The following is a 452703-nucleotide window of genomic DNA, read 5'->3' as shown; positions in this document are numbered from 1 at the left end:
CCTTGCCGGAGTCGGCCTTGGGCACCAGGTCATCCAGCGTCTTCTCCGACAGCACCGAACACGGCTCCGGGAGCTTCCCGTACGCCGCGGCCCGGACCGTCGGGGAGGGCTTCGCGGACTTGGACGCGGCCGTCTTGTCCGCGGCCTTGTCCTTGCCGTCGCCGGAGCCGGAGTCCGAGGAGCAGCCGGCTGCCACCAGCATCACGGGGACGGCGGCCGCGCAGACAAGGACGCGGGTCAGTCGCTTCGCCTTCCCGCTGGACGGCGTGGGGGCTGTCCCCACGTTTCGCTGGTCACGCTGGGCTCGTCGCTGCATGGTTCCTTCACTCATGGCACTCGTGGTTCCTGCGGTCGGAACGGGTCCGAGGGGCCACGGTACGCGGTGGGAAAACCGCGCGGCCCCGCTTCGGATGCCTCGCGCGCGGACGCGAGGAGGCCCGGGCCGGCTCAGTCGCTCAGTGAATCCGCGAGCTGGGAAGCCAGTTTCCGCGCCATGTCCTGCATCTCCTCGCTGTCGGGCACGACACCGAGCGTCGCCGACTGCTCCGCGTACTCGATGGTCACCATGACGTTCGACGTGCGGAACGCCACAGTCACCGTGCGCCGCTTCGCCGTCGAACCGGAGCTGCTCAGCGCGTCGTCGACGAACGCCTCGTCGCCCAGGTCGTCCAGGAGCCGGGGCTGGAGTTCGGCGGACGTGGCACCGGCGGACGCGCTCGACGAGGGGGCGGTGGACGACGCGGATCCGGAGGGCGTGGCGGCGGGCGTGCCGGAGGACGCGGTGGCCGACGGCGACCCGGACTCCGGCGTGGCACCGGACGCGGACTCGGACCCCGACCCGGACTCGACCGGTGCGGGCAGGTCGGCCGCCTCCACCTGCTCGGCGAAGAGCTGCTCGGCCTCGCTGTCGTCGCTCACGGTGGTGTCGTACGACACCACCCGCTCGAAGTCGACGAAGAGGTGGTTGGTGGCGTCCGCCGACTCGACCTTCCAGCGGCAGCCGACCTTGCGGTCGGTGTCGTACGCGAGTGTCGGCTCGCCCGCGTACGCCCGCTCACGCTGCTTCTCGTCCGCGATCTCCTCGATTCCGGGCAGGAGCGAGCCGAGCGCCTTGTCGCCGACCGCGCCGCACGGCTCCGGGAGGGTGCGGTACTTGCCGGGCTCGGCGGCCTCGGTCGCGACGCCGGGCCTGCCCGGGTTGGAGTCGTCCGCCGTGGCGCCGTCGCCCGAGCCGCCGGTGCAGCCGGCCAGCAGCGCCGCCAGGACGGCTGCGACGCCGGGTACGTAGGCCTTCCGCTGCACGGTGCGGCTCCTCTCGCCGGTGTGGCTGTGGTCGGTACTCCAGTGTCCCCGCTGGTTATTCGCTTGCCGCACGGGGGCGTCCCCAGCAGACAATGTGTATCGCACGCGCTGCCGTGAACGCCGGTCGGTTGTCCCTTTGACTGCCCTTGGCGCCGGTTTTGCGCTTTGAGGCTTCTGTTTGTTTCCCGGGGGAATGAGGACGATATGTCGTACGTGGAGCTGCCGGGCGCGAAGGTGCCGATCCGGATGTGGGCCGACCCGGCGACGGTCGAGGAGGGCGCGCTCCAGCAACTGCGCAACGTGGCGACCCTGCCGTGGATCAAGGGCCTGGCGGTCATGCCGGACGTGCACTACGGCAAGGGCGCGACGGTCGGGTCGGTCATCGCGATGCGGGGTGCCGTGTGCCCGGCGGCGGTGGGCGTGGACATCGGCTGCGGGATGTCGGCGGTGCGGACGTCCCTCACGGCGAACGACCTCCCGGGTGACCTCTCGCGGCTGCGCTCGAAGATCGAGCAGGCGATTCCGGTGGGGCGCGGGATGCATGACGGCCCCGTGGACCCGGGTCGGTTCCATGGGCTGGCGACGGCGGGGTGGGACGACTTCTGGAGGCGGTTCGACGGGGTTGCGGAGGCGGTGAAGTTCCGGCGGGAGCGGGCCGGAAAGCAGATGGGTACGCTCGGATCGGGCAATCATTTTGTCGAGATTTGCACGGATGTGACCGGTTCTGTGTGGCTCATGCTCCACTCCGGCTCCCGCAACATCGGCAAGGAACTTGCCGAGCATCACATCGGCATCGCCCGGAAACTCCCGCACAACCAAGGTCTGATCGACCGCGACCTCGCGGTGTTCGTCGCGGACACCCCGCAGATGGCGGCGTACCGCAACGACCTGTTCTGGGCGCAGGAGTACGCCAAGTACAACCGCACCCTCATGATGGCGCTCCTGAAGGACGTGGTCCGCAAGGAGTTCAAGAAGGCGAAGCCGGCCTTCGAGCCGGAGATCAGCGCGCACCACAACTACGTGGCCGAGGAGCGGTACGACGGCATTGACCTGCTGGTGACCCGCAAGGGCGCGATCCGCGCGGGTTCCGGGGACTACGGGATCATCCCGGGTTCCATGGGCACGGGTTCGTACATCGTCAAGGGCCTCGGAAACGCCAAGTCCTTCAACTCCGCCTCCCACGGCGCCGGTAGGCGCATGAGCCGGAACGCGGCCAAGCGGCGCTTCTCGACCAAGGACCTGGAGGAGCAGACACGGGGCGTCGAGTGTCGCAAGGACTCGGGCGTCGTGGACGAGATTCCGGGCGCTTACAAGCCGATCGAGCAGGTCATCGACCAGCAGCGCGACCTGGTCGAGGTCGTGGCGAAGTTGAAGCAGGTCGTCTGCGTGAAGGGCTGAGCACGTCAGTGCCCCGTGACCCGGGTGAGCGGTCACGGGGCACGGCTCTTCGGCCTACGCGGTATGCCGGGCGGCGAATCCGACGAACTCCGCCCACGCCGTCGGCGTCAGGCCGAGCATCGGACCTGCCTTGTCCTTCGAGTCGCGGACGTGCGTCACGCCCAGCCAGGAGGCGACCTCGACGCACTCGCCGCCGTCCCCGGCGCTGTGACTGCTCTTGTACCAGGCCAGGTCGTCGATGTCCCACCCGGAGGCTTCCCCGCTCATCTCTCTCCCAAAAGCTTCTCGATCAACGCGCGTGATTCTTCCGGAGTGAACGACTGGGCACGAAGTGTCCCGTACGCAGACTCAAGTTCCCGGACCTTTTCGCGCTCTGTGTGGACGTGGCTGGCACGCTGGACTTCCGTGTAGGCGATCCTCCGCTCATCCTTGGTCTCCATCAAGGTGAACGGGCCGGCCAGTCCAGCATGTTCCACGCGTGAGAACGGCATCACCTGGATTGTGACGTTCCGCTTCTCGCCGGCCAGCAGGAACTGTTCCAACTGACCACGCCAGACGCGCTCCCCGCCCAGCAGTCGGTGCAGCACGGCCTCATCGACGACGAAACTCAGGTCCGGAGCCGGACGCCGGGCGAAGATGTCCTGCCGTGCCATTCGCGCGGCCACACGCTGCTCGATGACCTCCTCGTCCAGCAGCGGACGCCACATCGCACACACGGCGCGGGCGTACTCCTCCGTCTGCAACAGCCCAGGGGCAGCCTGGGTCGCGTACACGTGGAGTTCGACCGCCTGTGTCTCCAACCGCGCCGCGTCCCGGAAGAACGCCGGATACCGCGCCCGAGCCACCTCCTCCTTGCCCGCCTTCAGCAGCCCGCCCGCGTCGAGCAGTTCGTCCGCCTGGTCGATGAACCTCGGGGGTGGAATCCGTCGCCCCTGCTCGAACGAGGCGATCGTCGAGGCCGAGTACCCCGCCCTGCCCCCCAGCTCCGCGCGGTCCAGCCCCGCCCGCTCCCGGCACAGCTTGAGCTGCCGCCCGAAGACGTGCAGGATGCCCGCACCGGCCTCCTGCTCGACGCCGTCCACCTGCGCTCGTTCCTCCACGCCCGGCACCTCCCGTACGTACCCGACCACCGAACACCCCGCACCGTCATCGTGCTCGCGCCGTCACGGCGCACCCCGTGTACAGGCCCGCTCCGGCGGCGTACAGCCCATGCCGGTCAGCGCGTCACACCTGGTGAACGCTACGCACAGTTCGCAACGGTTGCCCTGTGAAGTCAGCAACTCCGCCGCAAAGGCGGACGCCCCCTCAACCGCCCCGGCCCACCCGGACCTTCGCGATGCGGTTCACGTCGACCCCGCGCGGCGCCCGCCTCGCCCGTCGGCTGGTCTCGCACCGCCTGGACGTCTGGGGCCACCCGTACGCCTCACACGTGAACGAGACGGTCACGCTGATCGCCGCGGAGCTCACCGCCAACGCCGTCCGCCACGGCCACGTACCGGGCCGGGACTTTCACCTCCGCCTCGCAGCGGCCGAGGACACTCTCCGGATCGAGGTCACGGACACCCGGACCGAGAGGCGGCCCGTCCCCGGAGCGCCGGACCCGGACGGGGAGTCGGGACGGGGGCTGCTCCTGGTCGACGTCCTCGCGGACGACTGGGGCGTCACCGCACGGCCCACCGGTCCCGGCAAGACCGTGTGGGCCGAGTGCGCCGTAGCGGACCGGTCGCCGTGCGTCAGCCCTCCCGGTGAACCTTCGTGTTGGACGCCTGGGCCCGGGGGCGGACGACCAGGAGGTCGATGTTGACGTGGGCGGGGCGGGTGACCGCCCAGGTGATGGTGTCGGCGACGTCGTCGGCGGACAGGGGATCGGCCACGCCCTGGTAGACCTTGGCCGCCTTGTCCCGGTCGCCGCCGAAGCGGGTCAGGGCGAACTCGTCGGTCTTCACCATGCCGGGCGCGATCTCGACGACGCGGACCGGGCGGCCGACGATCTCCAGGCGGAGGGTCTCGGCGAGGACGTGTTCGGCGTGCTTGGCGGCGACGTAGCCCCCGCCGCCCTCGTAGGTGGCGAAGCCGGCGGTCGAGGAGACGACGACGATCGTGCCGTCGCCGCTCGCCTCCAGCCTGGGGAGCAGGGCCTGGGTGAGGTTGAGGGTGCCGAGGACGTTCGTCTCGTACATGCGGCGCCAGTCGTCCGGGTCGCCGGTGGCCACCGGGTCGGCGCCGAGCGCGCCGCCCGCGTTGTTGACCAGGACGCCGACCGTCTTGAACGCGGTCGCGAACTCGTCGACGGCCGCGCGGTCGGTGACGTCCAGGGGGTACGCCGTCGCCTTGTGGCCGGCCGCCTGGATCTCCTCCGCCAGCGCCTCGACGCGGTCCTTGCGGCGGGCGGTGAGGACGACGCGGTAGCCGGCCGCGGCGAGCTGCCGGGCCGTGGCGGCGCCGATGCCGCTGCTCGCACCGGTGACGACGGCGATGCGGGAGGCGGCGGACGGGGCGGCTGCGGTGGCCATGGGCTGCTCCTGGTTCGTCAGGTACGACACGGACGGTCGCCGCCCAGGGTAGTCAGCCGCCGTTGCGCGGCGCCCACATGATCACGGCCATCCCGGCCAGGCAGATCAGCGCACCCGTCACGTCCCAGCGGTCGGGGCGGTAGCCGTCGGCGACCATGCCCCACAGGATCGAGCCGGCCACGAAGATCCCGCCGTACGCGGCGAGGATGCGGCCGAAGTGGGCGTCGGGCTGGAAGGTGGCGACGAAGCCGTACGCGCCGAGGGCGAGGACGCCGCCGGTGGCCCACAGCCAGCCGCGCTGTTCGCGCACGCCCTGCCAGACCAGCCAGGCGCCGCCGATCTCGAACAGGGCGGCGACGACGAAGAGGGCGGCGGAGCGGAGCACGAGCATGCGGGCAGCTTCGCACGGCGGGGCGGGGCCTTCGCGTCCAGGTCGGCCGGGCCGATGTGTCACCTGCCGGTGACCGGAATAACGTCCGGGGGCCGGCCGTTGCCGGGTATAGTTGAACCATCAACAACTCGGAGGTTGAGCGATCATGCAGTTCGGCATCTTCACCGTCGGCGACGTCACGCCGGACCCGACCACGGGGCGTACGCCGACCGAGCGTGAGCGCATCAAGGCCATGGTCGCCATCGCGCTGAAGGCCGAGGAGGTCGGGCTCGACGTCTTCGCGACCGGCGAGCACCACAACCCGCCGTTCGTGCCGTCGTCGCCGACCACGATGCTCGGCTACGTCGCCGCGCGCACCGAGCGGCTGATCCTGTCCACCTCCACCACCCTCATCACCACCAACGACCCGGTGAAGATCGCCGAGGACTTCGCGATGCTCCAGCACCTGGCCGACGGCCGGGTGGACCTGATGATGGGGCGCGGCAACACCGGCCCGGTCTACCCGTGGTTCGGCAAGGACATCCGCGAGGGCATCAACCTCGCCGTCGAGAACTACGCCCTGCTGCACCGCCTGTGGCGCGAGGACGTCGTGAACTGGGAGGGGAAGTTCCGTACGCCCCTGCAAGGGTTCACGTCCACGCCCCGGCCGCTGGACGGCGTCGCGCCGTTCGTCTGGCACGGCTCGATCCGCTCCCCGGAGATCGCCGAGCAGGCGGCTTACTACGGCGACGGCTTCTTCCACAACAACATCTTCTGGCCCGCCGACCACACCAAGCGGATGGTCGAGCTCTACCGGGCCCGCTACGCCCACTACGGGCACGGCACCCCCGAGCAGGCGATCGTCGGCCTGGGCGGCCAGGTGTTCATGCGGAAGAACTCGCAGGACGCGGTGCGCGAGTTCCGGCCGTACTTCGACGTCGCGCCCGTGTACGGGCACGGTCCGTCCCTGGAGGACTTCACCGAGCAGACGCCGCTCACGGTCGGCTCGCCGCAGCAGGTGATCGAGAAGACGCTCGCCTTCCGCGAGTACGCCGGTGACTACCAGCGCCAGCTCTTCCTGATGGACCACGCCGGGCTGCCCCTGAAGACCGTGCTGGAGCAGCTCGACCTGCTCGGCGAGGAGGTCGTGCCGGTGCTGCGCAAGGAGTTCGCCAAGGACCGCCCGGCGCACGTGCCGGACGCGCCGACCCACGCGTCCCTGCTGGCCGGCGCCCGCAAGGAAGGAGCACGGGCATGAGGCTCGTCGTCGTCTCCGCGGGACTGGGCGTCCCGTCGTCCACCCGGCTGCTCGCCGACCGGCTGGCCACCGCCACGGCCGGCCGGTCCGGCGCCGGCGTCCGCGTGGTCGAGGTGGTCGAGGTGCGCGAGCTCGCCGTGGAGATCGCGCACACCTTCACCAACGGGTTCCCGGGGCGGAACCTGTCCGCCGCCTTCGACGCGGTGGCCGGGGCCGACGGCCTGATCGTCGTCACACCGGTGTTCTCGGCGTCGTACAGCGGGCTGTTCAAGTCGTTCTTCGACGCGCTGAGCGTGACCGACGCGGACGCCCTCGCCGGGAAGCCGGTGCTGATCGGCGCGACCGGCGGTACGGCCCGGCACTCGCTGGTGCTGGAGCACGCGCTGCGTCCGCTCTTCGCCTACCTCAAGGCCGTCGTCGTCCCGACCGGCGTGTACGCCGCCTCGGAGGACTGGGGCGCCGAGGGCCTGGACGGGCGGATCGAGCGGGCGGCGGGGGAGCTGGCGGCGCTGATGGGCGGGCTGTCGGCGGTTCCGGCGCAGACCGCGGGGCAGGCCGCCGAGCAGACCGCGGGGCAGGCAGCCGAGCGGGCAGCGGCACCGGCCGCGTCCGCCGACGGGGTCGTGCCCTTCGAGGAGCGGCTCGCCGCGCTGCGGCCCGCGGGGTGAGATCTCGCTGAGGAGCCCGGCCGTCCGGTCGCGGGGCTTTCGGCCTTGGCAGCCGGGCGCCGCGCGCCGAGGGCGACCCCACGCCGATCCCGGTGCCGACGGCGAGGGGGTGCGGGACGGCGCGGGGCACGTGACGACGCCGGCGCACGGGACGGCCCGGCGCAGGTGCGGCGCCGGGTGCACGTACGGCGACGGGTGTACCTGCGTACCGGGTGACGCTCTCTCCTGACGGCCCCCCGGCATCCAGGCGCCGGTGAACGTTGCCGGAAACCGGCAATGCGCGCGGGCGGGACGGTCGTACATCATGGGCGTACGGGGAGCACTGCGGGGGGTTTCCGGCATCGGAGCCCGTCCGGCACGAGTGCGCCGGTCGGATCAGCCGGAGTAGGGAGGGGGAGCGGACGATGCCGATGGCCTTCCGGCTCGTCCGGCCGCTGCACCGGCTCCTCCCGGACGAACCCGGCCGAGCGGGCCGCGCCGCGTCACACGACCGCCGCGCCGTCTGACCCCTCGCAGCCTCGCCTCACCTCACCTCCCCTCACTTGCTCACGTCACTCCGGCCGGGGCCCCGGCGTGGCCGTCTCCTGCCCCAAGCCAGCCGTCTCCTGTCCCTAAGGACGTATGCCATGGAAGTCATCGGTGTGCTCGCCCTGGTCTGTCTGCTCGTCGTCGCCCTCCTGCTGTTCGGCGTCTCGCGGCTCTTCCGCAAGGTGGAGCAGGGCAAGGCGCTGATCGTCTCGAAGATGCGCAAGGTGGACGTGACCTTCACCGGCCAGGTGGTGCTGCCGGTGCTGCACAAGGCCGAGGTCATGGACATCTCGGTGAAGACGATCGAGATCACGCGGGCCGGCAAGGAGGGGCTGATCTGCCGGGACAACATCCGCGCGGACATCCGCATCTCGTTCTTCGTCAAGGTCAGCAAGACCGTCGACGACGTCGTCAAGGTCGCCCAGGCGGTCGGCACGGCCCGCGCCAGTGACCGCGACACCCTCCAGGAACTGTTCCACGCGAAGTTCTCCGAGGCGTTGAAGACCGTCGGCAAGCAGATGGACTTCACCGACCTCTACACCAAGCGCGAGGAACTGCGGTACCGGATCATCGAGGTCATCGGCGTCGACCTCAGCGGGTACCACCTGGAGGACGCGGCGATCGACTACCTGGAGCAGACGCCGCTGACCCAGCTCGACCCGGCGAACGTCCTCGACGCCCAGGGCATCCGGAAGATCACCGAGCTGACGGCCGTGGAGCACGTGCGCACCAACGAGGCCCGGCGCACGGAGGAGAAGGAGATCACCCGGCAGAACGTCGACGCGCGCGAGGCCGTACTGGAGCTGGAGCGCCGCCAGGCGGACGCCGAGATCAAGCAGAAGCGCGAGATCGACACCACCCGGGCCCGCGAGGAGGCCGAGACGGCACGGGTGATGGAGGAGGAGCGGCTGCGGGCGCAGACGGCCTTCCTGCGCACGGAGGAGCAGCTCGGCGTGCAGCGCGAGAACCAGGCCCGCGAGGTCGCGGTCGCCGCGAAGAACCGCGAGCGGGTCATCGCCGTCGAGAACGAGCGCATCGAGAAGGACCGCATGCTGGAGGCCATCGGCCGCGAGCGGGAGACCGAGCTGACGCGGATCGCCGCCGAGAAGGAGGTCGAGGCGGAGAAGCGGGACATCGCCGAGGTCATCCGCGAGCGCGTCGCCGTGGACCGTACGGTCGCCGAGCAGGAGGAGTCCATCAAGAAGCTGCGTGCCGTCGAGGAGGCCGAGCGGCAGCGGCAGGCCGTGATCATCGCCGCCGAGGCGGAGGCCCAGGAGCGGCTCGTCAAGGACATCAAGGCCGCCGAGGCCGCCGAGCAGGCCGCCACCCACCGCGCCGCCGAGGAGCTCACCCTGGCCGAGGCCCGGCTGAAGAGCGCCGACCTCGACGCGCGGGCCAAGCTGCGGACGGCCGAGGGGCTCCAGGCCGAGGCCGCCGCGGAAGGACTGGCGGCGGTCCAGGTCCGCGACAAGGAGGCCGAGGTCATCGAGAAGGCCGGCCGCGCCGAGGCCGAGGCGACCGAGGCCCGGATGCGTGCAGAGGCGGCGGGCGCGCGGGCCAAGGCCCTGGCCGAGGCGGAGGCCATCGGCGGGAAGCTGAAGGCGGAGGCGGCCGGACTGACCGAGAAGGCCGCGGCGATGGCCGCCCTGGACGACGCCTCGCGCGGCCACGAGGAGTACCGGCTGCGCCTGGAGGCCGAGAAGGACATCCGGCTCGCCGGACTGGACGTGCAGCGGCAGGTCGCCGAGGCGCAGGCCACGGTGCTCGCCACCGGGCTGGAGAACGCCGACATCGACATCGTGGGCGGCGACTCGGTCTTCTTCGACCGGCTGATGTCCTCGATCGCGCTGGGCAAGGGCGTCGACGGGTTCGTGAAGAACTCCGAGACGGCGCAGGCCCTCGCCGGTCCCTGGCTGGACGGCTCGCAGAGCTTTCCCGACGACCTGACCCGCGTCCTCGGCTCGGTCTCCACGGCCGACGTGCAGAACCTGACGGTCTCCGCGCTGCTGATGAAGCTGATGAAGTCGGGCGGCACCGACGCCGGTCAGGTGCAGCGGCTCCTGGACCGGGCGGGCGAACTGGGTCTCGCCGACACCCCGCTCACCGCCCTGAACGGCGCGGCCCGGGTCTGAACCGCCGGGTGCCGGAGCCGCCGCACGGGGGTCGGCGGTTCCGGTGCCCCGCCTCCTGGAAGGGACGAACATCATGGCCACCGCCTCAGAGCCGGCCCCGCACGCCGCCGCCCCTCCGGGGCCGGTTCCGCACGACGCCGCCGGCGTCCCGGGGCCGGTTCCGCACGACGCCGCCGGCGTCCCGGGGCCGGTTCCGCACGACGCCGCCGGCGTCCCGGGGCCGGTTCCGCACGACGCCGCCGGCGTCCCGGGGCCGGTCCCGCACGACGCTGCCGACGCCGGCGCGTACGAGGTGCTGCGCGACCGCCTCGCCGCGCAGGCCGCCGAACTCACCCGCCGGACCGAACTCCTCAACACCCGCCGGGTGGACGAGTTCGGCTCGGCCCGGCTCGAACTGGCCGGCACCGAGCGGCTGCGCACGGAGCACCCGGGCGTGCCGTGCGACATCGTCGCCGTGGGGGACACCCTGCTCCTCGGCTCCACCGGCCGGCCGGGCCCCCGCACGCAGACCGCGGTGGCCGACGTCTTCACGCTGTACGACCGCGACCTGAACCGGCTGCCCGAGCCGGCCGTACCGGGACTGCTCGACGACCCGTCCTTCGTACGGGAGTTCGCGGACCTGCACCGCTACTACCGGCAGGCCCGCCTGCTGCGGCTGCGCCCCGTGGACGGCAGGCTGCTGGCCGTCTTCCGCACCGGCGAGAAGGCGGACGACATCCGCGTACTGCGCTGGACGCTGTCCGAGGACGGGCGGACGGCGGCCTTCCTGGACGCGCGGGGCGAACGCGACGACGTCTTCCCCCCGCCCCACGACTTCGAGTGGACCGCGGCGACCCGCGAGGACCACGTGCTGGGCCGCCACCCGCACGTGGCCGTCCAGGGCGAGGTCTACGTCTCCGCCGTCGGCGGCGCCCTCACCGTCAAGCTGGACAACGACACCGAGACGGGCGAGGGCGTCCACAGCGAGCCCGTCGACGAGCCCCTGCAGGCGCTGGCCGACGCCGACGTCGCGCACGCCCGGGTCGGCGCCCTGATCCTGCTGCGGGTCCGGCCCTACAAGGAGGACACCGACCGCTACCTGGTGGTCAACACCCTCACCAGGTCGGTGGTCCGCCTGGACGGTATCGGGCTGGCCTGCCGCCGGCTGCCCGACGGGCAGGGCATCGTCTTCCCCGGCGGCTACTGCCTGGCCACGGGCGCCCACAAGACGTACGAACTCGACACGACCGGGCTGGAGTTCGAGCGGGAGACGCGCTCGCCGAACGGCGAGGACGTGCTGTTCTCCTTCCGCGCGCGCGGTGAGAGCCGGGGCCTGCTGCTGTCGTACAACACGATCCGCAAGGAGGTCGCGAACCCGCTGCCCTGCCGGGGCTGGGCCCTGGCGGACGACGGCACCTTCACGGTGCTGCGGGCGGACGGCGACGAACCGGCCCAGGTGCACCCGGTGCAGTTGTGGCACTCGCCCTACGTCTCCGACACCCACGCCGCCGCCGCGCCCGCCGGGAGCGGCCCGCTGGCCCGTGTGGGCAACGCCGACCTCGTACGCGGCATCGCCGCCTGCCTGTCCGTCGCCGGCGCCGTCGGCGAGGGGATCAGCACGGCCGAAGGGTACCGGGCGCTGGCCGCCGCCTGCGTGCGCGCGGCCGACGGCCACCACTGGCTGGGCGAGGAGGACCTGGGCGACCTGGCCGCCGTCCTGGCGGCGGTACGGGAGACCGCCGAGCAGGTACTGGCCGAGTTCGAGACCGTGCGGTCGCTGACCCGGCAGGCGGCCGAGGCCCGCGACGAGGCCGCCGAGCGGATCGCGGCGGTGGTCCGCAGACTGCGCGGCGAGGCACCCCGCCAGGCCGCGGCCTGGGTACGCGGCCTGACCGAACTGCGGCGCGCCCACGGGCACCTGCTGAACGTCAAGGAGATGCGGTACGCCGACGGCCCCGGCATCGACGCCCTCGCCGAGGAGGCCGGGACCGCCCTCGCCGACCTCGGCCGGCGGGCCGTGACCTTCCTCGCCCGCGAGGACGCCTTCGACACCCAGCGCGAGGACGTCGAACGGCTCGTCGCCGACGCGCAGGCCGTCACCACCGTCGCCGAGGCCGGCCCCGTCGCCGCCCGGATCGACGAACTCGCCGACGGGCTGCGCACGGTCACCGGCGTCGTGGCCGAACTCGACCTCGGCGACGCCACGGTCCGCACCGCCCTCCTGGAGCGCGTGTCCGCCGTCCTGGGCGGCGTCAACCGCGCCCGCGCCACCCTCGACGCCCGCCGCCGCGCCCTCCTCGACCACGAGGGCCGCGCCGAGTTCGCCGCCGAGACGACGCTGCTCGGCCAGGCGGTCACCGCCGCGCTCGCCGCCGCGGACACCCCCGAACGGTGCGACGACCAACTGGCCCGGCTGCTGGCCCAACTGGAGGACCTGGAGTCCCGCTTCGCGGAGTTCGACGCCTTCCTCGGCGAACTCACGGACCGGCGCACCGAGGTCTACGAGGCCTTCGCCGCCCGCAAGCAGGCCCTCGCCGACACCCGCGCCCGCCGCGCCGGACAACTCGCGGCCTCCGCCGCCCGGATCCTCGAGACGATCGGCAGACGGTGCGCCACGCTCACCGACACCGACGCGGTCAGCACCTACTTCGCCTCCGACCCCATGGTGGCCAAGGTCCGCCGCACCGCCGACGAACTGCGCGCCCTGGGGGACACCGTCCGGGCGGAGGAGCTGGACGGCCGCCTCAAGTCGGCCCGCCAGGAGGCCTCCCGCGCCCTGCGCGACCGCACCGACCTGTACGCCGACGACGGCCGCACCCTGCGCCTGGGCACCCACCGCTTCGCCGTCAACACCCAGCCCCTCGACCTCACCCTCGTCCCGGACGAGGACGGCATCGCCTTCGCCCTCACCGGCACCGACTACCGCGCGCCGGTCACCGACCCCGCGTTCGCCGCCACCCGCCCCTACTGGGACCGCTCGCTGCCGTCGGAGTCGCCCGACGTCTACCGCGCCGAACACCTCGCCGCCCGCCTGCTGCGCGAACACGGCCCCGGCGCCCTCGCCTCGGCCGACGACCTGCCCGCTCTCGTCCGCGAGGCGGCGCGGGAGGCGTACGACGAGGGCTACGAGCGAGGCGTGCACGACCACGACGCGACGGTCGTCCTCACCACGCTGCTGCCCCTGTACGAGAGGGCCGGGACCCTGCGCCACGAGCCGGCCGCCCGCGCCGCCGCCCAGCTCTTCTGGTCCCACGGCGCCACGCAGGAGGCACGCCAGACGTGGACCCGGCGCGCGGTGTCCCTGGCCCGGGCCCGGGACACCTTCGGCCTGTCCTCCGCGATCGCGGACCTGGAGGCCGAGCTGGCACAGGCCATCGGCGCGTGGACCCCGCAGGCCGAGGAGGCGGCCGGGGCCGCCGCCTCCTACCTCTTCCACGAACTGACCGGCACCCCCGACGGCTTCGTCCTCGGCGCGGGCACGCGCACGCTCCTGGAGAAGTTCCGCCGCACGGTGGGCGATCCCGCCTACGACGAGGACCTCGCCGCGCTCGACGACCTCGCCGCCCGCCGGCAGCTCGTCGAGGCCTGGCTGTCGTCGTACGCGGCCGCCACCGGCACCGACCTCACCCCCGGCGACCTGGCCGAGGCGGTGGCCGCCGAGCTCTGCCCCGACCTGCCCCGCTACGACGGCGAAGCCCCGCCGGCAGGCACGGCCGAGGGCCTGCTGGGCACGCACCCGCGCGTCCACGGAGGCCGACTGCCCCTGCGGCTGGACGAGTTCCTCGCCCGTACCGCGCGCTTCGCGGCGCTGGACGTGCCCGCGTTCCGCGCCTACCAGCGGCGCCGGACGGCCCTGGTGGCGGCGGAACGCACCCGCCTGCGCCTGGACGACCACCGCCCGCGCGTCATGTCCGCCTTCGTCCGCAACCGCCTCGTCGACGAGGTCTACCTCCCGCTCATCGGCGACAGCCTCGCCAAACAGCTCGGTGCCACCGGCGACACGAAGCGCACCGACACCGGCGGCCTCCTGCTGCTCCTGTCCCCGCCCGGCTACGGCAAGACGACCCTGGTCGAGTACGTCGCCGACCGCCTCGGCCTGATGCTGGTGAAGGTCAGCGGCCCCGCGCTCGGCCACGCCGTGACCTCACTCGATCCGGCCGACGCCCCGAACGCCACCGCACGCCAGGAGATCGAGAAGATCAACTTCGCGCTGGCCGCCGCGAACAACACCCTGCTCTACCTCGACGACATCCAGCACACCTCCCCCGAACTCCTCCAGAAGTTCATCCCGCTGTGCGACGCCACCCGCCGCGTCGACGGCGTGTGGGACGGCCGGCCCCGCACCTACGACCTGCGCGGCAAGCGCTTCGCCGTCTGCATGGCCGGCAACCCCTACACCGAGTCCGGCGTCCGCTTCCGGGTCCCCGACATGCTCGCCAACCGGGCCGACGTCTGGAACCTGGGCGACGTCCTGACCGGGAAGGAGGACGCCTTCGCGCTCAGCTTCCTGGAGAACGCCCTCACCGCGAACCCGGTCCTGGCGCCGCTCGCCGGCCGCGACCGGGCCGACCTGGAGCTGCTGGTGCGCCTCGCCTCCGCCGACCCCACCGCCCGCGCCGACCGGCTCACCCACGCCTGCCCACCGGCCGAGTTGGAGCGCGTCCTGTCCGTCCTGCGCCACCTCCTCGCGGTCCGCGAGACGGTTCTGGCCGTCAACGCCGCCTACATCGCCTCCGCGGCCCAGGCGGACGGCACCCGTACGGAGCCGGCCTTCCGGCTCCAGGGCTCGTACCGCAACATGAACAAGATCGCCCAGCGCGTCCGCCCCGTCATGAACGACGCCGAACGCGCCGCGGTCCTCGACGACCACTACACGGCGGAGGCCCAGGCCCTGGCGCAGGGAGCCGAGGCCAACCTCCTCAAGCTCGCCGAACTGCGCGGCACACTCACCTCGGAACAGGCCGCCCGCTGGGCCGAGCTGCGCGCCGCCCACGTCCGTGCCGCCACCCTGGGCGGCCCCGAGCACGACCCCCTCACCCGCGCGGTCGCCGCCCTGGGCCTCCTGGCGGACCGCGTGGCCGCCGTCGAGTCGGCCATCACCCGCGCCGCCGACCCCCGGCATCTCCTCGCCAACCCGCAGGCACCCGGTGCGGGGGCAGCGCGCGACCGGGGCCGGTGAGTGCGGACGCCCCCGGGGGCCGTGCTCCCCGGCCCGGGGGAGCGCGGCCCCCGGGGGCGTGGCGCGGTTGCTGCGCGGGGTCGAGGACGTGCTCCCCGGCCCCTGCCGGTCCGGGGCGTGCGTCCGTGGCACGCCCCGGGGCCGGTGAGGCGGTCAGACGATGGTCTTCGCCGTCTCCTGGTCCTCGTCGTCGTCTCCGGTGATCTCACCGGCGTTCCGGGCGCGGACGTACTCCAGGAACGTGTTGAGTTCGCGCTTGACGACCGGGGCGAGGAGGTAGAGGCCGATGATGTTGATGACGGCGAGGGAGAAGAGGACCGCGTCGGCCAGGTCGATCAGGGTCTGCAGCGTCAGCAGCGAACCCGCGATGGCGAAGACGGTGTAGACGACCTTGTACGTCACCTCGCTGGCCCGGCTGCGGCCGAAGAGGTACGTCCACGCCTTGAGGCCGTAGTAGCCCCAGGTCAGCACCGTGGAGATGGCGAACAGCAGCACCGCGACGGTGAGGACGTACGGGAACCAGGGCAGGACCGTCTCGAAGGCGTCGGAGGTGATCGTGACGCCGCCGATGTCCTCGCCCAGGCTGTCCGGGTTGGCGATGACGATGGTCAGCGCGGTCATCGTGCAGATGACGACGGTGTCGATGAACGGCTCCAGCAGCGCGACCAGGCCCTCGCTGGCAGGGTGCTTGGTCTTGACCGCGGAGTGGGCGATCGGGGCGGAGCCGAGACCGGCCTCGTTGGAGAAGGCGGCCCGCTTGAAGCCGATGATCAGTGCGCCGAGCACACCGCCGGCGACCCCTTGGGGGTTGAACGCGCGCTCGACGATGGAGGTGACGGCGTCCGGGACGGCGGTGATGTTGACCAGGATCACGACGAGGCACGCGATGATGTAGATGCCGGCCATGGCCGGTACGAGCCTGCTGGTGACGTTGGCGATGGACCGGATGCCGCCGAGGAGCACGATGCCGACGATCGCGGCGATCAGGATGCCGAAGAACAGGGCGCCGGCGGAGGAGCCGAGCGCGCCGTCCTCGCCGCCGGCGACCGAGACCAACTGCGCGTAGGACTGGTTGACCTGGAAGAGGTTGCCGCCGAAGAGGCCGAAGAACAGGATCATGAAGGAGGCGAGGACCGCGAGGACCTTGCCGAGGGTCTTGCCGTTCTTGCCGAAACGCTCGGCGAGGCCCTTGGGCAGGTAGTGCATCGGACCACCGGAGACGGTGCCGTCCGCGTGCACCTCGCGGTACTTCACGCCGAGGGTGACCTCGACGAACTTGGTGGCCATGCCGAGCAGGCCGCACAGGATCATCCAGAACGTGGCGCCGGGGCCGCCGATGGAGACGGCGACGGCCACACCCGCGATGTTGCCGAGGCCGACCGTGCCGGAGACGGCGGCGGTCAGCGCCTGGAAGTGGTTGACCTCACCGGCCGACCCCTTCTCGTCGTACTTCCCTCGCACGACGTCGGTGGCGAGCTTGAACTTGCGGACCTGGATGAGTCCGAACCAGCCGGTGAAGACCAGACCGGCGATGACGAGCCAGGCGACGATGAGGGGGAGGTCGGTACCGCCTACGGGGACGGCGTAGAAGACCACCTCCCCCAGCCACTCGGCTATGGGCTCGAAGAATCCGCTGACTGCTTCGTCTACGGACTGGGTGACGGAGTCGAGTGACACTGGCTACCTCGATGACGCGGGCTGGCGGGCTGGGGAGTCTCGCCGGGTGAGCGGTCTTTGAGCGAACGTCGTTGTCCGGTGGGCGAACCCGTACGCACGGTCCCACTTCGGACCGTGATCGTCCCGGGCCTTGGTGCGTATGCGGGCCGTCTCTCCGCAATGCGGCAGTCGACCGATCCACCTGCGGAGTTGCGCCGTTCTACCACGTCTTTGCCGCAGCTTTAGTGATGTATCTCACGTCACGATTCGTGACCAGCGAAAGTCCCAGCAGGTGAGACCGGACCGTTATCCGGAGCGCCGGATACGTGCCTAGGGCATGTATCCGGCGCCGGGTCCGGGAGGGCTCCGCGGGGGCCACGGGGGGCGGGGGTTGAGGGGAGTGCGGGGGTTGGAGGGAGTGGAGGGAGTGGAGGGGTCGGAGGGGTTGGAGGGGGTGGCGGGGGTGGCGGGGAGGGCGGAAGGGTCGCGCCGCAGCGCGTCGACGCGGCCCGACGACGCGCTGCTGGCGAGGGTCGTCGACGACACCGGTTACGAACTCACCGGCCGCGCGGCCTGAACTTGCTCGCGAGCCTGGGCTGACTCCGGCCGCACGACGCCGGGCGGCCCCCGGGTCTTCCGGGGGGCGCCCGGCGTCGTGGTGCTGGTGCGGGTCAGTGGTAGGCGTGGACGACGGCGTGGCCCTTGCCGCGGCCGATCATCCACTTGTTGACCGGTGTGGTGATCACGAACGCGACGGCGAATCCGCCGAGCAGCGCGTACCAGAACAGTCCGTCCGACAGATGCGCGTCCATCGCTCCCGGCGTCAGCGCGATGATGCCGTTGTCGACCAGCTCCATCACCGCGATGGAGACGGTGTCGGCGGCCAGCGCCACCTTGACCGCCGCCTTCAGGGACACCCCGGCGCGCACCACCGCGAAGAGGGTGAAGGAGTAGCCGAAGAGGAACGCCAGGGTGATGGCCAGGGCCATCGTCTGCACGTTGCCCCACATCAGGGCGGTGCCGATGACCATGCCGAGGATCTCGCCGATGGCACACCCGGTGAGGCAGTGCAGCGTCGCCTTCATCGCCGTCGCCCAGGTCGTGCCGTGCGCGTGGCCGCCGTGCTGCCCGCCGTGCCCGCCGTGGTCATGGCCGCCGTGGTCATGGCCGCCGTCAGTGGGGGCGGTGTGGTCGTGTGCGGTACCGGAGTGGTGCGTGCCGTGGTCCATGACCTTCATCCCCATTCGACGTCCCGCAAGGCCCCTGGCGGCCCCACACGTCGGAACCATATACCCCCGGGGGGTATAGTGCCAGTGTGAACCGAACCTGTTGCGGGGCGGTGGGGGCCGGGGGCGGCAAGGAGGGTGCGGGACGGGCGCTGGTGGCGCCCGCCCCGTGAGGACGTGACGGGGTCAGTCCTTGCCGAGCAGCTTGTGCATCTGCTCGATCTCCGCGCTCTGCGAGGTGATGATCTCTCCGGCCATCTTGGCGGCCGGTCCGTGGGCGCCGTCGGCCTGTTCGGTCTGCGCCATCTCGACCGCACCCTCGTGGTGCTTGATCATCATTTCCATGAAGGCGGTGTCGAACGCCTTGCCCGAGGCGTTCTCGAGCTCGGTCATCTCCTCGGCCGTCATCATCCCGTCCATGCCGTGCATGGAGTGGTCCATGGCGCCCTCGGCGGGCACCTCCTCGCCCCAGGAGGTCAGCCAGCCGGAGAGCGTCCTGATCTCCGGGCCCTGGGCCTTCTTGATGTCTGCGGCGAGTTCCTTCACCTCGGCCGACCGCGCACGGCCGGGCGCGAGGTCGGCCATCTCGACGGCCTGGCGGTGGTGGGGGATCATCCCCTTGGCGAAGGCCACGTCGGCCGCGTTGTGCTGCCCCTGCGGAGCCGAAGCCGATGCCGACGAGGAGGCGGAAGCGGTGGCGTCGCTGTGGCCGCCGTGTCCGGCCGAGCCGTCGCCGTCGCCGTCCCCGCCACAGGCGGCCAGGACGAGCGCTGCCGCACCCGAGGCGACGACGGCGGCACTACGGCGGACCAGTGGACGGCGGACGAGTGAACGCTTGCGGATCATGGTGGTGCAACTCCTTGACGCGCCGTTCGCGGCGCGTGGTGAGAACGGATGTCAGGGCGTGCGAAAGCACGGCACCCCCACCGGAAGACACCGGGCACAGGGGCGCCGAGCGGGCCGCTCTATATCCGCAGGAGCTGTAGCTCGGAAAGGTCGGGCGGAGCCCGGCCGTCGTGCGGCGATCCCGCGAGTGCCGCGGTGGGCGCGGTGGCCGGGGGTGCGCCCAGCAGGGCACCGGTCAGCGCGGGTGGCGTGTAGGCCGACCCGATTCCGGCCGCCGCGCACGTCCCGTCGGCGTGGTCGAGATGACTCGATCCGCCGTCCGTGTGGTGGCATCCCCCATCCGCGTGCGGAACACCGTCGGGCGCGGCCGTCACCATCGCGTGGCCCGCAGCCGGCTGCGGGGCCGGAGTCGCCCCGCCGGGGGCGAGGCCGTGCATGCCCAGTACGCCGGTCAGCACCGTCATCACCAGCAGCACGAACAGCCGCCCGGCCGGGCGGCTGCTTGATCGGGTGCTCCTGGTCACGCGCCCATCGTACGGACTCCTCGCGGGAGCGGCGGGCTGGTGGGTGCGACGGGGTGACGGCCGTTCCGGGTCGGTTCTCGGCCGGCGAGGGCTCCGTCGGCGGAGCACGCCGGTGGCACGGGCGAAGGAGGCGCGCAGACCAAGGCCGTAGGTAGAAGGAACGGTGTCAGATGATGGGGCGCGCCCTCGGTGGGAACCCGGACTCTGCGGACCGGCCGCACTTCCGCACCTCCGCTTCCGCACCCCCGCACGGAGGACGGCACCGGTCCAACACCCAGGGCGGCATCGCGAGGCAGGAGCGACCGTGACCATCTCGATCACCCGCCGGGCTCCGGCGGCGCTGGGAGGCAGCGGCAGCATCCTGATGCGCCAGCGCAGGGACCACGCTCGGCTCGACACGATGATGAACCGCTGGCTGGCCGGCGGTGCGGACGAAGAGCTCGACGTCCTGTGGCAGGACATCGTCCGGATGGTGTTCAGCCACGCCTTCGCCGAGGAGACCGTCCTGTGGCCCGTCCTGCGTCGTGTGGCCCCCCACGGTGAGGAGCTCACCGGTCGCGTGGAGGAGGAGCACCAGGCGATCAGCGATCTGGTGGCACGGGTCGAGAAGTCGCCCGACGACCCACGGCGCGCCGAGTGGATCCAGCAGGCGTTCACCCTCATCCGCCAGGACATTCGAGATGAGGAGGATGAGCTGCTGCCCCATCTTCGGGACGCGTTCAGCGATCGCCGGTTGCGGCGAATCGGCGCCGCGTGGGAAACGGTGCGGGCGACCGCGCCGACTCGCCCCCACCCCGGCGTCCCGCGGCGCCCGCCGGGCAACGCTGTGCGAGGTGTCCCCCTCAGCGTTCTCGACCGGTTGCGTGACCTCGCGCCGGTCAGCGGCCCCGTCGCCCGCCGCGCTTCCTTGGTGGCCTTCATCGCCGCAGGAGGCGCGGGCGTCATCTTCCGCGTGGTCCGTGCCACCCGTCGTCACGGGCGCGACTGACATCCGAGGGAGTTCCGCCGTCCCTGCCGCCGCGTTCGGTAGCCGGGTCTGTCTTCATCCGCCGGTAGTCCGGCGCCCACCGCCGGAGGCTCGATCGTCACTCGTCACTCGTCACTCGTCGTGATCGTCGCCGGTTCGTCCGTGGCGGGAACCGGCGTACGCGCCGTCCCGGAGCCGACGCAGCCGCTCGGTGGGGTGCAGGCTGGGCAGGCTGTGCGCGTAGGGATCGAAGGACACTGTGCTGCTCGGCGGAGCGGGGTGTACTGCCTCCAGGGACAGTGAGGCGAAGGTGCGCCAGGGCTCGTTGGTGGCCGCCGCACGCAGGTCGAAGCGAACGGGCCGGCGGGCGACCTCCTGCCACAGCGTCGGCCGCGCGTCGCCCCGCCGTGCACCGGGGGCGAGGACCGGGAAGGCCGCCAGCACGCGCTCGCGATCGCCCACCCGGTAGGACAGCAGGGAGGAGTACGGTCCGGCCAGGGCGTCGGGCCGCAGCAGGGGCAGGTGGCGGCCGAAGCGGCCGGAGCCACTGGACGTGAACAGCAGGTCGAGCGCGTTGCCGTGGCCGTCGGCGTCCTCGACCCGGACGGCCAGGCCCAAGCCGTCCGGCAGCCGTCGGGGCAGACCGAGCGCGCGTGACCAGCGCGCCGTGACGCGGTAGGAGCCGGGCCGGTCCAGCCACGGCACATCCCACCCCGCGTCCGTGCGGTCGGCGACGGTGAGCGTGCCCGAGCACAGCACCCCGTGCGGATGCAGGGCCGGTGCCGAGCGCCACCGGGCCAGACGCTCGGCGCCCCGGTGAGCGGCCCGCCACACGATCATGCGGAGCCTTGGTGGTCGGGGCGGATGACGGCGCGGACGCAGCCGTCGGTCCTGTGCTTCATCGAACGCCCTCCGCTGTGGTGTTCCCGCGTCCACCGTCGGGCGTCGGGTTTCCGTGACGATCCGCATGAAACGGCGACGGGCGGGACAAGCCGGGGCCGCCAGTACGCGGAGCCCTCCCGCATGTCACCCGCCTGACTGGAACATGCGGCCGTTCGGCCGGAGATCGGCCGTGTGCGGGCGCCCTCGCGTACCGGACGGCACTACGTTTCGCGAGGGCTGGACACGTGCTGCCCGACACAGGGCCGGGGCGGCGGACCGTCGCCGCCCACGGCCGATCAGGTGCTCCGCCGAGTGAGGAACAGAACATAATGGCGACCCATACCGAGCCGGTGGCTCCCGTCCCCGTGGCCGAGCGCCGTGGCCGGGGACACGTGGTGGTCACCTGGCTGACCACGACCGACCACAAGAAGATCGGGCATCTCTACCTGATCACGTCGTTCGCGTTCTTCCTCATCGGCGGAGCGCTGGCCATGGTGGTGCGGGCGGAGCTGGCGCGGCCCGGCCTCCAGATCGTGTCGGCGGAGCAGTACAACCAGTCCTTCACGATGCACGGCACGATCATGCTGCTGCTGTTCGCCACTCCGACGTTCGCCGGGTTCGCCAACGCCATCATGCCGCTGCAGATCGGCTCCCCGGACGTCGCGTTCCCGAGGCTGAACATGCTGTCGTACTGGCTGTTCGCCTTCGGCGGCCTCATCGTGCTCAGCAGCTTCCTCACCACGCAGGGCGCCGCCGACTTCGGCTGGACCGCCTACCCACCGCTCAGCGGCGGTGAGCGCACCCCGTACACCGGCGGCGACCTGTGGGTCATGGGACTGGCGCTCTCCGGCTTCGGGACCATCCTCGGGGCGGTCAACTTCATCACCACCATCATCTGCATGCGGGCTCCCGGCGTGACCATGTTCCGGATGCCGATCTTCACGTGGAACGTACTGCTGACCTCGGTCCTCGTCCTGCTGGCCTTCCCCGTGCTGGCGGCCGCCCTGCTGGCACTGGAGGCGGACCGCCAGTTCGGTGCCCACGTCTTCGACCCGGAGAACGGCGGGGCGATCCTGTGGCAGCACCTCTTCTGGTTCTTCGGCCACCCCGAGGTCTACATCCTCGCCCTGCCCTTCTTCGGGGTGATCACAGAGATCATCCCGGTCTTCGCACGAAAGCCGATCTTCGGCTACATGGGGCTGGTCGGTGCCACCATCGCCATCACCGGCCTCTCGGTCACGGTGTGGGCGCACCACATGTTCGCCACCGGCGCGGTGCTGCTGCCGTTCTTCTCGTTCATGAGCTTCCTCATCGCCGTCCCCACCGGCGTGAAGTTCTTCAACTGGATCGGCACGATGTGGCGGGGATCGCTGTCGTTCGAGCCGCCCATGCTGTGGGCGGCCGGCTTCCTGGTCACGTTCCTCTTCGGCGGCCTGACCGGCGTCCTCCTGGCCTCACCGCCGTTGGACTTCCATGTGACCGACACCTATTTCGTGGTCGCGCACTTCCACTACGTGCTCTTCGGCACGATCGTCTTCGCGATGTTCGGCGGGTTCAGCTTCTGGTGGCCGAAGATGACGGGCACCATGCTCGACCACCGCCTGGAGAAGGTGCACTTCTGGACGTTGTTCGTGGGCTTCCACACGACGTTCCTGGTCCAGCACTGGCTCGGCACCGAGGGCATGCCCCGCCGCTACGCCGACTACCTCGCCGCCGACGGCTTCACCGCGCTGAACACCGTCTCCTCCATCGGCGCCTTCCTCCTGGGACTGTCCACGCTGCCCTTCCTCTACAACGTCTGGTGGACCGCCAAGCACGGCAAGCGGATCGAGGTCGACGACCCCTGGGGCTACGGTCGTTCGCTGGAGTGGGCGACCTCCTGCCCGCCGCCCCGCCACAACTTCGTCACCCTGCCCAGGGTCCGCTCCGAGTCCCCCGCGTTCGACCTGCACTACCCCGCGATCGCCAGCTTCGACCAGGCGGAGAACACCGGGCAACGCGACGCGCTGGACCCGAGCGGTCACAAGGGCGACCGGAGATGACGGACAGGGACGCCCGTCGCCCGTCCCCCGATGCCTCGGTCATCGCTGCGGAGGCGGAGGGTTACCTGCTGGCACGGGAGCACCAACAGGACGCACTCCGGGAGGCGCAGGCTCTCTGCAGCGCCCTCCCCTGGCTGACCACCGCGCAGGCGGAGGACCTCACGCGGCACTACGTCGCCCACCGCCTCCACCTCTCCCGCCAGATGCTCCGGGCGACCCTGCGCCGGGCCGATGAGCTGAGCCGGGAGTACGAGGCCCGGTACCTCCAGCTTCGACGCGACCTGCTCAGACGCCACGGCGCCTGGGCGTCGGGCCTGCTGGTCTGCGTGGCGGGCGTCAGCGGAGCGCTGTGTTCGTTCGGCCGGTGAGCGGACACGGACGGCCCGCCCCCGCCCCCGCCCGCGGATGCCCTCCACATCGGTGCCCGGCGGCCACTGCCCCAGCTCCCAGGCCGTTCGGTGATGATGCGGCAGGCGTCCGTGATCCCTGGTCGGCGATCCATGTCCTCGGCAGGTCGCTCGCCGGCCCGCGGGACCAGCGCACGTAGCGGCCGCGGCGGCGGGTGATGAGCCGGTCAGCTCGTCGAGGCTGCTGAACGTCGGCAGGTCAGCGGTCTTGGGCATGATGCTCGTGGACCGGTGCCGGTGCCGGTGCCGGGGCAGTCAGGTGGTCAGGAGGGAGTCGTCTTCGGTACGGGCCCCGGGCAGCCGGTGGCGGGCGGCGACGAGGGCGGCGTCGATGTCGCGGGTGCCGGTCGACACGCACAGCGTGTAAGCGACGTCTTCCATACGCCGGCGCGCTTCCTGGGTGCCGTTCTCGGCGTGCAGGGCGTGCAGCGTCTCGTACTGCTCGATGAGGTTCTTCAGCACGACGGGGTGTGCCAAGAGCATTCGGGAGCCTTCCTCGTCACCAACGCTCACATGGGTCATACACCGACCCGTGTGCCCCGGACCCCGGCCGCCAATACTGTCCATTGCGGCCGGGGCACGGGCCCCGGTCCCGGTCACGGCTGCTTGGGACCTACTTGCCCATGGCTTTGCGCACCGTGTCCTTGGTGCGGTCCATGAGGGCCGCGACGGGGCCCAGGGCCATGTTCTTCGCCCCGGACTCGACGCCCGGGTGGGGCCGGGTGGGCGCCATCGCCTCGGCGGCCTTGACGGCCTTGGCCATCGCCGCGAGGTTGGTGACGTCGGTGCTGCGGCGGATGTGGGTGAACTCGTAGCGTTCCTCCGCCCGCGCGTGCTCCTGGACGTCCCTGCGCAGTTTCAGCAGTCGGGGCATGAACTTCGGGTCGTCGGTGTCCAGCTCGTCGAGGGCGGCCAGTGTCTCCTTGGCCGCCTTCTCCTCGGCGAGACGGTCCTTCACGACCTGTTCGCCGCCGGGGAAACCCTTCCGGGCGAAGGGGTGGACCACCTCCTCCTCGGCGGTCTCGTGCACGGCCAGCAACCGCACCAGACGGCGGAAGGCGTCCCGGCGTTCCTCACCCGTGGTCGCCTCGACCTCGTCGAACAGATTGCGGATGTCACCGTGCTGGCGCATCAGCAGCGCCACCACGTCGTCGTCCCTCGACCGGTCGTCCCCGGCGTGCGGGGTGTGCAACTCGGACATCTCGGCCCTTCCCTACTTCTCGCGCTGCGCGGGGTCGGGGTGCTCACCCTCGGTCTGGACGCGGTACTCGCGGCCGAACATCTCGTCGTGCTGGGTCATCACCCGGTCGCTCGGGGGCGCCTCGCCGCCGTGGATCTGCTCCTGCATCCTCTCGAACCGCTCGTGCGCCTCCCGCACGTACCCGGCGCCCAGCGTGGTCAGGTCCATCTGCGTGTCGAGCAGTTCGCGCAGGTAGCCCTTGTTCGGCTCGAAGGTGAGCACGTTGGGCAGCTCGGGAGCCAGGACCGAGGCGGGGTCGCGGCCGTCGTGACGGCGCATCAGGTCGCAGGCGGCGTGCAGGTGCTCCAGCTCCATGTTCAGGTGCAGCTCCCAGATCGCCTTGACCTTGGGGTCGCTCTCCTGCTCCATGAAGGAGTGGTACAGGTAGCACTCGTTGTACTCGTGGTTGACGAGCTGCTCCCACCACGTCTCACCCGGGTCCACGAGGGACTCGTAATGGGTGACGTGCTCCTCCTCGATCAGCCCGATCTCCTGGTAGAGCTGGCGGGCGATCGGCTCCATGTAGGTGGGGCCGGTGTTCATGTAGAAGTTCATGGTCTGCTGCTCCGCCGACATGATCGTCAGCGCGTGCAGCTTCGACAGCGGGTTCGTCTCGTCCTTGACGTAGGGGTCGCGGACGTTGTCGACCGGGTCGCGGTGGTGCAGCCTGGTCGGCCGGCCGGGCATGACCTCGGTCAGGCCGTCGACGATCGACTCCGCCTTGCGGTGCTCGATCATCTCGTACAGGTTCGCGTACCGGTACAGATGGTCGAAGTCCTCCAGGACACCGAACTGGTACGCCTGCTTCAGGTACGGATCCGGCTCCATCCGCGCCACCCACGCCGTCAGGTCGACCGCGACCTGCTCGTAGGCGATGGTCGTCTCCAGCACCGAGGAGACACCCGGGAGCAGCCAGTTCACGACCTTCTGCTGCTGCGCCTCGATGTAGCGCACCCGCGCCAGTTGCCGCTTGACCTCGGGATCGACCGTGTTGCGGGCGAGCTGGTGGCTGAACAGGATCGCCTCCACCTCGATCCCGTTCATCGTGATGATCCGGCACCGGGTGTAGGGGTCGCAGTGGTCCGGGTCGATCGGATCCACGTTCAGCTCGCGCCAGCTCCGTAGCTGGCGGTCCAGCGGGATACCCCGCTGCTCCAGCGGATTGAACGTCATGGGGAGTGCCTCCTGAGGACGAGGGGGATCCGCGCGCCGCCGGGGTACCCCCGTTTCAGGCGACGAGCACAGACGTGGTCCTCAGTCTGTTCACGATGGGCGCCTTCCAGCCACCGCTCGCACCCGCGGGCCGCGTCGTTCCCCCTGGTGGGTCAACCGAGCGGGCGGACGCCGTGCTCATCGGCGAGCGTGTCCGCGCCGCACCGGACCGGGCGGCACGACGGCCAGTGGCAGGCGACGGCGAGCGCCCGCCACTCAGGGCACATCAGCACCCGCTGGCGAAACCGATACGTCCTCAATGCGCCCTGGCCGCTCGACGGCCCCTCTCCGGCAGGAAAAAGGGCGAGGCCCGAAGACCTCGCCCGACCTCCCCGAAGCCCCAGCTCAGGGCCACACCAGGCAGTACGGCTGATGCCCCGCCTCATGCAACCGATGGCTGAAGTCCTGCCACTCGTGCAGCAACTGGTAGACGTTGAACGCGTCCCGCGGTCCGCCACGGTCCGGGACCGTCGACCAGATGAAGGCAGCCGCGCCGACCGCCTCCTCGCCGATGCCGCGCAGGGGGTCGACGACGGTCATCGGGAGCTTGACGACCGCGTAGTCGGGGTGCAGGACGACCAGTTCCAGGGGCGGGACCTTGTGCAGGGGTACGCCCTCGATGCCGGTGAGCACCATGGCGGCCATGGTCTCGGGCTTGATCTTGGTGAACATGCCGTTCATCCCGAGCTCGTCGCCGCCGAGCTCCTCGGGGCGCATCGAGATCGGGACGCGGGCCGCGGTCGCGCCGTCGGGCGCGCCGAAGTACTTGTAGGTCACCCCCACCCGACCACCATTCCCGCTCCCCGCCCCCAGCCGGTCGGCCCGCCTCTCGAACCGGTCGGGCTCGCTCGGTGCGCCGTGTGCCTGACGTGCTTCGGTCGCTTCCTCCGCGTCGCGTCGGTGCCTTCCCCGCCGGGCACGTCGAGGACCCAGGTCGTCGGTCCCCTCGCCCAGTCCGCCACCGCGATGCATATCTCCACCCGACTGCTTTTCTAGGACGCGTGGCCCCCGCCGCGCAACCCGATCATCGTGTCAGTGACCTCCCCCACGCCCGCTCGCCGAAACGTGCGGTGAAACATATGTCCGTCATATGTCCGTCGGGCGGCCGGCAGCCCCTCTCCGCGCCGCCCGCGTGAGCTGCGTGGACGGACTCCAGTCTGGCAGACGGCGCGGCGATCGGGGCGGTTGTCTACCCTGATGAGGTCACCCTGGGCAACCAGAGGTCGGGCGTGGCCCGTGAAGGGGACGAGCAGAGTCCGATACGTCGGAGAAGGTCGAGAAGGTCGGAGAAGTCGCAGGTCATGAGCGAACTGGCATATCCATACGAAGCACCGGCCTCGCAGGCTCTGTTCGACCGCGCGGCGGCCGTCACGCCGGGCGGCGTGAACTCCCCGGTGCGGGCCTTCCGCGCCGTGGGCGGCACGCCCCGGTTCATGGTGTCCGGCACCGGGCCGTACCTGACCGACGCCGACGGCCGGGAGTACGTCGACCTCGTCTGCTCCTGGGGTCCGATGATCCTCGGGCACGCCCACCCCGAGGTGATCGCCGCCGTGCAGGACGCGGTCGCGCGCGGGACGTCGTTCGGGACGCCCGCCGAGGCTGAGGTCGCCCTCGCGGAGGCGATGGTCGAGCGGGTCGCCCCGCTGGAGCAGGTGCGGCTGGTGTCCAGCGGGACCGAGGCCACCATGTCGGCCATCCGGCTCGCCCGCGGCTTCACGAGGCGCACCAAGGTGATCAAGTTCGCCGGGTGTTACCACGGCCACGTCGACTCGCTCCTGGCCGCCGCGGGCTCCGGCCTCGCCACCTTCGCGCTGCCCGACACCCCCGGCGTCACCGGTGCCCAGGCGAGCGACACGATCGTGCTGCCGTACAACGACATCGACGCCGTGCACGCCGCCTTCGCCGCGCACCCCGGCGAGATCGCCTGCGTCATCACCGAGGCGTCGCCCGGCAACATGGGTGTCGTGCCGCCGCTGCCCGGGTTCAACCAGGGGCTGAAGGACGCGTGCGCGGCGGGCGGCGCGCTGTTCGTCTCCGACGAGGTCATGACCGGGTTCAGGACCAGCCGGGCCGGGTGGTACGGCGTGGAAGGGGTCGTTCCCGACCTCATGACCTTCGGCAAGGTCATGGGCGGCGGGTTCCCCGCGGCCGCGTTCGGCGGGCGGGCCGACGTCATGGCGCACCTCGCCCCGGCCGGCCCCGTCTACCAGGCCGGCACCCTCTCCGGGAACCCGGTCGCCACCGCCGCCGGCCTCGCCCAGCTCCGGCTCCTCGACGACGCCGCGTACGCCGAGGTCAACGCCGTCTCGGAGCAGATCCAGGGTCTCGTCACCGAGGCGCTGGGCAAGGAGGGCGTCGCGCACACGCTGCAGACCGCCTCCAACATGTTCTCCGTGTTCTTCACCGACGGACCGGTGCGGAACTACGAGGACGCCAAGGCGCAGGAGTCCTTCCGGTTCACCGCCTTCTTCCACTCGCTGCTGGAGAACGGCGTCTACCTGCCGCCGTCCTCCTTCGAGTCCTGGTTCGTGTCCACCGCCCACGACGAGCGGGCCGTCCAGCGCATCGCCGACGCCCTCCCGGCGGCGGCCCGCGCGGCTGCGGAGGCGACGGCGTGAGCCACGACACCGACCAGGAGCTGACCGTCGTCCACGTGGTGCGGCACGGCGAGGTGGAGAACCCCACCGGCGTCCTCTACGGCAGGCTGCCCGGCTACCACCTCTCGGAGCTCGGCCGGCGCATGGCCGACCGGGTCGCCGAGCACCTCGCCCCCCGCGACGTGGCGTACGTCGTGGCCTCCCCGCTGGAGCGGGCGCAGGAGACGGCGACGCCGATCGCCAAGGCGCACGGACTCGACCTCGCCACCGACGCACGGCTCATCGAGGCCGGCAACGTCTTCCAGGGCAAGACCTTCGGCATCGGCGACGGCGCGCTGCGCAGGCCCGCCAACTGGCGGCACGTGGTCAACCCGTTCAAGCCGTCCTGGGGTGAGCCGTACGTCGACCAGGTCGTGCGCATGATGGGCGCGCTGGACACGGCCCGGGACCGGGCCCGGGGTCACGAGGCCGTCGTCGTCAGCCACCAGCTACCGATCTGGACCCTGCGGTCGTACGTCGAGCGGCGGCGGCTGTGGCACGACCCGCGCAAGCGGCAGTGCACGCTGGCGTCCCTGACGACGTTCACGTACCGGGGCGACCGGATCGTGTCCGTCGGTTACACCGAGCCCGCCCGGGACCTGGTCCCGCCCCACCTCCTCGCGGGTGCCAAGCCGGTCAAGGGGCAGGGCAAGGCGTACGGGGCCTGAGGGCGCCCTCTCCGGTCGCGGCGGCTCCCGCGCGGGGTCGGGGCCGCCTCTCCCCGCAGCCCTCCCGGCCCGGCGGCCACGTACCGGCACCGCGCCGCGTCCGCGCGTCCGCCCGTCCGCGCAACGGCCGGCGGCCCGGCGTCCGTGGGCCGGCCCGGCATGTGACGCCCGTTACCGAATCCGCACAGATATCCGGAACCCGCACGTTCGTCGCGTCCTCTGACTGGGTGACCACCCAAGGACGCGACGAACGAGGTTGCGATGCGCACTTCCACCCGCACTCTCACCCGCAGGGGGATGCTCGGACTCGGCGCGGGAGCCGCGGCCGCGGTCGGGCTCGCGGGCTGCGGTTCCGGCTCTCACGCATCGGCGGACGGCTCCCACGAGGCCGGCGGTTCCCCGAGGCCCTCGCCTTCGGGCAGCGGCAAGGCTCCCGCGCGGCCCATCGGCGACGGCTCCACGTCGTACACCGGCAAGCAGCCGCACCAGCCGGACGCGCCCGTGCCGCTGGAGCCAGGCGAGACGCCGCCGCAGTTCGTCGTCTTCTCCTGGGACGGGGCGGGGGAGGTCGGCAACGGGCTCTTCCCGCGCTTCCTCGACCTGGCCCGGGAGCACGGCGCGCACATGACCTTCTTCCTCTCGGGCCTGTACCTGCTGCCCGAGTCGAAGCAGCGCCTCTACGACCCGCCGAACAACCGGCGCGGTGCCTCGGACATCGGCTACCTCACCGACGCCCACATCAAGGACACCCTCGAGAACGTCCGCCGGGCCTGGCTGGACGGGCACGAGATCGGCACCCACTTCAACGGGCACTTCTGCGCCGGCAGCGGCTCGGTCGGGAACTGGACGCCGGCGCAGTGGCGCAGCGAGATCGACCAGGCGAAGTCCTTCGTGAAGGAGTGGCGGACCAACACCGGCTGTACCGACCTGCCGTCCCTGCCCTTCGACTACGACAAGGAACTCGTCGGCGGCCGCACGCCCTGCCTGCTCGGTCAGGACAACCTGCTGCCCACCGCCCGCGAGCTGGGCTGGCGCTACGACGCCTCCTCGCCCGGCGGCCGTCAGGTGTGGCCGGCGAAGAAGGACGGGATCTGGGACCTGCCGTTGCAGCAGATACCTTTCCCCGGACACTCCTTCGAGGTGCTGTCCATGGACTACAACATCCTCGCCAACCAGTCGGTCAACTCGACCAAGGCGCCCGCCCACAACTACCCCGGCTGGCGTAAGCAGGCCACCGAGGCGTACATATCGGGCTTCAAGCGGGCATACGAGTCGAACCGGGCACCGTTCTTCGTCGGCAACCACTTCGAGGAGTGGAACGGCGGCATCTACATGGACGCCGTCGAGGACGCGCTCGAGCACATCGCGCGGGAGAGGGAGAAGGGCGAGGACATCCGGCTCGTCTCCTTCCGCCAGTTCACCGACTGGCTGGACGTGCAGAAGCCGGAGGTGCTCGCCAGGCTCCGCACCGTCGAGGTGGGGCGGCGGCCGGCCGGTGGCTGGCGGGCCCTCCTCGAGGAGGCCGGGAAGCCCGGCGGCGAGGCGTCCGCCAACGCCGCCTGAAATGCGGGTTTCCGCCCGTGAGGGGGGTGCGCAAGATCCCCGGAACGGACATGCGAAACTTTTCACATGAGTGCCGCCAGCCGCGCCCCCCTGCGCTCGAACCGCTCGAACCGCTCGAACCGCCTGCCGAACCGCTCGCTGCGCGGCGGCGGTACCGTCCGCGCCCGTCGCCGTGTCGCCCTGACCACCGGCGCCGTCGCGGTCGCGCTGCTCGCCACCGCCTGCGGCTCCGGCGGCACCTCGGGCGGCGGTGGGAACACCGGCTTCGTCACCGGCGCGGACGGCATCTCGACCGTCGCCAAGGGTGAGCGGGCCGACGCCCCCGACCTGTCCGGCGAGACGGTCGACGGGGGACGGCTCGACGTCGACGACTACAAGGGCAAGGTCGTCGTACTCAACGTGTGGGGCTCCTGGTGCCCGCCGTGCCGCGCCGAGGCCAAGAACTTCGAGAAGGTCTACCAGGACGTCAAGGACCAGGGCGTCCAGTTCGTCGGCATCAACACCCGCGACGGCTCCACCGGACCGGCCCGCGCCTTCGAGGAGGAGTTCGGGGTCAGCTACCCGAGCCTGTACGACCCGACCGGCAAGCTGATGCTCCGCTTCGAGAAGGGCACCCTCAACCCGCAGGCCATCCCCTCGACGCTGATCATCGACCGGGAGGGCAAGGTCGCGGCCCGCACCCTTCAGGCGCTCAGCGAGGAGAAGCTCCGCAAGATGCTCGCCCCGTACCTCAAGGACGAGTCGGGCGCGGCGGGCGAGCCGGCCAAGTCGGAGCAGTGACGTGAGCGCACTGTCCACGCTCGCCGCGGAGGGCCCCAACGGCACCGTGCTCAACGGCGCCCTGCTGGTGGCCCTGCCCATCGCGTTGCTCGGCGGCCTCGTCTCCTTCTTCTCGCCCTGCGTCCTGCCGCTCGTCCCCGGCTACCTGTCGTACGTGACCGGGGTCACCGGCACCGACCTCGCCGAGGCCCGGCGCGGTCGGATGGTCGCGGGCGCCTCGCTCTTCGTCCTCGGCTTCACCGCCGTGTTCGTCTCCAGCGGCGCGCTGTTCGGCTACTTCGGCCAGACGCTCCAGGAGAACCAGAGCGTCCTGACCAAGGTGCTGGGCGCGTTCATGATCCTCATGGGCGTCTTCTTCATGGGGCTGATGCCCTGGCTCACCCAGCGCGAGTTCCGCTTCCACAAGAAGCCCGTGAACGGCCTGATCGGCGCCCCCGTGCTGGGCGCGCTGTTCGGCATCGGCTGGACGCCCTGCATCGGCCCGACCCTCTCCTCCGTGCTGATCCTCTCCTCCGAGCAGGGCACGGCCGGTCGCGGCGCGATACTGACCGTCGCCTACTGTGTCGGCCTCGGCGTGCCCTTCGTGCTCGCCGCGGTCGCCTTCCGCAAGGCGCTCGGCGCCTTCGGCTGGATCAAACGCCACTATGTCTGGGTGATGCGGGTCGGCGGCGTCATGATGATCGCGACCGGGCTGCTGCTGCTGACGGGCGTGTGGGACAGCATCGTGCAGGACATGCAGACCTGGTCCAACGGCTTCACTGTAGGGATCTGACCGATGAGCAAGACCACCACGGGCAAGACCCCGAAGGGCACCCCGACGGGCACCCCGACGGCCGGCGAGGACCAGGACCTCGGCGCCGCCGGCTCCCAGCTCACCACCGCCCCCAGGGAGGAGGCACCGGGCCTCCCCTCCCTGGGCGTCGTCGGCTGGGTCCGCTGGTTCTGGCGGCAGCTCACCTCGATGCGGGTGGCGCTGCTGCTGCTCCTGCTGCTCTCGCTGGGCGCGATCCCCGGCTCGCTGATCCCGCAGGAGGGCGTCGACGCCCTGAAGGTCGAGGACTTCCGCGAGAACCACGACATCCTCGGGCCCCTCTACGACAAGCTCGGCCTCTTCCACGTCTACAGCTCGGTGTGGTTCTCCGCGATCTACATCCTGCTGTTCGTCTCCCTCATCGGCTGCATCGTCCCGCGCACCTGGCAGTTCGTCGGCCAGCTCCGCGGCCGCCCGCCCGGTGCCCCCCGGCGCCTGAACCGGCTGCCCGCCTACACCACCTGGCGCACCGGGGCCGAGCCCGAGCAGGTCCGCGAGGCCGCGCTCACGCTGCTGAAGAAGCGCCGCTTCCGCGCCCACACCGTCGGTGACGCCGTCGCCGCCGAGAAGGGCTACGCGCGCGAGGCCGGCAACCTGGTCTTCCACATCGCGCTGATCGTGATGCTGATCGCCTTCGCCTGGGGCCAGCTCTTCAAGTACGAGGGCAACAAGCTGATCCTGGAGGGCGACGGTTTCTCCAACACCCTCACCCAGTACGACGACTTCAAGTCCGGCAACCTCTTCGACCCGGACCAGCTCGACCCGTTCAGCTTCTCCCTCAAGGACTTCCACGGCACCTACGAGCCGACCGGGCCCAACCGCGGCACCCCGCGCGTCTACGAGGCCACGGTCGACTACAGCGAGGGCGCCTTCGGCGAGGAGAAGTCGACCACCATCAAGGTCAACGAGCCGCTGGAGATCGACGGCTCGAAGGTCTACCTCGTCAGCCACGGCTACGCGCCCATCCTCACCGTCAAGGACGCCAAGGGCAACGTCGTGATGGACCACGAGGCGACCGCCCTGCTGCCGCTGGACTCCAACGTCACCTCCTCCGGCGCCGTCATGGTCCGGGACGGCTACCGCAACGCCGAGGGCGCCAAGGAGCAGCTCGGCTTCAACGCCTTCTTCCTGCCGACCTACGGCGGCGAGGGCAGCACGATGCTCTCGACCTTCCCGGCGCTGACCAACCCCATGCTGGCGCTCTCCGCCTACCACGGCGACCTCGGTGTCGACGCGGGCTTCGCGAAGAGCATCTACCAGCTCGACAAGACCAACCTGAAGGAGTTCAAGGACTCCGACGGCGAGCTGTTCAAGAAGCAGCTCAAGGTCGGCGAGACCATGACGCTCCCGAACGGCGCCGGCACCGTCACCTTCGACGGCGTCCAGGAGTGGGCCGGCTTCCAGATCACCCAGCAGCCCGCCAGCGGCTGGGCGCTCGCCGGCGCCGTCGCCGCCATCCTCGGTCTCGCCGGCTCCCTGTTCATCCAGCGCCGCCGCGTCTGGGTGCGGGCCGTCCGGGGCGCCGACGGGGTCACGGTCGTCGAGATGGCCGGTCTCGGACGCAGCGAGTCCGCCAAGGTCCCCGAAGAGCTCGGCGATCTCGCCGGGATCCTGTACGGGCAGGCGCCCGACGCGCCGAAGAACGACGACGACACCCCCGATTCCCCCGACACCCACGTCGTATCTGCCGAAGGGGCTGAGCAGTGACTCTCGCCGCCGCAACCGATCTGGCCGCCGCGACCAACGAAAACCTCGCGAACGTCAGCAACACGCTGATCTACTCCGCGATGGCGGTCTACACGCTGGCCTTCCTCGCCTACATCGCCGAGTGGACCTTCGGCAGCCGCAGCAAGGTCGGCCGCACGGCCGCCGCGCTCACCGCGACCGGCGAGGCGAAGGCCGCCCCGGCCGTCACCGTGAACAAGGCCGGTGGCACCGCCGTACTGGAGCGGCCGAAGGTCGTCGTCCGGGCGGCGACCGGCTCCCGCGACGTGCCCGACGGGCCCGGCGCGCACGGCGGCACCGTGCAGGGCGACCTGTACGGGCGGATCGCCATCTCGCTCACCGTGCTCGCCTTCGCCATCGAGGCCGGCGGCGTGCTCACCCGCGCCCTGTCGGTGCAGCGGGCGCCGTGGGGCAACATGTACGAGTTCAACATCACGTTCACGACGGTCGCCGTCGGCGTGTACCTCGTGCTGCTCGCCCTGCGGAAGAACATCCGCTGGCTGGGCCTCCCGCTGATCACCACGGTCCTCCTGGACCTCGGTATCGCCGTCAAGGTCCTGTACACCGCCAGCGACCAGCTCGTCCCGGCCCTGCACTCGTACTGGCTGTACATCCACGTCTCCACGGCGATCCTGTGCGGCGCGGTCTTCTACGTCGGCGCGGTCGCCACGATCATGTACCTGTTCAAGGACAGCTTCGAGAACAAGCTCGCCTCCGGCGGCGAGCCCGGCCGCTTCGCCAACTCCGTCCTGGACCGGCTGCCCGCCGCCGCCTCCCTCGACAAGTTCGCCTACCGCGTCAACGCCGCCGTCTTCCCGCTGTGGACGTTCACGATCATCGCGGGCGCGATCTGGGCGGGCGACGCCTGGGGCCGCTACTGGGGCTGGGACCCCAAGGAGACCTGGTCCTTCATCACCTGGGTCGCCTACGCCGGCTACCTGCACGCCCGCGCCACCGCTGGCTGGAAGGGCCGCAAGGCCGCCTACCTGGCCCTGGTCGCCTTCGGCTGCTGGCTGTTCAACTACTACGGCGTCAACATCTTCGTCTCCGGCAAGCACTCCTACGCGGACGTGGGCCTGGGCGCCCTCCAGTCCGTCGGTTTCTGAACCCGGCGCCTCGCCCGGCCGGTTCCGGGTGACCCGGCGTCACGGGAGCCGGCCTTCGACGTGCGTACGGGTGGCAGGGACAGGAGACAGGCACGGAACGGGAACGGACTCGGACTCGGACTCGGACTAGAACTCGGACCGGGACCGGGACCGGGGACGGGCGACGCTCGTGACGACGCCCCGCAGCCGTTCGACGTACAGCCGCAGGTTCTTGTGCGCGACGTCGGTGTCCGGGTAGCGGCTCGCGAACCACAGGCCCTCCCGGAGCCGCGTCACCCACGCGCACACCTGGTCGCCGTACGACACCCTGAGCAGCGCGTACGCCGACAGGTCCGGCCAGTGGTCGGAGCCCGGGACATCGCGGGCGTCGACGTAGGACACGATCGAGTACAGGTCCGGTGACGTGGGCCGGAAGTCCGTGCCCAGCAGGCGCAGCACCCGGTCGATCGGCAGCCGGGCCAGCCGCCGGTTGGCCTGGAGCTCGGCGCGGACGGCCCGCAGGGCGCTCGGGAAGTCGGGGGCCCGCGCCACGGGGATCTCGATCGGCGCGCCGCCCACGTACCAGCCCACGGACTCCGACCACCGCGACCGCGACCTGGTGTGGAACGGCACGACCGTGCGGTAGACGGGTTCCCCGCCGATCTCGTGGACGACGAGCGCGGTGGCGGCCAGGACACCGACCAGGCTGCCGCCGTAGGGACGGCAGTACGCCTCGAAGGCGGCGGCGTCGGCCGCGTCCACCAGCGGCTCGCGCAGCAGCCGCTGCTCGGGCAGCGGGCCGCCGGGGGCCACGCCCAGGTCGACGGGGAAGGAGGGCAGCCGCCCGTCGCACCGCCGGATGAACTCCCGCCAGCGGGAGACGACGTCGTGGCCGCCGTCGACCCGGTCCGCGTCCGCCCGTTCGGCCTCGCAGAAGTCGACGTAGCTGCCGACCCGGGGGCGCGGCACGGTCCGGCCCTCGACGCCGGCCGCGTACAACTCGTGGATGTCGGCGGGGATGCGGTAGATGGAGTAGGCGTCGACGTTGCTGTGGTCGAAGGCCATGTAGACACTGACGCCGTCGGCGCGGACGACCGCCGTGTAGATGAGGTTGGGCCAGCGCAGCGCGTCCGCGACGCTGTCGAAGCGGTCCTGGAGGTGGCGGGTCAGCTCCGTCGCGTCCGGGAAGTCGCCGACGTCCTCACGGTGGAGGGACACCGCGTCCGCGTCCAGGGTGAACCGGCGCATCGCGTCCCCGGCGTCACCACTCCAGCGGAAGCCGCTGCGCAGCGTCTCGTGCCGCAGGGTCCAGACGCGCAGCGCCTCCTGGAGCACGTCGAGGTCGACCGGGCCCGGGATGTCGAAGGCCGCGCCGAGCCAGGTCGGCACGAACAGGCCGTCCTCGCGGACCGACCGGGCCGTCCTGATGTGCGACTCCTGGATGTACGCCGGCGGGCGTGAGTCCTCGGGCAGTGCTGCCGCGATGTCGAGGGTGCGTGGACTGAGCGTCCACTCGACGAGGCGCCCGGGCCGGATCCCGCAGCGCTGGATGTCGGTCATTCGCACGAGGGGTTTCTCCGTTCGCAGATGTAACAGACCCGACCAAGGGAATGCCGTGCTCGCGACCGCGCACCTGGTGTGTCGGCACTGTTCAACGGAACGGATGGCTCCTCGAACGCCGATGCGGGGCCCGTCCGGGAGGCCGTTCACTCGGGGCGGGCGTGCTCCAGATACGCGTGCAGGGCGCCCGAGCCCGCCAGCATCGCCCGCGTCCGCGCGGTGAGGGCCCGCCCGCGTGCCTCGACCGCGGCGCGCAGCGCCTCGCTGCCGCCCTCCCGCCGCAGGCCGTCCAGAACCGGACGGATCTGGTCGAACGGGTAGTGGCTGCTGCGCAGCGTGCGCACGAGCCGCGCGTCGCGGACGTCGGCGGGTGCGTACACGCGGTACTCCGTGCCCCGCTCCCGCCCGGGCGCGAGCAGCCCCGCCGCCTCCCACACCCGCAGCGCGGACGTCCGTACGCCGATCAGCGCGGCCACCTCGCCGATGCGCAGGCCGCCGGACGGGCGGGCCGACGGCTCGGGCTCCTCCCGCGCCAGCGCCTCCAGCGCCTCACTCGCGGCCCGCAGCGAGAGGCGCTCCTCGTGCAGTGCGGCGTGCGCCGCGTCGACGAGGGCGAGCGCGCCGGACACGTCCCCGTCGTGCACGGTCCGCATGATCCGCGCCGCCGGCACCGGCTCGTACCCCTGCCGCAGCGTCCGGTACGTCGTCAGCGCCCGCCGGTGCGCCTGACCGAAGACGCGGTACCCGGACTCCGTCCGCCCGGCCGGGGGAAGGATCCCGGCGTCCTCGTAGTTGCGGATCTGCTGGGTCGAGAGCCCGGCCAGGCGGGCCAGGTCGACGGTGCGCAGACGGCGCTCGTCGGTCATCACCGGCCCGCAGCCTGTGCGCCGGGCCACGGACGCCCGCCGGCACGCGGGCGGGGTGGGCGGGAGAGCGGCCGGCCCGTCATCGTGTCCGCTACCGCGCGCCCAGGAGCTGGAGGATGCCGTTCACCGCTTCCACGATCGGCACGCCCAGCGCCCCGGCGGTCGCGGCGACGCCGGCGACGGCCATCAGGGCGCTGGTGCGGGCCTGCGGCTGAACCACGGCGTCGGGGGCCAGGACCGGCAGGGACTCGTCGATGGTCTGCGCCGACAGGGGCGGCACCTGGGCCCGCAGGTCCCGTAGCTGGGCCGTCAAGGCCTCGATGGCGGAGCGCAGTTCGGGGTCCATGGCGGTCGGCGCCGTGTTCTTCACCATGCCGGTGTTGTGCGTGCCGCCGTACATGTTGACGCTGTCGCCGAAGTGGTAGTTGTCGCCGCTCATGCCTTCCCCATCCCCACGTTGCCCGATCCGCCGTACATGTTGACGTTGTCGCCGAAGTAGTAGTTGCTGGGATTGACCAGGAGTTGCTCCACTCTTACGTGGAACTCCGCCTCGGGGTTCTCGATGGCCTGCACGATGGGCGCGACGAGCTGGTCGAGGTGGCGCGGGTCGGCACTGGTCACCATGGCGATGGACGGCCCGGACGTCTCCACCGCCAGGACGTAGTGGGCCGGCGCCGTCAGTACGGAGAACAGCTCCACGACGCAGAAGACCAGTGCCGCGATGGCCCCCAGCCAGACGATGGTGAGAATGCCGCCGGCCGTCGAGCTGTCCGCGAGCGCCGTCAGTCCGGCGACGATCGTCAGTCCGAAGGCCACCGACAGGATCAGTGCCGTGCGCCTGAGGAACAGCAGCGTGGCTTCCTTGCGCCGGGGCGTCAGGGTGAAGGTGTACACCCGCGTGATGTTCTGCAGGGGGTAGGCCGCCGCGCCGACCCACAGCAGGCGCTTGCTGACCCGCAGGTCGATGCCCCGCACGGCCTGCGGTGGCACGGCGGGCGGCGGCGGGATGTCGTACTGACCCGGTGGCTGGCTTCTCTGGCCGGGTGGCTGGAATTCCTGATGCGGCGTGCTCTCCATCGTCTTCCCGACCCTCCGCTGGCTGATGAGCCGTCAGTGAGTGATCCATTAACCACGCAGGGTGGCCCCGGCGCAAGTCGCCGAGGTGCACGTGCGGCCGGCCGGCCGACGCCCTCGAGCACGGCTCGCCCGCGGGCCGTGAGCGGGACTGGTGATTCACGCGATGCGGGGGCGCGCGGGGGCGCCGACACTTCGGTGACCGCGCCACCACCCGACCCGTACCCGGAGGTACCGGTGACCACTTCGCTCACGAGACGCAGGACGAGGACGACGCAAGGCTCGTCACCGTCGTGGACGCGCCGCTTACGGGGAGCGCTGGCCGGCGCTCTCCTGCTTTCGGCGGCCGGTCTGGGTGCCGCGCCCGCCGCGGCGGCGGACGACACGGCCGTCACCACCCGGTACGGACAAGTGCGGGGCGAGGCGGGGGAGTCCGCCCACGCCTACCTCGGCATCCCCTACGCCGCACCGCCGGTGGGGGACATGCGGTGGAAGCCGCCGTCCCCGCCCGCGCGCTGGACGGGCGTCCGGGACGCCACGACCCCCGGGGACCCCTGTATGCAGGCCGACTCGTCCACCCCCTGGGGTGATCTGGCCGGACCCGGCACCCCCGACGAGGACTGCCTCTACCTCAACGTCCACACGCCCGCCGAGCGCTCCCCGCGCGACCGGCCCGTGATGGTGTGGATGCACGGCGGCGGCTTCACGATCGGTTCCGGTGCCTTCTACGACGGCGGCGAACTGGCCGCCCGGGGCGACGTGGTCGTCGTCACCCTCAACTACCGTCTCGGTGCCTTCGGTTACCTCGCCCATCCGGGCCTGGCCGGTGAGTCGCCGCAGGGCGTCTCCGGCAACTACGGGCTGCTCGACCAGCAGGCTGCCCTGCGCTGGGTACGGCAGAACATCGCCGCGTTCGGCGGCGATCCGGGCAACGTGACGGTCTTCGGCGAGTCGGCCGGCGGCGGCAGCGTCTGCCAGCACCTGGTGTCACCCCGCGCGCTCGGCCTGTTCGACCGTGCCATCGCCCAGTCGGGCTGCGGCTTCCCCTTGCCCACCCAGGAGTCGCAGCAGCGCACCGGCGCCGCCTGGGCCGACTCCCTGGGCTGCGCCGACGCGGCCTGTCTGCGGTCCAAGCCGGCCGGCGAGCTGCTCACCGCCTCGCTGAACCCCACCGCCCGCTGGGTCCCCAACGTCGACGGCCGGGTCCTCCCGCTCCAGATCACGGACGCGCTGGAAAGCGGCCGGTTCCACCGCGTCCCCGTCCTCCAGGGCACCACCGCCGACGAGGGCCGGCTCACCGTGGCGACCACCTACGACCTGGCCGGCCGCCAACTCACCGCCGCCGGGTACCCGGTCGCCGTCCGCGCCCTCTACGGCGACCGCTCCGAGGCGATCCTCGCCCGCTACCCGTTGTCGGAGTACGGCACCCCCGCCGAGGCCCTCGGCGCGATCCTCACCGACTCCCAGTTCGCCTGCCTCCAGTCCCGCACGGCTGAGCTGATGGCCGACCACACCCGCTCCTACCAGTACGAGTTCGCCGACCGCCACGCCATGGACTACCTCGACCTGCCGATCGGCTTCCCCCTCGGCGCCCCGCACGGCTCCGAGATCCGGTACGTCTTCGGCGGTGTCTTGGGCACCCCCGCCCAGAACGCCCTGGCGGCGAAGATGCTGGGCTACTGGACCAACTTCGCGCACACCGGCGTCCCGTACGCGGCGGACGCGCCGCGCTGGCACCGGTATCCGATGGTGCAGAACCTCGCTCCCGAGGCGATCACGGCGTCGACGGCCTTCCCGCAGGACCACAAGTGCGACCTGTGGCTCCAGACGGGCCAGGCCCGCTCCTGACCGGAATCCAGCACCGCGTGCTGCGCGAGACGGCGCCGGTGGCGCGGGCGCCGGGTCTCCCGGCAGTCCCCGCGCCGCCACCGCGCCACCTCCTCCGGGCCCCCGCACGGCCCGGAGGAGGCACCGCAGCCCCCGATGGCGGCCGAGCGCTGTCCTATATCCGCCCTAGCGTGCGGTCACGACAGCCCCGGACGACCAGGAGTGATCCCATGAACCTCGCCTCGATCCGCATCATCACGGGCGACATCGCCCGCCTCGTCGAGTTCTACGAGCGCGCCACCGGAGTGCGGGCGGACTGGTCCACCGAGGACTTCGCCGAACTGCGCACCGCGTCGGGCACCCTCGCGATCGGCAGTACCCGGACGGTGCCGCTCTTCGCCCCCGGCTCCGCCCGCCCGGCCGACAACCGCAGCGTCATCATCGAGTTCCTCGTGGACGACGTGGACGGCGTGCACCGGAACCTGACCGGCTTCGTGGACGACATCGTCAGGGAACCCACGACGATGCCCTGGGGCAACCGTGCGCTCCTCTTCCGCGACCCCGACGGCAACCTGGTCAACTTCTTCACCCCGGTCACCCCGGCCGCCGTCGGGAAGCACGCCGCACCCACCCGCTGAAGCCCGAGCAGCGGCCGAACGGCCGTACGGCGTACGGGATCCCGGCGGGCCGGCAGGGGCGGGCCGCGAGAAGCCGCACCTATGCTGGGTCTGCCCGTACGGAGAGACATACGGGGAGGGACCGCACGCCGGGAGGCATCTGTGTCAGCGCTGGAGCCGGACGACCCGCGCTCCGTCGGGGAGTACCGGTTGCTGAGCCGGCTGGGCGCGGGCGGTATGGGCCGCGTCTTCCTGGGCCGGTCACCGGGCGGGCGGCTCGTCGCGGTCAAGGTGGTGCACGGCGAACTGCTGCGCCGGCCGGAGTTCCGCGACCGCTTCCGCCGCGAGGTCGAGGCGGCCGGGCGGGTCAGCGGGGCCTTCACCGCACCGGTCGTCGACGCCGACCCGGACGCGCCCCTGCCGTGGCTGGTCACCAGCTACATCGCCGGGCCCTCGCTGGACCAGGCGGTCGCCGAGCGGGGGCCCTTCGACCCGCGGGCCGTGCTCGCGCTGGCGGCCGGGCTGGCCGAGGCCCTGGTGTCCATCCACGCCGCGCACCTCGTGCACCGCGACCTCAAGCCCTCCAACGTGCTGCTCGCCGAGGACGGTCCGCGCGTCATCGACTTCGGGATCGTCCGCAGCGTCGACGCCGAGTCGATCACCGGGACCGGGTACACGGCGGGGTCCCCGGGGTTCATGTCGCCCGAGCAGGTCAACGGCGACGAGGTCACCTGGGCCAGCGACGTCTTCTGCCTGGGCGCGGTGATGGCCTTCGCGGCGACCGGCACCAACCCGTTCGGCGGCGGACCGACCCCCGCCCTCCTCTACCGCGTCGTGCACGACGCCCCCGACCTGGACGCCGTGACCGACACGGCCCTGCGCTCCCTGATCGGCGACTGCCTTCGCAAGGACCCGGCCGGCCGTCCGACCCCCCGAGACATCCTCGCCCGCGTCGGCCCGCTGGGCGGCGAGAGCGCGACGGCCCTGCCGTACGCCGGTCAGTGGACGCCGTCCGTCCGGCCGACCGGTCCGGAGGCGGCGCCCACCCTGGTCACCCCGCCCGCCGCGGCGCACCCGGCCACCCGGGTGGACGCCGTGCGGCCGCCGGCGCCCGGCCCGCCGGACGTACGGCCGCCGGCGCCCGGCCCGCCGGACGTACGGCCCACCGCGCCGGGGGAGCCCGGGCGTCGTAGCCGGCGGGCCTTCCTGCTCTCCGGTGCGGGCGCGGTCGCCGCGCTCGGCGTCGGGACGGGGTTCTGGCTCAACCGGCCGACCACCCCGGACGGACCGGGCACCGCGCCCGCGCCGTCGTCCTCGCCCGCCACCGCCACCCCCCGCCCTCCGGTGGCGGTGGGGCGCTGGCCCCTGGACGAGACCTCGGGACCGATCGCGCGGGACACCGCGGGCGGGCACGACGGCACCGCGACCGGTGTCGCGTGGCAGTCCGGCGGGCAAGGGGCCGGGTTCGACGGGACCGGCAGCCAGATCGTGACCGACGGGCCGGTGCTGAAGACGGGAGCGGGCCGGAGTTTCACGGTCACGGCCTGGGTCCGGCTCAGCGCCGTACCGGACGTCTTCGCCACCGCCGTCAGCCAGGACAGCGCCACCGCCAGCGGCTTCTACCTCCAGTACTCCAGCGGGGACGACAACTGGGCCTTCTCCCGCCCCGGCCGGCGCGCCGTCGGCCGCACCGCCCCCGCCGCGAACGTCTGGACCCACCTGGCCGGCGTCTGCGACGGCCCGGCCCGCAAGCTGCGGCTGTACGTCAACGGCGTCCAGGAGGCGGTCGTCGAGGACACCGACCCCGTCCCCGCCACCGGCGCCTTCGTGATCGGCCGGGCGTCCTTCAACGGGGAGCCCCGCGACTTCTTCCCCGGCGCCATCCGGGACGTACGGGCCTTCGACCAAGCCCTCGCCGCCGCCCGGATCAGGACGCTGGCCTGACCATCTGATGCCCCCTCACCAAGCGTTCCCAGGACCGTACTTGGGGCGGGCATGCTAAAGATGTAGCTTTCGAACTGCGGCCGCGACCGCCCACGCTGGAGCCCGCGGCAGCCGGTGAACGGGGAGAGAGTCGAACGGGGAAGCCGGATTCGGCCTCACGGGCAGTGGCGCCGAGCCGCTGGAGCACGACGATCCACGCCGGATCGGACCGATCCCGCTGCTGGGACGGCTCGGGGCCGGCGGAATGGGCCGCGTCTACCTCGGCGTCCACGAGGGCCGGTACGCGACGGGCGGCTGCCCCGACCTCCACCGTCGGGCGTCCATGATCGGCCTGACGACCACGACATGCACCGGCTCCGCCTCCCAGCGCTGGACCAGGATCTGACGTCCGGACCGGGATCGGCGGAGAGGAGGGTCAGGCCTCGTCCCGCTTGCCGTCCTTGCCGTCCTTGCGGTCGTCGTCGTCCTCGGGGCCGCTCCGGCCGGTGTCCTGCGGGCCGTCCTCACCCCGGTCCCGGTCCGCGCCACCGGGCTGGTCGCCCAGCGACTTCAGGAAGTCGGGATTGTCGTCCGGCGCGACCCACTGCCGCCGCCCGCCGCCGCCCTGTCGGGTCGACGAGCCGGCCGGCTGCCGCTTCTTGCCGGCGATGATCCAGGAGATCGACCCGACCAGCGGGAAGAGCAGCACGAGGATCGCCCACAGCGGCTTGGGGATGTGCCGGATGTCCTCGTCCTTCGTGCTGATGCAGTCGATGAACGCGTAGACGCTCAACGCCAGTGGCACGAGGAACATCAGCACCCGGAGCATGGGGCCTCTCTCCAGCGGAAGCGGTGGGCGGGGACGCTCACGGCCCCCGGTTACAGGGCCAGAGTAGCCGCTCGGGGATACTGGACGGCATGGCTTACGACGATCTTCGCTCGCTGCTCAGGGCACTGGAGCGCGAGGGCGACCTCAAGCGCATCAAGGCCGAGGTGGACCCGTACCTGGAGGTCGGGGAGATCGTCGACCGGGTGAACAAGACCGGGGGCCCCGCCCTGCTCTTCGAGAACGTGAAGGGCTCCGACATGCCCCTCGCGATGAACGTCTTCGGCACCGACCGGCGCCTGCTCAAGGCCCTCGGCCTGAAGTCGTACTCCGACATCTCCGACAAGATCGGCGGGCTGCTCCGCCCCGAGCTGCCCCAGGGCTTCGTCGGCATGCGCGAGGCCTTCGGCAAGCTCGGCGCGATGACGCACGTGCCGCCGAAGAAGGTGAAGGGCGACAGCGCCCCCGTCCAGGAGGTCGTCCTGCACGGGGACGACGTGGACCTCGACCGGCTCCCCGCGCTTTTCACCTGGCCGGACGACGGCGGCTCCTTCTTCAACCTGGGCCTCACCCACACCAAGGACCCGGAGACGGGCATCCGGAACCTCGGGCTGTACCGGCTCCAGCGCCACGACAAGCGCACCATCGGCATGCACTGGCAGATCCACAAGGACAGCCGCAACCACTACCAGGTCGCCGCCCGGCGCGGCGAGCGACTGCCCGTCGCGATCGCCTTCGGCTGCCCGCCCGCCGTGACCTACGCCTCCACCGCCCCCCTCCCCGGCGACATCGACGAGTACCTCTTCGCCGGGTTCCTCCAGGGCAAGCGGGTCGAGATGGTCGACTGCAAGACGGTCCCGCTCCAGGTCCCGGCGCACGCCGAGGTCGTCATCGAGGGCTGGCTGGAGCCCGGCGAGATGCTCCCCGAGGGCCCTTTCGGCGACCACACCGGCTTCTACACGCCGCAGGAGCCGTTCCCCGCCCTGAAGATCGACTGCGTGACGATGCGCAAGCGCCCGCTCCTCCAGTCGATCGTCGTGGGCCGCCCGCCGACCGAGGACGGCCCGCTGGGCCGGGCCACGGAGCGCTTCTTCCTCCCGCTCCTCAAGATCATCGTCCCGGACATCGTGGACTACCACCTCCCCGAGGCCGGCGGCTTCCACAACTGCGCGATCGTCTCGATCGACAAGAAGTACCCCAAGCACGCCCAGAAGGTGATGCACGCCATCTGGGGCGCCCACATGATGTCCCTGACCAAGCTGATCGTGGTCGTCGACTCCGACTGCGACGTCCACGACCTGCACGAGGTCGCCTGGCGGGCCCTCGGCAACACCGACTACGCCCGCGACCTCACCGTCGTCGAAGGCCCGGTCGACCATCTCGACCACGCGTCCTACCAGCAGTTCTGGGGCGGCAAGGCGGGCATCGACGCCACGAGGAAGCTGCCCGAGGAGGGGTACACGCGGGACGGGGGCTGGCCGGACATGGTGCTGTCCGACCCCGAGACGGCGGCGAAGGTCGACCGCCGCTGGAAGGAGTACGGACTGTGACGTCTGCTTCCGCCGCGCTGCCGCAGCAGCCGGGGCGCACCAAGGCGTTCCTGCGCCTGGTGATGATCGAGCACTCGGTCTTCGCGCTGCCCTTCGCCTACATCGCCGCCCTCACCGCGATGTACGAGTGGGACGCGAACATCCACTGGGGCCGGCTGCTCCTGGTCACCGTCGCCATGGTCGGCCTGCGCACCTTCGCCATGGCGGTCAACCGGATCATCGACCGCGAGATCGACGCCCGCAACCCGCGCACCGCCCACCGCGAACTGGTCACCGGCGCCATGTCGGTCAAGCACGCCTGGACCGGCGCGCTGGTCGCCCTCGTCGTCTTCCTGGGCGCGGCGGCCCTGCTCAACCCGCTCTGCCTCGCCCTCGCCCCCGTCGCGGTGATCCCGATGGTGGTCTACCCGTACGGCAAGCGGTTCACGAACTTCCCGCAGGCCATCCTCGGCCTCGCCCAGGCGATGGGCCCGATCGGCGGCTGGCTGGCGATCAGCGGCGAGTGGTCCTGGGATGCCGTGATCCTCGGCCTCGCGGTCGGCGTCTGGATCGGCGGCTTCGACCTGATCTACGCCTGCCAGGACGTCGAGACCGACCGCGAGGTGGGCGTCAAGTCGGTCCCGGCCCGCTTCGGCGTCCCGGCGGCCATCTGGGGCGCCCGCGCCTGCCACACGGTCACCACGGCGCTGTTCGCCTGGTACGCCGTCGCCACCGGCGCGGGAGCCTTCTTCTGGCTCGGCCTGCTGATCGTCGCGGCCGCGTTCGGCTACGAGCACACCATCGTGCGCCCGCACGACCTGTCCCGCCTGAACAGGGCGTTCTTCTCGGTCAACGGCTTCATCGGTATCTGCCTCTTCGTTTGCGCGCTGATCGATCTGCTGGTGCGTGGGCTCACGGTGTAGCTCCTTCAGGTGACGTCGGCGGAACCGCCGTGTCCGCCCGCCCGGGGATTCGTACGTTGATCGGACCTTGATCGGTTCTCCTCCCCGCACCAGCGGGGACGGCCCGAGGGCCATGCCCATGAATCCGTTGACGGTCGAGGTGCTCCCCGCGCCTGCGGGGATTGCAGTCGGCCGCCCGACACACACGGAGGGCGGCCGGATAGGCTCAAGATGTGAACCCAGGAGAATCGCAGCGCGCGCCTTGGATCGTGGGGGTGTCGGGGGCATCCGGTACGCCGTACGCGGCGGCGGTGCTGCGGGCGCTGCTCGCCGCGGGCGAGAGCGTCGACCTGGTGGTCAGCCGGGCCTCGCGGCTCACCCTGCTCGACGAGACCGGCATCTCCTTCCGGGACGCCCACTGGCGGACCGACCTGCACGCATGGCTGTCCCGGGGCGCCGACGGCAAACCCGGCACCTTCGACGTGGACCTGGCCGGCGACCGGGTACGGCACTGGAGCGCGGGCGACCTTGCGGCCGGGCCGTCCTCGGGGTCGTATCCGGCCAAGGGCATGCTGATCGTGCCCGCGTCGACGGCCTCCGTCGCGGGCGTCGCGCTCGGGCTCTCGAAGGACCTGCTGCAGCGGTCGGCGAGTGTGACCCTGAAGGAGGGGCGCCGGCTGGTCGTGGCCGTCCGGGAGACCCCGCTGGACGGCCGGACGCTGCGGCACCTGGTGACACTGGACGACGCGGGCGCGACGGTCGTGCCCGCCTCGCCCGCCTTCTACGCGGGGGCGACGCACATCCAGGACCTGGTGGACTTCGTCGCCGGGCGCGTCCTCGACGCGGCGGGTGTCGAGCACGACCTCTACCGCCGCTGGCGCGGCGACCTCGGCGGGGCCCGCCCCACCACCTGAGCACCACATCCCCCCACACGTTTGTTACCCACATCTTCAGAACTCTTCAGTGGAAGGCTTCGATCGCATGGACGCGGTGGACAGGCAGCTCATCCAGGCCCTGAGGGAGAACGGCCGGGCCTCCTACGCGGAGCTGGGGCGCCTCGTCGGACTCTCGGGACCCAGCGTCACCGACCGCATCAACCGGCTGGAGGCGGCCGGCGTCATCACCGGTTACCGGGCCACCGTGGACGCCGCCTCGCTCGGCCTCGGCGTCACCGCCCTGATCGGCGTCTCGCTCTCCGACGCCGCCGACCACGAGGACGTGGCGCAGCGCCTGCGGGACCTGCGGGAGATCGAGGACTGCTGGTTCATCGCCGGCGACGACTCCTACATGCTCAAGGTGCGCGCCACCGACGTGGACGGCCTGGAGAGCATCATCCGCCGGCTGTCGGGCACGAAGGGCGTGTCCAGGACCCGGACCACCATCGTGCTCTCCACCAAGTGGGAGAACCGGGTGGGCGAGCTGCCCGAAGAGGTCCAGTAGCCGGGGCGTACGGTTTACGGAGTCTGTCTCAGAAAGAGGTATCGCATGGACGCCGGGCTCAAGCGGGAGCTGGAGCAGAAGGTCCGCTCCGGGGAGCGGCTGACCCGCGAGGACGGCATCGCGCTGTACGAGTCGGACGACCTGGCCTGGCTCGGCGGCCTCGCGCACGAGGTGCGGACGCGCAAGAACGGCGACGTCGTCCACTTCAACGTCAACCGCCACCTCAACATGACCAACGTGTGCACCGCCTCCTGCGCGTACTGCTCCTTCCAGCGCAAGCCGGGGGAGAAGGACGCGTACACGATGCGCATCGAGGAGGCGGTGAAGCTCGCCAAGGCGATGGAGGGCGAGAACCTCACCGAGCTGCACATCGTCAACGGCCTGCACCCGAACCTGCCGTGGCGCTACTACCCGCGCTCGCTCAGGGAGTTGAAGGCCGCGCTGCCGGACGTCTCGCTGAAGGCGTTCACGGCCACCGAGATCCACCACTTCGAGACCATCTCCGGGATGTCCGCCTCCGAGATCCTCGACGAGCTGATCGACGCGGGTCTGGAGTCACTGACCGGCGGTGGCGCGGAGATCTTCGACTGGGAGGTGCGGCAGCACATCGTCGACCACCGCACCCACTGGGAGGACTGGTCGCGCATCCACCGCCTGGCGCACGAGAAGGGGCTCAAGACGCCGTGCACCATGCTGTACGGCCACATCGAGGAGCCCCGCCACCGCGTGGACCACGTACTGCGCCTGCGTGAGCTCCAGGACGAGACGAACGGCTTCCAGGTCTTCATCCCGCTGCGCTACCAGCACGACTTCGTGGACATGAAGGACGGCAAGGTACGCAACCGCCTCCAGGCCCGGACGCAGATGGCGACCGGCGCGGAGGCCCTGAAGACCTTCGCGGTGTCCCGGCTGCTCTTCGACAACGTCCCCCACGTGAAGGTCTTCTGGGTCATGCACGGCGTGCAGACCGCCCAGCTCGCCCTCCAGCACGGCGCCGACGACATGGACGGCTCGGTCGTCGAGTACAAGATCACGCACGACGCGGACGATTTCGGTACGCCGAACAAGCTCACCCGCGAGGACCTGCTGGACCTCATCCGCGACGCCGGGTTCCGGCCGGTCGAGCGCAACACGCGGTACGAAGTCCTCCGGGAGTACGAGGGGCCCGACCCCGCGCGTCGGGAGTCGCCGCAGCCGATGCGGGTCTGAATCCGCGCGGTCGTATTCCGGCCGCGGGCCGGTGGGGCCGCACGCGCAGTTCCCCGCGCCTCTTTCTGGGGCGTCCACTGGACGCCCCCGAAAGAGGCGCGGGGCTGTGTCGATGTGCGGCTCCGCCCCGTGGGCACGCACCAGCGACCCCCGCGCGGGTCGCGGCCGGCACGGGTCCCAAATGCCGCGGCGGGTACCCGCATCGCATGGCCGACACGTCAGCCCCTGAGGACGCCTACACCGCACAGCCCTTCGTCCCCGCCCGCGGCGGTCTCACCGCCCTGCGCCGCGCGGCGGCCGGCTGCCACGGCTGTCCCCTGCACAGGGACGCCACCCGGACGGTGTTCGGCGCCGGCAAGGCGCACGCCCGCGTCATGCTCGTCGGCGAGCAGCCCGGCGACCAGGAGGACCGGCAGGGCAAGCCCTTCGTCGGCCCCGCCGGGGGCCTGCTCGACCGGGCGCTGGCGGACGCCGGCCTCGACCCGGCTGACGCCTACGTGACGAACGCCGTCAAGCACTTCAAGTTCACCCGGTCCGAGCCCCGCAAACGCCGTATCCACAAGGCGCCCACCCTGCGCGAGACGACCGCCTGCGGCCCCTGGCTCGCCGCCGAGCTGGACCGCGTGGAGCCCGAACTGATCGTGGTGCTGGGGGCCACGGTCGGCAAGGCGCTGCTCGGCTCGTCGTTCCGGGTCACGCGGGTGCGCGGCACGGTGCTGGAGGAGGAGGTCCACGGGCGCCCTCAGCGGCTGGTGCCGACGGTGCACCCGTCGGCGGTGCTGCGGGCCGACGACCGGGAGGGGGCGTACCGGGGGCTGGTCGCGGATCTGAAGGTGGCCGCACAGGCGCTCGGGTAATGGTTACCATGGCTGTGTGTCCCTTACTTTCACCTTCGATCCGGCCGTCACCCCCGACCTCCGCGACGGCGTGCTCGACCTGTGGACCGACGTCTCCAACGCCGGCGGCTCCGTGGGCTTCGTGCCGCCGGTGACGCGGGAGGACATCCGCCCCGAACTGGTCAAGCACATGGTGGGCATGGCCGAGGGCCGCACCCGCCTGCTCGTCGGCCGCGACGAGACGGGCCGGGTGGCCGCCACCGCGTTCCTCGCCCTCAACTCGCACCGCCTGATGACCCACTGGCTGTGGCTCTACACGGTGATGGTCCACCCGCGCCACCAGGGCCGGGGCTACGGCCGGGACCTGATGGCCGCCGCCGCGGACGCGGCCCGCACCGTCGACGGCATCGAGGCGATCCGGCTCACCTGCCGCGGCGGCCTGGGTCTGGAGCGGTTCTACGCGTCCTGCGGCTACAAGGAGGTCGGCCGGGTGCCCGGCGCGATCCGCGTGGCGCCGGGCGACGACCGGGACGACGTCTTCATGCTGCTGTCGCTGACCTGAGCGCGCCGTCGGCCCGAGCGCGCCGTCGGCCCGAGCGCGCCGTCGGCCCGAGCGCGACCACCGCCGGATCCGACCCCGCTGCGAGATCGACGATCCGGCATGTTTCACTGGACAGTGCCTCTTTGTGCCAGAAACGGAAGAGTGGATTGAGATGCTCCGCTACACGCTGATGCGCCTCGGGATCTTCGTGGGCTGCCTCGTGGCAGTCTGGGGGCTCGTCTACGTCGGCGTGTTCCCGCGCGGCCTCGGCGACTCCAACGGCATGTGGATCCTCCTGCTCTCCCTGCTGATCTCGGCCCCCATCAGCTACGTCGCGCTGCGCAAGCAGCGGGACCAGGCCTCGGCCCAGGTCGTGACCCGCGTGGACCGCATGAAGGCCAACCTCGAGGCCAACCGCGGCCAGGAGGACTCCGCCGACGACACGGCACGCGCGCAGGGGCAGACCTCGTAACGTCCGTCACGCACGTGCACGCCCCGGTTTCTGAATTCACAGGAAACCGGGGCCATCTGCGTTTTACGGGCATGAGGCCTCTCCTGCCTCTCAAAGTGAGGCTTTGGGCGTCTCAAAGCACAGGTGTTAAAGTCGTGTGCATGAAGCACGCAGCCGCGCCCCACACACCGCCGAGCCTCGCGCTCGTGGCGCGCCTGCACGTGGACCTCTGTCGGTGCGCGTCCGCGAACTGTCGCCCCTGACGTTCCCTCCTCATCCGTCGTTCTCCACGTCAGCCCAGCGCGTCCGTCCCCCGCGTCCCGTCCCCCTACGGAGCTTGTCCGTGTCTTCCGTAACGAAGTACTTCAAGGTGCCCTTCTGGGCCCAGATACTCACCGGCCTCGTCCTCGGCGTTCTGCTGGGCTGGCTGGCCCGCAGCCAGGACATATCCTGGCTGGTCACCACCCTCGAGAAGGTCGGTGACACCTTCATCGGCCTGCTGAAGCTGGCCGTCGCACCGCTCGTCTTCTTCGCGATCCTGGTGTCGATCACCAACCTGCGGAAGGTCAACAACGCGGCCCGCCTGGCGTCCCGCACCCTCCTCTGGTTCATGATCACGTCGCTGATCGCGGTGGCCATCGGCCTGACCATCGGCCTGCTCACCAACCCCGGCGCCGGCACCGGCCTCACGCCGGCCGACGGCGCGAAGCCCGAGCACACCGGCTCCTGGATCGACTTCCTGACCGGCATCGTGCCGACCGACGTCATCACGCCGTTCACCGAGCTGAACGTCCTCCAGATCGTCTTCATGGCCGCCGTCGCCGGTATCGCCGCCCTCCAGCTCGGCGAGAAGGCCCAGCCGATCCTGAACCTGAGCGAGTCCGTCCTCGCACTCCTCCAGAAGGCCCTGTGGTGGGTCATCCGCCTCGCCCCGCTCGGCACCGTCGGCCTCATCGGCAAGGCCATCGCCACCTACGGCTGGGACCTCATCGGCAAGTACGCCACCTTCACCGCCGACATCTACGTCGGCTGCGCGATCGTGATGTTCGTGGTCTACCCGGTGCTGCTCGCCACCGTCGCCAAGGCCAGCCCGCTGCAGTTCTTCAAGGGCGCCTGGCCCGCGATCCAGCTCGCCTTCGTCTCCCGCTCCTCCGTCGGCACCATGCCGCTGACCCAGAAGGTCACCGAGCGCCTCGGCGTGCCCAAGGAGTACGCGTCCTTCGCCGTGCCGTTCGGCGCGACGACCAAGATGGACGGCTGCGCCGCGATCTACCCGGCGATCGCCGCGATCTTCGTCGCGCAGATCTTCGACATCCAGCTCGGCATCGGCGACTACCTGCTGATCGCCTTCGTCTCGGTGGTCGGCTCCGCCGCCACGGCCGGCCTCACCGGCGCCACGGTCATGCTGACCCTGACCCTGTCCACCCTGGGCCTGCCCATGGAGGGCGTCGGCCTGCTCCTCGCGATCGACCCGATCCTGGACATGATGCGCACGGCGACGAACGTTGCCGGGCAAGCGCTGATCCCGGTGATCGTCTCGGCCCGCGAGGGACTGCTCGACCGCAAGGCATACGGCGAGGCGCACAGCTCGCCGATCGACGAGCCGGAGCAGGAGAAGCAGGCGTCGGAGCCGGTCCCGGTCGCCGCCTGACCGTCGCCTTCGACGTGCTGACGTCCTGATCACCGCCGCACGGACCGTACGCTGATTCGCATGGGTGCTGGAAAGACCAAGCGGATGCCGCGTGCGGTCCGTGAGCAGCAGATGCTGGACGCCGCCGTGAGCGTCTTCGGCCGACGCGGATACATGGCGGCGTCGATGGACGAGATCGCCGAGCTGGCGGGCGTCTCCAAGCCGCTGGTGTATCTGTACCTGAACTCGAAGGACGACCTCTTCACCGCCTGCATCCGCCGCGAGGCCCGCGCCCTCACCGAGGCGGTGCGGGCCGGTGTGCGTCCGGGACTGTCCGCCGACGGGCAACTCTGGTCGGGGCTGCGGGCGTTCTTCACGCACACCGCGCGGAACCCGGACGCCTGGCGGGTGCTGCACCTCCACGCCCGTACCCATGGTGAGCGGTTCGCGGCCGAGGTGGCGGCGATGCGCGAGGAGATCGTCGCGTTCGTGACGGAGCTGATCGCCGCGGCGGCACGGGACGCGCACCGGGACCCGCATCTGCCCGAGGGGGAGGTCGCCGGGCTGGCCGAGGCGCTGGTCGGCGCCGCAGAGTCGCTCGCCGACTGGGCGGGCGCCACCGAGGGCGTCACCGCGAAGCAGGCGGCGGCGACCCTGATGAACTTCGCCTGGGCGGGCCTGGGCGACCTGATGAGGGGCCGGCCATGGTCCCCGCCGGAGGGGCCCGAGCCGGAGCCGCGGGCACCGGCGAGTCCGGCACGGGCGGCCCCGGCGCCGGCGAGTCCGGCACGGGCGGCCCCGGTACCCCCGGCACAGGTACCCCCGGCACCGGCGGCCCCGGTTCAGGCCGGGTAGGGCCCGACCTCGCCGGAGACGTGCAGCCGCCGACCCTCACCGTCGCGCAGTTCGAATCGCCCGTCCCCGGCCCCGTACGTCACCGTCCCCGGCAGCAGCACCGGCGCCCGGAACCGGGCCCGCGCCACGGCCGCGTCCGGCGTCCCGTGCTCGGCGAGGCACCGGGCCACGGTCCACATGCCGTGCGCGATGGCGCGCGGGAAGCCGAACAGGCGGGCGGTGAGCGGGTGCAGGTGGATCGGGTTGCGGTCACCGGACGCGGCGGCGTAGCGCCGTCCGACGTCGTGGGCGAGGCGCCATCGGGCGCGCTCGGGCAGGGGCCGGGCGGCCGGGTCGGCGGGTTCGCGCCCCTCCGCGGCCGGGCCCCCGGCCGTCCGGTGCCGGGCCAGGTACGTGCTGCGTGACTCCCACACGAGGTCCGCGCCGGCCCGTACCTCCGTCACGACCGTGGCCTCCGTGCCGCGCCGGTGCGGCGCCAGGCCCCCGACGTACGTGGTGAGTTCGTACTCGGCGGTCGCGGGCATGACGGCCCGCCGGGTGAGGTCGATCGACGTGTGGACGAGCCCGAGCAGCGGCAGTGGGAAGTCCCGGCCGCTCATCAGCCGCATGGTCGCCGGGAAGCCCAGGACGTGCGGGTACGTCAGCGGGAGGGCGTCCGCCCCGGTCGGCATACCGCACACCCTCTCGTACGCGGCCAGCCGCGCGAGGTCCACCCGCAGGCCGGGCAGTACCAGCCGGGTACGGGGGAACCCGGCGTCCGGGCGGGGGCGCTTGAGGGGCGACAGCAGGGCGCCGCGCAGGAGCAGCGGCGGGAGGGCGGGGACGCCGGTCAGCGTGGTGGTCGTGGGGGCCGTGGTGGTCATCACGCCCCCAGCAGGCTCTGGCCGCAGACCCGTACGACCTGGCCGTTGACCGCGCCCGAGGCCGGGTGCGCGAGCCAGGCGGTGGTCTCGGCGACGTCGACCGGCAGGCCGCCCTGGGCGAGGGAGTTCATGCGGCGGCCGGCCTCGCGGATGAACAGGGGGACCGCCGCGGTCATCCTCGTCTCGATGAACCCCGGCGCGACCGCGTTCACCGTCACCCCGTGCCCGGCGAGCGCGCGCGGCGCGAGGGAGCGGACCAGACCGACGATCCCCGCCTTGCCGGCACCGTAGTTGGTCTGGCCCGCGTTGCCCGCGAGGCCCGCGATCGAGGCGGTCGCCACGATCCGGCCGCCCCGGTTCACCGCCCCCGCCGCGAGCAGCGCGTCCGTGGTGCGCAGCACGCTCGCGAGGTTGACGTCGAGGACGGAACTCCAGCGTTCGGCGGGCATGTTGACCAGGCGCCGGTCACGTGTGATGCCCGCGTTGTGGATCAGGACGTCGAGTCCGCCGGGCAGGGCGGCGGCGATGCGGTCGCCCGCGTCGGCGGCGGTGACGTCGAGGGCGAGGGCGGAGCCGCCGAGGCGCTCGGCGACCTTCCGTGCCTCCTCCTCGGCCGGTGGCACGTCGAGGACGACGACGTGGGCGCCCTGTCCGGCCAGCGTTCCGGCGACCGCCGCGCCGATGCCGCGCGCGGCGCCGGTCACCAGCGCGGTGCGCCCGGCGAGGGGGAGGTCCCAGTCGTCGGGGGCGGTGACCGGGGTCTCGGCGGGACCGACCCCGATGACCTGGCCGCTGACGTAGGCGGAGGCGGGGGAGAGGAGGAAGCGCAGAGTGGACTCGGCGGCTTCGGCGTCGGTGAGCCGGACGAGGTTGACCGTCCTGCCCCGCCCGATCTCCTTGCCGAGCGAGCGCGTGAAACCCTCCAGCGCCTGCTGGGCGGCGGCCTGGTGGTGGTCGGCCGGGTCGAGCGGGGCACCGAGCACCACCACCCGGCCGCTCGCGGCCACGGACCCCACGACGGGGTGCAGCGCGGCGTGCACCCCGGCGAGCGAGCCGACGTCCCGGACGCCGGTCGCGTCGAGGACGACGGCGGCGGGGCGGCCGGTGTCGTCCGGGCCGAGTCCCGTGCGGGCCAGTACGGGGGCGAGGCCGAGGTCCGTCCGGCCGGCCGTGAGGTGCAGCAGGCCGCCGTCGAGCGAGCGGCGTTCGAGGGGGGCGGGTTGCGGCAGCCCCAGCCGGCGGGTGAGGAAACGGCCGGGCGCGGTGCCGGTGAAGCTCAGATAGCGGTCGGCCATTGTCCTGTCTCCCCAACGACTCTGTCGTGTCCACAGTGCTTACTCTGGAGTAAGGTTACCGGAGGTAAGCCTATGTCACGGGTGAGGAGCAGGTCGAGATGAGCCCTCTGGCACCGCAGCCGACGCGTCGCGTGGCCGTCATCGGCGGCGCACGCCTCCCCTTCGCCCGCTCCGACGGGCCGTACGCCACCGCCTCCAACCAGGAGATGCTCACCGCCGCCCTCGACGGCCTGGTCGAGCGCTACGGCCTGAAGGGGCCGGGCGCCGTGGGCGAGTTCGTCGCGGGCGCGGTCCTCAAGCACAGCCGCGACTTCAACCTCGCCCGCGAGACCGTCCTCGGCTCGGCCCTGGACCCGCGCACTCCCGCGTACGACGTCCAGCAGGCCTGCGGCACCGGCCTCCAGGCGGTGATCGCCGCCGCCAACAAGATCGCCCTCGGGCAGACCGAGTCGGCCGTCGCGGGCGGCGCGGACACGGCGAGCGACGCGCCCCTCGGCGTCAACGACACCCTGCGCCGCGTGCTGCTGGAGGCCCGTCGGGCGAAGTCCCCCGGCGCCCGGCTGAAGGCGCTGGCCAAGGTCCGCCCGGGCCACCTGGTCCCCGACATCCCGCGCAACGCCGAACCGCGCACCGGCCTGTCGATGGGCGAGCACGCCGCGGTCACCGCCCGGGCCTGGGGCGTCACCCGCGAGGCCCAGGACGAACTGGCCGCCACGAGCCACCGGCGGCTGGCGGCCGCGTACGAACGCGGCCTCTTCCAGGACCTGGTGATCCCCTTTCGGGGCCTGGCCCGCGACCAGAACCTCCGCCCCGGCTCGACGGTGGAGGAACTCGCCGCGCTGCGACCGGTTTTCGGCCTCCAGGGACCCGGCCCCACGATGACGGCGGGCAACTCCACACCCCTGACGGACGGCGCGGCGACGGTGCTGCTGGCCGGCGAGGAGTGGGCCGAGGCGCGCGGGCTGGAGCCCCTCGCTTACCTGACGGCGTACGAGACGGCGGCCGTGGACTTCGCCGGCGGTGATGTGGCGGGCGGCGAGGACGGGTTGCTGATGGCGCCGGCGTACGCGGTGCCGCGCATGCTGGAGCGTGCCGGGCTCGGGATCGAGGACTTCGACCTGGTCGAGATCCACGAGGCGTTCGCCTCCCAGGTGCTGGCCACGCTGGCGGCCTGGGAGAAGCGGGGCCTGGCCCCGGTGGACCGGGCCCGCCTGAACGTGGCCGGGTCCTCCCTCGCCACCGGCCACCCTTTCGCCGCGACCGGCGCCCGCATCGTGGCGACGCTGGCCACACTGCTCGCCGAGCGCGAGGGCCCGGGACGCGGACTGATCTCGGTCTGCGCGGCGGGCGGCCAGGGCGTCACGGCCATACTGGAACGAACGTGACCTACTGGCAGGTAACCCCCGAGACTGCACACCTCCGGCGCGGGACCATCCCGGAACCCGCACCAACTCCCCACCAGGGCCCCGTACGATCCCGGGACCGACCGCCGGTACCCCATGTCCGCGGACCCCGGCGATGAACGCCTCGGCGCCCGAGGCACGTACGTCATGCAGCCACGTCACGCAGCAAGCAGTGACAGCGAAGCAGTGACAGCAGAGCAGTCTCGCCGCTGCACGTCCCAGGAGCCGCCCGTGTCCACCCCGCTTCCCTCCTTCGCCGCGTCCGCCGCCTACGCCGACTCGCCCGGTCCCACCCTGGTGGCGCCCGAGACGCGGCGGCTGGACGGGGCCGTGCGGGAGGCGTACGTACCGCCGCTCGCCCCGCCGGTACGGCGCGGCTCGCTCGCCGACCTGCCCTTCGACAACGCGGCCGCGGTGCCGGGCCGGGTGGTCCTCAGCCGCAGGTCGCCGGACGGCGACTGGTCCGACGTGACGGCGGCCGGGTTCGCCGAGCAGGTGCTGGCCGTGGCCAAGGGCATGATCGCCGAGGGCCTGACGCCGGGCGACCGCATCGCGATCATGGCCCGGACGACGTACGAGTGGACACTGCTGGACTTCGCCGCGTGGGCGGCCGGGCTGGTCACCGTCCCCGTCTACCCGACCTCGTCCCTCTTCCAGACCCGCTGGATCCTTCAGAACTCCGGCGCGGTCACCCTGGTGACCGAGACCTCCGCGCAGGCCGCGGCCCTCGGTCCCGAGCTGGACCGCATCCCCGACCTCAAGCACCTGTGGGTCATGGAGAAGGGGCACGTCGAGCGGCTCGCGGAGCTGGGCGCGCGGGTGCCGGACGCGGAGGTCGAAGTACGCCGGGGCATGCTGAGCCCGAGCACGCTCGCCACCCTCGTCTACACCTCGGGCACCACCGGCCGCCCGAAGGGCTGCGCGCTGACCCACGGCAACTTCTTCGCCGAGGTCGACAACGCGATCGAGCTGCTCTACCCGGTCTTCAAGGCGAAGACGGGCGAGGAGCCCTCGATCCTGCTCTTCCTCCCGATGTCCCACGTCTTCGGCCGCATGGTCGCCGTGGCCTGCGTCCGCGCCCGGGTCCGCCTCGGCCACGCGCCGAGCCTGAAACCCAAGGACCTGCTCCCGGACCTGGCGGCCTTCCGCCCGACCTGCCTCCTCACCATCCCGTACATGCTGGAGAAGGTCTTCAACAGCGCCCGCGCCAAGGCCGAGTCGGGCGGCCGGGCCTCCGCCTTCGACCGCGCCGTCTCGGTGGCCGTGCGCTACGGCGAGGCCATGGAGGCCCGCCAGACGGGCGCGGGCGGCGGCCCGGGCCGCGCCCTGAGGACCGCCCGCTCCTTCTACGACCCCCTCGTCTACCGCAAGATCAGGTCCGCCATGGGCGGCCGGGTCCGGTACGTCATCTGCGGCGGCTCACCGCTCGGCCGCCGCCTGGCCGCCTTCTACGCCGGGGCCGGCATCGAGATCTTCGAGGGCTACGGCCTCACCGAGACCACGGCCGCCGCGACGGTGACGCCCCCGCTGAAGCCGCGCCTGGGCACGGTCGGCTGGCCGCTGCCCGGCACCCGCGTGCGGATCGCCGCCGACGGCGAGATCCTGGTCGCCGGCGACCAGGTCCTGCACGGCTACTGGGACCCGCAGGCGGGCGGTGTCGTCCAGGCCGCGCCCGACGGCTGGTTCGCCACCGGCGACATCGGCCGCCTGGACGACGAGGGGTACCTGACGATCACCGGCCGCAAGAAGGAGCTGCTGATCACCGCGGGCGGCAAGAGCGTGGCCCCGGCCCCGCTGGAGGACTGGCTGCGCTCCCACCCCCTGATCTCCCAGTGCATCGTGCTGGGCGACCGCCGCCCCTACGTCTCCGCCCTGTTCACCCTCGACCCCGACGGCGTCAGCCACTGGCGCCGCATGAACGGCAAGCACCCGGTGCCGCCGGAGCTGCTGACCGACGACGAGGAGGTCCTGGCGGTGCTCCAGCGCGCGGTGGACGAGGCCAACAAGCTCGTCTCCCGCCCGGAGTCCATCCGCCGCTTCGCCGTCCTGCCGAGGGACTTCACGGAGTGGGAGGGACACCTGACCCCGTCGATGAAGCTCCGGCGCGAGGTGATCATGCGGGACTTCGCGGACTCCGTGGAGGCGCTGTACGGGGGGTAGGAGCGCCGGCCGGTCTCAGCGGCGGGCGATCAGGCACGCCTGCGGCACCTTCGTGGAGGTGTCCTCCTCCTGCACCCGCACCGTCCGCGACAGCACCGTGAAGCCGGCCTGCTCCAGCAGCTCCGCCATCGGCCCGGGCCGCCGCCGCTGGAAGTCCAGGGCGACCGGGTGGCCGAACGGGCGGTCGGGGCGGTGGGGCTCGTCGCCGACCTGGAAGGCGAGGAGCAGATGCCCGCTCGGGGCCAGCACGCGCCGCACCTCCTCGAAGAGGTCCGGCAGCCGCTCCCACGGCGTGTGGATGGACGAGTACCAGGAGACGCCCCCGCCAGGGCGCCGTCGGGCAGGTCCAGCTCCAGCATGGAGCCCTGCTCGAACCGCAGGTCCGGGTTCTCGCGGCGGGCGACCGCGAGCATCGAGGCGGAGAGGTCGAGGCCGAAGACCCGCAGGCCGAGCGAGGCGAGGTGGGCGGTGACCCGTCCGGGCCCGCAGCCGAGGTCGGCCACCTGCCCCCGCGGCCCCACCAGCTCGGCGAAGGCGCCCATCAGCGCCCGGTCCAGCGGGGTGCCGGCGCCCGTGGAGCGGAAGTGGTCCGCGTAGTCCTCGGCGATGGTGTCGTAGAAGGTCCGGGTGGTGTCCAGGAAGCCGGTGTCGTCGGTCATGGCGGGACCCTAGTGGCAGGCACTGACAGCCCTGGTGGCAGGCACTGCCAGCGGGATTCACCGGGCACGCGGAAAGGGCAGGAGCCCCGTCGCCGAAAACGGCGCGGGGCTCCTTGGGTACTGCTGTCAATCAGACAGGAGTGACATTCTCCGCCTGCGGGCCCTTCGGACCCTGCGTGACGTCGAAGGACACCTGCTGGTTCTCCTCGAGGGAACGGAATCCCTGAGCGTTGATCGCGGAGTAGTGGACGAAGACGTCCGGGCCGCCGCCTTCCTGGGCGATGAAACCAAAGCCCTTTTCGGCGTTGAACCACTTCACGGTTCCGGTAGCCATAAGCCCTCCTTGGGCCCAAAGGGTTGCCCTGCTCCAGAACCAGCAAGTGTGAAGACTGGAATGCTGCACAACTGCATACGTCTGAGAACGACGAGAGCCCGCGGTCACATGCTCCGCAGGCTCTGTACTGCAAGGGAAACCAAACTGCAACTTGCTGTGAGCCTAGCACGCAGGCCCCCGAGCGCAACAGAGGTCAAGATCACTTCACCCGTATGTTTGAACGCCTCGGCCGTTCGGCTCACGCCGGGGGTCGGCGATGGGCGGATACCGGGGGAGGGCTAGCCTCGCGATGTGGACAATTCTCGCACCCGGCCGCGCGTCGGCCACATCCAGTTCCTGAACTGCCTGCCCCTGTACTGGGGGCTCGCGAGAACAGGCACGCTCCTCGACTTCGAGCTGACGAAGGACACCCCGGAGAAGCTCAGCGAGCGGCTGGTGCGGGGCGACCTCGACATCGGTCCCGTCACCCTGGTCGAATTCCTCAAGAACGCCGACGACCTGGTCGCCTTCCCCGACATCGCCGTCGGCTGCGACGGCCCGGTGATGTCGTGCGTGATCGTCTCGCAGGTCCCGCTGGAGAAGCTGGACGGCGCCCGCGTCGCCCTCGGCTCCACCTCGCGCACCTCCGTCCGCCTCGCCCAGCTCCTGCTGGCCGAGCGCTACGGCGTCACGCCCGACTACTACACCTGCCCGCCCGACCTGAGCCTGATGATGCAGGAGGCCGACGCGGCCGTCCTCATCGGCGACGCGGCCCTGCGCGCGAACATGATCGACGGCCCGCGCTACGGCCTCGAGGTGCACGACCTGGGCGCGCTGTGGAAGGAGTGGACGGGCCTGCCGTTCGTCTTCGCGGTCTGGGCGGCCCGGCGCGACTACGCGGAGCGCGAGCCGGTCATCACCCGCAAGGTGCACGAGGCCTTCCTCGCCTCCCGCAACCTCTCCCTGGAGGAGGTCGGCAAGGTCGCCGAGCAGGCGGCGCGCTGGGAGGCCTTCGACGAGGAGACCCTCGCGAAGTACTTCACCACCCTCGACTTCCGCTTCGGCACCCCGCAGTTGGAGGCGGTCACCGAGTTCGCCCGCCGCGTGGGCCCGACCACCGGGTTCCCGGCGGACGTGAAGGTGGAGCTGCTCCAGCCCTGAATCACCGGGGCCCTGGTGGGGGCGGCCCACTACCCTGCTTCCAGGTACCGGCGTACGGGGGAGGGGTGGGCGCCATGCGGCCGCTCGATGTCGACGAACCCGCCGTCGTGGGGCCCTACCGGCTGCTCGGCCGGCTGGGCTCCGGCGGCATGGGCCGGGTCTACCTCGGCCGCAGCGCGGGCGGCCGCACGGTCGCCGTGAAGATCGTGCACCCGCACTTCGCACTCGACGAGGAGTTCCGGGCCCGGTTCCGGCGCGAGGTGGACGCCGCCCGGCGGGTGGGCGGCTCCTGGACCGCGCCCGTACTGGACGCGGACCCCGAGGCGCGCGTGCCGTGGGTCGCCACCGGGTACGTGGCCGGCCCCTCCCTGACGGCGGCGGTCGCGGACGGCGGCCCGCTGCCGGCCCACTCGGTACGGGCACTCGGCGCGGGTCTCGGCGAGGCGCTGGCGGCGGTGCACGAGCTGGGCCTCGTCCACCGGGACGTGAAGCCGTCCAACGTCCTGCTCACCCTCGACGGACCGCTCCTGATCGACTTCGGCATCGCCCGCGCCGTCGGGGGCACCTCCCGGACCGGGTCCGGGTCCGGGCAAGGCACCGCCTCACTGACCTCGACGGGCGTCTCGATCGGCTCGCCCGGCTACATGTCCCCCGAGCAGATCCTCGGCAAGGGCGTCACGGGCGCGGCCGACGTGTTCTCGCTGGGCGCCGTCCTCGCCTTCGCGGCGATGGGCGCGCCGCCCTTCCCGGGGGACTCCTCGGCGGCCCTCCTCTACAACGTCGTCCACGAGGAGCCGCGGCTCGGCGCCCTGGACGGCGCGACGGACGGGGCGACCGACGGAGGGCTGCGGGACCTGGTGGCGGCGTGCCTGGCGAAGGACCCGGCGGCCCGCCCGACCCCCGGCGAGGTGGCCCGGCGCCTGGCACCCGAGGGCGCGGCACGCCTGGTGGCCGGCGGCTGGCTGCCGGGGGCGCTGGTGGAACGGGTCAGCCGCAGCGCCGTGGAGCTGCTGAACCTGGAGGCGGCCGGGGCGGTGCCGGAGGTGGCGGAGTCGGGGCCGCTGGGGTTCAGCAGGCCGTCGGTCACGTCGGAGGTGGCGGGACCGGAGGTGGCGGCGGGCTTGGAGGTGGCGGCGTCGGGGGTGGCGGGCCCGGGGGTGGCGGGACCGGAGGGAGCGGCGGGCTTGGAGGGCGTGGCGGGCCCGGGGGCGGCGGGCCCGGTGGTGGCGGCGTCGGGTGCGGCGGGGTCGGAAGTACCGGCGTCGGGTGCGGCGGTCGTCCCCACCGCCGGTGCCTTCGGACCGCCCCCGGTGATGCCCCCGTCGCCGGCCCCGCCGGTCCCCGGGCCGAGGGACGGCGACCCCTCGCCGCCGGGCAAGGTCGCCCTGTCCGTCGCGGCGTCCTCCACCCGGGGCGCCGGCGGGCGCGGCCGGCGGCTGAGCTGCACCGTGGCACTCGCGGTGGCCGGGGCGATGGCGGCGGTGACGGTCGGCTCGGTCCTCGTGTTCGACCTGCTGCCGGGCGGCGGGAGCAGCAACAACGCCGACGACGGCGGCCACACCCCGTCGGCGACCGCGCCGTCCGACCCCGGAGCGGGCGGGGAGGCCGAACCCCGCCCCCTCCCCGAGCGCTACGCCGGCACCTGGGAGGGCCAGGCGATCGCCGTCGAGGGCAACCTGCCCCTCGGCACCTTCCGCCTGACCGTCCGCGAGGCCGCGGTCGGCGAGCAACTGGGCACCCTGCGCCACACCGACCTCTTCGGCGGCACCTGCGACGACGTACTGACCCTGAAGAAGGTGACGGAGAAACAGATCGTCGCGAGCGCCGTGGGAGCCGAGGACAACCGCGGCGTCTGCAACCAGGCCCTCCACACCGTCCGCCTCACGCCCGTCGGCGACGACCTCCGGTACGAGTCCGACAGCGAGGACTCGGGGCGGCCCAGGGCGCGGTTGTCGAAGGTCGAGTAGGCACCGCCACTCACCCCGGCACCACGACCGTACGCAGCTCCCCGTCCCCGAGGTGCAGCATGCCCTTGCCCGGGGCGATCTGGCCGCCGACCATGCCGCGGGATACGCGCAGGCCGATGAGGTCGCCGCTGGAGGACTCCTGCGGGCAGAGCAGGATGCCGCGGCGGGCCTTCTTGGCGTCGACCTGCCAGCCGGAGAAACCGCTGCACACGTCCTCCTCGTCACCGGCGATGACGAGGGCGAGGCCGCGTTCGGCACCCCGGGACACGATCTTCTTCATCTGGCTCTCGGCGTCGCAGTCCTCCAGGATCTCGCCGTCGTCGACCAGGACGGCGATCGGCTCCTCCAGGCTCGCCTGGTCGATGAGCTCCTCGAACTCGTCCTCGTCGATGTCGTCCCCGGTGAAGACCTTCAGCACGCCCTCCGCACCGTCCAGTTGACGCAACGGCGACTGACGGGGCGCGGCGACGACGAGGCGGGCGCCCTGCGCGAGGAAGGAGTTCGCGACGTTCATCAGCACCGTGGAACGGCCCGACTTGGCCGGACCCGCGATGACGAACGCCGGTACGCCGTCCGCGAGGTCGGGGCCGAAGCCGACGATCTCGTCGCCGCCGATGCCGACCAGCGCCCACAGCTTGGAACGGGACGCCTCCGGGTCGCGCAGCTCCCACGCCTCGGTGAAGGAGATACGGCTGGGCAGGCTGTCGACGCGGAACGGACGCCGGGCGCGCGGCACATCCGCGTCCCGGGCCGCTGCCGCCTCGCCGATCGCGGTGATCGCCGCCGCCTGCCCCTGACCGGTGGTGTCCTCGGCGAGCAGCGCGAACTGCGTCTCCGTACCGGCCTCGTTGCGGAAGGCGCGGCCCGGCGGGATCTCCTCGGGGACCTTGCGGGTCGGGATGCCGAGCGACGAGAAGTCGCTGCGGTCGGCGAGCCGCAGGCCGTACTTGTCCTCGGTGAGGGTCGCGATCCGGCCGACCAGCAGCGTGCGGTCACCGGTCAGGACCAGGTGGATGCCGATGCTCGCGCCCTCGCGCATCATCGTCTGCAACGCGTCGGTCAGCGAGCCGTGGTCCACCTCGCCAAGGGTGGGTACCCAGCCCTCCCAGCGGTCCAGCAGGACGACGATGTGCGGCAGCCGCTCGTCCTCCTCGACCGCGGCCCGCTGCTCGCCGATGTCGGCGAAGCCCTTGTCGGCCAGGAGGTTCTGGCGGCGGTCCATCTCCCCCTTGAGCCGGTTGACGAGCCGCACCACCCGCTCGGTCTGGTTGCGGCTGACGACCGCGCCGCAGTGCGGCAGCCGGGTCAGCGCGTTGAGGGCGCCGTTGCCGCAGTCGATGCCGTACAGGTGCACGTCGGCGGTGGAGTGGGTGCGGGCCAGCGAGCCCGCGATGGTGCGCAGCACCTGGGACCGGCCGCTGCGCGGGGCGCCGCCGATCATCAGGTGGCCGAAGCTCGCGAAGTCGACCACGACCGGGCGGCGGGCCTGGTCGGAGGGCAGGTCCTCGATGCCGTACGGGGCGGGCGGCAGCTTGCCCGGGGCGGCGTCGGCGAGGGCCGGCATCTCGATCTCGTCCAGCAGCAGAGTCTCGTCCAGCGCCGGCAGCCAGGGGCTGTGCTGGGCGGGGATGCCGAGTGAACGGTTGGCGTCGCGCACCGCGTCGACGAGCACCTTGAGGTCGGTGATCTCGTCGTCCTCGCGGGACTCGGTCTTCGGCTTGGCGAGCGCCGCCCGGCCCAGGTCCTCCCAGCCCAGCGGCCCGACCCAGGGCGCGAGCGCGGCCGGGTCGGCGGCACCGGGCCGACGGCCCCCGACCCGCCCGGACTGGAAGGGAACGAGGGAGGCGTGACCCAGCCGCACGTAGGCGCGGCCCGGGGTGCTCTTGGAAATGTGCCCGGCCTCCGGCGAGTCGATGACGTCGCTCGACTCGCCGCCGTCGGTCACACGCAGCGCGATACGAAGGTTGGTGTTGGCGCGGATCTCGGGCGAGACGACGCCGCTCGGCCGCTGCGTGGCGAGCAGCAGGTGAATGCCGAGGGAGCGCCCTCGCTGGGCGATGTTCACGAGCCCGGTCACGAAGTCGGGCAGGTCCCGCACCATGGACGCGAACTCGTCGATGACGATGAGCAGTCGGGGCACGGGAGCGTGCGAGGGGTCCCGTTTGACGAGGTCCTGATAGTCCTCGATGTCCTTGGCGTCGGCGGCGGCGAGGATGTGCTCGCGCCGCTTCAGCTCGGCGCCCAGCGACTCCAGGGCGCGCTCGACGAGGTGGGCGTCGAGGTCGGTGACCATGCCGACGGTGTGCGGCAGTTTCACGCAGTCCTTGAACGCGGACCCGCCCTTGTAGTCGACGAGGACGAACGTCATGTTCTCCGGCGTGTTCGCGACGGCCAGCGCGGCGACGATCGTCTGGAGAAGCTCGGACTTACCCGAACCGGTCGTACCCGCGATGAGCCCGTGCGGCCCGTCCTTGCGCATGTCGATGCCGAAGGGACCGTCGTACGACTCACCGATGACGGCCATCGTCGACTGCCCGCCCATCCGCCACCGCGCGCTGATCGCGTCGGCCGTCGGCGGCTCCAGTTGCAGCACGTCGAGGAGCCGGCTGGAACCGGGCAGCGCGGAGTCCTCGGTCTCGCCGCTGATGTCCCGCAGCGCGGACAGCGACCGTGTGAGCCGCAGACACCAGGCAGGGGTCACGAAGTCGGGCCGCACGTCCGCGATGCGCTCGGCACCCGCCTCCTCGACCCGCAGCCGCAACTTCTCGGCCCGCGTCCGCTGCTCGGGCTGGGCGGCGGTACCGGTGTGCCAGGCCTGGAAGGACGGAAATCCACCCGCGACCTGCTGAGCCTGCTGCTGCTCGCCCTGCTGCTGCCCCGCCTCCTCGACCTTGGGCTCCGCGACGACGAACGCCTGGCACTCCCCGGGCAGGAACCGCTCCTCGGCGTCGAGGCAGAGCGCGTACATGGACACGGCCGGCCCCTCGCGCAGCAGCCGTACGACCCCCGGCAGGGACCGCAACCGCCGCGACCCGTCCCACACGACGACGATGTCCGGGTCGCTGAAGGTCGCCCCCGGGCCACCCTTCTGCTGGGCGGCCTTCTTGCGCGCGTCGAGGATCTGCGTCAGCTCGCCGATGCGGGCACCGACGGTCTCGGCGTCGGTGCCGATGAGAATGTTGACGTCCTGGCCTCCGGAGGGCCGGGAGTGCGGCAGCCAGCGGACCCAGTCCCACTCGGTCCGGGCGGAGTTCTCGCTGAGCACGTAGAACTGCACGTCCATGGGGCTGTGCAGTGCGGCGGTCTGCGCAACGGCCCATCGCCCGAGGGAACGTGCCGAGTCCCCGGGCCCCGCGATGCCGATGACCCCGAGGCCGCGCAGCGACAGTGCGACGGGAGCGTCCTCGATCTTCCAGGTGACCTGCCGGCGGTGGTCGTCCTGCTCGGGGTCGTCGAGCACGACCTCGGAGGGCAACTGCCCCGTGCCGACCCTCAGCAGCAGATGATCCCGGTCCGTCCGCCGCCGCTCCCACAACCGCGTCCGAGGCCCCGTCCCCACCGACAGCACGACCGCCGGATCGGGGATCGCGTGCCGCCGGTCGTTCCGCTCGGTGACGAGCGCGTCCTGCGCGTCCTTCTCGATCCGCGCCTTCTGCTCCTCGTACTCCTTGACCTGCTTGGCATGGGACTTGCGCCCGTGCTTCTTGTCGTTGAAGTAGTTGGCGAACAGCAAGACGGGACTGAGCGCCGCCATGATCAGGTAGTACCAGCGCCCGAAGACCGCCACGGCGACGACGGCGCCGACGATCGGCGTGAACGCCATCAGCCAGGGCAGCGGCCGGGGTTCGTACTCGCGGGGCGGCGACGGCAGCCGGAAGTTGGTCTGCCGCTCGGGCGGGCGCAGCCGCGGCGGCCGGTTGTAGTCGAGCCCGATGCCGTCCTCGGACCACTTCAGCGCCGCGTTGGGAGGCGAGTACCGGGCGAGTTCGACGAGGGAGTTCCCGACCGCGATCTGCGCGCCGAGCGGCCAGTCGCCCTTGTCCTCCTCGACGGTGGCACCATCGAGGGTGACGCCCTCCTTGTCGGCGTGCACGGCGAACTTGCAAGTGCCGTCGGTGGCCACGGAGAGGGTGAGGGCACGCGCGTCGACCTCGGGATCGTCGATACGGACATACGCGGCGGCCCCGCTGCCGATGTCGTACTTCCCCACCCCCAGCCGGTGCACGAACCCGGCGCCCGGCCCGCCGACGACACGCAACTCCACCAGCCCGCTGGGCTCTCCGGGCAAACACCCCGACGGATCCTGGAGCGAGACGACCGCCCCTTCGCGAAGCGGCGAGCCGATGACGGTGGCCGACGGATCGACGGCGTACCCGTCGACGTAGACGAGGGGCGCGTTGCCCGCGGCCCCCTGCCGCTGCTGCCCGATGGGAATGACCTGCGCGCCGACGACCCCGACCTGCTTGGCCAGCTCCTCGGCGATGTCCCCCACGGTGGACTCAGGATCGGCATCGAGCACGACGTCGGCGGTGCCCCCGCCGAACGGGTCGACGACGGTCAGAGTCAGTCGCACGCTTGTCCTCCCCAAACGGCCCCTGCGGCCGCTTCCGCAACACGGCTCACAGTGCAAGCGACGATATCCGCTGCGTGTCGCGGTGCGGCAACAGGGAGGTGACCGAACGTTCCCGAAGGCAATGCAGGGATGTGACACCACAAGTCACCCCCGTAAGCTGCTGCCTCAAGAGCGGAAGATCACACCGGTCGTTTCATGCGACACCTGCGACCGGTTTGACCGGTGCGCCGGTTCGATCCGCAAACAAGGAGCCACGGGGGTTGGCCCTGCGGCGTTGTGAGAGGAAGCGGCTTCATGGCCAAAGACCTTGACATCACATACCAGGACATGCGGGATGCGGCCAAGCATGTCGTGAAGGAGAAGGAAAAGCTCCAGGAGAAGCTCGACGGCCTCCGCAAGTACATCGCCAACCTGGTCGAGTCGGGCTACGTCACGAAGTCCTCCTCGAAGGCTTTCGACGAGAACTTCGACGAGTTCACCAAGGGCGCCAAGACCACCCTCGACGGCCTCGACGGCATGGGCGACTACCTGACCATGGCCGCCGACAAGTTCGAGCAGATCGACGAGGAACTGGCGAAGCAGGCGCGGGGCTAGTAGGGCCGGCGCGAACTGGGCAAGTGGTGGTGCGGCGGGGTGCGTACCCCGCCGCACCATGCCCAGTGCGGGGACGGGAAAGATCGACCTGGCGATGAACGATGAGGAAGGGGGCTGGCTCACGGCCTGGGCCGCCGACACCGTAGCCTCTCAGCCCTTGGTCGTCAGCGCCTTCCCGAAACGGCCCGTTGTGTCTACGACGGACGGGTAGTGGGCACCGAATGCGACACCGGCGGCCTGCCAGGCAGTGCCCGCTGCCGCCCTCAGGGAACGAACACGGCCAACGAACGGGCCAACTCTTCTACATCCTCGGCAGCAGTGAGGACGCGAGCGACATCCTCCGTCGCCGTCCAGATCACCACGTCCGCTCCGTGCTGCTCCACCTGCCACGCATAGCGCACACAGGCGGCCAGGTGTGGCGAGTTCTCCTGGGTGACGTACCGGAACGTGCTCATGCCCTCCCCGAGATGAGGGGAGTCAAAGGCTCTCACGACGGGCGGCTCTACGGCCGTGGTGTCGTTCGCCTCGGTGAGTGCGCGCAGGGTCGCCTCGCGTGGCTTTCGGGCCGGACCGATTGCCGCGCACACGGGCAATGGGATATCCGTCGGGTGGTCGAGGTGCAGGAACAGCCAGTGATCCGAGCCAGGAGGGCAGAATGCCTCGGCGCAGCGCGCCAGCGTCTCTCCAACGAAGGCTGATCCGTTAGGCCCGGGGGCCAGTTCACGGTCCGCCCACAGATCCTCGGCCCGTTCCAGACACCATGCATGGATGTCGTCCCACTCCTCGAAAGGGGCAGATGTTCCCGCTCGCGGTGGGATGATCACCCAGGGATATGCGTCGACGTACTCGATGTCGATAACCGGCCAGAACGCTTCGCTCATCCATGCCTCCAGCGAAACGTGGCCATGACCGCATCGAACCATTCGACGAGGGCTTCCGCCAGTTCGTCTCTCGGGTCTCCTCCTCCGACTGTCGAGAACGCGGCCACGAACCATCGGTCGGGATCACCGGGGACGGAGACGATGTACTCGACGCGGCGAGAGGCTGCCACTGCCCCCCCGGTCCGGAGCCGCCGCAGCGACGTGTTCCCGCCGTACGGCGAGTGCGCCGTCCACCTCGCCGGAACTGAGGTCGGCGTTCTCGGCTCCGTCCCTGGTCAACAGCTGAACGGCTATCTCGCTGGGAGGCGTCCGAGACCCGTGTGGGCCGCGTGTCGGCACCACGGTCTCGGTCACGAGGATCGAGGCCCCGAGGTTGAACTCCTCATCACTCACCGGTTTGACCGGTAGGTACAGGTCGAGGCCATCGTGTTCCTGAGCCCCGGCCACGGCCTTGCGGAACCGCCGGGCGAGCTCCTGCTTGTACGGGCCGATCTTGTCTGAAGGGGCGTCTGCGGGTATGCGTGAGTACGCGTCCTGCAAGATCCGCTCAACTGCTTCCTGCGTGCCACTGCGCAGAGGGATCTGTGCCCACTGGGAGGGGATGAGGAGGCGGTATCCCGTGGCCCTTGGGCCTTCCTGGCCCACAGCCGCCCTCTGCTCAGCTGCCATGGAGGGGCTCCTTGCGGTTGAGAAGGTACATCGTCACCAGGCCGCCGATACCAGCGACCACGGATAGCCACAGAATGACCTTGTCCTGCACGGCCGCGAACGCCAGGCCGTAGACGAGGTAGAAGGTGAGTGCGATGCGTAGGATGGTCTGCTCGCCGGAGAGCGCGGCCCGGTCGGCCGGTCGACGTGCCAGCACGATGAGCAAGACAGGAGTCACGGAAGCCAGGGCCCATTCCCATGTGGGCATCGGCAGCCACTGCTCTCCGAACATCTCCTCGGAGAAGGGTGTGGCCAGGAGACGGAAGACGCTTAGCAAGAAGACGATCTTCACGCCTGCGACGCCGTACTGCAGCCAGGCAACCGTGCGGCTGGTCCCCCCTGAGTCGCGGGTTTCGGTCATCGGAGAGTCTCCCTCACCATTGCGAGCCGACGGGCGCGGTCATCCGGTCCTTCATCCTGCTGTATCCGTCGTTCGTGAGGGAATCCGCGCTCTTGTCCGCAGCGTCGAGCCCTGTGGAAGCAGCCCAGGAACCCTGAATCGCGTCCTTGTGGCGCTGGGCCTGGCTGGCGTTGGACGCCAGTGTGGGGTTGTCGGGATAGGCGTCGCGCCACTTCGGTACCGGTCTTCCGCCAAGTCGAGTTTGCGTCCCAGTCCGCGAGCGTCCTCAGCCAACTTCTCGGCGTATTTGCCCTTAAGATTGTCGGCGTCCGCCATCGCGGTGAGTGACTTCGCCTGAGTCCGCAAGTATTCGGCAATCTTCTTCATATGCGTGACTTGGTCTCGGACACCGCTCGGATCACCGGGCACCGGATCGCTCTCGCGCAGCGGGTGCCAGTCTTTGGGCCTCGCCATCAATTCCCCTGAGTCAGCAGTACGGTACGTCAATCGGCATGGCTACTTGTTCTTTTTGCCGGTCTTGGCCAACTCGTCGTCAAGGCTCTTGAACGCATCGCGCGTCCCTTCGACCATCTTTCCGACTTCCTCCAACGACTCGACCAAGCGCTTGCGGTTGTCGTCCCAGTTGTCGATAAAGTCCGTCATGGCGCTCCGGAGCTCGGAAGCGCCCACAACCGAGGTGATGTCGTCTTTCCACTCACCGAGATCCTTGAACTCGGTGCGAATCGCGTTGAGCTGCTTCGCGGAGGTTTTCAGGAGGTCGAAGTCGACAGTCAAGTCCGACATGCGGATCAGTCCAGTCTGTGATGGCCGGAATCGAAATTCCGTTCGTCAAGAGCGTGCCCTATGGTCAAGGATTCTCCGCAATCTAGCGGCACCGAGAGCGGTGATGTGGCTCGAGGGGCGGAGAAAGACTGTTACCTATTTACCGCCTGGATCTCCTGCACTGTCACCGCCTGATCGTTGCCGAAGGTGCCGTCGGGGAGCGTTCCGGTCTCGCCGGTGGAGCTCTCCCACGCGATTTCCCAAGTGACGGTTGCCTTGAGGTCGTAGGTGCCTTCACCGGAGGACCGGAGGTATGTGACACCGCAGGGCGGGGTCTCGTCGGACTTGCCCTTGGCGTAGGGCTCACCGACTGTTCCCTCGGCGCTGATGGTGCACTCGCCGGAGGCGGGGAACATGGTGGCGTCCGCGGTTCCCGGTTCCAGTTTCAGCGAGACGGGCTTGGCCGTCGTGGTGGCAGAGAGGTTCCAACCGCCCACGTTGAGAGACGCGGTGACGGATACCTCGTGGAAGTCGGCCTTGTCCAGCCAGGCCCAGGTGGGAAGGTTGACCTTTGTGGCCTCTGCGGGTGCGAGAGTGACCTCGGTGTCGGGGACCTGGAGCCGGTTGTACGCGAGCATCGCCAGAGTCTCGCTGTCGAGGGCACCCTCAACAGGCGGATCGTCGCCGTTGTCGACCCAGAAGTCGGCTTGGCTGCACGCCAGGTAGTCATCCCCCTCAAGACGCTCCCAGTCGTAGACCGTCCCCCAGAACATGCCTTCGCCGGACTTTTCCTTGTTGAAGTCCTTGTAGGGCTTGCCTTCGATGTAGCGGGACTTCTCGGCGGCGTAGCCCTGCGCCGCACCGCTGAAGTGTCCGACGTTCCAGCGCTGCTCGAAGTCCTTCTCGTACTCCTCGGGCGTCCACTTCGGCTCGTACCAACAGGCAGGCGGGTCGTAGTCGCCGACAGCGGTCAGAGCACCGGTCGACTCGCCGGTCCCGTTCCTGGAGGTGTTGAAGGTGACCTGCGAAGTGATGTCCCGCCCGCTTGAACCGCTGCTGGTGTCGGCCTCCCCCCGAGATCCGCCGAAGCCGGTCTCCGCGTGCGCCGGCCCCATGGGGAGCAAGGCGGCGCTGGCGAACAGCACGGCTCCGGGCAGCGCCAGCCTTCTGGGCGACTTTACGGAATACATTTCTCGTTCCCCCGCTTGGAAATGACCTTACTTGTGACCCAGATCCCCTTGGAGTTCTGCTCAAGACGGCTGACGTAGTACACGTAGGAGTTGTCGGAGGGGGCGCTGCGGTCGACCTTGTTCGTCTTCCGGAACTTGTTGAATGCCTTGCTCTCGTCCGCGCAGAGTGTGACCGCTGCCGTGGCTTTGCCGGACAGGTCCACGGTTGGCGCGTAGTAGCGCGTGGTGCCGGTGATCGTCGCATCGTGGTCCACGAAGGTCTGTACCCACTTCGCAGCTCCCGCCAGTGCCTCGCCCTTGTAGTAGAAGCTGAGAGCAGGTGACTCGGTCTCTCCGTCCGTGATGGCCCGGGTAACCGCGGTCATCGAGTGTCCCGCGTCGGCGAGCACGGCGTCCTTGGTGGCGTCGCCGGTCTCCCAGTCCTCGAAGACTTCCTTCACGTCATCAGGCAAGGAGAGATCAGGGCGGCTGACGTCGGCCGATGCGCTCGGTGAGGCAGGCGCCGATGCCGACGATTCGCCTGTGTCTGCTCCGGCGATCTTGTCTGTGTCGCTGGACTCTCCCTCCCCGCTGCCGCAGGCCGTCAAGAGCAGTGCTGCCGTCGCGACAACGGGCAAAGAGCGGCGCTTCACAGTGGACTCCCCGTGGGACAAAGGTTCAGTCAAGAGCACAGACGCTAGCGGTGGGGTTGCTGATTTCGCCAGAGCGAACTGTCCGAGCAGCTTGGACATGTCGGGCGTACGTTCTCATTTCTGCGCTGTGCTGTGTCCTGATCGTGTTCCAGCGGGTGACGGGCCGACAGCGGCCCCGGGCGCGTTGGGGAGTGCTGCGTCCGGGGCCGTCGTGGGAGGAGGGTTGTCCTTCTCCATCGCCGTGCTGTGCACCTCGGGCACGTGCAGGGCGGGTTCGTCGGCGGGCAGGGAATCGGTTCGGTGGGTGGCCCGTCGGTCCGGATGCGACGGCGGGCGGCGGATTCCAGTAGTTCCAGCACGTCGGTCATGGGCGGGTAGTGCTCGGCGCACTCAGGGCACGCATAGACGTTGGAGCCGGGGCCCGTGGCGGCGTGTACCTCGTGGACCAGGATCGGTTCGTCGGTGGTGTGCCGGCAGCGGGCGCACATCCGCAGGGGAGGCCGTCGGGTGAGCCTTCCCTCGTAGTGTGGGGTCCGTGACTGCTCGGGAAGTTGAGAGTCATGGCGGAGAAGCGTCGGGTGTTCACGACTGAGTTTCGCGAGGGGCTGTACGGATCGTGGCGGAGACCGGGAAGCCGCTCCCCGAGGTCGCGCGAGACTTGGAGATCAACGAGACGACGCTGGCGAGCTGGGTGTCGCGTGCCAAGCGGGCTGGCAACGGCTGGGGTGAGAGCGAGGCCGAGGAGCTCGCCCGGCTGCGGCGGAAGGTCGCGCAGATCGACGAGGAATTGGCGAAGCAGCCGCGGGGCTCGTAGCGCCGGCGCGAGTTGGGCGAGTGACGGTGCGGCGGGGCGAGCGGCGAGCGCGCGTCCTGCCGCACCGGTGGCTGGCAGGATGAGGTGGGTTGATGCAATCCGCGGCGCAGCCGGTTGTCAGTACGTCACTCACTCCGGGTTGGGATTGAGCCAGATACTGCGGGCGAAGTCATCGAAGATGTCCATGTTGAGACCCAGCCAGCCGAGTTCATCCGTCACTGTGCGCACGGATGCGTAGATCTGAAGCTCCTCCGACCACCAACCGTAGTTCAGCGAGACACCAAGGCCGGCGTCATCGCTGAAGTAGCGTAGACAGCGCAGGCCTTCACCGATCCGGTCCGAGTCGAATGCGGTGACATCCGGGGGGCGAACCGACCCCTCTTCGGTCGCCTGGACGAGTGTCCTGAGGTCGGACTCTCGGCCCGCACCCTCTCCCTGCATCAGGAGAGCATAGAAAGGTTGCGGGACTCTACGAGGATCACCTCCATACAGGAACACTTGGTGTGCCGGGATCCGGGGGTGCGGGTGAGCTTCGATCAACTGCCGGAAGCGATCAGTCAGTACAGCGCGGTTGGGGTTGCGCCACCATTTCCGGTGGCGTTGATAAACGATGTCCGCACACCTGGCGGCCCACTCGTCGATTTCCGTCCGCTGCTGCTCCGTCCAGTGGAGCGGCATCAGGAACCACTCGGTGGGGTCTGCCTCAGTCTCGAAGAAAATCACTCGTAGCTCCAGCGGAATGTCATCATCACGGCATCGAAAAGTTCAACCAGGGCTGACGAGTAATCGCTGTCGGGCTTTCCGTCGCCAACTGTACTGAAGGTGATCGCCAGCCATCGAGGAAGCGGCCTTCCGGGGACAGACAACACATACTCAACTCGTCGGGACGAGAAGGGAATCTCCGAACCTTCCTGAGGATGAACGACCCTTTCCATTCGTATGCCTGACGAGCCGTCGACTTCGACTGCCTCGCTAGTGCTGTTATCTGCCGCCAGAGCTGCGAAGATGTGGTCTGTTTGAATTCCACTCCCGACGTCACCTGTCACAGGAGTCGGTTCAGTGACGACGAAAGATGCTGGAATGACAGTATCGTGAACGCGTTCCGTGGGCAGGTAGAGTATCAAACCATTTGCGCGCGCAGCCTTTCTGGCAGCCTTCCTGAGCTGTTTGAAGAGCTCCATTCGAACCTTGCTTATGTCATCTTTCGCTAGGTCGTCGGGGAGTTGCCTGATGGAGCGGTCTACCACAGCCAGGATCGAGTCGTCCAAGAACTCTTCCTGCAGCCTGATTTTGTCCCAACCAGGTGGTAGGACGAGATTGAACCCAACGGGCATTTGCGGCACTGTTCGACTCTGTTCAGTCACGCCTGAGCCTCTCTGTGAGCCATGCACCGAAAGTAAGTAGCGGAATCAGCGGTGCAATGAAGACTCCGGGCCATATGCCCGTTACCCAAGCGGCCAGAAAAAGCGCCGGTGAGTAAATGAAGACTTCTGTGAGGCCAGATGGACGCCGGGTGGGGCGAGGATGCCTGTAGAAGATGCAGAGCAATGTGAGAATTGCTGCGGCCACGATCGACCGTTGAATCAAATAGACGGTGTCTCTGGCGGAATCGGGCATGACCGAGGCTGCCATGACTAGAAAGATTGAGCTCGTACCCGTGATAAGACACAACCTGGCCAGAGCAGTAGGCCCCTCGCCGAGACGTCCGACCTCTCGACTTTGCTGGGTAAAATTCATGGCGTCTCTTCTCTGATTGAGCACTACATCACCAGTGAGTGTCCTCTGGCAACTTACCGGTTTCTCCCTTGAAGTCCTCGTACGACTGGTTATAAGGCTTGGTTGGAAAAACAGGACTCTCGCCGAGGGTCTTGTCTGTCACATCTGCGGTGGCACCGACCACCGCACTCCCCACGGCGACCCTGTAGTACGTGTCGGACTTCCCGGCGGCTGCGGCTGCGTCGGAGAACGTCGAGGTGTTCTGACGGATGTTCGTGACGATTGCGCGGGCGTCAGGACTCCCGAACCCTAGATTTTCGAGTGCGGTGGGGCGGACTGGCGCTTCGTCGGCTACGCGGCCGGCGTGCCGCGACATGTCTTTACGAAGTCGATTAAGGTGCCCCCGCGCGGCTTCTCTCGCGTTGTCGTCTGCAGCCGTCGCTATACGACGTGTGAGCTCGTCGCGTGTGGCTCGGTTCGTTCTCAATAGTCCCTTGAGTCGATCCTTCCGCTGCACCTTCGACGCAGACTTGACTGCTTGGTTGGCCGTCTTCAGTTTGGTCAACATTTTTGCTCCGGCGGCGAAGGCTACCAAGCCGACGCAATCCATCAGCACCTCTGTCATGCTGGCTTCGCCCGCGAAGAACAGAATCAGTCGGGATGCTGCGATAAAGATGGACAGCCCAAGGGCAATAGCTCCGAGAGCAGGACCAATGATTGGGATCCATACGAGGAAGGGTGCCAACGTGCCCAATGCGGAAGCTACCCACCCAAGGGCATCGAGTACCCATTTTATTTTGTCGATGTTGTCATGAATCAAGCCTTTGAAGTCATCCCAAAAGCTGTCCTCGATGATATCGGAAATCTCGTCGCGGATCTGTTTTGCATAGTGTCCCGCTCGGCTGTCCCGGTCACCTGTGATTCCGTTGAGCTGATTGCGGTATTTCTGCAGTGGATCCTCTGGATCGCTATCCGCGCGCTTGGAAGAGTCGTCACCGCGAGCATCCTTCTTGCTCTTCTCGGCTTCTACTTCTTCCTGTTCCTTCTTCGCATTGGTCAAGACCTTGTCGGCCGTACCCTGGAATTCTTCCAGTTCGTTGGCCCAATTGGTCAGGTGGACGTGGACGCGCTCGTAGCGACTGGCGACTTCCCTGAGGTGCTTCTCCAGCACCTCGGACTCGTCGCGCAACTTTCCCGCATACTTTCCTTTGAGCTCGTCGTCATCCTTAATGTCACGAAGTCGGCCTGCCTGGTCCCTTAGTGAGGATGCCACATTCTTCATGTGTGTTACTTCGTCGCGGATTTCTGCTGGATCCCCTGGCACCGGATCAGTTTCCGCGAGCGGGTGCCAGTCCCGAGGGCGAGGCTTTGAGGAGGCGCTCACTTGCCCTTCCTCGCCTTCTTCAGTTCCTTCGCGAGCGCGGCGTCGGCGCCGGTGAACCCGTCGATGGTATTGGTAACGAGCTTCCCGACGCTTTCGAGGCTCTCGATCATCCGCGTGCGGTAGTCATCCCAGTTGTCGACGAAGTCACCCATGGCGTCGCTGATCTCGCCGCTGCCCCAGTGGGGGCGCATGTCGTCTTTCCTGTCGTTGATGTCCTGAAGTACCTTCTTGATCTTGCGCAGGTTGGTGTCCGATTCAACGAGGATATCGACATTGACAATGAGATCTGAGTCGCCTGCCATGATCGCTTACTGGTCTCCTGTGGACGTAACGAGGGTGGTAGTGCTGGGGTGGTGTGCGATGTCAGCGTTTGACAGCCTGAATCTTCTGGACGTCACAAGGATGGTGGTCTACTGTTTAGCGGTTGACGGACTGGATCTCCTGGACGATGACCGCCTGGTCGTTGCCGAAGGTGCCGTCGGGTAGGTCGCCTCCCGCGCCGCCCGTGCCGGTCCAGGCGATTTCCCAAGTGACTGTCGCCTGGAGTTCGAAGGAGCCGTCTCCAGAGGAACGGAGGTACTTGATGCCGCAGGGTGGGGTCTGGTCGGCCTTGCCCTGGGAGTAAGGCTCGCCGATCGAGCCGCCATCGTTGATCGCGCATTCGCCGGAAGCCGGGTAGGTTTCCGCGTCTTCGGTGCCCGGCTCCAACTTCAGGGACACCGGCGTCGCGGTGGTGGTGGCCTGGATGTTCACAGCGCCCGCGTCAAGTGACGCTGTGACCGACACCTTGTCGAACTTTGCCTTGTCGAGCCAGGCCCAGGTGGGGAGGTTGACCTTGGTGGCCTCGGCAGGGGCGAGGTCGACTTCGGTGGTCGGCAGTTGAATGCGGTTGTAGGCCAATTCGGCGAGTACCTCCGGAGTGACCGCGTTTTCAACCGGCGGAGCGGCGCCGTTCTCCGCCCAGAAGGGGTCCTCGTCGCAAACTTGAGCCTCCGGTTCCATCCAACGGTCCTCGTCTCGGACGGCAACCCACCAGTTGCCCTCGTCCTTCTGGTCAAGGTTGTAGTTCTTGTACTTACCGTCTTTGTATTTTTCCCGAGTCTTGCCCGCACTTGTCTTGGCGTAGCTGTGCTGACCAGGGGTATTGACGGTAGTTTTGTACATGTTTTCTATGTACTCAGCGAACTCCTGGGCGGACCGTGGTTCATACCAGCAGGCAGGTGGTGTCCAGTTTCCGACGGGAGCCAGGCTTCCCGAGTCGGAGCTGCTACCACCGTTGGTGGAACCGCGGAACGTGATCCGCGACTCCAACGTCTTACCGCTGTTTGAGCCTTCCTGTTCTACCTGGGCGCCTTCATTGCCATCGCCAAGACTCACGTCGGCATACACGGGCGGGACGATGAGGGTGGTGCATGCGATGGCGAGGCCAGCGGCAGGGAGCCAGCGGCGGGCAGGAGTTACGGTGCGCATGTGTCGTTACCCCTCTCGGAGTTCAGCACGGCGGTCTGCCACACGCCCTTCTCGTTCTTCTCCATGCGGGTGGAGTAGAGGAGGTAAGAGTCATCGGTGACCGGGGTCTTCTCCGCCTCACCGGTCTTCCGGTCCTTGACGAACGCCTTGCCTTCGAAGGAGCAGTACGTCAGCGTCGCCTTGCCGTCGGCGTACACGTCGACGGTCGGCTTGAAGTAGCGGGTCTCGCCCGTCATCGACTTCTTGGCTTTTACGAACTCCTGGACCCAGTCAGCAGCGCCCAGCAGGGCGTCCCCCTTGTAGTAGAAGCCGAGCGCGGGCTCGTCCGGCTCCGCCTGGGTGATGGCGTAGGTCAGCGCATCGACGCGGCGCGATGTGTCGGCCAGGACCGCGTCCTTCGTGGCGTCTCCGGTCTTCCAGCCCTCGAAGACGTTCGCGACGTCCTTCGGCAATGTCACCTTCGGATGCTGAGCCGTGTCGCTGGGGCGCGTGGCCGGCGTAGCCGACTCTTGTTCGCTTCCAGCGTCGGCCCCGGCGATCTCGTCGTTGGCCTTCGAGGCGTCATCCGAACTGCCACAGGCCGTCAGCAGTAGTACCGCTGCCGCGGCGAGCGCGGCGGCAACGGGCAAAGAGCGGCGCTTCACAGTGGACTCCCCGTGGGACAAAGGTGCAGTCAAGAGCACAGACGCTAGCGGTGGGGTTGCTGGTTTCGCCAGAGCGAACTGTCCCAACAGCTTGGGCATTTCGGGCGTTCGCTGGCATTCCCGCAATGTGCTGTGTCCTGATCGTGTCCCAGCGGGCGACGGGCTGGAAGCGGCCCCGGGCACGCTGGGGAGTGTTGCGTCCGGAGCCGCTGGGGGGCCTTCTCTATAGCCGTGCTGTGCACCTCGGGCACGCGCACGGCGGGTTCGTCGACGAGCAGGGGATCGGTTCGGTGAGCGGCCCGCCGGTGTGGGCGCGACGGCGGGCGGCGGAGTCCAGTAGTTCCAGCACGTCGGTCATGGGCGGGTAGTGCTCCGCGCACTCAGGGCACGCGTAGACGTTGAAGCCGGGGCCCGTGGCGGCGTGGACCTCGTGGACCAGGACCGGTTCGTCGGTGGTGCGCCGGCAGCGGGCGCACATCCGCAGGGGAGGCCGCCCGGTCATCGGGTTGCCGCCGGGACCCGTACGCCGTGGATGTGCCTCGGGCCGACGTCGACGCCGAGGGTGGCCGGGTGTGCGGCGCGGCGGCGTTCGCGTTGGTGGCGGCGTTCGGCGGGGTCCAGGACGTAGGGGCGTACGAGGCGGGACGCGTTGCCGTCGAGGATCTCGGTGAAGCGGGGCGGGGGTGCCGGGATGAAACGCAGGGGCGGCGCGGTGCCGAGGCGGTGACGGCCCCGGGGGTTGGGTGTGCAGATGCTCAGCATCCAGGCGAGGAGGCGGGCGGTAAGGTCCAGCATGTTGGCGCTCCTTTGCAGCGTCGGCCATGCCCCGGGACGGCTTGCCTCCGTCGCCGGGGTCTTCTGCGATCAGCGTACATTGCTGCGCATGTCAGTGCATAGCAGTACGCAGCAATGCGCCTATTGCTGCAGCTCAGAGCTGTTTTACGGTGACTGGTATGGCAGCAGACACGGGCGACTCGCCGATCGACCCCAACAAGATCGCGTACGTCTATATGCAGGTGGCCGACCACATCGCTGCCCGTATCGCGTCGGGTGAGCTGAGGCCCGGAGCGCGGTTGCCGGGCGAACGAGACCTCGGCCAGGAGTATGAGGTCGCCTACCTCACCGCTCGTCGCGCTGTCCGCGAACTCCGCGAACGCGGCCTCGTCGTCACCCTCCCCGCCAAGGGCACCTTCGTCGCGTACCCGCCGGAAGCCGGCCAGGTGGCGGACGACGACGCCGAGGCGTAGGTCCGGCGGGCGCGTAGCTCACGGGCGTTCGCGGCCGCGCCGTGCTCGTTAGGGTGGGCGCGTGGCAGACGACATATCCGGGGTGGGGGCCGCTGTTCGGCCGGAGCGGGGTGGCGGTACGGGCGTGTGGTGGCGGGCCGACTGGGTTCGGTGGCTGCTGTTCAGTCTGGTGTGTGCCGGCGGTTCGCTGGGGCTCTCCTGGCTGGGGCCCGTGGTGCCGCTTCCGTCTGTGCTGCGGGGCGCAGGGCTCCTGCTCGCCGTCCTGGTGCTTCCGCTGGCCTCGCTGCTGGTCCCGGTGCTCGTGTTGCGGCGGGTGCCGCGCAAGAAGAGGAAGCTCGCATGGCAGCTCACCGTGCCCCTGATGGCGGGGATGGCCATGGGATTTTTCGGCACCGACGCCGGTGATCAGGTCGCGCTGGCGAACCGGGGTGAGTGGACCGACGCAGTGGTCGTACGCATGGATGACAGCGGTACCAACCACTGCGACCTGCGCTCGGTCGACGGGTGGGCGATATCCCCCTCGCTCTCGGAGGGCGACGGCTGCGAGGACTGGGTGTCGAAGGGCGACAAGCTGCGCGTGCGCTACGACCCGGAAGGTCTCGCCAGTCCGACCGAGGACCGGGACAGCGACTCGAACGGAGTGTTCCTCGCGACGCTCTTCGGGGCGGCCGTCGTGATGGGCACGTGGGGTGGCGTTCGGCAGAGCAGGTGGGACCGGGAGTATGACGGAAGGTGAGCGGGGGCCGACGGGGGTGAAGGCGCGTGGTGATGGGCTCCGGGTGAGGGACGGGGTCGGGCTTCTGTCGATCGTCGTGTTGGTCGGGGCCGTGCTCGTCTTCACCATCGGGGGCACGAGGTGGTTCGCGCGCGCGAGTGCTCCGGTCTTCTACGACCTGCCCGGAGGGTCCTGGGCAGCCGGGGGCGCTCTCGGACTGGTCAGCGTCCTCGGGTGGGCCGGGGCGGTGTCGGACTGGCTCCACCGTCCTTCCGCGGTACGCACGGGCAGGCTGCCGCGGGTGGCTCGTACGATCGCCCGTGGTGTCTGCTGGGTGGCTGCGATCGGGCCGGTCCCGTTCCTCTTCAGCGGCCTGCAGGGCAAGAACTGCCACTCGTACGAATCGGGTTGTGCCTACATCCCGGGGGCCGGACCCGCGCTCCTCTCGTACGTCGGCTGTGTGGCTCTCCTGGGATGGCTCTGTTACCGGTGGCGCGGTGCCGTCGCGGAGGAGCACCGGGCCCGGGAGCGGGAGCGGCTGCGGAAGCTCCGAGAGAAGGGCAAGGGGAAGAGCCGCGCCGCCCGGCAGCGGTAGGCGGGCCCGCCGGCCTCAGGCCAACGCACCCTTCGGCGACTCCACCGTCTGGAACCGCACCCACCGCCCCAGCCGTTCACTCCGTCCCGCCACCACGAACACCGCGAACGGCGCCGGAATCCCCAACACCGCGACCTCTCCGCCTCGGGCTGGGGGCGCGCACGGCTTCGCTACGGTGATACCACCCGCTTGCTCACCCCAACTTCCCGTTCTGCGCCTTCACCACCGCCGCCGGCAGCTTCGCGTCGCTCGGCCTGGCGTTGGCGATGGCGCTGCCGTCGACCGAGAAGTACACGGCGAGGACGTCACCGCTGCGTACGGCCTGGGTGTGCACGGTGTGCGTGGCGCCCCGGAAGGTCAGCGTGGAGCGGAACGCGAGGGACTCGTCGCCGGCCGCCGCCACGGGCTTCTCGGCGGTCACCGAGTCGTAGGCGCTCGTGTTCTCGTCCGACTCGGCCGTGAAGCCGCCACCGCAGGCGTCCACCGCCTTCGACAGACCGGACGTCGCGGACTCGGCGCCGCCGGACTCGTACGCCGTGAGCGTCACGTACGTGAACGCGCCGATGTTCGCCCCGCCGCTGTCGATGACGCGCGTGAGGTCGGCCCGCGGTTCGCCGAGGGGGAGTTGGTTCATGGCCAGGGCCAGCGGGGTGCAGACGGGCTTGTCCACCGTGACCTCCTTAGCCGACTTGGCGAAGACGAACTCGTCGCCGGGCTCCGTGACCTTCCTGTCGCCGGGGACGTCCGACTCCGTGATGGCGATCCGCTTCAGCCGTTCCTCCGGCGTCGTCTGCTTCTCCTGCCGTTCCCGCGACGCGGTCGCCGTCGGCTCGTCCGCGGCCGAGTCCGAACCGGCGTCCCCGCCGCAGGCGGTGAGCGCGGCCAGGGAGAGCAGGGAGAGGGCGCAGAGGGCTGCCGTGGTGGGCCGGTTCATGGGGCTCCTCGTGGTGTGGGGGAGGGAGTGGGGGTGGGCGGCTGGTGGGTGGGGGCTTGCGGTGCGCGGCTAGGCTTCGTCCACCAGTTTTCGCAGTTCCGGGGAGAGCTCCGGCACCTGGGCCCCGGCCGCCTGTGCCGCCGCGACGGCCCTGACGTAGGCCAGCGCCTCCTGTCGCAACCGCTCCTTCTCGCCGCCCTGGCGGCTGCCCACCAGCCAGACGTACAGGGCCAGGGGCACGAGGACGAGAGCGCCGTAGCCGACCGGTTCGTCCGAGGTGGCGGCCCACATCGTGCCGGCCGCGCCCAGCAGGACCAGCAGGCAGCCCGCCTCGTCGTGCCATCCGCCCTCGTCGGCCATCGTCTCGTACGACCTGACGGCCTCGGGTTTCGGCGGTGCGGCGACGGCGGGGACGGCGGGGACGGCGGCGCCCACCTCCACCGCCGGCTCCCCCGGGAGCGCGTCCCCCGACGGTGCCCCGCCCGACGGTGCCCCGCCCGACGGTGCCCCGCCCGACGGTGGCTCGGCCGGCGGTGCCCCGGCCGGCGGTGCCCCGGGCGGCGACGGTTCGGCCGGCGACGGACCGTCCGGGAGCGGTTGGGCCGGCGGGTACGACGGAATCGGCGCCGCGCCCTTCCCGCCGCCGGTCGACGAACGGCCCTCCAGCCACGCCGGTACGTGCGTCAGCGCGATGCCGTGCGCGCGGGCCACGCCCAGGATCTCGCGGTAGCCGGCCAGGGCGTCGTGCGTCAGCGCCCGCTTCCAACGGGTGCGCGTGTGCACGGCGAGCGCCGTACCGACGACGACGAGACAGCCCGCGGCGCCGAGCGCGGCGAAGAGGCGGTCGGTCAGCGCCGGGACCATCGGGACGACGCACGGCAGGAGCAGACCCGCCGTCAGCGCCAGCACCCCCAGCCACGCCGCGGGCCGGCGCTGCTCCGCCTCCATGGCCCGGCGCCGCTCCGCGAGCAGCGCGGTCACCGCGGCGTCGTCGGTGTAGTCGACGCCGTGCCGTGCGCCCACGGCACGGACCGCCTCCAGGGCTCTGGGGTCGGAGGCCAGCGCCGCCCCGTTCACCGGAAGAAGGTCCATCAGGGTCCCCCGTGTCGTCCTCGTGTCGTCCTCGTGCCGCCCCCGGTCACTGATCCGAGCGAAGATCATGGCACGGCCGGCCCGCTCCCTCGTGAGTGAATCGTGCAGGCATCATGGCCGCACCGTGACGAACGGCACGCGGGCGGTGTCCGGTGGCGCCGACGGTGGATTCGCACGCGCACAGTTGGTGCGGCGTGACCTGAAGCGCTCGCCAAAAGGGTTGTGCGGACGTGAAGTTGCAGATGAGTAATCGTGTGCGGGTGGGGTTCAAGGGGGCGGGCACGCCTTGAGGGGCTTATGTGCGGCTGATACGGTGCGATGGCTTGACACTCGCCTCACTGCTGGTTATTCGCCCAGGTCGGGCGGGTGCGTCAGGGGTTGTCCCGAGACGCCACGGGTCGGGTGGGCACGCGTGAAGTGTCCGAATGTGCCAATGACTTCGACCGCTTGAGCGGTAAGTGCTCAAGCGGTCCATGACAGACGATTTCTTGGGTGTACGGGGAGCGGTTGCGTGAAGATCCAGGAGCGTACGGGGGCGGGCGCGGGACGTTCCGCGGCTCCGGCTCAGCCGTCGGTCGGTGACCGGCTTCCCAGCCCTCCTCGCGAGCGCAAACCGGCGCTGGCCGCGCTGGCGGTGCTGCTGATCCTGCTGGGCGCGCTGGGCGCCACGACGCTGGTGCTGCGGGTCGGGGACCGGGTGGAGGTCATTCAACTGACCGGTCAGGTTCCGGCCGGCTCGTCGATCACCGACGACAAGATCAAGCCGGTGATGGTGAGTGACGACTCCGGAGCCAAGTTCGTGCCGTGGTCGCAGCGGGAGTCCCTGAAGAAGCTCCAGGCCAAGTCCACCCTGTACTCCGGCACGGTGGTCGTGGGCCAGATGTTCGGCGGCAAGGCCGGCATGGAGCAGGGCAAGGCGTACGTAGGTCTGGCGCTCAAGGAAGGCCAGTACTACGAGGACATCAAGAACGGTGACGCCGTAGCGGCCTACCGGGTCGGTTCCGACGTCTCCAGCGGCTCGTCCGACGAGGACTCCTCGTCGTCCTCCTCCGGTAACGCGCTCATCGCGAACGCCCGGGTGGCGAGCGTCAAGGAGAACGGTGGCGACGCCACCGTCAGTACCGGCAACAAGTCCGTCACCCTCCTCGCCGACGAGGCCGACGCCGCCGCCCTCGCCTCGGCGGCCGCGGCCGGCGAGCTCGCCGTCGTGCGCGTTCCCGGCAAGTAGAAGGCGACCGAAGCAGCCATGGCCCTCATCGCCCTCGCCGCCGACAAGGGTTCCCCCGGCGTCACCACCGCGGCCGTCGCCCTCGCGGCGGTCTGGCCGCGCCGCGTCCTGCTCGCCGAGACCGATCCGGCGGGCGGCGACCTGGTGTACCGGTCCGCCGCAGCGCACGGCGGCCCGCTCAACCCCAACACCGGCATGCTGTCGATCGCCGCCACCGCGCGGCGCGGCCTCGTGCCCGACCAGCTCTGGGACCACGTGCAGCCGCTCAGCGGCGGCCTCGAAGTCCTCGTGGGACTCGGCAGCTCCGAGCAGGCCGCCGGCCTCACGGGCCTGTGGCCCACCCTGGGCCGGGCCTTCGCCTCGCTCGCCGAGTCCCCGAACGCGCCCGCCGACGTCATCGCCGACTGCGGCCGCGTCAGCGGGGACACCCCGGCCGCGGAGCTCTTCCCGCACGCCGCCCTGGTGCTGCTGGTCTCCCGCACCGAGCCGGAGGCCATCGCCCGCGTGCGCGACCGTGCCGCCGCTCTGTCCGCCAAGCTGCACGGCGGCCCGCGCGGCGCCGCGAGCCTCGGCATGCCGATGATCGGCGTCGTCCTGGTCGCCGACACGAACAACGCCGCGAAGCTCTCCGGGCAGGTCAACGACATGCTCGTGCACGCCCAGACCGGCGCCCGCGTGGTCGGCACGATCGCCGACGACCCGGCCGGCGCCGACCAGTTGGCCGGACGCAAGCGCGGGCGGCTGGACAAGTCGCTGCTCATCCGCTCCGCCCGCAAGGTCACCTCGGACCTGTACCAGCAGTTCGGCGCCGCCTGGTCCATGCCCACCGGACCCGCCGGCGCCGACCTGACCGGCCACGCGGGGGCCGGCCGATGACCGCTGTCGACCACTCGTTGGTCAAGCGGTTCCGGCAGGACGCCGGCGACCGCATCTCCGAGCAGCGCCGCCAGGACCAGGTCAGCGGCGTCACGCCGATGTCCAACGAGGACGAGCGGCAGTACGCGCGCGCCGTCATCGCGCAGATCCTGGAGGAGTACGCCCGCGCCGAGATCAACGCCGGGCGTACGCCGCTGGACGCGGAGACGGAGGAGCAGTACGCCGCCGCGGTGCACGCCGCGCTGTTCGGCGTCGGGCGGCTCCAGCCGCTCCTCGACGACCCCGAGGTCGAGAACATCGACATCAACGGCTGCGACCACGTCTTCGTCGGCTACTCCGACGGGCGCGAGGAGCGCGGCGAACCGGTCGCCGAGACCGACGAGGAGCTCATCGAGCTGATCCAGATCCTCGGCGCCTACTCGGGTCTGTCCTCCCGCCCCTTCGACTCCGCCAACCCGCAGCTCGACCTCAGGCTGCCGGACGGTTCGCGTCTGTCGGCGGTCATGGACGTCGCCCGGCGCCCGGCGCTGTCCATCCGCCGAGCGCGCATGGGCAAGGTCTTCATCTCCGACCTGGTCGGCAACGGCACCCTCGCCCCCGAGCTCGGCCACTTCCTGGCCTGCGCGGTGCGCGCCCGCAAGAACATCATGATCGCCGGCGCGACGAACGCCGGCAAGACGACGCTGCTGCGCGCGCTCGCCAACGAGATCCCCCCGCACGAGCGGCTGATCACGGTGGAGCGGGCCCTGGAGCTCGGCCTCGACACCTTCCCCGACCTCCACCCCAACGTGGTGGCGTTCGAGGAGCGGCTGCCCAACTCCGAGGGCCAGGGCACGATCAGCATGGCGGAACTCGTCCGCCGTTCCCTCCGTATGAACCCCTCCCGCGTCATCGTCGGTGAGGTGCTCGGCGACGAGATCGTGACCATGCTGAACGCGATGTCGCAGGGCAACGACGGCTCGCTGTCCACGATCCACGCCAACAGCTCGCACGAGGTCTTCAACCGCATCTCGACGTACGCCCTCCAGGCCACGGAACGGCTGCCGATCGAGGCCAGCCAGATGCTGGTCGCCGGCGCCGTCAACTTCGTCGTCTTCATCCAGCGGCGCAACAACTTCCAGAGCGGCGGTCGCCTCCAGCGCGTGGTCACCTCGGTCCGTGAGGTCAACGGCGTCGACGGACGCGTGCTGTCCAGCGAGGTCTTCGCCGAAGCGCCCGACGGCCGGGTCGTACCGCACGCCCCCATAGCCTGCCTGGAGGAACTCATCGCCTACGGCTACCGGCCCAACGGAACGTGGGGGTGATGGACATGACGAACATGTCGGACACCACCACGCACGCCGCCGCCGTGCCCCTCGCGGCGCTGGACTCCCTCGGCTCCATGGGCGGCCTCTTCTCCACCACGGTCCTGTACGCGCTCGGCTGCGGCGTCGCCGTCGGCGGCGGACTCGCCCTCTTCCTGGTCGCCGTACGCGGACTGCCCGCCAAGCCCGAGCACGAGAAGCGCCAGGCCAGCGAGCGGGCAAGCGAACTGATCCGCTGGGCGGGCCGGCGCGGCTCCCTCGCGGCCATCGTCGGCCTCGTCGTCCTGCTCCTCACCCGCTGGGCGGTGCTGGGCATCGCGGCCGGCATCCTCGTCTTCTTCTGGGACCGCCTCTTCGGCGGCGCCGCCGAGGAGCGCGCCGCCATGAAGCGGGTGGAGGCCCTCGCCTCCTGGACGGAGTCGCTGCGCGACACCATCGCGGGCGCGGTCGGCCTGGAGCAGGCCATCCCGGCCTCGGCCCGCGCCGCCGCCCCGGTCCTGCGCCCGCACCTGGACGCCCTGGTCGACCGGCTGCGCTCCCGCACGCCGCTGCCCGACGCGCTCCAGCACCTCGCCGACGAGATCGACGACGCGTCCGCCGACATCATCGTCGCGGCGCTCATCCTCAACGCGCGACTGCGCGGCCCGGGTCTGCGCCAGGTCCTCGGCGCGCTCGCCAAGTCGGCGCGCGAGGAGGTCGACATGCGCCAGCGCGTCATGGCGCAGCGCGCCTCGACCCGCCGCTCGGTCCAGATCGTCGTGGCGGTCTCGGTCCTCTTCGTCCTCGGCCTGTCCATCTTCAACCGGGACTTCGTCGAACCGTACGGCTCGCCCGTCGGCCAGCTCGTCCTGGCCTGCGTGTGCGGCCTGTTCGCGCTGGGCTTCTGGTGGATGCGCAAGCTGTCGACCATCGAGACGCCCGACCGCTTCCTGGTCCGGGACGGCTCCGACATCCAGTTCGTGCGCCCCCGCACACCGGGTCAGCAGGGCCAGCCGGGTCAGGCGGGTCAGGCGGGTCAGCCCGTGCAGCGGCTGCCGCAACCGTCACAGCCGTCGCCGGCGTCTGGTGACGAGGGGGTACGACGATGAACCTGACAATGCCGGTACTGGTCGGCGCCGTCATCGGCCTGGGCGTCTACGCCCTGGTCCGCGCCCTGATGCCGAGCAGGCAGAGCCCGGTCCAGCAGGTCGCGCGGATCGACGCGATGCGGGCACGCGGGGCCGCGTACGAGTCGGCCCGCGTGGCGAAGGACACCGGCCGCATCGGCTCGCTGCGCGCCCAGGTCGGCGCACGTGTCGCCGAGCTGTACATGCAGCAGGGCTGGGAGCTGCGCTCGCTGCGCGCGGATCTGGCGGTGCTGGACCGCAGTTGGGAGAAGTTCCTGGCGACGAAGGCGCTGCTGGGCGTGGGCGGCCTGTTCTTCGGTCCGTTCCTGTTCGCCATCGTCTGGACGCTGGGCTTCGGCGACAGCCCGATCATCCCGGTCTGGCTGGCCCTGCTCTGCGCGGCGCTCTTCTTCTTCCTCCCCGACCTGGAGGTACGCCGGGACGCGGCCGAAAAGCGCCGTGACCTGCGACGCGTGATCGGCGCGTACCTGGACCTGGTGTCCATGAGCCTGGCCGGCGGTCGCGGGCTGCCCGAGGCCCTGATGGCGGCGGCGGAGGTGTCGGACGGCTGGGCGACCCACCGCATCCGCAACGCCCTGTCCGACGCGCGCATCACGGGCATCAGCCAGTGGCAGGCGCTGGGGCAGCTCGGTGAGGACCTCGGCGTCGAAGAACTCAAGGACCTCTCCGCCTCGCTCGCCCTGGTCGCGGACGACGGCGCCAAGGTCCGCGAGTCCCTTTCCTCCCGCGCCGAGACCATGCGGCACCGCGAACTCGCCGAGATCGAGGGCAGCGCGGGTGAGAAGTCCCAGTCGATGCTCGTGGCCCAGCTCCTGCTGTGCGCCGGGTTCCTGGTGTTCCTGATCTATCCGGCGGCGATGCGGGTGTTTCAGGTGTGACGCAGCTTTCTCAGCTTCGCTTCAGCAGCTCCGAGCCGCTTCGCTCCCAGAACTGATACGAGAGGACAACTCACCATGAACGGACGGAACTTCCGCACCGGCATCCCGGCCGTGGACTTCCTGGTCACCTTCCTGCAGGGCCGCGTGGAGCGGGCCCGCTCCGGCGAGCTGGACCGCGGCGCGTCCGCGGTGGAGTGGGTCATCATCTCGGCGGTCGTCGTCGCGATCGTCGGCGTGGTGGCCGCCATCATCAGCCAGGCGCTGGACAAGGGCGCCACCAAGGTCGGCGAGTGCATCGAGGGCGCCGACGCGAGCGGCACCTGCTGACCGGACTCGGACGTACGGGGTACACGAGGATGCCGGCAAGCGTGCTCAGACGGGTGCGCCGCAGGGTGGAGGCCGCACGCGCGGCGGCGGCCACCCGCGGCGATGCGGGCATGACCGCGATCGAGTTCGTGTTTCTCACGCCGATCCTGTTCTTCATGATCTTCGCGACGGTGCAGTTCGGGCTGTACTTCTTCGCGGACCACGTCGCCCAGGCCGCCGCCCAGGCGGGCGCGAGAAAGGCCCGTGCCACGGCGCACGACCAGCCCGGCGCGTGGCGGGGCGAGGCGCGGGACGTGGTCGACAGCTACATCCGCCAACTCGGTCCGCAGCTCGTGGTGTCGCCGGACGTGACCATGCTCCAGCCGGAGCAGGACACGGTCGGCGTGGAGATCACGGCCCGCATCCCGACGGTGTTCCCGGGGCTCGACCTGACGGTGCACGCGCAGTCGGTGGGGCCGGTGGAGCGGTTCGTCCAGGAGGGGGAGAACTAGGTGGGCATCTCCCGCACGGCAACCGCCCGGCTGCGGCACGCCGACGACAGGGACCGGGGCCTGTCCACCATCGAGGTGGTGATCCTGGCACCGGTGATGATCCTCTTCATCCTGGTCCTGGTGGGCTTCGGCCAGTTGGTCGACGGCCGCGGCGCCCTCGACGGGGCGGCCCGGGACGCGGCCCGCGCGGGCTCGATCCAGAAGGACCACGGCACGGCCATGGCCGAGGCGAGGAAGGCGGCGCGGGCCAACCTGGAGGGCGTCTGCTCCGGCCCGGTCACCGTCGTCCAGAAGAGCGCGGGCTTCGAACCCGACACGCTCTTCACGGTGGAGGTGAGCTGCGAGGTGCGGGGCCTGGCGATGATCGGCCTGGACCTCCCCGCGACACTGTCGGCGAGCTTCAGCTCCCCGCTGGACCCGTACCGGAGGACGGCGTGAGATCTCCCGCCCGGGTGTGGCTCGCGGACCGGCGGGCGCGGATGGACGACCGCGGTTCGGGTGCCGGCGCGGTCATCATCTTCGCCCTGGTCTTCCTCGCCCTCTCCGCCTTCGTCATCGACGGCGGCATGTCCATCTCCAAGCGCGAACGCGCCGCCGACATCGCCGAACAGGCCGCCCGCTACGCCGCCCAGGACATCGACCGCGAGGCCCTCTACGACGACGTGGGCGGCCCGGCCCCCATCAACCACGAGAACTGCGACGCGCGGGTCAAGGCCTTCGCCGCGGAGATGGACATGACCGGCCCGGACATCGCCGCGACGCACTGCGTGGCGGCCGACGCCGAGCAGGTGCAGGTCGAGGTCCGGCTCACCTACTCCCCCGTCTTCACGGGGATGTTCTACGGCGGCGACGTGGTCGTCCACGGTCAGGCGGTGGCGGAGAACGAGGTGGGCTGACCCGACGCCACCCGGCCTCTCGGGCACACCAAGGGCCCTGCCGCGCTCCGGGTGCGGTGGGCCGCCGGCGTGCTGCGGATCGGGGCGTGGGACGCCGACCCGGAACCGCCCGAGCCGCCGGGGAGGGCGGAGGCGCTCGTCGATGCGGAGGAGGGGCGGGGGCTCGCGCTCGTGCGGGCGTGCGCGGACGTGTGGGGGTGGCAACCGCTGGCCAGGGGCGGGAACCGGGGCAAGTACGTGTGGTGTGACCTTGTCGCGGCGTAGCGCGTTGACCGCGTCGTACAGGAGGGAGAACTGATGGTCGGCTCGTCGCAGGAGGTGCTGCATGCGGTCGCGTATCAGGACGTGCTGCGTGGTCCATTCCCGGAGCCGCGTTTCTACTCGTTCGCGGAGGGTGGGGGTGGGGTTTGTGCCTAGAAAGATTCGCTACTTCTTCGACAACCCGGTGGCTGAGCAGGTGCGCGAGGAGGGCCGGGTGGAGGGGCGGATCGAGGCACGTGCCGCGATGGCGCTCCGCATCCTGGAGTGGCGGGACATTCCCGTGTGCTTCGCTCTGCGTGAGCGCGTGCTCGACTGCTACGACCTCGACCAGCTCGAAGTCCTGGCCCGGCGCGCGATGACGGTGGAGCGGGCCGAGGATCTGTTCAGCGGTTGATGGACTGGATCTCCTGGACTTCCATGTCCTGCGTCGTCTCGAAGGTGCCGTCCGGCAGGTCGCCCGCGGCTCCGCCGTTGCCCTCCCAGGAGATCTCCCAGGTGACCGACGCCTTCAGATGGTACGGCTCGCCGTTCGACGCGCGGAGGTAGCGGATGCCGCAGGGCGGGGTCTCGTCGGCCTTGCCCTTCGTGTACGGCGTGCCGATGGAGCCGTCGGCGTTGATCTCGCAGTCGCCGGAGGCGGGGAAGGTCTCCGCGTCGTCCGTGCCGGGTTCCAGGTGGAGGGCGACGGGCTTCGCGGTCGTCTCGGCCCACAGGCCCGTATTGGGCAGTTCGGCGCGGACCTTGACCTCCTTGAAGGTGCCCTTGTCCAGCCAGACCCAGGTGGGGAGGTTGACGGTGGACTTGGTTGCCGGTTTGGCCTCGATCTCGGTCGCGGGGACCTCGACCTTGTCGTAGGCGTACTCGGCGAGGATCTCCGGGGTCGGAGCGTTCGGCACATCGGGGATCTCGCCGGCGTCCTGCCAGAACATGAGCCTGTTGCAGAGGGACGTGTCGTCGAGAGCGGAGAGGCTCGGGGCGACTCCGCGCCAGAAGAATCCCTTCTCCCCAAGGTTGTAGTCCTTGTAGCCCTGTACGGACGCTGGGGTGCCGAAGTAGTTGGGCGCGTCCTTGCCGTCCTTGAAGTGGTCGGTCCACAGCTTGGATCCGTACCACCCCTGGCGGAGGCTGACGTCACCGCCACCGTCGTTCTCCGTGAAGTCCTTCAGCTGTTCGGGCGTGAACACGGGCTCGTACCAGCAGGGCGGCGGCTCCCAGTCGACATCGGTCGACGCCAGGTTGCCCCGCTGGCCGCCGGTAGGGCCGCCCACTTGAGTGATCTTGATGCTCGTGTGCTGGGCCGAGGCGGTCAGTTCGCTGCCCTCGGCTTCGCCTCTCGTGCCGGAGCCGCCGAAGGCGTGTGCGGGAGCGGAACAGCAGAGTGCCGTGACCAGCGACGCTGTGATCACGGACAGCCCCTTGTGGCGAGCCCTCACTTCGCGCACTCGCCCCTCTCCGAGCGGACGGAAGCGTTCTGCCACACGCCTTGGCTGCTTTTCCTGAGCGTGACCAGGTAATACACCTCGGGATCCATGTCCGCGGGATTCCCTTCGACCTTGCCGGTCTTCCGGTGCTTGGTGTAGGCCTCACTCTCGTCCGTGCAGTAACCGAGAGACGCCGTCGTGCCGCCGTCGAGCACGGTGACCCTGGGGTCGAAGACCGGGAGCTTGCCGATCACCGTCACGTTCTTGTCCGTGTACGACTTGATCCACTTCTTGCTCTGGGAGCGGCCGGAATCGGTGTCGTAGAAGGCAACGGCTGCGCTGTCGGGGTCGTTGGCGATGATCGCGGCGTACCCTGCCCGGAGTTCTTCCTTGGCGTCGTTGAGCACGGCCTGTTGTTGAGCATCGCTGCTCGTCCAGTCTTCGAAGGTCAGTTGGAAGCTACCGGGAAGCTTGATCACCGGCCGCTCGACGCCGGGCGGCGTCGATGAGGACGCCGAAGCCGACGGAGCGGAACTGCTCGCCCCCGCCCCCGCCCCCTCGATGTCGTCCGGCGCCGAGTCGTCGCCGCCTCCGCCGCAGGCGGTCAGCAGCAGGGCCGCTGTCGCGGTGAAGGTGGCGGCGGTGATCGTGAGGGCGCTGCGGGCCACGGTTGGTTCCCCCCGGGGTACGGCGTGTGCGACAGGGAACGAACTATCAGGGCGAGGTGCAGGGGCCCTGGGCGGTTTCTGAGGATTGTGTGGGGGGTGTGAATGGGGGCCGGCGTGTGGTCGACGTCATGGGGCAAAGGCCGTAAAGGGGGCCGGGGTTGCGATCGGGTCTCGTGGTGGGCCTTCGACGGTGTCGGTGTGAGTCCATAAGATCTCTGTAGGCTCAGCACACCCCTCATACCGGACGCTCCAGCCGCCCTCCACATACGTCCGCATACGCCCACACACGACACACGACCCGGGAAACCCGCCATGCCTCGACGCCGCACCACCAGCTCGTCAAGCTCGACGGGAAGTTCGCCGGCTCCGAGGAACCGGACGCCCCAACCGGTGCGGGTGCGGCGGCGGTCGTTCGGGGACTTCGTCAAGGCGTTCCTCGCCTTCGTGGTGCTGCTCGTGCTCGTCGTCGGGGTGCCCCTGGCGCTGGCCACGCAGATCGGCTGGCCCCTGCCGGACGGCGTGCCCGGCCTCGACTGGCTGCAGCGCGAGATCACCGTCCACACCTTCCTGAGCATCCTGACCGTCGTCGTCTGGTTCGCGTGGGCGCAGTTCACCGCCTGCGTGCTGGTCGAGGTCAAGGCCGCGCTGTCCGGTGTCGGGGTGCCGGGGCGGGTGCCGGGGTCCGGGCCCAGTCAGTTGCTCGCCCGGCAGCTCGTCGCCGCGCTGCTGCTCGTCGGCGCCACCGCGGCCAGCCTTACCCCGGGGCTGTCGCAGCTCGGGCAGAGCATCGAGGGCAACCAGAAGCCGTCCGTCGCCGCCGCCCAGCAGACGCCGGGGCTCTTCGCCCAGCAGCAGGAGCAGGCCGCCGGCACCGCGAACGCCCTCGCCGAGCAGGCCGGACAGGCCGCGGCCCGCGCCGACGGCGCCGCCGCCGCGCACGGCGACACGAAGTACTACCGGATCCAGCCGCCCGAGGGACGCCACCACGACTCCCTCTGGGAGATCGCCGACCGGCACCTCGGTGACGGACGCCGGTACAAGGAGATCTTCGAGCTCAACAAGGACCGTGTGCAGCCGGACGGGTCCAAGCTGTCCGAGGCCAGCCTCATCCGGCCCGGGTGGATCATGGAGATGCCCGGCGACGCCCGCGGCGGCGAGCTCGTCGAGATGCCCGACGCGGCACCGAACGTCTCCGAGCAGGTGCAGCAGCAGATCAGCGACTACGCGCAGACCGGTGACCACGCGCAGGGGAGCGGCGGAGCCCAGGGCGGCGGCGCGGGCGCCGGTGACGCCCGGGTCTCCCTCCCCGAGCAGCGGCCCGCGCCCACCCCGGCGACGCCCGCCACCCCGGCCCCGGCCCCCAGCACCGGCCAGGAACACGCCGCCCCCACCGCGGCGGTCGGACACTCCTTCGGGCTCCCCGAGGCACTCCTCGCCGCGCCCCTCCTCGCCGCCGGTCTCCTCGGCGCCCTCGGCCGCAGGCGCCGGCAGGCCTTGTGGCAGTCGGCGCTCGGCAACGTCGGCGGACGGCGCGGCATGGAGCCGCCCACGCCGACCGGCGACGCCCAGGACGCGCAGGACGCGTTGCTCGTCGGCGCCGACCCCGAGGGCGTACGCCTGCTGGACCGGTCGCTGCGCGGGCTGGCCGCAGCCCTCGCCGCCGAGTCGCGGCCGCTGCCCGTCGTGTACGCGGCCTGGATGAGCAGCAACGGCGACCTGCACCTGCAGCTCGCCCAGCCGGCCGGGAAGCCGCCCACGCCCTGGCAGCACGGGCAGGACCAGACCTTCTGGATGCTGGCCCGCGCCGACGCCGAGGGGTACGAGGACGCCGACACGGCCGCGCCGTACCCGGGGCTGGTCAGCCTCGGAACCATGGACGACTCCCGGCTGCTGCTCAACCTGGAGGCGGTGCCCGGCATCGTCTCGCTCAGCGGCACGGAGGCCGACCGGGCCGCCGTGTTCGCGTCGGTCGCCGCCGAACTGGCCACCAACGGCTGGTCGGACCGTATGACCATCACGCTCGTCGGGTTCGGGGACGACCTCACGCCCCTCGCGCCCAACCGGATCCGCCACCTCGACGGGTTCGAGGACCTCTTCGAGACCATGTCCGCCGAGACCCGGCAGCGGCGCGGCGCGCTCGGCGCGGCCGGGCACGACTCCGTGCTCACCGGCCGCACCGGGCCCGCCCAGCACACGCGTTGGGCGCCGCACCTCGTGCTGCTCGCCGCCCAGCCGTCCGACGAGGACGCCCTCAGGCTCGCCGAACTCGCCGCCGACGCCGCCCGCCTCGGCATCGGCTACCTCGTCGGCACCGAGGGCGCCGACCTGCCGGGCGCCGCCTGGGAGATGGAGATCACCGGCGAGGGGAAGCTGCTCGCCCCGCTCCTCGGGCTGGAGCTGGAGGCCCAGTTGCTGCCGGTCGCCCAGCAGCGGGCCGTCGTCGAGCTGTTCACCGACGCCGACCCCGAGCGCGGGCCCGGCGGACCGGCCAACACCCCGCCGTTCCTCGTCGACGTCAGCGAGCAGGGGCGGCCCGCGGTGTACGCCCGTCTCGTCGGGTCGTACGAGATCATCGGCCTGGACGCGCCCGACGGCGAGCGCAGCGCCCAGCTCCACGAGGCCCTCGCGCTGCTCCTGCTGCACCGCGAGGGCGTCCACCCGCGTGTGCTGGCCTCCGCGCTGTGGCCGCGCGGCGTGACGGCGGACGTGCGTGACGCGCTCCTCGAGCGGCTGCGGGCCTGGCTGGGCACCGACCCCGACGGCAGCGCACGACTGCGTACGGACGCGGGCGGACGGCTCACCCTCGCCAAGTCCGTCGTCTCCGACCTGGACGTGCTGCGCTCCCTCTACTACGAGGCCACGCAGGGCCGGGGCGTCGGCAGCCGCCAGGTGCGCGGGCGGCTGCTCACCGACGCGCTGGTGCTGGTGCGCGGGCCGCTGCTCGCCGACCGGCCCGAGGGCCGCTACCGCTGGCTCACCCACGAGATCATCGACGCCCAGCTCCCACTGCTCGTGGCGGACACCGGCCTCGCGCTCTGCGAGTTCCACCTGGAGAAGAACCGGGCGGAGAAGGCCATCGAGGCACTGAACGCGGCGCTGCGCACCGCACCCGCCGACGAGCGCCTGTGGCACGAGCTGCTGCGCGCCACGCACGCCACCGACGACGCCGGCCGGCTCCACGCGCTCGCCGCCGACCTCATCGGCCGCAGCGGGGCGCGCGGTCTGCCGCCGCGCACCGAGGCACTGCTCGACGAACTGCTGCCGACCTGGCGCGACGGCGTCGCCGCCGCGGGATGAACATCGAGCTTCTGATCGTCCTGGTCGCCGCGGTCTGGGGCGCGGCGGCCGGCGTGCTGCTGCCCCGCGCGGCCTACCGCTTCTCCGCCCCCTCGGGGGAGCCGTGGCGCGAGCGGTGCCCGGGCGGCGCGCATCCCGTCCGGGGCTGGCTCGGGCGGGCCCGGTGCGGGCGGTGCGAGGCCGGGGCGTCCTCCTACGGCCCCCGCACCGCCGTACTCGCCACCGTCACCGCCTTCGTCTGCGCCGCGCTCGCCGCGGCCACCGGGACCCGCCCCGAGGTGGCGGTCTGGCTGCTGCTCGCCCCGGCCGGCGTGCTCCTCGCCGTCGTCGACCTCCGGGTGCGGCGGCTGCCCGACCCCCTCACCCTGCCCCTCGCGGGCGCCGCCCTCGGCCTCCTCGGCCTCACCGCCCTCGTGCCCGAGCACGCCGGGGAGTGGACCACCGCCCTGCTGGGCGCCCTCGCCCTCGGCGCCGGCTACCTCGTGCTGTTCCTCATCAACCCGGCCGGCATGGGCTTCGGTGACGTGAAGCTCGCGCTGGGCGCCGGTGCGGTCCTCGGCTGGTACGGGTGGCCGACGGTGATGCTCGGCACCTTCGCCGGGTTCCTGCTCGGCGCGCTCTACGGCGGTGCCCTCGTCGTCGCCCGGCGGGCGGGGCGCAAGACGGCCATCCCGTTCGGGCCGTTCCTGATCGCGGGCGCCTTCCTCGGTGTGCTCGCGGGGGCCTACGCGGCCTGAGGATCACCGGCCCGAAGGGCTGGCGTAGGCTGGGCGGGTCCGTCCACAACCCTTACGAACTCTGCGAAAGGGACGCCGGTGACCGAGAAGGCCGACCTTCAGCCCATCCTCGACCGCGCCGCCGCCGGTGGGCGGATCACCCCCGAAGAGGCGCTCGGCCTCTACCGCGACGCCCCGCTGCACGCGCTGGGCGCCGCCGCCGACGCCGTACGCAGGCGCAGGTACGCCGGTACCGAGCACATCGCCACGTACATCATCGAGCGCAACATCAACTACACGAACGTGTGCGTCACGGCGTGCAGGTTCTGCGCCTTCTACGCCGCGCCCAAGGACACCGCCAAGGGCTGGACCCGCGACCTCGACGACATCCTGCGCCGCTGCGCGGAGACCGTCGAGCTGGGCGGCACGCAGATCATGTTCCAGGGCGGCCACCACCCGGACTACGGCGTCGAGTACTACGAGAAGCACTTCGCCGCCATCAAGAAGGAGTTCCCCGAGCTCGTCATCCACAGCCTGGGGGCGAGCGAGGTCGAGCACATGGCCCGGATCTCGAAGGTGTCGGTCGAGGAGGCCATCACCCGGATCCACCGGGCCGGGCTCGACTCCTTCGCCGGCGCCGGTGCCGAATTGCTGCCCGAGCGCCCGCGCAAGGCCATCGCGCCGCTGAAGGAGTCCGGCGAGCGCTGGCTGGAGATCATGGAGATCGCGCACCGGCTGGGTGTCGAGTCGACCTCCACCATGCTCATGGGCACCGGCGAGACCAACGCCGAGCGCATCGAGCACCTGCGGATGATCCGGGACGTGCAGGACCGCACCGGCGGCTTCCGCGCCTTCATCCCGTACACCTACCAGCCCGAGAACAACCACCTGAAGGGCCGCACGCAGGCCACGCTCTTCGAGTACCTGCGGATGATCGCCATCGCCCGGCTGTTCATGGACAACGTCGCCCACATCCAGGGCTCCTGGCTGACGACCGGCAAGGAGGTCGGCCAGCTCTCCCTGCACTACGGCGCCGACGACCTCGGCTCGATCATGCTGGAGGAGAACGTGGTGTCGTCGGCCGGCGCCAAGCACCGGTCCAACCGGCTGGAGATCATCGACCTGATCCGCAAGGCGGGACGCGTACCGGCGCAGCGCGCCACGACGTACGAGCACCTCGTCGTGCACGACGACCCGGCGAACGACCCCGTCGACGAGCGCGTCGTGTCCCACATCTCGTCCACGGCCATCGAGGGCGGCACGGCCCATCCGGAACTGAAGCTGCTCGCTTCCAACTGACGCCGCCGTGCTGACGATTCACGCCGCGGCGGAGGTCCGGTACGTCTGGGACGATCCGGAACCGGTCAAGGACGGTGCCGTCGCCGTCGAGGGCGTCCGGATCGCCGCCGTGGGGCCGCTCGCCGAGCTGGCGGAGCGGTTCCCGGCGGCGCGGGTGCGGCGCTGGCCCGGTGTGCTCGGGCCCGCGCGGGTCCACGAGGGCCCGTTGCCCCACGCCCCCACGCCGCGCGAGCGGATCCACGCCGTGCTGAAACTGGGCGCGGTGGCCGTCCTCGAGGAGCACGCCGGCTCACCCGCACTGCGGGCGGCGGCCGAGCGCAACGACGTCGTGGTGCTCGCCCGCACCCGCCCCACCGCCCTCGTCGAGCTCGGCCGGGCCGACCTCGCCGTCCTCGACGACGACGGCGTGTGCGTCGCCACCGTGTGCGCGGGACGCCTGGTGCACCGTCGCCGCTGAACGCGGTCACCCGTCAGCCCCCGAACGCCGCCCCGAACGCCCCCGCCTCCTGCGTCACACCGCTGCAGTCGGTCGCCGCGTCGTCCGTGTCCGCGTCGAGGTGCTCGACGGTGGGCCGATCCTCACCTTCCGCGGCGGCCAGGCCACCACCGTGTCCGGGACGGAGATGGTGGCGGCCAGGCCACCGTCTCCGTCCCGGACAAGACGATCGCCCTGACCTTCGACGACGGCCCGAACCCCACCTGGACGCCGCAGGTGCCTGATCGCGGCGTTCGTGCCGCTGTTCGGGTGGTGGAGGACGTCGCCGCGCGGAGGAGGCCGCGCCCGCTGCCGTGAGCCCGTCCGCGCCGGGAGGAGGGCGGGCTGCAACAATGGGCCCGTGACCCGCGCTTCCCTGAACAAGCAGCCGCACGAAGTCGCCTCCATGTTCGACCACGTCGCGGAACGGTACGACCTGACGAACGCCGTGCTGTCGCTCGGCCAGGACCGGGCGTGGCGCAAGGAGGTCGCCAGAGCCGTCGACGCCCGCCCCGCGCAGAAGGTCCTGGACCTGGCGGCCGGCACCGCGACCTCCTCCCTGCCCTTCGCCCGCACCGGGGCCTACGTCGTCCCCTGCGACTTCTCCCTCGGCATGCTCCGGGTGGGCAAGGAGCGGCACCCGTGGCTGCCGTTCACCGCGGGCGACGGGATGCGGCTGCCGTTCAAGGACGACGTCTTCGACGCGGTCACCATCTCCTTCGGGCTGCGCAACGTGCAGGACACCGACGCCGCGCTGCGCGAGATGTACCGGGTGACGCGGCCCGGCGGCCGGGTCGTCATCTGCGAGTTCTCGCACCCGACGTGGACGCCCTTCCGGACCGTCTACACCGAGTACCTGATGCGCGCCCTGCCGCCGGTGGCCCGCGCGGTGTCGTCCAACCCCGACGCGTACGTCTACCTCGCCGAGTCCATCCGCGCCTGGCCCGACCAGCCGGCGCTCGCGGAGCGGCTGGGCAAGGCGGGCTGGTCCAGGGTGGCGTACCGGAACCTGACGGGCGGCGTGGTGGCGCTGCACCGGGGGTTCAAGCAGGGCTGAGGCGGTTCAGGGAGAACTGAGGACCGCACAGCGGGGCGGCCCGCCCTCGCTCGGCTCACCAGGTTCACCACATCCACCCCAGGTCCACCAGGCTCCCCCGGCTCGGCCGGCTCCCGCCGGAGTCCGCCGCGGGGCGGGTCCGGCACGCGTGGCTCTCGGATGCCCCGCCGCCCTCGCCCTCCCCGAAGCCGAACCACACGTACACCGTCGACGTCGGGGGCACGTGCGCGCCGGGCCGCGGATACCGGCGTACGACGTGGTCGACGACGGCGAGGCGGAGGTCCGGCCGGTCCGGTCCGGCGCGTGCAGGGACAGGCCCTGCGCCCGAGCGGCCTCCCGCGCGGCCACGGCCATCGGGCCGGCCGGGCGCGGTACGCGTGCGTCGGACTTCCCGGGCACCAGGCGCACGGACGTCACCCCCCGGCGGCACCCGGCAGCGTAGCTCCGCGGGGCACCGCCGAGAAGCGGCAAGTGACTTACTGTGACAGTCGGTTACTTTCCGTCATGTCTGCTGTAGTGGAAGCCGGTAGCAGTGCCCCCGCTGCCGCGAGACCGGGGTCGTGAAGACCTCGTCGAGCCGCATGCCCAGCCGCTCCGTGACCGCGATGGACCGGGCGTTGCGCGCGTTGACCATCGCCACCACCTCCGCCACACCCGCCGCCCGCACCCGCTCCAGGGTCTGCCGGGCCGCCGCCGTCACGTACCCCTTGCCCCAGTGCGCCCGCCCGAGGCGCCAGCCGATCTCGATGTCGCCCTTGGGGCCCCAGTCCTGCGGCCACGGCTGGGCGCCGGTGAAGCCGATGACCCGGTCGTCCTCGTCCACCATGGTCCACAGGCAGAAGCCGTGCTCGGCGTCGTGGCGGCGCTGGCGGGCGGTGAGTTCCTCGTAGACGGACAGCTCCGCGGACCTCCCACCGTGGAACTCCATGACGTCCGGGTCGTCGAAGACGCGGTGCCAGGCGACGGCGTCCTCGTCGGTGGGGACGCGCAACCGTACAACGGGGAGAGCTCGGTTCACTGGGCAGCCCTTCAGCCGGGTGATCGGTGACGCTGAATAGACTGCCCATGTCCAGTGCCCGTCGGCACGCAGATTTTCGAACTCTGGGGAGATCCCGCCGTGACCGAGCCCCTCTCCGACAACACCGCCGATGTGATCGTCGTGGGCGCGGGGCCAGCCGGCTCCACGACCGCGTACCACCTGGCCAAGGCCGGGCTCGACGTCCTCCTGCTGGAGAAGACCGCCTTTCCCCGGGAGAAGGTCTGCGGTGACGGCCTGACCCCGCGCGCGGTCAAGCAGCTCGTCGCCATGGGCATCGACATCTCCGAAGAGGCCGGCTGGCTGCGCAACAAGGGCCTGCGCATCATCGGCGGCGGCTCCCGCCTCCAGTTGGACTGGCCGGATCTGGCCTCCTTCCCGGACTACGGACTCGTCCGCAAGCGCGACGACTTCGACGACCAGCTCGCCCGGCAGGCCCAGAAGGCCGGCGCGCGCCTGTACGAGCGCTGCAACGTCGGCGCCCCCGTCGTGGACGACCGCACCGGCCGCATCACCGGCGTGCACGCCAAACTGGGGGAGGACAAGCGCGAGGTCACCTTCCACGCGCCGCTGGTCGTGGCCGCCGACGGCAACTCCACGCGACTGTCCCTGGCGATGGGCCTGCACCGCCGCGAGGACCGTCCGATGGGCGTCGCCGTCCGCACGTACTTCACCTCGCCCCGCCACGACGACGACTACCTGGAGTCCTGGCTGGAACTCTGGGACCGCCGTGGGCCCCAGGACCGCCTCCTGCCGGGCTACGGCTGGATCTTCGGCATGGGTGACGGCACCTCGAACGTCGGCCTGGGCGTGCTGAACACTTCCAACTCCTTCAAGGAGATCGACTGGCGCGAGATCCTCAAGGCCTGGTGCGCCTCCATGCCCCAGGACTGGGGCTACACCCCGGACAACATGACCGGCCCGATCCGCGGTGCCGCCCTGCCCATGGCCTTCAACCGCCAGCCCCACTACACCAAGGGCCTGCTGCTCGTCGGCGACGCCGGCGGCCTGGTGAACCCCTTCAACGGCGAGGGCATCGCCTACGCCATGGAGTCCGGCCAGATCGCCGCCGACGTCATCGTCCAGGCCCACGCGCGGGCCACGCCGGCTCAGCGCGAGATCGCCCTGCAGCGCTACCCGCGCGTCCTGAAGGACACCTACGGCGGCTACTACACGCTGGGCCGCGCCTTCGTGAAGCTCATCGGCAATCCGAAGGTCATGCAGATCGCGACCCAGCGCGGCCTCACCCACCCCGTCCTGATGAAGTTCACCCTCAAGATGCTCGCCAACCTGACGGACCCGACGGGCGGCGACGCGATGGACCGCATCATCAACGGACTGAGCAAGGTCGCGCCTAAGGCGTGACGGCCGGCGGCTCCGGTCAGGCCCGGGACCCCGTGAGGCCGCCCGAGTCCTCCTCGAGGGCCCGGGCGTTGGCGGACCGGCGCGCGAAGACCTCCGCGCGCCGGTCCGCCGACTGCCGCAGCGCCGCCTTGCGGTCGCGCGCGGAGAGCCGGTCCAGGTAGACGTACCCGTTCACATGGTCGGTCTCGTGGGCGAGGCAGCGCGCGAAATAGCCGTTGCCCTCGACGACGAGCGGCTCGCCGTCCTTGTCCAGGCCCCGCACGACGGCCCGGTCGGGGCGCGGTACGGCCATGGTGGCTCCCGGTACGGACAGACACCCCTCGCCCTCGTCGAGCAGCCGCCGCGCGGCCGGCTCGAGGTGTTCCAGCACCGGGTTGACGATGTGTCCGACATGTCGGACACCGTCATCGTCCGGGCAGTCGTACACGAACAGGCGCAGGCCGACGCCCACCTGATTCGCCGCCAGCCCGGCTCCCTCGGCGACGTACATCGTGCGGAACATGTCGTCGATCAGCGCGGCGAGGTCGGGCCCGAACTCGGTGACGTCCCGGCACGGCTTGTGCAGCACCTCTTCACCGACCTCGGTGACCCGCCGCACCGACCCGCGCCGGGCCTCGGGCGCGAGCGGGGGGTAGACGGCGGTGGGCCGCCCCTGTACGAACACACTGGGCATGACGTTCTCTCCTTCGGCTCGGCGCGGGCCGGCGGGGACCGGCCCGCGCCGAGCATGCCAGGAGGCGCGGGGACCCGCGAGAGCCCGGCACGCGAGGCCCGGAGCGCCGCGGGGGCGGGAGTGGGGCGGGGCCGCGGGCGCCACGGGGGGCCGGTGGGGCCGACTGAGGGAGTCGCGAGGCGGCATCAGCGTGGTGGGAGCCCCAGGCGCCGGAGCGCGGGCAGGAGTCCGGAAAACGTCAGGAGACCGGGGCGCGGCAGAAGTCCGGAAACGTCAGGAGACCGGAGCGCGGCAGAAGTCCGGAAACGTCAGGAGACCGGGGCGGCAGAAGTCCGCAGCACGCAAGAGCCGGAAGGGGCGCGACCGCCGAGCGGCCGCGCCCCTTCGGGCGGATGTATCTGCTTTGTGCGTGGTGTCCGCGTGCCTGGACTAGAGCACGCGCACCGCGCCGCTCGGCGGGTCGTACGACAGCGACGCCTTGACGACGCCGGTGGAGGAGTTCTGCGCGCCGACGAACATGCCGTCGCCGACGTACACACCCACGTGGTACGCGCTGCCCGCGCCACCCCAGTACAGGATGTCGCCCGGCTGGAGGTTGCTCAGCCCCACCTGGGTGCCGGCGGTCGACTGGGCCTGGGAGACGCGCGGCAGGTCGACGCCGACCGACTTGAAGGCGGCCTGCACCAGGCCGGAGCAGTCCCAGGAGTTGGGGCCGGTGCCGCCGGAGACGTAGGCGTCGCCGACCTGGGACTGAACGAAGGCGACGACCGCGGCGGCCGAGCCGGTGGCCGTGGACGTGTTGCTGGTGACGCTGCTGTCCGAGCCGGTGGAGCTGTCGGAGGACCCGGTGTCCGCCGAAGCGCTCAGAGTGGCGCGCTCGGCGCTGCGCGAGGCACGTTCGGCGGCCGCCTTGCGCGCGGCCTCCTCGGCCTTCTTCTTCTCCTCCGCGGCCTTCTTCTTGGCCTCGGCGAGGTCCGCCTTGGCCTCCTTGGCGGCCTTCGCGGCGGCCGCGTCACGCTCGGCCTGCAGCTCGTAGCTCGCGGCCGCCTGCTGCGTGACGTCCGCGGACTGGGCGACCTGAGCGGCCAGGTCGGCCGTCAGGGTGGGCAGTTCAAGGGTCTGCGTCACCGGTTCGGCCGCGTTGGCCGAACCCGACGCCCCGGCCACTGCCAGGGTGCTGAGGACGCCACCGGCAACTCCGGCCCGCATCGCGATGGTCGACGCGCTGCGGCGGGGCTTCCGGTGGCTGCGTATGTGAGCGGTGTGGGACATAGGGACAACCGGTATCAGGAGCTCCTCCATACCTTCAAGAAACGTGTGCTGCGCCACAGTTGTTCAATCGGGTCCCGAATCCCGGGCGTGTCGCTCCTTATTGACGCCCTAACGGACATTGCGGGCGGCCCGTAACCGGCCTGTGATCACGGACTTTGATCGTTACGCCCGAATTGCCCCGTGCTTACCACTTGTTGGGACAGTTGGCCAAGCCCGGTTCTCAGACGTCTCTCATGAATGTGGCGCAGGTCACGGAACGGTTACCCGTCCGGTCGCGTCCGTGGCGCGCGACGGGTCCTGAGTGCTCGTGAACGCGTGCACGTGTCCACATCGCACCCCGACGCTCCCTCTCATGTGTGAACGCGCCCTCTATCAAGGGTTCGCGTCCGACACCAATTTGCATGCAAGGGAACCATCTTGATATTGAGACGCCGCCTCCCACATCCTCTGGCCAGCGGCGACGAACGAAAATGTCACCTCTGGTGATCACCTGAACGCTTCTTGTGTGAAGATCACTGCTCATCCGACTTCATGATCGTTCGTCAGGTGGTAGAGATCACAAAGCTTGTGCAATACCCCGTGTCGCAGATCACAGAGCGGCGGGCATAGGATGCGAGGCAGTTGGGCTTGTGACCTGCTTCACATGTTCGCGATCTTCGCCGGGACGAGCGGGGCTCGTGGGGCTGTCGGGGCGGTGGTGAGTCCGATGCAACCGCCAGCAGTCAGTGCCGACTGAGAGGAGCGAGGAGCGGTGAACGCGTATGCGCCCATCCTCGTACTGGGAGCCCTCGGGGCAGGCTTTGCGATCTTCTCCGTGGTCATGGCCACGCTGATCGGTCCGAAGCGGTACAACCGGGCGAAGCTCGAGGCCTACGAGTGCGGCATCGAGCCGACCCCCACGCCGGCCGGCGGCGGGCGCTTCCCCATCAAGTACTACCTGACGGCGATGCTCTTCATCATCTTCGATATCGAGATCGTCTTCCTCTACCCCTGGGCCGTCACCTTCGACGCCCTGGGGATTTTCGGGCTCGTGGAGATGCTGCTCTTCGTGCTCACCGTCTTCGTCGCGTACGCGTACGTATGGCGGCGCGGCGGCCTGGAATGGGACTGAGGGGCCTTTGACATGGGACTCGAAGAAAAACTGCCGAGCGGCTTCCTGCTGACCACCGTCGAGCAGGCCGCGGGCTGGGTGCGCAAGTCGTCCGTCTTCCCCGCCACGTTCGGCCTCGCCTGCTGTGCCATCGAGATGATGACCACCGGCGCCGGCCGCTACGACCTGGCGCGCTTCGGTATGGAGGTCTTCCGCGGCTCACCGCGGCAGGCGGACCTGATGATCGTCGCGGGCCGGGTCAGCCAGAAGATGGCGCCGGTGCTGCGGCAGGTCTACGACCAGATGCCGAACCCGAAGTGGGTGATCTCCATGGGGGTCTGCGCCTCCTCGGGCGGCATGTTCAACAACTACGCGATCGTCCAGGGCGTCGACCACATCGTCCCGGTCGACATCTATCTCCCCGGCTGCCCGCCGCGGCCCGAGATGCTGATGGACGCCATCCTCAAGCTTCACCAGAAGATCCAGGGCTCCAAGCTCGGGGTGAACGCCGAGGAGGCGGCCCGCGAGGCGGAGGAAGCGGCGCTCAAGGCCCTGCCCACCATCGAGATGAAGGGGCTGCTGCGGTGAGCGACGCGAACAACACGGCAGGTGACGGGAACGGGGTGAACCCCGAGAAGGACCTGTCCGCCGAGAACCTCCCCGGCCAGCGCGGTCAGGGCGGCGAGGAGATCCGCGTCCAGCGCGGAATGTTCGGCGCCAACAACGGCGGCGACACCTCCGGCTACGGCGGCCTGGTCCGCTCCGTCCGGCTGCCCGGGCCGGCGAGCAGGCCCTACGGCGGATGGTTCGACGAGGTCGCCGACGAACTCGAGGGCGCGCTGGAGGAGCAGGGACTCCTGCCCGACAACGCCATCGAGAAGACGGTCGTCGACCGCGACGAGCTGACCTTCCACATCGAGCGCGAGCACTTGGTCCGAGTCGCCCGCACCATGCGCGACGACCCCGCCCTGCGCTTCGAGCTCTGCACCGGCGTCAGCGGCGTCCACTACCCGCACGACAAGGGCCGCGAGCTGCACGCCGTCTACCACCTGCGCTCGATCACCCACAACCGGCTGGTCCGCCTCGAAGTCAGCGCGCCCGACAGCGACCCGCACATCCCGTCACTGGTCTCCGTCTATCCGACGAACGACTGGCACGAGCGCGAGACCTACGACTTCTTCGGCATCGTCTTCGACGGTCACCCGGCCCTGACCCGGATCATGATGCCGGACGACTGGCAGGGCTTCCCGCAGCGCAAGGACTACCCCCTCGGCGGCATCCCCGTCGAGTACAAGGGCGCCCAGATCCCGGCTCCGGACCAGCGGAGGTCGTACTCGTGAGCACACAGTCAGCGTCCGCGGCCTCGGCGCGCGAGACCACCGAAGGCACCGTCTACACGGTCACCGGCGGCGACTGGGACGAGGTCGTCCAGTCCGCCGCCCGCACCGACGACGAGCGCATCATCGTCAACATGGGCCCGCAGCACCCGTCCACGCACGGTGTGCTCCGCCTCATCCTGGAGATCGACGGCGAGACCGTCACCGAGGCCCGCTGCGGCATCGGCTACCTGCACACCGGCATCGAGAAGAACCTCGAGTACCGGACCTGGACGCAGGGCACCACCTTCGTGACGCGCATGGACTACCTGACGTCGTTCTTCAACGAGACGGCGTACTGCCTGGGCGTCGAGAAGCTCCTCGGTATCGAGGACGACATCCCCGACCGGGCCACGATCATCCGGGTCCTGCTGATGGAGCTGAACCGGCTCTCCTCCCACCTGGTGTGCATCGCCACCGGCGGCATGGAACTCGGCGCCACCACGATCATGATCTACGGCTTCCGTGATCGTGAACTGATTCTCGACATCTACGAACTGATCACCGGCCTGCGGATGAACCACGCGTTCATCCGCCCGGGCGGACTCGCCCAGGACCTGCCGCCCGGCGCGGTGGACCACATCCGCGAGTTCGTGAAGAAGATGAAGAAGAACCTCCCGGAGTACGACAAGCTCGCCACCGGGAACCCCATCTTCAAGGGCCGCATGCAGGACGTCGGCTACCTCGACCTGGCCGGCTGCATGGCGCTCGGCGCCACCGGCCCGGTCCTCAGGTCCACCGGCCTGCCGCACGACCTGCGCAAGACCCAGCCCTACTGCGGCTACGAGACCTACGACTTCGACATCCCGACCGCCGACACCTGCGACGCCTACGGCCGCTTCCTGATCCGGCTGGAGGAGATGCGCCAGTCGCTGAGGATCGTCGAGCAGTGCCTGGACCGGCTCCAGCCCGGCCCGGTCATGGTCGCCGACAAGAAGATCGCCTGGCCCGCCCAGCTCGCCCTGGGACCGGACGGACTGGGCAACTCCCTCGACCACATCAAGAAGATCATGGGCACCTCCATGGAGGCCCTGATCCACCACTTCAAGCTGGTCACCGAGGGCTTCCGGGTGCCGCCGGGCCAGACCTACGCGGCGGTGGAGTCGCCCAAGGGCGAGCTCGGGGTGCACGTCGTCTCCGACGGCGGCACCCGCCCCTTCCGGGTTCACTTCCGCGACCCGTCCTTCACCAACCTGCAGGCCATGGCGGCGATGTGCGAGGGCGGCCAGGTCGCCGACGTCATCGTCGCCGTGGCATCCCTCGACCCCGTGATGGGAGGCGTCGACCGGTGACCACCTCTTCTTCGGAGCGGGGCGTCAGCCTGGGCATGCCGGAACTGCCCGCGCCCGCCTACCCGGACGACGTCCGGGCCCGACTGGAGACCGACGCGCGCGAGATCATCGCCCGCTACCCGGACTCCCGGTCCGCCCTCCTGCCGTTGCTGCACCTCGTGCAGGCGCAGGAGGGGCACGTCACGCGCACCGGGATGCAGTTCTGCGCCGACGTACTGGGCCTGACCACGGCCGAGGTCACCGCGGTCGCCACCTTCTACACCATGTACCGGCGCGGGCCGAGCGGCGACTACCAGGTCGGCGTCTGCACCAACACGCTGTGTGCGGTCATGGGCGGCGACGCGATCTTCGAGTCCCTCCAGGAGCACCTGGGCGTCGGCAACGGCGAGACCACCGAGGACGGCAAGGTCACCCTGGAGCACATCGAGTGCAACGCGGCCTGCGACTTCGCACCGGTCGTGATGGTCAACTGGGAGTTCTTCGACAACCAGACCCCGGCGAGCGTCAGGCGCCTCGTCGACGATCTGCGCGCGGGACGCCCGGTGAGCCCCACGCGCGGTGCGCCGCTGTGCACCTTCAAGGAGACCGCCCGGATCCTGGCGGGCTTCCCCGACGAGCGGGACGGCGCCGTCGCGGCCGGCGGCAGCGCGGGTCCCGCCTCCCTGGCCGGCCTGAAGCTGGCCAAGGGCGAGGCGTCCGCAGCGCGCGTGGTGCACCCGCGGGACGGCGGGCCGCACGACGCCACGCAGGGCCGGGCCGTGCACGACCCGTCCCCGACGGAACACCTCAGCTCGCACGATGCGCCGCAGGACACATCGGCATCCGACCCTTCCCACCCGGCAGGGCCTACCGCCGAGGAGGGGGAGTGATGACCGTGGCAGCCGAGATCAAGGGCACCAGTCCGGAGAAGCTGCTCGCACCCGTGCTGTCGGCCTTCTGGGACGAGGAGGAGTCCTGGACTCTGGACGTCTACCGGAGGCACGAGGGGTACGAGGGGCTCCGCAAGGCGCTGGCGATGTCGCCGGACGACCTGATCGCGTACGTCAAGGACTCGGGTCTGCGCGGACGCGGCGGCGCGGGGTTCCCGACGGGGATGAAGTGGCAGTTCATTCCCCAGGGGGATGGCAAGCCTCACTATCTAGTTGTCAACGCCGACGAGTCGGAGCCGGGGACCTGCAAGGACATCCCGCTCCTCTTCGCGAACCCGCACAGCCTCATCGAGGGCATCGTCATCGCGTGTTACGCCATCAGGTCTTCGCATGCCTTCATCTATCTGCGTGGTGAAGTCGTCCCAGTGCTGCGGCGGTTGCACGAGGCCGTGCGCGAGGCCTACGCGGCCGGCTTCCTCGGCGAGAACATCCTGGGCAGCGGACTCGACCTGGAACTCACCGTGCACGCGGGCGCGGGCGCGTACATCTGCGGTGAGGAGACCGCGCTGCTCGACTCGCTCGAAGGCCGCCGGGGTCAACCGCGGCTCCGTCCCCCCTTTCCTGCTGTGGCCGGCCTCTATGCCTGCCCGACTGTGGTGAATAACGTCGAATCGATCGCATCGGTTCCCGCGATCCTGAACAAGGGCAAGGACTGGTTCAGGTCGATGGGCAGCGAGAAGTCCCCGGGCTTCACGCTCTACTCGCTCAGCGGCCACGTCGCGGGCCCCGGCCAGTACGAGGCCCCGCTCGGCATCACGCTGCGCCAGCTCCTCGACATGAGCGGCGGCATGCGCTCCGGTCACCGGCTGAAGTTCTGGACACCGGGCGGCTCCTCGACGCCGATGTTCACCGACGAGCACCTCGACGTCCCCCTCGACTACGAAGGAGTGGGCGCCGCGGGTTCCATGCTCGGCACCAAGGCACTGCAGTGCTTCGACGAGACGACCTGCGTCGTGCGCGCCGTCACCCGCTGGACCGAGTTCTACGCCCACGAGTCCTGCGGTAAGTGCACGCCCTGCCGCGAGGGCACGTACTGGCTCGTCCAGTTGCTGCGCGACATCGAAGCCGGCAAGGGGTCGATGAGCGACCTCGACAAGCTGAACGACATCGCCGACAACATCAACGGCAAGTCCTTCTGTGCCCTCGGCGACGGTGCCGCCTCGCCGATCTTCTCCTCGCTCAAGTACTTCCGCGAGGAGTACGAGCAGCACATCACGGGCCGCGGCTGCCCCTTCGACCCGGCCAAGTCGACGGCCTGGGCCGACCGCACGGAGGTGAACGCATGACCGTGACCACCAATGCTCCCTCGGGAGGGGGAGAGGCGGCGGTCCCGCCGGAGGACCTCGTCTCGCTGACGATCGACGGCGCCGAGATCAGCGTGCCCAAGGGCACCCTGGTCATCCGGGCCGCCGAACAGCTCGGCATCGAGATCCCCCGGTTCTGCGACCACCCCCTCCTCGACCCGGCCGGCGCCTGCCGCCAGTGCATCGTCGAGGTCGAGGGCCAGCGCAAGCCCATGGCCTCCTGCACCATCACCTGCACCGACGGGATGGTGGTGAAGACCCACCTGACCTCGCCCGTCGCCGAGAAGGCCCAGCACGGTGTGATGGAGCTGCTGCTCATCAACCACCCGCTGGACTGCCCGGTCTGCGACAAGGGCGGCGAGTGCCCGCTGCAGAACCAGGCCATGTCGCACGGCCAGGCCGACTCCCGCTTCGAGGGCAGGAAGCGGACCTACGAGAAGCCCGTGCCGATCTCCACGCAGGTGCTGCTCGACCGCGAGCGGTGCGTGCTGTGCGCCCGCTGCACCCGCTTCTCCAACCAGGTCGCGGGCGACCCGATGATCGAGCTGATCGAGCGGGGCGCGCTCCAGCAGGTCGGCACCGGTGAGGGTGACCCCTTCGAGTCGTACTTCTCCGGCAACACCATCCAGATCTGCCCGGTCGGCGCGCTCACCTCGGCGGCGTACCGCTTCCGCTCCCGCCCCTTCGACCTGATCTCCTCGCCGTCCGTGTGCGAGCACTGCTCCGGCGGCTGCGCGACCCGCACCGACCACCGGCGCGGCAAGGTCATGCGGCGCCTGGCGGCCGACGACCCCGAGGTCAACGAGGAGTGGATCTGCGACAAGGGCCGCTTCGCCTTCCGGTACGCCCAGCAGCGGGACCGGCTGGCGACGCCCCTGGTGCGCAACGCCGAGGGCGAGCTGGAGCCCGCCTCCTGGCCGGAGGCCCTGCAGATCGCCGCGCAGGGGCTGCTTGCCTCCAAGGGGCGCACCGGCGTCCTGACCGGCGGCCGGCTCACCGTCGAGGACGCCTACGCGTACAGCAAGTTCGCGCGCGTGGCGCTCGACACCAACGACATCGACTTCCGCGCGCGCGTGCACAGCCCCGAGGAGGCCGACTTCCTGGCCTCCCGGGTCGCCGGACGCGGCCGTGATCTCGACGGCACGGGAGTCACGTACACCACGCTGGAGAAGGCGCCCGCCGTCCTGCTGGTCGGGTTCGAGGCCGAGGAGGAGGCGCCCGGCGTCTTCCTGCGGCTGCGCAAGGCCTGGCGCAAGCACGGGCAGGAGGTCTTCTCGCTGGCCACGCACGCCACGCGAGGCCTGCAGAAGGCCGGCGGCACGCTGCTGTCCGCCGCCCCCGGTACCGAGACCGAGTGGCTGGACGCGCTCGCGAGCGGTGTCGGACTGGAGGACGGCGGCGCCCGGGCCGCCGAGGCACTGCGCGCCGAGGGCGCCGTGATCGTCGTCGGCGAGCGACTGGCGTCCGTGGCCGGCGGCCTCACCTCCGCCGTACGGACCGCCGCCGCGACCGGCGCCCGCCTGGTGTGGATCCCGCGCCGGGCCGGGGAGCGCGGCGCGATCGAGGCGGGTGCGCTGCCGTCACTGCTGCCGGGTGGCCGCCCCGCGACCGACCCGCGCGCGCGTGAGGAGGTGGCCGCGGTCTGGGGCCTGGCCGACCTGCCCCACCGCTACGGCCGTGACACCGGCGAGATCGTCGAGGCCGCGGTCCGGGGTGAGCTGCAGGCGCTGCTGGTGGCGGGCGTGGAGGTCGCCGACCTGCCCGATCCGGCACGCGCGCGTGCGGCACTCGCCGAGGCCGGCTTCGTGGTGTCGCTGGAACTGCGGCCCAGCGAGGTCACCGAACTCGCCGACGTCGTCCTGCCCGTCGCCGCGGTCGCCGAGAAGGCCGGGACCTTCCTGAACTGGGAGGGCCGGGTGCGCTTCTTCGAGGCCGCCCTCAAGCCGGACCAGATGACCCGCCGTATGGCGCCCGCCGACGCCCGCGTGCTCCAGATGCTGGCCGACGCCATGGACGTACACCTGGGCCTGCCCGATCTGCGCACCACGCGCGCGGAGATCGACCGGCTCGGCGCCTGGGACGGGCCGCGGGCCACCGAACCGCTGGGGACCGCGGGCGCGCTGCCGCGGCCGGCCGCCGGTGAGGCCGTACTGGCCGGGCACCGGCTGCTGCTCGACCGGGGCGTCCTCCAGCAGGGCGACGAGGCGCTCGCCGGTACCCGGCACGCCGCCCGCGCGCGCGTTTCGGCCGCCACGGCCGCCGAGGCCGGCGTCAAGGACGGCGATCTCCTGGCCGTGACCGGCCCCGCGGGGACCGTCGAACTCCTGCTGCAGATCACCGAGATGCCCGACCGGGTGGTCTGGCTCCCGCTGAACTCGGCCGGCACCGGCGTCGCCTCCGACGCCGGGGTGCTGCCCGGAACCCTCGTCCGCATCGGGCCGGCGACGCCGGCAGGCGTAGCCCCCAAGGAGGTGGAGGCATGAGCCCGTACCTCGCCGCTGAAGACCTCTCGATGTTCGGAACCGACCCGTGGTGGCTGGTCGTCGTCAAGGCGGTCTTCTGCTTCGCCTTCCTGATGGTGACCGTGCTGTTCTCCATCGTGTGGGAGCGCAAGGTCGTCGCCTGGATGCAGTTGCGCGTCGGCCCGAACCGGCACGGCCCCTGGGGCATGCTCCAGTCGCTCGCCGACGGCATCAAACTGATGCTCAAGGAAGACGTCATCGTCAAGCGCGCCGACAAGGTGGTGTACGTCCTCGCGCCGATCGTCGCGGCCATCCCGGCCTTCATGGCGATCGCGGTGATCCCCTTCGGACCGGCCGGCAACGAGATCTCGATCTTCGGCCAGCGCACCGCCATGCAGCTCACCGACCTGCCGATCGCCCTGCTGTACATCCTCGCGGTCGCCTCGATCGGCATCTACGGCATGGTGCTGGCGGGCTGGAGCTCCGGTTCGACCTATCCGCTGCTCGGCGGGCTGCGGTCCTGCGCGCAGATGATCTCCTACGAGATCGCGATGGGCGCCGCGTTCGCCTCGGTGTTCCTCTACTCGGGGTCGATGTCGACGTCGGAGATCGTCGCTCAGCAGGGCGACCGCTGGTACATCGTGCTGCTGCCGGTCTCCTTCATCCTCTACATCGTCACCATGGTCGGCGAGACCAACCGAGCCCCCTTCGACATGCCGGAGTCCGAGGGCGACCTGGTGGGCGGCTTCAACACCGAGTACTCGTCGATCAAGTTCGCGATGTTCATGCTCGCCGAGTACGTGAACATGGTGACGGTCTCGGCGGTCGCCATCACCCTCTTCCTCGGCGGCTGGCGCGCCCCGTGGCCGGTCAGCACCTTCTGGGAGGGCGCCAACCACGGCTGGTGGCCGCTGCTCTGGTTCGTGCTCAAGGTCCAGTTGCTGCTGTTCTTCTTCATCTGGCTGCGCGGCACGCTTCCCCGGGTCCGCTACGACCAGTTGATGAAGCTCGGCTGGAAGGTCCTCATCCCGGTCTCCCTGGTCTGGCTGATGCTGGTCGCGACCGTGCGGGCCCTCAGGAACGAGAACTACGGCTTCGCCGACATCGCGCTCTACATCGGCGGCGGTGTCCTGGTCCTGCTGCTGCTGTCCTTCGTCGTGGACATGTACCGCGAGAAGGGCAAACAGGCGGCGGCCCCGGCCGAGGAGCCGGCCGCTTTCGACCCGATGGCCGGCGGTTTCCCGGTACCGCCGATGCCCGGACAGGAGCTGCCACCGGTGCCGCGGCGCCGTCCGCGCCGGGAGCGGGAGCTGATTGTCAGTGGTGGGCCCGATACTCAGAGTGACGAATCTCTGGGCGGATCTACGGATGGAAAGGAGGCGTCCGATGACTGAGGAACCCAAGGAGACCGACCCCGGTTTCCTGAACCCCGTGGCCGGCTTCGGCGTGACCTTCAAGGCCATGTTCAAGAAGCGGCTGACCGAGCAGTACCCGGAGCAGCAGAAGACCACCGCTCCGCGCTTCCACGGACGGCACCAGCTCAACCGCCATCCGGACGGCCTGGAGAAGTGCGTCGGCTGCGAGCTGTGCGCCTGGGCGTGTCCCGCCGACGCCATCTACGTGGAGGGCGCGGACAACACGGACGAGGAGCGCTACTCACCGGGGGAGCGGTACGGCCGCGTCTACCAGATCAACTACGCCCGCTGCATCCTGTGCGGCCTGTGCATCGAGGCGTGCCCCACACGCGCGCTGACGATGACCAACGAGTTCGAGCTCGCCGACTCCAGTCGCGCCAACCTCATCTTCACCAAGGAGCAACTGCTCGCCGGTCTCGAGGACGGCATGGTCGACTCGCCCCACGCCATCTACCCGGGCACGGACGAGCAGGACTACTACCGGGGCCTGGTCACCGAGGCCGCGCCCGGGACGGTCCAGCAGGTCGCCCACTCCAAGGGGGAGGTCGTCCAGGAGGCCGACTCGACCTTCGGCGGGACCGAACCGGCGTCGGAGGAGGTGATCCGCCGATGACCGAGCAGCTCGCCGCCTACTCCACATCCACCGGAGAGGCCGTCCAGTTCTGGATCCTCGGCACCGTCGCGGTGGTCGGCGCCCTGTGCACCGTCTTCATGAAGAAGGCCGTGCACAGTGCACTCTGCCTCGCCGGGACCATGATCATCCTGGCGGTGTTCTACCTCGCCAACGGTGCCTACTTCCTCGGCGTCGTGCAGATCGTCGTCTACACCGGCGCGATCATGATGTTGTTCCTGTTCGTGGTCATGCTCGTCGGCGTCACCGCGGCGGACTCCCTGAAGGAGACCATCAAGGGGCAGCGCTGGCTGGCCCTGCTCTCCGGGCTCGGCTTCGGCATCCTGCTGATCGCCGGCATCGGCAACGCGTCCGTCACGGAGTTCAGCGGTCTGGCCCAGGCCAACGCGAACGGCAACGTGGAGGGCATCGCGTCCCTCATCTTCACCAAGTACGTCTTCGCCTTCGAGATCACCGGCGCCCTGCTCATCACGGCCGCCGTCGGCGCCATGGTGCTCACCCACCGCGAGCGCACCGAACGGGCGGCGACCCAGCGCGAACTGGCCGAGCGGCGCGTCCGCGAGGGCAAGCAGTTGCCGCCGCTGCCGGCGCCCGGCGTGTACGCCCGGCACAACGCGGTCGACATCGCGGGCCTGCTGCCCGACGGCACCCCGTCCGAGCTCACCGTCAGCAGGACGCTGCGTGAGCGGGGCCAGATCCGCGACGTGTCGATGGAGGCGCTGGGCGATCTGAAGGCGCTGGAGCAGCGGGCCGAGGAGCGCCTCGAGCGCAAGGCCGTCGAGCCGGGCAACTCCGACCGGTCCGAGGAGGCGTCGAAGTGAGCCCCGTCAACTACCTGTACCTCGCGGCCCTGTTGTTCACGATCGGCGCCACCGGCGTGCTGATCAGGCGCAACGCGATCGTGGTCTTCATGTGCGTCGAGCTGATGCTCAACGCCTGCAACCTCGCGTTCGTCGCCTTCTCCCGCATGCACGGCAACCTCGACGGCCAGATCATCGCCTTCTTCACGATGGTCGTCGCCGCCGCGGAGGTCGTGGTCGGGCTTGCGATCATCGTGTCCCTGTTCCGTTCCCGCCACTCGGCCTCGGTCGACGACGCCAGCCTGATGAAGCTGTGAGGGGTCGCTAGAACCGTGACTAACGCAGAGAACTTTATTGCGCTGCTGGTGGCGGCGCCCTTGCTCGGAGCGGCGGTCCTCCTGTGCGGCGGACGCCGGCTGGACGCCGTCGGTCACTGGATCGGTACGCTGCTGGCCGCCGCGTCCTTCGTGATCGGTGTCGTCCTCTTCACCGACATGCTCGGCAGCGGCGCCGAGGACCGCACCCTGACGCAGCACCTGTTCAGTTGGATCCCGGTGGAGGGATTCCAGGCCGACGTCGCCTTCCGGCTCGACCAGTTGTCGATGACGTTCGTCCTGCTGATCACCGGCGTCGGCTCGCTCATCCATCTGTACTCGGTCGCGTACATGGAGCACGACGAGCGCCGCCGCCGCTTCTTCGGCTACCTGAACCTGTTCCTCGCGGCGATGCTGCTGCTCGTCCTCGCCGACAACTACCTGCTGCTGTACGTCGGCTGGGAGGGGGTCGGCCTCGCCTCCTACCTGCTGATCGGCTTCTGGCAGCACAAGCCCAGCGCCGCCACCGCCGCGAAGAAGGCATTCCTGGTCAACCGCGTCGGCGACATGGGCCTGTCCATCGCGATCATGTTGATGTTCCTGTGGTTCGGCACCTTCGCCTTCGGGCCGGTACTCGGCGGCCACGGGGAGGCCGGACTCGCGGGCTCGGCCGACGAGGGCAAGCTCACCGCGATCGCCCTGATGCTGCTGCTCGCCGCCTGCGGCAAGTCCGCCCAGGTACCACTGCAGTCCTGGCTCGGGGACGCGATGGAGGGCCCGACCCCGGTCTCGGCCCTCATCCACGCCGCGACCATGGTGACGGCGGGCGTGTACCTGATCGTCCGCTCCGGCGCCATCTTCAACGGCGCGCCCGACGCGCAGTTGGTCGTCACCATCGTCGGTGCGGTCACGCTGCTGTTCGGTGCGATCGTCGGTTGCGCCAAGGACGACATCAAGAAGGCACTGGCCGGTTCGACCATGTCGCAGATCGGCTACATGGTGCTGGCGGCCGGTCTCGGTCCCATCGGCTACGTCTTCGCGATCATGCACCTGGTGACGCACGGCTTCTTCAAGGCCGGTCTCTTCCTCGGCGCCGGTTCGGTCATGCACGGCATGAACGACGAGGTCGACATGCGCCGCTACGGCGGACTGCGCAAGTACATGCCGGTCACCTTCGTCACCTTCGGCCTCGGCTACCTCGCCATCATCGGCTTCCCGGGTCTGTCCGGCTTCTTTTCCAAGGACAAGATCATCGAGTCGGCGTTCGCCAAGGGCGGCACCGAGGGCTGGATTCTCGGCGCCTGCGCCCTGCTGGGCGCGGCCATCACGGCGTACTACATGACGCGCGTGATGCTGATGACGTTCTTCGGCGAGGAGCGCTGGCGCAACGCCCCGACGCCGTCGCCCGCGAAGCCCGACGTGGAGCCCGCCGCCGAGACGCGAGGCGAGTACACGCCACCGCACCCGCACGAGTCGCCGAAGATCATGACGATCCCGATGATCGCGCTGGCCGTCGGTTCGGTGTTCGGCGGCGCGTTCTTCAGCATCGGCGACCGCTTCGTGCACTGGCTGGAGCCCATCACCGGCCACGACCACGGCCACGCGCCGATCAGCGCCCTGACGGTCACGGTCTCCACCGTCGCCGTGATGGTGATCGGCGTGGCGGTCGCCTGGGCGCAGTACGGCCGCCGGCCGGTCCCGTCCGTCGCCCCGCGCGGGTCGCTGCTCACCCGGGCCGCCCGGCGCGACCTGCTCCAGGACGACCTCAACCACGTCGTCCTGGTCCGCGGCGGCGAGCACCTCACGCGCTCCCTGGTCTACGTCGACCACACCCTGGTCGACGGGGTCGTCAACGGCACGGCGGCCTCGGTCGGCGGCCTGTCCGGGCGGATGCGCAAGCTGCAGAACGGCTTCGCGCGCTCGTACGCGGTCTCGATGTTCGGCGGTGCGGCGGTCCTCGTCGCCGCGACCCTGCTGATGAGGGCGGTCTGATACCGATGTCCTTTCCCCTGCTGACAGTCACGGCGGCGCTCCCGGCCGTCGGGGCGATCGCCACGGCGGCCGTGCCGGCCGCGAAACGCACCGCGGCCAAGTGGCTGGCGCTGCTGGTCTCGCTGGCCACGCTCGCGCTGGCGATCACGATCCTGATCCGATTCGATCCCGGCGGCGACCGCTACCAGCTCACCGAGTCCCACTCCTGGATCGCGGAGTTCGGCGTCCGGTACGAACTGGGCGTGGACGGCATCGCGGTGGCGCTGATCGCGCTGACCGCCCTCCTGATCCCGTTCATCATCCTCGCGGGCTGGCACGACGCCGACCCGCTGGAGACCGGCAGCAGCCGGTGGCGGCCGACGCAGGGCTTCTTCGCCCTGATCCTGGCCGTCGAGGCGATGGTGATCATCTCTTTCGAGGCCACCGACGTCTTCCTCTTCTACATCTTCTTCGAAGCCATGCTGATCCCGATGTACTTCCTCATCGGCGGCTTCGGGGACCGGGCCCACGAGCACGGCGAGAAGACGGCCGCCACCCAGCGGTCGTACGCGGCGGTGAAGTTCCTCCTCTACAACCTGGCCGGCGGGCTGATCATACTGGCCGCGGTGATCGGGCTCTACGTGGTCGCGGGGAACTTCTCGCTCACCGAGATCGCGGAGGCCCGGGCGAGCGGCGAGCTGAACATGGCGACCAGCACCGAGCGCTGGCTGTTCCTCGGCTTCTTCTTCGCCTTCGCGGTGAAGGCACCGCTGTGGCCGCTGCACACCTGGCTGCCCAACGCCATGCAGGAGTCCACCGCCCCGGTGGCCGTGCTCATCACGGCGGTCGTCGACAAGGTCGGCACCTTCGCGATGCTCCGCTTCTGCCTCCAGCTCTTCCCGGAGGCGAGCAAGTGGGCGACGCCGGTCGTCCTCGTCCTGGCGGTCATCAGCATCATCTACGGGGCGCTGCTCGCGGTCGGCCAGCGGGACATCAAGCGGCTGATCGCGTACGCGTCGATCTCGCACTTCGGCTTCATCATCATGGGCATCTTCGCGATGACCAGCCAGGGCCAGTCCGGCGCGACGCTCTACATGGTCAACCACGGCATCTCGACCGCCGTGCTGATGCTGATCGCCGGCTTCCTGATCTCGCGGCGCGGCTCGCGGCTCATCGCCGACTACGGGGGAGTGCAGAAGGTCGCCCCGGTCCTCGCCGGCACCTTCCTGATCGGCGGCCTGGCGACCCTGTCCCTGCCGGGCCTCGCGCCCTTCGTCAGTGAGTTCCTGGTCCTGGTCGGCACGTTCACGCGCTATCCGGTGATCGGCATCATCGCCACCTTCGGCATCGTGCTCGCCGCGCTCTACACCCTCGTCCTCTACCAGCGGACGATGACGGGGCCGGTGAAGCCGGAGGTGTCCGCGATGCCCGACCTACGGGTGCGTGAGCTGGTGGTCGTGGCGCCGCTGGTGGCGCTGCTGATCTTCCTGGGCGTCTTCCCGAAGCCCGTCACGGACATCGTCAACCCCGCGGTGGAGCAGACCATGTCCGACGTACACAAGAAGGACCCCCAGCCTGAGGTGGAGGCGGCCAAGTGAGCGCAACAGCCGTCCACAGCCTGTGGACAACGGCGGCGACGGCGGCCGATCCGATCTCGAAGATCGACGCGCCGAAGATCGAATACGGGCAACTGTCGCCCACCCTCATCGTCATCGGCGCGGCGGTCATCGGAATCCTGATCGAGGCCCTCGTGCCGCGCAGGTCCCGCTACTACGCGCAGATGTTCGTGTCCGCCGTCGCGCTCGTCGCCGCCTTCGCCGCGGTCGTCGCGCTCGCGGTGGGCGGATACGGCACGACCAAGGCGGGCATCGCGGCGATGGGCGCCATCGCCGTCGACGGGCCGGCCCTGTTCCTGCAGGGCACGATCCTGCTGACGAGTCTGGTCGCCCTCTTCACCTTCGCCGAGCGGCGCCTCGACCCGCAGGCGCACGGCAACCGTGTCGACTCCTTCGCCGCGCAGGCCGCGTCCGTACCGGGCAGCGAGAGCGAGCAGAAGGCGGTGAAGGCCGGGTTCACCACCACCGAGGTGTTCCCGCTGCTGCTCTTCGCCGTCGCGGGCATGCTGGTCTTCCCCGCGGCCAACGACCTGCTGACGCTCTTCGTGGCGCTGGAGGTCTTCTCCCTCCCGCTGTACCTGCTGTGCGCACTGGCCCGCCGCAAGCGGCTGATGTCGCAGGAGTCGGCGGTCAAGTACTTCCTGCTCGGCGCGTTCGCCTCCGCGTTCACGCTGTTCGGCATCGCCCTGCTCTACGGCTACGCGGGCTCGATGTCGTACGGCACGATCGCGCAGGTCGTCGACGGCACCGTCCAGAACGTCACCCCGGCACTCGCCGACACCATGGGCAACGACGCGCTGCTGCTCGTCGGCTCCGCGCTGATCGTGATGGGCCTGCTGTTCAAGGTGGGCGCCGTGCCGTTCCACATGTGGACGCCGGACGTGTACCAGGGCGCGCCGACACCGGTGACCGGCTTCATGGCGGCGGCGACCAAGGTGGCCGCCTTCGGCGCCCTGCTCCGCATCCTCTACGTCGTCCTGCCCGGCCTGCGCTGGGACTGGCGGCCGGTGATGTGGGCCGTGGCGATCGTCACCATGCTGGCCGGCGCGATCGTCGCGATCACCCAGACCGACATCAAGCGGCTGCTGGCGTACTCGTCGATCGCGCACGCGGGCTTCATCCTCGCCGGTGTCATCGCCACCACGCCCGACGGCATCTCCTCCGTCCTCTTCTACCTGGCCGCGTACTCCTTCGTCACGATCGGTGCCTTCGCGGTCGTGACACTGGTGCGCGACGCGGGCGGTGAGGCGACCCACCTGTCGAAGTGGGCCGGCCTCGGACGCAGGTCGCCGTTGGTGGCGGCGGTGTTCGCGGTGTTCCTGCTGGCCTTCGCGGGCATCCCGCTGACCTCCGGGTTCTCCGGCAAGTTCGCCGTGTTCAAGGCGGCGGCGGAGGGCGGCGCGGTCCCGTTGGTCGTCGTCGGAGTGATCTCGTCGGCCATCGCGGCGTTCTTCTACATCCGCGTCATCGTGCTGATGTTCTTCAGTGAGCCGCGGCCGGAGGGCCCGACCGTCGCGGTGCCGTCACCGCTGACGATGACGGCGATCGGCGTCGGCGTGGCGGTCACGGTGGTGCTCGGTGTGGCGCCGCAGTACTTCCTGGACCTCGCGGGACAAGCGGGGGTGTTCGTGCGCTGACGCGGCGCCCGCCGGTACGGAGGCGGCGGCCCGGCACCCTTCAGGGGTGCCGGGCCGCCGTCGTGCGCGGGCCCTACTCGCCGCCGCGGCGCGGCTTGATGCCGGTCAGGTCCAGGTCCATCGGGAAGGGGGCGCTCAGCTTCATGCGCTCACGGAAGATGCCCACGCTGGCGTAGGCGCGCGTGGTGGGCTCCAGCTCGAAGGCGTGGACGACGGCGAGCCCCTTCTCGTTCTCTACCCGCCAGTAGTGGGCGATGCCCGCCCGGGCGTACGTCAAGGGCTTGGTCTCGCGGTCGCGGGAGACGGACTCGGCCGAGACGACCTCGATGGCCAGGGTGACGGCCTCGGCGGGGTAGCGGGTCTGCTCCGGGTCGTCGACCACGTCACCCCGCACGACGATCACGTCCGGCTCCGGCCGGTTCTGCCGGTCGATGTCGATGGTGAACTCGCGGATGACCTCGAACTCCGCCGGGGCGAGGGACTGGAGCTGCCATTCGAAGAAGCTCACCGCGCGTGAGTGGAAAAGGGTCTGCGGACTCACGAAGACGAGGCTTCCGTCGATCAGTTCCGTGTGCGGAGGCAGATTCGGGAGCCGGTCCAGGTCGTCCGCGGTCCAGCCGCCCTCGGGCGGGGTCGGCCAGTCGGGTGTGGACGCCTTCGGCGCGACGCTCATCAGTGCTCCCATGGGACGGAGTCTCGCGGGTGCAATCAGACTATCCGCCGGAAACGGACGGGTCTCCCGCGAACGTGTGACCGACTTCCGTGTCCTTGACGCGGGCCGCGGCGGGCGACCTGTGGATAACTCCGGAGCTGTCGGCGCGGACCCCTATCGTTGAGGCAGTGGTCGGGACAGGGCGGACCAGACAGACCAGACGGACGAGGCAGGACGTACGGGGGACGGGACGATGGGCGGGACAGGCGTGATCGGCGAGATGGCAGAGACGGCACAGGCGAGGGACATGGACAGCGAGGCGCTGGCCACGCTGCACCGGGTCTTCGGGTACGAGGCTTTCCGCGGCGAGCAGGAAGCGGTCGTCGATCACGTGGTGGCGGGCGGCGATGCCGTCGTGCTCATGCCGACCGGCGGCGGCAAGTCGCTGTGCTACCAGATTCCGTCCCTGGTCCGGCCCGGCACCGGCATCGTGGTCTCGCCCCTCATCGCGCTGATGCAGGACCAGGTGGACGCGCTGCGGGCGCTCGGTGTGCGAGCCGGGTTCATGAACTCCACGCAGGACTTCGACGAGCGGCGCGTGGTGGAGGCGGAGTTCCTCGCCGGCGAGCTGGACCTGCTGTACCTGGCACCCGAGCGGCTGCGCCTGGAGGGCACCCTCGATCTGCTCTCCCGCGGGAAGATCTCCCTCTTCGCGATCGACGAGGCGCACTGCGTCTCCCAGTGGGGCCACGACTTCCGGCCCGACTACCTGGCCCTGTCCCTGCTCGGCGAGCGCTGGCCGGACGTACCTCGGCTCGCACTCACGGCGACGGCCACACACGCGACGCACCGCGAGATCACCGAGCGGCTGAACATGCCGGCGGCGCGGCACTTCGTCGCGAGTTTCGACCGGCCCAACATCCAGTACCGGATCGTGCCGAAGTCCGACCCGAAGAAGCAGCTACTGGGCTTCCTGCGCGAGGAGCACCCCGGCGACGCGGGCATCGTGTACTGCCTCTCACGCAACTCCGTCGAGAAGACCGCCGAGTTCCTGTCCCGCAACGGGGTCGAGGCGGTGCCGTACCACGCGGGACTGGACGCGGGCACCCGCGCGGCCCACCAGTCGAGGTTCCTGCGGGAGGAGGGCCTGGTCGTGGTGGCGACCATCGCCTTCGGCATGGGCATCGACAAGCCGGACGTGCGGTTCGTCGCCCACCTGGACCTGCCCAAGTCGGTCGAGGGCTACTACCAGGAGACCGGCCGCGCCGGGCGGGACGGCCTGCCGTCGACCGCCTGGATGGCGTACGGACTCAACGACGTCATACAGCAGCGCAAGCTGATCCAGTCCGGCGAGGGCGACGAGGCGTTCCGCCGCCGGGCCCAGTCCCACCTGGACGCGATGCTCGCGCTGTGCGAGACCGCCGAGTGCCGCCGCGGCCAGCTCCTCGCCTACTTCGGCCAGGAACCCGGCCCGGCCGGCTGCGGCAACTGCGACACCTGTCTCACCCCGCCGGAGACCTGGGACGGCACGGTGGCGGCACAGAAGGTGTTGTCGACGGTGGTGCGGCTGAAGCGGGAGCGCGGGCAGAAGTTCGGCGCGGGGCAGATCATCGACATCCTGCTGGGCAAGCGCACCGCCAAGGTGATCCAGTTCGACCACGACCAGCTCTCCGTGTTCGGTATCGGAGAGGAGCTGACCGAGGGCGAGTGGCGGGGCGTCGCCCGGCAGTTGCTGGCCCAGGGACTGCTCGCGGTCGAGGGCGAGTACGGCACGCTGGTGCTGACCGAGACCAGTGGGGAGGTGCTGCGGTGGGAGCGGGAGGTGCCGCTGCGCAAGGAGCCCGGGAAGCCGGCCACGGCACGGTCGGCGGGCGGCGGACGAGGGGACCGCAAGCCCAAGGCCGCCGCGGCCGAACTGCCGGACGAACTGCTCCCCGCCTTCGAGGCGCTGCGTGCCTGGCGCGCGGAGCAGGCGCGTGAGCAGGGTGTCCCGGCCTACGTCATCTTCCACGACGCCACGCTCCGGGAGATCGCCACCGCCTGGCCCACCTCGATCGGGCAGCTCGGAGGCATCAGCGGGGTCGGCGAGAAGAAGCTGGTGACTTACGGAGAGGGCGTGCTCGCGGTGCTGGCGGGGCTGGCCGGACCGGTCGCCGCCGCCGAGCCGGAGCCGGGCGGCCCCTCGGTCGCCTCCCTTCCCGGCTCGGACGATGAGGACGGCTGGCCCGGGCAGGAGCCCGAGCCGGACGACTGGATGTAGAGGGCCCGCCGGAGGCGGTGGTGCGCCGCGTCGGCCGGACGTCGTCCTCGCGCGGCGCGCGGCTGCCTACGCCAGCGCCGTCAGACCCGGCGCGAAGGTGATCAGCAGGGGGATGAGGGGGACCAGGGCGGCCGTCGCCGTGGTCAGGGCCCTGTGACGGGGCAGCAGGCGGGGCGGGGGCTCGAGGAGGCGGTCGACTCGTTCGCCGAGGAGGCGGTGACTGGAGGAGCAGGACAGGACGCCGCGGTGCTGGTTCAGCTCGATCAGGGCCAGGGCCGTGGTCAGGTGGCCGCAGCGGCGGGAGGCGGTGTCGTCGGCGGCGAGTTCCACCAGGCGGTGGGTCTGGTCGCAGAAATGGGCGAAGAGCGGGACCCGCGGGAATCCGGTGGCCAGGGCGGTGGACAGGTGCAGCAGCCAGTCGTGGCGGGCCCGCGCGTGGCCGCGTTCGTGAGTGAGTACGGCGTCGAGCTGGTGGTCGGTGAGGCGCCGCAGGGCGCCGGTGGTGACGATGAGCTGGGGCGGGCTGCCGGGCATCCACCAGGCGTCCGGGTACTCGTCCTCCAGCACCAGGAGGGGACCGCGGGCGGCGGGGAGCCCGGCGGGCAGGTCGGGGGCGCGTTCGCGCAGGTGGGCGCGTGACTGGGCGCGGCGGCGGCGGGCCTCGACCAGTTCGCGGGCCAGCATGGCGGTCGTCCAGGCGGCGCCGCCGGCCAGCAGCAGGGTGAGGGCGGCCGCCCAGGGCGGGCCGGCGGAGAGGTTGTAGGCCGCGGTCACCGCGGGTGGTGCCGGCGCGAAGAGCTGGGCGCGGGCGGTGCCGAAGACGGCGGCGACGCCGAGGACGAGGGCCGTCAGACAGCACAGCAGGACGGTGGCGACCAGGCACTGCCACACCCACAGCGCGACCACGGGATCCCGTTCGGGCCAGGCGGACCGGGTCAGCGCGCGCGGGACCGGTACCGCGGCGGTCACGGCGACGACGAACAGCAGGAGCAGGCAGAGGGTCATGCCACGGGCTCCGGATCCTGGTCGGAAGGGCGGCTCTGGCTGTGGTGCGGTTGTGGTGGGCGGTGCCGGGCCGCGGCGGGCCCGGTGTGCGAGGGTGCCGCGCGCGTGCGGACCTGCCGCGCACACCGCCCGACGCCAGTATGACGGTGCCGGGCGGTGCGAGTCAGGACCCGGAGGGCAGCGGATCCGGGCGCTGGGCAGTGGCGGGGGTCACCGTCCGGCCGGTGCCCCGACGACCCGCCCGGTCACCTCGCCCAGTCCCACCCGGGTACCGCCCGGTCCCGGTGCCCAGGCCGACAGGGTCACCACGTCCCCGTCCTCCAGGAACGTCCGCTTGCCGTCGGGGAGTTCGAGGGGATCGCGTCCGTTCCACGTCAGCTCCAGCAGGGACCCGCGCTCCCGCTCGGTCGGCCCGCTGACCGTGCCGGAGCCGTAGAGGTCGCCGGTGCGCAGGGAGGCGCCGTTGACGGTCATGTGGGCCAGTTGCTGGGCGGCCGTCCAGTACATGGTGGCGAACGGCGGCTCGGAGACGACGTGACCGTTGACGGCGACGGAGATCCGCAGGTCGTAGCCGCCGGGTTCGTCGCGTTCCCCGGCCGTGTCGTCGAGGTAGGGCAGCAGTTCGTGGGTGCGCTCCGGCGGGGCCACCCGTGCCTCCTCCAGGGCGTCCAGCGGTGTGATCCAGGCCGACACCGAGGTGGTGAAGGACTTGCCGAGAAACGGGCCGAGGGGGACGTACTCCCAGGCCTGGACGTCCCGCGCGGACCAGTCGTTGAGCAGGCAGAGCCCGAAGACGTGCTCGCGGAAGTCGCCGAGCGCCACGGGGCTGCCCAGTTCGGACGGCACACCCACCACGAAGCCGACCTCGGCCTCGATGTCGAGGCGGACGGACGGGCCGAAGACGGGAGCGGCGTCGGTGGGGGCCTTGCGCTGCCCCGACGGCCGTACGACGTCCGTGCCGGACACGACGACCGTGCCGGAGCGGCCGTGGTAACCGATGGGGAGGTGCTTCCAGTTCGGGGTGAGGGAGTCGGCGGCGTCGGGGCGGAAGATCTGGCCGACGTTCCGGGCGTGGTTCTCGGAGGCGTAGAAGTCGACGTAGTCCGCGACCTCGAAGGGCAGGTGCAGCGTCACCGAGGAGAGGGGATGGAAGAGGGGTCCCAGGGTTTCGCGGTGGGAGGGCACCGTCACCCAGGCCGTGAGCGCGCGCCGTACGTCGGACCAGGCGGTGCGGCCGGCCGCCAGCAACGGGTTCAGGGTGGGCCGCGCGAGCAGGGAGGCGTACGGCGATCCGAGCGCGTGGGCCGCCGCGCCGGCGTCGAGGACGCGGTCGCCGAGCCGGACGCCCACCGTCCGCTCCTTCCTGCCGGGGACCGAGAACACGCCGTACGGAAGGTTGTGCGGGCCGAAGGGGTCGCCCTCGGGGACATCGAAGGGGGGCATCGGGTGCTGCCTCGCTTTCGTGCTCGCCATGTGCGCCGTGCGCGCCGTGTGCGCCACGTGGTTCGTGGCCGGGCCACACGTTACGGGTGACATGCCGGTCTTGGGCAGTGCGTCGGGAGGTGGCGGTGCGTGGCGGGGGAGGGCGCGCTCGAGCGGGCTGACGTGCGGGGAGTGGTCCGCGCGCCGGTGCGTGAGGCGGGGAGAGTGACCTGTGGGGCGGTTCCCTCGCCGCCCGCGTACGCCCGCGTGAACGTGCGGGGATGTGGCGCTCCGCGTCCGATCGTGTGCGGGAAGTTGTCCACAGGCCGGTACGCAATCTTGACGGAGCGGTGCGAACGGGGCGACTCTGGGCGGGTGCCGGAAGGCCTCGGGGAGGGGGCTTTCGATGGCACATCAGGGGGACGGATGGCCATTGGGGAGGCCGGTCCGGGTTCGGTGCGGGATGGTTCGCAGCCGAGGAAGCGGCTGGAAGAGACCATGCGCGGCCGACTCGGCCGGGAATGCGTGTACGTACCGTCGTGCCGTTTCGGGCTGTACGCGGCGCTGCGTCACTGGTGCCCGCCGGGCGGCCGGGTGCTGATGTCGCCGGTCAACGACGACGTCATCTTCTTCGTCGTGCTCGCGGCCGGACTGCGGCCGGTGCAGGCGCCGCTGAACCCGTCGGACGCGTCCATCGACATCGATGCCGTGCCCGAGGAGACGTGGAGCTCGCTGTCCGCCGTACTGACGACGAACCTGTACGGAAACCCGGACCCGGCGCCCGGGTTGCGGGCCCGCTGCGACGCGTTGGGCATCCCGCTGTTCGAGGACGCGGCGCACGCCATCGGCAGCGAGGTGGGCGGGCGTCCGGTCGGCGCCTGGGGCGACGCCTCCGTATTCAGCCTGTCCAAGCACGTCGGTGCCAAGGCCGGCGGGATCCTCGCGGTCGCCGACCCCGGGCTGCGGGAGGCGCTGGAGAAGGCCTGCGACGACCTGCTGCTGCCGCGTAGCGGGAGGGCCGAACTCGCCTACGCGGTACGGCCGTACGCGGAGGCCGCCGTGCGCGGACTGCGGTTGCGGCGGGCCGCCTGGGCCACGATGCGCCTGCTGGGGCTGATGGAGCGGGAGGAGATCCGGATGCCGCTGCGTCCGGAGGAGCTGTCCCGCGCGCTCGCCTCGGCCCCCGGTCTCGACGCCCACGACCCGTGGGTCCGCGTCGACATGCACGACTACCGGCTGGCGGCCGGCCGGTTCCGGCTCGGGCGCATCGGGCGGCGGCTCGACCGGCTGGACGACGTACTCGCCGGCTGCCGTGCGGGTACGGAGCTGCTGCTCTCGACGCGCTGGGCGAAGCCGGCCGCGTGGGAGGGTGCCAGGAGCCGGTCGCCGGGCGCGGCGCAGCCGTTGTTCCGGGTGCCGCTGCTCGTGGCGGACCGGGACGCGGCGGTGCGGGCGCTGGCCCGGCGCGGCATCGTCGTCGGATACCTCTACGACCCGCCGCTGGACGACTACGCGGGTACCGCCTTCACCGACCCGTCGCCCTCACCCGAGGGAGCGCGCTGGTTCGCGCGGCACGCGCTGCCCGTGGACCCGCTGCGGGCCCGGGCGGCCGTAGCGGCGCTGGAGGAGTCCGCGGTACGACCGGCCGGGGCGCCGGAAGGGACGGTTCCGTCCGGTGGCTGAGACGCGGGTCCAGGAGACCGCCGCGGCAGCCGCGGGCGGCGGCCCGACGCTGCCCGAAAGCGGGCACGGTGGCGACTCGCTCTTCAAGAACGCCTACTTCCTGATGCTCAGCACCGGTGTCTCCGCGGTGCTCGGCCTGGGCTTCTGGCTCGTGGCCGCCCGCTACTACTCGGAGGAGGCCGTCGGACAGGGCTCCGCCGCCATCGCCGCCATGCGGCTGCTCGCCAGCATCACGGCGACCACGATGATCGGCGCCGTGGTCCGTTTCGTGCCGCGCGCCGGCCGTACCACCGGGCCGCTGGTGTGGCGGGCGTACGCGGCCAGTTCGGTGGTCGTCGCCGTGGCCGCCGTCGTCTTCCTGCTCACGCTCGACCTGTGGGGAGCGTCGTACGCCCCGCTGGGCACCGCCGAGGCGGGGGCTTTGTTCGTCGCCGCGTGCGTGGCCTGGGCACTGCTCACGCTGCAGGACGGTGTGCTGACCGGACTGCGCAAGGCGGAGTGGGTGCCCGCCGGGAACGCGGTGTTCTCGGTCGGGAAGCTGATCCTGCTGGCCCTGTTCGCCACCACGCTGCCGGTGCTCGGCATCTTCGTGTCCTGGGCCGTGGCCATCGCCTTCTCCACACTGCCGCTCGGCTGGCTGATCTTCCGCAGGCTCATCCCGCGCCAGGCCGCCGCGGACCGGGACGTGGAGCCGCCCAAGGTCCGGGAGATGGGGCGGTTCCTGGCCGGTGACTCGCTGGGCGCGCTGTTCAGCCTGGCGATGATCAACCTGCTGCCGGTCATGGTCGCGGTCAACTTCAGTGCCGCGGAGAACGGCTACTTCTACGTGGCGTACACCGTCGGCGGCACGATGGAGTTCATGGCCATCAACATGGCCTCCTCCCTCACCGCGCACGCGTCGCACGACCCGCGCCGCCTCGCCGACGGCGTCCGCGGAGCACTGCGCCGCATGACACTGCTGCTGGTGCCGGTCGTCCTCTTCCTGGTCGTCTTCGCCCCGCAGATCCTCGCGCCCTTCGACGAGGACTACGCCGAGCACGGCTCCACGGTGCTGCGGCTGCTGGCCATCGGGGCGCTGCCGAGAATCGTGGTCGAGCTGTACATCGGCGTGCTGCGCGTCCAGGGGCGCACCGGCATGCTCGCCGCCGTGCAGGGCAGCATGTGCGTCCTCGTGCTGGGCAGCGCGGCGATGCTGTTCACCCCGGCCGGGATCGCGGGTGCCGGCTGGGCGGTACTGGGCGGCATGACGGTGGTCGCGGTCGGCTGCGCGCCCGGCCTGCGCGCCGCTCTGCGCGGTGTCGACGGAGCCGGTCCTTCCGGCGGGCGCGGGGGCGCGGGCGTCTCCGGCGGCATCGGACCGCGGGGTGACCGGAAACCGGGCTCCGGCACCTCCTACGGCACTCACTGGGCCCGGCTGAACGCCACCGCCGGGTACGGCACGAGCTGGGCACGGCGGGCGGCGTACGAGGACGGGCGGACCGGCGAGGCGTCACGGGACGACACCGTCGCCCTGTTCATAGGGCGCCCGGGGTACGAGCGGGAAGCCCTGGAGGCGGACACCCTCGCGGTGATCGTCCGGCGCTCCCGGCACCCGGACGCCGAGCCCGGATCCGCCGGTCCGGAGGCGACGTCGGACGCCACATCGGATCTGCCCGACGCGCCGGGCGCGACCGATACGACCGACGCGCCCGAACCGGCCGGCGTGCCGGGCGCACCCGACGCGCGCGAATCGGCCGACGCGTCCGCCGAGACCGAGGCGACCGGGGTGGACTCGGGCCTCGGCTCCGGCTCCCGTCCCGTAGCCGTCGGAGACCACGGCTACGCCCATGGGGGCGGGGGCGGTGTCGGTGAGTTCGCCGAGAACGGGGACGACGGGTTCGACGGCAGGATCGGGACGGTCCCCGAACGGCGTCTGAGGCCTGCACTCTGGCTGCTGCTCGGCGTCGCCACCGTCGTCTTCCTGGTGGCGTTGCGCGACTTGCCGTGGCTGGGCGGCGTCTCCGGGACCGGGGCCGAACTCACCGGGCAGGAGCTTCTGCGGGAACTGCCCCTGCCGACGCTGGTCGCGGGGGCCCTGGTGCTCGTGGTGTTCGTGGCGGCCGTGACCCTCTGCGCCGCGCAAGACCCGTGGCTGCCCGGTGGCGCGCTGGGCGCCGCCGTCCTCGCCCTGCACGCGGCACCCGTTGCGCTGGGCCGGGAACCGGAGGCGGTCGGGGGCACGTTATACACCGAGACGGCCGGATTCATCGCGGAAGCGGCGGGGCTCGACGGGCCCGGCACATTGCTGCGCTGGGCTCCGCTCGTCCTGCATCTGCTGTGTCTCGTACCGCTGTGGCTGCTGCTCGCGAAGGCGGGCGACCGGCTGCGGTGGCAGGGACGCTGGGGGGTTCTGTATCTCGCCGCGGTGGCGGGATGGGTCTGGCGTCAGGAGCTCGCCCCCTTCGCGCCGCCCCTCCTTCTGCTGCTCGTCCTCGTCGTCCTGCTCCTGTCACTACGCAGCCCGATTTCGACGACGGACACGACGAGTGCCTTGAGCACGACGAGTGCGACGAGCGCGTGTAGTGCGTCGAGCACGACGAGAACGACGAGCGCCACGAGAACGACGAGCGCCACAAGAACGACGAGTGGGCCCGGCGCGACGAGTGCGTCCCCTGCGACGAGCGCGACGAGCGAGACGAGCGAGACGAGTGCGACGAGTGCGACGAGTGCGTCCAGGGCGACGGACATGACGGACACGACGGAGCCCCAGCACCGCACCAGACCGAACGGCATGTCCAGGGACTGATCCAGCGCAGAGCCGAATCGCCAGGGGGGAACCGTCGTGCGTCCGCCAGCAACTCCACGGGAGAGATCCGCACCAGAGCCCGTGCCCGGGCAGGGAACCCCGGACACGTCGAACCGGGCCGAACCGACGGCTTCGGACGCTCCGGAAGCCGGGGAAACCCGCACCCTGCCGGAACCGGCCCCCCGCACCTCGCAGGAGTCGGCCACCACGGCCTCGGACGAGGCGTCCGCCCGGCCCGGCCGGGAGAACACCGCACGCGCCCACCGCCCCCCTACCCAGGAGCCCTCGGGTTCCGCCGTCGAGCCGCCCGTGACGGATCTGTCCGATCTCACCCCAGCCGCCTGGCCGACCCGTGCGGCCGCCGCCTGGCCGGCCGTGCCGCTGCTCGTCGCACTCGCCCTGTGGGGCTACGCGATACGGCGCACCGACATCTCCGCGTTGGACGACTTCGGTCTGGTCAGCGCCCTGCACCCCACCTTCTGGGCCGGCCTCGCGGTGCTCACCGCCGGCTTCTGGTTCACGGTCCGCGACCCGCGCCGCCCGGGCGGCTGGTCGCTCGCGTACGTTCTGGCGCTGCTGGTGATGGAGCGGGCCACCCAGGCCCTTCTCTACCCGACCCCGCTCTACGCGTGGGCGTGGAAGCACGACGCGGTCATCGACCATCTGCTGACGTCCGGCGGACTCCAGAACGCGGACCAGCTCGGCGACATGGCCGTCTACGACCAGTGGCCCGGCTTCTTCGCCGCCCAGGCGGCGCTGGTGCGGCTGCTCGGCGTGGACAACGCCGCGATGTACATGGCCTGGTGGCCGCTGGTCTCCAGCGCGCTGCTGCTGCTTCCGCTGCTGCTGATCTACCGGACCTTCACCGAGGACCGGCGGCTGATCTGGACCTCCGTGTGGCTGTTCTGCGTCGCCAACTGGGTGGGCCAGGACTACTTCTCGCCGCAGTCCGTCGCGTTCGCCCTGCACCTGGGCGTCATCGCGGTCGTACTGCGCCGCTACGGCCGTTCCGGCGGGCGGCGCGGCCGGCCGGGCCAGGTGGTGTGGACCGTACTGCTCAGCGCCCTGGTCACCGCCATCGTCGTCTCGCACCAACTGACACCGGGCATGCTCGTCGTCACGCTCCTCGCCCTGGCCTTCACGCGCCGCTACCGCCACTGGGTCCCGGTGGTCACCACGGTCGTGATCTTCCTGGCCTGGTGTCTGACGGCCGCGCTGCCCTTCCTCTCCGCCGCCATGCCGGACATGATCCGCTCCATAGGCGATGTCGGCGCCAACGTCGAGACCGGGTACGGGGCCACTCCCACCGGCACCGGAGCGGTGGTAACCTCCTGGGCTGCGCGGCTGCTGTCGGGTTCCGTGCTGTTGCTCGCGCTGGTGGGCGTACTGCGCCAGCGGGTGCTGCGGCACCGGGCGTGGCCACTGGTGCTGGTCGCGGCGGCGCCGCTGCCGATGTTCGTGGCGAGCAGCTACGGCAGCGAGATGATCTTCCGGGTGCTGATGTTCATGCTGCCCGGCGCGGCCTTCTTCGCCGCCGCCGCGCTGCTGCCCAGGGTCCGCACGCTGGCCGCCGACGCCGCCGACGCCGCCGACGCCGCCGCGCGGGAGCCGGGTGTACGGGGCGGACGGGGTGGACGCTCGCCGGCCGCCGCCGCCCGGCGCCGTCGTTTCCCCCTGGCCTCGCTGAACCCGCTGCCCTCACCGCCCTCGTTGCGCTACGGCGCGTGGGTGCCGCCGCTCGTGCTGCTCGCAGGGACTCTCGCGTTCGTGCCGAGCTACTCGGGCAAGGACCGCGTCAACTACTTCCCGCCCCGGGAAGTCGCCCTCGTCCAGCAGCTCTTCGACCAGGCGCCCGACGACTCCCTGGTCGTCGCCGCCAACCGGAACTACCCGCTCGCCTACGAGCAGTACTGGAGAGTCGACCACTACTGGTTCCTCGACGACGAACGGCGCCACGTCGACGAGATCGTGCGCGACCCGGCCGCCGTCCTCGCCCGCGACATGGCCGCGGTCGAGGCACCGGCCCGCGCCTACTTCCTGCTCACCCAGGGACAGACGGCCAACTCGGAGATGAACGGCCAGTTGGACAAGGCGCAGTTGGAGCGCGTACGGGAGTCCGTGGCGGCCTCACCCAGGTTCGAGCTCATCGCCGAGAACAGTGCCGGCGTGCTCTATGTCCTGAAGCCGGCGAGCTGACAAGGGGAGCGAGTCAGACCATGACACCGCAGGACGCCAGGGCACCGCAGGACGCCATGACACCGCAGGACGCCAGGGCACCGCAGGACGCCTCGACACGGCAGGAAGCCATGACACCGCAGGACCTCGTGATCCGTATGCTGCCCCCGTTCGCAGGCTGGCTGGCACTCGCCGCGCTCGCCCTGCCCGGCGGCTCACCTCTGCGCGGCGCGGCGGTCGCCGCGTTCCTGGCCGTCGGACCGGGCGCCGCCCTGGTGGGACTCTGCGGCCCCGCGCTACGGGCCCGCCGTGCCGAAGGCCCCGTCGAGCGCCGGCACGCGGACTTCGAACGCCACTCCGATCTGCTGGAACGGCTGATGCTGGCCGTCCTGCTGAGCGTGGGCGCCGCGATGCTCGTCGCCACCGTACTGATAGCCGCGCACGCCTTCAGCGGGGACCGCGTCCTGCTGACGCTCACCCTGCTGACCACGCTCGCCGGGTTCTGCCCGCGCCTGCGTGCCTCTCCGCCGACGCCCGGTGCGGCGCCGGGGACGGCGCCGAGGACACGGAAGGGTTCCACTCTGTGAGGTTCACCCGTCCCGCTCGCCGCACGACCGGGGACTCGACGACGACCGGACAGCACCGCAGGCCGAAGGCTCCCGGGGACCCGGGCCGGCGCCGGCTGCTGATCACGTCCGTCACGGCCACCTGCGCGGTCCTGGTCGCGGTGCTCGCCCTGCGTGACGCCTCCGGCCCCGCCGACCCGGCCGACGACGCGAAGTGCCGCCCGACCGAGCTCCTCGTACCGCCCTGCGGCGCCTGGTTCGGCGCCTTCGTGCCGCACGACAAGTCCGACCTGGCCGAGAAGGTGCACGCCTACGAGAAGAACGTCGGCCGCAGGCTCGACATCGTGTACACATACCACGACATGTCGGCGGTCACGGACACCCGCCGGGAGGGACAGCTCCTCACCGAGCAGGAACAGCGCGTCGGCGAGGACCGCATGCTGCTGCTCTCCTGGGAGAGCAAGTGGTGGGGCGGTACGGACCGGCAGCAGCCCACCTGGAAAGAGATAGCCGCCGGCGGCCTGGACGACTCCGTGATCGACGTCCAGGCCCAGCGCGTCAAGGAGTACGGGCAGCGCACGGGGAAGAAGGTGTTCCTCTCCTTCGACCTGGAGATGGACACCCGTACCCCGGACAACGGCTCCCCGGCCGACTACGTACGGGCATACCGGCACATCCACGACCGGTTTCGCGAGCTTGGCGTCGACAACGTCGTGTGGACCTGGATCATCACCGGCTACCTGAACCACGCCGACCTGTTCGAGAAGATGTACCCGGGGGACGAGTACGTCGACTGGATCGGCTACAACCAGTACAACTACTACCTCTGCCACAAGGCGGACTGGCTCAGCTTCGCCGAGACGCAGCACGCCACCCACGACTGGATCCGCGCCAACCTCTCCGACGACAAGCCCCTGATGCTCTCGGAGTTCGGCAGCGCCGCCGATCCGAAGCGGCCGGGCCGGCAGGCGGACTGGTACGCGCGGGTGCCCCGGGTCCTGAAGGACCTGGAGGGCGTCAAGGCCGCGCTCCAGTGGAACTACCGAGACCCGGGACCGCACTGCAACCTGGCCGTGGCCAACGACCGGGCGTGGGACAGCCTGCGCGAGGCGGCCGCCGACCCCCACCTCAACCAGCCGCTCGACTGACCGGAGCCACCGTCACGGACACCCGGCGAACTCGCGATCGCGGGACGGTGCGCACTGATCACCCGGCGAACTCGCGACCGCGGGACGGTGCGCGCTGATCACCCGGCGAACTCGCGACCGCGGGACGGTGCGCGCTGATCACCCGGCGAACGCCCGACCGCGGGCCGGTGCCCGCCGGCCGCCCGGCGGACTTCGGTCCCAGGGGCCGGTGCCCGTGCCACCCGGCGTGCCCAGGCCCCGCGCCGGTGCCCGCCGGCCCCCCGTGAACTCGGGCCCCAGGCCGGTGCCCGATGGCCGCCCGGCGTGCCCAGGCCCCGCGCCGGCGCCCACTGGCTACCCCGCGAACTCGGGCCCCCGCACCATGGCGCGCCCCCGCCGGTACCACCGCCACGCGACCGTCTTCGGACCGTCGCGGTAGGGGGCGATCCGGGCGCCCGCTCCCGCCAGCCACGCCTCGACGTCGGCGACCGTGTGGCTCCGCCGCACGATGAGCCGGGCGATGCGGTACCGCTCGTCGCGGTCCGAGCTGAGCGCGTGCCGCACGGCGGTCGCCGTCTCGTACCCGGCGCGGGCCGACAGCGACCGCACCTTCGCGCTGTTGTAGCCGTGCGGGTAGGCGAGGTGGCGGACCGGGTGCCCCAGGGCGTCCTCCAGTACGGCCTTGGACGTGCGCAGTTCGTACGCCAGCCCCTTGGCCGGCAGCGTGTCGAGCTGGGCGTGGGTGACGGTGTGGCTGCCGATCTCCATGCCGGAACGTTCCAGCTCCGCCGCCTTGTCCAGGGTCATCATCGGGGCCGGGGGCAGCAGACTGCGACCGCCCGGGGCGATGGCCCCGGTGGTGAGATAGGCGGTGGCGGGCAGCGCGCGCCCGGCCAGCGCCTCGGCCGTGGGACCGGGCAGGTCGGCGAAGCCGTCGTCGAAGGTGAGCAGCACCGGCCGGGGCGGCAGGGGCGCCCGCCCGGCGAGGTGGTCGGCGAGCACGCTGATCGTGACCGGCGTCATACCGCTGTCCACGATCGCGTCCAGATGGGCGGCGAACGCCTTCGGGGTGACGGTGAACTCGGCGATCCAGGAGGGCGGATCGTCCATCACCGCGTGGTAGAGGAAGACGGGTATGTGCCCGCCCGGCCCGCCTGCCGCGGGGACGCCGTCCCGCCCCCGGGCCGCTCCCGGAGCACCGGCCGCCCCGCTCATCGCGCCTCCAGCCCGACCGTACGCAGGGCGCGGCGGGCCCGCAGGTAGCCGACGGGGCCGTACAGCATGCCCCGGCGCTGCAACCGGGACAGACGCCGCGGCCACGGATGGGTGCGGGAGTCGTGCCCGCCCGGCACCTCCGCCGCCGCGTCCGCACCGCCGCCGGTGGCGCGTACGGCGGTCAGCCCCCGCGCGTGTGCCAGCCCGCCCGGCACCCGGGCGAGGAAGGCCGGCAGCAGCGCGGGCCGGTTCACCAGGATCGCCGTGAGGTAGGCGGTGAGGCCCGCGCCGTAGCCGTACGCCTGGGTCTCCAGGTCCCGCCAGGTCTCCCGGTGGTGGTGCCAGACCAGCGCGCGCGGGGTGTAGCGCAGCCGCTGCCCCTGGGCGAGGACGCGGACGAAGCCGTACAGGTCGTCGCCGCCCCGGGCGCGCGTGCCCGCGCCGGTCGCCGGGTCGAAGCCGCCGACCGCCCGCAGCACCGCCGTACGGAAGGCCATGTTGGCGCCGGAGCCGAAGCGGCCGGCGGTGAACGGGAACAGCGGCTCGTCGGCGGGCGGACGCGCCGGGTCGTACGTCCGCGGGGTGAACCCCTTCGCGAAGCCGCCGTGGCTCTCCAGGAGCACCTGGGCGGGCGTGCGCAGCCGCGCGGGCAGGATCAGCCCCGTGGCGCAGCCCAGGCGCGGGTCGGCGGCGAAGGGCGCGGTCAGCTCGGCGAGCCAGCGCCGGTCGGCGACCACGTCGTCGTCGGTGAAGGCGACCACCTCGCCCCGTACGGCCGCGAGGCCCCGGTTGTGGGCGATGGCGAGTCCGGGCACCGGTTCGCACAAGTACCGCACCCGCTCGCCGTACTTGCGCTCGACCAGTTCGCGGGTGTCCTCGGTCGCGGGCGCGTTGTCGACGACGACGATCTCGAAGTCCGGGTGGTCCTGCGCGAGCAGCGAGTCCAGCGCGCGGGCTAGCTGGTCCGCGCGTTCCCGGGTGGCGACCACGACGCTGGCGGAGGGCGGCGCGGGCAACGGCTCGGGCGGCTCCCCGCGCGGCAGCTCCCGGGCGAGCCCGGCCAGCACCTCGGTGGGATCCGCGCCCTCGGGCACCTGGCCGAGTACGGTGCCGACGGGTACCCCCGCCCGCCTGACCAGCAGGAAGACCGCACCGGACGTCACCGGAGCACTACCCGGCCCGGGTCTCAGCGCCGCCCCCTCCCTACCCTCGGCCACCGCCGTATCCTCGGCCCTCTCCGCAGCCTGGGCACCCTCCGTGATCTCGGTACCCTCCGTATCCTCGGCCCCGAGATCCAGCTCGGCGACCTGCACCGGCCCGATGCTCAGGAACCCCTCTATCTCCCGCTCCGTCTCCCGCCGTGTCTGCTGCCGCGCACGCCGCACACCGGCCATGCGCCCACCCCCTCGTGGTTGCCCTCCGTCATGACCGGCGCAGCCGGGCCGCGCCCCTCAACGTCCTTACCGCCAGCGACGCCAACCGGGGCCGGTCGCGTACGAAGCCGTGCGCGCGGCGGGCCGGCTCGCGACCGAGCCAGTGCAGCGCGGCACCCGCCCCCGCCCGCGTCGCCGCCCCCTCGTACACGGACAGGCCGCCGGTCTTCAGCGAGTCCTTGTACTCCGCCGCACCGCGCCCCATGTCGAGCATGCCGATGCCCTCGGCGGCGGCGGCCTGGGCCATCCGCAGATGCAGCACCAGCCCCGGTGAGTACTTGGCGAACTCGGGGTCGTACGCCGGGAACCAGCAGGCCATGACCGTCGCCGAGCGCAGTCCGAAGTGGGCGGCGACCGGCCGGCCGCCGGCGTAGAGCACGGACAGCGTGCCGGTGCACTCCGGCGCCCGGGTCCTGGCGAGCCGTCCGACGAGCCGGGTGATCCACTCCTGCGCGAACCGGTCCCGGCGTCCCGTCCTGCGGTACTGCGCCGACTTCCACTCCATGAGCGTGCGCAGCGCGGCCGGATCATGCTCGTCGAACACGAAGCGCACCTCCCCGGCCTGACGGCCGAGCCTGCGCTCCTTGGCGAGGGTGGTCTTCAGGAACTTCGGCGACCGGTCGCGCAGGGCGCTCTCGTACGCCTCGTATCCCTGCTCCACGTCGATGACGTAGGCGGTGTGCTCCTCGGCGGCGTGCGGCACGAACAGCCCCTGCTCCGCCTCGAGGTTGTCGAAGGCGAAGCTCGACAGGGAGCAGGCCCGCAGCAGTTCGCGGGTGTCCGGGGCGAGGCCCGGGCGCAGCACCGCGCCCTGGCAGTCCGAGACGCCGAGCCCGATCGCCCGGCCCTGGCCCAGAGGCCCGCGCTCGTGCGGCAGGAAACCGGCCGCCTCACCACCGTCGTACACCACCGCGACCCGCGCCCGCGGCCTTACCCGGCCCACGACGCCGGTGAACTCCGGTTCCATGAACGGATTGCGTGGTGCCGCCGACTTGGCGCGCAGCTCGCGCCAGCGCTCCCGTTCCCCCTCGCCCAGTTCCTCCGGCCTGAGCACGCGCACACGTCCGCTGTTCAACCCGACCCCCCGATCAAGTCCCCCTGGACAGAAGGAAGGTACCCCCGGGGACGGCCCGGCCGGTAGGTAGCGGACCATGTTGTTGCCAACCGGTGCACAGGCCCTTAACCGGCCTTAGCCGATGAAGCCGATGATGTGCCAGGTTTCGGACACGAACGTGCGTCCTCGTGCGCACTTGTGCCGTACTCGTGCGGACTCGTGCCTACCTCGCGCGTCCTCGTTCGGAAGCGATCGTGGGTGAGTCGGACAGGTGCGGTGTCCGTATTCTCTGATCATGGACCGCACCGCTTATTCACTCGTCGCCACCGACCTCGACGGCACGCTGCTCCGCGGCGACGACACCGTGTCCGACCGGTCGCTGGCCGCACTGGCGCGGGTGGCCGGAGCCGGTGCGCGGCACCTGGTGGTGACCGGGCGGCCGGCACCCCGGGTGCGGTCCCTGCTCGACCGCCTCGGCTGCACCGGGCTCGCGGTGTGCGGCCAGGGCGCGCAGGTGTACGACGCCGGAGAGCACCGGATGCTGTGGTCGGTCACCTTGGACCGGGAGCTGGCCGAGACCGCGCTCGGCAAGATCGAGGCCGAGGTGGGGCAGGTGCACGCCGCGGTCGACCAGGACGGCGTCGACGGCCTGACGCTCATCGAGCCGGGGTACCTGATGCCCCATCCGACGCTGCCCGCGGTGCGGGTCGAGCGGCGCGACGCGTTGTGGAGCGCGCCGATCAGCAAGGTGCTCCTTCGCCACCCCGACCTGACCGACGACGAGTTGGCGGCGACGGCGCGCGCGGTGGTGGGCTCGCTCGCCACGGTCACGATGTCGGGGCCGGGAACGGTGGAGCTCCAGCCGTGCGGCATCACCAAGGCGACCGGCCTGGCGATGGCCGCCGAGCGCCTGGGGCTGGGCCGGCGGCGGACGATCGCCTTCGGCGACATGCCCAACGACATCCCCATGTTCGACTGGGCGGCCCACGGCGTCGCCATGGCCGGCGCCCACCCCGAACTCAAGGCGGTGGCCGACGAGATCACCACGACGAACGAGGACGACGGCGTGGCCGTCGTCCTCGAGCGGGTCTTCGGTACCTCTTAGTACGCGCCGAAGACGTTGTCGATCGAGCCGTACCGGTCGGCCGCGTAGTTGCAGGCGGCGGTGATGTTGGCGACCGGGTCGTACGGGTCCCAGGAGGTGCCCTCGACGTGGTACGCCTGGAAGGTCGGGTCGATCACCTGGAGCAGGCCCTTGGACGGGGTGCCGTTGATGGCGTTGATGTCCCAGTTGTTGATGGCGAGCGGGTTGCCCGACGACTCCCGCATGATGTTGCGGTGGATGCTGTCGTACGACCCGGGGATGCCGTGCTGCGCCATGATGTCGAGCGACTCACGGATCCAGCCGTCGAGGTTGTCCGGGTACGTCGTCGCCGCCGTGGTGGCGGTCGTGGCGGCCGTGGTGGCGGCCGGAGTGGCCGCGGAGGCGCTGGTGGCGCCGATGAGCGGCAGGGCGAGCACGGCGGCGCCGGTGCCGGCCACGGCGAGCTTCCGGGCGAGGCGGGCGGTGCGGGCGTGACGGTTCTGACCGTTGGCAGACATGCTTGAGTCCCTCTCCTTACGCCTGCGAGGTGAGCTGTCGGGTTCGGGCGGGGAGGTGCCCGGCCGGGCCCTGACGGGCACGGCTTCACCCCGAGCCGCTCCGGTGGTGACCGGTGCGGCGACTTACCTGGGTCCCCCGCTCCTGCCTGCGAGTTTGTTGGCGGATGACTGTGTGACCGGGCGGTGGCAGGATTCGGCGTCCGCCCGACAGGCCGGGAACGTATGCGAGAGCACATGTCCGAAACAAGTGCAGGAATCACCCAACGCGCCTGTTGACCTTGGTCTGGGGTGTTTGGTGCGCTTGATCCTTTGCGGCCGCCAAGGCTCAACTGGCTTGCGGCGCAAAGGGAGGGCACGGTCGGCGGCGGGGTTGCCTACAGGTGTGGAGGAGTGAGTCAACTCACTGACTCAACAAGAATGGCAAATCGGGCATTAGGGCCAATCGCGAGTCAATCGGCCGCAGAGTGGGAGGGCTTCGGGTGGCGACCGCCGGCCGGGCGGGTCCGCCGTCGCGCGCGCCCCCCTCTCCGGCCCCGCTCCGTCCGGTGTTTCCGTGTGCTGTGCGGGCATCCGTTCGGGGCGGGCGCGGAGCGAGCCGGGTGGGTGACGTATTCGGAGTGCGGGCCGTTGGGAGGAGTGATGTGATCTTCGTGGCGGATTCCGGCCCTGGTGATGTCGATCAATATGTGCTCATATCACCTGATCAAAAACATACTGTGCATGATCTGATACCGACCGGCCTGTAACGGTGGGCGCTAGCGGTGATCGAAAGGTGACCGGATACGCTGACTTGAGTGGTGGCAGCGACCTATCGACAAACCAGGTAATCGCCAGTAGACACCAGCAGACAGGAGACCCCTCGTGACCGTCGTCGGGCCGTTCGGGCTGAGCGTGCGGGACCAGGCTCTGGAAGCCGATGTCCAGGCCGGATTGGTTGCGGTCGAGGAAGGGTTGCTTGAGGCAACCAAAAGTGAGGTTCCGTTCATCACGGAGGCCGCCCAGCACCTGGTGCGGGCCGGCGGTAAACGATTTCGGCCACTGCTGGTGATGCTCTCCGCCCAGTTCGGCGACCCCTACGCCCCCGGCATCGTGCCCTCGGCCGTCGTCGTGGAGCTGACCCACCTCGCCACCCTCTACCACGACGACGTGATGGACGAGGCCGCCGTGCGGCGCGGCGTGGCCAGTGCCAACACCCGCTGGGGCAACTCGGTAGCGGTCCTCACCGGCGACTTCCTGTTCGCCCGCGCCTCGCAGATCCTCGCCGACCTCGGGCCCGAGGCGGTCCGCGTGCAGGCCCTGGCGTTCGAGCGGCTGGTCACCGGCCAGATCCTGGAGACGGCGGGGCCGCAGGACGGCCGGGACCCGGTCGACCACTACCTGGACGTGCTGGGCGGCAAGACGGGCTCGCTGGTGGCGGTCTCCTGCCGGTTCGGCGCGATGATGTCCGGCGCCGACGAGACGGTCGTGGACGTGCTGACCCAGTACGGCGAGCGGCTCGGCGTCGCCTTCCAGCTCGCGGACGACGTCCTGGACATCGCCTCCGACTCGCGCGAGTCGGGGAAGACGCCCGGGACCGACCTGCGCGAGGGCATCCCGACCCTCCCGGTGCTGCGGCTGCGCGAGCGGGCGGCCCGGCTGGGGCTCGCCGAGGACATCGCGCTGTGCGAGCTGCTGGACTCCGACCTGAGCGACGACGCGCGGCACGCGGAGGCGCTGCGCCTGCTGCGCGCCCACCCCGCGCTGGAGCAGGCGCGGCGGGACACGGTCCGGTACGCCAAGGACGCCCGGGCGGCGCTGGCCCCGCTCAGGGAGTGCGAGGCGAAGTCCGCGCTGGTGGAGCTGTGCGACGCCGTGGTGCACCGGGCCGGCTGAGCACCCGGCAGCGCGTCCCGCCCGCCCCCTTCAGGCCGGGAGCGTCCGACCGTGCACCTCGCCTCCTGTGGGCGGAGAGTGTCCGGCGTGCGCACCCCGTCTCCTGTGGGCCGGGGAGTGTCCGGTGTGCGCACCCCGTCTCCTGTGGGCCGGAGAGTGTCCGGCGTGCGCACCCCGTCTCCTGTGGGCCGGGGAGTGTCCGGCCGCGTACCTCGACTCCCGCGGGCCGGGAGTGTCCGGCGGCGTATCCGCCCCCTACGGGCAGGGGGAGCCGCAGCCCCTCCGTGTCATCCCGCAGGAGTATGCGGAGTTGAGCCCGCGGTCTGACGACTCCGGTTGGCCGATTTGGTCAGATGGACACCACGGAAGACACCAATCCTCACCGATTCGGGTGAGAATGGCGGCTCACGGGTGAACGAGTGCGAGGCCGTGGGAAAGCCGCCGCCGACGACGGAGGTAGGGCACACAATGGCACCGATCGATTCCGACGACAGCACGACCGCCGGGGCGGGCGAGGGCCTGCGGTCCGGACGGCGCAGGGCCGCGCGGTACGTCGTCCCGGTCGCGGTGATGGGAGTGGCGGCCGCGACGATCGGGCTCGTCCCCGCGCTCGCCGACTCCGGGGACCCCGACCTGCCGGAGATCACGGCGCAGCAGCTCATCGAGAAGATCGCCAAGTCGGACGTCGAGCAGTTGTCCGGCACGGTCAAGATCAGCACGGACCTGGGCCTGCCGGACCTCGGCGGCCTGGAGAGCGGCCTGATGTCCGGAATGTCTGGTGGTCCGGGGTCGGGCGGGGACGAGGACGGCTCCGCCGCCGACCCGTCGGCCAAGCTCACCGAGCTGGTCTCCGGCACCCACACGCTCCGGGTCGCCGCCGACGGCCCCGACCGGCAGAAGCTGTCCCTGCTGGAGAACGCCGCCGAGTACAGCCTGATCCACAACGGCAAGGACGTCTGGGGCTACGACAGCGAGTCCAACGAGGTGTACCACTCGACCGCGTCCGGCAGCGCCGAGCAGCCCCACAAGGAGGCGCCGGTCACCCCGAAGGACTTCGCCGACCAGGCCCTCAAGGCGGTCGACGACACCACGTCCGTGACCGTCGACGGCACCGCGCAGGTGGCCGGCCGGGACGCGTACCGACTGGTGATCAAGCCCAAGCAGGACGGTTCCACGGTCGGCGCCGTCAGCGTCGCGGTGGACGCGAAGACCGGCATGCCGCTGAAGTTCACGCTGACCCCGTCGAGCGGCGGCGCGGCCGTCGTGGACGCGGGCTTCACCAAGGTCAGCTTCGCGCAGCCGGACGCGTCGACGTTCGACTTCACGCCGCCCAAGGGTGCGAAGGTCACAGAGGCCGACGAGGCGGCCGAGGCGGCGGAGCACGGCCGGGAGGCGGGGGGCGGCCTCGCCGAGGAGATGGACGGTCTGAAGGGGACGGACGGCCTGAAGGTCATCGGCGAAGGCTGGAACTCGATCGCCACCTTCGACACCGGTGGCCAGGGTCTGCCCACGGCCTCCGCGGGCGGCGACCTCGGTGGCTTCCTCGGCTCCTTCGGCGACCAGGTCAAGGGTGACTTCGGATCCGGCACGGTCTTCAAGACCCGTCTGGTCAACGCCCTGATCACGGACGACGGCAAGGTCTACGCCGGCGCGGTCACCAAGGACGCGCTGGTGAAGGCGGCCGACGCGGCCCAGTAGGCGTCGGACGGGAGCCGTGTCCGTACGGGGCGGTGTCCTTACGAGGCAGTGTTCGTACGGGGCGGTGTCCGTACGGGGCGGTGTCCGTACGGAGCGGTGGTCAGCATGGAGCGGTGACGACGAAGTGAGGGAGCCGGTGGCCGAAGCGTCCGCCACGGAAGCGGGGAGCCCGGGCCAGGCGAGCGGCGCGGACGACGCCGTCATCTCGACCCGGGCGCTCACCAAGCGCTACCGCGGCGGACAGCTCGCCGTCGACGGTCTGGACCTGACCGTTCCGGCGGGCAGCGTCTTCGGCTTCCTCGGTCCCAACGGTTCCGGCAAGACCACCACCATCCGCATGCTGATGGGCCTGATCGAGCCGACCTCGGGCACCGCCCGCGTACTGGGCCGGCCCATGCCGCGCGCCGCCCGCACCGTGCTGCCCCAGGTCGGCGCCCTCATCGAGGGGCCCGCCCTGTACGGCTTCCTCTCCGGGCGCGACAACCTGCTGCGCTACGACGCCGCCGACCCGGCCGCAGACCCGCGCACCCGGCGCGAGCGCGTCGCGGTGGCGCTGGACCGGGTGGGCCTCGCGGCCGCCGCCGGCAAGAAGGCGAAGGCGTACTCGCTCGGCATGAAGCAGCGGCTCGGACTCGCGGCTGCGCTGCTCCAGCCGCGCCGCCTGCTCGTCCTGGACGAGCCGACCAACGGGCTCGACCCTCAGGGCATGCGCGAGATCCGCGCGCTCGTGCGCGAACTGGCCTCCGACGGCACCACCGTCTTCCTCTCCTCCCACCTGCTGGACGAGATCGAGCAGGTCTGCACGCACGCCGCCGTGATGGCGCAGGGGCGGCTGATCACCCAGGGTCCGGTCGCCGACCTGGCGGCCGGGGCGCGCGGGCGGCTGGTGGTGACCACGCCGGACACGGGGGAGGCCGCCCGGGTGCTGAAGGAGCACGGAGCCGGGGACGTCGCGGTCGCCGAGGACCGGGTGACGGCGGAACCACCGGACCGCGACCTCGCCGACCTGAACGCCGCCCTGGTCGCGGCCGGCGTCCGGGTCCGCGGCTTCGGAGTGGAACGCGCCTCACTGGAGGACGCGTTCGTGGCGCTGACCGGGGAGGGCTTCGATGTCGCGGGCTGAGGGGCCGGGGACTGAGGTGCCGGGGACTGAGGCGCCGCGGGCCGGGGCGCCGTGGGCGGCGGAGCGGGCGCCGCGGGCCGGGGTGCCGAGCGCGGTGCGCGCCCCGAGCCCGCTGTGGTCCTTCGGGCTGCTCCGCAGCGAACTGCTGATCACCTTCCGGCGCTGGCGCACCCTCGCCCTCCTGGGCGTGCTGGCCGCCGTGCCGGTCCTGGTGGGGATCGCCGTGAAGATCGAGACGAGCGACGGGGCGTCGTTCGGTGGCGGTGGCGGTGGCGGAGGTGGCGGCGGCGCGGGCCCGGCGTTCATCTCGCAGATCAGCAACAACGGCCTGTTCCTGGTCTTCACCGCGCTCGCCGCGACCCTCCCGTTCTTCCTGCCGATGGCCGTCGGTGTCGTCGCGGGCGACGCGATCGCGGGCGAGGCGAGCGCGGGCACCCTGCGCTACCTCCTGGTCGCCCCGGCCGGCCGCACCCGCCTGCTGCTCACCAAGTACGCCACGGTGATCGCGTTCTGCCTCGCCGCCACGCTGGTGGTCGCGGTCTCGGCGCTCGCTGTCGGAGCGCTGTTGTTCCCGGTCGGCGAACTGACCACCATCTCCGGCACCCGGATCACCTACGCCGAGGGCCTGGGCCGCGCCCTGCTGATCGCCCTGGTCGTGGCCGCCTCTCTCGTCGGCGTCGCGGCCCTCGGCCTGTTCGTCTCGACCCTGACCGGCAGCGGCATCGCGGCGATGGCGACCACGGTCGGGCTGCTGATCACCGTCCAGATCCTCGACCAGATCCCGCAGCTCGACGCGCTCCGGCCGTACTTCTTCTCGCACTACTGGCTGTCCTTCGCCGACCTGATGCGCGAACCGGTCTACTGGGACGACCTGGTGAAGAACCTGGGCCTCCAGGCCCTCTACGCGGCGGTGTTCGGCTCGGCGGCCTGGGCGCGGTTCACGACGAAGGACATCACGTCGTAGGACATCACGTCGTAGGACATCACGTCGTAGGACGGACCTCCGTGCGGTCGTACGGGAAACGGGCGAGCGGTGCATCCTGCGCGAAGAAGGTCTTGGCGCGGGTCAGGGCCTCGGTGTCGTTCAGGACGTCGCCGGGCTTGCTGCCGTTGCCGAGCAGCACCCCGCCGAAACGCATGCCCATGTAGGCCGCCGAGTTGCTCAGGCTGCCGATCAGCGGGTCGGCGACCTCCCGCTCCTGGTGCGCGAGGGCGGTGACGCCCCACAGGGTGCGGCCGGCCAGGGTCGCCTTGAAGTCGAGGCCGGGGGTGCGCAGCCAGCCGGACCAGTAGTCGAGGTAGCGCTTGACGGGGGCGGACAGCGAGTACCAGTACAGCGGCGAGGCGATCACGAGGTCCGTGGCGGCGACGGTGGCGTCGAGCAGCAGGCCCGCGCTGCCCTCCGTGGGGCGGACGTGGTCGCTGTCGTGCCGCAGGTCCTCGAACTCGGGCAGCGGGTGTTCGGTCAGGTCGATCCACCGCTGCTCGGTGTCCGCGGGCAGTTGCTCGGCGGCACGGCGGGCGAGCAGTTCGGTGTTGCCGCCGGGGCGGCTGCTGCCGAGCAGGAAGAGGAAGCGGCGGTTCATGGGGTCTCCCCGATTGGTTGGGGTGCGCGAATACCAGCACCTGCATTATATGCACACGCAAGCAATGTGTGCGCAAGGAATAGTCCATCGGACGTCGGAAGGCTCAGCGCACCCGTCCGGTGCGGCCGGCCAGGGTGTCCGTGCCTCGTGGAGGGCGTCCGTCCACCTCACCGAGGCGCCAGGCGGGAACCCATGGAACGCGGTGGACGTCCACCACCGCTTCGAGCAGCCTCACGCGCTGGGCGAGCGGCCGGGGCAGCCGCCCGGGCGCGTCCGCGACGAGGACGCCGGAGTCGAGACCGAGCCCCGCCGGAACCCGCCCGCGCCGGAAGGCCGCCACGGCACGGTCGACCGCCGCCAGCCCGGCCGCGTGCGTACGGGCGACGAGGAGCACCGACGGCGGGTCGCCGGGGCCGGGCCAGTCGCGCCCGCAGTCCTGCCCGCCGTACACCGCGGCGAGCGTCGAGACACCGGCGCCGCCGTGCCCGGTCCCCTCCCGCCTCACGCCCCCCGCGTGCCCGCCCCCTCTGGACTCGCGGACACCGACGTGACCTCCTGGAACGAGCCTGTGACACCCCGGTGACGCGAGAATCGCGAGCGAGCGGAGAGACTCGACAGCAGGTGTACGACAGGCATGACAGGCTCTGGACGGCAGGGAAGCGAAACCGCCGACGGAAGCCGCCGATGAGTGGGGGAACGATGTCTCGACTCGGCCGCGAGAAACAGCGGGACCAAGAGGGCGCCGAGCGCTCGCCCGCTCCTGCGGCGACGCCGATCGACGTTCGCGTGCCGGTGGCCGATTCCGGCCCCCGCAGCGCTTCGGTCGACGGCTCACCGGTCGTCGCGGCCCCCGGCGAGGAGATCCAGAACGCCGTCCTGAACCGCCTCCACCGCCTCGCCCTCGCCGCCGGCCGCCCCGTTCTCGCCACGGTCCACGACGAGCGCATCGGCTACTCCGTCCCGCTCCGCGTCGACCCGGACGGCTCCAGTCACCTCGCCGCGGAACCGGTGCCGACCGTTCCCGGGGGGCCCGCCGTACAGCGTGACCGGCACACTCACGTCCTGCGGCCGGTGGAGCCGGTGCGGGACGGCGACCCGACGGATAGCCTCCCGACGACGCCCGGGCCGCAGGGGGCGCCGGCCGGCGAGTCCGCCCCGACGTTCACGCTGCGCGCCCTGCCGGAACCGGCCGCGGGCCCGGCGCCCGGTACGGTGGCGCCGCCGACGGGGGAGTTCGGACCGCCGCCCCGGATGGACGGTGTTTCGGCGACCGGCGCCTCCGACAGTTCGACGCCGCCGCCCACGCGTGGGCCGGTTGTCGACGTCGTCCCCGACCCCGACCCGGATCCCGACCCCAAGCCCACCCCCGCACGCGGCTTCGACGCCGTGGCCGAGGCCGTGCTCGGTGACGAACCGCTCACCGCACCCGGCGACGCCACCGCCCCCGCGCTCCTCGCCGAGCCGACGGCCCGTATCAACGAGGCCGTCAAGGAGGGACGTACGGAGTCGGCCGCGCGACTGGCGGAGCAGACCGTGGCCGAAGCCTCGGCAACGCTGGGGCCGGAGCACCCGGAGGTACTCCGGCTCCGCGAACTCACCGCCTACATCGCCTACTTGTCGGGCGACCCGGACCACGCCCTCCGCGTCTCCCTGGACCTGGTCCGGATTCACCGCCGCGCGGGCGACCCGGAGGCGGCGTACGGCAACGTGCAGAGCGCGGCCACCGCCTGGCGCGCCGTGCGCGACCCGGCACGGGGCCTGGAGCTGGGGCACGAGCTGGTCGGCCTGTGGAGCGAACTCGCCGCCGAGGAGGGCCCGGCCGCCGCGGACTCCGAGCAACTGGAGTCCGCCCGCAACCGCATGGGCCGCCTCGCCGAACGCGCCCGCGCCCGGACCGGCTGACCGGGCGGGCCTCGGGGAGGCGGGGTGCCGGCCCTACCGCGACAGTTCCCACATCGCGTACGCGACGGCGTCGCTGTTGCGGTTCAGGGCCGTGTCGTTGATGTTGGCGGTCGTGTCGCAGGACGAGTGGTAGCAGCGGTCGAACGGCTGGCCCGCTGTGCCGCCCCACTTGGCCGCCTGCGCGGACGTCTTCCGGTAGTCGGCGCCGCTGAAGAGGCCGCCGACGGGGACGCCCGCGTTCTTGAAGGGTGCGTGGTCGGAGCGGCCGTCGCCCTCGGTCTCGATCTCCGTGGAGATGCCGAGGCCCGCGAAGTACTCCTGGAAGGTCTGCTCGATCGTGGGATCGTCGTCGTAGACGAAGTAACCGGGGTTGGGCGAACCGATCATGTCGAAGTTCAGGTAGCCGTTGATCTTCGCGCGGCCGGCGGAACCGAGGCTGTTGACGTAGTAGCGGGAGCCGACCAGTCCGAGTTCCTCCGCGCCCCACCAGGCGAAACGCAGGTGCTTGGTGGGCTGGTGGCCGGAGCGGGCGACGGCGAGCGCGGTCTCCAGGACGGCTGCGGAGCCGGAGGCGTTGTCGTTGATGCCGGGGCCGGAGGAGACGCTGTCCAGGTGTGACCCGGCCATGACAACCTGATTCGCGTCGCCGCCGGGCCAGTCGGCTATCAGGTTGTAGCCGGTGCGGCCGGACGCGGTGAAGCGCTGGACGGTGGTGGTGAACCCGGCCGCGTCCAGCTTGGCCTTCACGTAGTTGAGCGAGGCCTGGTAGCCGGGGCGGCCGTGGGCGCGGTTGCCGCCGTTCGCCGTGGCGATCGACTGCAGTTGCGTCAGGTGGGCCTTGACGTTGGCTATCGGTATGTCGGGCGCGGCGAGTGCCGCGGGTGCGGTGTCGGCCGCGGGTGCGGCGCCGGCCATCGATCCGCCGCTGATGAGAGTGGCGACCGCGACGGCACCGGCCGCCAGCGCACGCCCGGAACGGGGGAGCTTCATGTGGGGGGCTCCGGATTCCTAGGGAGGCCCTGGGGAGGGGACTCCGCAGTGAATGGGGTGCCTGGATGGTGTGGCCGGTGCTGACCGACCGTCAAGACCGCTATTCGGCCACGGTGTCGCGTATATCGGAAGCCCCTGGTGACGCCCGGCCGGGCGGTGGAAGCCGTGTGCTGCCGGCGGTGGAAGCCACGTACTGCCGACGGTGCAAGCCGCATACTGCCGGGCGCGGAGGACGCATACTGCCGGGCGCGGAGGACGCATCCTGGTGGGCGCGGAGAGAGCGTCCTAGTGGACGCAGAACTCGTTCCCCTCGGGGTCCGCCATCAGCATCCACTCCCCGCCCGGTTCCTTCACGTGCCGCAGGACGCTCGCTCCCAGCGCCTCCAGCCGGGTGACCTCCTCCTCGCGCCGCCCCTCGCCCGGGTGCAGGTCGAGGTGGAGCCGGTTCTTGCCGGTCTTGGCCTCCGGCACCCGCTGGAACAGCAGCCGTCGTCCCAGCCCGGTGCCGCTCTCCTCCTGGTAGGGGTCGTCGGGGTGCCGTACGGCGGCCAGGTCCCGCCAGGCGCGGCGGCCGTGGGACTCGACGGTCAACTCGGCCGGTACGGCCCCGAAACCCAGCAGCTTCTCGATGAGCGCGCTGTTGTCCTCCACCTCGTAATGGAGGGCGGCGGCCCAGAAGTCCGCCTGCGCGTGCGGGGCGGTGGCGTCGATGACGATCTTGAAGTGCAGGGGGGCCGGTCCAGAGGTCGATGTCATGTAACCAGTTATAGTGGTTACATGAGTGAGCGGGCAATGGAATCGCCGAAACCGTCCGCGGGTCCGCCCGGTTCCCCCGGGCTGACGCTGCTGTCGCACGAGGGCAAGCCGTACCGCTTCGACCCTGGTGCGCTCTGTCTCGAACTGCTGACGACGGGCGGGCCGGGCGCCTACGCGCGCTGGGAGGTGCTGCACGAGCCCGCCGACCTGGCCGCGTGGGCCGGCCGGAGCAGACTGCCGGAGGGGCTGGATCCGGCCGTCGAACAGACCGATGTGGAGCGGGCCCGGGCCCTGCGCGACGCCCTCTTCCTGCTCACCGCGGACCGTGCGCACGGACGCCCGCTCCGGGCCGAGCACCTGGGCGCCGTCAACGCGGCGGCGGCCGGGCCCCCGCTCGTCGCCCGCATCGAGGCGGACGGCACCCGCGGGTGGGCCCCGGGCGCCACGGGCGCCCGTCTGCTGTCGACGGTCGCGCGCGACGCGGTCGAGCTGTTCACCGGTCCGTACGCCGACCGCATCCGGGAGTGCGGTGCCCACGACTGCCGGCTGCTCTTCGTCGACACCTCGCGCCCGGGCCGCCGCCGCTGGTGCGCGATGGAGCACTGCGGCAACCGGGAGAAGGCGCGGGCCCACCGCGCGCGCCGGGCGCCCGGGACGGGGTGACGACGGACAGCGGCGGGGCGACCGGGCCGCTACGGCTTCCTTGCCGCCGTGTCGAGCTGCTCCGACCCGACGGAACCGGGGGCCGGCGCTCCGGAGGCCACGATTCCCGACTCCCGCGGGGCGCCCCCCTTGACCGGTGTCACGCCCGCGCCCGCTTGGTCCAGGTGCGCCCTGAGCGTCCGGGCGGTTCGGTGGGCGGTGCGCAGGGCGTCCCAGGTGAGCAGGGTGAGCGCCAGCCACACCAGCCCGAAGCCGGCCCAGCGCTCGGGCGGCATGGCCTCGCCGAAGTAGAGGACGCCGAGCAGGAACTGGAAGACCGGGGCCAGGTACTGCAGCAGCCCCAGCGTGGACAGCGGTACGCGGATCGCCGCCGCGCCGAAGCAGACCATGGGGATCGCGGTGACCACGCCGGTCGCGGCGAGCAGGGCCGCGTGTCCCGCGCCCTCGGTGGTGAAGGTGGAGTCGCCCTGTGCGCCCAGCCACAGCAGATAGCCGAGCGCGGGCAGGAACTGGATCGCCGTCTCCGCGGCCAGCGACTCGACGCCGCCCAGATTGACCTTCTTCTTCACCAGTCCGTACGTGGCGAAGGAGAGGGCGAGGCAGAGGGAGATCCACGGCGGCTGGCCGTAGCCGACGGTGAGGACGAGCACGGCCGCGAAGCCGGTCCCGACCGCCGCCCACTGGGCGGGCCGCAGCCGTTCCTTCAGCAGCAGTACGCCCATCGCGATGGTGACCAGCGGGTTGATGAAGTACCCGAGCGAGGCCTCGACGACATGGCCGCTGTTCACGGCCCAGATGTAGACGCCCCAGTTGACGGTGATGACCGCGGCGGCCACGGTGACCAGGGCGAGCCTGCGCGGCTGCCGCAGCAGCTCGCCGGCCCAGGCCCAGCGCCGTACGACGAGCAGGGCGACGCCGACGAAGGCGAGCGACCACACCATCCGGTGGGCGAGGATCTCCCCGGCCCCGGCGGGCTTGAGCAGCGGCCAGAACAGTGGGACCAGCCCCCACATCCCGTACGCCGCGAAGCCGTTCAGCAGGCCTATTCGCTGCTCACTCCTCGACGACCCGGCCACGGGCACCTCCTTCTCGCGTTCGGCATGCCGCAACGGATGCATGCCAGGACGAAGGTAACGCCGCACCCGGCCGCCTGTCATGCCCGTATCGGCATACGGTCATGACAGACGGGGGTGAGTGTTGCGGAGGTCCGGCCCGCCGTCGAAGCCCGCCATCGAAGCCCGCGACCGAGGGGCCGTGGCCGAGGTCCGCGTTCGAGGCGTGTGGTCGAGCCCGCGTTCGAGGCGTGTGGTCGGGCCCGCGGCCGAGGCGTGTGGTCGAGGTCAGCTCTTGAGCGCTGCGGCGACGGCCTCGGCGAGCGGCGTGGTCGGCCGGCCGGCCAGCCGGGACAGGTCACCGGTGGAGACGACCAGCTCGCCCTTCTCGATGGCGGCGTCCACGCCGGCGAAGACGTCCGCCAGCGGCCCGGGCACCCCGGCGCCGGTGAGGATTCCGGTGTAGGCCTCGATGGAGACGGGGTTGTAGACGATTTCCTCGCCCGTCTGCCGGCTCAGCTCGGCGGCGTACTCGGCGAAGCTCCAGGCCTCGTCACCGCCCAGCTCGTACGCCGTGTTCTCGTGGCCCTCGCCGGTCAGTACGGTGACGGCCGCGGCCGCGTAGTCGGCGCGGGAGGCGGAGGAGACCCGGCCCTCGCCGGCCGCCTGCACGACGGCGCCGTGCTCCAGGACCGGGGCGAGCTGCTCGGTGTAGTTCTCGTGGTACCAGCCGTTGCGCAGCAGCACGTACGGCACGCCCGAGCCGACCAGCACCTCCTCGGTGGCGCGGTGGTCGTCGGCGAGCGCGGCCGTGAGGCTGCTGGGGGCGCTGGTGTAGGCGAGCAGGGCGACGCCGGCCTTCCTGGCCGCGTCGATGACGACCGTGTGCTGCTGGACGCGGCCCTGGTCGAACTCGTTGCCGGAGATCAGCAGTACCCGGTCGCCGGCCGCGAACAGGGCGTCGAAGGTCTCGGGGGAGTTGTAGTCGGCGATGGCGAGCCGTACGCCGCGGGCGGCGAGGTCGGCGGCCCTGTCGCGGTCGCGGACGACCGCGGTGACCTGGTCCGCCGGCACCTTCTCCAGTAGCTGCCGTACGACGTGGCGGCCGAGGTGTCCGGTTGCTCCGGTGACGACGATGCTCATGGCTTCTGTACTCCTTGTGGGGGTGCGATGCCACCAACCCTAAAGGCAGCGCTAACTACAGGATAGTGCCCACTTTAAAGTTAGGTACTTACCGGTAGGTAAGTATGTGGGCGCGTGGCAGTCAGCCCGAGGAGTCGGGGCCCGGGCGGCATGGCAAGGGGAGAGGCCCGGACGGAAGCGTCCGGGCCTCTCCCCTCGCCATGCACCGTCGCCGGCGCTAGCCGACCACGGTCCAGGTGTCGCCGCCGGCGAGCAGCGCCGCCAGGTCGCCCTTGCCGTTCTGTTCGATGGCGGTGTCGAGCTGGTCGGACATGAGGGTGTCGTACACGGGCCGGTCGACGGAGCGCAGGACGCCGATCGGGGTGTGGTGCAGGGTGTCCGGGTCGGCGAGCCGGGACAAGGCGAAGGCGGTGGTCGGGGACGCGGCGTGGGCGTCGTGGACCAGGACGTCCGCCTCGTTGTCCGCGGTGACGGTGACGACCTTCAGGTCACCGGTCTGCGGGTCCCGCACGACGCCCTTCGTCCCGTCGGTGCCGAAGCGGATCGGCTGCCCGTGTTCGAGGCGGATCACCGCCTCCTCGGCCTGCTGTCTGTCCTTGAGGGCTTCGAAGGCGCCGTCGTTGAAGATGTTGCAGTTCTGGTAGATCTCGACCAGGGCCGTGCCCGGGTGGTCGGCGGCCTGTCGCAGGACCTCGGTGAGGTGCTTGCGGTCCGAGTCGACGGTCCGGGCGACGAAGGAGGCCTCCGCGCCGATGGCCAGGGAGACCGGGTTGAAGGGCGCGTCCAGGGACCCCATCGGGGTGGACTTGGTGATCTTCCCGACCTCGGAGGTGGGGGAGTACTGGCCCTTGGTCAGGCCGTAGATCCGGTTGTTGAACAACAGGATCTTGAGATTGACGTTGCGGCGCAGGGCGTGGATCAGGTGGTTGCCGCCGATGGAGAGCGCGTCACCGTCTCCGGTGACGACCCAGACGGACAGGTCGCGGCGGGAGGCGGCGAGGCCGGTGGCGATGGCGGGGGCGCGGCCGTGGATGGAGTGCATCCCGTACGTGTTCATGTAGTACGGGAAGCGGGAGGAACAGCCGATGCCGGAGACGAAGACGATGTTCTCCTTCGCCAGGCCGAGCTGGGGCATGAAGCCCTGCACGGCGGCGAGGATGGCGTAGTCACCGCAGCCGGGGCACCAGCGCACTTCCTGATCCGACTTGAAGTCCTTCATGGACTGCTTGCCCTCGGCCCGGGGGACCAGCTTCAGTGCCTCAGCCATCGATGGCCTCCTTCAGGACCGTGGCGAGCTGTTCCGCCTTGAACGGCATGCCGTTGACCTGGTTGTACGACTGCGCGTCGACCAGGTATTTCGCCCGGATGAGGGTGGCGAGCTGGCCGAGGTTCATCTCGGGGATCACCACCTTGTCGTACCGCTTGAGAACCGCGCCGAGGTTGTGCGGGAACGGGTTGAGGTGGCGCAGGTGCGCCTGCGCGACGGCCTCCCCGGCGCCCCGCAGCCGGCGCACGGCGGCGGTGATGGGGCCGTACGTCGAGCCCCAGCCCAGCACCAGGGTCCCGGCGCCGTCCGGGTCGTCGACCTCCAGGTCGGGGACGTCGATGCCGTCGATCTTGGCCTGGCGGGTGCGGACCATGAGGTCGTGGTTGGCCGGGTCGTAGGAGATGTTCCCCGTGCCGTCCTGCTTCTCGATGCCGCCGATCCGGTGCTCCAGCCCCGGGGTGCCCGGCACCGCCCAGGGGCGGGCGAGGGTGTGCGGGTCGCGCTTGTAGGGCCAGAAGACCTCGGTGCCGTCGTCCAGGGTGTGGTTCGGGCCCTGCGCGAACCGCACCGCGAGATCCGGCAGCTCGTCCGGCTCCGGGATCCGCCACGGCTCACTGCCGTTGGCCAGGTAGCCGTCCGAGAGGAGGAAGACCGGAGTGCGGTAGGTCAGTGCGATCCGCGCCGCCTCCAGCGCCGCGTCGAAGCAGTCCGCCGGGGTGCGGGGGGCGACGACCGGGACCGGCGCCTCGCCGTTGCGCCCGTACATCGCCTGGAGCAGGTCCGCCTGCTCCGTCTTGGTCGGCAGACCGGTCGACGGCCCGCCGCGCTGGATGTCCACCACCAGCAACGGCAGTTCCAGGGAGACCGCGAGCCCGATGGTCTCGCTCTTGAGCGCCACCCCCGGACCGCTCGTCGTCGTCACGGCCAGCGAGCCGCCGAAGGCGGCCCCCAACGCCGCGCCGATGCCGGCGATCTCGTCCTCGGCCTGGAAGCTCCGCACGCCGAAGTTCTTGTGCTTGCTGAGCTCGTGCAGGATGTCCGAGGCCGGGGTGATCGGGTACGAGCCGAGGAAGAGCGGCAGATCGGCCTGGCGTGAGGCGGCGATCAGGCCGTAGGCCAGGGCCAGGTTCCCGGAGATGTTGCGGTACACGCCGGGCGGGAACGCCTTCGCCGCCGGGGCGACCTCGTAGGAGACCGCGAAGTCCTCCGTCGTCTCCCCGAAGTTCCAGCCCGCCCGGTAGGCCGCGATGTTGGCCGCGGCGATGTCGGGCTTCTTGGCGAACTTCGACTTCAGGAACTTCTCGGTGCCCTCGGTGGGCCGGTGGTACATCCAGCTCAGCAGCCCGAGCGCGAACATGTTCTTGCTGCGCTCGGCCTCCTTGCGGGTGAGGTCGAACTCCTTGAGGGCCTCGACGGTCAGAGTGGTCAGCGGCACCGGATGCAGGTGGTAGCCGTCGAGCGAACCGTCCTCCAGCGGCGACGCGTCGTAGCCGACCTTCTGTATCGCCCGCTTGGTGAACTCGTCCGTGTTGACGATGATCTCCGCGCCGCGCGGCATGTCGTCGATGTTCGCCTTCAGCGCGGCCGGGTTCATCGCGACCAGCACGTTGGGGGCGTCGCCCGGGGTGAGGATGTCGTGGTCGGCGAAGTGCAACTGGAAGGACGAGACGCCCGGCAGCGTGCCGGCGGGCGCCCGGATCTCGGCCGGGAAGTTCGGCAGCGTCGAAAGGTCGTTGCCGAACGACGCGGTCTCCGAGGTGAAACGGTCGCCGGTGAGCTGCATCCCGTCGCCCGAGTCCCCCGCGAACCTGATGATCACCCGGTCCAGCCGGCGGACGTCCTTCGCCCCGACCGGTTTGCGCTGCTCTCCTACGACGGTTCCGTCGGCCTGCTCCGCTGGGCTGCTGACCTGGCTGGTCACTGAACTGGACCTCCCTCGAGGCGGCTGTCCGGGGACCGGTCTCCCACCGACCGTCCCGGGATCAACCCTACGTCCGCAGGTGTTGGCTTCCGGTGGACATTCGCATGATGGACACGACCTTGAGACGGCCCGCCGCTTCGGGATCTCACGTTCCCCCACCCCCTGGTACGCGTGACACTCGTGAAGACGCACCCCGCTCGTGCGCCGGTTCTCATTCGTTCGGATGAGCACCCGGGCCGGACCCGGGCCACCGGGCCCGTCGGCCGTTTCCGACGGGTGGGCCGCTGATGTCAGGAATTGAGATACGTCAGCACGGCGAGCACCCGCCGGTGATCACCCACGCTCGGGGACAGGCCCAGCTTCATGAAGATGTTGCTGACGTGCTTCTCGACGGCCCCGTCGCTCACCACGAGCTGCCGGGCGATCGCCGAGTTCGTCCGGCCCTCGGCCATGAGCCCCAGCACCTCCCGCTCCCGCGGGGTGAGTCCCGCCAGCACGTCCTGCTTGCGGCTGCGCCCGAGCAACTGCGCGACCACCTCCGGGTCCAGCGCCGTGCCGCCCTCCGCCACGCGCACGACCGCGTCCACGAACTCACGTACCTCGGCCACCCGGTCCTTCAGCAGGTAACCGACACCGCGGCTGGAACCGGCCAGCAGCTCCGTGGCGTACCGCTCCTCCACGTACTGGGACAGCACCAGTACGCCGAGACCGGGGTGCGCCTTGCGCAACTGCACCGAAGCACGCACCCCCTCGTCGGTGTGCGTCGGCGGCATCCGCACGTCCGCCACGACGACGTCCGGCAGCGCACCCTGCCCGTCCAGCTCGGTGATGGTCTTGATCAGTGCCTCACCGTCGCCGACACCGGCCACGACGTCGTGCCCGCGGTCGGTCAGCAACCGGGTCAGCCCCTCTCGGAGCAGCACTGAATCCTCGGCGATGACCACCCGCACCCTGTCCTCCACGATCCTCGGCCCCCCACAGCCCGTTCACCCCACGGCCCGCGCGGCCCGTGCCGCGTCCACGAACCGTCCGTGCGACGGGTCCAGCATCCCAGCATCGGAGGCCTGATGCGTTCGGACAACGGGAAAGAGAGCGGGAAGAGCGGGGCGTCAGTCCGGGGCCGGCTGCTCGGTGGCCGGTTTCCGATCACGCTGGCCGCCCTTTGAGGGCCGTGGCCGGGGCCGGGGCCCGGGGACCGGGGCGAGGGGGCGGGCGGGCCAGAGGGCTCTGCGGGGGTCTTCGGGCCGTCGCGGGGCTCTGAGGCGTCCCCGCGCGGGGCTCTGCGACGGTCTCCGCGATGGCCTGGCGACGGTCTCCGCGACGGCCATCGCGTCAGCCTTCGCGGCGGCTCACCCGGCCACCGGCTCGCTCCGCCACGGCAGCTCTGCCGTCACCCGCGTCGGTCCGCCGGCCGGCGAGTCCACCACGAGGATCCCGTCCACCGCGTCGAGCCGCTCCGCCAGTCCGGCCAGCCCCGACCCGGCCGACGCGTCCGCTCCGCCCACACCGTTGTCCACGACCTGGAGCATCAGCCGGTTCTCCACCCGCCAGACCTCCACGGCGGCCGACGTGGCCCGTGCGTGCTTGCTGATGTTCTGCAGCAGCTCCGACACCGTGAAGTACGCGATCCCCTCGATCGCCGACGCCGGCCGCTCCACCAGGTCGACCTCCACCCGCACCGGCACGGTGCAGCGCGAGGCGACCGCCGACAGTGCCGCGTCCAGGCCGCGGTCGGTCAGGACGGCGGGATGGATGCCCCTGGCCAGGTCCCGCAGCTCCTGGAGTGCCGTCTTCACCTCTCCGTGCGCCTCGTCCACCATGACCGCCGCCGCCCGCGGGTCCTCCCGCAGTTTCTCCTTGGCCAGACCCAGGTCCATGGCCAGGTTGACCAGGCGGGCCTGTGCGCCGTCGTGCAGGTCGCGCTCGATGCGCCGCAGGTCGGCCGCCGCCGTGTCGACCACGACCCCCCGGTCCGACTCCAGCTCCACCACCCGCGTCGCCAGCCGCGACGGTCCCAGCAGCCCGTGCACCATGAGCCGGTCCACCGTGGTCAACGCCCGGACGATCCACGGCGTCGCCAGCGTGAACAGCAGCCCGACCAGAGCGGTCACGGTGACCTCGAAGGGGTTGTCCAGGTAGACCTGGTGTGTCTCGTCGCCGTAGAGCTGGAGCCCGTCCTGGCCGGCGTACATCGGGAACACCCAGAACCACAGCGGGTACGTCAGCATCGCCCAGCCGAACGCCCAGACGTTCACGGCCACGACGAACGAGAACACCGACCACGGGAACTGCAGCACCGCGTACAGCAGACTCCGCCAGGAGGCGCCGCTCTTGAGCACGGCGCCCATCCAGCCCATCGCGCCCCGCTTCTTCAGCCGCAGCGGCTCCGGGTCGGGCACCCGCAGTCCCAGCAGGCCGCGCGCCCGCGCCCGTTCCATCGCGCCGAAACCCCGGCACCCGGCGAGTGCCGCCGCCAGCACCGGGACGCCCAGGAACGTCACCAGCAGTCCCGCTCCCAGCGACACCATCGTGACGGCGTACGTGAAGAGCAGGACGCCGATCGGCAGGCTCAGCAGCACATAGCCGAACTCGCGCCAGCTTCGTGCCTCGAACGGTGCCCGCAGCCCCGCCGGCAGCCGGTGACGTCGCGCACCGGTGTCCCCGGGGAAGCCGGGCCCGTTCCCGAACCCGTAACCCTGTCCGTAATCCGTGGCCATCGGTGCCGTCCCTCTCCTCGTCCTACGGCTGTGCCGTCGTAACTCCACCCTCCTCGGCCGCACACCCACGGGCCATGGAGCTCGTCGGCGTCTCAGGAGGGGGGTTTTCCCCACCCCCCGGGCCGAGACAGGTGGCGCCGCTCCGGTGCCTCGTGGTGGGTCACCTAGGGGCGCCGCTCCAGCGCCTCGCGGTGGGTCACCTCGGGCCGGAGGAGGCGGGGGAGGGGGCGTGGGCGCGGGCGTTGGCGGTGCTGTCGGCGTCCTCGCGGTCGCGCCAGGGCAGCTCGGCCGTCACCGTCGTCGGGCCGCCCTCCGGCGAGTCGACGACGAAGAGACCGTCGACGGAGGTCAGCCGGTCGGCGAGGCCCTTCATCCCCGTACCGCCGTCGAGGCGTGCGCCTCCGCGGCCGTCGTCCTCCACCTGTATGAGCAGTCGGTCGGACGACCGCCACACCTCCACCGAGGCGGACTTCGCCCCGCTGTGCTTGCTGACGTTCTGGAGCAGCTCCGAGACGGTGAAATAGGCGATTCCCTCGATGGCCGCCGCGGGGCGTTCCGTCAGGTCGACGGTCACCTTGACCGGCACGGTGCAGCGGGAGGCGACCGAGGACAGCGCCGCGTCCAGGCCGCGGTCGGTCAGGACGGCGGGATGGATGCCCCTGGCCAGGTCCCGCAGCTCCTGCAGGGCCAGCTTCACCTCTCCGTGCGCCTCGTCGACCATGGCCGCCGCCGCGTCGGGGTCCTCCAGGAGCTTCTCCTTGGCCAGACCCAGCCCCATGGCCAGGTTGACCAGGCGGGCCTGTGCGCCGTCGTGCAGGTCGCGCTCGATGCGCCGCAGGTCGGCCGCCGCCGTGTCCACCACGACCCCCCGGTCCGACTCCAGCTCGGCGATCCGCCGCTCCAGCTCGTCGGAAGGGGACAGGAACCCGCGCACCATCGCCCGGTCGGCGTTGGCCAGGCCCCGCGCGATGAACGGCAGCACCGGCCACAGCACGAACAACGACGTCAACGTGATGACGAAGGTGAGGATGCCCCAGGGGAGCCGTATGAAGTCGTACAGGACGGTGCGCCAGCCCACCGGGTCCTTCAGGGCCATCCACAACTGTGCGAAGAACCCCTCCCCGCGCCGCCACGGCAGCCGGCTCGGCTCGTCCACCCGCACCCCGAGCAGTGCCCGGGCCCGGGCCCGCTCCAGCCTGCCCAACTGCCGCGCGCCCAGCAGTCCGGCCGCCAGCAGCGGGAATCCGATCACCGTGACCGTCAACCCGGCACCGACGGCCAGCATCGTCACGACGTAGGTGAATCCGAGCAGCGACGCCGGGAGATTCGCCAGCAGGTGGGCGATCTCCTTCCAGGTGTGCCAGTCGTAGGCGAAACGGGCCGACGGCAGGCGGTCGCCGGTCGCTGCGCCGGTGGTCCCGGCGGGATTCGATGTCGAGAGACGTTCGGTCATACGAGTCAGCGTGCCGTGCGGCGCGGCGCCGCGCCATGAGGTGGACCGCCGGGATCCACTGAGGAAAACCCCACCCCCCGCGTCCCAAGGTGTGACGGGCTGCTTACCGTCTCTTTATCAGGCCCTAGACTCCCGTACGCACAGATCGTCGAACAGCAGCGTTCAGACAGGGAGCGAGGGACGCACGTGCCGGAACCGACCGTCGCGCTCGCCGCGGACTATTTCCAGTCCTACTCGGTCGTCGGGCTGCTCGCCGTCGTGGGCGTGCTCTTCGTCGCCGTCGCGTTCGGGGCCGGGCGCCTGCTGCGGCCCGTGGTCCCGACTCCGGAGAAACTGCTGACGTACGAGTGCGGTGTCGATCCCGTCGGCGAGGGCTGGGCCCACACCCAGGTCCGCTACTACGTCTACGCGTTCCTCTACGTCATCTTCGCGGTCGACTCGATCTTCCTCTTCCCCTGGGCGACGGTCTTCGCCGATCCTGGATACGGAGCGACGACCCTCGTGGAGATGTTCATCTTCCTCGGCTTCCTCGCCGTGGGCCTGCTCTACGCATACAAGAAGGGCGTCCTGTCGTGGACGTGAACCCCGCCGAACCCGTGCCGCTCCCCGAGCCCAAGCGGCTTGGCACCCTCGCACGCCTCGCCCCGGAGCCGATGAAGGTCGTCCTGAACTGGGGCCGCCGGTACTCCCTCTGGGTCTTCAACTTCGGCCTCGCCTGCTGCGCCATCGAGTTCATCGCCGCGTCGATGGCCCGCCACGACTTCATCCGGCTCGGGGTCATCCCCTTCGCGCCGGGTCCCCGCCAGGCCGACCTGATGGTGGTGTCCGGCACGGTGACCGACAAGATGGCGCCGGCCGTCAAGCGCCTGTACGAGCAGATGCCCGAGCCGAAATACGTCATCTCCTTCGGCGCCTGCTCCAACTGCGGCGGCCCCTACTGGGACTCCTACTCCGTGACGAAGGGCGTCGACCAGATCATCCCGGTCGACGTCTACGTCCCCGGTTGCCCGCCGCGCCCCGAGGCGCTGCTCCAGGGAATCCTGAAGCTTCAGGAGAAGATCGCGCGGGAGTCGCTGGGCGAGCGGTACGGCACGACGCCCCGGCCGTCGGCGGCCACGCTGCGGAGCGGCCTGGTGCGGCCGCCCGCCCCGGGCACGGCCCCGGGCACGGCCCCGGGCTCCGCCGCGGACCGGGCCTCGGGCTCTTGGGAGGCCCGATGACCGCGGTCGGCTGGCTGCCCGACGATGCCGAGGAGCTCTTCGGTACGCAGGCCACGGCCGAGGAGTCGTACGACGTCCTCACCGTGGACGTGCCGCCGGCGTCCTGGATCTCCGCCCTGGAGACCGCGCGTGACCGGCTGGGCTGCACGTACTTCGACTGGCTGAGCGCCGTCGACGAACCGGGCACGGGTTTCCGCGTCGCGGCGCACGTCGTGGCCCTCGGGCCCGTGCGCCGACTGCTCCTGCGTACGACGGTCCCGCACGAGGCCCCGGCCCTGCCCACCGCCGTCGCGGTGTACGCCGGCGCGGCCTGGCACGAGCGCGAGACCCACGAGATGTTCGGCATCGCCTTCGAGGACCACCCCGCGCTGGACCACCTGCTCCTGCCGGAGGGCTTCGAGGGCCACCCCCTGCGCAAGGACTTCGTACTCGCCGCCCGCGTGGCCAAGGCCTGGCCCGGGGCCAAGGAGCCGGGCGAGTCCGATCACGGTGGCCCCCGGCGCCGCCAGATGCTGCCGCCCGGCGTGCCCGACCCCAACGAGTGGGGCCCGCTGAAGGGCCAGTTGCCTCCCGCTCCGGCCCGCCCCGCCCGTGGAGCGGGACGGGCGGCGGGGGAGCGTCCGGCCCGCGCGGCAGGTGACCGCCCGGCCCGTCGGACCCGTACGGCCGGCGAGGGCTCCGTCAGTCAGACGGCGCCCGGCACCCCCGCCGCCCCCCGCCGCTCCCGCACGGCGGCGCAGGGCTCCGTCGGCCAGACACCCCCGGCAGCCGAACCCTCGGCTGCCCCGCCGGCCCGGCGTGCGCGGAGCGCGAGCGAGGGCTCGGCGTCCCAGCGGACGGACGCTCCGACGGACCAGCCCACCGCGGATACGCCGGCCGGCCAGGGACCGGCTGAGCAGGCAACGGCCGGGCGGACATCGGCTGAGCACGGACCGGGTGCGCACGGTACGGCCGAGCAGGGAACGGCCGAGCAGGGAACGGCCGAACACGGGCCGGGTGCGCACGGGCCGGGTGCGCACGGTACGACCGGGCGGGAATCGGCTGAGCCGGCCTCGGCAGGACAGGGAGCGGCTGAGCAGGCGTCGGCAGGACAGGGAACGGCCGGACCGGACGTCGGAGGGGCGACCGCGCCGCCGACTCGGACTCGACGCGCGCGCAGCGCCGGTGAGGGCTCGGCGTCGCAGCGGGCCGGATCGGGCGGCACCGCGGGGTCCCGCCGTGTCGGAAGCGCGTCCGAGGGCTCGGCGAGGCAGCGTTCCACCTCCGACGCCGGGACGCCCGACCAGACGGCTACCGGTCCCGCCACCCCGGTCGGCGACGAGTCCGCCACATCGCCGCGCACCGGGGAACCGGCCCCGAAGGCCGCCCCCTCCACACCGCGCAGCCCGGACGCCCCGTGGCACCACGCCCGTCCCGCCTTCGACGAGTCCGAGCCGGAGTCGCTTCACGGGCTTCACGGGCTTCACGGGACGGAAGCTTCGAACGGCCCCGGCACCTCGAACCAGCCCAGCACCTCCGACCGGCCCGGCACCTCCGACCGGCCCGGCACCTCCGACCGGCCCGGCACGACCAACGCGCCACGGGCCGCTGGTCAGCCGCAGCCCTCGGAAGAGCTGGTGGCCCCCAGCGAGCCGCAGCCCTCGGAAGAGCCGGAGGCCCTCAGCGAGCCGCAGGCCGCCGGAGAGCCGCAGCCCTCAGGTGAGCAGCCGCAGACCCCGGACGAGGCCGGCGCCCCCACCGAGGCCGGCGCCTCCAACCAAGCCGCCACCCCCGACGACCCCGACGACCCCGACGGCCCCGACGCCCCCGACAACCCCCAGAATCAGAACCGCCCGAACCCCCCAGGAGGCCAGCAGTGAACGACGCGCTCGACGTCACCCTGCGCCTCCTCGTCGTCTTCGTCGTCTTCCTCACCTTCCCCCTGCTCGTCGGCCAGACCGAGCACAAGGTGATGGCCCACATGCAGGGCCGCCTCGGCCCGATGTACGCGGGTGGCTTCCACGGTTGGGCCCAGCTCGTCGCGGACGGCGTGAAGTTCGCGCAGAAGGAGGACGTGGTCCCCGCCGCCGCGGACCGCCGTATCTTCCAGCTCGCCCCCGCAGTCGCCCTCCTGCCGTACCTCCTGGTTCTCCTGGCCATCCCCATCGGCCCAGGAGAGGGCGCGGTCGGCCAGGTCGTCGACGCGGGCATCTTCTTCGTCCTCGCCGTCATGGGCGTGGGCGTCCTCGGCTCGCTCATGGCCGGCTGGGCCTCCGCCAACAAGTACTCCCTCCTCGGCGGCCTGCGCACCGCAGCCCAGCTCCTCGCGTACGAACTGCCGATGCTGCTGACCGCGGCCTCGGTGGCCATGGCGGCCGGCACCGTCTCACTCGTCGGCATCCTCGATGCCTTCGAGTGGTGGTGGCTGCCCTGGCAGATCGTCGGCGGGATCGTCTTCTTCGTCGCCGGGCTGGCCGAACTGCAGCGGCCCCCCTTCGACATGCCGGTCGCCGACTCGGAGATCATCTTCGGCGCCTACACCGAGTACACCGGTCTGCGCTTCGCCCTGTTCCTCCTCGCCGAGTACGCCGGGATCGTCGTCCTGTGCGGGCTCACCACCGTCCTCTTCCTGGGCGGCTGGCACGGTCCCTGGGGCGCCGACGGGCTCGGCTGGGTGTGGACCCTGCTGAAGACGGCCGTTCTCGCCTTCGTCGTGATCTGGCTGCGTGTGACCTATCCGCGCCTGCGCGAGGACCAGCTCCAGAGGCTCTCCTGGACTCTCCTCGTCCCCCTCTCTCTCGCCCAGATCGCCGTCACCGGCGTCGTCAAGGTGGTGATTCAGTAACCATGTCCCGCCCCTCGCCCGAACACCGCCCGTCAACGACGTCCTCCGGGCGGCCCCGCCGTCCGCTCCCCGGCTCGGGCCTGGCCAAGGGCCTGGCCGTCACGCTCCGCACGATGACGAGGAAGACCGTCACCGAGCAGTACCCGGACGCCCAGCCCGAGCTTCCGCCCCGCACCCGGGGTGTGATCGGTCTGTTCGAGGAGAACTGCACGGTCTGCATGCTGTGCGCCCGCGAGTGCCCGGACTGGTGCATCTACATCGACTCCCACAAGGAGACGGTCCCGGCGGCGGCCCCCGGTGGGCGCGACCGCAGCCGCAACGTCCTCGACCGCTTCGCCATCGACTTCTCCCTGTGCATGTACTGCGGTATCTGCATCGAGGTCTGTCCCTTCGACGCGTTGTTCTGGTCCCCGGAGTTCGAGTACTCCGAGACCGACATCCGTGACCTCACCCACGAACGCGACAAGCTCCGCGAGTGGATGTGGACGGTCCCGGCCCCGCCCGCCCTCGATCCCGGCGCGGAGGAACCGAAGGAACTCGTCGCCGCCGGCAAGACGGCCGACAAGCTGGCCGCCCAGCAGCAGACGGCCCGACAAGAGGCGGCGCAGCAGGACGCGCCCCGGGCAACCGAACCGCACGCCGACGCACAGGCCTCCGCCGCCGACGCACAGGCCTCCGCCGCCGACCAGCAGGCGCGCGCCGCCGACGAACAGGCCCGCGCCGCCGAGCGGCCCACCCGCCCGATGGGTGACTCCAAGCAGCAGACGGACCAGCCGAGGACGACGTCGGATCAGGCACAGCCCACGTCGGACCAGCCGGAGCAGGAGGGCAGGAGTTGACCCCCGCCACGACCGTCGGGCACCTCGTCGCGGACTCCACGACCAGGGCCGCCGCCTCCCACGGCTTCCTCTCCCCGACAGGGGTAGAGATCGCCTTCCTCCTCGTCGGCCTCGTCACCCTCGGCGCCGCCGTCGTCACCGTCACCACGCGGCAGCTCGTCCATGCCGCCCTGTGGCTGGTCGCGGCCCTCGGCGGGCTCGCCGTCGAGTACCTCCTGCTCACCGCGGAGTTCATCGCGTGGGTGCAGGTCCTCATCTACGTCGGTGCCGTCGTCGTCCTCATCCTGTTCGGCCTGATGCTCACCAGGGCACCCATCGGCCGGTCCGCGGACGCCGACTCCGGCAACCGCTGGGCGGCCCTCACCGTGGCCGTGGCCGCCGCCGCGACCCTGGTGTGGGTCGTCGTCGACGCCTTCCGCACCACCTGGATCGACCTGGACGGACCGGCCGCCGGTTCCGCAGCCGTGACCGGGGCGAGCCTCTTCCAGAACTGGGTCCTCCCCTTCGAGGCCCTCTCCGTCCTCCTCCTCGCCGCCCTGGTCGGCGCCATCGTCCTCTCCCGCAAGGCCAAGGGGGACCGCGCACCCGGCTCCGACCGCGCACCTGGCCCCGGCTCCGGCCGCGCACCCGGCTCCGACCGCGCACCTGGCCCCGGCTCCGGCCGCGCACCCGGCTCCGACCGCGCACCTGGCCCCGGCTCCGGCCGCGCACCCGGCGCCGATCGTGCACCCGCCCCCCGCCGAGTAGCTGACACCAGCCGTACGACCGAAGCCGACCGGCCGACCGGCCCGGACGGTGGCGACCAGGGTGGTGTCCGCTGATGCACCTCGCCTATCCCGCCGTTCTGTCCGTCCTCCTGTTCTGCACGGGTCTGTACGGCGTCCTCGCCCGCCGCAACGCGATCCTGGTCCTGATGTCGGTCGAGCTGATGCTCAACGCCGTCAACCTCAACCTGGTCGCCTTCGACGTCTGGCTCAGCAAGGCCGCCGAGGAGACCCTGCACTCCGGCCAGGCCCTGACCCTGTTCACGATCGCCATCGCGGCCGCCGAGATCGGCATCGGCCTGGCGATCGTGCTCGCCGTCCACCGCAACCGCGGCACGTCGGACATCGACAAGCTCCGCGACACCGCCGAGGGCCCCGACGGCGAGGACCCCGACGGCCCCGAAACCGATGCCCCCGCGACCGGGACGGCCGCCGAGAAGGCTGAGGCCACCGCGTGACCACGACCACCCTCGCCGTACTCGTCCCCCTCCTCCCCTTCCTCGGGGCAGCCGCCGGCCTCTTGCTGGGCCGTACGGCGCCCGGGTTCGTCCGCCCGCTCGCCGTCCTTCCGACACTGGCGGCTCTCGTCCTCGCCGTACTGGTCGCTTCCCGCCAGGGCGGCGGCCGGGCCGTCGACGCCGTCACCGAGCTGACGCCGACCGGTTCGGTGCCCGTCGAACTCGCCCTGCACATAGACGGCTTCGCCGCCCTCGTCGCCGTACTGGTCGGCTGCGTCGCCACCTGTGTGCAGATCTACTCGACCGGCTACCTGCGCGACGACCCCCGCTACGCCTCCTACGCCGCTCTCGTCTCCCTGTTCACCTCCGCCATGTTCCTCGTCGTCTACTCCGGCGACCTGATGGTGCTGCTGGTCGGCTGGGAGATCATGGGCATCTGCTCGTACTTCCTGGTCGGCCACTACTGGGAGACCCCGGAGGCCCGCGCCGCCTCCCTCAAAGCCTTCCTGGTGACGAAACTCGGTGACGTCCCCTTCCTGATCGGCCTGCTGGCGCTGGCCACCGAGGCCGGCTCCTTCCGCATCACCAAGATCCTCGGCGCGGTCGCGAACGGCTCGCTCGACCATCCGACGCTGATCGCCCTGCTGCTCCTGGCCGGTGTCGCGGGCAAATCGGCGCAGTTCCCCTTGCACACCTGGCTCCCCGACGCGATGGCGGGCCCGACGCCCGTCTCCGCGCTGATCCACGCCGCGACGATGGTCGCCGCCGGCGTGTACTTCGTCGCCCGGCTTCTTCCGCTCTTCCAGGCCTCGCACGCCGCGATGATCGTCCTCGCCGTCATGGCCGCGGTCACGATGGTCGGTTCGGCGCTCGCCGCGCTCGCCCAGGACGACATCAAGCGCGTCCTCGCCTACTCGACCATCGGGCAGCTCGGTTACATGACCGGCGCCCTCGCCGCCGGCGACCGCGGTGCCGCCGTCTTCCACCTCCTCTCGCACGGCGCCTTCAAGGCGCTGCTGTTCCTCGCCGCCGGCGTGATCATCCACGCCGCCGGCACCAACTCGCTGGCCGCCATGTCGCGCATGCGAGGCCTGCGCGACCGCGTCCCGGACGCCTACTGGACGATGACCGTGGCGCTGCTCGCCCTCGCCGCGATCCCGCCCTTCAGCGGCTTCTTCTCCAAGGAGTCCGTCCTCGGTGTCGCGGAGCACGTCGCCACCGGCCACACCGAGCAAGCGCCCGGCACCGCGGGGTGGACCGTCCTCCTCGCCGGCCTGTTCACGGCCCTGCTCACCGCCGCCTACGCGACGCGTCTGTGGCTGCTGGCCTTCCGCGGACGGGGTGCCGAGGCCCCCGACCACGGCAAGCAGCCCTTGGTCATGAACGCCGTGCTCTGGGTCCTCGCCATCCCCTCACTCGCCCTCGGCGGACTCGCCTTCCGCCTGCTGCCCGACTGGTTCGACGGCCACGACCTCACCCCCACCCTCACCACCTCCGTGCTCGGCACGGGTGTGGCCCTGGTCGGCGGCATCGTCACCTACGCCGCCTGGCGCCACACCACGGCCCTCGCGGGCCGCCCTCCACTGGGCGCCGTGGCGGCCCACCCGGAGGGCGACGCCGCCCTGGTGGAGGCCGAGGCCATCGCCAGCCACCAGCCCGCCTACGGAAACATCGCCTACGCCCCCGACCCGTCGGACCCCGGACGGCTCCTGCTGGGGCCGCTGCACCGGCACGCGGCCGTCGGCTTCCACCTGGACGCGGTGTACACGGCCCTCTTCGTCCGCCCGGTGCAGGCCGGCGCGAGCCTCGTCCGGTTCCTCGACCGCGAGGTCGTCGACACCTACGTGCGCGGGGCAGGCGCCCTGCCCCGCCGGCTCGGCGACGCCGTACGGCGGGCCCAGACCGGCAATGTGCAGACCTATGTGAGCGCGCTGCTCGCCGGCACCGTCGTCCTCGCGGTCGCCGCCGTCCTCGTCGCCACGGGAGCGTGAGCAGGCGTGATCGATATCAACGAGTCCGTGATGCAGTTCCTTCTCGCGTTCGTCGTCGTCGGCCCGCTCCTCGGTGCCGCCGCCGCTCTCCTGCCGGCCCCGCCCGGGCTGAAGGGGAAATCGCCCGACCAGGCGGTCCTCCGGCACGGCGTCACCGTCACCGGGGCCGTCCTCATCGCCGCGATCGCCCTCGTACTCGGCTTCGACCACGACCATCCGGCGAAGATGCAGGCCGCCACGGACATCAGTTGGATCCCCGCACTCGACGTGCGCATCCACCTCGGCATCGACGGCATCTCCCTCCCCCTGCTGGTCCTGACCGCGCTGCTGACCTTCCTCTGCGCGCTCTACACGTACTTCAAGATGCCTTCGGGCCCGAGCCCGAAGGCCTTCGTCGCACTGCTGCTCGTCCTGGAGTCCGGCACCCTCGCGACCTTCGCCGTCCTCGACCTGATCCTGTTCTTCCTCGCCTTCGAGATGGTCCTCATCCCGATGTACTTCCTCATCGCCCGCTGGGGCGGCGAGGGACGGGCCGGGGCCGCCTGGAAGTTCATCCTCTACACGCTCCTCGGCTCCGTCGTCATGCTGCTCGGCCTGCTCCTGATCGGAATCACGGCGGGCACATTCGACATGGTGGCACTCGCCACTGACAACGGCCGGTCGATGACCACATCCGTGCAGGTCATCGCCGTTCTGGCGATCGGGATCGGGCTCGCGGTGAAGACCCCGATGTGGCCGCTGCACAGTTGGCTGCCCGACGCCCACACGGCCGCGCCGACCGTCGGTTCGGTCCTGCTGGCCGGCGTCCTGCTGAAGATGGGCACGTACGGATTCGTCCGGATCCTCCTCCCGGCCGCGCCGGACGGCTTCCACACCTTCGCGCCCTACCTCGCCGCCTTCGCCGTCGTCGGCATCATCTACGGCTCCCTGGCCTGCCTGGCTCTCGCCAAACGGGGCGCGAAGGGCGACCTCAAGCGCCTCATCGCCTACTCCTCCGTCGGCCACATGGGCTTCGTCCTGCTCGGTATCTCGACCATGACCCCGACCGGTGTGAACGGCGCTCTGTTCGCCAACATCGCCCACGGCCTCATCACCGGCCTGCTCTTCTTCGTGGTCGGCGCGCTCAAGGACCGCACCGGCACCACCGACCTCGACACCCTCGCCGAGGAGACCGGAGCCGCCCTGTACGGCAAGGCGCCGCGCCTCGGCGGACTGCTCGCCTTCGCCGCGGTGGCCTCGCTCGGTCTGCCGGGCCTGGCGGGCTTCTGGGGCGAGATGCTGGCCCTGTTCGGTGCCTTCGACCCCCACGAGGGCCTCAGCCGCCCCGCCTTCCTCACCTTCATGGCCGTCGCCGCCTTCGGCACCCTCCTGACCGCCGCGTACATGCTGATCGTGGTCCGCCGCGTCTGCATGGGCGCCGTACCGAGGGAAGCCCCGAAGCTCACCGACGTACGCACGTACGAGTTCGCCGCCTGGACGCCGCTCGTCGCCCTCACCGTCGTCGCCGGACTCTGGCCCAAGGTCCTCCTCGGGCTGACCGACCCGGCCGTGCAGCAGCTCCTCTCAGGAGGCACCCGATGAGCTCCCCGGTCCAGCTCGTGGCGGCGCCACCGGCCCAGAACCTCGTCCAGTCCGTCGACTGGCTCGCCATCGCGCCGCCCACCATCGCGGCCGTCGTCGGCCTCCTGGTACTCGTCGCCGACCTGTTCGTCAAGGACGCCCGCAAGCCGCTGCTCGGCTGGGTGTCGGTCGCCGGACTCGCCGCCGCCGCGCTCATGCTGCTGCCCCTGGTGAACGGTGACCGCTCGACGTTCTGCCTGACCGGCGACGCCGACGTCTGCAGCTACACCGCGGACACCTTCACCCTCGCCATCCAGTTCCTGGTCCTCGGCGGGGCTCTCCTGACCGCCCTGCTCTCGGTCACCGCCGTCAAGGACGCCGACCGAGGGCTCCCGGAGGGCGAGTTCTGGTTCCTGCTGCTCTCCTCCGCGGCCGGCGCCGCTCTCCTGCCCGCCTCGCGCGACCTCGCGACCCTCATTGTCGCCCTGGAGGTCGCCTCCCTGCCCGCCTTCGCCCTCGTGGGCCTGCGACAGGGCGACCGGCGGTCCTCCGAGGGGGCGCTGAAGTTCTTCCTGTCATCGGTCACCGCCACCGCGGTCAGCCTCATGGGCGTCAGCTTCGTGTACGCCGCCACCGGCACCCTCTACCTCACCCAGGTGGCCGAACGCATCCAGCACGTCGACGGGCAGCTCACCACGCTCGTCCAGACCGGCGTCGTCCTCACCCTCGTCGGCTTCGCCTTCAAGACGGCCGCCGTACCCTTCCACTTCTGGGTGCCCGACACCTATGTGGGCGCGCCCCTGCCGGTCGCGGCCTACCTGTCCGTGGTCGGCAAGGCGGTCGGCTTCACCGGCCTGATCCTCGTCACCGTCATCGCCCTCCCGTCCTACGCCGACGTCTGGGGGCCGGCTCTCGCGGCACTGGCCGCGCTCACCATGACGGTCGGCAACGTCGGAGCCCTCCGCCAGCAGGCCACGCGCGCGTACAGCGCGGTACGCCTGCTCGCCTGGTCGTCCGTCGGGCAGGCCGGCTACCTCCTGGTGCCGATCGCCGCCGCCGCGTACTCCGACGACCCCGAACGCTCCATCGGCTCCACCGTCGCCTACGCCCTCATGTACGCGGCGGTGAACCTCGGAGCCTTCGCGGTGGCCGCACTCGTGGCCCGTACGAAGTCCCAGAACCGTGTCGCCGACTACCGCGGCCTTTACACGTCCAACCCGCTGACGGCCCTGCTCCTGGCGTTCTTCCTGCTCTGCCTCGCCGGACTGCCGCCCGGCATCATCGGCCTCTTCGCCAAGGTCACGGTCTTCGCCGCGGCCGTCGACGCGGGGCTCGGCTGGCTGGCCGTCGTCATGGCGGTCAACGTCGTCATCGCGCTGTTCTACTACCTCCAGTGGACGACTCTGCTGTTCCGGGCACCCGAGGACGCGACCGAGAAGCACCAGGTCCCCGCACCTCTCACGGCGGCGATCACCGTCACCGCTGTCTTCGCCGTCGCCCTCTCGGGAGCACCCCAGCTCATCCTGCGCTTCGCCGGCACCGGCCTCTTCTGAGCGGCAGCCGCTTCGGGCACGCGTGCGGTAACCACCCTCCACGCGCGCGTGCCGGACACCGTGGCCGTCACCCGTTCGGACCATGCGCGCTGCCGTAGCCGCCGGGGAACTGGCGACCCCCGCCTGGCGTTGACCTGTACAGAAGGGTCCACTGGACGTGACGCCACGGCACCGGTGGCGCCGGAGACCAGGAAGCCACCACAGCGAGCGACACCAGCAAGCAAAGGGTTCCCCTGCTGCACCACTTGGAGGGCGTACCGTGCACCGCCGGCACAACGGGCTCAGGACCGCAGTACTCCTCGGGGGACTGTCCGCGCTCATCATCGTCATCGGCAGCTTCTTCGGCCGAGCGGGGCTCGTCGTCGCCGTCCTCGTCGCCCTGGGCACGAACGCGTACGCGTACTGGAACAGCGACAGGCTCGCACTGCGCGCGATGCGCGCACGGCCGGTCAGCGAATTCGAGGCCCCGGCGCTGTACCGCATGGTCCGTGAGCTCTCCACCCAGGCACGCCAGCCCATGCCGCGCCTGTACATCTCGCCGACGGAGGCACCCAACGCTTTCGCGACCGGCCGCAACCCGCGCAAGGCGGCCGTGTGCTGCACGGAGGGCATCCTGCGCCTGCTCGACGAGCGCGAGCTGCGCGGCGTCATCGGGCACGAGCTCAGCCACGTCTACAACCGCGACATCCTGATCTCCTCCGTCGCCGGGGCCCTGGCCTCCGTGATCATGTTCCTGGTCAACTTCGCCTGGCTGATCCCCATCGGACGCTCCAACGACGATGACGGACCCGGATTGCTGGGCATGCTCCTCATCATGATCCTCGGTCCGCTCGCCGCCACCGTCATCCAACTGGCGATCAGCCGCTCCAGGGAATACGAGGCCGATGCCTCCGGCGCCCAGCTCACCGGGGACCCGATCGCCCTCGCCGGCGACCTGCGCAAGCTCGAACTCGGCACGAAGCAGCTTCCGCTGCCCCCGGAGCCCAGGATCGAGACCGCCAGCCACATGATGATCGCGAATCCCTTCAGGCCGGGACAGGGACTCTCGAGAATGTTCTCCACCCACCCGCCGATGGCGGAGCGAATCGCCCGACTCGAAAAGATGGCAGGTCGTCAGCAGTGAAGACCATCCTCAACGTCATTTGGCTCGTGCTCAGCGGCTTCTGGCTGTTCCTCGGCTACCTGGTCGCGGGTGCGCTGCTCTGCATCACGATCATCGGAATCCCGTTCGGCATCGCGGCCTTCCGCATCGGTGTCTATGCTCTGTGGCCCTTCGGGTACACGGCGGTCGAGCGCCGCGACGCGGGAGCGCCCTCCTGCATCGGCAACGCGCTCTGGCTGATCCTCGCCGGCTGGTGGCTTGCCATCGGCCACATCGTCACCGGAATCGCGCTGTGCGTCACGATCATCGGCATCCCGCTCGGCATCGCCAACTTCAAGCTGATCCCGGTCTCGCTGCTCCCGATGGGACGCGAGATCGTGCGGACGGACCAGCCGTTCACGGCCACCGGCACCTCCCAGCGGACCGGCTGGTAGGAGCCGCGGCTCTCCACAGACCACGGGTTGTCCACAGGCCCGCCCGGCTGTCAGTGGCGACCTGCATCATGAGCCCATGACCGAGAACGAGCAGTTGCTGGCACGGGTGGCCGCCAAGGCACGCAACACCCGTCCGTGGGGCTGGGCTTCCCTGCCCGAGCCCGTCGACGAGGCGACGTCCGCCCGTGCCGAGGCCGCCCTGGGCTTCGCCCTCCCACCGCTGCTCGCCGAGCTGTACCTGCGGATAGGAGACGGTGGCTTCGGCCCCGAGTACGGCCTGTTGCCCCTGCTCGACAGCCCGCCTTCGGGCGAGCCCGCCGCGGTGGCCCAATACCTCGCCAACCGCGAGGGCGGTCAGAAGGATCCCGACTGGCCCTGGCCCGAGGGAGTCCTGCCGATATCCCACTGGGGCTGCGCGATGTACGCCTGCGTGGACTGCCGCTCCCGGCAGGCCACCGTCCTGCTCTTCGAACCCAACCCCGGCGACGTCGACCAGGCCTGGTTCATCGACGCCCCGAGCCTCACGGACTGGCTGCGCGCCTGGGTCGAAGGCACGGGCTGGTACGAGGAGGCCAATGAGGGGCTGGAGCTGGCCCCGTGGACCGACTTCCCCATACGCACGGCGAGAAGGCCCACGACGCCGCGTACGACGCCCGTACGGGCATCCTGAGACGCGATACGGCCAACGGGACCCCGGCAGGCGGTCGCACCCCACCGATCAGCGCAACCACCAGGTGCGATCGGAACGTCTTCCTCACCAGCAGGACACGAACACGCGCGGAGGAACGAGCCCACAGCACTGGGACAGCGCGGGCACAGCGAGAAAGGGCAGGGACACGGCATGACCGTCATCGGCTGGATCATCCTCGGACTGTTGGCCGGAGCCATCGCCAAATTCCTGCTGCCGGGCCGCGACCCGGGAGGGCTCGTCGGTACGACCCTCATCGGCATCGCGGGGGCGTTCATCGGCGGCTGGATATCGGCCCGCTGGCTGGACCACCCGGTCAGCAAGGACTTCTACGACGGTGCCACCTGGGCGGCGGCCATCGGCGGTTCCCTGGTGCTTCTGGTCGCCTACCGGCTCCTGTTCGGCAACTCGCGCGACTGAGCACGCCGGAATCACGGCCGGCCGGCGAGCCGGCAGACGAGGAAGGGCGGGCACCGTACGGGCCCACCCTTCCTGGTAAGGGGGCTCGTCCCACGCGTTCCAGGCGTCCCACGCGTCGTCGAGCCGCCGGCTCAGCGGCTCACCGGTAGTTCACGAACTGCAGCGCGAAGTCGAAGTCCTGGCCCTTCAGCAGCGCGATCACGGCCTGCAGGTCGTCCCGGCTCTTGGAAGTGACCCGCAGCTCCTCGCCCTGCACCTGGGCCTTCACGCCCTTGGGGCCCTCGTCGCGGATGAGCTTGGCGACCTTCTTCGCGTTCTCCTGGGAAATGCCCTCCTCGATCGACGCGAAGATCTTGTACTCCTTGCCGGAGAGCTGGGGCTCGCCCGCGTCCAGAGCCTTCAGCGAGATGCCGCGCTTGATCAGCTTGGACTGGAAGACGTCGAGTACGGCGCTCACCCGGTCCTCGGAGTTGGCCTCCATAAGGATCTTCTCGCCGGACCAGGAGATCGAGGCGCCCACGCCCTTGAAGTCGTAGCGCTGCGAGATCTCCTTGGCGGCCTGGTTGAGGGCGTTGTCGACCTCCTGCCGCTCGACCTTCGAGACGATGTCGAAACTGGAGTCGGCCATGTCCTGTGGCTCCTTGTATCTGGGTGCGTGTCGGGGTATCTGGGTGCGTGCCGGGCCGCGTATCGGGTCCGTACCGGCGTACAACGGCGGCCGCCGAGCCCCGCGGGGGCCCTCGGTCGCATTCGGACCAGCCTAGCCACCCGCCGCCACTCGAGCGGCGATCAATCGGGTGGCGAAGCACCCCTCCACATCAGGTATTGTTTACGTCGTTGCCACAGAGCACCGCCGAAAGACGGTTCGACGGGCAGCGAACCCCGGCGGTGTGCCCGAGCGGCCAAAGGGAGCAGACTGTAAATCTGCCGGCTCAGCCTTCCCAGGTTCGAATCCTGGCGCCGCCACACGGGAACGAGAGGCCCCGTGACCTGCCCGAACAGCAGGTCACGGGGCCTCTCGTCATGGGTTGGCGTCATACGTCGCCCGAAGCGGGGCTCGCGCTGCGGGCAGACTGGTGCCATGGCCGCCTCGTCCTCCCGTCGCAGAACCTGCCCCGAGTGCCGTCGCGAGATCGCCGTCGTCGCGGGGCGGTACGCGCGTCATGATCCATCCGGGGCGCGGGGGAGTGGTGAGCTCGTCTCCTGCCCGGGGTCGCGTCGGCCTGCGCAACTCGGTGCGGTGCAGCCGTCTCTCGACGGGTACGTCGTCCCCGACTTCCCCGGGCAGTTGCCGCTGTTCTGACCGTCCGAGCCGGGGCATCCCGCGCGCCCCGCGTTCTCAGTTCCCGGCCACCGACTTCACCGCCACCGACACGGGCGTCGAACCGCTGATCAGCTCCAGGGTCAGGCCGTTCGTGGCCGGGGTGTCGACCAGTTCCGCCAGTACGGCGGCCACGTCGTCGCGCGGGACCGGACCTCGGCCGGTGTGTGCCTCCAGGCGCACCAGGCCGGTGCCGGCGTCGTCCGTCAGGGCGCCCGGTCGCAGGATGGTCCAGTCCAGCCCGTCCAGCGAGCGCACGTACGCGTCGGCCTCGCCCTTGGCGCGCTGGTAGACGTCGAAGATCTCGTCCCCCTCGTGGTGCGGGTCGGCGCCCATGGAGGACACGACCACGAAGCGCCTCACGCCCGCCCGGACCGCCGCGTCCGCGAAGAGGACCGCCGCCGCCTTGTCCACCGTGTCCTTGCGGGCCGCCCCGCTGCCAGGGCCCGCGCCGGCCGCGAAGACCGCCGCGTCCGCGCCCTCCAGCCGCTCGGCGACCTCCTCGACGGAGGCCGACTCGAGGTCGAGCACGACCGGTTCGGCGCCGGCCGTACGCAGATCGTCGGCCTGCTCCGCCTTGCGGATGATGCCCGCCACCTCGTCACCGCGCGCGGCGAGCAAGCGCTCCAGCCGCAGCGCGATCTGACCATGACCACCAGCGATGACAATGCGCATGCCTTCGACCGTACGCCCCGACGGCCGCTCGCGCCGCACGACTTCGGCCGCATGCCACCTCACCTGCCGCATGCTCCACCCGCAGCCCGCAGCCCGCAGCCCGCAGCCCGCAGCCCGCAGCCCGCAGCCCGCAGCCCGCAGCCCGCAGCCCGCAGCCCGCAGCCCGCGTCCCGCGGCCCACCACGCGCCGGGCGCCGGCCCGTAGCCCGCCTGACACCGGCAGCCGGCACGCCTTGGGCGCGCTCCCTTCCGCGCCCGTATCGCACCTGACACCCGCAGTCGACACACATCGGACGCACGCCCCCGGCACTGGACGCCCGAATCCCGAATCCCGTATCTCGTATCCCGTATCCGAATCCCGCCGGACGCCCGCCGTGCCCGTCAGGACGCTTCCCCGCACTCCCCGCGCTCGCCCCGTCCCTGCCGAGGCAGCCCCAGGTCCGTCGCGGTCGTCGAGTCGCCGTACTCCCGTACCGCGCTGGTCCTCGCCACCACGCGTCCCCGGTGCACCACGATCCGGCTGTACGCCAGTGACAGCGCCCCCGCCAGCCGGTCCCCGCGTACCGCGAGGAGTTCGGCCGGGAAGCCCGCCTCGACCCGTACCGCGGGCAGGCCCAGGGCCGCCCGCGCCGCCGCGCTCACCGCGTCGTACGCGTCCTCGGGGCCCAGCCCCTGGCACGAGGCCAGCAGGTAGGCCGCCTCCAGGGGGTCACCGCGTCCGACCGGGTTGGACACGTCCCGCAGCGCACCGCTCCCGGCGGCGACCCGCACCCCGGCCGCGCGCAACAGCCGTACCGGAGCAGTGCCGTCACGGTGGCCGACGGCCCCGCAGGCGCCCTGCGGCAGGCACACCACCGTCACCCCGGCCGCCGCGAGGTGGTCCGCGGCCCGGTAGGCGGCCTCGGCGGGCAGCCGGCCCAGGCCGCCTACCGGGCCGAACGTCACTCCCGGGCGCAGCCCGCCCGCCATCGCCGCCAGCCGGGCCAGCCGCGCCGGGTCGCCGGCGTCCGTGTGCAGGTCGACCGGGCAGCCGTGCTCGGCGGCGACCTCCAGAGCCGCCTGAACGTAACCGGTCGGGTCGGGGTCCAGGTCCGGACACCCGCCCACCACGTCCGCGCCCATCTTGAGCGCGTCCCGGAGCATCGCCAGTCCGTCGGCCCCGGCCACACCGGTCAGCACCCTCGGCATCGCCACCGTGGTCAGTTCGGCCAGCCCCCGCAGCGAGCGCCGCGCCCGCAGTACGGCGGTCAGCGCGCCGAGCCCCGCGACGTCGCCCACGCGCACGTGGGCCCGCAGCGCGGTCGCCCCGTGTCCCAACTGGAGCAGGGCGGCCTCGGTGGCCCGGCGCTGGACGTCCTGGGGGTCGTAGGAGACGGGGCCGGGAGCGTCGGCCGTCAGCGCGGTGTCGCCGTGGACGTGAGGTTCGGCGGGGGCGGGGAGGAGCAGGTAGCCGGTGAGGTCCACGCGGGTGCCGGGGCCGGACGGGCGCGCCGCGGTGAGGCTGCCGGCCGTGCCGACCGCCTCGATGCGCCCGCCGTACAGCCGTACGTCCACGGTCCGGCCGTCGGTGAGCCGCGCCCCGGACAGCAGGAGCGAGCCGCGGTCGGCTGGGCCCGAGGGGGAGGGCGAGTGGGGCGGCTGCGGCTGGCTGTCGGGCATCGCGCTCCTCTGGGCTCGGGACTGCGCAGTGGTGGGACGCAAGATCACGCAGAGTGAGGCGAGCCTAGGACGGTGATCAGCCCGGAGCGCGGAGGAGCGCAATAGTCGTACCGGTGCGGTCCGCCGTGCCGAGGACCCGCGGGAGGCGCCCCAGTGCATGCGGGCGGGCGGGCCGACGGGCCTGGCCACAGGGCGGGGACGGCGGCCGGGGCGCGACGGGGACGGGTTGGGGCAGGGGCGGCGAAACGGATTTGGGCGATCGGCGGGCGACCGTGTAATGTCTTCATCGCTCGCCCCAATAGCTCAGTCGGCAGAGCGTCTCCATGGTAAGGAGAAGGTCAACGGTTCGATTCCGTTTTGGGGCTCTGGTGTGAGAGGTTCCCGTCGCGAGGCGGGGCCCGATCGCATCACAGCGGTGTAGCTCAGTCGGTAGAGCAAGCGGCTCATAATCGCTGTGTCACCGGTTCAAGTCCGGTCACCGCTACTTTCAGTAGCCGATTGCGGGGTCGGTCCTTCAATCGGCTACTCTTTCCTGCGTTAATACCATCAATCCGTTCGTCAAGGAGCACTCACGTGGCTGCCACCGACGTCCGCCCGAAGATCACGCTGGCCTGCGTGGAGTGCAAGGAGCGGAACTACATCACCAAGAAGAACCGGCGTAACAACCCGGACCGACTGGAGATGAAGAAGCACTGCCCGCGTTGCAACGCGCACACCGCGCACCGCGAAACGCGATAAAAACAGGCTCGTACACGAGGCCGTCCCCGAAGCTTGGGGGCGGCCTCGTGTCGTTTTGGCCTGCGGTTCCGGTGCCTGCACCGGAACCGCAGGCCACCCATAACTCACCCACAGCTCACCCACAGCCGCAGAGAGCAGCAGGAGGTTGCGAGTCCATGGCGCTCGACCAGTCGTTCGTGGGGCGGACGTATCCGCCGACCGCGCCCTATGAGGTGGGCCGGGAGAAGATCCGCGAGTTCGCGGAGGCGGTGGGGGACGCCAATCCGGCGTACACGGACACGGAGGCCGCGAAGGCGCTCGGGTATCCGGATGTGATCGCTCCGCCGACTTTCGTGTTCTCGATCACGTTCAAGGCGGCGGGTCAGGTCGTCGAGGACCCGCAGCTCGGTCTGGACTACAGCCGGGTGGTGCACGGCGACCAGAGGTTCGCCTACGTCCGTCCGGTGCGTGCGGGCGACCGGCTCACGGTCACCTCGACCATCGAGGCGGTCAAGTCGATGGCGGGCAACGACATCCTGGACATCCGCGGCGAGGTTCACGACGAGGCCGGCGAGCACGTCGTGACCGCCTGGACCAAGCTCGTGGCCCGCGCGGCCGAGGAGGCGTGAGCATCCCATGACACAGTCCGCGAAGATCGCGTACGGCGACGTCGAGGTCGGCACGGAACTGCCCGCGCGGAGCTTCCCCGTGAACCGCGCCACCCTCGTGCGGTACGCGGGCGCCTCCGGCGACTTCAACCCGATCCACTGGAACGAGAAGTTCGCCAAGGAGGTGGGTCTGCCGGACGTCATCGCGCACGGCATGTTCACCATGGCCGAGGCGATCCGTGTGGTCACCGACTGGACCGGCGACCCGGGTGCGGTCGTGGAGTACGGCGTCCGGTTCACCCGGCCCGTCGTGGTCCCCAACGACGAGCAGGGTGCCGTGATCGAGGTCAGCGGCAAGGTCGCGGCCAAACTCGACGACAACACGGTCCGCGTCGACCTCACCGCCACCAGCGCCGGCCAGAAGGTCCTCGGCATGTCCCGGGCGGTCGTACGACTCGCCTGAGGCCGCCGTCGGCAGGCGGTCGCTGCTCCTGGGGGCGATGGGGGGCGATGGGGGGCGATGGGGGCCGCGGGGCCGAGAGGGGCCGACGGGTCGACAGGGGGCGGCGGAAGGCCACAGGGCCCGACGGGGGGCGGCAGACGCCGATGGACGCGGGGGCGACAGACGCGGACGGGGCCCGGGCGACAGACGCCGACGGGGCCCGTCCGGCCCCCGGCCTCGCGGTTCTGGGTGACCGATGAGTTCGGGCAGCGGATCGAGTCTGCCCTGACATGACCCGAATCATCGCTGACATCTCGGTCTCTCTCGACGGGTTCGTCACCGGGCCCGACCCCGGCCCGCTCGCCGGTCTGGGCACCGGCGGAGAGGCCCTGCACACCTGGGCGTTCTCCGACGACCCGGACGACCGCCGGGTCCTGCGCGAGGCGACCGCCCGCTCGGGCGCCGTCGTCCTCGGCCGCCGGCTCTTCGACTTGGTCGACGGGCCGAACGGCTGGGACGAAACGACCGGCTACGGCGCCGCCGAGGTCGGCAAGCCCGCGTTCGTCGTCCTGACGAGTTCGCCGCCGGAGTCGGTGCGGCTCACCGGCCTCGACTGGACGTTCGTCACCACCGGTATGCCCGACGCCCTCGCCGCCGCGCGCCGGCGTGCCGAGGCCGCTGCGTCGGACCGAGGCGAGGACCTCGACGTCGTCCTCATGGGCGGCGGCGCCACGATCGGCTCGGCCCTCGACGCCGGGCTGGTCGACGGCCTGACACTGCACCTCGCCCCCGTGGTACTGGGCGCCGGGACGCCGCTGTTCACCGGCAAAGTCCCCCGCACGCTGGTGCAACGCGGCGTGACCCCGACGTCGAACGCGACGCACCTGGCCTACGACATCCGGTGAGACGGCGTGGCGCCGTCGTTGCGGGAGGAGCGGGGCGCGCAGCGCAAGCAGCGCACCCGGTCAAGCTGTCGACGTGTTGTCGAGGTAGTTCCTGGAGCAGTTGACGTAGTTAGTGATTGAGTACTAACTTACTCGCATGGTCAGGATGAGCGCAGCGGAGCGGCGTGAGAGCGTCATTCGCGCGGCGATGAGCGAGTTCGCCCGGGGCGGCTACTACGGCACGTCCACGGATGCCATCGCCAAGCGGGTGGGAGTCTCCCAGCCGTACCTATTCCGGCTCTTCCCGAGCAAGAAGGCGCTCTTCCTGGCGGTGGCGGAGCGCTGCCTCCAGGACACCCGCCGGGTCTTCGAGGTGGCGTCCGAGGGGCTGCACGGCGAGGACGCCCTGCAGGCCATGGCCGAGGCCTACACGCGACTGATCAGCGAGCAGCCCGAGCGGCTCCAGATGCAGTTGCAGGTGTACGTCACGGTCGCGGCGGCGGAGGCGGCGGGGGATCACGAGTTCGGCGAGATGGTCCGCAAGGGCTGGCTGGACCTCTGGGACGCCGTGCGTCTGCCGCTCGGCGGCGATGTCAACGAGACGACGACCTTCATGGCGTACGGCATGCTCATCAACACACTGGCCGGCATGGGCTTCCCACCGGAGCACCGGATCTGGGACGGCCTTCACATGTCGGCGCAGGTCAAGCGGGACATGGGAGGCGGCGCGTAGGGGCACGTGGGCTGACGCACGGGTGCGGAGGACGGCTGCGTGCGGGTCCGCGGGGCGCTGCCGGATCAGGCCCTTTCGTTTGCCCCAGAAAGTTAGTCAGTAATTACTAACCAAATAGACCGCAAGCAGTGAGCACCCTCTGGGGGAGAGATGTCACAGCAGAGCGCACGTCGCGGGGGAGCAGGCTGGGCCCTCGTCATCACCAGCGTCGCCGGTTTCATGGCGGCCCTGGACAATCTCGTCGTCACCACCGCCCTGCCCGCCATCCGGGAGGACCTGGGCGGAGAACTGCACGACCTGGAATGGACCGTGAGCGCCTACACGCTCACCTTCGCGGTGCTGCTGATGTTCGGCGCGGCCCTCGGCGACCGTTTCGGCCGCCGCAGGCTCTTCGTGGTCGGTCTCACCGTCTTCACCGGCGCCTCCGCAGCCGCCGCCCTCGCTCCCGGCATCGACTCGCTCATCGCCGCCCGCGCGGCCCAGGGCGTCGGCGCGGCGATCATGATGCCGCTGACACTGACCCTGCTGACGGCTGCCGTACCCGCCGAACGGCGTGGAATGGCGTACGGAATCTGGGGCGCCGTCAACGGGCTCGCCGTGGCGTCCGGCCCGCTGGTCGGCGGCAGCCTCACCGAGCACATCTCCTGGCAGTGGATCTTCTGGCTGAACGTTCCGCTGGGGCTCGCCCTGCTGCCGCTCGCCCGCCTCCGCCTCTCCGAGTCGTACGGAACCGGCGCCCCGCTCGACGTCCCCGGCACGCTGCTCGCCAGTGGCGGGCTCTTCGGCATCGTCTACGGCCTGATCCGCGGCCCCGTGGACGGCTGGACCGGCCCCGTGGTGCTGACCGCCCTGTTCGCCGGTGGTGCGCTGCTGGCCGGCTTCGTCCATCACGGCATCAACAGCAAGAACCCCATGCTCCCCATGAGGCTCTTCCGGTCCCGTGCCTTCTCCGGCATCAACGCGGCGAGCCTGCTGATGTTCCTGGGGATGTTCGGCTCGATCTTCCTGCTCAGCCAGTACATGCAGTACGTGCTCGGCTACACGCCCACCGAGGCGGGGTTGCGCATGCTGCCCTGGACCGGCATGCCGATGCTCGTCGCTCCGATCGCCGGCATCCTGTCGGACCGCATCGGAGGGCGCCCGGTCGTCGCCGCCGGGCTCTTCTTCCAGGCGGCCGGCCTCGGCTACCTCGCCTCCGTGATCACGGCAGACGCTTCCTACGCCGTCCAGTTGCCCGGTCTGGTCCTCAGCGGCATCGGCATGGCCCTGTTCTTCGCCCCAGCCTCCGCCCTGGTGATGTCCAGCGTCGTCCCGAAGGAGCACGGCGTCGCCTCCGGCACCAACAACGCCCTGCGCGAGGTGGGCGGCGCGCTCGGCATCGCGGTCATGGCCTCGATCTTCGCGGCGCAGGGCGGTTACGAGTCCGGGCAGTCCTTCGTCGACGGGCTGCGGCCCGCGGTCGCGGTGGGCGCCGGGGTGGTGGCCCTCGGCGGTGTCGCGGCCCTGCTGATCCCGTCCCGCCGCCGGGACGGCCACGCGCCGACGGAGGAGCAAGGGTTGACGGACGGACACGGTCTTACGGACGGGCACGGTCCCACGGACGGGCACCGGCCGAAGGCGGCGACCGAGCCGGCGCTCGTCGCGACCGGCGAAGCGTCCTCCCACTGACCGCCTGGCATCCGAGAGACAGCACCCGGACGACGCCGGGACAGCACTCGGACGACGCCCGGACGCGACGCCGGACAGCACCCGGACGACACACGGACGGGGACGGCGGACAACGCCCGGACGCGACGCCGGACAGCACCCGGACGAAACCACCGAACAAACCACGGAACGAACCACGGAACGAACCACCGAACAATCCGCGGAACGAACCACGAAACGGAGCCCGAGATGCCCACCCTCCCCTGGACCGAGCCGAACCGGCCGCCGCAGGCCACCGAGGTCCACGTCTTCGCCTCCCGCTTCGCAACCCGCACGCTGTGGGGAGCGCTGAAGTTCCTGGCGCGCACGCCGGGCGTGTGGCGCCAGGTCAGGGGCGCGCCCGGAGCGTACGGCGCCTCCCTGAAGGCGGAGCCCTTCAAGCGGACCTTCTGGACACTGTCCGCCTGGGAGTCGCCCGAGGCCCTCAAAGCGTTCGCCCACTCCGGCAGCCACGCGCCGACCTCCCGCGGGCTGTCCGCGCAGATGCGGGACTCGAAGTTCGCCTCCTGGCCGGCACCGAGCGACGAGCTCCCGGTGAGCTGGGCGGAGGTGCGAGAGCGCTTGAAGTGAGGGTCGGGTGCGGAGGGACACGAGGACGGAAACGCCCCGGCCGACCGGTCGGGGCGTTTCCCGCTCCCGGGGCTGTCAGTGCGGTCTCGTAGTCTTGAGCGCGTGCAGGAACTCCACGACGCCCCCCTCGCCCCGCTCACCACCTTCCGGCTGGGAGGACCGGCGACCCGGCTGGTCACGGCCACGACCGACGCCGAGGTGATCGACGCCGTCCGCGAGGCCGACGACACCGGCACGCCCCTGCTGCTCATCGGCGGTGGATCCAACCTGGTCATCGGCGACAAGGGCTTCGAGGGCACCGCCGTGCACATCGCCACGCGCGGCCTCTCCCTCGACGGCACGACGCTGGAGCTCGCGGCCGGCGAGATCTGGACCGACGCCGTCGCCCGCACCGTCGAGGCCGGACTCGCCGGCGTCGAGTGCCTGGCCGGCATCCCCGGCTCGGCGGGCGCCACCCCCATCCAGAACGTCGGCGCGTACGGCCAGGAGGTCTCCTCCACGATCAACGAGGTGATCGCGTACGACCGCAGGTCCGGCGAGACGATCACCCTCACCAACGCCGACTGCTGCTTCTCCTACCGCCACAGCCGCTTCAAGGCCGAGCCCGAGCGGTACGTCGTCCTGCGCGTCCGCTTCGAGCTGGAGAACGCCGACGGGCTCTCCGCACCCCTGCGCTACGCCGAGACGGCCCGCGCCCTCGGCGTGGCGCCCGGCGAGCGGGTGCCGCTGGCCGAAGCGCGTGACACCGTGCTGAAGCTGCGTGCCGGCAAGGGTATGGTCCTGGACCCCGAGGACCACGACACCTGGTCGGCCGGGTCGTTCTTCACGAACCCGATCCTCACGGACGAGGAGTTCGCCGCCTTCCGCGCACGCGTGGACGAGCGCCTCGGCGCCGGCGCCGAGCCGCCCGCCTTCCCGGCCGGGGAGGGCCGCGTCAAGACCTCCGCGGCCTGGCTGATCGACAAGGCCGGCTTCACCAAGGGCTACGGCACCGGTCCCGCCCGTATCTCCACCAAGCACACACTCGCCCTCACCAACCGCGGCGAGGCCACCACGGAGGACCTGCTCGCCCTGGCGCGCGAGGTGGTCGCCGGCGTCCGCGAGGCCTTCGGCGTCACACTGGTCAACGAACCGGTGACGGTCGGCGTCACCATCTAGCCGGAGCCGGAGCCGGAGCCGGAGCCGGAGCCGGAGCCGGAGCCGGAGCCGGAGCCGGAGCCGGAGCCGGAGCCGGAGCCGGAGCCGGAGCCGGAGCCGGAGCCGGAGCTCAAGGGGCCAGCGGGCAAAGGGCTGGCGAGCAAGGGGCCAGGGGGACGCAAGGCCAGGGTCAACGGGTGCCAGGGGGCCAGTCAGTAGGCCACACCCACGCCCTGCTTCACGGTCCCCGCGTCCTCGGTCATCGCGAGCATCGCGTGGGCGACGTCGGCGCGGCCCACGAAGCGGCCCTTGGAGGGGAAGCCGCCGACCACCGTCCGGTACCGGCCGGACAGCGGCTTGTCCTGCAGCCGCGGCGGCCGGACGACCGTCCAGTCGGTGGCGCTGCGCGCCAGTTCGGCCTCCATGGCGCGCAGATCGGCGTAGACGCCCTTGAGGACGGCGGACACGATGCCGCGCGCGCCCCGGTCCAGCAGTCCGGCGTCCCGCGGCTCGGGGCCGACCGGGGCGGCGCTGACGACCAGCAGCCTGCGCACACCCTCCGCCTCCATCGCGGCGAGCACCGCCCGGGTCAGCCTGGTCGCGACACCCGCGTCGGCGCGGCGGCGGGCGCCGAGCCCGGACAACACGGCGTCCCGCCCGTCCACCGCCGGTCGCACGGCCGCCGCGTCACCCGGATCCGCGCGGAACACCTCCAGCCGCTCGCCGGTCACGGACAGCCGCGCGGGATCCCGCACGACGGCCGTGACGTGGTGTCCGGCGCCGAGTGCCTGCCGGACGACCTCCTGGCCGATGCCTCCGGTGGCACCGAAGACGGTGAGCTTCATGGCGTACTCCGTTCCGCACGGCACTGTCGCCGCGCTCCGACTGATGCGCCTGACTGACGAGCCCAGATAGATGGGTGAGTACTCACTCACCCATCTCCTACTCTAGGGTGAGTAAGTACTCACCCACTCGTCAAGCCCCACTGGAGCAGCCATGCCGCCCGCCAAGCCGGCCCGGGAGCGCATCCTGGACGCCGCCCACGAGCTGATGCTCACCGTCGGGCTGGCCCGCGCCACCACCAAGGAGATCGCGAAGGGAGCCGACTGCTCCGAGGCCGCGCTGTACAAGCACTTCGCGAGCAAGGAGGAGCTCTTCATCCGCGTCCTGTCCGAACGACTGCCGCGGCTGACCCCCCTGCTCCGGGGCCTCGCCGCCGAGCCGGGCCGGGCCGCCCTCGAGGACAACCTCACGGAGATCGCCCGCCAGGCCGCGCTGTTCTACGAGCAGAGCTTCCCGATCGCCGCCTCGCTGTACGCCCAGACGCAGCTCAAGCGACGGCACGACGACGCGATGCGGGAGCTGGGCACCGGGCCGCACCTGCCGATCGAGGGCCTGGACGCCTACCTGCGCTCCGAGCAGGCCGCGGGGCGGGTCCGCGCCGACGCGGACACCTTCGCCGCCGCCTCGCTGCTGCTCGGTGCCTGCTCGCAGCGGGCGTTCGCGTACGACGCGACGCACAGCGGTGTCCGTCCGCCGGTGGACGACTTCGCGCGGCGGCTCGCCCGGACGCTGCTCGCGGGGATCCGCTGAACTGCCGCGCCGCGCGGGTGCGGGCGTGACGGCGGGACACACGGCCCGGCGCCACGAGGTCTTTCCCCCGAAGGGGGTAACCCCCAGCGCCCCCGGAACCGCCCCCAGCTCCACGGTGCCCATGCCGCCTCAGCGCCCACCCGTGCCGCCCCATGCGCCCCAGCGCCCACCCGTGCCGCCCCATGCGCCCCAGCGCCACCCGTGCCGCCCCATGCGCCCCAGGAGTCACCCGTGCCGCCCCATGCGCCCCAGGAGTCACCCATGTGGCCCAGGCGCTCACTCATGTGCCCCAGCGTTCACTCATGCCGCCCCAGCCCCCCACGCGTGACGCCCCGGGGCTACCACCCGGGCCGCCCAGGCACTTGCGGGGAGCCCGCCGCAGCGATCGGCCGTCAACGCTCCGGCGAGCCCTCCCCGGTCAGCCAGTCGTCCACCCCCGCCAGCAGCCTCCCCTTCACACCCTCCGGCGCGGCCGACCCCCGCACCGACTGGCGTGCCAGTTCCGCCAGCTCCGCGTCGGTGAACCCGTGGTGGTCCCGCGCGATCTCGTACTGGGCGGCCAGCCGCGACCCGAACAGCAGGGGGTCGTCCGCGCCCAGGGCCATCGGCACCCCCGCCTCGAACAGGGTCCGCAGCGGCACGTCCTCGGGCTTCTCGTAGACGCCGAGGGCGACGTTCGACGCCGGGCACACCTCGCACGTCACCTGCCGGTCCGCCAGCCGCTTCAGCAGCCGGGGATCCTCCGCCGCCCGCACCCCGTGCCCGATCCGGTCGGCTTCCAGGTCGTCCAGGCAGTCCCGCACGGAGAGCGGCCCGGTCAGCTCGCCCCCGTGCGGCGCGGACAGCAGCCCGCCCTCCCGCGCGATCGCGAACGCCCGGTCGAAGTCCCGGGCCATGCCCCGCCGCTCGTCGTTGGAGAGCCCGAACCCGACCACACCCCGGTCCGCGTACCGCACCGCGAGCCGGGCGAGGGTCCGCGCGTCCAGCGGGTGCTTCATCCGGTTCGCGGCGACCAGCACCCGCATCCCGATCCCGGTGTCCCGCACGGTCGTCTCCACCGCGTCCAGGATGATCTCCAGCGCCGGAATCAGCCCGCCCAGCCTCGGCGCGTACGACGTCGGGTCCACCTGGATCTCCAGCCACCCCGACCCGTCGCGCAGGTCCTCCTCCGCGGCCTCCCGGACCAGCCGCTGGATGTCCTCCGGCTCCTGGAGGCACGACCGCGCCGCGTCGTACAACCGCTGGAAGCGGAACCAGCCCCGCTCGTCCGTCGCCCGCAGCTTCGGCGACTCCCCGCGCCCCAGCGCCTCGGTCAGCGTCTCGGGCAGACGCACGCCGTGCTTGTCGGCCAGTTCCAGTAGGGTCGCGGGCCGCATCGACCCGGTGAAATGCAGGTGGAGATGGGCCTTCGGCAGTTCAGAGACATCACGTACACGCTCCATTCCGTGATCCTGCCGCACGACACGCCCGGCCCGACAGCACTTTCCCCGTACGTGGTCTTGCTCGCACAAAGAAACAGGGGCCGCACCTCGACGCCGAGGTGCGGCCCCTGCCGGGGAAGCGGCGGTCAGTCGCGCGCCTCCGCCAGCAGCTTCTGGATCCGGCTCACGCCCTCGGCGAGGTCCTCGTCCCCGAGCGCGTACGACAGCCGGAGGTACCCGGGCGTGCCGAACGCCTCGCCGGGCACCACCGCGACCTCGGCCTCCTCCAGGATCAGCGCGGCCAGCTCGACCGTGTCCTGCGGGCGCTTGCCGCGGATCTGCTTGCCGAGCAGCCCCTTCACCGACGGGTAGGCGTAGAACGCCCCCTCCGGCTCCGGGCACAGCACGCCGTCGATCTCGTTGAGCATCCGCACGATGGTCCGACGGCGCCGGTCGAAGGCCTCCCGCATCTTCGCCACGGCGTCCAGGTCACCGGAGACCGCGGCCAGCGCCGCCGCCTGGGCCACGTTGGACACGTTGGACGTGGCGTGCGACTGGAGGTTCGTCGCGGCCTTGACGACGTCCTTCGGGCCGATGACCCACCCGACCCGCCAGCCGGTCATCGCGTACGTCTTGGCGACACCGTTGACCACGATGCACCTGTCGCGCAGCTCGGGCAGCAGCGCCGGCATCGACACGGAGAAGGCGTCGCCGTAGACGAGGTGCTCGTAGATCTCGTCGGTCAGCACCCACAGGCCGTGCTCGACGGCCCACTGGCCGATCGCCTCGGTCTGGGCCTCGCTGTACACGGCCCCCGTCGGGTTCGACGGCGACACGAAGAGGACGACCTTCGTCTTCTCGGTGCGCGCGGCCTCGAGCTGCTCCACGCTCACCCGGTAGCCGGTCGTCTCGTCGGCGACGACCTCGACGGGGACACCGCCGGCCAGTCGGATCGACTCCGGGTACGTCGTCCAGTACGGCGCCGGGACGATGACCTCGTCGCCCGGGTCGAGGATCGCGGCGAACGCCTCGTAGATGGCCTGCTTGCCGCCGTTGGTGACCAGGATCTGCGACGGGTCGACCTCGTAGCCGGAGTCGCGCAGCGTCTTCGCGGCGATCGCGGCCTTCAGCTCGGGCAGCCCGCCGGCCGGCGTGTAGCGGTGGTACTTCGGGTTCTTGCACGCCTCGATGGCGGCCTCGACGATGTAGTCCGGGGTCGGGAAGTCGGGCTCACCGGCGCCGAAGCCGATCACCGGACGTCCGGCGGCCTTGAGGGCCTTGGCCTTGGCGTCCACGGCGAGGGTCGCGGACTCGGAGATCGCGCCGACTCGGGCGGAGACCCGGCGCTCGGTGGGAGGGGTTGCAGCGCTCATGGGCCCATCGTTCCAGACCGGAAACTTCGCGGGCACAGGGGTTTCACGGACTGAACAGCACGGAGAACCGACGGGGAACGGACGGTGCGGGGGCGGTGCAGAGGCCTGAACACCAGTCCGGATCTGCTTTCTGTTCGACGCCCGGCCCCTGAGCACGTACACTCTCACCTCGTTGGCCTTCAGCGGTCCGCGCTCACTCGGTGCACACCGAGCACCCGGGCGGATGCGGTACGTTGGGGGACACACAAAGGGTCGTAGCTCAATTGGTAGAGCACTGGTCTCCAAAACCAGCGGTTGGGGGTTCAAGTCCCTCCGGCCCTGCTACACACACCTTCGCCAGGATGTGTGCGCATGTACGTACAGCAATGCACCGCCGTGCGGCTCCAACCGGGCGCGGCACGGCCACGACCCGGAATCAGGTGAGGACGAGTGACGGACGCCGTGGGCTCCATCGACATGCCTGATGCCCAGGACGAGGCGCCGGACTCCAAGAAGAAGTCGCGCAAGGGCGGCAAGCGCGCCAAGAAGGGCCCGCTGAAGCGCCTCGCGCTCTTCTACCGCCAGATCGTCGCGGAGCTGCGCAAGGTTGTCTGGCCGAGCCGCAACCAGCTTACGACGTACACCACCGTGGTGATCATCTTCGTGGTCATCATGATCGGCCTGGTGACTCTGATTGACTATGGCTTCAGTCACGCCGCCAAGTACGTCTTCGGCTGAGTCGAGAGCGAAGGGCGCCGAGGTACCCGGCGCCCCTTTCGCGTGTTCCACCCCTATGTATCCAGGAAGAAGCAGCCACCGTGTCTGACCCGAACGTGAACGACGCCATCGAGCCGGTCGAGTCCGTCGAGGACGAGCCCGGCACCCTCGAGGGCGCCGACAACGAGGACACCGAGGCCTCCGCCGAGGTCGAGGCTGCCGACGACGCCGTCGTCACGGACGCGGACGAGACCGCCGAGGTCCAGGACGAGACTCCCGACGCGGAGACCCCCGACGCGGAAAGCGCCGACACGGAGACCACCGCCGACGCGGAGACCGCAGAGGCCGCCGAGCCCGAGCCCGAGGTCGAGGTCGACCCGATCGAGGCACTCCGCCAGGAACTGCGCGTCCTGCCCGGCGAGTGGTACGTGATCCACACGTACGCCGGCTACGAGAACCGCGTGAAGACCAACCTCGAGCAGCGCGCCGTCTCGCTCAACGTCGAGGACTACATCTTCCAGGCCGAGGTGCCCCAGGAAGAGGTCGTCCAGATCAAGAACGGCGACCGCAAGACGATCCGGCAGAACAAGCTGCCCGGCTACGTCCTCGTCCGCATGGACCTGACCAACGAGTCCTGGGGTGTCGTCCGCAACACCCCCGGCGTCACCGGCTTCGTCGGCAACGCCTACGACCCGTACCCGCTGACGCTGGACGAGATCGTCAAGATGCTCGCCCCGGAGGCCGAGGAGAAGGCCGCCCGCGAGGCCGCCGAGGCCGAGGGCAAGCCGGCTCCGCAGCGCAAGGTCGAGGTCCAGGTGCTGGACTTCGAGGTCGGCGACTCGGTCACCGTCACCGACGGCCCGTTCGCGACGCTGCAGGCCACGATCAACGAGATCAACGCCGACTCGAAGAAGGTCAAGGGCCTCGTCGAGATCTTCGGCCGCGAGACCCCGGTCGAGCTGAGCTTCGACCAGATCCAGAAGAACTAGTACCTCACCGGTACTCCTCTGGACGTACTGCTTCCGAGCAGGTCAGACAGGCTCCGGCTGGGGGCACCTCCCGCTTGCGGGGGACGGTCTGACCTGCTCGGTTTTTGGCCGCACATCCATACCCGCTATCGTTGTGCGGTATGCCTGTGTCCGGGGTCGCCCCCGGGTGCGGGCAGGACCCGAATCGAAAGGACCCGGAGAGCTATGCCTCCCAAGAAGAAGAAGGTCACGGGGCTCATCAAGCTCCAGATCCAGGCCGGTGCCGCGAACCCGGCCCCGCCGGTCGGCCCCGCGCTGGGTCAGCACGGCGTCAACATCATGGAGTTCTGCAAGGCCTACAACGCCGCGACCGAGTCGCAGCGCGGTTGGGTCATCCCGGTGGAGATCACGGTCTACGAGGACCGCTCCTTCACCTTCATCACCAAGACGCCGCCGGCCGCCAAGATGATCCTCAAGGCCGCGGGTGTGGAGAAGGGCTCCGGCGAGCCGCACAAGACCAAGGTCGCGAAGATCACGCGTGACCAGGTCCGCGAGATCGCCACCACCAAGATGCCCGACCTCAACGCCAACGACCTGGACCAGGCGGAGAAGATCATCGCCGGTACCGCGCGTTCCATGGGCGTCACGGTCGAGGGCTGACCTCCACCCCCGTAAGCAAGCCACGCGGCGGTAGCCGCATGGTCAGGACAGTGTGGCAGGGCCTGCTCGGCCCGGACCACGACTCCTAAGAAGCCACCAGGAGCAGTAGTGAGCAAGCGCAGCAAGTCTCTCCGCGCTGCGGACGCCAAGATCGACCGGGACAAGCTCTACGCCCCGCTCGAGGCCGTCCGTCTCGCCAAGGAGACCTCCACGACCAAGTTCGACGGCACCGTCGAGGTCGCCTTCCGCCTGGGTGTCGACCCGCGCAAGGCCGACCAGATGGTCCGTGGCACCGTGAACCTCCCGCACGGCACCGGTAAGACCGCCCGGGTCCTGGTCTTCGCGACCGGTGACCGTGCCGAGGCCGCGACCGCCGCGGGCGCCGACATCGTCGGCTCCGACGAACTGATCGACGAGGTGTCGAAGGGCCGTCTGGACTTCGACGCCGTCGTCGCCACCCCGGACCTCATGGGCAAGGTCGGCCGCCTCGGCCGCGTCCTCGGCCCGCGTGGTCTGATGCCGAACCCGAAGACCGGCACCGTGACCCCGGACGTGGCCAAGGCCGTGACCGAGATCAAGGGCGGCAAGATCGAGTTCCGCGTCGACAAGCACTCGAACCTGCACTTCATCATCGGCAAGTCGTCCTTCGACGACACCAAGCTGGTGGAGAACTACGCCGCGGCGCTGGAGGAGATCCTCCGTCTGAAGCCGTCCGCCGCCAAGGGCCGATACATCAAGAAGGCCGCCATCAGCACCACGATGGGCCCCGGCATCCCGGTCGACTCCAACCGCACCCGCAACCTCCTCGTCGAGGAGGACCCGGCGGCGGTCTGAGCCCACGGCTCGCCCAACCGGTTCACGGGCCCCGCACCTTCCGAGGTGCGGGGCCCGTTCCCTTTTTCCCGTACGAGTGCCGGACTGCTGGGTTAGCGTGCGGGCACCGCGGGATCGCGCACGGGGACAAGGGGTGGGCGGATGACGGGCACGACGGCTCTCCGTACGGTCGTCTCGATCGCGGTGACGGCCGCGCTGGCGTGCGTCACCGCCTGCACCTCCTCGGGCGGGCCCACCGGCTCCACCGATTCCGCCCGCGCCACCGACCCGTCGACGCGGTCGCTGCGCTCCGTGGAGCGGGCCGTCGGGCGGGCGGGTTCGGCGCGGGTCGAGTCCACGACCGTGATGGGCCGCGAGCTGTCCCTGGACGCCGTGGGAGCCCTCGGCTGGCGCGACGGCCTCACCGGCACCCTGACGATCACGTACACCGGCGGCACGACCGCTGAGACCATGCGCCGGCTCGGCACCACGGCCATGGAGGCCCGGTACCTGCCCGACGCCTACTACGCCAGGATGGGCGACGAGTTCGCCGTCCGGGTGGGCGGCCGGCACTGGATCAAGTACGTATACGCCGACCTGGAGGACCTCGGCGGCGCCAAGGGCGCCGGTTTCGCGGACCGGATGCGCGACACCACGCCCCACCAGGCGGTGAAGCGGCTGCTGGCCTCCGACGACGTCCGCAAGGTCGGCGAGGAGACGACCCGCGGCCGGCGCACCACGCACTGGACCGGCACGCCGGGCGGCGCCACCGCCCAGACCGTCGACATCTGGGTCGACGACCGGGACCTGCTGGTCAAGAAGGTCGAGCGGGGTCGTACGGAGACCGGGGAGCTGACCCAGACCGCGTACTACAGCGACTACGGCGTCGCCGTCCTGGCCGAGCGGCCCCCGGCAGCCGACACGGCGGACTTCAAGGAGCTGCTGAAGGCACCGGGCGAGGGCTCCTGAAAGGAGCTCGCGGGCCGCACCGGTAGGTCCGGGCCACAGAAATCACAAGATCGTTCGAACCGTTCTCGGTTACGCTCGCGTCTGTGCTGTGCAGAGGCAGTCCGTGCCTGTGCCGACGGTATTTCCGTGGGGGGAATCCATGAAGACTTCCGTACGCGTGCCCGTGGGCGCCGGGCTGGCCGCGCTGCTGCTCGCCGCCGGCGCCGTGGGCTGCTCCAAGGGAGACGGGGCCGAGGAGTCCCCGAAGATGACGCCGGCGGCGGCCGTCGCCAAGGCGGCGAAGAACGCGGAGGAGATCGACTCCATCCGCTACCGCATGACCGGCCGCGCCCCGGAGGAGGGGAGGGTCGAGGCCGAGGCCGAGATGCAGATCAAGCCCACGCTCGCGATGAGCATGAAGATGACGGCGCTCGACCAGGGCGCCGGCGCCAAGGCGGAGATCCGGCTCCTCGACAAGGCCATGTACATCGGCGGCGGCGCCGAGGCGGCCAAGGAGATGGACGGCAAGAGCTGGATCAAGTTCGACCTGGCCGCGCTCGGTGCCGACAAGGAACTGAACCAGCTCGGCGGCGCCTCCCAGGCCGACAAGAACCCGGCGACCGAGTCCACCTTCCTCACCGGCGCCAAGGACGTGGAGAAGGTCGGCACCGAGACCGTCGACGGCGTGAAGACCACCCACTACAAGGGCACGGTCACCCTCGCCGACCTGGAGAAGTCGCTCGGCGACGAGGACGAGGCCACCCGGGAGAAGCGCCAGAAGAGCATCGAGCAGTACGAGAAGCTGGGCGTCGACAAGCTCACGATGGACATGTGGATCGACGGCGACGACCACACCAAGCAGTTCCGTATGCGCGGCGACGCCGACAAGGGCCCGCTGGACATGACCATCACCTTCCTCGGTCTCAACGAACCCGTGAAGGTCACCGCCCCGCCCGCCGAGGACACCGTCGACCTGGCCGAGATGATGCAGGGGGCCCAGCAGGGCTGAGTCGCCGTACGGGCGGATTTGCTTGACACCGCCCCGTTCACGTACGCTTCCCCAGAAGCCAAAGACCGCTGGTCGTTGCCGTGTGCTCGCGAGAGGACACGGTGGCCGAAGGATCCGCTGAACTGCGGACGACCCGCGCAGGTGACTGTGGATGAGCTCCCGGAGTCCGCGCCTCGTGCGTGTGGCACACGGTCGAGCCACGCCCCGTGCGCCTGCGCCGGGGCGTTTCGTTTTCCCCAGTCCTCCTTCGGGTCCGCGCGGTCCGAATCACCCGGAAGGAGGCCGAGGCTCTATGGCGACGCCCGAAAAGGCTGCCGCGGTTGCCGAGCTGACGGACAAGTTCCGCAGCTCCAACGCCGCCGTGCTGACCGAGTACCGCGGTCTCACCGTGGCGCAGCTCAAGACGCTGCGCCGGTCGCTCGGTGAGAACGCCCAGTACGCCGTGGTGAAGAACACGCTGACCAAGATTGCGGCCAACGAGGCCGGGATCACGCTCGACGACCAGCTCTTCGCTGGTCCGACGGCCGTCGCCTTCGTCACCGGTGACCCGGTGGAGTCGGCGAAGGGTCTGCGCGACTTCGCCAAGGACAACCCGAATCTCGTCATCAAGGGCGGAGTCCTTGACGGCAAGGCGATGTCCGCCGACGAGATCAAGAAGCTTGCGGACCTCGAGTCCCGCGAGGTTCTGCTCTCCAAGCTGGCGGGTGCCTTCAAGGGCAAGCAGTCCCAGACTGCGCAGCTCTTCCAGGCGCTTCCCTCGAAGCTCGTCCGCACCGTGGACGCGCTCCGTGCCAAGCAGGACGAGCAGGGCGGTGCCGAGTAACTCGGCTCGCTTTCCGATCCTCGCCGCATGAACCGCATGAGGTGAGGGTCGACGCGGGCCCGACGTACGCCCGCCTCACCCCGTACATCCGGCACCTGCCGAATTAGTGGAAGGACCGCCATCATGGCGAAGCTCAGCCAGGACGACCTGCTCGCCCAGTTCGAGGAGATGACCCTCATCGAGCTCTCCGAGTTCGTGAAGGCCTTCGAGGAGAAGTTCGACGTCACCGCCGCCGCGGCCGTCGCCGCCGCCCCGGCCGCCACTGCCGCCCCGGCCGAGGCCGAGGCCGAGCAGGACGAGTTCGACGTCATCCTCACCGGTGCCGGCGACAAGAAGATCCAGGTCATCAAGGTCGTGCGCGAGCTGACCTCCCTGGGTCTGAAGGAGGCCAAGGACCTCGTGGACGGCGCCCCGAAGCCCGTCCTCGAGAAGGTCGCCAAGGACGCCGCCGAGAAGGCCGCCGAGTCCCTCAAGGGCGCCGGCGCCTCGGTCGAGGTCAAGTAAGACCGCGAAGGCCCCACGGATCCGTCAGGATCTGTAACGCCACAGCACCGAAGAGCGATCATCCATCCGGGTGGTCGCTCTTCGGCGTCTCCGGGGGACCGGCGGCGGCTACCTTGCACGCGCCACGGTGAAGAGTATGGTGATCTTCGTCGTGCCGTCGCCGGGGCCCTGAGAGCCCTCTGGCGGCAGGCGGTTCGGGCAAGGGGGGCCTTGACGAACCGCACGCAGCGCGCGATTCTCAGGACGCGTCGTCACAAGGATCCGAATCCGAGGCATGGATCCACGGCGAAAAGGGCAGTATCACGGTGCGTTGAGGGCGAGGCCTTGCCGCAGGTGGTGAGAACAACGAGGAGCGAACACGGTCATCGAGACCCGCACTGGACATCAGTGTGCCATCTGGCTACACTGACCCTTTGCGCTGCCTGTTAGTTGCCCCCTGCCCGTCACCAGGGGTCTGCCCTCGCCCGAGCACCGACGACCAGAGCATGCCTGACCTGGCTCTCCAGCCACATCAGGCGCCCCCTGTCTTCGTGCACGGAAGAGGGGCCGGTACGCGCGTAGTGAGTCCGAGCCCTCGGAAGGACCCCCTCTTGGCCGCCTCGCGCAATGCCTCGACCGCGAATACGAACAACGCTGCCAGCACCGCCCCGCTGCGCATCTCCTTTGCAAAGATCAAGGAGCCCCTCGAGGTTCCGAACCTTCTCGCGCTGCAGACCGAGAGCTTCGACTGGCTGCTCGGCAACGACGCCTGGAAGGCTCGCGTCGAGTCGGCTCTGGAGTCCGGTCAGGACGTCCCCACCAAGTCCGGTCTGGAAGAGATCTTCGAGGAGATCTCGCCGATCGAGGACTTCTCCGGGTCGATGTCGCTGACGTTCCGCGACCACCGCTTCGAGCCCCCCAAGAACAGCATCGACGAGTGCAAGGACCGCGACTTCACGTACGCGGCCCCGCTCTTCGTCACCGCCGAGTTCACCAACAACGAGACCGGCGAGATCAAGTCCCAGACGGTCTTCATGGGCGACTTCCCGCTCATGACCAACAAGGGCACCTTCGTCATCAACGGCACCGAGCGTGTCGTGGTGTCGCAGCTCGTCCGCTCGCCGGGTGTCTACTTCGACTCCTCCATCGACAAGACGTCCGACAAGGACATCTTCTCCGCCAAGATCATCCCGTCCCGGGGTGCCTGGCTGGAGATGGAGATCGACAAGCGCGACATGGTCGGTGTGCGCATCGACCGCAAGCGCAAGCAGTCCGTGACCGTCCTCCTCAAGGCCCTCGGCTGGACCACCGAGCAGATCCTCGAGGAGTTCGGCGAGTACGAGTCCATGCGCGCCACCCTGGAGAAGGACCACACCCAGGGCCAGGACGACGCGCTGCTCGACATCTACCGCAAGCTGCGTCCGGGCGAGCCCCCCACGCGTGAGGCCGCGCAGACGCTGCTCGAGAACCTCTACTTCAACCCGAAGCGCTACGACCTCGCCAAGGTCGGCCGCTACAAGGTGAACAAGAAGCTCGGCGCCGACGAGCCCCTGGACGCCGGCGTTCTGACCACCGACGACGTCATCGCCACCATCAAGTACCTGGTGAAGCTGCACGCCGGTGAGACCGAGACGACCGGCGAGTCGGGCCGGGAGATCGTCGTCGAGACCGACGACATCGACCACTTCGGCAACCGCCGCATCCGCAACGTCGGCGAGCTGATCCAGAACCAGGTCCGTACGGGTCTCGCCCGTATGGAGCGCGTCGTGCGCGAGCGCATGACGACCCAGGACGTCGAGGCGATCACGCCGCAGACCCTGATCAACATCCGGCCGGTCGTCGCCTCCATCAAGGAGTTCTTCGGCACCAGCCAGCTCTCCCAGTTCATGGACCAGAACAACCCGCTGTCGGGGCTGACGCACAAGCGTCGTCTGAACGCCCTCGGCCCGGGTGGTCTCTCCCGTGAGCGGGCCGGCTTCGAGGTCCGTGACGTCCACCCGTCGCACTACGGCCGCATGTGCCCGATCGAGACGCCGGAAGGACCGAACATCGGTCTGATCGGCTCGCTCGCCTCGTACGGCCGGATCAACCCGTTCGGCTTCATCGAGACGCCGTACCGCAAGGTCGTCGAGGGCCAGGTCACGGACGACGTGGACTACCTGACCGCCGACGAGGAGGACCGCTTCGTCATCGCGCAGGCCAACGCCACGCTCAACGACGACATGCGCTTCTCCGAGGCCCGCGTCCTGGTTCGCCGCCGTGGCGGCGAGGTCGACTACGTCCCCGGTGACGACGTCGACTACATGGACGTCTCGCCGCGCCAGATGGTGTCGGTCGCGACCGCCATGATCCCGTTCCTCGAGCACGACGACGCCAACCGTGCCCTCATGGGCGCGAACATGATGCGTCAGGCGGTGCCGCTCATCAAGAGCGAGTCCCCGCTGGTCGGCACCGGCATGGAGTACCGCTCCGCCGCCGACGCCGGCGACGTGGTCAAGGCCGAGAAGGCGGGTGTGGTCCAGGAGGTCTCCGCGGACTACATCACCACGACCAACGACGACGGCACGTACATCACGTACCGCCTGGCCAAGTTCTCCCGGTTCAACCAGGGAACCTCGGTCAACCAGAAGGTCATCGTCGCCGAGGGCGACCGGATCATCGAGGGCCAGGTCCTGGCCGACGGTCCGGCCACCGAGAACGGCGAGATGGCGCTCGGCAAGAACCTGCTGGTCGCGTTCATGCCGTGGGAGGGTCACAACTACGAGGACGCGATCATCCTGTCGCAGCGCCTCGTGCAGGACGACGTCCTCTCCTCGATCCACATCGAGGAGCACGAGGTCGACGCCCGTGACACCAAGCTCGGCCCCGAGGAGATCACCCGGGACATCCCGAACGTCTCCGAGGAGGTCCTCGCCGACCTCGACGAGCGCGGCATCATCCGTATCGGTGCCGAGGTCGTCGCCGGCGACATCCTCGTCGGCAAGGTCACGCCCAAGGGCGAGACCGAGCTGACGCCGGAGGAGCGCCTGCTCCGTGCGATCTTCGGTGAGAAGGCCCGTGAGGTCCGCGACACCTCGCTGAAGGTCCCGCACGGCGAGATCGGCAAGGTCATCGGCGTCCGCGTCTTCGACCGCGAAGAGGGCGACGAGCTGCCGCCGGGCGTGAACCAGTTGGTCCGCGTCTACGTCGCGCAGAAGCGCAAGATCACCGACGGTGACAAGCTCGCCGGCCGGCACGGCAACAAGGGCGTCATCTCCAAGATCAACCCGATCGAGGACATGCCGTTCCTGGAGGACGGCACCCCGGTCGACATCATCCTGAACCCGCTGGGTGTCCCGTCCCGAATGAACCCGGGACAGGTCCTGGAGATCCACCTCGGCTGGCTCGCCAGCCGCGGCTGGGACGTCTCCGGCCTCGCGGAGGAGTGGGCGCAGCGCCTGCAGGCCATCGGCGCCGACAAGGTCGAGCCCGGCACCAACGTCGCCACGCCGGTCTTCGACGGTGCGCGTGAGGACGAGCTGGCCGGTCTGCTCCAGCACACCATCCCGAACCGCGACGGCGAGCGCATGGTGCTCCCGACCGGTAAGGCGCGGCTGTTCGACGGCCGCAGCGGTGAGCCGTTCCCGGACCCGATCTCGGTCGGGTACATGTACATCCTCAAGCTGCACCACCTGGTCGACGACAAGCTGCACGCCCGGTCGACCGGCCCGTACTCGATGATCACCCAGCAGCCGCTGGGTGGTAAGGCCCAGTTCGGTGGCCAGCGCTTCGGTGAGATGGAGGTGTGGGCGCTGGAGGCTTACGGCGCCGCGTACGCCCTCCAGGAGCTGCTGACCATCAAGTCCGACGACGTGACCGGCCGCGTGAAGGTCTACGAGGCCATCGTCAAGGGCGAGAACATCCCTGAGCCCGGCATCCCCGAGTCCTTCAAGGTGCTCATCAAGGAGATGCAGTCCCTGTGCCTCAACGTGGAGGTGCTGTCCTCGGACGGCATGTCCATCGAGATGCGTGACACCGACGAGGACGTCTTCCGCGCTGCGGAGGAGCTCGGCATCGACCTGTCCCGGCGCGAGCCGAGCAGCGTCGAAGAGGTCTGACGGGAGTTTCGGCGGACCTTGAGCGATCAAGGTCCGCCGGCCCCAGGACCCCCGTTTCAGACCCCAAGACTTACAACCCTGAGAGGGATTGACGCATAGTGCTCGACGTCAACTTCTTCGACGAGCTCCGGATCGGTCTGGCCACCGCTGACGACATCCGTCAGTGGAGCCACGGCGAGGTCAAGAAGCCCGAGACGATCAACTACCGCACGCTCAAGCCCGAGAAGGACGGACTCTTCTGCGAGAAGATCTTCGGTCCGACCCGGGACTGGGAGTGCTACTGCGGCAAGTACAAGCGCGTCCGCTTCAAGGGCATCATCTGCGAGCGCTGTGGCGTCGAGGTCACGCGCGCCAAGGTGCGCCGTGAGCGGATGGGCCACATCGAACTCGCCGCCCCCGTCACCCACATCTGGTACTTCAAGGGCGTTCCGTCGCGGCTGGGCTACCTGCTCGACCTCGCCCCGAAGGACCTGGAGAAGGTCATCTACTTCGCGGCGTACATGATCACGTACGTCGACGAGGAGCGCCGCACCCGCGACCTGCCCTCGCTGGAGGCCCACGTCTCCGTCGAGCGCCAGCAGATCGAGCAGCGCCGCGACTCCGACCTGGAGGCCCGGGCCAAGAAGCTCGAGACCGACCTGGCCGAGCTCGAGGCCGAGGGCGCCAAGGCCGACGTGCGCCGCAAGGTGCGCGAGGGTGCCGAGCGTGAGATGAAGCAGCTCCGCGACCGTGCGCAGCGCGAGATCGACCGCCTCGACGAGGTGTGGAACCGGTTCAAGAACCTCAAGGTCCAGGACCTCGAGGGCGACGAGCTTCTCTACCGCGAGCTGCGCGACCGCTTCGGCACCTACTTCGACGGTTCGATGGGTGCCGCGGCGCTGCAGAAGCGCCTGGAGTCCTTCGACCTCGACGAGGAGGCCGAGCGCCTCCGCGAGATCATCCGTACCGGCAAGGGCCAGAAGAAGACCCGTGCGCTCAAGCGCCTCAAGGTCGTCTCCGCGTTCCTGCAGACCAGCAACAGCCCCAAGGGCATGGTGCTGGACTGCGTGCCGGTCATCCCGCCGGACCTGCGTCCGATGGTGCAGCTCGACGGTGGCCGCTTCGCGACCTCCGACCTGAACGACCTGTACCGCCGCGTCATCAACCGCAACAACCGCCTGAAGCGGCTTCTCGACCTCGGCGCGCCCGAGATCATCGTGAACAACGAGAAGCGCATGCTCCAGGAGGCCGTGGACGCCCTCTTCGACAACGGTCGTCGCGGTCGCCCGGTCACCGGTCCCGGTAACCGCCCGCTGAAGTCCCTGAGCGACATGCTCAAGGGCAAGCAGGGTCGTTTCCGTCAGAACCTGCTCGGTAAGCGTGTGGACTACTCCGCGCGTTCCGTCATCGTCGTCGGCCCGCAGCTCAAGCTGCACCAGTGCGGTCTGCCGAAGGCGATGGCGCTGGAGCTCTTCAAGCCGTTCGTGATGAAGCGCCTGGTCGACCTGAACCACGCGCAGAACATCAAGAGCGCCAAGCGCATGGTCGAGCGCGGCCGCACGGTCGTGTACGACGTGCTGGAAGAGGTCATCGCGGAGCACCCGGTTCTGCTGAACCGTGCGCCCACGCTGCACCGCCTCGGCATCCAGGCCTTCGAGCCGCAGCTCGTCGAGGGCAAGGCCATCCAGATCCACCCGCTCGTCTGCACCGCGTTCAACGCGGACTTCGACGGTGACCAGATGGCCGTGCACCTGCCGCTCTCCGCGGAGGCGCAGGCCGAGGCCCGCATCCTGATGCTGTCCTCGAACAACATCCTCAAGCCGGCCGACGGCCGTCCGGTGACGATGCCGACCCAGGACATGGTCCTCGGTCTGTTCTTCCTCACCACCGACGGCGAGGGCCGCGACCTCAAGGGCGAGGGCCGCGCCTTCGGGTCCGCCGCCGAGGCGATCATGGCGTTCGACGCGGGCGACCTGTCGCTCCAGTCGAAGGTCGACATCCGCTTCCCGGTGGGCACCATCCCGCCCCGCGGCTGGGAGCCCCCGGCCCGCGAGGAGGGTGAGCCGGAGTGGCAGCAGGGTGACACCTTCACGCTGCGCACCACGCTGGGCCGCGCGCTCTTCAACGAGCTGCTGCCCGAGGACTACCCGTTCGTCGACTACGAGGTCGGCAAGAAGCAGCTCTCCGAGATCGTCAACGACCTCGCCGAGCGCTACCCGAAGGTCATCGTGGCGGCGACGCTCGACAACCTGAAGGCCTCCGGCTTCTTCTGGGCGACCCGTTCCGGTGTCACCGTGGCCATCTCCGACGTCGTCGTTCCCGAGGCGAAGAAGGAGATCGTCAAGGGCTACGAGGCGCAGGACGAGAAGGTCCAGAAGCAGTACGAGCGCGGTCTGATCACCAAGGACGAGCGCACGCAGGAGCTCATCGCGATCTGGACCAAGGCGACCAACGAGGTCGCCGAGGCGATGAACGAGAACTTCCCGAAGACCAACCCGATCTTCATGATGGTGAACTCGGGCGCACGAGGCAACATGATGCAGATGCGTCAGATCGCCGGTATGCGTGGTCTGGTGTCGAACGCGAAGAACGAGACGATCCCGCGTCCGATCAAGGCGTCGTTCCGTGAGGGTCTGTCCGTGCTGGAGTACTTCATCTCCACGCACGGTGCCCGTAAGGGTCTGGCGGACACCGCTCTGCGTACCGCCGACTCGGGTTACCTCACGCGTCGTCTGGTCGACGTCTCCCAGGACGTCATCATCCGCGAGGAGGACTGCGGCACCGAGCGCGGTCTCAAGCTGCCGATCGCCACGCGTGACGCCGACGGGACGCTGCGCAAGGCCGAGGACGTCGAGACCAGCGTGTACGCCCGCATGCTCGCCGAGGACGTCGTCATCGACGGCAAGGTGATCGCGCCGGCCAACGTCGACCTCGGTGACGTCCTGATCGACGCCCTGGTCGCCAACGGCGTCGAGGAGGTCAAGACCCGTTCGATCCTGACCTGCGAGTCCCAGGTCGGCACCTGCGCCATGTGCTACGGCCGCTCGCTGGCCACCGGCAAGCTGGTCGACATCGGTGAGGCGGTCGGCATCATCGCCGCCCAGTCCATCGGTGAGCCCGGTACCCAGCTCACGATGCGTACCTTCCACACCGGTGGTGTGGCCGGTGACGACATCACCCAGGGTCTGCCGCGTGTCGTCGAGCTCTTCGAGGCCCGTACCCCGAAGGGTGTCGCCCCGATCTCCGAGGCCTCCGGCCGCGTGCGGATCGAGGAGACCGAGAAGACGAAGAAGATCGTCGTCACCCCGGACGACGGCAGCGACGAGACGGCGTTCCCGATCTCGAAGCGCGCCCGTCTGCTGGTGGGCGAGGGCGACCACGTCGAGGTGGGCCAGAAGCTCACCGTGGGTGCCACCAACCCGCACGACGTGCTGCGCATCCTGGGTCAGCGTGCCGTCCAGGTCCACCTGGTCGGCGAGGTCCAGAAGGTCTACAACTCGCAGGGCGTGTCGATCCACGACAAGCACATCGAGATCATCATCCGGCAGATGCTGCGCCGCGTGACGATCATCGAGTCCGGCGACGCAGAGCTGCTGCCCGGCGAGCTGGTCGAGCGTACGAAGTTCGAGACCGAGAACCGTCGTGTGGTCCAGGAGGGCGGTCACCCGGCCTCCGGTCGTCCGCAGCTCATGGGTATCACCAAGGCCTCGCTGGCGACGGAATCCTGGCTGTCGGCCGCCTCCTTCCAGGAGACGACCCGAGTCCTGACGGACGCGGCGATCAACGCCAAGTCCGACAGCCTCATCGGCCTCAAGGAGAACGTCATCATCGGTAAGCTCATCCCGGCCGGTACGGGTCTGTCCCGCTACCGCAACATCCGGGTCGAGCCGACCGAGGAGGCCAAGGCCGCGATGTACTCGGCCGTCGGCTACGACGACATCGACTACTCGCCGTTCGGCACCGGCTCCGGCCAGGCCGTTCCGCTGGAGGACTACGACTACGGTCCGTACAACCAGTAAGCGAGTGTCCGCTTGATACGCCGAAGGGCGGTCACCCCGGGAGGGGTGGCCGCCCTTCGGCGTTGTCGCTCGGGAGAGGGCCTACGGCACGCCCAGCTCGAAGATGACGTAGTGCGCGTACCAGCCGGAGGCGAGTGCGGCCGTGGAGAAGAAGACCACCAGGCTCGGGAGCCTCAGGCGGCCGAGGGCCGCGGCCGGAGCGAGGAGCAGGGGGAAGGCGGGCAGCAGGTAGCGCATCGTGTTGCCGAACATCTGCTGGGTGCCGAGGACGGTGATGATCGTCGCCAGGGTGTAGGCGACGAGCACCAGCGGGGCCCGCTTGCGCAGCATCAGGGCGATCAGGAAGGGCAGCGCCAGGACCAGCTGCAGGGAGAGCAGGTCCGGGGTGGAGAAGGCGAAGTGGTAGTCGCCCTTGCCGACCGCGAGGTTGCGCAGCACGTCCAGGGTGTAGGCGCCGTAGTCGAAGAAGTGCGCCCAGCCCTCGCGCTGGAGCGTGAAGTACGCCGTCGCCTCGCCGGTGCGGTAGCCGACCCAGGCGATGTAGGAGAGCAGGCCCAGGGGAGCGACGATCATGGCGTACACGGGCCCGCGCACCCCGTGTTCCCGTCTGGTCGCGGGACGGGCCAGGGTCACCAGCGCGGCGAGTCCCACGGCGCCGATCAGGACGGCGGACGTGGGGCGGTTCAGGCCCGCGGTGAAGGCGAGCAGGCCGGCCGTCACCCAGCGCCCGGTCATCACGGCGTAGCAGGCCCAGGCGGCGATGGCGACGAACAGGGACTCGGAGTACACCGCCCACTCGACGCCCGCGCCGGGGGCCACGGCCCACAGTCCGGCGGCGATGGTGCCCGCGCGGGCCCCGGCGACGAGGCGGACCACGGCGAAGACGCCCGCCGCCGCGACGAACGACGAGACGACGGAGACGAGGATCCCGGAGCCGTACAGGCCGAGGCCGGTGGATTCCGAGACCATGCGGATCAGGGCCGGGTAGAGCGGGAAGAAGGCGACCGAGTTCTGCTGGACCGTGAACAGGCCGTCCGAGTCGAGCCGCACCAGGGAGGGGCTGTAGCCGTGCTCTGCGACCTGGAGGTACCACCAGCCGTCCCAGGTGGCCAGGACGTCCCACCAGTGGGCGCCGCCGCCGAAGCGCGGGTTCTTCCCCTTGTAGTCCCCGGCGTACTCCAGCAGGGAGGCGAAGACCGCGAGGCCGACGAGCTTGGTGACTCCGTACAGGGCGAGCGGGGCCAGGTAGGGTCGCGCGGCGGGCGGCAGGGCCGGGGGCCAGGTCCGCCAGGAGCGGTCCCGGCGTCCGTCGGACAGCCGTTGTTCCCGTGCGCCGGCCGACGCGTCGCCCACCGTGTCGTCGGCAGCCGTGTCCATGGCTGTCATCCCCCTCAGTCCACCCTCAACCGTCAATTGCTGCCATAAGATCGCACAAGAGTCGCACATCTGTGCTCGATGTTCGGGGGAGGGGAGGCGCGGTGCCCGAGGAACGGGACGCGGAACTGCACGAACCGGTCGTGCTGTCGGTCGTCATTCCGATGTACAACGAGGAAGAGGTCCTGCCCGCGCTGGTCAGCAGGCTGCGGCCGGTCCTGGCGGAGCTGGGTGTCCCTCATGAGGTCGTGGCGGTGGACGACGGCAGCGGCGACCGCACGGCGGAGCTGCTGGCCGCCTTCCGGCTGGGCTGGCCGGAACTGCGCGTGGTCGCGCTGCGGCGCAATTCCGGCCACCAGGCGGCCCTCACCGCCGGCCTGGACCGGGCGTCCGGGGCCTACGTGGTGAGCCTGGACGCCGACCTCCAGGACCCGCCGGAGAAGATCCCCGACATGCTGGCGCTGGCCCGCGCCGAGGAGCTCGACATCGTGTACGGGGTCCGTGCCGACCGCAGCAGCGACTCCGGGTTCAAGCGGTGGTCGGCGGGCGTCTACTACCGCCTCATGCGGCGCCTGGCGGGCCCGTCGGTCCCGGCGCAGGCGGGCGACTTCCGGCTGCTCAGCCGCGCCGCCGTGGAGGCCCTGAAGGCCCTGCCGGACCAGCAGCGGGTCTACCGCCTCCTGGTGCCCTGGCTGGGCTTCCCGAGCGGGCGGGTGACGTACGAGCGCGCGCCGCGCACCGCGGGCCGGACCAAGTACCCGCTGGGCCGGATGATCCGCCTCGCGGTCGACAGCGTCACCGGCTTCTCCGCGGCGCCGCTGCGCATCGCCACCTGGCTGGGCGCCGGCGCCTTCGTGGTCTGCCTGGGGCTGCTCGTCTACACCCTCACCGCCTTCGCCCTGGGCCGCACGGTGCCCGGCTGGACGTCGCTGTTCACCGGCATCGTCTTCATCGGCGCCGTGCAACTGATCTGCGTCGGCCTGCTCGGCGAGTACGTCGGCCGCATATACACGGCCGTGCAGAACCGGCCGACGTACTTCGTCCGGGACGACACGGCGGCCGAGAAGAGCTACGACGCGGCGGCCGAGGAGACCGACGACGCGGCGGCCGGGGAGACCGACGACACGGCGGCCGAGGAGACCGAGGTACGGGTGCCCGCCCCGCGTGGGTGAGCCCTCGGCGCCGTTCGGGCGGAATCGGGAGGAACCGGGCGCCTGCGCCGGTCCCGCGCATTTGTTTTGACCGCAGCGAATGCGATAGGTACGCTCAGACCTTGTGCCTGGGGTGTGCCCTGGCCCTCGTGCGTGCCTTCAACCGCAGTGAGGGTCGTCACCGGCCACCGTAATCCACGCTTTCTTCCGCCTGGCGGCAGGGGTTCGCGGGATTCGACACACCCGACCGCGTGGGTCGGCAACGTTCCAGGTTAGCTCCACCATTCGGCACACAGAAACCGGAGAAGTAGTGCCTACGATCCAGCAGCTGGTCCGAAAGGGCCGGCAGGACAAGGTCGAGAAGAACAAGACGCCCGCACTCGAGGGTTCGCCCCAGCGTCGCGGCGTCTGCACGCGTGTGTTCACGACCACCCCGAAGAAGCCGAACTCGGCCCTGCGTAAGGTCGCGCGTGTGCGTCTGACCAGCGGGATCGAGGTTACCGCTTACATTCCGGGTGAGGGGCACAACCTGCAGGAGCACTCCATCGTGCTCGTGCGCGGCGGCCGTGTGAAGGACCTGCCGGGTGTTCGCTACAAGATCATCCGCGGTTCGCTTGACACCCAGGGTGTGAAGAACCGCAAGCAGGCCCGCAGCCGCTACGGCGCCAAGAAGGAGAAGTAAGAATGCCTCGTAAGGGCCCCGCCCCGAAGCGCCCGGTCATCATCGACCCGGTCTACGGTTCTCCTCTGGTGACCTCCCTGATCAACAAGGTGCTGCTGAACGGCAAGCGCTCCACCGCCGAGCGCATCGTCTACGGCGCCATGGAGGGCCTGCGCGAGAAGACCGGCAACGACCCGGTCATCACGCTGAAGCGCGCTCTCGAGAACATCAAGCCGACCCTCGAGGTCAAGTCCCGCCGTGTCGGTGGCGCCACGTACCAGGTTCCGATCGAGGTCAAGCCCGGTCGTGCCAACACCCTGGCGCTGCGCTGGCTGGTCGGTTACTCCCGCGCCCGTCGCGAGAAGACCATGACCGAGCGTCTGCTCAACGAGCTCCTCGACGCCTCCAACGGCCTCGGTGCCGCTGTGAAGAAGCGCGAGGACACGCACAAGATGGCCGAGTCCAACAAGGCCTTCGCGCACTACCGCTGGTAGTCGCTACCCACATCGAGACCGAGAGAAGACTGAAGCCTTATGGCTACCACTTCACTTGACCTGGCCAAGGTCCGCAACATCGGGATCATGGCCCACATCGACGCGGGCAAGACGACCACCACCGAGCGGATCCTGTTCTACACGGGTGTGTCGTACAAGATCGGTGAGGTCCACGACGGCGCCGCCACGATGGACTGGATGGAGCAGGAGCAGGAGCGTGGCATCACGATCACGTCTGCTGCGACCACCTGCCACTGGCCGCTCGAGGACAACGACTACACGATCAACATCATCGACACCCCGGGGCACGTCGACTTCACCGTAGAGGTGGAGCGCTCCCTGCGCGTGCTCGACGGTGCCGTGACCGTGTTCGACGGTGTCGCCGGTGTCGAGCCGCAGTCCGAGACGGTGTGGCGTCAGGCCGACCGTTACGGCGTGCCGCGCATCTGCTTCGTCAACAAGCTGGACCGTACCGGCGCCGAGTTCCACCGCTGCGTGGAGATGATCTCGGACCGCCTGGGTGCCCAGCCGCTGGTCATGCAGCTCCCGATCGGCGCCGAGGCCGACTTCAAGGGCGTCGTGGACCTGGTCCGCATGAAGGCGCTCGTGTGGTCCGCCGACGCGGCCAAGGGCGAGATGTACGACACCGTCGACATCCCGGCCACGCACACCGAGGCCGCCGAGGAGTGGCGCGGCAAGCTGGTCGAGGGCGTCGCGGAGAACGACGAAGAGATCATGGAGCTGTTCCTGGAGGGCCAGGAGCCCACCGAGGAGCAGCTCTACGCCGCGATCCGTCGCATCACCATCGCGTCCGGCAAGTCCAGCGACACCACGGTCACCCCGGTGTTCTGCGGCACCGCGTTCAAGAACAAGGGCGTCCAGCCCCTGCTCGACGCGGTCGTGCGCTACCTGCCGACCCCGCTCGACGTCGAGGCCATCGAGGGCCACGACGTCAAGGACCCCGAGGTCGTCGTCAAGCGCAAGCCGTCCGAGGACGAGCCGCTGGCCGCGCTCGCGTTCAAGATCATGAGCGACCCGCACCTCGGCAAGCTCACCTTCGTCCGGGTCTACTCGGGCCGCCTGGTGTCCGGCACCGCCGTGCTGAACCCCGTCAAGGGCAAGAAGGAGCGCATCGGCAAGATCTACCGCATGCACGCCAACAAGCGTGAGGAGATCGAGTCGGTGGGCGCCGGCGACATCGTCGCCGTCATGGGCCTGAAGCAGACCACCACCGGTGAGACGCTGTCCGACGACAAGAACCCGGTCATCCTGGAGTCCATGGACTTCCCGGCGCCGGTCATCGAGGTCGCCATCGAGCCCAAGTCGAAGGGCGACCAGGAGAAGCTCGGCGTCGCGATCCAGCGTCTGGCCGAGGAGGACCCGTCGTTCCAGGTCCACTCCGACGAGGAGACCGGCCAGACCATCATCGGCGGTATGGGCGAGCTGCACCTCGAGGTGCTGGTCGACCGCATGCGCCGTGAGTTCCGGGTCGAGGCCAACGTCGGCAAGCCCCAGGTCGCGTACCGTGAGACGATCCGCAAGGCCGTCGAGCGCGTGGACTACACCCACAAGAAGCAGACCGGTGGTACCGGTCAGTTCGCCAAGGTGCAGATCGCGATCGAGCCGATCGAGGGCGGCGACGCCTCGTACGAGTTCGTGAACAAGGTGACCGGTGGCCGTATCCCGAAGGAGTACATCCCTTCGGTGGACGCCGGTGCCCAGGAGGCCATGCAGTTCGGCATCCTGGCCGGCTACGAGATGACGGGCGTCCGCGTCACGCTCATCGACGGCGGCTACCACGAGGTCGACTCCTCCGAGCTGGCGTTCAAGATCGCCGGTTCGCAGGCGTTCAAGGAGGCCGCGCGCAAGGCTTCGCCCGTGCTCATGGAGCCGATGATGTCCGTCGAGGTCACCACGCCCGAGGACTACATGGGTGAGGTCATCGGCGACATCAACTCCCGCCGTGGCCAGATCCAGGCCATGGAGGAGCGGATGGGTGCCCGCGTCGTGAAGGGCCTCGTGCCCCTCTCGGAGATGTTCGGCTACGTCGGCGACCTCCGCAGCAAGACGTCGGGTCGCGCGAGCTACTCGATGCAGTTCGACTCCTACGCCGAGGTTCCCCGGAACGTCGCCGAGGAGATCATCGCGAAGGCCAAGGGCGAGTAACGGACTACTCCGTTTAACGGACCCCGTCCGCACGCTTTAGGCTTGACCCCGGAGCCTGCATGGGGCATTCCGCCGTGAACCCGGTGGAATGCCCCCGGCACCCGGGCTTTCCAGCAAAGATCACCTGGCGCCGATGAGTAAGGCGTACAGAACCACTCCACAGGAGGACCCCAGTGGCGAAGGCGAAGTTCGAGCGGACTAAGCCGCACGTCAACATCGGCACCATCGGTCACATCGACCACGGTAAGACGACCCTCACGGCCGCCATTACCAAGGTGCTGCATGACGCGTACCCCGAGCTGAACGAGGCCTCGGCCTTCGACCAGATCGACAAGGCTCCCGAGGAGCGCCAGCGCGGTATCACGATCTCGATCGCGCACGTCGAGTACCAGACCGAGACGCGTCACTACGCCCACGTCGACTGCCCCGGTCACGCGGACTACATCAAGAACATGATCACGGGTGCGGCGCAGATGGACGGTGCCATCCTCGTGGTCGCCGCCACCGACGGCCCGATGCCGCAGACCAAGGAGCACGTGCTCCTGGCCCGCCAGGTCGGCGTTCCGTACATCGTCGTCGCGCTGAACAAGGCCGACATGGTGGACGACGAGGAGATCCTGGAGCTCGTCGAGCTCGAGGTGCGCGAGCTCCTCTCCGAGTACGAGTTCCCGGGCGACGACCTGCCGGTCGTCAAGGTCTCCGCTCTGAAGGCGCTCGAGGGCGACAAGGAGTGGGGCAACTCGGTCCTCGAGCTCATGAAGGCCGTGGACGAGTCCATCCCGGAGCCCGAGCGCGACGTCGACAAGCCGTTCCTGATGCCGATCGAGGACGTCTTCACCATCACCGGTCGCGGTACGGTCGTCACCGGCCGCATCGAGCGTGGTGTCCTCAAGGTCAACGAGACCGTCGACATCATCGGCATCAAGACCGAGAAGACCACCACCACGGTCACCGGCATCGAGATGTTCCGCAAGCTCCTCGACGAGGGCCAGGCCGGTGAGAACGTCGGTCTGCTCCTCCGTGGCATCAAGCGCGAGGACGTCGAGCGCGGCCAGGTCATCATCAAGCCCGGTTCGGTCACGCCGCACACCGAGTTCGAGGCCCAGGCCTACATCCTGTCGAAGGACGAGGGTGGCCGTCACACCCCCTTCTTCAACAACTACCGTCCGCAGTTCTACTTCCGTACGACGGACGTGACCGGCGTCGTGACCCTCCCCGAGGGCACCGAGATGGTCATGCCGGGTGACAACACCGAGATGAAGGTGGAGCTCATCCAGCCCGTCGCCATGGAAGAGGGCCTGAAGTTCGCCATCCGTGAGGGTGGCCGGACCGTGGGCGCCGGCCAGGTCACCAAGATCAACAAGTAAGCTCCGCTTGCTTGTCGGTCCGATGACCTGACATGGGCTGATGCCTGAGAAGGGGCCCGTACGACTTCGGTCGTACGGGCTCCTTCGCTTTTTCGGGCTCCTTCGCCTTTTCACGACTTCGTGCCCGCCAGTGCCACCGCGCGGCGGCGCAGGGCAACGGCGGCGGGGGCGACCGAGGCGAGCACCGCCGCCACCGCGCAGGCACCCACGGCCGTCCCGATCGCCGTCCACGGCAGCACCACCGTGGGGCGCACCGAGAGCAGTCCCAGCACCGCCCACATGCCCGCCAGGTTGACCCCGGCGGCGAGCAGCCCCAGGAGCGCGCCGACCGCCACGACGGTCAGGGACTCGGCCGCCACCAGCCGCAGGAGCTGACCGTCGGTGGCCCCGGCCAGGCGCAGCACCGCCAGGTCGCGGACCCGGTCGGAGGTGGCCATCACCATCGTGTTGACCAGGGAGATGCCCGTGTAGAGCAGGGCGATGCCGAGGATCATCAGCAGGCCCACCCGGGTCGGGCGGTTGGTCTGTGTACGGGCGGCCGCGACCCACTCGTCCGCGCCGGACACCCGGCCGCCGGCCTGCCGCACCGCCTCGCGCAGCCCCGCGGCCACGGCCTCGGAGCCGGCGCCGTCGGCGAGGGTGACGTCCACCCGGTCGACGGGGGCGCCGGGGGCGTTGGCGGCGGTGACGTAGACGCCGTTGCCGCCGGTGCCGGTGTGCATCACGGCGGCGACGCGCAGGGTCTTCTCCGTGCCGTCCCCGAGCCAGACCCGCACCTTCTCGCCGACGGTGTGCCGCTCCCACTCCTCGTTGACGATGATCGAACGGTCGTCGAGGCCGGACACGCTCCCCGCGGCGAGCGGCAGCCGTGCGGTGGCGGCGAGGGCCCCGGGGCCGGTGACGGCACGGGCGTCGGACCTGATCAGCGCCACGCCCTCCTCCAGGACGTACACCGCGCTCGACGAGGTCGCGGACACCTCGGCGGTCCCGGGCACGGCGCGCAGCCGCTCCACCGTCCGCGCGTCGAAGCCGGTATCGCCGTCCGGCGCGGTGATCACGAAGTCGGCGCCGGTCCGCTCGCGGGTCTCGGTGGCCTTCGCCTCGTTCAGCGTCGCGGTGGCGCCCAGCAGGGAGCCCGCCAGGGCGACCGTGACCAGCACGGGCGCGGCGACGGCCGCGGTGCGGCGTACCCCGGCGGCGGTGTTCTCGCGCACCAGCATGCCCGCGGCGCCGGGCAGTCGGGCCGGCAGCCAGGCCAGCAGCCGGGTCAGCGGACGCACCACGGCCGGGGCGAGCAGCGCGACCGCGGTGATCAGCAGCATGGGCCGGAGCACGTAGGTCTTGCGGTGCAGCAGGTCGCCGGGGTCGCCGGCCAGGGCGACGCCGAGGGTCACCAGCGCGGTCAGCAGCAGCCCGAGACCGGACAGCCAACGGCCCGGGGTCATCGACCGGGCGTCCACGGTCGCCTCGCGCAGCGCCTCGGCGGGGCTCGTGCGTCCGGCCCGCCAGGACGCCGCGACCACACCGCACAGGGCGACCAGGAGCCCGGTCCAGAAGGCCGTGTGGTACGGCCAGGTGTGGTCGCCGATGGTGAACCAGGCCGGCGCCAGCCCCTCCTCGGCCACCCGGTGGGCCAGCCACGGCGCGCCGTACCCGCCGAGCACGCAGCCCGCGGCCGAGGCGAGGACGCCGACGACGAGGGCCTCGGCGAACACCGTGCGGCGGATCTGGCCGGGCGTGGCCCCGGCCGTGCGCAGCAGCCCGAACTCCCGGCGCCGCTGGGCGACCGTGAAGGCGAACGTGGACGCCACCACGAACACCGAGACGAACGCGGTGACGCCGCCGGCCGTGCCGAACAGGGCGTTCATCGCGGTCAGCGCCTCGGTGTCCCGGTCGGGATCGGCGTCGGCGTACCGCCGGTCGTCCCCGGTGAGCACCCGGACCCCGGCGCTGCCGCGTACCGCGTCCCGCACGGCGGGCTCGGCCGCGTCGACCACCAACTGCACGCTGAGCGGGGCGAGCCGGGCGGCCCGTGCGTCGGTGAAGAACACGGCGTCCTCGAAACCCCGGTCGGCCACGGTGCCCACCACTCGCACGGTGCCGCGGTCCGTCCGCACCCGCCGGCCCGGCGCGGCCCAGCCGCCGGTGACGACGACCTCGTCGGCGGTGCGGGGAGCACGGCCCGCGTCGAGGGTGTACGGGGCGAACGCGGCGGTGGACCAGGGGTGGCCCACCAGGCCGGCGGGCCCGCCGGGAGCCCGCAGCGGGAAGGACCGGTCCTCGACGACCGTGCCGAGCCGCTTCAGCCCGGCCACCGTCGGGGCCGGCACGGCACGCGGCCGCGCGAGCTCCTCCGTACGGTCGCCGACCGGCGTCGCCACCCGCAGGGTGTCCTGCCCCCGGACCACGACCGGCGCGGCGGCGAAGCGTTCCGGAGCGCGGTCGGGCGCGTCCAGCGAGGAGGCCAGGGCCAGCCCCGTGACGGCGAGCAGGGCGACGCCGAGCGACAGCGCGACGAAGCTGCCGAGGAAGGTGACCCAGCGGGAACGCAGGGTGCGCAGGGCGGCGCTCAGCACGGGGCGGCCTCCAGGCGGGTCATGCGGGCGGCGATGGCCCCGGCGTCCGCGCCGGTCAGTTCGGTCTCGACCCGGCCGTCGACCAGGAAGAGCACACGGTCGGCGTAGGAGGCGGCCACCGGGTCGTGCGTGACCATGACGACCGTCTGGCCCTCGCGGTCGACCATCCCGCGCAGCAGCGTCAGCACCTCACGGCCGGTCCGCGAGTCCAGCGCGCCGGTCGGCTCGTCGCCGAAGAGGACCTCGGGGCGGGTGATCAGCGCGCGGGCCAGGGCGACGCGCTGCTGCTGGCCGCCGGACAGCTCCGCGGGCCGGTGGCGGGCCCGGTCGCCGAGGCCGACCTGGGCGAGCACCTCGCGCACCCGGCCCCCGGGCGGGCGGCGGCCGGCCAGGCGCAGGGGGAGCGCGACGTTCTGCTCGGCGGTCAGCGACGGCAGCAGGTTGAACGCCTGGAAGACGAAGCCGACGCGCTCGCGGCGCAGCAGGGTCAGCCTTCTCTCGCTCAGCCCGGTCAGCTCGGTGCCGCCGAGGGCGACCGATCCCGACGTGGGCCGGTCCAGGCCGGCGGCGCACTGCAGCAGCGTCGACTTGCCCGAGCCGGAGGGGCCCATCACGGCGGTGAACGTGCCCCTGGGGAAGGCGAGGGAGACGTCGTCGAGGGCGGTCACGGCGCTGTCGCCCGCCCCGTAGCGTCTGCTGACGGAGCGCAACCGGATCGCGTCGTCGTTCATGTGTGCCCACTTCCTGGTCGGACCTCCCGCGTTCCGGGCGGGGCGGCGGTGCGGGACCGTACGACCGGCGAGGCCGAGGTCACTTGTCGTCTGTGGCTCCACACAACCGTCCCCGGGCACCTCGGCGCAGTGCGGCAGGGGCGAGAGCCGGGGTGGGGCAGGCCATACCCCCGGCAGGCCCCCTGAGCGGATGGTCCCGCCGTGCGCGGGAGTTCTACGGTGAGCCGCATGCATCCTCGGAACGTGTGGCAGGCCATGTCCGGCCCCGGCTACCTGCTGTCGGCGTGGCCCTGGCGCGCGTCCGCCTACCTGGCGACCGGCGCGCTGGCCGGCGCCGCGATTCTGGTGGGCCTCGTGCTCGCGTTGGCCATCGGCGGCGTCCTCGCCGTCGTCGTGGTGGGGCTGCCGCTCCTGGTGCTCACCGCCCTCGCGGGCATCCCCGTCGCCCAGGCGGAACGCCGCCGGCTGCGCCTGGTCGACCGCGACCCCGTTCCCCTCCGGCACCGGCGGCAGCCCCCCGCCACCGGCCCCTGGCCCTGGCTGGTCACCCGGCTGCGGGAGCGGGCGACCTGGCGGGAGCTCGGCCACGCCCTGCTGTACGCCGTCGTGCTCTGGCCGGTGGACGCCCTCGTCGTCACCGCCGCGCTGGTGCTGCCGCTCGCCACCGTCGCCACCCCGCTGCTGATGGCCACCGTCGGCGACGGCGAGGAGGCGAAAGTGCTCAAGCGGTGGATGGTCACCACCTGGCCGGCCGCGTTCGCGGCGGCGGTGCTCGGGCTGTTCCTGCTCGCCCTGGGCGCCTACGCGCTGGGCCTGGCCGCGGGCGCGCGGGCCGAACTCACCCGCGTGCTCGTCGGCGCCGCACGCGACGGCGACCTGGGCGCCAGGGTCGTCGAACTCGCCCGTTCCCGCGTGCGGTTGGTGGACGCCTTCGAGGCCGAGCGGCGCCGGATCGAACGCGACCTGCACGACGGCGCCCAGCAGCGTCTCGTCGCCCTGACGATGGCCCTCGGCCTGGCCCGCCTCGACGCCCCGCCCGGCCCGCTCGCCGACCAACTGGCCAAGGCCCACCAGGAGGCGGGGAAGGCGTTGGCGGAACTGCGCGAGCTGATCCACGGCATCCATCCCAAGGTGCTCGTCGACTACGGCCTCCAGGCGGCCGTCGAGGACGCCGCCGACCGGTCGGCCGTCCCCGTGGATGTACGCCTGGAGCTGCCCGGCCGGCCACCCCGGGCAGTGGAGGCCGCCGCCTACTTCGTGGTCTGCGAGGCCCTCGCCAACGTCGCCAGGCACAGCGGCGCGTCCCGCGCGGAGGTGACCGGCGGGCACCGCGACGGACGGCTGTTCCTCCAGGTCCGGGACGACGGCCGGGGTGGCGCGGAGGCCGGTGCGGGCAGCGGACTGACCGGCCTCGCCGACCGGGTGTCCGTACTGGATGGCAGACTCTCCCTGTCCAGTCCGCCGGGCGGACCGACCCTGTTGCGCGTGGAGATTCCTTGCGAGTGGACCGAACGCTTCGCGTAGTGCTGGCGGAGGACAGCGTGCTGCTGCGGGACGGTCTGACCGGCCTGCTCGGCCGCTGCGGACACGAGGTGGTGGCGGCCGTCGGCGACGCGGAGGCACTCGTCGCGGCCGTGGAGGAGCACGCCCCGGACGTCGTCGTGACGGACGTCCGCATGCCGCCCGGCTTCCAGGACGAGGGCCTGCACGCGGCGGTGCGGCTGCGCGAGGGGCGCCCCACCCTGCCCGTCCTCGTCCTCAGCCAGTACGTGCAACGCGCCTACGCCGCCGAGCTGCTGGACTCCGGCGACGGCACGGGCGTCGGCTATCTGCTGAAGGACCGCGTCGGCCAGGTCGAGGAGTTCGTCGACGCGCTGGCCGAGGTGGCGGACGGCGGCACGGTCGTCGACCCGGAGGTGGTACGCCAGTTGCTGCGCCGCCGCCGGGACCCCCTGGAGCGCCTCAGTCCGCGCGAGCGGGAGGTGCTGGCCCTGATCGCCGAGGGCAGGTCCAACGGCGCCATCGCCCGTGAACTGGTCGTCTCCGAGGCGGCGGTGGGCAAGCACATCGGCAGCATCCTCACCAAGCTCGACCTGCCCCCGGCGGACGGGACGCACCGCAGGGTGCTGGCCGTCCTGACGTATCTGCGGGCCTGAACGGCTTCCGGGCCCGCGGGGACGGCTTCCGGGCCCGCGGGGACGGCTTTCGGGCCCGTACGGACGGCTTTCGGAGCCGCACCGGTTGCATCACGTTTCCCCCACGACGCTGTGCGTCCCCTGCAAGGGGAGGAAACACTGGTCAACGCCTTTGTGACCGTCGAAGAGAGTGAATTCGTGAGTACCGTCCCGCCCGACGAGCGCCCGGACGACGCGTCGGACAGACCGTCCCCCTCCATATCCGACGACGAGCTGGAGTCGTTCCTCCGCGAGGCCGCCGAAGGCGGTGGCGCACCGGCGCCCGAGGAGCCGTCGGCCCGGGCGCGGATGGTGACCGCACGGCTGAGGGCGCAGGAGGAGGCGGCGCGGCGGGCGCCGGGCGGTGGCGGTCGCGGAAAGTGGCCGCGCCGGAAGCGGAGGACGGCGGGGGCGTCGGCCGGGACCCCGGAGGGCTGGCGCACCGGCCCCGCGTGGCAGGAGATGAACGGCACCCGCACGCGACGCCGCCGGGCCGGCGCGGTGATCGGGGTGGCGCTGGCCGTGGCGTTGGCCGCGGTCGCCGTGCGCCCCTCGCTGGTGACGGACCGCCTTCCCGGCGGGGGACCCGAGGCCGCCGCCTCCCCGACGCCGCTGCCCGCCGAGACGGCGCTGCCCTCCGGGGCCCCCGGCCAGGTGGCCGGGGCCGGCGGACCCACCCGTGAACGTCCGTTCCGCGGCTCGCCCGCCCTGCGCTGGGCCGACGGGGCGGAGGCCATCGAGCTGCCGGCGGCCAAGGCGGTCGCCGGGATGAGCAAGGCCGACGTGGAGCTGGCCCTGCGGCGTACCAAGGAGTTCCTGGTCGCCGCCAACCTCGACCCCGCCGTGATCGCGGGCGGACGGCCCGAGAAGGCGCTGGCCCTGCTCGACCCCGAGGCACCGGATCTGCTGCCGGACCTGCGGCGGGCGCTGCGCGAGCCGACGCGCGAACACGATCCGGTCGGCCTCTTCAGCCGGTTCGCACCGGACGACGTGCGGCTCGCGGGCGACGTGGTCAAGGTGCGCGGGCACATGTCGTTCGCCGCCGGGGACCCGGGCGAGATCGAGGTGCACGCCGACTACACCTTCGTGTACCCCCTCGTACGATCCGGCGGGGGCGACCACGTCGAGCGCACCATCGTGCGCCGTGACATCACGACGCTGCTGCTGGACCCCGACCGGTGGATCGCGACCCGGGGCAAACTCGCCATCAAGACCTACAACGTCGAGACGTACAACAACGCGTGCGAGGTGTACGACGGCTACCTGCACCCCGTCTTCCCCGAGGCACGCGCCACGGGCGCCCCGGCCACGGGGCCGGCCGCCGACCCGTACGACCGCAGTCAGGCCGTGGGGGCGACGGAGCACGAGGGCTGCGGGACGGTCACCCGCACCTGACCGATGTGGCCGATGTGACCGATGTGACCGAGCCGGCCGAAGCGGCCGAAGCGACCGGCGTGACCGCGTGATCGCGTGATCGGGGACGGGCCCGGGCGCGCTCCCTCCGCGCACCCGGGCCCGTCCCCGTCGTCCCCCGTGGGCCGTCCCCCCGCGGGCCGTCCCCGGGGGCCGTTCCCCGTGGGTCACTCAGCCGCTCACACGCGCTGCCACAGCGCCGGGACGTTCGGCGGCTCCCAGCCCCGGTACGCCTGGTGGCCCTGGAGGCAGCGGTAGGTGGCGCCGCCGTACGTCACCGTGTCGCCCGCCTGGTAGACGGTGCCGACCGCCCAGGTGCCGCCCTCACCGGGCGGCGGGTCGTCGGGGCCGCCGTCGTCGCCGGTCGTCCTCAGGGTGAGGCCGTAGTTCTGGAGCAGCGGGTTGATCGGCTGGTAGAACGTCGTGCCGCCGCTGCGGCAGTCACCGGAGCCGCCCGAGGTGACGCCCTGCGCCTGGCTGCCGGAGATGTACGAGCCGCCCGAGTCGCCGGGCTCGGCGCACACCGTGGTGCGGGTGACGCCGCTGATGGTGCCCTCGGGGTAGGTCACGCTGGTGTTGTGCTGCTGGATGGTGCCGCAGTGCCAGCCGGTGGTGGAACCGGAACGGCACACGGACGCCCCGACCGGCGCCTGGGTGGACCCGGTCACCTGTACGTTCTGACCGCCGGCGCCGTTGACGTACGGGGTCGCCGTCCAACTGGAGTTGGTGGCCACCCACGCCATGTCACGGCCGGGGAAGACCGAGCCCTGGAAGGTGCCCTGGGCCACCCGGTTGGCGCCGCTCGTGCTCGCCCCGGTCCGCCCGCAGTGACCGGCGGTGGCGAAGCCCTGCCGGCTGCCCTTGGTGACGGGGAAGCCGATCGAGCAGCGCCCGCTGTTGTTGATGTAGTACGCCTCGCCGCCCCGCAGGTCGTACAGCGGACGGGGCTTGCCGGGCGACTTCTCGACCCGGGCGAGTCCGGCGTCGACACCGGCCGCGTCGAGCAGGGCGCGGGCCGCGGACGGCCGTACGGCCTGCACGGTGACCGTGTTCGTCCGCACGTCGACGTACCGGACCGGTGCGTCGGTGGTGTCCCGGGCGGCGGCGGCCCGGTCCAGCCGGGACCTGGCCGCCTCCAGGTCGGCCAGCGAGTGCCGTACGACCTTGGCCACGGCGCCCCGCGCCTCGATCGCCGCGATGTCGGCGGCGTCCGTCGTCGCCACGGTCAGCGTGCCGGACTCGGCGCCCCGCACCCACGCCCCGGCGAAGTCACCGCCGAGCGCGGCGCGGAGCCGGCCCGCGGTGGCGCCCGCCTCTGCCTCGTTGACGAGGCGGCGCTCGGCCTGCCCCCGGTCGAGGCCGAGGTCGCGCCGCATGGCGTTGAGCAGGGCGGGAGGCGCGGCGTCGGTGCGCAGGGTCTCGGCCGCGGTGGGGGCGGGGCCGGAGGGTGCCGTCCCGGCGCTCGCGGAGCCGCTGAGCCCGGCCACGAGCAGGGCGGCCGTCGCGGCGACGGCGGCACCCACGGCTCTGTTGTGTCGGTGACGGTGGGGCATGGGGGATCTCCTCGGTCTCGGTGGGGAGGTGCCGAAACCGTAGGGAGGGTCGACCGGCCGCCATAAGACGTCGGTTGGCCCCCTCCCCGGCGTTATGGAAGGCGTGTGGGGGAGTCAGGGGCGAGTGATGGAGCCAGGGGTGGATCAGGGCACCCGGTGCGCCGCCATCCACTCCGTGTAGCTGTCGCTGCTCGCCGCCACGCCCGCGTGCGCCATGCGCGCCTGCGCGAGCACGGTCGCGGCGGTGCCCCGGCCTTGCGTCACCGCGTGCCAGCCCAGCAGGTGCCGCCACGCCAGCGGGGTCCCGGTGAGCGGCCGGGTGACGATGCCGGGCGTCGTCGGAAAGGTCGCCCGGCACAGCCCGACCGCCCGCCCCACCTGCACCAGGTGCACCAGGGACGCGGTGTCCGTCTCGTACATGCGGCGCGGTGTGAACCCGGCGCGGGCGCACGACGCCGTGAAGCAGTCGCCGAAGCAGCCGTCGCCGGGTACGCAGGCCCACTCCTCGCCCGCCAGCTCGGTCAGGTCCACCTCCGCGCGGTCGGCGAGCGGATGCCCGGCGGGCACCATCACGAACACCGGGTCGACGGCCACCTCCTGCCAGACCAGCCCCTCGGCACCGGGCGGGGAGGCCGAGCCGCAGGTCCCGGCGAGGGCGAAGTCCAGCCTCCCCTCGGCGAGTTGCCCGGCCAGGTCCCGCTCCGACCAGGAGGTGCAGGTCGTCATCCGGGCGTCCGGCGCCACGTCCGCCAGCCGGTCCACCAGAGCGCCCAGCAGGGGCCCGTGGGTGCCGCCCAGCCTGAGGTGCCGCGCGGTGCCCGGCGCCCGCGCGAACCGGGCCGCCTCCCGCTGCAACTCCGTGACCGCGGGCAGCACGATCCGGCTCCGCTCCAGCACCAGTTCGCCGAGCGCGGTGGCCCGCACTCCGTGCCGTCCGCGCACGAACAGCGCGCCGCCCAGCGCCCGCTCGATCCGCTTGAGCTGTGCGCTCAACGCGGGCTGTGCGAGGCCGAGCGCCGTCGCCGCCCTGGTGAGGCTCCCGGCGTCGGCGATGGCCCGGACCGTCCTGAGATGCCGCAACTCCAGCTCCATGAGGGGAGCTTGCGACGGGGGAGGGGTGGGGGCAAGAGGTTGGTCCGGACCTGTGACGGTGAGCCGTGCGCCGGTGCTCAGAAGCCCAGGTGTACAGTCTTCATCGCCTCGTCCAGGACGGCGCTCGGCTCTCGCAGGGCCTTGCGGGCGATGTTCGCGTCCTCGTGCTCCAGGTTGTTCCTGGCATGGGCGTGGCGGGCGGCAAGGTCGGGTCGACGGGCGATCTCGATGTCGCGGGCCCAGGCCAGGACCCAGCTCCGCACGGGGCTGAGCGACTGCCACTCGACGGCCTTGGCGACGCCTCGTCCTTCGTCGGCTGCATCTCCGGCAGGCGTCCCGGGTCGACGGCTGCGAGCGCGGCCCGCAGAGCGTCCGGTGTCTGCTCGGGGCGCGGAACCTCAGAAGGTGGGTTCCGGTGGCGCGCAGCGCAGTTCGGCCCAGACGGTCTTGCGCGGGAAACGCCCCTCGGTTACTCCCCAGCGGTCCGCCAGCGCCTCGACGAGCAGCAGGCCACGGCCGGATTCCGCATCCGGGGCGGGTGTCCGCGGGCGGGGGAGCCGCTCGCCTCTGGTGTCGGTGACCTCGATACGGAGGGTGCCGCCGACGACGTAGAGCATGAGCCGGAAATCGCGGCCGGGGACGCGTCCGTGCGCCGCCGCGTTGCTCGCCAGTTCGGCGATGAGCTGGCGGGCCGGGTCCAGGGGCAGGCCCCAGGCGTGGAGCTGCTCGGTCGCGAGCAGCCGGGCGAGGCGGGCGCCGCGTGGCGTGGGGGAGAGCTGCACGCTGAAGTTCCGGACGGGCATCGTGAGTTCGGCGGATTTCTGGTTCACGTCACTCAGCGTGGCGGCGTGCGCTTACCGTGAGAAGTGACTCAGCGGGTACGTACGGTGACTGTCCGGTGGTTGTCCAGCGGTGTCGGTGCTGTCGGGAGGGGCGTGCGGGTAGGGCGCTGGGGCAACGCTGCGAGCACGACGAAGGGGCGCGGGATGACGGCGGTCGAGGCGGAGACGGGACGGCTCAGGGACGAGTCCGACGAGCCGGGGTGGGAGGTGGACCCGGACGACGAGTGGGGCGTCGCCGTCATCGCGACGGTGGGGCGGCAGTTGAAGCTCCGGCGGGAGGCCGTGGGGATGCGGGCCGCCGAGTTCGGGGTGGCGGTCGGGTACGGGGAGGATCTCGTATACAAAGTCGAGGGCGGCAAGCGGATTCCCCGGCAGGAGTACCTGGACAGGGCCGACGAGGTGCTGGACGCGGGCGGGCTCATCGCGGCGACGTGGGAGGACGTGAAGAAGGTCCGGTACCCGAAGAAGGTTCGGGAGCTGGGGAAGCTGGAGGCTAAGGCGGTAGAGATCGCCCTGTACGAGTGCCACATCATCCCCGGACTGTTGCAGACGCGGGAGCACGCGCGCGCCGTGATCGGAGCGGCGCAACCGCCCTACTCGCCGGACGACGTGGAACGCATGGTGGCCGCCCGGCTGGCCCGGCAGTCGGTCTTCGAACGTTCACCCGCCCCAGCGCTGAGTTTCGTCCTGGAAGAGGGCCCCCTTCGGCGACCCATCGGCGGCACAATGGTCTGGCGTGAGCAGCTTGAACGCCTGCTGGAGGTGGGTCGGTTGCACAACGTCGTGCTTCAGGTAATGCCGACGAGCTGTGACGCCCACTCCGGCCTGGACGGTCGGATCGAGCTGCTGAAGTTCCCGGACGGTACGGCGGTGGGACGCTCCGACGGCGCCTTCAACAGTCGGCCGATCGCCGAGCCCAGGCACCTGCGCATCCTTGAGTTGCGGTATGGCACCATCCGGGCTCAGGCGCTCTCTCCGGGGGAGTCGCTGGCCTTCATCGAGCAACTGCTGGGAGAAACATGATCCGCAAGACCACCGCCGGGGACCTCTCCGAGCTGGCGTGGTTCAAGAGCAGCTACAGCGGCGGAAACGACGGAAACTCCTGCGTCGAGCTCGCCCTCACCCCCGGCACCATCCACGTCCGCGACTCCAAGCACGCAGAAGGCGGCCCCCGCCTGACCCTCACCCCCTCCGCCTGGGCGGACTTCCTCCCGTACGCGTCGGAGAACTGACCCCCGGCTCGACGACCTCCTGCGTCCCGACGACCGCCAGCAGATCCAGCAGCCCCGCGCTGTCCGTCCCCACGGCCGGCGTGAACCAGAGCAAGCGCTGCCGCCCGTCCTCGCTGAACAGGTTGAGGCAGTTGACCTCGATGACGCCGAGCGTGGGGTGGACGATCCGTTTGCGGTCGTCCCGCCGGAAGGCCACGTCGTGGTCGGCCCACAGCTCGGTGAACTCGGGGGAGACGCCGAGCAGCGTGCGGATCATCGAGCCGGCCTCCGGGTCCTTCGCGTCCCTGCGCGCGGCGGCGGCCCGCAGGTCGGCGACGAAGGCGCGGGACTGGCTCTCGTGGTCGGCCTCGGGGTGCAGGAGCCGGGCCTCGGGCTCGGTGAACCACCGGTGGACGAAGCTGGCCCGGGGCCCCGTCAGGCCGGACTGGTCCCCGACCAGCGCCACGGCCAGCGGATTCTGTACGAGGGTGACGTGCAGGTCGGTGATCACCTGTGCCGGGGTCGACGTCAGGCGCCCGAGCAGGTCGAGCATGCCGGGGTGGACGTGCGAGGCGGCTCCGCCCTGCACGGGCACCGGGCGGTCGGCGAGCCGGTAGAGGTAGTCCCGTTCGTCGGCGGACAGCCGCAGCGCCCTCGCCAGCGCCGCGATCATCTGCTCGGACGGCTGGGACCCGGCGCCGCGCTCCAGCTCGTTGTAGTAGTCCACCGACGCCCCGGCGAGCTGGGCGACCTCCTCGCGCCGCAGCCCCGGCACCCGGCGCCGGGGCCCGGCCGGAAGCCCGACGTCGGCCGGTCGGATCCGCTCCCGCCGCGAACGCAGGAACGCTCCCATCTCGGCGTACTTCACAGCGCTCATGCCCTCCATTCTGCGCCCGGGCGGGGCCGTGACCCATGGGATGACATCCCCTGGCTCCGCCGGCCGGCACCGCGCATCGTTGAGGCATGACCACGAACACGAACCATCAGCGAACTCCCGTGCCGGAGGCCGCACGAGTCGCCGTCGTCACCGGCGGATCGCGGGGCATCGGCCGGGCGGTGTCGCGGAAGCTCGCCCAGGACGGCCTGGCGGTCGTCGTGAACTACGCCCGCGACGCGGCCTCCGCCGAGGAGACGGTGGCGGCGGTCACCGAGGCCGGCGGGCGGGCGATCGCCGTACCGGCGGACGTGGCGGAGGAGAAGGAGGTCGCCGCGCTGTTCGACCGGGCGGAGGAGGAGTACGGCGGTGTCGACGTGGTGGTGAACTCGGCCGGCCGGATGACCCTGTCGACCATCGCCGACCTGGACCTGGCGGCGCTGGACGCCATGCACCGCACCAACATCCGCGGCACCTTCGTCGTCGCCCGGGAGGCGGCCCGGCGACTGCGTCCCGGGGGCTCCTTCGTGGGGTTCTCGACCTCCGTGGTCGGTACGCAGTTCCCGACCTACGGGGCGTACGCGGCGAGCAAGGGCGCCGTGGAGGCGATGACCCTGATCATGGCGCGTGAGCTGCGCGGACGGGACATCACGGTGAACGCAGTGGCCCCCGGCCCCACGGCCACGGACCTGTTCCTCACGGGCAAGACCCCCGAGCAGATCGACCAGCTCGCGAAGACCCCGCCCCTGGAGCGGCTGGGCACCCCGGAGGACATCGCCGCCGTGGTCGCCTTCCTCGGCAGCCCCGCCGGTCACTGGGTGAACGGCCAGGTCCTGCGCGCCAACGGAGGCATGATCTGACATGCCCTTCGCCCACTTCAAGGTCCCCGAGGGCACCCTCACCCCCGAGGACAAGCAGAAGATCATCGAGCGCACCACCGACCTCTACGCGGAGATCTACGGGGAGCGCGCCCGTCCCACCACCGTCGTCCTCGTCGACGAGGTCGCCGACGGCGGCTGGGGCGTCGCGGGAAACGTCCTCACGGCCGCGATGCTGAACGGCGACGGGTGACGGGTGCCAGGCGAAGGGCGAACGGCGACGCGTGACGGAGCAGCCCGAGCCGTCCGGGTGATCTCCGTCTCATACGTCACGAAAAGCCCCGATATGCGGAAACGCTGTCTCACATAGTGGTCGCATGGGGTGCTCGGTGCTGGCCAGGACGTTTACATGCGCGTAACACTGAAGTGTCCCGCGCGCGGCAACGGCGCCGAGCGCCCACCACCGGACCGACCGGACCGCGGCCTGCCCCCGGGCCCCGGGCCCCGTCTCCGGTGTCAGCCGTGCCAGAAAGGGCCCCTGTGACGACGCGAAGCGAGACCAGGACCGCGCTCGACCACCTGCTCACCGAGATCGAACACCGCAACCCGGCCCAGCCCGAGTTCCACCAGGCCGCACACGAGGTCCTGGAAACGCTGGCGCCGGTGCTCGCGGCCCGCCCCGAGTACGCCGAGCCGGGCCTGGTCGAGCGGCTGGTCGAGCCGGAGCGGCAGGTCATCTTCCGGGTGCCGTGGCAGGACGACCAGGGCCGCGTCCACGTCAACCGGGGCTTCCGCGTCGAGTTCAACAGCGCGCTGGGCCCGTACAAGGGCGGCCTGCGCTTCCACCCGTCCGTCAACCTGGGCGTCATCAAGTTCCTGGGCTTCGAGCAGATCTTCAAGAACGCGCTGACCGGCCTCGGCATCGGCGGCGGCAAGGGCGGCAGCGACTTCGACCCGCACGGGCGCAGCGACGCGGAGGTGATGCGGTTCTGCCAGTCGTTCATGACGGAGCTGCACCGGCACATCGGCGAGCACACGGACGTCCCGGCCGGTGACATCGGCGTCGGCGGCCGGGAGATCGGCTACCTCTTCGGCCAGTACCGCCGCATCACCAACCGCTGGGAGGCCGGCGTCCTCACCGGCAAGGGCGCGGGCTGGGGCGGCTCGCTGATCCGCCCCGAGGCGACCGGCTACGGCAACGTCCTCTTCGCGGCGGCGATGCTGCGCGAGCGCGGTGAGGACCTGGAGGGCCAGACGGCGCTCGTGTCCGGCTCCGGAAACGTCGCGATCTACACGATCGAGAAGCTGACCGCCCTGGGCGCGAACCCCGTCACCTGCTCGGACTCCTCCGGCTACGTCGTCGACGAGAAGGGCATCGACCTCGACCTGCTGAAGCAGATCAAGGAGGTCGAGCGGGGCCGCGTCGACGCGTACGCCGAGCGCCGCGGCTCCTCGGCCCGCTTCGTGCCCGGCGGCAGCGTCTGGGAGGTCCCGGCCGACCTCGCCCTGCCGTCCGCCACGCAGAACGAGCTGGACGAGAACGCCGCCGCCACCCTCGTCCGCAACGGCGTGAAGGCCGTCTCCGAGGGCGCCAACATGCCGACGACCCCCGAGGCCGTCCACCTCCTCCAGAAGGCCGGCGTCGCCTTCGGCCCCGGCAAGGCCGCCAACGCGGGCGGCGTCGCGGTCAGCGCCCTGGAGATGGCGCAGAACCACGCCCGTACGTCCTGGACGGCGGCGCGGGTCGAGGAGGAGCTGACGCACATCATGAACGACATCCACACCACCTGCCACGAGACCGCCGAACGCTACGACGCCCCCGGCGACTACGTCACCGGCGCGAACATCGCGGGCTTCGAGCGGGTGGCGGACGCGATGCTGGCGCAGGGGGTCATCTGACGGACTCGGGCTGTGGCGGGACCGGAGCGCGGCCAGGGCCGCGGGCACCCGCACCCGACCGGGCCATGGAGCGCCTTGCCGGGCGGACCCGCTGACCGACCCTCAGCCGGTCCGCCGGTGACCGAGTCGGCGCCTCAGCGGTCCGCGCCGGGGGCGGACGCCTTCGCCATGCGGGACAGCAGCTTGGCGTAGACCGTCGTCGCCGCCGCGACCGCGGTCGCGATGCTCGACAGGCCCAGGATGCCGAGCAGCGCCGGCCACTGGCGCAGTTCGCTGTCACAGAAGTAGCCGTCCCGCTGGAACGGAGCGATCAGCGGGCCCTCGCAGCGCGGCACACCGTCGTGGGACTCGGGGCCGTACGAGGAGAGCATCAGGAACGCGAACCACATCCACAGCCCGACCGCCACCATGATCCACCCGACCGACCACTTGTCCGCGCGGCCGGCGTCCCGGAGCGTCTTCGACTCCTGACCCTCATCGGTCTTCGATCCGTCCGAGTCGGGTGCCGTCACGTCATCCCCCAGTGTTCGACAGTGCCCTGCCGGATGACCCTAACGTGATGATCGGACAGTCCCCTCGCGGTGCGGTGCGGCGCGGCGCGCGACTGGCCGAAGGAAGGAAGGCGAGACCGGATACGGCAGCCAGGCGGACTGGGAAAGCGGCGAAGGTCTCGGCCTTCAACTGTTCGCCGGAGGAGGCGACTCGACGTGCCCGCCGAGGAGTCCGGCGAGCACTACCGTCGGGTCCGGTTGAACGATGATCCGACCGTCGAGATGGAGTACCGGGACGGAAGCGCTGCCGCGCACTACCGTGTGAGAGCGTCGAGCCGCTGCCGCCCGCCCTGAGTTTGACCAACGTCACCCTCGGGGTATTGTCCTCGGCCCGATTCGCCAGCCCCCCGCCCCGTATGGCAGACTAACGGGGTTGCTCGGTCGAGTGCCGATGCTGCGCGCCTCCCGCCGGGGGGACCGGAAGCGAGTCCCACAGTACTCGTCGTCCCTGATCAGGGGCGGACGTACGGGAATCTTCCGGGAAGCGTCAGCGGGGTGCAGGCCAGGCACCCGGTGGGCCTCTCGCCCCCGGTCTGCGGTTCCGGAAGGGCCCGCGACTCCCACTGCAGGGAAGTCCCGTAAGGGACATTCATGTCAGCGAGAGCGCGACACGCCCGACCGCGTGGGTCGGAGGCAGAGCGGAATGGACAAGGACCACCGGGTCCAGAGCGTTACGAGAGACAGGACTACTGAGTAGCCATGGCGGGACAGAAGATCCGCATCCGGCTCAAGGCCTACGACCACGAGGTCATCGACTCTTCGGCGAAGAAGATCGTCGAGACGGTGACTCGCACTGGTGCGTCGGTCGCGGGCCCGGTGCCGCTGCCCACTGAGAAGAACGTGTACTGCGTCATCAAGTCGCCGCACAAGTACAAGGACTCGCGCGAGCACTTCGAGATGCGCACGCACAAGCGCCTGATCGACATCCTCGACCCGACCCCCAAGACCGTTGACTCTCTGATGCGACTCGACCTCCCGGCCGGTGTCGACATCGAGATCAAGCTCTGAAGGCCGGTGATCTGAGAATGGCTAAGCAGATCAAGGGCATCCTGGGCGAGAAGCTCGGCATGACGCAGGTGTGGGACGAGAACAACCGTGTTGTTCCGGTCACCGTCGTCAAGGCCGGCCCCAACGTCGTCACCCAGGTCCGCACGAACGACGTCGACGGCTACGAGTCCGTCCAGATCGCGTTCGGCGAGATCGACCCGCGCAAGGTGAACAAGCCCCTCAAGGGCCACTTCGCCAAGGCCGACGTCACCCCCCGCCGTCACCTCGTCGAGATCCGTACGGCCGACGCCGCCGAGTACACGCTCGGTCAGGAAGTCACCGCCGAGGTCTTCGAGTCCGGCATCAAGGTCGACGTCACCGGCAAGAGCAAGGGCAAGGGCTTCGCCGGTGTCATGAAGCGTCACAACTTCAAGGGCCTCGGCGCCGGACACGGCACCCAGCGCAAGCACCGCTCGCCCGGTTCCATCGGTGGCTGCGCCACCCCGGGCCGCGTGTTCAAGGGCCTCCGCATGGCCGGCCGCATGGGCAACGAGCGGGTCACCACCCAGAACCTGACCGTCCACGCCGTTGACGCGGAGAAGGGTCTGCTGCTCATCAAGGGCGCGGTTCCCGGTCCGAACGGCGGCCTCGTCCTGGTCCGCACTGCGGCCAAGGGGGCCTGAGGTAACCGATGAGCACTGTTGACATCCTTTCGCCTGCCGGCGAGAAGACCGGAAGCGTCGAGCTCCCCGCGGAGATCTTCGGCGTGGAGAAGATCAGCATCCCGCTGATCCACCAGGTCGTCGTCGCGCAGAACGCCGCTGCCCGCCAGGGCACGCACAAGACCAAGCGTCGCGGTGAAGTCCGTGGTGGCGGTAAGAAGCCGTACCGCCAGAAGGGCACCGGCCGCGCCCGCCAGGGTTCGACCCGTGCGCCGCAGTTCGCCGGCGGTGGCGTCGTCCACGGCCCGCAGCCGCGTGACTACTCGCAGCGGACCCCGAAGAAGATGAAGGCCGCGGCCCTGCGCCACGCCCTCACCGACCGGGCCCGCCACGACCGCATCCACGTCGTGACCGGCGTCATCGAGGGCGAGAACCCGTCCACGAAGGCCGCCCGGACGCTGTTCGGCAAGATCTCGGAGCGCAAGAACCTGCTCCTGGTCGTCGACCGCGCCGACGAGGCCGCGTGGCTGTCCGCCCGCAACCTGCCCCAGATCCACATCCTGGAGCCGGGCCAGCTGAACACGTACGACGTTCTCGTCTCGGACGACGTGGTCTTCACCCAGGCCGCCTTCGAGTCCTTCGTGTCCGGCCCCAAGGCTGCTGACACCGAAGGGAGCGAAGCCTGATGGCTACGCGTCACCCGAGCATCGCCTCCAAGGCGGCCAAGGCCGCCAAGGCCGCGCGCGTCGCCAAGGCGCGCCGCCACGAGGCCGAGGGCAAGAACACCGTCGTCACCCCGGTCAGCAAGGCGTTCACGGACCCCCGTGACGTGCTGCTGAAGCCGGTCGTGTCCGAGAAGAGCTACGCGCTCCTCGACGAGAACAAGTACACGTTCATCGTCGCGCCGGGCTCCAACAAGACCCAGATCAAGGAGGCCGTCCAGGCGGTCTTCTCGGTCAAGGTCACCGGGGTCAACACGATCAACCGCCAGGGCAAGCGCAAGCGGACCCGCACGGGCTTCGGCAAGCGTGCCGACAGCAAGCGCGCGATCGTGACCCTTGCCGAGGGCGACCGTATCGACATCTTCGGCGGTCCGACCTCCTGACGGAGGTCCGGATCGTCCGGAATCGGACGAGGACTGAGAAATGGGAATCCGCAAGTACAAGCCGACTACGCCGGGCCGTCGTGGCTCGAGCGTCGCCGACTTCGTCGAGGTCACGCGGTCCACGCCGGAGAAGTCGCTGGTCCGCCCGCTGCACAGCAAGGGCGGCCGTAACAACGCCGGTCGTGTGACCGTTCGCCACCAGGGTGGCGGACACAAGCGCGCCTACCGCGTGATCGACTTCCGTCGGCACGACAAGGACGGCGTGCCGGCGAAGGTCGCGCACATCGAGTACGACCCCAACCGCACCGCGCGCATCGCGCTGCTGCACTACGCCGACGGCGAGAAGCGCTACATCCTCGCCCCGCGCAACCTGCAGCAGGGTGACCGCGTCGAGAACGGTCCCGGGGCCGACATCAAGCCGGGCAACAACCTGGCCCTCCGCAACATCCCGGTCGGTACCACGATCCACGCGATCGAGCTCCGTCCCGGTGGCGGTGCCAAGTTCGCCCGCTCCGCCGGTGCCTCCGTGCAGCTACTCGCGAAGGAGGGCTCGATGGCCCACCTCCGCATGCCGTCCGGAGAGATCCGCCTGGTCGACCAGCGCTGCCGCGCCACGGTCGGCGAGGTCGGCAACGCCGAGCAGAGCAACATCAACTGGGGCAAGGCGGGCCGCAAGCGGTGGCTGGGCGTTCGCCCGACCGTCCGTGGTGTGGTCATGAACCCGGTGGACCACCCGCACGGTGGTGGTGAGGGCCGGACCTCCGGTGGCCGCCACCCCGTGTCCCCGTGGGGCAAGAAGGAAGGCCGTACTCGTTCGCCCAAGAAGGCGTCGAACAAGTACATCGTCCGCCGCCGCAAGACGAACAAGAAGCGCTAAGGACGGGTTGAGATGCCTCGTAGCTTGAAGAAGGGACCCTTCGTCGACGACCACCTGATCAAGAAGGTGGACACGCAGAACGAAGCCGGTTCCAAGAACGTCATCAAGACCTGGTCCCGTCGCTCGATGATCGTCCCGGCGATGCTGGGCCACACGATCGCGGTGCACAACGGCAAGACCCACATTCCGGTGTTTGTCACCGAGTCGATGGTCGGCCACAAGCTCGGCGAGTTCTCGCCGACGCGCACCTTCCGGGGTCACGTCAAGGACGACCGGAAGTCGAAGCGCCGCTAGCAGCGGGGTGGAATGACCATGACAGACACTGGAAGGACAACCATGGAAGCCAGGGCCCAGGCGCGGTACATCCGCGTCACGCCCATGAAGGCCCGCCGCGTGGTGGACCTTATCCGTGGCATGGATGCCACGGAGGCTCAGGCGGTCCTGCGTTTCGCCCCGCAGGCCGCGAGCGTGCCGGTCGGCAAGGTGCTGGACAGCGCCATTGCCAACGCCGCGCACAACTACGACCACACCGACGCCGACAGCCTCTTCATCTCCGAGGCGTACGTCGACGAGGGCCCGACCCTGAAGCGGTTCCGGCCGCGGGCCCAGGGCCGCGCCTACCGGATCCGCAAGCGGACCAGCCACATCACCGTGGTCGTCAGCAGCAAGGAAGGAACCCGGTAATGGGCCAGAAGGTAAACCCGCACGGGTTCCGGCTCGGTGTCACGACCGACTTCAAGTCGCGTTGGTACGCCGACAAGCTGTACAAGGACTACGTCAAGGAAGACGTCGCCATCCGTCGGATGATGACGTCCGGCATGGAGCGCGCCGGCATCTCGAAGGTGGAGATCGAGCGCACCCGTGACCGCGTGCGTGTGGACATCCACACCGCTCGTCCCGGCATCGTCATCGGCCGCCGCGGCGCCGAGGCCGACCGTATCCGCGGTGACCTGGAGAAGCTGACCGGCAAGCAGGTCCAGCTCAACATCCTCGAGGTCAAGAGCCCGGAGACGGACGCTCAGCTCGTGGCCCAGGCCGTCGCCGAGCAGCTCTCCTCCCGCGTCTCCTTCCGTCGTGCCATGCGCAAGAGCATGCAGGGCACGATGAAGGCCGGCGCCAAGGGCATCAAGATCCAGTGCGGTGGCCGCCTCGGTGGCGCCGAGATGTCCCGCTCGGAGTTCTACCGCGAGGGCCGTGTGCCCCTGCACACGCTCCGCGCGAACGTGGACTACGGCTTCTTCGAGGCCAAGACGACCTTCGGCCGCATCGGTGTGAAGGTCTGGATCTACAAGGGCGACGTCAAGAACATCGCCGAGGTTCGCGCCGAGAACGCCGCTGCCCGCGCCGGCAACCGCCCGGCCCGTGGTGGCAACGACCGCCCGGCCCGTGGTGGCCGCGGTGGCGAGCGTGGCGGTCGCGGTCGCAAGCCGCAGCAGCAGTCCGCGCCGGCTGCCGAGGCCCCCAAGGCCGACGCTCCCGCCGCCGCTGCCGCTCCGGCTGAGAGCACCGGAACGGAGGCCTGACCGAAATGCTGATCCCCCGTAGGGTCAAGCACCGCAAGCAGCACCACCCGAAGCGCCGTGGTCAGGCCAAGGGCGGTACGACGGTTGCGTTCGGCGAGTACGGCATTCAGGCCCTCACGCCGGCGTACGTGACCAACCGCCAGATCGAGGCGGCCCGTATCGCGATGACCCGCCACATCAAGCGTGGCGGCAAGGTCTGGATCAACATCTACCCGGACCGCCCGCTCACGAAGAAGCCTGCCGAGACCCGCATGGGTTCCGGTAAGGGTTCGCCGGAGTGGTGGATCGCGAACGTGCACCCGGGCCGGGTCATGTTCGAGCTGTCCTACCCCAACGAGAAGATCGCCCGTGAGGCGCTGACTCGTGCGGCCCACAAGCTGCCGATGAAGTGCCGGATCGTCAAGCGCGAGGCAGGTGAAGCGTGATGTCGGCCGGTACCAAGGCGTCCGAGCTGCGCGAACTGGGTGACGAGGAGCTTCTCGCGAAGCTCCGCGAAGCCAAGGAAGAGCTGTTCAACCTCCGCTTCCAGGCGGCGACGGGTCAGCTCGAGAACCACGGTCGGCTCAAGGCCGTCCGCAAGGACATCGCGCGGATCTACACCCTGATGCGTGAGCGCGAGCTGGGCATCGAGACGGTGGAGAGCGCCTGATGAGCGAGAGCAACGTGACTGAAGAGACGAAGGCCGGCCGCGGCTTCCGCAAGACCCGTCAGGGTCTTGTCGTCAGCGACAAGATGGACAAGACCGTCGTCGTCGCCGTCGAGGACCGCGTGACCCACGCGCTGTACGGCAAGGTCATCCGCCGTACCAACAAGCTCAAGGCTCACGACGAGCAGAACGCCGCGGGTGTCGGCGACCGCGTCCTCCTGATGGAGACCCGGCCGCTGTCCGCCACGAAGCGCTGGCGCGTCGTCGAGGTCCTCGAGAAGGCCAAGTAATTCCTGCGGGGTAATCCGCAGGTCAGTTCCGCCAGGCTCGGCAGGGGCTCCACCTCGTGAAGAGGCGGCCCCTGCCGGGAACCGGCAGACAATCAGGAGATAGACGTGATCCAGCAGGAGTCGCGGCTTCGTGTCGCCGACAACACGGGTGCGAAGGAAGTCCTCTGCATCCGTGTGCTCGGTGGCTCGGGCCGCCGCTACGCGGGTATCGGTGACGTCATCGTCGCCACCGTCAAGGACGCGATCCCCGGTGGCAACGTGAAGAAGGGTGACGTCGTCAAGGCGGTCATCGTTCGCACCGTCAAGGAGCGCCGCCGTCCGGACGGCTCGTACATCCGCTTCGACGAGAACGCCGCCGTCATTCTGAAGAACGACGGCGACCCTCGCGGCACCCGTATCTTCGGCCCCGTCGGCCGTGAGCTGCGCGAGAAGAAGTTCATGAAGATCATCTCCCTCGCGCCGGAGGTGCTGTGAGCATGAAGATCAAGAAGGGCGACCTGGTCCAGGTCATCACCGGTAAGGACAAGGGCAAGCAGGGCAAGGTCATCGCGGCCTTCCCCCGTGAGGACCGCGTCCTGGTCGAGGGTGTCAACCGGGTCAAGAAGCACACCAAGGCCGGGCCGAGCGCTCGCGGTTCGCAGGCCGGCGGCATCGTGACCACCGAGGCCCCGATCCACGTCTCCAACGTCCAGTTGGTCGTGGAGAAGGACGGCAACAAGGTCGTCACGCGCGTCGGTTACCGCTTCGACGACGAAGGCAACAAGGTTCGCGTTGCCAAGCGGACGGGTGAGGACATCTGATGGCTACCACCACCACTCCGCGTCTGAAGACGAAGTACCGCGAGGAGATCGCGGGCAAGCTGCGTGAGGAGTTCTCCTACGAGAACGTCATGCAGATCCCCGGCCTCGTCAAGATCGTGGTCAACATGGGTGTGGGCGACGCCGCCCGCGACTCCAAGCTGATCGAGGGCGCCATCCGCGACCTCACCACGATCACCGGTCAGAAGCCGGCCGTCACCAAGGCCCGCAAGTCCATCGCGCAGTTCAAGCTGCGTGAGGGCCAGCCGATCGGTGCCCACGTCACGCTCCGTGGCGACCGCATGTGGGAGTTCCTGGACCGCACCCTGTCGCTCGCGCTGCCGCGCATCCGCGACTTCCGCGGTCTGTCCCCCAAGCAGTTCGACGGCCGTGGCAACTACACCTTCGGTCTCACCGAGCAGGTCATGTTCCACGAGATCGACCAGGACAAGATCGACCGCACCCGGGGTATGGACATCACCGTGGTGACCACGGCGACCAACGACGCTGAGGGCCGCGCGCTCCTTCGTCACCTCGGCTTCCCCTTCAAGGAGGCGTGAGCGAGATGGCGAAGAAGGCCCTGATTGCCAAGGCTGCTCGCAAGCCCAAGTTCGGTGTCCGTGGCTACACGCGCTGCCAGCGCTGCGGCCGCCCGCACTCCGTCTACCGCAAGTTCGGCCTGTGCCGCGTGTGCCTTCGTGAGATGGCTCACCGTGGCGAGCTGCCGGGCGTGACCAAGAGTTCCTGGTAATCCGGTAATTCCGGGTTATTCAGACTCTCGGTAAGCATCTGGGTCGGCAGAGGCCCACCCGCACATGCCTTAGGCTTGTGGGGTTGGGCGTCTGCCGCCCGTACGACTTACTACGCCGTAGGTCCACCGCGCCGCACCCGTCCCGTCTCGGATCGGGGAGAGGGATGGCGCACCAGGAAACCACGGCGAGAGAGGCCGAAGGCCAATTCATGACCATGACTGATCCGATCGCAGACATGCTTACGCGTCTGCGGAACGCGAACTCGGCGTACCACGACTCCGTGACGATGCCGGCGTCCAAGATCAAGTCTCACATCGCGGAGATCCTCCAGCAGGAGGGCTTCATCACGGGCTGGAAGACCGAGGACGCCGAGGTTGGCAAGAACCTCGTCCTCGAGCTGAAGTTCGGCCCGAACCGTGAGCGCTCCATCGCGGGCATCAAGCGGATCTCCAAGCCCGGTCTCCGGGTTTACGCGAAGTCCACCAACCTGCCCAAGGTGCTGGGTGGCCTCGGCGTGGCGATCATCTCCACGTCGCACGGGCTCCTCACCGACAAGCAGGCCGGCAAGAAGGGCGTAGGCGGGGAAGTCCTCGCCTACGTCTGGTAGCGGAAGGGAACGGAGGAAACAGCTATGTCGCGCATCGGCAAGCTCCCCATCGCGGTTCCCGCCGGCGTGGACGTCACCATCGACGGCCGTACGGTCTCGGTCAAGGGCCCCAAGGGTTCGCTGACTCACACCGTCGTGGCACCGATCGACATCGCCAAGGGTGAGGACGGCGTCCTGAACGTCACCCGCCCCAACGAAGAGCGTCAGAGCAAGGCCCTGCACGGCCTGTCCCGCACGCTGGTGGCGAACATGATCACCGGCGTGACCCAGGGTTACGTGAAGAAGCTCGAGATCAGCGGTGTCGGTTACCGCGTGCTCGCCAAGGGTTCGAACCTGGAGTTCTCCCTCGGTTACAGCCACCCGATCCTGGTCGAGGCCCCCGAGGGCATCACCTTCAAGGTGGAGTCCCCGACCCGTTTCTCGGTCGAGGGCATCGACAAGCAGAAGGTCGGCGAGGTTGCGGCCAACATCCGCAAGCTGCGCAAGCCCGACCCGTACAAGGCCAAGGGCGTCAAGTACGAGGGCGAAGTCATCCGCCGCAAGGTCGGAAAGGCGGGTAAGTAAGCCATGGCATACGGACAGAAGATCCTCAAGGGCGACGCCTACAAGCGCGCCGCGATCAAGCGCCGTCACATCCGGATTCGCAAGAATCTCTCGGGTACGGCGGAGCGTCCCCGTCTGGTCGTTACCCGCTCGAACCGCCACATCGTGGCCCAGGTGATCGACGACCTCAAGGGTCACACCCTTGCGTCGGCGTCCACCCTGGACACCTCGATCCGTGGTGGCGAGGCCGACAAGTCGGCGCAGGCCAAGCAGGTCGGCGCCCTGGTCGCCGAGCGCGCCAAGGCCGCCGGTGTCGAGACCGTCGTGTTCGACCGCGGTGGCAACCAGTACGCCGGGCGCATCGCCGCCCTTGCGGACGCCGCCCGCGAAGCCGGCCTGAAGTTCTGAGCCGGTTCCGTAGCTAGCGGAAACAGAGAGAGGTAATTCCAATGGCTGGACCCCAGCGCCGCGGTGGCGGTGCCGGTGGCGGCGAGCGGCGGGACCGGAAGGGTCGCGACGGTGGCAACGCCGCCGCCGAGAAGACCGCGTACGTTGAGCGCGTCGTCGCGATCAACCGCGTCGCCAAGGTTGTGAAGGGTGGTCGTCGCTTCAGCTTCACCGCGCTGGTCGTGGTGGGCGACGGTGACGGCACCGTGGGTGTCGGTTACGGCAAGGCCAAGGAGGTGCCGGCCGCCATCGCCAAGGGTGTTGAGGAGGCCAAGAAGCACTTCTTCAAGGTCCCCCGTATCCAGGGCACCATCCCGCACCCCATCCAGGGTGAGAAGGCTGCCGGCGTCGTGCTGCTCAAGCCCGCGTCCCCGGGTACCGGTGTTATCGCCGGTGGTCCGGTGCGCGCCGTGCTCGAGTGCGCCGGTATCCACGACGTGCTGTCGAAGTCGCTCGGCTCCGACAACCAGATCAACATCGTGCACGCGACCGTGGAGGCCCTCAAGGGCCTGCAGCGTCCCGAGGAGATCGCGGCCCGCCGTGGTCTGCCGCTCGAGGACGTCGCCCCCGCGGCTCTTCTCCGTGCACGTGCCGGGGCGGGTGCGTAATCATGGCGCAGCTCAAGATTACGCAGGTCAAGTCCTACATCGGCAGCAAGCAGAACCACCGTGACACCCTGCGTTCCCTTGGTCTCAAGGGGATCAACACGCAGGTCGTCAAGGAGGACCGCCCCGAGTTCCGCGGCATGGTGCAGACCGTCCGCCACCTCGTGACGGTCGAGGAGGTCGACTGATCATGGCGGAGAACAACCCGCTCAAGATCCACAACCTCCGTCCCGCCCCGGGCGCCAAGACCGCCAAGACCCGTGTGGGTCGTGGTGAGGCGTCGAAGGGTAAGACGGCCGGTCGTGGTACCAAGGGTACGAAGGCCCGTTACCAGGTGCCGGAGCGCTTCGAGGGTGGCCAGATGCCCCTCCACATGCGTCTTCCGAAGCTGAAGGGCTTCAAGAACCCGTTCAAGACCGAGTTCCAGGTCGTGAACCTCGAGAAGCTGGCCGCGCTCTACCCCGAGGGTGGCGAGGTCACCGTCGAGGGTCTGGTGGCCAAGGGTGCCGTTCGCAAGAACAGCCTCGTCAAGGTCCTCGGCCAGGGCGAGATCTCCGTGGCGCTGCAGGTGACGGTCGACGCCGTCTCCGGCTCCGCCAAGGAGAAGATCACCGCCGCCGGCGGCACCGTCACCGAGCTCGTCTGAAGCCTTCAGGCGTCTCGATGACCTGAGCGATCCCAACCGGGGATGCCCCACAAATGGGGTATCCCCGGTTGGTCGTTCCAAGGAAAGTACTCCCGCCGGTAAGGTGGCCTGCGCTGCCCTCTTTCACGGGTGCGTCACATGAGGCACCCTGAGCGGCAGTTGACCGTTACTCACTTTGTCGTCAGTCGAACCTCAAGACCGTCACCCTTGACGCAGTAGCGCGGGGGTCGCAGGAGGCACCGTGCTCACCGCGTTCGCCCGGGCGTTCAAGACGCCCGACCTGCGCAAGAAGCTGCTCTTCACGCTCGGCATCATCGTGGTGTACCGGCTCGGTACCCACATCCCCATTCCAGGTGTCGACTACAAGAACGTCCAGGAGTGCGTGGACCAGGCGTCCGGCAACCAGGGCATTTTCGGCCTGGTGAACATGTTCAGCGGCGGCGCCCTGCTGCAGATCACGGTCTTCGCGCTCGGCATCATGCCGTACATCACGGCGAGCATCATTCTGCAGTTGCTGACCGTGGTGATCCCGCGCCTGGAAGCCCTGAAGAAGGAGGGCCAGGCCGGCACGGCGAAGATCACGCAGTACACCCGCTACCTGACCATCGCCCTCGCCATCCTCCAGGGCACCGGCCTGGTCGCCACCGCCCGCAGCGGCGCGCTGTTCTCCGGCTGCACCGTCGCCGGCCAGATCGTGCCCGACCAGGCGATCTTCACCACCATCGTCATGGTGGTCACCATGACCGCCGGTACGGCCACCGTCATGTGGCTCGGCGAGCTGATCACCGACCGCGGCGTCGGCAACGGCATGTCGATCCTGATGTTCATCTCGATCGCCGCGACCTTCCCCTCCGCTCTGTGGGCCATCAAGCAGGAGGGCACCCTGGCCGGCGGCTGGATCGAGTTCGGCATCGTCATGCTCGTCGGCTTCGTCATGGTCGGCCTGGTCGTCTTCGTCGAGCAGGCGCAGCGCCGCATCCCGGTGCAGTACGCGAAGCGCATGATCGGCCGCCGCTCCTACGGCGGTACGTCCACGTACATCCCGCTCAAGGTGAACCAGGCGGGCATCATCCCCGTCATCTTCGCCTCGTCGCTGCTCTACATTCCGGCTCTCATCGTCCAGTTCTCCGGCTCGCAGGCGGGCTGGGCCGTCTGGATCCAGAAGAACCTGGCCGACCCCGAGGCCGCGTCGCACGTCGCTCTGTACTTCCTGCTGATCGTGTTCTTCGCCTTCTTCTACGTGGCGATCTCGTTCAACCCCGAGGAAGTCGCGGACAACATGAAGAAGTATGGTGGGTTCATCCCGGGCATCCGGGCTGGCCGACCGACCGCTGAGTATCTGAGCTACGTACTCAACCGGATCACCTGGCCGGGTTCGCTGTATCTGGGCCTGATCTCTCTCGTACCGACAATGGCGTTGGCCGGTTTCGGGGCAAACCAGAACTTCCCGTTCGGCGGGACCAGCATCCTCATCATCGTGGGTGTGGGTCTCGAGACGGTGAAGCAGATCGAGAGCCAGCTCCAGCAGCGCAATTACGAAGGGTTCCTCCGCTGATGCGAATCGTCCTCGTCGGGCCGCCGGGTGCCGGTAAGGGAACGCAGGCCACCCGCCTTGCCGAGACGCTGCACATTCCGCACATCTCCACGGGTGACCTGTTCCGCGCGAACATCAGTCAGCAGACCGACCTGGGCAAGCTCGCCAAGTCGTACATGGACGCCGGCAACCTCGTACCGGACGAGGTCACCATCGCCATGGCGAAGGACCGCATGGAGCAGCCCGACGCCGAGGGCGGCTTCCTGCTGGACGGCTTCCCGCGCAACGTCTCCCAGGCCGAGGCGCTGGACGAGCTCCTCGAGACCGAGGAGATGAAGCTCGACGCGGTGCTGGACCTGGAGGCCCCGGAGGACGAGGTCGTCAAGCGGATCGCCGGCCGGCGGGTCTGCCGCAACAACTCGGCGCACGTCTTCCACGTGACGTACACGCCGTCGAAGAAGGAAGGCGTCTGCGACGCCTGCGGCGGCGAGCTGTACCAGCGGGACGACGACTCCGAGGAGACGGTCCGCAAGCGGCTCGAGGTCTACCACACGCAGACCGAGCCGATCATCGACTACTACAAGGCGCAGGGCCTGGTCGTCACCATCGCGGCCACGGGACCCGTGGACGAGGTCACGGGCCGTGCGCTGGAGGCGCTCAAGCACGACAAGTAGTTCCCAGTCCCGGCTGCAGCCGCGGTCCCTTGCTCAGGGGCCGCGGCTGAGCTGTGGGGTGGGGTGGCCCCCGCCCCGTATCGTTGGACGCGTTACCCGTACTCTCCGGTCCAGAAAGGCCGCAGTCCCCATGGTGCAGATCAAGAGCCCCGAGCAGATCGCCAAGATGCGTGAGGCGGGGCTGGTCGTCGCCGCCATCCACGCGGCCACACGCGAGGCCGCCGTGCCCGGCGCCACGACCAAGGACCTGGACCAGGTCGCCCGCAAGGTGCTCACGGAGCACGACGCCAAGCCGAACTTCCTGGGCTACGGCGGCTTCCCGGCGACCATCTGCACCTCCGTGAACGAGGTCGTCGTCCACGGCATCCCGTCCGACGACGTCGTCCTCAAGGACGGCGACGTCATCTCCATCGACTGCGGCGCGATCATCGACGGCTGGCACGGCGACGCCGCGTACACCGCCTTCGTGGGCTCCGGACACGCCCCGGAGCTGGTCGAGCTCTCCCGGGTGACCGAGGAGTCGATGTGGGCGGGCATCGCGGCCATGAAGCAGGGCAACCGGCTGGTCGACGTCTCCCGGGCCATCGAGACGTACATCCGCCGCCAGCCCAAGCCCGGCGGCGGCAAGTACGGGATCATCGAGGACTACGGCGGCCACGGCATCGGCACCGAGATGCACATGGACCCGCACCTGCTGAACTACGTCGAGCGGCGGCGCGGCAAGGGCCCCAAGCTGGTCCCCGGCTTCTGCCTGGCCATCGAGCCGATGGTGTCCCTCGGCACGCCGCGCACGGAGGTCCTCGAGGACGACTGGACGGTCGTCACGACCGACGGCACCTGGTCCTCCCACTGGGAGCACTCCGTGGCCCTCACGGAGCAGGGCCCGCTGGTCCTGACGGCCCCCGACGGCGGCAGGGCGAAGCTGGCCGAGCTGGGCATCACGGCGGCGCCGGACCCGCTCGCGTGAGGGCTCTGTGCCGGGGTGGTCTCCGTCGCATAACGATCACCCCGGTGGGGCAGGCTACCTCGTTTCGCCTTTCCGGGTGTGCTGACGTAGACTGACTCGTCGGCTCTCGTGCACCCGCATGCCTGCATGCATTCGTGCGGCGCAGGGGAGTCGATCAAGGTAGTCGATTCGAAGGGCGAAGCGTGGCCAAGAAGCAAGGTGCCATCGAGATCGAGGGCACTGTCGTCGAGTCTCTTCCGAACGCCATGTTCAGGGTCGAGCTCCAGAACGGCCACCAGGTCCTGGCGCACATCAGCGGCAAGATGCGCATGCACTACATCCGCATCCTCCCTGACGACCGGGTCGTGGTGGAGCTGTCTCCGTACGACCTGACGCGTGGCCGGATCGTCTACCGGTACAAGTAGATCTTGCCCACGTTCCGCGTGCCTGTCGCGCGGGGCCGCCGGCAACTGACCCGGAGAACCTCACACCCATGAAGGTCAAGCCGAGCGTCAAGAAGATCTGCGACAAGTGCAGGGTGATCCGCCGTCACGGTCGGGTCATGGTCATCTGCGACAACCCGCGCCACAAGCAGCGCCAGGGCTGACGCACGACCGTTCCCTACGCGATTCGCAGGACTTCGCGCGACGCGAGCTGAACATGTTCATACGCAGGACCCGGGCGCCCAGGCGCTCGACACCCCCGGTTCGGAGGCCGGGGACCCGATCCGTACCTGATACGGCGGCCGGGGACCGGTCCTGTGGAAGACCTCCGAAGATCAACTGGAGCCATTGAATGGCACGCGTTTCCGGTGTTGACATCCCGCGCGAAAAGCGCGTGGAGATCGCCCTCACCTACGTGTTCGGCATCGGCCGGACTCTCTCGCAGCAGACGCTCGCTGCCACCGGCGTGGACCCGAACACCCGTGTTCGCGACCTCTCCGAGGAGCAGCTCGTCGCGATCCGCGAGTACGTCGACAACAACATCAAGACCGAGGGTGACCTCCGTCGCGAGGTCCAGGCCGACATCCGCCGCAAGGTCGAGATCGGTACCTACCAGGGTCTCCGTCACCGTCGCGGTCTGCCCGTCCGCGGTCAGCGCACCAGCACGAACGCCCGTACCCGCAAGGGCCCGCGTCGCGCCATCGCCGGCAAGAAGAAGCCGGGCAAGAAGTAGTCCGCAGCGGACTCGCCGTCCAGCGGTCTTCGCTGTAGGACCGACCACCTCCCGTAGGAGATATAGATGCCCCCCAAGGGTCGTCAGGGCGCTGCCAAGAAGGTGCGCCGCAAGGAAAAGAAGAACGTCGCTCACGGCCACGCGCACATCAAGAGCACGTTCAACAACACGATCGTGTCCATCACGGACCCGACCGGCAACGTGATCTCCTGGGCCTCCGCCGGCCACGTCGGCTTCAAGGGCTCCCGGAAGTCCACGCCGTTCGCCGCGCAGATGGCCGCCGAGTCGGCTGCCCGCCGCGCTCAGGAGCACGGCATGCGCAAGGTCGACGTCTTCGTCAAGGGCCCGGGTTCCGGTCGTGAGACCGCCATCCGCTCCCTGCAGGCGACCGGCCTCGAGGTCGGTTCGATCCAGGACGTCACCCCGACGCCGCACAACGGCTGCCGTCCGCCGAAGCGCCGTCGCGTCTGATCCGTCGCGTCCGGCCGGACGCGTCTGATCTCGCTTCACCAGGGTTTTCCGGGCGGTACGGCTCTTTCGGTCGTATCGCCCGTACCCTTGCAGTACTAGTCGGGCGTCAAATAGCGGGCGCCCCTGACTGAAGGATCACCACATGCTGATCGCTCAGCGTCCCTCGTTGACCGAAGAGGTCGTCGACGAGTTCCGCTCCCGGTTCGTCATCGAGCCGCTGGAGCCGGGCTTCGGTTACACCCTCGGCAACTCCCTGCGCCGTACGCTCCTCTCCTCGATCCCGGGTGCGGCGGTCACGTCCATCCGCATCGACGGTGTCCTGCACGAGTTCACCACCGTGCCGGGCGTCAAGGAGGACGTCACCGACCTGATCCTCAACATCAAGCAGCTCGTCGTGTCGTCCGAGCACGACGAGCCCGTTGTGATGTACCTGCGCAAGCAGGGCCCGGGTCTGGTCACCGCCGCCGACATCGCGCCTCCGGCCGGTGTCGAGGTGCACAACCCCGACCTCGTCCTCGCCACGCTCAACGGCAAGGGCAAGCTGGAGATGGAGCTGACCGTCGAGCGCGGTCGCGGCTACGTCTCCGCCGTGCAGAACAAGCAGGTCGGTCAGGAGATCGGGCGCATCCCGGTCGACTCGATCTACTCGCCGGTTCTCAAGGTCACGTACAAGGTCGAGGCCACGCGTGTCGAGCAGCGCACCGACTTCGACAAGCTGATCGTCGACGTCGAGACCAAGCAGGCCATGCGTCCGCGCGACGCCATGGCGTCGGCCGGCAAGACCCTGGTCGAGCTGTTCGGTCTCGCCCGTGAGCTGAACATCGACGCCGAGGGTATCGACATGGGTCCGTCCCCGACGGACGCCGCGCTCGCCGCCGATCTGGCACTGCCGATCGAGGAGCTTGAGCTCACCGTTCGGTCGTACAACTGCCTCAAGCGCGAGGGCATCCACTCCGTGGGTGAGCTCGTCGCCCGCTCCGAGGCGGACCTGCTCGACATCCGCAACTTCGGTGCGAAGTCGATCGACGAGGTCAAGGCCAAGCTCGCGGGTATGGGTCTGGCCCTGAAGGACTCGCCTCCCGGGTTCGACCCGACCGCCGCCGCGGACGCCTTCGGCGCCGACGACGACGCGGACGCGGGCTTCGTCGAGACCGAGCAGTACTGAGAGCTCGGTTCGTCGGTTCGTTCTCGGCTGCCGGCCGGCTGTGGCCGTTCGCGCAGTTCCCCGCGCCCCTTCGGGGCGCGGACCCTCCGGGGCGCTTGAGAAGGCGCCCCGGATCTCCGACGGGCGACCGCCCGCTCGGATACTGACTCCGGTACCTCATACGGCCGGGGCAGACACCTAGGAGAAACACCATGCCGAAGCCCACCAAGGGTGCCCGTCTGGGCGGCAGCGCCGCGCACGAGAAGCTGCTCCTCGCGAACCTCGCGAAGTCGCTCTTCGAGCACGGCAAGATCAAGACCACCGAGGCCAAGGCGCGCAAGCTGCGTCCGTACGCCGAGCGTCTGGTCACCAAGGCGAAGAAGGGCGACCTTCACAACCGCCGCCAGGTGCTCCAGGTGATCACGGACAAGAGCGTCGTGCACACGCTCTTCACCGAGATCGGCCCGCGCTACGAGAACCGTCCCGGTGGCTACACCCGGATCACCAAGGTCGGCAACCGCCGCGGCGACAACGCGCCCATGGCGGTCATCGAGCTGGTCGAGGCGCTGACCGTGGCGCAGGAGGCGACCGGCGAGGCCGAGGCCGCCACCAAGCGTGCCGCCAAGGACGCGGAGGGCTCCGCCGAGGTTTCCGAGGCCAAGGTCGACACGACCAAGGCCGACGACGAGGCTGCCGCCGAGGAGTCCAAGGACGCGTAAGCGTCTGCCGGGGGCTGTGCGATGGCGGCTGCGGCTTCGGCGTGGCTTGTCGCGCAGTTCCCCGCGCCCCTTGAGGGCGTTGCGGGTCCGCTCCTTTCGAGGGGCGGGCCCGCTTTTTCGTTGGTGAGAGGATCTCCGGGTGAGCGACGAAGTTGATGCCGGGTTCGTACGGGTGCGGCTGGACCTTTCCTACGACGGGGCCGGGTTCTCCGGCTGGGCCAAGCAGGCCGGCGGGCGGCGGACCGTGCAGGGCGAGATCGAGGACGCGCTGCGGACGGTCACGCGGTCCCGGGAGACGTACGAGCTGACCGTGGCGGGGCGGACGGATGCCGGTGTGCACGCCCGGGGCCAGGTCGCCCATGTAGACCTGCCGCGCGAGGTGTGGGCCGAGCACCACGTGCAACTGCTCAAGCGGCTCGCCGGGCGGCTGCCCAGGGACGTGCGGGTGTGGGCCCTCAGGGAGGCGCCCAGCGGATTCAACGCCCGGTTCTCCGCGATCTGGCGGCGCTACGCCTACCGGGTCACCGACAACCCGGGCGGGGTCGACCCGCTGCTGCGCGGCCACGTCCTGTGGCACGACTGGCCCCTCGACGTGGACGCCATGAACGAGGCCGCCCAAGGGCTGCTGGGCGAGCACGACTTCGCCGCCTACTGCAAGAAGCGGGAGGGGGCCACGACCATCCGGACCCTCCAGGAGCTGAGCCTGGTGCGCGGTGACGACGGCATCGTCACGGCCACCGTCCGGGCCGACGCCTTCTGCCACAACATGGTGCGCTCCCTCATCGGGGCCCTGCTGTTCGTCGGCGACGGGCACCGCGGGCCCGACTGGCCGGGGAAGGTGCTCGCCGCCGGCGTCCGGGACTCGGCCGTGCACGTCGTACGGCCGCACGGGCTGACGCTGGAGGAGGTCGGCTACCCGGCCGACGAGCTGCTGGCGGCCCGCAACAAGGAGGCCCGGAACAAGCGGTCCCTGCCCGGGGCCGGCTGCTGCTGACCGGAGCGGGACGCCGCCGGGCACCCCGCACACCGGCGGCGGGGGATCAGCCCTCCGCCGCCGCCGACGCCTGGGCCTCGCCGCGCCGGCGGATCTGCCGGAAGGCGAACTCGGCGAGGTCGTCGCCGGCCCGGAACACCTCCGTGGACTTCTCCGTGACGTCCTTGCCGTCGGTGAAGCCGGCGACGGTGAAGTAGGCGTAGCGGCCGTAGGAGTTGGTGGTGGAACGGCAGACGGCGCCGGTGCAGAAGGCCTTGACGCCGCCGCCGGACAGGGAGCGCACGATGCTCTTCTTGTCGGCCTGCTTCTTGGCCTTGACGGCCTGGGCCTCGGTGTCGAAGACGGCCACGCCGACCGTCACCGCGGTGTCGCCCTTGGTGTAGGTGACGCGGATCAGCCGGGTGCAGTCATTGGCGTCCAGGACCTTGGGCAGGGTGCCCTGGGCGGCGGAGCCGCAGGTGCGGGTGTCGGCCGTCGGGCCCTTCTTGTACACCGTGTCGCCCATGGTGAGCTGGGTGCCGGGGAAGAGCAGGTCGGGGCCGAGCGGGGCCTTGTCCTTCTCGGCGCTGGAGACGAAGTCCTTCGGGTCCAGCGGCGGCGGGGCGCTGGTCGGGGCGAAGGACGGCTCGGTGGTCGTGGCGCTGGGTATGTCCGCCGTCGCGGGGAGCTGCGAGGAGGGGCCGTCGGACGCCTGGCCGGAGCCGTTCGCCGAGACCACGGCCACGGCGACGGCACTGGCTATCGCCACGGTGGCCAGCGCGCCGCCACCGATGAAGAGCAGCCGGCGCCGCTTGGCTCGGGCCTCGGAGGCCTCGGCGAGAGCGGCCCAGTCCGGGGCGGCGCCCCCGTCACCACCGTTCCAGGGCTGCTGCGGCTGCTGCTGTTGCGATTGCGGTTTCCAGGGATCCCACTGCGACTGAGGTCCCCCCTGCCCAAAGCTCATGGGCCGCATCTTAGACGGGCCCGGTGGCGTGCTGGTGCGGCTGTGGAGGGGCGGCAGCGCCTAGCGTTCCGGTCATGCGGACGGGCAAAAACGACATCTCCGGGTGGTTGGTGCGACCGGCGAGCCGGCACGCGTGGGCGGTCCTCGTGGTGGTGCTGGCGGCGTCCGCGGTGCACGCGGGGCGTGTGACCTCGGACGGGGGGATGGACAACGCGATCGTCGTGCGGGCCGCCCGCACCTGGCTGGCCGGCGGCTCCCCGTACGACGATCCGCACTTCCTCTACCTCCCGAGCGCGGTGCTCGCCGCAGCCCCGCAGGCCCTGCTGCCTCCGGACGTGCTGCGGGTGCTGGTGCCGTGCGTGGTGACGGCCCTGCCGGCGCTGGGCTGGGCCTGTGCGCTGCGGCTGCACCGCGTGCCGCTCGGCAGCCGGCTGGCGGTCCTCGGGCTGATCGGGCTCGCGGTGGGCTTCGCGCCGTTCGGGCACCTGGTGCGCCTCGGCAACTGGACCGTGACGGCGGCGCCGGCCCTGCCGCTGGCCCTGCTGCTGGCGAGCCGGGGGCGGTGGACGACGGCGGGCGCCGTCATCGGCGCGGCCGTGGCGCTCAAGCCGCTGCTCGCGCCGGTCCTCCTGCTCTTCCTGTTCGCCGGGCGGTGGCGGGCGCTGGCGGCGGCCGCCCTGGTGCCCGCGCTGGCCTGTGGCGGGGCGGCGCTGCTGATGCCCGACCCGGCCGGCTTCTTCACCCGCACCCTGCCGTTCCTGCTGCACGGCGACGACGGCTTCGTCCGCCTCTACGAGGCCTCCCCGGCGGCCGTGCTGCCCCGGCTCGGGGTGCCGGGGGCGCTCGCCCAGGGGCTCGCGGTGGCGGCGGCCGGGGCCGGGGTGCTGTGCGCGTACGTCCGCTGGCGCCGTGCCGACCCGGGGCCGCCGCGGTTCGCGGAGACCGGGGCGGGCCTGATGCTCTCGGCCTTCCTCGTCTCCCGGCCCTCCTACGACCACTACCTCCTGGTCGTCCTGCCGCTGCTGCTCGCCGGGCTGCCGTACGCCGGCTCGGTGGCCCGGGGGCCCTGGTTCTGGATCGCGCTGGTGCCCCAGGCGCCGGGGCTGACCTGGCCCTGGCTGGAGTCGGAGCGGCGGCGGGCCTTCAAGGACGCGTTCACGCTGTGCGTGCTGGCGGCGACGGTCGCGCGGCGGGCCCGGGCCGGTGCGGCGGCCCCCGGCGACCACGCGCGCGCGAGGCCCGGGCCGGAGCCGGAGCCCGCCCCGGCGACTCCGTTTTGACCCGGCTATGGGGCCCCGGGTATTCTGCACAGTCGTATGTGTATTGGCTTGCTCATTCTCACGTGAGGGGCCCTTACACCGGTCCACCGGGACCGATGACCAGCGACCTGCACGCGGTTTGCGTCACCGCGGTGCGGTCACGGCTGTCGTGATCGTCTTCGGTGACCATGTCAGGACCACTCACTGAAGAAGCGAAGGCTACGAACCGTGCGTACGTACAGCCCCAAGCCCGGCGATGTGACGCGCCAGTGGCACGTCATCGACGCTCAGGACGTCGTCCTGGGTCGTCTGGCCACCACTGCGGCCTCCATCCTGCGCGGCAAGCACAAGCCGATCTACGCGCCCCACGTCGACACCGGTGACTTCGTCATCATCATCAACGCCGACAAGGTGCACCTCTCCGGCAACAAGCGGACCCAGAAGATGGCGTACCGCCACTCCGGCTACCCGGGCGGTCTCCGCTCGGTGCGCTACGACGAGCTGCTGGACAAGAACCCCGAGAAGGCCGTCGAGAAGGCCATCAAGGGCATGCTCCCCAAGAACTCCCTGGGCCGTCAGATGCTCTCGAAGCTGAAGGTCTACAAGGGTGACCAGCACCCGCACGGCGCGCAGCAGCCGCAGCCGTTCGAGATCACCCAGGTCGCGCAGTAGTTCCGGCCACCCCCTAAGACTGAAGAGAATCTGAGGAGCATCGTGGCCGAGACCACTGCCGAGCAGCCGCTCGAAGAGATCGACATCGACAGCTACACCACCGAGTCCGAGGTGCCCGTCGAGGGCGAGTACACCTCGGAGTCCATGGCCTCCGCCTTCGGCGAGCCCCAGCCGGCCGCCGGCCTGGGCCGTCGCAAGAACGCCATCGCCCGTGTCCGGATCGTCCCGGGCACCGGCAAGTGGAAGATCAACGGCCGCACCCTCGAGGACTACTTCCCGAACAAGGTGCACCAGCAGGAAGTCAACGAGCCCTTCAAGGTGCTCGAGCTCGAGGGCCGCTACGACGTCATCGCCCGCATCGCCGGTGGCGGCGTCTCCGGCCAGGCCGGTGCGCTCCGTCTCGGTGTCGCCCGCGCCCTGAACGAGGCCGACGTCGACAACAACCGCGGCGCCCTCAAGAAGGCCGGCTTCCTGCGCCGCGACGACCGTGCGGTCGAGCGCAAGAAGGCCGGTCTGAAGAAGGCCCGCAAGGCTCCGCAGTACAGCAAGCGCTAAGCTTCGCTGCCTGCACGTACGTATGGCGGGCTGTTCGGCCCGCTCGAACGTACTCCGAACGCCCCGGCGGCACGCCACTGTGCTGCCGGGGCGTTCGTCTATCCCCGTCGTTGGGCGTATAACGGCACAAGACGTTCAGTAGCTCAGACGTTCAAAAGCTCAAAGGCTTGTGTGATCGGATGGCCGGATGGTGCGTTGCGACGCGTGTCCGTGACCACGGGAGCCGACTGCGTGGGCCGCACCGGCAGCCGCTTCCGGAATTGACGTTTCCTCAGGAGGACAAGTGGGACGACTCTTCGGCACGGACGGCGTGCGCGGTGTCGCCAACGCGGATCTGACGGCCGAGCTGGCGCTCGGCCTCTCCGTCGCCGCGGCGCACGTACTGGCCGAGGCGGGCACCTTCGCCGGGCACCGGGCGACCGCGGTGGTCGGACGGGACCCGCGCGCCTCCGGGGAGTTCCTGGAGGCCGCCGTGGTCGCGGGCCTGGCCAGCGCCGGCGTGGACGTGCTGCGGGTCGGCGTGCTGCCGACGCCCGCGGTGGCCCACCTCACCGGCGCCCTCGGCGCCGACCTCGGCGTGATGCTCTCCGCCAGCCACAACGCCATGCCCGACAACGGCATCAAGTTCTTCGCCCGCGGCGGCCACAAGCTCGCCGACGAGCTGGAGGACCGCATCGAGTCCGTCTACGCGGAGCACCGCACCGGCGCCCCCTGGGACCGCCCGACCGGCGCCGGCGTGGGCCGGGTGCGGGACTACGACCAGGGGCTCGACCAGTACGTCGCCCACCTCGTCGGCGTCCTCCCGAACCGGCTGGACGGGCTGAAGATCGTCCTCGACGAGGCGCACGGCGCGGCCTCCCGGGTCTCGCCGGAGGCGTTCGCGCGGGCCGGCGCCGAGCTGGTCACCATCGGCGCGGTGCCGGACGGCCTCAACATCAACGACGGCTGCGGCTCCACCCATCTCGACCTGCTCAAGGCCGCCGTCGTCGAGCACGGCGCCGACCTGGGCATCGCCCACGACGGCGACGCCGACCGCTGCCTGGCCGTGGACCACACCGGCGCGGAGGTGGACGGCGACCAGATCCTGGCCGTGCTCGCGCTGGCGATGCGGGAGCGGGACGCGCTGCGCTCGGACACGGTCGTCGCGACCGTCATGTCCAACCTGGGCTTCAAGCTCGCCATGGAGCGCGAGGGCATCCGGTTCGCACAGACCGGGGTCGGTGACCGGTACGTCCTGGAGGAGATGAAGGAGCACGGCTACGCCCTCGGCGGCGAGCAGTCCGGCCACGTCATCATCCTCGACCACGCCACCACCGGCGACGGCACGCTGACCGGCCTGATGCTGGCGGCACGGGTCGCGCAGACCGGCCGTACACTCCGGGACCTCGCGTCCGTCATGGAGCGGCTGCCGCAGGTGCTGATCAACGTGCCGGACGTGGACAAGTCCCGGGTGACGACCTCCGCGGAGCTGGCGACCGCCGTCGCGGAGGCCGAGCGGGAGCTGGGCAGCACCGGGCGGGTGCTGCTGCGGCCCTCGGGGACCGAGCCGCTGGTGCGGGTGATGGTCGAGGCGGCGGATATCGAGCAGGCTCGGTCGGTCGCCGGGCGGCTGGCCGATTCGGTGAAGTCCTCGCTGGGGTAGTTCCGCGGTGCCGGGCCGGGGGTGGGGCTCCTGTGTCGTCGCGGGCCGGGGGGTGGGGCTCCTGTGTCGTCGCGGGCCGCGGCGCCGTCGTGGCCGGTCGCGCCCACGCGGCGGAGCCGCATATCAGCGGAGCCCCGCGCCCCGGGGGCGTCCCTGCCCGGCGCTTGCGCAGTGACGTGCCGTCAGGCGCCCTCCGGCTTTCTGAGTCGCCCCCGTTGAGTCGCCCACAGAGCCTTCTGGGCGAGCAGCGTCAGAGGGCCGGCCAGGATGATGCCCCCCCAGGTTCAGCAGGAGCTGCTCGCCGAGCCCACCGTCTGCTTGGTGTCGCCGAAGCTCAGAGCACGCGGCGGCGGTGCCGTCGGGTTCGAACCGCCGTACTCCGCCTCGTCGGCGTGCTCGGACAGCGACAGGTCGATGCTCTCGGCGGTGATGGCGCCGCTGCGGTCGATGCCCAATGCCCTCAGGCGGCTGATGAGTTCGTCACCCGCCTCGCGGGCCACGTCGCACATGACGACGTCGCCCTCGGGATCGCGTGCGCACCCCGGCAGGACGACCAGGTGGGTGGTGCCGACCGTCCGGCCGATCAGGTGGACCACCTCGTCGGTCCGGTCGGCCGGGGTGATCAGGCGCAGGTGCAGCATGGCGGCAGCGTAGCCGTGCGGGGTCCGGTGGACCGGGACGGCAGGAGCGTCCCGGGCGCCATCGGTCCGTGATCACCATGAGACCTGCGAGCACTACTGTTCAGGGCGCATTGGCCGAGGTGAGAGGGGTTCTGGTGAGGTGCCGGAGTCGTGAGCGGGCTCGGACGGCGCTGTCGGTGGCGCTCGTCTGGGCGGGGATGGGCGGCACGGCCGCAGCCGGGACCGGCGCCACTCTGCCGTGGGACGGGGGCCGTTCGGTGACGGCCGTGGCGGTGGCCCGGCAGGCGGCCGCGCAGGAGTTGGCGGTCTGGGACGCACGGCGGGCGGCGGCCTACCGGGAGGCCGTACGGAAGGCCGTGGCCCGGGCGCAGGAGTGGCAGGCGGCGGCGGTGCGCGCGGATTCCGGCGCGACGTCCGCGCAGGCGGAGGCGCAGGGCGGCGGCGCGGCGCGGGAGGCCACGCCGGACGTGCCGGCGGTGGGCGGCTCCACCGCGGGCGGCGGATCGGCGCCGTCGGCGGGATCGGGCGTGGGCGCCAGGATCGGAGAGGCGCTCGAGACGCCCCACCCGCGCCCCGAGAGCGAGGCCGGGACGGACCCGGAGCACCGGCAGGCGGTGGAGGACTCCTTCACCGACCCGGTCAAGGAGCTCACCTACAGCCCCGCCCCCTGACCGGCACGGCCGGTCGGCGTCACAGCTTGCGCAGACTCAGCCGCTGCACCTTGTGATCGGGCCCCTTGCGCAGGATCAGGGTGGCCCGGCCCCGGGTGGGGGCCACGTTCTCCACCAGGTTGGGCTTGTTGATGGTGCGCCAGGTGGTGCGGGCGTAGTCGAGGGCCTCCTCCTCCGACACCTGGGTGTACTTGCGGAAGTACGAGGACGGGTTCTGGAACGCGGTCTCGCGCAGCTTGCGGAAGCGGCTGAGGTACCAGTGCTCGATGTCCTCGGTGCGGGCGTCGACGTACACGCTGAAGTCGAAGTAGTCGGCGAGACCGACCCTGGTGCGGCCGTCCTTGCCGGGCAGCGCGGGCTGGAGCACGTTGAGGCCCTCGACGATCAGGATGTCGGGGCGGCGCACGACGAGCTTCTGGTCCGGGACGATGTCGTAGATGAGGTGGGAGTAGACCGGGGCGGTCACCTCGCCCTTGCCCGCCTTGATGTCGGCGACGAAGCGGGTCAGGGCCCGGCGGTCGTACGACTCGGGGAAGCCCTTGCGGGACATCAGGCCGCGGGTCTGGAGCTCCTTGGTGGGCAGCAGGAAGCCGTCGGTGGTGACCAGCTCGACGCGCGGGTGCTCGGGCCAGCGGGACAGCAGTGCCTGGAGCAGCCGGGCGACGGTGGACTTGCCGACCGCGACCGACCCGGCGACCCCTATGACGAAGGGGGTGCCGGACTGCGAGCCCTGTTCACCGAGGAAGGTGTTCAGCGCGCCGCGCAGTCCGTCGGTGGCGCCGACGTAGAGGTTGAGGAGCCGGGACAGCGGGAGGTAGATGTCCCGCACCTCGTCGAGGTCGATGACGTCGCCGAGGCCGCGCAGCTTCTCGACCTCCTCGGCGGTGAGGGACAGCGGCGTCTTGTCGCGCAGCGCGCTCCACTCGGGGCGGGTGAGGTCGACGTAGGGAGACGCCTCCGGCCGCTGCCGGTGGGCGCTCCGGGGTATCGAGGGGACCGGAGAGATCACAGTCCATTGTTAACGGAGTTCGAACGGGGTGGCAGGTGGGCTGTGTCACGCCCGCCCGCTCCAGGCGGCTGATGATCACGTCGGTGTCACGGTCGGGTACCGGGTGGCGCAAGGCTGATCATCTGTCAATCGGCTGTGAATACAGTGCTCGCACATACGTGCGGAGCCTCCGCCGTCTGGAAGAGAGAGTCCAACGTGAGACAGACCGCCGTCCGCCGCACCGCCCTCGCGGCCTCCGCCGCCGCCCTCACCCTCCTCGTCACCGCCTGCGGCGGCTCGTCCGACGACGACGGCGGGAAGACCGGCGACGACAAGGCCAAGGGTGGTGCGACCGGCTCGGCGGCCCCCGCGGCCGCCAAGGCGCTCACCGCCGCCGAGCTGGAGAAGGCCGCCTTGGCGCAGGCGGACGTCGACAACGGCAAGGTCACCAAGACGTCCGCGACGGACGACGTGAGCAAGGACAAGGTGAAGGGCGGCGACAAGGCCTGTGAGCCGCTCGCCCTCGCCGAGACCGGCGTCCCCCTGGGGGAGCCGGCGGCGACCGCGAAGCGGAGCTGGACCGAGGGCCCGAAGAAGCCGGCCGGTGGCGAGGTCACCGAGGAGTCCATCGGTGCCGCCTTCGACCTGGACAAGGCCCTGGTGACGCTGGCCACCTACGAGGACGGCGGAGCCGAGGCGGTCCTCAAGGACGTGAAGGAGGCCGCGGGCAAGTGTGCCGGAGGCTTCACCTTCACCGCGGTCGGTGAGACGGCCAGGATCGCCAAGGTGGCCGAGAACGAGGCGCCGGGCGGCGCCGACGAGGCGGTCGCGATGACGTTGACGATGGTCGGCGACGACGGCGACGAGTTCCCGGTCAAGGTGGTCGTCACCCGCAAGGGCTCCACCGTCGCCTCCTTCACCGTCCTGAACCTGGCCGCCGCCGGCACCGGCAAGGACTTCCCCTTCCCCACGGAGATCAGCGACGCCCAGCTCGCCAAGCTCGGCTGAGTCCGCCGTTCGTGATCCCCTGAGATTCCCACCGGGACGTTCGTACCCCGGTGGGAATTTCCGATTTCGGGCACGGGAAGGCCGGTTAACGACCGAATCTGATCGTAGGCTGCCCGTCATGTGCGGAATCGTGGGATACGTGGGATCTCAGTCGGCGCTCGACGTCGTGATGGCCGGGCTGAAGCGGCTCGAGTACCGGGGGTACGACTCGGCGGGCGTCGCCGTACTGGCGGACGGCGGCCTCGCCACCGCCAAGCGCGCCGGGAAACTGGTCAACCTGGACAAGGAACTGGCCGAACGGCCACTGCCGGCCGCCGTGACCGGAATCGGCCACACCCGTTGGGCCACACACGGCGGCCCGACCGACGCCAACGCCCACCCGCACCTCGACAACGCGGGCCGGGTGGCCGTGGTCCACAACGGCATCATCGAGAACTTCGCTCCCCTGCGCGCCGAACTGGCGGAGCGCGGCCACGAGCTGACCTCCGAGACCGACACCGAGGTCGTCGCCCACCTGCTCGCCGAGGAGTTCTCCGCCTGCGCGGACCTCGCCGAGGCGATGCGGCTGGTGTGCCGGCGCCTGGAGGGCGCGTTCACGCTGGTCGCGGTGCACGCGGACGCGCCGGACGTGGTCGTGGGCGCGCGCCGCAACTCGCCGCTCGTGGTGGGCGTGGGGGAGGGCGAGGCCTTCCTCGCCTCGGACGTGGCGGCCTTCATCGCCCACACCCGGGACGCCGTCGAGCTGGGCCAGGACCAGGTCGTCGAGCTGCGCCCGGGCGGCGTCACGGTCACCGGCTTCGACGGCGCTCCGGCCGACGTCCGCTCCTACCACGTCGACTGGGACGCCTCGGCCGCAGAGAAGGGCGGCTACGCCTCCTTCATGCTCAAGGAGATCGCCGAGCAGCCGAAGGCGATCGCCGACACCCTGCTGGGCCGCGTCGACGGCTCCGGGACGCTGAGCCTGGACGAGGTGCGCATCCCCACGGCGGTGCTCCGGGAGGTCGACAAGGTCGTCGTCGTCGCGTGCGGCACGGCCTACCACGCCGGGCTGATCGCCAAGTACGCCATCGAGCACTGGACGCGGATTCCCTGCGAGGTGGAGCTGGCCAGCGAGTTCCGCTACCGCGACCCGATCCTCGACCAGCAGACCCTGGTCGTCGCGATCTCCCAGTCCGGCGAGACCATGGACACCCTCATGGCCCTGCGCCACGCCCGCGAGCAGGGCGCGAAGGTGCTCGCCATCTGCAACACCAACGGCTCGACGATCCCCCGCGAGTCCGACGCGGTCCTCTACACGCACGCCGGCCCCGAGGTCGCCGTCGCCTCCACCAAGGCCTTCCTCACCCAGTTGGTCGCCTGCTACCTCGTCGCCCTCTACCTCGGCCAGGTGCGCGGCACGAAGTACGGCGACGAGATCCGCGACGTCGTGCGCGACCTGTCCCGGATCTCCGGCGCGGTCGAGCAGGTCCTGGAGACGATGGAGCCCGTACGGGAGCTGGCGCGCTCCCTCGCCCACAAGGACACGGTGCTCTTCCTGGGCCGGCACGTCGGCCACCCGGTCGCCCTCGAAGGCGCCCTCAAGCTCAAGGAGCTGGCGTACATGCACGCCGAGGGCTTCGCGGCGGGCGAGCTGAAGCACGGGCCGATCGCGCTGATCGAGGAGGACCTGCCGGTCGTGGTCGTGGTGCCGTCCCCGCGCGGGCGCTCCGTGCTCCACGACAAGATCGTGTCCAACATCCAGGAGATCCGGGCGCGCGGCGCCCGCACCGTCGTCATCGCCGAGGAGGGCGACGAGGCGGTCGTCCCCTACGCCGACCACCTCGTACGCGTCCCGGCCACCCCGACGCTGCTCCAGCCGCTGGTGGCGACGGTCCCGCTCCAGGTCTTCGCCTGCGAGCTGGCGACGGCCCGGGGCAACGAGGTGGATCAGCCCCGGAACCTGGCGAAGTCGGTGACGGTGGAGTGAGCGGGCTTCAGGGCGTCGATGAAGGTGGCGAAGGCGCCGGCCGGGAAGGTGAGGGTGGCCCTGGCCGGAGTCTTGGAGTCGCGGACGGCGACGTGGGCGGGGGAGCTGGCTATCTCCACACAGGAGTTGCCGTCACCGGCGCCGGAGTAGGAGGACTTGCGCCAGTTGTCGGGGGTGATCACGGAGAGCTCACGCTTCCTTGGCCAGGCTGTGGATGAAGTCACGCGAACGCGTTGGGTCCAGCGATGCGGCTTCCAGTCTATGTAGGAGTGTCCGGAGCACGCTGAGCTGTGCGTCGGAATCGATGAGGACTGCGGTGTGAGGTGTGTCGCCAACGGCTGTGTCGAGTCTCGGCACGAGACCACCAGCCAGCATCATCGGCGTCCAGGATCCGCCGAAGCCCTCCAGATCGAAGGGGATGACCCGCACGGTGATGTTCTTTGACCCGGAGCGTTCGAGGAGGTCGGCGAGTTGGGCTCGCAGGGTGGCACGGTTGCCCACCCGGATGCGCAGTGCCGCCTCGTGGATGATCGCTTCGTACGGTGTGGGCTTGTCGCCGTCGAGGATCACTTTCCGCTGCATCCGGTGTCGGACACGCAACTCCAAGTCCTCACCGGGTAGTTCGGGGATCCTGTCGGTGTAGATGGCGCGGGCGTAGTCCTCCGTCTGCAGAGGGCCGGGGATGTAGAGGAACTGGGCCTCCCGTAGGAACGTGGCGTGGTGCTCCAGTTCGGCGAGGTCGAGGAACGGCGTGGGCAGCAATCCCCGGTACTCCTCCCACCAGCCGCGCGTTCGATCGGTCGCCATGGCTACCAAGGCGTCGATGAGTGCCTGGTCCGTGCAGGCGTAGTTGCCGGCGAGCCGGCGCAGACGCTTCTCACTGACCCCGGCGAGGCCCATCTCGATCTGGCTGATCTGGGCGGAGCTCACTCCGAGCAGCGTCGCCGCCTCCCGGGTCGCGAGCCCTGCGGAATCGCGGAGTCTGCGCAGCTCGACTGCCAGGCGCATCTGGCGTGCCGTTGGTTCGCGCCGCAGTGCCATCCATCGCTCCCCTCAATGCGCCTGTAGGCGCGACTCGTTCGGAGTCAGATTACGCGAGCGGCTTGCGAGACTTAATCCGTTAGACCTACCGTCAGTGACGCATCGCACACTGTGTGAGGTCCCAGGGTGCCGGAAGTGCACCGCTCCGCCCTGCGCGGCGGACGCGGCAGTGACACCGGCCGCTGCCTTCAACCACCCCTGTCGAAGAGGAGTTGCCGCATGCCCGAAACCGACCCGTGGGAGTACTCCCTCTACATCCCGAACGACGCCCGCGCCGTCACCGTCTGCCGCCGTACCCTCCGCCTCATCCTCACGATGCACGGCCTGATCGGCATGGTCGACGTGGCGGAACTGCTCGCCACGGAGCTGGTGTCGAACGCCGTACGGCACACCAAGGGGCCGGCCGCCCTGCGGGTGCGCTGGTCGGGCAACGGCGTGCTGCGGATCGGCGCGTGGGACGCGGACCCGACGCCGCCGGAGCCTCCGCTCCCCTTCGAACGGGGCCTGGGCGCCGAGGAGGGGCGGGGTCTGGCCCTGGTGCGGGCCTGCGCCGACGTGTGGGGCTGGCAGCCGCTGGCCAGGGAGGGCAACCGGGGCAAGTACGTCTGGTGCGAACTGGGCACCGCCGCGCGGGCGGCGTGAACGTCTCGTCGCGAGGTCCTCGCGCCGATCTTCGAGGCGTTGGGCATGACGCCGCCCGTCAAGGCGGGGACCGAGCGTTCGACGAACCCACAGCCAAGTACTGGTCGGAACTGCTGGAAGTGGGCCTGGAGGACACTCCGGCCCGAGACACGTGGAGGGAGCCGGACGAGCCGCATGGGGAGCGCGGCTCGGAGTGAGTCACCCGTCGGCCGAGTGCACCACGGTGACCAGGCGGAAGCGTTGCAGGACCGCCGGGGTCGCGTCGTCCACGGTGAAGCCCGGGTCGTTCAGGGCCGCGCGCATCTCCTCGCTGTGCCAGAACCGTTCGTGGCCCGTCCGCCACTCGGCCACGCTCGTGTACCCCTCGCCCTCGTCCACCGCGTGGGCGAGGTCCACCTCGGCCAGCGGAACGACGCGCACGTCGGTCACCTCGATGACGGCGACCGGACGGTCGTGGGAGTCGACGACCACCTCGCGGCTCCCGGCTTCCGGCAGTGGCTCGCCCTCGTGCTCGTAGTCGACGACGAGGCCGGTCGTCGACGTCTTGGAGCCGTCGAGGATCGCCGCGACGAGCTGGTCGCGCAGGGGACCGGGGAAGGCGAACTCGGCCCTGGGCAGCGCGGCGAGGTCCGTGGGCGCCGAGGCGGGTTCAGGTGTCATGCGATCACCGTAACGACCCGGCGCCCTACGGAACCGGCGCTCCACGAAACACCCCGCTCAACTCGCCCGAGCCACATCCCGCCACGCCCGCGGAATCGCCCCCGCGACATCGTGCGCCCCCACCGGCGCACCCTCCGCCGCGAACCGCCCCGCCAGTCCGTGCAGGTACGCCCCCGCGCTCCCCGCGTCCCGCGCCGACAGCCCCGCCGCCAGCAGTGACCCCGCCAGCCCGGACAGCACGTCCCCGCTCCCGGCCGTGGCGAGCCACGACGTCCCCGTCGCGTTGACCCGTACCGGGCCTCCCTCCGCCCCGGCCACCACCGTCGTCGAGCCCTTCAGCAGCACCGTCGCCCCGTACCGCGCCGCCAGCTCCCGCGCCGAGGCCAGCCGTGCCCCCTCGACCTCCTCCCGGCTCACCCCGAGCAGTGCCGCCGCCTCCCCGGCGTGCGGCGTCATCAGCGTCGGCGCCGTACGCCCCCGCACCGCCGCGGCGTCGGCCAGCCGCAGCCCGTCCGCGTCGATCAGCACCGGCACCTCCGCGGCCAGCACCTCCGCAACGGTCCCGGCGTCGTCCCCGGCCCCCGGCCCGACGACCCACGCCTGCACCCGCCCCGCCCGCTTCGGCCCCTGGTCGGACACGAGCGTCTCCGGGTAGCGGGCGATCACCGCGTCCCCGGCCGGACCGACGTACCGCACCGCCCCCGCACCGCCCCGCAGCGCCCCGGCGACGGCGAGCACGGCCGCGCCCGGATAGCGGGCCGACCCGGCGGCGATGCCGACGACCCCCCGCCGGTACTTGTCGCTCTCCGCGCCCGGTACCGGCAGCAGCCGCGCCACGTCCGCGTGCTGCAACGCCTCCAGCTCGGCCGCGTCGTTCGGCAGCGGCAGCCCGATGTCCACCAGCCGCACAGTCCCCGCGTACTCCCGCGCCGGATCGACCAGCAGCCCCGGTTTGTGCGCCCCGAACGTCACCGTCAGGTCGGCCCGCACGGCCGTCCCGCGCACCTGCCCGGTGTCCGCGTCCACGCCGCTCGGCAGGTCGACGGCGACGACGGCGGCCCGCGACCGGGCGGCCGCGTCGGCGAGCGGTACCGCCTCCTCCCGCAGTCCGCCCTTGCCGCCGATCCCGACGATGCCGTCCACGACGAGGTCGGCCCGCGCGATCACTCCCTCGGCGGACCCGGACCCGGACGCCGACGCCGACGCCGACGCCGCTGCGGACCCGGACCCGGACCCGGACGCCGACCCCGCTTCGGAACCGGAACCGGAGCCGGAACCGGACCCGGACTCCACGACCCGTCCCCCCGCCCGCCGCAACGCCGCCAGCCCCCCGCCGTGCGCGCGCTCCGGCGTGAGCAGCACCGCCGTCACGCCCGCCCCGCGCCGGGCCAGCCGCGCCCCGGCGTACAGGGCGTCGCCGCCGTTGTCGCCGCTTCCGACCAGCAGCACCACCCGGCTTCCGTAGACCCGTCCGGCCACCCGCCCGAGCACCTCGGCGCAGGCGGCGGCGAGTCTGGCCGCGGCCCGCTGCATCAACGCCCCCTCCGGGAGCCGTGCCATCAGCTCCCGTTCGGCGTTCCTGACCATCTCCACGCTGTACGCAGTCCGCATGCCGTCGAGTCTTCCCCGTACGGCGTGAACGTTCACGACCCCGTTGCCCCGCGCTGCCCATTGACGCTCCCACGCCCCGTTGCCACACTCCCCATCCCCACACGATGAATCGATTCAGTCGAATGCCTCGTTCGACTTGATCGGCTCGACGAGAGGACGAACCCCCCATGGGACGCAGATCCGCTCTCCTCGCCACCGCGGGCGCCGTCGCCCTCCTCACCACGGCCGGCACCCTCACCACCCCGGCCCCCGCCACCGCGACGACCACCGCCTCCGCCCCCACCCGCACCGCCGCCGCCTGCGGTGAGGGCTCGTACCAGGCGGAGGCGGTCCGCAGCGGCGGCACCTGGACCGCCCGTCGCGGCGGCACCGTCGTTCACACCGGCGGCGACATGCGTGCCGCCGTCCAGGCGGCGGTGAACAGCCTGACCGCCGGACGCACCGCCAAGGAAAGGGTCGTCGTCCGCGGCTCCGGCACCGTCTCCGCGGGCTCGCGCATCTCGCTGCCGAGCTACACGGTCCTCGACGTCTGCGGCACCATCGACGTCACCGGCAGCGGCTCCGGCGACCAGGCGCCGGTCTACTCCCGCGGCACCCGGGACGTGGAGGTCCAGCACCTCAACGTCACCGGCCGCCCGCTCTACGGCATCTTCATGCGCAACGTCCACAACGTCGTCCTCGGCCGGATCGACATGCGCCTCTCCTCCGGCCTCGGCGTACGGATCGACAACCGCGGCGACACCAGCCAGTGGACCCGCAACGTCCGTATCGACGACGTCTACGTCTCCGGCGCCTCCAGCCACGCCGTGGAGACCTACGGCGTGGACGGCATCACCATCGGCACGGTCACCGCCCGGAACGTGGGCGAGTCGGGCCTGCTCCTCAACCAGACGATCAACGCCACCGTCACCAGGGTCGACGCGGACGGCGCGGGCACCGGCACCGGCTACGCCGCCTTCCGCATGGCCAACCGCAACGGCCGGATCGGCAGCGGCTATCCGACCAACATCCGGGTCGGCGAGGTGATCGCGCGCGGTGGCGGGCGGGGCGTCTTCTGCGTCTCGGAGAGCGGCGGCGCGGTCATCGACCGGGTGAACATCTCGGACACCGGCAACAACTCGGTCCTGATCGAGAACTGCCACAACGTCACCCTCGCCGCCCACAGCGGCAGCGTCACGGGCGGCGGCGGGATACGGCTCGCGGCCCGCTCCGAGTTCGCCAACAACTCGGACATCACCGTCCAGAACCTGACGGTGACGAACACCTCCGTCCGCGAGAGCCCCTGCGGCACGAACACGACGTTCCGCAACATCACCCTGGTGAACAGCAGCCAGTCGGTCTGCTGAGCCCCCGCACGGCCGCATGGGGGAGAGTTGTCCCATGGGCGACGGCGAGACGGCCGAGACGACGCGGGTGATGACCTCACTCGGGGCCCGCCTGCGCGCCATCCGGCAGGCCCGCGGCCTCACCCTGGCCCAGCTCGGCGCCGCCACCGGCATCTCCGTGTCCACGCTGTCCCGGCTGGAGTCGGGACAGCGTGAGCCGGCACTGCGGCACCTGCTGCCGCTGACCAGGGCGCACCGCCTGCCCCTGGACGAACTGGTCGGCTCCCGGACCGGCGACCCCCGCGTCCACCCGCGCCCGTTCACCCGGCACGGCCAGACCTGGATCCCCCTCACCCGCAACCCCAACGACGGGCTGCACGCCTACAAGCAGATCCTCCCCGCCCCACCGGTCGCGCGGACCCGATCGACCCCGCGCCCCGACCAGGGCTCCCACGAGGGCCACGAGTGGATCTACGTACTCTCCGGCCGCCTGCTCCTCGCCCTGGGCGACCACGACCTCGTCCTGACGGCCGGTGAGACGGCGGAGTTCGACACCCGCGTCCCGCACGGCATCGCCAACGCGGGGCACGGGCCCGTCGAGTGGATCGCCCTGTACGGGGCGCAGGGCGAGCGGATGCACATCCGGGTTCAGCCGACGGGCGACTGAGCCGCGTCGACACCGGCCCCCACACCGGCACCGACCGAACGGGCGACGCGGAAGCCCACGTCGTCGACCCGGAACGTCGGGTGGCTGCGGCGCCGTACGGAGGCCCGGCAGCTCCAGTGCTCGTCGAACCAGCCGCCACCGCGCAGCACCCGGTAGGTGCCGTAGACCTCCGCGTCGTAGACGTCCCAGCACCACTCCCAGACGTTGCCGAGCATGTCGTACAGGCCCCAGTCGTTCGGCCGCCTGCCGCCCACCTCGTGGACGCGCTCCCGCGAGTTGCCCCGGTGCCAGGCGATGTCGTCCAGGGCGCCGTAGCGCGGTCCGTCCGTCCCGGCGCGGCAGGCGTGTTCCCATTCGGCCTCGGTCGGCAGCCGGTACCCGTCGGCGGAGGTGTCCCAGGTGACACCGGCGTCTCCGTCGCCGCCGCCGTCGTCGTCGGCGAGGCGGTAGGCCGGGCGGAGCCCCTCGTGCCGCGACAGGGAGTTGCAGAAGCCGACCGCGTCCGCCCAGGAGACCTCGGCGACGGGCAGCCGCTCCTCCCGCTCGGCCACGGGCGGCCGCCCGGTGACCCGCGCGTACGCGGCCCGCGTGACCGGGAACGCCGCCAGCCGACAGGACGCGACCTCCACCGGCCAACTGCGCCGCGTCCGCCGGTCCGACAGGGTCACCCGTCCCGGCGGAACGGAGACCATGCCGATCCCGGCACCCACGTCCTCGATTCCCGCGCTCACGTCCATGCACGCATGATCGCAGTGAGCCCCGGCCGGGTCATCCCGCGCCCGCCTGTCCGCGGAAGCGGGCCGCCCTACCCCTCCGCGATCACCACCGCCGACGCCACCCCGGCGTCATGGCTCAGCGACACGTGCCACGACGCCACGCCCAGCTCCGCCGCCCGCGCCGCCACCGTCCCCGTCACCCGCAGCCGCGGGCGCCCGCTGTCCTCGACGTACACCTCGGCGTCCGTCCAGTGCAGCCCCGCGGGCGCGCCCAGCGCCTTCGCCAGGGCCTCCTTCGCCGCGAACCGGGCGGCGAGGGAGGCGGTACCCCGGCGTTCCCCGCTCGACAGCAGCAACTCGCTCTCCAGGAAGAGCCGCCGGGCCAGGGCCGGCGTGCGTTCCAGCGACATCCCGAACCGCTCGACCTCGGCCACGTCGATCCCGACCCCGATGATGCTCATGCCGGGAACCCTAACGACCTCGCGGGCGATCCGTGTTCCGCGGGGAAGTGGGCCCCGGGGGCTCTGAGAGACTGGGGGCACGATGAGTGAGAGAGCTGCTCGGCGGTCCGCGGTGGCGCGGGCCCGGGCCGAGATCGACCTGGCCGCCCTGCGGGCCAACGTCCGCGCACTGCGCGAACGGGCCCCCGGGGCGGCTCTCATGGCCGTCGTCAAGGCCGACGGCTACGGCCACGGCGCCATTCCGTGCGCCCGCGCGGCCGTCGCGGCGGGCGCGACCTGGCTGGGCACCGCCACCCCGCAGGAGGCGCTCGCGCTGCGCGCTCAGGCGGGGCTGCCGGACGACGTGCGGATCATGTGCTGGCTGTGGACGCCGGGCGGCCCCTGGCAGGAGGCCGTCGAGGCCGGCCTCGACGTGTCCGTCAGCGGGATGTGGGCCCTGGAGGAGGTCACCGAGGCGGCACGGCGCGCCGGGCTCCCCGCGCGCGTGCAGCTCAAGGCCGACACCGGGCTCGGCCGGGGCGGCTGCCAGCCCGGCGAGGACTGGACGGAGCTGGTCCGTCAGGCCCTGCGGGCCGAGAGCGAGGGGCTGCTCCGCGTCACCGGCCTCTGGTCGCACTTCGCCTGCGCCGACGAGCCCGGGCACCCCTCCATCGCCGCCCAGCTCACCCTCTTCCGGGAGATGACGGCCTACGCCGAGCAGCAGGGCGTACGCCCCGACGTGCGGCACATCGCCAACTCGCCGGCCACGCTCACCCTCCCCGAGGCCCACTTCGACCTCGTACGGCCGGGCATCGCGATGTACGGCGTCTCGCCCAGCCCCGAGATCGGCACCCCCGCCGACTTCGGGCTGCGCCCCGTGATGACGCTGGCCGCCTCGCTGGCCCTGGTCAAGCAGGTCCCCGGCGGCCACGGCGTCAGCTACGGCCACCACTACACCACCCCCGGCGAGACCACCCTCGGCCTCGTCCCCCTCGGTTACGCGGACGGCGTCCCCCGCCACGCCTCCGCCACCGGCCCGGTCCTGGTCGACGGCAAGTGGCGCACGGTGGCGGGGCGGATCGCGATGGACCAGTTCGTCGTCGACCTGGGCGGGGACCGGCCGGGGCCGGGCGCGGAGGCGGTGCTGTTCGGCCCCGGCGACCGCGGCGAGCCGACCGCCGAGGACTGGGCGCAGGCGGCGGGCACCATCGCGTACGAGATCGTCACCCGGATCGGAAGCCGGGTTCCGCGCGTCTATGTGAACGAGTGACGCGTCCGTCAGCGGCACGACGCGCACGACGCGCGTTCAGGTGAATCAGCGACCAGCGGGTATCCGCACAGCGGCCCGGTGAAGAGGAGCGGTACGTGAGCGAGAGCAACACGGAGGCCGTAGCGGACGTCGCCGCGGCGGCCGTCGCCTCCGCCACGGACGCGGCGGCCGGCGGCTGGCGCCGGGCGACCGGCATCGCCGGCGTCGCGATAGGCGTGGTCGCGGCGGGCGCCGCCGCGGGCGTGGCGATAGAACGGCTCACCGTCGGCCGCGGGATACGGCAGAGGGCCCGGCTCGCCCTCGACTCGGCGGGCCCTTACGGCGGACTGCGCGGGACCCCCGGCAAGGCGTACGCCGACGACGGCACCGAGCTGTACTACGAGGTCGACGGCGTCGAGCCGGAGGCGGAGTCCGCGCTCACCCGGCGCCGCCGGCGGCTGTTCGGCCGTAAGGCGCCCGCCCCCGTGACCGTCGTCTTCAGCCACGGCTACTGCCTCAACCAGGACGCCTGGCACTTCCAGCGGGCGGCCCTCAGGGGCGTCGTCCGCACCGTGTTCTGGGACCAGCGCAGCCACGGCCGGTCCGGGCGGGGCGTGGCTCAGGTACGGGACGACCGGCCGGTCACCATCGACGAGCTCGGCCGCGACCTGAAGGCCGTCATCGACGCGGCCGCCCCCGAGGGCCCGATCGTGCTGGCCGGGCACTCCATGGGCGGCATGACCGTGATGGCGCTGGCCGACGCGTACCCCGACCTGGTCCGCGAGCGGGTCGTCGGCGTGGCCCTGGTCGGTACGTCCTCCGGACGCCTAGGCGAGGTGAACTTCGGGCTGCCCCTGGCCGGCGTCAACGCGGTGCGGCGGGTGCTGCCGGGCGTGCTGAAGGCCCTGGGGCAGCGGGCCGACCTGGTGGAGAAGGGGCGGCGGGCGACGGCGGACCTGTTCGCCGGGATCATCAAGCGGTACTCGTTCGCGTCCCGGGACGTCGACCCGGCCGTGGCCCGGTTCGCCGAGCGGATGATCGAGTCGACGCCGATCGACGTGGTCGCCGAGTACTACCCGGCCTTCAACGACCACGACAAGACGGAGGCCCTCGCGCTCTTCGCCGGTCTGCCGGTGCTCGTGCTGGCCGGCGTGCGGGACCTCGTCACGCCGAGCGAGCACAGCGAGGCGATCGCCGGCCTGCTGCCGGACGCGGAGCTGGTGCTGGTCCCGGACGCGGGGCACCTGGTGATGCTGGAACATCCCGAGCTGGTCACCGACCGCCTCGCCGACCTGCTCGCCCGCGCGGGCGCGGTGCCGGCAGCGGCTACCGTTGATGGCTATGGAAGCACCAGCAGCACCGCAGGGCCCGGCTGAGCCCGCCCCCGACGCAGAGATCACCGTCACCTCCCCGGAGCAGATGCGGGAGCTGGGCCGCAAGCTCGCCGAAGTGCTGCGCGCCGGCGACCTGGTGATGCTCAGCGGGGAGCTGGGCGCGGGCAAGACCACGCTGACCCGGGGACTCGGCGAGGGCCTCGGCGTACGCGGCGCCGTCACTTCCCCGACCTTCGTGATCGCCCGCGTGCACCCGTCCCTCGGCGACGGTCCGCCGCTCGTCCACGTCGACGCCTACCGGCTGTCCGGCGGCCTGGACGAGATGGAGGACCTCGACCTCGACGTCTCCCTGTCCGACTCGGTGATCGTCGTCGAGTGGGGCGAGGGCAAGGTCGAGGAGCTGACCGAGGACCGGTTGCGGCTCCGGATCCACCGGGCCGTCGGCGACACCACCGACGAGGTGCGGCACGTGACGCTGACGGGCGTCGGCGAGCGCTGGACGGCGGCCGACCTGAGCGTGCTCGCCGGCTGAACCGGCGCCCCTCGTCCGGTGGACGTTCCGACAAGACGTCGGCAAGATGTTGCGTTCGGGTCTCGCGCGTGGTCACATGGTATCCAGCTCGTAGTTAGGTATGCCTAACTACACCCGCCCCCGACCTTGAGGAGGCGTCCATGCCGGAGACCGATCCGCAGCCGCGGGCCCCGCAGAGGCCACGGTCGCCCGCGCTCGCCGGGGTGTCCATGCACGACCTGCTCGCGTCCTGCGCCGCCGCGAAGGCGGTCTCGACACCGCCGCGCCCGCCCGAGCCGGAGGCGCGACACCGCCCCGTCCAGGAGCACCGCGAGGCCGCCTGACCGGCGCGGACCGGGCGGACCGGGCGGACCGGACGGACCGGACGGACCGGGCGGACCGGGCGGGCGGACGGAGCCGGGCCGGACGATCCGTGTGACGGCAGGGGCTGCCTGCGAGGCATGAGGCTCATGTGACGCGTTGGTCCCGGCGTCTCAGGGAACGACGACGACCCGCTGCCCGATCGTCGCGAACCGCCACATCGCGTCGCCGTCCGCGCGGGTCTCCCGGATGCCGCCGGTGCGCTCGTCCGGGTCCGGCTTCGCCGTCGATCCGTTCACCGCCGCGCTGAACCCGATGACCACGCCCTCGACGCTGGTGAAGCGCACGACGTGCTCGACCGGGATGCCGTCGGACCCGGTGACCTGCTTCGAGCGGGACGTGATCGCGTAGGTGCCCGGCGCCGGGTCGACCGTGCTGGGCGTGACCCGGAAGGTGCGCTGGACCTTGTTGTCCGCGCCGACCAGCCACACGCGGTCGTCGTCCACCGAGTACACCACCCGTTCGCCCCTTCCGGAGCCCGCGGGCAGGGCGTCGGGGTGCCGCCGGTCACGGGGGGCCTTGGAGGCGCCGGGGGCTGGCGTGCCGCTCACGCGCGCCCGGCCGGTGTCGGCCGGGGCGCTTGCGGACGCCTGGTAGCCGAGGACGCCGATCGTCGCGAGGGCCGCGGCGGTGAGACCGGTGACGAAACCGGCGCTGCTGCTTGCCACTGGCGACCACCTCGTCGTCGTACTGGTGTGTCCGTTTCCGGCGACCGTAGCAGTCCGTGACCTGGTGAACACGCTGTGCGACACGGAGTGCCGGGGCCTGCCCGCCGACCGGGCGTCCGACGCGGGCCCCGCGGCGCCGTAGGCTGTTTGCGTGCTCTTGCTCGCTCTGGATACCGCCACGCCCGCCGTGACCGTCGCGCTGCACGACGGTACGGACGTCATCGCCTCGTCGAGCCAGGTGGACGCACGCCGGCACGGTGAGCTGCTGCTGCCCGCCGTCGACCGGGTGCTCGCCGAGGCCGGACTGCGCCTCGACGCCGTCACCGGCATCGTCGCCGGGACCGGTCCCGGCCCGTACACGGGGCTGCGCGTCGGCCTGATGACCGCGGACACCTTCGGCCTGGCACTCGGCGTGCCCGTGCACGGCGTGTGCACGCTGGACGGCCTCGCCTACGCCGCCGACCTGGAGGGCCCCTTCGTGGTGGCGACCGACGCCCGCCGCAAGGAGGTCTACTGGGCCCGGTACGCCGACTCCCGCACCCGCCTCACCGACCCCGCGGTCGACCGTCCCGCCGACATCGCCGAGCGGGTGGCCGGACTCCCGGCCGTCGGCGCGGGCGCGCTGCTGTACCCGGACACCTTCCCGAAGGCGCACGAGCCCGAGCACGTGTCCGCGGCCGCCCTCGCGTGCCTGGCCGCGGAGCAGCTCGCGGCGGGCGGGGAACTGCCCGCGCCCCGGCCGCTGTACCTGCGCCGGCCCGACGCCCAGGTCCCCAAGAACTACAAGGTGGTCACCCCCAAGTGACCGAGTCAGCCACTGCCGTACTGCGCGAGATGCGCTGGTGGGACATCGACCCCGTGCTCCGGATGGAGCGGGAGCTGTTCCCGGAGGACGCCTGGTCGCGGGGGATGTTCTGGTCCGAGCTGGCCCACGCCCGCGGCCCGGGGGCGACCCGGCGGTACCTGGTCGCCGAGGCGGACGGCCGGCTCGTCGGCTACGCGGGCCTGGTCACCTCGGGGGAGCAGGCCGACGTGCAGACCATCGCCGTCGCCCGCGACCACTGGGGCACCGGCCTCGGCGCGCGGCTGCTGACCGAACTGCTGCGTGCGGCGACCGCCTTCGAGTGCGCCGAGGTGCTGCTGGAGTGCCGGGTGGACAACACCCGCGCCCAGCGGCTGTACGAGCGCTTCGGCTTCGAGCCCATCGGCTTCAGGCGCGGCTACTACCAGCCGGGGAACGTCGACGCCCTGGTGATGCGCCTGACCGACCCTTCCACCTCCGTACCGGGAACCGAGCGAGGAACCGACAACCATGGCTGACTCACGCGACGAGCCTCTCGTGCTGGGGATCGAGACCTCCTGCGACGAGACCGGCGTCGGTGTCGTCCGCGGCACCACCCTGCTGGCCGACGCCGTCGCCTCGAGCGTCGACGAGCACGCCCGCTTCGGCGGCGTGGTCCCCGAGGTGGCCAGCCGCGCCCACCTGGAGGCGATGGTCCCCACCATCGACCGCGCCCTGAAGGAGGCGGGGGTCAGCGCCCGCGACCTCGACGGCATCGCCGTCACCGCGGGGCCCGGCCTGGCAGGGGCCCTGCTGGTCGGCGTCTCGGCGGCGAAGGCGTACGCCTACGCCCTCGGCAAGCCGCTGTACGGCGTCAACCACCTCGCCTCGCACATCTGCGTCGACCAACTGGAGCACGGCCCGCTGCCCGAGCCGACGATGGCGCTGCTGGTCTCCGGCGGTCACTCCTCGCTGCTGCTCTCCACCGACATCACCTCCGACGTCCGCCCGATGGGCGCCACCATCGACGACGCGGCCGGCGAGGCCTTCGACAAGATCGCCCGTGTGCTGAACCTGGGCTTCCCCGGCGGCCCCGTCATCGACCGGTACGCCCGCGAGGGTGATCCGAACGCGATCGCCTTCCCGCGTGGCCTCACCGGCCCGCGCGACCCGGCGTACGACTTCTCCTTCTCCGGGCTGAAGACGGCCGTGGCCCGCTGGATCGAGGCCAGGCGGGCGGCGGGGGAGGAGGTGCCGGTGCGCGACGTGTCGGCCTCCTTCCAGGAGGCGGTCGTGGACGTGCTGACCCGCAAGGCGGTGCGGGCCTGCAAGGACCAGGGCGTCGACCACCTGATGATCGGCGGTGGCGTGGCCGCCAACTCCCGGCTGCGCGCCCTGGCCCAGGAGCGCTGCGAGGCGGCCGGCATCCGGCTGCGCGTGCCGCGGCCCAAGCTCTGCACGGACAACGGCGCGATGGTGGCCGCGCTCGGCGCCGAGATGGTCGCCCGCGACCGGGCCGCCTCCGACTGGGACCTCTCGGCCGACTCCTCCCTGCCGGTGACGGAACCGCACGTGCCGGGACAGGGCCACACCCGCAGCCACCACGGCCACGATCACATCCACGAAGTGAGCAAGGAGAACCTGTACTCGTGACCGTCGCGCTGATGTGGGAGGCACGGGCCGTGCCCGGCCGGGGCGCGGATCTGCTGGCCTGGGCACGGGCGCAACCGCTCGACGGCACCCCGCTGCGCCGGGAGACCCTGCGCGCTCCGCAGGACCGCGTCCTCGTCATCACCTGGTGGGCCGCCGCCTACGACGCCGAACTGCCGGAACTGCCCGAACCGGACGGGGACCTGGCCGCCAGGGCGGTGCACCGGTGGCGGTTCGAGTCGGTGGACGGGGACTGACCCGGGAGGCCGCGATCCCCGCGTTCCCCGTCGCCGGCCGCCGCCGCGGTGACCCGCCCGCCCGGCCGGTCCCGCACGGTGATCACCGCGCCGGGGCCGCGGTTATCACCGCGGCCCTGGCGCCCGGCCGGTGCCGCAGTCCGTCTGGCGAATGTTTCGTCGCCAGGCGCGAATGTTCCGAATAGATATGGGTTGCTGAAGGCTTCGTCAGGAGAGCCCGCAGGGATACGATCGCAGTCATGACATCCCCGCAGCCCGCCGAAACCAGGACGCAAAAGCGGTCCGCGCAGACCGCCACCCTCGCCGAGATCGCGCGAGAGGCCGGCGTGTCGGCGCCGACTGTTTCGAAGGTGCTCAACGGCCGCGCCGACGTCGCCCCCTCGACCCGGGCCCGCGTCGAGGAGTTGCTGCGCGCGCACGGCTACCGGCGCCGGCGGGCCGAGTCGACCCGCTCCCCCCTGATCGACCTGGTCTTCCACGAGCTGGAGAGCGCCTGGGCGATGGAGGTCATCCGCGGCGTGGAGAACGTGGCGCGGGACGCGGGGCTCAGCGTCGTGCTCTCCGAGAGCGCGGGGCGCCTCACCCCCGGCCGGACCTGGGCCGACCAGGTCGCCGCCCGCCGTCCGCACGGCGTGATCCTCGTCCTGTCCGGCCTCGACGAGTCCCAGCGGGCGCTGCTCACCAGCCGCTCCATCCCCTTCGTGGTGATGGACCCGGCCGGCGACCCGGGCGCCGACGTGCCGTCCATCGGCGCCACCAACTGGCAGGGCGGACTCGCCGCCACCCGGCACCTGGTCGACCTCGGCCACACCCGCATCGGCGCGATCAGCGGACCCACCCGGATGATGTGCAGCCGCGCCCGCATGGACGGCTACCGGGCCGCCCTCGAGACGGCCGGGCTGCCCGTCGACCCGGACCTGATCATGACCGGCGACTTCCACCACGAGGCCGGCTACCGGCAGGGCCTGGCGCTGCTGCGCCGCCCCGACCGGCCCACCGCCGTCTTCGCCGGCAACGACCTCCAGGCGCTCGGGCTGTACGAGGCCGCGCGCGAGCTGGGTCTGCGCATCCCGCAGGACCTGAGCGTGGTCGGGTTCGACGACCTGCCGGTGGCCCGCTGGGTGGGGCCGCCGCTGACGACCGTACGGCAGCCGCTCATGGAGATGGCCGAGGCGGCGGCCCGGCTGGTCCTGGACCTCGGGCGCGACGACGGCTCCGCGGCGGCGACCCGGGTGGAGCTGGCCACGAGCCTGGAGGTGCGCAGCAGCACGGGGGCGCCTCCGGCCGTCTGACGAGCCCGATCGCCGCCCTGCTCCGCCTCTGCCGCCCTGCTCCCCTTCTGCCGCCCTGCTCCCCTTCTGCCGCCCTGCTCCGCCTCTGCCGCCCTGCTCCCCTTCTGCCGCCCTGCTCCCCTTCTGCCGTCCTGCTTCCCCTCCGCCCCACGGCTCCCCTCCGCCGCCCTCTGCCGCTCCTGCATCCTCCCGCTTCTTCCTCCCCGTTTCCCGAGTCCTTCGTCGGCCTTCGAAGTCTGAGAATTTCCGCAGAATCACGACCCGCGTAGGTCCACTCCCAACAATTCGGACTTATGTTCCTCCCGATGGGGCATTCGGGTGGGGACGCGAACGGGACGGGCAAGGGCGGGGGCGGACGCATGGCAGCGCGGGGCGGGCCGGGTGGGCGCTCCAGGGGGCTGAGGGCGGCAGGCCTCGCCCTGGTCGGTGCCCTGCTGCTCGGGGCCGCCGCGGCGGGCTGGGCCTACTGGCATCTCAACGGCAACATCACAAGCGTCGACATCGACGGAGCGCTCGGCGACGACCGCCCCGCGCGGCCGGTCACGGCCCCTTCCGCCCCGCCCTCCGCGCCCGCCGGCGCCCTGAACCTCCTGGTCCTCGGCTCGGACTCGCGCGGCGGTGAGGAGAACCAGGAACTCGGCGGCGGCGACAGCGAGGGCGCCCGCTCGGACACGGCGATGGTCGTCCACCTCGACGCGGGCCGGACCGCCGCCACCGTCGTCAGCATCCCGCGCGACACGCTCGTCACCCGCCCGTCCTGCCCGCTGCCGTCCGGCGGTGAGACCCGGGAGGCGAGCGGCGCGATGTTCAACACCGCCTACGCCCTGGGCGGTCCGGTCTGCGCGGTCAAGACCGTCGAATCGATGACCGGGGTCCGCATGGACCACTACATCGAGATCGACTTCTCCGGCTTCGCCAAGCTGGTCGACGCCCTCGGCGGGGTCACGGTCACCACGGACGTGGACATCGACGACGACAAGAGCCACCTGCACCTGGACGCCGGTACCCACCACCTCGACGGCACCGAGGCCCTCGGCCTGGCCCGCACCCGGTACGGACTGGCGGGCGGCAGCGACCTCGCCCGCATAGAGCTCCAGCAGAAGCTGATGAAGGCGCTGCTGGAGCAGATCTCCGCCACCGACCTGCTCACCGACCCCGCACGGCTCTACCAGGTCACCGACGCGGTCACCGGAAGCCTCACCACCGACACCGGCCTGGACTCCCTGGGCGAGCTGATGAGCCTCGGCCGCAGTCTCGGGGGCCTGTCGGCGGCCGACGTGCGCACGGTGACGATGCCGGTCCTGCCGGCGCCCCGGGACGCCAACCGGGTGGTGGCACGGCAGCCGGACGCCGGTGACCTGTGGAAATCGCTGCGCTGAGAAATCTCCGGAAAATCCCGGGGCGTGTGTCGATCCGTGTGCCTCCCGTTCGACGCATGGGGTGAGAGGCCGGGACGGACCCGGTCCCCGACCCACCCCGAGGAGTCATCATGCCCCGCTACCTGTCGCTGATCCGGATCGAGGAGAGCGACGCCCTCTCCGGCGGCCCCAGCCCCGAGCTGGTGGAGCGCATGGAGAAGCTGATGGACGAGATGACGAAGGCCGGCGTCCTGCTCGACACCGCCGGTCTGACCCCGACCGCCCAGGGCACCCGCGTCCACTACGAGGGCGGGCGGCTGTCCGTCACCGACGGGCCGTTCACCGAGTCCAAGGAGGTCATCGGCGGCTACTCGCTGCTGCAGGCCAAGGACAAGGCCGAGGCGATCGAGTGGACCAAGCGCTTCCTGAAGACGCACGAGGAGTACTGGACGGTCACGTGCGAGGTGCGGGAGCTCATGGAGGGCTGACCGAGTTTCGCCCCGCGGGCCCCGAGGGTGTTGCATGGTGGGCTGTGGAACCACAGCCCACCGAGGCCCTCGAGACCGTCTTCCGCCTGGAGTCGCCCCGCGTCATCGCCGGCGTCGCCCGCCTCGTGCGGGACGTCGGCCTCGCCGAGGAACTCACGCAGGACGCCCTGGTCGCCGCCCTGGAGCAGTGGCCCCGGGACGGGGTGCCCGACAACCCTGGCGCCTGGCTCATGGCCACCGCCCGGCGCCGCGCCGTCGACCTGATCCGGCGCCGCGAGAACTACGCCCGCAAGCTGGCGGAGATCGGCCGGGACCTGCCCACCGAGGCGGCACCGCCCGAGGAGCCCGCCGGAGTCGACGACATCGACGACGACCTGCTGCGGCTGGTCTTCACCGCCTGCCACCCGGTGCTGTCCGCCGAGGCCCGCATCGCCCTCACCCTCCGCCTGCTCGGCGGCCTCACCACGCCCGAGATCGCCCGCGCCTTCCTGGTCCCGGAACCGACGGTCGCGCAGCGCATCGTGCGCGCCAAGCGCACCCTGGCCACGAAGAACGTCGCCTTCGAGGTGCCCTACGGCCCGGACCGCGCGGCCCGCCTCGGCTCGGTCCTGGAGGTCATCTACCTGATCTTCAACGAGGGCTACGCGGCGACCGCCGGCGACGACTGGCTCCGTCCGGCCCTGTGCGAGGACGCCCTGCGCCTGGCCCGGGTACTCAGCGCGCTGATGCCGAAGGAACCCGAGGTCCACGGCCTGACGGCGCTGCTGGAGTTGCAGGCGTCCCGCACCGCGGCCCGCACCGGCCCCGACGGCGCGCCGGTGCTCCTCAAGGACCAGAACCGCAGCCGCTGGAACCGCATGCTCATCGCCCGCGGCATCACCGCCCTCGGCCGAGCCCACGCCGGCTCCGGCTCCGGCGCCCCGGGCCCGTACGCCCTCCAGGCCGCGATCGCCGCCTGCCACGCGACGGCGTACACGTACGAGCAGACCGACTGGCCGCGCATCGCCACGCTCTACGGCCTGCTCGCGGCCCGCGCCCCGTCCCCGGTCGTCGAACTCAACCGAGCGGTCGCCGTGTCGATGGCCGAGGGCCCGGCCCGGGCGCTCGCCCTCGTCGACACCCTCGCCGCCGAACCGGCCCTGAGCGACTACCACCTGCTCCCCAGCGTCCGCGGCGACCTCCTGCTCCGCCTGGGCCGCACGGCCCAGGCGCGGACGGAGTTCGAGCGCGCCGCCGCCCTGGCACGCAACGAGCGCGAACGCGAGCTGCTTGCGCGCCGGGCGCGGGAGTGCGGCTGAGGCGTGCGAGCCGTGCCGCCCGCCCCGCCTGACACCCGCGCCGGTCGCGCGGTCTGCCCGCTGCGCCCCGCGCCCGGAGCCCGACGCCTTCGGGCACGCGCCCCGCGTCCGCCGTCCGCCGAGCGTCTGCGCCCGCCCGCGCCCGCGCCCGCGCCCGCTGAGCACCCCGCGCCCGCGCCCGCTGAGCATCCCGCGCCCGCCGCCCGCGCCCGCCGAGTGCCCGCGCCCGCCGCCCGCGCCCGCCGAGTGCCCGCGCCCGCCGTCCGCCGTCCGCCGTCCGTCTGCGTCCGCCCGCGACGGCTGAGCATTCCGCGCCCGCCGCCCGCGCCCGCCGACCGCCGAGTGCCCGCGCCCGCCGTCCGCTGTCCGCCGTCCGCCGAGCGTCTGCGTCCGCCCGCGCCCGCTGAGCACCCCGCGCCCGCGACGGCTGAGCATCCCGCGCCCGCCGCCCGCCGCCCGCGCCCGCCGAGTGCCCGCGCCCGCCGTCCGCCGTCCGCCGTCCGTCTGCGTCCGCCCGCGACGGCTGAGCATTCCGCGCCCGCCGCCCGCGCCCGCCGACCGCCGAGTGCCCGCGCCCGCCGTCCGCTGTCCGCCGTCCGCCGAGCGTCTGCGTCCGCCCGCGCCCGCGCCCGCTGAGCACCCCGCGCCCGCGACGGCTGAGCATCCCGTGCCCGCCGCCCGCGCCCGCCGTCCGCCAAGTGCCCGCGCCCGCCGTCCGCCGAGTGCCCGCGCCCGCCGTCCGCCGTCCGCCGAGCGTCTGCGTCCGCCCGCGCCCGCGCCCGCCCGCGACCGCCCGCGCCCGCCGAGCACCCCGCGCCCTCGACCGCCGACCGCCCGTGACCGCCCCGCTGGTGATCTAGACCGCTAGCGCACCGGGTGCCCGATCAGCATCGTCGGCGCCCCCGCGACCCGGGTCATGAACACCGTCGCCGCGTTCGGCCCCTGGGGTTTGACCTTCCGCCGCAGTTCCTCCGGCTCGACCGCCGAGCCCCGCTTCTTCACGGTCAGGACGCCCACCCGGCGCTCCCGCAGCAACGCCTTCAGCTTCTTCACGTTGAAGGGCATCCGGTCGGTGATCTCGTACGCCCTGGCGTACGGCGTCGGCACCAGCTCGTCCGCGGTGACGTAGGCGATGGTCGCGTCCAGCAGCCCGCCGCCGACCCGCTCGGCGGCCTCGGCGACCAGATGGGCACGGATGACGGCGCCGTCCGGCTCGTACAGGTACCGGCCGGGCGTGCGGACCCCCGGGTCGGGCAGGCCGGTGCCGAGCAGGGTGCGGGGCCCCGGCAGCAGCGTGGCCCGCACCGTCCCCGGCGCGGTGCCGAACCACAGGACGGCCTCCTTCACGTCCCCGCCGTCCGAGATCCACTCCGCCTCGGCGCCGTCCGGCACCGCCTCGTGCGGAATGCCCGGCGCGACCTTCAGCGCGGCGGCGCGGGAGGCCGTACGGGCCGCCGCGACCGCCCAGGACAGCGGCGGCGAGTACGCCTCGGGGTCGAAGACGCGGCCCCGCCCGCCCCGCCGCGCGGGATCGACGAACACGGCGTCGTACCCACTCGTGTCCACCTCGGTCACATCCGCCTCGCGCACCTCGATCAGCTCAGCCAGCCCCAGGGCCTCGGCGTTGGCGCGGGCCGCGGCGGCCGTCGCCGGGTCCCGGTCCACGGCCAGCACCCGGATCCCGGCCCTGGCCAGCGCGATCGCGTCGCCCCCGATCCCGCAGCACAGGTCGGCGACCGAGGTCACGCCCAGGACCGACATCCGCCCGGCCCGGTACGCGGCCACGCTCGCCCGCGTCGACTGCTCGACCCCGTTGGGCGTGAAGAACATGCGCCCGGCGTCCTCGGCCCCGAACTTCGCCGCCGCCCGTTGCCGCAGCCGCGCCTGTCCGAGGGCCGCCGACACCAGCTCGGCGGGGTGCGCCCGCCGCAGCCGGGTGGCGACCGCGAGTTCCCGCGCCGGGTCGGTGTCGCGCACCTCGTCGAGGAGGGCGCGGCCCTCGGGGGTGAGCAGGGCGAGGAGGGCGTCGAGGTCGTTCACCGGAACATTGTGGGCCAGTCGGTGGATGGTGTGCCTGCGGCGCGGTGTCGGGCCGGGTTCGGCGGCCGGGGACTGCGAGGATCCGGCACCATGCGAGCAGTCGTACAAAATGACAAAAGCCGGGCGGTCAGGGTGTTCCGGGCGTCTTCACCAGGGCTCCGGATGCGCGGCGGTGTCGCCGCGCTCGCCGTCGCCGCCCTCGCCTCCGGCTGTGCGCAGGACGCCTCCGAGGTGCGGGGCGCCGCCGGCCGGCAGCCCCTCCAGGCGCCCCCGGCCCGAGCGCTCGACGCCTACGCGTCCAAGCTGCGCGCGGCCCAGGCCGCCCGGGTCGCCGCCGCCAAGCGCTGGAACCTGAAGAAGGTCCCGCTGACGGCCCCGCCGCCCCCGGCCCGCAAGCCGGAGATCAAGGCGCGCGAAGGCTTCGAGGTGACCGGCCAGAAGAACCTCCCGCCGGTCTTCACCTCGATCCCGACCAAGGAGAAGATCGTCTTCCTCACCATCGACGACGGCGCCGAGAAGGACCCGGCGTTCCTGCGGATGATGAGCGAGCTGAAGATCCCGTACACCGCCTTCCTCAGCGACTACCTGGCGAAGGAGGACTACGGCTACTTCAAGAAGATGCAGGACAGAGGCGTCACCCTCAACAACCACACCCTCCACCACCCCTACCTGCCCGGCCTGTCCTACGCCGAGCAGAAGCGCGAGATCTGCGGTATGCAGGACGTGATCGAGAAGCGCTACGGCAAGCGCCCCACCGTCTTCCGCCCGCCCTACGGCAACTACGACCGCGACACCCTGCGCGCGGCGAAGGCCTGTGGCATCGAGTACGCCCCGATCTGGAACGAGGAGGTCTTCGCCGACCACTGGGACTACCGCGAGTGGGACCGGGAGATCCACCCCGGCGACATCGTCCTCACCCACTTCCGGGGCGAGGACGACTGGGGCGGCACCATGCGCGACATGGTGCGCGAGTTCCTCGACAAGGTCACCGCCGAGGGATACGCCGTGGCCCGGCTGGAGGACTACCTGTGAGGCGCGGGCGGTTCCGGCCCGCCGGGGCCGCCCTGGCCGCCGTACTGCTCACCGGCTGCGCCCAGTCAGCCGGCCCCGCGCAGCAGCCGGCGGCCGGAGAGCCCGCTCAGGGCAGCTACCGGGGTCAGAACCTGCCGCCCGTCGTGGACCACGTCCGCACCACCGACCGGGTCGTCTTCCTCACCTTCGACGACAGCGCCGAGCGCGACCCGCACTTCGCCGACCTGGTCCGCGCACACCGGCTCCCGGTCACCCTGTTCCTCACCGACACCGTCGCCGGACCGGCGTACGGCCACTTCGCCCGGCTCCGCTCGGTCGGCGCGAGCCTGCAGAACCACACCCTGGACCACCGCTCCCTGCGCGGCCTGCCCTACGCCGGCCAGCGCGCCGAGATCTGCGGCCAGCAGACCAAGCTCAAATCCCGTTTCGGCGTCCGCCCGCATCTCTTCCGCCCGCCCCACGGCAGGTACGACACCACCACCCTGCGCGCCGCCGCCGACTGCGGCATCACGGCGGTCGTCCTGTGGCGGGCGGTCCTGAACCCCGGCGGCGACCTCACCTACACCCGCGGCAACGCCCGCCTCCACCCCGGCGACATCGTGTCCGTCGCCCCGGACCACCCGACGGGCCTGGGCCTGAGTGCCCGCACGGAACGTTTGCTGGCGGAGATCGAGGAGCAGGGGCTGCGGGTGGGACGCCTGGGGGACTACCTCTGACTTCTCGATGCCGGGGGCGGCAGCCCGCGGACCCCCCGCTTGCGCCGAAATACCGCCGACGCGCCGCCGGCATTGGCACTCCGCTTGACCGAGTGCTAATCGCGGTCATAGTCTCGGACCTGGCACTCCCCACTGGAGAGTGCCAACTACGCGACGGGCAGGTCCGGCACCCGCGACGACGGATCCACCTGGTCGCCACCTCAGACAGTTAACCCCGTGAGATCTCCGAAGGGGGAGGTCGGATCGTGACGACCACCAGCTCCAAGGTTGCCATCAAGCCGCTCGAGGACCGCATTGTGGTCCAGCCGCTCGACGCCGAGCAGACCACGGCTTCGGGCCTGGTCATTCCGGACACCGCCAAGGAGAAGCCCCAGGAGGGCGTCGTCCTGGCCGTGGGCCCGGGCCGCTTCGAGGACGGCAACCGTCTTCCGCTCGACGTCACCGTCGGTGACGTCGTGCTCTACAGCAAGTACGGCGGCACCGAGGTGAAGTACAACGGCGAGGAGTACCTCGTCCTCTCGGCCCGCGACGTGCTCGCGATCGTCGAGAAGTAGTTCACCGAAGCACCTTGCTTTCCAGCTGCGCCCCTGGCTCCCGCGTCCATAAAAAGCCGGGTGTCGGGGGCGCAGTGCCGTAGAACCCCAAAATTTCCGGAAGAGGGCTCACGCTCCCATGGCGAAGATCCTGAAGTTCGACGAGGACGCCCGTCGCGCCCTCGAGCGCGGCGTCAACAAGCTTGCCGACACGGTGAAGGTGACGATCGGCCCCAAGGGCCGCAACGTCGTCATCGACAAGAAGTTCGGCGCCCCCACCATCACCAACGACGGTGTCACGATCGCCCGCGAGGTCGAGATCGAGGACCCGTACGAGAACCTCGGCGCCCAGCTCGTGAAGGAGGTGGCGACCAAGACCAACGACATCGCGGGTGACGGCACCACCACCGCCACCGTGCTGGCCCAGGCACTGGTCCGCGAGGGCCTGAGGAACGTCGCCGCCGGCGCCTCCCCGGCGCTGCTGAAGAAGGGCATCGACGCGGCCGTCGCCGCCGTGTCCGAGGACCTCCTCGCCACCGCGCGCCCGATCGACGAGAAGTCCGACATCGCCGCCGTGGCCGCGCTGTCCGCCCAGGACCAGCAGGTCGGCGAGCTCATCGCCGAGGCGATGGACAAGGTCGGCAAGGACGGTGTCATCACCGTCGAGGAGTCCAACACCTTCGGTCTGGAGCTGGACTTCACCGAGGGCATGGCCTTCGACAAGGGCTACCTGTCGCCGTACTTCGTGACGGACCAGGAGCGCATGGAGGCCGTCCTCGAGGACCCGTACATCCTCATCAACCAGGGCAAGATCTCCTCCATCGCGGACCTGCTGCCGCTGCTGGAGAAGGTCATCCAGGCCAACGCCTCGAAGCCGCTGCTGATCATCGCCGAGGACCTCGAGGGCGAGGCGCTCTCCACCCTCGTCGTGAACAAGATCCGCGGCACGTTCAACGCGGTGGCCGTCAAGGCCCCCGGCTTCGGCGACCGCCGCAAGGCGATGCTGCAGGACATGGCCGTCCTCACCGGCGCCACGGTCATCTCCGAGGAGGTCGGCCTCAAGCTCGACCAGGTCGGCCTCGAGGTGCTCGGTACCGCCCGCCGCATCACCGTCACCAAGGACGACACCACGATCGTCGACGGTGCCGGCAAGCGCGACGAGGTCGACGGCCGCATCGCGCAGATCAAGGCCGAGATCGAGGCCACGGACTCCGACTGGGACCGCGAGAAGCTCCAGGAGCGCCTCGCGAAGCTGGCCGGCGGCGTGTGCGTGATCAAGGTCGGCGCCGCCACCGAGGTGGAGCTGAAGGAGCGCAAGCACCGTCTGGAGGACGCCATCTCCGCGACCCGCGCCGCGGTCGAGGAGGGCATCGTCTCCGGTGGTGGCTCCGCGCTGGTCCACGCCGTCAAGGTCCTCGAGGGCAACCTCGGCAAGACCGGCGACGAGGCCACCGGTGTCGCGGTCGTCCGCCGCGCCGCCGTCGAGCCGCTGCGCTGGATCGCCGAGAACGCCGGCCTGGAGGGTTACGTCATCACCTCCAAGGTCGCCGAGCTCGACAAGGGCCAGGGCTTCAACGCCGCCACCGGCGAGTACGGCGACCTGGTCAAGGCCGGCGTCATCGACCCGGTGAAGGTCACCCGCTCCGCCCTGGAGAACGCGGCCTCCATCGCCTCCCTCCTCCTGACGACCGAGACCCTGGTCGTCGAGAAGAAGGAAGAGGAAGAGCCGGCCGCCGCGGGCCACGGCCACGGCCACGCCCACTGAGCGCTGCGCTGAGCTGAGCCCGGCCGACCGAGCCGACGGTGCCCAGTACCCCTACGGGGGTGCTGGGCACCGTGCGTTCACGGCACCGGGTGCGCGTCCGCCCGGCGGAGCTCGTCGCCGGGTGTGGCGACGCGCTCCCTACGGGGCTGTTCCCCTGACGAACGCACAGGCTCCGCGAGAGCCGCTCGGGCGCCTTCCTCATCCGTCAGGCGCGCCGCGAGGGTGGCCTCCGCCAGGCGCGGAGGAAGGGCTTCGGCGAACTTCAGGCCGCGGACCGCGTCGGGGTCCACTTCGGGCAGGGTGCGCCCCGTCCCGGCGTCCGCCACCGCCGTCCGCCACGGCGGCGCGGTCACGTCGTCGCGCAGGTCCCGCATCCGCCGTACGACGACGTCCCCGGCGGGCACGGTCCGCGAGCGCACCGAGCCGTGGTTGAGGGCCGCGAGCCGTGCGCCCGTCAGCCGGCGCAGCGCGGGCACGTCGGGAGCGAGCGCGCCCAGCAGCAGCGTCCTGACGAACGGTGGTCGGCCAGGAAGTCGGTGTGGGTGTCGGAGCCGTACTTGCCGAGCAGGTGGGTGCGCGCCTTGGCGTAGAACTTCACGGCGGCCTCCGACTCGCGCTTGAGCCGGTCGGTGAAGGCGGCGCCCGTGCCGTCGACGAGCACGTCCCACAGGTCGCCGAGGGGGATCAGCCGGCCCACGGCGGCGTCGGCGTTGCGCTGCAGGAGCTGCTGGACGAGCTTCAGTCACGGCGACGCGGCCAACGCCGCGAAGGAGGTGACGCCGGTGGAAGCGGTGGTCCTGCCTCGAAGATCCCGCTCCGGTGGCCTGCCTGACCAGGTGATTCGGCCCTACGGCCGCCATCTGTAGCGGTCGGTGCGCCGTCTGTCGGGGTGGCCGGTCACACCAGCCCGCTCAGCGGCAGGACCCGCGCGCCTAGCCGCCCCCGCAGCCTGCCCCCGGCGGCGGAGGCGTCCGCGAGCCAGCCGGCGGCGACCAGCACCTCGGCGTGCTCGGCGACATCCTCGGGCCGTAGGCCACAGAACGAGGCGACCGCGTCCAGGCCGACACCGTCGCCCGCGGCGCCTTCGACCCGCTCACCGACCCGCTCACCGAGCCGCCCGTCGGGACGGCTGTGGGCGGCGGTGTACACGGCGAGGAGCCGGGTGGCGGCGCCCGCCTTCTTCTTCCGCAGCTTCCGGTCTCCCACCACCTTCTGCGCCCACCCCGACAGCCGCGCCCGAGTGATCTTGCCGAAGGGGATCGGGCGCGGCTCGGCGGGCAGCAGCGAGGGCACGGTGACCTGGGTGGGTTCCTCGGGCCGGGAGTCCAGCGCGTCGGCGGCGTCGACCCCCTCCGGCAGACGCAGCCAGCCGACGTCGGCGAGTTCCTGGATCACCCGCTCGGCATCGCCCTGCAACCAGCCGCTGAGATCCTGTCCGGTGACGTTCCCGGTGCCGGCGCGCGCGGCCCGCAGGGTGAGCATGAGCACCGCGAGCCGCGCCTCGGCCCCGGGGAGCGGGGCGTGGGCCCGGACGTACTCCAGCACGCCACGGGCGTGAGCGCCCTGGCCCCGGGTCAGCAACCGGTCGACGACCGGTCCGTCCCCGTCCACCTCGATGCCGAGGCGGTTGGCGTTCATCTCGCGGGTGGTCCGCGCCGCCGCTTCCGCACGTACGGCCTCCTCCCACAGGGACGCGTCGTCGGTGACGTCGGCCCACAACGCGAACGCGCGGGCCTTGCGGTCGTGGAGTTCGGCGAGGACGGCGAGGTCCGGTTCGGGGCGCCGCTGATACGCGCGGAATGCGTCCCCGAGTTCGGTCAGCTCCAGGCGCAGTACATCGGGCTGGAGGTCGTCCGGCACGATCCGCTGCGCGATCTTCCCCCACCGCCCCGAACCCAGGGGCCCGGCAGGGACACCGCCCGCCCGGGGACGCGGGGCGGGCCGAGCACGCGGGACGGAAGCAGCCCCGGCATCGGCCGCACCGGGGCGCCCCGAGGCGGGAACCGTCGACGGCGACCCACCGACGCCGGGGGCGTCGGAGAACATCACCGTCCCCCCGCCGGCCACCGCCCCCCGGCCCGGACCACCCCTGCTCTCACGCCCGCTGTCGGCGCCGTCGACGAACAGTCCGCCCCGGTCACCCGTGCCCGCGCTCACCCGATGCCCCTTTCCCCTGCCTGTCTGCCTGCCCCACCCGCTGCGTGGGCGCAGCCACCTGACGCTACGTTTCCCGCCGCCTCGGCCGGGGCGGGACCGGAATGGACCACACGTTCGGGTGACGATCCCGTGCGTGCACCGCGTGCACCAGAGCTGGGCCGTCCGAGTGACATGAGCCCTGAGAACCGTGCCGTGCCGGTGAACTCAGAGCAGCACCACTGAGCGCTACGAGCCCCAGAACGACGACGAGATCAAGGTGCGGACCGGCCCTCGCTGTCCGGAGGACCAGAAACTGCTGATCGAGGAACTGATCGGCCTGGGCGTGATGCGCCGCCGCCGCGACGGCCGCATCGACCTGCCGGACGTCTACCGCATCGCCTTCGGCGTGGGCCGCAAGGGCGGCGTGCCCCGGGTCGCCGGCTGAACCCTGCCCGCCGTCAGCGGCAACGTGGGCAGTTCCGCGCTGCCTCGTCTCCCCGGTGCTCTACTGCCGCGAGAGGTCAGCCGGATCGATCGCGATCGGGAACGGGGCGTCCAGGTGGGTGGTCGTACCCGCGAGTGCCGTGGTTCGCTCTACGTAGCGACCGTCTTGCAGTCCGTGGATGAGCGACACCTCGAACCGACACGGGGCGGTTCACGGTCTCCGGGGGAAACCCTTGCGGTCAGCGGCAACGCGGGCAGTGGGTCTCGTCCGCCACGGGCCTGAAGAGCAGCGGTTGCACATGGTCGCCCGCGCATTCGCGGGTGCCTGCGAGGCGGTGGGAGAGGCGTGGGCCCGGGGGTTGCTGCCGGGCGGGGCGGTCGTCGGGGTGCGGTGGCGCCGAGGTGGCGGGCCGGTCAGCCGGTGCGGGTGGCGATGGCGACGGCGGTACGTCGCGGAGCAGGTGGCGTAGGAGGCCGCCGGGGCGGTGGACGGGGGTGCCGTCGTCGGGCAGGCCGCGCAGGATGTGCGTGCGGACGGCGGTGGGCGGGTGACCGGCGGCCAGCCAGCGGGCGGTGAGGCGCGTCAGCTCGGGGCGCATGGCGCGGGGGATGTGGCGCAGGTCGGGGGAGAGGGCGGGGAAGGCGTCGACGAGGGAGCGAGCTGCGGTGAGCTGGGGCTCGGGGGGTGCGTCGTCGTCCGGCTGCGGGGCCTGCGCGTCCGGTCCGGCTCGGGGCGGTGCGGGGGGCTTGGGGGGTTGGTTGGAGGTGTTTCCTTCAAGGTCTTGCGGTGGATAACCGTCGGTGGGCGGGGTGGCCGGCTGACCGACGGCCGGACAACGATGCCCCGGTGCGAGCTGCGGCGGCGCCACGCGTTCGGTGGTGGTCGTCCCGGCGGCCCCAGGGGCATCTGGGCGAGCAGCTTGACGGCTTCGGCGTCGCCCAAGGGCACGCTGGAGACGAGCTGTTGGGTGACCCAGAGCCCGCCGGGTCCTTGGAACCGCCGTTGACCAAGGGAATGAGCCTTTTCCAACCTCACTCCCGGCGACGACGGGGGGCGGCGATGGACTCGATGTGTTTTCGGCAGAGCCGGCGGAAGACTCCCGTGGGTGGAACGGTGCCCGAGCCTGGTGTTCCTTGGAACGAGATCTGACGGTCTCGGCCAAGCACGTGGAACCTCATGTCCAACTGACAGGGGGCTGCACCATCCATTCCCTGACGACGGGTGACACTTCGAAGTCAGGACTGATCACGCTCCCGGAGAGGGCATGCGTAACCCCGCCTTGGAGATGTGCGGCTTCCTGGAGCCGGATCCGCTGGGATGATCCAAGGTGACCAGCCGCTAGCTCCACCACGTACAGCCAATGCCCACCAACACCCCGATGGTTCAGTCGCGTTGGAAAGGGTTATCTTCTCGGGCATGGATCATCAGGGAGAGTTTCGTCGGGCAGCGCTTGAGTTGGGCATCCCGGACGACGAGGTCAGCAGATTCACCCAGCACCTTCGTTTGTCGATCGGGTTGTCCGGGGTGGGCGGTGGTTCTCCGGTCGGGCAGTTCGGTGGGTTGCCCCGGCTGCCGGTGGGCATGAAGTGGCCGTCCGCCGGGGACAGTCCGTTGCCGTTGCTCTTTTCCGTCGATTGTGGGGCGCTGCCGAGAGTCGACGGATTCGACCTGCCGGAGGACGGGACGCTGCTCTTCTTCGTGGACCAGGAGATGGACCATGAGGACAGTTCCGGGAGGTACGCGCGAGTCGTATATGTACCGGACGGCACCGAAACCGCGGTCGCGGAAGCCCCCGGCTCCGTGGGTGTCCGCGAGCAGCTCGACGTCAGCGCCGAGCTCAGAGCCGAACTGCCCCTTTGGCTCCAGGAGGGCGACGAGGACGATGACTGGCACGAGTACTGGGAGGATCTCGATTGGGAGGACATGTCGCCCTTCCAGCAGCAGTTGGTCCGATACATGGAGCGTGACCTGCCGCACCTGAACAAACTTCGGGACCTGGCCCACGACCTCTGGCCATCTGGCGCTGGCGTTGTCATCGGCGGGTATGCCGATGACGAGGTGATCAACAGCATTGCGGAGCAGACCCTCGCGGGACGCGAGAAGGCAGGCGAGATCCCAGCCGTCCCGATCGCGAAATGGTATTCCCACCTGGAGAAGGAGAAGCACCGGCTGACGAGCGAATGGATATCGCTCGCCAGTGAAGCGCGGGTCTACGAGGAGTACTACACGAGTTTTGTGATCCGCCACGACGACTTGGCCGCCGCTCGGGTGGACAAGGCGCTAGCCGTGACCAATTTCGATGCCCCGTGACCAGGTTCGACGCACCTCTACCACGGAACCTCTTCCAACCTGACGGGTGGTTGGGCTGGCAGACCTCCTGCCGCCGCGAGGGATGTCCCTGCAAGGATGGCTCGAGGCGATTCGTCGCAGGATCGCCGCGGCACAGTGACTCGAGTCCTCACCGCCTCCCTTCACTCAGACCGCACGGGTGCCGCTCTGGCCGTGCTCGCTCGATGTCACCCGGCCCGACCAGGGCCCTGCCGGACGATCAAGTCCGCCGAGACCGTTCACGCCGCGTCGTCCACCGATCACGCTGGCCGGACGGTCACCTGGGGATCACTCGCTCCGGCGGTGTGGAGACCGTGCGGGGCTGGGGAGAACGAAGGGGCCAGGGAACCAACCGGACACCGGAAGGGAGCGCGGCGACGCGCGCCGGTGCGGTATGGGCCGCGGCTCCGTGGGGGAGGGCCATGAACCGGTGGGTCGGCATCGTGTCGTTGCGGGAGACCGCGGCCCCGACGCCCGTGCACAGGATCGCGCTCGCCATCGAGGCCGCACGGCGGCGAACGTCGTACAGCCTGGACGGACGGCAAGTGCCGTACGAGAGGATGAGAGCCACCCTGCGCAGGATCGGGCAGAGGTACGCAGCCCGCTCGGAATGGGGGCGATGGTCCTACCGCGTCGACCTGGCCGGTGATTTTTTCGACGGTGGCGGCCCTCTTGGCCGGCTGTCCGGATGGCTCACCGCCGACCTTGGGCCGAACTCGACAGGTAGCCGACCGTCTCCGTCGGCGACCGCGCTCGGCAGCGCAAGCGGGACGGTGCGCGGTCGCAGAACCGTGGCGCAAGCACCTCCCGCCGGAAGAATCCTGTGGCTGCCGCACCGGTGAGGAAGGCGCCCCATCCGCCTCGGGCAACTCGCAGTCCGGCGGCAGGCCTGCCGCGGCCATACGTACGCGTCGAACGGCAGCTCGCCGTCCGTGACATTCCCCCACCGGCCCTCGTACAGCCCCCCGCCGCCCTGGTGGGCACGTTCGGGAAGACCGTCCAAGCCGCGATCCAGGACAGCGCGGGCGAGTGGGAGGCGGGCGAGCAGACCACTGCGTGGCTGGGGCTGGCGGCGACCCACCTCAGCCGCCTCTACGAGAGCGGATTCTCCGAGACGGCGGTGACGCCGCACGTCCTGGTCATGCTCGACAAGTACGTGGCCGTGCCGGACCGTTCAGGCAAGCCCGCCGCCGAGGAGGGAGGTGTGCGGCGCGGCTCGCGCCCCCTACCGCGGCCCGTACTTCCGCCCCGTCCGCGACGTGATCCCGCCCAGCATCCCCCGCGGCACCAGCTTCGCGGCGCCCATCAGGGCCTTGTAGCGCGGGTCGGGAATCGACAGGGACTTCCCCCGCGCGAGATCGTCCAGCGCCGCGGTGACGAGCTTGTCAGCGTCCAGCCACATCCAGTTGGGGATGTTGTCCGTGCCCATCCCGGCCCGCTCGTGGAACTCCGTGCGCACGAAGCCGGGGCACAGGGCCATCAGCCGTACGCCGCTGCCGGCCAGGTCCTTCGCCACACCCTGCGTGAACTGCACGACCCACGCCTTGGACGCGCCGTAGGTGCCGCGCGGGACGAAGGCGGCGACCGAGGCCACGTTGACCACGCCGCCGCGCCCCCGCTCCCGCATCGCCGCCGTCGCCGCCGAGGTCAGCCGGAGCACCGCCTCGCAGTGCACCTTGAGCATCGTCAGCTCGTCGGCCATCGAGACGTCGAGGAAGCGGCCCTTGTTGCCGAAGCCGGCGTTGTTGATCAGCAGGTCGACGGGGCTCCTGCGCTCACCCAGCCGGGCGGCCACCGCCTCGATGCCGGTGTCCGTGGCCAGGTCGGCCGTCAGGACCTCCGCCTCGATGCCGTGCCGGTCGTGCAGTTCGGTCGCCTGTTCGCGCAGCCGCTTGGTGTCGCGGGCCACCAGCACCAGGTCATGTCCGCCGGCCGCCAGCCGCCGCGCGAACGCGGCGCCGATGCCCGCCGTCGATCCCGTAATCAATGCCGTTGTCATGGCGCAAGGTTATGGGGCCGGACCGAGCAGATCCGTTTCGCTCAGGCGCCGTACGCCTCCACGTACTTCCGCGCCGCCGCCAACGCCTCCGGGTGCAGCGCCTCACCCGCCGCGAGCAGGAGCGGCAGCAGCTCCCGTTCGGTCGTCACGGCGCGGAACTGCAACGCCACCGTGACCTCGTGGGCGGGCCGGTGCACGATCTCGACGGCGTCGCCCGCCCGTATCGCACCGGGCTCGATCACCCGCAGGTACGCGCCCGGCGCGCCCTTCTCCGTGAAGCGCCTCACCCACCGCCGCTCACCCAGGTGGCCCTGGAAGGTACGGCAGGGGATACGGCCGCTGGTCACCTCCAGCACCAGGTCGGGGCCGATCCGCCAGCGCTCGCCGATCAGGGTGCCGGAGACGTCCAGGCCCGTCGTCGTGAGGTTCTCGCCGAACGCGCCGTTCGGCAGCGGGCGGCCCAGCTCGCGTTCCCAGTCGTCGAGGTCCTCCCGTGCCACGGCGTACACCGCCTGGTCGGCGCCGCCGTGATGGCGTGTGTCGCACACCGTGTCCCCGGCCAGCCCGCTCGCCCCGGCCCCCTTCGGCCCCGGCGCCGTCACCCGGACGGTCCCGTCGGCCGGCCGCTTGTCGATGCCGGTGACGCCCTCGGGGTGGTCCGTGTACGGCACGGCCCTGGCACGGCCCACGTTGACGGAGAGAAGCTTCATGGCGGAACGGTAGGACAATCGTCATCAAAGCGTCGACGCGTTATTCGGCGCCCGGTCAAAGGGTCGCTTATCGTCGCCTATCCTCGGAAGCGTGATCGAGGCTCGTCATCTCCGTGTCCTGCGCGCCGTGGCATCGACCGGTTCGTTCTCCGCCGCGGGACGCGAGCTGGGCTGCACCCAGCCCGCCGTCAGCCAGCAGATGAAGGCCCTGGAGGCCTCCGTCGGCACCCCCCTGCTCGTGCGCACCGGGCGCGAGATGCGGCTGACCCAGGCCGGTGAGGCACTGGTGCGGCACGCCGCCGGGATCATCGCCGGGCTGACCGCTGCCGAGGAGGAGGTCGCCGCCATCGCCGGGCTGCGCGCCGGCCGGGTCCGGCTGGTCTCCTTCCCCAGCGGCAGCTCCACCCTCGTACCGTCCGCCCTGGCCGCGCTGCGAGCCGCGCACCCCGGCACCCGGGTCTTCCTGGAGGAGGCCGAGCCGCCGAAGTCCGTGGAGCTGCTGCGCGAGGGCGACTGCGACGTGGCGCTCGCCTTCCGCTACGAGGGCGCGGCCGGCGCGGAGGAGTGGGACGACCTCGTCGTACGGCCGCTGCTGACCGACCGCCTCGTGGCCCTGGTGCCCGAACGGCACCGGCTCGCGCGCACCGAACCCGGCGGTTCGGTGGCCATCGGGGAGCTGGCCCGGGACCCGTGGATCGCGGGCTGCCCGCGGTGCCGGGGGCAGTTGGTCGAGGTCTGTGAGGGGGCCGGCTTCACGCCCCGCATCGACTTCGCGACCGACGACTATCCGGCGGTCGCCGGCCTGGTGGGGGCCGGTCTGGGAGTGGCCGTCCTGCCCCAGCTCGCCGTCGAGTCCGTACGGCCCCGCGGTGTACGCACGGTGACGCTGGAGCCTGCGGTGCGGCGGGAGATCGTCGCGCTCACCCTGCCCGACCTGGCCCAGGTGCCGGCGGTGACGGCGACGCTGGACGAGCTGGCCCGGGCGGGGGCAGGCCAGTCGGCGGCGCGCTGAGAGCACGGGCGCACCCCGGTGCCGGGGTGCTGAGGGCACGGGTACATCCACGCGCCGCTACCACCCACGCGGCGGCGCCGCACCCGCGCGGGTCGGGACCCTCGATCGCGCGTGTCGGGACCTCTCGATAAAGAAACTCGATAAAGAAACGTTCCTTCAGTGATGTGCGGCCGCCTCCCCGCCGGCCGACGCCGATGCCGTCGCCGCCACCAGGCGGTTTCGGGCCCGTCCCATGAGCTCCTCGCGCTCGTCCTCGGTCAGCCCGCCCCACACGCCGTACGGCTCACGCACCGCCAGTGCGTGCGCCGCGCACTCGGCGCGGACCGGGCACCTCATGCAGACCTCCTTGGCCGAGTTCTCGCGAGCACTCCGCGCCGCACCGCGCTCGCCCTCCGGATGGAAGAAGAGCGAGCTGTCCACCCCGCGGCACGCAGCCAGGAGCTGCCAGTCCCACAGGTCCGCGTTCGGTCCGGGAAGGCGGGAGAAATCTGCCATTGCGTGACCCCTTGTAGCCGATCTGGGTGGATACGGTGTCCACGACCGTACAACTACGATCTAAGGAGATGAAAATATGACTCATTGCGAATCTAGCCGCAGACACCAGCGAAGTGGAAGAAAAGCAGCTAAATGGGGCACCGGTTGTGATGAAACGGGGCGGGTCCGACGCGCATGTCTGCTGCGTGGCCGCCCCCTCACGTAGAGTGCCGAAGACGACACACAGCCCCGTAACTCTTTCGAGTGACCGTCGTTGAGAGTGCGGAGGCGGTTGAAGGAACAAGTGCTCGGGCGGGCGTCCGGGACGGTCGACCGCACAGGTGACGATTTCGTACCAGCCTGGAGGCTCAACGTGACGCGCATTTGCTGCGGAGGACGGCCATGACTTCCGTCCTCGTCTGCGACGACTCCCCGCTTGCCCGAGAGGCGCTCCGCCGCGCGGTCGCGACCGTGCCCGGCGTCGAGCGTGTGACGACGGCCGCCAACGGCGAGGAAGTCCTCCGCCGCTGGGGTGCCGACCGCTCGGACCTCATTCTGATGGACGTGCGCATGCCCGGTCTGGGCGGCGTCGAGACCGTCCGGCGGCTGCTGTCCGCCGACCCCGGCGCGCGCATCATCATGCTCACCGTCGCCGAGGACCTGGACGGCGTGGCCCTCGCGGTCGCCGCCGGTGCCCGGGGCTACCTGCACAAGGACGCCTCGCGCGCCGAACTGCGCGCCACGGTCACGCAGGCCCTCGCCGACCCGACCTGGCGGCTCGCCCCGCGCCGGCTGCGCTCGGCCGAGATGGGCGCCGCGCCCACGCTCACCGCGCGTGAGATCCAGGTCCTCGAGGGCATGAGCCACGGCCGCTCCAACGCGGAGATCGGCCGCGAGCTGTTCCTCTCCGAGGACACCGTCAAGACGCACGCCCGGCGGCTCTTCAAGAAGCTCGGCGCCTCGGACCGGGCACACGCGGTGGCGCTCGGCTTCCGGTGGGGCCTGGTCCGCTAGGAGCACCCCGTGCGGTGGAGGCCGGAAGGGCCCGTCGGGGATGCCGCGATCCCCGCTTATCGCGAGGTGGGCGGGGGTGACAAGGCGACCCGCCGGGTGCCCGCTGCTCGTTTCGGCGCGGATGACGCATCCTTGAGGTGTGGAGTTCCTCGGGGACGAGTCGGTCGAGCGGAAGGGGAGGGCGCAGGGGATGAGTTCCGGCGCACCTGCTCATAACGCTTCGGTGCACAACAACGGGCACGGAGCCACGGATCGGACGGCCGCAAGGCACCATGGACCGATGCGTGACGACGATGCTGCCCCTGACCAAGGGACGGTCGGTGGGCTCGTCCATCGTGCCGTCGACGGGGACGAGCAGGCCACGCACGACCTGCTCGCCCATGTCCACCCCTTGGCGCTGCGCTACTGCCGCACGCGGCTGTCCCGCCTGCCCGGCGACGCCCGGCACTTCGTCGAGGACCTCGCCCAGGAGGTCTGCGTCGCGGTGCTGCTCGCGCTGCCCCGCTACAAGGACACCGGGCGTCCCTTCGAGGCGTTCGTCTTCGCCATCGCCGCCCACAAGGTCGCCGACCTGCAGCGCGCGGCCATGCGGCACCCCGGCTCGACGGCCGTCCCGTCCGACGAGATGCCCGAGCGGCCGGACGACTCACTGGGCCCGGAGGAGCGTGCGCTGCTCAACAGCGACGCCGCCTGGGCCAAGAAACTGCTGGCCAACCTGCCCGAGAACCAGCGCGAGCTGCTCCTGCTGCGCATCGCGGTGGGGCTCACGGCGGAGGAGACCGGGCAGATGTTGGGAATGTCACCCGGTGCCGTGCGGGTCGCCCAGCACCGGGCGCTGAGCCGGTTGCGGGCCCTGGCGGAGCAGTAGCGCCGGACATGAACGGACGGTGACCGATGTCCGTACGAAGCTACGAAGGCGATGGGCGTCCTTGATCGTGGAATGAGCCACGTCCACTTCCCGTTAGCATGGACATCCGCACCGATCAAGGCCATTTGGGGAAGGTGTCATGACTGCCAACGTCGACGGAGTGCCCGAAAAATTCGCGACGCTCGGGCTGACCTACGACGACGTGCTGCTCCTGCCGGGCGCGTCCGACATGGCGCCCGACGAGATCGACACCGCCTCGTACGTCTCCCGGAACGTGCGGGTCAACATCCCGCTGCTGTCCGCCGCCATGGACAAGGTCACCGAGTCGCGCATGGCGATCGCGATGGCCCGCCAGGGCGGCGTCGGCGTTTTGCACCGCAACCTGTCCATCGAGGACCAGGCCAACCAGGTCGACCTGGTCAAGCGCTCCGAGTCGGGCATGGTGGCCAACCCCATCACCATCCACCCGGACGCCCTGCTCGCCGAGGCCGACGCGCTGTGCGCCAAGTTCCGCATCAGCGGCGTCCCGGTCACCGACGGCGCCGGCAAGCTGCTCGGCATCGTCACCAACCGCGACATGGCCTTCGAGACCGACCGCTCCCGTCAGGTGCGCGAGGTCATGACCCCGATGCCGCTGGTCACCGGCAAGGTCGGCATCTCCGGCGTGGACGCCATGGAGCTGCTGCGCCGCCACAAGATCGAGAAGCTGCCGCTGGTCGACGACCACGGCGTCCTCAAGGGCCTGATCACGGTCAAGGACTTCGTCAAGGCCGAGAAGTACCCGCACGCCGCCAAGGACGCCAGGGGCCGGCTGCTGGTCGGTGCCGCGGTCGGTGTCGCCGGTGACGCCTTCGAGCGCGCCCAGGCGCTGATCGAGGCGGGCGTCGACTTCATCGTCGTCGACACCGCGCACGGCCACTCCCGTCTGGTCGGCGACATGGTCGCCAAGATCAAGTCGAACGCGGCCGGCGTCGACGTCATCGGCGGCAACATCGCCACCCGCGACGGCGCCAAGGCGCTCATCGACGCCGGCGTGGACGGCATCAAGGTCGGTGTCGGCCCCGGCTCCATCTGCACCACCCGCGTCGTCGCCGGCATCGGCGTCCCCCAGGTCACGGCCATCTACGAGGCGTCGCTCGCCGCCAAGGAGGCCGGTATCCCGGTCATCGGCGACGGTGGCCTGCAGTACTCCGGCGACATCGCCAAGGCCCTGGTCGCGGGTGCCGACACGGTGATGCTGGGCTCGCTGCTCGCGGGCTGCGAGGAGTCGCCGGGCGAGCTGATGTTCATCAACGGCAAGCAGTTCAAGTCGTACCGCGGCATGGGCTCGCTGGGCGCCATGCAGACCCGCGGCGACCGCAGGTCGTTCTCCAAGGACCGCTACTTCCAGGAGGGCGTCGCCTCCGACGAGCAGCTCGTCCCCGAGGGCATCGAGGGCCAGGTGCCCTACCGCGGCCCGCTCTCCTCGGTCGTCCACCAGTTGGTCGGCGGCCTGCGCCAGTCGATGTTCTACGTCGGCGGCCGGACCGTGCCCCAGCTCCAGGACAACGGCCGGTTCGTGCGGATCACCTCCGCCGGGCTGAAGGAGAGCCACCCGCACGACATCCAGATGACGGTCGAGGCACCGAACTACAGCCGCAGCAAGTAGGCAGCAGGCTTCCCGAGGGCGGCCCCGGACCATCCGGGGCCGCCCTCAGCAGTGCCCCGCCGTGCCCGTCGGGGATACTGGAAGGCGCTGCAACGCATCAGGGAAAGGCCACAGACGTGACTGAGATCGAGATCGGGCGCGGCAAGCGCGGCCGCCGGGCGTACGCCTTCGACGACATCGCCGTCGTCCCCAGCCGCCGTACGCGGGACCCGAAGGAGGTCTCGATCGCCTGGCAGATCGACGCCTACCGCTTCGAGCTGCCGTTCCTGGCCGCTCCCATGGACTCGGTCGTCTCCCCGGCCACCGCCATCCGCATCGGCGAGCTGGGCGGCCTCGGCGTACTGAACCTGGAAGGGCTCTGGACGCGGCACGAGGACCCGCAGCCGCTGCTGGACGAGATCGCCGGGCTGGACTCGGACAACGCGACCCGCCGCCTCCAGGAGATCTACGCGGCTCCCATCCAGGAGGAGCTGATCGGGCAGCGCATCAAGGAGGTGCGCGACTCGGGCGTCGTCACCGCCGCCGCGCTCTCCCCGCAGCGCACCGCCCAGTTCTCCAAGGCGGTCGTGGACGCGGGCGTCGACATCTTCGTCATCCGGGGTACGACGGTCTCGGCGGAGCACGTCTCCGGTTCGCACGAGCCGCTGAACCTGAAGCAGTTCATCTACGAGCTGGACGTCCCGGTGATCGTCGGCGGCTGCGCCACCTACACCGCCGCCCTGCACCTCATGCGCACCGGCGCGGCGGGCGTCCTCGTCGGCTTCGGCGGCGGCGCGGCCCACACCACGCGCAACGTGCTGGGCATCCAGGTGCCCATGGCGACGGCGGTGGCGGACGTGGCGGCGGCCCGCCGCGACTACATGGACGAGTCCGGCGGCCGGTACGTGCACGTCATCGCCGACGGCGGTGTCGGCTGGTCCGGCGACCTGCCCAAGGCCATCGCCTGCGGCGCGGACTCGGTGATGATGGGCTCGCCGCTGGCCCGCGCGACCGACGCGCCGGGCAGGGGCAACCACTGGGGCATGGAGGCCGTCAACGAGGAGCTGCCGCGCGGCAAGAAGGTCGACCTCGGCACGGTCGGCACCATCGAGGAGATCCTCACCGGCCCGTCCCGCAACCCCGACGGCTCGATGAACTTCTTCGGCGCGCTGCGCCGGGCGATGTCGACCACCGGGTACAGCGAGCTGAAGGAGTTCCAGCGCGTCGAGGTGACGGTGGCGGACTCGCAGCACCGGCGCTGACAGCCGCTCGACGGCTCCGAGGAGGCCGGTCGCCCTTGACGGGGTGACCGGCCTCTTCGGCGTGTTCAGGGGCGCGCGCGGCGGGGGGCGCGTGGCGTGGCGCGGGGGCGCACGGTGGCCTTCGGGGCGAATACGCGGGGGAGGGCCGTGCGGGGCCGGTAATGTCCGTGTCCGGCGACCCAGTTCTCTGGGGCGCCCCCTTCCAAGGAATCGGTTCCGGACCCGGGCTCTCGGGGCCCGGCCCGAAATCCAGACGGACCGCCTACCGGGCTAATGGCGGCATCGTGGAAGGGGGCGCGCCATGGGCCGTCACCGCAAGCCCACCCGCTGGGACCGCATCCGTCTGCGGATGGTGAAGTTCCGGAGGAGGTGGATCTTGCGTATGTACGGGAAGTGAGCGGCCGCCCCTCAGCGAACTAGGGGCGGACACTCCGTTCACTTCTCAGGAGCCTGCCGCAGTACCCGCTGCGGTGGGCTCCACCTGCCTTCTACGGTACCCACGAAGCGCCCCGTCCACCACCAGCCCCGTGGCACGGTCACCCCCGCGCGCCCCCTCCTCACAACCGGTGCGCCGCCCCCGTGGGCGTGGCCCCGCGCGTGTCCAGCAGCAACTGGGCCTTCACCGACAGGCCCTGGAGGTCGTACGTGCGGTGCTGCTGGAGGAGGATCGTCAGGTCGGCGTCGGCGGCGGCCTCGTAGAGGGAGTCGGCGCGGGGTACGGGGCGGTCCGCGACCTTCCAGGACGGGATGTGCGGGTCGTGGTAGCTGACGGCGGCCCCCATCGACATCAGGCGGGTGGCGATCTCCTCGGCCGGGGTCGCCTGCTCGTCGGCGAGGTCGGCCTTGTAGGTGACGCCGAGGAGCAGCACCCGGGCGCCGCGCGCGGACTTGCCGTGCTCGTTGAGGAGGGCGGCGGCGCGCTGGACGACGTAGCGGGGCATCTGGGCGTTGACCTGCTGGGCCAGCTCCACCATGCGCAGGCTGCGGGGGGCGTGGCCGGTGAGGTCCTGGGGCACGGAGTGGCCGCCGACGCCGGGGCCGGGACGGAAGGACTGGAAGCCGAACGGCTTGGTCTCCGCGCAGCGCAGGACGTCCCACAGGTCGACGCCGAGGTCGTTGCAGAGGACGGCCATCTCGTTGACGAGGGCGATGTTGACGTGGCGGAAGTTGGCCTCCAGGAGCTGCACCGTCTCCGCCTCGCGGGGGCCGCGCGCGCGGACCACCTTGTCGGTGAGCCGGCCGTAGAAGGTGGCGGCCGACTCGGTGCAGGCGGGGGTGAGGCCGCCGATGACCTTCGGGGTGGTGGCCGGGGTGAAGTCGCGGTTGCCGGGGTCGACGCGGCTGGGGGAGTAGGCGAGGTGGAAGTCGCGGCCGGCGCGCAGCCCGGAACCCTGCTCCAGGACCGGGCGCAGGAACTCCTCCGTCGTCCCGGGCCGCACGGGCGACTCCAGGATCACCGTGGTGTGCGGGCGCATGTGGGCGGCCAGGGTGCGGGCGGCGGCCTCCACCTGGGTGAGGTCCGGGCCGCCGTCCGCGCCCGGCGGGGTCGGGGCGCAGATGACGGCGGTGCGGACACGGCCCAGCTCGGCCGGTCCGGTGGGGGTGCGAAAGCCCGTGGCGAGCATGCGGCGCACCTCGGCGGGGGTGAGCGGGTCGGCCTCGGGGCCGGTGCGGTACCCGAGGGTGGGGATGCCTGCGCTGACGGCGGCCTGGGCCAGGGGCAGGCCGTAGGGGCCGAGTCCGATGACGGCGAGATCTGCGGGCATGGCGTGGGCCGTCCTTCCCAGTAACCGAAGCGGGACAGGTGTGCAAGCCCGGTGGACAGCATGGGCGAGCACAACGTCAGACTAGGAGTAAATATGACCGATTTGCGGGATTGGTCCGCCGAGTTTCGGTGAGTGTCGAGTGGCGGCGGCGAGCTGCGGGGAAGTTGTCCACAGGCTGGGGCCGTGCGGCGGCCGATGTCGGGCGGGCCGGTCAGAATCTGGGCATGGTGGGTACCAGGAACCGGGCTTCGCCCGACGGGTGCGGCCGACGCGACACACAGCGGGAGGCAGCAGTGAGGACAGCGACCCTGGGGCCGGCGCAGCGCGCCGAGTCGCTCGCGGGCATGGCCGAGCGCGAGCTGGACGTACTGGTGGTGGGCGCGGGCGTGGTCGGTGCGGGTACCGCGCTCGACGCGGTGACGCGGGGCCTGTCCACCGGCCTGGTCGAGGCGCGGGACTGGGCGTCGGGCACGTCCAGCAGGTCCAGCAAACTGATCCACGGCGGCCTGCGCTATCTGGAGATGCTCGACTTCGCCCTCGTGCGGGAGGCGCTGAAGGAGCGCGGTCTGCTGCTCGAGCGGCTCGCGCCGCACCTGGTGAAGCCGGTGCCGTTCCTCTACCCCTTGCAGCACAAGGGCTGGGAGCGGCTGTACGCGGGGTCGGGCGTCGCGCTCTACGACGCCATGTCGATGGCCCGCGGCCACGGCCGGGGCCTGCCGATGCACCGTCACCTGAGCCGCGGTCACGCCCTGCGGGTGGCCCCCGCCTTGAAGAAGGACGCGCTGGTCGGCGCGTTGCAGTACTACGACGCCCAGATGGACGACGCCCGCTTCGTGACCACGCTGGTGCGTACGGCGGCGGCGTACGGCGCCCAGGTCGCCAACCGCGCGCGGGTCACCTCCTTCATCCGCGAGGGCGAGCGCGTGGTCGGCGCGCGGGTGCAGGACGTCGAGGCGGGCGGCGAGTACGAGATCCGCGCCAAGCAGATCGTGAACGCGACCGGGGTGTGGACCGACGACACCCAGTCGATGGTGGGCGAGCGCGGCCAGTTCCACGTCCGCGCCTCCAAGGGCATCCACCTGGTCGTGCCCAAGGACCGCATCCACTCCAGCACCGGACTGATCCTGCGCACCGAGAAGTCCGTGCTGTTCGTCATCCCCTGGGGCCGGCACTGGATCATCGGCACCACGGACACCGGCTGGGACCTGGACAAGGCCCACCCGGCCGCGTCCAGCGCGGACATCGACTACCTGCTGGAGCACGTCAACTCCGTGCTGTCCGTGCCGCTCACCCGCGACGACGTCGAGGGCGTGTACGCCGGACTGCGCCCGCTGCTGGCCGGCGAGTCCGACGCCACCAGCAAGCTCTCCCGCGAGCACACCGTCGCGCACCCCGTGCCCGGCCTGGTCGTCGTGGCGGGCGGCAAGTACACGACGTACCGGGTGATGGCCAAGGACGCCGTGGACGAGGCGGTGCACGGACTCGACCTGCGGGTCGCCGACTGCGTCACCGAGGACACGCCACTGCTCGGCGCCGAAGGCTACCGGGCGCTGTGGAACGCGCGGGCGCGGGTCGCCGCCCGCACCGGCCTGCACGTCGTACGCGTGGAGCACCTGCTGAACCGGTACGGCGCCCTGGCGGAGGAGGTGCTGGAGCTCGTCGCCGCCGACCCCTCCCTCGGCGAACCGCTGCACGCCGCCGACGACTACCTGCGCGCCGAGGTCGTCTACGCCGCCTCGCACGAGGGCGCGCGGCACCTGGACGACGTACTGACCCGGCGCACCCGCATCTCCATCGAGACCTTCGACCGGGGCACGCGCGGCGCCCGCGAGGCCGCCGAGCTGATGGCACCGGTGCTGGGCTGGGACAAGGATCAGGTCGAACGCGAGGTCCAGCACTACGAGAAGCGGGTCGAGGCAGAGCGGGAGTCGCAGCGCCAGCCCGACGACCTGACGGCCGACGCGGCCCGGCTGGGGGCACCGGACATCGTGCCGCGATAGGGCGGGTGGCAGGGGCCCCCGGGGCGGGGGTGACGCAGGGTCACTCCGTCGCTCCACCCGCCCCCTCGCCCGGCCGACGTCACAGGCACCCTGGGCGTCGAGCACTTGTCGGGTGAGGGACAATGAAGGCTCTGTCAGGGCGGGTTGCATGAGGGGACGCATGTCGGAGGCGGAGCGGGCGGGGACATCCCGTACGGACAAGAGCGCACGTCTCCTCGCCGGGCGGTACCGGCTGGGAGACGTGCTCGGCCGCGGCGGCATGGGGACGGTGTGGCGGGCCGAGGACGAGACCCTGGGACGCACGGTCGCCGTCAAGGAGCTGCGGTTCCCGGGAAACATCGACGAGGAGGAGAAGCGGCGTCTGATCACGCGCACGCTGCGCGAGGCCAAGGCGATCGCGCGGATCCGCAACAACAGCGCCGTGACGGTCTACGACGTGGTCGAGGAGGACGACCGGCCCTGGATCGTGATGGAACTCGTCGAGGGCAAGTCGCTCGCCGAGGCCATCCGTGAGGACGGTCTGCTGGAGCCGAAGCGCGCGGCGGAGGTCGGCCTCGCCGTCCTGGACGTCCTGCGCTCCGCGCACCGCGAGGGCATCCTGCACCGTGACGTGAAGCCGTCCAACGTACTGATCGCCGAGGACGGCCGGGTCGTCCTCACCGACTTCGGCATCGCCCAGGTCGAGGGCGACCCGTCCATCACCTCCACCGGCATGCTCGTCGGCGCGCCCTCGTACATCTCCCCGGAGCGCGCCCGCGGTCACAAGCCGGGACCGGCGGCCGACCTGTGGTCGCTCGGCGGGCTGCTGTACGCGGCGGTGGAGGGCGCCCCGCCCTACGACAAGGGCTCCGCGATCGCCACCCTCACCGCGGTGATGACGGAGAACCTGGAGGAGCCCAAGAACGCCGGCCCGCTGCGGGACGTCATCTACGGGCTGCTCAACAAGGACCCCGCCCACCGCCTCGACGACGCGGGCGCCCGGGCGCTGCTCAACAAGGTCATCCACGCCCCGGACCGGGCGGCCGGGGCCGAACCGGCCGACGCCACCAAGGTCGTGCCGCTGCCGCCGCAGTCGGACGAGCGGACCCGCCGGGGAGGTTCGGCGGGCGCCGGGGGCAGGCGCGGCGAGGAGCCCGGGGAGCGGTTGCGCGGGGCGCTCCGCTCCGTGCGCAAGGCCGCCGTCGGGGGCGGCGCGGCCGGTGCCGCGGCCGCCTCCCGGACCAAGCCGGGCGGGGCCGGTTCCGCCGAAGGCCCGGCCGCACCGGGAACCGGCATGCCGGGCTCCGCCGGGTCGGCCGCCGCCGCGTCGCGCGGGCCGGGTTCCGCCGCACCGGCGAGGGGGCCGGGTGCCGGTGCCGCAGCGGGCCCCGGTGCGACGAACGCGCCCGGCGGAAACCGGAACTCGGGCTGGCCCGTCGTGCCGCCACCGGACCTGCCGCCCCGGTCCGTGCCCCGGGCGCCGCTCACCGACGTGGTGCCGCGCAGGACGCTGGTGATCATCGCGGTGATCGTGACGCTCGCCGTGCTCGGCACCGTGCTGGCCCTCACCCTCGGCGGCGACGAGGAGAACGGCGCCCAGGGCGGCGGCGGTGACAAGGCCGTCGCCTCCGCCACCGCGAGCGGCGACACCAGGCAGGACGAGGAGAGCGGGACCGGTACCGACGGCTCCGCCTCGGACCCGGCGACGGACGGGGCCCCGGGCGGCGCCGCCCCGGACTCCGGGGCGAGTGCCTCCGGGGACGCCGGTACCGGATCCGGCTCTGACGATGCCGGGAAGCCGGACGACGACGAGGGCGCGGCCGCCACCCACCAGGGCGAGCAGGGCTACACCCTCGGACTGCCGAAGGGCTGGGAGTACCGGTCCACGGGCGCCACGGGCGACCGGTTCACCGGCCCGCGGGGGCAGAAGCTGCTCGTCGCCTGGACGTCCACGCCCAAGGACGACCCGGTCGCCGACTGGAAGAACCAGGAGCGGTCCATGGTCCGCTCCCAGTACGAGAAGATCCGCATAGAGAAGGTGGGCTACCGGGGCTGGAACACGGCCGACTGGGAGTTCACCTACACGGACGGCGGCACCAAGTACCGGACCGTGGACCGGGGGTTCGTCGTCAACGACCACCAGGGCTACGCGCTCATGTACACCGCCAAGGCCGCCGACTGGGACAGTGACCTGCGCCGGGACACCTGGCGGACTCTGACGAAGACCTTCGAACCCAAGCCCTGATCCCCGGCGCCCGGGTTTGAGCGGCCCGATATCTGGCATCCCCTCTTTGCGGGTTGCCTCCGGCACGTATCGTGAGTGCTTGCGGACCGTAAGCAGCCGGAACGGCCCGCCGGGCGAACGGACTTGACCGACGGGCTGCCGGGGGTGGCGACGTGGACGACTATGCGGGACGGGTACTCGCCGACCGCTACCGCCTGCCCCTGCCGCCGTCCGACGAGTACGAACTCACCGAGACCCGGGCCTTCGACACCTACAGCGGCCAGGAAGTGCTGGTCCGGCAGGTGCCGTTGCCGGAGGTCGTCGAGGCGGAGGTACTCGACGCGGACGGCCTGCCCGACGGCTTCACGGCCCGCGACGGCGCCGTCCGGCACCGCGGCGGGCGGTCGTCGGCCGCGCACGGCGGACCGCGGCGGCCCGCCGACCCGGTGGTACGCCGCGCCGTCGAGGCCGCGCAGGCCGCGGCCGCCGTCCCCGACCACCCGCGTCTGGACCAGGTCTTCGACGTGTTCGCCGAGGGCGGTTCACTGTGGATCGTCAGCGAGCTGGTGGCCGCCAGGCCGCTGGCCGCCCTGCTCGCCGAGGAGTCGCTGACGCCGTACCGGGCGGCCGAGGTGGCCTCCGACATCCTCCTGGCGCTGCGGGTGCTGCACACCTACGGCTGGGTGCACCGCAACATCACCGCGCGTACCGTGCTCGTCTGCGACGACGGGCGCGTGATGCTGACCGGCCTGGCGGTCGGGGCGGCGGAGGAGGCGCTGTGCGGGTACGACCCGGTCCCCGCCCCCGAGGACGAGCCGGGCGGCGCGGCCGCCCCCGACGGGACCTTCGGCCGGGGCCGCGGTGCGGAGACCGGGGCACTCGGTCCTGGCGGTGCTGTGGCCGGGCCTTCCGGTCCCAGCGGTGCGGAGACCGGGCCCCGTGGCCCCGGCGGTGTCGTGGCCGGGCCTTCCGGTCCCAGCGGTCCCGGGCCCGGGCTCCTGGGCCCCGGTGGCAGCGCCGGAGGCGGGCGCACGGGCTTCGAAGGCGTGCGGACCGGGGCGCTCGGCCCCGGCGGCGCCGATCCCGAGGCCGCCCGGCGGGCCGCCATCGAGGCACGGACCGCCGGTGGCCTGCCGTTGCCCGGGGCCCCGGGGCCGGGCGGCGCCGCCGGTCTCGCCCCCGCGCCGCCCGACACCGGCGGCGACGCCCGCGCCGCGCGCGCCGGGGCGATCGCCGCGTACCGCGCTGGTGCCCGGGCCGCGGCACGGGTCCAGGAGGCGCAGGACGGCCGCGCGGCCCTGCCCGGCTCCCGCCCCGCCCCCGACGACGCCGGCCGGCATCCCGGTACGGCGGACAACGACGCCGGTCGCTACCCCCGCACCCCGGGCGCCGGGCCCGAGGGGGTGCGGCCTTCGTACGCGGCCGGCCCCGAGCCGTCTGGGCACGCCGTCGGTCCCGGCGCGCCGGCGGGTCCCTCCCACGCCGCCGGTCAGGGGAGCCCGTCGGCGACCGGGCGTTCCGCCTACGCGGCCGCCCCCGGCACCTCACCCGGCGCCGTCCCGCCGGGGCAGATCGCCGACCCCTACGGCGTGGGCACGACCTCCTGGCACGGTGCGACGCCCCGCCCCGTCGGCGAACCGGCGTCCGCCGCGCCCTCCGCTCCGGCGGCCGGCCCCGCCCTGCCCGCCTCGGCGCGGGAGGAGCCCGGGCCCGCCGCGCCCACCGGGCAGTGGGACGACCCGGCCGCCCGTCCTCCCGCGCCACGCGGTCCGGCCACGGCGCTCGCCGCCGAGCGGGCGCGGCAGACGCGGATGGCCGTGGTCGGGCCGGTGACCGAGCGCTGGGCGCCGGAGCAGGCCGGGCCGGTGCACGAGAACTGGCAACTGGCCGCGCCCATCGGTCCCGCCACCGACCTGTGGGCGCTGGGCGCGCTGCTCTTCCGAGCGGTACAGGGGCACGCGCCCTACCCGGAGGAGTCGACCGCCGAGCTGGTCCAGATCGTCTGCGCGGAGCCGCCGGCGTTCGCCGAGGAGTGCGGGCCGCTGCGGCCGGTCGTGGAGTCGCTGCTGCGTCAGGACCCCACCGAACGCATCGAGTTCGAGGAGCTCAGCGGCTGGCTGCGTTCGCTGGTGCGGTCGGCGCCCGAGCCGGAGGCCGGCCTGCACGTCGTCTCGGCCCCGCCGGTCGAGACCGGCCGGCTGCCCATCGTGCGTCGCCGCGGCGAGCTGGTGCGCAGGCGGCGCGCCGGGCTGCCCGCGCACCACGGACGGCACAAACGCGACAGGCGGGAGACGACCCGTTCCCCGCGCAGCCTCGGCCGGGCGCTGCTCCTGCTGATACTGCTCGCCCTGGCCGGAGCGATCGCCTACGCCATGTTCTTCATGCCGAAGAGCGACACGACAGGCGACGGGCCCACCGACCGGACGGGGTCCGTCGGCGAGGCGAGCCAGGCGCCGCCCGAGCGGTCCCCGGACGTCAGCAGCGAGCCCCGGCCGGAGCAGACGTCCCCGGACGCCGGCCCCAGCGCCTCCGGGACGGAGACCGGATCCACCGAGACGCAGGGCAACGCCCCGGACGTCGCCGACGGGTTCGCCCTCCGCGAGGACGCCGAGGGCTTCCGCGTCGCCGTCGCCGAGGGCTGGAACCGCGCCCCCCGCAACGGCAGCGGCCAGGTCGTCTACGGCAAGGGCGACTTCGAGCTCATCGTCGTACCGGGCCGGGACCGCGCGGCCGAGTTCGGCGACGACCCGATGGTCTACCAGCGCGACAGTGAACCCGAGTTGCAGTCCTACCGCGCCTCGAGCTGGGCCACCTCCAGCGGGCTGAAGACCATCGAGGTCGGCGGACGGACCATGGCCGAGGGGCAGTTCACCTGGACCGGCGGCGACGGCGGCGAGCTGTACGTGCGCAACGTCGCGATGCTGATCGACGGGCGCTACCACGTGCTACAGGTCCGCGGCCCGGAGGCGGAGCGCGACGAGGTGACCCGGCTGTACGAACAGGCGTCGGCTACTTACCGGTACACGGGCTGACCGTGCCTCAACCGGGGACGGTCGGCCCGCTGTCCGCCGCGATGGTTGCCTCCTGTCACAGAAAGCGACAACCGTCACAGAGCGGTTTCCATACCGCCCCACCCGTTCCCCGGACGGGGCCCGGTCCCTAGTCTGACTTTGGACAAGACCATTGCGGGGCAACGTGAATCAGATGCAGGGCCGGCTCGTCGCGGGCCGTTACCGGCTCGGGGACGCCATCGGCAGCGGCGGCATGGGCCGGGTGTGGCGCGCACACGACGAGGTGCTGCACCGGACCGTCGCCATCAAGGAGCTGACCGCCGCGCTCTACGTCTCCGAGAGCGACCAGGCGATACTGCTGGCGCGCACCCGGGGAGAGGCACGCGCGGCGGCGCGGATCAACCACTCGGCCGTCGTCACCGTCCACGACGTACTCGAACACGACGGCCGGCCGTGGATCGTGATGGAACTGGTCGAGGGCCGTTCACTGGCCGACGCGGTCAAGGAGGAGGAGCGGGTCGATCCGCGCGAGGCGGCCCGGATCGGCCTGTGGGTGCTGCGTGCCCTGCGCGCCGCGCACACCGCCGGCGTACTGCACCGCGACGTCAAGCCCGGCAACGTGCTCCTGGCCGACGACGGCCGGGTGCTGCTCACCGACTTCGGCATCGCGCAGATCGAGGGCGACTCCACCATCACGCGGACCGGCGAGGTCGTCGGCTCCGTCGACTACCTGGCACCCGAGCGCGTCCGCGGCCACGACCCCGGCCCCGCCTCCGACCTGTGGGCGCTGGGCGCGACGCTGTACACGGCGGTCGAGGGCAGGTCGCCGTTCCGGCGCACCTCGCCGCTCACCACCATGCAGGCGGTCGTCGAGGAGGAGGCCACCGAGCCCCGGCACGCCGGCGCGCTCGCGCCCGTCATCAGCGCCCTGCTGCGCAAGGAACCGGCCTCGCGGCCCGGCATGACCGAGACCGAGCAGATGCTCGCGGAGGCGGCGGAGGGGCGGCGGCCGGACGCGGCCCAGGCGTATGTGCCGACGCGGTACTCGGGCCCGCGGGGGGAGAACGGCACGGCCCGCCCCGGGACGCCGGGGACGACGGGCGGGACCACCGCCACGCCGTACCGGCCGATGACCGGTCCGACGGCGGTCGGCCCCACCGCGATGGGCCCCACGGCGATGGGGCAGGCGGCCACGGGGCACGCGGCGACGGGAGCCGCGCCGACGGGCCCCACGGCGGCGGGGTACGCGCCGGCCGGCCCCACGGGCGCCGCTCCCGTACGGCCTCGGCGCCGACGCCTGCGCACACTCGCCCTGGTCGTCGCCGTAGCCGCCCTCATCGGCGCGGGCACCGCCGTGGTGCTCCAGCAACGGGGCGGGGGCGGCTCCACGGCAGGGGGCGACCCCACCCACTCACCGTCCCCTTCCGCCTCCGCCACGGCCGGCGAGGACACCGGCGGGTCCGTCCCGGCAGGCTGGGTCCGCCGGGACGACCCGGTGGGTTTCAGCCTCCACCTGCCCGAGAACTGGCAGCGGAAGGTGTACGACGACCAGGGCGAGCTCCGGCAGATCGACTACACCCCCGACGGCGGCGAGCACTTCGTCCGCATCGCCGTCGACACCGCCCCCGACTACAACGACCCGTACGCCCACCAGCTCGACCTGGAGGTACAGCTCCAGCGGCTGGTCGACTACCGGCGCGTCACCCTGGAGCGGACCACCTACCGCGACCACAAGAGCGCCCGGTGGGAGTACACCTGGACCGCGCTGGCGAAGGACACCCCCTTCCCCGGTCCGCGCCGCGCCGTCGAGGAGGCGTACATGTCCCGTGACGGCGTCGAGTACGTCATCTACATGTCGTCGCCCGCCGAGGACTGGGAGACCGCGCGGCAGCAGTTCCGGACGGTGCTGCAGAGCTGGCAGGAGAAGACCGCCTGATCCGCGCCGTGTGATGGCCTGAACCCGCCGCAACGGCACCCGCGCGTCCGTCGGTTGTCGGCCACCCGGGTTACGACGGCCCGGAGCCGGTCCGTCCGGTGGGGCATGATGGGCGCATGGTGACCGAGGGGGCGGGCGGGCGTGTCATCGCGGGCCGTTACCGGCTTCACGAGCGGCTCGGCCACGGCGGCATGGGCATCGTGTGGCGGGCCACCGACCAACTGCTCGCGCGCGAGGTGGCCGTGAAGGCGCTTCCCCTCGACGAGAGCCTCTCCGCGGCCGAGGCGCGGCGGCGCCGTGAACGCACCCTGCGCGAGGCCCGCGCGGTCGCACAGCTCAGCCATCCGCACGTCATCGTCGTGCACGACGTCGTCGAGGACGACGAACGGGCGTACATGGTCATGGAACTGGTCGACGGCGGCTCGCTCGCCGACCGCGTCCTCGGCCAGGGCCCGGTCGACGCCACCGAGGCCGCCCGGATCGGCATCGCCCTGCTCGACGCCCTGCGCACCGCGCACGCGGCCGGGATCCTGCACCGGGACGTGAAGCCGTCCAACGTGCTGGTCGCCGAGGACGGCCGGGTCGTGCTCACCGACTTCGGCGTGGCCCAGGTCGCGGGCGCCACCACGCTCACCGAGACCGGCTCCTTCGTCGGCTCCCCGGAGTACACCGCCCCCGAGCGGATGTCCGGTGCCGGGACCGGGCCGGAGTCGGACCTGTGGTCGCTGGGTGTGCTGCTGTGCGCGGTCCTCAGCGGCGCCTCGCCCTTCCACCGCGACTCGCTGGGCGGTGTCCTGCACGCCGTGGTCACCGAGGAGATCCGCCCGCCCGCGCAGGCCGGCCCCATCCTCCCCGTCGTGCGGGGCCTGCTGGAACGCGACCCCCAACGGCGGCTGGACGCGGCGGAGGCCGAGCGGATGCTGCGTGCCTTCCTGGCCACGGGCCGCACCCCCGAGCAGCCCCGGACCGGTGCGCCCCGGCGCGTGCCGCGGGGCGTGCTCATGGCGGTGCTGCTGGTCGTCGCGGCGGCCGGTGCGGGCATCTCGGCGGCGGCCCTGCTCGCCGACGGGGACGGCGACGGGGGAGGTACGCCGACGCGTTCGACCCCCGCGACGCCGACCACGGGCCCGATGTCCCCGTCCCGGTCCGTTTCCGTTTCGGTGCCGGTTTCCGTGTCCCCGTCCGCGCCCGCGCCTGTGTCCGGGTCCCGCTCCGCCCCTTCCCCCGGGCCTCCCGCCGCGGCGGCATCCTCTTCGGAGTCCTCCGCAACGCACGTAAACAGGAGATAAGCGGCAGCGTGCGTCACGGGTCTGTGACCGGGGCGCCCGGTTGGTGGATACGGACACGCGGGGCGCGATATGGATGGACCCATGAGCAGCAACGGGGGACCCCGCAACGGGTCGGACGAGCCTACGAGTTTCGGCCTGCGGCCACCGGACCAGCCCGTCGCCCTGCCACATCCCGGCAACCCGTACGCGGCGCCCACCCAGGTCGTGACGCCGCAGCCGCAGCCGCAGCCGCAGCCGCAGCCGCAGCCGCAGCGGCAGCCGCCGTCGCCGTCGCCTGCGCCGTCGCCCCCCGGGGCCCCGGAGTCGCCCGCGCCGGACCCGGGCGCGGGGCGGCTCATCGCCGGCCGCTACCGGCTGATCGCCAAGCTCGGGCACGGCGGTATGGGCACGGTCTGGCGGGCGAAGGACGAGACCGTGGACCGCGAGGTCGCCGTCAAGGAACCCCGCGTACCCGACCATCTTCCCGAACGCGAGCGGGACAACGCCTTCGAGCGGATGCGCCGCGAGGCACGCGCCGCGGCCCGGCTCGACCACCCCGCCGTGGTCGACGTGCACGACGTGGCGGTGGTGGACGACCAGCCGTGGATCGTGATGGAGCTGGTGCGGGGCCGCTCGCTGGGCGACGCGTTGCAGGAGGGAACGCTGGGCGCGCGCGAGGCGGCCCGGATCGGCCTGGAGGTGCTCGGCGCCCTGGAGGCCGCGCACGCGGCCGGCATCCTGCACCGGGACGTGAAACCGGACAACGTACTGCTCGGCCGGTACGACCGCGTCGTCCTCACCGACTTCGGCATCGCCCAGATCGAAGGCGAGACCAACCTGACCGACACCGGCGGCTTCGTCGGCTCGCCCGAGTACATCGCCCCGGAGCGGGTGCTGGGCCAGCGCCCCGGCCCGGCGAGCGACCTGTGGTCGCTGGGCGTGGTGCTGTACGCGGCGACGGAGGGCGTCTCGCCGTTCCGCCGCAGCAACACCCCTGCCACGCTGCAGTCCGTGCTCAACGCCGCGCCCGCGCCGCCCGCCGCCGCGCTCGGACCGCTGGCCGAGGTCATCACGGGCCTGCTGGACAAGGACCCGGCCCGCCGCCCGGACGCCGCCCGGGTCCGCGCCCTGCTGGACGCCGCCGCGAACCCGCCCGCGCCGCCGCCCACCCAGGTGGTCCGGCTCGACGGGCCGGAGGGGACGGGCCCAGCGCGCGTGTCCCGGTGGGGTGTACGGCTGGGCCGCAACGCGTGGATCACCCTCGGCGCGACGGTCGCCGCGGCGGCGGTGGCGTCGTACCTGGTGATCGCGGACCCCTTCGCGGGGCCCCTGCCGGAGGGCTGGAAGCAGCAGAAGCTCGACGACAAGGTCGGCGTGAGCGTCGGCGTACCGACCGATTTCGTGAAGCAGAAGCACCCGGACGACTGGGACGGCACCAACGAGACGTTCACCGACCCGAGCGGTGCGGTCACCGTCTCGGTGGACCGCGACATCAAGGCCGACGACAAGGACGACGAGATCCCGGACACCGCGATCGCCAACGCGTGGGCGGACTGGGACGTGCTCAAGGACGGCGAGTACTCCTGGAACTTCGCCGTCAAGCCCGCCCCCGAGGGTGAACCGGTGGCGACCGAGTACAAGGACGGCAAGGCCGCCGAGAACACCATCGCCTACACGACCGCGGACACGCAGAACCCCCGCGAGCGCGAGTTCCGCATCGTCTACTACCGGGCGGGGAACGGCGACATGTACAAGGTGTCGATCGACTCCCCCCGCAAGGGCTACTTCGCCGACGAGGGACGGGAGATAGCCCGGACAGTGATCGCCAACTGGGAGGTCGGCAACCCCTGATGGGAGCACAGGACCGGCTGGTCGGGCAGCGGTACCGCCTGGGCCGGCGCGTCGGATCCGGCGCGTCGGGCACCGTCTGGCAGGCGTACGACGAGGTCGCGGACCGGGAGGTCGCCGTCAAACGGCCGCGGCTGCCCGGCGGCCCGGCGGACGAGACGTACCGCCGGGCCGCCCACCGCCTCTACCGCGAGGCGCGTGCGGCCGCCCGCGTCGACCACCCCGCCGCCGTCCGCATCCACGACGTGGTCGTGGAGGAGGCCGGACCCGACGGACTGCCCTGGATCGTCATGGAGTGGGTGCGCGGCGAGTCCCTGCGCGAGGCGCTCCGGCGGGGACCGGTGGCAGCGCCCGAGGCCGCCCGGATAGGGCTCGCCGTCCTGGGCGCCCTGCGTGCCGCGCACTCGGTCGGCATCGTGCACCGCGGCGTGAAACCCGCCAACGTCCTGCTCGGCCCGCACGGCCGCGTCGTGCTCACCGGCTTCGGCACCGACCACGTACCGGGCGAGGAACCCCTGCGCGGCGCCGGACCCGCCGCCGACCTGCGGTCCCTGGGCGTCCTGCTGCACGCCGCCACCGCGGAACACGCCACAACCGCCGCCGGGCGCACCACCATCGCCGAGCCCGCCGGCCCCGTCGAGCGCACCGCCGCCGAGCAGGCCGCCACCGCGACCGAGCGCGCCACCACAGCCGCCGAGGGCTCGGCCGCCGGTCCGCTCGGTCCGCTGATCGAACGGCTGCTGGCGAAGGACTCCGGACGGCGACCGGAGGCGGAGCAGTTCGCCGAGGAGATCGCCGAGGAACTGGCGGCGGTGGTCGGCGACCGTCGGCGCGGCCCTGGGCCCGCTCCGGACCGAAAAGAAGTGATCGGGTTCAACCCTTCCACATAACGCCCTGATCAGCGTGTTTGTTGCCAGCGATCACTGGCGTTGTGTGAGCACTCGGTGAATCCCGATTACCGACGGGTACACAAAGCCCTCGCGGCGTCATACCCTGCGGCTCATGACGGACGCGCAGGCCCCGGAAATCACCGGCACGAACCCTCTCGCCCCCGCCCCCGCGGGCGCCCGCACCGCTGCCGACGTGGTCACGCCCGAGCTGGTCGCCCAGCTCACCAAGGGCGTGGCCGGCTCCGGCCGCACCGCCAACCACACGCCGTTCACCGGCGAGAAGCTGGCCGACCTGCCCGAGTCGACGCCCGAGGACGTGGCCGGAGCCTTCGACCGGGCCCGCGCCGCCCAGGCCGTGTGGGCGCGCACGCCGGTACGGCAGCGCGCCGCCGTCCTGCTGCGCTTCCACGACCTGGTCCTCGAACGCCAGGCCGAGGTCCTCGACCTGATCCAGCTCGAGACCGGCAAGGCCCGCCTGCACGCCCACGAGGAGGTCCAGGCCGTCGCCGTCGTCGCCCGGCACTACGGCCGCAAGGCGCCCGCGTATCTGCGGCCCAAGCGGCACACCGGCGCCGTACCGACCCTGACGAAGGTGACCGAGCTGCGCCACCCGCGCGGCGTCGTCGGCCAGATCGCCCCCTGGAACTACCCGCTGGAGCTGTCCGTCGGCGACGCGCTCCCCGCGTTCGTCGCCGGCAACGCGGTCGTGATGAAGCCCGACACCGAGACCTGCCTGACCGCCCTGTGGGCCCGCGACCTGCTCATCGAGGCCGGGCTGCCCGCCGAGGTCTTCCAGGTCGTCCTCGGCGACGGCCCGGTCGTCGGTCCCGAGGTCGTCAAGCACGCCGACTACGTCTCCTTCACCGGCTCGACCCGCACCGGCCGGGAGGTCGCCCAGGGCGCCGCCGCCCGTCTGGTCGGCGTCTCCCTCGAACTCGGCGGCAAGAACGCCATGCTGGTGCTGGAGGACGCCGACATCGAGAAGGCCGCGGCGGGCGCCGTCCGCGCCTGCTTCTCCTCGGCCGGCCAGCTCTGCATCTCCATCGAGCGGCTCTACGTCCACGAGTCGGTCGCCGACGCCTTCCTGGAGCGCTTCGCCGCCCGCACCAAGGCCATGCGCCTCGGCACCTCCCTCGCCTACGGCGCCGACATGGGCTCGCTGGTCGGGGAGCGGCAGTTGGAGACCGTGAAGGCGCACGTGGCGGACGCCGTCGAGCGGGGCGCGAAACTCGTCGCCGGCGGGGTCGCCCGCCCGGACATCGGCCCGTACTTCTACGAGCCGACCATCCTCGACGGGGTCGCGGCCCCCATGACCGTGTGCACCGAGGAGACCTTCGGCCCGGTCGTGTCCGTCTACCGCTTCAAGACCGTGGACGAGGCGGTCGAGCACGCCAACGCCACGCCGTACGGCCTGAACTCCTCGGTCTGGACGAAGGACGCCCGGCGCGGCCGCGACGTCGCCGCCCGCATGCGCACCGGCACCGTCAACATCAACGAGGGGTACGCGTCCGCCTACGGCAGCGTCCAGTCCCCGATGGGCGGCATGAAGGACTCCGGCCTCGGCCGCCGGCACGGCTCCGAGGGCATCCTCAAGTACACCGAGGCCCAGACGGTCGCCCACCAGCGGCTGCTGCCCATGGCACCGTCGCTGGGCATGGACGACGAGAAGTACGCGGCGTTCATGAGCCGGAGCCTGCGTGCGATGAAGGCATTCCGCTTCCGCTGAACCCCCAACCGAAGCCCGTTCTCGACGAGGAGAGCACGTGTCGCAGGAGAAGTCTGTCCAGACCCGGGACGAGAACGGGTACGACTACGACGTCATCGTCGTGGGGTCGGGGTTCGGCGGTTCGGTCTCCGCGCTCCGCCTCACCGAGAAGGGCTACCGCGTGGGCGTCCTGGAAGCCGGCCGCCGCTTCACCGGGGAGTCGCTGCCGAAGAACTCCTGGGACCTGAAGAACTACCTTTGGGCGCCGAAGCTCGGCATGTTCGGCATCCAGCGCATCCACCTGCTCGGAAATGTCATGGTCCTGGCAGGCGCCGGGGTCGGCGGCGGGTCCCTGAACTACGCCAACACCCTCTACGTGCCGCCGAAGCCCTTCTTCGACGACCCCCAGTGGCGTGACATCACCGACTGGCACGACGAACTGACGCCGTACTACGACCAGGCCAGGCGCATGCTCGGCGTCCGGCTCAACCCGACCATGACCCCCTCCGACGTGCACCTGAAGGCCGCCGCCGAGCGGATGGGCGTCGGCGACACCTTCCACATGGCGCCGGTCGGCGTCTTCTTCGGCGACGGCGAGGACGCCGACGGCACGGTGCGGGCGGAGCCCGGCGAGCAGGTGTCCGACCCCTACTTCGGCGGCGCGGGCCCCGACCGCAAGGCCTGCAACGAGTGCGGCGAGTGCATGACCGGCTGCCGGCACGGCGCGAAGAACACCCTCAACGAGAACTACCTGTACCTCGCCGAGAAGGCGGGCGCGGTCGTGCACCCCATGACGACGGCCGCCTCGGTCACCGAGGACTCGCGCGGCGGCTTCGCCATCGCCACCCTCCCCACCGACCGGCGGAAGAAGGGCGCGGGCCGCACCTTCACGGCCCGCCGGGTCGTCATAGCAGCCGGTACCTACGGCACCCAGACCCTGCTGCACCGCATGAAGGCGGGCGGCCAGCTCCCGCACATATCCGCCAAGCTCGGCGAGCTGACCCGCACCAACTCCGAGGCGCTGGTCGGCGCCCAGACTGACGACCGGCGCTACCGCAGGGCCACCGGCGAGCCCCGGGCCGACTTCACGCGCGGCGTCGCCATCACGTCCTCGATCCACCCGGACGCCAACACCCACATCGAGCCGGTGCGTTACGGCAAGGGCTCCAACTCGATGGGCGGCCTGTCCATCCTCCAGGTCCCCTACGCCGGGCAGACCGCCTCCGGCACGTCCCGCGTGCTGGGTTTCCTGGGCCACGCGGCCAGGCACCCCCTGCTGGTCCTGCGCTCCCTGTCCAACCGCAAGTGGTCGGAGCGGACCATCATCGGCCTGGTGATGCAGTCGGTGGACAACTCCCTGACCACGCACCTGAAACCGACGGGCGTCGGCAAGGGCCTGCTCACCGCCCGCCAGGGGCACGGCTCGCCCAACCCCAAGCAGATCAAGGCGGCCACGGAGGGCGCCTCCGCGCTCGCCGCCGAGATCAACGGCTTCGCCGGCTCCAACGTCGGCGAGCTGATGGGTACCCCGCTCACCGCCCACTTCCTCGGCGGCTGCCCCATCGGCGCCTCCCGCGAGACCGGCGTCATAGACCCGTACCACCGGCTCTACGGCCACCCGGGCATCTCGGTCGTCGACGGCGCCGCGGTCTCCGCCAACCTGGGCGTCAACCCGTCCCTGACCATCACGGCGCAGGCCGAGCGGGCGATGTCGCACTGGCCGAACAAGGGCGAGAGCGACCCCCGCCCGGCGCAGGGCACGGCCTACGAGCGCCTGGCCCCCGTCGAGCCCAAGTCCCCGGCGGTCCCGGCGGAGGCCTTCGGCGCGCTGCGGCTGCCGTTCCTGGGGATACCGGCGGTGCCGCCGAAGAAGTAGGCGCTTCGCCTGCCCGGGCGGCCGTTTCGCCGGACGAAGTCGGCAAAGGCGATAAGAACCTGCCCCTCCCCGGCAAAGGTGAGAGGGACCTGCGCCCCCCTCCGAGCGCAGGTCCCTCTCAGCCGGCCTGTGTCACGCCGGTGCGTGCCGTCTCACGCCTCCGCGCCGGCCTTGCGCCGCCGCACCACGAACACCGCGCCGCCACCGACGACGACGGCGAGCCCGCCGACGAGGCCGATCACCGGCAGCGCCGAGCCGGCACCGGTCTCAGCGAGGCTGCCGGTGACCTCGGGCGTGTTGGCGGCCGGCTTCTCGACGGCGACGGGCGCCTTGCCGCCTTCCTGCGGCTCGGTGCCCTCCGTGTCGGTGCCGGCGGCCACGATCTGGAACTTGTAGGCGATGTCACCGAAGCCGGTGCACTCGCCGTCCGCGTCGCCGTAGATCGTCGCGCCGAGCGTGAAGCCGGCACCGACCGGGGCGTCGGACCGCACGTTGATCCGCATCGGGATGTCGACCTCGTAGTCGGGTGCCAGCTCGTCGGTGTAACCGATGTAGCCGACCGCGTAGCCGAACTCGTCGAGGTCCTCCCAGATCTCGTCCTCGGGGTTCCAGGCCTGGAGGCTGACCTTCTTGCTCTCGAACAGCTCCTCGCCGTTCCGGTCGGCGGAGGCGCCGGCCAGGTACTCGAGGTTCTGGAGCGTGGAGCCGGAGTTATTGGCCACGTTCAGGGAGAACTCGTGCCAGCCGCTGCCCACCGCGATCTCGCCGGGCAGGCCGCTGATACCGACGTCGACCTTGGTGTCCTCGCACACCGACGGCTCGGGGTCCGGGGTCTTGGTCTCGGTAGCGGAGGTGCTCGGCGACGGGTTCGCGGGGGCGGACGTGGTCGTCTCCGACCCGCTGGGAGCGGGGGTGCCCTCGCTCTCCGACTCGCTCGGGGACGTGCTCACCGAGTTGCTCGGAGCGGGCGTGGTCTCGTTGGCCGACTCGCTCTGGGACGACGACTCCCCGGCGGACGGGCTGGTGGCCGGTGCGCTGGTCGAGCTGCTCGCCGAGGCGGACGGGGACGGCGACGTCTCGCCGGTCGCGTAGGCGGCGGGAGCCGCGAGCAGCGCCACCGGGGCTATCACCGCCGTAGCGGCCGCTGCTGCCATGGCGCGACGAAGCTTCATGAAGACCTCGGGTGGTCCGGCGTACCGCGCGTGCGGTACGCGAGGGTCAGGGAGGCCTCCGCGTGTGGGGCGCGGGAGTGGCCCTTGGTTCGGTCCGTACGGCTGTTTGATCTGTGAAAGCTGTGAATGGTTGTCCTCGAACTCACAGAACTTTTATGTGGCGTGCGTCACTCGAGGGCGGCGGGCCGACGGGCCGACGGGTCGACGGGTCTACGGGAGAGGCCGTGAGGGCATGGCGAAGGGCCCCGCGGGACGTGTGCCGCGGGGCCCTTCCTCGGCCAGCACCGGCGTCAGGGCGGCGCCGGTGCCTCGGAAGCGGCGCCGGGGGGTCGCGCCGCTGGCTTCGCATGACGAAGTGGTTTCGAATGGCCGTGCGGTTGAGTGGGCCGAGGGACTCGGCCGCCCCGTCGGCCGGCCCCGGGCGTCCCCGGAGCCGGCCGTTCTCTTGGGTGACCGGGCTGCTGTCCCCTGCCGTCCGGTCACTTTCTGGAGCGAGGTCCCACGACGTACGGCACGATGCGCACGTCTCATCGCTCCAGCGACCCACGCGTGGTTCTTTCGGGCCCGCCCCTGGCTGACACGGACACCGGGACCAACGAAGCCGCCGGCGTACGGGTCACGCGCCGTACGGGTGAGAAGAGACCCGAACTCGGATGCGACGCCCGGACACGGGGCTCACACGCGCCCCCGGCACAGCTCCAGCATCGTCATCGCCAGCGCGGTGCCCGGCTTGCCCAGCGCCTGCCGGTAGTGGTCGAGGACCTCCATCTCGCGGGAGAGGTTCACGCGCCGGCCACCGGAGGTGATCCGCGCCTCCTGGATGACCGCGGAGACGGCCATCCGTTCCTGGATCAGCCCGATGATCCGGTCGTCCAGGGCGTCGATGCGCTCCCGGGCGCCGGTGATCACGCCGGCGGCCTCGGTGGTGCGGGCGCCGGTCTTGTCCGCTGCGGTGACGGTCATGTCGGGGTCTCCTCGCTGAAGGGGGCGGTGTCCCCGGCCGACCGATCCGCGAACGCCAGACGCCCCGGACCTGTCGGCCCGGGGCGCCTGGGAAGTCGCTTGTCAGTTGCTCAAGCAGCACGACCATGGCAGCCGGTGGGCCGGTTGCCATAGGTAAACAGGAAGGTCTGGTGCGTGAGCATGGGGCAAGTATGCCCCGGGGACGGGCGGTGTCCAAGCCGGTTCGCATGGTGAGTCGCGGGGGCGGGGCGGCGGCGGGGCACCGTGGGCGGGACGGGCCACCCGCCCACCTCGGTAGAATCGGGAGCACAAGACCCCCGCCCGACCGCCGGAAGGCACCCCGTGTCATCAGCGACTCCCGCTGCCGCCGCCCCCGACACCGTCCTGGTCGTCGACTTCGGCGCGCAGTACGCCCAGCTCATCGCCCGTCGTGTCCGCGAGGCGCGGGTCTACAGCGAGATCGTGCCGAGCTCCATGCCGGTCGCGGAGATGCTCGCCAAGAACCCGGCGGCCATCATCCTCTCCGGCGGCCCCTCGTCGGTGTACGAGCCGGGCGCCCCGACCCTCGACCGCTCGCTGTTCGAGGCGGGCGTCCCCGTCTTCGGCATGTGCTACGGCTTCCAGCTCATGGCGCAGACCCTCGGCGGCACCGTCGACAACTCCGGCGCCCGTGAGTACGGCCGCACCGACCTGTCGGTCTCCAAGCCGTCCTCCACCCTCTTCGAGGGCACCCCGGCCGAGCAGGCCGTGTGGATGTCGCACGGCGACGCCTGCTCCGCCGCCCCCGAGGGCTTCACCGTCACCGGCTCCACGGACGTCGTCCCGGTCGCCGCCTTCGAGAACGACGAGAAGAAGCTCTACGGCGTCCAGTACCACCCCGAGGTGATGCACTCCACGCACGGGCAGCAGGTGCTCGAGCACTTCCTGTACCGGGGCGCGGGCCTGAAGCCCGACTGGACCACCGGCAACGTCATCGAGGAGCAGGTCGCGGCCATCCGCGAGCAGGTCGGCGACAGGCGCGCCATCTGCGGCCTGTCCGGCGGCGTGGACTCCGCCGTCGCCGCCGCCCTCGTCCAGAAGGCCATCGGCTCCCAGCTCACCTGCGTCTACGTCGACCACGGCCTGATGCGCCAGGGCGAGACCGAGCAGGTCGAGAAGGACTTCGTCGCCGCGACCGGCGTACAGCTCAAGGTCGTGGACGCCAGCGAGCGGTTCCTGAACGCGCTGGCCGGGGTCTCCGACCCCGAGGAGAAGCGGAAGATCATCGGCCGCGAGTTCATCCGCGTCTTCGAGCAGGCCCAGGCCGAGATCATCGCCGACGAGGGCCCCGCGGTGGAGTTCCTCGTCCAGGGCACCCTCTACCCGGACGTGGTCGAGTCCGGCGGCGGCACCGGCGCGGCGAACATCAAGTCCCACCACAACGTCGGCGGGCTCCCCGAGGACCTCGAGTTCCAGCTCGTCGAGCCGCTGCGCAAGCTGTTCAAGGACGAGGTCCGGATGGTCGGCCAGGAGCTGGGCCTGCCGGACGAGATCGTCCAGCGCCAGCCGTTCCCCGGTCCGGGCCTCGGTATCCGGATCGTCGGCGAGGTCACCAAGGAGCGGCTCGACCTGCTCCGCGAGGCCGACGCCATCGCCCGCGAGGAGCTGACCGCGGCCGGCCTCGACCGCGACATCTGGCAGTGCCCCGTGGTGCTGCTCGCGGACGTCCGCTCCGTCGGCGTCCAGGGCGACGGCCGCACCTACGGCCACCCGATCGTGCTGCGGCCCGTCTCCTCCGAGGACGCGATGACGGCCGACTGGTCCCGGCTGCCGTACGACGTGCTCTCCAAGATCTCGACCCGGATCACCAACGAGGTCAAGGACGTCAACCGGGTCGTCCTCGACGTGACGTCGAAGCCGCCGGGGACGATCGAGTGGGAGTGACCCCCGGCCCTACGCGCGCCTGACGGTGCGCAGGGGCTTCCCGGGCTGCCAGATCCGGACGACCAGACAGGCTTCCTCGACGTAGGTTCGCACGACCTCCGTCAGCTCGGTGCGGAAGAGGTGGAACGGCTGAGGCGGTTCCACCTCTTCCGCGTATCCGGCCCTGGTCTCCGGATCCTCGACCTCGACCGCGCGGCCGGCGATCCGCACGTCTCCGCCGCCCATGCCGGTGCCGTCTCCAGGGTTCGCCTGCAACGCGAACCGCGGGTCGCGGCGCAGGTCGAGTGCCTTCAGCGAGCCCGGCATCATGCCGAGCCACAGTTCGCCGTTCAGGAAACGCACCTCCAGGCCGGTGGTGCGGGGCGAGCCGTCCTTGCGCAGGGTGGCGAGGGTGTGGTGGGTGTACGCGCCGAAGCGCGCCTCGACGGTGGCGGCCAGCGCGGGTTCCGCGGCGGCGAAGCCGGCCCAGTCGGCGGCGGCGGTGCTCGTGGCGGGCGTGCGTGGTGTCATACGTCGAGTCTGGACCCGAAATCGGACACCCTCTGTCGGGTATCGCGCCGGCGAAACCGGCCGCTTCCGCCGTGCGTGCGCGGTGAAGCCGGGCGCCTCCGCCGTGGCGTGCGTGGTGAAACCGGCCGCCTCCAGCGTGCACGCGCGGGTCCAGGCCGCCGGGACCGTGTTCAAAAGCCCCGGAGCACCGCCGCCTTCGTCATGGCGAACTCCGCGTCCGTGAGGACGCCGCCGCGGTGCAGCTCACCCAGCTCGCGCAGCCGGCGCAGCAGGGCGTCGTGATGGTCGGACGGCGGCGGTACGGCACCGGGAAGCCGGGGCCGGGACCCGCCCCCGGCGCGCTCCGGGGCGGCGTCGTCCGCGTCACCCGTGCAAGCCGATGGATGCGGCAGCCGGGCCGTGACCGCGGTGGCGATCAACGCGGTGAGCAGGTCGCGGCGGGCGCTGCCCCACAGGTCCAGGGCGTACGGGTCCCTCTCCGGCGGCAGCTTGGCGAAGACCGACTCCCGGGTCACGAACCGCAGGAAACCCTCCTCGGACCCGGAGTTGGGCAGCCACTCGACCCGCACCAGGTCGCCGACGCCGATGATCCGCGGACCGGTGGCGCGTTTGACCCGGTCGGAGGTGTCGGCCCAGTCGATCCGCACCTTGGTGCCGTCGAAGGAGACCATGCCGTCCGAGGAACGCACCGAGACCGGCACCGGCGGCCCGGGTAGCAGGTAGGCCTTCGCGGGCCCCTTGGGAATCCGGTCGAGGAGCAGCGCGCGGCGGATCTCCTCGGCGACGTACTCGGCGACCCCGCAGCGGTCGCTCTCCACCGTCAGCCGGTACGGGTCCGCCGCGTCGGGCAGCCGGCCGCCGGTCGCCTGGAGGAGTGGATCGGCGCCCTCGCGCAGACGCAGCCGCAGGCGCCCGCGTTTGCGGTCCGGCTCGAAGACGATGCCCGCGACGGCCTCCAGCGGTACCGGAATCTCTCCGTACGTCTGCCGGAACAGCGGCACCGAGCGGTGCAGGCCGGGCGTGATCCGGACCGTGCCACCGTCGAACGCCCAGGTCCCGTCACGCTGGATGATCTCGGCCATAGGGGAATTCTCGCAGCCGGGTCAACACGGCGGTCCGCGTGTCACCCGCGCTGAGCAGAGCGGACCGGGGGCGCCGGGCGCGCGAGGGGCGGTGTACGGCACAATTCGCTTTCGTCCCAAGGGACTTACGGGTTCTCCACGGGCGGTGCGGCAGATGCTGCCGCAGAGGTTGGCGCAGATGTTGTCACTGGGTTTTCGCAGGGGTTCGGGAAGGCGGGCGTCGGGCGTGGCGGTGCAGGAGGCGAGACGCGGGAGCGGCTCGGACAAAGGCGCGTACGAGGCGGCGCACAAAGGCGGCTGCACCTGCGGGGACTGCCCGCACGGCGCCCGTGAGGGGCACCGCCGGGCGGTCGCCGCGTTCCTGCTGCGGCGGGACGAGTTCGCGGCCGGACAGGGGCTGCCGGCCGCGGTGGCCCACTCGGCCTCCGCCTCCCGGCAGTGGGTCTCGGAGGAGCTGACCCAGTCCGCGGAACTCGTCGCCGAACGCGGTCGCGCCGAGGGCGGGGCATGGCTCGCGGCCGTCGGGCGCCGCACGGCGGCCGTCGTGTGGGCCGGGGTCGTACTGCTGCTGCTCGGGCAGTCGCTGACCGCGGTCGGGACCGGCTGGACGGCGGCGCGCACCGCCGGGCTCGCGGCGGCACTGGTCGTGGCCGGCGCGCTGACGGCGGCGTCGTGGTTCCACCGCGCGCGGGGCGGAGCGCTGGCACCGGTCATCGGCGAGGACAACCGCCTGTCCACGTCCCGGGCCGTCGCGGCGGCCTGGGTGCTCTTCATCGCCTACGCGGTGCTCGTCCTGGCCGGGCAACTGGCGGTGGCCTCGGGCCACGGCCGGCGGGACGCGCTGATCTCCGGGCTCGAACTCGCCCGCGGCGCCGGTGCGGTGACCGTGCTCGCGGTGGTGTGCGGGATCGCGGTCCTGGTGCGGCGGGTGGTCGGGCTGCGGGTGCTGGGGCAGCGGCTGCAGAAGGTACGGGCGGACCGGCCGCGCGCGGCCGACCTGCTGACGGACGACGCGGGGCGCGGGACCTTCGCCGACATCCAGTACGTGGTGATCAGCGCCGTCGCCCTGGTGTTCGCGGCCGTGCGGCTGGCCCGGCGCCCGGAGCAACTGCCCGACCTGCCATGGGGGCTGGCGGTCGTGGTGCTGGTGTCGGCCGCGACCTACGTGGCCGGGAAGTACGCGGAGGGCGGGCGTCCCGTGATCCTCTCCGTGGTCCGGGCGCGGGAGGCCGGTGACCTGGACGCGCCGATCCGCACCGGCGACGACATCGAGATCCGGGGCGCCGGTTTCGTACCGCCGGGCGCGCAGCGCGCGGACCGTCTGTCCCGGATGGTCGTCCGCATCGGCGCGGTCAACGTCCACGTCCCCCTGGTCCCGGTGACCGGCGGCTTCCGCAACCCCGCGGACGACCTGCTGACGGTCCCGGTGCCGGCGGACGTGGAACCGGGCCGGGTGGACGTCCAGGTGGTCACGAGCGCGGGCGTGGAAACCAACCGCTACGCGATCGACGTGACGGACTGACGCCCCGCCGGCCCCACGGCCGACCGCCGGCCCCACGGCCGACCGCCGGCCCACCGGGACCGCGGTCCGCCGAAACCGCGAACCGCCGAACGCGCACGCTGCCCGAACCGCGCGAACCGCCGAACGCGCACGCTGTCGAAACCGACAGGAAGAAACCGGTCGCGGAAGGGTTGAGAGAGGCCCCCGCGTCGTACGTATGCTCTGGTGGGGGTCTCGGCACGCGCGGGCGAGAGGCGGCTGGCAGTGATGACGCACGGTATGCGGACGGATGCGTACACCTCGCATCCGGGCGGCGGCGGAGACTGGCGGGACCACGCCACCCAGTACGCCCTCCTGCCCCTACGGATCTTTCTGGGCGTCACCTTCATCTACGCGGGCCTGGACAAACTCACGGACAGCGCCTTCATGAAGGACGCGGGCGCCGGCTCCGTCGGCGACATGATGCGTACCGTCCGCGACTCCTCCGCCATCCCCGCCCTGGTCGACCTGGCGCTGAAGAGCCCCGCCGGTTTCGGCTACGCCATCGCCCTGGGCGAGCTGGCGGTCGGCATCGGTACCCTGCTCGGCCTGCTGACCCGACTGGCGGCGCTCGGCGGCGCGCTGATCTCGCTCAGCCTGTGGCTGACCGTTAGCTGGGCCTCCGACCCGTACTACTACGGCAACGACCTCCCGTACATGTTTTGCTGGGTCCCTCTCGTGCTTGCTGGCGCACCCCTCTGGTCACTAGATGCCCTGATCAGGAACCGACGCCGCAGGAAGGCCTACTAGTACTCCAGCCGTAGATCGTGATGATCTAGATCGGTATCGTCGCCGTATGCCTGAACTGATCGCGCCCACCACCCGCCTACACTCCGCCTGGCTTCTGGCGCGTGACGAGTGGGGTCCCGGCTTCCACGAGGACGGATTCGGGCTGGGGCCGTCCGACGAGGTCGACTCGCCGGACGGGTTCGCGACCTGGGTGGCGCGCTTGACTGAGGAGTCGGGCCCGAAAGCGGTGGAGACTGGGCGGGGTTGTACGTACCGCTGGATCGTCGAGTGCGACCGGGTGCACGGCGGGATCGCGCTGCGGCACGGGCTCAACGACTACGTGCTGCAGTTCGGCCACATTGGGTACGGCATCCGGCCGTCTTCACGTCGGCGTGGGCTGGCCACCTGGGCACTGGGCCGGATACTCGACGAGGCGCGGGCGCTCGGCCTGGACCAGGTACTGATCGTCTGCGAAGTCGACAACCCCGCCTCGGTGAAGACGATCGAGCACCACGGCGGAGTCTTCGAAGGCGTACGGGAGACCGAACATGGCCTCGTACGGCGCTACTGGATCAAAATCTAGTCTGCTGTCTCGCCGGCGGGGGCTGACCCGAAGATCAGGTACGGCCACCACTGATCATCGGTGTGTGAAGACAGAAGATCATGTGGTGGCCGCAGGTCACAGCGTAAAGCCTGCACTCTGGCAGGTGGCGTTCGATGGCCTGATGGATCGGATAGCCGGACGGTTCGGTCGGGTGGAGCCCCGCCGTCGGGTACGGCGGTTGGTACTCGGGCTGATGTCAGACCTGCCGCGGAAGAACTGCTGGGTGCGCCACGAGGCGCCATGTGACCGAGTGGAGGTGCGAGACCTCTACCGCTGGGCCGTCGCAGCGGCCGGGTAGAAGCTGAGGGCAGTCCGGGCCGGGGAACGCCGGTGACGAACACCAAGTCCGCCGCTGGGACTCCTGGCACCGCTGGGTCACTTTGGCACTGCTCGCCCACGCGTGCCTCGCTGTCACTGCCGCGCTCGAACGCCCAGAGCAGGTACCGGCCGAGGACGGCACGAGCCCCGGCGGACTGATCCCTCTCACCTGCAACGAGATCCAGCGTCTGTTGATAACTCTGACGGTCCGGGTCGCCCACGATCCGATTTGCCTGCTCCACTGGTCGACCTGGCGACGGCGCCACCAAGCCCGAGCGCGCCACTGCCACTACCGCCGCCAGGCTGCCCTCCAACCATGAAGATCTCGATCTACGGCTGGAGTACTAGGCCATGAACAGCAGCAAGGCGACATGAGGAGGCCCCCAGCATGGCGCTGGAGGGCTCTCTCAGAGGGTCTGTGGTCAGTCGGTCAGGTGTCGGTACAGGGTGGCCCTGGATACCCCCAGAGCCCTGGCTGAAGACTGGAGAGCTGGCTCTCTGGAGATCAGAGAGCCAAAGTGACGAGTGATGCATTCCTCAGTGAATAGTGAATGGTTGATGCAGGCTTTTCCCTAGATCAATCTCTGCGCCAAAGTCAACGGTATTGGATACGCCCTTGATGAGGGGATTGAGTCGGATGCTGACTCCTGCCTTCAGTAGGTGGCGCGTCCTTTCGTCCTTGTTGTCTTTGTTTCTCTCCCACATGTGGCGGAAGGTCTCCCCGGTAGCTCGGTACGCGTAACGGTCTGGCTTATCTCCTTCGGCGGACAGGGAGTCGTGTTCCTCGTGCAGGGCTGCAATCTCTTCCTCAGTGGACTTCTTGGCAAAGCCCGAAGAGTTCTTACCGCCTGGGCGGATGGACCTCTGAAGTTCCGTCACGTACTGCTCAATTTCGTGAAGCCTCTGAGTGTTATTCGATCCCTTTACGTAGTAGCGCTCGTGCATGGGGAGATCTCCGATGACTCTCAGGATCGTTGCCTCTACAATCTCTTCGACTTTCTCTGCGCGGAAGGCGTATCCTTTACCGCAGGATTCACGGTTAGCCGCCTTATTGCAGCGGTACACCGGCCTACCCTGTTGCCTCTCAGGATTGAAGAGATACAGGTTCCTGCCACATCCGTCACACAGGACAACTCCACGATACGCAGTCGTGTTCTTTATGGAGCGGCGGGCAGAGCTGGGACGACTGTTCATCTCTTCTTGGAGCTTGGCCCATTCGTCGTCTGTGAGGATTGGATCAGCCATCCTGATCTTTCCCGCAGAAGTCACGATAGGCTGGGATACTCCGTACTTCTTTCCGGGTACCTTCACTTCCTCGCACTTCCAGCCGAGGATGGTTTCAGACCTCAGAATGGTTGTGATGGTGCGACTGCGCCATATCGGGGGAGAGTCGCCGTTGTTCTTTCGGCGATTCGACATCCTCTCTGCCCCAGGTGACATTATGTCTCTAGCGTTGAGGTCATCACAGATAGTCGAGTAGGGCTCTCCGTCCTCAACTACCCGCTTATAGATCTCCCGAATGACATCCTTCTGCGTCTCGCGCACCCGGAGTCTCATGGCTCCGTCAATGTCACGGAATGATTCGTAACCGTATGGAGGATTTCCCTTGGCCCATACGTTCTTGGATTTTGCGTAGTTCTGGAACGACTTAACTCGCATGGAGATGTTCTGTGCTTCAGTCTCAGCGATAGCCGCAAACAAATCAATGATTACTGCCCGAAAAGGGCCGACCATGTCGAGTGCGGGTTCCTTGGCTGAAACCAGGGACTTACCCCCGTGAGCAGTCGCCCATTTGATCATGTCCTGCATGTCTACGACTTTGCGGACGAACCTGTCCATCTTCCAGAAGAGCAGAAGATCGAATTCCGGGGCTCGATTATTCAGCCATTCCCCGAGTTTCGGTCGGTCGAATGGGTGAGATTTGGTGGCGGAGATATGAGCATCCCTCGCTACTCCCACCACCTGCCATCCCAGGTTCTGCCTCTCCTCGACGTAGGCCATGCAGTCCTGTAGCTGCCGCTCCAGGGAGGTGGATGCGTCGGTCTCGTTGCTGATCCGCAGGGCGATCAGTACCCGCACAGTCTTCACAGTCTGTGACCGTACAACAGCAGTAGGCCAGTAATCTCGCCTACCTGATGGCCTGGATCCCCCTCGTCCTCGCGGGCGCCCCGCTGCTGTCACTGGACGCGGCTCTGCGCTCCCGGCGGCGACGGCGGACGGGCGGATACCGGTAGCAGCCCTCGAGCCACGTACCGGCTGCCCGGTTGCCTGCCTGCCTCGGACCCGCCCGCCCCGGAGCCCGTCAGCCGGGGAGGTCCGCCCGGGGGGCGTCCGTGTTCGCGCGGAGCGCCCCGCGGCGGTGTACGGCCCGGGCCAGGACCCCGACCGCTCCCGCTAGGCAGAGGCCGCCCATGACGACGGGGATGATCACGAACCACGGCGTGTCCCAGAGGCCGCCCGCGTCGCCGGCGTAGATGACGCCCGCCAGGGTCAGGAAGGTGCCGGCGACCAGCCGCCCGGGCTGGAACCTATGACGCAGCACGGGTCACCTCCGCCTGTCCGACGCCGACCTGGAGATCGAGGTCGAGCGTGCCGGCGTTCTTGCCGCCGCTGGTGGGGGGCAGGGTGATCTCCTTGTGCTTGCCCGGTGCCACGTCCACGTCCTTGCTGTCGTCGCCGGGTAGCTGGATGTCGCCCACGCCGACCTCGACGCTCAGCCGCACGGTCACGTCCTGCGGCACGACGACCCGTATGCGGCCGACGCCCACGTCGGCCCGGGTGGTCAGCGTCTGCCCCTCGGCAAGGTCCAGTCTGGACAGGTCGAGGGTGCCGCTGCCGGTCCCGATGTCGTACTGCTCGCGCACGCCGGCCGCCGTCGTGGGCTCCCAGGTGGTCCGGACCCATTCGGTACCGACGTCCTTGGGCAGGGCGGCCGACCCGGCGAGCAGGCCCGCCGTGACGATCGCCAGGAAGATCGAACCGGCCCCGGTGCGTCCAAGGAAGGCGCTGACCGCGATGCCGACGCCGAAGACGGCGAGCGCGCAGGCCAGGCCGGTCTGCAGACTGGTGCCGAGCGGGTGCGTGTCCCAGGTCAGCCGGGTGCCGAGGAACGCCGCGAGCAGGGCGAGCAGGAACACCCAGCCGCCGATTCCACGAGGACCGCGCTGCTGCGGGGACCGTGAACACCGACCGCCCGCGGCGTCGCGGTCACCGGCCCGGGCCCGGTGGCCGATGCTGACGGCCGCCGCGATGTCACGGTCCTCGGAGTCCGGAGGGCCCCACAGATAGCCCGTCCCGCCGACGTGGGTGCCGTCCTTGACTATGGGTTCGCGCCACCAGGAGGGCCAGGTGATCATGACCGGGGGCGCCTGGGCCTCCGGTGGAGCGTCGGCGACGGCCTGAGCGGAGAGGGGGTCGGGGTCGGGGGCCTTCCGCTGCCGGGACCAGTACCCCGCGCCCGCGAGGAGCAGGGAGAGGACGACGGCGAAGGTCAGCACGCCGCCGTTGCTCAGCATGGTCAGGAAGATCCCGCAGCCGACCAGGGCGAACAGCACGGCCGCCAGCGCCTGGCCGTCGACCCGGCCGGTCAGCAGCTTGCGCACCTCGTTCTCGTCCTCGTCGTAGGGGACGAAGAGCCAGGCGAAGCCGTAGAAGATGAGGCCGATGCCGCCGGTCGCGGAGAGCACGGCGAGGGTGATCCGGAAGATCACCGGGTCCATGTCGCACTGCCGTCCCAGGCCGGCGCACACTCCGGCGAGCGTCTTGTGCCGCCGGTCGCGTCGGAACCTGTGGGGCGGCCCGGGGACCTCGGTGCCCGCGGGGACGCCCGCGTCGGCTGCGGCACCACCCCCGGCACCACCCCCGGCCGCACCCCCGGCACCACTCGCGGCATCCGCGGCGGGCGCGGCGCCCTGCGGCCCGGCGCCCCGTGGAGGGCGCGGGCCGGGACCGGGTCCCGGGCCCGCCGCGGCGTGCTCGTGATCTGTCATGAGTCCATGGTGACTGGCGCGGCGCCGTGACGGCAGTCGGTTCGACCCTGGTCGGACCCTGATATCGGCCCTGACGCGGAGCCCGGGGAGTGTTCGAAGCGCCCCGGGCCCGAAGATCAGGGGCGTCTCGGGGACCGACCCTGATGCCTCGGCTCCCGAGACCGTGTGACCATCGGTGTCATGCCGGAAGCCGCAGCAGCGCCCCTCCTCGAACCGCGGCCGCCGCGCAAGCTCTACCGCAGCAGCGACGGACGCTGGCTCGGTGGCGTGGCGCGGGGGCTCGCCGGGCACCTCGGGCTGCCCGTCATCTGGGTGCGGTTCGCCTTCGTCGGCCTGTTCATGGCCGACGGCCTGGGCGCGCTGTTGTACGCGGCCTTCTGGTTCTTCGTACCGCTGGGCGTCGGCGGCGTCGACGCGCAGAAGCCGCCCTCCCTGGTCACCTCCGAGACCTCGCCGGACGGCCGCCGCAGACTCGTCGCCCGTAAACCGGACAAGGGCCAGATAGTCGCCCTGCTCCTCATGGTGGTCGTGGCCCTGGTCTTCGTGGGCAACGTCGACCTCGGCGGCGGGGCCAAGGCCTACCTGTGGCCGACCGTGCTCGTCGGCGCCGGCGTCGCCCTCGTCTGGCGCCAGGCGGACAACGCCCGCCGGGCTCGCTGGGCCGAGGTGGGACGCCACCGGCGCACGGTCACGTTGCTGCGTTCCGTGGCCGGTGTGCTGCTGGTGACGGCCGGCGTCACCGGAATCTTCGTCCTGCAGGGGTCCGCCGCCCACCTGGGCTCCGTGCTCCAGGCGGCCCTCGCCGTCCTCGTCGGCATAACGCTCCTCGCCGGCCCCTACCTGGTGCGCATGACGCAGGACCTCTCCGAGGAGCGGCTGATGCGCATCCGGGCCCAGGAGCGTGCCGAGGTCGCCGCCCACGTCCACGACTCGGTGCTCCACACCCTGACCCTGATCCAGCGCAACGCGGAGAGCCCGGGCGAAGTGCGCCGCCTCGCCCGGGCCCAGGAGCGCGACCTGCGCGCCTGGCTCTACAAGCCGGAGGGCAACGGCAAGGACGAGGACGACGAGCCCACCACCCTCGCCGAGGCCGTGAAGCGCAATGCCGCGGAGGTGGAGGACAAGCACGGCGTGCCCATCGAGGTCGTGGTGGTCGGCGACTGCCCGCTCGACGAGAGGATCACCGCACAGATGCAGGCCGGACGCGAGGCGATGGTGAACGCCGCCAAGTACGGTGGCGAGGGCGGCGCCGTACAGGTCTTCGCCGAAGTCGAGGGCAGGACGGTCTTCGTGTCCGTCCGGGATCGAGGCCCCGGCTTCGACCTCGACTCGATACCCGCCGACCGCATGGGCGTCAGAGAATCGATCATCGGCCGCATGGAGCGCAACGGCGGCACGGCGCGGCTGCGCGCGGTGCCGGACGGCGGCACGGAGGTCGAGCTGGAGATGGAGAGGGCGGAGAAAACGTCATGAGCGACCCGACCGAGGCGAACGGAACGGCCGGAACGGGCGGGGCGGCCGAGCCCGCACAGCCGGCGAGCGGCGGTGCGGGGGAGCGTCACGTGCGCGTGGTGCTCGTCGACGACCACCGCATGTTCCGCACCGGTGTCCAGGCCGAGATCGGCCAGACCGCGCAGACCGGGGTCGAGGTCGTCGGCGAGGCCGCCGATGTCGACCAGGCCGTCACGGTCATCACGGCGACCCGGCCCGAAGTGGTGCTTCTCGACGTCCACCTTCCCGGCGGCGGCGGGGTCGAAGTCCTGCGCCGCTGCGCTCCCTTGATGAGCGACGCCGAGCAGCCCGTCCGCTTCCTCGCCCTGTCCGTCTCGGACGCGGCGGAGGACGTCATCGGCGTGATCCGGGGCGGCGCCCGGGGCTACGTGACCAAGACGATCACCGGCACGGACCTGGTGAACTCCGTCTTCCGCGTCCAGGAGGGCGACGCCGTCTTCTCCCCGCGGCTGGCCGGCTTCGTCCTCGACGCGTTCGCCTCCACCGACGCCCCGCCGGTCGACGAGGACCTCGACCGCCTCACCCAGCGCGAGCGCGAGGTGCTGCGCCTGATCGCCCGTGGTTACGCGTACAAGGAGATCGCCAAGCAGCTCTACATCTCGGTGAAGACGGTCGAGTCCCACGTCTCGGCGGTGCTCCGCAAGCTCCAGTTGTCCAACCGGCACGAGTTGACCCGCTGGGCGACGGCACGACGGCTGGTGTGACCGTTCGGTAGGCACGTTCACGATCACACGGATAGTCGCATGCCAGTTCCACGTGCATCAGAAGGGTGGCAGAGGAACGATGAGTGAACGCCTCACCCGGTACAAGTCCAGCTACAGCTACAGCTACAGCTACAGTCAGGGCGGTGCCTGCCTGGAAGTAGCCCTTGACTGGCAACTGGACGACCTCGGGCGTCGGCTCTGGCTCGGTGGCATCCGTGAGAGGCCCTGACGTCTGCTTCCGCTCTCACACCACCCGCGTAGCCCCCGCGAACGGCATCTCGTCGATCGGGGCGACGCGGACCGGTGCCGACGGGTTCGGGGCGTGGATCATCCGGCCGTCGCCGATGTAGACGCCGACGTGGCTGATGCCGGAGTAGAAGAAGACCAGGTCGCCCGGGAGGAGTTCCGAGCGGCCGACGCGGCGGCCCGCGTCGATCTGGGCGTAGGTCGTGCGGGGCAGGGAGACGCCCGCGGCGCGGTAGGCGGCCTGGGTGAGACCCGAGCAGTCGAAGGCGTCGGGGCCGGTGGCGCCCCAGACGTAGGGGCTGCCGAGCTTTCGGTAGGCGTAGGCGACGGCCGCCGCCGCGCGGGAGTTGGGTGCCTGGGCCGAGGCGGAGAGGGCCTCCCGGGGGCCGGGCGAGGAGCGGGAGGCACGGTCACCGGTGCCGTGGCCGAGGCGGGCGCGTTCCTCGGCGGACAGCCGGGACAGCAGGCGGCGGGCCGTGGCGAGCTTGCCGGTGACGGTCTCGCGGTGACGTTTCAGCTCGGCCCGGCGTGACGTCAGCGAGGTCACCTCGATGCGCGCGGCTCCGCGCAACTGCTCGATCTCCCGCAGTTCCTCCCGCGCCCGGCCCACGGTGGCCGTCTGCCGGCTGCCCGCCCGCTCGACGAAGGCGACGCCGTCGAGGTACCGGTCCGGGTCGGCGGAGAGCGCGAGTTGCAGGGCAGGGTCGAGGCCTCCGCTGCGGTACTGGGCCGCCGCGACCGAACCGAGCCGCTCCCGGGCGGAGTCCAGGCGGGCCTCCTTGCGGGCCGCCTCGTCCCGCAGGTTCTCCAGGCGCCGTTCGGCGGCGTCCGCCTTCTCCTTGGCGCCGTTGTACTTCTCGGTGGCGACCTCCGCCTCCCGGTAGAGCTTGTCCACCTTGGCGCTGACCTCGGCCGGCGTCGGTTCCGGCTCGGCGTGTCCGGTGCCGGCGCCCAGACCGGTCGCCGTAGCGGCGCCCGCGAGGGTGATCGTGGCCGCCGCCCGGGCCCTCCGGCCGCCCGTCGCGCGCTGTCGCGGCCTGCGGTGCGTTCCCACCAGCGATCCACGTCCTTCCGTACGACCCGATTCCGGTTGCCTGGGGGAGGACGCTAGGCGCGGCGGTAACGGCCCGGTGAGGGGATGCACGGAAGTGGCCGGTACCGGATCGGCAGGCGACCACTTGTGCCCGGGAGTCCCTCCCGCGGCTGTCGTCTTCACGCAGGGTGATGACCGATATGCCGGATCGGGTACGGGCGAGGGGCGTGGGATGCTACGGGGCGCATATATGCGCCGAGGTGACACCGCCCCCACCGGGCCGGTGTCGGAGAGTGTCCGGGCCCCTGATTAGGCTCCGCCTCATGGACGTACTCATCCACCTCTTCGTCGGTCTGCACATCATCGGCATCGCCTCGCTCCTCGGAGGCTTCCTGACCCAGATGAAGGCGATGGGCCAGGGCACGGCCCGTTTCGTTCCGGCGATGCTGCACGGCGCACTGACGATGCTGGTCACCGGCGTCATCCTGATCGGCCTCAACCAGGCCGACGACCAGTCCGTCGACAACGTCAAGATGGGCGTGAAGCTCGCCGTACTGATCGTGGTCCTCGGCCTGGTCTACGTGAAGCGCGACGACGAGAAGGTGGAGAAGCCACTGTTCGGGCTGGTGGGCCTGCTGACCATCGCCAACATCTTCATCGCGGTGCTGTGGACCTGACCTCCCCGGTGCCCGCGCCCGTGGACCGCAGCCCGGCCCCGGCCCGGACGACCGCCCCCGCCGCGACCGCCAGCCACACGGCCACCGCGATCCACACCAGCGCCTGACCGGGCGCGTCCAGCCACGGCACGTCGAGGACGGCGGCGACGGACAGCGTCGCCGCCGCCGTCATGCCGAGGGGGAAGACGGTCGACCAGCGGCGCACGTCGTAGCGGAGCCGGGGCCACGCGATCTCGGCGGCGAGCAGTACGGCGTACCAGGCGAGGTCGAGGGCGAGCAGGAAGACGGTCACGTCGTGCAGGACGGCGTAGTCGTCGTCGTTCCACAGGTACATGCCCGTCCCGGCCGCCGCGAGCAGCTTGGCGCCGGCGAGGGCCGAGATGGCGAGCGCGCCGCCCGCCACCCAGTGGTCCCCGGACCCCCGGGCCACCTGCCGCAGATCGAAGCGGAACAGCGCGATCAGGTAGAGCACGATCCCCAGCCAGAACGGCACCAGCGACGCGTGCGCCAACCAGGCCGTCGAGGTGGCCGCGGCCAGCGTGGCACCCAGTACGGCCAGCCCCTCCGTGGCCACGCAGCCCAGGAACACGGCGCCCGGTATCCTGCGCCCCCAGTGCGTGACGACCAGGGCCAGCAGCCCCGGCCACAGCAGCGCCGCCAGCACCAGCAGCGCCACCGCCAGGGGTGACCAGCCGAACAGGGAGAAGCGGGTGCCCAGCACGGTCGTCGCGGCGACGGCGGTGAGAGCGCCCGGCGTCCCGGCCCGCGTCACCCACCGCGCGCGCTCGACCAGCAGCAGGTAGACGAAGTTCGCCGCCAGCGTCAGCCAGGCGGCGCAGGCCAGGACCAGGGCGATCCGGGACAGGATCTCGTGGCCCGTCAGGTGCAGGGCGACCGACAGTATGCCGGTCGCCATGACCGCGGCCCCGGCCGCCGGCGGACGCTGCGCCCACCAGGCGCGCAGGGGGTGGGAGGAGGCGGGAGAGGTGCCGGATGACATGCGCCCGATGCTAGGGACCCGCGCGGCTCAGGCCGGGCGCACCACGCTGTGGATCGACGACTCGCCGTCGTAGTAGACCGATTCCTCACGGACGTACGCGCCCGGCTTCGGGGCGTGGATCATCATGCCGTCGCCGATGTAGAGGCCGACGTGGCTGAGGTCGTCGTAGAAGAAGACCAGGTCGCCGGGGCGGGCCTGGGCGACCGGGACCGTGGTGCCGGCGTCGACCTGGTCGTAGGTGGTGCGCGGCAGGATCACCCCCGCGTCCTTCCAGGCGGCCTGGGTCAGGCCGGAGCAGTCGTAGGAGTCGGGGCCGGTGGCGCCCCAGACGTACGGCTTGCCGATCTGGGCGCGGGCGAAGGCGAGCGCCTTCTCGGCCTTGGTGCCGTTGGACGAGTCCGGGGCGGAGGGCCCGGTTTCCGTGCCGGTGTCACCGGAGCCGGACGCTCCGGAGGAGCCCGCAGCGGCGTCGCTCTCCCGCCGGTCGGCCTGCTCCTGCCGCTTCCGCTCCTCGGCCTGCCGCTTCGCGAGCTCCGCGGCCTTGCGGGCGGCCTCCTTCTGCTTCTTCTTCTCGATCGCCGCGAGCCGGGCCTTCTCCTCGGCGGTCAGCTCCGACAGCAGCTCCCGCGCGGTGGCGAGCTTCCTCTGGACGGTGGCCTTGGCCGTCTTGAGGTCGCTCTGCGACTCGGTGAGCGTCTCGAGGCTCTCAGTGGCCTCGCGGCGCTTCTCCATCGTTTCCGACTGCTGGGTGACGTAGTCGTCGACCGCGTCCTTCTGGCGGCCGGTGAGCCGGTTCAGCAGATGGTTCCGGTCGACGTAGTCCTGCGGCGAGTCCGCGAGCAGGAAGGTCGCGGTCTCCGGGATCGAGGCGCCCGTACGGTACTGCGCGGAGGCGAAGGAACCCAGCTCCTCGCGGGCCTCGTTGAGCTTCTGGGTGCGCTGGGCGACGTCGTCGAGGAGAGTGCTGACGCGCTTGCGCTGCTTGGAGGTCTTCTCCTTGGCCGCGTTGTACTTCTCCGTCGCCGACCCCGCCTGGCGGTACAGGTCGTCGACCTTCTTCTCGACCTCTTCGAGGCTCGGCCTGTCGTCGTCCGACGGTGCGGCGGTGGCGGTCTGGGACAGCAGGGCCACGGAGGTGAGGGCCGCCGTGGCGAGGGCGGGGGGCCGTATGCCTGCGACGCGCGTACCGGTGGGACGCGACTTGCGGTGCGACGCCAAGGAGGCGACTCCTTCCAACCGTCCGCCTACCGGGTTAGCTGTCGGGTTCGGGCGATGGTTCGGAAGGGTTGCCCTACGGCGGGTCCGCCCCGGCGGGGGCGGTACGGCCGATTCACCCCAAGGTTCTCGGTTGGGTCCCCGGCTCCGGGCGCCGTGCTGGCACGCCGGACTCGGCGGAGGCCGCGCGGCCCGGCGACGTTCGCCGGAGGGGGTCGTGCGGCCTGTCCGCACGGTAGCCAACTCGTGTGGCGGCTGTGAAGGTTGGTGGGTGATATGCCCGATACATTTTCGTGACCTTCGCTGCGGGCGCCCGTGTGCGTCACTCTTCGTGCCTCGCCCGGTCGCAGGGCGTGCCCGGCGTCCGGATGCCGGCCGTTTTCCGGGGTGGCGGCGGGTTGTCGGTGGGGCACCCTAGACTCGGAGAGCGATGAGCAGCCTCTTTGACGACAGCTTCCTGGCGAGCCTCCAGACCCCCCGCGGTCACGAGGGGGAACCCCCGCCACCGCCCGAGGACGATCACGGACCGGAGCCGGTCCCGCACGATCTGTTCGGCGGGAAGTTCGACGCGCCGCCGGACCGGGACACCCACTACCGGGACGGCGCCCCGCGCCCCGCCCTGGACGCCGCCGCGCTCCTCGACGGGCTGAACGAGAACCAGCGCGCCGCCGTCGTGCACTCCGGCTCCCCGCTGCTCATCGTGGCCGGGGCCGGCTCCGGCAAGACCCGCGTGCTCACCCACCGCATCGCCCACCTGCTGGCCGAGCGCGGCGTCCACCCGGGCCAGATCCTCGCGATCACCTTCACCAACAAGGCCGCGGGCGAGATGAAGGAGCGCGTCGAGCAGCTCGTCGGCCCGCGCGCGAACGCGATGTGGGTCATGACCTTCCACAGCGCGTGCGTGCGCATCCTGCGCCGCGAGTCGAAGAGGCTCGGCTTCACGTCGTCCTTCTCGATCTACGACGCCGCGGACTCCAAGCGCCTGATGGCGCTCGTCTGCCGTGATCTCGACCTGGACCCCAAGCGCTTCCCGCCCAAGTCCTTCAGCGCGAAGATCAGCAACCTCAAGAACGAGCTGATCGACGAGGAGGACTTCGCCGCCCAGGCCGCCGACGGATTCGAGAAGACCGTCGCCCAGGCCTACGCCCTGTACCAGTCGCGGCTGCGCGAGGCGAACGCCCTGGACTTCGACGACCTGATCATGACGACGGTCAACCTGCTCCGCGCCTTCCCGGACGTCGCCGAGCACTACCGCCGCCGCTTCCGGCACGTCCTGGTCGACGAGTACCAGGACACCAACCACGCCCAGTACTCCCTGGTGCGCGAGCTGGTCGGCACCTCCGAGCACGCCGTCGACGTGCCGCCCGAGGCCGAGGTCCCGCCCGCCGAGCTGTGCGTGGTGGGCGACGCCGACCAGTCGATCTACGCCTTCCGCGGCGCCACCATCCGCAACATCCTCCAGTTCGAGGAGGACTACCCGGACGCGACGACGATCCTGCTGGAGCAGAACTACCGCTCCACCCAGACCATCCTCAGCGCCGCCAACGCGGTCATCGAGCGCAACGAGTCCCGCCGCCCCAAGAACCTGTGGACCAACCAGGGCTCCGGCTCGCAGATCACCGGGTACGTCGCCGACACCGAACACGACGAGGCCCAGTTCGTCGCCGACGAGATAGACCGCCTCACGGACGCGGGCGAGGCGAAGGCCCAAGACGTCGCCGTCTTCTACCGCACCAACGCCCAGTCCCGTGTCTTCGAGGAGGTCTTCATCCGCGTCGGCCTGCCCTACAAGGTCGTCGGCGGCGTCCGCTTCTACGAGCGCAAGGAGGTCCGGGACGTCCTGGCCTACCTGCGGGTGCTGGCCAACCCGGAGGACTCGGTGCCGCTGCGCCGCATCCTCAACGTCCCCAAGCGGGGTATCGGCGACCGCGCCGAGGCGATGATCGACGCCCTCTCCCAGCGCGAGAAGATCAGCTTCCCGCAGGCCCTCAAGCGGGTCGACGAGGCGTACGGCATGGCCGCGCGCTCCGCGAACGCCGTCAAGCGGTTCAACACGCTCATGGAGGACCTGCAAACGATCGTCGAGTCCGGCGCCGGACCGGCGACCGTGCTGGAGGCGATCCTCGAACGCACCGGCTACCTCGCGGAGTTGCAGGCCTCCACCGACCCGCAGGACGAGACCCGCATCGAGAACCTCCAGGAACTCGCGGCCGTCGCCCTGGAGTTCGAGCAGGAGCGGGCCGAGAGCGCGGAGGCCGGGACCCTGGCCGACTTCCTGGAGAAGGTCGCGCTGGTCGCCGACTCCGACCAGATCCCGGACGAGGAGGACGGCGACGGCGTCGTCACCCTGATGACCCTGCACACCGCCAAGGGCCTGGAGTTCCCGGTCGTCTTCCTCACCGGCATGGAGGACGGCGTCTTCCCGCACATGCGCGCCCTCGGCCAGGCCAAGGAGCTGGAGGAGGAACGGCGCCTGGCGTACGTCGGCATCACGCGTGCGCGTGAGCGGCTGTACCTGACCCGGTCCACGCTGCGCAGCGCCTGGGGCCAGCCGTCGTACAACCCGCCCTCGCGCTTCCTCGAGGAGATCCCGGCACCCCACCTGGAGTGGAAGCGGACCGGGGCGAACGGGCCCGCGCCCTCCGCGCCGGTCTCGGGCGTGGCGGCCTCGCTGTCGTCGTCGCGTTCCCGTTCCTCGGCGTCGGGCGCTTCCGGCTTCGCCACCCGCCGGACCGGCCCCGCCGACCAGCCGACGGTCGCGCTGTCGGTCGGCGACCGCGTCACACACGACCAGTTCGGGCTCGGGACGGTGGTCGGGATCAAGGGCGCGGGGTCGAACGCCGAAGCGACGATCGACTTCGGGGACACCAAGCCGAAGCGGCTGCTGCTGCGGTACGCGCCGGTGGAGAAGCTCTGAGCATGTGCTGAGGGCGCTCAACGGGTGGGCCCCGTCGGCTGGACGGGGCCCACCCGCTGAGCAGCGCTGAGACGTTACTCCGTCAGGACGGGTTGAGGCCGTGGCTGCGCAGCCACGAGAGCGGGTCGATCGCCGAGCCGCCCGCGGGGCGCACCTCGAAGTGCAGGTGCGGGCCGGTCGAGTTGCCCGAGTTGCCGGAGAAGGCGATCGCGTCGCCGGCTTTGACCGTCGTACCGGAGGGAACCTGGTAACTGGAGAGGTGGCAGTACCACGTCTCCGTGCCGTCCTTCGCCGTCACGATCATCATGTTGCCGTACGCGCTGTTGTACTGCGTGCGGACCGTGCCGTCGGTCGCGGCCATCACCGTCGTGCCGTACGACACGGGAAAGTCGATGCCACTGTGCACGGACATCCAGTTGATGCCGGCCTGGCCGTAGTACGCGCTGAGGCCGTGCTGGGCGACCGGGAGCGCGAATTTGGGACGCAGCCGCTCCTTGCGGGCAGCCTCCTCCGCCGCCCGCCTCTTCTCGGCGGCCTGCTGGGCCTTGAGGTCGATGCGTTCCTGGGTCCGGCTGGCCCGGTCGGCGAAGTCGTCGGCTCCGGCGGCGAGGCTCGTGAGCTGGGTGTCCAGCTTGTTGTTGGCGGTGGACGGCTTCACCGGCGCCGCCTCCGCGCCCGCGTCCGCCGCGGATGCCGTGGTCTCCGTGCCGTCGTCCCCGGTCAGGCCACCGACGGAGGCGGCGGCGATACCGGCGACGCTCATCACACAGGCCGACGGTACGGCGATGGTCATCAGTGCCGAGCGCTTGGCGGGCTGGCGGCGGCGCGAACGTGACCCGCTGCGGGGGGCGGTGCGTGCGGCCGGGATCCGTGCGGCCGGGGTGACCTCTTCCTGGCCTTCCAGGAGAACGGTCACGGCGGGGAGTTCGCCGGTGGCGGCCAATCCGTCGTCGTGCGGGCCGGGTTCCCCGGCGTCAGCCGAGGCGTCCGGCGCGGTGTTCTCCAGCGTCTCCAGCGTCTCCAGCGTCTCCGTCGGTTCCGGCTGCTCCGGTGCTTGCGGCGTTGGCTGCGCCGCGGTGCCGTCCGAGTTCCACTGCGTCGCGTCGTAGGCGCCGGTGTCGAACGTGCCGGCCGCGAAGGGCCCGGTCGGGTAGGCACCGGTTTCGAAGGTGCCGGTTTCGAAGGTGCCGGCCGCGAAGGTGCCGGTGCCGTAGGTCTGCGTACCCCAGTCCCACTGCTGGGTCCCGTCGGCCGGGTTGCCCGACTGGTCCGGCTGGGCCCAGGCGCCGGTGTCCCATTGCCCGGTGGCCTCGGCACTCGGGCCTTGCGGCGGCACGGAGGAGGGCTGCTGGTGGTCGGCCGTCCACGCCGTCGTGTCGTAGGCGGCGTGGTGCTGGGCCGCGTACGCGTCGTAGTTCGGCGTCTGCCCGCTGCCGGCGGACCACTGGGTGGTGTCGTAGGAGCCCGTGGTGTCGTAGCCGCCGGTGTCCTGCCCCGGGAGACTGCCGAAGAGCGGGTCGGCGTCGAAGGTCGCCGTGGCGGTGGTGCCGGTGGAAAAACCGGTGGTGTCGTATCCGCCGTACGTGGTGAGGTCGCCGTACTGGGCCTCCCCTGTGCCGTACGACGCGTACTGCGCCGGATCGGCGTCGGAAGCCGAGGCCGGGGTGGTCATGGTCCCCGACGGGTGACGGTCGTTCACCAACTTCTCTTTCGCCTCGACAACAGGGGCTGCCAGAGCAGTGCGGCGACTGTACCCGGCGGTATACGGGCACGACAATCTTCGTCAGGTTTCACGCGTGAAGGAAACGGGCAATCGGCCGTGTTTTGGGGGACGGCGGGCACGACCTTGGCTTTGTGTTCGACATTTGTTCGAGGCCGAACGGGTTGCGCCGGGTGAGTTCCGGGCCTTCCCGCGGGCTCCAGAGCCTCAGGCGACCGTCAGACCGCCGGTGGACCCGCCCATATCCGTTCCGGTGGTTCCGGTGGTTTTCGTCGTACCGGTGATACCGGCGGTGCTGGTGCTCGTGGTTTCCGTGCCTGACTCCTGCGCCTCGGTGTCCAGCGCCTGGCGGATCCCGGTGGCCACGGCGGGGTGCACGGGAAGGGCGAGATGGCCGATACCGCTCACCCGTACGTTCTGCACGGTCAGGTCGGGGTGGTCGAGGCAGGCCGTCTCCAGTGGGTCCATCACACGGTCCAGGTCGCTCCAGAAGCTGAAGAACCGCGTACGGCAGCCGGGGGAGGGCCGGGTCAGCTCCTCGAGCACCGCCGAACCGGGGCGCATCTGGCGCACGATCGGGTGCGCGTTGGCCAGCGGGACCACCCGGGTGCCGGTGTGCGGGGTGCCTAGCGTCACGAGGGTCCGGACGCGCAGGTCTCCGGCGAGGCGCTGCACGTAGTACCGCGCGATCAGTCCGCCGAGGCTGTGCCCGACGATGTCGACCCGCTCGCTGCCCGTCCGCTCGCAGATCTCTTCCACGTGCCGGCCGAGCAGCTCGGCCGCGGTGCGGATGTCGCAGGTCAGGGGGGAGTAGTTCAGGGACTCGACCTGGTGTCTGCCGTGCTGGGCCAGGCTGCGGCGCAGGAGGAGGAAGACCGAGCGGTTGTCGATGAAACCGTGCAGCAGGATGACCGGGGGGCTGGTGCGGGCCGGGAGGCGCGGAATGGGAGGGGTGGGCCGCGGGTCGCGGGTGTCCCGGGTGTCCTGGGGATTCTGGGAGCTCTGGGAGCTCTGGGAGCTCTGGGAGTTCTGAGTGTTCCGAGGGTTTCGGGAGTCCTGGGAGTCCTGGGAGTCCTGGGAGCCCGCCGTCGGCAGGGCGGACATCGGGCGGCGTTCCTGAATGATCCCGGAGGGATAGAGGAGAAGGTGCCCGGCGAGGATCGCGACCTCCAGGGCGCTTGCCTTGAGGAGGGTCAGGGAGAGTCCCGTGAGTCGGCCCGGGAGGGCCGCAAGCCCCGGTAGTCCCGACAAGCCCGGTAGCCCAGGCAGTCCTGGGAGCCCCGGCAGGCCGGGCAGAAGACGCTGACAGAGCGGGAGAAGGGGCAGTGCTGCCGTGGTGACCTTCATGGGCCGACCTCCTGTCGGCACGCGCGGGAACGCCTCTGTCCCCCGTGTGCCCTTGTGGAGAGCCGTGACACCAGTGATTGGTGGTGTTTGCGAGGTTTGGGTTGCCGACAAGGCGCGTGAGCGCCCTGTGAGTCTTGTGAGCCCTGTGGTGTCGGTGATGCGGCGATGAGGCCCGCTGCTGCCCTGCCCTGCCCTCGCTGCGGCTCTCCGTGCGCGTGCTGCCCGCCGCGCCCTGGAGCTGTGCGTGGCGAGCATGTCCCACCGTGTGATTTCCCCCTCTGTATCCACCGTGAAACTGCCGGTTGCGGGATGCTGGCGATAACGTTCGTTCACTTCCCCGGACGATGTGGTGCGGGGCGTCTGTGCCGCGCGGGCGTGCACTTCGCGGACTTCGTGCCCGATGTGCACATTGGGTGTGCGTGATGCGCACCGTGCTGCTGTGTACGGCGTCGGCGAAGTGTGCGGTACTTGTCGGTACGGATGGATGTAGTCGCTTCATGGAGGCAGTGATGGGTGTGGCAGCCGGTCCGATCCGCGTGGTGGTGGCCAAGCCGGGGCTTGACGGTCACGATCGCGGGGCCAAGGTGATCGCGCGGGCACTGCGTGACGCCGGTATGGAGGTCATCTACACCGGGCTCCACCAGACACCCGAGCAGATCGTGGACACCGCGATCCAGGAGGACGCCGACGCGATCGGGCTGTCCATCCTCTCCGGTGCGCACAACACGCTCTTCGCCGCCGTGATCGAACTGCTCAGGGAGCGGGACGCGGCGGACATCCTCGTCTTCGGCGGCGGGATCATCCCCGAGGCGGACATCGCCCCGCTGAAGGAGAAGGGCGTCGCGGAGATCTTCACTCCCGGCGCGACGACGGCGTCGATCGTGGACTGGGTACGGGCGAACGTGCGGGAGCCCGCGGAAGCGTAACCACCCGCCCCCACCCACTGGCCCAGTCACCGGGTCCCACCGACTGGTCCATCCACCCGGTGCCCACCGGCGTGGGGTGGGCGCGGGGCGCGCCCGACGGCCGGCGCGGTCGGCTCACGGCCGACGCTCACGGCTCGCGGGCGGCGCTCACGGCTCGCGGGCGGCGCTGAGGGCTCACGGGCGGCGCTTACGGCTCGCGGGCGGTGGTGGCTCACGGCTGGTGGTGGCTCACGGCTGGTGGCGCCGGCTCGTGGCTGGTGTCGACGGCTGATGCCTCAGGGCGGGTGCCGGCTCACCGTCGGGGCCGAGGTCCGGCCGCCGACCGACGACATCCGGCCGCCAGCCGTCAAGGACCGGTCGCCGGTTGCCGATGGCTCATGGCGGGTGGCGGTGGCTTACCGCCGGTGCGGGCGGCACGTGACCGCTCTGGCGGACCACGGGCCGTGCCGGCGGCCAATGGGGCGGTGCCGGGGCTCGGGCGGTGGCCGGCCGTGGGCGCCGGCAGCGTGACCCGCTCCCGGTCTCAACGCCGCACACCCGCTAACCCGCCCCCATTTCCTCGGCCATCGCGGCCCGCAGACGCAAGGTCCTCACGAGTCGCTGGAACGCCTCCGCCCAGTACCCCCCGGCCCCCGGCGACGCGTCCTCCGTTTCGTCCGGTATCGCCAGCAGGCCGTCGAGGCGGCTCGCCTCCGAGGGGTCGAGGCAGCGCTCGGCCAGCCCCATGACCCCGCTGAAACTCCACGGGTAGCTCCCGGCGTCACGGGCGATGTTGAGCGCGTCGACCACAGCCCGCCCGAGCGGCGGGGCCCACGGCACTCCGCACATACCGAGCAACTGGAACGCCTCGGACAGACCGTGCGTCGCGATGAACCCGGCGACCCACTCGGCACGTTCGGCGGCGCCCAGGGTGCCGAGCAGTTTGGCCCGTTCGGCCAGCGACACCGCGCCCGGCCCTCCGGCCTCCGGAGCCGTGGGCGCTCCGAGCAGTGCCCTCGCCCACGCGCCGTCCCGCTGCCGTACCGCGGCCCGGCACCACGCGGCGTGCAGGTCGCTCCGCCAGTCGTCCGTCACCGGCAGGGCGACGATCTCCTCGGGGGTACGTCCACCGAGCCGAGCCGACCAGGTACCGAGCGGAGCCGCCTCCAGCAACTGGCCGAACCACCACGACCGTTCCCCCCGGCCCGAGGGCGGCTTGGCCACTACGCCGTCCCGCTCCATGCCCGCGTCGCACTCGTGGGGTGCCTCGACGGCGATCGCGGGCGGGTCCAGCGCGCGGTCGAGGGACACGCACGTCATCGCACGCGCCGCCATCCGCGTGGCGAGCGCCGAAGCCGGCAGCGCGGACAGCAACTCGGCGGCCGTCGCCCGTACGTTGCGGCTGCGGTCGGCGAGCGCCTGCTCCAGGAACGGCTCGTCCGGCGGCTCCAGTCCCGTCCGCAGCGAGTCGAGGAACATCAGCCGGTCCTCGGCGCGCTCGGTGGTCCAGGTCGAGGCCAGCAGGTCGCGCGCCGCGACGGGATCGCCGGCGCGCAAGGACGCCAGCAGGGCGACCCGCTCGGCGAACAGGCCCTCCTCCCAGAGCCGACGCACCCGCTCCGTGGCCTCGGGGCCGGGCAGCGCGGTGCCTCCTCCCGGCGTCGCGCGCAGGGCGAACCGCCAGTCCGGATTCAGCCGGGCCAGCCACAGGGAGCGGGGCCCCGCGAACGTCAGCGCCGCCGGGCGCAGGTCCGTACGTCCCCGAGCCGCGTCCAGGAGGGCCGGAACCGTCTGGGGCGGCGCCGCGAAACCGCGGGCGTTCGCCGTCGCCAGCCACTGGGGCAGCAGCTCCATCAGGTCGGGCGCGGCGCCTCTGCGGCCGCCGCCCGCAGGCCCGGGACGGTCGGCGAGCAGCATCGTGAGCCGACGGGCTGCCGCGGCCGGCAAGGGCGGGCGAGGGTCCTTCGGGGCAGGCTCCGGGCGCCGGGCCGCGCGGGCCGGGCACAGTCCGGCGCGGCGGCGAACGGTCTCAGCCGCCGCGGCATCCAGCAGCGCCGCCGGTGCGCGCGGGCCGGGCTCGCAGCCCGGGGGAGTGCGCCGGTCCGTGCCGAGCAGTGCCGAGGTGACGAGTTCCTCCCAGACGCCCGGCACGGGCGCGTCCGCGGGAGCGGGCGTCCTGGTCATGCGGTTTCCCTCCGTTTCCATTCCGTTGCCGTTACGCGGGACGGGTCAGCACAGCGCCACCGCCGGGCCAGGTCCGGCCGGCCAGGCCGTCAGCGGAGTGAAGCCCCGGTGGCCGCACTCGCCGAAGACCTTGACGGGCGCGCCGCCCGACAGGGCGACCAGGCGCCACAGGCCCGGACGGTGTCCGGCCGCCGGGGGGAGCGGCAGTGCCGTGTCCCCGCCGGCGTCCGCCAGTTGCCAATCGGCGCCGTCCGGTACCGGGACGACCTGTTCGAGGGTCACCGGCACCGACTCCAGCCACGGGTCGTCGCGGAGGGCCTCGCCGTAACGAACGGCGGCCTCGGCCGTCGTCATCCCTGTCGGGCGCAGCTCCGTGGGCGCGGGTGGCCCGAACTGTCCGCCCAGGGCCGCTCGCCGCTGCCCGGCCCCCGGATACGCCGACACTTCCGCGTCGAGGGCCAGCCCCACCGGCAGCGCCGGCTCCGGGGCCCGGCCCGCGGCGCCGTAGGAGAGGAGCAGTACCGCGCGTTCCGTCCGCGCGCCGTACAACCAGATGCGTCGGGTCGTCAGCCGGGCGTCCGCGGTGTCGTACTGGGCGAGGACCAGCCACCGGTCCCGCACCGGAGGGCCGTCCGCGGAGGCCGACAGGCCGACACGTGAACGGACCGTCGCCGCCAGGCCGTCCGGTACATGTTCACGGCGCAGCCAGCCCTGGTCCAGAAGATGGAGAAGAGCGCACTCCTCCAGCAGCCGGACCGGCCACCCGGAGCCCGACGACGGTATGGCGCCCAGCTCCCGCACACGCGAGGCCAGCCCCGGCGCCTGGGCGTCGACCATGCGGGCCGCCATCTCCTCCCACAGCTCGTACCCCGCCTGTTCGGCGCCGGCCAGACCACCGCGCAGCAGATCCGTCAGCCGCTGCTCCAGCTCCGTCGCGCCCGCGGTGATCCGCCCGGCACGCTGCTCCGCCCGGCGCCGCGCCGCCTCTGGATCGGCGATACCGGCCGCCGGACCGGACGAGTCCGCCGTCCTCTTCTCCCGCGTTCGCTCGCGTAGTTGCGCGGTGCACCGCTCCGCCCAGTCCGGCGCCTTCGCCTCCGGCACCACACCGTCGCCGTCTGCCCAGAGCAGCAGCAGCCCGAGCACGTGCTTGCACGGGGACTTGAGGCTCGGGCAGCCGCACTTGTACGCGGGCCCGGAGGCGTCCGAGATGTCGACGACCGTTTGATACGGCTGACTGCCGCTGCCCTTGCACAGCCCCCACACCGTCCCCTCGTCGGAACTTCCCACCTCGGACCACGGCCCCGCCGCGGCGAGTTCGCCGCTCGCATTGCGTGACGCGGCGTCAGGTGCCAGTGCCAGCACCTGGTCCGCGGTCCAGCGCACCCCCTGCTGAGTCATGCCATCGAAGGTATGTCCCACCACTGACAATCGTCCGAGAGGCGACGTTTGTGCAGGTCAGAGCGATTGTCAGTGGCGTGGTGCACCGTGGACGACAGATCGAACCGGCCGAGCTGGAGGGGGAATCAGCCATGCCTGTGTCCGTAGAGCCGACGCCCGCGGACCCGACGTCCGTCGAGCCGGGCGGAGGGTCCACGAGTGGGGCCGAGGAGTTGCGGCCGCACGCCGAGCACGCGTTCGCGGCCGAACTCGCCGCGCTGGCCAAGCAGGACGACCGTCCCCGTCCGGCCCGCTGGAAGCTGTCGCCGTGGGCCGTCGCCACCTATCTGCTCGGCGGCACCCTGCCCGACGGCACGGTGATCTCCCCGAAGTACGTGGGCCCGCGCCGCGTCGTCGAGGTCGCCGTGACCACGCTCGCCACCGACCGCGCCCTGCTCCTGCTCGGCGTGCCCGGCACCGCCAAGACCTGGGTGTCCGAACACCTCGCGGCAGCCGTCAGCGGCGACTCGACGCTGCTGGTGCAGGGCACGGCGGGCACCCCGGAGGAGGCGATCCGCTACGGCTGGAACTACGCGCGGCTCCTCGCCCACGGCCCCGGCCGGGACGCCCTCGTGCCCAGCCCGGTCATGCGGGCCATGGCGGAGGGCATGACCGCCCGCGTGGAGGAACTGACCCGCATCCCGGCCGACGTGCAGGACACGCTCATCACGATCCTGTCGGAGAAGACCCTGCCGATACCGGAGCTGGGGCAGGAGGTACAGGCGGTCCGCGGGTTCAACCTGATCGCCACCGCCAACGACCGCGACCGGGGGGTCAACGAGCTGTCCAGCGCCCTGCGCCGCCGCTTCAACACCGTGGTGCTGCCGCTGCCGGAGACCGCCGAGGCCGAGGTCGAGATCGTCTCGCGCCGGGTCGACCAGATCGGCCGCTCCCTCGACCTGCCGTCGGCGCCCGACGGCATCGACGAGATCCGCCGGGTCGTCACCGTCTTCCGCGAACTGCGCGACGGGCTGACGAGCGACGGGCGTACGAAGGTGAAGTCGCCCAGCGGCACGCTGTCCACGGCCGAGGCCATCTCCGTCGTCACCGGCGGCCTCGCGCTGGCCGCCCACTTCGGCGACGGCGTGCTGCGGCCCGGCGACGTCGCCGCGGGGATCCTCGGCGCCGTCGTCCGCGACCCGGCCGCGGACCGCGTCGTCTGGCAGGAGTACCTGGAGACGGTCGTCCGTGAGCGCGACGGCTGGAAGGACTTCTACCGGGCGTGCCGGGAGGTGAGCGCGTGATCGGCGGGTGGCTGAGGATGCGACGGGGGGCGGGTGTGCCGGTGGGCGGCTCGACGGGTGACGGCGACTCGACCTGGCCCCGTAGGCGAGGGGGACGGTGTGACGGGCACTGACACGGCCGGGAGCGATGACACCGGCGGGCCGGGTGGCACCGGCGGGCCGGGTGGCACCGGCGGGCCGGGTGGCACCGGCGGGCCGGGTGGTGACGGCAGGCCGGGTGGCACCGGCGGGTCGTTCGGTACCGGTGGTTCCGGGGGTGAACCACTGCTGCTGGGCGTACGCCACCATGGGCCGGGTTCGGCGCGGGCGGTCCGGGCCGCGCTGGAGGCGGGCCGGCCGGGGACCGTGCTGATCGAGGGGCCGCCGGAGGCCGACGCCCTGATCCCGCTGGCCGCCGACGAGGGCATGCGGCCGCCGGTCGCGCTCCTCGCCCACGCCGTGGACGAGCCAGGCCGGTCGGCCTTCTGGCCGCTGGCCGAGTTCTCCCCTGAGTGGGTGGCCGTGCGCTGGGCCCTGGAACACGACGTCCCGGCCCGTTTCATCGACCTCCCGGCCACCCACACGCTGGCGTGGCAGGCACCGGAGTGTGCGAAGGCGGAAGGGCGGGAGGGGGAACGGAGGGAAGAACCGGGGCCCGGGGAGACCGGCTCGGGCCAGGGGGAGGGGCCCGGCGCCGGCTTCCCCGACGTCCGGGCCGATCCGCTCGCCGCCCTTGCCGCGGCCGCCGGCCATGACGACCCCGAGCGCTGGTGGGAGGACGTCGTCGAGCACCGCGGTGCGGGCGGCGGGGACGCGCTCGCACCGTTCACGGTGCTGGAGGAGGCCATGGGGGCGCTGCGGGAGACCGAGGAGGGCGACGGACGCGACCGGGACCTCGTGCGGGAGGCGTATATGCGGCTCCAGGTGCGCGCGGCGCGGCGCGAGTTCCCGCGGGGCGTCGCCGTGGTCTGCGGTGCCTGGCACGTGCCCGCGCTCCGGCGCAAGGTCACCGTCGCCGCCGACCGGGCGCTGCTCAAGGGGCTGCCCAGGACCAAGGTGGACATGACCTGGGTGCCCTGGACCCATCGCAGGCTGTCCCGGGCCGGTGGGTACGGGGCGGGTATCGAGTCGCCGGGCTGGTACGGGCACCTGTTCGGCGCGGCGGACCGGCTCGTCGAGCGGTGGCTGACCAAGGTGGCCGGGCTGCTGCGGGAGGAGGACCGGGCCGTCTCCTCGGCGCACGTCATCGAGGCGGTGCGGCTCGCCGAGACCCTCGCGGTGATGCGCGGCCGTCCGCTGCCCGGGCTCAGCGAAATGACGGACGCCGTACGAGCGGTGATGTGCGAGGGTTCGGACGTACCGCTGGCCCTGGTGCACGACCGGCTGGTGGTGGGGGACGTGCTGGGGGAGGTGCCCGCCGGAGCGCCGGCGGTGCCGTTGCAGCGGGACCTCGTCCGGCTTCAGCGGCGGTTGCGGCTCAAGCCGGAGGCGTCGGAGCGGGAGCTGGAACTCGACCTGCGCAAGGAGACCGACGCCGGGCGCAGCAGACTGCTGCACCGGCTGCGGCTGCTCGGCGTCGGGTGGGGCGAGCCGGCCGCCTCGCGGGGCAGCACGGGCACGTTCCGGGAGACGTGGCGGCTGCGTTGGCAGCCTGAGCTGTCGGTGCGGGTGGCCGAGGCCGGGGTGTGGGGCACGACCGTGCTCGCCGCCGCGACGGCCAGGGCCGAGGCGGACGCCCTCACCGCGCGGGGCCTCGCCGAGGTCACCGCGCTCGCCGAACGCTGCCTGCTGGCCGAGCTGCCGGACGCACTCCCCCCGGTGATGCGGATACTCGCCGACCGCGCGGCGCTCGACACGGACGTCGGCCACCTCGCCCAGGCCCTTCCGGCCCTGGTCCGTTCCCTGCGCTACGGCGATGTGCGCGGCACCGACACCGGCGCGCTCGCCGAGGTCGCCGCGGGCCTCGCCGAGCGGATCTTCGTCGGCCTGCACCCGGCCTGCGCCGCGCTGGACGCCGACGCGGCCGAGGAGATGCGCCGGCACGTGGACGCCGTGCACGGTGCGGTGGGCCTCCTCGGCGCTGTCCCGGCGCCGGGCCACGGCGACCTGCGGTCCCGCTGGCGGGCCGTGCTGCGCACCCTCTCGGCGCGAGGCACCGTGCCCGGCGTCGTCCGGGGGCGCGCCGTACGGCTCCTGCTGGACGACGGCGAACTGGCGTCGGACGAGGCCGCGCGGCTCATGGGCCTGGTGCTGTCCCCCGGGACGCCGCCGGCGGACGCGGCGGCCTGGATCGAGGGCTTCGTGGGCGGTGGTTCGGGCGGCGGCCTGCTCCTCCTCCACGACGAGCGGCTGCTCGCCCTGGTCGACGCCTGGCTGACCGGCGTACCGGCGGAGGTGTTCACGGACGTGCTGCCGCTGCTGCGGCGCACCTTCTCGTCCTACGAGCCGGGAGTGCGGCGCAGCCTCGGGGAGCTGGTCCGGCGCGGACCGCAGTGGCGGGGGAGGGTGACGACGGCCGGTTCCGGCATACCCGGATTCGCGGCCGGGCTCGACACCGGACGCGCCGACGCCGTGCTGCCGGTGGTCCGGCTGCTCCTGGGCCTGGACCGCACCGCGGGCGCGGCGGATGTGACGGTCGCTGCCGGCGGGGCGGACCGAGAAGGTGCGGCGGCGGATGCGCCGGGCGATGTCGGCGCGTCGGACGGGGAGCCCGCGGCACGTGGGATCGGCGTTGCCGGCGAGGCGGATGGCTACGGCGCAGCGGGTGTGACCGGCGCTGTCGACGCGGCACACAGGGAGGACGGGGGGGAAAGGGAGTGCGCGGCGGAGGTGACGGGTCCCGTTGGCTCGGCGGGTGCGCTGGACGCGGTGCGTCAGGGCGACGGGTCTGCCGGTCCCGGGACCGGCGGCCGACGGTGGGGTACCGACGACAACGACCGTGTGGAGGCGGACGCATGACGACCGAGCCGGTGGATGCCGACACGGCACAGGAACGGCTGCGGCGATGGCGGCTCGTGCTCGGCGGCGACCCGGCCGACGGCACCGGCCACACGCTCACCGGTCAGGACGCCGCCATGGACGGGGCGCTCGGCGCGCTCTATGGGAAGGGGGACAAGCCGCGGGCGGGACGGGACCGGTCGGCGGGGCTCGGAGCCTCCGCACCGGCCGTGGCGCGCTGGCTGGGGGACATCCGGACCTACTTCCCCTCCTCCGTGGTGCGGGTCATGCAGCGGGACGCGATCGACCGGCTCGGCCTCGCCACACTGCTGCTGGAGCCGGAGATGCTCGAGGCCGTGGAGGCCGACGTGCACCTCGTGGGCACGCTCCTCTCCCTCAACAAGGCGATGCCGGAGACGACGAGGGAGACGGCCCGGGCCGTCGTGCGCAAGGTCGTCGACGACCTGGAGAAGCGGCTCGACACCCGGACCCGGGCCGCCCTCACCGGCGCCCTCGACCGCAGCGCCCGCATCAGCCGGCCCCGCCACCACGACATCGACTGGAACCGCACGATCGCGGCCAACCTCAAGCACTACCTGCCCGAGTACCGGACGGTCGTGCCGGAGCGCCTCGTCGGTTACGGGCGGGCGTCCCGGTCCGTGCGGAAGGAGGTCGTCCTCTGCGTCGACCAGTCGGGGTCGATGGCGGCGTCCGTCGTGTACGCGTCCGTGTTCGGCGCGGTGCTGGCGTCCATGCGGTCGATCGACACCCGGCTCGTCGTCTTCGACACGGCGGTCGCCGATCTCACCGACCGGCTCGACGACCCGGTCGACGTGCTCTTCGGCACGCAGCTCGGCGGCGGTACGGACATCAACCGCGCGCTCGCGTACTGCCAGTCGCAGATCACCCGGCCCATGGAGACGGTGGTCGTGCTGATCAGCGACCTGTACGAGGGAGGCATACGGGACGAGATGCTCAAGCGGGTCGCGGCGATGAAGGCGGCGGGGGTGCAGTTCGTGACGCTGCTGGCGCTGTCCGACGAGGGGGCACCCGCGTATGACCGGGAGCACGCGGCGGCGCTCGCCGCACTGGACGCGCCGGCCTTCGCCTGCACGCCCGACCTCTTCCCGGAGGTGATGGCGGCGGCGATCGAGAAGCGTCCCTTGCCGATACCGGATGCCGGGTGACGATTTGTCGATCCGAGGTGGCCCGATTCCTGTCGGCAAAACGGATATGACTTCCCATCGGTAGCGCCGGGCTTGCACAACCTCCGGAGTCCCGTGCGAGGATCGCGCGTCGTATCGATCCAACGCATCGACGCGTTGTCCGATGCCTGCGTTGTCCGGTGCACTGTCCGGCGCGCGACCCGTTCCGCCACACGGGAGGAATCTCCCCCCTCTTGATCTGGTCAGCAGTCCTGCCCGGTGCCGCTCCGCGCGTGACGCGCGCGGCGGCCGGGCGGCGTGCGCTGCACGTGGCGCTGCTGGTGGGTGGGTTGTTCGTGCTCGGGGTGCTCTGCGGGGGACGGGCACAGGCGGCCGAGGGGGCGCCCTCCGTGCGGGACGCGATCGGTCAGGCCGTCGGCGTACCCCCGGAGCGGCCGAGGGAAGCACGGGAATCAACCGTCCCGCACGACTCCCGCGTCGACCGGGCCTCGCGCGATGACCGGGGCTCCCGCGTCGACCGGGGCTCCAGCGTCGACCGGGCTTCCAGCGTCGACCGGGCCTCACGAGCCCACCAGTTCTCCCGTGCCGACCAGGAACCTCAGGTCGATCAGGGCTCCGAGGCCGGTCAGATTTCCGGGGCCGGCCAGGAGCCGGGGGCCGGTCAGGAATCCGGGACCGCCCGACACTTCGGGGCGGTTCACGGAGCCAACGCGATGCTTTCGGGGCTTCGTCCGGTGGCCGAGGAGATCGTCCGGTCCGTGGAGGACCGGGTCGTGCGGCCGGTCGGTGACGCGGCGGAGACGGTGACCGACGGGCTCGGCGCGGTCGTACGGACGCAGGCGCCGCCGTTGCAGGCGTTGCCGCTTCCTTCCTTGCCCTCGCCGTCCTCGCTGCCGTCGTCGCCTCCGCTGCCGTTGCTGCCGGACCCGCCCGGGCTGCCGGACCCACCCGGGCTGACCGACGTTCCCGGTCGGTTGACGCCGGGCGGCCCGGCCCCTCGGCCCGAGCCCTCGACCACGGCGCCGGACACCTCCGACGCCGCTGACGCGTCCGACGCCCGGGCGTCTGCCGCGTCCGACGCCCGGGCGGCCGGTGCCGCCCGAGGCCCGGCACAGGCCGCGTACGGTCCGGCGCCTGTCGTCGGCGGGGCGCACGCGGACACCGACCGCACGGTGTCCGCGCCCACCGAGCACGCCCCCGCCCGCCCGGCACCCACCGGCGACCCCGACGGCACGCTGGGTACCGGAGCCGGTGCCGACCACGGCACGCCGCGGCACGGTGACGCACACGCGGTCACCCCGCACCACCGGATCCCGTTCCGGCTCGTGCCCGGCGCCCTCGTGCGCGCCGACGCCGCCGAGACCCGGGACCGGTACCGGGACATTCCCGTCTCCCCCGCCTAGAGCAGGGCCTTCCCCCGCCCCAGACCCGCCGCGCGGGGGCGGAGAGGTCTGCCCACCGTCCGGACGCTTCTCGTTCTTCCGGGCGGGTGCCGCCGGCGCCGCCCCACCCGGCCCGGCACTCGGAAATGTCCCCAAGCTCTTCTGCGCGGCTGACCTCCAGCACCGTGCCTACGGCGCGCTCGGTCACTTCTACGGGGTCTGACATCCGACCGCCTGGACCTCAGGGATACCAGGTGGATCACGGGCTTCGCGGAGCGCGCGCCCCCGGACGGTCCGGCCGAAAGCCGTCGGCCCCCGTCCGGCCGTGGCCCCGCGGATCAGGCGGCCGGTCCCCATTGGGGTGGGGAGCGGTCGCCGCGCACCTCGGAGGGGCCGCACCCAGCGGACCCGCTGCGGGGCGTTCCAAGAGCCTCACCGGGTCAACCCCAGCCCGGTGAGGCTCACCCCCCGGCTACCGAAACTCGGTCCCGGGAGTATCCGTCGAATCCTCTCCTGCGGCCTCCGCCGCCCCTCACGCCCGGCACGCCGTGCCAGTGAGCGCGGCATCATGTGACAGGCATCACCGCTCAGGTGTGACCCACGATTTAGAGACCCTCCGCAAGCGGCGATAACCTGCGAGACGGACATGCCGCGCGCTCGGACACCGTGTGCGCCCCCCTTGTGACTCACAGCGGACGTCACGTTGCCCTTCGCGGCACGCCCACGCATCCAACGAACCGCGAGATCACTGATAGGGACGGAAGCGCGTGGACCTGTTCGAGTACCAGGCGAGGGACCTCTTCGCCAAGCACGATGTACCGGTGCTGGCCGGTGAAGTCATCGACACGCCTGAGGCGGCGCGCGAGATCACCGAGCGTCTGGGCGGCAAGTCCGTCGTCAAGGCGCAGGTGAAGGTCGGTGGTCGTGGCAAGGCCGGTGGCGTGAAGCTGGCCGCCTCCGCGGACGAGGCCGTCGCCCGCGCGACGGACATCCTCGGCATGGACATCAAGGGCCACACGGTCCACAAGGTGATGATCGCCGAGACCGCGCCCGAGATCGTCGAGGAGTACTACGTCTCCTTCCTCCTCGACCGTGCCAACCGCACCTTCCTCTCCATCGCCTCCGTCGAGGGCGGCGTGGAGATCGAGGAGGTGGCGGCCACCCGTCCGGAGGCCGTGGCCAAGACCCCGATCGACGCGATCGACGGCGTGACGCCCGAGAAGGCGCGAGAGATCGTCGAGGCCGCGAAGTTCCCGGCCGAGGTCGCCGACAAGGTCGTCGACATCCTGGTCAGGCTGTGGGACACCTTCATCAAGGAGGACGCCCTCCTGGTCGAGGTCAACCCGCTGGCCAAGGTCGTCTCCGGGGACGTCATCGCCCTCGACGGCAAGGTGTCGCTGGACGACAACGCCGAGTTCCGGCACCCCGACTTCGAGGCGCTCCACGACAAGGCCGCGGCCAACCCGCTCGAGGCCGCCGCCAAGGAGAAGAACCTCAACTACGTCAAGCTCGACGGCGAGGTCGGCATCATCGGCAACGGCGCGGGTCTCGTCATGAGCACCCTGGACGTCGTCGCGTACGCCGGTGAGAAGCACGGCGACGTCAAGCCCGCCAACTTCCTGGACATCGGTGGCGGCGCCTCCGCCCAGGTCATGGCGAACGGCCTGGAGATCATCCTGGGCGACCCGGACGTCCGCTCCGTGTTCGTCAACGTCTTCGGCGGCATCACCGCCTGCGACGAGGTCGCCAACGGCATCGTCCAGGCGCTGAAGCTCCTGGAGGACCGCGGCGAGAAGGTCGAGAAGCCGCTCGTCGTCCGTCTCGACGGCAACAACGCCGAGCTGGGCCGCAAGATCCTCACCGACGCCAACCACCCGCTGGTCCAGCGCGTCGACACCATGGACGGCGCGGCCGACAAGGCCGCCGAGCTGGCCCACGCCGCCAAGTAAGCACTCAGGACGAGGACACCAACACACCATGGCTATCTGGCTCAACAAGGACAGCAAGGTCATCGTCCAGGGCATGACCGGTGCCACCGGCATGAAGCACACCAAGCTCATGCTGGGTGACGGCACCAACGTCGTGGGCGGCGTCAACCCGCGCAAGGCGGGTCAGTCCGTGGACTTCGACGGCAACGAGGTACCGGTCTTCGGCACCGTCAAGGAGGCCATCGAGAAGACCGGCGCCAACGTCTCCGTCATCTTCGTGCCGGAGAAGTTCACCAAGGACGCCGTCGTCGAGGCCATCGACGCCGAGATCCCGCTGGCCGTCGTGATCACCGAGGGCATCGCCGTGCACGACTCGGCCGCCTTCTGGTCGTACGCCGGCAAGAAGGGCAACAAGACCCGGATCATCGGCCCGAACTGCCCCGGCATCATCACGCCGGGCCAGTCCAACGTCGGCATCATCCCGGGCGACATCACGAAGCCGGGCCGCATCGGCCTGGTCTCGAAGTCCGGCACGCTGACCTACCAGATGATGTACGAGCTGCGTGACATCGGCTTCTCGACCGCCGTCGGCATCGGTGGCGACCCGATCATCGGCACCACGCACATCGACGCGCTCGCCGCGTTCGAGGCCGACCCCGAGACCGACCTGATCGTCATGATCGGCGAGATCGGCGGCGACGCCGAGGAGCGGGCCGCGGAGTACATCGCGAAGAACGTGACCAAGCCGGTCGTCGGCTACGTCGCGGGCTTCACCGCGCCCGAGGGCAAGACCATGGGCCACGCGGGCGCCATCGTCTCCGGTTCGTCCGGCACCGCCCAGGCGAAGAAGGAGGCCCTGGAGGCCGCCGGCGTCAAGGTCGGCAAGACGCCGACCGAGACGGCGAAGCTGGCCCGCGCCATCCTCGCCGGCTGACACCACCTCGTCGGCCGAGCACCTTTCGAGCCGATCCGATACGCCGAGTGGCCCGCCCCCGATCACGGGGCGGGCCACTCGGCGTACGGCACGCAAACGCGGGTCGGGGCGGCGGCACGCGAGTCCGGGCGGCGTCACTCCAGCCGGGGCGCCAGCCGCTCCGGTCCGTCCTGCAACTGGTCCCGCAGCCTCTGCCGCAGCTCCAGCTCCTCGTCCGACAGCGCCCCCGGTGCCACCTTGGGCGGCACCCCGCGCACCGTCTCACCCGGGGACACGGGCGGCTCGTAGTGCGTGGGCGCGGTGCGCAGGGTCAGGGCCGTGGTCCCGATCAGGGCGACCGTGAAGGCGATCGCGGCCCGGGTCCAGAACCGCGCCCGGCGTTCGCTGCCCAGCCGCACCGTCGGCGGCCTGGCCGCCCGCAGCCGCTCGGCCGACGCCAGTTCGGCCAGCCGCCGGTGCAGCACCTGCGGGTCGGCCAGTTCGGGCAGCCGGTCGGCGACGGCCTCGCGGGCGTGCAGCAGCCGGTTCGCCGCCGCCGGGGTGCTCGCCTCCGTCTCCGCGGCCGTCTCGGGCAGGCCCAGGCCCACACCGTCGTACAGCAGGAGTGTGCGGCGGTGCGGCGGCGGGAGGCGCAGCAGGGTGTTCAGCAGAGTGCGGTCGCCGGGGTCGGCGGGGGGCGGCTCCGGGCGCCGGTGGCGCAGGCGGAACCGGTGCCAGGGCGAGAGCGCGTACTCGTACGCCGTCGCCCGCACCCAGCCCACCGGGTCGCGGTCGCGGGCCACCTCGGGCCAGTGCTCCCAGGCGACCTGGAACGCACGCTCCACCGACTCCCGCGCCAGCTCACGGCGGCCGGTCAGCAGGAACGTCTGCCGTACGAGCGCGGGGGCGCCGAACTCGTACAACGCGTCGAAGGCCTGAGCGGGCGTCAGCGCGGCCGGCCCGGGCCTCGGCTCGGGCTGCGGTGCCGCTTCGGATTCCGGCGCCGACCTCGCTGCCGACTCCGGTGCCGACCCCCGTTCGTCCAGTGGTCTCGCCGGGAGTACGAGGCTGTCGACGGCCTTCTCGGGGGCCTCCGCCGATCCGGCGCCGACGGCCACGACGACGGGCACCGCCTCCGACGCGGTCTCCGACGCGGCCTTCGGTGCCGCCTCCGACCCCGCCTCCGACCCCGCCTCCGACACCGGCGCCGGCTCGGCGGCGGGGACCGGCTCGGCCCGCCGTGCCGCCGCCTGCTCGGCCAGGGTGTTCAGCAGCTTCGCGTACGCCTCCCGTTTCCGGCCGCGCGGGGTGGTGCGGCCGCTCTCCCACGCACGGACCGTCTCGCGGGTGACACCCACCCGCTCCGCGAGCTGAGCCTGCGTCAGGGCGGCGGTCTCGCGCAGGCGTCGGCGTGCCGTGGGAGGCGGGAGCGGGGTCGCGGGGCTCCGTGTCACAGCACGCCCCTTCGTGCGAAAAGGTACATAAACATATATTGAGCGACACAGCGGTACTTCGCCTGTTACGCCGGTAAAGCGCGTGTCGTTGGGAGCATGGCGGGCGTGATCCAGACGACCGCTCGCCGAGCCCCGTTGTCCCTGCTGCGCACCCGGTGGCGCGACCGGTCGCCCGGGCTGGCCGCCGGCCTCCTGGGCGGCGCGGTCGCGGCGGGACTGGGACTGGCCGCGTGCGCCGCACTGGTGACGGTGCTTTGGATCAGCTCGCCGTACCCCGACAGCGGACCCGGCGGCGCCCTGCACGTCGCCGCGTCGCTGTGGGTGCTGGCCCACGGGGCCGAACTGGTCCGCGCCGACACGTTCTCCGGCGCCCCGGCACCCGTGGGCGTCACTCCGTTGCTGCTGCTCCTGCTGCCGGTGTGGCTGCTGCACCGGGCGGCCCGGGACGCCACCGACCCCGGCGACGGCGTGGGGGTGGCCGTGGGCGCCGGCGCCAAGGCGGGGGTCGGTGTGCGCCTGGGCGGGGGCGGGATCCTCCCCGACGCCGGACCGCCGCCCCTCTCCGCGCGCAACGCCTGGGCCGGGGTCGTCCTCGGTTACCTCGCCGTCGCCACGCCCGTCGTGCTGTACGCGGCGGGCGGTGCGCTGCGGCCCTCCGGGTGGTGGACGGCGACGTGCCTGCCGCTGGTGACCATGAGCGCGGCGGGCGCGGGCGTGTGGACGGCGTTCGGCCGGCCGGGCGGGCCGGTGGGCCGGGTGCTGCGCGTGCTGCCCAGGAACCTGCGGGAGCTGATGGTGGAACCGGACGCGCGCCTGGGCGCCGCGACGCGCGCCGCGGGCGCCGGTGCGGCGGTGCTCGTCGGCGGCGGTGCGCTGCTGCTCGCGGTGTCACTGGTGTGGCACGGACCCGCCGCGCGGGAGACGTTCCTGCAGTTGACCGAGGGGTGGTCGGGGCGGGTCGCCGTGCTGCTGCTCTGTCTGACGCTGGTGCCGAACGCGGCGGTGTGGGCATCGGTGTACGCCCTCGGCCCGGGCTTCGTGCTCGGTGCCGGCCATGTCGTGGCCCCCTTCTCCTCCACCCCCGCACCGCCGCTGCCGCCGTTCCCGCTGCTGGCGGCGGTGCCGGACCCGGGCCCGGGCACGCCGCTGCACTGGGCGGCCGGGGTGGTGCCGCTGGTGGCGGGCGCGGTGGTGGGGTGGTTCACGGCGCGGGCGGCCACGGCTGGTGCCGGTGCGGCGGGAGTGGACACGGGGCGTGTGGCGGGTGTGGACACGGGGCGTGTGGCCACGGCGGGGGCGGGTGCGAAGGCGGTGCGGGGTGGTGACGAGGCCGCCGGGGCGTGGTCATGGCGGCGGACCGTCGCTGCCGCGGTACTGGCCGCCGTGCTGTGCGCGGTCCTCGTCGCCGTGCTGGCCGCCCTGGCGGGCGGGCCGCTCGGGGACGGCGCCCTCGCCCGGTTCGGGCCGGTGTGGTGGCAGGCCGGGGGTGCGACGCTGGCGTGGGTCGGGGTGGTGGCGCTGCCGGTGGCGGTGCTGGTGCGGGCGTGGCCGAGTCGGAGTCGGGGGTGGAGCGGGCCGGGGGCCGAGGCTGCCGCTGCGGAGCCTGTGGCGGAGGCCGGGGAGGCGGATGGCGCCGGTGGGCGCCGGTGGGGGCGGGTTCCGTGGCCCTCGGTGGGTCGTCGGCGGGGCCGGGAAGCCGGGGGCGGGGACGCGGGCGGCGACGGCGGGGACGCCGCGCCGTACGACCTGCTGCCGGTCGACTCCCCTGGGGAGGCGCCGCGGACGCCCTGAGCGGCGGACGGCGTGAGTCGGGGACGCTGTAAGGACGCCGTGAGCGCGAACGCCGTGAGCGGCGGGCCGGTGTGGCGTCGCCCCGGAGGCTCCTCCCGCTCCCGCCTCTCCTGCCCTTCCTGTTCCCGGGGGGCCACGCCCCTGGACGGGCGCTTCGGCCCCGGACGGGCGCTTCGGGTCTGGACAGGCGCTTCGCCCCTGCGCGGGCGCATCAGCTCCCGAACAAACGCTTCGCCCCTGCACAGGCCCCGCCCCCGAAACGCCGGACGGGCCCTGATGCCCGGCCGGGTCAGGAAGCGGGCGTCAGTCCTCCGAGCCCAGCAGGTCCCGGAGCTGCTCCGGGAGGAGGGTCTCGCAGTTCTGCTTCGCCTCGTTGGTCAGGGCGTCGTTCCGGCAGGTGTAGTAGTCGCTGTAGACCAACTGGGCGCCGAACGACGCGGCGACCAGGACGATGGCCAGGGAGGACGTGACCAGGCCGCTGATCGCGGCGGTGCGCTGCGGACGGCCGGTCTGCTCGGCGGGAGGGGCCGGGGTGTCCGGATCCGAGGCGGCGCGGGGCTTGGCGCGCAGCGCGCTGATGCCCCAGTACAGGGCCAGGGCGCCGAGCAGCAGGGCCACGTACGGCCAAGTGAAGAGCGCGAAAAAGAGGGCCCACATACCGCACAGCAGGGCATAGCGGGCGCGCCGCTGGGCCGGGTCCGTCGGGTCCCAGCGCGGACCCGTGCCGCCGCCCGACCCCTCGGGGCCGGAATCGGAAGCGCCGGGCCGCTCGCCGAAGCCGCCGGGGGAGCGGCCCGGCTGCCGGTCGCTCCACTGGCGGCCCCATGGTGAACGCCCGCCGTCACCGCGGGAGTCGTCGCCGTCATCCGACGGGTGCCGCGGCTGCCAGGGGCGGTCCGGCGTGCCCTCCGGGGGCGGTGCGAACGGATTGTCCTTCTCGGTGGCGCCGTCCTGCTCGCCGCCGTCCGTCCGGTCCGACGGGGTGTCGGGCGGTGAAGAGGGGCGCTCCCGCAGCAACACGGTGCTGCGCTCCCCTGGCTGCGCCGACTGCTGGGGGAGCGTGAGCAGTCGCAGGCTGCGGTCCGGCATCAAGTGAGCGTCTTCCCCTTGGCGATAAGGAACGGGCGATCGGTGGAACGGGCGTACCGGTCGGCACGACTGGTGAACGTGTGACGCGCGGACGGCGTTCCCGGTCCGGCTCCACGCAGACGCTACCTTCCGACCACGCCCCCGTCCCGAGGGGGCCGCCCGGTGTGCCGGTATCGTTGCTGACGGTCGGCCGCTTCGTAGACTTCCCCGTATCCCGGGGCGCGAAGCATTCGTACGACTGCACAAAGAGACGAACGTACAAAACGTACGGCCGTGACGAGCGACGGCCGTACCCGGCCGACCGCCGTACAGGACCCGCTCCCCGAGAAAGGCCCCCACCGTGGCCGCCAAGCCCGTGGCCCAGCGAGCCAAGCGCCTAGTCGTGCTGGTCTCCGGATCCGGCACCAACCTGCAGGCGCTCCTCGACGAGATCGCCGCCACCGGCGTCGAGGCCTACGGGGCCGAGATCGTCGCCGTCGGCGCCGACCGGGAGGGCATCGAGGGGCTCGCGCGCGCCGAGCGCGCCGGGCTGCCGGTCTTCGTACGCAAGGTCAAGGACTACGGGAGCCGTGACGAGTGGGACGCGGCGCTGGCCGAGGCCGTCGCCGCCCACGAGCCGGACCTCGTCGTCTCGGCCGGGTTCATGAAGATCGTGGGCAAGGAGTTCCTGGCCCGCTTCGGGGGGCGGTTCGTCAACACCCACCCCGCCCTCCTCCCCAGCTTCCCGGGGGCCCACGGCGTGCGGGACGCGCTCGCGTACGGCGCCAGGGTCACCGGATGCACCGTCCACTTCGTCGACGACGGCGTCGACACCGGACCGATCATCGCGCAGGGCGTGGTGGAGATCCGTGACGAGGACGACGAGAGCGCTCTGCACGAGCGCATCAAGGAAGTCGAGCGAAGGCTGCTCGTCGATGTCGTGGGGCGGCTCGCCCGCAACGGCTATCGCATTGAGGGACGAAAGGTAGTTATCCAGTGACCGCCACCGCCGAGAGCAACAAGCGGGCCATCCGTCGCGCGCTCGTCAGCGTCTACGACAAGACCGGGCTCGAGGACCTCGCCCGCGGGCTCCACGAGGCGGGCGTCGAACTCGTCTCCACCGGGTCCACGGCCGGCCGTATCTCCGCCGCCGGTGTCCCCGTCACCAAGGTCGAGGAGCTCACCGGCTTCCCCGAGTGCCTGGACGGCCGCGTCAAGACCCTGCACCCCAAGGTGCACGCCGGCATCCTGGCCGACCTGCGTCTGGACAGCCACCGGCAGCAGCTCGGCGAGCTGGGCGTGGAGCCGTTCGACCTCGTCGTGGTCAACCTCTACCCCTTCCGCGAGACCGTCGCCTCGGGCGCCACCCCCGACGAGTGCGTCGAGCAGATCGACATCGGTGGCCCGTCGATGGTCCGCGCCGCCGCCAAGAACCACCCCTCGGTCGCGGTCGTCACCAGCCCGTCCCGGTACGCCGACGTGCTCTCCGCCGTGAAGGACGGCGGCTTCGACCTCGCCGCCCGCAAGCGGCTGGCCGCCGAGGCCTTCCGGCACACCGCCGCGTACGACGTGGCCGTCGCCTCCTGGTTCGCCTCCGAGTACGCCCCGGTGGACGACTCGCGCTTCCCCGACTTCCTCGGCGCCACGTACGACCGCGCGCACACCCTGCGCTACGGCGAGAACCCGCACCAGCCCGCCGCCCTCTACACCTCCCACGCCGGGGGCCTGGCCGAGGCCGAGCAGCTCCACGGCAAGGAGATGTCGTACAACAACTACACGGACACGGACGCCGCCCGCCGTGCCGCGTACGACCACGACGAGGCCTGCGTCGCGATCATCAAGCACGCCAACCCGTGCGGCATCGCGGTCGGCGCGGACGTCGCCGAGGCGCACCGCAAGGCGCACGCCTGCGACCCGCTGTCCGCGTTCGGCGGCGTGATCGCGGTCAACCGCCCGGTCAGCAAGGAGATGGCCGAGCAGGTCGCCGAGATCTTCACCGAGGTCATCGTCGCGCCGGACTACGAGGACGGCGCCCTCGAGGCCCTCACCAAGAAGAAGAACATCCGCGTGCTGCGCGCCCCCGAGGCGCCCGCCGCCCCGGTCGAGGTCAAGCCCATCGACGGCGGCGCCCTCCTCCAGGTCACCGACCGGCTCCAGGCCGAGGGCGACGACCCCGCCACCTGGACGCTCGCCACCGGCGAGGCCCTCTCCCCGTCCGAGCTGGCCGACCTGGCCTTCGCCTGGAAGGCCTGCCGGGCCGTCAAGTCCAACGCGATCCTCCTCGCCAAGGACGGCGCCTCGGTCGGCGTCGGCATGGGCCAGGTCAACCGCGTCGACTCCGCGAAGCTGGCGGTGGAGCGGGCGGGCGCCGAGCGCGCGCAGGGGGCGTACGCCGCCTCCGACGCCTTCTTCCCCTTCCCGGACGGCCTGGAGATCCTCACCGCGGCCGGCGTGAAGGCCGTGGTCCAGCCGGGCGGCTCGGTCCGTGACGAACTGGTCGTCGAGGCGGCGAAGAAGGCCGGCGTGACGATGTACTTCACGGGGACGCGGCACTTCTTCCACTGACGCGGACGCCTGTGCCGGGACCGGACCGGACCGGCCCGTCGGACCGGCCCGCCGGACCGCCGGACCGCCGGACCGCCGGACCGGACCGCCGGCCGGGCCCGCCGGCCGGTCCGGGCACAGGCGGGACGCGTGCCGTGCCGTGCCGTGAAGGGCCGTGCAGGACCGTGCAGTGCCGGAGGCCGCGTCCGGCCACGGTCCGTACCCCTCGTGACGGGCGCGCCCGGCCGGGCCGCGGGTGTGCGCCCAGGCGGGCAGGGCCGTCAGCACACCGACCGTCAGCAGCGTGACGAGGGCGCCGGTGAACAGCCGCGAGCGACGCCGCCACGGCCGCCGGAGCGGGGAGCGAGGAGCGGGAGGCGGAGCCCGGCTCACGCCGACGGCGACGCTGCGACCTGTCCCGCGGTGTCCCGTGCCTCGGCGTGCTCCAACGCCGTCCGCCTGGCGGCACGGAAGTCGTCCAGCAGGGACGTACGGGCGGCGGGCAGTGCCTTCTCCACCCGCTTCTGGGCGCGGACGACCTGTTCGGCGAGATCGGCCTCCACCTGGCACGCGGCGTCCCGCACGGCGATCCTCAGCTCCTCCCGTCCAGTGGCGCGCAGCGCGGCCGCGTCGGTGCCGGCGGAGTCGAGCCGTTTCTTCAGCGCCTTGAGCGGGTCTTCACGGTGCTCGTACCGGAAGCCCTCGTCCCGCATGCACGCGGCCCACTTCCGTTCGGCGGCCCTCATGAGGGCGTGGTCGAGCGTGTCCGTCACGACCATGTTGCGCAGGCTCTGCAACGCGTAGTGGTTCCGGTCCCACGAGGCGCCGTACAGTGCCCGGCGCGCCACGGAGACGCAGGAGTCGGTGGCCACCGACACGGTCGGCCCGCCGGGTAGTTCGATCTCCTCACGTGGCCCGTCCGCCGCTCCCTTGAGTGCCGCCTCCCACGCGCGGCGGTCGCCCTCGGCCAGCGCCGACACCCGCTGGGCGTTCGGGTCGGCCGGTGGCTTCTTCAGCCTCCGCACGGTCAGGCCGTAGCCGTCCTGGGCCGCGCGGCTCCGCGTCAGCAGGCCGTAGGGACTCTCGGCCGCCCTGCGCCGGACGTCGCCGACGGGTATCGGGTGGTAGTCGAACCCGCGGCCCGCCATGCACTTCCGCACTTCCCGCTCCTCGGCGCGGTGGAGTGCCGCGGATTCGGCCGCGGTGTAGTGCAGTGCGCCGCCCAGCGGGCGGGGATCGGGATGTTTCTCCGCCGCGGCGTCGCGGTCGGGTGCGGAAGAGCACCCGACCGCGAGAAGCGCCGCTGCGGCGGCCGGCCACAGCAGTGCGCGCATGGGATCAGCAGATCCAGCGGTTGGAGGCCAGGTCGTCGGCGAAGTCGCCGTTGTACCAGGTGTCGAGGTTGTAGACCGCGCGACCGCGCTCCAGGACCCAGGAGTTGCCGCTGTAGCCCGTCTCGTCGTAGATGCGGACGTCGCAGGAGTTGCCGTTGTTGTAGACCGACTCCGCGTTGTTGAACTTGTTGTACTGCTCGAGGTTGGAGTTGTCTCCGAACACCTCGCCGGGGTCGCCCGAGCCGTTGTCCCCGAGGTAGGCGCACAGGGCTCCGGAGCTGCAGTCGCTCCACGCCGCGCTGGCCGGTGTGGCGGTGGCGGCGATGCCCAGTCCCGCGAGTGCCGCCGCACCGAGCGCGGCCGCGATCTTCGTCCTGATCATGCGATGTCCTCCCCTTGTGACGTACCGGTGTGCAGGCATCACTCTGGTCGTGGGGACGCGCCCGCGGTACCTCGAACCTTGCAGGGTCGGACTTCGCGCCGGACCGTTCTGCCGCGGCCCCCTGCTCAGCGCCCCTGCTCAGCGCCCCTGCTCAGCGCCCCGGCGCGGCGTACCGAGTCCGGCAGCAGGAGCCGCGCGCGTCCGGCAGCAGGAGGCCCCGGCCGCTCGCGTCGTCCTCGCCGGGACGCCGGCCGGGAGCGGCGGTCGGTGAGGACGGGTCAGGACTTCCCGGCCTCGCGCAACGCGCGCCACGTGGCCGGTCCGACCATCCCGTCCGCGTCCAGTCCCGCCCGCTCCTGGAAGATGACGACCGCCCCGTGCGTCATCGGGCCGAAGTCGCCGTCCACCTCGCCGACCTCCTCGATCCCGTGCCGGTGCCGCAGCAGGCACTGCAACTCCCTGACCTGGCTGCCACCGTCTCCGCGCTTGATGGTGAAGTCCCACGTGCCGCTGTGGCCCGCCATGTAGCCGGGGCCGTGGTCGGCGTCCTCGTAGACCACGGGCTTCTCGCAGGTGGGCGGCGCCGCCGCGGCCGGGGCGGAGTCCCACGGGGTGGTGTAGGCGAGGCTCGTCGCGCCCACGATCACCGCGGCGAGCGCCGCTGCCAGGGCCGGGCGACGCCACCGCCGGGGACGCAGCCTCGGCAGCCGGGCCGAGCGGGAGGTGCCCGCGGCCTCCTCCACCCGGCGCAGCAGCGCGGCGGTGTCGGTGGTGCGTTCCGCGTGGGTCGGGGCCAGGCAGTCCCGCAGGATGTCCCGCCAGGCCTCGGGGAGGCCGGGGGACAGGCGCAGCTCCTCACGGCCGCGGGCGTAGCGCGTCGCCGCGTCGGAGCGTGCCTCCGAGGTGCCGCCGGGCAACGGGAACTCCCCGGTCAGGACCACGTGCGCGAGGACGCCGAAGGCCCAGACGTCGGCCGACGGGCGGATCCGCGTCCCGCGCTCGTCGACCTCGGGCCACAGGAGTTCGGGCGGGGTGTAGTCGGGGGTGGCGAAGGCGGGGGCGTAGGCGTGGGTGCCTTCCAGTTCGGCGGCCATGTTGAAGTCGGCGAGCCGGGCCGAACCGTCCTTCATCAGCAGCACGTTGGCCGGTTTCAGGTCTCCGTGCACCCATCCCGCGTGGTGGAGCTGGTGCAGGCCCTCGCAGATCTGGGCCAGCAGGGCGGGACCGGCCTCCGGGGACGGGGTCCGGGCCAGTACGGCGTCCAGGGAGCCCTCGGCGCGCTCCAGCACCAGGACGGTGGCGCCGTCCAGCTCGGGATGGCCCGGGTCGTCGACCGTCAGCGTGTCGTACATCCGGATCAGCCGGGGCGAGCGGAGCCGCCGCAGCAGGTGCACCTCGCGTTCGGCCAGGTCGCGCAGGTGGTGGAGCTGGCGCGGGGTGCGGGTGCCGGTGGACAGGAACTTCAGCGCCGCCCGGCCCGGCAGCCCGTCACCGTCGGCGGTGCGTCCGGTCGTGCCGGAGCCGTGGCGGGTCGCGTCGTAGACCGTGGCGAACGCGCCGGACGCGAGCGGCTCGCGCACCTCCCACGGCCCGACCCGGTAGCCCTTCGGCACCGGGACCGCGTACGGCCGCCCGGTCACCGTGCCGCTCCGCTCGGGGCCGGGGCGAGTACGACGAGGTCGTCCTCGCGGACCAGGTCGAAGCGGAGGGCGAGCGAGGCCAGGGACTCCTTCTTGCCGTGCGTGCGCCTGCCCGGCTCGGCCGTGTCCGGGCCGGGTCTCAACCGCAGCTTGACGGCGAGGTAGTCGATGTTCCAGTAGACGGCGGAGCGGCTGACCTTGGGCCAGCTCGGGCGCAGCCGTTCCACTATCTCCTCGACGGCGGGCAGCGGGGCGCGGGGCTCACCGCGCAGGCGCCGCTCGCACAGGGCTGCCAGCACCGCGAAGTACCGTTTGGTGCGGTCCAGGGCGAACGCCGGGACGGTGCCGGCCCCCTCCAGCCCACGGCGCTCGACGCTGCGGAAGGCGTGCCGCGGTGCCCAGACGTCGAAGGTGAGCAGGTCACCCGCGGCGGGCAGGGTCACACGCGCCAGCTCGAACGGTACGGGCGCCTCCACGCGGCCCGGAGCGATCTTGATGTGTTCGCCGGCGCCCTCCGGGTTCTCCACCACGTAGGTCTGGTCCTCGCTGAGATTGCTCAGCAGCCAGAACGTCCGGTGCGCCGCGATCTCCCCGGCGACCCGGGGCACCCCCGCGTGTGCGATGGCGAGTCCGCCGCCGCTGCGTTCGGTCCTGCCGAACTCGACGCGCTCACCCGCGCTGATCCTCAACTGGTCGGCCACACTGCCGCACGACGGCGGCACGACGATGACGCTGTACATGGAGTCGTCCCCCTCCCCCGATTGCTCGGGGTCAACATTCCCCAGTCCAACAAGGGGCAGCGTAAGGGAGGCGGGTGAGGGCACCCTAAGCATTCGTATGCGTCGGCGCGTCGGCGGACTCCGGACGGCGAAAGGGCCCCCGGCCCCCTCCGTGGAGGGGACCGGGGGCCGTCGTTCAGGCCGGCTCCGGGGAGCGGATCAGCAGGGGCGCAGGGACCAGATCGGGTCCCATGTCGCCGTGCCCGCCTGGTAGGCCGTCGACGTCCAGCGGACGCTGCCGTCCTGGTTGAAGAACTTGGCGACCGTGCCCCGCGTCTGGTTGTTGGTGAACGGGCCGTCGCCGGTCCAGTTGGTGAGGTTCCACGTCTGGCACTTGTAGAAGTCGAACTTGGTGCCCTTGACGACCATGCACAGGTGGCCGTAGTCGCAGGCCAGGTCCTGGGCGCCCTTGGTCCTGGGCGCCTCGGTGACGGTCAGTCCCTCGTACTCGACCGCGTCGGCGGACACGTGCAGGGGCTTGGGCTTGTCGGCCAGCACCTGGTCGGCCGCCTGCTGGAGCGCGGTCACCCGGGTGCCGCCGGGGTCGGCGGCGGTGGCCGCGACCGTGGAGCCGGCGACCAGGGCCGAGGCCGCGAGGAGCAGCGCGGCGGGCTTGATGATGTTCACTGTCGTTCCCCCATGAACGTCGGTGTGGTACCGCCGGAGCGGTGTGCTCACACCGTGCCCGCCGCGCCCGCCGGGCGGTACCTCGCACCTCTCAGGGTCACTTCGCCGCGGCCGGCGTGTACTCCTCGAGGTGGTGAGCGACGCGGTCGGCGTAGTCGCGGTACTTCGGGGGAACCCCGCCCGCGTCGTTCACCTTGTCGTACGACGTCCGGTAGGCCACGGCGATCAGCACCCGGCGGTCGCCCGGCAGACCGGCGTCCAGGCGCGGAGTGATCCAGCACAGGTACCGGCCCATCGCCGGGATGGACTCGGCGGGCGGGAACGGGGGCTCGGGGACGGACTCGCCGGGTGTGCCGTCCTCGTTCATCCACCAGCGCAGGACGCTCGGGGTCCAGCGGGCGATGCCGTACTCGTTCTTCCCGGGGTCGGAGAGGTCCGGGTCGAAGTCGCTCTCCACCTTCAGCATGGCCGCGATCAGCGGAGGGCTGACCTCCTCCCGGTCGCAGTCGTGTGCCGTCTCGACGATCAGCAGGCGGTAGGCGGCCGGTACGTCCCGGTCGGTGCGCAGTTCGCCGGCGCCGTAGGAGGCGGCGGAGACGGCCGCGGTGCCGCCCGGTCCGCGGTCGCCGGGGGTGGAGCCGGGGCCGTCGCCGCCGGTCCGGGTGCTGATGCCGTACCCGAGCGCGGCGACGGCCGCGGTGGCGGCCGCGGCGGCGAGGACCGTCCGCAGGGGGCGAGTGCGGTGTGGCGGGACGGACCGGACCGTTCGGGCCGGCCAGGCCGCCCAGGCAGGACGGGCGGTACCGCCCGCGGCCGCCGCCACGCGCCGCGACAGGGCCTCCGTGCCGATGCGTTCGGCGTGTGTACGGGTCAGGCACGCGCGCACGATCTCCCGCCACGCCTCGGGCAGCGCGGGCGAAAGACGCAGCTCCTCGCTACCGCGCGCGTAGGCGGCTCCGGCGTCGCGGCGGGCCGTCGGGGTGCCGCCGGGCAGCGGGAAGGACCCGGTGAGGACGAGGTGGGCGAGGACGCCGAAGGCCCACACGTCGGCGGAGGGGCGGATGCGGCGGCCACGTTCGCCGATCTCGGACCAGAGCAGTTCGGGCGGGGTGTAGTCGGGGGTGGAGAAGGCGGGCGTGTAGGCGTGGGTGCCTTCCAGTTCGGCGGCCATGTTGAAGTCGGCGAGCCGGGCCGAACCGTCCTTCATCAGCAGCACGTTGGCCGGCTTCAGGTCTCCGTGCACCCACCTGGCACGGTGCAACTGGGCCAGGCCCTCGCACACCTGGGCCAGCAGCGCGGGTCCGGCGGCCGGACGCGGCGACGCGGACAGCAGGGCGGACAGGGACCCCTCCGCCTTCTCCAGTACGAGGACGGTGGCGCCGTCGAGCGCGGGGCGGGCCGGGTCGTCGACGACCAGGGTCTCGTACATCCGCACGAGTCGGGGGCGTCGCAGCCTGCGGTGCAACTCGACCTCGCGCTCGACGAGTTCGCGCAGGTGGGCGAGCTGGCGCGGGGTTCCCGTGCCGGTGGGCAGGAACTTCAGGGCGGCCGTGCGCGGCAGGCCGGCGTCGCCGTCACCGACGCGGCGGGCCTCGTACACGCTGCCGAAGGCGCCCGTCGCGATCGGGCCCCGCACCTCCCAGGCGCCGACCCGGTAACCCTTCGGTACGGGGACGGCGTACGGCTCGGTCACCGGGGCACCCGGCGCGGCGGTGCCGCGAGGACCACGAGGTCGTCCTCGCGTACGAGGTCGAAGCGGAGCGCCATCGACACCAGGGACTCCTTCTTGCCGTTGAGCCGCGTGCCCGCCTCCGCCGTCTCCGGGCCCGGCTTCAGCCGCAGCTTCACCGCCAGGTAGTCGATGTTCCACTGGACGGACGTGCGCGACGCGGCCGGCCAGCCCGGCCGCAGCCGCTCGACGACCTGTTCGACCGTCGGCAGCGGCGCGTGCGGTGCCCCGCGCAGCCGCGGCTCGCACAGGGCGGCCAGGACGGCGAAGTACCGCTTGGTGCGGTCGACGGAGAAGGCCGGGGCGGTCGGCTCGCCGTCGGTGCCGTCCTCGGCGCGCAGGTAGTCGTGGCGCGGCGCCCACACCTCGAGGGGCAGCAGGTCGCCTGCGGCGGGCAGCACGATGCGCGAGAACTCGAACGGCACCGGGGCCTCCAGCCGGCCCGGCGCCACCTTGACGTGCTCCCCGGCGCCCTCCGGGTTCTCCACCACGTAGGTCTGGTGGGCGGAGAGGTTGCTCAGGGCCCAGAAGGTGCCGTGGGCGGTGATCTCGCCGGCTCTGCGGGACACTCCGCCGTGCCCGATCAGCAGTCCGCCCTCGGGCACGGACCGCCCGAAGACGAGCCGTTCGCCGGGTGCGAGCCGGTACTGGGTGCGGGTGGGTTCGTCCTCCGTGGTCGGCGGAGGTACCACGATGATGCTGTACAAGGTGCGTCTCCCCGTGCCTGACGGCTACCCACGTCAGACTATGGCGACGCACCGGGGCCGTGTCTCCCCTCGTACGGGTGAGACACGGCCCCGTGGCGTGATTGGCGCGAAGTGCGCCGTGGCGGACGCCGGTTCAGTACTGCGGGCGGTTGAACCAGTAACTGCCGTTCTTGTTGGCGCAGAAGACGATGATCAGGATGCCGAGGACCAGGCTGATCAGGGCGAAGAGGTTGGCGCCCAGCAGGTTGAGCACGCTGACCAGCGTCACGACCGAGCCGTAGATGATCGCGGAGACGCGCGCACCGCCCCGGCCGGTGGCGAACTTGACACCTGTGAAGATCGCCCAGAACGCGAACGCCAGGATGATCACGCCGAGGCCGATCATGAGGCCCGCGCCTATGCTCGTGACGGTTTCCGCGTCCTGCGCCGAGATGCTGGGGTCGGAGTTGACCTCGTCCTCGATGTAGTCGGCGAACCAGGAGCTGGCCGCGATCATCAGCACGCCGCCGATGGCCTGGAAGGCACCGAGCACGAACAGCATCACGCGCGCGGCCTTCACCGTGCCGGGCATGGTCGCGGGGGCGGGCGCGTGGCCGCCGCCGTAGGACTGGACCGGCGGGGCCGCGGGGTAGCCGTAGCCGGGCTGGCCCTGGGGCTGCTGCTGGGGGTATCCGTACTCCGAATGCTGGCCGTGCTGCTGGCCCTGCTGGCCCTGCGGCGGACCGTAGGGGTTGTTCGGGTCGCCGAAACTCATGCGGGACTTCCTCCGTAGCTGTCACGTGCGGGGACGACGCGCGGCTCGGCTCGGAGGAGGTGTTTCATGGCGGTTCGTCCCCCCGGTACGGCCCCGCGGCACTGTGCTACTGCCCAATCGTTCTTGACCTATCTCTTACTTGTCCAGACCGGTCGCGCGGTGTTGTGCAAGTGCAACAACGTCGATCATGATCCGACACGGTGTGACGCGCCCCGTGATGCCCGGTCGGTGCCCGGATACCGGGCGGATGACGGCCGGATTGGAACCGGGGGCCGGTCATCCGCGAGGATGGGGGCATGACCGCCCAGATTCTCGATGGCAAGGCCACCGCAGCCGCGATCAAGTCCGAACTGACCGCCCGCGTGGCGGCGCTGAAGGAGAAGGGCGTCACGCCCGGCCTCGGCACCGTCCTGGTCGGCGACGACCCCGGCAGCCAGAAGTACGTCGCCGGCAAGCACCGCGACTGCGCGCAGGTCGGCATCGCCTCCATCCAGCGCCAACTGCCGGCCACGGCGACGCAGGAGGAGATCGAGGCGGTGGTCCGCGAGCTGAACGACGACCCGGCCTGCACGGGCTACATCGTCCAGCTCCCGCTGCCCAGGGGCATCGACGAGAACCGCATCCTGGAACTGATGGACCCGGACAAGGACGCGGACGGCCTGCACCCGATGAACCTCGGCCGCCTCGTCCTCAACGAGCCGGCCCCGCTGCCCTGCACCCCCAACGGCATCCTCACCCTCCTGCGCCGCTACGGCGTGGAGATCAAGGGTGCCGAGGTCGTGGTCGTCGGCCGCGGCGTCACGATCGGCCGCCCGATGCCGCTGCTGCTCACCCGGCGCAGCGAGAACGCCACCGTGACCCAGTGCCACACCGGCACCCGGGACCTGGCCGCCCACCTCAAGCGCGCGGACATCGTCATCGCCGCGGCCGGCTCCCCGCACCTGGTCCGTCCCGAGGACGTCAAGCCGGGCGCGGCCGTCCTCGACGTCGGCGTCTCGCGCAACGCCGAGGGCAAGATCATGGGCGACGTCCACCCCGGCGTGGCCGAGGTCGCCGCCTGGATCTCCCCGAACCCCGGCGGCGTCGGACCCATGACCCGGGCCCAGCTTCTCGTCAACGTGGTGGAGGCGGCGGAGCGCAGTGCCGGCTGACGACACCCGCGCCGAGCACCCCGGGGCCCCGGTGCAGCCGGAGAAGCAGGGGGCTCGGGGGGACCAGGAGCACCAGGGGACCCCGGACTACCAGGGGAGCCCGGATGAACAGGGGGCCCCGGACGATCAGGGAGCCCCGGAGGGTACGGCGGCTTCGGGGGCGCGAGGCGGCCCGGAGGACCAGAGGGCATCGGAGGACCGGCGGTCCCCGGAGGACGCGGGGGCCCCGGCCCCGGAGGACATCACCGCCCGGGACCCCGTCAGCGCGCCCGACGCCGAGGGCCGGCCGAGGCGGGTCACCCGCCGGTTCCCGCTCTTCACCCGCGACACCGCGCGCCCCGAGGGCGGTGGCCGGGCCGCGGCCGGCGACGCCCCGGCGCCCGCCCGGCAGTGGCCGATCCTCCTCGTGGTCGTCCTGGTCGGGACCGGCCTGCTGCTGACCGCGCTGGACGTGTTCCGCTACGGGACGCTGCTGATCGGCGCCGCCCTGCTGGTCGGTGCCGCGCTGCGCTGGGTGCTGCCCGACGTCGGCATGCTCGCCGTGCGCTCGCGCTTCACGGACATCAGCACCTACGGCGTCCTGGGTCTGTCCATCGTCCTGCTGGCGCTGATGACCCAGCCGAACCCGGTGCTGGAGATCCCGTTCCTGAAGGACACCCTGCACTTCACGGTGAGCTAGGACCTGTCGGACAGGCCCCGGCGGCGGCCGTACCGCTCCGGTGCGGCGGCCCGTCCTCACCCCCGTGGAAGGACGGGCCGCCGCCGGAACCAACCCTCCTGCACGGCGAACGCCCTGTTCAACGCCTGTCAGGGCGCTGTGGCACGGAAGTGACCGTTCCGGTACTCCGTCACGCGGTCCGGCAAAGCGGGGCCGCGGAGGGCGGCTCCGCGCTAGCGTCAGGGGTTCGGTTCAGGGGTTCGGTTCAGGGCGAGGAAAGGCCGGTGGGACACTGGACCACGGGTCGTCGGGCGTGCGACGGTGCGGGTTCGCGACCCTGTGCTCCCGTGCGCCCCCACCCCGGGAACTGAGATCCTGACCGGGCGCATCCCTGTGGGTAGCCAGAACGGGAACTTCGCGCGGGACGCCGCGCAAGGACCAAGCGGGGGAACGAACAGCACGTCACCGGGGGGAAGAGGGGGAAGCAATGCCTCGTTGGAAGGCCTTGCCGGATGAACTCGATCCGCAGATCAGAGAGTTCACGAGTCAGTTGCGCCGACTCGTGGACCGCAGCGAGCTGAGCATCGCGTCGGTGGCCGACGCCACGGGCTACAGCAAGACGTCCTGGGAGCGCTATCTGAACGGCCGGCTGCTGGCGCCGAAGGGCGCCATCGTGGCCCTGGCCGAGGTGACGCGGACCAATCCCGTCCACCTGACCACCATGTGGGAGCTGGCCGAGCGGGCCTGGAGCCGCTCGGAGATGCGCCACGACATGACCATGGAGGCCATCCGGATCTCCCAGGCGCGTGCCGCGCTCGGCGAGCTGGGCGCTCCCGCGGCGAATGCGGGCAACGGCGGCAGGAACGGCAAGGGCAGCCGGACCGCCCGTCACGGCGGCGGCGCCACGGCCACGCCCGGGATCGCCGGACCGGCCGGTGTGGCCCCCACGTTCCCGCCGACGGTCCCCGCGCAGCCGACGGCCGCCGACAGCCCCGACTCGGCCGTCGGCAAGGCCCGGGGCGGCGGTGCGCCGGGCACCGCTCCCTCCGTCCCGTCGTCCGGGGGAGCCATTGACGGCAACTCGTGGGGCATCGCCGGGTACCGGGGACCGGCGCCGGCCAGTGACCGCACGGCGCGTTCCGGGACCCGGGCCGGCTCGGGGGAGACCGCGGGCCCGGGGGAGACCGCGTGGGGTGCGGTGGCGCCGCCCGCCGCCGCGCCGGACGGCCGCGGGCCCTCGGGCGCCACGGCACCCCTGGGCTCGTACGGCGGGCCCCCGCACGGCGGTTCCGGTGCGCGGGGCCGGTCCTCCGGGGGCGGCGGCAAACGGATGACCACGTTCGTCGCGGGTGTCGTCGGCGTGCTCGTCGTGATCGCGGGCGCCTTCTTCCTCCTGAACGACGGCGGCGACAAGAAGAACGAGGGCACCGGACCGTCCCCGTCGCCCACCGTCAGCTCCGACCCCGAGCTGCCGCCCGGCGTGAAGTGCAGCGGCGACGCCTGTACCGGCAAGGACCCGGAGATCATGGGCTGCGGCGGCGACCTGGTGACCACCGCCGCCAGCGCCACCGTCGGCACGGCCGCCGTCGAGGTCCGCTACAGCAAGACCTGCGGCGCCGCGTGGGCCCGCGTCACCCAGGCCGCGCAGGGCGACGAGGTGCAGGTGAGCGCCGGCGGCAAGAACCAGCAGACGGACACGGTCACCGGGGCCGCCGACACCGTCGCGTACACCCCGATGGTGGCGGTTGAGTCCGCGGCCGACGCCAAGGCGTGCGTGACGCTGGTGTCGGGCCAGAAGGGTTGCACGGAGTAGCCGCCGCGCGGGACGCGTACCACCCGCACCGAGTGGGACGCGTACCACCCGCACCGAGCGGGGCCGTGCCGCCCGCGCGGAGCAGGATCGCGACGCCCGTGCGGGGTGAGGCCGTGCTGCCCGCACCGGGCGGGGCCGCGATACCCGCACCGGGCGGGGCCGCGATACCCGCACCGGGCGGGACCGCGATACCCGCACCGGGCGGGACCGCGATACCCGCACCGGGCGGGGCGCGATACCCGCGCGGAGCAGGGACGCGCCCCCCGCGTCGGGCGGAGGCGCGACCCCCGCGTCGGACGCAGGCGCGCCCCCCGCGTCGGGCGGAGGCGCGACCCGTGCCCGGAGAAAAGTCGCGCTGGGCAGGCATGGCCCGCGGTGTCAGGGGCACGCGAGAAGTACCCCCACGGGAGCCCGGCAACGGTATCCCCGGACGGCGGTCGCCTTCCCCACCTCTCCCGGACAGGCGGCCGCCTCTTCATGCCCCCCTTCCCGTTCCCCCTCCTCGTGCTCCAGGCCCCCGCACGCCCGTTTCGCGCACGTGGGTGACACCCGGGCGGCCCTGTGGGCCGGGCCACACCGACCCGGACGTGCCGGGGACGGGAGGCGCGATAGCCTGACGGCTGGTTGGATCTCTTGATACCAAGAGATCGATCAATCGCCCGGGGCAGGGACGCCCCACCGCTAGCTGTCAACGGAGAACGCCATGACCCGCACTCCCGTGAACGTCACCGTCACCGGCGCGGCCGGCCAGATCGGTTACGCCCTGCTCTTCCGCATCGCCTCCGGCCAGCTCCTCGGCGCGGACGTGCCGGTCAAACTGCGCCTCCTGGAGATCACTCCGGCGCTCAAGGCCGCCGAGGGCACCGCGATGGAGCTGGACGACTGCGCGTTCCCGCTCCTGCAGGGCATCGAGATCACCGACGACCCGAACGTCGCCTTCGACGGCGCCAACGTCGCCCTCCTCGTGGGCGCCCGCCCGCGCACCAAGGGCATGGAGCGCGGTGACCTCCTCGAGGCCAACGGCGGCATCTTCAAGCCGCAGGGCAAGGCCATCAACGACCACGCCGCGGACGACATCAAGGTCCTCGTCGTCGGCAACCCGGCCAACACCAACGCCCTGATCGCCCAGGCCGCCGCCCCGGACGTACCGGCGGAGCGCTTCACCGCGATGACCCGCCTGGACCACAACCGCGCGCTGACCCAGCTCGCGAAGAAGACGGGCTCGACGGTCGCCGACATCAAGCGCCTGACCATCTGGGGCAACCACTCCGCCACCCAGTACCCGGACATCTTCCACGCCACGGTCGCCGGCAAGAACGCCGCCGAGGTCGTGGGCGACGAGAAGTGGCTGGCCGAGGACTTCATCCCGACCGTCGCCAAGCGCGGCGCCGCCATCATCGAGGCCCGCGGCGCCTCGTCGGCCGCCTCCGCCGCCAACGCCGCCATCGACCACGTCCACACCTGGGTCAACGGCACCGCCGAGGGTGACTGGACCTCCATGGGCATCCCGTCGGACGGCTCCTACGGCGTCCCGGAGGGCATCATCTCCTCCTTCCCGGTGACCACCAAGGACGGCAAGTACGAGATCGTCCAGGGTCTGGAGATCAACGACTTCTCCCGCGCCCGCATCGACGCCTCCGTCAAGGAGCTGTCGGAGGAGCGCGAGGCGGTCCGCGGTCTCGGCCTCATCTGAGCCCACCCGCACGCCACGGGCCCCGTTCCGGTGGTGACCGGAACGGGGCCCGTGTCCGTCGTCAGACCTTCGGCAGCCGCTTCTCGAACCAGTGCCCGGCGTAGACGTGGTCGGAGTACGCGGGGATCTCCGTGTAGCCGGACGCCTCGTACATCGCCCGCGCCTCGGTCAGCACGGCGTGCGTGTCGAGCCGTACGACACGCAGGCCGCGCGCGGCGGCCTCGCCCTCCAGCGCGTCGAGCAGGCGCCGGGCCAGCCCCAGCCGCCGGGCGCCGGGGTGCACCCACACGTGCTTGATCTCGCCGGCCCCGGCCGCCGTCCGCCGCAGCGCCCCGCAGCCGGCCGGCCGTCCCTCCTCGTACGCGACGAGGAACGCCCCGGCGTCCCCCGACACCTCCTCCGGGCCCACGAGGTCGGCCGGGTCGAAGCCCTCGGGGAAGCGGGCGTCCAGTTCGGCGGCGTAGGCGTCCAGGCAGGCGCGGGCGTCCGGGGCGCGGGCGTCGACCGGCGTGACGGTGACGGCGGCCAGCCGCAGCAGGCGCTGGGCGGTGGTCACGGCGTCGGTCAGCCGCCGGCGCTGGTCCGGGGCGAGCCCCTGGAGCAGCCCGGAGACGAGCCCGTCGGCCCGGCGGTTCTGCTCCGCGACCTCGGCCCGTCCGGCGGGGGTCGGCTCGACCGTACGCAGCCGGCTGTCGTCGGGGTGCACGCCCAGCCGGACCATGCCCTGTGCCCGCAGCGCCTTCACTAACCGGCTCAGGTACCCGGCGTCCAGACCGAGCCGGACGCGCAACTCCCGCAGGGACACCCCGGAGTCGCTCTCGGTGATCTCGAAGAGCAGCCGGGCCTCGCCGAGCGGACGCTCCTGGCCGAGATAGCGGTCGTCGAGGACGCCGATGCGACGCGTGAAGTAGCGGTTGAAGCGCCGCAACGCCGTGACGTCCTTTGCCGCCGCACCCTGAGGCACCGAACCCTGAGGCACCGGGCCCTGAGGCACCGGGCCCTGAGGCACCGGGCCCTGAGGCACCGGGCCCTGAGGCACCGGGTCGTCCGACACAGGCTCCATTTCATTGACTCTAGTCAAAGGAAATCGGCGCGTCCATGCACGCTTCGTGCCTCTTGTCCCTTTCCTCAGTGATGCGCCGCACTTTCGGCCACCAATTCGGCATGCTTACGGGGCGGTGGGGCAGGGGCTCACGGTCCCCGAGCGTGACACGCGTGTGACACAGGGGGGTTGAACAGGAACGGAAGGCAATACCGATCATGGCGAACAGCACGGAAACTCCGGCGGAGCGGGCGCACCGGACCATTCACGCGGGAGGCGAGTGGCTGGCGGCGTCCTCCGGCGCCACCCGCGACATCCTCGATCCCGCCGACGCCCTGCCGTTCGCCGTGATCGCGGAGGGCGACGAGAAGGACACCGACCTCGCGGTCGCCGCCGCCCGCCGCGCCTTCGACGCGGGCCCCTGGCCGCACACCCCCGTCGCCGAACGCGCCGCGCTGCTGCGCCGCGTCGCCGACCTCCTCGTGCGCGACCGCGAGCCGCTCGGCCTGCTGGAGAGCCGTGACGCGGGCAAGACCGTCGAGGAGGGGCGGGTCGACATCGACTGCGTCGCCGACGCCTTCCGCTACTTCGCGGACCTGGTCGCCGGCGAGGCACCCGGCCGGGTCGTCGACGCGGGCTCGCCCGAGATCCACAGCGTCGTCGTGCACGAGCCGGTCGGCGTCTGCGCGATGATCACGCCCTGGAACTACCCCCTCCTCCAGGCAAGCTGGAAGATCGCCCCGGCGCTCGCGGCCGGCAACACCTTGGTGATCAAGCCCAGCGAGATCACCCCGATGACCACCGTCGCGCTGATCGACCTGCTGGTCGAGGCCGGTCTCCCCGCCGGCGTCGCGAACATCGTCACCGGGCCCGGCCACACCGTCGGCGCCCGGCTCGCCGAGCACCCCGACGTCGACCTGGTCTCCTTCACCGGCGGCCTGATCAGCGGCACCAAGGTCGCCCAGGCCGCCGCCGTCACCGTCAAGAAGGTCGCCCTCGAGCTCGGCGGCAAGAACCCCAACGTCGTCTTCGCCGACGCCTGCGAGACCGAGGAGGGCTTCGACACCGCCGTCGACCAGGCACTCAACGCCGCCTTCATCCACAGCGGCCAGGTCTGCTCGGCCGGCGGCCGGCTCATCATCGAGGAGTCGGTCCGCGAACGCTTCGTCGCCGAACTCGCCCGCCGCGCCGCGAAGATCCGCCTCGGCCGCGGCACCGAGGACGGCGTCGAGTGCGGCCCGCTCGTCTCCGAGCAGCAGCGCGCCAAGACCGAGGACTACGTCGCCTCCGCGCTGGCCGAGGGCGCCGCACTGCGCTGCGGCGGCAAGCGCCCCGAGCCGTCCCCCCAGCGGCCGCAGAGCGGCTACTTCTACGAGCCGACCGTCCTCGACCACTGCCACCGGGAGATGAGGGTCGTACGGGAGGAGGTCTTCGGGCCGGTGCTCACCGTCGAGACCTTCCGCACCGAGGACGAGGCCGTGGCCCTCGCCAACGACACCGAGTACGGTCTGGCCGGTGCCGTCTGGACCGCCGATGCGGGACGGGCCCGCCGGGTCGCGGGCCGGCTCCGCCACGGCACCGTGTGGATCAACGACTTCCACCCCTACCTGCCGCAGGCGGAGTGGGGCGGCTTCGGCAAGAGCGGCGTCGGCCGCGAGCTGGGCCCCGCGGGCCTCGCCGAGTACCGCGAGAGCAAGCACGTCTACCAGAACCTCGCGCCGAAGCCCGTCCGCTGGTTCGCCGGCTGACCGCACCTCCCCCGACCGCGGCCCGCCCGGGCCGCCCGGCTCCCCGTCCGCTCACCCTCTGGAGTACCCCCATGCCCGAGACCTCCCACGTCTACGACTACGTCGTCATAGGCGGCGGCACCGCGGGATCGGTGATCGCCTCCCGCCTCACCGAGAACCCGGACGTCACCGTCGCCGTCATCGAGGGCGGCCCCAGCGACGTCGGCCGCGACGACGTGCTGACCCTGCGCCGCTGGATGGGCCTGCTCGGCGGGGAGCTGGACTACGACTACCCCACCACCGAGCAGCCACGCGGCAATTCGCACATCCGGCACAGCCGCGCCCGGGTGCTCGGCGGCTGCTCCTCCCACAACACCCTCATCGCCTTCAAGCCGCTGCCGTCCGACTGGGACGAGTGGGAGGCGGCCGGCGCCAAGGGCTGGGGCGCGGTGCCGATGGAGGCGTACTACGCGCGCCTGAAGAACAACGTCGTCCCGGTCGACGAGAAGGACCGGAACGCCATCGCCCGCGACTTCGTCGACTCCGCGCAGAAGGCCCTGGAGGTCCCCCGCGTCGAGGGCTTCAACAAGAAGCCGTTCACCGAGGGGGTCGGCTTCTTCGACCTCGCCTACCACCCCGAGAACAACAAGCGTTCGTCGGCTTCCGTGGCGTACCTGCACCCGGTGATGGACGAGCGGCCCAACCTCACGATCATGCTGGAGACCTGGGCGTACAAGCTCCAGCTCGACGGCGTCCGCGCCGAGGGCGTCCACGTCCGCACCAAGGACGGCGAGGAGATCCTCGTCGAGGCACGCAACGAGGTCGTGCTGTGCGCCGGCGCCGTGGACTCCCCGCGCCTGCTGATGCACTCCGGCATCGGCCCCCGCGAGGACCTCGAAGCCCTCGGCATACCCGTGGCGCTCGACCTGCCCGGCGTCGGCGAGAACCTGCTCGACCACCCCGAGTCGGTGATCGTGTGGGAGACCGACGGCCCCATCCCGGAGAACTCCGCGATGGACTCCGACGCAGGTCTGTTCGTGCGCCGCGACCCCGGACACGCGGGCCCGGACCTGATGTTCCACTTCTACCAGATCCCGTTCACGGACAACCCGGAGCGCCTCGGCTACGAGCGCCCGGAGTTCGGCGTCTCCATGACCCCGAACATCCCCAAGCCGAAGTCCCGCGGCCGCCTCTACCTGACCAGCGCCGACCCGTCCGTGAAGCCCGCCCTGGACTTCCGCTACTTCACCGACGAGGACGACTACGACGGCCGCACCCTCGTCGACGGCATCAGGATCGCGCGCGAGGTCGCCAAGACCGAGCCGCTGGCCGGCTGGCTCAAGCGCGAGGTCTGCCCCGGCCCGGACGTCACCGGCGACGAGGAACTGAGCGAGTACGCCCGCAAGGTCGCCCACACCGTCTACCACCCGGCGGGCACCTGCAAGATGGGCGCCGCCACCGACGAGCTGGCCGTCGTCGACCCCGAGCTGCGCGTCCGGGGTCTGCAGGGCATCCGCATCGCCGACGCCTCCGTCTTCCCGACCATGCCCGCCGTGAACCCGATGATCGGCGTCCTCATGGTCGGAGAGCGTGCCGTCGAGCTGATCGGTGGTGACGCCCGATGAGCACCACCACCAGCGCCGGTACGCCGCCGGGTACACCCGAGGCCACCGATGCCACCACCCCGGTCTTCTCCGTGGACGGCCTGTGGAAGGTCTTCGGACCCAAGGCCGCCCGGGTCCCCGCCGACCCGGAGCTCGCCGCCCTGAGCCCGGCCGAGCTGCGCTCGCGCACCCGCTGCACGGCCGCCGTGGCCGACGTCTCCTTCGACGTGCACAAGGGCGAGGTCTTCGTCGTCATGGGCCTGTCCGGCTCCGGCAAGTCCACCCTCGTACGCTGTCTGACCCGGCTGATCGAGCCGACCGCCGGCTCCCTCGCCATCGACGGCGAGGACGTCCGCGCCATGGACAAGTCCCGGCTGCGCGAACTGCGCCGCCACCGCGCCGCGATGGTCTTCCAGCACTTCGGCCTGCTCCCGCACCGCACGGTCCTGGACAACGTGGCGTACGGCCTGGAGGTCCAGGGCATGGGCCGCGCCGAACGCCGCGAGCGCGCCGCCGCCATCGTCGCCAAGGTCGGCCTCCAGGGCCTGGAGCAGCGCAGGCCCGGCCAGCTCTCCGGCGGTCAGCGCCAGCGCGTCGGCCTCGCCCGCGCCCTCGCCGTCGACCCCGAGGTCCTGCTCTTCGACGAGCCGTTCAGCGCGCTCGACCCGCTGATCCGGCGGGACATGCAGGAGGAGGTCGTCCGGCTGCACCGCGAGGAGGGCCGCACGATGGTCTTCATCACCCACGACCTCCAGGAAGCTCTCAAGCTGGGCGACCGCATCGCCCTGATGCGCGACGGCCGCGTCGTGCAGCTCGGCACCCCGGAGGAGATCGTCGGCTCGCCCGCCGACGACTACGTCCGCGAGTTCGTCCGCGACGTCCCCCGTGAGCAGGTCCTCACCGTCCGCACCGCCATGCGCCCCGCCTCCTCGGCCGACGAGGCCGGCACCGGCCCCGCCCTGCGGCCCGACGCCACGGTGTCACAGGCCATCGAGGCCGTCGCCCGGGCCGGCTCCCCGGCCCGCGTGATGGACGACGGCCGCTGCCTCGGCGTGGTCGACGCGGACGCCCTGCTCGGCGTCGTCGCCGGGACCGGCGGCGCACCCCGCGAGGCCACGGAACGCCCCGGGGAGGCTGATGGCCCCGGGACCGATCTCGCCAAGGGGGCGGATCAGCGCAAGGAGGCGGTCTGATGGCCACGGTCACCGCAACCGCCGCCCGCCCCGCCCTCCCCGGCGCCCTGCGCCGGCCGGCCGCCCGCAAGCTGCTGGTCCTGGCCCTCGCCGCCGCGGTCCTCGTCCCCGTCGCCGTCACCCAGTGGGGCGGCACCGCCTGGCCGGGCGCCCTCACCGTCGACGTGTCCGAGCCGCTCGGCAGGGCCAGCGACTGGATCATCGACAACCGCGACAGCCACCCGCTGTTCCTCTACTTCTTCGGCCACGTCAGCAACGTCGTCGTGATCGCCGTACGCGCCGTGTACCTGGCCCTCCTCGCCGTCGGCTGGGCCGGGGTCACCGCGATCGGCGCCCTGGTCGCGTGGCGCGTGGCCGGTGTGAAGCTGGCCGTCGGCACCGCGGCCGCGTTCCTGGCCTGCGGGCTGCTCGGCATGTGGGTGCCGACCATGCAGACCCTCGCGCTGATGGTCGTCGCCGTGCTCGCGTCGGTCGCCGTGGGCGCCCTGCTGGGCCTGGCCGCCGGCCTCTCCGACCGGATGGACCGCGTCCTGCGCCCGGTGCTCGACACCATGCAGGTGCTGCCCGCCTTCGCCTACCTCCTCCCCGTCGTCCTGGTCTTCGGCATCGGCGTCCCCGCCGCCGTCCTGGCCACCGTCGTCTACGCCGCCCCGCCCATGGCCCGGCTCACCGCCCTCGGCCTGCGCGGCGCCGACAAGGAGGTCCTCGAGGCCGTCGAGTCCCTCGGCACCACCGCCCGCCAGCGGCTGCTGACCGCCCGCGTCCCGCTGGCCCGCAAGGAACTCCTCCTCGGCGTCAACCAGACGATCATGATGGCGCTCTCGATGGCCGTCATCGCCTCCGTCATCGGCGCCGGCGGCCTCGGCGACCGCGTCTACCAGGCGCTCGCCTCGGTCGACGTGGGCGCGGCCCTCGCGGCCGGCATCCCGATCGTGCTGCTCGCCGTCGTCCTGGACCGTGTGACCGGCGCGGCGGGGGAGCGGCTCGGCGAGTCCGGGAAGTCCCCGGTGACCTGGCTGTACGCCCTGGCCGCCGCCGCGGTCGTCGCGGCCGCCGGACGGATCGCCGGCTTCCTGGAGTGGCCCGACGCGTGGGAGGTGGACATCGCCGAGTCCGTCAACCGGGCCGTCGACTGGATGACCGCCCACCTGTACTCCGGCGTCCCCGTCGTCGGCGGCACCGGCGACTGGGCCGCCCACTTCACCAGTTGGATCCTCAACCCGCTCCGGGACGGCCTCCAGTGGCTGCCCTGGTGGTCCGTACTCCTGATCGTCGCCGCCCTGGCCTGGCTGATCGGCACCTGGCGCACCGCGCTCACCGCCGTCCTCGCCATGGCCGCGATCGGCGTGCTCGGCGTGTGGAACCCGTCCCTGGACACGCTCTCGCAGGTCCTCGCCGCCGTCGCCGTGACCCTGGTCATCGGCTTCGCGACGGGCATCGCGGCCGCCCGCAGCGACCGCTTCGAGCGCGCGCTGCGGCCGGTGCTGGACGTCTTCCAGACGATGCCGCAGTTCGTGTACCTCATCCCGGTCGTCGCCCTCTTCGGCGTGGGCCGCGCGCCCGCCGCGGCCGCCGCGGTCGTCTACGCCCTCCCGGCCGTCGTCCGCATCACCGCCCAGGGCCTGCGCCAGGTCGACCCGGCCGCGCTGGAGTCGGCCCGTTCGCTCGGCGCCACCAGCGGGCAGCAACTGCGCCAGGTCCAGCTCCCGCTGGCCCGCCGGTCGCTGCTGCTCGCCGTCAACCAGGGCGTCGTCCTGGTCCTCGCCGTCGTCATCATCGGCGGCCTGGTCGGCGGTGGCGCGCTCGGCTACCAGGTCGTCTTCGGCCTGGCCCAGGGCGACCTGGCGACCGGCCTGGTGGCCGGCGCGGCGATCGTCTGCCTCGGCCTGATGCTCGACCGGGTCACCCAGCCGACCGAACGCCGTCCGAGGAAGGGAGCCTGACATGCGGATGCGTACGACCTCCGCCCTCGCGGGCGTGGCCGCGCTGACGCTGCTGACCGGCTGCGGCGCCGCCGACATGACCAAGCAGGCGTCCCCGTTCGCCAACGCCCAGGGCGCCAGGACGGTGACCCTCTCCGTGCAGTCCTGGGTCGGCGCCCAGGCCAACGTGGCCGTCGCCCAGTACCTGCTGGAGCACGAGCTCGGCTACCGCGTCGACACCGTCCAGGTCGACGAGGTCCCCGCGTGGGACGCGCTCAGCCAGGGCCGCGTCGACGCCATCCTGGAGGACTGGGGCCACCCCGAACAGGAGCAGCGCTACGTCCGGGACAAGGAGACCATCGCCCCCGGCGGCGACCTCGGCGTCACCGGGCACATCGGCTGGTTCGTCCCGACGTACTTCGCGAAGAAGCACCCGGACGTGACGGACTGGAAGAACCTCGACAAGTACGCGGAGCTGATGCGCACCGCGGAGAGCGGCGACAAGGGCCAGCTCATGGACGGCTCCCCGTCCTACGTCACCAACGACAAGGCCCTGGTGAAGAACCTGGACCTGGACTACAAGGTCGTCTTCGCCGGCTCCGAGGCCGCCCAGATCACCCAGATCGAGCAGTTCGCCAAGGAGAAGAAGCCCTTCCTGACCTACTGGTACACCCCCCAGTGGCTCTTCGAGAAGGTCCCGATGACCGAGGTGAAGCTGCCGCCCTACAAGGAGGGCTGCGACGCCGACCCGGCGAAGGTCGAATGCGCCTACCCGGTCACCGATCTCCAGAAGTACCTCAACGCCGACTTCGCGGAGGACGGCGGCGAGGCGGCGGAGTTCCTCAAGCGGTTCAAGTGGACGACCGAGGACCAGAACCAGGTGTCCCTGATGATCGCCGAGCGGAAGATGCGGCCCGAGGAGGCGGCGAAGAAGTGGGTGGACAGCCACGAGTCCGTCTGGAAGAAGTGGCTGCCCTGACCCTCACCTCAGCAGTTCCGCCGCGATCTCCCGCACCGCGCGCTCCGCGCGCCGCTGGAGTCCCGGCCCGAACGTGATCCGGGTGGCCCCGAGTTCGCCGAGCCTTCTCAGCTCGGCGGAGGCGGGGCCCTCCCCGGGCCGCCCGCCGACGTTCACCGGCCCCTGGATGCCGGACCGCAGCAGCGGCAGTACGCCGACGGGGGCGCCGATCGGATACACGCAGTCGGCGCCCGCGGCGACGTACAGCGCGGCCCGCTCGATCGCCGCCGCCGGGTCGTCGACGCCCCTGACGAAGGTGTCGATCCGGGCGTTGACGAACAGCCGGTCCCCGGCCACCGCCCGCACCTCGGCCAGCCACTCCGCGTGCTCCCGCGGGTCCTTGAGCACCCCGTTCGCGGAGTCCTCCAGGTTGCAGCCCACGGCGCCCGCCTCCAGCAGCCGCTCCACCAGTTCCTTCGGCGCCAGCCCGTACCCGTCCTCGACGTCCGCCGACACGGGCACGTCCACGGCCCGCACGATCCGCGCCACCGCCGCGAACATCTCGTCGGCCGGGGTCGCCCCGTCCTCGTACCCGAGACAGGCCGCGACCCCCGCGCTGGGCGTCGCGAGCGCCGGGAACCCCGCCTCCGCGAAGACGCGGGCGCTCGCCGCGTCCCAGGGGCCGGGCAGGACGAGGGGGTCGCCGGGCGCCCGCCCGTGGTGCAGGTCCCGGAAGCGGTCCGCCCCGGTCGCCCGGTCCGCCACAGGGCCCGTCACCCGTGCTGTCCCGGCGTGTAGTGCCCCGGCGTCAGCCGGCAGGCCACACCGAACCGGTTCCAGGCGTTGATCACCGTGATCGCGGCGATCAGGTGGGCCAGCTCGGTCTCGTCGAAGGACTTGGCCGCCTTCTCGTACACGCCGTCCGGCACGAATCCGTCCGTCAGCACGGTCACCGCCTCGGTCAGCTCGATCGCCGCGAGCTCCCGCTCCGTGTAGAAGTGCCGCGACTCCTCCCAGGCGGCGAGCTGCACGATCCGCTCCACGCTCTCCCCGGCGGCGAGCGCGTCCTTGGTGTGCATGTCCAGGCAGAAGGCGCAGTGGTTGAGCTGGGAGGCGCGGATCTTCACCAGTTCCTTCAGCTTCGGGTCCAGACCCTGGCCCGCGGCCTTCTCCAGTCGCAGCATCGCCTTCCAGACCTCGGGGGCGTGCCTGGCCCACTCCAGCCGGGGCGCCTCCTCGGCGGCGAAGGGACCGGGTCCGGGTGCGGTGGTGGTGTGCTCGTTCGTCGTCATGGCTTCGAGACTAGAAGCGAGGCAGCCCAGGAGTATGGTCCATTTCCATGGGGAAATCATGGGCCACTTTCGGCGTCGACCTGCACCTGGACCGGTCCGGCACCGGGCTGCGCCGCGGCCTCACCGACGCCCTGCGCGAGGCCGTCCGCAGCGGGCGGCTGGCACCCGGAACCAGGCTGCCCTCCTCACGCTCGCTCGCCGCCGACCTGGACGTGGCGCGCAACACGGTGGCCGAGGTCTACGCCGATCTGGTCGCCGAGGGCTGGCTCGCCGCCCGCCAGGGGTCGGGGACCCGGGTCGCCGACCGGACGCCCGCCGCCCCCGGGCACCGGCCGGCACCGCACCGGCGGGAACCGGCCCGGCCCGCCTACGACCTGGTCCCCGGCACGCCCGAACTCGCGTCGTTCCCCCGCGCCCAGTGGCTGCGGGCGGCCCGCCGCGCCCTGACCGCCGCCCCCGACCAGGCCCTCGGCTACGGCGACCCCCGCGGCCGCGTCGAACTGCGCACCGCGCTCGCCGGCTACCTCTCCCGCGCCCGCGGCGTGCACGCCGACCCCGACCGGATCGTCGTCTGCGCCGGATTCCTCGGCGGCCTCGGCGTACTCGCCGAACTGCTGCGCCGCGCGGGAGTGCGCTCCGTGGCGGTCGAGTCCTACGGCCTGCCCCACCACCGCCGGCTGCTCACCCGCGCGGGCCACGTGACGCCCCCGCTGCCCTTCGACGACCGCGGCACCCGTCCCCCCGACGACGACCCGGCCACCTCCGGGGCCGTCCTGCTCACCCCCTCCCACCAGTTCCCGATGGGCCTGCCCCTGCTCCCCGAACGCCGCACGGCCCTGATCGACCGGGCCCGCCGCACCGGCGGGCTGATCCTGGAGGACGACTACGACGGCGAGTTCCGCTACGACCGCCAGCCCGTCGGCGCCCTCCAGGGCCTGGACCCCGACCGCGTCGTCTACCTGGGCACCGCCAGCAAGTCCCTCGCCCCCGCCCTGCGTCTGGGCTGGCTGGTGCTGCCGCCGTCGCTCGTCGAGGGGGCCATGGATCACATGGCGGGCCGCACCCCGGGCGTCCTGGACCAGCTCACCCTCGCGGAGTTCCTCGGCTCCGGCGACTACGACCGGCACGTCAGGGCCGCCCGTCTGCGCTACCGGCGCCGCCGTGACGCTCTGGTCGCCGCCCTCGCCGAGCGCGCCCCCGAGGTGCGCGTCACCGGCATCGCCGCCGGACTGCACGCCGTCCTCCGACTGCCCCCCGGCACCGAGCAGCAGACCGTCCGGGCGGCCGCCTGGCAGGGACTCGCGGTCCACGGTCTGTCCATGTTCCGGCACCCGGACGCCGCCGTCGCCCCGCTGGACGCCCTCGTCGTCGGCTACGGCACCCCGCCCGACCACGCCTGGGCGGGGGCCCTGGACGCGCTGTGCCGGTCGCTGCCGTAGAGTCCACCCGCGGCACGGGCCGTACACTCGATCGGCCCAACTGTCGTACACCTGCACGGACAACGGGGAGAGAAGGAAATGGCAGAGACCCGGCGACGGCTGCGGTCGAGCACCGTGGTGCTCGGTGGCATGGGAGTGCTCGCGGCGGCCCTGAGCGCGTGCGGCTCGGACCCCGACCGCCGCTGCGTGGACCGCGACAATTACGACTACATCAACGGCTACAAGGTCGTCGCCGACAAGAACTGCAAGTCGGGCTCCTCCGGCGGCTCGTACGGCAAGGGCGGCAACAAGAGGTCCGGCTCGTCGAAGGTGTCCGACGCCGACTGGTACTACGACGCCGACGTCAGCAACGGCTGGGCCGACTACGGCACCTTCAGCCGCGACGAGGCCGTCGACCGCGGCGGCTTCGGCTGCTCCGGCTCCGGCAGCGGCGGCGGCTGAGGCCGGCCGTGGAACGCCGTACGACCGAGCCCCGCCCCGGCTGGCAGCAGACCGTGGAGGAGCAGGGCTGCATCTACCCCCTGACCCGCTACCCCGACGGCTCCCTGCGCCCCTACTGGGACGAGAGCGCCTACTACGTCTTCTCCCTGCCCGAGGTCGAGGCGCTGGAGGAGGTCGTCGAGGAACTCCACCGCATGTGCCTGGCGGCCGCCGAGCACATCGTCACCGCCGGCCGCTTCGCCGACCTCGGCATCACCGACCCGCGGGTGGTCCGCGCCGTCACCGAGGCCTGGCACCGCCGCGCCGAGCTCCCCTCCGTGTACGCCCGCTTCGACCTGCGCTACGACGGCACGGGGCCCGCCAAGCTCCTGGAGTACAACGCGGACACCCCGACCTCCCTCGTCGAGGCCGCGTCCCCGCAGTGGTTCTGGATGGAGGCCGGCTTCCCCGGCGCCGACCAGTGGAACAGCCTCCACGAGCGTCTGATCGACGCCTGGAAGAAGCAGTCCGCCCTCCTCCCGCCCGGCAGCCCGCTGTACTTCGCGAACTCCGAGGCCGACGAGCTGGGCGAGGACCTGATGACGGTCGCCTACCTCAAGGAGACCGCCGAACAGGCCGGCCTGGCCACCGAGTGGATCTCCATGGAGGAGATCGGCTGGGACCGCCTCTCCGGACGCTTCGTCGACGGCAAGCTCCGCTTCATCCGCAGCATCTTCAAGCTCTACCCCTGGGAGTGGCTCACCACCGACCGCTTCGCCGACCACGTCCTGGACACCCTCGACAACGGCGGCGGTACCGGCACCACCCTGTGGATCGAGCCCGCCTGGAAGATGCTGCTCAGCAACAAGGCCCTGCTGGCGATACTCTGGGAGCTCTACCCGGGCCACCCGAACCTGTTGCCGGCCTACCTGGACGGCCCACGCGAAATGGCCCGCACCACCGGCTACGTCGCCAAGCCCCTGCTGGGCCGCGAGGGCGCCGGCGTCACGATCCACCGTCCCGGCACGGAGGCCGTCGAGCCCACCGAACCGTGCTGCTACCAGGAGCTGGCCCCGCTCCCGGACTTCGACGGCAACCGGGTCGTCCTGGGCGCGTGGGTGGTCGAGAACGAGTCGGCGGGACTGGGCATCAGGGAGTCGAGCGGCCTGGTGACGGACGAGTACGCGAGATTCCTGCCCCACGTGATCCTCTAGAGACGGCCACCCGGACGCTCCCGCATCGCGGACACCGACGGCACCGGCGAAGCGCACCCGGTACGCTGACCCCGGGCCGTGACTGGCGCGCTGGGATGGGACCAACCATCGGGGAGCGGCCCGAGCAACGAGAGCCGTGCGCCTGGGCCGTCCGTACCGTGAACGCTGACTGTCAACGTCCGGAGGCTCCCGTGCCCGCAGAAATCTCCCCCGAGTCCACCGCCTACCGCGCCGCCCTCGACGTCATCCGCGCCGTCGAGCCGCGCGTCGCCGACGCGATCGGCCAGGAGGTCGCCGACCAGCGCGAGATGCTCAAGCTGATCGCCTCGGAGAACTACGCCTCCCCGGCCACGCTGCTGGCGATGGGCAACTGGTTCAGCGACAAGTACGCCGAGGGCACCATCGGCCGCCGCTTCTACGCCGGCTGCCGCAACGTCGACACGGTCGAGTCCCTCGCCGCCGAGCACGCCCGCGAGCTCTTCGGCGCCCGCCACGCCTACGTCCAGCCGCACTCCGGCATCGACGCCAACCTCGTGGCCTTCTGGGCCGTCCTCGGCGCCCGCGTCGAGGTGCCCTTCCTGGAGAAGGCCGGCGCCCGCCAGGTCAACGACCTGACCGACGCCGACTGGGCCGAGCTGCGACGCGCCTTCGGCAACCAGCGCATGCTCGGCATGTCCCTGGACGCCGGCGGCCACCTCACCCACGGCTTCCGTCCGAACATCTCCGGCAAGATGTTCGACCAGCGCTCCTACGGCACCGACCCGGCCACCGGCCTCATCGACTACGAGGCCCTGCGCGCCTCGGCCCGCGAGTTCAAGCCGCTGATCATCGTCGCCGGCTACTCCGCGTACCCCCGGCTGGTGAACTTCCGGATCATGCGCGAGATCGCCGACGAGGTCGGCGCGACCCTCATGGTCGACATGGCGCACTTCGCCGGTCTCGTCGCGGGCAAGGTCCTCACCGGCGACTTCGACCCGGTCCCGCACGCCCAGATCGTGACGACGACCACCCACAAGTCGCTGCGCGGCCCGCGCGGCGGCATGGTCCTGTGCGACGACTCCCTCAAGGACCAGGTCGACCGCGGCTGCCCGATGGTGCTCGGCGGCCCCCTCCCGCACGTCATGGCCGCCAAGGCCGTCGCCCTCGCCGAGGCCCGGCAGCCCGCGTTCCAGGACTACGCCCAGCACATCGTCGACAACGCCCGCGCCCTCGCCGAGGGCCTGACGCGACGCGGCGCCACCCTGGTGACCGGCGGCACGGACAACCACCTGAACCTGATCGACGTGACGTCCTCCTACGGCCTCACCGGCCGCCAGGCCGAGGCCGCCCTCCTGGACTCCGGCATCGTCACCAACCGCAACGCCATCCCGGCCGACCCGAACGGCGCCTGGTACACCTCCGGCATCCGCATCGGCACCCCGGCGCTCACCACGCGCGGCCTGGGCACGGCCGAGATGGACGAGGTGGCGGGCCTGATCGACCGCGTCCTGACCACCACCGAGCCGGGCACCACCAAGTCGGGCGCCCCCTCGAAGGCCGCCCACGTCCTCGACGCCAAGGTCGCGGACGAGATCTCCCACCGCGCCACGGACCTGGTGGCGGGTTTCCCGCTGTACGCGGAGATCGACCTCGGCTGACCGCCGCCGACCGGGGGAACGAGCCTGCGGCGGAACCTGAGAGAATGGCGGGCATGGCGAATGACCGACCCCGCGTGCTCTCCGGAATCCAGCCCACCGCAGGCTCGTTCCACCTCGGCAACTACCTCGGCGCCGTCCGCCAGTGGGTGGCCCTCCAGGAGACCCACGACGCGTTCTACATGGTCGTCGACCTGCACGCGATCACGGTCCCGCAGGACCCGAAGGAGCTGCGCGCCAACACCCGGCTCGCCACCGCCCAGCTCCTGGCCGCCGGTCTGGACCCGGAGCGCTGCACGCTCTTCGTCCAGAGCCACGTCCCCGAGCACGCCCAGCTCGCCTGGGTCATGAACTGCCTCACCGGCTTCGGTGAGGCCTCCCGCATGACCCAGTTCAAGGACAAGTCCGCGAAGCAGGGCACCGACCGCGCCTCCGTCGGCCTGTTCACGTACCCAGTCCTCCAGGTCGCGGACATCCTGCTCTACCAGGCCGACGAGGTCCCCGTCGGCGAGGACCAGCGCCAGCACATCGAGCTGACCCGCGACCTGGCCGAGCGCTTCAACGGCCGCTTCGGCGAGGCCTTCACCGTGCCCTCCGCGTACATCCTCAAGGAGACGGCGAAGATCTACGACCTCCAGGACCCGTCGGTCAAGATGAGCAAGTCGGCGTCCACGCCGAAGGGCCTCATCAACCTCCTGGACGAGCCCAAGGCCACCGCCAAGAAGGTCAGGAGCGCGGTCACCGACACGGACACCGTGATCCGCTTCGACCCGGAGAACAAGCCGGGCGTCAGCAACCTCCTCTCCATCTACTCCACCCTCACGGGGGCGCAAGTCGCCGAACTGGAGGAGAAGTACGCCGGCAAGGGCTACGGTGCGCTCAAGACGGACCTCGCCGAGGTCATGGTCGAGTTCGTGACCCCCTTCCGGGAGCGCACCCAGCAGTACCTGGACGACCCGGAGACGCTCGACTCGATCCTCGCCAAGGGCGCGGAGAAGGCGCGTGCCGTGGCCGCGGAGACCCTCTCCCGGACGTACGACCTGGTGGGCTTTCTGCCCGCCAAGCACTGACCCGCGGCACCGCCCCGACCAGTGCCCCGGCACCGGCCCCGGCATCCCGTGCGCCCCGGCACGCCGCCGGAGCGCTGCACATCACTCCGGTTGCGCCTGCCCCGGGCACGGTCGTGGCCGTACAGTCGATAACCGGGTGTCCGACCCAGCGACATACGACGAGTGACACGTAACGACAGGAGACGACGTGGGGACCGTAACGATCGGCGTGTCGATCGCGGTCCCGGAGCCTCACGGCAGCAAGCTCCAGGAGCTGCGCGCGGGCTTCGGCGACGCCGCCGCTCACGGCATCCCCACGCATGTCACCCTGCTGCCGCCGACCGAGGTGGACGGCGCGGCGCTGCCCGCGATCGAGGCGCACCTGGCGGAGGTGGCGGCGCGCGGCCGGCCCTTCCCGATGCGGCTGTCCGGCACCGGGACCTTCCGCCCGCTGTCACCCGTGGTCTTCGTCCAGGTGGTCGAGGGCGCCGCGGCCTGCTCCTGGCTGCAGAAGCGGGTCCGCGACGCCTCCGGGCCGGTGGCCCGCGAACTGCAGTTCCCGTACCACCCGCACGTCACCGTGGCGCACGGCATCGAGGAGGCGGCGATGGACCGCGCCTTCGAGGAGCTGGCCGACTACGAGGCCCAGTGGCCCTGCACCGGCTTCGCGCTCTACGAGCAGGGCGGCGACGGGGTGTGGCGCCAACTGCGCGAGTTCCCCTTCGGCAGCGCCACGGTGCCCCCGCAGTCGGAACGCGTGGAGAGCGGCTCCCTGCCCGCCCGGTAGCCGCCCGCGTCCGGTTGGCGCTCGTCCGGGGGATGCCTGCCCGGTAGCCGCCCGTCCGGCGGATGCCCGTACGGTAGGCGCCCGCCCGGTAGACGCCGCCCGGCGCGCCCGCCGGGCGGACCCGGCTCACACCGGCAGCCGCCGGAACACCGCCCGCGGCAGATGCCGCAGCGCCGACATCACCACGCGCAGCGCGCCCGGCACCCACACCGTCTCCGAGCGCCGCCGCAGCCCCAGCTCGATGGCCGTGGCGACCGCCTCCGGCGTGGTGGCGAGCGGTGCCTCCGCCATCCCGGCGGTCATCCGCGACCGGACGAACCCGGGCCGTACGACCATGACGTGCACGCCCGTGCCGTGCAGCGCGTCGCCGAGACCCTGTGCGAAGACGTCCAGGCCGGCCTTGCTGGAGCCGTAGATGAAGTTGGCGCGACGGGCCCGCTCCCCGGCGACGGAGGAGAGCACCACCAGCGAGCCGTGGCCCTGCGCCTGGAGCGCGCGGGCGCTGACCAGCCCGGCCGAGACCGCGCCGGTGTAGTTGGTCTGCGCGACCCGCACCGCGTTCAGCGGCTCGCGCTCGTCGTGCGCCTGGTCGCCCAGGACGCCGAAGGCCAGCAGCACCAGGTCGATGTCGCCCTCGGCGAAGACCTTGCCGAGCACCGCCTCGTGGGACTCGGGGTCGAGCGCGTCGAAGGCGACGGTGCGCACCTCGGCGCCGAGGCCGCGCAGCTCCTCGGCCGCCGCGTCCAGTGCGGGGGAGGGGCGGCCGGCCAGCCACACGCCGCGGGTGCGGCGGGCGACCAGACGGCGCGCGGTGGCGAGCGCGATCTCGGACGTACCGCCGAGGACGAGAAGGGACTGGGGGATGCCGAAGGCGTCCTTCACGACAGCTCCTGGGGTTCTGGAGGGGGGCGCCCGAAATGGTTGCTAGAGGCCGAGGCGCCGGGACAGGTCCGAGACGAACACCCCGCGCGGGTCCAGCTCCGCGCGCAGCGCGCGGAAGTCGTCCAGGCGCGGGTACATCGCGGCGAGCAGCTCGGGCCGCAGCCGGGAGTCCTTGGCGAGGTAGACCCGCCCGCCGGCCCCCGCGACCTCCTCGTCGAGGCCGTCGAGGAAGGCGCCGAGGCCCGGCAGACCCGCCGGGATGTCCAGGGCGAGGGTCCAGCCGGGCACGGGGAAGGAGAGCCAGCCCGGGTCCGCCTGTCCGAACCGCTTGAGGACGGCCAGGAACGACGGGCAGCGGTGGGCGGAGATGCGCCGCACGATCCGGCGCAGGGCGTCCTCCTGGTCGTGGCCTACGACGAACTGGTACTGCACGAAGCCGCCGCGGCCGTAGATCCGGTTCCAGTGCGGGACGCCGTCCAGCGGGTGGAAGAAGGTGGAGATCCGCTGGAGCCGCCCCCGGCTCTCCCGGGGGGCCTTGCGGTACCAGAGTTCGTTGAAGAGGCCCACCGTCGTCCGGCTCAGCAGCCCGTCCGGGACGAGGTCGGGGGCGGCCGGGAGGCGGGAGGTGCGGAAGGCCAGCGGCTCCCGCCGCGCCCGGGAGCCCCGCGGCAGCGCGTCCAGCGGGGCGTGGTCGCCGCGGGTGAGCACCGCGCGGCCGGTCGCCGCGCCGCGCGCCAGGAGGTCGATCCAGGCGACCGAGTAGCGGTAGCGGTGGTCGCCGGCCGTCAGGCGGGCCATGAGGTCGTCCAGGTCGGCGGCGCGCTCGGTGTCGACCGACATCAGCGCGGTCTCGACCGGCTCGAGCCGCACGGTCGCGGTGAGGATCACCCCGGTCAGGCCCATGCCGCCGGCGGTCGCGTCGAACAGCGGCGTGCCCCGGTCCACGGTGCGGACCCGGCCGTCGGCGGTGAGCAGCTCGAACGACAGCACGTGCCGGGCGAAGGACCCAGACACGTGGTGGTTCTTGCCGTGGATGTCCGCGCCGATCGCCCCGCCGACCGTCACATAGCGGGTGCCGGGCGTCACCGGCACGAACCAGCCGAGCGGCAGCAGCACCTCCATCAGCCGGTGCAGGGAGATTCCCGCGTCGCAGAGCACGGTGCCGCCGTCCGCGTCGATGGCGTGGACGCGGTCCAGCGCAGTCATGTCCAGCACGGCGCCACCCGCGTTCTGCGCGGCGTCCCCGTACGCCCGCCCCAGGCCCCTGGGGATGCCACCGCGGGCCCCGCAGTCCCGGACGGCGACGGCGGCCTCCTCGTACGTCCGCGGGCGGATCAGCCGGGCGGCGGTGGGCGCGGTGCGGCCCCAGCCGGTGACGGGGCCCCAGTCGGCGTCGAGGCCGCGGTCGGCGTCGGGAACGGTGTCGGCAGACATGGCGGTGACCGTATCGCCCTCGCGTCAGCGATTAGTTCCAGAACATCCTGTCCGTCCCTGAAACGGGTGATTAATGGTATGTCGCTCGATATTGCCGGACTTCCCGCGCGGTCGGCGTGAACAGTGGGTCCACATGGACGACCTCGACGACATGGACCACCGGATCGTCACGGCGCTCAGAGCCCGCGGCGCGGACCCGCGCGTGGCCGGTGCCGCGCGCGCCCTGTCCTGGGCCGGGGAGCACGGGGCGCTGTGGCTCGCGGCGGGCCTCGCCGGAGCCGCCGTGGACGGCACCCGGCGCGCGGCCTGGCTGCGCGGCACCGCGCTCACCGCGGGCGCCCACCTCGCCAGCATGGGCGTGAAGCGGGTCGTGCGCCGCCCTCGTCCCGGACACGTCGTACCCCTGGTACGCACCGCCGGCCGGCACTCGTTCCCCAGCTCCCACGCGACCTCGGCCGCGGCGGCCGCCGTGGCCTTCGGCGCGCTCGGCGTCCACGCCGTCTGGCCGCTCGCCGCCGCGGTGTGCGTCTCCCGGCTGGTCGTCGGCGTCCACTACCCCTCCGACGTCGCGGCGGGCGCCGCCCTGGGCGCGCTCACGGCCCGGCTCGGCACCGACTGGATGCGCGGAGGAACCCGTGACTGACACCGCCGTCCTCGGGCAACGCGCCCCCGAGCGGCAGCGGGAACCCGCGCCGCCCCGCCGGACGGGCATCCCGGCGGGCCTGCTGCGGACCGCACGCCCCCGCCAGTGGATCAAGAACGTCCTGGTCGTCGCGGCTCCGGCCGCCGCCGGCGAACTGTTCGCCTGGCACACCCTGTCCCGGCTCGCCCTGGTCTTCGTCCTGTTCACCGCCTGCGCCGCCGCCGTCTACCTCGTCAACGACGCCCGCGACGCCGAGGCCGACCGCGCCCACCCGGTCAAGCGGCACCGCCCGGTCGCCGCCGGACAGGTCCCGGTACCGGTCGCCTACGCCGTCGGGGGCGCCCTGGGCGTCGTCGCGCCCGTCGTGGCGGCCTGGCTGTGCCCGCCGGCCGTCGCGGCCCTGCTGACCGCCTACCTCGCCATGCAACTGGCGTACTGCATCAGCCTCAAGCACGTCCTGGTCGTCGACCTCGCCGTCGTCACCACGGGCTTCCTGATGCGGGCGATGATCGGCGGACTCGCGCTCGGCATCCCCCTGTCGCGCTGGTTCCTCATCACGACCGGTTTCGGCGCGCTGTTCATGGTCTCCGCCAAGCGCTACTCCGAAGCCGTGCAGATGGCCGAAAAGGCGGGTGCCACGCGCGCGTTGCTCACCGAGTACACCACCGGCTACCTCCGCTTCGTCTGGCAGCTCGCGGCCGGCGTCGCCGTCCTCGGCTACTGCCTGTGGGCCATGGAGGAGGGCGGCGTCCCGCACACCAGCGTGCTGCCCTGGCGCCAGCTCTCCATGGTCGCCTTCATCCTCGCCGTCCTGCGCTACGCCGTCTTCGCCGACCGCGGCACCGCCGGCGAACCCGAGGACGTCGTCCTGCGCGACCGGGCGCTGGCGCTGATCGGTGTGGTGTGGGTGGCGATGTACGGCCTGGCGGTGGCCAATTGGTGACCGGCCGGCGCGAACTGCTGGGCTTCGCCTCCGCCGGGCTCCTCGCCTACGCCGTCGACCTCGGCCTCTTCCTCTGCCTGCGCGGCCCGGCCGGACTCGACCCGCTCACCGCCAAGGCCCTGTCGTTCGTCGCCGGCTGCTCCGTGGCGTACGCGGGCAACGCCTTCGGCACCTACCGGCACACCCGCCCGCAGGGCCTGCGCCCGTACGCCGTGTTCTTCGCGGTGAACGCCGCGGGCGCCGCCGTACAACTGCTGTGCCTGACCGTCAGCCACTACGGCCTCGGCCTCACCTCGCAGCGCGCCGACACGGTCTCCGGGGCGGGAATCGGCATGGTGCTCGCCACCATCCTGCGTTTCTGGGGCACAAGGACACTGGTCTTCCGTACCGGGGCAGGAACCGGTGGCACGACGGGATCATGGACCCAGGCGAGCGGGGGCAGAGTCGGATCATGGACTGGCTGAAGAAGCTCCCCGTGGTCGGGCCGTGGCTGGCGCGGCTGATGACCACGCACGCGTGGCGCTCGTACGAGCGGCTGGACCGGGTGAAGTGGACGAGGCTGGCCGCCGCCATGACCTTCACCAGCTTCGTCGCGCTCTTCCCGCTGCTCAGCCTGGCCGCTGCCATCGCCGCCGCCACGCTCAGCGAGGACCAGCAGGACAAGCTCCAGGACAAGATCGCCGAGCAGATCCCCGGCATCTCCGACCAGCTCGACATCCAGAGTCTGATCGACAACGCCGGCACCGTCGGCCTCATCGCCGGTGCCCTGCTGCTCTTCACCGGCATGAGCTGGGTCGACGCCACCCGGGGCTGCCTGCGCGCCGTCTGGGAGCTGCCCGACGAGGACGAGAACCCCGTCCTGCGCCGGGCCAAGGACGCCGGCGTCCTCGTCGGTCTCGGCGGCGCGCTCCTGGTCACCGTCGGCATCTCCACCGTCGCCTCGGCGCTGGTCGGCTGGATCATCCGCCAGCTCGGCATCGCCGGGGGCGGCTTCGGCGGGGTGCTGCTCTACGTCGCCGCGTTCGCCGTCGCCGTACTCGCCGACTTCCTGCTGCTGCTGTACGTCCTGACCCTGCTCCCCGGCGTCCAGCCCGCGCGCCGCCGCCTGGTGGTGGCGGCGCTGATCGGCGCGATCGGCTTCGAGCTGCTGAAGCTGCTGCTGAGCGGCTACATGCAGGGCGTCGCCGCGAAGAGCATGTACGGCGCCTTCGGCGTCCCCGTCGCTCTGCTGCTGTGGATCAACTTCACCTCGAAGCTGGTGCTGTTCTGCGCCTCCTGGACGGCGACGGGGAGCAAGGAGCAGGAAGTGGCGGAGCAGGAAGTGGCGGAGCAGGGCAGGAAGGAGCAGGGCAGGAAGGAGCAGGACGGGAGGGAACGGGACGGTCGGGAGGGCGTCAGGGGCGCGTCCGGCGACGGACCAGGTCCGGCAGCGGCCACTTCCGGTTGATCAGGAACGCACCGCCCGCGAGCAGGACCAGCACCCCGGCGGTGATGCCGGCCGCGACGCCGACACCGCCGGCGCCGTTCGCGGCCGGAGCGCCCGCCACCGGCTTCGTGCCCGCCGCGCCCTTCCCGGTGCCGCCGGCCTCCCCGGAGCTGTTCGGACCCGGCTGCGGGCTCTGCTGGGCGGCGCTCTTCGGGGGCACCAGCTCACCGACCGGCTTCACTTTCCCGGCCGCCTGGAAGCCCCAGTCGAACAGGCGGGCGGCCTCCTTGTAGACCTCGTTGTGCTCGTCCTTCGCCGGGTTCATGACCGTGACGAGCAGTACCTTGCCGCCCTGCTCGGCGACGCCCGTGAAGGTGTAGCCCGCGTTGGTGGTGTAGCCGTTCTTCACGCCCGCGATGCCCGGGTAGACCTCGACGTCCGAGTCGCCGGCGAGCAGCCGGTTGGTGTTCTGGATCTCGAAGGGCTTGCGGGACGTCTTGCCCTTCTTGTCCTTCTTCGTCTCGCCCGGGAACTTCGTGCTGACCGTCGAGGCGTACTCCCGGAAGTCCTTCTTCTGCAGCCCCGAGCGGGCGAACAGCGTCAGGTCGTACGCCGAGGAGACCTGTTCGGGCGCGTCGTAGCCGTCGGGGCTGACCACGTGGGTGTCGAGGGCCTGGAGCTCCTCGGCGTGCTCGTTCATCTCCGCCACGGTGTTCTCGACGCCGCCGTTCATCGCGGACAGCACGTGCACGGCGTCGTTGCCGGAGCGCAGGAAGACACCGAGCCACAGGTCGTGGACGGTGTAGGTCTCGTCCTCCTTGACGCCGACCATGCTGGAGCCGGCGCCGATGCCCGCGAGGTCGGAGGGGACGACTTTGTGCTTGGTCGTCTTCGGCCACTTCGGCAGCAGCGTGTCGGCGAACAGCATCTTCAGCGTGCTCGCCGGGGCCAGCCGCCAGTGCGCGTTGTGCGCGGCGAGCACGTCGCCGGACTCGGCGTCGGCCACGATCCACGAACGGGCGGTGAGGTCCTTCGGCAGCACGGGCGCCCCGCCCGCCAGATCCACCTGCGTCCCCGGCTTCCCGAGCCGCGCGCCGCCCACGGTCGACATCGACGCCGGGGGAGTGGCCGACGGGCTCGCCGAGGGACTGGCCGACGGGCCCGGGGCGGCGAGCGCGGCGGGTGAGACGACGAGGAGAGCGGTCAGGGCGGCGGAGGTGACCGTCAGGGATCGCCGGACGGCCTTCTTGGGTGCGGGCACGAGCGAGAACGTACCTCCCGCGTGCGGCGCCGTCCCAGCCCTCCGGCCACCCCGCGCACGGATCCGGACAGCGTGCGGCGATACTGAAACCATGAAGCTCAGCCGCCCCGTCTCCTGGTTCCTGCTCGCTTTCGGGGTGTGGAGCTGGATCATCTGGATCACTTTCGTCAAAAATCTGATCAAGGACAGCAGCGGGCTCGCGTTCGAGGACGGCGATCCCACGGCGTACTTCTGGGTGCACCTGCTGCTCGCCGTCGTCTCCTTCGTATTGGGGACGGTCGTCGGGGTCATCGGGTTGCGTGGAGTGCGCGCACTGCGCCGAAGGTCATAGGCGTCACGGACGCCACAACCGAGGGGATACGACGGCATGGTGGTCGTCTTCGCGCTTGTCGCGCTGGCAGTGGTGAGCGTGCTCGTGGCGTCCAACTGGTACGTGTGGCGGCGCCTGTTCCGCGACACGACCCGGGGCCCCGGCCCCGTGCGCCGGATCGGCGCGGTGGTGATCGCCGGGGGCTGGGCGCTGGCCGTCGGCGCGCTGGTCGCCGAACGCGCGGGCGCCCCCTTCTGGCTCCAGCGGGTGCTGGCCTGGCCGGGCTTCCTGTGGCTGGCGATGTCGGTCTACCTGCTGCTGGCGGTGCTGGCCGGCGAGGTCGTACGGCCGCTGCTGCTGCGGTTCCTGACGCGGCGGGCGGCCGGGCGGCAGGCGGCGCCCGGGCCACTGAGGCCCCCCGCCGCGGACACGAAGCGCATACCGGCCCAAACGGCCCCGCCCAGGCCGGCGGAGACGGCGGGCACGGCCGAGACCCCGGAGGCTTCCGGTAAGGCCGGCGACCCCAAGGCACCCCAGGCACCCGAGGCACCCGAGACGGCCGAGACCGCCGAAGCCGCCGGGACGCCTGAGACGCCCGGCTCGGGCGACACGGCCGGCGGCCCGCCCGACAGTCCTCTCGCGCTCCCCTCCCGCCGCCTCTTCGTCTCCCGGGTCGTCGCCGGCGCCGCCGCCGCGGCGGCCGTCGGGACGGTCGGCTACGGCACGTACGGCGTGCTGAACGGCCCGACGGTGAAGCGGGTCACCGTGCCGCTGGCCAAGCTCCCGCGCGCGGCGCACGGTTTCCGGATCGCCGTGGTCAGCGACATCCACCTCGGCCCGGTGCTGGGCCGGGGCTTCGCGCAGAAGGTCGTCGACACCATCAACTCCACGCAGCCCGACCTGATCGCCGTCGTCGGCGACCTGGTGGACGGCAGCGTGAAGGACCTCGGCCCGGCGGCGGCCCCGCTGGCCCGGCTCAGGGCGCGGCACGGCGCCTACTTCGTCACCGGCAACCACGAGTACTTCTCCGGCGCCGAGCAGTGGGTCGCCGAGGTGCGGCGGCTCGGCCTGCTCCCGCTGGAGAACGCCCGCACCGAACTGCCCCACTTCGACCTCGCCGGGGTCAACGACATCTCGGGCGAGGACGACGGCCAGGGCCCCGACTACGCCAAGGCCCTCGGCGACCGGGACCGGGCCCGCGCGTGCGTGCTGCTCGCCCACCAGCCGGTGCAGATCCACGACGCCGTCGACCACGGCGTCGACCTCCAGCTCTCCGGCCACACCCACGGCGGTCAGCTCTGGCCCGGCAACCTCATCGCGGGCGCCGCCAACCCGACCCTGGCCGGCCTGGAGCGCTACGGCGACACCCAGCTCTACGTCAGCCGTGGCGCGGGCGCCTGGGGCCCGCCCACGCGCGTGGGGGCGGAGTCGGACGTCACGGTGATCGAGCTGGCGTCCCGTCAGGCCTGACCGGCGGACTTCTCCGTCGGCGCCGACCTGTTCGCGGGGTCGGGAAGCGCCCTCGTCATCCCCGGCAGGAAGTCCGTGAACAGCTCGTGCACCTCGCGCACCAGCGGGCGCAGCACCCGGAAGCGGGCCAGCGCGACGCCTCGCGCGGTGAGCCGGGCGCCGCGTTCGGCGAGGCGGTAGCTGCGCTCCCGGCCCTCGGTGCGGTCGAAGATCCAGTACAGGACGAGGCCCATCTGGGAGAGCCACATCAGCTCGGGCAGGATGTCCCGCAGGTCCTCGGGCACCTTGCTCTTCGCGCCCGCCAGCACCGTGCGGTGGACGTTGACGGCCTCCACCCGCGCGTGCTCCGACTCCGGGGAGAAGGGGCTGAGCGGGCTGTCCGGGTCCGCGGCGTTCTTGAAGAACTGCACCGCGAACTCGTGGTACGGCGTGGCGATGTCCAGCCAGACCTTCAGCACGCCCGCCAGCCGCGCCTCCAGGTCGGTCTCCCGCGCCAGCACTTCCCGGACCGCCGCCTGGTGCTCGGCGGCGATCCGGTCGTAGAAGCCCTGGATCAGGTGCTCCTTGCCGGCGAAGTAGTAGTAGGCGTTGCCGACGGAGACCCCGGCCTCCTGGGCGATGGCCCGCATGGTGGTCCGGTCGTAACCGCGTTCCTGGAAGAGCCGCATGGCCGTCTCCAGGATCAGCGCGCGGGTCTGCTCGGACTTGCTGAGGGGGGCTCCGTCGTCGGGGCCGTCGTTCTTCGCAGGCACAGGAGCAGAGCCTAACGAGTGGCGCAGGCGCCGTCGTCACAGCCGGGTCCGGTGTACATCCACCCGAGGCCCGGCTCGTACACCCAGCCGTCGGCACGCCGGTAGCCGTTGCCGCCCCACTGGCCCGCCTGGCGCCACTTGGCGGCGGCCAGGACGGCGCCCCTGGCCAGCCTCGCTCCGCTGGGCGTGCTGAGCCGGTGGGCGAGGGGCCGGTGCTCGCGCAGCGCCCACAGGACGACGATCCAGGCGGCGGCACCCCGGTAGACCTGGCCGGCGTCGCCGACGACGGTGACCTCCTCCAGGGAGGTGCCGTGGTCGAGCCCCGGGAAGCGCCGGCGCGCCTCGGCCGACCCGGCCGGGACCGGCTCCAGCGGGACCAGGCGCGGCTGCCGCAGCAGCCAGTCCCGTACGTGGGTGCACAGGGAGCACTCGGCGTCGTACAGGACGGTGAGCCGGCGCACCGGGGCGCCGGCCGTCGCGGGAGCGGACGCCATCGGCTCAGGCCCCGGCCGCCGGTGCCGTCCAGCCCTGCGGCCGGACCGGCGGCACCTGCTCCCGCTCCATCATCCCGCGCCGCCGGATCTTGTTGAGCACGTACACGTTGCCCAGGTGCATCACGCCGAGCACCAGCAGCACCACGCCCAGCTTGGTCGACAGGGTCTCGAAGACGCCGCGGGTGTCGACGATGGTCTCGTCACCGCTCAGGTAGAGGGCGACGAAGCCGAGGTTGACGAGGTAGAAGCCGACCACCAGGAGGTGGTTGACGGCGTCGGCGAGCTTCTCGTTGCCGTGCAGTACGTCGGCGAGGAAGACCCTGCCGTTGCGGCTGAGCGTGCGGGCCACCCAGATGGTCAGGCCGATGCTGACCAGCAGGTAGATGACGTAGGCGATGACGGTGCGGTCCATGCCCCACCCCTTCTTGAACGCGTTCAAAACGCTGACGGGGAAGACTGTAGACCTGCTTTTGAACATGTTCAACTCAACGGAGGAGTGGTCCGCGTCACCCGACTACGGACGGCGGCCGAGCTCCGGACGCTTGCAGTAGTCCGTGAGCCCGATGACGTTGCCCCACGGGTCGGCGAACTCGACGGTCCAGCCGGTGGCGCCCGCAAACGGCTCGTCGAGCGGCGCCACCCCCGCGTCGCGCAGCGCCCGGGCCGCCGTACGGGCGTCGGCCACCTCGAGCCACACCCGCGCGGAGGGCCACGGCGGAGGCCGCCGGCCGAACTCCTCCTCCACCCGCAGCAGGATGCCCGGCGTCTCGCCCCCTGCCTTCAGCAGCGCGATCCCGGCCTCGTCGAGCCGGAAGGCGACCGGAAAGCCGGCCCGCTCGTAGAAGCCGACGGCCTCGGCGAGATCCCCCACGGGCAGCAGCACGTTGTCGAACCCGAGCAGTTCGTACGACTCATGATCTGACATGACGTCACATTAGGTGTGTGCGCGGCGAAGCGGCCGGAAGCGGCGGGCGGGGCGGTGGCGGGGTCACTCGCCCGGGCGGACGGCCGGTCCCGGGGCCCGACTTCTCTTTGCGCGCCGAGTCCTACAGTATGACCCGCAGTTTCCCGTACTTTCCAGGAGTGACACCACCGTGAGCGAGCAGCCGCAGCAGCCGTCCCAGCCGCCCGGATACGGCTACCCGAACCAGGGTCCCGGCGCGGCCGGCCAGGCCGGTCCCTACGGCTACCCGCAGGGTGGCCACCAGCAGCCCGGCTATCAGCAGCCCCCCGGCGGCTACCAGGCGCCCGGGTACCAGCAGGCGCCCGGCTACTACGCCCCCGACCCCAACGCGCCCTACGGCTACGACCCCTACGGGCGCCCTTACTCCGACAAGTCGAAGATCGTCACCGGCGTACTCCAGCTCTTCCTCGGCAGCTTCGGCATCGGCCGCTTCTACGTCGGCAACGTCGGCGTCGGCATAGCCCAGTTGCTCACCTGCGGCGGGCTCGGATTCTGGGCGCTGATCGACGGCATCATGTACCTCGTCAGCAACGACCGCACGGACGAACAGGGGCGGATCCTGCGTGGCTGACGCGGCCCGTCGCGCGCCGGCCGGAGGGCGGCGCCCGCCGTGGCATCCGGCGGCGGCACCCCTCGCGGTGCTCGTCGCGGGCGCCGCGGGCACCGGGTACCTGTGGTTCACCGACCCGCACGAGCCCGGCCACCTCCTTCCCCAGTGCCCGTTCCGGTACGTCACCGGACTGCTCTGCCCGGCGTGCGGCGGCACGCGCATGGCGTACGACCTGATGCACGGTCAGTTCGCCGCGGCCTGGCTGGACAACCGCGCCCTGCTGCTCGCCGCGCCGTTCGCCCTGGCGCTGTGGGGCCGCTGGACGGCGGAGGGGCTGCGCGGCCGCTTCTACCGGCCCCGGATCGCGCCACGGGTCCAAATTCTGATCCTGCTGACGGCGGTGGCCTGGACGGTGGTTCGCAACCTCGTCTGAGGCGCCCCGGTGCCGTGGTGGGCCGTGGCGTCGATCGAATGATCACGGAATGGGAACGTTCGGTCGAATACACTCCCGCAGGTCCCACCAGTCTCTCTATGCTCCCTACGCACAGGGGGGACGGCCACGCCAACGCGTCGTGGGCCGCCGTGCACGGTCAGTGTGCGATCAGCGGTGTTCCTTCCTGGCCCCCGGGCAATCCGTCCCGGCCCGTCCCGCATCTCCCCAGGAGCACCACCGTGACCGTCCCCCCGAACTCCGCCGCCGCTCCCTACGGCTTCGACCCGCAGGGCCGCCCGTACTCCGACAAGTCGAAGATCGTCGCCGGTATCCTCCAGCTCTTCCTGGGCACCCTGGGTATCGGCCGCTTCTACGTCGGTTCCGTCGGCGTCGGTGTCGCCCAGCTCCTCACCTGCGGTGGCCTGGGCTTCTGGGCGCTGATCGACGGCATCATCTTCCTGGTCAGCAACGACCGCACCGACAAGGAGGGCCGCGTGCTGCGCGGCTGACGCCGCTGCACGGCCTCGTCACAAGGCAGTACGGCCGAGGGCCCCGATCACATCGATCGGGGCCCTCGGCCGTACGCTCGGCACGCGTGGGTCAGAAGCGGCGCGTGATCAGCGCCCGCTTCACCTCCGCGATCGCCTTGGTGACCTCGATGCCGCGCGGGCAGGCGTCCGTGCAGTTGAAGGTCGTGCGGCAGCGCCAGACGCCGTCGCGGTCGTTGAGGATCTCCAGCCGCTGCTCCCCGGCCTCGTCACGCGAGTCGAAGATGAAGCGGTGGGCGTTGACGATGGCCGCCGGGCCGAAGTACTGCCCGTCGTTCCAGAAGACCGGGCACGAGGACGTGCACGCGGCACACAGGATGCACTTCGTCGTGTCGTCGAAGCGCTCGCGGTCCTCGGCCGTCTGGAAGCGCTCGCGCGTCGGCTCGTTGGTGTCCTTCGTGATCAGGAAGGGCATCACGTCCCGGTACGCCTGGAAGAACGGCTCCATGTCGACGACCAGGTCCTTGAGGACCGTCAGGCCCTTGATGGCCTCGACCGTGATCGGCTTCTCGGGGCTGATGTCCTTGATCAGCGTCTTGCAGGCGAGGCGGTTCTTGCCGTTGATCCGCATGGCGTCCGACCCGCAGATGCCGTGCGCGCAGGAACGGCGGAAGGTGAGGCTTCCGTCGAGGTCCCACTTGATCTTGTGCAGCGCGTCGAGGACACGTTCCTTGGGGTCGATCTCCAGTTGGAAGTCTTCCCAGGTCGCCTCGGCCGAGACCTCCGGGTTGAACCGGCGGATCCGGAAGGTGACGGTGATGTACGGGGAGTCGGCGAAGCCGGACTCGGGGGCCGAGTCGCTCTTCTCCATGACAGGGGTAGCCATCAGTACTTACGCTCCATCGGCTGGTAGCGGGTCTGGACGACCGGCTTGTAGTCGAGCCGGATGGACTCGGCGCCGTCGTCGCCCACCTCGCGGTACGCCATGGTGTGGCGCATGAAGTTGACGTCGTCGCGGTTGGGGAAGTCCTCGCGGTAGTGACCGCCGCGGGACTCCTTGCGGGCGAGCGCGGACACCGCCATGACCTCGGCCAGGTCGAGCAGGTTGCCCAGCTCGACGGCCTCCAGCAGGTCGGTGTTGAACCGCTTGCCCTTGTCCTGGATCGCCACGTTCTTGTAGCGGGCGCGCAGCTCGGCGAGCTTCTCGACGGCCGTCTTGATCGTCTGCTCGGTGCGGAACACCATGACGTTGGCGTCCATGGTCTCCTGCAGCTCGCGACGGAGCGTCGCCACCCGCTCGGTGCCGGTGGAGGAACGCAGCCGCTCGATCTGTTCGACGACCAGGGACTCCGGGTTCTCCGGCAGCTCGACGAAGTCCGCCTTCTGGGCGTACTCCGCGGCGGCGATGCCCGCCCGCTTGCCGAAGACGTTGATGTCCAGCAGCGAGTTGGTGCCCAGGCGGTTGGCGCCGTGCACGGACACACAGGCCACCTCGCCGGCCGCGTACAGGCCCGGCACGACGGTGGTGTTGTCCATGAGGACCTCACCCTCGACGTTGGTCGGGATGCCGCCCATCGCGTAGTGGGCCGTGGGCTGGATCGGGATCGGGTCCGTGTAGGGCTCGATGCCGAGGTAGGTCCGCGCGAACTCCGTGATGTCGGGCAGCTTGGCGTCGAGCTGCTCCGGCGGGAGGTGCGTGAGGTCCAGGTAGACGTGGTCGCCCTCGGGACCGCAGCCGCGGCCCTCGCGGATCTCCGTGTAGATGGAGCGCGAGACGACGTCACGGGACGCGAGGTCCTTCATGACCGGCGCGTACTTCTCCATGAAGCGCTCGCCGTCCTTGTTGCGGAGGATGCCGCCCTCGCCGCGGGCGCCCTCCGTCAGCAGGATGCCCATGCGCCAGATGCCGGTCGGGTGGAACTGGAAGAACTCCATGTCCTCCAGCGGCAGCCCGCGCCGGTACACGGCCGCCTGGCCGTCGCCGGTCAGGGTGTGCGCGTTGGACGTCACCTTGAAGAACTTGCCGGTGCCGCCGGAGGCGTAGATCACGGACTTCGCCTGGAAGACGTGGATCTCGCCGGTGGCCAGCTCGTAGGCGACCACACCGGCCGACTTCTTGACGCCGTCGACCTCGGTGATGAGCTGGTCCAGGACGTAGAACTCGTTGAAGAACTCCACGCCCTCCTTGACGCAGTTCTGGTACAGCGTCTGGAGGATCATGTGACCGGTGCGGTCGGCGGCGTAGCAGGAGCGGCGGACCGGGGCCTCGCCGTGGTTGCGGCTGTGCCCGCCGAAGCGGCGCTGGTCGATGGTGCCGTTCGGCGTGCGGTTGAACGGCAGGCCCATCTTCTCCAGGTCGAGGACCGAGTCGATGGCCTCCTTCGCCAGGATCTCGGCGGCGTCCTGGTCGACCAGGTAGTCACCGCCCTTGACCGTGTCGAAGGTGTGCCACTCCCAGTTGTCCTCCTCCACGTTGGCCAGCGCGGCGGCCATGCCGCCCTGCGCGGCGCCCGTGTGGGAGCGGGTCGGGTAGAGCTTCGTCAGCACGGCGGTGCGGCTGCGCTTCGTCGACTCGATGGCCGCGCGCATGCCGGCGCCACCGGCGCCGACGATGACGGTGTCGTACTTGTGTACCTTCATGATTTTCGCAGCCCCGTGCCTAGCGGATGTTCGGGTCGAAGGTGAAGATCACCAGCGTGCCCAGCAGGATGGTGAACACCGTGGCGGTGTAGAGCAGGCCCTTGAGCCACAGGCGGGTGTTCGGGCGCTCCGCGTAGTCGTTGATGACCGTGCGCAGGCCGTTCGCGCCGTGCAGCATCGCCAGCCAGAGCATCAGCAGGTCCCAGACCTGCCAGAACGGCGAGGCCCAGCGGCCGGCCACGAAGGCGAAGCCGATCTTCGAGACGCCGCCGTCCAGCACGAGCTGGATGAGCAGGTGTCCGATGACCAGGACGACCAGCACCACGCCGGACAGGCGCATGAAGAGCCAGGCGGCCATCTCGAAGTTGCCGCGCGTGGACTTGGGGGACTTCTTGGTCCGCTTGCGGGGCGGCTCGATCAGCGGCGCCGGGTTGTCCACGGAGTAGACGGACGCGCCCGCGCCCTCGACGGGGCCGATGCCGGAGGCGGTGGTTTCAGTGGTCGACATGTGCGTCAGCTCCCGAACAGTTCACGAGCGGCGTGGCCGAGGACGGGGTAGATCGCCCCGAGCATCAGCACGACCCACAGGGCGACGACGGTCCAGAGCATCTGCTTCTGGTAGCGGGCGCCCTTGACCCAGAAGTCGACGGCGATGACACGCAGACCGTTGAGCGCGTGGAACAGGATGGCGGCGACGAGGCCGTACTCCAGCAGCGCGACGATCGGCGTCTTGTACGTGGCCACGACGGTGTCGTAGGCCTCGGGGGACACACGGACGAGCGCGGTGTCCAGCACGTGAACGAACAGGAAGAAGAAGATGAGGACGCCGGTGACTCGATGAGCCACCCAGGACCACATTCCTTCCCGGCCGCGGTACAGCGTTCCAGCCGGCACGGAAATTTCCTCCGGGAGCGGGGATTGGGGCCGCGCCGGCTTTCTCTTGTCGGACGGGCCCGGCCGGGTACGGTCCACCGGCCCCCAGCATCGTAGCGACGGTTGCCCGCGGCGCTTACGGGGGGCCTGCTTGTGTGATCAAAGTTGCACTCAAAGGAGCAGCGGGGTGGCTGCGGGGGCGGCTGCCGGGGCGGGTTATCGAGTGGTTTGCCTGGTGCGGGTCGTCAGTGGTCGCCCGCGCGTTCCCCCGCGCCCGTGAGGGTGTCGGTCAGCCGTGTCCTCGCCAGGCGGCGGAGTTCGTCGGCCGCCGCGAGGCGTTCCTCGTCCGGATCGTTCGCCAATCGTGACCGGATGCCCGTCAGCACGTGGTCCAGGGCCTCGTGCGCGGCCATGCCCTCGACGCAGATGACGAATGCGTGTCCGAATCTCGCCTCGTATGCGGTGTACGCCGCGCTCAGTGCCGTGTGGGCCGCCGCGTACGTGTCCTCGGGCAGGGCCGGCAGGGTCTCCGCGGCCAGGGCCTCGGCCAGATCGCCCGGGGGGAGGTCGTACGCCGCCTCGTCCGCCGCCGCCAGGAGGGACGGCAGGTCCGGGTAGGGGCGGTGGGAGGCGAGGCGGTGGGCCCAGTGACGGCTGTTCAGGCAGGACAGGAGGGTGCCGACGGCCTCGTCGGCGGGGGCGGCGTTGAAGCGCGCCAGTGAGGAGGCCGCTACCGGGGTGGCGCGGGTTTGCGCCGGTACCGGTATGGCCACTCGGCCGGGGAAGTCTGGGAGACGGTGCGCGGGCAGCGTGGGTCCTCGTGGGCGTCACGTGTGTGTCGGCAGGGGATTGTGCAAAAGATGTGGCGTCACGTTATCGAGTGACGGCATCGCGTGTCCGTCCAGTGCCCGAATTTCACTCGAACGGGAGAGTTTCAGAACATGTGGTGGACGCACGGCAGAGCTCACGGCCGTAGGTTGGCGCTGTGAGCCAGCACGGACGCCGGACGCCGGCGAACCAGGTCAGGCAGCGGGCGGTGATCGCCGGTGCGGTGGTCGCCGCGCTCGGCGTCGGGGTCGGCCTGTGGGCCACCGACGACGCGGACGGGAGCGGGGCCGCGGACCCGGCCGCCCGGTCCTCCCCGGAGGCGGCCGCGCCCAGCCCCAGCCGCTCCTACGCGCTGTCGAAGGAGCCGCGCACCATACCCGCCGTACGCGACCACACCCCGGCCCGCGGCCCCGGCTGGCAGCCGGAGAAGGCGCACCGCGTCGTCGTCGCCGACGCCTCTCTCGCCGACGAGGGCCGCCTGATAGCCGGCGAGCTGGGGCTGACGTACGCGGGGGAGAAGGACGACGAGCGCGCCGGGGACGTGCGGCTGGACGTCAGGGCGGACGAGGGCGCGGACGCCGAGTCGTACACCATGACCGTGCGCGACGGACGCGTCACCGTCACCGGGCCGGCCGAGGCCGGCGTCTACTACGGCACCCGCACCCTGAAGCAGGCGGTGGACGGCGGCGGCACCGCGCCGGAGGGCGTCGTGCGGGACGAGCCGGCCAAGCCGCGGCGCGGGTTCATGCTCGACATCGCGCGCAAGCACTACGACGCCGACTGGATCAAGGACCGGATACGCGAGCTGGGCGACCTGAAGTTCAACGAGCTGGGCCTGCACTTCTCCGACGACCAGGCCTTCCGCATCGAGTCCGACTCGCACCCCGAGATCGTCTCCGACGACCACCTGACCAAGGCCGAGGTCAAGGAGATCGTCGACCTCGCCGCCTCCCGGCACATCACCGTCGTCCCGGAGATCGACTCGCCCGGACACCTCGGCGCCGTGCTCGCCGCCCACCCCGACCTCCAGCTCCGCAACGCCCAGGGCACACCCACGCGCGGTGCGATCGACATCTCCGATCCGGAGGCCGCCGAGATCGTCGACGACCTGCTGAACGAGTACGCCGACCTCTTCCCCGGCTCGCAGTGGCATCTGGGCGCCGACGAGTACCAGGCGCTCACCGTCCCGAACCCCGAGGCGTCCTACCCGCAGCTCGCCGCCGCCGCACGCGAGGCCTACGGCGCCGGCGCCACCGTCGCCGACCTCACCACCGGCTGGCTCAACGGCCGCGCCAAGACGGTCCAGGCCCACGACCGCACCCCGCGCGCCTGGAACGACGGCTTCTTCCGCGACACGTCCGTCGAGCCGCTGGAGGACATCCAGGTCGCTTACTGGACCGGCAAGGAGATCGGGGCCCGGCAGCCGGCGGAGTACCTGAGCGCGGGCCGCGACGTCCTCAACTACAACGACGAGTTCCTCTACTACGTGCTCGGCGAGCCGCAGACCTTCGTCTACCCGACCGGCGAGCGCATCTACGAGCGGTGGACCCCGCGCGTCCTGCGCGGCACGCAGGCGGTCGACGCGAAGTACGACGACCAGATACTCGGCGGCAGCTTCGCCGTCTGGGGCGACCTGCCGAACTCCCAGACGCAGGCGCAGGTCGCCGACGGCATCCGGCTGCCGCTGGCGGCGACGGTCCAGAAGCTGTGGGACCCGGACCGGCCCGAGCTGTCCTGGGCCGACTTCAGGGCGCTGGCGGACCGCCTGGGCTGAGACCCGCGCGCCCCCGGAGCGCCGTGCGGATTGTCCGATACGGCTGCGAACTCCCGTACGGCTGTGGTGGTCTTTTGGCGAGCCGAACCGACACGCCGGGGGGAGCCGGGACATGGGCTACTGGGGGTATTTCGTCGTGGGCCGCGCCGAGCGGCCGCTCGCGGAGCTGGACGCCCTGGCGGGCGCCGCGGACATGAGACTGCGCCGGTCCGCGCCGGAGGGCTGGCAGGTGTGGGAGTTCCCGGGCGGGGACGGAGACGTCGGGAACATGAACGACCTGGCCGGGCAGACCGGCGCACCCGCGCTGTTCGGATACGTCATGGACAGTGACTGCGTGGTCGTGGAGGCGGCCGCACCGGAGAGCGGGGCGTGGACGACCTGCCTGGCGCGGTCCGCCATGGCCGGGTACCTCGGCGCGGAGAAGGAGGGGCTCACCCTGGAGGACTACTTCCTGGAGCCCCGCGACGCCGCCGAGCGTGCCGTCGTCTGGGCCGCCGAGGCCGGGCGCACCGCGGACGCCGGGGAACTGGCGGAGGTGCTGTCGGCCGAACCCGGATCCGCCCTCGGCCCGGAACCCGACCGCGGCGCCGGCCTCGAACCCGACCGCGGCGCCGGTCCTGGTGCCGGTGCCGGTGCTGTCCCCGAGGGCGGACCGGTGGCCGAAAACCTCTTCTTCCGGTTCCTCGACCGGCTCGGCGTGGTGCCGCTGTGACACTCCCGGGCCGTCGCACGCAGTAAGGGGAAGTGCGGGCTCCGTGGTGGTGAGCGGGCCGAAGCGGTAGGAACAGGGAGGCACCGGATGAGCCTGGTGGAACTGATCGCGCGGGCCGACACACGCGGACTCGCCGGGAGTGGACTGGCTTGTTTGGACCGCTGCGTTCCCCTCCTGGACGGTGACGACGAAGTCATCAGACCCCTGTGGGCGACCCTCGCCGACGAGACCGGCGAAGGGTCCGACTGGGCGCGGGGACTGGCGCGGGTGCGCGACCGGCTCGCCGGTCCCGACGCCGACGGCGAGGACGAGGCCGTGCTGCTGGCCCGCCGGATGCTGGCCGCCGCGCCGGCCGAGTGCTCCGGCGCCGGGATACGGGCGTGGGCCGACGCCTGCTCCGTCGCCTCGCTTCGCATCCACCGGCTCCTCGATCCCGCGGTGGACGCCGCCACCGGGGCCGACGTGCGCCGGGCGGGCGGTACGGAGGACGGTACGGAGCGACCGTCGCCACTCGTCGCCGCCGAACTGCGCCGCCAGGTCACCGTCCTGGAAGTGCTCGCCGGCCACGGCCCGGCCGGACTGCGCCGGGCGGTGGAGGTCTCCACGGAGGGGCGCCGAGTGCTGCGCGCGGTGGTGTCCCGCCGGGCGCGCGGACGGCGCTGATCGCCGCCCGCGTCTGTGACCGTCGTGCGGGGAAGACGCGGCGGCGGTGCGGCGGACGTGGTGGAGGTGCGGCGGTCCTGCGCCGGTTGCACGACGGCCGGGGTGCACGTGTGACGAAACGCCGCCCGGCGGCGCTCTAGCGGGTGTGACGACTGTGACCAGCGGATTGACGACCCAGCAGGAGAACCGGCCGCAGGCCGCCACGAAGCCGGTGCGGTGGGCGGCGGACGCGGTGGCCACGATGCGCGAGGGCGCCCGGCTGCGCCTGGACTACTCGGCGCAGAGCCTGTGGCGTGTCGATCGCGTGATCGACGGCATCCGGCGGGAGGGGGCGCCGTACGCGGCGGTGGAGACCGCACTGCGCGGACTCGGCGCCTACGCCGGTGAGGTGATCGTGCGTCAGGCCGGCGGCGAGTGGTGGGCCACCGGCGGCGACCACTGGGTCCGTACGCCCGACGGCCGCCTGTGGGACCCGATCGACGAGGCGCGCCGCTGCTTCGCCGGCGACGGGTCGCTCCGGCTGCTGTGCCGGGACGCGGCGGCGGCCGGGTGACGGACGCGCCGGGAACCGTGCCGAAACGATTCACCGTGCCCCGGGGCCGCGGGAAACGGCTCGCCCGCCGCGGACCTGTGACGTCCGGGGCGCTCCGTCCGCTGGATCAGCGGGAGAGCCGGGGCGCGGGCGCCGGACTCCCGTCACCGCGGCGAAGGGGTGGGTGGTCAGGATGGGTCAGCGGGGCGAGGTGGGCGGTGGCATACCGCGCGCCCGCGAGATGCGGGCGTACGCGGCGGCGTTCGTCGGCCGTGCCGCGGCCGGCCACCGGCTGCCGCTGGACTACTCCCCGGCCAGCCTGCGGATCGTCGACTTCCTGGTCGACGGGTTGCGCAAGGGCGGTGCCGATCACGAGCGGGCGCGCGGCGCGCTGCTCGGGCTGGGGGCGTACGTCGGTGAGGTGCTCGTGCGCCGGGCGGGCGCGACCTGGGTGGACTTCGACACGGACCAGCGGGCGTACTTCGGCCAGCCGGTCGGCGTACGGATGCCGGACGGGCGGGTCTGGAACCCGCTCGGCCGGGTCCACAACCGCCTGGCGGCCGGCGGCGGCCCCGAGGAGTCGCTGCACACCTTCTACCTGACGCTGCACGGGCGGGCCCGGCGCGTGCGGCCCGCCGTCCGGTGAGGGCCGTGCGGTGAGGGCCGTCCGGGCCGCCTCCTGTGACACTTCCGTGCGCGCCGACGCTGATGACCGTGGGGGCGGGCTCACTCGAGCGCGCGGACAACTCGGTACGGACGAGGACGGTTCTTGGGCCAGCGAGGGGAACCCCGCCGCGTGCACGCGTACGACGGGGAACTGGGCGCGGCCGTCGCGCGGGCCCAGGAAGGTGACGAGGCCGCCTTCGCGGTCGCCTACCGGCTCGTGCAGCCCGGCCTGCTGGGCTACCTGCGCGGCCTCGTCGGGGACGAGGCCGAGGACGTCGCGTCGGACGCGTGGCTGGAGATAGCCCGCGACCTGCGACGCTTCCGGGGCGACGGGGCCGGCTTCCGGGGCTGGACGGCGACCATCGCCCGGCACCGGGCCCTCGACCACCTGCGGCGGCAAAAGGTGAGGCCCCGGCCGACGGCGCTGGAGCAGGACGTCCTGGACCTGCCCGGCCCGCACTCCACGCACGACCAGGCACTGGAGAAGCTCTCCACCGAGGCGGCCCTGGCCCTCGTCTCGGGACTGCCGCGCGATCAGGCCGAGGCCGTACTCCTGCGGATCGTCGTCGGCCTCGACGGACCGTCCGCCGCGCGCGTCCTGGGCAAGCGGCCGGGCGCGGTGCGCACGGCGACGTACCGGGGGCTGAAGCGGCTGGCACGGCAACTGGGCGTCGAGGCTGTGACGGATGATGCGCCCAGGACGCTGGGGGAGTCGACATGACGGGCAGCGACGGCAGCGGCCCGGCGGACCGAGCGGGAACGGAGGCGGACATGGGTGCACGGCACCGCGAAGGCGACGACGGCGACCGCGCCGCCTCCCGTCCCGCCCGCCCGGAGACCGCCGGGATGGAGGGGCTGCTCGCCGCCGCCCTGCGGGGGGAGCGCGTCGACGCCGAGGGCGAGCGGCGGGCCGTGGCGGCGTTCCGGGCCGCCCTGGACGCGGAGCCGGGCCGGGCTGCACGCACCCGCCGGCGGGACGACTGGCGCCCCCGTGAGCGGCGACGCGCGGGGCGCACGCTGAAGACCGCGCTCTCGGTGCTGCTGGCGAGCCTCACCCTGGGCGGCGTCGCCTACGCGGCGATCGGCGGGGGCGGCTCCGCCACGGACACCGGCCGGCCGGAACGTACGCCCTCGTCCGTCACCACGGAGGGTGTCACGGTCCGTCCGGTCCCCGCCCCGCGTCCCGCCGCCCCGTCCCCCGGCACGTCCGCACGGCCCGGCGGTCCGGCCACCGCCCGGGACACCGAGGCCTACTGTCGCGACTACGAACGGCTGGGGGGCCGCGGCGAGGCGCTGGACACGGCGGCCTGGCAGCGGCTGGTCGCGGCGGCGGGCGGCGAGGAGCGCGTCGCGGCCCACTGCGCCGAGCAGCACTCCCGACGGCAGGCCCGGCCGAGCGTCGCGGCCGACGCGAACAAGCCGAGCGGGGCGGCCGACCCGGTCCGGCCGGAACGGCCGAACGGCGGCGCGGACGGCAACGCGAACGGCAACGCGGACGGCAACGCGGACGGCAACCCGAACGGCGGCGGCAGCGGCAGCGGCGAGGGCGCGCCCGCGGACCGGGCGGAGCCGGCGGACCGGGCGGAGCCGGCGGACCGGGCGGAGCCGGCGGACCGGGCTCTCGGCAGGGACAAGTAGCCTCGCACCAGGGACGATCGCGGCGGCCAAGGCAACGGCCGGGGCCGCCACCCCCCACAGGAGAGGCCCCGGCCGTCGCGCGGCACGGGCCGCGCGGCGGCCCGTACTCCCTACAGCGCCGGCACTGCGTTTTCTGTCACACCTCACCGCGTCACGGCTTAGTTGCATCTTGTACGGCAATGGGAGGGAGACATGGACGAGCGGAGGTTTCACGACGTAACGTGCCATTCGCGCCGACCAGCGGGGGCTTTTCCTCCCGCATCACGTGAGCGGTAGACCACCGTAACCATCGATTGAGAAACCACGACGGCGAGTACCCGGTCCGCGAGAGCGGCGCCGGCTTAGGCGCAAAGAGAGGCTCGGTGCTGGGGGACGACGCGGAGCTGACCGCCGCGGTACGTGCGGCGCAGGGCGGGGACGAGACCGCGTTCCGGACTGTGTACCGCGCCGTGCACCCGCGACTGCTGGGCTACGTGCGGACACTGGTCGGCGATCCGGACGCCGAGGACGTGGCGTCCGAGGCCTGGCTGCAGATCGCCCGCGACCTGGACCGGTTCGACGGCGACGCCGACCGGTTCCGCGGCTGGGCCGCCCGCATCGCCCGCAACCGCGCGCTGGACCACATCCGCATGCGCGGCCGCCGGCCCGCGATCGGCGGCGACGAGACGGAGCTGACCGGCAAGCCCGCCGAGTCCGACACCGCGGGCGAGGCCATGGAGGCCCTGGCCACCGACAGCACCCTCTCCCTCATCGCCCGGCTGCCCCAGGACCAGGCCGAGGCCGTGGTCCTGCGGGTGGTGGTGGGCCTCGACGCCAAGAGTGCCGCCGAGACGCTGGGCAAGCGGCCCGGTGCCGTCCGCACGGCGGCGCACCGCGGCCTGAAGCGCCTGGCCGAGCTGCTCGGCGGCGATCCGGAATCCGGCGGCGGGCTCGACGCCCTGCCGCCCCAGCGAGAACCGCAGCGCCGTGCGGTGACGTCCGCGAGTGTGACGCATACGCGTGCGCGGACGCAGAAGGACATGTGATGGCCGACGAGCAGGACAGGTGGCTGGACCGCGAAACGGCGGAGACGTTGTTGCGCGGAGAGTCACCGGAGGCTGTCGACCCCGCGGCCCGCGACCGTGCCGAACGACTCGCCAGGGCGCTGGGTGCTCTCTCCGCCCCACCCGTGCCGACCAGCGGAGAACTCCCCGGCGAGGCCGCCGCGCTGGCCGCCTTCCGCAAGGCCCGCGCCGAGCGGGCGGACACGCCGGAGGGCATGTCGGCGGCCGCCGGGCACGGCACCGCGGCGCCGCCCTCCGACGCCGGCCTGGTCCGTATCGGCTCGCGCGGTGACGGTGTCCGGCGCCCCCGCCGGCGCCGTCCCCTGCGCCTCGGGCTGGCCGCGGCGCTGACCGTCGGCATGATCGGCGGGGTGGCGGTGGCGGCCGGAACCGGAGTTGTGCCGACGCCGTTCGACGACACGCGGCCGGACCCCGCCGCCAGCGTCTCGGCCGCCGCGTCCCCCGGCCGGCCGCTCGCCTCCCCCTCGCCCCTGGACGGCGTGCGGGGCGGACCGGCGCCGGGCGGCCCCACGTCCGGAGCACCGGACGGGGAGGGCGAGCGGGACGACGCGGACGGCGGCACGGCCCCGGACGGGGACACCGGCACGGGCGCCGACGACCGGGCGGCAGGCGGAGTGGGCGGCGATCGGCCGGGCCTCGTCGCGTCCTGCCGTGACGTACGCGCCGGCAAGGGGCTGGAAGACGCCCGCCGGCGAGCGCTGCAGAAGGCGGCCGGGGGTTCGTCGCGGGTCGGGAGGTACTGCGGGAACCTCCTCGCCGGGACCGACGGCGCCGCCCAGGGCCGCGGCAGCGGCAGGGACTCCGACGAGTCCGCAGGGGGCGGCCGGGAGCGGGAGCCCCGTAAGGACTCCGGTGACTCCGCCGCCAAGGACCACCAGAGCGGCAAGGGCGGCGGGAGCGGCAAGGACGGCACGGGTGGTGAGGGCGGCGAGAACGGCGGCGGCAAGGGTGGCAAGGGCGGCGAAGGCGGCAAGGGCGGCGAAGGCGGCAAGGACGGTGACGACGACGGCCACCACATAACCCCGTCCGCCGGGCAGGATCTCGGCCCGCACGCCCCCTCGGCCTTCACACCCGTGCCGCAGCAGGGGCCGGCCTACCCGCCACGCACCTCGAACACCGCCGGTGACACCCGCCTTGACCTGCACTTTCCCGGGGTAGCAGAGATTTCCTTCCCCGGGGTGTGACACTTTCGGCCGCACTGGCGCAGTAATGAGTGAGCCGACTGGTCATCGGCTTTCGCACCGAGCCGGGGTTCCCCCCGTACCCGCGGCTCGTGCACCTCGGCGCGGGCGGGACACGTTCCCCCGGTCCCGCCCGCGCCCATTCCCGCCCCTGCCGGGGCACCCCGCCTCACCGGTACACGACGACCTTGTCGCCGTTCCTCACCTGGGCGTACAGATCCGCGATCGCCGCCTCGTCCCGTACGTTGACGCAGCCGTGCGAGGCGCCCGCGTAGCCGCGGGCGGCGAAGTCGTACGAGTAGTGCACGGCCTGGCCGCCGCTGAAGAACATCGCGTACGGCATGGCCGAGTCGTAGAGCGTCGAGACGTGGTGGCGGGACTTCCAGTAGACCTGGAACACGCCCTCCCGCGTCGGCGTGTACTGCGAGCCGAACCGCACCGGCATCGTCGACACGGTCCGTCCGTCGACCATCCAACGCAGTGTCCGGCTCGACTTGCTGACGCACAGCACCCGGCCGCTCAGGCAGCGCGGGTCGGGCGCGGCGGCCGGCTGCCCGCCCATCAGGTACAGGTCCCACTTGCCCGGTTCCCGCGTCATCCCCAGCAGCCGCTGCCAGGTGACGGTGTCGGTCCGGCCCGTCCTGGGCAGGCCGCGCTTGCCCTGGAAGCCGCTCACCGCGCGCTCGGTCAGGTCGTCGTACGTCCCGGTCGGCCCGTCGACGAGCCACTCGACCTGGCGCAGCCGGGCCTGGAGCTCGCGCACGTCCCGGCCGGTGTCGCCCCGCCGCCACAGCACCCGGGGTTCGGCACGGACGGGCGGCGCACTCGACGGCAGGCCGCCGGACGGCGTGTTCTTCCGCGGGGCACCGGAGACGTCTATGCGTACCGGCGCCCGCCCCGCGCCGTCGGCGCTCGTGCCCTGCACGGTGCAGCCGCCCGCCGCCAGCGCGGTCCCCAGGGCGACGGCCGCCGCCCGCCCCACGTTCCCCATACCCGTCTTGCGCATCACGGCCCCCCGCCGTCTCACCGCCCCGTACGGACGTCCCCTGAGATGTTCCCCGCGGATGACGCGCCGTGAACGGCACGGCATCGTTGTGACCGGGACCGCACCGAGGTTGTGAGCAAGGTCCCAGCGTGCGCCCCTCCACCGGATGGCGCGCGCGCCGATACAGTCCGTCGGAGGGTCGGTCTGTACTGGCGAGTATCTGACGGGTAGTTCGAGCGGTTCGAACATGTGCTCAGCGGGAGGCATCACACCATGGCGCGCGAGTCTGAGTCCGGACTGCCCATCGAACCGGTCTACGGGCCCGAGTCCCAGGAGGGCTGGGACCCGGCGGAGAAGCTGGGCGAGCCGGGGAAGTACCCCTTCACCCGGGGCGTGTACCCCTCGATGTACACCGGCCGGCCGTGGACGATGCGCCAGTACGCCGGTTTCGGCACGGCGACGGAGTCCAACGCCCGCTACAAGCAGCTCATCGCCAACGGCACGATGGGCCTGTCGGTCGCCTTCGACCTGCCCACCCAGATGGGCCACGACTCCGACGCCCCGATCGCCTCGGGCGAGGTCGGCAAGGTCGGCGTGGCGATCGACTCGATCGACGACATGCGGGTGCTGTTCGGCGGGATCCCGCTGGACAAGGTCTCGACGTCGATGACCATCAACGCCCCCGCCTCCCTGCTGCTCCTGCTCTACCAACTCGTCGCCGAGGAGCAGGGCGTCGGCGCCGACCAGCTCACCGGCACGATCCAGAACGACGTGCTGAAGGAGTACATCGCCCGCGGGACGTACATCTTCCCCCCGAAGCCCTCCCTCCGTCTGATCGCGGACATCTTCAAGTACTGCAAGGCCGAGATCCCGAAGTGGAACACCATCTCGATCTCCGGCTACCACATGGCCGAGGCAGGCGCCTCGCCCGCGCAGGAGATCGCCTTCACCCTCGCGGACGGCATCGAGTACGTGCGCACGGCGGTCGCGGCCGGCATGGACGTCGACGACTTCGCGCCCCGCCTCTCTTTCTTCTTCGTGGCCCGCACGACGATCCTGGAGGAGGTCGCCAAGTTCCGCGCGGCCCGCCGGATCTGGGCGCGGGTGATGAGGGAGGAGTTCGGCGCCGAGAACCCCAAGTCGCTGATGCTGCGCTTCCACACCCAGACCGCCGGGGTGCAGCTCACCGCCCAGCAGCCCGAGGTCAACCTCGTCCGCGTCGCCGTGCAGGGCCTCGGCGCGGTCCTCGGCGGCACGCAGTCCCTGCACACCAACTCCTTCGACGAGGCCATCGCGCTGCCGACCGACAAGTCCGCGCGCCTCGCCCTGCGCACCCAGCAGGTCCTCGCCTACGAGACGGACGTGACGGCCACCGTCGACCCCTTCGCCGGCTCCTACGTCGTCGAGAAGATGACCGACGACGTCGAGGCGGCGGCGCTGGAGCTGATGCGGAAGGTCGAGGACCTCGGCGGCGCGGTCAACGCCATCGAGCACGGCTTCCAGAAGAACGAGATCGAGCGCAGCGCCTACCGCATCGCCCAGGAGACCGACTCCGGCGAGCGGGTCGTGGTCGGCGTCAACCGCTTCCAGCTCGACGAGGAGGAGCCCTACGAGCCCCTCCGCGTCGACCCGGCGATCGAGGCCCAGCAGGCCGAACGCCTCGCCGCGCTCCGCGCGGAGCGCGACCAGCAGGCGGTGGACACCGCGCTCGCCGCCCTGAAGAAGGCCGCCGAGGGCGAGGACAACGTCCTGTACCCGATGAAGGACGCGCTGCGGGCGCGGGCCACGGTGGGCGAGGTGTGCAACGCGCTGCGGGAGGTCTGGGGGACTTACGTGCCCTCGGACGCCTTCTGAGCAGGTCGGCCCTCGCCCTCTCCGTCAGCACCCTCCTCGACGGGGACGGGGACGGGGACGGGGACGGGGGCGGCGACGGGGACGGGGGCGGGGAGGGCGACGGGGTCGGCGACGGCTGACGAAGACCGGCCCGGGCCGTCAACCGGTCGGCCCGAACCGGGCCAGGTACCGCCTGAGCCCGGGCTCGTCTCCCGCTCCGGCCCACCCCACGTACCCGTCCGGCCGTACGAGGAACAGTCCCGCGCCGTACGCCCCGTGCGCCGCCCCGCGCACCACCGGCACCGCTCCCAGGCCACCCTCGGGAGCGTCGACGCCCAGCGCCAGCAGCGTCCAGTGCGGCCCCCGGAAGGCGTCGAAGAGCCGTACGCCGTCCACCGTCCCGTCCGGCGCCCGGTCCCCGGCCCGCAGCGCACCGTCCGGAACCGCCGCCCGGGTCTCCGCGGTCAGGGACGAGTCCCGGTACCCCAGCCCCAGTTGCCGCGTCGCCCCACCCCGCCGCACCTCGCCCCGGTGGACGCCGGTCGACAGCCCGAGCACCCCGGCGGCGATCGGGCGCCGCTCCTCCTCGTAGCTGTCCAGCAGCGCGGCAGGCGCCCCGCCCGACAGCACCGCGCCCAGCTTCCAGCCCAGGTTGTAGGCGTCCTGGACGCTGGTGTTCAGGCCCTGTCCGCCCGCCGGTGAGTGCACGTGCGCCGCGTCCCCGGCGAGGAAGACGCGGCCCGCGGCGAAACGGTCGGCCAGGGCCGCGCGCGGCCGGAAGTCGGAGGCCCAGCGCACCTCGGTCACGTCCTCGGGGGCGAGGTGCGAGCGCTCCGCGACGACCTTCCGGATGCCGTCCGGGGTGAGGTCCACCGCCGTGCCCTCCGGGAACTGCGCCACCACCTGGAAGTCCTCGGTGCCGGCCAGCGGGCAGACGGCGAGGAAGGCGGGGCTGCCGTCGGCGGGCGGGAAGACGTGCCAGTGCTCGCGGTCCAGGCCGGTGATCCGGACGTCCGCGACCAGCATCGGGCTCGGGTCGACGGTCTCCCCGGTCATGGCGACGCCCAGCGCGCGGCGCACCGCCGACCGGCCCCCGTCGGCCGCGACGAGGTAGCGGGCGCGCAGTGTGCGGCCCCGGGCGAGGTGCGCGGTGACGCCGTCCGCGTCCTGCCCGACGCCGGTGACCTCCCGGCCGAAGGCGACCTCGCCGCCCAGCTCCTCCAGCCGGGCCAGCAGGATCTCCTGCGTGCGCCACTGCGGCACCATCCACGGCTCGTCGTACGGCGAGTCCTCGCTCGCCTCGGCCGGGTCGAACATCGGGTGCTCGCCGAGCCGCTCGCCGTTCTGCCAGACCATGCCGACCGGATAGCCCCCGCCCGCCGCGCGGATCGCGCCGAGGACCCCGAGGTCGTCGAAGACCTCCATGGTGCGGGGCTGGACGCCCTTGCCCCGGGAGCCGGGGAACAGCCCCTCGGCGCGCTCCAGGACCAGCGCGTCCACCCCGCGCCGGGCCAGGTCGACACCCAGAGCGAGACCGGTGGGGCCCGCGCCGACCACCAGGACGTCCGTGTCCGTCTCCATGAGCCACTCCCCTTAACGCTGTTAAGTGCCGCCTGGGTCCGAGAATGGACTTAACACCGTTAAGCTGTCAAGCGTGGGTATGGAACGACGCGCTCCCCTCGACCGCCGACGGGTCGCGGACACGGCGCTGAGACTGCTGAACGAGGTCGGTCTGGACGGCCTGACCCTGCGCGCCATCGCCCGGGAGCTGGACGTCAAGGCGCCCGCTCTGTACTGGCACTTCAAGGACAAGCAGGCCCTGCTCGACGAGATGGCCACCGAGATGTACCGGCGGATGGTCGCCGGGACCCCCCTCGATCCGGCCGACACCTGGCGGGAACGGCTGCTCAAGACCAACCGCGGCCTGCGCGCGGCGCTGCTCGGCTACCGCGACGGTGCCAAGGTCTTCAGCGGCTCCCGCTTCACCGGACTCGAGCACGCGGCGCAGATGGAGGAGAACCTGCGCCTGTTCACCGCCGCCGGCCTCACCCTCGCCCAGGCGGTGCGGGCGACCACGACGGCGTACCTCTTCACCCTCGGCTTCGTCACCGAGGAACAGGGCGTCCAGCCCCTGCCCGGCGAGCGCCGGGAGGGCTACGACCTGGACGAACGCACCCGTCTGATGGCCGGCTTCCCCCTGACGGCGGCGGCGGGCGCGGAGATATTCACGGACTACGAGCGGCACTTCGAGGAGGGGCTGGCACTGGTGATCGCGGGGATCGGGGCCACCTACCGCCTCGACTGAGCCGCGCCGCCCGCCTTCGCCCGCCGCGCCGCCCGGTACCGGCGCACCGCCCGGGTGACGACCGGCGGCAGCAGGTCCAGGGCGAGACGGCGGGTGCGGTCACGCGGTGCCGGCTGCCGTGCCGTACGCGCCGCGCGGTCCGCCGCACGCGCCTGCTGCGGCTGCCCCGGCACCGGCCCGGCATCCGGGCGCGGCGCCGCCGCGGGCGCCGGGTGCCGCGAGGACGGCAGCGCGGGGGGCCGCATCCGCTTGCCCTTGGCGCGGGTCCGGATCAGCCGGTGCCCGGCCGCCCGCTCCACGGTCACGGCGATGTCGTCGCGTCCGCGCAGCGCGGCGAGCAGCTCCTCCTGGACGGGTCCGGGGTCGCCCCAGGTGCCGTACAGCTTCTGGCTGCTCAGGCAGACGGGACGCAGCTCCCGGTTGAGCACGGCCTCCCAGGCGGCGACGGCCACACCCGGCGTGTGCTCGCTGCGGAAGTCGTCGAGGACGACGATGCCGTCGGGCAGCAGCAGGTTCCGGGCCGCGCCGATGTCGCCCTGGACGTGTTCGTACAGGTGCGAGGCGTCGATGTGGGCGAAGCGGCAGGTGCCGGGCCCGACCTCGTCGGTGATCGTGGAGCTGACGGCCTGGACGATCCTGGGCAGGGACTCGTGGAAGGACAGGTAGTTGCGCTCGAAGGCCTGCCGGGTGAGCGAGGAGTACGACTTCGCCGCCTCCGCCCGGTTGGCCGCGTCCGGCGGCTCGGTCTCGAACAGGTCGCAGACGGTGAGCGTCTCGCCGTCCCGCAGGTGGTGCCCCAGCAGGATCGCGCTCTTGCCCAGGTAGGCGCCCAGCTCGAGCAGGTCGCCTCGGGTGCCCCGCCGCTCCTGCCGCTCCAGGAACCAGGAGAACAGCACCTGGTCGAGCGGCCAGAACCAGCCGGGGACGTCGTTCAGCTCACCGGGGTACTTGTGCGTCTCTTGCGCAGTGGCCATGAGGGGAGGATGCCCCCTCGACGGGCGAAAAGGAGTCAGCGCGCGCGATCCAATGGACGGAATATCGCACGAATCGCTCAATGTGCCCGGCCCGGCACCTCCCGTGACCGCGGCGTCGGTGACTGCCCCGTGCGGCGGTGCGGCCGCCCCTCGCGGGCACCCGCCCGGCCCTGCTCAGGACGCCCGCAAAAACGCCGAGTGGGCCGCCTTGCCCAGGTAGGTCAGGCGCGTGGGCTCCTTCAGATGCTCGTCGAGGGCCTCCTCGATGCCCGGCCAGTTGGGGTCGCCGTAGTCGTCCAGGACGACGACCGCGCCGGGGGCGGCGATCTCCTCGGTCCACCGGAGGTCCTGGCGGACGCCCTTCGCCGAGTGGTCGCCGTCGACGACGATCACTCCGTAGGCGCGGTCCGAGACGGCCGCCCGGGTCTCCGGGTCCTCGGAGAAGCCCCGCCGGACGCGGGCCGCCGTGCCCGCCGGACCGGCGACGGGACGCAGCAGACGCCGGGAGACCGGGCTGCGGAGCAGGGAACGGCTGTTCATGGATCAACGACCTCAATCCGTCACGAAGGTGGACGTGTGAGTACGCGGAACGCCTGTGGGATGGGTGGGGACAGACTAGGGAGGTTCCCGGCCGGAAGCGGAGCGCTCGAACGGGCCACGGGGGGAACTTCCGCGGAACACCCGATGGCCGGACGGCGACGGCCGGCGGCGTTCACCGGAAGGTCACGCGTATGTGGCCGATGTTCATCCGCCAGCAGTTCCCGCCGCTCCCGGCGCTCTCATAGCCTGCACCGATGTGCGCCGCGCGGCGCCGCGGCTGCGGGCGCGGGTGCGCGCGGCGCGGGCAATTCGACCCCCGGCCCGGCCGGACACCGCCGGGCCCGCGCGCATGACCCGGGAGTGACCACCCATCGCCGCCGAGCCCATGACCGTCACCGACTCCGGGCGCCTCCCCGGCCCCGCCACCCCCGGGACACCGGCCACGCGCCCCCGCGGGGAGCACCGGTACGACATCGACCTCGTCCGGGTCCTGGCCTCGGTCGGGGTCATCGTCTGCCACGCCGCGGGCGAACTCATGAAGGCCGTGGACCGCTCCCCCTCCGGTGGCGACGGGCCCGTCTACTGGACCGCCCTCGCCGGGGACGCGCTGAGCCGGTGCGCCGTGCCGCTGTTCTTCGCGATCGCCGGCTGGGTCGTGCTCAGCGGAGCACCGCCCCGCGACGGCGGGCAGATCCGCGGGCGGCTGACCCGCATCGTCGTGCCGATGGTCCTGTGGACCGCCGCCTACCTGGTGTGGGACCGGGTGCGGGACGCCAACACCGACCCCACGCGACAGCTCGCGTGGGACGCCGTGTTCGGCTCCGTGCGGCCCGCCTTCCACCTCTGGTACCTGTACGCGTACGTCCCGGTGATCCTGCTGCTGTCGGTGGCCGTCCTGGCCAGGGCCGGCAAGCGGCCCTGGGGTGCGGGCGCCGCCCTCCTCGGCATCGCGCTCGCCCCGACCCTCCTGGGCGACCTCGGGCGGCTCCTCGACGTCCGCCTCCCGTCCTTCGCCTGGCAGTTCGGCGTCTACCAGATCGCGTACGCCGTCGCCGGTGCCGTCCTGCTGTCGCTGCCGGGCTCAGCGGTCGCCGGCCGGCGGCGGCGTCTGCTGTGGCTGGCGGGCGGGCTGTGCGCGTGGGCGGCGGTGGCCGGCTACGAACACCGGGTGCACTTCCCGAGCCCGTACGGGTCGGTCGTGGTGGCGCTGCTGGCCGGAACCCTGCTGATGGCGCTCAACGGGATCAGGGTGCCCGAGCGGTTCCGGCCGCTGCTGGGCAGGCTCGCCGGGGCGTCCTTCGGTGCCTACCTGGTCCACCTGATGTTCCTGGAGGCCATCGCTGGGAGCGTGGTGTCGGCGGACGCGGGCTGGCCGGCCGCGGTGGGCGGGCTCGTGGGGCTGACGGTGGCCACGGTCGTGCTGTCCTTCGCCGCCGCCCTGCTGTGGACGCGGCTGCGGCTGGGCCGCTGGCTGGGCTGAGCCGGGCGGCGCGGAGCACGCCGGAGCCCCCGCCGGGCGAGGGCTCCGGCGTCTGCCGGTCCGGTCCGCTCACTTCCTCCCGGCGCCGCGCCGCACCGCTCGGCGCACCACGCGGCGGGCCCGCCGCACCTGCAGCTTCGCGCGCAGTTGCGGGCGGCTGCCGGGCAGGCCGAGCTCGGTCAGCCGCAGCTCGGGGAAGTAGTAGCCGGGTCCGGTGGCCAGGTTGGCCCGCAGCCAGGTCTCCGTCGGCTCGCGCAGCTCGGCGTACGTCTTCGGCTGCATGCAGAATCCGATCGCCCGGACCAGCGGGGAGAGGGTCTCGGGGGCCGCGTCGACGAGCGCCGGCGTCTGCCCGCGCTCCAGGTCGGGCACCAGGTGGTCGACGACGGCCAGGGGCACCCGGTTGCTGTTCGGGTAGGGCGTGAGCCGCTCCATCACCAGTGCCGTCCCCACCCGGGCGATGGGCACGTCGTAGTAGGCGGAGGCGGTCACCATCGCCGTGGAGAAGCAGCCGACGACGAGTTCCGGCGCGCAGTGGTCGTACAGCGTCTCGGCCAGCAGGGGCGCGTCCAGCACGCTGAGCCGTACGCCCGCGTCCGCCGCCGCCTTGCTCAGCGCCTGCGTGTAGCCGGCGGGGGCGGTCGGGTGGGGCTTGAAGACCACGGACCGGTGCCCGGCGCGCGCGGCCCCGGTGAGCATGCGGATGTGGAGGTCCTCTTCCTCCTCCGCGCTCAGGATGTTGATCGCCGCCAGGTACTGGCCGAGCAGTACGGCCGTCGGCTTCTCCCGCGCCACGGGTGCCAGCCGGGGATCGTCCGCCGCGTCGCGGGAGATCTCGTCGAGCACCGCGCGGAACGCGCCGTCCGGGACGACCTCGGGCGCGACGCCGTACTCGGACAGCAGCATCGGCCGCAGACCCGGTATCAGGTCGAGGTGGAGCAGCCGTCGAATGCGGCGCGCGATGGTCAGCGGCAGCTTCTCGCGGGTCGGGCCGTAGCTCATCAGGCCGTCGGCGTACACGTGGACGGCGCTCTCGGAGAAGATCGCGGCCAGCGCGCGGGCCGGGTTGACCTGGATCGACTCGACGGCGAGCTCGATCGGGTCCCGTTCGCCGATGCCCCAGGCGAGACGGAACGCCTTCTGCCACAGCGACACGTCGTTGCCGCGCGGGCCCCACGCGCTGGGGTGGTGCGGGCGGATCGTCTCGTTCCAGCCGACCACGGAGTCGAACCGGGCGGATATTCGTCCGTAGCCGTGCATCTCGTCCAGGCGCAGCGCGGTCTCGGGTATCGCGGCGTTGTTGGAGACCAGCAGGACGCGCCGGGCCCCGTCGCGCGGCCCGAACAGGCCCGCGTCGAGTGCCGCGGCGAGGGTGGCCGCGCCGTACAGGGTGGAGACCTGGAAGATCTGGGTCATGTGGGGCATGGATCAGGCAGCCTTCCGCCCGTCACGCAGGCGGCTGAGCAACCTGCTCCGAGTGCTGTCGATGGTCCTGAGGGTCTCGTCCAGAACGTGCTGGGGCATCCGGTGGAGGGCGTCCCTCGCCTCGCGCCGCAGCCGCTGCGCCGCCGAGGCCTCGTACTCGCCCACCTTGCCGAGGTGGAAGGCGATCATGGCGCAGTACGTCCGTACGGCCTTGGGGAGGAAACGCTCCGCCTCCGGGTCCGCCAGCAGGTCTTGGAGGAGCATGTCGTAGGCCGGGATGAAGTCGAGCTGGCGGGAGTCCTTGATCTGGGTGAGCGAGGTGGCGACGCCCCGCCGGTAGAACACCCCGTGCAGACCGACGGACGCGTACGACTCGGCCTTCAGGTGCAGGCGCCAGATCCACAGCCGGTCCTCGGCGGTGCGGAGTTCGGTCGCGAAGCGCATCGCGCCGTCGTCGAAGAGGTGCCGGCGGTAGATCCCCGCCCAGACGAAGGGGTAGTCGACCATCGTCTCCATGTGGGGCGGCGCTATGCCGTCGCGCGGGTCCATCACGGTGTTGCGCACCTGGGCCGGGGGCCGCCGGATGACCCGCTCGGTGCCGGTGGCCTGGACATGGTCGGTGCGGGCGAAGTCGCAGCCCAGCTCCTCCACGACGGCGACCAGTTCGGCGAGGTAGCCCGGCCCGTACCAGTCGTCGCCGTCCAGGAAGGTGATGAACTCGCCCCGGGCCGCGTCGATACCGCTGTTGCGCGCCTGCGCGATGCCCATGTTCGTCTCGTGCCGGATCACCCTGGTGTCGGAACGTCCCTCCGCCCAGCGGTCGACCGCCCATGAGGTGGAATCCGTGGAGCAGTCGTCGACGAGCAGGAACTCGAAGCCGGGGGCCGCGTTGTTGGCGAGACTTCTCAGCGTGCTCTCGGCGAAGGCTTCCACATTGTGCATGGGGACGACGACGGACAGTTTCGGCACACGGGCCTCTCAGGCTCGAAGGGCGGAGATTGGAACAGGCTAACTACGCTCCTGAGTTCGACGGTGTCGAAAAGGGCGCGGAGCAGCGAACTCCATTCGCAGGGGAGATGAATTCTTGGTGTCCGGGGGTGAACCGCAGGTGCTTCGCGATTCCGCGGTGTTCGACTGAGCGGTCCGCCACGGGAATTGCCGCGCGGTGCGCACGTCCGCCACCGCGGCGGCTTGGGCGCCGGGGACCGCCGGCGCCCGCTCCGCCGGCCGCGGGCGCCCGGTCCTCCTCACCGCTCCATCGAGCGCCGGACGGCCCGTGCCCGCCGTACCACCCGGCGTGCCGTGGAGTTGTGCGGCAGGAAGCCCAGCCGCGCCGGAATGCCGCCCGGCAGCCCCAGCGAGGTGAGCCGCCGCTTCTTGAAGTACCGCCAGGTGCGCGCGTCCAGGTGCTCGCGCAGGTACCGCTCGGCCTCCGGCCGCAGCTCCGGCAGCACCTTCGGCTGCATCGCGAACCCGACGGCCCGCACCAGCGCGGCGAGCGCGTCGGTGTCCGTGCCCGGCCGCGCGGCGGCGACGGCGGCGGCGTCGGACAGGTCCGGCAGGAGCGCGTCCACGATGGTGGCCGGGACGCGGTTGCTGTTCTCGTACGGCGTCAGCCGGTCCAGCAGCGTCTCGGTGCCGACGCGGGCGACCGGCAGGCCGTACAGCGCGGACGCGGTGAGCAGGGCCGTGGAGAAGCAGCCGACGACCAGCGCCGGACGCGTCCGCTGGAACAGCACCTCGGCGAGGACCGGCGTGTCCACCACCGAGAGGTCGACGCCGAGCTTGCCGGCCTCCTGCTCCAGGGTGCGGGTGAAGCGGGCCGGGGCCGTGGGGTGCGGCTTGAACACCACGCGCGTGTGCCCGAGCCCGGCGGCGCCCGTCAGCATCCGCACGTGCAGGTCCTCCTCCTCCTCGGCGGAGAGGATGCCCAGCGCGGAGAGGTACTGCCCCAGCAGCACCACCGGCTCCTCGGCGTCCGGCAGCCCGGTGCCGGTGCCCGCGAGTTCGGCCAGCACCTTGGTGAACGCCGCGGCCGGCACGATCTCGGGCTCGACGCCGAACTCCGTCAGCAGCAGCGGCGCGAGCCCCGGCACCAGGTCGAGGTGGAGCAGCCGCTCCACGCGCGTGCCGACCAGCGGGGCGAGCTTCGTACGGGTGGGCCCGTAGCTCATCAGACCGTCCGCGTAGACGGTCAGCGGCGCGTCGGTGAAGATCTGCGCCACGCCGAGCGCCGGGTGCACCTGGATCGACTCCACGGCCAGCGCCACGTCGTCGTCGCCGAGCCCCCAGGCCAGCCGCAGGTGCCGCTCCCACAGGGGTACGTCCTCCGGCCGCGGCGACCAGCCGCCGGGATGGAAGGGGAAGACCGCCTCGTTCCACGACACCACGTCGTCGAACCGCCCACGCACCCGCTCGAAGCCGGGCATCGCGTCCACGGACGGCGTCGTCTCGGGCGTCGCCGCGTTGTTGGAGACCAGCAGGATCCGCCGGTCGGCCGCGTCGAAGCAGCCGGCGTCCAGGGCCGCGGCGAGCGTCGCCGCGCCGTACAGCGTCGATGCCAGGAAGATCTGTGTGGTCACGCCGTCGCCCCCTCTTCGAGCTGCCCCGCGGCCGCACGCCGACGCAGCCGGCGCAGCCGCGTGGCGCGCTCGGCGTCCATCGTGCCGAGCACCTCGTCGAGCACGTCCTGCGGCATCCGCCGCAGCGCCGCCGCGCTCCTCGCCTTCAGTATCCGGGCCACGGCGGGCTCGAACCGCTCGATGGAACCGAGATGGTGGGAGATGATCGCGCAGTACGTGCGCACCGCCTTCGGGACCAGCCGCGCGGCGTCCGCGTCGCCGGCCGCTCCCGCGAGGACCTCGTCGAACGCGCGGATGAAGTCGAGCCGGCGGACGTCACCGATCTGGGTGAGCGAGGACGCCACCCCGCGCCGGTAGAAGACACCGAGCAGCCCGGTCACCGCGAAGGACTCCGCCTCCCGGTGCAGTTTCCAGATCCACGGCCGGTCCTCGGCCGTGCGCAGCCCGTCGGTGAAGTGCAGCAGGCCGCGCTCGGCCAGCCGGCGGTGGTAGACGCCCGCCCACGCGTAGGCGTAGTCGACGGACGTGGTCCGGTGGGCGGGCAGGATCGCGTCGCGCGGACGCAGCGCCACGTTGCGGCGGCCGTGCGGCACCCGGTGCAGCGTGCGGGTCCGTCCCGTGCACTGCACGTGGTCGGTGCGCAGGAAGTCGACGCCCAGCCGCTCGATCGCGTCCACCAGCCGGTCGTAGTGGCCGGGCGCCAGCCAGTCGTCGCCGTCCAGGAAGGTCAGGTACTCGCCGCGCGCCCGGTCGATGCCGGTGTTGCGGGCGGTCGCCAGGCCACCGTTGCGTTCGTGTATGACCAGCACCGCCCCCGGCAGCTCGCGCTCGGCGCGCGCGAGGAGGTCCGCGGTGCCGTCGGTCGAGCAGTCGTCGACGAGAATGAACTCGAAGTCGTCCCGCGCGTTGGCGCCGAGACTGCGCAGGGTGTCTGGTGTGTATTGCCGCACGTTGTAGAACGGCACGATGACGGAGAGCTTGGGCACGTGAGCGACGTTATGCGGCGGTCCGGCATTCGGCTTTACCGGTGCCTTGATGCGGGGTGAACGCGGCGTGGCGAAGCGGTGAAGCGAACATTCTTCCGGGCGTCGGGCGGCCCGATTCCCCATTCGGCGATGTGCTGTTCACTCTTTGTTGGATTCCGGTTGGGCGGTTCCTAGAAATGGCTTCCTAGCGTCTACGGCGTGCCAGCAAGTGCAACGAAGGCCCTGCGAATCGCCGTCCTGGCGGACTCCGACACCCGGTGGAAATGGGGAGCGCTCACCGCGACCCGCATCGCCCCCGGGGACGCGGACATCCACCTCGACGGATACCTCCTGCGCGGCCGAGCCACCCCGACCCCCCGCCAGTTGCGGGAAGTCGGCGTCACCGCGGACTCGCTCCGCGAGGTGACCGCCGTCGAGTTCCTGCGCGCCATGGGCGGGGCGACGGGCGAGGAGTCCTACGACGTCCTCGTCCTCGCCCTGGTCGGCGGCGGCGTCCAGGCGATGCTGCACGGCCTGGGGCGGGTCTGGGAGGACCGCGCCGACCGGCCCGTGGTCGTCACCGGCTACGTCGGCGTCGTCTACGAGAAGCTCGCCGACGGCCTGCTGCTGCGCCACGGCGCCGACCTGGTCCTCGCCAACTCCCGCCAGGACGCGGACCGTTTCCGGGACGTGTACGAGGGGGTCGGCGCCGACGCCTCGGCGGTGACCGAGGTCGCGCTGCCCTTCCTGGGCGGAGCCGCCTACACCGGTGAGCCGGACGGCGAGGGCGGGGACCGCCCCTACACGGTCGTCTTCGCCGCCCAGCCCTCCGTACCGGACAGCCGCAAGGACCGTACGTACCTCCTCGACCGGCTGATCCGGCACGCCCGCCGGCACCCCGAGCGCGAGGTGCTGCTCAAGCTGCGCTCCAAGCCCGGCGAACACACCACGCACATCGAGGAACTGCCCTACCAGAAGCTGGTGCAGCGGGCCGACCCGCCGCCCAACTTCCGCCTGGTCTACGGGCACATGGGCGAGGTCCTCGACCGCACCGACCTGCTGGTCACCGTCAGTTCCACGGCGGCCCTCGAATCCCTGCACCGCCGCATCCCGACGGTGGTACTCACCGACCTGGGCGTGCGCGAGGCGCTCGGCAACCACCACTTCGTCGGTTCCGGCTGCCTCGCCTCCTGGGACCAGCTCGACGAGGGCCACCGCCCGGCACCCGACCCCGAGTGGGTCGCCCGGCAGGGCGTCGCGGCGGACGGCGGCTACGAGACCGCCTTCGACGCGGCCCGGGGGCGCATCGCGGGGCTGCTGGACCGGCCGGGCGGCCTGCCCCCGCTCGCCCCCTACTACACACCGGTCACCGCCCCCGGCTACCTGCCCGGCATCCTCGCCCGCCACCACCTCGGTCCCGACGGCACACCGCTGCCCGGCGCGCCGGCCGCCGACAGGGCACCCGGTCCGGTCCGGCAGGTGGTGCGCCGGGCGGCCCGCGGCGCCTACCGGCACGGCGTCCAGCGGGTCGCCCCGGTGATCCGCCGGATGGGGGAGCTGTGACCGGCCGCCCGATACCCCGGACCCCCTCGTCGCCTGCGGCACTTGCGTCGCCTGCGGCAGCCGCGTCGCCTGCGGCACTCGCGTCGCCTGCGGCACTTGCGTCGCCTGTGGCAGCCGTGTCGTCTGCGGCACTTGCGTCGCCTGTGGCAGCCGTGTCGTCCACGTCACCCGCGTCGCCTGTGGCAGCCGTGTCGTCCACGTCACCCGCGTCACCTGTGGCAGCCGTGTCGTCCACGTCACCCGCGTCGCCTGCGGCACTCGCGTCGCCTGCGGCACCCACGACGTCCGCGTCGTCCACGTCACCCGCGTCACCTGCGCAAGGAGCAGACCCCATGTCCAACCCGGAAGCGGGCCAGGGCGCTTCGGTGCGCCGGGTGCTCGCGGTGATTCCCGCGCGCGGCGGCTCCAAGGGAGTGCCCGCGAAGAACCTCGCCCCCGTCGGCGGCGTCCCCCTGGTGGCCCGCGCGGTGCGCGAGTGCCGGGCCGCCCGGCTGGTGACGGACGTGGTGGTCTCCACCGACGACCAGGCCATCGCCACCGCGGCCCGCGAGGCCGGCGCCGAGGTCGTGCTGCGGCCCGCCGCCATCGCCGGGGACACGGCCACCTCCGAGGCCGCCGTACTGCACGCGATGGACGCCCACGAGGCCCTGCACGGCGCCGCCGTCGACGTGGTGCTGCTCGTGCAGTGCACCAGCCCCTTCGTCGCCCGCGAGGACATCGACGGGGTGGCCGGCGCGGTCGCCGAGGACGGCGCGGACACGGCGGTGACCGTGGCCCCGTTCCACGGGTTCGTGTGGCGCGACGGCGCGGACGAGGCGGGCCGGGAGGAGGGCGGCCACGGCGTCAACCACGACAAGTCCCACCGCCCCCGCCGCCAGGACCGCCCCCAGGACTTCCTGGAGACCGGCGCCGCCTACGCCATGGCCGCCCCCGGCTTCCGCAAGCACCGGCACCGCTTCTTCGGCCGCACCGAACTGGTCCGCACCGACCCGGCCCGCGTCCTGGAGGTCGACGACCCGCACGACCTGGCCCGCGCCCGGGCCCTGGCACCCCTCCTCGACGCCGCCCGGCCCGGCGCCCTCGCCGCTGAACCTGCCACCCGCCTCCCCGCGGCCGGCGACATCGACGCGGTCGTCCTCGACTTCGACGGCACCCAGACCGACGACCGGGTGCTGATCGACTCCGACGGACGGGAGTTCGTCTCCGTGCACCGCGGCGACGGACTCGGCATCGCCGCCCTGCGCCGCAGCGGCCTGACGATGCTGATCCTGTCCACGGAGGTGAACCCGGTGGTCGCCGCCCGCGCCCGGAAGCTCAAGCTCCCGGTGCTGCACGGCATCGACCGCAAGGACCTCGCACTCAAGCAGTGGTGCGAGGAGCAGGGCATCGCGCCCGAGCGCGTGCTCTACGTCGGCAACGACGTCAACGACCTCCCGTGCTTCGCCCTCGTCGGCTGGCCCGTGGCGGTCGCCAGCGCCCACGACGCCGTACGCGACGCGGCCCGCGCGGTCACCACCGTCCCCGGCGGTGACGGCGCCGTCCGGGAGATCGCGACCTGGCTCCTCGGCCCCTCACTCGACTCCCCCGACACCCCCGAACCCCTCGACACTCCCGACTCCCTCGAATCCCCCACGGTCACCCAGTACAAGTAAGGAACCCGCTGTCATGAGCAACAACTCCCGCATCCGCGCCTTCGGTTCCCGCGAGGCCGGCCCCGGCCGCCCCGTCTACATCACCGGCGAGATCGGCATCAACCACAACGGCGACCTCGAGAACGCCTTCAAGCTGATCGACGCCGCCGCCGAGGCCGGCTGCGACGCGGTCAAGTTCCAGAAGCGCACCCCCGAGATCTGCACCCCGCGCGACCAGTGGGACATCGAGCGCGACACCCCCTGGGGCCGGATGACGTACATCGACTACCGCCACCGCGTGGAGTTCGGCGAGGACGAGTACCGCCAGATCGACGACTACTGCAAGACCAAGAACATCGACTGGTTCGCCTCCCCGTGGGACACCGAGGCCGTCGCCTTCCTGGAGAAGTTCGACGTCCCCGCCCACAAGGTCGCCTCCGCCTCCCTGACCGACGACGAGCTGCTGCGCGCCCTGCGCGCGACCGGCCGCACGGTCATCCTCTCCACCGGCATGTCCACCCCGAAGCAGATCCGCCACGCGGTCGAGGTCCTGGGCAGCGACAACATCCTCATGTGCCACGCCACGTCGACCTACCCGGCGCAGGCCGAGGAGCTGAACCTCCGCGTCATCAACACCCTCCAGCAGGAGTTCCCGAACGTGCCGATCGGCTACTCCGGCCACGAGACCGGCCTGCAGACCACCCTGGCCGCCGTCGCCCTCGGCGCCGCCTTCGTCGAGCGCCACATCACCCTCGACCGCGCCATGTGGGGCTCCGACCAGGCCGCCTCCGTGGAGCCGCAGGGCCTGACCCGCCTCGTCCGCGACATCCGCACCATCGAGGCCTCCCTCGGCGACGGCGTCAAGAAGGTCTACGACTCCGAGCTCGGCCCGATGAAGAAGCTGCGCCGCGTCACCGGCGTCGTCGCCGAGGCGGAGATCGCGGCCGCCGCCGGCGAGCCGGTCACGGTCTGACACCCGGCCAGACAACCCCACCACGCCCTCACACGGGACGGTCCCACACCGATGAGCCCCCGCGCCGGGAACGCCGGCCCCCGCACTCTCGCCTTCGTGGAGAGCCCGGTACAACTGCTGAACGTGCTGGAGTGGGCGCACACGTGCGCACCCGGCGCGGAGCTCACCCTCGTGGTCCTCTCGCCCGTCGACCCGATGACCCGCGGCCAACTGCGCCGCATGGCGGAACTGGCCCGCAAGGAGGGCCACGAGATCCGCTGGGAGGAGGCGCGCGGCGGCGCCACGGCCCCCTTCCGCACGGTGGGCGGACTGACGACCGCCCTGCGCCACGCGGAACGGATCGTCATGGGCGACCCCTTCTCCCGCTACGTACAACTGCTCCTCACCATCACCCGGGCCCACGACCTGGTCGTCGTCGACGACGGCACGGCCACGATGGAGTTCGTCACTCAGCTCGCCCACGGCGAGCGCCTGGTGCGCTGGCACCGCAAGGGCAGCCGCCCCGGCCCCCGCGACCTGCTCTTCGCCCCGGTGTCCCGGTCCGCCCGCCACCGCCTGACCCCGACCCCGGACCGTCAGGTCTCGGTCTTCTCCTCCATGCCCATCGAGGACATCCCGGACGGCGTCACCGTCACCGCGAACGACTTCGCCTGGACCCGCGCCCGCTTCGGCCCGCCCCGCATCACCAAGGGCGCCGACATGGTCGGCACGTCCCTGGTGGAGACCGGCGTCGTCGACGGCGACCGCTACGTGGACGCCGTACGCGGCCTGGCGAGGACCCACGGCGCGGCCCGCTACTTCGCCCACCGCCGCGAGAGCACCGAGAAGCTCCACCGGCTGGCCGTGGAATCGGGCCTGGAGATCGTCCGCCCCGAGCTCCCCCTGGAGCTGATCGCCCGGCGGGGCCCGATCGGCCGCACCGTCCTGAGCTTCCCGTCCACGGTCGTCCACACCCTTCCGCTGGCCCTGGCCGGCACCGAGGTCCGCGTCGCGGTCTGCGACATCGACCCCGCCTGGCTCACCGAGTCCGCCTCACCACGGGCCCGTGGGTTCCTCAACGGCGTGACGGGCTCGGCACGGGGCGCCCACCGGCTGTCGGCGGTGGCGGGCGCCGGATAGCCGTCCGGGACCACCTCCTCGATCCCGGCCGATGTCCCCGGCGCGCGGCGCACCGGGCGGGGGCCGGTGGAGGCCGGCGGTCCGCGGGCGGTCGGCCTCCGCGTCCGGCAGGTGGACTCGGGCGCGTGGGGCGCGCGTCGCGTGGTAACCGTGAGGGAGAGGACGGGTGCCGCTGAGCGGCCGGGGCCGCTTCCGGTGGATCTTTCATGATCGGCTCGGTCGGAAAGGCGGGCGAGTTTACCCAGGCAAGTCGACAGCTATGCGTAGGGCGGTCAGATTTTCTTCCCCTAACGGGCTGAATTTTTGTTGATCGTGGGTCCACCGGTCGCTCGGGCGCCCTACTCTGCAAAGGGTGAAAGCGTTGATGTCCCCAGAGTCCGAGGCCGACACTCCCGGTGAGACCGAACTGCCCGGCGCACTGTCCGCGGCGCTCCGCGCGGAGCTCGTAGCCTTCCGCCGCGACCTGCACATGCACCCCGAGCTGGGCAACCAGGAGTTCCGCACGACCGCCGCGATCAAGGAGCGGCTCGAGCGGGCCGGGCTCAAGCCGCGTGTGCTTCCCGTCGGGACCGGTCTCGTCTGCGACATCGGAACCGGCACCGACTCGGGACAGTGGGCCGGCGGGCCGCGCATGCTCGCCCTGCGGGCCGACATCGACGCCCTGCCCATCCCGGACACCAAGAGCGAGTGCCCGTACCGCTCACGCGTGCCGGACCGCGCCCACGCCTGCGGACACGACGTGCACACCACCGTCGTCCTCGGCACCGGGCTGGTGCTCGCCGCCCTGCACGAGCAGGGCCTGCTGCCCCGGCCCGTGCGGCTGGTCTTCCAGCCGGCGGAGGAGGTGCTGCCCGGCGGCGCCGCCGACGCCATCGAGGGCGGCGCGCTCGACGGGGTGCGCCGCATCCTCGCCGTGCACTGCGACCCCCGGGTGGACGCCGGGCGGATCGGACTGCGGGTCGGCCCCATCACCTCCGCGTGCGACCGGCTGGAGATCTCCCTCGACGGCCCCGGCGGCCACACCGCCCGCCCGCACCTCACCACCGACCTGGTCACCGCCGCCGCCCGCGTCGTCACCGACGTGCCCCCGCTCGTCGCCCGGCGCGTGGACAGCCGCAGCGGACTCGCGCTGACCTGGGGGCGGATCGAGTCCGGCCACGCCCCCAACGTCATCCCGCAGCACGCCGAACTCGCCGGGACGGTGCGCTGCCTCGACCTCGACGCCTGGCGGCAGGCGCCCGACCTGGTGGTCGGCGCCATCGACGAGATCGCCAACCTGTACCGGGCGAAGTCGGAGATCACCTACGTGCGCGGGGTGCCCCCGGTCGTCAACGAGGTCACCAGCACCGAGCTGCTCCAGGCCGCCATGGCCGCCCGGTGCGGAACGGACTCCGTGGAGTCCACCGAGCAGAGCCTGGGCGGCGAGGACTTCTCCTGGTACCTGGAGCACGTGCCGGGTGCCATGGCCCGCCTCGGCGTCCGCCCGCCCGGCGAGCGCACGGTTCGTGACCTGCACCAGGGCGACTTCGACGTGGACGAGCACGCCATCACCGTCGGCGTGGAGATGTTCACCGCGGCGGCGCTGATCGACGCCGTGTAGCGGCACCGTCGGCTCGCCCTCCCCGCTGCGGTTGCGGCCGCGGCGGGTCGGGGGCAGCCTGATGCACAAGCGCACGAGGTCGCGCGGCATGCCCCGGGCACCCCATTCGTTCCCGTTCGGCCGGGTGGTTCACAAGGCCGTGATCAGCCAGCGGCACGAATGGGTAACGGCCCCGGGGAACCCCGTTCCCAGGAGTTTCTACGCGCGTTAATGTGCGCCGAACCGAGCGCCCGCTGCGGGGCTTTGGAGAATGGGGAACTTCAGATGCGTCGGACATCGAGACTGACCCGCGCCGCGGTGGGGGTCGCGTCGCTCGCACTCGCCGCCACGGCCTGCGGCGGCACCAGCGGCGAAAGCGGCGGCGGCGACGGCAAGGACGACAAGGGCCTCGCCATCGCGTACGACATCGGCGGCAAGGGCGACCAGTCCTTCAACGACGCCGCGTACGCGGGACTCGAGCGGGCCCAGAAGGAGTTCGGCTACAAGACCGCCGACATCGAGCCCACCGAGGGCGAGACCAACGCCGACAAGGAGCAGCGGCTCTCCTCGCTGGCGAGGCAGGGTTACGACCCGGTCATCGGCGTCGGATTCGCCTACGCCCCGGCGATGAAGGCCGTCGCCGGGAAGTACCCGGACACCACCTTCGGCATCGTGGACTCCGTGGTCGAGGGCAAGAACGTCGCGTCCCTCGTCTTCGCCGAGAACGAGGCCTCCTACCTCGCCGGCGTCGCCGCGGCCAAGGCCACCAAGAGCAACGTGGTCGGCTTCGTGGGCGGCGTCGACGTACCGCTCATCCACAAGTTCGAGGCCGGCTACAAGCAGGGCGTGCAGGACACCGACCCCAAGATCAAGGTGCTCTCGCAGTACCTCACGCAGACGGCGGAGGAGGGCGGCTTCTCCAGCCCCGACAAGGGACGCGCCGCCGCCGAGGGCCAGATCGAGAAGAAGGCCGACGTCGTCTACCAGGCGGCCGGACTGTCCGGCCAGGGTGTGATCGAGGCCGCCGCGAAGGCGAAGGTCTGGGCGATCGGCGTCGACTCCGACCAGTACAAGCAGGAAGCGCTCGCGGCGTACAAGGACTACATCCTGACCTCCGCCCTCAAGGACATCGACGGCGCGGTGTACGCCCTGGCCAAGTCGGTGGAGGACGGCGAGCCGCTCACCGGCACCCAGACCTTCGACCTCGAGTCCGACGGTGTGGGCCTGTCCGACAGCAACCCGAAGTACGCCGAGGTCCCGGGGCTGACGGACGCCGTGGCCAAGGCCAAGGCGGGCATCATCGACGGCTCCATCAAGGTCAAGACGGAGTAGCCCCGCCGGAACGACGCGAATCCGCGACGAAGCGGGCGGGTGCCCAGGGCGCCCGCCCGCTTCGGCATGCCGCGGCGAGGCGCCCGGCGTCACCCTCAGCCACCCTCCGTTTGCGTCCGGCAAGCCCCGCGGGCCCGTCGGCGGTGCCTTGCTCACGGGCGGATAACAAGAAGGACAGAAGGGGTTTTCAGGCAGGTCTACGCGCGTTAATCTGCGGCGAAAGCCAGCGCCGTACCCGAATCCGTCCCCGGCGCTTGTACGACAGGAGCACCAGACATGCGCCGGATTTCCCGGATCACGGTCGCAGGCGCAGCGACCGCCTCCCTGGCCCTCGCCCTCTCCGCCTGCGGTGGCACCTCGACCTCCTCCGGGTCGTCGGAGTCCAAGGGCGACAAGGGCCTCGCCATCGCGTACGACGTCGGCGGCAAGGGCGACCAGTCCTTCAACGACGCCGCGTACGCGGGCCTCGAGCAGGCGAAGAAGGAGTTCGGCTACGAGACCGCCGACATCGAGCCCACCGACGGCGAGACCAACGCCGACAAGGAGCAGCGCCTGGTCTCCCTGGCCAAGCAGGGCTACAACCCGGTCGTCGGCGTCGGCTACGCGTACGCCGCCGCGCTGAAGAGCGCCGCCGAGAAGTACCCGGACACCACCTTCGGCATCGTGGACGACGCCACGATCGAGGCGGAGAACGTGGCCGACCTCGTCTTCAACGAGGAGCAGGCCTCCTACCTCGCCGGTGTCGCCGCCGCCAAGAGCACCAAGACCAACACGGTCGGCTTCGTGGGCGGCGTGGACATCCCGCTGATCCACAAGTTCCAGGCCGGCTACGAGCAGGGCGTCAAGGACACCGACCCCAAGGTCAAGGTGATCTCGCAGTACCTGACGCAGACCGCCGAGGAGGGCGGCTTCTCCAGCCCCGACAAGGGCGAGACCGCCGCCGAGGGCCAGATCGAGAAGAAGGCCGACGTGGTGTTCGCGGCGGCCGGTCTCTCCGGCCAGGGCGTGATCGAGGCCGCCGCCGCCAACGAGGTCTGGGCGATCGGCGTCGACTCCGACCAGTACAAGCAGGACGCCCTCGCGAAGTACAAGGACCACATCCTGACTTCGGCCACCAAGGACGTCGCCAAGGCGGTGTACAACCTCGCGAAGTCGGTCGAGGACGGCAAGCCCGAGACCGGTATCGTTCGGGGCGATCTGAAGTCCGGTGAGGTCGGCCTTTCGGACTCCAACCCGAAGTTCGCGGACAACGCCGAGCTCCAGGCAGCCATCAAGACGGCCAAGGAGAAGATCATCAGCGGCGAGATCAAGGTCAAGAGCAGCTAGGCACCAGCAGTACCTCGAACAGCGTGTAACCGCGGTGGTCGCACCGCTCGACGGGGTACGGGGAGGACGCCTCCGGGTCCCTCCCCGTACCCCGTCGTGTCGATGTGCCGCCGCCGCTTTTAGATGCCGTAGGGGCGCTACGCGCGTAGACGGCCCCCGTCCCCAGGAGAGTGCGCCATCAACGCGTCCAGCAGCCCTCCGGCCGGAGCGGCGGTCAACGAATCGGTGACCGCCGTCGAGCTCGCCGGGATCACCAAGCGATTCCCGGGTGTCGTGGCCAACCACGACATCCATCTGACCGTCCACAAGGGCACCGTCCACGCCCTCGTCGGAGAGAACGGCGCCGGCAAGTCGACGCTGATGAAGATTCTCTACGGCATGCAGAAGCCGGACGAGGGCACCATCGCGATCGACGGCGAGCAGGTGGGCTTCTCCTCGCCCGCCGACGCCATCGCCCGCGGCATCGGCATGGTCCACCAGCACTTCATGCTCGCCGACAACCTCACGGTCCTCGAGAACGTGGTCCTCGGCAGCGAGAAGCTGTACGGCATCGGCGGCAAGGCCCGCCGGAAGATCCAGGAACTCTCCGAGCGGTACGGCCTCGGCGTGCGCCCCGACGTCCTCGTCGAGGAACTCGGCGTCGCCGCCCGCCAGCGCGTGGAGATCCTCAAGGTCCTCTACCGCGGCGCCCGCACGCTCATCCTGGACGAGCCGACGGCCGTGCTCGTGCCGCAGGAGGTGGACGCCCTCTTCGACAACCTGCGCGAGCTGAAGGCCGAGGGCCTGTCGGTCATCTTCATCTCGCACAAGCTGGGCGAGGTCCTCTCGGTCGCCGACGAGATCACCGTCATCCGCCGCGGTACGACGGTCGGCACCGCCGTGCCCGCCGAGACGACCCCGCGTCAGCTCGCCGAGCTGATGGTCGGCAGCGAGCTGCCCACCCCGCAGACCGCCGAGTCGACCGTCACCGACCGCCCGGTCCTCACCGTCGACACGCTGCGTCTCGCGGCCCCCGGCGGCAAGGCGCTGCTGGACGACATCTCCTTCACCATCCACGCCGGCGAGGTGCTGGGCATCGCCGGCGTCGAGGGCAACGGCCAGACCGAGCTGGTCGACGCCCTCATCGGCCTGCGCCACGCCGACTCCGGCACCATCCGCTTCCTCGACGAGGACATCACCGCGCTGCCCACCCGCAAGCGCCGCGAGCAGGGCGTCGGCTACATCCCCGAGGACCGCCACCGCCACGGCCTGCTCCTGGAGGCCCCCCTCTGGGAGAACCGCGTCCTCGGCCACGTCACCGAGAAGCCCAACAGCAAGGGCGTCTGGCTGGACCCCAAGGGCTCCCAGGAGGACACCCGCCGCATCGTCGAGACGTACGACGTCCGCACCCCCGGCATCGACGTCACCGCCGCCTCCCTCTCCGGCGGCAACCAGCAGAAGCTGATCGTCGGCCGCGAGATGAGCCACAAGCCGCGCTTCCTGATCGCCGCCCACCCCACGCGTGGTGTGGACGTCGGCGCGCAGGCCGCCATCTGGGACCACATCCGCGAGGCGCGCCGCGAGGGACTCGCCGTCCTGCTGATCTCCGCCGACCTGGACGAGCTGATCGGCCTGTCCGACACCCTGCGGGTGATCTACGACGGCAGGCTGGTCGCGGACGCCGACCCGGCCACCATCACCCCCGAGGAGCTGGGCTCGGCGATGACCGGCGCCGCGACCGGCCACCTGGAACACGACGAGACCGACGAGACACCCGAGATGCGCGAGTCTCCCAAGTCTCAGTCCCCCGAGGCTCCGGAAGACGAGGCCCGCTGATGAAGAAGTTCGACAAGGAGCGCGTGCTCCTCGCGGTGGCCGGTCCGGTCATCGCGCTCGCCGTGGCCTTCGTGCTGAGCGCGATCGTCCTGATCGCCTCGGGCAAGAACCCGGTCGAACCGTTCGCCCTGATGTTCGAGCAGGCCGGATTCTCCGACATCCAGGTCCTGATCATCAACCAGGCGTCGATGTACTACATCGCGGCCCTCGCGGTGGCCGTCGGCTTCCGGATGAACCTGTTCAACATCGGCGTCGACGGCCAGTACCAGCTCGCCGCCATGATGGCCGCGATCGTCGGCGCCCACGCCAACCTGCCGGCCGCCCTCCAGATCCCGCTGCTCCTGCTGACCGCCGTCCTCACCGGCGCCTTCTGGTCCGGCATCGCCGGTGTCCTCAAGGTGACCCGCGGCGTCAGCGAGGTCGTCGCGACGATCATGCTGAACGCCATCGCCACCTCCGTCATCGGCTACCTGTGGCTGCCGGACGTCTTCGGCGTCAAGATCGGCAACAACAACACCACCGGTGAGATGCACGAGTCCGGCTGGGTCCCCGGCATCGACATGGGCGCGGCAGGCGAGATCTACGGCCTGGTGATCCTCGCCCTGCTGCTCGGCATCGGCTACTGGGTCGTCCTCAACCGCACCCGCTTCGGCTTCGACCTGCGCGCCTCCGGTGCCTCCGAGTCCGCCGCCGCGGCCAGCGGCGTCAACCCCAAGCGCATGGTGCTCACCGCGATGCTCCTCTCCGGCGGCCTCGCCGGACTCGCGGGCCTGCCCATCCTGCTCGGCGACACCCACACCTACAGCCTCAACTTCCCCACCGGCATCGGCTTCCTCGGCATCGGCATCGCCCTGCTCGGCCGCAACAGCCCGGTCGGCATCGCCTTCGCCGCCCTGCTGTGGGCCTGGCTCGACAAGGCCTCGCCCGAGCTGGACTTCCACGGCTACGACAAGGAGATCGCGGTCATCATGCAGGGCCTGATCGTCCTCTCCGTCGTCGTCTCCTACGAGGCCGTCCGCGAGTGGGGCCTGCGCCGCCAGCAGCGCCGCGTGGGCGCGGAGCTGGCCGCCGGTCACGTCCTCGGCGCCACCGACAACACCAAGAAGGAGGTGGCTGGCCGATGACCACCGCAACCGACCTCAACCAGCCCACGCTGGAGCACGGGGCGCCGGCCGGCCGCCGGATCTCACTGCCCGTCCTGTTGCTGATCATCGCCGGTGCCCTGGCACTGACCTCCATCGTCCGCCTCATCACCGGCGCCAACGGCATCACCAACGTCAGCCAGATGTCCACCGCGCTCCAGCTCGCCGTCCCGATCGGCCTGGCCGGTCTCGGCGGCCTGTGGGCGGAGCGCGCGGGCGTGATCAACATCGGCCTCGAGGGCATGCTGATCCTCGGCACCTGGTTCGGCGCCTGGGCCGGCTTCCAGTGGGGCCCGTGGACCGGCGTCCTGATGGGCATCGTCGGCGGCGCGCTCGGCGGCCTGCTGCACGCGATCGTCACGATCACCTTCAACGTCAACCACATCGTCTCCGGTGTGGCCATCAACATCCTCGCCCTGGGCGCCACCCGCTACCTCGCCCCGCTCGCCTTCGAGGGCCACCAGGGCGGCTCCGCCAAGCAGTCCCCGCCGGTCGACTCGCTGGGCCACTTCTCGGTGCCAGGGCTCTCCAGCGGCCTGGAGAAACTCAACGACCAGCACTGGTTCTTCGTCTCGGACATCGCCGGCCTGCTCGGCGGCCTGGTCACCGACGTCTCCTGGCTCACCCTGATCGCGGTCGGCCTGATCCCCGCGAGCTGGTACATCCTGTGGCGCACCCCGTTCGGCCTCCGGCTGCGCTCCTGCGGCGAGAACCCGATCGCCGCCGAGTCCCTCGGCGTCAACGTCTACAAGTACAAGTACCTCGCCGTGATCATCTCCGGCGGTCTGGCCGGCCTCGGCGGCGTCTTCCTGTCCATCGTGGCCAACCCCTTCTACCTGGAGGGCCAGACCAGCGGCCGCGGCTACATCGGCCTGGCGGCGATGATCTTCGGCAACTGGATGCCGGGCGGCCTCGCCATCGGCGCCGGCCTCTTCGGCTACACCGACAGCCTCAACCTGCGCGGCGGCTCCGCCAACGTGCACGCCCTGCTGCTGCTCGGCGCGCTGCTGCTGGTCGCCGGCGCCATCTGGCTGGCGATCCGCAAGAAGTACGTCAAGGCCGCGATCACCGTGGTCATCGGCGCCCTGGTCTTCGCCTGGTACGCCACCACGGACGACGTTCCCAACCAGGTCGTCTCCGCCACGCCGTACGTCGTCACCCTCGTCGTCCTCGCGCTGTCCGCACAGCGTCTGCGCATGCCGAAGGCGAACGGCATGCAGTACCGGAAGGGACAGGGCAAGTGACCGGCGTCGACTGGGGCGCGCTGCGCACGGCGGCCCGCGAGGCGATGGCCCAGGCCTACGCCCCGTACTCCGGGTACGCCGTCGGCGCGGCCGCCCTGGTCGACGACGGCCGCACCGTCACCGGCTGCAACGTGGAGAACGCCAGCTACGGCATCGGCCTGTGCGCCGAGTGCGGGCTCGTCTCCCAGTTGCAGCTCACCGGCGGCGGCCGGCTGACGCACTTCGTCTGCGTCGACGGCCGCGGCGAGGTCCTCGTGCCGTGCGGCCGCTGCCGGCAGCTCCTGTACGAGTTCGGCGGGGCGGAGATGCTCCTGGAGACCCCCGCCGGGGTCCTGCCCCTGTCGGAGATGCTCCCGCAGGCCTTCGGCCCCGACCACCTCACCAAGTAACTCCCGTAAGGAAAGCCAGACATGGCCATGGACGTCATCTCCGTCATCCGCACCAAGCGGGACCGCGGCGAACTCAGCGCCGAGCAGATCGACTGGGTCATCGACGCGTACACGCGCGGCGAGGTGGCCGACGAGCAGATGTCGTCGCTCGCGATGGCGATCCTGCTCAACGGCATGAACCGGGGTGAGATCGCCCGCTGGACGGCCGCGATGATCGCCTCCGGCGAGCGCATGGACTTCTCGTCCCTGTCCCGCCCGACCGCCGACAAGCACTCCACCGGCGGCGTCGGCGACAAGATCACGCTGCCGCTCGCGCCGCTGGTCGCGGCCTGCGGCGCGGCCGTCCCGCAGCTCTCCGGCCGGGGCCTCGGCCACACCGGCGGCACCCTGGACAAGCTGGAGTCGATCCCGGGCTGGCGCGCGCTCCTGTCCAACGAGGAGATGCTGAACGTCCTGGACGGCACCGGCGCGGTGATCTGCGCGGCCGGTGACGGCCTCGCCCCCGCCGACAAGAAGCTGTACGCCCTGCGGGACGTCACCGGCACGGTCGAGGCGATCCCGCTCATCGCCTCCTCCATCATGTCGAAGAAGATCGCCGAGGGCACCGGCTCCCTGGTCCTGGACGTGAAGGTGGGCAGCGGCGCCTTCATGAAGACCATCGAGGACGCCCGCGAGCTGGCCTCCACGATGGTCGGCCTCGGCACCGACCACGGCGTGAAGACCGTCGCCCTGCTCACCGACATGGCCACCCCGCTCGGCCTCACGGCAGGCAACGCCCTGGAGGTCCGCGAGTCGGTCGAGGTCCTGGCCGGCGGCGGCCCCTCCGACGTGGTCGAGCTGACCCTCGCCCTGGCCCGCGAGATGCTGGCTGCGGCGGGCCTGCCGGACGCCGACCCGGCGAAGGCCCTGGCCGACGGCTCCGCGATGGACGTCTGGCGGCGCATGATCGCGGCGCAGGGCGGCGACCCGGACGCGGCCCTGCCCACGTCGAAGGAGCAGCACGTGATCAAGGCGGGCGCCTCCGGTGTCCTGACCCGCCTCGACGCCTACGACATCGGCGTCGCCGCCTGGCGCCTGGGCGCGGGCCGCGCCCGCAAGGAGGACCCGGTGCAGGCCGCCGCGGGCGTCGAACTCCACGCCAAGCCCGGCGACACGGTCACCGAGGGCCAGCCCCTCCTGACCCTCCACACCGACACCCCGGACCGCTTCGAGTACGCGCTCGCGGCGGTGGAGGGTTCGTACGACGTCGCCCCGGCGGGCACGGACTGCACGGCGTCGCCGGTGGTGCTGGAACGTATCGCCTGATCAGGCGTTTCCCCGATCGGGTGAACGGGACCGGTGGACCTCCACCGGTCCCGTTCGGCATGCTGGGATCGGTGACGCACCGGTAGGAGAACCGTTATGAGCGCACTCACCGTGAGCGAGGAGCCCGACCAGAACTGGGACGACCTCGTCCGGTTCTGGGAGGAGATGGAATGGCCCGAGGGCAGCAAGGTGGAGATCATCGAGGGGATCATCACCGTGTCACCTGCTCCGGGACTGCCTCACAACGTAATCGCCGCACGCATCCAGCGTCGTCTGTACTCGGCGATCCCGGAGGACTGGGAGATCTTCCAGACACTGGCGATCGCCGTTCCGTCCCGCCTCGGGATGCTCATCCCAGACCTTGTGGTCACACCGTTGCCCGATCACACCGAGTCCGACACCCACATCCCCGCCGCCCTCGCGGAACTCGTCGTCGAGGTCACCTCGAAGTCCAACGCCCGCCACGACCGCGTCAGCAAGCCCGCCGCCTATGCGACCGCCGGGATCCCGTTCTACCTCCTCGTCGACCGCTGGGCTCCCGGCGGCCCCACCGCCACGCTCTACGGTGAACCGAAGGGGGACGTCTACCGGGTACTGAGCGCCGCCAAGTTCGGCGATCCGCTCACCCTCCCCGCCCCCTTCGACCTGACCATCGACACCGGCGAGTTCCCCGAGTCCTGACTCACCCCAGCACCGCCGCCACCCCCACCAGCACCGGCACCGAGACCACCGTCGACACCAGGATCGCGTCCCGCGCCAGCCGCTCGCCCACCCCGTAGGTCGACGCGTACGTGTACAGGTTCTGCGCCGCGGGCAGCGCCGACGTCACCACCACGTCCAGGAGTTGCGCGCCCCGCAGCCCGAACACCCCGTACGCCAGCGCCCAGGCCACCGCAGGCTGCCCCACCGTCTTCAACGCCACGGAGAGCAGTACCGGCCGCCGTTCCACGCCCCGCAGCGGCATCGTGGAACCGCACAGGGAGATGCCGAAGGCCATCAGCACCGCCGGGACGGACATGTTGCCGATCAGGGTCACCGGGTCCATGACCGGGTCGGGTATCCGCAGACCGCTCGCGGCGACCGCGACCCCGGCGAGCGAGCCCAGCGCTATCGGATTGCGCAGCGGCGTCAGCAGCACCCGCCACAGCGGGCCCTTGCCGCCCCCTCCCGACAGGTCCAGGACCGTCACCGCCACCGGCGTCACCAGCACCAACTGGAACAGCAGCACCGGCGCCACCAGCGAGGCGTCGCCCAGGACGTACACGGCGATCGGGATGCCGAGGTTGCCGGAGTTGACGTAACCGGAGCAGAGCGCGCCGATCGTCGTCCGGCCCACGCCCCAGCCCCGTGCGGCCCCCACCGCGACGAAGACACCGGCCACGGCCACCGTGGACAGCGCCGTGACCAGGAGCCTGCTGGAGAAGACCACCGACAGGTCGGCCGTCGCCAGTGTGGTGAACAGCAGGGCCGGTGAGGCCACGTGGAAGGCGAGCTTGGTCAGCACCTCGCGCCCCTGGGGACCGAGGTGGCCCCGCAGCCCCAGCACATAGCCGACCGCGATGACGACCGCGATGACCGCGAAGCCGGTCAGCACCCCCTGCACGGCACCTCCCCGCCGAGCGGACGGGTCTGGAACGGCACGGCGCGGGGAGGGGATACGTGGGGCATACAGCAAACCATCGGGTGGAGGGTGTGCGCACGTCAATGTGATCTCTGATGGCGGGCACCGATGACTTCCGTCCACATGCGGGGTCTACCGCACGTGGACGCCGTGACACCCGCCGTACTCGTGCTGCCGGGGCCTGTCTCCCGAGGGGAGACACCCCGGCTCTGCGACGAGGTGCGCGCGCTGCTGGAAAGTACCCGGGCCGGGGTGGTCGTCTGCGACGTCGGCGGGCTGGGACCGCCGGGGCTCGCCGTCGTGGACCTGCTGGCCCGCCTGGAGCTCACCGCCCGGCGGGCCGGGGGCCGGATCCGGCTGCGCGACCCCGACCCCGCCCTGCACGCCCTACTGGACCTCGTCGGTCTCCGCTTCGAGACGGAGCGGCAGGTCGAACAGCGGGAACCACCGCTTGGTGTCCAGGAAGCAGTGGAACCCGGTGATGCGGCCGTCTGAGATCTCCAGCACCTGGACCGCCCACGGGGCGTAGCCGCCCGCCTCCGGGTCCGGCTTGTAGTGCGCGAAGGCGGGCAGCCCGTTGGCACTGACCGGCACCAGCCGCGAGTTCGCGCACGCGGCGCCGAGCGTCGTCATGAAGCCGGTGATGTCCGACGGGCCGGCCAGCCACAGGTCGAACGGCGGCATCGTCATGACGGCGTCCTCGTGCAGCAGCGCCGTCAGCGCCGTCATGTCGTAGCCCTCGAAGGCCGTGACGTAGCGCTCCAGGAGCTTTTGCTGCTCCTCGTCCAGCGGGTCCGACACCGTCGCGGCGTCGCCCCGCTCCTCCCGCTCGGCGAGGGTCGCGCGGGCGCGCTGCAGGGCGCTGTTGACCGACGCGACCGTGGTGCCGAGCAGCTCGGCGACCTCGCTCGCCTTCCACGCCAGCACCTCGCGCAGGATCAGCACCGCCCGCTGCTTGGGCGGCAACTGCTGGAGCGCGGCCATGAACGCGAGCCGCACCGACTCCTTGGCGACGGCGGCCTCGGCCGGGTCGGCGGTCGAGGGCAGTACGCGGGCGTCCGGCATCGGCTCCAGCCAGGTGTGGTCCGGGCGGGGGGACAGGGCGGCCTGGGCGAGCGGCGTGGAGTCCGTCAGGTCCATCGGGCGGGCCCGCTTGTTGCCCGCGGTCAGCATGTCCAGGCAGACGTTGGTCGCGATGCGGTAGAGCCAGGAGCGGAGGCTGGAGCGGCCCTCGAACTTGTCGTAGCTCCGCCAGGCGCGGACCAGGGTGTCCTGGACCGCGTCCTCGGCCTCGAAGGAGGAGCCGAGCATCCGGTAGCAGTACCCCGTCAGCTCGACCCGGTGCTTCTCCAGCGCGGAGTCCAGCTCCGGTGTCACGGTGCCGTTGGTCATCGTCCACCCACCCCTGTGGCGTCCCTTCGTGCGCGTCTTCGCGCCTCGCACTTCGGAAGCTACCGCAGGGGACTGACAATGGCCTGTGCAGTCGGGAAAGGCGCAGGTCAGCGAGGTAGGCGCAAGGCCCGCATCGGTGTGTCCGGGGCCTGTCGGCGCGCCGCCAGGGAGCCGAGCACCGTGATCGCCACGACGCCCAGCACCGCCAGCAGCCCGACGCCGACCGTGCCGGCCCAGCCGCCGGAGTGGAAGGCCACCGCGCCGACCGTGCTGCCCGCGCTGGAGCCGACGTAGTAGGCGGACTGGTACAGGGCCGAGGCCTGGGCGCGGCCGTGCGCGGCCGTCTTGCCGACCGCCGAGGACGCCACCGCGTGCCCGGCGAAGAAGCCCGCCGTGATCAGCACCAGGCCCAGCAGGACCAGCGGCAGGGACGGGGCGAGGGACAGCAGCAGGCCCGCCGCCGTCGTGCCGCCGCCCAGGTACAGCGCCCCGCGGCGGCCGAGGCGGCCCACCAGGCGGCCCGCCGTCCCCGCGGAGACCGTGCCGACCAGGTAGACCAGGAAGATCGAGCCGATGAGTCCCTGCGGCAGCGAGAACGGCGCCTCCGTCAGGCGGTAGCCGATCACCGTGTAGACGCCGCCGAACACCGTCATGAACAGCGCGCCGATGGCGTACAGGCGGCGCAGCAGCGGGTTGGCGAGGTGGTCGCGGACCGTGCGGACCAGGACCCGCGGACGCAGCGAGCCCCGCGTGAAGTGTTTCGGCGCCGGCAGCAGCAGCCGGAAGGCCACCGCGCAGGCCACCGCCAGGGCACCGATCACGCCGACGGCGACCCGCCAGCCCCACTCCTGGGCGACCCAGCCGGTGATGACCCGGCCGCTCATCCCGCCGACGCTGTTGCCCGCGACGAACAGGCCGATCGCGGTGACCAGCGCCCGCGGTGTGACCTCCTCCGCGAGGTACGCCGTCGCCGAGGCCGGCAGTCCGGCCAGCGCCGCACCCTGCACCGCGCGCAGCGCCACGAGCGCCGGCAGGGACGGGGCGAAGGGGACCAGCAGTCCGACGGTCACCGCGACCGCCAGCGAGGCCGTCATGACCGTACGCCGTCCGAAGCGCTCCGACAGCGCGCTCATCGGCAGGACGAACACCGCGAGGCCGCCGGTCGCGGCGGCCACCGTCCAGCTCGCGTCGCCCGCCGTGACGCCCATGTCGCCGGAGATCAGCGGCAGCAGGGCCTGGGTGGAGTAGAGGAGCGCGAAGGTCGCGACGCCCGCGAGGAAGAGGGCGAGACTCATCCGGCGGTAACCGGGGCCGCCGGGGGCCATGCGCGAGTCGGAGGCGTCGGGGACGTCGGGGGCGGTGACGGATGCAGCGGCGCCCACGGTGGTGGACGCCCCGGTATCGGCGGGAGTCATGCTGCGAAGGTACGGAGACCGCCACTCATCCGTCCAATGCATGGAATGGCCATAATCGTTCCCATGGTGCATCAGCAAAGCTCACAGGCTCGCCTGTCACCGTCCGGTGACACGGAAGACATCGTCGCGCTGCTCGCGCCCCGCCTCGCGCACTTCGCCGGCGTGGCCCGTACCGAGCACGTCACCCGGGCCGCCCAGGAGATGAACGTCCCCCAGTCGACCCTCTCCCGCGCCCTGGTCCGCCTCGAGGAGGACCTGGGCGTCGACCTGTTCGTGCGCCGCGGCCGTACCCTCGCGCTCACCGTCGCGGGGCGGACCTTCCTCGGCTCCGTCGAGCGCGCCCTCGCGGAGGTCGAGCGCGCCGCCGACGAGGTCCGCGCGGACGCCGACCCGGCCACCGGCAAGGTCGCCTTCGGCTTCCTGCACACCATGGGCGCCGAGACCGTGCCCGGCCTGCTGCACGCCTTCCGCGCCGACCACCCCCGTGTCCGCTTCAGCCTCGTCCAGAACTACGGCGAGGCCATGCTGGAGCGGCTGCGCGCCGGCGAACTCGACCTCTGCCTGACCTCACCGGTCCCGGACGCCCCCGACCTGGTCGCCCGCCGCCTCGACGAGCAGAAGCTGCGCCTGGTCGTGCCGGCCGACCACCGGCTGGCGGGCCGCAGGCGCATCCGCCTCGCCGAGGCCGCCGACGAGGTCTTCGTGACCCTGGAGCCCGGCTACGGCCTGCGCCGCATCACCGACGCCCTGTGCAAGGAGGCCGGTTTCCGGCCCAAGGTCGCCTTCGAGGGGGAGGAGGCGGAGACGCTGCGCGGCCTGGTCGCGGCGGGCCTCGGCGTCGCCCTGCTGCCGCCGCCCGCCGTGCCCCGCCCCGGCGTGGTGGAACTGACGGTCACGGCCCCGCGCGCGGCCCGCGAGATCGGCGTGGCCTGGCTGGCGGGGCGCACGGACACACCGCCGGTGGCGGCGTTCAAGAAGTTCCTGCTGTCGAGAAGGGGCCATCTGCTCCCCTCCTGACCCCGGCCGGTCCCGAACGCGAGGTCCCTAACGCCGCAACGACTTCCCGAACCCCGCCGCCAGCGGCATCCGCAGCCCCAGCGGCGGGGGAGCGGCCAGCGCGTCCTCCACCGGCCGCGAGAACGACCGGCCGAACAGCACGCCCATCACGAAGTCCTCGGTGAGCGCGGCGACCTCCTCCCGGTAGTGCCGCAGCCCGTGGCCGTCGGAGTGCACTTCGAACCGGCACACCGCGCGGTTCGCCTTCTTCGCCCGGGAGGCCAGCCGGAACGACAGCTCGGGGTCGCTGCGCTCGTCGTTCGTGCCGTGCACGATCAGCACCTGGCGCCCGGCGAGCTGCTTCACCGGTTCGGGGGGCGCGGCCATGTCCTCCTCGGGCAGCCAAGGGGCGATCGCCAGCACCGAGTTGACGGCCTCGTGCCCGGCGGCGCGCAGCGCGGCCCGCCCGCCCATGCCGATACCGACCAGGCAGACGGGGACGTCGCCGTAGCGCCGGACGGCCTCGTCGGCGGCCCAGTCGGCGTCCCGGGCGAGGTGGGCCTCGGCGCCGTTCCAGCCGCGGTAGCGGTAGTGCACGACGTGCGCGGCCAGGCCCTCGTCCCGTCCCGCGCGCGCGAGCCCGCGCCCCAACGCGCGTACGGAGGCGGCCGCCAGCAACGGTGAGGGCTTGCGGCTGGAGACCTCGTCGCCACCGGGGAGCAGCAGCACCACCCCGCTCACCGCCGTCCCCTCCGGACCGAGCGTTCGCCCCAGCCGGGCCTGGCGGACCGGCGTCGCTTGCTGTGCCATGACAGAACATTCTCAGAAGACCGGGTGTACGCCACCCGTCATCGCAGTCACCGTTACATATCGACGAGTCCGTACACCGCGGCCCCGCGCCGGGTCCGCATTCCGTATCCGTGCGTTCCCCCGGCGCTCTACGCGCGTAGGAGTTAGAGTGCGGAAATGACGAGCCAGAGCACCGCGAAGACCACCGCGAAGACTCCGACGCCGGACCGGATCCGCCGGGCGCCGAAGGTTCTGCTGCACGACCATCTCGACGGCGGGCTGCGTCCCGGCACGGTCGTCGAACTCGCCCGTGCGACCGGTTACCAGGGTCTCCCCGAGACCGACGCCGACCGGCTCGGCGTCTGGTTCCGGCAGGCCGCCGACTCCGGATCGCTGGAGCGGTACCTGGAGACGTTCTCGCACACCGTCGGTGTCATGCAGACCCGCGACGCTCTGGTCCGGGTCGCCGCCGAGTGCGCCGAGGACCTCGCCGAGGACGGCGTCGTCTACGCCGAGGTGCGGTACGCGCCCGAGCAGCACCTGGAGGGCGGGCTCAGCCTCGAAGAGGTCGTCGAGGCCGTCGACGAGGGCTTCCGGGAGGGCGAGCGGCGCGCGAGGGACAACGGTCACCGCATCCGCGTCGGCGCCCTGCTCACCGCCATGCGGCACGCCGCCCGCTCCCTGGAGATCGCCGAGCTCGCCAACCGCTACCGCGACCTGGGCGGTGGCGGTGTTGTCGGATTCGACATCGCGGGCGCCGAGGCCGGGTACCCGCCCACCCGGCACCTGGACGCCTTCGAGTACCTCAAGCGCGAGAACAACCACTTCACGATCCACGCCGGCGAGGCCTTCGGGCTGCCGTCCATCTGGCAGGCGCTGCAGTGGTGTGGTGCCGACCGGCTCGGGCACGGGGTGCGCATCATCGACGACATCCAGGTCCACGAGGACGGCACGGTCAAGCTAGGGAGGCTCGCCTCCTACGTCCGGGACAAGCGCATCCCGCTGGAGCTGTGTCCCAGCTCGAACCTCCAGACCGGCGCGGCGGACTCGTACGCCGAACACCCGATCGGCCTGCTGCGCCGGCTGCACTTCCGGGCCACCGTCAACACGGACAACCGGCTGATGTCCCACACCAGCATGAGCCGCGAATTCGAGCACCTTGTCGACGCGTTCGGCTACACGCTCGACGACATGCAGTGGTTCTCCGTCAATGCGATGAAATCAGCGTTCATTCCTTTCGATGAACGACTGGCCATGATCAATGACGTGATCAAGCCCGGATATGCGGAGCTCAAATCCGAATGGCTGTTCCAGTAGACCGCTTCGACCAGCGGTTCTGCGGGGAACGCGGGCTGATGGCGAGCCGACGGTAATACGGAAAGGCGGGCGGGCTTTCACAATCCGTCCGCATTTCGATGTTTGCCGTCAGGGGCGTCGCGTGTCTACGTTCAAGGACCGCTCACATCCCCGTCATCCCGTTTCGAGGACGCATTTCATGAAGCAGTCTGCTGTCAAGACCCTCGGCGTCGCCGCCCTCGGTGCCGCCTTCGCCGCCGCCGGCGCGGGCGCGGCCACCGCGGCCCCGGAGCTCCCGGACACCGCCCGGACGGTGGACTCGGTCGCCCGTACGCTCCCGGCGGAGACCGTCTCCCAGGTGGTGCCCGGCGCGGGCAACGTGCTGGAGCAGGGCCGCCACGTCTCCGGCACGGATCTGACCGCCGCGCAGCCGGTGCTCGAGCAGGCGGTCGGCCAGCAGCTTTCCCAGGGCCCGGCCGCGCCGGTCGCGGGCCTGCTCGGCGGGCTGCCGGCCAAGGGCCTGCCCACCCAGGGCCTTCCCACCCAGGGCCTGCCGGTCAACGGCCTCCCGATCGGCGGCTGAGCTCCGCTTCCGCATCTGCGCGTCTCCCGACGCGCGACGGGGCGCACCCGGGGTTCCGGGTGCGCCCCGTCGGCGTACCAGAGGGGAGGTGGCGCATCGTTCCTCACCAGGCCGTACGGGCCGCCTTCTCCTCGGACGGCAGCAGGAGCCACAGGGCCAGGTAGAGCAGGAACTGCGGGCCGGGCAGCAGGCAGGAGACCACGAAGATCACCCGCATCGTGGTGGCGGAGGTACCGAAGCGCCGGGCCAGCGCGGCGCACACTCCGCCGATCACGCGGCCGTTGGTGGGGCGGGCGAGGCGGGACATCGCGGCTCCTTCGTGAGCGTGTGGTGGGGCTGCCGTTCGGCTTCCCCTTCATCTGCCCTCCACGCTACGGAGACGAACGGAACAAAGCGTCGCTCTACGGGGCGATCCCGACCCTGGGAATCGTCGGGGTCCGACCCTGAGCGGGTTCCTCCCGGGGGATGTCCTCCCGGTGCCCCCGCTCGGACCCGCGGCGGAGCCGGGCCCGGCCCGCGGGGACGAGGGCGAGGTGCGCGAGGGCCACGCCCGCCGTGTTCAGCAGCAGCGAGTCGACGTCGACGACCTGACCGGGCACCCCGGTCTGCAGCAGCTCGATCCCCAGGGACAGCAGGGCCGCCGCCGCCATGGTGCGCAGCAGGGAGGCCAGCGGCGAGGCGGTCAGCCGCCCGCCCGCCATGGGCAGCAGGACGCCCAGCGGCGCCAGCAGCGCGAGCGACCCGCCGATGCCCCGGGCCGCCGCGGGCCAGCCGAGCGCCAGGTCGGCGCGGATCCCGGCCAGCGGCTCCAGGTTGGGCGGCAGCACCCAGGGGACGTCGAGTGGCCGCAGCGCGTACCAGGCGACGAACGCGAGATGTGCGACCAGGAGGACACTCCCTGTCACACGGATGCGGAGCGCGGCGCTGCCGCCGAGGAACCCATGACGCTGCACGCCTCCCTAGACGCGGCCGCCGCCGCGCTCGGTTCCGGCCGCTCCCCCGCAGGGGTGAGGCTTGCGCCACATGGCCCCAGGGGGGCGTCTGTGCGCCACCCGCCCCCCTGCCACGCCCCCTGCCGCGCGTCCCTGCCGCGCGTCGCGGCCGTCAGCCGTCCGTGACCTCGCTGGACGGCGGTTCGTTGCTGCCCGGCCGGGCGCGGACCTCGTCCGTGCAGGCGTAGCGGCGTGCGGTCCCCTCGCCCGGGCCGGCCAGGACGACGGAGCCGTCGCCCTCGGCCGCGGCCGAGTCGGAGAAGGTGCAGACGACCTGGGCGAGGGCGTACGACGTGAGGTCGCCGGGGGCGGTGTCCAGACGCAGCGTGTCCTCGGGGTCGCCGGGGCGCGGGCCGGTCACGGCGATGCCGCGGCGTACGTCCGAGGTGTACCCGGCCTCCTTCTCCGCGGCCGACGGCGGCGCCGCGAGCTCGTTCAGCAGGCCCTGGGCCACCAGGACCCGCCGCCCGGAGTCCGCGCCGTCCGGCACCCGTACCGTCCGGTCCACGGCCACCAGCGAGGAGCCGCACAGCAGGAACACCCGCACCGGCACCCCGGGCGCGGTCTGTGCCGTCACGTCCGGCTCGGCGAGCGAGCAGCGCACCCGCGAGGGCGCGGGACCGTAGTCCGTGGGCACCTCGGTGGCCCGGATGCCGCACCCGGCGAGCAGCGCGGCCAGCACGGCCAGCCCGGGCAGTGCCGACAGGCGGCGTACGGTCATCAGACCTGTCCCTTCGCGTCCTTGCCCTTGCTCTCGTCCGCGGCGTCCCCGGCGTCCCCGGCGTCCCCCGCGTCGTCCTCGGCCGCCGGCGGGTCCTGCGGCAGCCGCAGCGTGAACACCGCGCCTCCGTCGGGGGAGTTGGACGCGGTGATCTCACCGCCGTGGATGTGCGCGTTCTCCAGGGCGATGGACAGGCCGAGCCCGCTGCCCTCGGAACGCGGCCGGGAGGCGCTCGCCTTGTAGAAGCGGTCGAAGACGTGCGGCAGGACGTCCTCGGGGATGCCGGGCCCGTGGTCCCGCACCCGGATGACGATCTCGTCGTCCGCCCGCGCCACCGACACCCGTACCGGCGACCCGCCGTGCTTGAGCGCGTTGCCGATCAGGTTGGCCAGGATCACGTCCAGGCGGCGCGGGTCGAGCCGGGCGTGGATGCCGCGCTCGGCGTCCAGGTCGACGGCGTCCAGCCAGGCCCGGGCGTCGACGCAGGCGGTGATCTGATCGGCGACGTCGACGTCGTCCAGCACCAGCCGGGCGGTGCCCGCGTCGAAGCGGGTGACCTCCATCAGGTTCTCCACCAGGTCGTTCAGCCGCCGCGTCTCGCTGACCACCAGCCGCACGGCGGGCTCGACCATCGGGTCGAAGCTCCCGCCCTCGCCCTCGAACTCCAGCTCGTCCTCCAGCACCTCCGTGACGGCGGTGATCGCCGTCAGCGGGGTACGCAGCTCATGGCTCATGTCCGCCACGAAGCGCCGCGACGCCTGCTCCCGGCCGGCCATGTCCGCGACCCGCTTCTCCAGCGCCTCGGCGGCGCTGTTGAACGTCCGGGACAGGTCGGCCAGTTCGTCGGTGCCGGACACGCGCAGCCGGGTGTCCAGCTTCCCCTCGCCCAGGCGCCGCGCCGCGATCCCCAGCCGGTGCACCGGCTTCAGCACGGTCGTCGCCAGGGCCTGCGCGAGCAGCGCGGAGCCGAGCAGGGCGAGTGCGGTGGCGATCCCCAGCGACCAGGCGAGCGAGTTCAGGTCCTTGGCCTCCGGTTCCAGCGACTTGAGCATGTAGCCGGTCGGCCCGCCGCCGATCACCCTCGTGCCGGCCACCAGGTAAGGAGTGTCGTCGTCGGTGATCCGCTGCCAGTACAGGTGGTAGGGGTGCTTGTTGGCCGAGGTGACCTTCTGCTCCTTGTCCACCGCCGTACGCAGCGACTGGGGCACGTCGGAGAGCGCGAAGCCGCCCAGGCCGCCGGAGCCGCCGTACACGGTCGAGCCGGCGGCGTTCTCGGCGACCAGCAGCACGCTGAACCGCTGGCTGCTGTTGGCCATCTGCCCCGCGGTGTGCTGCAACTCGTCCTGCGTGGGGTGCTCGGGCAGCGCGCCCGCCCGGTTCTGCATCTCCTGCTCGAAGTCGCGCAGCACGGCGTCCTGGGTGCGGGTGAGCACCGCCTCCCGGTTCAGCCAGTAGGCGATGCCGGACGCGGACACGGCGGCGGTGAGCGCGACCAGACCGAAGACGAGGACCAGCCGCAGGCGCAGGCTGGTGAAGCGCAGCCCGGACCAGACTCCCTTGCGAGCCGCGGCCCAGCCGCGTGAACCCCCCTGGTTTTCCCGTGTCACTGAGGCGGATCCAGCCGGTAGCCGACACCCCGCACGGTACGGATCAGGGTCGGGGACGACGGCACGTCCTCGACCTTGGCGCGCAGCCGCTGCACGCAGGCGTCCACCAGCCGGGAGTCACCGAGGTAGTCGTGCTCCCACACCAGCCGCAGCAACTGCTGCCGGGACAGCGCCTGTCCCGGGCGCCGGCTCAGTTCGAGCAGCAGCCGCAGCTCGGTCGGCGTGAGCTGGAGGTCCTCGCCGTTCTTCGTCACGGTCATCGCCGACCGGTCGATGACCAGGCCGCCGAAGCTCGCCGAGTCCGTCGACTCCCGCTCCCCGCGCCGCAGCACGGCCCGGATACGGGCGTCCAGCACCCGGCCCTGCACGGGTTTGACGACATAGTCGTCGGCGCCCGACTCGAGACCGACGACCACGTCGATGTCGTCGTTGCGCGCGGTCAGCAGGATGATCGGCAACTGGTCGGTGCGCCGGATACGACGGCACACCTCGAAGCCGTCGATGCCGGGCAGCATCACATCCAGCACGATCAGGTCCGGCCGCTGCTCGCGCAACAGCTTCAGACCGTCCTCACCGCTG

General features: G+C 71.5%; 427 protein-coding genes, 4 tRNA genes, 8 pseudogenes and 3 riboswitches (2 of these 442 running past the window's edge). Of the genes and pseudogenes, 283 read left to right on the top strand and 156 right to left on the bottom strand.

Annotated features, from left to right (window positions below; translation table 11 throughout):
* Positions 1–331 carry the beginning of a DUF3558 family protein gene (locus B1H29_RS16055; RefSeq protein ID WP_055418538.1) on the bottom strand. 590 nt of this gene lie to the left of the window's left edge, so the window shows 331 of its 921 coding nt (coding positions 1–331); its start codon is at positions 329–331; its stop codon lies off the left edge, out of view.
* 116 nt (positions 332–447) lie between these two features.
* On the bottom strand, positions 448–1302 hold the full coding sequence (locus B1H29_RS16050) for a hypothetical protein (RefSeq protein WP_055418537.1): 855 nt from the start codon (positions 1300–1302) through the stop codon (positions 448–450).
* Positions 1303–1506: 204 nt separating this feature from the next.
* On the opposite strand from B1H29_RS16050, the gene B1H29_RS16045 reads away from it, so the two are divergent.
* On the top strand, positions 1507–2700 hold the full coding sequence (locus B1H29_RS16045) for an RtcB family protein (RefSeq protein WP_055418536.1): 1194 nt from the start codon (positions 1507–1509) through the stop codon (positions 2698–2700).
* A 54-nt stretch (positions 2701–2754) separates the two neighbouring features.
* Here B1H29_RS16045 and B1H29_RS16040 read toward each other — a convergent pair whose 3' ends face one another.
* Together B1H29_RS16040 and B1H29_RS16035 are read right to left on the bottom strand one after the other, a co-directional pair.
* Positions 2755–2967, bottom strand: coding sequence for a DUF397 domain-containing protein (locus B1H29_RS16040; RefSeq protein WP_055418535.1), 213 nt, complete (start codon positions 2965–2967; stop codon positions 2755–2757).
* The gene (locus tag B1H29_RS16035; protein ID WP_055418534.1) at positions 2964–3800 is read right to left on the bottom strand and encodes a helix-turn-helix domain-containing protein; all 837 of its coding nucleotides are present in this window, start codon (positions 3798–3800) and stop codon (positions 2964–2966) included. Before B1H29_RS16035 ends, B1H29_RS16040 begins: the two co-directional genes overlap by 4 nt.
* A 236-nt stretch (positions 3801–4036) precedes the next feature.
* On the opposite strand from B1H29_RS16035, the gene B1H29_RS16030 reads away from it, so the two are divergent.
* Positions 4037–4504, top strand: coding sequence for an ATP-binding protein (locus B1H29_RS16030; protein ID WP_079160250.1), 468 nt, complete (start codon positions 4037–4039; stop codon positions 4502–4504).
* Here B1H29_RS16030 and B1H29_RS16025 read toward each other — a convergent pair.
* Together B1H29_RS16025 and B1H29_RS16020 are read right to left on the bottom strand one after the other, a co-directional pair.
* Entirely contained in the window at positions 4434–5213 is a 780-nt protein-coding gene (locus tag B1H29_RS16025; protein ID WP_055418533.1) for an SDR family NAD(P)-dependent oxidoreductase, read from the bottom strand. The two genes, B1H29_RS16030 and B1H29_RS16025, sit on opposite strands and share 71 nt — an antisense overlap.
* A gap of 52 nt (positions 5214–5265) precedes the next feature.
* Positions 5266–5604 (bottom strand): YnfA family protein, encoded by a 339-nt coding sequence (locus B1H29_RS16020; protein ID WP_055418532.1) that lies wholly within the window; start codon positions 5602–5604, stop codon positions 5266–5268.
* A gap of 145 nt (positions 5605–5749) precedes the next feature.
* Here B1H29_RS16020 and B1H29_RS16015 point away from each other — a divergent pair, with 145 nt between their 5' ends.
* The 4 genes from B1H29_RS16015 to B1H29_RS16000 all read left to right on the top strand — a co-directional run bounded on the left by B1H29_RS16015 (position 5750) and on the right by B1H29_RS16000 (position 15327).
* Entirely contained in the window at positions 5750–6841 is a 1092-nt protein-coding gene (locus tag B1H29_RS16015; protein WP_055418531.1) for an LLM class flavin-dependent oxidoreductase, read from the top strand.
* Positions 6838–7509: a CE1759 family FMN reductase gene (locus B1H29_RS16010; protein ID WP_055418530.1), complete on the top strand. Its 672-nt coding sequence runs from the start codon at positions 6838–6840 to the stop codon at positions 7507–7509. Before B1H29_RS16015 ends, B1H29_RS16010 begins: the two co-directional genes overlap by 4 nt.
* 626 nt (positions 7510–8135) lie before the next feature.
* Positions 8136–10169 carry an SPFH domain-containing protein gene (locus B1H29_RS16005; protein ID WP_055418529.1) on the top strand — a complete coding sequence of 678 codons (2034 nt, stop codon included), beginning with the start codon at positions 8136–8138 and terminating at the stop codon, positions 10167–10169.
* A 73-nt stretch (positions 10170–10242) separates the two neighbouring features.
* Positions 10243–15327 (top strand): DNA repair ATPase, encoded by a 5085-nt coding sequence (locus B1H29_RS16000; protein WP_234393031.1) that lies wholly within the window; start codon positions 10243–10245, stop codon positions 15325–15327.
* A gap of 153 nt (positions 15328–15480) precedes the next feature.
* On the opposite strand, the gene B1H29_RS15995 is transcribed toward B1H29_RS16000, so the two are convergent.
* Entirely contained in the window at positions 15481–17004 is a 1524-nt protein-coding gene (locus B1H29_RS15995; RefSeq protein WP_055418528.1) for an alanine/glycine:cation symporter family protein, read from the bottom strand.
* A gap of 406 nt (positions 17005–17410) precedes the next feature.
* Here B1H29_RS15995 and B1H29_RS38135 point away from each other — a divergent pair, with 406 nt between their 5' ends.
* Positions 17411–17560, top strand: a complete 150-nt coding sequence (locus tag B1H29_RS38135; protein ID WP_159027829.1) for a hypothetical protein — start codon at positions 17411–17413, stop codon at positions 17558–17560.
* A gap of 94 nt (positions 17561–17654) precedes the next feature.
* Here B1H29_RS38135 and B1H29_RS15990 read toward each other — a convergent pair whose 3' ends face one another.
* The 3 genes from B1H29_RS15990 to B1H29_RS15980 form a co-directional block, all read right to left on the bottom strand.
* Positions 17655–18212, bottom strand: a complete 558-nt coding sequence (locus tag B1H29_RS15990; protein WP_055418981.1) for a DUF4396 domain-containing protein — start codon at positions 18210–18212, stop codon at positions 17655–17657.
* A 183-nt stretch (positions 18213–18395) separates the two neighbouring features.
* Positions 18396–19055 carry a DUF305 domain-containing protein gene (locus B1H29_RS15985; RefSeq protein ID WP_055418527.1) on the bottom strand — a complete coding sequence of 220 codons (660 nt, stop codon included), beginning with the start codon at positions 19053–19055 and terminating at the stop codon, positions 18396–18398.
* A gap of 119 nt (positions 19056–19174) precedes the next feature.
* Entirely contained in the window at positions 19175–19579 is a 405-nt protein-coding gene (locus B1H29_RS15980) for a DUF6153 family protein (protein WP_055418526.1), read from the bottom strand.
* A gap of 304 nt (positions 19580–19883) precedes the next feature.
* Here B1H29_RS15980 and B1H29_RS15975 point away from each other — a divergent pair, with 304 nt between their 5' ends.
* Positions 19884–20567 (top strand): hemerythrin domain-containing protein, encoded by a 684-nt coding sequence (locus B1H29_RS15975; RefSeq protein ID WP_055418525.1) that lies wholly within the window; start codon positions 19884–19886, stop codon positions 20565–20567.
* A gap of 111 nt (positions 20568–20678) precedes the next feature.
* On the opposite strand, the gene B1H29_RS15970 is transcribed toward B1H29_RS15975, so the two are convergent.
* Positions 20679–21386, bottom strand: a complete 708-nt coding sequence (locus B1H29_RS15970; protein WP_055418524.1) for a hypothetical protein — start codon at positions 21384–21386, stop codon at positions 20679–20681.
* A 371-nt stretch (positions 21387–21757) separates the two neighbouring features.
* On the opposite strand from B1H29_RS15970, the gene ctaD reads away from it, so the two are divergent.
* Both ctaD and B1H29_RS15960 read left to right on the top strand, forming a co-directional pair.
* The gene (gene ctaD, locus B1H29_RS15965; RefSeq protein WP_079160248.1) at positions 21758–23470 is read left to right on the top strand and encodes an aa3-type cytochrome oxidase subunit I; all 1713 of its coding nucleotides are present in this window, start codon (positions 21758–21760) and stop codon (positions 23468–23470) included.
* The gene (locus B1H29_RS15960; protein WP_199832344.1) at positions 23467–23838 is read left to right on the top strand and encodes a hypothetical protein; all 372 of its coding nucleotides are present in this window, start codon (positions 23467–23469) and stop codon (positions 23836–23838) included. The genes ctaD and B1H29_RS15960 overlap by 4 nt, the downstream gene beginning before the upstream one ends.
* Positions 23839–24132: 294 nt before the next feature.
* Here B1H29_RS15960 and B1H29_RS15955 read toward each other — a convergent pair whose 3' ends face one another.
* From B1H29_RS15955 to B1H29_RS15940, 4 genes are all read right to left on the bottom strand, one after another.
* Entirely contained in the window at positions 24133–24360 is a 228-nt protein-coding gene (locus B1H29_RS15955) for a DUF5133 domain-containing protein (protein WP_055418523.1), read from the bottom strand.
* 130 nt (positions 24361–24490) lie between these two features.
* Positions 24491–25078, bottom strand: coding sequence for a hemerythrin domain-containing protein (locus B1H29_RS15950; RefSeq protein ID WP_055418522.1), 588 nt, complete (start codon positions 25076–25078; stop codon positions 24491–24493).
* A 12-nt stretch (positions 25079–25090) separates the two neighbouring features.
* Positions 25091–26290, bottom strand: a complete 1200-nt coding sequence (locus B1H29_RS15945) for a hypothetical protein (protein WP_055418521.1) — start codon at positions 26288–26290, stop codon at positions 25091–25093.
* A gap of 384 nt (positions 26291–26674) precedes the next feature.
* Positions 26675–27301, bottom strand: coding sequence for a hypothetical protein (locus tag B1H29_RS15940; RefSeq protein ID WP_199832343.1), 627 nt, complete (start codon positions 27299–27301; stop codon positions 26675–26677).
* A 329-nt stretch (positions 27302–27630) separates the two neighbouring features.
* On the opposite strand from B1H29_RS15940, the gene hemL reads away from it, so the two are divergent.
* The 7 genes from hemL to ccsB all read left to right on the top strand — a co-directional run bounded on the left by hemL (position 27631) and on the right by ccsB (position 35618).
* Positions 27631–28947: a glutamate-1-semialdehyde 2,1-aminomutase gene (hemL, locus tag B1H29_RS15930; RefSeq protein WP_055418520.1), complete on the top strand. Its 1317-nt coding sequence runs from the start codon at positions 27631–27633 to the stop codon at positions 28945–28947.
* Positions 28944–29633 carry a histidine phosphatase family protein gene (locus tag B1H29_RS15925; protein WP_055418519.1) on the top strand — a complete coding sequence of 230 codons (690 nt, stop codon included), beginning with the start codon at positions 28944–28946 and terminating at the stop codon, positions 29631–29633. Before hemL ends, B1H29_RS15925 begins: the two co-directional genes overlap by 4 nt.
* 261 nt (positions 29634–29894) lie before the next feature.
* Positions 29895–31196 (top strand): hypothetical protein, encoded by a 1302-nt coding sequence (locus B1H29_RS15920; protein WP_079160246.1) that lies wholly within the window; start codon positions 29895–29897, stop codon positions 31194–31196.
* A gap of 66 nt (positions 31197–31262) precedes the next feature.
* Positions 31263–31976 (top strand): TlpA family protein disulfide reductase, encoded by a 714-nt coding sequence (locus B1H29_RS15915; RefSeq protein ID WP_055418518.1) that lies wholly within the window; start codon positions 31263–31265, stop codon positions 31974–31976.
* 1 nt (position 31977) lies between these two features.
* Entirely contained in the window at positions 31978–32748 is a 771-nt protein-coding gene (locus B1H29_RS15910) for a cytochrome c biogenesis CcdA family protein (RefSeq protein ID WP_055418517.1), read from the top strand.
* Between the two features lie 3 nt (positions 32749–32751).
* Positions 32752–34494 (top strand): cytochrome c biogenesis protein ResB, encoded by a 1743-nt coding sequence (gene resB / locus B1H29_RS15905; RefSeq protein ID WP_055418516.1) that lies wholly within the window; start codon positions 32752–32754, stop codon positions 34492–34494.
* A complete protein-coding gene (gene ccsB / locus B1H29_RS15900; RefSeq protein WP_055418515.1) occupies positions 34491–35618 on the top strand; it encodes a c-type cytochrome biogenesis protein CcsB in 1128 nt (375 codons plus the stop codon). The genes resB and ccsB overlap by 4 nt, the downstream gene beginning before the upstream one ends.
* A gap of 126 nt (positions 35619–35744) precedes the next feature.
* On the opposite strand, the gene B1H29_RS15895 is transcribed toward ccsB, so the two are convergent.
* The 4 genes from B1H29_RS15895 to B1H29_RS15880 all read right to left on the bottom strand — a co-directional run bounded on the left by B1H29_RS15895 (position 35745) and on the right by B1H29_RS15880 (position 39100).
* Positions 35745–37163 (bottom strand): condensation domain-containing protein, encoded by a 1419-nt coding sequence (locus B1H29_RS15895; RefSeq protein ID WP_055418514.1) that lies wholly within the window; start codon positions 37161–37163, stop codon positions 35745–35747.
* 140 nt (positions 37164–37303) lie between these two features.
* The gene (locus tag B1H29_RS15890) at positions 37304–38023 is read right to left on the bottom strand and encodes a TioE family transcriptional regulator (protein ID WP_055418513.1); all 720 of its coding nucleotides are present in this window, start codon (positions 38021–38023) and stop codon (positions 37304–37306) included.
* A gap of 91 nt (positions 38024–38114) precedes the next feature.
* Positions 38115–38462: a hypothetical protein gene (locus B1H29_RS15885; RefSeq protein ID WP_055418512.1), complete on the bottom strand. Its 348-nt coding sequence runs from the start codon at positions 38460–38462 to the stop codon at positions 38115–38117.
* Complete coding sequence (locus B1H29_RS15880; RefSeq protein WP_055418511.1) at positions 38459–39100, bottom strand: DUF6232 family protein; 642 nt, start codon at positions 39098–39100, stop codon at positions 38459–38461. The genes B1H29_RS15885 and B1H29_RS15880 overlap by 4 nt, the downstream gene beginning before the upstream one ends.
* A gap of 234 nt (positions 39101–39334) precedes the next feature.
* Between B1H29_RS15880 and B1H29_RS15875 the strand changes: the two genes are divergently transcribed.
* The 4 genes from B1H29_RS15875 to B1H29_RS38130 all read left to right on the top strand — a co-directional run bounded on the left by B1H29_RS15875 (position 39335) and on the right by B1H29_RS38130 (position 43870).
* The gene (locus tag B1H29_RS15875) at positions 39335–40945 is read left to right on the top strand and encodes a carboxylesterase/lipase family protein (protein ID WP_055418510.1); all 1611 of its coding nucleotides are present in this window, start codon (positions 39335–39337) and stop codon (positions 40943–40945) included.
* A gap of 209 nt (positions 40946–41154) precedes the next feature.
* Complete coding sequence (locus B1H29_RS15870) at positions 41155–41562, top strand: VOC family protein (RefSeq protein ID WP_055418509.1); 408 nt, start codon at positions 41155–41157, stop codon at positions 41560–41562.
* Positions 41563–41703: 141 nt separating this feature from the next.
* Positions 41704–43485, top strand: a complete 1782-nt coding sequence (locus B1H29_RS15865; RefSeq protein WP_055418508.1) for a protein kinase domain-containing protein — start codon at positions 41704–41706, stop codon at positions 43483–43485.
* A 244-nt stretch (positions 43486–43729) separates the two neighbouring features.
* Positions 43730–43870: a hypothetical protein gene (locus B1H29_RS38130; protein ID WP_159027828.1), complete on the top strand. Its 141-nt coding sequence runs from the start codon at positions 43730–43732 to the stop codon at positions 43868–43870.
* 30 nt (positions 43871–43900) lie between these two features.
* Here the strand turns inward: B1H29_RS38130 and B1H29_RS15855 are convergent, their stop codons facing one another.
* Entirely contained in the window at positions 43901–44293 is a 393-nt protein-coding gene (locus B1H29_RS15855) for a PLD nuclease N-terminal domain-containing protein (protein WP_055418507.1), read from the bottom strand.
* Positions 44294–44382: 89 nt separating this feature from the next.
* Between B1H29_RS15855 and B1H29_RS15850 the strand changes: the two genes are divergently transcribed.
* From B1H29_RS15850 to B1H29_RS15805, 10 genes are all read left to right on the top strand, one after another.
* The gene (locus B1H29_RS15850) at positions 44383–45840 is read left to right on the top strand and encodes a menaquinone biosynthesis decarboxylase (protein ID WP_055418506.1); all 1458 of its coding nucleotides are present in this window, start codon (positions 44383–44385) and stop codon (positions 45838–45840) included.
* Positions 45837–46742 (top strand): menaquinone biosynthesis prenyltransferase MqnP, encoded by a 906-nt coding sequence (mqnP, locus tag B1H29_RS15845; protein WP_055418505.1) that lies wholly within the window; start codon positions 45837–45839, stop codon positions 46740–46742. Before B1H29_RS15850 ends, mqnP begins: the two co-directional genes overlap by 4 nt.
* Before the next feature lie 212 nt (positions 46743–46954).
* The gene (locus tag B1H29_RS15840; protein WP_055418504.1) at positions 46955–47635 is read left to right on the top strand and encodes a UbiX family flavin prenyltransferase; all 681 of its coding nucleotides are present in this window, start codon (positions 46955–46957) and stop codon (positions 47633–47635) included.
* Positions 47636–47702: 67 nt separating this feature from the next.
* Positions 47703–48161, top strand: coding sequence for an Lrp/AsnC family transcriptional regulator (locus tag B1H29_RS15835; RefSeq protein WP_055418503.1), 459 nt, complete (start codon positions 47703–47705; stop codon positions 48159–48161).
* A 45-nt stretch (positions 48162–48206) separates the two neighbouring features.
* Entirely contained in the window at positions 48207–49370 is a 1164-nt protein-coding gene (gene mqnE, locus B1H29_RS15830; protein WP_055418502.1) for an aminofutalosine synthase MqnE, read from the top strand.
* 206 nt (positions 49371–49576) lie between these two features.
* Positions 49577–50227 (top strand): UdgX family uracil-DNA binding protein, encoded by a 651-nt coding sequence (locus B1H29_RS15825; RefSeq protein WP_055418501.1) that lies wholly within the window; start codon positions 49577–49579, stop codon positions 50225–50227.
* 16 nt (positions 50228–50243) lie between these two features.
* The gene (locus tag B1H29_RS15820) at positions 50244–50768 is read left to right on the top strand and encodes a GNAT family N-acetyltransferase (RefSeq protein WP_055418500.1); all 525 of its coding nucleotides are present in this window, start codon (positions 50244–50246) and stop codon (positions 50766–50768) included.
* Positions 50769–50919: 151 nt separating this feature from the next.
* Positions 50920–51219: a DUF4229 domain-containing protein gene (locus B1H29_RS15815; RefSeq protein ID WP_055418499.1), complete on the top strand. Its 300-nt coding sequence runs from the start codon at positions 50920–50922 to the stop codon at positions 51217–51219.
* A 316-nt stretch (positions 51220–51535) separates the two neighbouring features.
* Positions 51536–52849, top strand: coding sequence for a dicarboxylate/amino acid:cation symporter (locus B1H29_RS15810; RefSeq protein ID WP_055418498.1), 1314 nt, complete (start codon positions 51536–51538; stop codon positions 52847–52849).
* A gap of 60 nt (positions 52850–52909) precedes the next feature.
* The gene (locus B1H29_RS15805) at positions 52910–53683 is read left to right on the top strand and encodes a TetR/AcrR family transcriptional regulator (RefSeq protein ID WP_055418497.1); all 774 of its coding nucleotides are present in this window, start codon (positions 52910–52912) and stop codon (positions 53681–53683) included.
* On the opposite strand, the gene B1H29_RS15800 is transcribed toward B1H29_RS15805, so the two are convergent.
* Together B1H29_RS15800 and B1H29_RS15795 are read right to left on the bottom strand one after the other, a co-directional pair.
* The gene (locus tag B1H29_RS15800; RefSeq protein ID WP_055418496.1) at positions 53671–54546 is read right to left on the bottom strand and encodes a MaoC family dehydratase; all 876 of its coding nucleotides are present in this window, start codon (positions 54544–54546) and stop codon (positions 53671–53673) included. The two genes, B1H29_RS15805 and B1H29_RS15800, sit on opposite strands and share 13 nt — an antisense overlap.
* Positions 54546–55841, bottom strand: a complete 1296-nt coding sequence (locus tag B1H29_RS15795; protein ID WP_055418495.1) for a 3-oxoacyl-ACP reductase — start codon at positions 55839–55841, stop codon at positions 54546–54548. Before B1H29_RS15795 ends, B1H29_RS15800 begins: the two co-directional genes overlap by 1 nt.
* A gap of 98 nt (positions 55842–55939) precedes the next feature.
* On the opposite strand from B1H29_RS15795, the gene B1H29_RS15790 reads away from it, so the two are divergent.
* Both B1H29_RS15790 and B1H29_RS15785 read left to right on the top strand, forming a co-directional pair.
* Positions 55940–57226 carry an acetyl-CoA C-acetyltransferase gene (locus B1H29_RS15790; RefSeq protein WP_055418494.1) on the top strand — a complete coding sequence of 429 codons (1287 nt, stop codon included), beginning with the start codon at positions 55940–55942 and terminating at the stop codon, positions 57224–57226.
* Between the two features lie 249 nt (positions 57227–57475).
* The gene (locus B1H29_RS15785; protein ID WP_055418493.1) at positions 57476–59404 is read left to right on the top strand and encodes an AMP-dependent synthetase/ligase; all 1929 of its coding nucleotides are present in this window, start codon (positions 57476–57478) and stop codon (positions 59402–59404) included.
* A 15-nt stretch (positions 59405–59419) separates the two neighbouring features.
* Here B1H29_RS15785 and B1H29_RS15780 read toward each other — a convergent pair.
* Together B1H29_RS15780 and B1H29_RS15775 are read right to left on the bottom strand one after the other, a co-directional pair.
* Positions 59420–60063 (bottom strand): annotated as a pseudogene (locus tag B1H29_RS15780) (class I SAM-dependent DNA methyltransferase).
* 130 nt (positions 60064–60193) lie between these two features.
* On the bottom strand, positions 60194–60397 hold the full coding sequence (locus B1H29_RS15775; RefSeq protein ID WP_003974443.1) for a cold-shock protein: 204 nt from the start codon (positions 60395–60397) through the stop codon (positions 60194–60196).
* 291 nt (positions 60398–60688) lie between these two features.
* Here B1H29_RS15775 and B1H29_RS15770 point away from each other — a divergent pair, with 291 nt between their 5' ends.
* Positions 60689–61537, top strand: a complete 849-nt coding sequence (locus B1H29_RS15770) for a menaquinone biosynthetic enzyme MqnA/MqnD family protein (RefSeq protein WP_055418492.1) — start codon at positions 60689–60691, stop codon at positions 61535–61537.
* Between the two features lie 74 nt (positions 61538–61611).
* Positions 61612–63504, top strand: coding sequence for a serine/threonine-protein kinase (locus B1H29_RS15765; RefSeq protein WP_055418491.1), 1893 nt, complete (start codon positions 61612–61614; stop codon positions 63502–63504).
* Positions 63505–63514: 10 nt separating this feature from the next.
* On the opposite strand, the gene B1H29_RS15760 is transcribed toward B1H29_RS15765, so the two are convergent.
* A complete protein-coding gene (locus B1H29_RS15760; protein WP_055418490.1) occupies positions 63515–68077 on the bottom strand; it encodes an FtsK/SpoIIIE domain-containing protein in 4563 nt (1520 codons plus the stop codon).
* Positions 68078–68371: 294 nt separating this feature from the next.
* Between B1H29_RS15760 and B1H29_RS15755 the strand changes: the two genes are divergently transcribed.
* Positions 68372–68671, top strand: coding sequence for a WXG100 family type VII secretion target (locus B1H29_RS15755; RefSeq protein WP_063787499.1), 300 nt, complete (start codon positions 68372–68374; stop codon positions 68669–68671).
* A 263-nt stretch (positions 68672–68934) separates the two neighbouring features.
* Here the strand turns inward: B1H29_RS15755 and B1H29_RS15750 are convergent, their stop codons facing one another.
* From B1H29_RS15750 to B1H29_RS15725, 6 genes are all read right to left on the bottom strand, one after another.
* Positions 68935–69552: a hypothetical protein gene (locus B1H29_RS15750; protein ID WP_055418488.1), complete on the bottom strand. Its 618-nt coding sequence runs from the start codon at positions 69550–69552 to the stop codon at positions 68935–68937.
* A 123-nt stretch (positions 69553–69675) separates the two neighbouring features.
* Entirely contained in the window at positions 69676–70221 is a 546-nt protein-coding gene (locus B1H29_RS15745) for a hypothetical protein (protein ID WP_234393030.1), read from the bottom strand.
* On the bottom strand, positions 70211–70621 hold the full coding sequence (locus B1H29_RS15740) for a hypothetical protein (protein ID WP_055418487.1): 411 nt from the start codon (positions 70619–70621) through the stop codon (positions 70211–70213). The genes B1H29_RS15745 and B1H29_RS15740 overlap by 11 nt, the downstream gene beginning before the upstream one ends.
* A gap of 495 nt (positions 70622–71116) precedes the next feature.
* Entirely contained in the window at positions 71117–71404 is a 288-nt protein-coding gene (locus tag B1H29_RS15735) for a hypothetical protein (protein ID WP_055418486.1), read from the bottom strand.
* 131 nt (positions 71405–71535) lie between these two features.
* Complete coding sequence (locus B1H29_RS15730) at positions 71536–72573, bottom strand: hypothetical protein (protein ID WP_079160245.1); 1038 nt, start codon at positions 72571–72573, stop codon at positions 71536–71538.
* On the bottom strand, positions 72561–73013 hold the full coding sequence (locus tag B1H29_RS15725; RefSeq protein WP_234393029.1) for a hypothetical protein: 453 nt from the start codon (positions 73011–73013) through the stop codon (positions 72561–72563). Before B1H29_RS15725 ends, B1H29_RS15730 begins: the two co-directional genes overlap by 13 nt.
* A gap of 808 nt (positions 73014–73821) precedes the next feature.
* Between B1H29_RS15725 and B1H29_RS15715 the strand changes: the two genes are divergently transcribed.
* Positions 73822–74019 carry a transposase gene (locus B1H29_RS15715; RefSeq protein WP_055418483.1) on the top strand — a complete coding sequence of 66 codons (198 nt, stop codon included), beginning with the start codon at positions 73822–73824 and terminating at the stop codon, positions 74017–74019.
* A 129-nt stretch (positions 74020–74148) separates the two neighbouring features.
* On the opposite strand, the gene B1H29_RS15710 is transcribed toward B1H29_RS15715, so the two are convergent.
* The 8 genes from B1H29_RS15710 to B1H29_RS15680 all read right to left on the bottom strand — a co-directional run bounded on the left by B1H29_RS15710 (position 74149) and on the right by B1H29_RS15680 (position 80028).
* On the bottom strand, positions 74149–74742 hold the full coding sequence (locus B1H29_RS15710) for a hypothetical protein (RefSeq protein ID WP_055418482.1): 594 nt from the start codon (positions 74740–74742) through the stop codon (positions 74149–74151).
* On the bottom strand, positions 74739–75353 hold the full coding sequence (locus B1H29_RS38125; RefSeq protein WP_159027827.1) for a hypothetical protein: 615 nt from the start codon (positions 75351–75353) through the stop codon (positions 74739–74741). Before B1H29_RS38125 ends, B1H29_RS15710 begins: the two co-directional genes overlap by 4 nt.
* A gap of 431 nt (positions 75354–75784) precedes the next feature.
* Positions 75785–77119: a putative T7SS-secreted protein gene (locus tag B1H29_RS38120; RefSeq protein ID WP_159027826.1), complete on the bottom strand. Its 1335-nt coding sequence runs from the start codon at positions 77117–77119 to the stop codon at positions 75785–75787.
* Positions 77116–77421 (bottom strand): WXG100 family type VII secretion target, encoded by a 306-nt coding sequence (locus B1H29_RS15700; protein WP_055418480.1) that lies wholly within the window; start codon positions 77419–77421, stop codon positions 77116–77118. The genes B1H29_RS38120 and B1H29_RS15700 overlap by 4 nt, the downstream gene beginning before the upstream one ends.
* Before the next feature lie 115 nt (positions 77422–77536).
* Entirely contained in the window at positions 77537–78589 is a 1053-nt protein-coding gene (locus B1H29_RS15695; RefSeq protein WP_234393027.1) for a hypothetical protein, read from the bottom strand.
* Complete coding sequence (locus B1H29_RS15690; protein WP_234393026.1) at positions 78577–79047, bottom strand: hypothetical protein; 471 nt, start codon at positions 79045–79047, stop codon at positions 78577–78579. The genes B1H29_RS15695 and B1H29_RS15690 overlap by 13 nt, the downstream gene beginning before the upstream one ends.
* Positions 79048–79456: 409 nt before the next feature.
* On the bottom strand, positions 79457–79735 hold the full coding sequence (locus tag B1H29_RS15685; protein ID WP_159027825.1) for a hypothetical protein: 279 nt from the start codon (positions 79733–79735) through the stop codon (positions 79457–79459).
* Positions 79732–80028 carry a hypothetical protein gene (locus B1H29_RS15680; RefSeq protein WP_055418477.1) on the bottom strand — a complete coding sequence of 99 codons (297 nt, stop codon included), beginning with the start codon at positions 80026–80028 and terminating at the stop codon, positions 79732–79734. Before B1H29_RS15680 ends, B1H29_RS15685 begins: the two co-directional genes overlap by 4 nt.
* A gap of 158 nt (positions 80029–80186) precedes the next feature.
* Here B1H29_RS15680 and B1H29_RS15675 point away from each other — a divergent pair, with 158 nt between their 5' ends.
* The 3 genes from B1H29_RS15675 (at position 80187) to B1H29_RS15665 (ending at position 81790) form a co-directional block, all read left to right on the top strand.
* Positions 80187–80480, top strand: a complete 294-nt coding sequence (locus B1H29_RS15675; RefSeq protein ID WP_055418476.1) for a winged helix-turn-helix domain-containing protein — start codon at positions 80187–80189, stop codon at positions 80478–80480.
* A 61-nt stretch (positions 80481–80541) separates the two neighbouring features.
* On the top strand, positions 80542–81216 hold the full coding sequence (locus B1H29_RS15670; protein ID WP_234393025.1) for a hypothetical protein: 675 nt from the start codon (positions 80542–80544) through the stop codon (positions 81214–81216).
* A 43-nt stretch (positions 81217–81259) separates the two neighbouring features.
* Entirely contained in the window at positions 81260–81790 is a 531-nt protein-coding gene (locus B1H29_RS15665; RefSeq protein WP_234393024.1) for a hypothetical protein, read from the top strand.
* 193 nt (positions 81791–81983) lie between these two features.
* Here the strand turns inward: B1H29_RS15665 and B1H29_RS15660 are convergent, their stop codons facing one another.
* Complete coding sequence (locus B1H29_RS15660; RefSeq protein ID WP_055418473.1) at positions 81984–82724, bottom strand: hypothetical protein; 741 nt, start codon at positions 82722–82724, stop codon at positions 81984–81986.
* 69 nt (positions 82725–82793) lie between these two features.
* A complete protein-coding gene (locus B1H29_RS15655) occupies positions 82794–83816 on the bottom strand; it encodes a hypothetical protein (RefSeq protein WP_055418976.1) in 1023 nt (340 codons plus the stop codon).
* Positions 83817–84327: 511 nt separating this feature from the next.
* Here B1H29_RS15655 and B1H29_RS15650 point away from each other — a divergent pair.
* The 11 genes and pseudogenes from B1H29_RS15650 (at position 84328) to B1H29_RS15600 (ending at position 91598) form a co-directional block, all read left to right on the top strand.
* Positions 84328–85044, top strand: a complete 717-nt coding sequence (locus tag B1H29_RS15650) for a hypothetical protein (protein ID WP_055418472.1) — start codon at positions 84328–84330, stop codon at positions 85042–85044.
* 18 nt (positions 85045–85062) lie between these two features.
* Positions 85063–85920 carry a hypothetical protein gene (locus B1H29_RS15645; protein ID WP_055418471.1) on the top strand — a complete coding sequence of 286 codons (858 nt, stop codon included), beginning with the start codon at positions 85063–85065 and terminating at the stop codon, positions 85918–85920.
* A complete protein-coding gene (locus B1H29_RS15640; protein WP_055418470.1) occupies positions 85917–87224 on the top strand; it encodes a CpaF family protein in 1308 nt (435 codons plus the stop codon). Before B1H29_RS15645 ends, B1H29_RS15640 begins: the two co-directional genes overlap by 4 nt.
* A 14-nt stretch (positions 87225–87238) precedes the next feature.
* Positions 87239–88312 carry a type II secretion system F family protein gene (locus B1H29_RS15635; RefSeq protein WP_055418975.1) on the top strand — a complete coding sequence of 358 codons (1074 nt, stop codon included), beginning with the start codon at positions 87239–87241 and terminating at the stop codon, positions 88310–88312.
* The gene (locus tag B1H29_RS15630) at positions 88309–89229 is read left to right on the top strand and encodes a type II secretion system F family protein (protein WP_055418469.1); all 921 of its coding nucleotides are present in this window, start codon (positions 88309–88311) and stop codon (positions 89227–89229) included. The genes B1H29_RS15635 and B1H29_RS15630 overlap by 4 nt, the downstream gene beginning before the upstream one ends.
* A gap of 75 nt (positions 89230–89304) precedes the next feature.
* The gene (locus tag B1H29_RS15625) at positions 89305–89556 is read left to right on the top strand and encodes a hypothetical protein (RefSeq protein WP_007443864.1); all 252 of its coding nucleotides are present in this window, start codon (positions 89305–89307) and stop codon (positions 89554–89556) included.
* A 29-nt stretch (positions 89557–89585) separates the two neighbouring features.
* Positions 89586–90047 (top strand): TadE family protein, encoded by a 462-nt coding sequence (locus tag B1H29_RS15620; protein WP_055418468.1) that lies wholly within the window; start codon positions 89586–89588, stop codon positions 90045–90047.
* Complete coding sequence (locus B1H29_RS15615) at positions 90048–90485, top strand: TadE/TadG family type IV pilus assembly protein (RefSeq protein ID WP_055418467.1); 438 nt, start codon at positions 90048–90050, stop codon at positions 90483–90485.
* Between the two features lie 41 nt (positions 90486–90526).
* Positions 90527–90943 carry a pilus assembly protein TadG-related protein gene (locus B1H29_RS15610; protein ID WP_409350915.1) on the top strand — a complete coding sequence of 139 codons (417 nt, stop codon included), beginning with the start codon at positions 90527–90529 and terminating at the stop codon, positions 90941–90943.
* A gap of 24 nt (positions 90944–90967) precedes the next feature.
* Positions 90968–91207, top strand: a pseudogene (locus B1H29_RS39350) (ATP-binding protein); the annotation flags it as partial.
* Positions 91208–91352: 145 nt separating this feature from the next.
* Positions 91353–91598, top strand: a complete 246-nt coding sequence (locus tag B1H29_RS15600) for a hypothetical protein (protein ID WP_234393023.1) — start codon at positions 91353–91355, stop codon at positions 91596–91598.
* Here B1H29_RS15600 and B1H29_RS15595 read toward each other — a convergent pair.
* The gene (locus B1H29_RS15595) at positions 91588–92610 is read right to left on the bottom strand and encodes a hypothetical protein (RefSeq protein ID WP_079160241.1); all 1023 of its coding nucleotides are present in this window, start codon (positions 92608–92610) and stop codon (positions 91588–91590) included. The two genes, B1H29_RS15600 and B1H29_RS15595, sit on opposite strands and share 11 nt — an antisense overlap.
* Positions 92611–92633: 23 nt before the next feature.
* A complete protein-coding gene (locus tag B1H29_RS15590; protein WP_055418464.1) occupies positions 92634–93293 on the bottom strand; it encodes a hypothetical protein in 660 nt (219 codons plus the stop codon).
* Between the two features lie 312 nt (positions 93294–93605).
* On the opposite strand from B1H29_RS15590, the gene B1H29_RS15585 reads away from it, so the two are divergent.
* The 5 genes from B1H29_RS15585 to B1H29_RS15565 all read left to right on the top strand — a co-directional run bounded on the left by B1H29_RS15585 (position 93606) and on the right by B1H29_RS15565 (position 100137).
* Complete coding sequence (locus B1H29_RS15585) at positions 93606–96590, top strand: BTAD domain-containing putative transcriptional regulator (RefSeq protein WP_055418463.1); 2985 nt, start codon at positions 93606–93608, stop codon at positions 96588–96590.
* On the top strand, positions 96587–97327 hold the full coding sequence (locus B1H29_RS15580) for a prepilin peptidase (RefSeq protein WP_055418462.1): 741 nt from the start codon (positions 96587–96589) through the stop codon (positions 97325–97327). Before B1H29_RS15585 ends, B1H29_RS15580 begins: the two co-directional genes overlap by 4 nt.
* A gap of 78 nt (positions 97328–97405) precedes the next feature.
* A complete protein-coding gene (gene mqnC / locus B1H29_RS15575; RefSeq protein ID WP_055418461.1) occupies positions 97406–98605 on the top strand; it encodes a cyclic dehypoxanthinyl futalosine synthase in 1200 nt (399 codons plus the stop codon).
* A 7-nt stretch (positions 98606–98612) separates the two neighbouring features.
* The gene (locus B1H29_RS15570; RefSeq protein ID WP_055418460.1) at positions 98613–99062 is read left to right on the top strand and encodes an imidazolonepropionase-like domain-containing protein; all 450 of its coding nucleotides are present in this window, start codon (positions 98613–98615) and stop codon (positions 99060–99062) included.
* Between the two features lie 379 nt (positions 99063–99441).
* On the top strand, positions 99442–100137 hold the full coding sequence (locus tag B1H29_RS15565) for a demethylmenaquinone methyltransferase (protein ID WP_055418459.1): 696 nt from the start codon (positions 99442–99444) through the stop codon (positions 100135–100137).
* A gap of 89 nt (positions 100138–100226) precedes the next feature.
* Here the strand turns inward: B1H29_RS15565 and B1H29_RS39345 are convergent.
* Together B1H29_RS39345 and B1H29_RS15555 are read right to left on the bottom strand one after the other, a co-directional pair.
* A pseudogene (locus B1H29_RS39345) lies at positions 100227–100491 on the bottom strand (PASTA domain protein); the annotation flags it as partial.
* A gap of 148 nt (positions 100492–100639) precedes the next feature.
* Positions 100640–101155, bottom strand: a complete 516-nt coding sequence (locus B1H29_RS15555) for a GNAT family N-acetyltransferase (RefSeq protein ID WP_055418458.1) — start codon at positions 101153–101155, stop codon at positions 100640–100642.
* A 99-nt stretch (positions 101156–101254) separates the two neighbouring features.
* Between B1H29_RS15555 and B1H29_RS15550 the strand changes: the two genes are divergently transcribed.
* Positions 101255–102538 carry a geranylgeranyl reductase family protein gene (locus tag B1H29_RS15550; RefSeq protein ID WP_055418973.1) on the top strand — a complete coding sequence of 428 codons (1284 nt, stop codon included), beginning with the start codon at positions 101255–101257 and terminating at the stop codon, positions 102536–102538.
* A gap of 16 nt (positions 102539–102554) precedes the next feature.
* On the opposite strand, the gene def is transcribed toward B1H29_RS15550, so the two are convergent.
* On the bottom strand, positions 102555–103211 hold the full coding sequence (gene def, locus B1H29_RS15545; RefSeq protein WP_055418457.1) for a peptide deformylase: 657 nt from the start codon (positions 103209–103211) through the stop codon (positions 102555–102557).
* 429 nt (positions 103212–103640) lie between these two features.
* Positions 103641–104483: a C40 family peptidase gene (locus tag B1H29_RS15540; RefSeq protein ID WP_063787497.1), complete on the bottom strand. Its 843-nt coding sequence runs from the start codon at positions 104481–104483 to the stop codon at positions 103641–103643.
* Positions 104484–105234: 751 nt separating this feature from the next.
* Here B1H29_RS15540 and B1H29_RS15535 point away from each other — a divergent pair.
* From B1H29_RS15535 to nuoN, 14 genes are read left to right on the top strand one after another with little or no spacing between them, the layout of a single operon-like run.
* A complete protein-coding gene (locus tag B1H29_RS15535; RefSeq protein ID WP_003974383.1) occupies positions 105235–105594 on the top strand; it encodes an NADH-quinone oxidoreductase subunit A in 360 nt (119 codons plus the stop codon).
* 12 nt (positions 105595–105606) lie between these two features.
* Positions 105607–106161 carry a NuoB/complex I 20 kDa subunit family protein gene (locus B1H29_RS15530; protein ID WP_005313804.1) on the top strand — a complete coding sequence of 185 codons (555 nt, stop codon included), beginning with the start codon at positions 105607–105609 and terminating at the stop codon, positions 106159–106161.
* The gene (locus B1H29_RS15525; RefSeq protein WP_055418456.1) at positions 106158–106913 is read left to right on the top strand and encodes an NADH-quinone oxidoreductase subunit C; all 756 of its coding nucleotides are present in this window, start codon (positions 106158–106160) and stop codon (positions 106911–106913) included. The genes B1H29_RS15530 and B1H29_RS15525 overlap by 4 nt, the downstream gene beginning before the upstream one ends.
* Entirely contained in the window at positions 106910–108241 is a 1332-nt protein-coding gene (locus tag B1H29_RS15520; RefSeq protein ID WP_055418455.1) for an NADH-quinone oxidoreductase subunit D, read from the top strand. The genes B1H29_RS15525 and B1H29_RS15520 overlap by 4 nt, the downstream gene beginning before the upstream one ends.
* Positions 108238–109110, top strand: coding sequence for an NADH-quinone oxidoreductase subunit NuoE (gene nuoE / locus B1H29_RS15515; protein WP_055418454.1), 873 nt, complete (start codon positions 108238–108240; stop codon positions 109108–109110). The genes B1H29_RS15520 and nuoE overlap by 4 nt, the downstream gene beginning before the upstream one ends.
* Positions 109107–110456, top strand: a complete 1350-nt coding sequence (nuoF, locus tag B1H29_RS15510; RefSeq protein WP_199832342.1) for an NADH-quinone oxidoreductase subunit NuoF — start codon at positions 109107–109109, stop codon at positions 110454–110456. Before nuoE ends, nuoF begins: the two co-directional genes overlap by 4 nt.
* A complete protein-coding gene (locus tag B1H29_RS15505; RefSeq protein ID WP_055418452.1) occupies positions 110453–112957 on the top strand; it encodes an NADH-quinone oxidoreductase subunit G in 2505 nt (834 codons plus the stop codon). The genes nuoF and B1H29_RS15505 overlap by 4 nt, the downstream gene beginning before the upstream one ends.
* Positions 112954–114330, top strand: coding sequence for an NADH-quinone oxidoreductase subunit NuoH (nuoH, locus tag B1H29_RS15500; RefSeq protein WP_055418451.1), 1377 nt, complete (start codon positions 112954–112956; stop codon positions 114328–114330). The genes B1H29_RS15505 and nuoH overlap by 4 nt, the downstream gene beginning before the upstream one ends.
* Positions 114323–114964 carry an NADH-quinone oxidoreductase subunit NuoI gene (gene nuoI / locus B1H29_RS15495; protein WP_055418450.1) on the top strand — a complete coding sequence of 214 codons (642 nt, stop codon included), beginning with the start codon at positions 114323–114325 and terminating at the stop codon, positions 114962–114964. The genes nuoH and nuoI overlap by 8 nt, the downstream gene beginning before the upstream one ends.
* Positions 114961–115803 (top strand): NADH-quinone oxidoreductase subunit J, encoded by an 843-nt coding sequence (locus B1H29_RS15490; protein ID WP_055418449.1) that lies wholly within the window; start codon positions 114961–114963, stop codon positions 115801–115803. The genes nuoI and B1H29_RS15490 overlap by 4 nt, the downstream gene beginning before the upstream one ends.
* The gene (gene nuoK, locus B1H29_RS15485; protein WP_029381056.1) at positions 115800–116099 is read left to right on the top strand and encodes an NADH-quinone oxidoreductase subunit NuoK; all 300 of its coding nucleotides are present in this window, start codon (positions 115800–115802) and stop codon (positions 116097–116099) included. Before B1H29_RS15490 ends, nuoK (B1H29_RS15485) begins: the two co-directional genes overlap by 4 nt.
* Before the next feature lie 15 nt (positions 116100–116114).
* Positions 116115–118088, top strand: a complete 1974-nt coding sequence (nuoL, locus tag B1H29_RS15480; RefSeq protein ID WP_055418448.1) for an NADH-quinone oxidoreductase subunit L — start codon at positions 116115–116117, stop codon at positions 118086–118088.
* A 5-nt stretch (positions 118089–118093) separates the two neighbouring features.
* Complete coding sequence (locus tag B1H29_RS15475; RefSeq protein WP_055418447.1) at positions 118094–119665, top strand: NADH-quinone oxidoreductase subunit M; 1572 nt, start codon at positions 118094–118096, stop codon at positions 119663–119665.
* Positions 119662–121320, top strand: a complete 1659-nt coding sequence (nuoN, locus tag B1H29_RS15470; RefSeq protein ID WP_055418446.1) for an NADH-quinone oxidoreductase subunit NuoN — start codon at positions 119662–119664, stop codon at positions 121318–121320. Before B1H29_RS15475 ends, nuoN begins: the two co-directional genes overlap by 4 nt.
* A 73-nt stretch (positions 121321–121393) precedes the next feature.
* On the opposite strand, the gene B1H29_RS15465 is transcribed toward nuoN, so the two are convergent.
* Positions 121394–121993, bottom strand: coding sequence for a Uma2 family endonuclease (locus B1H29_RS15465; protein ID WP_055418445.1), 600 nt, complete (start codon positions 121991–121993; stop codon positions 121394–121396).
* A gap of 232 nt (positions 121994–122225) precedes the next feature.
* Here B1H29_RS15465 and recQ point away from each other — a divergent pair, with 232 nt between their 5' ends.
* On the top strand, positions 122226–124232 hold the full coding sequence (gene recQ / locus B1H29_RS15460) for a DNA helicase RecQ (RefSeq protein WP_055418444.1): 2007 nt from the start codon (positions 122226–122228) through the stop codon (positions 124230–124232).
* Between the two features lie 66 nt (positions 124233–124298).
* Here the strand turns inward: recQ and B1H29_RS15455 are convergent, their stop codons facing one another.
* Together B1H29_RS15455 and fahA are read right to left on the bottom strand one after the other, a co-directional pair.
* Positions 124299–125237 (bottom strand): M56 family metallopeptidase, encoded by a 939-nt coding sequence (locus tag B1H29_RS15455; RefSeq protein ID WP_055418443.1) that lies wholly within the window; start codon positions 125235–125237, stop codon positions 124299–124301.
* 210 nt (positions 125238–125447) lie between these two features.
* Entirely contained in the window at positions 125448–126680 is a 1233-nt protein-coding gene (gene fahA / locus B1H29_RS15450) for a fumarylacetoacetase (RefSeq protein WP_055418442.1), read from the bottom strand.
* 477 nt (positions 126681–127157) lie between these two features.
* On the opposite strand from fahA, the gene B1H29_RS15445 reads away from it, so the two are divergent.
* From B1H29_RS15445 to B1H29_RS15420, 5 genes are all read left to right on the top strand, one after another.
* Positions 127158–128342 (top strand): DegT/DnrJ/EryC1/StrS family aminotransferase, encoded by a 1185-nt coding sequence (locus tag B1H29_RS15445; protein ID WP_055418441.1) that lies wholly within the window; start codon positions 127158–127160, stop codon positions 128340–128342.
* Positions 128335–131127 carry a lipopolysaccharide biosynthesis protein gene (locus tag B1H29_RS39340; RefSeq protein WP_234393022.1) on the top strand — a complete coding sequence of 931 codons (2793 nt, stop codon included), beginning with the start codon at positions 128335–128337 and terminating at the stop codon, positions 131125–131127. Before B1H29_RS15445 ends, B1H29_RS39340 begins: the two co-directional genes overlap by 8 nt.
* Positions 131128–131436: 309 nt before the next feature.
* Complete coding sequence (locus B1H29_RS15430; protein WP_055418971.1) at positions 131437–133323, top strand: hypothetical protein; 1887 nt, start codon at positions 131437–131439, stop codon at positions 133321–133323.
* A gap of 20 nt (positions 133324–133343) precedes the next feature.
* On the top strand, positions 133344–133889 hold the full coding sequence (locus tag B1H29_RS15425) for a hypothetical protein (RefSeq protein WP_234393021.1): 546 nt from the start codon (positions 133344–133346) through the stop codon (positions 133887–133889).
* A complete protein-coding gene (locus B1H29_RS15420) occupies positions 133886–135016 on the top strand; it encodes a glycosyl hydrolase (protein WP_079160239.1) in 1131 nt (376 codons plus the stop codon). Before B1H29_RS15425 ends, B1H29_RS15420 begins: the two co-directional genes overlap by 4 nt.
* A 333-nt stretch (positions 135017–135349) precedes the next feature.
* Here B1H29_RS15420 and B1H29_RS15415 read toward each other — a convergent pair whose 3' ends face one another.
* The 3 genes from B1H29_RS15415 to B1H29_RS15405 all read right to left on the bottom strand — a co-directional run bounded on the left by B1H29_RS15415 (position 135350) and on the right by B1H29_RS15405 (position 138718).
* Positions 135350–136105 carry a polysaccharide deacetylase family protein gene (locus B1H29_RS15415; RefSeq protein ID WP_055418968.1) on the bottom strand — a complete coding sequence of 252 codons (756 nt, stop codon included), beginning with the start codon at positions 136103–136105 and terminating at the stop codon, positions 135350–135352.
* 101 nt (positions 136106–136206) lie between these two features.
* Positions 136207–137604 (bottom strand): glycosyltransferase, encoded by a 1398-nt coding sequence (locus B1H29_RS15410; protein ID WP_055418440.1) that lies wholly within the window; start codon positions 137602–137604, stop codon positions 136207–136209.
* A 28-nt stretch (positions 137605–137632) separates the two neighbouring features.
* Positions 137633–138718 (bottom strand): GNAT family N-acetyltransferase, encoded by a 1086-nt coding sequence (locus B1H29_RS15405; protein WP_055418439.1) that lies wholly within the window; start codon positions 138716–138718, stop codon positions 137633–137635.
* A 274-nt stretch (positions 138719–138992) separates the two neighbouring features.
* On the opposite strand from B1H29_RS15405, the gene B1H29_RS15400 reads away from it, so the two are divergent.
* Positions 138993–139802 carry an HAD family hydrolase gene (locus tag B1H29_RS15400; protein ID WP_055418438.1) on the top strand — a complete coding sequence of 270 codons (810 nt, stop codon included), beginning with the start codon at positions 138993–138995 and terminating at the stop codon, positions 139800–139802.
* Here the strand turns inward: B1H29_RS15400 and B1H29_RS15395 are convergent.
* A complete protein-coding gene (locus B1H29_RS15395; RefSeq protein ID WP_055418437.1) occupies positions 139799–140299 on the bottom strand; it encodes a transglycosylase SLT domain-containing protein in 501 nt (166 codons plus the stop codon). The genes B1H29_RS15400 and B1H29_RS15395 overlap by 4 nt on opposite strands.
* A gap of 5 nt (positions 140300–140304) precedes the next feature.
* Positions 140305–140472: riboswitch (cyclic di-AMP (ydaO/yuaA leader) on the bottom strand.
* 688 nt (positions 140473–141160) lie between these two features.
* On the opposite strand from B1H29_RS15395, the gene B1H29_RS15390 reads away from it, so the two are divergent.
* The 4 genes from B1H29_RS15390 to B1H29_RS15375 all read left to right on the top strand — a co-directional run bounded on the left by B1H29_RS15390 (position 141161) and on the right by B1H29_RS15375 (position 145956).
* A complete protein-coding gene (locus B1H29_RS15390; protein ID WP_055418436.1) occupies positions 141161–142171 on the top strand; it encodes a polyprenyl synthetase family protein in 1011 nt (336 codons plus the stop codon).
* A gap of 468 nt (positions 142172–142639) precedes the next feature.
* The gene (locus B1H29_RS15385; RefSeq protein WP_055418435.1) at positions 142640–143869 is read left to right on the top strand and encodes a LolA family protein; all 1230 of its coding nucleotides are present in this window, start codon (positions 142640–142642) and stop codon (positions 143867–143869) included.
* A gap of 136 nt (positions 143870–144005) precedes the next feature.
* The gene (locus B1H29_RS15380; RefSeq protein ID WP_055418434.1) at positions 144006–144992 is read left to right on the top strand and encodes an ABC transporter ATP-binding protein; all 987 of its coding nucleotides are present in this window, start codon (positions 144006–144008) and stop codon (positions 144990–144992) included.
* On the top strand, positions 144979–145956 hold the full coding sequence (locus B1H29_RS15375; RefSeq protein WP_234393020.1) for an ABC transporter permease: 978 nt from the start codon (positions 144979–144981) through the stop codon (positions 145954–145956). Before B1H29_RS15380 ends, B1H29_RS15375 begins: the two co-directional genes overlap by 14 nt.
* A gap of 19 nt (positions 145957–145975) precedes the next feature.
* On the opposite strand, the gene B1H29_RS15370 is transcribed toward B1H29_RS15375, so the two are convergent.
* Both B1H29_RS15370 and B1H29_RS15365 read right to left on the bottom strand, forming a co-directional pair.
* Positions 145976–146578, bottom strand: a complete 603-nt coding sequence (locus tag B1H29_RS15370; protein ID WP_055418432.1) for a flavodoxin family protein — start codon at positions 146576–146578, stop codon at positions 145976–145978.
* 103 nt (positions 146579–146681) lie between these two features.
* A complete protein-coding gene (locus B1H29_RS15365) occupies positions 146682–147083 on the bottom strand; it encodes a hypothetical protein (RefSeq protein ID WP_234393019.1) in 402 nt (133 codons plus the stop codon).
* 194 nt (positions 147084–147277) lie between these two features.
* Here B1H29_RS15365 and B1H29_RS15360 point away from each other — a divergent pair, with 194 nt between their 5' ends.
* Entirely contained in the window at positions 147278–148480 is a 1203-nt protein-coding gene (locus B1H29_RS15360) for a hypothetical protein (RefSeq protein ID WP_055418431.1), read from the top strand.
* A gap of 33 nt (positions 148481–148513) precedes the next feature.
* Here the strand turns inward: B1H29_RS15360 and B1H29_RS15355 are convergent, their stop codons facing one another.
* On the bottom strand, positions 148514–149470 hold the full coding sequence (locus B1H29_RS15355; protein ID WP_055418430.1) for a M28 family metallopeptidase: 957 nt from the start codon (positions 149468–149470) through the stop codon (positions 148514–148516).
* A 285-nt stretch (positions 149471–149755) separates the two neighbouring features.
* Positions 149756–150226 (bottom strand): VOC family protein, encoded by a 471-nt coding sequence (locus B1H29_RS15350; protein WP_055418429.1) that lies wholly within the window; start codon positions 150224–150226, stop codon positions 149756–149758.
* Between the two features lie 36 nt (positions 150227–150262).
* Between B1H29_RS15350 and B1H29_RS15345 the strand changes: the two genes are divergently transcribed.
* Complete coding sequence (locus B1H29_RS15345; protein ID WP_199832359.1) at positions 150263–150889, top strand: CGNR zinc finger domain-containing protein; 627 nt, start codon at positions 150263–150265, stop codon at positions 150887–150889.
* A 29-nt stretch (positions 150890–150918) separates the two neighbouring features.
* Here B1H29_RS15345 and rarD read toward each other — a convergent pair whose 3' ends face one another.
* The 7 genes from rarD to B1H29_RS15310 form a co-directional block, all read right to left on the bottom strand.
* On the bottom strand, positions 150919–151965 hold the full coding sequence (gene rarD, locus B1H29_RS15340) for an EamA family transporter RarD (RefSeq protein WP_055418428.1): 1047 nt from the start codon (positions 151963–151965) through the stop codon (positions 150919–150921).
* A 264-nt stretch (positions 151966–152229) separates the two neighbouring features.
* The gene (locus B1H29_RS15335; protein ID WP_055418427.1) at positions 152230–153084 is read right to left on the bottom strand and encodes an SDR family oxidoreductase; all 855 of its coding nucleotides are present in this window, start codon (positions 153082–153084) and stop codon (positions 152230–152232) included.
* Positions 153085–153301: 217 nt separating this feature from the next.
* Positions 153302–154351 (bottom strand): 2-oxoacid:ferredoxin oxidoreductase subunit beta, encoded by a 1050-nt coding sequence (locus tag B1H29_RS15330; RefSeq protein WP_055418426.1) that lies wholly within the window; start codon positions 154349–154351, stop codon positions 153302–153304.
* Positions 154344–156272 carry a 2-oxoacid:acceptor oxidoreductase subunit alpha gene (locus B1H29_RS15325; RefSeq protein ID WP_079160238.1) on the bottom strand — a complete coding sequence of 643 codons (1929 nt, stop codon included), beginning with the start codon at positions 156270–156272 and terminating at the stop codon, positions 154344–154346. The genes B1H29_RS15330 and B1H29_RS15325 overlap by 8 nt, the downstream gene beginning before the upstream one ends.
* Positions 156273–156562: 290 nt before the next feature.
* Positions 156563–157222, bottom strand: a complete 660-nt coding sequence (locus tag B1H29_RS15320; protein ID WP_055418422.1) for a response regulator transcription factor — start codon at positions 157220–157222, stop codon at positions 156563–156565.
* A 399-nt stretch (positions 157223–157621) separates the two neighbouring features.
* Positions 157622–158989 carry a sensor histidine kinase gene (locus B1H29_RS15315; RefSeq protein WP_055418421.1) on the bottom strand — a complete coding sequence of 456 codons (1368 nt, stop codon included), beginning with the start codon at positions 158987–158989 and terminating at the stop codon, positions 157622–157624.
* Between the two features lie 196 nt (positions 158990–159185).
* A complete protein-coding gene (locus B1H29_RS15310) occupies positions 159186–160442 on the bottom strand; it encodes a sensor histidine kinase (protein WP_055418420.1) in 1257 nt (418 codons plus the stop codon).
* 186 nt (positions 160443–160628) lie between these two features.
* Here B1H29_RS15310 and B1H29_RS15305 point away from each other — a divergent pair, with 186 nt between their 5' ends.
* The 14 genes from B1H29_RS15305 (at position 160629) to B1H29_RS15240 (ending at position 174295) form a co-directional block, all read left to right on the top strand.
* Positions 160629–161024, top strand: a complete 396-nt coding sequence (locus B1H29_RS15305; RefSeq protein ID WP_055418419.1) for an NADH-quinone oxidoreductase subunit A — start codon at positions 160629–160631, stop codon at positions 161022–161024.
* Positions 161015–161662, top strand: coding sequence for an NADH-quinone oxidoreductase subunit B (locus B1H29_RS15300; RefSeq protein WP_055418418.1), 648 nt, complete (start codon positions 161015–161017; stop codon positions 161660–161662). The genes B1H29_RS15305 and B1H29_RS15300 overlap by 10 nt, the downstream gene beginning before the upstream one ends.
* Positions 161659–163521: an NADH-quinone oxidoreductase subunit C gene (locus B1H29_RS15295; RefSeq protein ID WP_055418417.1), complete on the top strand. Its 1863-nt coding sequence runs from the start codon at positions 161659–161661 to the stop codon at positions 163519–163521. The genes B1H29_RS15300 and B1H29_RS15295 overlap by 4 nt, the downstream gene beginning before the upstream one ends.
* Positions 163518–164486, top strand: a complete 969-nt coding sequence (locus B1H29_RS15290) for a complex I subunit 1/NuoH family protein (RefSeq protein ID WP_055418416.1) — start codon at positions 163518–163520, stop codon at positions 164484–164486. The genes B1H29_RS15295 and B1H29_RS15290 overlap by 4 nt, the downstream gene beginning before the upstream one ends.
* A gap of 113 nt (positions 164487–164599) precedes the next feature.
* Positions 164600–165325 carry a NuoI/complex I 23 kDa subunit family protein gene (locus B1H29_RS15285; RefSeq protein WP_234393018.1) on the top strand — a complete coding sequence of 242 codons (726 nt, stop codon included), beginning with the start codon at positions 164600–164602 and terminating at the stop codon, positions 165323–165325.
* On the top strand, positions 165322–166146 hold the full coding sequence (locus tag B1H29_RS15280) for an NADH-quinone oxidoreductase subunit J family protein (protein ID WP_055418414.1): 825 nt from the start codon (positions 165322–165324) through the stop codon (positions 166144–166146). Before B1H29_RS15285 ends, B1H29_RS15280 begins: the two co-directional genes overlap by 4 nt.
* Positions 166146–166547, top strand: coding sequence for an NADH-quinone oxidoreductase subunit NuoK (gene nuoK, locus B1H29_RS15275; RefSeq protein ID WP_055418413.1), 402 nt, complete (start codon positions 166146–166148; stop codon positions 166545–166547). Before B1H29_RS15280 ends, nuoK (B1H29_RS15275) begins: the two co-directional genes overlap by 1 nt.
* Positions 166544–168538 (top strand): NADH-quinone oxidoreductase subunit 5 family protein, encoded by a 1995-nt coding sequence (locus tag B1H29_RS15270; RefSeq protein WP_055418412.1) that lies wholly within the window; start codon positions 166544–166546, stop codon positions 168536–168538. The genes nuoK (B1H29_RS15275) and B1H29_RS15270 overlap by 4 nt, the downstream gene beginning before the upstream one ends.
* Before the next feature lie 6 nt (positions 168539–168544).
* Positions 168545–170119, top strand: a complete 1575-nt coding sequence (locus tag B1H29_RS15265; protein ID WP_055418411.1) for a complex I subunit 4 family protein — start codon at positions 168545–168547, stop codon at positions 170117–170119.
* On the top strand, positions 170116–171651 hold the full coding sequence (locus B1H29_RS15260) for an NADH-quinone oxidoreductase subunit N (protein WP_055418410.1): 1536 nt from the start codon (positions 170116–170118) through the stop codon (positions 171649–171651). Before B1H29_RS15265 ends, B1H29_RS15260 begins: the two co-directional genes overlap by 4 nt.
* 259 nt (positions 171652–171910) lie before the next feature.
* Positions 171911–172774, top strand: a complete 864-nt coding sequence (gene htpX, locus B1H29_RS15255; RefSeq protein ID WP_079160236.1) for a zinc metalloprotease HtpX — start codon at positions 171911–171913, stop codon at positions 172772–172774.
* Positions 172771–173187: a YccF domain-containing protein gene (locus B1H29_RS15250; RefSeq protein WP_055418408.1), complete on the top strand. Its 417-nt coding sequence runs from the start codon at positions 172771–172773 to the stop codon at positions 173185–173187. The genes htpX and B1H29_RS15250 overlap by 4 nt, the downstream gene beginning before the upstream one ends.
* Positions 173188–173263: 76 nt before the next feature.
* Entirely contained in the window at positions 173264–173857 is a 594-nt protein-coding gene (locus B1H29_RS15245) for an SMI1/KNR4 family protein (RefSeq protein ID WP_055418407.1), read from the top strand.
* 171 nt (positions 173858–174028) lie between these two features.
* Positions 174029–174295: a GlsB/YeaQ/YmgE family stress response membrane protein gene (locus B1H29_RS15240; protein ID WP_055418406.1), complete on the top strand. Its 267-nt coding sequence runs from the start codon at positions 174029–174031 to the stop codon at positions 174293–174295.
* Between the two features lie 139 nt (positions 174296–174434).
* Here B1H29_RS15240 and B1H29_RS15235 read toward each other — a convergent pair whose 3' ends face one another.
* Positions 174435–174923 (bottom strand): YajQ family cyclic di-GMP-binding protein, encoded by a 489-nt coding sequence (locus tag B1H29_RS15235; protein WP_055418405.1) that lies wholly within the window; start codon positions 174921–174923, stop codon positions 174435–174437.
* A gap of 256 nt (positions 174924–175179) precedes the next feature.
* Here B1H29_RS15235 and B1H29_RS15230 point away from each other — a divergent pair.
* Together B1H29_RS15230 and B1H29_RS39335 are read left to right on the top strand one after the other, a co-directional pair.
* Positions 175180–175261, top strand: a tRNA-Tyr gene (locus B1H29_RS15230).
* Between the two features lie 115 nt (positions 175262–175376).
* Entirely contained in the window at positions 175377–175598 is a 222-nt protein-coding gene (locus B1H29_RS39335; protein ID WP_079160235.1) for a hypothetical protein, read from the top strand.
* Between the two features lie 36 nt (positions 175599–175634).
* Here the strand turns inward: B1H29_RS39335 and B1H29_RS15220 are convergent, their stop codons facing one another.
* Together B1H29_RS15220 and B1H29_RS15215 are read right to left on the bottom strand one after the other, a co-directional pair.
* The gene (locus tag B1H29_RS15220) at positions 175635–176291 is read right to left on the bottom strand and encodes an SDR family oxidoreductase (protein ID WP_055418966.1); all 657 of its coding nucleotides are present in this window, start codon (positions 176289–176291) and stop codon (positions 175635–175637) included.
* A 381-nt stretch (positions 176292–176672) separates the two neighbouring features.
* Positions 176673–177950: a hydrolase gene (locus B1H29_RS15215; RefSeq protein WP_055418404.1), complete on the bottom strand. Its 1278-nt coding sequence runs from the start codon at positions 177948–177950 to the stop codon at positions 176673–176675.
* A 292-nt stretch (positions 177951–178242) separates the two neighbouring features.
* On the opposite strand from B1H29_RS15215, the gene B1H29_RS15210 reads away from it, so the two are divergent.
* The 10 genes from B1H29_RS15210 to B1H29_RS15165 all read left to right on the top strand — a co-directional run bounded on the left by B1H29_RS15210 (position 178243) and on the right by B1H29_RS15165 (position 184769).
* Positions 178243–178315, top strand: a tRNA-Thr gene (locus B1H29_RS15210).
* A gap of 46 nt (positions 178316–178361) precedes the next feature.
* Positions 178362–178434, top strand: a tRNA-Met gene (locus tag B1H29_RS15205).
* 89 nt (positions 178435–178523) lie between these two features.
* A complete protein-coding gene (gene rpmG, locus B1H29_RS15200; RefSeq protein WP_003948671.1) occupies positions 178524–178688 on the top strand; it encodes a 50S ribosomal protein L33 in 165 nt (54 codons plus the stop codon).
* A 155-nt stretch (positions 178689–178843) separates the two neighbouring features.
* Positions 178844–179296, top strand: coding sequence for a MaoC family dehydratase N-terminal domain-containing protein (locus B1H29_RS15195; RefSeq protein WP_055418403.1), 453 nt, complete (start codon positions 178844–178846; stop codon positions 179294–179296).
* A 7-nt stretch (positions 179297–179303) separates the two neighbouring features.
* Positions 179304–179738, top strand: coding sequence for a MaoC family dehydratase (locus tag B1H29_RS15190; RefSeq protein ID WP_055418402.1), 435 nt, complete (start codon positions 179304–179306; stop codon positions 179736–179738).
* A 269-nt stretch (positions 179739–180007) separates the two neighbouring features.
* The gene (locus B1H29_RS15185) at positions 180008–180622 is read left to right on the top strand and encodes a dihydrofolate reductase family protein (protein ID WP_055418401.1); all 615 of its coding nucleotides are present in this window, start codon (positions 180008–180010) and stop codon (positions 180620–180622) included.
* Between the two features lie 136 nt (positions 180623–180758).
* Positions 180759–181334, top strand: a complete 576-nt coding sequence (locus tag B1H29_RS15180) for a TetR/AcrR family transcriptional regulator (RefSeq protein WP_055418400.1) — start codon at positions 180759–180761, stop codon at positions 181332–181334.
* Positions 181335–181484: 150 nt separating this feature from the next.
* Positions 181485–183002: an MFS transporter gene (locus tag B1H29_RS15175; RefSeq protein WP_055418399.1), complete on the top strand. Its 1518-nt coding sequence runs from the start codon at positions 181485–181487 to the stop codon at positions 183000–183002.
* Positions 183003–183230: 228 nt separating this feature from the next.
* Positions 183231–183611 (top strand): DUF3291 domain-containing protein, encoded by a 381-nt coding sequence (locus B1H29_RS15170; RefSeq protein WP_055418398.1) that lies wholly within the window; start codon positions 183231–183233, stop codon positions 183609–183611.
* A gap of 78 nt (positions 183612–183689) precedes the next feature.
* Entirely contained in the window at positions 183690–184769 is a 1080-nt protein-coding gene (locus tag B1H29_RS15165) for a UDP-N-acetylmuramate dehydrogenase (RefSeq protein WP_267891948.1), read from the top strand.
* A gap of 191 nt (positions 184770–184960) precedes the next feature.
* On the opposite strand, the gene B1H29_RS15160 is transcribed toward B1H29_RS15165, so the two are convergent.
* Positions 184961–185593: an NAD(P)-dependent oxidoreductase gene (locus B1H29_RS15160; RefSeq protein ID WP_055418396.1), complete on the bottom strand. Its 633-nt coding sequence runs from the start codon at positions 185591–185593 to the stop codon at positions 184961–184963.
* 151 nt (positions 185594–185744) lie between these two features.
* Here B1H29_RS15160 and B1H29_RS15155 point away from each other — a divergent pair, with 151 nt between their 5' ends.
* On the top strand, positions 185745–186341 hold the full coding sequence (locus tag B1H29_RS15155) for a TetR/AcrR family transcriptional regulator (protein ID WP_055418395.1): 597 nt from the start codon (positions 185745–185747) through the stop codon (positions 186339–186341).
* A 392-nt stretch (positions 186342–186733) separates the two neighbouring features.
* Here the strand turns inward: B1H29_RS15155 and B1H29_RS15150 are convergent, their stop codons facing one another.
* Together B1H29_RS15150 and B1H29_RS15145 are read right to left on the bottom strand one after the other, a co-directional pair.
* Positions 186734–187783, bottom strand: a complete 1050-nt coding sequence (locus tag B1H29_RS15150; protein WP_055418394.1) for an adenosine deaminase — start codon at positions 187781–187783, stop codon at positions 186734–186736.
* Between the two features lie 125 nt (positions 187784–187908).
* Complete coding sequence (locus B1H29_RS15145; protein ID WP_055418393.1) at positions 187909–189135, bottom strand: pyridoxal phosphate-dependent aminotransferase; 1227 nt, start codon at positions 189133–189135, stop codon at positions 187909–187911.
* A gap of 248 nt (positions 189136–189383) precedes the next feature.
* Here B1H29_RS15145 and B1H29_RS15140 point away from each other — a divergent pair.
* The 11 genes from B1H29_RS15140 to B1H29_RS15085 all read left to right on the top strand — a co-directional run bounded on the left by B1H29_RS15140 (position 189384) and on the right by B1H29_RS15085 (position 203630).
* A tRNA-Trp gene (locus tag B1H29_RS15140) sits at positions 189384–189456 on the top strand.
* Positions 189457–189564: 108 nt separating this feature from the next.
* Positions 189565–189852, top strand: coding sequence for a preprotein translocase subunit SecE (gene secE, locus B1H29_RS15135; protein WP_055418392.1), 288 nt, complete (start codon positions 189565–189567; stop codon positions 189850–189852).
* A gap of 80 nt (positions 189853–189932) precedes the next feature.
* Complete coding sequence (gene nusG / locus B1H29_RS15130; RefSeq protein ID WP_055418391.1) at positions 189933–190820, top strand: transcription termination/antitermination protein NusG; 888 nt, start codon at positions 189933–189935, stop codon at positions 190818–190820.
* 204 nt (positions 190821–191024) lie between these two features.
* Complete coding sequence (gene rplK / locus B1H29_RS15125) at positions 191025–191459, top strand: 50S ribosomal protein L11 (RefSeq protein WP_003974315.1); 435 nt, start codon at positions 191025–191027, stop codon at positions 191457–191459.
* 108 nt (positions 191460–191567) lie between these two features.
* Positions 191568–192293, top strand: a complete 726-nt coding sequence (gene rplA, locus B1H29_RS15120; RefSeq protein ID WP_055418390.1) for a 50S ribosomal protein L1 — start codon at positions 191568–191570, stop codon at positions 192291–192293.
* A 141-nt stretch (positions 192294–192434) separates the two neighbouring features.
* Positions 192435–193241, top strand: a complete 807-nt coding sequence (locus tag B1H29_RS15115; RefSeq protein WP_055418389.1) for a hypothetical protein — start codon at positions 192435–192437, stop codon at positions 193239–193241.
* 139 nt (positions 193242–193380) lie between these two features.
* Positions 193381–194229 (top strand): hypothetical protein, encoded by an 849-nt coding sequence (locus B1H29_RS15110; protein ID WP_055418388.1) that lies wholly within the window; start codon positions 193381–193383, stop codon positions 194227–194229.
* Positions 194230–194521: 292 nt separating this feature from the next.
* Positions 194522–195052, top strand: a complete 531-nt coding sequence (gene rplJ, locus B1H29_RS15105; RefSeq protein WP_003974311.1) for a 50S ribosomal protein L10 — start codon at positions 194522–194524, stop codon at positions 195050–195052.
* 123 nt (positions 195053–195175) lie between these two features.
* Positions 195176–195556: a 50S ribosomal protein L7/L12 gene (gene rplL, locus B1H29_RS15100; protein ID WP_055418387.1), complete on the top strand. Its 381-nt coding sequence runs from the start codon at positions 195176–195178 to the stop codon at positions 195554–195556.
* A 590-nt stretch (positions 195557–196146) separates the two neighbouring features.
* Positions 196147–199632 (top strand): DNA-directed RNA polymerase subunit beta, encoded by a 3486-nt coding sequence (rpoB, locus tag B1H29_RS15090; protein ID WP_079160234.1) that lies wholly within the window; start codon positions 196147–196149, stop codon positions 199630–199632.
* Positions 199633–199730: 98 nt separating this feature from the next.
* Positions 199731–203630 carry a DNA-directed RNA polymerase subunit beta' gene (locus tag B1H29_RS15085; protein WP_055418385.1) on the top strand — a complete coding sequence of 1300 codons (3900 nt, stop codon included), beginning with the start codon at positions 199731–199733 and terminating at the stop codon, positions 203628–203630.
* A gap of 81 nt (positions 203631–203711) precedes the next feature.
* On the opposite strand, the gene B1H29_RS15080 is transcribed toward B1H29_RS15085, so the two are convergent.
* A complete protein-coding gene (locus B1H29_RS15080) occupies positions 203712–205007 on the bottom strand; it encodes a hypothetical protein (RefSeq protein WP_055418384.1) in 1296 nt (431 codons plus the stop codon).
* 101 nt (positions 205008–205108) lie between these two features.
* On the opposite strand from B1H29_RS15080, the gene B1H29_RS15075 reads away from it, so the two are divergent.
* The 5 genes from B1H29_RS15075 (at position 205109) to tuf (ending at position 210843) form a co-directional block, all read left to right on the top strand.
* Entirely contained in the window at positions 205109–206176 is a 1068-nt protein-coding gene (locus tag B1H29_RS15075) for a glycosyltransferase family 2 protein (protein WP_234393017.1), read from the top strand.
* A gap of 289 nt (positions 206177–206465) precedes the next feature.
* Positions 206466–206837 (top strand): 30S ribosomal protein S12, encoded by a 372-nt coding sequence (gene rpsL / locus B1H29_RS15070; protein ID WP_003948652.1) that lies wholly within the window; start codon positions 206466–206468, stop codon positions 206835–206837.
* Positions 206838–206839: 2 nt separating this feature from the next.
* Positions 206840–207310, top strand: a complete 471-nt coding sequence (gene rpsG / locus B1H29_RS15065) for a 30S ribosomal protein S7 (protein WP_003974303.1) — start codon at positions 206840–206842, stop codon at positions 207308–207310.
* 39 nt (positions 207311–207349) lie between these two features.
* A complete protein-coding gene (fusA, locus tag B1H29_RS15060) occupies positions 207350–209476 on the top strand; it encodes an elongation factor G (RefSeq protein ID WP_055418383.1) in 2127 nt (708 codons plus the stop codon).
* A gap of 173 nt (positions 209477–209649) precedes the next feature.
* A complete protein-coding gene (gene tuf / locus B1H29_RS15055; RefSeq protein ID WP_055418382.1) occupies positions 209650–210843 on the top strand; it encodes an elongation factor Tu in 1194 nt (397 codons plus the stop codon).
* Positions 210844–210953: 110 nt separating this feature from the next.
* Here the strand turns inward: tuf and B1H29_RS15050 are convergent, their stop codons facing one another.
* Both B1H29_RS15050 and B1H29_RS15045 read right to left on the bottom strand, forming a co-directional pair.
* Positions 210954–213419: an FtsX-like permease family protein gene (locus B1H29_RS15050; RefSeq protein WP_055418381.1), complete on the bottom strand. Its 2466-nt coding sequence runs from the start codon at positions 213417–213419 to the stop codon at positions 210954–210956.
* On the bottom strand, positions 213413–214150 hold the full coding sequence (locus B1H29_RS15045; RefSeq protein ID WP_055418380.1) for an ABC transporter ATP-binding protein: 738 nt from the start codon (positions 214148–214150) through the stop codon (positions 213413–213415). The genes B1H29_RS15050 and B1H29_RS15045 overlap by 7 nt, the downstream gene beginning before the upstream one ends.
* Before the next feature lie 228 nt (positions 214151–214378).
* Here B1H29_RS15045 and B1H29_RS15040 point away from each other — a divergent pair, with 228 nt between their 5' ends.
* The 3 genes from B1H29_RS15040 (at position 214379) to B1H29_RS15030 (ending at position 217719) form a co-directional block, all read left to right on the top strand.
* Positions 214379–215674, top strand: a complete 1296-nt coding sequence (locus B1H29_RS15040) for a sensor histidine kinase (protein ID WP_055418964.1) — start codon at positions 214379–214381, stop codon at positions 215672–215674.
* Positions 215674–216306 carry a response regulator transcription factor gene (locus B1H29_RS15035; RefSeq protein ID WP_055418379.1) on the top strand — a complete coding sequence of 211 codons (633 nt, stop codon included), beginning with the start codon at positions 215674–215676 and terminating at the stop codon, positions 216304–216306. The genes B1H29_RS15040 and B1H29_RS15035 overlap by 1 nt, the downstream gene beginning before the upstream one ends.
* Before the next feature lie 177 nt (positions 216307–216483).
* Positions 216484–217719 (top strand): hypothetical protein, encoded by a 1236-nt coding sequence (locus B1H29_RS15030; RefSeq protein WP_055418963.1) that lies wholly within the window; start codon positions 216484–216486, stop codon positions 217717–217719.
* 197 nt (positions 217720–217916) lie between these two features.
* Here B1H29_RS15030 and B1H29_RS15025 read toward each other — a convergent pair whose 3' ends face one another.
* The 4 genes and pseudogenes from B1H29_RS15025 to B1H29_RS15010 form a co-directional block, all read right to left on the bottom strand.
* Complete coding sequence (locus B1H29_RS15025) at positions 217917–219290, bottom strand: carbohydrate-binding protein (protein WP_055418378.1); 1374 nt, start codon at positions 219288–219290, stop codon at positions 217917–217919.
* A 144-nt stretch (positions 219291–219434) separates the two neighbouring features.
* Entirely contained in the window at positions 219435–220382 is a 948-nt protein-coding gene (locus tag B1H29_RS15020) for a LysR family transcriptional regulator (protein ID WP_055418377.1), read from the bottom strand.
* A 77-nt stretch (positions 220383–220459) separates the two neighbouring features.
* Positions 220460–220749: pseudogene (locus B1H29_RS15015) on the bottom strand (hypothetical protein).
* Positions 220750–220780: 31 nt separating this feature from the next.
* Positions 220781–221212, bottom strand: a complete 432-nt coding sequence (locus B1H29_RS15010) for an ATP-binding protein (protein WP_079160232.1) — start codon at positions 221210–221212, stop codon at positions 220781–220783.
* A 156-nt stretch (positions 221213–221368) separates the two neighbouring features.
* Here B1H29_RS15010 and B1H29_RS15005 point away from each other — a divergent pair, with 156 nt between their 5' ends.
* Both B1H29_RS15005 and B1H29_RS15000 read left to right on the top strand, forming a co-directional pair.
* Entirely contained in the window at positions 221369–222247 is an 879-nt protein-coding gene (locus B1H29_RS15005) for a helix-turn-helix domain-containing protein (protein ID WP_055418376.1), read from the top strand.
* A complete protein-coding gene (locus tag B1H29_RS15000; RefSeq protein ID WP_055418375.1) occupies positions 222244–222456 on the top strand; it encodes a DUF397 domain-containing protein in 213 nt (70 codons plus the stop codon). Before B1H29_RS15005 ends, B1H29_RS15000 begins: the two co-directional genes overlap by 4 nt.
* Here the strand turns inward: B1H29_RS15000 and B1H29_RS14995 are convergent.
* Entirely contained in the window at positions 222407–223321 is a 915-nt protein-coding gene (locus B1H29_RS14995) for a helix-turn-helix transcriptional regulator (RefSeq protein WP_199832340.1), read from the bottom strand. The two genes, B1H29_RS15000 and B1H29_RS14995, sit on opposite strands and share 50 nt — an antisense overlap.
* A gap of 77 nt (positions 223322–223398) precedes the next feature.
* Here B1H29_RS14995 and B1H29_RS14990 point away from each other — a divergent pair, with 77 nt between their 5' ends.
* The 3 genes from B1H29_RS14990 to gdhA all read left to right on the top strand — a co-directional run bounded on the left by B1H29_RS14990 (position 223399) and on the right by gdhA (position 226026).
* On the top strand, positions 223399–224169 hold the full coding sequence (locus B1H29_RS14990) for an SDR family oxidoreductase (protein WP_055418373.1): 771 nt from the start codon (positions 223399–223401) through the stop codon (positions 224167–224169).
* 1 nt (position 224170) lies between these two features.
* On the top strand, positions 224171–224380 hold the full coding sequence (locus B1H29_RS14985; protein ID WP_055418372.1) for a 4-oxalocrotonate tautomerase family protein: 210 nt from the start codon (positions 224171–224173) through the stop codon (positions 224378–224380).
* 287 nt (positions 224381–224667) lie between these two features.
* Complete coding sequence (gdhA, locus tag B1H29_RS14980; RefSeq protein ID WP_055418371.1) at positions 224668–226026, top strand: NADP-specific glutamate dehydrogenase; 1359 nt, start codon at positions 224668–224670, stop codon at positions 226024–226026.
* A 134-nt stretch (positions 226027–226160) separates the two neighbouring features.
* Here gdhA and B1H29_RS14975 read toward each other — a convergent pair whose 3' ends face one another.
* Positions 226161–226538, bottom strand: a complete 378-nt coding sequence (locus B1H29_RS14975) for a hypothetical protein (protein WP_055418370.1) — start codon at positions 226536–226538, stop codon at positions 226161–226163.
* 738 nt (positions 226539–227276) lie between these two features.
* Here B1H29_RS14975 and rpsJ point away from each other — a divergent pair.
* The 31 genes from rpsJ (at position 227277) to truA (ending at position 244722) form a co-directional block, all read left to right on the top strand.
* Entirely contained in the window at positions 227277–227585 is a 309-nt protein-coding gene (gene rpsJ, locus B1H29_RS14970) for a 30S ribosomal protein S10 (protein ID WP_003948644.1), read from the top strand.
* 17 nt (positions 227586–227602) lie between these two features.
* On the top strand, positions 227603–228247 hold the full coding sequence (rplC, locus tag B1H29_RS14965; RefSeq protein ID WP_055418369.1) for a 50S ribosomal protein L3: 645 nt from the start codon (positions 227603–227605) through the stop codon (positions 228245–228247).
* Positions 228248–228255: 8 nt separating this feature from the next.
* Positions 228256–228912: a 50S ribosomal protein L4 gene (rplD, locus tag B1H29_RS14960; protein WP_055418368.1), complete on the top strand. Its 657-nt coding sequence runs from the start codon at positions 228256–228258 to the stop codon at positions 228910–228912.
* The gene (gene rplW / locus B1H29_RS14955; RefSeq protein WP_055418367.1) at positions 228912–229331 is read left to right on the top strand and encodes a 50S ribosomal protein L23; all 420 of its coding nucleotides are present in this window, start codon (positions 228912–228914) and stop codon (positions 229329–229331) included. The genes rplD and rplW overlap by 1 nt, the downstream gene beginning before the upstream one ends.
* 40 nt (positions 229332–229371) lie before the next feature.
* Entirely contained in the window at positions 229372–230208 is an 837-nt protein-coding gene (rplB, locus tag B1H29_RS14950; RefSeq protein ID WP_030400225.1) for a 50S ribosomal protein L2, read from the top strand.
* A 12-nt stretch (positions 230209–230220) separates the two neighbouring features.
* Positions 230221–230502 (top strand): 30S ribosomal protein S19, encoded by a 282-nt coding sequence (rpsS, locus tag B1H29_RS14945; protein WP_055418366.1) that lies wholly within the window; start codon positions 230221–230223, stop codon positions 230500–230502.
* Between the two features lie 42 nt (positions 230503–230544).
* Complete coding sequence (gene rplV / locus B1H29_RS14940; protein ID WP_003974262.1) at positions 230545–230892, top strand: 50S ribosomal protein L22; 348 nt, start codon at positions 230545–230547, stop codon at positions 230890–230892.
* The gene (gene rpsC, locus B1H29_RS14935) at positions 230892–231731 is read left to right on the top strand and encodes a 30S ribosomal protein S3 (RefSeq protein ID WP_055418365.1); all 840 of its coding nucleotides are present in this window, start codon (positions 230892–230894) and stop codon (positions 231729–231731) included. The genes rplV and rpsC overlap by 1 nt, the downstream gene beginning before the upstream one ends.
* A gap of 5 nt (positions 231732–231736) precedes the next feature.
* A complete protein-coding gene (gene rplP / locus B1H29_RS14930; protein WP_004927269.1) occupies positions 231737–232156 on the top strand; it encodes a 50S ribosomal protein L16 in 420 nt (139 codons plus the stop codon).
* Positions 232156–232380 (top strand): 50S ribosomal protein L29, encoded by a 225-nt coding sequence (gene rpmC, locus B1H29_RS14925; protein ID WP_003998824.1) that lies wholly within the window; start codon positions 232156–232158, stop codon positions 232378–232380. Before rplP ends, rpmC begins: the two co-directional genes overlap by 1 nt.
* A complete protein-coding gene (gene rpsQ, locus B1H29_RS14920; RefSeq protein WP_055418364.1) occupies positions 232380–232667 on the top strand; it encodes a 30S ribosomal protein S17 in 288 nt (95 codons plus the stop codon). Before rpmC ends, rpsQ begins: the two co-directional genes overlap by 1 nt.
* A 105-nt stretch (positions 232668–232772) precedes the next feature.
* Complete coding sequence (rplN, locus tag B1H29_RS14915) at positions 232773–233141, top strand: 50S ribosomal protein L14 (protein WP_030831680.1); 369 nt, start codon at positions 232773–232775, stop codon at positions 233139–233141.
* A 2-nt stretch (positions 233142–233143) separates the two neighbouring features.
* Entirely contained in the window at positions 233144–233467 is a 324-nt protein-coding gene (gene rplX / locus B1H29_RS14910) for a 50S ribosomal protein L24 (protein WP_055418363.1), read from the top strand.
* Complete coding sequence (gene rplE / locus B1H29_RS14905) at positions 233467–234024, top strand: 50S ribosomal protein L5 (protein WP_003974255.1); 558 nt, start codon at positions 233467–233469, stop codon at positions 234022–234024. Before rplX ends, rplE begins: the two co-directional genes overlap by 1 nt.
* 5 nt (positions 234025–234029) lie before the next feature.
* Complete coding sequence (locus tag B1H29_RS14900) at positions 234030–234215, top strand: type Z 30S ribosomal protein S14 (RefSeq protein WP_003948630.1); 186 nt, start codon at positions 234030–234032, stop codon at positions 234213–234215.
* 209 nt (positions 234216–234424) lie between these two features.
* The gene (gene rpsH, locus B1H29_RS14890) at positions 234425–234823 is read left to right on the top strand and encodes a 30S ribosomal protein S8 (RefSeq protein WP_026248232.1); all 399 of its coding nucleotides are present in this window, start codon (positions 234425–234427) and stop codon (positions 234821–234823) included.
* A gap of 24 nt (positions 234824–234847) precedes the next feature.
* Complete coding sequence (rplF, locus tag B1H29_RS14885) at positions 234848–235387, top strand: 50S ribosomal protein L6 (protein ID WP_055418362.1); 540 nt, start codon at positions 234848–234850, stop codon at positions 235385–235387.
* Positions 235388–235390: 3 nt separating this feature from the next.
* The gene (gene rplR / locus B1H29_RS14880; RefSeq protein WP_055418361.1) at positions 235391–235774 is read left to right on the top strand and encodes a 50S ribosomal protein L18; all 384 of its coding nucleotides are present in this window, start codon (positions 235391–235393) and stop codon (positions 235772–235774) included.
* 41 nt (positions 235775–235815) lie between these two features.
* On the top strand, positions 235816–236421 hold the full coding sequence (gene rpsE / locus B1H29_RS14875) for a 30S ribosomal protein S5 (RefSeq protein WP_055418360.1): 606 nt from the start codon (positions 235816–235818) through the stop codon (positions 236419–236421).
* Between the two features lie 2 nt (positions 236422–236423).
* On the top strand, positions 236424–236606 hold the full coding sequence (rpmD, locus tag B1H29_RS14870; protein WP_055418359.1) for a 50S ribosomal protein L30: 183 nt from the start codon (positions 236424–236426) through the stop codon (positions 236604–236606).
* A 2-nt stretch (positions 236607–236608) separates the two neighbouring features.
* A complete protein-coding gene (gene rplO, locus B1H29_RS14865) occupies positions 236609–237064 on the top strand; it encodes a 50S ribosomal protein L15 (RefSeq protein ID WP_055418358.1) in 456 nt (151 codons plus the stop codon).
* 241 nt (positions 237065–237305) lie between these two features.
* The gene (gene secY, locus B1H29_RS14860) at positions 237306–238619 is read left to right on the top strand and encodes a preprotein translocase subunit SecY (protein ID WP_055418357.1); all 1314 of its coding nucleotides are present in this window, start codon (positions 237306–237308) and stop codon (positions 238617–238619) included.
* Entirely contained in the window at positions 238619–239272 is a 654-nt protein-coding gene (locus tag B1H29_RS14855) for an adenylate kinase (RefSeq protein WP_055418356.1), read from the top strand. The genes secY and B1H29_RS14855 overlap by 1 nt, the downstream gene beginning before the upstream one ends.
* Before the next feature lie 130 nt (positions 239273–239402).
* On the top strand, positions 239403–240239 hold the full coding sequence (gene map / locus B1H29_RS14850; protein ID WP_055418355.1) for a type I methionyl aminopeptidase: 837 nt from the start codon (positions 239403–239405) through the stop codon (positions 240237–240239).
* A gap of 182 nt (positions 240240–240421) precedes the next feature.
* Positions 240422–240643 carry a translation initiation factor IF-1 gene (infA, locus tag B1H29_RS14845; protein ID WP_004927214.1) on the top strand — a complete coding sequence of 74 codons (222 nt, stop codon included), beginning with the start codon at positions 240422–240424 and terminating at the stop codon, positions 240641–240643.
* A 68-nt stretch (positions 240644–240711) separates the two neighbouring features.
* Positions 240712–240825, top strand: coding sequence for a 50S ribosomal protein L36 (gene rpmJ / locus B1H29_RS14840; protein WP_003974245.1), 114 nt, complete (start codon positions 240712–240714; stop codon positions 240823–240825).
* Positions 240826–241013: 188 nt separating this feature from the next.
* On the top strand, positions 241014–241394 hold the full coding sequence (gene rpsM / locus B1H29_RS14835) for a 30S ribosomal protein S13 (RefSeq protein WP_003974244.1): 381 nt from the start codon (positions 241014–241016) through the stop codon (positions 241392–241394).
* A gap of 66 nt (positions 241395–241460) precedes the next feature.
* Positions 241461–241865 (top strand): 30S ribosomal protein S11, encoded by a 405-nt coding sequence (gene rpsK, locus B1H29_RS14830; RefSeq protein WP_003948617.1) that lies wholly within the window; start codon positions 241461–241463, stop codon positions 241863–241865.
* 142 nt (positions 241866–242007) lie between these two features.
* Positions 242008–243030, top strand: coding sequence for a DNA-directed RNA polymerase subunit alpha (locus tag B1H29_RS14825; protein WP_003966937.1), 1023 nt, complete (start codon positions 242008–242010; stop codon positions 243028–243030).
* Positions 243031–243221: 191 nt separating this feature from the next.
* Complete coding sequence (gene rplQ / locus B1H29_RS14820) at positions 243222–243728, top strand: 50S ribosomal protein L17 (RefSeq protein ID WP_055418354.1); 507 nt, start codon at positions 243222–243224, stop codon at positions 243726–243728.
* A 139-nt stretch (positions 243729–243867) separates the two neighbouring features.
* Positions 243868–244722 (top strand): tRNA pseudouridine(38-40) synthase TruA, encoded by an 855-nt coding sequence (truA, locus tag B1H29_RS14815; protein WP_055418353.1) that lies wholly within the window; start codon positions 243868–243870, stop codon positions 244720–244722.
* Between the two features lie 46 nt (positions 244723–244768).
* On the opposite strand, the gene B1H29_RS14810 is transcribed toward truA, so the two are convergent.
* Positions 244769–245665 (bottom strand): hypothetical protein, encoded by an 897-nt coding sequence (locus B1H29_RS14810; RefSeq protein WP_055418352.1) that lies wholly within the window; start codon positions 245663–245665, stop codon positions 244769–244771.
* Between the two features lie 74 nt (positions 245666–245739).
* Here B1H29_RS14810 and B1H29_RS14805 point away from each other — a divergent pair, with 74 nt between their 5' ends.
* From B1H29_RS14805 to glmM, 4 genes are all read left to right on the top strand, one after another.
* On the top strand, positions 245740–246945 hold the full coding sequence (locus B1H29_RS14805) for a glycosyltransferase 87 family protein (RefSeq protein ID WP_055418351.1): 1206 nt from the start codon (positions 245740–245742) through the stop codon (positions 246943–246945).
* Positions 246946–247152: 207 nt separating this feature from the next.
* Complete coding sequence (gene rplM, locus B1H29_RS14800; RefSeq protein ID WP_003974239.1) at positions 247153–247596, top strand: 50S ribosomal protein L13; 444 nt, start codon at positions 247153–247155, stop codon at positions 247594–247596.
* Positions 247597–247638: 42 nt separating this feature from the next.
* Positions 247639–248151: a 30S ribosomal protein S9 gene (gene rpsI / locus B1H29_RS14795; protein WP_055418350.1), complete on the top strand. Its 513-nt coding sequence runs from the start codon at positions 247639–247641 to the stop codon at positions 248149–248151.
* A gap of 283 nt (positions 248152–248434) precedes the next feature.
* Positions 248435–249793, top strand: coding sequence for a phosphoglucosamine mutase (glmM, locus tag B1H29_RS14790; protein WP_055418349.1), 1359 nt, complete (start codon positions 248435–248437; stop codon positions 249791–249793).
* 377 nt (positions 249794–250170) lie between these two features.
* On the opposite strand, the pseudogene B1H29_RS39330 reads toward glmM, so the two are convergent.
* Positions 250171–250434, bottom strand: a pseudogene (locus B1H29_RS39330) (DUF389 domain-containing protein); the annotation flags it as partial.
* A 176-nt stretch (positions 250435–250610) separates the two neighbouring features.
* Between B1H29_RS39330 and B1H29_RS14780 the strand changes: the two are divergent.
* On the top strand, positions 250611–251105 hold the full coding sequence (locus tag B1H29_RS14780; protein WP_055418347.1) for a hypothetical protein: 495 nt from the start codon (positions 250611–250613) through the stop codon (positions 251103–251105).
* 19 nt (positions 251106–251124) lie between these two features.
* On the opposite strand, the gene coaA is transcribed toward B1H29_RS14780, so the two are convergent.
* On the bottom strand, positions 251125–252114 hold the full coding sequence (gene coaA / locus B1H29_RS14775; RefSeq protein WP_055418346.1) for a type I pantothenate kinase: 990 nt from the start codon (positions 252112–252114) through the stop codon (positions 251125–251127).
* Positions 252115–252309: 195 nt separating this feature from the next.
* Here coaA and B1H29_RS14770 point away from each other — a divergent pair, with 195 nt between their 5' ends.
* Both B1H29_RS14770 and glmS read left to right on the top strand, forming a co-directional pair.
* Positions 252310–253101, top strand: a complete 792-nt coding sequence (locus B1H29_RS14770) for a hypothetical protein (protein WP_055418345.1) — start codon at positions 252310–252312, stop codon at positions 253099–253101.
* 118 nt (positions 253102–253219) lie between these two features.
* Entirely contained in the window at positions 253220–255067 is a 1848-nt protein-coding gene (glmS, locus tag B1H29_RS14765; RefSeq protein WP_055418344.1) for a glutamine--fructose-6-phosphate transaminase (isomerizing), read from the top strand.
* Here glmS and B1H29_RS14760 read toward each other — a convergent pair.
* Together B1H29_RS14760 and B1H29_RS14755 are read right to left on the bottom strand one after the other, a co-directional pair.
* Entirely contained in the window at positions 255028–255249 is a 222-nt protein-coding gene (locus tag B1H29_RS14760) for a DUF397 domain-containing protein (RefSeq protein ID WP_055418343.1), read from the bottom strand. The genes glmS and B1H29_RS14760 overlap by 40 nt on opposite strands.
* Before the next feature lie 7 nt (positions 255250–255256).
* Positions 255257–256108, bottom strand: coding sequence for a helix-turn-helix domain-containing protein (locus B1H29_RS14755; protein WP_055418342.1), 852 nt, complete (start codon positions 256106–256108; stop codon positions 255257–255259).
* A 219-nt stretch (positions 256109–256327) separates the two neighbouring features.
* Between B1H29_RS14755 and B1H29_RS14750 the strand changes: the two genes are divergently transcribed.
* Positions 256328–256750, top strand: a complete 423-nt coding sequence (locus B1H29_RS14750; RefSeq protein ID WP_055418341.1) for an ATP-binding protein — start codon at positions 256328–256330, stop codon at positions 256748–256750.
* 198 nt (positions 256751–256948) lie between these two features.
* On the opposite strand, the gene B1H29_RS14740 is transcribed toward B1H29_RS14750, so the two are convergent.
* A complete protein-coding gene (locus B1H29_RS14740) occupies positions 256949–257410 on the bottom strand; it encodes an ASCH domain-containing protein (protein ID WP_055418340.1) in 462 nt (153 codons plus the stop codon).
* A gap of 57 nt (positions 257411–257467) precedes the next feature.
* Positions 257468–259021: an NAD(P)H-hydrate dehydratase gene (locus B1H29_RS14735; RefSeq protein ID WP_055418339.1), complete on the bottom strand. Its 1554-nt coding sequence runs from the start codon at positions 259019–259021 to the stop codon at positions 257468–257470.
* Positions 259022–259188: 167 nt separating this feature from the next.
* Between B1H29_RS14735 and B1H29_RS14730 the strand changes: the two genes are divergently transcribed.
* Entirely contained in the window at positions 259189–260367 is a 1179-nt protein-coding gene (locus B1H29_RS14730; RefSeq protein ID WP_055418338.1) for a hypothetical protein, read from the top strand.
* Positions 260368–260401: 34 nt separating this feature from the next.
* Entirely contained in the window at positions 260402–261013 is a 612-nt protein-coding gene (locus B1H29_RS14725) for a helix-turn-helix domain-containing protein (RefSeq protein WP_055418337.1), read from the top strand.
* Here the strand turns inward: B1H29_RS14725 and B1H29_RS14720 are convergent.
* Together B1H29_RS14720 and B1H29_RS14715 are read right to left on the bottom strand one after the other, a co-directional pair.
* Positions 260995–261750 carry a formylglycine-generating enzyme family protein gene (locus B1H29_RS14720; RefSeq protein WP_055418336.1) on the bottom strand — a complete coding sequence of 252 codons (756 nt, stop codon included), beginning with the start codon at positions 261748–261750 and terminating at the stop codon, positions 260995–260997. The genes B1H29_RS14725 and B1H29_RS14720 overlap by 19 nt on opposite strands.
* A 68-nt stretch (positions 261751–261818) precedes the next feature.
* Positions 261819–262190, bottom strand: coding sequence for a holo-ACP synthase (locus tag B1H29_RS14715; RefSeq protein ID WP_055418335.1), 372 nt, complete (start codon positions 262188–262190; stop codon positions 261819–261821).
* 82 nt (positions 262191–262272) lie between these two features.
* On the opposite strand from B1H29_RS14715, the gene alr reads away from it, so the two are divergent.
* From alr to B1H29_RS14695, 4 genes are all read left to right on the top strand, one after another.
* Complete coding sequence (alr, locus tag B1H29_RS14710; protein WP_055418334.1) at positions 262273–263439, top strand: alanine racemase; 1167 nt, start codon at positions 262273–262275, stop codon at positions 263437–263439.
* Between the two features lie 95 nt (positions 263440–263534).
* Positions 263535–264794: an alpha/beta fold hydrolase gene (locus B1H29_RS14705; RefSeq protein ID WP_055418333.1), complete on the top strand. Its 1260-nt coding sequence runs from the start codon at positions 263535–263537 to the stop codon at positions 264792–264794.
* A complete protein-coding gene (gene tsaE / locus B1H29_RS14700) occupies positions 264760–265284 on the top strand; it encodes a tRNA (adenosine(37)-N6)-threonylcarbamoyltransferase complex ATPase subunit type 1 TsaE (protein ID WP_167392536.1) in 525 nt (174 codons plus the stop codon). The genes B1H29_RS14705 and tsaE overlap by 35 nt, the downstream gene beginning before the upstream one ends.
* A gap of 140 nt (positions 265285–265424) precedes the next feature.
* Positions 265425–265607, top strand: a complete 183-nt coding sequence (locus B1H29_RS14695; protein WP_055418331.1) for a hypothetical protein — start codon at positions 265425–265427, stop codon at positions 265605–265607.
* Positions 265608–265757: 150 nt separating this feature from the next.
* On the opposite strand, the gene B1H29_RS14690 is transcribed toward B1H29_RS14695, so the two are convergent.
* Complete coding sequence (locus B1H29_RS14690; protein WP_055418330.1) at positions 265758–266312, bottom strand: hypothetical protein; 555 nt, start codon at positions 266310–266312, stop codon at positions 265758–265760.
* A gap of 151 nt (positions 266313–266463) precedes the next feature.
* On the opposite strand from B1H29_RS14690, the gene tsaB reads away from it, so the two are divergent.
* The 8 genes from tsaB to B1H29_RS14650 all read left to right on the top strand — a co-directional run bounded on the left by tsaB (position 266464) and on the right by B1H29_RS14650 (position 273436).
* Entirely contained in the window at positions 266464–267117 is a 654-nt protein-coding gene (gene tsaB, locus B1H29_RS14685) for a tRNA (adenosine(37)-N6)-threonylcarbamoyltransferase complex dimerization subunit type 1 TsaB (RefSeq protein ID WP_055418329.1), read from the top strand.
* A gap of 29 nt (positions 267118–267146) precedes the next feature.
* Complete coding sequence (rimI, locus tag B1H29_RS14680; protein ID WP_055418961.1) at positions 267147–267632, top strand: ribosomal protein S18-alanine N-acetyltransferase; 486 nt, start codon at positions 267147–267149, stop codon at positions 267630–267632.
* Positions 267625–268746, top strand: coding sequence for a tRNA (adenosine(37)-N6)-threonylcarbamoyltransferase complex transferase subunit TsaD (tsaD, locus tag B1H29_RS14675; RefSeq protein WP_055418328.1), 1122 nt, complete (start codon positions 267625–267627; stop codon positions 268744–268746). Before rimI ends, tsaD begins: the two co-directional genes overlap by 8 nt.
* Positions 268743–269000 carry a hypothetical protein gene (locus tag B1H29_RS14670; RefSeq protein ID WP_055418327.1) on the top strand — a complete coding sequence of 86 codons (258 nt, stop codon included), beginning with the start codon at positions 268743–268745 and terminating at the stop codon, positions 268998–269000. The genes tsaD and B1H29_RS14670 overlap by 4 nt, the downstream gene beginning before the upstream one ends.
* Before the next feature lie 239 nt (positions 269001–269239).
* Positions 269240–270292: a LacI family DNA-binding transcriptional regulator gene (locus B1H29_RS14665; protein ID WP_055418326.1), complete on the top strand. Its 1053-nt coding sequence runs from the start codon at positions 269240–269242 to the stop codon at positions 270290–270292.
* A 359-nt stretch (positions 270293–270651) separates the two neighbouring features.
* Entirely contained in the window at positions 270652–271671 is a 1020-nt protein-coding gene (locus tag B1H29_RS14660) for an LCP family protein (protein WP_055418325.1), read from the top strand.
* A 110-nt stretch (positions 271672–271781) separates the two neighbouring features.
* Positions 271782–272138 (top strand): YciI family protein, encoded by a 357-nt coding sequence (locus B1H29_RS14655; RefSeq protein ID WP_055418324.1) that lies wholly within the window; start codon positions 271782–271784, stop codon positions 272136–272138.
* 44 nt (positions 272139–272182) lie between these two features.
* On the top strand, positions 272183–273436 hold the full coding sequence (locus B1H29_RS14650; protein WP_055418323.1) for an RNA polymerase sigma factor: 1254 nt from the start codon (positions 272183–272185) through the stop codon (positions 273434–273436).
* Positions 273437–274300: 864 nt separating this feature from the next.
* On the opposite strand, the gene B1H29_RS14645 is transcribed toward B1H29_RS14650, so the two are convergent.
* A complete protein-coding gene (locus B1H29_RS14645; RefSeq protein WP_055418322.1) occupies positions 274301–275476 on the bottom strand; it encodes a class I SAM-dependent methyltransferase in 1176 nt (391 codons plus the stop codon).
* Between the two features lie 162 nt (positions 275477–275638).
* Here B1H29_RS14645 and B1H29_RS14640 point away from each other — a divergent pair, with 162 nt between their 5' ends.
* The 4 genes from B1H29_RS14640 (at position 275639) to groL (ending at position 279522) form a co-directional block, all read left to right on the top strand.
* On the top strand, positions 275639–276508 hold the full coding sequence (locus tag B1H29_RS14640) for a polysaccharide deacetylase family protein (RefSeq protein WP_055418321.1): 870 nt from the start codon (positions 275639–275641) through the stop codon (positions 276506–276508).
* A complete protein-coding gene (locus B1H29_RS14635) occupies positions 276505–277224 on the top strand; it encodes a polysaccharide deacetylase family protein (protein ID WP_055418320.1) in 720 nt (239 codons plus the stop codon). The genes B1H29_RS14640 and B1H29_RS14635 overlap by 4 nt, the downstream gene beginning before the upstream one ends.
* 245 nt (positions 277225–277469) lie before the next feature.
* Positions 277470–277778, top strand: a complete 309-nt coding sequence (gene groES / locus B1H29_RS14630; RefSeq protein ID WP_055418319.1) for a co-chaperone GroES — start codon at positions 277470–277472, stop codon at positions 277776–277778.
* 118 nt (positions 277779–277896) lie between these two features.
* The gene (gene groL, locus B1H29_RS14625) at positions 277897–279522 is read left to right on the top strand and encodes a chaperonin GroEL (RefSeq protein WP_055418318.1); all 1626 of its coding nucleotides are present in this window, start codon (positions 277897–277899) and stop codon (positions 279520–279522) included.
* A gap of 77 nt (positions 279523–279599) precedes the next feature.
* Here the strand turns inward: groL and B1H29_RS38845 are convergent, their stop codons facing one another.
* From B1H29_RS38845 to B1H29_RS14615, 3 genes are all read right to left on the bottom strand, one after another.
* Positions 279600–279998: a hypothetical protein gene (locus B1H29_RS38845; protein WP_055418317.1), complete on the bottom strand. Its 399-nt coding sequence runs from the start codon at positions 279996–279998 to the stop codon at positions 279600–279602.
* Entirely contained in the window at positions 279977–280219 is a 243-nt protein-coding gene (locus tag B1H29_RS38840; RefSeq protein WP_055418316.1) for a hypothetical protein, read from the bottom strand. The genes B1H29_RS38845 and B1H29_RS38840 overlap by 22 nt, the downstream gene beginning before the upstream one ends.
* Positions 280220–280419: 200 nt before the next feature.
* Positions 280420–281382 (bottom strand): hypothetical protein, encoded by a 963-nt coding sequence (locus B1H29_RS14615; RefSeq protein WP_234393016.1) that lies wholly within the window; start codon positions 281380–281382, stop codon positions 280420–280422.
* A 553-nt stretch (positions 281383–281935) separates the two neighbouring features.
* On the opposite strand from B1H29_RS14615, the gene B1H29_RS38555 reads away from it, so the two are divergent.
* The gene (locus B1H29_RS38555; RefSeq protein ID WP_199832339.1) at positions 281936–282103 is read left to right on the top strand and encodes a hypothetical protein; all 168 of its coding nucleotides are present in this window, start codon (positions 281936–281938) and stop codon (positions 282101–282103) included.
* 238 nt (positions 282104–282341) lie between these two features.
* Here the strand turns inward: B1H29_RS38555 and B1H29_RS14610 are convergent, their stop codons facing one another.
* Positions 282342–282971 carry a hypothetical protein gene (locus B1H29_RS14610; protein WP_199832338.1) on the bottom strand — a complete coding sequence of 210 codons (630 nt, stop codon included), beginning with the start codon at positions 282969–282971 and terminating at the stop codon, positions 282342–282344.
* Between the two features lie 190 nt (positions 282972–283161).
* On the opposite strand from B1H29_RS14610, the pseudogene B1H29_RS39325 reads away from it, so the two are divergent.
* Positions 283162–283434 (top strand): annotated as a pseudogene (locus B1H29_RS39325) (DUF6228 family protein); the annotation flags it as partial.
* Positions 283435–283519: 85 nt separating this feature from the next.
* Positions 283520–284413, top strand: coding sequence for a DUF1963 domain-containing protein (locus B1H29_RS14605; RefSeq protein WP_055418313.1), 894 nt, complete (start codon positions 283520–283522; stop codon positions 284411–284413).
* A gap of 1243 nt (positions 284414–285656) precedes the next feature.
* Here the strand turns inward: B1H29_RS14605 and B1H29_RS14600 are convergent.
* Positions 285657–286430 carry an SDR family NAD(P)-dependent oxidoreductase gene (locus B1H29_RS14600; protein ID WP_055418312.1) on the bottom strand — a complete coding sequence of 258 codons (774 nt, stop codon included), beginning with the start codon at positions 286428–286430 and terminating at the stop codon, positions 285657–285659.
* Positions 286431–286471: 41 nt separating this feature from the next.
* Positions 286472–287140, bottom strand: coding sequence for an MOSC domain-containing protein (locus B1H29_RS14595; protein ID WP_107095271.1), 669 nt, complete (start codon positions 287138–287140; stop codon positions 286472–286474).
* 91 nt (positions 287141–287231) lie between these two features.
* Between B1H29_RS14595 and B1H29_RS14590 the strand changes: the two genes are divergently transcribed.
* Positions 287232–288152, top strand: coding sequence for a LysR family transcriptional regulator (locus B1H29_RS14590; RefSeq protein ID WP_055418310.1), 921 nt, complete (start codon positions 287232–287234; stop codon positions 288150–288152).
* 156 nt (positions 288153–288308) lie between these two features.
* Here the strand turns inward: B1H29_RS14590 and B1H29_RS14585 are convergent, their stop codons facing one another.
* Positions 288309–288647 carry a WhiB family transcriptional regulator gene (locus B1H29_RS14585; RefSeq protein WP_055418309.1) on the bottom strand — a complete coding sequence of 113 codons (339 nt, stop codon included), beginning with the start codon at positions 288645–288647 and terminating at the stop codon, positions 288309–288311.
* A 381-nt stretch (positions 288648–289028) separates the two neighbouring features.
* Here B1H29_RS14585 and B1H29_RS14580 point away from each other — a divergent pair, with 381 nt between their 5' ends.
* From B1H29_RS14580 to B1H29_RS14565, 4 genes are all read left to right on the top strand, one after another.
* Positions 289029–289640 carry a response regulator transcription factor gene (locus B1H29_RS14580; RefSeq protein ID WP_003948568.1) on the top strand — a complete coding sequence of 204 codons (612 nt, stop codon included), beginning with the start codon at positions 289029–289031 and terminating at the stop codon, positions 289638–289640.
* 280 nt (positions 289641–289920) lie between these two features.
* Positions 289921–290508, top strand: coding sequence for a sigma-70 family RNA polymerase sigma factor (locus B1H29_RS14575; protein ID WP_055418308.1), 588 nt, complete (start codon positions 289921–289923; stop codon positions 290506–290508).
* 139 nt (positions 290509–290647) lie between these two features.
* Positions 290648–292156, top strand: coding sequence for an IMP dehydrogenase (gene guaB / locus B1H29_RS14570; protein ID WP_055418307.1), 1509 nt, complete (start codon positions 290648–290650; stop codon positions 292154–292156).
* Positions 292157–292272: 116 nt separating this feature from the next.
* Positions 292273–293397, top strand: coding sequence for a GuaB3 family IMP dehydrogenase-related protein (locus B1H29_RS14565; protein ID WP_055418306.1), 1125 nt, complete (start codon positions 292273–292275; stop codon positions 293395–293397).
* A gap of 557 nt (positions 293398–293954) precedes the next feature.
* Here B1H29_RS14565 and B1H29_RS14560 read toward each other — a convergent pair.
* Positions 293955–295163: a nucleotide sugar dehydrogenase gene (locus tag B1H29_RS14560; protein ID WP_055418305.1), complete on the bottom strand. Its 1209-nt coding sequence runs from the start codon at positions 295161–295163 to the stop codon at positions 293955–293957.
* Positions 295164–295456: 293 nt separating this feature from the next.
* On the opposite strand from B1H29_RS14560, the gene B1H29_RS14555 reads away from it, so the two are divergent.
* From B1H29_RS14555 to B1H29_RS14515, 9 genes and pseudogenes are all read left to right on the top strand, one after another.
* On the top strand, positions 295457–297163 hold the full coding sequence (locus B1H29_RS14555) for a glycerol-3-phosphate dehydrogenase/oxidase (RefSeq protein WP_055418304.1): 1707 nt from the start codon (positions 295457–295459) through the stop codon (positions 297161–297163).
* Between the two features lie 160 nt (positions 297164–297323).
* Positions 297324–299387 (top strand): serine/threonine-protein kinase, encoded by a 2064-nt coding sequence (locus B1H29_RS14550; protein WP_055418303.1) that lies wholly within the window; start codon positions 297324–297326, stop codon positions 299385–299387.
* Positions 299388–299539: 152 nt separating this feature from the next.
* The gene (locus B1H29_RS14545; RefSeq protein WP_055418302.1) at positions 299540–302398 is read left to right on the top strand and encodes a protein kinase; all 2859 of its coding nucleotides are present in this window, start codon (positions 299540–299542) and stop codon (positions 302396–302398) included.
* A gap of 172 nt (positions 302399–302570) precedes the next feature.
* Positions 302571–304313, top strand: a complete 1743-nt coding sequence (locus B1H29_RS14540) for a serine/threonine-protein kinase (RefSeq protein ID WP_055418301.1) — start codon at positions 302571–302573, stop codon at positions 304311–304313.
* A gap of 116 nt (positions 304314–304429) precedes the next feature.
* Complete coding sequence (locus B1H29_RS14535) at positions 304430–305602, top strand: serine/threonine-protein kinase (protein WP_055418300.1); 1173 nt, start codon at positions 304430–304432, stop codon at positions 305600–305602.
* Between the two features lie 81 nt (positions 305603–305683).
* The gene (locus B1H29_RS14530; RefSeq protein ID WP_055418299.1) at positions 305684–307432 is read left to right on the top strand and encodes a serine/threonine-protein kinase; all 1749 of its coding nucleotides are present in this window, start codon (positions 305684–305686) and stop codon (positions 307430–307432) included.
* Positions 307432–308271, top strand: a pseudogene (locus B1H29_RS14525) (serine/threonine-protein kinase); the annotation flags it as partial. The gene B1H29_RS14530 and the pseudogene B1H29_RS14525, both read left to right, overlap by 1 nt.
* A gap of 160 nt (positions 308272–308431) precedes the next feature.
* Positions 308432–310045 carry a succinic semialdehyde dehydrogenase gene (locus B1H29_RS14520; protein WP_055418297.1) on the top strand — a complete coding sequence of 538 codons (1614 nt, stop codon included), beginning with the start codon at positions 308432–308434 and terminating at the stop codon, positions 310043–310045.
* A gap of 37 nt (positions 310046–310082) precedes the next feature.
* Positions 310083–311900, top strand: coding sequence for a GMC oxidoreductase (locus tag B1H29_RS14515; RefSeq protein ID WP_055418296.1), 1818 nt, complete (start codon positions 310083–310085; stop codon positions 311898–311900).
* A 152-nt stretch (positions 311901–312052) separates the two neighbouring features.
* On the opposite strand, the gene B1H29_RS40035 is transcribed toward B1H29_RS14515, so the two are convergent.
* Positions 312053–312712 (bottom strand): LPXTG cell wall anchor domain-containing protein, encoded by a 660-nt coding sequence (locus B1H29_RS40035; protein WP_079160228.1) that lies wholly within the window; start codon positions 312710–312712, stop codon positions 312053–312055.
* Between the two features lie 22 nt (positions 312713–312734).
* Between B1H29_RS40035 and B1H29_RS40030 the strand changes: the two genes are divergently transcribed.
* Positions 312735–312992 (top strand): hypothetical protein, encoded by a 258-nt coding sequence (locus B1H29_RS40030; RefSeq protein WP_324610999.1) that lies wholly within the window; start codon positions 312735–312737, stop codon positions 312990–312992.
* Between the two features lie 755 nt (positions 312993–313747).
* Here the strand turns inward: B1H29_RS40030 and B1H29_RS14500 are convergent.
* Positions 313748–314035 (bottom strand): chorismate mutase, encoded by a 288-nt coding sequence (locus B1H29_RS14500; protein WP_055418294.1) that lies wholly within the window; start codon positions 314033–314035, stop codon positions 313748–313750.
* Positions 314036–314377: 342 nt separating this feature from the next.
* On the opposite strand from B1H29_RS14500, the gene guaA reads away from it, so the two are divergent.
* Entirely contained in the window at positions 314378–315958 is a 1581-nt protein-coding gene (gene guaA, locus B1H29_RS14495) for a glutamine-hydrolyzing GMP synthase (RefSeq protein ID WP_055418293.1), read from the top strand.
* Between the two features lie 9 nt (positions 315959–315967).
* Here guaA and B1H29_RS14490 read toward each other — a convergent pair whose 3' ends face one another.
* Together B1H29_RS14490 and B1H29_RS14485 are read right to left on the bottom strand one after the other, a co-directional pair.
* Positions 315968–316468: a pyridoxamine 5'-phosphate oxidase family protein gene (locus tag B1H29_RS14490; protein WP_055418292.1), complete on the bottom strand. Its 501-nt coding sequence runs from the start codon at positions 316466–316468 to the stop codon at positions 315968–315970.
* Positions 316469–316638: 170 nt separating this feature from the next.
* Positions 316639–317550: a DUF4429 domain-containing protein gene (locus B1H29_RS14485; RefSeq protein ID WP_055418291.1), complete on the bottom strand. Its 912-nt coding sequence runs from the start codon at positions 317548–317550 to the stop codon at positions 316639–316641.
* A gap of 226 nt (positions 317551–317776) precedes the next feature.
* On the opposite strand from B1H29_RS14485, the gene B1H29_RS14480 reads away from it, so the two are divergent.
* The 4 genes and pseudogenes from B1H29_RS14480 to B1H29_RS39320 form a co-directional block, all read left to right on the top strand.
* Complete coding sequence (locus B1H29_RS14480; RefSeq protein ID WP_055418290.1) at positions 317777–319072, top strand: hypothetical protein; 1296 nt, start codon at positions 317777–317779, stop codon at positions 319070–319072.
* Between the two features lie 246 nt (positions 319073–319318).
* On the top strand, positions 319319–319840 hold the full coding sequence (locus B1H29_RS14475) for a DoxX family protein (RefSeq protein ID WP_199832337.1): 522 nt from the start codon (positions 319319–319321) through the stop codon (positions 319838–319840).
* 46 nt (positions 319841–319886) lie between these two features.
* On the top strand, positions 319887–320402 hold the full coding sequence (locus B1H29_RS14470; protein ID WP_055418288.1) for a GNAT family N-acetyltransferase: 516 nt from the start codon (positions 319887–319889) through the stop codon (positions 320400–320402).
* Between the two features lie 329 nt (positions 320403–320731).
* A pseudogene (locus tag B1H29_RS39320) lies at positions 320732–321061 on the top strand (IS701 family transposase); the annotation flags it as partial.
* A gap of 217 nt (positions 321062–321278) precedes the next feature.
* Here B1H29_RS39320 and B1H29_RS14460 read toward each other — a convergent pair.
* The 3 genes from B1H29_RS14460 to B1H29_RS14445 form a co-directional block, all read right to left on the bottom strand.
* A complete protein-coding gene (locus B1H29_RS14460) occupies positions 321279–322829 on the bottom strand; it encodes a recombinase family protein (RefSeq protein ID WP_159027823.1) in 1551 nt (516 codons plus the stop codon).
* A 214-nt stretch (positions 322830–323043) separates the two neighbouring features.
* On the bottom strand, positions 323044–323283 hold the full coding sequence (locus tag B1H29_RS14450; RefSeq protein ID WP_055418287.1) for a hypothetical protein: 240 nt from the start codon (positions 323281–323283) through the stop codon (positions 323044–323046).
* Positions 323270–324730 carry a PspC domain-containing protein gene (locus B1H29_RS14445; protein ID WP_055418286.1) on the bottom strand — a complete coding sequence of 487 codons (1461 nt, stop codon included), beginning with the start codon at positions 324728–324730 and terminating at the stop codon, positions 323270–323272. Before B1H29_RS14445 ends, B1H29_RS14450 begins: the two co-directional genes overlap by 14 nt.
* 180 nt (positions 324731–324910) lie before the next feature.
* On the opposite strand from B1H29_RS14445, the gene B1H29_RS14440 reads away from it, so the two are divergent.
* The 3 genes from B1H29_RS14440 to B1H29_RS38115 all read left to right on the top strand — a co-directional run bounded on the left by B1H29_RS14440 (position 324911) and on the right by B1H29_RS38115 (position 327175).
* Positions 324911–326203 (top strand): ATP-binding protein, encoded by a 1293-nt coding sequence (locus B1H29_RS14440; RefSeq protein ID WP_055418960.1) that lies wholly within the window; start codon positions 324911–324913, stop codon positions 326201–326203.
* Positions 326200–326946 carry a LuxR C-terminal-related transcriptional regulator gene (locus B1H29_RS14435; RefSeq protein ID WP_055418285.1) on the top strand — a complete coding sequence of 249 codons (747 nt, stop codon included), beginning with the start codon at positions 326200–326202 and terminating at the stop codon, positions 326944–326946. Before B1H29_RS14440 ends, B1H29_RS14435 begins: the two co-directional genes overlap by 4 nt.
* Positions 326947–327025: 79 nt before the next feature.
* Positions 327026–327175 (top strand): hypothetical protein, encoded by a 150-nt coding sequence (locus B1H29_RS38115; protein ID WP_159027822.1) that lies wholly within the window; start codon positions 327026–327028, stop codon positions 327173–327175.
* Positions 327176–327190: 15 nt separating this feature from the next.
* Here the strand turns inward: B1H29_RS38115 and B1H29_RS14430 are convergent, their stop codons facing one another.
* Positions 327191–328246, bottom strand: a complete 1056-nt coding sequence (locus B1H29_RS14430) for a C40 family peptidase (protein WP_055418284.1) — start codon at positions 328244–328246, stop codon at positions 327191–327193.
* Positions 328247–328548: 302 nt separating this feature from the next.
* On the opposite strand from B1H29_RS14430, the gene B1H29_RS14425 reads away from it, so the two are divergent.
* Positions 328549–328902, top strand: coding sequence for a hypothetical protein (locus B1H29_RS14425; RefSeq protein WP_055418283.1), 354 nt, complete (start codon positions 328549–328551; stop codon positions 328900–328902).
* Here the strand turns inward: B1H29_RS14425 and B1H29_RS14420 are convergent.
* Complete coding sequence (locus B1H29_RS14420) at positions 328880–329902, bottom strand: tellurite resistance/C4-dicarboxylate transporter family protein (RefSeq protein WP_055418282.1); 1023 nt, start codon at positions 329900–329902, stop codon at positions 328880–328882. The two genes, B1H29_RS14425 and B1H29_RS14420, sit on opposite strands and share 23 nt — an antisense overlap.
* A 27-nt stretch (positions 329903–329929) precedes the next feature.
* Positions 329930–331120: a C40 family peptidase gene (locus tag B1H29_RS14415; protein ID WP_055418281.1), complete on the bottom strand. Its 1191-nt coding sequence runs from the start codon at positions 331118–331120 to the stop codon at positions 329930–329932.
* 7 nt (positions 331121–331127) lie between these two features.
* A riboswitch (cyclic di-AMP (ydaO/yuaA leader) is annotated at positions 331128–331306 on the bottom strand.
* A gap of 241 nt (positions 331307–331547) precedes the next feature.
* On the opposite strand from B1H29_RS14415, the gene pcrA reads away from it, so the two are divergent.
* Positions 331548–334034: a DNA helicase PcrA gene (pcrA, locus tag B1H29_RS14410; RefSeq protein WP_055418280.1), complete on the top strand. Its 2487-nt coding sequence runs from the start codon at positions 331548–331550 to the stop codon at positions 334032–334034.
* Between the two features lie 82 nt (positions 334035–334116).
* On the opposite strand, the gene B1H29_RS14405 is transcribed toward pcrA, so the two are convergent.
* Positions 334117–335733: a M23 family metallopeptidase gene (locus B1H29_RS14405; RefSeq protein ID WP_055418279.1), complete on the bottom strand. Its 1617-nt coding sequence runs from the start codon at positions 335731–335733 to the stop codon at positions 334117–334119.
* 228 nt (positions 335734–335961) lie between these two features.
* A complete protein-coding gene (locus B1H29_RS14400) occupies positions 335962–337101 on the bottom strand; it encodes a lipase family alpha/beta hydrolase (RefSeq protein ID WP_079160225.1) in 1140 nt (379 codons plus the stop codon).
* A gap of 509 nt (positions 337102–337610) precedes the next feature.
* Between B1H29_RS14400 and B1H29_RS14395 the strand changes: the two genes are divergently transcribed.
* A complete protein-coding gene (locus B1H29_RS14395; protein WP_055418278.1) occupies positions 337611–338027 on the top strand; it encodes a cobalamin B12-binding domain-containing protein in 417 nt (138 codons plus the stop codon).
* Between the two features lie 540 nt (positions 338028–338567).
* On the opposite strand, the gene B1H29_RS14390 is transcribed toward B1H29_RS14395, so the two are convergent.
* Entirely contained in the window at positions 338568–340190 is a 1623-nt protein-coding gene (locus B1H29_RS14390) for a DUF5691 domain-containing protein (RefSeq protein ID WP_055418277.1), read from the bottom strand.
* Between the two features lie 45 nt (positions 340191–340235).
* Positions 340236–341591 (bottom strand): SWIM zinc finger family protein, encoded by a 1356-nt coding sequence (locus tag B1H29_RS14385; protein WP_055418276.1) that lies wholly within the window; start codon positions 341589–341591, stop codon positions 340236–340238.
* Positions 341592–341722: 131 nt separating this feature from the next.
* On the opposite strand from B1H29_RS14385, the gene B1H29_RS14380 reads away from it, so the two are divergent.
* From B1H29_RS14380 to B1H29_RS14370, 3 genes are all read left to right on the top strand, one after another.
* Positions 341723–342874, top strand: a complete 1152-nt coding sequence (locus tag B1H29_RS14380; protein ID WP_055418275.1) for an ATP-binding protein — start codon at positions 341723–341725, stop codon at positions 342872–342874.
* A gap of 264 nt (positions 342875–343138) precedes the next feature.
* Complete coding sequence (locus tag B1H29_RS14375) at positions 343139–345811, top strand: DUF5682 family protein (protein WP_234393051.1); 2673 nt, start codon at positions 343139–343141, stop codon at positions 345809–345811.
* Positions 345808–346977, top strand: a complete 1170-nt coding sequence (locus tag B1H29_RS14370) for a VWA domain-containing protein (RefSeq protein WP_055418274.1) — start codon at positions 345808–345810, stop codon at positions 346975–346977. The genes B1H29_RS14375 and B1H29_RS14370 overlap by 4 nt, the downstream gene beginning before the upstream one ends.
* A gap of 539 nt (positions 346978–347516) precedes the next feature.
* Here B1H29_RS14370 and B1H29_RS38110 read toward each other — a convergent pair.
* A complete protein-coding gene (locus B1H29_RS38110; RefSeq protein WP_159027821.1) occupies positions 347517–347657 on the bottom strand; it encodes a hypothetical protein in 141 nt (46 codons plus the stop codon).
* Positions 347658–347669: 12 nt separating this feature from the next.
* Between B1H29_RS38110 and B1H29_RS38105 the strand changes: the two genes are divergently transcribed.
* The 3 genes from B1H29_RS38105 to sucD all read left to right on the top strand — a co-directional run bounded on the left by B1H29_RS38105 (position 347670) and on the right by sucD (position 351200).
* Positions 347670–348359 carry a hypothetical protein gene (locus B1H29_RS38105; protein WP_159027820.1) on the top strand — a complete coding sequence of 230 codons (690 nt, stop codon included), beginning with the start codon at positions 347670–347672 and terminating at the stop codon, positions 348357–348359.
* Between the two features lie 746 nt (positions 348360–349105).
* Positions 349106–350287, top strand: coding sequence for an ADP-forming succinate--CoA ligase subunit beta (sucC, locus tag B1H29_RS14360; RefSeq protein WP_055418272.1), 1182 nt, complete (start codon positions 349106–349108; stop codon positions 350285–350287).
* Positions 350288–350315: 28 nt separating this feature from the next.
* Complete coding sequence (gene sucD, locus B1H29_RS14355) at positions 350316–351200, top strand: succinate--CoA ligase subunit alpha (RefSeq protein WP_055418271.1); 885 nt, start codon at positions 350316–350318, stop codon at positions 351198–351200.
* 134 nt (positions 351201–351334) lie between these two features.
* Here sucD and B1H29_RS14350 read toward each other — a convergent pair whose 3' ends face one another.
* Complete coding sequence (locus B1H29_RS14350) at positions 351335–352633, bottom strand: helix-turn-helix domain-containing protein (RefSeq protein WP_055418270.1); 1299 nt, start codon at positions 352631–352633, stop codon at positions 351335–351337.
* A gap of 96 nt (positions 352634–352729) precedes the next feature.
* Here B1H29_RS14350 and B1H29_RS14345 point away from each other — a divergent pair, with 96 nt between their 5' ends.
* Complete coding sequence (locus B1H29_RS14345) at positions 352730–354424, top strand: cell division protein PerM (protein ID WP_055418269.1); 1695 nt, start codon at positions 352730–352732, stop codon at positions 354422–354424.
* A 303-nt stretch (positions 354425–354727) separates the two neighbouring features.
* Here B1H29_RS14345 and B1H29_RS14340 read toward each other — a convergent pair whose 3' ends face one another.
* Entirely contained in the window at positions 354728–355513 is a 786-nt protein-coding gene (locus tag B1H29_RS14340) for a hypothetical protein (protein ID WP_055418268.1), read from the bottom strand.
* Between the two features lie 340 nt (positions 355514–355853).
* Between B1H29_RS14340 and purN the strand changes: the two genes are divergently transcribed.
* A complete protein-coding gene (gene purN / locus B1H29_RS14335) occupies positions 355854–356492 on the top strand; it encodes a phosphoribosylglycinamide formyltransferase (protein ID WP_055418267.1) in 639 nt (212 codons plus the stop codon).
* Positions 356489–358057: a bifunctional phosphoribosylaminoimidazolecarboxamide formyltransferase/IMP cyclohydrolase gene (purH, locus tag B1H29_RS14330; protein ID WP_055418266.1), complete on the top strand. Its 1569-nt coding sequence runs from the start codon at positions 356489–356491 to the stop codon at positions 358055–358057. The genes purN and purH overlap by 4 nt, the downstream gene beginning before the upstream one ends.
* A gap of 368 nt (positions 358058–358425) precedes the next feature.
* Here purH and B1H29_RS14325 read toward each other — a convergent pair whose 3' ends face one another.
* From B1H29_RS14325 to B1H29_RS14290, 8 genes are all read right to left on the bottom strand, one after another.
* Positions 358426–359370 (bottom strand): hypothetical protein, encoded by a 945-nt coding sequence (locus B1H29_RS14325; protein ID WP_055418265.1) that lies wholly within the window; start codon positions 359368–359370, stop codon positions 358426–358428.
* A gap of 4 nt (positions 359371–359374) precedes the next feature.
* Entirely contained in the window at positions 359375–359752 is a 378-nt protein-coding gene (locus tag B1H29_RS14320) for a peptidase inhibitor family I36 protein (RefSeq protein WP_055418264.1), read from the bottom strand.
* Positions 359753–360030: 278 nt separating this feature from the next.
* Complete coding sequence (locus tag B1H29_RS14315) at positions 360031–361392, bottom strand: protein kinase domain-containing protein (protein WP_055418263.1); 1362 nt, start codon at positions 361390–361392, stop codon at positions 360031–360033.
* The gene (locus B1H29_RS14310) at positions 361389–362132 is read right to left on the bottom strand and encodes a hypothetical protein (RefSeq protein WP_055418262.1); all 744 of its coding nucleotides are present in this window, start codon (positions 362130–362132) and stop codon (positions 361389–361391) included. The genes B1H29_RS14315 and B1H29_RS14310 overlap by 4 nt, the downstream gene beginning before the upstream one ends.
* 198 nt (positions 362133–362330) lie before the next feature.
* Positions 362331–362798 (bottom strand): hypothetical protein, encoded by a 468-nt coding sequence (locus tag B1H29_RS14305; protein ID WP_055418261.1) that lies wholly within the window; start codon positions 362796–362798, stop codon positions 362331–362333.
* 97 nt (positions 362799–362895) lie between these two features.
* A complete protein-coding gene (locus B1H29_RS14300) occupies positions 362896–364491 on the bottom strand; it encodes a protein kinase domain-containing protein (protein ID WP_055418260.1) in 1596 nt (531 codons plus the stop codon).
* Complete coding sequence (locus tag B1H29_RS14295) at positions 364488–365234, bottom strand: hypothetical protein (RefSeq protein WP_055418259.1); 747 nt, start codon at positions 365232–365234, stop codon at positions 364488–364490. Before B1H29_RS14295 ends, B1H29_RS14300 begins: the two co-directional genes overlap by 4 nt.
* Before the next feature lie 133 nt (positions 365235–365367).
* A complete protein-coding gene (locus B1H29_RS14290) occupies positions 365368–365988 on the bottom strand; it encodes a hypothetical protein (RefSeq protein WP_055418258.1) in 621 nt (206 codons plus the stop codon).
* 296 nt (positions 365989–366284) lie between these two features.
* On the opposite strand from B1H29_RS14290, the gene B1H29_RS14285 reads away from it, so the two are divergent.
* The 4 genes from B1H29_RS14285 (at position 366285) to B1H29_RS14265 (ending at position 371303) form a co-directional block, all read left to right on the top strand.
* Complete coding sequence (locus tag B1H29_RS14285; protein WP_055418257.1) at positions 366285–367139, top strand: bifunctional methylenetetrahydrofolate dehydrogenase/methenyltetrahydrofolate cyclohydrolase; 855 nt, start codon at positions 366285–366287, stop codon at positions 367137–367139.
* 241 nt (positions 367140–367380) lie between these two features.
* Positions 367381–367818, top strand: a complete 438-nt coding sequence (locus B1H29_RS40025) for a DUF3017 domain-containing protein (protein WP_055418959.1) — start codon at positions 367381–367383, stop codon at positions 367816–367818.
* Positions 367819–368284: 466 nt separating this feature from the next.
* Positions 368285–369610 carry an XRE family transcriptional regulator gene (locus tag B1H29_RS14270; protein ID WP_055418256.1) on the top strand — a complete coding sequence of 442 codons (1326 nt, stop codon included), beginning with the start codon at positions 368285–368287 and terminating at the stop codon, positions 369608–369610.
* A 703-nt stretch (positions 369611–370313) separates the two neighbouring features.
* Entirely contained in the window at positions 370314–371303 is a 990-nt protein-coding gene (locus B1H29_RS14265; protein ID WP_055418255.1) for a malate dehydrogenase, read from the top strand.
* A gap of 61 nt (positions 371304–371364) precedes the next feature.
* Here the strand turns inward: B1H29_RS14265 and B1H29_RS14260 are convergent, their stop codons facing one another.
* Positions 371365–372231: a bifunctional helix-turn-helix transcriptional regulator/GNAT family N-acetyltransferase gene (locus B1H29_RS14260; RefSeq protein WP_234393013.1), complete on the bottom strand. Its 867-nt coding sequence runs from the start codon at positions 372229–372231 to the stop codon at positions 371365–371367.
* Positions 372232–372563: 332 nt separating this feature from the next.
* On the opposite strand from B1H29_RS14260, the gene B1H29_RS14255 reads away from it, so the two are divergent.
* From B1H29_RS14255 to B1H29_RS14235, 5 genes are all read left to right on the top strand, one after another.
* Positions 372564–374093: an aldehyde dehydrogenase family protein gene (locus tag B1H29_RS14255; protein WP_055418254.1), complete on the top strand. Its 1530-nt coding sequence runs from the start codon at positions 372564–372566 to the stop codon at positions 374091–374093.
* Positions 374094–374164: 71 nt separating this feature from the next.
* Positions 374165–375697: a GMC family oxidoreductase gene (locus tag B1H29_RS14250; protein WP_055418253.1), complete on the top strand. Its 1533-nt coding sequence runs from the start codon at positions 374165–374167 to the stop codon at positions 375695–375697.
* Positions 375694–376869, top strand: a complete 1176-nt coding sequence (locus B1H29_RS14245) for a quaternary amine ABC transporter ATP-binding protein (protein WP_079160220.1) — start codon at positions 375694–375696, stop codon at positions 376867–376869. Before B1H29_RS14250 ends, B1H29_RS14245 begins: the two co-directional genes overlap by 4 nt.
* A complete protein-coding gene (locus B1H29_RS14240) occupies positions 376869–378812 on the top strand; it encodes an ABC transporter permease (protein WP_055418252.1) in 1944 nt (647 codons plus the stop codon). The genes B1H29_RS14245 and B1H29_RS14240 overlap by 1 nt, the downstream gene beginning before the upstream one ends.
* A 1-nt stretch (position 378813) precedes the next feature.
* A complete protein-coding gene (locus B1H29_RS14235; RefSeq protein WP_055418251.1) occupies positions 378814–379770 on the top strand; it encodes an ABC transporter substrate-binding protein in 957 nt (318 codons plus the stop codon).
* Positions 379771–379773: 3 nt separating this feature from the next.
* Here the strand turns inward: B1H29_RS14235 and B1H29_RS14230 are convergent, their stop codons facing one another.
* A complete protein-coding gene (locus B1H29_RS14230) occupies positions 379774–380526 on the bottom strand; it encodes an isocitrate lyase/PEP mutase family protein (protein ID WP_234393012.1) in 753 nt (250 codons plus the stop codon).
* The gene (locus B1H29_RS14225; RefSeq protein WP_055418249.1) at positions 380523–381041 is read right to left on the bottom strand and encodes a carboxymuconolactone decarboxylase family protein; all 519 of its coding nucleotides are present in this window, start codon (positions 381039–381041) and stop codon (positions 380523–380525) included. Before B1H29_RS14225 ends, B1H29_RS14230 begins: the two co-directional genes overlap by 4 nt.
* 47 nt (positions 381042–381088) lie before the next feature.
* On the opposite strand from B1H29_RS14225, the gene B1H29_RS14220 reads away from it, so the two are divergent.
* The 6 genes from B1H29_RS14220 to B1H29_RS14195 all read left to right on the top strand — a co-directional run bounded on the left by B1H29_RS14220 (position 381089) and on the right by B1H29_RS14195 (position 387584).
* Positions 381089–382480 carry a PLP-dependent aminotransferase family protein gene (locus tag B1H29_RS14220; RefSeq protein ID WP_055418248.1) on the top strand — a complete coding sequence of 464 codons (1392 nt, stop codon included), beginning with the start codon at positions 381089–381091 and terminating at the stop codon, positions 382478–382480.
* A gap of 78 nt (positions 382481–382558) precedes the next feature.
* Positions 382559–382921: a hypothetical protein gene (locus tag B1H29_RS14215; protein ID WP_055418247.1), complete on the top strand. Its 363-nt coding sequence runs from the start codon at positions 382559–382561 to the stop codon at positions 382919–382921.
* A gap of 8 nt (positions 382922–382929) precedes the next feature.
* A complete protein-coding gene (locus B1H29_RS14210) occupies positions 382930–384114 on the top strand; it encodes a glutathionylspermidine synthase family protein (RefSeq protein WP_055418246.1) in 1185 nt (394 codons plus the stop codon).
* Positions 384115–384182: 68 nt separating this feature from the next.
* A riboswitch (ZMP/ZTP riboswitch) is annotated at positions 384183–384269 on the top strand.
* Between the two features lie 36 nt (positions 384270–384305).
* Positions 384306–385751, top strand: coding sequence for a glycine hydroxymethyltransferase (locus tag B1H29_RS14205; protein WP_055418245.1), 1446 nt, complete (start codon positions 384306–384308; stop codon positions 385749–385751).
* 53 nt (positions 385752–385804) lie between these two features.
* On the top strand, positions 385805–386818 hold the full coding sequence (trpS, locus tag B1H29_RS14200; RefSeq protein WP_055418956.1) for a tryptophan--tRNA ligase: 1014 nt from the start codon (positions 385805–385807) through the stop codon (positions 386816–386818).
* A 187-nt stretch (positions 386819–387005) separates the two neighbouring features.
* On the top strand, positions 387006–387584 hold the full coding sequence (locus B1H29_RS14195) for a 2'-5' RNA ligase family protein (RefSeq protein WP_055418244.1): 579 nt from the start codon (positions 387006–387008) through the stop codon (positions 387582–387584).
* Between the two features lie 126 nt (positions 387585–387710).
* Here the strand turns inward: B1H29_RS14195 and B1H29_RS14190 are convergent, their stop codons facing one another.
* Together B1H29_RS14190 and B1H29_RS14185 are read right to left on the bottom strand one after the other, a co-directional pair.
* Positions 387711–388466 (bottom strand): decaprenylphospho-beta-D-erythro-pentofuranosid-2-ulose 2-reductase, encoded by a 756-nt coding sequence (locus tag B1H29_RS14190; RefSeq protein WP_055418243.1) that lies wholly within the window; start codon positions 388464–388466, stop codon positions 387711–387713.
* 42 nt (positions 388467–388508) lie between these two features.
* Positions 388509–389900 carry an FAD-binding oxidoreductase gene (locus B1H29_RS14185; RefSeq protein WP_055418242.1) on the bottom strand — a complete coding sequence of 464 codons (1392 nt, stop codon included), beginning with the start codon at positions 389898–389900 and terminating at the stop codon, positions 388509–388511.
* Positions 389901–390033: 133 nt separating this feature from the next.
* Here B1H29_RS14185 and B1H29_RS14180 point away from each other — a divergent pair, with 133 nt between their 5' ends.
* The 4 genes from B1H29_RS14180 to B1H29_RS14165 are packed head-to-tail and all read left to right on the top strand — an operon-like array spanning position 390034 to position 392933.
* A complete protein-coding gene (locus tag B1H29_RS14180) occupies positions 390034–390543 on the top strand; it encodes a phosphatase PAP2 family protein (protein WP_055418241.1) in 510 nt (169 codons plus the stop codon).
* Positions 390536–391486, top strand: coding sequence for a decaprenyl-phosphate phosphoribosyltransferase (locus tag B1H29_RS14175; RefSeq protein ID WP_055418240.1), 951 nt, complete (start codon positions 390536–390538; stop codon positions 391484–391486). Before B1H29_RS14180 ends, B1H29_RS14175 begins: the two co-directional genes overlap by 8 nt.
* On the top strand, positions 391480–391950 hold the full coding sequence (locus tag B1H29_RS14170; protein WP_055418239.1) for a GtrA family protein: 471 nt from the start codon (positions 391480–391482) through the stop codon (positions 391948–391950). The genes B1H29_RS14175 and B1H29_RS14170 overlap by 7 nt, the downstream gene beginning before the upstream one ends.
* Entirely contained in the window at positions 391938–392933 is a 996-nt protein-coding gene (locus B1H29_RS14165) for a YihY/virulence factor BrkB family protein (protein WP_055418238.1), read from the top strand. The genes B1H29_RS14170 and B1H29_RS14165 overlap by 13 nt, the downstream gene beginning before the upstream one ends.
* On the opposite strand, the gene B1H29_RS14160 is transcribed toward B1H29_RS14165, so the two are convergent.
* A complete protein-coding gene (locus tag B1H29_RS14160; RefSeq protein ID WP_055418237.1) occupies positions 392881–394173 on the bottom strand; it encodes a D-alanyl-D-alanine carboxypeptidase family protein in 1293 nt (430 codons plus the stop codon). The genes B1H29_RS14165 and B1H29_RS14160 overlap by 53 nt on opposite strands.
* Positions 394174–394264: 91 nt before the next feature.
* Between B1H29_RS14160 and B1H29_RS14155 the strand changes: the two genes are divergently transcribed.
* Both B1H29_RS14155 and B1H29_RS14150 read left to right on the top strand, forming a co-directional pair.
* A complete protein-coding gene (locus B1H29_RS14155; RefSeq protein ID WP_055418236.1) occupies positions 394265–394504 on the top strand; it encodes an SCO4848 family membrane protein in 240 nt (79 codons plus the stop codon).
* A gap of 36 nt (positions 394505–394540) precedes the next feature.
* Positions 394541–395953 carry a metallophosphoesterase gene (locus tag B1H29_RS14150; RefSeq protein ID WP_055418235.1) on the top strand — a complete coding sequence of 471 codons (1413 nt, stop codon included), beginning with the start codon at positions 394541–394543 and terminating at the stop codon, positions 395951–395953.
* Here the strand turns inward: B1H29_RS14150 and B1H29_RS14145 are convergent.
* The 4 genes from B1H29_RS14145 to B1H29_RS14130 form a co-directional block, all read right to left on the bottom strand.
* Positions 395944–396705, bottom strand: a complete 762-nt coding sequence (locus B1H29_RS14145; protein ID WP_055418234.1) for a TetR/AcrR family transcriptional regulator — start codon at positions 396703–396705, stop codon at positions 395944–395946. The two genes, B1H29_RS14150 and B1H29_RS14145, sit on opposite strands and share 10 nt — an antisense overlap.
* A gap of 11 nt (positions 396706–396716) precedes the next feature.
* On the bottom strand, positions 396717–397199 hold the full coding sequence (locus B1H29_RS14140; protein WP_055418233.1) for a thiol-disulfide oxidoreductase DCC family protein: 483 nt from the start codon (positions 397197–397199) through the stop codon (positions 396717–396719).
* Positions 397200–397203: 4 nt separating this feature from the next.
* Positions 397204–397611 (bottom strand): hypothetical protein, encoded by a 408-nt coding sequence (locus B1H29_RS14135; protein ID WP_055418232.1) that lies wholly within the window; start codon positions 397609–397611, stop codon positions 397204–397206.
* Between the two features lie 102 nt (positions 397612–397713).
* Positions 397714–398124, bottom strand: a complete 411-nt coding sequence (locus tag B1H29_RS14130; RefSeq protein ID WP_055418231.1) for a VOC family protein — start codon at positions 398122–398124, stop codon at positions 397714–397716.
* Between the two features lie 169 nt (positions 398125–398293).
* Between B1H29_RS14130 and B1H29_RS14125 the strand changes: the two genes are divergently transcribed.
* From B1H29_RS14125 to B1H29_RS14115, 3 genes are all read left to right on the top strand, one after another.
* On the top strand, positions 398294–398734 hold the full coding sequence (locus B1H29_RS14125; RefSeq protein ID WP_055418230.1) for a TM2 domain-containing protein: 441 nt from the start codon (positions 398294–398296) through the stop codon (positions 398732–398734).
* Entirely contained in the window at positions 398727–399146 is a 420-nt protein-coding gene (locus tag B1H29_RS14120) for a DUF2752 domain-containing protein (RefSeq protein ID WP_055418229.1), read from the top strand. The genes B1H29_RS14125 and B1H29_RS14120 overlap by 8 nt, the downstream gene beginning before the upstream one ends.
* A gap of 239 nt (positions 399147–399385) precedes the next feature.
* Positions 399386–399655, top strand: coding sequence for a TM2 domain-containing protein (locus B1H29_RS14115; RefSeq protein WP_055418228.1), 270 nt, complete (start codon positions 399386–399388; stop codon positions 399653–399655).
* A gap of 91 nt (positions 399656–399746) precedes the next feature.
* On the opposite strand, the gene B1H29_RS14110 is transcribed toward B1H29_RS14115, so the two are convergent.
* The 5 genes from B1H29_RS14110 to B1H29_RS14090 form a co-directional block, all read right to left on the bottom strand.
* The gene (locus B1H29_RS14110) at positions 399747–400520 is read right to left on the bottom strand and encodes a succinate dehydrogenase iron-sulfur subunit (protein ID WP_055418227.1); all 774 of its coding nucleotides are present in this window, start codon (positions 400518–400520) and stop codon (positions 399747–399749) included.
* The gene (sdhA, locus tag B1H29_RS14105) at positions 400520–402274 is read right to left on the bottom strand and encodes a succinate dehydrogenase flavoprotein subunit (protein WP_055418226.1); all 1755 of its coding nucleotides are present in this window, start codon (positions 402272–402274) and stop codon (positions 400520–400522) included. The genes B1H29_RS14110 and sdhA overlap by 1 nt, the downstream gene beginning before the upstream one ends.
* Before the next feature lie 19 nt (positions 402275–402293).
* Positions 402294–402782, bottom strand: a complete 489-nt coding sequence (locus B1H29_RS14100; RefSeq protein WP_055418225.1) for a succinate dehydrogenase hydrophobic membrane anchor subunit — start codon at positions 402780–402782, stop codon at positions 402294–402296.
* Between the two features lie 5 nt (positions 402783–402787).
* Complete coding sequence (gene sdhC / locus B1H29_RS14095) at positions 402788–403168, bottom strand: succinate dehydrogenase, cytochrome b556 subunit (protein WP_003974113.1); 381 nt, start codon at positions 403166–403168, stop codon at positions 402788–402790.
* Positions 403169–403392: 224 nt separating this feature from the next.
* Complete coding sequence (locus tag B1H29_RS14090) at positions 403393–403914, bottom strand: 2-oxo-4-hydroxy-4-carboxy-5-ureidoimidazoline decarboxylase (RefSeq protein WP_055418955.1); 522 nt, start codon at positions 403912–403914, stop codon at positions 403393–403395.
* Positions 403915–404183: 269 nt separating this feature from the next.
* Between B1H29_RS14090 and B1H29_RS14085 the strand changes: the two genes are divergently transcribed.
* From B1H29_RS14085 to B1H29_RS14045, 9 genes are all read left to right on the top strand, one after another.
* A complete protein-coding gene (locus B1H29_RS14085) occupies positions 404184–405749 on the top strand; it encodes a beta-N-acetylhexosaminidase (RefSeq protein ID WP_055418954.1) in 1566 nt (521 codons plus the stop codon).
* A 112-nt stretch (positions 405750–405861) separates the two neighbouring features.
* On the top strand, positions 405862–406461 hold the full coding sequence (locus B1H29_RS14080; RefSeq protein ID WP_055418224.1) for a hypothetical protein: 600 nt from the start codon (positions 405862–405864) through the stop codon (positions 406459–406461).
* Between the two features lie 87 nt (positions 406462–406548).
* On the top strand, positions 406549–407124 hold the full coding sequence (locus B1H29_RS14075) for a hypothetical protein (protein WP_055418223.1): 576 nt from the start codon (positions 406549–406551) through the stop codon (positions 407122–407124).
* A 166-nt stretch (positions 407125–407290) separates the two neighbouring features.
* Entirely contained in the window at positions 407291–407677 is a 387-nt protein-coding gene (locus B1H29_RS14070; protein WP_055418222.1) for a hypothetical protein, read from the top strand.
* A 172-nt stretch (positions 407678–407849) separates the two neighbouring features.
* Positions 407850–408302 (top strand): hypothetical protein, encoded by a 453-nt coding sequence (locus tag B1H29_RS14065; RefSeq protein ID WP_234393010.1) that lies wholly within the window; start codon positions 407850–407852, stop codon positions 408300–408302.
* Between the two features lie 123 nt (positions 408303–408425).
* Positions 408426–409043, top strand: a complete 618-nt coding sequence (locus tag B1H29_RS14060; RefSeq protein WP_063787496.1) for an RNA polymerase sigma factor — start codon at positions 408426–408428, stop codon at positions 409041–409043.
* On the top strand, positions 409040–409960 hold the full coding sequence (locus B1H29_RS14055; protein ID WP_055418220.1) for a hypothetical protein: 921 nt from the start codon (positions 409040–409042) through the stop codon (positions 409958–409960). Before B1H29_RS14060 ends, B1H29_RS14055 begins: the two co-directional genes overlap by 4 nt.
* A gap of 362 nt (positions 409961–410322) precedes the next feature.
* Complete coding sequence (locus tag B1H29_RS14050) at positions 410323–410985, top strand: RNA polymerase sigma factor (protein WP_055418219.1); 663 nt, start codon at positions 410323–410325, stop codon at positions 410983–410985.
* Complete coding sequence (locus B1H29_RS14045) at positions 410985–412208, top strand: hypothetical protein (protein WP_055418218.1); 1224 nt, start codon at positions 410985–410987, stop codon at positions 412206–412208. The genes B1H29_RS14050 and B1H29_RS14045 overlap by 1 nt, the downstream gene beginning before the upstream one ends.
* 166 nt (positions 412209–412374) lie before the next feature.
* Here the strand turns inward: B1H29_RS14045 and B1H29_RS14040 are convergent, their stop codons facing one another.
* Positions 412375–413211, bottom strand: a complete 837-nt coding sequence (locus B1H29_RS14040; RefSeq protein WP_055418217.1) for a L,D-transpeptidase family protein — start codon at positions 413209–413211, stop codon at positions 412375–412377.
* A gap of 252 nt (positions 413212–413463) precedes the next feature.
* On the opposite strand from B1H29_RS14040, the gene B1H29_RS14035 reads away from it, so the two are divergent.
* Positions 413464–415044, top strand: coding sequence for an acyl-CoA mutase large subunit family protein (locus B1H29_RS14035; protein WP_055418216.1), 1581 nt, complete (start codon positions 413464–413466; stop codon positions 415042–415044).
* Positions 415045–415182: 138 nt separating this feature from the next.
* On the opposite strand, the gene B1H29_RS14030 is transcribed toward B1H29_RS14035, so the two are convergent.
* Positions 415183–416604, bottom strand: a complete 1422-nt coding sequence (locus B1H29_RS14030; protein ID WP_055418215.1) for an FAD-dependent oxidoreductase — start codon at positions 416602–416604, stop codon at positions 415183–415185.
* Between the two features lie 73 nt (positions 416605–416677).
* On the opposite strand from B1H29_RS14030, the gene B1H29_RS14025 reads away from it, so the two are divergent.
* Entirely contained in the window at positions 416678–417328 is a 651-nt protein-coding gene (locus B1H29_RS14025; protein ID WP_107095268.1) for a TetR/AcrR family transcriptional regulator C-terminal domain-containing protein, read from the top strand.
* On the opposite strand, the gene B1H29_RS14020 is transcribed toward B1H29_RS14025, so the two are convergent.
* Together B1H29_RS14020 and B1H29_RS14015 are read right to left on the bottom strand one after the other, a co-directional pair.
* On the bottom strand, positions 417313–418302 hold the full coding sequence (locus tag B1H29_RS14020) for a class I SAM-dependent methyltransferase (protein ID WP_055418213.1): 990 nt from the start codon (positions 418300–418302) through the stop codon (positions 417313–417315). The two genes, B1H29_RS14025 and B1H29_RS14020, sit on opposite strands and share 16 nt — an antisense overlap.
* A 174-nt stretch (positions 418303–418476) precedes the next feature.
* The gene (locus tag B1H29_RS14015) at positions 418477–418842 is read right to left on the bottom strand and encodes a class I SAM-dependent methyltransferase (protein ID WP_079160216.1); all 366 of its coding nucleotides are present in this window, start codon (positions 418840–418842) and stop codon (positions 418477–418479) included.
* A gap of 385 nt (positions 418843–419227) precedes the next feature.
* Between B1H29_RS14015 and B1H29_RS14010 the strand changes: the two genes are divergently transcribed.
* Complete coding sequence (locus tag B1H29_RS14010) at positions 419228–420322, top strand: acyltransferase (RefSeq protein WP_055418212.1); 1095 nt, start codon at positions 419228–419230, stop codon at positions 420320–420322.
* 69 nt (positions 420323–420391) lie between these two features.
* Here the strand turns inward: B1H29_RS14010 and B1H29_RS14005 are convergent, their stop codons facing one another.
* The 4 genes from B1H29_RS14005 to B1H29_RS13990 all read right to left on the bottom strand — a co-directional run bounded on the left by B1H29_RS14005 (position 420392) and on the right by B1H29_RS13990 (position 425315).
* Positions 420392–421747, bottom strand: a complete 1356-nt coding sequence (locus B1H29_RS14005; RefSeq protein WP_055418211.1) for a polysialyltransferase family glycosyltransferase — start codon at positions 421745–421747, stop codon at positions 420392–420394.
* A gap of 3 nt (positions 421748–421750) precedes the next feature.
* Complete coding sequence (locus B1H29_RS14000; RefSeq protein ID WP_055418210.1) at positions 421751–422716, bottom strand: glycosyltransferase family 2 protein; 966 nt, start codon at positions 422714–422716, stop codon at positions 421751–421753.
* A 278-nt stretch (positions 422717–422994) separates the two neighbouring features.
* On the bottom strand, positions 422995–424329 hold the full coding sequence (locus B1H29_RS13995; protein WP_055418209.1) for a polysialyltransferase family glycosyltransferase: 1335 nt from the start codon (positions 424327–424329) through the stop codon (positions 422995–422997).
* Entirely contained in the window at positions 424326–425315 is a 990-nt protein-coding gene (locus tag B1H29_RS13990) for a glycosyltransferase family 2 protein (RefSeq protein WP_055418208.1), read from the bottom strand. The genes B1H29_RS13995 and B1H29_RS13990 overlap by 4 nt, the downstream gene beginning before the upstream one ends.
* Before the next feature lie 198 nt (positions 425316–425513).
* On the opposite strand from B1H29_RS13990, the gene B1H29_RS13985 reads away from it, so the two are divergent.
* The 13 genes from B1H29_RS13985 to B1H29_RS13920 all read left to right on the top strand — a co-directional run bounded on the left by B1H29_RS13985 (position 425514) and on the right by B1H29_RS13920 (position 441393).
* Positions 425514–426857, top strand: coding sequence for a DUF6716 putative glycosyltransferase (locus tag B1H29_RS13985; protein WP_055418207.1), 1344 nt, complete (start codon positions 425514–425516; stop codon positions 426855–426857).
* A 332-nt stretch (positions 426858–427189) separates the two neighbouring features.
* On the top strand, positions 427190–428509 hold the full coding sequence (locus B1H29_RS13975; RefSeq protein WP_055418206.1) for an N-acylneuraminate cytidylyltransferase: 1320 nt from the start codon (positions 427190–427192) through the stop codon (positions 428507–428509).
* A gap of 13 nt (positions 428510–428522) precedes the next feature.
* Positions 428523–429461 carry an N-acetylneuraminate synthase family protein gene (locus tag B1H29_RS13970; RefSeq protein ID WP_055418205.1) on the top strand — a complete coding sequence of 313 codons (939 nt, stop codon included), beginning with the start codon at positions 428523–428525 and terminating at the stop codon, positions 429459–429461.
* A 51-nt stretch (positions 429462–429512) separates the two neighbouring features.
* Positions 429513–430580: a hypothetical protein gene (locus B1H29_RS13965; protein ID WP_055418204.1), complete on the top strand. Its 1068-nt coding sequence runs from the start codon at positions 429513–429515 to the stop codon at positions 430578–430580.
* Between the two features lie 364 nt (positions 430581–430944).
* Positions 430945–432180: a M20 family metallopeptidase gene (locus B1H29_RS13960; protein WP_055418203.1), complete on the top strand. Its 1236-nt coding sequence runs from the start codon at positions 430945–430947 to the stop codon at positions 432178–432180.
* A gap of 264 nt (positions 432181–432444) precedes the next feature.
* Positions 432445–433491 carry a BMP family lipoprotein gene (locus tag B1H29_RS13955; protein ID WP_055418202.1) on the top strand — a complete coding sequence of 349 codons (1047 nt, stop codon included), beginning with the start codon at positions 432445–432447 and terminating at the stop codon, positions 433489–433491.
* Positions 433492–433767: 276 nt separating this feature from the next.
* Positions 433768–434817 (top strand): BMP family lipoprotein, encoded by a 1050-nt coding sequence (locus B1H29_RS13950; RefSeq protein WP_055418201.1) that lies wholly within the window; start codon positions 433768–433770, stop codon positions 434815–434817.
* Positions 434818–435042: 225 nt separating this feature from the next.
* Positions 435043–436632 carry an ABC transporter ATP-binding protein gene (locus B1H29_RS13945; protein WP_055418200.1) on the top strand — a complete coding sequence of 530 codons (1590 nt, stop codon included), beginning with the start codon at positions 435043–435045 and terminating at the stop codon, positions 436630–436632.
* Positions 436632–437756 carry an ABC transporter permease gene (locus B1H29_RS13940; RefSeq protein WP_055418199.1) on the top strand — a complete coding sequence of 375 codons (1125 nt, stop codon included), beginning with the start codon at positions 436632–436634 and terminating at the stop codon, positions 437754–437756. The genes B1H29_RS13945 and B1H29_RS13940 overlap by 1 nt, the downstream gene beginning before the upstream one ends.
* Complete coding sequence (locus B1H29_RS13935) at positions 437753–439018, top strand: ABC transporter permease (protein ID WP_055418198.1); 1266 nt, start codon at positions 437753–437755, stop codon at positions 439016–439018. Before B1H29_RS13940 ends, B1H29_RS13935 begins: the two co-directional genes overlap by 4 nt.
* Positions 439015–439407: a cytidine deaminase gene (locus B1H29_RS13930; RefSeq protein WP_055418197.1), complete on the top strand. Its 393-nt coding sequence runs from the start codon at positions 439015–439017 to the stop codon at positions 439405–439407. The genes B1H29_RS13935 and B1H29_RS13930 overlap by 4 nt, the downstream gene beginning before the upstream one ends.
* Positions 439408–439428: 21 nt before the next feature.
* On the top strand, positions 439429–440712 hold the full coding sequence (locus tag B1H29_RS13925; protein WP_055418196.1) for a thymidine phosphorylase: 1284 nt from the start codon (positions 439429–439431) through the stop codon (positions 440710–440712).
* A 96-nt stretch (positions 440713–440808) separates the two neighbouring features.
* Positions 440809–441393, top strand: a complete 585-nt coding sequence (locus tag B1H29_RS13920; RefSeq protein ID WP_055418195.1) for a Uma2 family endonuclease — start codon at positions 440809–440811, stop codon at positions 441391–441393.
* A gap of 1 nt (position 441394) precedes the next feature.
* Here the strand turns inward: B1H29_RS13920 and B1H29_RS13915 are convergent, their stop codons facing one another.
* Positions 441395–442315, bottom strand: coding sequence for an AEC family transporter (locus B1H29_RS13915; protein WP_055418194.1), 921 nt, complete (start codon positions 442313–442315; stop codon positions 441395–441397).
* 126 nt (positions 442316–442441) lie between these two features.
* Between B1H29_RS13915 and B1H29_RS13910 the strand changes: the two genes are divergently transcribed.
* On the top strand, positions 442442–442828 hold the full coding sequence (locus B1H29_RS13910; protein WP_167392534.1) for an STAS domain-containing protein: 387 nt from the start codon (positions 442442–442444) through the stop codon (positions 442826–442828).
* Here the strand turns inward: B1H29_RS13910 and B1H29_RS13905 are convergent.
* Both B1H29_RS13905 and B1H29_RS13900 read right to left on the bottom strand, forming a co-directional pair.
* On the bottom strand, positions 442721–443725 hold the full coding sequence (locus B1H29_RS13905; RefSeq protein WP_055418192.1) for a sigma-70 family RNA polymerase sigma factor: 1005 nt from the start codon (positions 443723–443725) through the stop codon (positions 442721–442723). The genes B1H29_RS13910 and B1H29_RS13905 overlap by 108 nt on opposite strands.
* A 107-nt stretch (positions 443726–443832) precedes the next feature.
* Complete coding sequence (locus B1H29_RS13900; protein ID WP_055418191.1) at positions 443833–445140, bottom strand: MFS transporter; 1308 nt, start codon at positions 445138–445140, stop codon at positions 443833–443835.
* 63 nt (positions 445141–445203) lie between these two features.
* Here B1H29_RS13900 and B1H29_RS13895 point away from each other — a divergent pair, with 63 nt between their 5' ends.
* Positions 445204–446157 (top strand): LysR family transcriptional regulator, encoded by a 954-nt coding sequence (locus B1H29_RS13895; protein ID WP_055418190.1) that lies wholly within the window; start codon positions 445204–445206, stop codon positions 446155–446157.
* Positions 446158–446184: 27 nt separating this feature from the next.
* Here B1H29_RS13895 and B1H29_RS13890 read toward each other — a convergent pair whose 3' ends face one another.
* Complete coding sequence (locus tag B1H29_RS13890) at positions 446185–446946, bottom strand: alpha/beta hydrolase (RefSeq protein ID WP_079160214.1); 762 nt, start codon at positions 446944–446946, stop codon at positions 446185–446187.
* Between the two features lie 156 nt (positions 446947–447102).
* On the opposite strand from B1H29_RS13890, the gene B1H29_RS13885 reads away from it, so the two are divergent.
* Together B1H29_RS13885 and B1H29_RS13880 are read left to right on the top strand one after the other, a co-directional pair.
* On the top strand, positions 447103–448242 hold the full coding sequence (locus B1H29_RS13885) for an adenosine deaminase (RefSeq protein WP_055418188.1): 1140 nt from the start codon (positions 447103–447105) through the stop codon (positions 448240–448242).
* Positions 448243–448420: 178 nt separating this feature from the next.
* Positions 448421–448804: an ATP-binding protein gene (locus B1H29_RS13880; RefSeq protein ID WP_055418187.1), complete on the top strand. Its 384-nt coding sequence runs from the start codon at positions 448421–448423 to the stop codon at positions 448802–448804.
* Positions 448805–448907: 103 nt separating this feature from the next.
* Here the strand turns inward: B1H29_RS13880 and B1H29_RS13875 are convergent, their stop codons facing one another.
* From B1H29_RS13875 to afsQ1, 5 genes are all read right to left on the bottom strand, one after another.
* The gene (locus B1H29_RS13875) at positions 448908–449111 is read right to left on the bottom strand and encodes a PspC domain-containing protein (RefSeq protein WP_055418186.1); all 204 of its coding nucleotides are present in this window, start codon (positions 449109–449111) and stop codon (positions 448908–448910) included.
* Positions 449112–449205: 94 nt separating this feature from the next.
* Positions 449206–449757, bottom strand: a complete 552-nt coding sequence (locus B1H29_RS13870; protein ID WP_055418185.1) for a VanZ family protein — start codon at positions 449755–449757, stop codon at positions 449206–449208.
* 151 nt (positions 449758–449908) lie between these two features.
* Positions 449909–450517 carry a hypothetical protein gene (locus tag B1H29_RS13865; RefSeq protein WP_055418184.1) on the bottom strand — a complete coding sequence of 203 codons (609 nt, stop codon included), beginning with the start codon at positions 450515–450517 and terminating at the stop codon, positions 449909–449911.
* A complete protein-coding gene (locus tag B1H29_RS13860) occupies positions 450517–452124 on the bottom strand; it encodes a sensor histidine kinase (protein ID WP_055418183.1) in 1608 nt (535 codons plus the stop codon). The genes B1H29_RS13865 and B1H29_RS13860 overlap by 1 nt, the downstream gene beginning before the upstream one ends.
* Positions 452121–452703, bottom strand: partial view of a two-component system response regulator AfsQ1 gene (gene afsQ1, locus B1H29_RS13855; RefSeq protein ID WP_055418182.1) — the 3' portion only. Its footprint extends 95 nt past the window's final position; 583 of the gene's 678 nt are visible here — the last part of the coding sequence; its start codon lies off the right edge, out of view; it ends in the stop codon at positions 452121–452123. Before afsQ1 ends, B1H29_RS13860 begins: the two co-directional genes overlap by 4 nt.

The organism is Streptomyces pactum (assembly GCF_002005225.1).
Classification (GTDB): domain Bacteria; phylum Actinomycetota; class Actinomycetes; order Streptomycetales; family Streptomycetaceae; genus Streptomyces; species Streptomyces pactum_A.
This window is presented reverse-complemented; position numbering and strand designations above follow the sequence as displayed.

Bases quoted from the DNA above. Each gene is read 5' to 3' on its own strand.
- B1H29_RS16045 (WP_055418536.1), top strand. From the start codon at position 1,507: ATGTCGTACGTGGAGCTGCCGGGCGCGAAGGTGCCGATCCGGATGTGG.
- B1H29_RS16040 (WP_055418535.1), bottom strand. From the start codon at position 2,967: ATGAGCGGGGAAGCCTCCGGGTGGGACATCGACGACCTGGCCTGGTAC.
- B1H29_RS16030 (WP_079160250.1), top strand. From the start codon at position 4,037: ATGCGGTTCACGTCGACCCCGCGCGGCGCCCGCCTCGCCCGTCGGCTG.
- B1H29_RS16025 (WP_055418533.1), bottom strand. From the start codon at position 5,213: ATGGCCACCGCAGCCGCCCCGTCCGCCGCCTCCCGCATCGCCGTCGTC.
- B1H29_RS16020 (WP_055418532.1), bottom strand. From the start codon at position 5,604: ATGCTCGTGCTCCGCTCCGCCGCCCTCTTCGTCGTCGCCGCCCTGTTC.
- B1H29_RS16015 (WP_055418531.1), top strand. From the start codon at position 5,750: ATGCAGTTCGGCATCTTCACCGTCGGCGACGTCACGCCGGACCCGACC.
- B1H29_RS16010 (WP_055418530.1), top strand. From the start codon at position 6,838: ATGAGGCTCGTCGTCGTCTCCGCGGGACTGGGCGTCCCGTCGTCCACC.
- B1H29_RS16005 (WP_055418529.1), top strand. From the start codon at position 8,136: ATGGAAGTCATCGGTGTGCTCGCCCTGGTCTGTCTGCTCGTCGTCGCC.
- B1H29_RS16000 (WP_234393031.1), top strand. From the start codon at position 10,243: ATGGCCACCGCCTCAGAGCCGGCCCCGCACGCCGCCGCCCCTCCGGGG.
- B1H29_RS15990 (WP_055418981.1), bottom strand. From the start codon at position 18,212: ATGGACCACGGCACGCACCACTCCGGTACCGCACACGACCACACCGCC.
- B1H29_RS15985 (WP_055418527.1), bottom strand. From the start codon at position 19,055: ATGATCCGCAAGCGTTCACTCGTCCGCCGTCCACTGGTCCGCCGTAGT.
- B1H29_RS15970 (WP_055418524.1), bottom strand. From the start codon at position 21,386: ATGATCGTGTGGCGGGCCGCTCACCGGGGCGCCGAGCGTCTGGCCCGG.
- ctaD (WP_079160248.1), top strand. From the start codon at position 21,758: ATGGCGACCCATACCGAGCCGGTGGCTCCCGTCCCCGTGGCCGAGCGC.
- B1H29_RS15960 (WP_199832344.1), top strand. From the start codon at position 23,467: ATGACGGACAGGGACGCCCGTCGCCCGTCCCCCGATGCCTCGGTCATC.
- B1H29_RS15955 (WP_055418523.1), bottom strand. From the start codon at position 24,360: ATGCTCTTGGCACACCCCGTCGTGCTGAAGAACCTCATCGAGCAGTAC.
- B1H29_RS15950 (WP_055418522.1), bottom strand. From the start codon at position 25,078: ATGTCCGAGTTGCACACCCCGCACGCCGGGGACGACCGGTCGAGGGAC.
- B1H29_RS15945 (WP_055418521.1), bottom strand. From the start codon at position 26,290: ATGACGTTCAATCCGCTGGAGCAGCGGGGTATCCCGCTGGACCGCCAG.
- B1H29_RS15940 (WP_199832343.1), bottom strand. From the start codon at position 27,301: ATGCATCGCGGTGGCGGACTGGGCGAGGGGACCGACGACCTGGGTCCT.
- hemL (WP_055418520.1), top strand. From the start codon at position 27,631: ATGAGCGAACTGGCATATCCATACGAAGCACCGGCCTCGCAGGCTCTG.
- B1H29_RS15920 (WP_079160246.1), top strand. From the start codon at position 29,895: ATGCGCACTTCCACCCGCACTCTCACCCGCAGGGGGATGCTCGGACTC.
- B1H29_RS15915 (WP_055418518.1), top strand. From the start codon at position 31,263: ATGAGTGCCGCCAGCCGCGCCCCCCTGCGCTCGAACCGCTCGAACCGC.
- resB (WP_055418516.1), top strand. From the start codon at position 32,752: ATGAGCAAGACCACCACGGGCAAGACCCCGAAGGGCACCCCGACGGGC.
- B1H29_RS15890 (WP_055418513.1), bottom strand. From the start codon at position 38,023: ATGACCGACGAGCGCCGTCTGCGCACCGTCGACCTGGCCCGCCTGGCC.
- B1H29_RS15885 (WP_055418512.1), bottom strand. From the start codon at position 38,462: ATGAGCGGCGACAACTACCACTTCGGCGACAGCGTCAACATGTACGGC.
- B1H29_RS15880 (WP_055418511.1), bottom strand. From the start codon at position 39,100: ATGGAGAGCACGCCGCATCAGGAATTCCAGCCACCCGGCCAGAGAAGC.
- B1H29_RS15870 (WP_055418509.1), top strand. From the start codon at position 41,155: ATGAACCTCGCCTCGATCCGCATCATCACGGGCGACATCGCCCGCCTC.
- B1H29_RS38130 (WP_159027828.1), top strand. From the start codon at position 43,730: ATGGGCCGCGTCTACCTCGGCGTCCACGAGGGCCGGTACGCGACGGGC.
- B1H29_RS15855 (WP_055418507.1), bottom strand. From the start codon at position 44,293: ATGCTCCGGGTGCTGATGTTCCTCGTGCCACTGGCGTTGAGCGTCTAC.
- B1H29_RS15850 (WP_055418506.1), top strand. From the start codon at position 44,383: ATGGCTTACGACGATCTTCGCTCGCTGCTCAGGGCACTGGAGCGCGAG.
- B1H29_RS15835 (WP_055418503.1), top strand. From the start codon at position 47,703: ATGGACGCGGTGGACAGGCAGCTCATCCAGGCCCTGAGGGAGAACGGC.
- mqnE (WP_055418502.1), top strand. From the start codon at position 48,207: ATGGACGCCGGGCTCAAGCGGGAGCTGGAGCAGAAGGTCCGCTCCGGG.
- B1H29_RS15825 (WP_055418501.1), top strand. From the start codon at position 49,577: ATGGCCGACACGTCAGCCCCTGAGGACGCCTACACCGCACAGCCCTTC.
- B1H29_RS15815 (WP_055418499.1), top strand. From the start codon at position 50,920: ATGCTCCGCTACACGCTGATGCGCCTCGGGATCTTCGTGGGCTGCCTC.
- B1H29_RS15805 (WP_055418497.1), top strand. From the start codon at position 52,910: ATGGGTGCTGGAAAGACCAAGCGGATGCCGCGTGCGGTCCGTGAGCAG.
- B1H29_RS15800 (WP_055418496.1), bottom strand. From the start codon at position 54,546: ATGACCACCACGGCCCCCACGACCACCACGCTGACCGGCGTCCCCGCC.
- B1H29_RS15795 (WP_055418495.1), bottom strand. From the start codon at position 55,841: ATGGCCGACCGCTATCTGAGCTTCACCGGCACCGCGCCCGGCCGTTTC.
- B1H29_RS15790 (WP_055418494.1), top strand. From the start codon at position 55,940: ATGAGCCCTCTGGCACCGCAGCCGACGCGTCGCGTGGCCGTCATCGGC.
- B1H29_RS15775 (WP_003974443.1), bottom strand. From the start codon at position 60,397: ATGGCTACCGGAACCGTGAAGTGGTTCAACGCCGAAAAGGGCTTTGGT.
- B1H29_RS15765 (WP_055418491.1), top strand. From the start codon at position 61,612: ATGCGGCCGCTCGATGTCGACGAACCCGCCGTCGTGGGGCCCTACCGG.
- B1H29_RS15755 (WP_063787499.1), top strand. From the start codon at position 68,372: ATGGCCAAAGACCTTGACATCACATACCAGGACATGCGGGATGCGGCC.
- B1H29_RS15750 (WP_055418488.1), bottom strand. From the start codon at position 69,552: ATGAGCGAAGCGTTCTGGCCGGTTATCGACATCGAGTACGTCGACGCA.
- B1H29_RS15745 (WP_234393030.1), bottom strand. From the start codon at position 70,221: ATGGCAGCTGAGCAGAGGGCGGCTGTGGGCCAGGAAGGCCCAAGGGCC.
- B1H29_RS15740 (WP_055418487.1), bottom strand. From the start codon at position 70,621: ATGACCGAAACCCGCGACTCAGGGGGGACCAGCCGCACGGTTGCCTGG.
- B1H29_RS15735 (WP_055418486.1), bottom strand. From the start codon at position 71,404: ATGTCGGACTTGACTGTCGACTTCGACCTCCTGAAAACCTCCGCGAAG.
- B1H29_RS15730 (WP_079160245.1), bottom strand. From the start codon at position 72,573: ATGTATTCCGTAAAGTCGCCCAGAAGGCTGGCGCTGCCCGGAGCCGTG.
- B1H29_RS38125 (WP_159027827.1), bottom strand. From the start codon at position 75,353: ATGCCCGTTGGGTTCAATCTCGTCCTACCACCTGGTTGGGACAAAATC.
- B1H29_RS15700 (WP_055418480.1), bottom strand. From the start codon at position 77,421: ATGGCAGGCGACTCAGATCTCATTGTCAATGTCGATATCCTCGTTGAA.
- B1H29_RS15695 (WP_234393027.1), bottom strand. From the start codon at position 78,589: ATGCGCACCGTAACTCCTGCCCGCCGCTGGCTCCCTGCCGCTGGCCTC.
- B1H29_RS15685 (WP_159027825.1), bottom strand. From the start codon at position 79,735: ATGACCGGGCGGCCTCCCCTGCGGATGTGCGCCCGCTGCCGGCGCACC.
- B1H29_RS15680 (WP_055418477.1), bottom strand. From the start codon at position 80,028: ATGCTGGACCTTACCGCCCGCCTCCTCGCCTGGATGCTGAGCATCTGC.
- B1H29_RS15675 (WP_055418476.1), top strand. From the start codon at position 80,187: ATGGCAGCAGACACGGGCGACTCGCCGATCGACCCCAACAAGATCGCG.
- B1H29_RS15660 (WP_055418473.1), bottom strand. From the start codon at position 82,724: ATGAACCGGCCCACCACGGCAGCCCTCTGCGCCCTCTCCCTGCTCTCC.
- B1H29_RS15655 (WP_055418976.1), bottom strand. From the start codon at position 83,816: ATGGACCTTCTTCCGGTGAACGGGGCGGCGCTGGCCTCCGACCCCAGA.
- B1H29_RS15645 (WP_055418471.1), top strand. From the start codon at position 85,063: ATGGCCCTCATCGCCCTCGCCGCCGACAAGGGTTCCCCCGGCGTCACC.
- B1H29_RS15640 (WP_055418470.1), top strand. From the start codon at position 85,917: ATGACCGCTGTCGACCACTCGTTGGTCAAGCGGTTCCGGCAGGACGCC.
- B1H29_RS15635 (WP_055418975.1), top strand. From the start codon at position 87,239: ATGTCGGACACCACCACGCACGCCGCCGCCGTGCCCCTCGCGGCGCTG.
- B1H29_RS15630 (WP_055418469.1), top strand. From the start codon at position 88,309: ATGAACCTGACAATGCCGGTACTGGTCGGCGCCGTCATCGGCCTGGGC.
- B1H29_RS15625 (WP_007443864.1), top strand. From the start codon at position 89,305: ATGAACGGACGGAACTTCCGCACCGGCATCCCGGCCGTGGACTTCCTG.
- B1H29_RS15620 (WP_055418468.1), top strand. From the start codon at position 89,586: ATGCCGGCAAGCGTGCTCAGACGGGTGCGCCGCAGGGTGGAGGCCGCA.
- B1H29_RS15610 (WP_409350915.1), top strand. From the start codon at position 90,527: ATGGACGACCGCGGTTCGGGTGCCGGCGCGGTCATCATCTTCGCCCTG.
- B1H29_RS15585 (WP_055418463.1), top strand. From the start codon at position 93,606: ATGCCTCGACGCCGCACCACCAGCTCGTCAAGCTCGACGGGAAGTTCG.
- B1H29_RS15580 (WP_055418462.1), top strand. From the start codon at position 96,587: ATGAACATCGAGCTTCTGATCGTCCTGGTCGCCGCGGTCTGGGGCGCG.
- def (WP_055418457.1), bottom strand. From the start codon at position 103,211: ATGCCCAGTGTGTTCGTACAGGGGCGGCCCACCGCCGTCTACCCCCCG.
- B1H29_RS15540 (WP_063787497.1), bottom strand. From the start codon at position 104,483: ATGTCCCACACCGCTCACATACGCAGCCACCGGAAGCCCCGCCGCAGC.
- B1H29_RS15530 (WP_005313804.1), top strand. From the start codon at position 105,607: ATGGGACTCGAAGAAAAACTGCCGAGCGGCTTCCTGCTGACCACCGTC.
- B1H29_RS15505 (WP_055418452.1), top strand. From the start codon at position 110,453: ATGACCGTGACCACCAATGCTCCCTCGGGAGGGGGAGAGGCGGCGGTC.
- nuoH (WP_055418451.1), top strand. From the start codon at position 112,954: ATGAGCCCGTACCTCGCCGCTGAAGACCTCTCGATGTTCGGAACCGAC.
- nuoI (WP_055418450.1), top strand. From the start codon at position 114,323: ATGACTGAGGAACCCAAGGAGACCGACCCCGGTTTCCTGAACCCCGTG.
- B1H29_RS15490 (WP_055418449.1), top strand. From the start codon at position 114,961: ATGACCGAGCAGCTCGCCGCCTACTCCACATCCACCGGAGAGGCCGTC.
- B1H29_RS15475 (WP_055418447.1), top strand. From the start codon at position 118,094: ATGTCCTTTCCCCTGCTGACAGTCACGGCGGCGCTCCCGGCCGTCGGG.
- B1H29_RS15465 (WP_055418445.1), bottom strand. From the start codon at position 121,993: ATGAGCGTCGCGCCGAAGGCGTCCACACCCGACTGGCCGACCCCGCCC.
- recQ (WP_055418444.1), top strand. From the start codon at position 122,226: ATGGGCGGGACAGGCGTGATCGGCGAGATGGCAGAGACGGCACAGGCG.
- B1H29_RS15455 (WP_055418443.1), bottom strand. From the start codon at position 125,237: ATGACCCTCTGCCTGCTCCTGCTGTTCGTCGTCGCCGTGACCGCCGCG.
- fahA (WP_055418442.1), bottom strand. From the start codon at position 126,680: ATGCCCCCCTTCGATGTCCCCGAGGGCGACCCCTTCGGCCCGCACAAC.
- B1H29_RS15445 (WP_055418441.1), top strand. From the start codon at position 127,158: ATGCGCGGCCGACTCGGCCGGGAATGCGTGTACGTACCGTCGTGCCGT.
- B1H29_RS15425 (WP_234393021.1), top strand. From the start codon at position 133,344: ATGACACCGCAGGACGCCAGGGCACCGCAGGACGCCATGACACCGCAG.
- B1H29_RS15415 (WP_055418968.1), bottom strand. From the start codon at position 136,105: ATGGACGATCCGCCCTCCTGGATCGCCGAGTTCACCGTCACCCCGAAG.
- B1H29_RS15410 (WP_055418440.1), bottom strand. From the start codon at position 137,604: ATGGCCGGTGTGCGGCGTGCGCGGCAGCAGACACGGCGGGAGACGGAG.
- B1H29_RS15400 (WP_055418438.1), top strand. From the start codon at position 138,993: ATGGACCGCACCGCTTATTCACTCGTCGCCACCGACCTCGACGGCACG.
- B1H29_RS15395 (WP_055418437.1), bottom strand. From the start codon at position 140,299: ATGTCTGCCAACGGTCAGAACCGTCACGCCCGCACCGCCCGCCTCGCC.
- B1H29_RS15385 (WP_055418435.1), top strand. From the start codon at position 142,640: ATGGCACCGATCGATTCCGACGACAGCACGACCGCCGGGGCGGGCGAG.
- B1H29_RS15375 (WP_234393020.1), top strand. From the start codon at position 144,979: ATGTCGCGGGCTGAGGGGCCGGGGACTGAGGTGCCGGGGACTGAGGCG.
- B1H29_RS15370 (WP_055418432.1), bottom strand. From the start codon at position 146,578: ATGAACCGCCGCTTCCTCTTCCTGCTCGGCAGCAGCCGCCCCGGCGGC.
- B1H29_RS15360 (WP_055418431.1), top strand. From the start codon at position 147,278: ATGTCTCGACTCGGCCGCGAGAAACAGCGGGACCAAGAGGGCGCCGAG.
- B1H29_RS15355 (WP_055418430.1), bottom strand. From the start codon at position 149,470: ATGAAGCTCCCCCGTTCCGGGCGTGCGCTGGCGGCCGGTGCCGTCGCG.
- B1H29_RS15350 (WP_055418429.1), bottom strand. From the start codon at position 150,226: ATGACATCGACCTCTGGACCGGCCCCCCTGCACTTCAAGATCGTCATC.
- B1H29_RS15345 (WP_199832359.1), top strand. From the start codon at position 150,263: ATGGAATCGCCGAAACCGTCCGCGGGTCCGCCCGGTTCCCCCGGGCTG.
- B1H29_RS15335 (WP_055418427.1), bottom strand. From the start codon at position 153,084: ATGAGCATCGTCGTCACCGGAGCAACCGGACACCTCGGCCGCCACGTC.
- B1H29_RS15330 (WP_055418426.1), bottom strand. From the start codon at position 154,351: ATGGCTGAGGCACTGAAGCTGGTCCCCCGGGCCGAGGGCAAGCAGTCC.
- B1H29_RS15315 (WP_055418421.1), bottom strand. From the start codon at position 158,989: ATGGCCACGGATTACGGACAGGGTTACGGGTTCGGGAACGGGCCCGGC.
- B1H29_RS15310 (WP_055418420.1), bottom strand. From the start codon at position 160,442: ATGACCGAACGTCTCTCGACATCGAATCCCGCCGGGACCACCGGCGCA.
- B1H29_RS15295 (WP_055418417.1), top strand. From the start codon at position 161,659: ATGACCGCGGTCGGCTGGCTGCCCGACGATGCCGAGGAGCTCTTCGGT.
- B1H29_RS15285 (WP_234393018.1), top strand. From the start codon at position 164,600: ATGACGAGGAAGACCGTCACCGAGCAGTACCCGGACGCCCAGCCCGAG.
- nuoK (WP_055418413.1), top strand. From the start codon at position 166,146: ATGCACCTCGCCTATCCCGCCGTTCTGTCCGTCCTCCTGTTCTGCACG.
- B1H29_RS15260 (WP_055418410.1), top strand. From the start codon at position 170,116: ATGAGCTCCCCGGTCCAGCTCGTGGCGGCGCCACCGGCCCAGAACCTC.
- B1H29_RS15245 (WP_055418407.1), top strand. From the start codon at position 173,264: ATGACCGAGAACGAGCAGTTGCTGGCACGGGTGGCCGCCAAGGCACGC.
- B1H29_RS15240 (WP_055418406.1), top strand. From the start codon at position 174,029: ATGACCGTCATCGGCTGGATCATCCTCGGACTGTTGGCCGGAGCCATC.
- B1H29_RS15235 (WP_055418405.1), bottom strand. From the start codon at position 174,923: ATGGCCGACTCCAGTTTCGACATCGTCTCGAAGGTCGAGCGGCAGGAG.
- B1H29_RS39335 (WP_079160235.1), top strand. From the start codon at position 175,377: ATGGCCGCCTCGTCCTCCCGTCGCAGAACCTGCCCCGAGTGCCGTCGC.
- B1H29_RS15220 (WP_055418966.1), bottom strand. From the start codon at position 176,291: ATGCGCATTGTCATCGCTGGTGGTCATGGTCAGATCGCGCTGCGGCTG.
- B1H29_RS15215 (WP_055418404.1), bottom strand. From the start codon at position 177,950: ATGCCCGACAGCCAGCCGCAGCCGCCCCACTCGCCCTCCCCCTCGGGC.
- B1H29_RS15195 (WP_055418403.1), top strand. From the start codon at position 178,844: ATGGCGCTCGACCAGTCGTTCGTGGGGCGGACGTATCCGCCGACCGCG.
- B1H29_RS15190 (WP_055418402.1), top strand. From the start codon at position 179,304: ATGACACAGTCCGCGAAGATCGCGTACGGCGACGTCGAGGTCGGCACG.
- B1H29_RS15185 (WP_055418401.1), top strand. From the start codon at position 180,008: ATGACCCGAATCATCGCTGACATCTCGGTCTCTCTCGACGGGTTCGTC.
- B1H29_RS15180 (WP_055418400.1), top strand. From the start codon at position 180,759: ATGGTCAGGATGAGCGCAGCGGAGCGGCGTGAGAGCGTCATTCGCGCG.
- B1H29_RS15175 (WP_055418399.1), top strand. From the start codon at position 181,485: ATGTCACAGCAGAGCGCACGTCGCGGGGGAGCAGGCTGGGCCCTCGTC.
- B1H29_RS15170 (WP_055418398.1), top strand. From the start codon at position 183,231: ATGCCCACCCTCCCCTGGACCGAGCCGAACCGGCCGCCGCAGGCCACC.
- B1H29_RS15160 (WP_055418396.1), bottom strand. From the start codon at position 185,593: ATGAAGCTCACCGTCTTCGGTGCCACCGGAGGCATCGGCCAGGAGGTC.
- B1H29_RS15155 (WP_055418395.1), top strand. From the start codon at position 185,745: ATGCCGCCCGCCAAGCCGGCCCGGGAGCGCATCCTGGACGCCGCCCAC.
- B1H29_RS15150 (WP_055418394.1), bottom strand. From the start codon at position 187,783: ATGGAGCGTGTACGTGATGTCTCTGAACTGCCGAAGGCCCATCTCCAC.
- B1H29_RS15145 (WP_055418393.1), bottom strand. From the start codon at position 189,135: ATGAGCGCTGCAACCCCTCCCACCGAGCGCCGGGTCTCCGCCCGAGTC.
- rplK (WP_003974315.1), top strand. From the start codon at position 191,025: ATGCCTCCCAAGAAGAAGAAGGTCACGGGGCTCATCAAGCTCCAGATC.
- B1H29_RS15115 (WP_055418389.1), top strand. From the start codon at position 192,435: ATGACGGGCACGACGGCTCTCCGTACGGTCGTCTCGATCGCGGTGACG.
- B1H29_RS15110 (WP_055418388.1), top strand. From the start codon at position 193,381: ATGAAGACTTCCGTACGCGTGCCCGTGGGCGCCGGGCTGGCCGCGCTG.
- rplJ (WP_003974311.1), top strand. From the start codon at position 194,522: ATGGCGACGCCCGAAAAGGCTGCCGCGGTTGCCGAGCTGACGGACAAG.
- rplL (WP_055418387.1), top strand. From the start codon at position 195,176: ATGGCGAAGCTCAGCCAGGACGACCTGCTCGCCCAGTTCGAGGAGATG.
- B1H29_RS15080 (WP_055418384.1), bottom strand. From the start codon at position 205,007: ATGGACACGGCTGCCGACGACACGGTGGGCGACGCGTCGGCCGGCGCA.
- rpsG (WP_003974303.1), top strand. From the start codon at position 206,840: ATGCCTCGTAAGGGCCCCGCCCCGAAGCGCCCGGTCATCATCGACCCG.
- fusA (WP_055418383.1), top strand. From the start codon at position 207,350: ATGGCTACCACTTCACTTGACCTGGCCAAGGTCCGCAACATCGGGATC.
- B1H29_RS15045 (WP_055418380.1), bottom strand. From the start codon at position 214,150: ATGAACGACGACGCGATCCGGTTGCGCTCCGTCAGCAGACGCTACGGG.
- B1H29_RS15040 (WP_055418964.1), top strand. From the start codon at position 214,379: ATGCATCCTCGGAACGTGTGGCAGGCCATGTCCGGCCCCGGCTACCTG.
- B1H29_RS15025 (WP_055418378.1), bottom strand. From the start codon at position 219,290: ATGCCCCACCGTCACCGACACAACAGAGCCGTGGGTGCCGCCGTCGCC.
- B1H29_RS15020 (WP_055418377.1), bottom strand. From the start codon at position 220,382: ATGGAGCTGGAGTTGCGGCATCTCAGGACGGTCCGGGCCATCGCCGAC.
- B1H29_RS15005 (WP_055418376.1), top strand. From the start codon at position 221,369: ATGACGGCGGTCGAGGCGGAGACGGGACGGCTCAGGGACGAGTCCGAC.
- B1H29_RS15000 (WP_055418375.1), top strand. From the start codon at position 222,244: ATGATCCGCAAGACCACCGCCGGGGACCTCTCCGAGCTGGCGTGGTTC.
- B1H29_RS14995 (WP_199832340.1), bottom strand. From the start codon at position 223,321: ATGGAGGGCATGAGCGCTGTGAAGTACGCCGAGATGGGAGCGTTCCTG.
- B1H29_RS14990 (WP_055418373.1), top strand. From the start codon at position 223,399: ATGACCACGAACACGAACCATCAGCGAACTCCCGTGCCGGAGGCCGCA.
- B1H29_RS14985 (WP_055418372.1), top strand. From the start codon at position 224,171: ATGCCCTTCGCCCACTTCAAGGTCCCCGAGGGCACCCTCACCCCCGAG.
- rpsJ (WP_003948644.1), top strand. From the start codon at position 227,277: ATGGCGGGACAGAAGATCCGCATCCGGCTCAAGGCCTACGACCACGAG.
- rplC (WP_055418369.1), top strand. From the start codon at position 227,603: ATGGCTAAGCAGATCAAGGGCATCCTGGGCGAGAAGCTCGGCATGACG.
- rplD (WP_055418368.1), top strand. From the start codon at position 228,256: ATGAGCACTGTTGACATCCTTTCGCCTGCCGGCGAGAAGACCGGAAGC.
- rplW (WP_055418367.1), top strand. From the start codon at position 228,912: ATGGCTACGCGTCACCCGAGCATCGCCTCCAAGGCGGCCAAGGCCGCC.
- rplB (WP_030400225.1), top strand. From the start codon at position 229,372: ATGGGAATCCGCAAGTACAAGCCGACTACGCCGGGCCGTCGTGGCTCG.
- rpsS (WP_055418366.1), top strand. From the start codon at position 230,221: ATGCCTCGTAGCTTGAAGAAGGGACCCTTCGTCGACGACCACCTGATC.
- rplV (WP_003974262.1), top strand. From the start codon at position 230,545: ATGGAAGCCAGGGCCCAGGCGCGGTACATCCGCGTCACGCCCATGAAG.
- rpsC (WP_055418365.1), top strand. From the start codon at position 230,892: ATGGGCCAGAAGGTAAACCCGCACGGGTTCCGGCTCGGTGTCACGACC.
- rplP (WP_004927269.1), top strand. From the start codon at position 231,737: ATGCTGATCCCCCGTAGGGTCAAGCACCGCAAGCAGCACCACCCGAAG.
- rpmC (WP_003998824.1), top strand. From the start codon at position 232,156: ATGTCGGCCGGTACCAAGGCGTCCGAGCTGCGCGAACTGGGTGACGAG.
- rpsQ (WP_055418364.1), top strand. From the start codon at position 232,380: ATGAGCGAGAGCAACGTGACTGAAGAGACGAAGGCCGGCCGCGGCTTC.
- rplX (WP_055418363.1), top strand. From the start codon at position 233,144: ATGAAGATCAAGAAGGGCGACCTGGTCCAGGTCATCACCGGTAAGGAC.
- rplE (WP_003974255.1), top strand. From the start codon at position 233,467: ATGGCTACCACCACCACTCCGCGTCTGAAGACGAAGTACCGCGAGGAG.
- B1H29_RS14900 (WP_003948630.1), top strand. From the start codon at position 234,030: ATGGCGAAGAAGGCCCTGATTGCCAAGGCTGCTCGCAAGCCCAAGTTC.
- rpsH (WP_026248232.1), top strand. From the start codon at position 234,425: ATGACCATGACTGATCCGATCGCAGACATGCTTACGCGTCTGCGGAAC.
- rplF (WP_055418362.1), top strand. From the start codon at position 234,848: ATGTCGCGCATCGGCAAGCTCCCCATCGCGGTTCCCGCCGGCGTGGAC.
- rplR (WP_055418361.1), top strand. From the start codon at position 235,391: ATGGCATACGGACAGAAGATCCTCAAGGGCGACGCCTACAAGCGCGCC.
- rpsE (WP_055418360.1), top strand. From the start codon at position 235,816: ATGGCTGGACCCCAGCGCCGCGGTGGCGGTGCCGGTGGCGGCGAGCGG.
- rpmD (WP_055418359.1), top strand. From the start codon at position 236,424: ATGGCGCAGCTCAAGATTACGCAGGTCAAGTCCTACATCGGCAGCAAG.
- rplO (WP_055418358.1), top strand. From the start codon at position 236,609: ATGGCGGAGAACAACCCGCTCAAGATCCACAACCTCCGTCCCGCCCCG.
- B1H29_RS14855 (WP_055418356.1), top strand. From the start codon at position 238,619: ATGCGAATCGTCCTCGTCGGGCCGCCGGGTGCCGGTAAGGGAACGCAG.
- map (WP_055418355.1), top strand. From the start codon at position 239,403: ATGGTGCAGATCAAGAGCCCCGAGCAGATCGCCAAGATGCGTGAGGCG.
- rpmJ (WP_003974245.1), top strand. From the start codon at position 240,712: ATGAAGGTCAAGCCGAGCGTCAAGAAGATCTGCGACAAGTGCAGGGTG.
- rpsM (WP_003974244.1), top strand. From the start codon at position 241,014: ATGGCACGCGTTTCCGGTGTTGACATCCCGCGCGAAAAGCGCGTGGAG.
- rpsK (WP_003948617.1), top strand. From the start codon at position 241,461: ATGCCCCCCAAGGGTCGTCAGGGCGCTGCCAAGAAGGTGCGCCGCAAG.
- B1H29_RS14825 (WP_003966937.1), top strand. From the start codon at position 242,008: ATGCTGATCGCTCAGCGTCCCTCGTTGACCGAAGAGGTCGTCGACGAG.
- rplQ (WP_055418354.1), top strand. From the start codon at position 243,222: ATGCCGAAGCCCACCAAGGGTGCCCGTCTGGGCGGCAGCGCCGCGCAC.
- B1H29_RS14810 (WP_055418352.1), bottom strand. From the start codon at position 245,665: ATGAGCTTTGGGCAGGGGGGACCTCAGTCGCAGTGGGATCCCTGGAAA.
- B1H29_RS14805 (WP_055418351.1), top strand. From the start codon at position 245,740: ATGCGGACGGGCAAAAACGACATCTCCGGGTGGTTGGTGCGACCGGCG.
- glmS (WP_055418344.1), top strand. From the start codon at position 253,220: ATGTGCGGAATCGTGGGATACGTGGGATCTCAGTCGGCGCTCGACGTC.
- B1H29_RS14755 (WP_055418342.1), bottom strand. From the start codon at position 256,108: ATGGCACTGCGGCGCGAACCAACGGCACGCCAGATGCGCCTGGCAGTC.
- B1H29_RS14750 (WP_055418341.1), top strand. From the start codon at position 256,328: ATGCCCGAAACCGACCCGTGGGAGTACTCCCTCTACATCCCGAACGAC.
- B1H29_RS14740 (WP_055418340.1), bottom strand. From the start codon at position 257,410: ATGACACCTGAACCCGCCTCGGCGCCCACGGACCTCGCCGCGCTGCCC.
- B1H29_RS14735 (WP_055418339.1), bottom strand. From the start codon at position 259,021: ATGCGGACTGCGTACAGCGTGGAGATGGTCAGGAACGCCGAACGGGAG.
- B1H29_RS14730 (WP_055418338.1), top strand. From the start codon at position 259,189: ATGGGACGCAGATCCGCTCTCCTCGCCACCGCGGGCGCCGTCGCCCTC.
- B1H29_RS14725 (WP_055418337.1), top strand. From the start codon at position 260,402: ATGGGCGACGGCGAGACGGCCGAGACGACGCGGGTGATGACCTCACTC.
- B1H29_RS14720 (WP_055418336.1), bottom strand. From the start codon at position 261,750: ATGGACGTGAGCGCGGGAATCGAGGACGTGGGTGCCGGGATCGGCATG.
- B1H29_RS14715 (WP_055418335.1), bottom strand. From the start codon at position 262,190: ATGAGCATCATCGGGGTCGGGATCGACGTGGCCGAGGTCGAGCGGTTC.
- alr (WP_055418334.1), top strand. From the start codon at position 262,273: ATGAGTGAGAGAGCTGCTCGGCGGTCCGCGGTGGCGCGGGCCCGGGCC.
- tsaE (WP_167392536.1), top strand. From the start codon at position 264,760: ATGGAAGCACCAGCAGCACCGCAGGGCCCGGCTGAGCCCGCCCCCGAC.
- B1H29_RS14695 (WP_055418331.1), top strand. From the start codon at position 265,425: ATGCCGGAGACCGATCCGCAGCCGCGGGCCCCGCAGAGGCCACGGTCG.
- rimI (WP_055418961.1), top strand. From the start codon at position 267,147: ATGCGCTGGTGGGACATCGACCCCGTGCTCCGGATGGAGCGGGAGCTG.
- tsaD (WP_055418328.1), top strand. From the start codon at position 267,625: ATGGCTGACTCACGCGACGAGCCTCTCGTGCTGGGGATCGAGACCTCC.
- B1H29_RS14665 (WP_055418326.1), top strand. From the start codon at position 269,240: ATGACATCCCCGCAGCCCGCCGAAACCAGGACGCAAAAGCGGTCCGCG.
- B1H29_RS14660 (WP_055418325.1), top strand. From the start codon at position 270,652: ATGGCAGCGCGGGGCGGGCCGGGTGGGCGCTCCAGGGGGCTGAGGGCG.
- B1H29_RS14655 (WP_055418324.1), top strand. From the start codon at position 271,782: ATGCCCCGCTACCTGTCGCTGATCCGGATCGAGGAGAGCGACGCCCTC.
- B1H29_RS14640 (WP_055418321.1), top strand. From the start codon at position 275,639: ATGCGCGGCGGTGTCGCCGCGCTCGCCGTCGCCGCCCTCGCCTCCGGC.
- groL (WP_055418318.1), top strand. From the start codon at position 277,897: ATGGCGAAGATCCTGAAGTTCGACGAGGACGCCCGTCGCGCCCTCGAG.
- B1H29_RS14605 (WP_055418313.1), top strand. From the start codon at position 283,520: ATGGATCATCAGGGAGAGTTTCGTCGGGCAGCGCTTGAGTTGGGCATC.
- B1H29_RS14600 (WP_055418312.1), bottom strand. From the start codon at position 286,430: ATGACAACGGCATTGATTACGGGATCGACGGCGGGCATCGGCGCCGCG.
- B1H29_RS14595 (WP_107095271.1), bottom strand. From the start codon at position 287,140: ATGAAGCTTCTCTCCGTCAACGTGGGCCGTGCCAGGGCCGTGCCGTAC.
- B1H29_RS14585 (WP_055418309.1), bottom strand. From the start codon at position 288,647: ATGGCAGATTTCTCCCGCCTTCCCGGACCGAACGCGGACCTGTGGGAC.
- B1H29_RS14580 (WP_003948568.1), top strand. From the start codon at position 289,029: ATGACTTCCGTCCTCGTCTGCGACGACTCCCCGCTTGCCCGAGAGGCG.
- B1H29_RS14575 (WP_055418308.1), top strand. From the start codon at position 289,921: ATGCGTGACGACGATGCTGCCCCTGACCAAGGGACGGTCGGTGGGCTC.
- guaB (WP_055418307.1), top strand. From the start codon at position 290,648: ATGACTGCCAACGTCGACGGAGTGCCCGAAAAATTCGCGACGCTCGGG.
- B1H29_RS14560 (WP_055418305.1), bottom strand. From the start codon at position 295,163: ATGCCCGCAGATCTCGCCGTCATCGGACTCGGCCCCTACGGCCTGCCC.
- B1H29_RS14550 (WP_055418303.1), top strand. From the start codon at position 297,324: ATGTCGGAGGCGGAGCGGGCGGGGACATCCCGTACGGACAAGAGCGCA.
- B1H29_RS14540 (WP_055418301.1), top strand. From the start codon at position 302,571: ATGCAGGGCCGGCTCGTCGCGGGCCGTTACCGGCTCGGGGACGCCATC.
- B1H29_RS14535 (WP_055418300.1), top strand. From the start codon at position 304,430: ATGGTGACCGAGGGGGCGGGCGGGCGTGTCATCGCGGGCCGTTACCGG.
- B1H29_RS14530 (WP_055418299.1), top strand. From the start codon at position 305,684: ATGAGCAGCAACGGGGGACCCCGCAACGGGTCGGACGAGCCTACGAGT.
- B1H29_RS14520 (WP_055418297.1), top strand. From the start codon at position 308,432: ATGACGGACGCGCAGGCCCCGGAAATCACCGGCACGAACCCTCTCGCC.
- B1H29_RS14500 (WP_055418294.1), bottom strand. From the start codon at position 314,035: ATGACCGTCACCGCAGCGGACAAGACCGGCGCCCGCACCACCGAGGCC.
- B1H29_RS14490 (WP_055418292.1), bottom strand. From the start codon at position 316,468: ATGACACCACGCACGCCCGCCACGAGCACCGCCGCCGCCGACTGGGCC.
- B1H29_RS14485 (WP_055418291.1), bottom strand. From the start codon at position 317,550: ATGGCCGAGATCATCCAGCGTGACGGGACCTGGGCGTTCGACGGTGGC.
- B1H29_RS14475 (WP_199832337.1), top strand. From the start codon at position 319,319: ATGACGCACGGTATGCGGACGGATGCGTACACCTCGCATCCGGGCGGC.
- B1H29_RS14470 (WP_055418288.1), top strand. From the start codon at position 319,887: ATGCCTGAACTGATCGCGCCCACCACCCGCCTACACTCCGCCTGGCTT.
- B1H29_RS14445 (WP_055418286.1), bottom strand. From the start codon at position 324,730: ATGACAGATCACGAGCACGCCGCGGCGGGCCCGGGACCCGGTCCCGGC.
- B1H29_RS14440 (WP_055418960.1), top strand. From the start codon at position 324,911: ATGCCGGAAGCCGCAGCAGCGCCCCTCCTCGAACCGCGGCCGCCGCGC.
- B1H29_RS14435 (WP_055418285.1), top strand. From the start codon at position 326,200: ATGAGCGACCCGACCGAGGCGAACGGAACGGCCGGAACGGGCGGGGCG.
- B1H29_RS38115 (WP_159027822.1), top strand. From the start codon at position 327,026: ATGAGTGAACGCCTCACCCGGTACAAGTCCAGCTACAGCTACAGCTAC.
- B1H29_RS14425 (WP_055418283.1), top strand. From the start codon at position 328,549: ATGGACGTACTCATCCACCTCTTCGTCGGTCTGCACATCATCGGCATC.
- B1H29_RS14420 (WP_055418282.1), bottom strand. From the start codon at position 329,902: ATGTCATCCGGCACCTCTCCCGCCTCCTCCCACCCCCTGCGCGCCTGG.
- pcrA (WP_055418280.1), top strand. From the start codon at position 331,548: ATGAGCAGCCTCTTTGACGACAGCTTCCTGGCGAGCCTCCAGACCCCC.
- B1H29_RS14400 (WP_079160225.1), bottom strand. From the start codon at position 337,101: ATGAAGGTCACCACGGCAGCACTGCCCCTTCTCCCGCTCTGTCAGCGT.
- B1H29_RS14395 (WP_055418278.1), top strand. From the start codon at position 337,611: ATGGGTGTGGCAGCCGGTCCGATCCGCGTGGTGGTGGCCAAGCCGGGG.
- B1H29_RS14390 (WP_055418277.1), bottom strand. From the start codon at position 340,190: ATGACCAGGACGCCCGCTCCCGCGGACGCGCCCGTGCCGGGCGTCTGG.
- B1H29_RS14385 (WP_055418276.1), bottom strand. From the start codon at position 341,591: ATGACTCAGCAGGGGGTGCGCTGGACCGCGGACCAGGTGCTGGCACTG.
- B1H29_RS14380 (WP_055418275.1), top strand. From the start codon at position 341,723: ATGCCTGTGTCCGTAGAGCCGACGCCCGCGGACCCGACGTCCGTCGAG.
- B1H29_RS14370 (WP_055418274.1), top strand. From the start codon at position 345,808: ATGACGACCGAGCCGGTGGATGCCGACACGGCACAGGAACGGCTGCGG.
- B1H29_RS38105 (WP_159027820.1), top strand. From the start codon at position 347,670: ATGCTTTCGGGGCTTCGTCCGGTGGCCGAGGAGATCGTCCGGTCCGTG.
- sucD (WP_055418271.1), top strand. From the start codon at position 350,316: ATGGCTATCTGGCTCAACAAGGACAGCAAGGTCATCGTCCAGGGCATG.
- B1H29_RS14345 (WP_055418269.1), top strand. From the start codon at position 352,730: ATGGCGGGCGTGATCCAGACGACCGCTCGCCGAGCCCCGTTGTCCCTG.
- B1H29_RS14340 (WP_055418268.1), bottom strand. From the start codon at position 355,513: ATGCCGGACCGCAGCCTGCGACTGCTCACGCTCCCCCAGCAGTCGGCG.
- B1H29_RS14325 (WP_055418265.1), bottom strand. From the start codon at position 359,370: ATGCGCGCACTGCTGTGGCCGGCCGCCGCAGCGGCGCTTCTCGCGGTC.
- B1H29_RS14320 (WP_055418264.1), bottom strand. From the start codon at position 359,752: ATGATCAGGACGAAGATCGCGGCCGCGCTCGGTGCGGCGGCACTCGCG.
- B1H29_RS14310 (WP_055418262.1), bottom strand. From the start codon at position 362,132: ATGTACAGCGTCATCGTCGTGCCGCCGTCGTGCGGCAGTGTGGCCGAC.
- B1H29_RS14290 (WP_055418258.1), bottom strand. From the start codon at position 365,988: ATGAGTTTCGGCGACCCGAACAACCCCTACGGTCCGCCGCAGGGCCAG.
- B1H29_RS14285 (WP_055418257.1), top strand. From the start codon at position 366,285: ATGACCGCCCAGATTCTCGATGGCAAGGCCACCGCAGCCGCGATCAAG.
- B1H29_RS14270 (WP_055418256.1), top strand. From the start codon at position 368,285: ATGCCTCGTTGGAAGGCCTTGCCGGATGAACTCGATCCGCAGATCAGA.
- B1H29_RS14265 (WP_055418255.1), top strand. From the start codon at position 370,314: ATGACCCGCACTCCCGTGAACGTCACCGTCACCGGCGCGGCCGGCCAG.
- B1H29_RS14255 (WP_055418254.1), top strand. From the start codon at position 372,564: ATGGCGAACAGCACGGAAACTCCGGCGGAGCGGGCGCACCGGACCATT.
- B1H29_RS14250 (WP_055418253.1), top strand. From the start codon at position 374,165: ATGCCCGAGACCTCCCACGTCTACGACTACGTCGTCATAGGCGGCGGC.
- B1H29_RS14245 (WP_079160220.1), top strand. From the start codon at position 375,694: ATGAGCACCACCACCAGCGCCGGTACGCCGCCGGGTACACCCGAGGCC.
- B1H29_RS14240 (WP_055418252.1), top strand. From the start codon at position 376,869: ATGGCCACGGTCACCGCAACCGCCGCCCGCCCCGCCCTCCCCGGCGCC.
- B1H29_RS14235 (WP_055418251.1), top strand. From the start codon at position 378,814: ATGCGGATGCGTACGACCTCCGCCCTCGCGGGCGTGGCCGCGCTGACG.
- B1H29_RS14225 (WP_055418249.1), bottom strand. From the start codon at position 381,041: ATGACGACGAACGAGCACACCACCACCGCACCCGGACCCGGTCCCTTC.
- B1H29_RS14220 (WP_055418248.1), top strand. From the start codon at position 381,089: ATGGGGAAATCATGGGCCACTTTCGGCGTCGACCTGCACCTGGACCGG.
- B1H29_RS14215 (WP_055418247.1), top strand. From the start codon at position 382,559: ATGGCAGAGACCCGGCGACGGCTGCGGTCGAGCACCGTGGTGCTCGGT.
- trpS (WP_055418956.1), top strand. From the start codon at position 385,805: ATGGCGAATGACCGACCCCGCGTGCTCTCCGGAATCCAGCCCACCGCA.
- B1H29_RS14185 (WP_055418242.1), bottom strand. From the start codon at position 389,900: ATGTCTGCCGACACCGTTCCCGACGCCGACCGCGGCCTCGACGCCGAC.
- B1H29_RS14180 (WP_055418241.1), top strand. From the start codon at position 390,034: ATGGACGACCTCGACGACATGGACCACCGGATCGTCACGGCGCTCAGA.
- B1H29_RS14165 (WP_055418238.1), top strand. From the start codon at position 391,938: ATGGACTGGCTGAAGAAGCTCCCCGTGGTCGGGCCGTGGCTGGCGCGG.
- B1H29_RS14155 (WP_055418236.1), top strand. From the start codon at position 394,265: ATGAAGCTCAGCCGCCCCGTCTCCTGGTTCCTGCTCGCTTTCGGGGTG.
- B1H29_RS14150 (WP_055418235.1), top strand. From the start codon at position 394,541: ATGGTGGTCGTCTTCGCGCTTGTCGCGCTGGCAGTGGTGAGCGTGCTC.
- B1H29_RS14140 (WP_055418233.1), bottom strand. From the start codon at position 397,199: ATGGCGTCCGCTCCCGCGACGGCCGGCGCCCCGGTGCGCCGGCTCACC.
- B1H29_RS14135 (WP_055418232.1), bottom strand. From the start codon at position 397,611: ATGGACCGCACCGTCATCGCCTACGTCATCTACCTGCTGGTCAGCATC.
- B1H29_RS14130 (WP_055418231.1), bottom strand. From the start codon at position 398,124: ATGTCAGATCATGAGTCGTACGAACTGCTCGGGTTCGACAACGTGCTG.
- B1H29_RS14110 (WP_055418227.1), bottom strand. From the start codon at position 400,520: ATGGCTACCCCTGTCATGGAGAAGAGCGACTCGGCCCCCGAGTCCGGC.
- sdhA (WP_055418226.1), bottom strand. From the start codon at position 402,274: ATGAAGGTACACAAGTACGACACCGTCATCGTCGGCGCCGGTGGCGCC.
- B1H29_RS14100 (WP_055418225.1), bottom strand. From the start codon at position 402,782: ATGTCGACCACTGAAACCACCGCCTCCGGCATCGGCCCCGTCGAGGGC.
- B1H29_RS14080 (WP_055418224.1), top strand. From the start codon at position 405,862: ATGGGCTACTGGGGGTATTTCGTCGTGGGCCGCGCCGAGCGGCCGCTC.
- B1H29_RS14075 (WP_055418223.1), top strand. From the start codon at position 406,549: ATGAGCCTGGTGGAACTGATCGCGCGGGCCGACACACGCGGACTCGCC.
- B1H29_RS14065 (WP_234393010.1), top strand. From the start codon at position 407,850: ATGGGTCAGCGGGGCGAGGTGGGCGGTGGCATACCGCGCGCCCGCGAG.
- B1H29_RS14055 (WP_055418220.1), top strand. From the start codon at position 409,040: ATGACGGGCAGCGACGGCAGCGGCCCGGCGGACCGAGCGGGAACGGAG.
- B1H29_RS14045 (WP_055418218.1), top strand. From the start codon at position 410,985: ATGGCCGACGAGCAGGACAGGTGGCTGGACCGCGAAACGGCGGAGACG.
- B1H29_RS14040 (WP_055418217.1), bottom strand. From the start codon at position 413,211: ATGCGCAAGACGGGTATGGGGAACGTGGGGCGGGCGGCGGCCGTCGCC.
- B1H29_RS14035 (WP_055418216.1), top strand. From the start codon at position 413,464: ATGGCGCGCGAGTCTGAGTCCGGACTGCCCATCGAACCGGTCTACGGG.
- B1H29_RS14030 (WP_055418215.1), bottom strand. From the start codon at position 416,604: ATGGAGACGGACACGGACGTCCTGGTGGTCGGCGCGGGCCCCACCGGT.
- B1H29_RS14020 (WP_055418213.1), bottom strand. From the start codon at position 418,302: ATGGCCACTGCGCAAGAGACGCACAAGTACCCCGGTGAGCTGAACGAC.
- B1H29_RS14015 (WP_079160216.1), bottom strand. From the start codon at position 418,842: ATGAACAGCCGTTCCCTGCTCCGCAGCCCGGTCTCCCGGCGTCTGCTG.
- B1H29_RS14010 (WP_055418212.1), top strand. From the start codon at position 419,228: ATGACCGTCACCGACTCCGGGCGCCTCCCCGGCCCCGCCACCCCCGGG.
- B1H29_RS14005 (WP_055418211.1), bottom strand. From the start codon at position 421,747: ATGCCCCACATGACCCAGATCTTCCAGGTCTCCACCCTGTACGGCGCG.
- B1H29_RS13975 (WP_055418206.1), top strand. From the start codon at position 427,190: ATGTCCAACCCGGAAGCGGGCCAGGGCGCTTCGGTGCGCCGGGTGCTC.
- B1H29_RS13970 (WP_055418205.1), top strand. From the start codon at position 428,523: ATGAGCAACAACTCCCGCATCCGCGCCTTCGGTTCCCGCGAGGCCGGC.
- B1H29_RS13965 (WP_055418204.1), top strand. From the start codon at position 429,513: ATGAGCCCCCGCGCCGGGAACGCCGGCCCCCGCACTCTCGCCTTCGTG.
- B1H29_RS13960 (WP_055418203.1), top strand. From the start codon at position 430,945: ATGTCCCCAGAGTCCGAGGCCGACACTCCCGGTGAGACCGAACTGCCC.
- B1H29_RS13955 (WP_055418202.1), top strand. From the start codon at position 432,445: ATGCGTCGGACATCGAGACTGACCCGCGCCGCGGTGGGGGTCGCGTCG.
- B1H29_RS13950 (WP_055418201.1), top strand. From the start codon at position 433,768: ATGCGCCGGATTTCCCGGATCACGGTCGCAGGCGCAGCGACCGCCTCC.
- B1H29_RS13940 (WP_055418199.1), top strand. From the start codon at position 436,632: ATGAAGAAGTTCGACAAGGAGCGCGTGCTCCTCGCGGTGGCCGGTCCG.
- B1H29_RS13935 (WP_055418198.1), top strand. From the start codon at position 437,753: ATGACCACCGCAACCGACCTCAACCAGCCCACGCTGGAGCACGGGGCG.
- B1H29_RS13925 (WP_055418196.1), top strand. From the start codon at position 439,429: ATGGCCATGGACGTCATCTCCGTCATCCGCACCAAGCGGGACCGCGGC.
- B1H29_RS13920 (WP_055418195.1), top strand. From the start codon at position 440,809: ATGAGCGCACTCACCGTGAGCGAGGAGCCCGACCAGAACTGGGACGAC.
- B1H29_RS13910 (WP_167392534.1), top strand. From the start codon at position 442,442: ATGACTTCCGTCCACATGCGGGGTCTACCGCACGTGGACGCCGTGACA.
- B1H29_RS13905 (WP_055418192.1), bottom strand. From the start codon at position 443,725: ATGACCAACGGCACCGTGACACCGGAGCTGGACTCCGCGCTGGAGAAG.
- B1H29_RS13900 (WP_055418191.1), bottom strand. From the start codon at position 445,140: ATGACTCCCGCCGATACCGGGGCGTCCACCACCGTGGGCGCCGCTGCA.
- B1H29_RS13895 (WP_055418190.1), top strand. From the start codon at position 445,204: ATGGTGCATCAGCAAAGCTCACAGGCTCGCCTGTCACCGTCCGGTGAC.
- B1H29_RS13890 (WP_079160214.1), bottom strand. From the start codon at position 446,946: ATGGCACAGCAAGCGACGCCGGTCCGCCAGGCCCGGCTGGGGCGAACG.
- B1H29_RS13885 (WP_055418188.1), top strand. From the start codon at position 447,103: ATGACGAGCCAGAGCACCGCGAAGACCACCGCGAAGACTCCGACGCCG.
- B1H29_RS13880 (WP_055418187.1), top strand. From the start codon at position 448,421: ATGAAGCAGTCTGCTGTCAAGACCCTCGGCGTCGCCGCCCTCGGTGCC.
- B1H29_RS13875 (WP_055418186.1), bottom strand. From the start codon at position 449,111: ATGTCCCGCCTCGCCCGCCCCACCAACGGCCGCGTGATCGGCGGAGTG.
- B1H29_RS13865 (WP_055418184.1), bottom strand. From the start codon at position 450,517: ATGACCGTACGCCGCCTGTCGGCACTGCCCGGGCTGGCCGTGCTGGCC.